The organism is Shewanella metallivivens, assembly GCF_028750675.1.
Taxonomy (GTDB): Bacteria; Pseudomonadota; Gammaproteobacteria; order Enterobacterales; family Shewanellaceae; genus Shewanella; species Shewanella metallivivens.
This window is the reverse complement of record NZ_JAQQPZ010000013.1, coordinates 707104-1168476: the sequence shown is the minus strand read 5'-3', so window position 1 is coordinate 1168476 and position 461373 is coordinate 707104. Positions and strand designations below refer to the sequence as shown.

Here is a 461373-nt window from a genome sequence, read left to right as displayed (position 1 = left end):
GGTCTAGTGACGCAGCCTAAAATAGATCACATTCTAATAAAGATTGGTATTAACTTGGAATGAGCAATTGCTGTAATTCTGCTAAGTTACTCACCTGATAACTCGGTGAAATATCGTCACTCACCTCAGCCCCATGATGGTTTAACCAACAGGTATCAATTCCGGCATTAATACCGCCTAAAATATCAGAGTGGAGGTTATCACCAACCATTAACACCTGATGCTTTTCTGGCTCACCCATCAAGCTAAAAGCATAATTGAAAATAGCCACATCAGGTTTTGCTTTACCGAGTTGTTCTGAAATCACGACCGGACTAAATGCATCTTGAAAACCCGTGCGACTTAAACGGATACTTTGCAGCTCAGTAAATCCATTGGTAATGATCCCTAAATTAACCTTACCGCTTAAAGAGTCAACGAGTTCGCGCGCACCGGGTAGAGGTTGACAAATATCGCCCATTGCCGCTAAAAACTGGCTGTTTAAATGCTGTGGCGTGACAGATAATTTATTGGCCCAATGGGTAAAACGCGTATGTTGTAAGTGAGCAGCATTGATCAAACCATTTTGGTAATCTACCCAAAGTGGTTTATTAACTTGCTGGTAAGCAGCAAAATCATCGAGACTAAACTCCACGTTAAAACGCGAAAACATTAATTTTAAGCCAGCAAAAGCATCAAAATGAAATAATGTTTCGTCTGCATCAAATAAAATCCATTTATATTTATCGACTAAATTAGACATCCCTAACAACCTTAAATATTAAAACTAGACACCGTTTTTATTAATCAAATAATTTGATTAATTGCGGCTCTTGTTTAAGTAAACTTTGATAAATAGTTAACTGATTTTTGGCTCGGTCTAGATTATGTAACGGGTATTTAATTGCAAAATAACCATCGCCTTTTAAATAATCTGTTAAAAAACGCACGCCAAGCATTAACGTCATGGCTTTTATACCTATCCATAAACTTTGCTTTTCAAGTGGGGTTATCACTCCATCAAGGGCACGAACATAGGCCGTTGTCGCCGCTGATATGACTTCAGGGCGGGCATACACTTTAGCTAAATGTGTCGAGTCTTCGGGCTCTGGCGAGCAGAATGCCCGAACCATATCACCAAAGTCATACATCAAATAACCTGCCATACAGGTATCAAGGTCAATAATCGCCATACTGGACATATCACGTTTATCAAACAGCATGTTGTTAATTTTAGTATCATTATGGCAAATTCGTCGTGGTAATAAGCGTTCAAACTCAGCTAATTGAGTAAGTAGTGCGGTTTGTGACAGTGCATACTCAGCCCATTCCTGACATGTGTTTAGTCTCGCAAAAGCATCACAATCAACCGCATTGGTTAATTGTTGGATCCGATCTGGCAGATTTAAAAAATTAGCAATAACATCATCAATGCTTGCTGAAGGCATATCACTTAGCGCTGCTGCAAAATGACCAAAAGCATAGGCGGCAGCTTCAGCTTGTTCAGTTTGTGTGACCAACTCAATCGTATGGCTATGCTCTATATAATCGATAGCACGCCAAAAACCCTGCTCTTCAAGATCAAGATATAAGTCACCCGCCATCGTCGCCACAGGGCGAATAACTTGAAGTGAATACTCTTGCAGCTGATGTTTTGCGCATAAATGCTGGCTGATACGAGCTGCATTACTAACCACCTGATGAGGTTGCGTAAATACTTGAGTATTTATTTGTTGTAATACGATTTTTTTAGTGCCATCAATCACTAAAAATGTCTGGTTAATATGACCATTTCCCAACGTACTGATTGACGCATTAATGCAATCAAGGCCAAACTGAGGCAACACAGTTTGTTTAATAAATTCAATCAATCACATACTCCATCTAAACCAGCATTATTGGCTTAGTAATGTTTCAAACTGCGGATTTTTCATTAATGCAGCCTGGCTACCTTTTAAGCTAAACTTATAGCCACACAATTTAAAATCTCCCCGCAAAGCAATATTGTTCACCATCACGTTCTTATCTAAAGGGGTAAACCTAGCTTCAGTGGCGCCATCAGCAAGTAAATCAACGGTCATAGGTCTGAATTTACTACCATCATTAAATTCAAGTTCTGCACAGGTTTTATCGCCAACCGCACTGGCCAAGCGCCATAGATTTTGCGTGTCTCCGGCGTCACCTAGCCAGCGCAAAATAAGCACATCACCTTCTAAGGCTAACCAAAAACCATCAGGTAATTTAACCATCTGCCTGCTCATGCTAACGGGCTCAATCACACCTTGGCTCATTTCTGCCTCAGTGTCTGAATCATCTATGCTTGAAAACGCATTAATTAAGGCGATCACCAAATAAATCAATAATCCAAGCGCTATCACAGCGGCCAAAATCTTGCCGGCAAACAGCAATTTTTGTTGATGCAACTTGGCCAGATTAATCCAAGATTTGGCGAGCTCAGTTATCGAGCCTGACTGTAAGGCATCCTGATCAACATATAAGGGTTGGTTATTCCGCTCACGCTTAGCTGAAAGATTGCTGCTAACAGCTTCATGTTCGTCTGCAACGTCAAACTCTTGGGAAATAAAAGACTCATCATGCTTTAGATTGTGGATCGGCTCCACGTCATCAGTATAAGCGTCATGCTTTGCCATTTGCGGGTTAACCGGCTGATTAACAGGTGGATTGTCTATTATAGAAACATTCACCGCTTGACCTTGCATCACCGGGTCTTGACGGCGATGCATCGCGCTTTGCGCACTATTCATTACTCGATGAGGACCATAATATCCAAGCGCATATTGAATATGATTTTTTGTAGGTAAAAAACTTAAATAACCACCGCAAGCCAACCCAAATAAAAACACCCCAGCTAACACCCCGAGTGGCGCCTCAAAATAAGCTGCTACGCCAAAGATAAGTACAGGCAACAAGCAAACGAGCATCAATGTAATGGTTTTATTCGCATCATGTAAGCGGCGCATTGCCGATAAACCAACAATAGGTAGCGACACAACCGTGGCGATTAAAATGATGATACTTGCAGGAAACACCAAAGCCGCAATACTCAACAAAGCAAAAGCAGCAAATACAATGGCCATTAACCTTAAACCTGTGTCACGACCTTCGCGGCACAGCAGGGTTTTTACTAACATCAAACATTCCTATAATTGGTTTACTACAATTAGGTCTACTAAGCTGCGGTTAATCAACACCATGCAATACTGATGGTTAAACTTAAATTTGTGACAAATCCCCCTAAGGGATGCCAATCAACCCGCAAAATAAATAACAAAAAAACACCATTGAACACAATAGCGCAAAGCCTACAGAATTTATCTTATAAAGCCAGCGCCTTTGGGTGCTTTAAGCAATTATTTTATCGAAATAATGCCCTGGCACCCATCACAAATTGAGGCTCAACTAACGACCTTATCCACGGATTATCTGTGTACTCATAGCGCTAGCATAACCTTACTGTTAACGAGTATAATATTAAGCTTTCTTAATGAATAACCAATGAGAAACCCAATTTATGAGCACTCGTGGAAATCTTTTTATTGTGTCAGCCCCCAGCGGCGCAGGTAAATCGTCTCTTATCTCGGCACTGTTAAAAGATAAACCCTGCGATAAACAGGTTTCTGTATCGCATACCACTCGCCAACCTCGTCCAGGTGAAGTTGACGGCCAGCATTATCATTTTGTCGACGTTGAACAATTTAAGGCATTAATCGCACAAGATGCATTTATTGAATGGGCTGAAGTGTTTGGTAATTATTACGGCACATCAAAAACCGTAATAGAACAAACGCTGGCAAAAGGTATCGACGTATTTTTAGATATCGACTGGCAAGGTGGTGAGCAAGTAAAAAAACTCATGCCTTATGCTGTTGGAGTGTTTATTTTACCCCCATCAAAAGCAGAGCTTGAACGCCGCCTAACGGGCCGAGGTCAAGACAGCCAACAAGTCATTGATTCTCGTATGGCACAAGCGGTATCTGAAATGTCGCATTATTCACAATATGAATTTGTGATTGTAAATGATGATTTTGATACCGCTCTGACCGACTTAAACGCAATTATTCGTAGCCAAAGGTTAACCTGTGCTAGTCAGCAGTATACCCACAATGGTATGCTTATTGATCTCTTGGCAGATTAATTGTCATAGTGTACAATTTTGCGTCATTTTTTCCCATAGATAACACTGGAGTTTCAACACATGGCTCGCGTAACTGTAGAAGACGCCGTAAACAAAATCGGCAACCGTTTTGATATGATCCTGGTTGCAGCGCGTCGCGCACGCCAAATCGCCGTGCAAGGTAAAGATCCTATGGTTGAGGAGATGAACGATAAGCCAACGGTTATCGCATTGCGCGAAATCGAACTTGGTTTAGTCACCTCAAACACATTAGATGCTGACGAACGCCAAACTGTGCGTGAACGTGAAGCAGCTGAAATCGCAGCTGTTGCAGCTATTGCAGAAGGCCGCGTAGTTTAAGGAGTAGCGCCACTTGTATCTGTTTGAAGGTCTAAAAGAGTCAGCGTCCAGCTATTTAGAGCCGGAGCAAGTCGAATTACTCAAGCAGGCCTATTTGGTTGCGCGTGATGCCCACGAAGGGCAAATGCGCACAAGTGGCGAGCCTTACATTACCCACCCAGTTGCGGTAAGCCGCATTCTGGCGGACATGCGACTCGATCACGAGTCGCTTATGGCTGCCCTGCTCCATGACACCATCGAAGACACTCCCGTCACCAAAGAAGAGCTCACTGAGCTGTTTGGTATTACGGTTGCGGAATTAGTCGAAGGTGTATCTAAGCTAGACAAAATCAAATTTCGCGACAAAAAAGAAGCCCAAGCAGAAAACTTCCGCAAAATGATGATGGCAATGACTCAAGATATTCGAGTGATCCTCATTAAGTTGGCTGACCGCACCCACAATATGCGAACCCTTGGGGCGCTTCGCCCAGACAAGCGTCGTCGCATTGCTCGCGAAACCTTAGAAATTTATGCGCCCATTGCCAACCGATTAGGCATTCACAACATTAAAATCGAACTTGAAGACTTAGGTTTTCAAGCCTATTACCCTATGCGACATAGAGTGATACGAGAAGTTGTTAAAGCAGCACGAGGCAATCGCAAAGAGTTGATAAACAGTATTGAATCAGCAATTGAGTCTCGCCTTGAAGAAGCTGGCATTCCAGCAAAAGTCAAAGGCCGGGAGAAAAACCTCTATTCTATTTACTGTAAAATGCGCAGCAAAGAGCTTCAATTCCAAGAAGTGATGGACATCTACGCATTTAGAATTATTGTTGACTCAATCGATACCAGTTATCGAGTGCTTGGTGCGATGCATGGCTTATATAAACCTCGCCCGGGTCGCTTCAAAGATTATATCGCCATTCCCAAAGCCAATGGTTATCAATCTCTGCACACCTCTTTATTTGGTCCACATGCTGTGCCTGTTGAAGTGCAAATCCGCACTGAAGAAATGGACCAAATGGCTGACAAAGGTGTTGCAGCACATTGGATGTATAAAAATAACACCGATGCAGCTAAACAAAACACCACTCAGGTACGTGCTCGTAAATGGATGCAAAGCCTGCTTGAATTGCAACAGAGCGCCAGCAGTTCATTTGAGTTTGTTGAAAACGTTAAAACAGAACTCTTTCCTGAAGAAATTTATGTCTTTACACCAGAAGGCCGCATTTTAGAGCTACCTGTTAACTCTACCGCTGTCGACTTTGCCTATGAAGTCCACACCGATGTGGGCAACTCATGCGTTGGCGCACGCGTTAATCGTCAAGCATATCCATTAAGCCAACCGCTTATTTCTGGGCAAACGGTTGAAATTATTACCGCTAAAGGTGCAAGACCCAATGCTGCATGGCTCAACTTTGTAGTCACAGGTAAAGCTCGCGGTAAGATCCGTCAGGTATTAAAGAGCCTAAAAGGTGATAACGCCATCGCACTCGGTAAGCGCCTTTTAAACCATGCGTTAGGTGATACTAAACTCGAAACGATTCCACCTGAATTACTCGAAAAAGTCATTAAAGAAACCAAACACGCTTCGCTCGACTCATTACTGGCTGATATTGGTTTAGGTAACGCTATGAGCATTGTGATTGCCCAACGATTAGTTGGCGAGCAGTTTGACTCACAAGATCACACTAATGAAAAGCCGCAAATGCCAATCCGTGGTGCTGAAGGCATGTTAGTGACTTACGCTAACTGTTGTCGTCCTATCCCGGGTGATGCGGTCATCGCCCATGTTAGCCCTGGTAAAGGCTTAGTCGTTCACATGGAAAGCTGTGCCAATATTCGTGGTTATCAAGGCGAGCCAGACAAGTACATTTCAGTGCACTGGGATAACGTTGAGGGTGTTGAATACCAAGCGAATTTGCGGGTTGAAATTGTTAACCATCATGGTGCATTAGCTAAAATCACTTCAATTATCGCCTCCGCGGGTTCTAATATTCACAACCTCAGCACAGAAGAACGTGATGGCCGAGTGTATTTGATTAATTTGCGTATTTCAGTGAAAGATCGCGTCCACCTAGCTAATGTTATGCGTCGGATCCGTGTGTTACCTGAAGTATTGCGCACATCGCGTAACCGTTAATTACTGCTAATTATAAGAGAGCACCCAACATGGCTGAAAAAATCATTATCGCAACAGACAAAGCCCCACAAGCAATTGGCACTTATTCACAAGCCGTTAAAGTGGGCAGCACCGTTTATCTATCTGGTCAAATTCCATTGGTTCCAACAACCATGACCATGGTAAGCGATGATTTTTCAGCGCAAGTTGTGCAAGTGTTTGAAAACTTAACAGCGGTATGCGAAGCCGCTGGCGGCACCATGAGTGATATCGTTAAATTAAATATCTTTTTAACAGATTTGTCTCACTTTGCGACTGTAAACGACATTATGAGTCGTTACTTCCAACAACCTTACCCTGCTCGTGCAGCGATTGGCGTAAAAGAGTTGCCTAAAGGTTCATTGGTTGAAATGGACGGTATAATGGAAATTTAACCGCCACTGTTAAAGATTCGATAAAGGCACCTTGGGTGCCTTTTTTATTATTTTCAACTTCAATTCTATAGAGCATTTGCTCAACTCTTATTGTTTATTCAACAAATTCTGTTAACTTACTCAAGCGTGACCTTGCACGCATAGTGTGCAAATTGTTTGCGCCACTGCACAAAAATGGCCATACTAAGTTGGTGATTTACTCAACTATAAAATCCACAATAACAATAAAGAACATGGAAGCGTCGATGGAAAATTTAATTAAAACTCCCGTTGAGATGTTGTCTCATTGGGTAGAAACTCAAGGTGACAAAGTTTACCTTCGCCAACCAATTGGCGGCAAATATGTGGATTTCACATGGCGCGAAGTCCAACAAAAAATGCAACAAATTGCTGGTTCTCTTCGTCATTTAGGCTTAACACCTGGCGATAAGGTTGCTGTACTGTCTAAAAACTGCGCCGAGTGGTTTATTGTTGATCTAGCCTTAATGTATGGCGGCTACATTAGCGTACCTATCTACCCAACAGCCAATGCAGAGACCATTCGTTATGTCGTTGAGCACAGTGGTGTTAAAGCCATATTTAGCGGAAAACTTGACCATTGGGCAGAACAGGAGGCCGCTGTTGGGGGCGACATTCTTCGTTTAGCCATGCCGTACGACACCATGCCAGCACAATATCACTGGGAGCAGTTGTTAACATTGGGCCAACCCTTAGTTGATGCACCATTTCCAACCCCCGATCAAGTGATGACTCTTATTTATACTTCTGGCTCAACGGGTAAACCTAAAGGCGCCATTCAAACATTTGCCAGCTATGGCTGGGCATGTGAAGCCGTCGTGCGCGATTTGAAAACCAATACGGCGGATCGCTTGCTATCTTATTTACCGCTTGCTCACATTACTGAGCGTGTAGCAATTGAAGGCTCATCATATTACTCAGGCTCTACTGTCGCCTTTGTTGAAAGCCTAGACTCATTTGTTGATGATATTCAACGCTGTCGTCCGACGGTATTTTTCTCTGTACCGCGCTTATGGACCGTATTTCAACTCAATATTATTAATAAAATTGGTGAGAAAAAACTTAATACCTTACTCAAACTGCCAATTATTAGCAGTATCGTTAAACGTAAAATTAAAAAAGGATTGGGGTTAGACCAGTCTCGCTTAAACGGATCGGGGTCGGCACCTATCCCGCCATCATTAATACAATGGTACCACTCTATCGGAATTGATATTTGTGAAGCATGGGGTATGACTGAAAACAGTGCATATTCGATTATCAACTATCCATTTAATCCCAATAAGATTGGTACCGTAGGTCGCCCTGTAGAAGGTAGCCTTGTGCGTAAAAGTGAACAAGGTGAATTATTAGTCAAAAGCCCGGGGTTAATGCAAGGCTATTACCTGCAAGAAGAAGCAACTAAAGCCGCATTTGCAGAAGATGGCTTTTTTTATACCGGTGATTTGTGTGAAATTGACGAAGATGGTTACATTGAAATTACCGGCCGAGTAAAAGACAACTTTAAAACCTCTAAAGGCAAGTATGTCGCACCAGTGCCAATTGAACGTCGATTAGCTCAAGACTCACATGTTGAACTGATTTGCGTTATTGGCTCAGGTTTACCGCATCCAGTGGCACTTGTGCAGTTATCTGAAGGCTCTAAATTGCAACCGCGCGAAGAAGTCAGATCATCATTAAAAGAAACGCTAGACAGTGTTAACCCACATTTAGAGTCACATGAACATGTTGATGCTATTGTTGTTGTGAATGAAGATTGGACCATCGAAAATGATGTGCTCACGCCAACCCTTAAAATTAAACGTCATGTGCTTGAAAAAGCCTTTAGCGCTAAAATTGAAGGTGTTCGCGGTGCCAAAATTCGCTGGGAAGATGAGTTGTAATTTGCAACAGATATTTTCAATCTGAACCGTAAAAAATACACGCTAAATAGCGTGTATTTTTTTGACATATTCTGTCAATATACGCCCACCATTAGGCAGTACTAATGTGGTACAGCTTAACTTTACAAGGCAGAAACAATCATGTTCATTGCGTTATCGATTATTGGCGGTTTTATTATTTTAACCTTTGGTGCAGAAGCATTAGTGCGCGGTGCCAGTGCGGTCGCATTACGCCTAGGTATTGCTCCGCTTATTATTGGATTAACCATTGTTGCATTTGGTACCAGTGCCCCAGAACTCGCGGTAAGCGTAAAATCAGCCCTTGCAGGCAACCCCGGTATTGCATTAGGTAACGTGGTGGGGTCTAACATCGTTAACGTTGGGCTTATTTTAGCCATAACCGCGCTTATCCGCCCTATTACAGTGCAATCACAAATGGTGAAACGCGATATACCTATCATGATTGCGGCATCGGTTTTAATGTGGTTTTTATTACTTGATGGCGATGTCAGCTTTATTGATGGCGCGATTTTATTTGGCCTACTTGTCGCTTACTTAGGCTTTAGCTATGTTAGCTCAAAAAATAATCCCGAAGAGTTAGACATTGACGCCACGCCACTAAATCCACTAATTTCAGTGCTACTCATTGCTGTAGGTATTGCTATGTTAGTCGGTGGCGGAATTTTGTTTGTAGATGGCGCGGTTGATTTAGCTAAACAATTTGGCATAAGCGAAGTGATTATCGGCTTAACGATTGTGGCAATTGGCACCAGTATGCCCGAACTTGTCACCTCGGTGATGGCCGCGTTAAAAGGTCAAAGTGACATCGCTATTGGTAACGTTGTTGGCTCAAACATTTTCAATGTGCTAGGTATTTTAGGTGCAACAGCATTAATCCATCCAGTCTCAGCAGCAGGGTTTAATGAAGTCGATTTTATCGCCATGCTGATTTTTGCCATTATGGTTTTGCCATTTGCTTGGAGTGGCTTACGCATTGGCCGACGTGAAGGCGGCATGTTACTCGCGGGATACCTAGGCTATACCAGCTATTTGGTAATGCAAGTGGTGTAATCCTTACGCTTATACACGAAACCGAATAAGGCTAACATGAATGTTGGCCTTATTTATTGTTAAACAAAATGACATTTGTCACCCTAATTTGATGACCTTTGTGCCTAATAATCAAATGTGTGTTTCTCCATACTAACCTGACTCCCATAACAATGGGCAACCAAGGAGAGCACCATGAAAGCACTAGTATTAATCACCAGCCTTAGTTTAGTTAGCCACTACAGCCTTGCCGATATCAAGGATATTGATGCCGCAGCTAACACCATGAACATTAATCAACTGTCGCAATATAGCCAAAACACCAGTGACTATGAACAAGCCTACGCGTTTTATCGTTTAGCCATTATCGCTAATGTTAGCGGCCAACGTAAACAGGCTGCCAATTCGTTAAACCAAGCCCAAAACACGCTAGAAAACTTACTCAGCGCACAAGCAACAGCAGACTCACAAGCACTGTTAGCAGCGGTATATGGCATGCAAATCGCGTTAGATAATAGCAAAGGTGCTGAATTCGGTATGAAAACGGCCACACTATTACAACAAGCCTCAGAATTAGAACCCACTAACCCAAGAGTGAGCTTAGTTAAAGCGATCAATGCTTTTTACACCCCAAGCGTTTTTGGCGGCGGACTAGAAAAAGCACAAACCTTCGCAAGCCAAGCGATCACGCTTTATGATCTCCCCTGCGACACAATCTGCTGGGGTCAGGCTGAAGCCTATACATGGCGAGGCCTAGCCAAACAGGAACAGGGGGATTTAACTGGCGCAACGGAAGACTGGCAAGCTGCAATCGACATAGAACCACAATACGGTTGGGCTAAATTTCTATTAAACCAACAAGCTGTAAAGCAGTAATGCCTAACGTAATTGGCTTGAGTTAACGCGCAGTTACTCTATGATTAACTGCGCGAGGAGGCATCATGACATCTGGTTTAACACATAATAATCAAAAAAGTTTTGAACAAAAAACAGCTTGGGTTTACTTAATTAACCTTGGTTTTTATTTTATCCCACTGTTTTTTATGGATGGACAATGGTTAAAAATAACCTTAGCCGTGGCGTTGTTAATCCCTTTTGTTGTGGGCTACTTTTGGGCATATAACAACTCAAAAGAACACGCCTACAAACCTATTACACTTATGATGGTCATTGCCATTACGTCTGGATTTTTAACTAGTGGCTCCATGTCATTGTTCAGTTTTTGTTGTTTCTTTATCGGATTTTTCTACTCACTACGTACAGCAATACTGAGTTACATTGGTATCAGCTTATTGTTATTAAGTCTCAATATTATCGTCGGTTACACGGGCTACTTTTTTACTTTTTATGGCATGGGTATTTGCCTGATTGTTGGTTTTTTTGGTGTGATCGAGCAACATCGCCAACGTATCAAGCGCCAGCAGCAACAATCTAAAGACGAAATAACTCAACTTGCCACCTCGCTTGAACGCGAACGCATAGCCCGCGACCTGCATGATGTAATGGGTCATCATTTAGCCTCAATTGCATTAAAAGCTGAGCTTGCAGACAAGCTCATCAGCGCAGGTAAAACAGAACAAGCACAACTCCAAATAAATCAAGTCAGCCAAATAACCCGCGACTGCTTAAGCCAAATTCGCCAAACCGTGACCGACTACAAACACCAGGGGTTGAGTCAAACCACCAGCACGTTAAGCCAAATGTTGCGAGATAAGTCCATTGCGGTCACCATTGAAGGCCAATGGCCCAAATTAAATAACCTCGCTGAATCACAATTGTGCCTGATGCTTACAGAGTTAGTGAATAACACCCTTAAGCACAGCAAAACTGACCATTGTACGATTGCAATCCAAACCATAGATAGTCAATTACTGCTGCAATATATTGAAAATAGCCCAATAACAGCTTTAACTGAGGGTAACGGCCTAAAAGGTATTAAAGAGCGTGCTGCATTATTGCACGCCGATGTGCAATACCAGTTGAGCCCTCAGTTTATTGTCACCATTATCTTGCCACTGACAGAGTCAACATGAATATTTTATTAGCAGAAGATCAAGCCATGGTCCGTGGTGCACTGGCAGCACTTTTGACCCTCACCGCCGATGATATACACATAACCGAAGTAGAAGACGGCGACAGTGCTTTGAAAATGCTCAAATCTCAGCACTATGATTTATTATTAACCGACATAGAAATGCCCGGAAAGTCTGGCTTAGAACTCAGCCAATGGTTACAACAACAAGCCAGTTCTACCAAAGTTATTGTCCTCACCACTTTTGGTCGTGCAGGTTACATAAAACGGGCGTTAGAATACGGTGTCAGTGGCTTTTTATTAAAAGATGCGCCATCAGATGAGCTTATTAGCACCATAAAACAAGTGATGGCAGGCAAACGGGTTATCGATCCAGAGTTAGCATTTAATGCCATTGGTGAAGTAGACCCGCTTAACGACAAAGAACGCCGAGCATTACGTCTAGCCAGTGACGGAATGTCTACCGCAGATATTGCCAGCAAACTGTTTATCGCCGAAGGCACTGTGCGCAACTATTTATCTGAAGCTATTAATAAACTCAGTGCTAGTAATCGTATTGATGCAGCCAGAATAGCCAAGCAGAAAGGGTGGCTGTAATAGCATATTGCCTTGTGAGCAAACTCTGCTAAGATAACCTAAACATCTGTATATAATTACAGTGATTGATTGGGGCTAATTGAAATCACTGTTGTTTTTACTTTTTAATTATCAATTTTAGGTGCACGCAATTTGCTACGACTGGATAGAGTTCCAATCACAGACCTTAAAGGCGTTGCCAAAAAGGTCGCTGAAAAGCTGGCCAAGCTTGGGATCAAAACAGTACAAGATGTGTTGTTTCATTTACCGCTGCGCTACGAAGACCGAACGCAAATTTATCCCATTGCCGCGTTACCTCCAGCAAGTTACGGCACAATTGAAGCAGAAATTCAATCGACCCAAATAATGCAAGGCCGTCGACGCATGCTTGTATGTAATGTCCGCGACCATAGCGGCGTAATGAGCTTGCGTTTTTTTAACTTTTCAATGGCGCAACGAAATGGCATGGAAAACGGTGCCATTATTCGCGCTTATGGCGAGATAAGACGCGGCAACCATCATAAAGAAATCGTCCACCCTGAATATCAAATCATCCACCCAGGTGAAACCGTCAACTTAAGTGATACTCTCACACCGATTTATCCCACAACAGAAGGATTAAAACAAGCCAGTTGGATACGCTTAACAGAGCAAGCATTAGTCATGTTAGACCAAGGTGGATTACCTGAATTACTCCCAAGTAATTTGCAACCCAATAACATTAGCCTGCGCGATGCGCTGCATACCCTGCACCGTCCTTCAAGTTCAGTATTACCTTATGAATTAGAGCAAGGGCAACACCCTGCTCAGCAACGATTAATACAAGAAGAACTGCTGGCCCATAACCTCAGCATGTTGCAATTGCGCCAGCGAAGCAATCAAGATGCGGCCGTTGCCATGGCCGCTACAGGGCAGTTATTACAACCATTTTTGACTCAACTGCCCTTTTCGCCAACTGGGGCACAACAACGCGTGGTCGCAGAAATCAACCAGGATTTACAACAACCAACCCCCATGATGCGTCTTGTACAGGGGGATGTGGGTTCAGGTAAAACCTTAGTGGCGGCACTTGCTGCCCTGCAAGCCATAGAAAATGGCTACCAAGTGGCAATGATGGCTCCCACCGAATTATTAGCCGAACAACACGCGGCTAACTTTGCTAATTGGTTTGAACCTTTAGGTCTTAAAGTCGGCTGGTTAGCTGGCAAACTTAAAGGCAAAGCTAGAGTGCAATCACTTGAGGACATCGCCACCGGTGCAGCGCACATGGTCATTGGCACCCATGCTATTTTTCAACAAGCCGTGGTCTTTAATAAACTGGCCTTAATCATTATTGATGAGCAACATCGTTTTGGGGTTCACCAACGTTTGGGCTTGCGAGAAAAAGGCATTAGCCAAGGCTTTCATCCCCATCAGCTGATTATGACCGCAACGCCAATACCGCGTACACTGGCGATGACAGCCTATGCCGACCTCGATACGTCGATTATTGATGAGTTACCTCCAGGGCGTACACCTGTAACAACGGTTGCGATTGCCGATACTCGCCGGCAACAGATAATTGAACGAGTCAGACATGCCGCCATAAATGATAACCGCCAAGCTTATTGGGTATGCACCTTAATTGAAGAATCTGAAGTATTAGAATGCCAAGCCGCAGAAGACACTGCCGCAGAGCTGAGCGCTGCACTGCCCGAGTTAAAAGTAGGTTTAGTGCATGGTCGGATGAAAAGCACTGAAAAACAGGCCATCATGGCGCAGTTTAAGTCAGGTGAATTGAACTTATTGGTGGCGACTACCGTCATAGAAGTCGGCGTAGATGTGCCTAATGCCAGTTTAATGATTATTGAGAACCCTGAGCGGCTTGGACTTGCTCAATTACATCAACTTCGAGGTCGTGTGGGTCGTGGCGCAGTAGCCAGTCATTGTGTGCTGCTTTATAAAGCGCCGTTATCGCAAACGGCAACCAAGCGCTTGGGAGTATTAAGAGACAGCAACGATGGCTTTGTGATTGCACAAAAAGATCTTGAGATTAGGGGGCCCGGTGAAGTACTGGGCACAAAACAAACGGGTTTAGCCGACCTTAAAATTGCCGACTTAATTCGCGATCAGCACCTCATTGCCCCCACCCAAAAATTAGCGGTGCATATCAACCAACAGGTGCCACAAAATATCGACGCCATCATTGAGCGATGGTTAGGAGACCGCCAACAATACATTCAAGCGTAAAAGCTTGAGCTAAAAATGAATTAATGTGGATTATCACCAGTTACCACTAGACAACGCTGTTGAATATTGCAAAATGGTAACACGCAGTATTTTTCGACTCCATCTAGGGCCAGTTGATCTTTCAAGGTTGTTTTTGCAGCGAATTGTTGGCCATTTGTACAAGGCAGAGACTTAGATGTGTAGTTATTCTACATAAAAAGTCGATAACGCAGTAAAAATGGCCAACAAACGCTGCCCGAAGGGTTCGGCTAAAAACGTGTTACTCTTTGTTGAATGACTCTTTACTAATAAAGAGTTGCTTAGATGACTAGGCATCAATCCATTCGCCTCGATTAAAACGTTTTTAACTCGAACAAAATTTAACCTGCAAAGATCAACAGGCCCTAAATATCTATATCGATAGCAAACACGCCAAGGAATTGAAATGCAAGTTAATGAAGAAGACAGAATCAGCCCTCAATCTGACGAAAAATCAGGTACTAACATTGCTTTTATTGCAATCGCGGTAATCGCTTTATTAGCAGCAAGTAGCTATTTTTATTTTACCAGTGATGACAGCGAAGAATTTGACCCCGTTGTCATGACCCCAGTAGAGCTGCCTGAAGCACTCCCGGCAACACCGATTGAACAAGCCCCGATTGAAGAACCACAACAAATCGAATCAAACACCGATGATGTCGTGCCTACTGGCGAGCCTGAATCAAACAACGAAACCGTTGTTGTTGAACCATTACCTGCGCTAGCAGAATCAGACGACTTTGTTGAAACCAAAACCTTAGCCATCGCTAACGGAATGAAAATTGCGCCAATGATTTTGAAAAAAGACATTGCCCGTCAATTTGTGGTGTTTGTAGACAACCTAGCGCAAGGCGAGTTAGTACGTAAGGCAAGTCCGTTAAAAGGCCCAGAAACTGAGTTTTCAGTTAGCGAAATCACCAATAAAACGTTTTTAAATCCTGACAGCTACCATCGTTACGATTTGTACGCAGACTTTATTGCAGGTTTAAACGAAAAAGATTTGGTCGCAACCTACACAGAGCTTAAACCTCTATTTGCAGAGGCTTTTGCTGAGTTAGGTTACAATGATGTCGATTTTGACAAGCGCATGCAATCTGTCTTTACCATGGTGGCAGAAGCACCGATTGTCGAAGACCCTATTGAGCTGTCTTATTACAGTGTAAATTACCAATTTGCGGATCCTAATTTAGAAGCCTTACCTAACGCGCAAAAATTGCTAATTCGTATGGGCCCCGAAAACACCCGCAAAATAAAAGCGGCGGTTAAAAAACTACAGGCCAGTTTTCCAGCACAGTAATCACTTAATACATATTTCCCTAAATACCTTAAATAGCACGGCTAAAAAACCGTGCTATTTTTTTGACGATACGTTTTGAACAAATATTGTTGAACAAATAATCTAAAAAACGTTTTTTCTTTTACGTGACTTCTTAAATAACCCTTGATAGGTGTACAATTAGCGCCGTTAACGAATCGTCAGCAAAAGAATGATTATTTGTTAACACTTAGATAAGGATAGCTAGGCAGTTATAGAGGCAAAGTAGTGCACTTAGAATTTCAACTTCTCTCATGGGGCGCATGGTCTCCAGACTTTCAAACGACTGAGAGCTGGCAACATTGGCAACAGCCAAACACAAGTGTGTCTGCTAGCCAAGCAACGCCAGCCCTATCGCATGTCCCAGCAATGCAACGCCGCCGATTTAGCCGCCTAACTAAAATGATGTTAACGGCAGCACACGAATGCCAAGTCGCCCCGCAAACTCGCGGCATTTTTTCATCACGACATGGCGAACTGACCCGAACCCTTGGATTACTGAAAGATATCACCGAACAACAACCACTTTCACCTATGGCTTTTAGTCAATCAGTGCACAACACAGCCAGTGGTATTTTCGGAATCCTCACTCATAACACCGCCGCGTCGACATCTATTGCTGCAGGTGAGCAAACCCTACCCCAAGCATTAATAGAAGCTTATGCTCAACTGGCACAAGACCCTAAGCCTGTTTTAATGATTTTTGGTGATGACCCTGTTCCACCGATTTACAGTGAGTTTACCCACGAAGTTGAGCTGCCCATCGCCTTAGGCTTGTATCTAGCACCCGCCAATAGCGTTACAAATACCAATGCGAATACCACCCTAGGCTTATCCGAACGACCAGTCCCAGGCCATAATCAAGATAACATCAGTTTTAGCCAATTAATTCACCATATCGCCACAGGTAAAAACATCCAAGGGTGTTTATGTCATTGGTATTGGTCTGTTGAGCATCATGATTAATTCTCCGCAGTCAGCTCCTTTTACATCTCAACAGAGCATAGCCCCAAAACTGACTGGGCTTAGGTATATTCCGAGGTGGATAGGTGGCGTAATGTGTTACATGGTATTTGGCCTTGGCGGGTTGCTCAGCTCATTAACCATACTGCCAGTATTACGTTATTGGCCAGGGTCTAAGCAGGAACGCATAGCACGAGTGCAACGTACCGTGAGTTTAATGTTTAAAGGTTTTGTCGCCATGTTAACCGCGGTTGGGGTCATTAACGTCAGCACCCAAAATTTGCATTTATTACAGCAAGCTCGAGGTCATATAGTGATTGCCAACCACCCAACTCTGGTTGATGTAGTCGTGTTAATTAGTCTCATGCCCAATGCGGGCTGCGTTGTGAAACAAAGCTTATGGCGCAATCCATTTATAAGAGGTGTGCTATCGAGTGTGGGTTACATCCCTAATCGCAGCGCCAATCTGCTGCTACAAGATTGTAAGCAAGTATTAAAGCAAGACACAAATTTAGTGATTTTTCCTGAAGGTACCCGCACACTGGTTGGCAATGTCATTAACCCATTTGCGCGTGGGGCGGCTAATATTGCCATACGTACCCAAAGTGATATTTTACCCGTGGTACTTCGCACCGATGTAGCAGGCTTAACTAAACAAGAGTCTTGGTACCAAATACCACGACAAACCATCAGCATGTCGGTTGAAATTACCGATAGCGTACTGCACCATGACGATGAGATTACCCAAGGTAACGAAGCAAAAATGGCTCGGCAACTCACCCGAGACCTGCAACAGTTTTATTTAAACAACCTATCAAGTCCACTTGATAGCCATACTGATAAGAAACAAAAAAATGAACTTACACAACCAAATTAAACAGCTGATTATTGACAGCTTAGACCTAGAAGATGTCACCATTGAAGACATCGATACTGATGCCGCACTATTTGGTGAAGGCCTAGGTTTAGACTCTATTGATGCGTTAGAGCTGGGTCTAGCAATCAAAAAAGAATTCGACGTCAAAATTGAAGCCAATTCTGACGCAACCAAAGCACATTTTTTCAGTGTAGCTAGCCTTGCTAGTTTTATTGAATCGCAACGTGTTTAGGAGTCAGCATGCAAAATCGTGATCAAATTCTTGCCATGCTCAGCACCATTTTAGTGGATGAGTTTGAAATAGACCCAGCAGACATTAGCTTAGATGCATCATTGTATGAAGAATTAGATTTAGACAGCATTGATGCCGTAGATTTAGTGATTAAATTGCAACAACTCACCGGCAAAAAAATTCAACCAGAAGAATTCAAAACCGTGCGAACCGTCAATGACGTGGTTAACGCTGTGGAAGGACTCATGCAAAGCTAATGCGCTTACTCTTGCAGATCATTACCACGTTAGTGATTGTTGCGTACCCGTTAGCCGTGTATTTTGGATTACAGTATTTACCGCCCGGTTACATCGCTTTATTGCTGTGTGTGTTACTGCTTACTCGTATGATAGTGACCAAGCAACAAGTGCGGGCAATGGTATTACCGCTTGTGGTAGGGATAGCCTTAACTGGGGCAAGTTTTATTGCTAAACGTAATGACTGGCTACTGTATTACCCGCTCGTCATTAACCTCAGTCTATTGAGCTTATTCAGCTATTCGTTAATGCGTGGTCCAAGCATGATTGAGCGGCTAGCTCGTATACAAGAGCCTGACTTACCAGGCTCTGCAATTGACTATTTGCGCACCGTAACCAAATTATGGTGCGGGCTATTTGTCGTAAATGCTGCCATGGCAGCCTACACTGCAATAGCCACCACAATCGAAATGTGGACGCTTTACAACGGACTGATAGCTTATGTATTAATCGGCATGCTACTCAGTGGTGAATGGATTTATCGCAGGTTTTGGCTGAAAAAACATGACTAAACTTTTGCTTAACTGGTTAACCAACGGGCCAGCAGCCCAACAGCTGATTAGCTTTGACCATCATGACATTATGACGGGCTCGCTATTTTGCGCCCACGTCACTCACCTGCACAAACAGCTTAGCCAAAGCGATGCTAAACGTTGGTTACTGGCCGCGCAAAAGAGTGATTTATTTGCTGCAGGCTTGTGCGCAGCACTGCTCGCAGGTAAACAAGTGATATTACCTGCTAACACTCAGCGCGGCACGTTAAGCGAGCTAAACCACGAGTTCGACGCCATTATCGCCGACAAACCATTATGTGAAGCAGGCGAGTTTGTTGCACTCAAAAAAGAGCTCAGCCTTCCTGCGGCAACTTGGCCACAAGCCACGACCTTAGGTGAGCTGATTTTATTTACCTCTGGCAGTAGTGGTCAGCCTAAAGCCATTAGCAAAACCCTTGCTCAGCTGGATGCCGAAGTCAGTGTTTTAGAGCACACCTTTGCCCAACATTTGCCGCATTGCTCAGTGGTCTCAACGGTATCGCACCAACATATTTATGGATTGTTGTTTAAAATTTTATGGCCGTTAGCAGCAAGTCGGGCTTTTTTAAGCGAGCAAATCGACTTTCCTGAAACCCTAAGCTATTACCTGGCCATCATGCCCAACCTATGTTTAATTAGCAGCCCAGCTCAATTAACTCGATTGCCCGATGCCCTAGACAACCAAGCACAGCAGCGGATCCCAAGTTTAATTTTCAGCTCAGGTGGGCCATTAAGTTTTGAGTCAGCACAGGCGGTAAAACAATGCTTTAAGCAATTGCCCATTGAAGTGTTTGGCAGTACCGAAACTGGCGGTATCGCCTATCGTCGCCAGTATCTGCCTCAACAAACTTGGCAGCCGTTTGAGCGGGTAAACGTCAATGCAGATCCGCACGATGGTGCATTAATGTTACAGTCGGTTTACTTAGACAATCCAGACACCTGGATAAAGTGTGATGATAAAATCGAGTTGCTTGAAAATGGCCAATTTCGTTTACTGCACCGCTTAGATCGTATCGTTAAAATAGAAGAAAAACGCTTATCACTGGCACAGCTAGAGCACTTGTTACAAACTCACCCCTTTGTCAGCGAAGCTGCCGTCGCGGTATTAGAGCAACCACGCACTATGCTAGGCGCGGCCGTATGCTTAAATGAACTTGGCAGACAAACCCTCAAAGACGAAGGTAAGTTAGCGATTAATACTGCCCTCAAAAATCACTTACTGAGCCAGTTCGAACGTATCACCTTGCCTAAACGTTGGCGCTACCCAAAAGCCTTGCCGCTTAACAGCCAGGGCAAACGTACTTCAGCAGATATAGCAGCTTTATTTATTCATGATTAAATCCGTATTACCAAACATTATTCATCAACACGCCGAGGGTGATCAATGCCATTGGCGCTTGTTCATTAGTGGCGAGTTGGCTTTTTTTGATGGCCACTTTCCTGAGCAAGCCGTACTACCAGGTGTCACGCAACTGGATTGGGCGGTAAAGCTAGGCTGCGACGCCTTTGGTTATAATGCCAATGTCGCCACGCTTGAAGTGCTTAAATTTCAGCAGCTCATTTTGCCCAATACCTATGTTGATTTAGTCATTGAACATCAACCACAAAAGTCAAAATTAACATTCAGCTATCGTGATGGTGACAAACGCTTTGCGTCTGGACGCATAGTGCTTAATGGCGCAATGAATACCGAGCGTGCCTCATGACATTGGCGTTAGTGATCCCTAATTACAACCACCATATCGCGATAGAAAAAACCTTAACCGATTTGGCCAAGTACCAATTGCCCTGCTATTTGGTCGACGACGGCAGTGACGAGCAAACACGTTACGTACTGCAAGCATTGGCTGATAAATTTAGCTGGGTGACGTTAATTCAACATCCTTATAATCGCGGCAAAGGGGCGGCAGTAATGAGCGGCTTGCGCCAGGCTTACCGTGACGGTTTTAGCCATGCCTTGCAAGTTGATGCCGACGGCCAACATAATTTAGCCGACATCCCCTTAATGATATCCGCCAGCGAGCAACAGCCTAATGCCTTGATATCAGGCCAACCTCAATACGATGAGTCGGTGCCCAAAGGTCGACTGTATGGCCGTTACATCACCCATTTTTGGGTGTGGGTAGAAACCCTTAGTTTTGACATTCAAGATTCGATGTGTGGCTTTAGGGTGTATCCACTTGCCGCGACTGAACAATTGTTTAGCCAGCAGGCATTAGGCGAGCGCATGGATTTTGATATTGAAGTCATGGTGAAACTGCACTGGCAAGGTACACCAGTCGTGCATGTGCCAACCAACGTGATTTATCCCGAGGATGGCATCAGCCACTTTCAGGGCGTAAAAGATAATGTGCGCATTAGTTGGATGCACACTAAATTATTTTTTGGCATGCTTGGCCGCTTGCCACGCATTATCACTAAGCAAAATCAGAGCGATCAATCATTGCAAACCACCCAGCATTGGTCTGCCATGAGTGAGCGCGGCAGCTTTTGGGGGATTAAATTTTTAGCCCAATGCTATCGCCTTGGTGGGCATTGGTTATGCCGTGCAGTCATGTATCCGGTGATTTGTTATTTCTTTCTCACCGGAAAAACCGCCCGTGATGCCTCATTAGCCTTTTTACACCGAGTACAACAGCAACAACCTAACCATCCACAACTAAACCGCCCAGTAAGTTGGCGCGACAGCCTTAAACACTTCTTTGCTTTTGGCAATGCGGCACTGGACAGAATAGATGCCTGGTGCGACAGAATTAACCTCGCCCAAGTCGACTTTAACGACCGGCATATTTTGGCAAATCAAGTGGCCACTGGGCGCGGTGCAGTATTGATTGTGTCACATTTGGGCAATATGGAACTGTGCCGCGCGATATCTAGCCACCAGCAAAAGGTCAAGGTGAATGTGATGGTGCTGACCCAACACGCTGAGAACTTTAATAAAGTCCTGCAGCAACTTAATCCACAAAGCAGCCTGAATTTAATCCACGTCAATGAGCTAGACCCTAGCACCGCCATGTTGTTGCAACAAAAAGTTGAGCAAGGTGAAATTGTAGTCATTGCAGCAGACCGCACATCATCAAGCAGCCAAGGACGTGTGACCTATTTACCTTTTTTAGGCCAAGATGCGGCATTTCCGCAAGGGCCATTTATTTTGGCCAGTTTATTAGATTGCCCAGTGTATACCCTATTTTGTATTCGCCAACATGGCCGTTATCAAGTCTATGTTGAGCACTTAAGTGACACACTTAAAGGCCCTCGAGCCGGCAGAACAGCACGCTTAACCGATGCAATGACTCAATATAGTCAACGTTTAGCCCATTTTGCGCAACTCGCGCCAATGCAATGGTTTAACTTTTTCGATTTTTGGCGCAAGGACGAGCTGGTTACCCGTAATCACCCGCCCTCACAATCGCGCGCAGCCCCATTACCCAGTCAGGACAGATAATCTCATGAGCCACACATCTTCAGCAGACGCTTTTGATAACATCGTGCATTTTGGTCAACAGCACCTCAGCCTAGAGCAAGTGGTTGCGGTAGCCAAAGGCGCCCAAGTTAAACTGAAAGACACCGCTGACTACGTTGAATATATTCAAAAAGGCGCTCGCTTTATTGACAGTTTATTGCACGAAGAAGGCGTAGTGTATGGCGTGACCACAGGCTATGGTGACTCATGCACCGTCAATGTCAGCCTAGATTTAGTCCACGAGTTACCGCTGCATTTAACCCGTTTTCATGGTTGTGGCCTAGGTGATATTTTTAGTCCAATGGAGTCACGCGCCATTATGGCCTGCCGCCTAAACTCATTGGCAGTGGGTAAATCTGGCGTGAGCTATCAACTCTTGCAACGTATTGAATGGCTATTAAACAACAACATCACACCTATCATTCCCCAAGAAGGCTCGGTTGGTGCCAGTGGCGATTTGACCCCTCTGTCTTACCTTGCCGCGGTGTTAGTGGGCGAGCGCGAAGTGATGTATCAAGGTAAACGCCAAGCCACTAAAGATGTATATTTACAACTTGGCATAGTACCCCTGAGGTTGCGCCCTAAAGAAGGCCTGGCATTAATGAACGGCACAGCCGTGATGACCGCGCTTGCGTGTTTAGCCTATGACAGATCGCAATACCTAAGCCGTTTAGCCAGTCGAATCACCGCAATGGCATCGTTAACCCTTAAAGGTAACTCCAACCATTTTGACGATATTTTGTTTGCCGCCAAACCTCACCCGGGGCAAAACCAAATTGCCAGCTGGATCCGCGAAGACTTAAACCACCACACCCACCCGCGTAACTCAGACCGCCTACAAGACCGTTACTCCATTCGCTGTGCGCCGCATATTATTGGGGTGTTGCAAGATGCACTGCCGTTTATGCGCCAGTTTATTGAAACCGAGCTCAACAGCGCCAACGATAACCCGATTGTTGATGGCGAAGGCGAACACATACTGCACGGTGGCCACTTTTATGGTGGGCATATTGCCTTTGCCATGGATGCAATGAAAAATGCTGTGGCCAATATAGCCGACTTAATCGATCGCCAAATGGCACTGGTAATGGACCCCAAATTTAATAATGGTTTGCCGGCTAATTTATCTGCTGCCACTGGCGAGCGACGCGCCATTAACCACGGCTTTAAAGCGGTACAAATTGGTGTGTCGGCCTGGACCGCAGAAGCCTTAAAAAACACCATGCCTGCCAGTGTGTTTTCACGCTCAACTGAGTGTCATAACCAAGACAAAGTCAGCATGGGCACCATTGCCGCGCGCGATTGCATGCGTGTGCTACAACTGACTGAACAAGTCGCAGCAGCAGCCTTGTTAGCCATGAGCCAGGGGATCCAACTGCGGGTGATACAACAAGAGTTAGACCCACAGTCATTAACCCCATCGCTGGCTAAAACCCTTGAGCAGGTAAGCCAAGATTGTGAGCTGCTCACCGAAGACCGTCCTTTAGAATCTGTACTACGTCAAACCGTTGAAAAAATTCAGCTCGGTCAATGGGAGGTGTGTTAAATGAAAGGGTTACTACTCACCGAAATGGAAATGGTGATCCCGTTTCACGATGTCGATTCAATGGGCATTACTTGGCACGGTAATTACCTGCGCTACTTTGAAGTCGTGCGCTGCCTGCTGCTCGATAAACTCGGCTATAACTATCGCACCATGCTGGAATCAGGCTATGCCTGGCCGATTGTCGATGTGCAAATTAAATATGTTAAAAGCAGCACCTTTGATCAAAAAGTCAAAGTAATAGCAGCCATTGTTGAATGGGAAAACCGTTTGCGAATTAACTACCAAATTGTCGATGCCCAAACCAATGCGCGCATTACCAAAGGCTATACCATTCAAGCCGCGGTAGAGATTGCCACTCAGGAGTTATGCTTTGTGACGCCAGAAGTGTTTCAGCAAAAAATTCGCCCGTTATTAGATAAGAGCCAAAGCTAATGCAAGCAATAAAGGGGCTACAACTCATATTAGTCAGTGTTGTGCTGTACTTGAGTACACACACCGCCTTGGTGAGCGCAAACACGACATCGATGTCAGGCGATGCTCAACCTAATACGGCGCAACTGACAGAGACTCAATGGGCACAAATTAACAGCTTGTACCAACAACCGGCTAGCTCGTCAGCGCTTGAGGCATTAGCGCAGCAATTACATTTACAGGCCGATACTCGCGGACAATTCATACAGCAACGTCATCTGGCGGTACTCAAAAAACCGTTACAAAGCCAGGGGCGGTTTATTTTCAGTCCTTCACAGGGGTTGGTTTGGCAACAACATAAGCCTTTTAACAGCTTAATGGTGCTTAAAGATCAGCAGTTAATTCAGCAAAACAGTCAGGGAAAAGTGCAGCAACTTAGCGCCGCAGCTAGCAACAACCCCATCGCACAGCAACTACCGCGTTTACTGCAAGCCATCATGGCCGGCGATATAAACGCACTCAGCACTGACTTTGCCTTATTTATGCCAACAGAAAAAACTGGCCCGCTGTGGCAACTCGGCTTACAGGCAAAAGACCCACAAGTGCATGCCGCTATGGGTAACATCACCCTCAGTGGTGACACACACATTCGCACATTAGTGATGACCCAGCAGCAAGCCAATATTAGCGACTACACCTACATACAATTTACCGACACAGAACAAGGCCCGTTGAGTGACCGCGAACTGGCATTATTTAGCCTTAACCATGAGCTAGCCCAGTAATGCCCCGCGGCCCGCTTAATGTATTGACCTCAACTACAAGCCGCTTTGCACTGTGGCTTATATTGCTGCTGGCCATGTTAATTGGCGGCGTGTGGCAATGGCAACAAGGCGCGCGGATCCAAACTGACATTCTGGCCATGCTGCCACATTTACAACAAGATAAACTCACCGAAACCGCATTAAATACCGTTGAGCAACGGCTTGCAAACCAGGTGTATATCGCCCTATTGGCAGAGAACGACAATCAGGCCGTCGATGCCGCTCAGCAATTCATGGCATCATTACAACACCAGCCACTACAGCCATTTAGCGCCATTAGAAGTGGCGCCGACAACCAAATAACACAGTTAGCCAAAGTGTATTTTGAACATCGCTTTAGTTTACTGACTCAGAAACAAGCACGCGCGCTAGAAACAGATAACTGGCATAAACTATTGAATGCGGCACAAAACCAGTTATATAGCGCCTTTGGTTTTGCTAACAGCCAACTGCTCGCGAGCGACCCGCTGTTGTTATTTCCTGCAAACTTGTTGGCACTATCGCCTAATAGCAAACTTCGTCGCAAGCAGGGGGTTTTACTCACCGACACAGACCATGGTGTGGCTGCTATCGTCATGGCAAAAGGCCGCGACAGTGCGTTTAGCCCTACTGCACAGCAACAGCAAATGCTTGCACTACAAACCGCGTTTAGCCAGGTAAACCAACAGCACCCACAAATCCAGTTTCTTAAGGCTGGGGCACTGTTTCATGCTATTGCTGCAACCGAGTCGGCTAAACAAGAAATCAGTAAAATCGGTGTAATCTCAATGCTAGGCATTGTATTGCTGGTGTGGTTGGCGTTTCACTCTGTTATGCCCTTGGTGGCAGCAACCCTCACCTTAACCACTGGAGTGGTATTTGCTTTTGTCGCCACCCTAAGTCTATTTGGTGAACTGCATTTACTGACTCTGGTGTTTGGCACCAGTTTAATTGGTGTGGCCATCGATTACAGCTTTCATTTTTATTGCGAAAAACAAGCCCACCCGACAGACAATGCCAGTGACACCATCAAACGTATTTTTCCGGCGTTAACACTTGCACTAGCTACTAGCGCCAGTGCATTTATCGCCATTGGTTTTACGCCTTTCCCGGGGATGCAACAAGTTGCGGTATTTTGCGCGGCGGGGTTAATCGGTGCGTATCTCACTTTGCTGTTGGTGTTCCCGCTTTTGGGTAATCACCCGTTAACACACACTAGAGGGTTGGGGGTTGCCCAGGCTTATTTACGCTGGCTACATCGCTTATTTTCTCCCTCTCACGCAGCCAAAAAAGTCGCACTGATGCTACTGCCGGTTGCTGTGCTCGTGATGCTGCTTTTGGGGTTATCGCAAATCACCTCTAACGATGATATTAGGCAGTTGCAGCAAAGCCCTGAGGCGATAACCAGCGAAGAAAACCAGCTAAGACAATTACTCAGCGGCGGCACAGATAATCAATTTATTTTAGTCAGTAGCGCTAATGAGCAAGACTTACTGCACACGCTTGAGCAGCTAACACCCGTATTAGATGCCGCTATCGCAAACAATGAAATCGCCCAAGCGGTTAGCCTTAGTCGTTTTATCCCCAGCATGACGCGCCAGCAACATCACTACCAACTACAGCAACAGCTTTATCAACAACACTTAGCTGAAATCATTGAGCAAATGGGCCTAGATGACAGCATAAAGCCAAGTTTACTGGCCGAGTTAAGCCAAGCTTCGACAACATGGCTGACACCTCAAACAGTGCTTAAGCACGCCAATGATGACTTAACAGCCTTGTGGTTGGGCGATGTTGCAAGCGATGACAGCACACCACTGTATGGCGCCATTGTGTTACTGGGCGGCATTCATTCTCTGCCGTCGTTAACCCAGCGACTCTCACACCAAGATTGGCCTATGGGGCAAGTAACAGTGATAGATAAAGTAGGCGACATATCCACACTAATGGGCCAATATCGCCAGCTAACCTTTCAACTGTTAATGTGGGTATTTGCCCTTGCCAGCATTGCCTTTAGCGTTAAATATGGCATTAAACTGGCACTTGCCATTGTTGCCGTACCAGCGCTTGCGGTGTTACTCACGCTGGCTTGTTTAGGTTTAGTTGGCTCGAGCATTAGCTTGTTTCATGCTTTGGCCTTCATTTTAGTGCTGGGTATTGGCATTGATTACAGCTTATTTTTTGCCGAGGCCAAACACACCAGTAATGGGGTAATGATGGCCATCTTTATGTCGGCCTGTTCAACCTTATTAGCTTTTGGTTTGCTTGCACTGAGCCAAACCCATGCGATTCACTTTTTCGGCCTGACGCTTTTAATTGGCATTAGCTTTGCTTTTGTATTAGCGCCATTTATCTCATTTTTTACAAGGAAGTCACTGTAAATGTTAAGCAGTCAAACAAGCATAGTTAGCCACATGGACGTTGATGTAGCCATTATTGGTGCCGGCCCGTCTGGCGCGATTGCCGCCAGCCTATTGCGTCAGCAAGGTCATAAGGTTGTGGTCGTTGAAAAACAGCAGTTCCCGCGCTTTTCTATTGGCGAAAGTTTATTGCCATGTTGCATGCAATTTATTGAGCAAGCCGGCATGTTAGATGCGGTTAATCAGGCTGGGTTTCAGTTTAAAAATGGCGCCGCATTCCGTCACCAAGGCCGTTACACCACGTTCGACTTTACCGATAAATTTACCCCAGGTCCGGGCACCACGTTTCAAGTTCAGCGTGGCCAATTTGATAAATTGCTAGCCGATACGGCCATCAGTCAAGGCGTCGACATTCGTTTTGGTCATCAGGTTGATTCTGTCGATATCAGTGCCGAACCGACGTTACAAGTGACTAACGAGCAAGGCCAGCCCTATCAAATCAATGCCAAGTTTATTGTCGATGCCAGTGGCTTTGGTCGGGTATTACCCCGATTATTAAACCTTGAGCGGCCATCAAGCTTACCGTCACGCAGTGCCATTTTTACCCATATTGAAGACAACATCTGTGACAGTGAGTTTGACCGCAATAAAATTTTAATTAGCGTTCACCCAGAACATAAAGACATTTGGTATTGGCTCATCCCGTTTAGCAATAACCGCTGCTCTATTGGGGTGGTCGGCGAGCCGCATTTATTAGCGCATTTAACTGGTAGCCTAGAGCAACAACTGCTGGACATTATTGCCCAGGAGCCAGATTTAAAGCGTTTACTTGCTCATGCCAAAGTCGTTCAACCTTGCCAAACGCTACAGGGGTATTCGGCCAATGTCACCACGCTTGCCACCAACAAGTTTGCTTTGTTGGGTAACGCGGGTGAGTTTCTTGATCCGGTATTTTCATCTGGTGTCACAATTGCTATGCAGTCGGCAGCCATGGCGTGTGCAAGTCTTAATAAACAACTCAAAGGCGAAGTCGTCGATTGGCAAGCCGACTACGCCCAGCCGTTAATGCTGGGGGTTAATACCTTTAGAACCTATGTTCAAGCTTGGTATGACGGCCGTTTTCAAGATGTGATTTTTTATCAGCAAGCGAGCAATAATATTAAGCAAATGATTTGCTCTATTTTGGCAGGCTACGCATGGGACACCCACAATCCTTTTGTGAAAGAGTCTGAGCGTCGCCTCAATACCATTGTTGAACTATGCAGGGAGTTAGACGTTGCTTAAGGGTGCTCATGTTATCAAGGTGATTGGCGTACTGTTTTTGCTGGGCACATTGGCCAGCTGTAGTCACCAATTGACACGGCAAAGTTGTATGGCAATCAGTAGTCAGGCTCAGTATTGCCTTGCCCCAACAATCAATGCGCTGCATACCCATAATGAGATCAGCCTGAGCCAAATGATCACTATGCGCCACGGCCAAGATGACCACGAGTTACTGACTCAATTAGAGCTCACCACACAGCGCATGACCTTAGTGGGGCTCGCGCCATTAGGGCAGGCATTATTTACTCTGGTGTACGATGGCCACACCTTACAAAGTGAGCAAAGCCGCTTGTTAGGCGACACCTTTAATGCCGAGTATTTAATGGCCATTATGCAGCTTATCTACTGGCCAACGGAGCAAATAAATCAGCACCTCACTGGTGCTCAACTACGGGTTACTCCATGCGAAAATGCCTTATGTAAACAGTTAATCGATGCCAATGGCGAACAAATCAGTATTAACTATAGTGAGCTCAACCCGTGGCAAGCAAAGATTAGCGTCACGATAAAGTCAGCCGACATTTTGTTGCACATCACGCCACTCGAGTAACCAATGACACAGACTGAGCACAGAATATGAATAACCGAATCGCAATCACCCATATCGGACTTTGCACGCCATTAGGCAACAAGCCTGAAACCGTACTGCAGCGCTTAGTGAATGGCGACACCAGCGCCATGCAATACCGTGATGATTTGTTGTTTAGCGGCCCAACCATTGTGGGTAGCGTAAACGATGACAGCCTGCTTGATATTCCCGCGCATTTACAGTTGTTTGCTTGTCGAAATAATCAGTTACTCCATACCGCAGCAATGCAAATCGCACAGGCAGTGAACCAAGCTAAAGCCCAGTATGGCGCAGACCGAATAGGCGTCGTGTTAGGCACCAGTACCTCTGGAATTGCAAAAGGTGAAGCCGCATTAGCATACCAACTCGAGCATGGGCATTTTCCACCAAGTTATCATTATTCACAGCAAGAACTGGGCAGCACTAGCGACTACCTCAAGCAGTTATTTGAACTTTGCGGCCCTTGTTATACAGTATCAACCGCGTGCTCATCCAGTGCCAAAGTGTTTGCCAGTGCGCAACGGTTACTGCAAGCAAACCTCTGTGACATGGTCATTGTGGGTGGTGTAGACAGCTTATGCCAACTTACCGTGAATGGGTTTCACTCGCTTGAATCCGTTGCTAAAGCGCGTTGCAATCCATTTAGTCTACATCGCGACGGCATTAATATTGGTGAAGGCGCTGCACTATTTACTTTAACCCTAGGCCAAAGCGACGTCATGCTCGCCGGCGTTGGTGAATCTGCCGACGCCCATCATATTTCAGCGCCGCACCCTGAGGGCTTAGGCGCGATTGCCGCCATGCAAGCAGCTTTAACTGCCGCGAATATTCAGCCGGCGCAAATTGATTATGTTAATTTACACGGTACTGCCACCCCAAAAAACGATGCCATGGAGTCGCGCGCTATCACAGCTGTTTTTGGCCAAACACTGCCAGCGTGTAGCTCGACCAAACCCCTAACAGGCCACACATTGGGCGCTGCTGGCGCCATTGAAGCGGCATTTTGTTACTTGTTGCTTAGCCAACACAATCAGCTTGCACAGTTACCGCCGCATATATGGGATGGACATGCAGACCATAATGATCCAAGCATTCCCTTAGTGGGCGCCAACGTTTCACAGCCAGCCAGCTCACTCAGCTACATTATGAGTAATTCATTTGCCTTTGGTGGCAGCAACGCCAGCGTTATTTTTTGTAAAAAGGATGCCTAAAGCCATGTCGTTCCCAATAGCTGACGCAACTTTACTCGCTCAAGATATCAGCGAATTTGTGCCACATCGTGCGCCCATGATTTTGATTGATAACCTTCTAGAGCACCAACCCGACACCTTGCTTACGGCTATCCACATTAGTGAATCAAGCGCTTACTTTGACAGTATTATCAAGGGCGTGCCTAATTATGTCGGCATCGAATATATGGCACAGAGCATTGCCGCCTTAGCGGGTGTGGAAGCCAAGTTAATGAGTGACAAAATACGCGTTGGTTTTTTATTAGGCAGCCGTAAATTACACATGCACATACACCACTTTGTGCTTGGGCAAACCTATCACACCAAGGTAAGCCGCCTTTATCAAGAACCATCCGGTTTAGCGGTGTTTGATTGCCAAATATTTCACCAAGGCCAAATAGTCGCGTCAGCAAACGTTAATGTGTTTCAACCACAAGACACCCAGGCGTATATCAACGATAACTAAACAGGCCCCAGCAACTAATAAACCTAGCAACCCATAATAATAAAACAGCACATCATGGAGAGACTTGTGACTAACAGAGTATTAATTACCGGCTCAAGCCGGGGAATAGGCAAAGCCATTGCCATTAAATTAGCCGAAAACGGCTTTGATATTGCGCTGCATTTTCACAGCAATCATAGTGCCGCGACCGAAGTGCAGCAAACACTTAGCGCCCTTGAGGTTAATGTGAGTTTATTACAATTTGATATTGGCGACCGCGCTGCAGTAAAGCAGGCCATTGAAGCTGATATTGCCGAGCATGGTGCATATTACGGGGTGATTTTAAATGCCGGCATCAATCGCGACACCGCCTTTCCTGCCATGACCGAAAACGAATGGGACAGTGTTATCCACACCAATTTAGACGGCTTTTACAATGTGATCCACCCAACCATTATGCCAATGGTACAGGCACGTAAGGGCGGGCGGATTATTACCCTCGCATCGGTTTCGGGTATTGCCGGTAATCGCGGCCAGGTCAATTACAGTGCTTCTAAAGCAGGCATTATTGGTGCAACAAAAGCATTGTCACTTGAGTTAGCCAAACGCAAAATTACCGTTAATTGCATTGCCCCAGGCTTAATCGAAACCGACATGGTGAGTGATTTCCCCACCGATTTAGTTAACCAAATGGTCCCCATGAAACGCATGGGCAAACCCAATGAAATTGCCGGCCTTGCGAACTTTTTATTGTCTGATGATGCCGCCTATATCACCCGCCAAGTGATCTCGGTCAATGGAGGCATGATATGAAGCGCGTAGTCATTACAGGAATGGGCGGAGTTTCAGCATTGGGCCACGACTGGCAACAGGTTAAAGCCAGTTTATTAGCCAAGCATAATTGTGTGGTCCGCATGAATGAATGGGACCGTTACCCAGACTTAAATACTCGCCTGGCCGCCCCCGTACAAGATTTTGCAATCCCATCGCATTACTCGCGTAAAAAAATCCGCTCTATGGGGCGCGTGTCACTTATGGCAACTCGCGCAAGCGAGCTGGCACTAGAAGATGCCGGGCTGTTAAATGACCCAGTGCTAAGCTCTGGCCAAGTCGGGGTGGCCTATGGCTCATCAACCGGCAGTACTGATCCGATTATGGGTTTTGGTGACATGCTCAAAACTGGCGAAATGTCGGGACTCACCGCCACCAGCTATATCAGAATGATGGCCCACACCACCGCGGTTAATATAGGGGTATTTTTTGGTTTACAAGGCCGAATTCATACCACAAGCAGTGCTTGCACCTCAGCCAGTCAGGGCATAGGTTATGCCTACGAAGCCATTAAATACGGTATGCAAACCATTATGCTTGCCGGTGGCGGTGAAGAACTGTGCCCCACCGAAGCTGTGGTATTTGACACCTTATTTGCCACCAGCACCACAAATGACACCCCAGAGCAAACCCCACGACCGTTTGACAAACAGCGCGACGGTTTGGTTATTGGCGAGGGTGCCTGTACGTTAATACTCGAAGAGCTAGAGCACGCTCAGGCACGCGGAGCAACAATCTATGCAGAGCTTATTGGCTTTGGCACCAACTCAGACGGCCAACACGTCACCCAGCCCAATGCAGAGACAATGGAAGTCGCTATCCGCTTAGCGTTAAAAGACGCACAACTCGCGCCACAAGACATTGGCTACATCAGCGCACACGGTACTGCTACAGACCGTGGTGACATTGCCGAAACCACAGCCACTCATGCAGTATTTGGTGCCAGTACACCAATTTCATCACTCAAAAGCTATACCGGCCACACACTTGGTGCCTGTGGCTCACTCGAAGCATGGACCAGTATCCAAATGATGAATGAAGGTTGGTTTGCGCCCACATTAAACCTTGATGAAGTCGACCCAGAATGCGGCGAGCTTGATTACATTAAAGGCGATATTCGCCAGCTTGAAACGCAATACGTCATGAGCAATAACTTTGCCTTTGGCGGCATCAATACCTCACTGATTTTTAAACGCTGGAATTAACACGACACTCACATGATAAAAGGACATAGCATGATAAAGAATGTAATAAGCATGGCAATCAGTGGATTACTGATTGCTGTTGGGTTACTAAGCTCGTTATTAACCCCATTAGTCAGTGCTCAAGAATCCGTAGTACAAGAGCCGCAATACCTAACTGTATTTCAAGGCGACAACCACGCCCAACAAATACAAGCCATTGAGACCTTAATTATTTCAGGGCCGCAAGATATTGCCGTATATGATGCAATAGAAGCATCACTTAAACGGAGTTTAGCCAGTGCGACAGACAAACACGCTATCGATTATTCATCCTGGCTTGCGAAAGGTTTAGGCTATTCTGGCAATGAGAAATATCGCGCTACATTAACCCAAATCGTTGAGGGTGATTACCATAAAAAATTACGTAAATATGCTAACGAGGGCATCACCAATATTGGCCAATACGCCATTTGGAACCCCATACTGCACACGCCCACCCATGCCGATTTACCGCCACGGTTAAATGCGTATAGCAATGCCTTAAGCAGTAACGACCTGATATTAATCCGCATCGCCGCTAAGCGGATCATGCATGAGCGTGAATATAGTGAGGTGATGCTAACTCAGCTCAGCGAGCAACTTACTCAGCCTCGTCTGCTTGACGACAGCCGTTTAGCCATTGATACCTATGCCTGGCTAGCCAAAGCCCTGGCCAGCTCAGGTAATGATAAGTTTAAAGCTGTCATTGAAGATATGGCGAACAACGCAGCCAATAAAAAACTGCGCAGCTACGCCAAAAAGTACTTAAAAACCTATTTTTAAAACTGATAACAAAACAGATGTGAGTTAATACTCACATCTGTTTTTTTACTACCAAGCTCACTACACGTTATAAGCTGAAGCCTTGGCTTGATAATCTTCAGTAATACGCTTCATTTCTACAGCGCCAACCGCCAGTTTCTGCACTTGCTCAGATAACAAGACGACTGCTCGGGCATTCTCTAAGATTTCTGCACCAATCTGATTGAGCTTATCGGCTTGCTCTTGTGTGCCATTGGCTACATTATTACTTAGGGTTGACACTTGGCCAATTTGCGCTGCGCGCTGCTCTAAACCCTTGGCTATATTACTGGTGTGTTGCACGTTTTCAGAAGTGCGCTTTTTACCTTGGTCCATCGAGTCGACCGTTTTTAGCATGCTAGTATTTAATCGGCTTAGCACCTTCTCAATCTCATCGGTTGAATGGCTAGTCCGTTGCGCAAGTGCCCTGACCTCATCAGCAACAACCGCAAACCCGCGACCACTTTCACCTGCTCGTGCCGCTTCAATTGCAGCATTGAGTGCTAACAAATTGGTTTGCTCTGAAATACTGCGAATAGCTTGTAGCAATGAGGTGATTGCGCCGACATCTTTGGTCAGTTCGGTTAACGACTCGGTCACCTCTGTGGTATTGGTTTCAAGCAGCTGCATGTCTTTCATGATACTCAGCGCACTTTGACGGTCGCTCACACTAGAGCTCGCCGCGTCCTTAGCTTGCTCTGCAGATAACTGACTGTCGTGAGCCATTTGCTGAAACTGCTCAATGACTGTTTGTGTGGTATCGGCAATCACATGAGCCTGATGCGTTTGCTGCTCAACAGAATGCTGGGCTTTGTCACTTAAGCCCATTAAGTTATCTGAGGTATTAGCCATTTTAGCGGCAATATCACGGTAGTCGTGAAACAGCTGAGACAACTCCTCAAGCATGACATTAAACGACATTTCTGCAGGCGTATCAGCCGACGGTAAACGAACAGACAAGTCTTTATTGGCGGATATAGTTTCAATGGCTCCAGCTATACGCTGATTTGCCACTGCATCAGTACGCATAAATAAACTGATCCGAATAAGTATGAAGGTTTCTGCAGCAGCAAATAGCGCATGGATCAACATGATCATCCAGTTACATTCACCCGCAAAAATCATTACCTGAGTGCCAAACAAGCTGACGCCTTGCAACTGAATATATGTTAAAACAATATGATGCGCAGCAACTGTAAGTAGCGCAGCCATTAATGGTTGCCAACGCAAATAAATCAAAAACACGCCCATTGAAGCAAAAATATGGAAGTGCATTTCAATCATGCCCATCTGGCTTTGAATCAACAATGCAGATACGGTCATCATGATTACCGCACCCACAATGGCAAATAACTCTGTACCTTTCAACAAGCTGTAACTTAACTGCACTAACACTAAAACCGCAATGGCAGCGATAGTGCTAAAGGTCAGCATTTGCGCGCCCCAAAAGCCACTCATAACTAACAGTGGCCCTTGCAGCATTAATATTTGGTAAATATACGAATCATGCTTTTTTAACAGTGTTGTGGTTTGATTCTCATTCATAAACAGGCCTACATTTCAGATGAAATAATGTGCTTAAGCTCATGCAGCATCTTGGGTGTTGAAAGCTGTTGAGCCGAATATATACGCGCAAGTTGTCCATCCGGGGACACTAAAAACAATTTACCAACATGGTTAAAACTGCTGAGTTCTTGATTGATATTTTCAGATAATTGCCGATCGAGGCGCTGTAACTCATCATCAGATAATGATGCACTCACAAAGCGAGGCGATCGATCATCGATTAGGCTTTTACGCACTGCTAGGGTGTCATTATGGGGGTCAATCGTCACAAACATAAATTGCACCTCAGCTCCTGTAATCAAAGCGTCCTGCTGTATGTGTTGCTCCAATTGAATCATTTGTTGGACACGTATCGGGCATATTTCAGAGCACGATAAAAATCCCAAAAATAAGTAAGTATATTGCCCCGCGGACGCAGGAAACTGATGTGTTTGCTGTTCGACATCTTGCCATGTAAAGCGAACACTTTGACTGTCGTTAATATTGATACCATAAGATTGATCGTCTTGATACCATTGGCTTAACACCATAAGTATAGGGATCACTCCTAAACACATACAAATTAAAACCGACGCAATAACCACTTTATTTAACTGCATAGGTTAACGCCTTATTGTGTCTTGTCGCTGCGATACTCAACAATAAAGTATAGTTGAATTGACTCGACTGCATTGGCTCAATACTGGATCGGCATTGTGTTAATACCAAGGTTGATTTGACTAAACTAAAATGTTGGTACGTTGAAGAGAATAGCTTGGATCAGTAAAGCATATAGAACAAATAAAAGAATGCTGGAACGCAAAAAATAAAAACGCCCAAACCAGTTAGGTATGAGCGTTATACGTCAGTCAATATTGTTACACTTACAAGGTAATCGCATCGATTGCCTGTTTAGCTAGTCCGATACCCGCCTCGGCTGCGTCAGGGCCCATATTCAGCGCTTCAGCGTATACAGTTTCAACCTGAGTAATACCAATAAAACCCAAAACGGTGGTTAAATATGGCACAACATGATCTGTAGAGCCACCTTTGTGAGCACCACCACGTGTGGTGACAATAATGGCACGCTTACCTTCAATTAATCCCATAGGCCCAGTATCGGTGTAGGTAAATGTCACCCCCGCACGAGCAATAAAGTCAATCCAGCTTTTTAAGGTCGTCGGAATGCTAAAGTTATACATTGGTGCAGCAATCACAATGGTGTCGTGCGCTTTTATTTCAGCGATTAATTCGTCCGACAATGCCAACGCAGCTTGTTGACGTTCAGATAAATTGTCGCCACCACGCAAACCTGATGCTATTTCACCATCTAGCATTGGCACTGGGTTGCTGCCAATATCCCGCACAGTCACTTCAACGCCTTGTTCGCTCCACTGACGATTAGCATAATCAACCAGTGATGAGGATTGTGAGTATTCGCCTAAAATGCTCGATTTTAACATTAGTACTTTTTTCATTGGTAATTCCACCTGTCTGGTAATGTTTATTCAGTGAGGTCTCTACATGCTCGACCAATAACGCCAGTATATTTAACGATAAAAAAGAAAAATAGCGGAATAATTTAGTGATTAAGTTCGATTTTATAGAAAGGTTTAATTTGATTGTATTTTAGGAATAGAGACATAGTGACCAGTAAACGCCGCACACAGTAAATCGTTGCAATACAGCCCAACGTCTAACATGACCTGCGCGCGTACACCCTCGGCTAAACCAGAGATATCAGTGTTAGGCCAAATCACTTTAGCGATGGGCTCTGCAGTAATGGGCTTGATGTATTTTACGCTCGCGTCAGCAATGACAATGTCACCTTGTAACGTTAATCTTTGTTGCTGTAACCACAGCATCCCCCAGCCAGTCAGGGTCATCAAAGTATAAATACTCCCGGCAAACATAGTGTTATGCAGGTTAATATTAGGCGCCAAAGGCGCGGTGACCTGTAGTTCGGTACCACTAAAACTGAGTGGTTTAACCTGCATAAACTGGCTCAAGGGAATCGTGCTATGCCATGTATTTTGTAATTGAGATAACAGCTCGCTAAAACCACTACCGATTGGCATTACATTGTCTTGTGACATTACGACTCCTTATCGCTATGTATTACACCTGCAAATTAAAAGTCACAGGGCCATCGTTAATTAGCTCAACTTGCATGTCTGCAGCAAACTGCCCCGTTTCAGTGTCAATGCCTTGTTGACGGCAATAAGCCACAAAGTCGAGATACAATTGCTTAGCTTGTTCAGGCGTTGCAGCACACGAAAAGCTCGGTCTTAAGCCTTTTGCGGTATCCGCTGCTAAGGTAAATTGCGACACGACTAATAACTTACCGCCCACTTGCGACAGATTGAGGTTCATTTTGCCATTATCATCGCTAAACACGCGGTAGTTCATTACCTTGGTAGCTAGTTTAGCTAATTTTTCGGCATTGTCTTCACGTTCGACACCCAATAACACGAGTAAGCCTTGATCAATTTTTCCGACGACTTCGCCCTCAACCGTGACAGAAGCACGCTTGACGCGTTGAATTAATGCAATCATAACAACCTATTAATATTATATAACAATCAATTAAGACTTTTCGATTGATGAATCGCTCGCAGGTTTAGCATGTGACTGCGATGGCGTCACGACAGGATCATGCACATTCATCTTTGGGGCTTTATTTGCTGGGCTTGAGGCTTCACCTTCGGTGAAGATCTCGGCTTTCATCTCTTCAGCAATCACCGCCAATTTTTCAAAATATTCTGGCAATGCGGCAGTAATCTCAGCCCCTAACAACACGATCATCCACGACAAATACACCCACACAAATAAAATCGGGATCACCGCTAACGCGCCATAAATGGCTTCATAACTAGGAAATTGCGTCACATAAAAAGCAAAGCCTTTTTTGCCAGCCTCAAACAATACCGCAGCAACAACAGCCCCGAGTAACGCATGTAAAAAATGGACTTTTTTGTTGGGCACCACCATGTATAACAACAATATAGAGGCCACCGAAAACATCAGCGGTATACGCTCAACAACCCAAGGCACAATGCCAGACAACTCACTACCTGTGACCACTTCTAACGACACCACATAAGACGTCGCCACCAAGCTTGCACCAATCAATACCGGGCCAAGGGTGAGCACCATCCAGTACATTGAGAATGACACCACATATGAGCGTTTTTCGGTAATTCGCCAAATATTATTCAATGCTTTATCGATGGCCGATATCAACATAATCGCCACAAATACGAGTGCGATAATACCGACAAACGTGCCCTTAGATGCGTTAGCAACAAACTCATTAATATACACTTGCACCGTATCACCGGCTGCAGGAATAAAGTTGTTATAAATAAACCCTTCAATCTTACCTCTAATGCCTTTAAACACCGGAAACGCCGATAACATCGACATGGTCACCGCCACCATTGGCACAAGCGATAACAAGGTCACATAGGCTAAATGGCCTGCTCGAATATTAATTTGGTCTTCGGCAAGGCGTTGCTTAAGGTGCAATAAAAACTGGCCAATACCAGTAAAAAACTCGACAAATGGTCTGAAATCAAACTTCTTGGGCATAATAATCCTTATTTCATAGTCCGTTAGTGGAGATAACATTTGTATTAAGCCACTAACTTCGTACAATGTTATAACATATTAGCGCTAAAAGAATGGAGCAAATTGATGTCTCAACAAGGTTCGGCGGGTAATGTCCTCGCAGCAGTAGCAAATTTATTTTTTCCTGGCCTAGGTCAACTTTTACAAGGGCGTATTTTAGCGGCATTGCTGTTTTTCTGTATTACTGTCACATGCTATGCCCTCTATTTCTTAATTATCCCGGCCATTATTGGTGGCTTGTTCCATTTATGGAGCATTATCGACGCTGCAAGATTTAAATCAGGCAGTTAAATAATCTGATGGCAAATCTCACTTAGATTGCTATCGCCTCAAACAATAAAAAGAGACACATTGATGAAAAAATGGATATCACTGGCACTATTAAGTAGCAGTTTACTGTTGAGCGGTTGTCAAAGCGCCTATTACGGTGCCATGGAAAAAGTCGGTTATCACAAACGCGACATTATGGTCGATCGAGTTCAAAACGCCAAAGAGTCACAAGAAGAAGCCCAAGAACAATTCAGTTCAGCCCTAGAAGAAATGCAAGCACTGCTTGCATTTGATGGTGGCGATTTAGAAGATGCTTATAACAAAGCTAAAGACGAATATGAGTCAGCCCAAGCTGCAGCAGATGAAGTCACCAGCCGTATTGATAAAGTAGAAGATGTTGCCGACGCATTATTTGAAGAGTGGCAAGATGAAATCACCGAAATTAGCAAAGCCAGCTTACGTCGTAATAGCACAAATAAACTGAACGAAACCAAACGAGCTTACTCATCGTTAGTCAGAAGCATGCGCCGTGCAGAAGCTAAAATGCCACCCATTTTAACCGCCATGAAAGATAATATGCTTTACCTAAAGCATAATCTAAATGCCCAAGCAATTGGTGCCATTAAAGGTGAATTTGCCAGCTTACAAACTGACATCTCGAGCTTAATTAATGAAATGAATAAATCGATTGAAGAGTCGAACAAGTTTATTGCGTCTATGGAACAAGGCTAGTCGCACATACTGGAAATGAGATAACAATTGATTTAAGTATTGGCTATGTAAACTCGTTGAGCATAGCCAATATATTCCACGACTGACTACTCTATGGGTGATGCATCGACCGGCAATACGTTATGGCTAAAGATTTGTTTGAGCACCACTGTGGTTTCAATATTAGACACGTACTTTAAATTACCTAATGACTTTTTGATAAATTGCTCGTAAGCCACCAAATCTTTGGCAACGATTTTGAGTAAATAATCATGCGAACCGGTAACGACAGAACACTCTGTCACCGCAGGCAGTTGCGCCACGGTGCTTTCAAATAATGCTGTAGAATCATCCGAATGCTCACTTAAACGCACCGACGCATACACAACAACACTTAAACCGACTTTTGCTGGATCAACCCTAGCACCGTAACCTAAAATCACTTTATCATGCTCTAGCTTTTTAACACGGCGCAGGCAAGGTGTGTCCGACATATTAACCTTATCGGCTAATTCAGACACTGCCATCCGGCCATTACGCTGTAATATTTCTAATAGCTTTAGATCTTTTTTATCCATTACGCAGGTCGCTTTGCACATAGAGTGATTTTCAGTGAAAATATCATATTTGTGAGTGAAATCCTCTACAATTTTTACTTAATCACAAAAAAATCAAGTTATTCCATTGCGCATGACTAAAAGTCATTGGTCACCACAAACAAAAATGCCATGAAGTGTTCCATGGCATGTTAATCACTCTCAAGGGCGGATTAGCACTCATCAATATCCACTTCAACAAGCGGTTGCTCACCTGCGGCTAAAGGGTGCGAATAACGAATTTCGCACTTGTTTGCAGCATAGTCGGCGTTAGGACGAATTCGTAAGCCGGTACGGGTTGAAGTGTTATAAGTGGTTATTTCAAAGTCCACACCGTTGGTAATATTAATCATTCTTGCAATACCTGCATCAGTGTGACGTGGGTAACCAAAAGCGAGTGTAATCGATTGGCCTTGTACCGTAATACTGTTACCTAGACCATTCCCCGTTCCGGCAGCCGCAGTTTCATCGCAACTAGTACTGATCACACATGCCGAGTACACCATGGTTTTAGCGCTATTAATCGCCGCTGCAACACCTTGCATTGAGCTGGCATAGGCATCGCTTTTTAAGCTAATAAATTTAGGCGCCGCCACCACAGCCAATACACCTAAAATAATAATCACCACTACTAACTCAATGAGGGTAAAACCGTTATTTTTCGATTGTGTATGGTGAGATAGTTGAGCGAATCGAGTCATTACTTAATCTTAATCCCTATACGTTTGATTAACACGCATGCATCACCTGATCTTTACCCGCATGCTTAGCCTGATACATGGCAACATCTGCACGATGAATAATGCTATCAGTATCAGCATCAGTACCATCATATTGTGCAATACCAATACAGGCGCTAACGCCTAACAGATAGGTGCTTATTTGATACGGCTGTTTGATTAATTGCAGCACAGCATTTGCCTTACGGTTAACAGTATTGCATTGATTATCATCACGTAAAAGTAAAACAAACTCATCACCACCATAGCGAGCCAAAATATCGCCCACCTCTAGATGGCTTGAAACTCGCTGACCAATGCTCATCAACAAGCGATCACCAATACCATGACCATAGGTATCGTTAACTTGCTTAAAGCCATCTAGGTCAATAAATAATAGTGAAAACGCTTGCTTGGCATCAATACGTTGCTGAATGGTATTTCTTATCGACATACGGTTGGCTAACCCTGTCACTTGATCATGATTAGCTAAATACACAGCTTCTGCTTGTGCTTTGGCTAAGTCTGCCGTTTTATCTTGAACACGTTTGGTTAAGTCAGCTTGGCTATTTATCACTTGCGTTGACATACAATAAAAACGATCAACTAAGGCGACAAACTCTGTGATCTCAAGACGTTGTTTAGCCCATGGTGTAAGTTTCGTTTGCTGCTCAGCTAAAGCACATGCTTGAGCAGTAAGCGCGGCAATGGGGCGAGTAATCAGCCCTGTAATCCACCAACTCAACAATAAACAGGCAAAAAAAGTCAGTGCTGCGATCCCTATAATGGTATTAATTTCAGATTCCACTCTGGCATACAATTCTGTCAGCGGCTGTGGGACCATCACTCCCCATCCAGTTGTCGGCACGATAGAGTAAGCCGCTATCATATCTTGCTTAACCGCAGGCGAGTAGAACTTCATCACACCGGTATTGCCTGCCATCATTTGCTGCACAATGCTAACTTTTGATAAGTTTTTACTGCTGGCTTGCCACTCTTTGTTTGGGTGGGCGAGCACATTACCTTGGCGATCAACTATGGCAGCATGGCCTTTTTGACCAAATTGAACCGCTGACTGTAATAACGTAATAAATTCGGGGTTCATCACCGCCAGCCAAATTCGTTGTTGTTGGTCTTTACGGATCATGTACAACGCTGGGTTACCGCCGCTCAGTTTATGCACGTCAGTGAACCTAGCAGCTGATAATTGTGAAAAGTCAAAAAAACTTTCGCCTTGGGCTAATGAGACGGGTTGTAACTTCGCCGAGCCAAATAATACATTCACCAAGTTACCCTGGGCGTCATATTCACCTACTGATTCAACATCAATATCGTCAAACAATTTGATAAAATCAGTCGCTATATGCTGCTTGGTAACAGAATCGGTGGCGCGATTAAAAATGGATAAGGCATCAACACTATAACGATCCAATGCCTGAGACAGGTTTTTAGCGAGTAATAGATGTTTGTCGTGCACCGTGCGGTATTCATTGTCTAACGCGTTATGACTGCTCCAAAACGCTAAAACACAAATGGGGATCAAAGACACCAAACTCATGGCAATTAACAATAGATACCGAAACGATAATTTCATTTAATTCTCATATATCGCACTTTGAAACCAACACCTTGATTCAAATACGGTATTGCCGTGCAGAAAAAGACAAAGGCGATACATTAGACATATTTGGTTACACTTGCAACAAGCATACAACTTTTGCCTAACAAAAAACCCCGATAATGGCTTATCGGGGTTAATGCTTTTGACCTACTAAACGGCCTAAATAGGCCTGTTTATTATAAGCTGTAGTACATTTCGAACTCTAATGGGTGAGTGGTGCGTGATACACGCTCAGCTTCAGCCGATTTAAGTGCGATGTAAGATTCGATAAAGTCTTTGCTGAATACATCACCTTTTAATAGGAAGTCATGGTCAGCTTGTAAGTTTTCAAGTGCGTTTTCTAGTGAAGTCGCAACTTGTGGGATCTCAGCCGCTTCTTCAGCAGGTAAGTCATACAAGTCTTTATCCATTGCTTCGCCTGGGTGGATCTTGTTTTGAATACCGTCAAGACCAGCCATTAACAATGCAGCAAAACCTAAATATGGGTTTGCATGTGGATCAGGGAAACGCGTTTCAATACGACGACCTTTAGGGCTTGGTACCACAGGGATACGAATTGACGCACTACGGTTACGTGCTGAGTAAGCTAGCATAACAGGTGCTTCAAAGTGAGGGACTAAACGCTTGTAAGAGTTAGTGCTTGGGTTAGTGAATGCGTTCAATGCACGAGCGTGCTTGATAATACCACCAATGTAGTAAAGCGCTGTTTCACTTAAACCAGCGTACTTGTCACCCGCGAACAAGTTAACACCGTCTTTTGCTAAAGACTGGTGAACGTGCATACCGCTACCGTTGTCGCCAACGATTGGTTTTGGCATAAATGTCGCTGTTTTACCATATGCATGTGCCATGTTGTGCACAACATACTTAAGGATTTGGATTTCGTCCGCTTTCTTAGTCAACGTATTAAAGCGGGTTGCGATTTCGTTCTGACCCGCAGTCGCCACTTCGTGGTGATGCGCTTCAACAACTTGACCCATTTCTTCTAGCACTAAGCACATTGCTGAACGTAAGTCTTGTGATGAGTCAACAGGTGCAACTGGGAAGTAACCACCTTTCACCATTGGACGGTGACCAGTATTGCCATCTTCGTAGCTCTTGCTAGAGTTCCATGCAGCTTCTTTCGCATCAATTTTAACGAAAGTGCCTGACATGTCAGTACCAAAACGGACGTCATCAAAAATGAAGAATTCTGGCTCTGGACCAATTAATACTGTGTCAGCAATGCCTGTAGACTTTAAATATTCTTCTGCTTTTTTAGCGATTGAACGTGGGTCACGGTCATAACCTGTCATTGTGCCAGGTTCTAAAATGTCACAACGAATAAGTGCCGTCGTTTCTTCGGTGAAAGGGTCTAATACAAACGTGGTTGGATCAGGCATAAGCACCATGTCTGATTCATTAATGCCTTTCCAGCCTGTAATTGAAGAACCGTCAAACATTTTGCCATCTTCAAAAAAATCTTCATCTACTTGGTGAGATGGGATAGAAACGTGCTGCTCTTTACCTTTAGTATCGGTAAAGCGTAAGTCAACAAACTTAACTTCTAACTCTTCAAGTTGCTTTAAAACTGATTCAACTGACATTCTCAAGCCTCCGGTAGGGTAAAGGGTTATCCCTTAAAAATAATTTGGTTATTCGCCAGACAATCCATCTGGAAAACAAATTAGCATTTATTCGATTGTCTGCAATATAGCGATAATCATGCCAACTAGTTAACCTTTTGATTTTGCTAATTTTGAAAATAATACAGTCTGCACAGAATGCCATTTTGCACCAGCGCAGTGCACCACTATGTTTCAATGTGGTGCAAAAGTCCATTGTGGTGCGCAAGCAAATGAATAAAGTTTTTGTTAGTGTCACATTTCTGCATGACTAGCTTGTTACACTGAAAAGCAGTTGTGTAATAAAAATGAATGTTACCACCTATATGGAATACATTTATCTGCAGCCAAAAGTGCAAAAAAGCACAGTACATTCTATTTAAATAAACGTTTTCAGGTGTTTTTTGGCCACAAGTACACAAAAAATGCCATGTGTTCAAAAATAATCCTATCTACAAAAGCCGCTCTGAAGTAGAATGGCACGCTTTTTTATGACGTCTATAATTATACAGTCGTTATAAAGCCCCCTTTTTTTATTGATGGTTTAGAGGTTTATCCGTGCTAGAGAATTTACGTAACATCGCCATTATTGCCCACGTTGACCATGGTAAAACAACCTTGGTAGACAAATTGTTGGCGCAGTCAGGAACCCTTGCATCTCGTGGAGAAGCTACTGAGCGGGTTATGGATTCTAACGATCTTGAAAAAGAACGTGGGATCACCATTCTGGCAAAGAACACTGCCATCAAGTGGAATGACTACCGTATTAACATCGTTGACACCCCAGGTCACGCCGATTTCGGTGGTGAAGTAGAGCGTGTTCTATCTATGGTAGATTCAGTTTTACTCTTGGTTGACGCAGTTGATGGACCGATGCCACAAACTCGCTTCGTAACCAAAAAAGCATTTGCTCAAGGCCTAAAGCCTATTGTTGTTATCAACAAAATTGACCGTCCAGGCGCACGTCCTGATTGGGTTATCGACCAAGTATTCGACCTATTCGATAACTTAGGTGCAACTGACGAACAGTTAGATTTCCCTATTGTTTACGCTTCTGCATTAAATGGTTTCGCCACTTTAGACCCAGAAGAAACGAGCGAAGACATGACCCCCCTATTCCAAACCATCGTAGAGAAAGTTTCTTTCCCTGACGCTGATGCGGAAGGCGCATTCCAAATGCAAATTTCACAGTTAGATTATAACTCTTATGTGGGTGTAATCGGTGTAGGTCGTATCAAACGTGGTAGCGTTAAAACTGGCCAACAAGTCACTGTAATCGGTGCTGACGGTAAAAAGCGTAATGGTAAAATGGGCCAAGTATTAGGTTACATGGGCTTAGAACGTACTGAAGTTGAAATCGCTAACGCGGGTGACATCGTTGCGATTACCGGCCTTGGTGAACTTAAGATTTCTGACACTGTTTGTGCCGTTAATGAAGTTGAAGCATTACCACCATTGTCTGTTGATGAACCAACACTGACCATGACTTTCCAAGTAAACACCTCACCATTTGCGGGTAAAGAAGGTAAATACGTCACTTCACGTAACATCCTTGAGCGTTTACAACAGGAATTAGTGCACAACGTTGCATTACGTGTTGAAGAAACTGATAGCCCTGACCGTTTCCGTGTCTCTGGCCGTGGTGAATTACACTTATCAATCTTAATTGAAAACATGCGTCGTGAAGGCTACGAGTTAGCGGTATCACGCCCAGAAGTTATTCTTAAGACTATCGATGGTGAGCTATGTGAGCCATTCGAAACAGTGACGGTTGACGTTGAAGAAGAACACCAAGGTACTGTGATCGAAAGATTAGGTACTCGTAAAGCTGAAATGAAAGACATGCAGCTTGACGGTAAAGGTCGAGTTCGTATCGACTTCATCATCCCAAGCCGTGGTTTAATTGGTTTCCAAACTGAGTTCTTAACTGCAACTTCTGGTACTGGTTTGATTTACCATTCGTTCGATCACTATGCACCACATAAAGGCGGTGATATTGGTCAACGTGCTAACGGCGTATTAATTTCAAACGCGACAGGTAAAGCGTTAACATTCGCACTATTTGGTCTGCAAGACCGTGGTCGTCTGTTTATTGGCCATGCGGCCGAAGTCTACGAAGGCCAAGTCGTTGGTATTCACGCTCGCTCAAACGATTTGACAGTTAACTGTCTTAAAGGCAAGCAGCTAACCAACATGCGTGCATCTGGTACAGATGAAGCGCAAGTACTGACTCCGCCAATCAACATGTCTCTTGAGCAAGCGCTTGAGTTCATCGATGATGACGAATTAGTCGAAGTAACGCCAAAGAACATTCGTGTTCGTAAGAGATTCTTAACTGAAAACGACCGTAAGCGCGCAAGCCGCGGTTAATTTGTTCAGTTAAACTGCACAAGTAGTTGAATCAAATTAAGCCCAGATAATATCTGGGCTTTTTTGTGCCCATTTTTCACCAAAGCTGGACGTAATACCAATCCTTATTAGAATGTGATCTATTTTAGGTAAATAACATGAAAACATTTTACTAGGTGGTTCGATGGAAGGTCTGTAATACTCAAAGCCAGATAATACTATTTAGGAGCAGTTATGAGTATGTTGAAACAGGTTAACGTGGCCAAACAAGCCAACGTCTATTTTAATGGTAAAGTCACCAGCAGAAGCGTCTTCTTTGCTGATGGCACGAGACAAACACTAGGTGTAGTGTTACCTGGAGAGTATGAATTCTCAACCGCTGAAGGTGAGATAATGCAAGTGACCTCAGGCGAGTTTGAAGTACTTTTACCTGATGAAACAGAGTGGAAAACATTCAGTGCTGGTAGCCAATTTGAACTTGCACCAAATGTGAGCTTTAGCTTACGTAACACCATCATCTCAGAATACTGCTGTCACTACATCTAAGGGTGAAATAGCAGCGACCACAAGTTACAGTCGACAGTACCAAGGTCGTTAATGCTAATCAGCTTAATCGCAGCAGATTAAGCTGATTTTTTAGTTAAAACCGTCTACTCTATGAAAATATTGGTTTTTCAAGGAGTGTGTCATGCGTCTTATATTACTCATAAGCTTATTGATTATAAGCAGTAATAGCCTTGCTACAGTGTACCGTTGGGTTGATGAAAACGGCAAAGTACATTACTCAGATGAGCCAAAAGCTAATGCGGAAGCTGTTGATTTAAATGAAAATACTCAAAATGAAATCAGTATAAAAACGCCACCAAAAGCCAATGTGACGATTAAAGAAGACGCGCCAATTAAGTACGCCATCACAATTACCTCCCCCAAAGAAGAAGCCACCATCCGCGATAATAATGGTGAATTAACCGTTAATGTCAGTGTCGCCCCGCAACTCCCTCGCGGCTCCATGCTCACGTTATTAGTTGACGGTGTACTGACCGAAGGTCCGCAAACCTCAGCAATCTTTAAATTATCAGGTATTTTTAGAGGCGAGCACACCATTGTCGTTAACGCTGTTTCACAAAACGGCAAAGTCTTTGCATCTAGCTCCCCAAGAAAGATTTTTCTTCACCAAGCATCAATACTAGGACCGGCAAAAAAGTCTAATTAGAAAATTTCTAAGTCAACATATTCAGTGACTTACAAATAATTTCCTCATTTTACGCCGTTATTGCTGTTTGTGTGAAACGGGTTGCAGCGCGCACCATCTTGGTGCACCATGTTAGTGCAACCTTTACTAGGACGGCTAATGGACACAAATAACCTTCTCAATCACTTAGTCACCGCGGTGCTGGTAATCGATACCGAGCTCAAGCCAAGCTATGCCAATGCTGCTGCAGCACAATTGCTTGGCATAGGTAATAACAAGTTGCTAGAGCTGCCCCTGCCAGACCTTTACCAATTAATGGGAGTGGAGCCTCAGTTACTCAGAGACGCTATTCGTGCTGGCCAAGGATTAACGGTTAACACTGCAGCATTAATTACCCTTGATGGTCAACACCATACAATCGACATAACGTTAATGCCACTTGAGACTGACACTAACTCAAGTATTTTAGAATTACGCCAAGTTGACCAACAGCGTCGTATTCATCAGCAACTTAATATGGATGCTCAGCAACAGGCTGCACAGTTTTTGGTGCGTAATTTAGCCCACGAAATTAAAAACCCCTTGGGCGGGCTTCGCGGCGCAGCGCAATTACTTTCACGAGAGTTAACTTCTCCAGATTTAAAAGAGTTTACCAGCTTGATCATTGAACAAGCTGATAGGCTGCGTAATTTGGTTGATAGACTTTTAGGGCCACAGCGCCCAACTCAACATACAGAGCACAATATCCATCAAGTGGTGCAAAAAGTATTAAAGCTGGTTGAAATGGCATTGCCGAGCAATATCGAGTTAAAGCGAGATTACGATCCATCAATACCTGATACCCAAATGGACCCCGATCAAATGCAGCAAGCTGTACTCAATATTGTACAAAATGCTATCCAAGCATTAGAGCCTGCTGGCGGGGATATTTTGATTAGAACCCGCACTCAACATCAAGTCACCATTGGCACCCAACGCTATAAATTGGTACTAGCGTTGTCAATTATCGATAACGGTCCAGGGATCCCTTCTGAGCTGGTTGATACTTTGTTTTATCCTATGGTGACAGGTCGCGACGAAGGCTCTGGTTTAGGCTTATCGATTGCACATAACATTGCCCGTCTCCATGGTGGCAGAATTGATTGCGTATCAGCGCCTGGCCACACCGAATTTATTATCACCCTGCCATTACAATAATTAGCATGCCTTTGTCGGCAGAAAGAGGTTTTAACATGAACATAAGTGAACAAGTTTGGATCCTCGATGATGACAGCTCGATCCGATGGGTATTAGAAAAAGCACTTCAAGGTGCATCATTATCTACTGCAAGTTTTGCTGCCGCCGAATCATTGTGGCAAGCACTAGAGTTATCACAGCCGCAGGTTATTGTGTCAGATATTCGTATGCCGGGTACTGATGGTTTAACCTTACTCGATCGCTTGCAACTGCATTACCCGCATATCCCTGTGATTATCATGACTGCACATTCAGATTTAGACAGTGCTGTTAGCGCCTATCAGGCTGGGGCATTTGAATACTTACCTAAGCCCTTTGATATCGATGAAGCCATCAATCTTGTTGAGCGAGCTCTCACTCATGCAACCGAACAAACACCGCCACAGGTCAGTGATGCAGAAGTCAAAACACCAGAAATCATCGGTGAAGCTCCTGCAATGCAAGAAGTATTTAGAGCCATCGGCCGCCTGTCTCGTTCATCAATCAGTGTATTGATTAACGGTCAATCAGGAACCGGTAAAGAACTGGTTGCGGGCGCGCTACATAAACACAGCCCACGCAAAGATAAATCATTTATCGCTTTAAACATGGCAGCGATCCCTAAAGACTTAATTGAATCAGAGCTATTTGGTCATGAAAAAGGCGCTTTTACTGGGGCTGCGAATGTGCGCCAAGGTCGTTTTGAGCAAGCCAATGGTGGCACCTTATTTTTAGATGAAATTGGCGACATGCCACTGGACGTACAAACACGATTATTGCGAGTATTAGCGGATGGTCAATTTTACCGCGTCGGTGGTCACCAAGCCGTGCAAGTTGACGTGCGGATTATTGCAGCAACCCACCAAAACTTAGAAGTGTTAGTACAAAAAGGCACCTTCCGTGAAGATTTATTCCATCGCTTAAACGTGATTAGAGTGCACTTACCCCCCTTATCACAACGCCGCGAAGACATTGCTCAATTAGCTAGTCACTTCCTAACTACCGCGGCTAAAGAAATTGGTGTTGAACCAAAAGTCCTAACTAAAGAAACAGCCGTTAAGCTGGCAAACCTGCCTTGGCCAGGTAACGTGCGTCAATTAGAAAACACTTGCCGCTGGCTAACCGTGATGGCATCAGGTCAAGAAATTCTGCCACAAGACTTACCGCCCGAGTTGTTAAAAGATCCTGTGACAAGTCAGCAAAAACAAGCTGGTGCAAGTGATTGGCAAACCGCACTGACCGACTGGATAGATGAAAAACTAGCCGCTGGCGATAGTGATTTATTAACCGAAGTACAACCAGAATTTGAACGAATTTTACTGGAAACCGCATTGCGTCATACTCAAGGCCATAAACAAGAAGCCGCTAAACGTTTAGGTTGGGGCCGCAACACCTTAACCCGTAAACTCAAAGAGTTGGCTATGGATTAAAAACATTACTCTTTTAAATCAATGCATTGTAACATTTATTCAGTATTCTTTGAGCATGTACACATTTGGATAATGCTATAAAACATTTCTAATATGAGTGCATGCAAAATTGACTGTCAATGCTAGAATGAAAAATCGATAAAAATTGCATTAACGCTTAGCGAAGGACTCATTTTGGAATTTGATACTCATTATGGTGTGGTTATTCACCAAGACTTTATTCCTTTATATGCAGATGACAATTACGCTAAAATTTTTGGTTACACTAGTGCACAAGACATTCTCGCCTTAAAAAGTATCTTAGAATTAATTGACCCTGAAGCCCAAGATATTGCCGCACATACTTATTATGCACTAATGAGTGGTATCGAAAAGCCGCAAGTTCGAAGCTATATCAACCGTAATCGTCTTGGGGAATTAATGAATGTGCTTTCTATTGAACACGTTGTTGAGTGGCAAGGACGACCAGCATTAAAAATTACCATTGTTGATTTAACTGAGAGTATTGCCCTAAATAAAAACCTTCAACAAAGTGAGTTTCGCTACCGTCAGCTAGTGAATAGCTCATTGCAAGGTGTGTTGATACATCGCAAATTTAGCCCGCTGTTTTGCAACCAAGCTTTTGCAAGTTTATTAGGTTACCCCAATAAGCAAAGTATTATGGCCCTCCCTTCTATACTCGATGTGATTGATGTTGAATATCGTACCCATCGACAAGAAGCGTATCGCGCTTTATTTGACCAAAAAATCAAACCCCATCCTGTTGAAATAAAATGCATCCACCTGAGCGGTAAAACCGTATGGATAAAATTATTAGAAAGCATTATCGATTGGGAAGGACAACCCGCGGTTCAAATCACGGTCATTGATATCACAGAAACATATCTACTTAAGCAAAAGTTTGAACAACAGGTTCATCTCGATGACTTAACCCAAATCTTACATCGACGAGGGATGTTGTATTATGCTCAAGCAAAATACAACGAGAAAGCAGTGCAGACACAGCAGCTATATTGTGTGTTGATGGGATTAGATGAACTCAAACAAATTAACCATTTATACGGTCATGCGATGGGTGATAAAGCACTGATCAATTTTGCGCAACATTGCCAAAGTAAACTCACCGATGATGATTTGATTGGCCGCTGGAGTGGCGATGAATTTATTGCCCTCATCAAAGCAGGCAGTAACAACATCGCACGCAGCATTGCCGAAAGTATCCGTCACAGCATCGAAGACAGCGAACTGATTGACCCCAAAAGCGGTAAACATATTCGCTTTAGTGCCAGTGTTGGTATATCAAAATGGCAAACTGACGACACCATTGAAAACCTAATTTTACGGGCAGACTCTGCCCTCGAATTAGCCAGAGCACAAACTACCAATCAACTAGTGATGGTTTAACCCTCAGCTCACTGGGCTTCAACATAGTGAGACGACTATACTGGGTCTTGGTGGATAATGACCTCTGCATCATCAAAAGCCGCTTTTATGACTAAGCCAGCCTGGTCAGCAATGTCGTGCGCTTCTTCAAGAGACAGATCACCAGGCAGTTCCATATGCAATTGAATAAACGTCGTTTTGCCCGCCTGACGAGTGCGTAAGTCATGAATGCCTCTTACCCTTGGGTCTTGCTTGGCTAGCCTTTTAATTTGCTCACGAGTATCATCATCTAACTCACGGTCGAGTAAACTTTGTACTGACCGATAAGCTAAATCTACCGCTTGATGGCCAATAAACAGCGCAATTAACACCGCAAACAAACCATCAGCCCACCACCAACCGTACATGGCTAATACGAGGGCTAATAACACGGCCCCATTAAGTAGCAAGTCAGATTTATAATGTAATGAGTCAGCCTCAACCACAGTGCTGTTGGTGTTTTCTAATGCACGTTGTTGCACAAGCACGAGTGCTAACGTCATCACAATGGCAATAATTGACACCACAATACCCACGCCTGTATTCACGATAGGCACAGGATTGATCAGTTTTTCGCCCCCATAAAGCAGCAACAATGATGCTGAACCTAAAATAAATGCAGCTTGCGCCAAAGAGGCTAACGGTTCAGCTTTGCCATGACCATAACGATGATCTTTATCTGCTGGGACAATGGCATAACGAATGGCAATAAAGTTAACAATGGAAGCTAAAGCATCAGCAAATGAGTCGGTTAACGACCCCAACATACTGGCTGAGCCAGAATACAGCCAAGCTAATAATTTGATCACTATAAGGCATAATGCGGTTGCTACCGATGCGCGACTCGCGAGCTTGACCCAAAAGTCATAATCAGAAGATGTGGACATAAGAATGTTATCGACTCTATTGGCTGTATTTATCGACCATTACTATAGCAAGTTAGTGACAAGATGAGGACAAAGTTTACTGACAACATCGATACCTTTAATCAAAGTGTGACCATTAGCAAACTTGAATAAACAAAAAAGCCGCTGCACAAGGCAACGGCTTTGATTTAGCACAAGGTTAAAGATTAACGACGAGATTTATGACCCTTGCCTTTACCTTTAGCAAACTCTTCTTGGAAAACTTGCTGCTGTTCAGGCGTTAAAATTTGGTAAATTTCGTTTTGCATTTTTAGCTGCGACAACATACCTTGCAATCTCTTTTGGTGTTGCGCTTCAGCCATTTCAGTTGCTTTGGCTTCATCAAAAGAGGCGCTAGTCACTAGAGCTAACATTTCTGCACGGTGTGCTGCACGTTGTTCTTTGGTTGGACGCTCAGGGCGATCGGCTTTGTACTTTTCAGCAATCACTTTCACTTGCTCTTTTTGAGCATCGGTGAGATCCAATTGACGCAGCATTTTATGCATGCCATCTCTAGGGCGCTGCTGTCTGTCACCTTTTTTGTCCATTTGTTCAGTTTTAGCTGTGGTGTCGGTGTCGTCAACGGCGTATAACTGACCGGCTAATAATGCTGAGCTCGCCACTAAGGCAACTAAACTTGTTTTAAAGATTGAAGATGTTTTCATTGTTAAGTTCCTCGGTATAAATGAGTGTGGTGTTTGGCTTCTGCCTTTGCAGATTTGATACTCAGTTTAACCAATGCAATGTCAAGTAGGGTGACTTATGAGTAAAACTATGTAAATCCACACGCCATACCATGTCAGGTTAAAAAATGCATGACCAAGTTAGCATATTCACAGATAAAAATGATGGTAATGCGAGCTAGTTAACGTAATAAGGACTTGCTCCTTACACTAACTATAAATAGGCATAAAATCAGATTACTAGCGTTTTAATGGAATTGATTATGAACCGATTGATTGGCCAATTACTGTTACTTCTATGTGTATTGATACTCACGCCAAGCGCAATAGCAAACACGCCCCCAACGACTGACAGCGCATTATGGTACACCCAACAGCAAGATGGGCAACCCGCAGTAAAGCTGCATTTCTTTTGGTCTAAAACCTGTCCACATTGCCGTGAAGCCCACCCCTTTATTGATGCATTAGGTGAACGCTTTGAATGGATTGACTTGCATGATTACGCAATAAGTGAACCCGGCAATGTTGATAAACTCATGCAAATGGGTCAACACACTGGGGTAGAACCCAAATCAGTGCCTTACTTTGCCATTTGCGGTGAAGCTGTAGTGGGTTACAACAGCCATGATGTCACTGGACGCTATATTTTAGAGCGACTCATTGATTGCTACCAACGCCAAGGCGGTCAAGTTGAGATTGGCAATACACTCGATGACTTTCTTGTGGCGGCACCAAGCAATGATGCTCCTTTATTTGAAACCTGTGCAGACACCAGTGACGACCCAAGTGCACAAGGCAGTTGCGGCATGTCATTTGACAGCGCGAGCCAAATCGAGCAAAAACCTCAAGTTCAACCTGTTGATATTCCCTTAATTGGCGCGGTTCATCCTGAACAAATGTCATTACCTGTACTTACCTTAGTTTTGGCCGGTGTTGACGCCTTTAATCCCTGCGCCTTTTTCGTGTTGCTGTTTTTACTGAGCATTATGGTTAATGCAGGTAGCCGTAAACGCATGCTGTTAGTAGGTGGCATTTTCGTGTTCTTCTCTGGTTTTATCTACTTCATCTTTATGAGTGCATGGCTCAACTTATTCCAGCTGTTAGGCGGTGGCGATGGTGGCATCATTATTACCTGCGCGGGCGTGTTGGCACTGGTTGCTGCAGTGGTCAATATTAAAGACTACTTCTATGGTCGTGGCGATGTGAGTTTATCGATGTCGGTTGAAAATCGTGGCTCGTTAATTAAACGCATGGGCAAACTCTCTAAAGCCAGCTCATTGCCGACCATGATTTTAGGCTCAACGATTTTGGCCATTTTAGCCAATGCCTACGAATTACTGTGCACCGCTGGATTTCCAATGATTTACACCTCAGTGTTGTCATTGTCAGACGTTGATACCATGCAACGCTATATGTATTTGATAGCCTACAATATCGTGTATGTCATTCCTTTAGCGGCTATTGTTATTGTGTTCTCGATGACATTAGGTAAACGTAAACTCACCGAAAAAGAAGGCGAAGTACTTAAACTTATGTCTGGCATAATGATGCTTGGCTTAGGGGGAATGTTAGTACTGAACCCTGCTGCATTACAAAATGCCGTGTTCTCGGTAGGATTGATTTTAGGGGCAATCTTATTGACATTTATCGTAGTCAAAGTCACTCGCTACGTAAAAAAAGCAACCTGACGCTAAAATGTAAAACTATGCAATGTTAATATAATTTGCCTCAACTATGAGATAATCTTTAATTGATTAAAAATCGGTATGTTAAGTTAACCTACCGATTTTATTTTGTGCTAGAGGAAAGTTATGAATCGCATTTTATTGATAGACGATGATATTGGTTTATCCGATCTGCTCAGCCAATTGCTTGAGCTCGAAGGTTTTGCATTAACCCAGGCCTACGATGGTGAACAAGGGTTATCACTCGCACAACAACAAGACTTCGATTTAATTCTACTCGACGTAATGCTACCCAAATTAAATGGTTTCGAAGTATTGCGTGCACTGCGTCAACGTAAGCAAACACCGGTATTAATGTTAACCGCTCGCGGTGACGAAATTGATCGTGTTGTCGGGTTAGAAATTGGTGCTGATGACTACTTGCCCAAACCGTTTAACGACCGTGAGTTAGTGGCGCGTATTCGTGCTATTTTGCGTCGGGCACAAACCACGCAGCAAGACACTCAGTCAAACGACATGCTACAATTTGGCGACCTCCGCCTTGACCCGACTCGCCAAGAAACCTATTGCAATGAACAATTGATTATCTTGACCGGCACCGAGTTTTTATTGCTATTTCATTTAATTGAAAAAAGCGGCGAGCTGGTCACCAAAGAATCATTAAGTGAAAATGTATTAGGCAAAAAACTAATGCCGTTTGACCGCAGCCTAGACATGCATTTATCTAATTTGCGTAAAAAACTTCCTGAACGCCAAGATGGTCGTCCTAGAGTGAAAACACTTCGCGGAAAAGGTTATATCTGGATCCCATAATGCTGAAGGTTAATCCGTTCAATCGACTGTTTTTTAAATTACTGCTGGGCTTTTGGCTTTGCAGTTCGTTGATTATTGCCTTGGTTTCTTTGTTGCCTTTACTGCAACTTAATCAAGATCGATCCCCTTTACCTCCCAGTCAAGAACGGATCCTGAAAAAAATGGCTGAGCATATTCAGCAACAACCTGAATTACTTACCGGCAACCTGCTTCAACGCTCAAACCGTGGTCGCGATCCAAACTTAGGTCCATTACGCATATATATTACCAATGACGCCGGCCAAGTCATCAATACCAAGCGCGTATCACGGGTGTTTAGACGCTTTCAATTAATGGCCGAAGAAGCCAATCATCCTATCAGCCATCAATTTAGAAACGAGCTGATATTTGGGCCTTATCAGTTTGACGTTGAGGGCAAAAGCTACAACCTGTTTGGTCGCTTCCCAGATAATCACCCTCGTCCATGGTTCTTCTTTTTTACTGATAACAAATTACTCACCGCAGGGTTTGCCATTTTGTTATCAGGATTATTATGTGGTTTACTCGCATGGTATTTAAGTAAACCGTTACGCTCTCTTAGACTCAGCGCCAATGCGCTTGCTAAAGGTGACTTAGCCAATCGTGTCGACGCCGCAACCGCCAGTCGTCGCGATGAAATGGGCCAACTCGCAATCGCCTTTAATGGCATGGCTGATGCCATTGAGACGATGGTGAATAACCAGCAACGCTTAATGGGCGATATATCCCATGAACTGCGTACCCCATTAACTCGCCTGCAATTGTCACTGGCGTTAGCCCGTAAAAAAGGCCAACACAGTACAGAACTCGACCGTATTGAGTACGAAGCATTGCAGCAAGAAGCATTAATAAGCGAGTTATTAACATTATCACGAGTGAGGCTCAACGCCTCAGAAAAACGACTCACAGCAGAGCTAAACGAAACCTTAAGCCAAGTTCTTGATGACGCCGAATTTGAAGCTGAGCAACAAGGTAAACAACTGCACATCAATATTGATGAATCGATAAGCTTTGAGCATTTACCTAAAACCTTATCACGTGCAATTGAGAACTTACTGCGTAATGCCATTCGTTATGCCGAAAAAACGGTCTCAATAGAAAGTACACAGTCTAAAAATCACATCACCATTATGGTCACCGATGACGGTCCGGGTTTACCTGAAGCCGAACTCGAAGCTATTTTCACCCCATTTTACCGCCCAGACAGCTCAAGAGATCGTGAGTCTGGAGGTTGGGGATTAGGCTTAGCCATTACCCAAGCAGCTATTTATGCTCACAATGGTAAAATTGTGGCCAAAAATCGTTTACCACATGGACTCATGGTGACAATTGATTTGCCAACCAATTAACTCAAATTAGTTTTAATACCGTCGCAAAGTGATGCTATGCTTAACATTATCATCACATTAACGATATCCATATGTATCGAATAATCATTGGTTTATTATGCTGTAGTATCTTTGCTAGCCCAGCACAAGATATCGACGTTATTGCTTTTGAATATCCTCCTTATTTAACGCAACATAGCGCAGACCAAGGTGAGGCCGTAGTCTTACTGCGGCGCGCATTTGCCTATAGCGCGTTAATCCCACAGGTCAGCTTTATTAACAGCCGTGCGGGGCAAAACCATTTAGCCAACAATGAATGGTGCTTAAGCTTTTTGCCACCTCAAAAACCAACCAAACAACATTTACAAATTATTTTAGATGACACAACCATTCCACTTACATTGTTTCGCCTAGCAGAACCTCAAGTGTTTATTGGAAATGAGCTAGCCGATAAAGTCATCGCCCATTTACCCATTGCAGTTGATGACAGAAAAATACGATCATTTACTGGCTCCGGTGCCACCTTAAAACTGGTCGATACCATTGAACAAGGGGTCTCATTGTTGTTAGCTCAACAGGTTGATTACATCTACAGCGACCAAGAGGCCATTAATGCTGCCAGCCAAACACTCAACTTCCCGGCCATCTTATTGCAAGACTCCGCGATGGTGTTTTATCAGTTCCCCATCGCAGTGTGGCTAAATACTCAATGTACTAGCGCTGCGGCGATTGAATCTCACCTTAGGCAACAACAATATTCAATTCACAGCTTTTAACTTTAGCGGATGGGTGGTTGATGACGCTCACGCGTTGCTGAGGTATACTTTGTTCCCGTTTTTATGCCTCGCACTCCAGGTGCTGAATAAGGTTACTATGTTTCATATCGCACTCTACGAACCCGAAATCGCCCCAAACACCGGAAACATTATCCGTTTATGTGCCAACAACGGTGCTCATCTGCATTTAATTGAGCCGTTAGGGTTTGATTTAGAAGAGAAAAAATTACGTCGCGCCGGATTAGACTACGCAGATTTAACTCGAGTGACGCGCCATAAAGACTATGCGAGTTTTTTAGCTGCAATGCCGGGAAAACGCATTATGGCATGCACAACAAAAGGCAGTCGTCCACATACCCAAATCGCCTTTCAAGATGAAGACATTATGCTTTTCGGGCCAGAAACCCGCGGACTCCCAATGGACATCATTAATGCCACCCCATTAGAACAGCGTTTGCGCATTCCAATGACAGCCAATAGCCGAAGCTTAAACTTATCTAATTCAGTCGCGATTATCAGCTATGAAGCTTGGCGCCAATTAGGTTTTGTAGGCGCGGAATAATGAAAAAAACACCGTCGCCAGAAACCCCAAATAATGCCCTTGCAATGGCAAAAGCCACTCAAAAGCCGGGGCAAACCAAAGAGCAAACTAAGCTCATCGCTGCCGGCATTGAAAAAGGTATCGCAGAATATAAAAAACGTGAAAAAGCCAAATCGCGCGACCGTGATAAAGCCCGTAAGCAGCAGTTAAAGGTTAAAAGTAACAATCATCAAATTGATGATACAGACATGTATCAGGGTGAACCAAACTCCCAGATGACCACAGCGGCCTGGAGTTTACTCGGATTATTGCTATTGAGCTGGGCAGGGTTTGCAGTTTACATGTTCATGGCATAGCGTATTACTCAGGCTTATACAAACTTAGCGCCCTAACCACTTGATACTGCTCGCTGTCATCATCTAGATAATGCGCGCTTTGCTGCCATAACCACCCTCCTTGGGGTTGATTAACACTTGCAGTCAAAGGATCAAATTGCAATTGCACTAATGCAGGGCGCTGATTAATCTCTCCTTTACCCAAAAAAGAAAAGCTGCCCGTATGCCGATACAAGGTTAAAGACTGTCTCACATCGTCAGTCACGCCATTACCATACACCAATAATACCTTTTCTTGTTGTTGCCTAAACCACCATGTTTCACTGTGTGAAAAACGGCTACCACGGCTCACACTAATGTATAAATTACGTTGATCGGCCGAGCACATCACCGAGGTCGTCACGGCCATTGGGTTTAATGAAGGATTAGCTGCCGATCCTTGCCATTCACCCACCAATAACGGGCATAACTCAGCCAGTACAACCTTATCAGCAACCGCACTCAAAGACTGGATAACACATAATACTCCCAGTAATAACAACAGGCTTTTTCTCATCATAATCCCTTCGCTAATACCCATCTACATTAGAATGTCAGTGTAACCTAACTTCAAGATAAAAAAATGGCCCACTAAAAACCAGTGAGCCATTTGAAGTTTATTGATTACCTCATATTGAGGTCAATTATTTTACTGACCAAAACCGGTATCGGTAATACTCACCTGAGTCACTTCACCGTATTGTGTGGCAATATCGGCAATTTCAGCAGCATTACCAATTAACACAAACTGCAGGTTTTGCTGCGGGAAGTACTGTGTCACTAAGCGTTGAGTTTCAGCTAATGTGAGGCCATCCACTTTTGCTTGGAACTGGTTAATAAAATCATCGTTCATGCCATATAAGTACATGTCAGACAGTAACCCAGCAAGCTGGCCACTGGTTTCGTACTTAGGCGGAAACTGCCCTTTAACGTAAGCTTTGGCTGAGTCTAACGTGGCCTGGTCAATGCCCTTTTCCCACAAACGAGAATAGGTGAGCAAGGCTAAATCGATGGCTTCTTTGGTTGTCGACGATTTAGTAAAAGTACTAATTTGGAATAACCCAGACTGTGAATAAGGGCTAAAGCCAGAACGAGCACCATAGGTTAACCCAGCATTGACACGTAACTCGTCATTTAACCATGAGGTAAAACGGCCACCTAGAATGGTGTTCACTACCGTTAACCCGACATAATCAGGATTGTCATATCGAATGCCAACACCACCAATTAAAAATGTGGTTTCAATGGCATCAGGCTTGTCGACTAACAACACTCTTGGCTTTGTTAGTGTTGGTAAGTCTTGGCTAAGATCGGGTTGCATCACGGTTTCGGTCACTTGCCAATCGCCAAACGCTTTATTGAGCTTGGCTGTCATGTCTTTTACATCAAAATCACCAACGACGTTAATGGTCATGTTATTGGGTTGATAGTAACCTTTGTGAAAGGCTCGTAGTTCATTAGCATTAATGGTAGCGATAGACTCACTGTTGCCAGAAGCTGGGTTAGCATAGGGGTGTTGACCAAAAACCAACTTGCTAAAGTAACGGCTAATCACTGCACGTGGGCTTTCTTTTTGTTGTGACAAACCCACAATTTCGCGCTGCTTCAGCTTATCAAACTCGGCAGAGTCAAAATCGGGTTGGCGAATAACATTGCTGAAAATGGCTAACACTGTATCGATGTCTTTGCTCATCATGTTTGCGCGTACGTAAGTGCCTTCTGCGTCGGCATTGGTGTTCACGCTAGCGCCAATAAAGTCGAGCTGTTGCTCGATATCTGCTTTAGATTGACCCGCAGCACCTAACATTAAGCTTTGTGAGGTTAAGTAAGCCAAACCAGAGGTTGTGTCATTAACCGCACCGGCTTTAATCACGGCATCAAGGGTGACTAATGGCACTTCTTTTTGCACCATTAAATTAACGGTTAGGCCGTTATCTAAGGTGATTTTTTGATAACTTGGCATCACAAAACTTGGGGCTGCCGCAACGGGCTCTGTTGTGGTGCTTTGTGTTGCAGCGCAACCCGCTAGATTTAAACTACAGGCTAGCGCAATGGCCGATAACGACAAGGTCATTGTTGAATGAGTACTGGTTTTCATTTGTCTGACTCCTCAGTCGCAGCGAGCACACCGACAGTGCGATTTGCTTTAATTAAATAGGTTTGTGCCACGCGCTGAATGTCAGCTGGAGTCACTTTGTTATAGGCTTCTGGCGCATTAAACAGCTTGGTGTAATCACCAAAATACAACTCATAGGTGCCTAGAGTGTTAGCTTTACCGTTAATGGTTTCCATGGTGCGATAAAAATCCATTAACTTGATGTTTTTCACTTTTTCAAGCTCTTGCTGAGTCACGCCTTGGCTAGCAATTAAATTAATTTGCTCAATAAGCGCTTTCTCTAAGGTGTCGGCGCTCACGCCCGCATTGGCCACACCTAAGATATAAAACAGGTTTGGATCAAATGACATGGGCATATAAGTTTCGGCGGCTACGGCTAATTGCTTGTCGACTAACGCTTGGTAAAAACGTGAGCTGTTGCCCTCACTTAACATTGACGCTAATAAATCCAATGCATAGTAATCGGCATGGCTAGTGGCTGGCACATGGTAAGCCAACATAATGTTTGGCGTGCTTACTGATTCTTTTTTAACAAAAACCCGGCGCTCACCTTTTTGTTCAGGCTCAACTGTGCGTACGACTTTTGGCGGCGCTTGGGCAGGAATAGGTGCAAAGTATTGGTCAGCTAAGGCTTTTACCTGGGCAAGTTTTACATCACCGGTGATCACCACTAATGCATTGTTGGGTGCGTAATAGGTTTTGTGGTATTGCTGTAAATCTTCCAGAGTCCATGCAGCAATGTCTGACTCATAACCAATAACAGACCAGCTATAAGGATGCGCTGAAAATGCCACGCTTTTGAGGGCTTCTTGAATGGTGCGCCAGTTAGAGTTTTCAAGCCCTGTGGTTCGCTCTGATTGCACCACCCCACGCTCACTTTCGACCATTTCTGGGTTAATGTCTAAGTTGGCAATACGATCGGCTTCTAAATCAAAAATCGTTTCAATACCGCTGGCAGGGAACCAATCGGTATAGACTGTCATGTCTTCTGTTGTGTACGCATTATTGGCCCCACCTGCAGCTTCCATGGTGCGGTCGAACATTTTAGGGCCGAACTTTTTTGAGCCGTTAAACATCATGTGTTCAAAAAAGTGTGAAATACCCGTTATGCCTGGCACTTCGTTGCGCGAACCGACTTTCCAAAAAATGTACATGTTGGCATTAGGGATAGAGCTATCCTCAAGCACCATGATTTTCATGCCATTATCTAAAGTAAAGCTATTAATATCTTCAGCTTGCGTTGCCGACACTGATGGCGTGCTGAGCACACCTAATGTCATCAACAAGGCGATGAGTTTACGGGTCATATTTTGCTCCTTGAGCTATTGTCCATTGTGAATCAAAACAAGTTTATTGTGCCGCGCCCAGTGCAGTTAAGGCAACTTGAGTCATGGTTTGCACGCCCACTTTTAGCGCACTTTCATCAACATAAAATGCGGGCGAATGATTACTGGCCACCTGGCTTGGGTCTTTGTCTGTTGGCGTCACACCTAAAAAGAAAAACATCCCAGGGGTTTCTAACGCATAGTAAGAAAAGTCTTCTGCGCCGGTAATTAATCCCGGTTCAATCAATTTTGTGTCCCCCACCACAGAGGCAATCACCGGGCGCATTTTACTGACCAACTCTGGGTTATTTACGGTGACCGGATAACCAGGTTGGATTTCCGTCACGGCGGTAGCACCAAGAGTTTTGGCGGCATTAGTGGCAATTTCGGCCAGCTTAACTTTAATGTCAGCACGCATATCCTGATCAAAAGTGCGAATAGTACCAATAAGCTCTACTTCATCAGGAATAATGTTTGAGCGGATGCCGCCATTAATGGCACCAAAGCTGACAACTGCAGGTGCTTTAGTAATATCGACCTGACGGCTAATAATGGTTTGCACACTGTTAATGATCTGTGCAGAAGCTACAATTGGATCAACACCACCCCAGGGGCGCGAGCCATGGGTTTGCCTGCCCGTCACTTTAATACTAAATGAATCTTCACTCGCCATTGCAGGGCCAGAGCGCAAACCAATCACCCCGGTTGGCATGCTTGAGGTAACGTGCATACCAAACACTTGATCCGGTTTGCGCTTAGCAAATAAGCCTTGTTTTAGCATTAACTCAGCGCCGCCTTGCTCGCCTTCTGGCGCACCCTCTTCGGCCGGCTGGAAGATAAACATCACATCTCCGGCTAGGCTGTCTTTTACTTTCACTAAGTTTTCAGCCACACCCATTAACATCGCCACATGCGTATCGTGACCACAGGCATGCATTACACCGACTTTTTGGCCGCGATAAGTGTCAGTTGCTTTAGAGGCAAAAGGTAAATCAACCACTTCGGTCACAGGCAATGCATCCATGTCGGCACGTAAACCAATTAATGGCCCAGGTTTACCGCCTTTCAATATCGCAACCACACCGGTGTGCGCAATACCCGTTTGCACCTCAAGCCCGAGTGATTTGAGGTGTTTCTCAATCACTTTACTGGTGCGAAACTCACGATTGGATAATTCAGGATGTTGGTGAAGATCGCGGCGCCATGCAATGACTTTGCTTTCAACTTGCGCGGTTAATTCTGCGGCATTATGCACACTGGCCACGGTAGATGAGCTATAAACACTGCTAGCAAATACACTAGCAAGCAAGAAAGCGAGGGAGGTCAGGCGCATGTAAGATCCATTTTTGTTGTTATTTGAGCAACAAAACTACCCTGAAACGCCTCTGTTGTTAACTATTTTACCGATTTACTCTGCAGACAATTGTATCTATTTATTAACATATGCGAGTTTATATCGATGGCAGCTGTAAAAATACGACATCATTGTCGATGATTTCAAGTTGCCAACCCCGTTGATGTGCCAGCCATTCAAAGGTCTCAACTGAGTAAAAATTAATATGGGTTGGGTCACTTTTGTAGTGCCAATTGATAAAAGCCTCTAAGCTAAGCACCCGCTTAGTCATAATGGCTAAAATACCGCCGGGTAACAACAGTTGGCTTAAGCGTTCTATTAACTGATGAGCATCGGCAATATGTTCTATTACCTCGGTTAAACACACAAAATCATATTGCTGATTAAGCACATCAGTATCAGGATGATAAAACAAATCATAATTAGCGACACTGCCCCCCTGGGCTGCAGCCATTTGACTGAGCACAGCGCCTTCGCCGCAGCCAAAATCTAAGCCTTTGGCATTAAGCCCGGTGCGAGCAAGTAATGGCGTGAGTGTTCGCGACAAAAACCGTTGGTAACCTGTATCGGCAAAGTCATTATCGTGTAAGTCATATTGGGCTTTTTCAGCTGTCTCATCTAAATAAAACTGCGCGGGTACCGACACTAAATAACAGTGCTGGCAACGTACATACTGACGATTTTTGTCTTGATGAAAAGCAAGGGTTTGCTGGTGACACAATGGACAAGACGACAAAGACAATACTCCAAAACACGACAAATAGGGTAACTACTCAGACTGCGCTGGGTCGCTGGTTTCTTTCGGGATTTTACGCGTTTGCGCCGCAGCTTCTTGCGCTTGCTGTAAGTATTTTTGCTCACGGCTTAAGCGCTGCTCAGATTGGGCGCGCGCTTTTTCGAGTTGCTGTGCTTCCCAGTCATTTGCTTCATGTTTAGCTAACACTTTTTGTTCACGCTCAGCGGTGGCATTGGCGGCATCACGGGCTTTTTGCAACTGAGTTTGCTCAAGCTCGGCTGATTCAATGCGCGCTTGTTCGCCCTTTTCTGCCAAAGTCATTTTTTTATGCGGCTTGTCTGTCGCATAAGCATTGACCGTAAGCAGGCTGGCAGCACACATTAAAATAACTGTTCCAACAAGGCGAGTATTCATAAGATCTATCCTTTGAGTCCTATCCCTTAAGCTTATCGCTATGATAGCGCTGACGAACCGCCGCAGGCATGGCGGATAACTTATGGTGCACCATTGCGTTAAACACTGCAAATATTGGCGCAATATCGGCGCTCGGCTCTAGGCTTGCTAGAGTATAAGCCGCAGCCTCAAGGGTAGATAAACTGTCACTGCGTTTGGCTTTGCGGATAACATATTGTGACTCATCGTCACACTCAAGGTGCAGTGACGGATAATTAAGTAACCAGGGGTTGAGCTGTAACATACGGTACGCTTTACGCCAGGTGCCATCAATTAGCACAATAATCGCTTTATTATCGGCTTCAACCTCACTCGCCGCTTTGCTGTGATCATTTGGGTACACAATAAACACAGGCCGAGTTTGCGCGGCTAAATACCCTTGCAACTCAGCAAAATCCTCTGCGGTTTCACCGACATAAATCTGAGTTTGTGGCAATGCAAGTTTGAGCAACTTAACGGTATTTTTAGCATGCTCCACCTCAGAGGGATGCTGCATAATAATCACCTCAGTAACCGCGGTTGTCGGTTTTACTGCATGACAAATACATGCTGACTGCGGGTATTGGCAATTAATACAATAACTTCTGCTCATATTCAATCTTATTTATGTTGCAATGTTGTAAAGTTCAACTCATTATGTCTCACCTTTATGATACCACCTCAAGGAAGAACCACTATCATGACAAGAGTTATAACTACCACTAAAGCAATAACAATGACAACGGTGTCTATTGCCTTAACGCTCGCACTTTCTACAAGTTCTGTTTATGCCGCTCAAGATAATGCCTATCACCACGAAGCTGAAATAGGCTTTTTAGACTCATCAGGTGAATCGGATGGTCTAGTGAACGCTAATTATCGCTATTATTTTGAAGCAGTTGAACAAGCCGATAAGCCATATGCATTGGCGGCATTTTTCAACCAAGGGTCTACTGTTTCTGCGCGTTATGCCACAACTGACATTGAAGATTTATATAATATCTCCGGAGAATACGTTTTTGACTCAAAATGGTTTTTGGGAGCTGGAGTATCACAATTAGATATAGATGATGCGGCATTTGACATCACAACATACGAGATTAGTGCTGGGTATTTTTTTAGCACAAATTCAAAATTAACCTTGAACTACGCCACCAACTCAGAATCAACATCTAATAATGATTCAAATCAAGTACATGAATTTGAATCATATATTAGCCAAGATTTTGATGTTATCACGTTAACTTACGAACATTTTATCCCATTACAATCAACTGCTGGAGTGTTTATCTCTGGGGCCGTAGGTTATCAAAACCAGCAATATATCAACAACGCAGTTCTCACGAAAATTGATGGTGCAACGCCGACTGTAGTGGAGGATTCTGCATTAAACATTGAAAATGATATTTATACTGTTGCGGTCTTCGCTGATTGGTATATCAATAATGCATGGTCAGTGGGTGCGACTTACTACCGGGCAGATGTCAATACTGATTTCAGAAGCAGTAATATTGATTACTCAGATAAAAGTAGCCACAGCGACAACATTACTGAAACAGGCGTAAACACACGTTACTTCTGGCATTTTTCAGATGTGTTTTCGGCTAAGTTTTCACTGGAACATTATTTCGACAATGGTGAGTATTATAGTGATTCAGAAACAAACATCGGCATTGCCATAAATGCCCGTTTCTAAATAAAAATGTAAAAAATACCCGCAGAATGTGGTTAGCATACTGCGGGTTAAAGGTGATATTACTATTATTTAACCTGAGCACAGGTTATTTAATTAATCGTGTTGTAGTTGTTCTTGGTGTAAATGGCTTAAACGGTTCATTGCCATCATGGCAAGCAACACACTACAAAAACCACCCATCACAATCACAATGGCATAAGGTGCGGGTATGTCTGTTAGTTGAATTAATGCGGTTAACATCGATGCGCCGCTCATTTGAATACAGCCTAACATTGCCGTTGCTGTACCTGCGCGTTCACCAAAGGCCGATAACGCCATACTGGTTGCAGGACCTAGCAAAATTGCAAAGCCTACACACAGCAACATCATAGGGGCCATAAAGGCGACGCCCGCTGCAATACCTTGCTCAGGGCCAACAAGTTGCAGAGCAACCTCAACAACAGCAGCAAGCACCATTAGCGACAACGCCACTACCACACCTGGGCGATTACCAATACGTTTAATTAATACTGGTGCAGCAAAACAGGCCGCAACATTAACTAAGGCATTAACACCAAATAAGCCACTAAACATCAACTCAGAAATACCTAAGTGACCAATTAACCACACTGGTGAATAAGAGACGTAACATAAAATAGAGGCCATTGCGATCATGCAACATGAGGCATAAAACATAAAATGCGGATCGCCAAGTACGGGCTTATAGCGTCCCCAACGGTAAAGTGGGCCTGTACTATCGGTATTCAGTGGACGCGTTTCAGGGAAACGAAAGCCCACTAAAAACAACACTAATACCGCATAAATAGCCATAAAGATAAAGGTTGAACGCCAGCCAAACTGCAAGGCTAACAAACCACCTAAGGTTGGCGCCAATGCAGGTACCACACAAATAGCCCCATTTAAGTAACTGTACATCGACACACTTTGCTTGCGATCATAACAATCACGTACTGCACTAAACACCACAATAGAGGTAGAGCATGCGGCTAAACCTTGAAACACACGGGCAATTTGCAACAGTTCAAACTCAATCGCGTAAGCACCTAATAAACTACTAATGCCGTATAACACAATACCAAACAAGGCGACGGGTCTGCGGCCAAAACGGTCAGCTAACGGACCAATCAATATCTGCCCGACACCCATAGCAAATAAAAATAATACTAAAGTAGACTGAACCTCACTGTTCGATACCCCATAATCCAGTGCCATTGTCGGCATAGAGGGAAGGTATATATCGATTGCCAACGGGCTTAATAGCACCATAAACATTAATAATGGCAATAGGTTACGACGCATAATATTATTTCTCTTTGTGTAAAAAAGCTAAAGTTAACCCTTAATGGAGCGTTATGATAAGTCAAATGGAGGTATGAACAGAAATGATATAAAATCCAAAGTGAATTTCCATTTGAGAATATCTGATGAATCTTGATAACCTTGCACGTGTTGACCTTAATTTACTGGTTATTTTACAAGTGCTGCTTGAGGAGCAAAGTGTCACTCGAGCAGCCCATCGTTTGCACCTTAGTCAATCTGCCGTAAGTAAAAGTTTAAATCGCCTACGCGAAGCATTAGACGATCCATTATTTCAACGCACAGCTCATGGACTTAAGCCGACTGCACATGCATTAGCTTTGCGGCAAAAGCTCTTGCCAGTGCTGCAAAATTTATATCAATTGACTCAGCCACCCACATTTCATCCTGCAAGTAGCCAACGCCATTTTTCGTTTTCGATGGTCGAAAGTGCTTATGAAACATTAATTCCTTATTTTATCGGACCTTTGTTACAACAAGCACCCTCGATAAAATTAGATTCATATGTGTGGACTGAAAAATCGATGCAAGACTTACAACAAGGGCAAATCGACTTTGGTATAGCAGGCAGAGACATTCATCCACAAAGTGACTTTAAGATAGAACATGTTCCCGAAGGTATCGAATATCAAACACTATTTAACGACCATCAAGTTTGTTTGGTCCGTCAAAACCACCCTATTTTAAAGGTTATCGAATCGGGTCACTGGGATCAAACTCAATACTTGAACATGTCTCATGTGCAAGTTAGATGCGAAGGCAACGATTGGTGGGCACTCGATTACCACTTAGCCAATTTAGGCTTACATAGACACTTATCTACCACAGTGCCAGACTTTTATGGCGCTGCCAGTGTATGCGCGCATACCGACCTTATTTTTACTCTTCCCTCAAGCTTTGCCATCCATGCACAAAAACTCTATTCGTTAGAGTCGATCCCGTTGCCATTTGACTTTATGCCGATGGCGTATGTGTTTTTATGGCATGAACGTAATAACCAGGAGCCTGGACATCAATGGTTTCGCAATCTGATTTTTAATAGTGTCGATAACGCTATCGCCAGTAATCGTAACAACCAATTTATCATGCCAAAGTAACAGGTTAACCACGCCCATGAACTTTTGTGGCTTTGCGGGCTCAAAATACTAAATCAAACTTATGGCATATCCGTCAACGATTGCACCAAATTGTGCCGTTAAAAGTCTTGTTGAGTTAAGGCTGATCGTTGTAGAACCTCTGATTTTGCTCCCATTAGCATTATGACTTTTACGAGTAGGTTTTATTGTCATCTCACTGTTAATCGGGTAAACAAGAGTTTGCATCGGTCTCCCTATGGCAGACCGATGCGCCCCACCGCACAACAAAACCAATGACCATTAGTGCATCTTATTACTGGCTTTCTGCAGGATGAAACCACCTTCTCAAGTCAGCTCTACCCAGATTTAATTGATATATCTAAAACATTAACTCAGTTTAACGTGACATATTATGTCTCTTTATTGCACACTGCATGTTCAACAATCATACCTATTTCAGGCGCGGAACCTCTGTAAAGTAGTGCAATTGATGAGCGAATTAACACGCTCGCCGACACAAGGTAAACCGCATTTAGGAGCCAACATGAACGTTAACCAAGCATTTAACAGCGCCAATTTTAAACATCACATGACAAGCATGAATCCAATTCTAGCTTTGCTCATGGTGTTTGCTATGACTTTAGTCGCCATGACTTTACTGCCATTTTTATTATTATTTGGCTTGATCAGTTTTTTCACCTTACGATTTTTTGGTAAAAAAATGCTTCGTCGTCAGCAAGCTGAACAAGCACGTGCGTACCAACACTACGCCAATGTACAACGCGAACCCGCAGCGCCTTATGCAGATATGTTTAAGCACTCAGGAACAAGCCAGGGCTCAAGGACAGGTAGAACATTCGAACACCGGGCAGATTAACCCGGCAAAAAAAGCTCATGGATTGTTTGCTTAAGTGTTGAGGATTTTCGAAGTGCCATTTTTCAAAGTGCCAAGTTATCTAAGTGATACATTATCGAAGTGCTAAAGAAAAAGGTTGTGACATAGTCAGAGGCTTTGCTTTTTGAGCCAATACGGCTGCAGAGCCATGCTAGTTACGGGGGCTAAAAAACCGTGATTGCAGCTATCGATATAACCAACAAAATGTTTTTAAGCATAAATAATAGAACAATGCGATTAAGCTACCTTTAACAACTAACGCCCCGATGTACTCAATACTTAGGCCAACCTCAACATCGACACCTAAGTACCAAAAGAAACTTTGAGCAATAATCATTGCTACAACTAAAGACAGCCAATGAACTAACCCGTTTTCCCGAGGGTCTGCACTTTTCATGGTCATCACGCCTCAGTTAATACTGAGTCAGTAGCATCTTGGCTTGTTGCAACGCAATCATTTCATCGTCACTTGGATTAAGCCCAATCACATTGTCGATTTGCATTGCCAACGATTGCCATAATGGTTCAATCACCTCTAAATGTTCATCATTTCCGTGAGTCTTAGCTAAGGTCAGTAAATACGCCGCTTGCACCACATCAATACGCCCCAAAATACCGTCAGCTAACGCAACGCTCAGCTCAATCATCGCACTGACATTGTGACCATATTTTATCGCTTGATGCAGATAGAGTTCAGCGTTAACGCGTTGTGATTGGCTGGCATTATCGTCATGCAAAATACGGCTGCCACAATGCAACATGGCATCAACTTGCCCTTGCTCTGCCGCCTCGAGCATCCATTGCTCGCTGGCGGCGAAGTCTGATGAACAGCCCAAGCCATCTGCCAACATTAAGGCTAAATGATACTGGGCATTGGGGTAACCCGCTTGAGCCGCCTTATTAATCCACAAAAACGCATTTTCAAACTGCTGAGCCTGATAGTACAACACCCCAAGGTTAGACATTGCCTCAGCGTTTTCGGCATTAGCGGCAAGGGTTAATAAGCGTTCTGCTTGTGCCAAATCAACCTCAAATTGATCGCTGCCCACCAGATAAAAAAAGCCTTGTAATGCTTGCGCTTCAACAATACCACTGTCGGCTGCCTGCGCGATTAACAGCTCTCCTTCACTAAGATTAACCTCACCACAATAGCCGTGCAGTAAACTGACACCATGTTCAAATATGGCCGCTTGATGCTGTTGTGAAGCCAAAGCAAACCAATAACCCGCTTGAGCAAAAGCCTCTGCTGCGGTGCTATATTCCCCCTTGGTCGACAGCTTACTTTGTGCTGAGCTGGCATCTGCATCTTGTGCCAATGCTTGCTCTTGTCCTTGCAGCATGAGGCCTTTGGCTTTTAACGACATCCCCACCAAATATTGTGCTTCTGCATCATTATTCATCACCGCGCGATAACACAAATCTCGTCCTGCGAACGAATCAAAAGGCTCAAAGGTATAACCCGGCGCGACGTGTTGATGTACCACTGGATAGAGCTTTTCGACTACACGTAGAATATTCGTTATCGACTTTTCAGCAATCGTGACCAATTGTGCTTGGGTTAAGTGATATTTTTCAGGGTGAGCACCGCGATTACCATCACTGCGTAAACGATGTAACGCACGCACAATGGGAGGGTCAATGACTCTCGCTGAGTGTAATTGCTCAATGCGGTCATACAAATTAGGGCTAGAAAATGTCAGCCCATGAGGGGTTGCTAATTGACTGGCAAGCTTATGAGTAAAACTGCGAATATACACCAGTGCTTGGGTTGGAATATCGCGTACATAACTTTTAGCTAAGCGATAATCTTCAGTTAATAGCTCGGAGAAACCATCAATAAACGCGGTATCATTCAACAATGGCTTCTCCTTTTTACAGCGACTTATTTATCAGTTTCCGCTGGCTGACGATTAACCATATACAATCTAAATAAGGCAATATTGACAAATAAACCTAAAAACGCGAAGAAGGTTTCAACGACTAATTGTAGTGGAAATCCAACCTGAGTAGCCAATTGAGTAAACACACCAGCAAATAATGATAATGGTACATAAAGCATTAATACTGCAATCGTTTTAAATGCAATTGAACCCGCGCTAAAACTAAAACTCTTTTTAATGGCTTCTAATGGTGTTAAACGCTCAACCACCACCATAAAGTTGACATACGCTAGGCGGGCAAACAAATACAGGCCCACCACAAGTCCAATTAACCAAAGCGGTCCGAAGGCGGCAAATATCATCACCGGCGCTAAAATCGCTAAACCAGAAAAAACGCCCGCTAATAATAACGGTGGCACAAACGGTAAGCTGGCTTTTAAAATCTGCCCAGACGCTAACTCATGGCCTTGTGAACGCAATTCTAAAAACAGCGTTAACGCAGCAATAAGAACTGAAAAAACCAATAAAAGCAACATCATCACTGCCGCATGAGACGCACCAAATTGAGGGTTTTCTGGATCGGCGGTTAGAATCTCATTACCAAGCCACAGCTGAATCGCCACTTGAATTAATAGTAGAGGTAAAGTCAGTGCTGCCAGCTGACGAATATGGTTTCGAAAAAAGTTTAATGCTTCAGTCAAAATAGCAATCAATGACATGTAAATTCCAATAATCGATTAATCAATAAATATGGCGCTTAGGATACCCAAAAAAGCACCCATTTGCACAAACGAAATGTGTAAAAAATCGATCTCCTGTCGCATTTAGCTATTTCAGGGTAATATAACAACCAAGTTTAGCCTTTCATTATATTTTACAGGATACGCATTATGAAATTAGCATCTGCATTACCGATACTGTTTACCGTCTTAGCTATCTCTTCACCTGCATCAGCAAGTTGGTTAGACAAAGTATCTGAAGTGGCTAAAAAAGCAGTGGCAACACCTACCGCGACAGAAACAGAAACGGCAGTACAAGCAAGCACCGCCGGACAATCAACTGAACTTGTTGGCAGCGTAATGTCACAGCTTGGATTAAGCCAAACTCAAGCAGAAGGCGGCCTAGGCTCTCTTTTAAGCTTAGCGCAAACCAATTTAGGCGATAATGATTTCAGCCAATTAACCAGCAGCATCCCTAATGCTGACAGCTTACTGGCTGCGGTACCGTCATTATCATCAGACAGCGGTATGTCGGGCTTATTGTCACAAGCGGGTGACCTAGGTTCTGCGTTACAAGGTTCTGCCATGGTGTACGACGCATTCGAAAAGCTAGGCATCTCTAAAGAATACATCGCGCCAATGATTGATATTGCTAAAAACTACCTAGAACAAAGTGGAAGCGAAGGTACTGTAGGTTTATTAACCCAAGGTTTAGGCTCACTTTTGTAAGCACCTCACCGCTGTTGGTTAACATTAATTAATCCCAAGCCATTCGCTTGGGATTATCATTTTTGCTAGCATCAAAGTGATTCAATTCTCATAGTGGAGCCAGTATGATCGCCAAACTAAAACAGTTTATTCAATCGCATGCTCAAGAAAGTAGCCCAGAAGAAAAAGCCCAGCACCTTAATTTAGCCGCTGCGACTTTGCTGTTAGAAGTGGTTTATGCTGACGAAAAACTGGCAGATGCAGAAGCCGCTATATTGCCAGAGATGCTCATCAATACCTTAGGCATTACGGCGGAACAAGCTAAAAGCTTAGCCGAGGAGGCCAAACAAGCACGTCATGATGCAACGTCGCTGTTTGAGTTTACTGCTGAAGTTAACGCCCAATTTAGCATCGAAGATAAGCAAAACTTATTGTTATCGATGTGGCGTTTAGCTTATGCCGATGGAGAATTATCGCAATATGAAGATCAAATCATTCGCCGCACTGCAGATTTACTTTATCTAAAACACAGCGAACTGATCCAAATGCGTAATATTGCTATTCAACAAACAACTTGAGCAAGCCTCTAATTCAATTGTAATTGCTTACGCTGTAAATGTGCCTTTTGCCACCACATGAAGGGCGCAACAACCGCTATCAATACCATGACATACAGCATGTTTTCGGCCAGTGCGATGCCTATCCCAATGCAAAACACACAACCCGTCGCCACTAATGGTAAATACCGCTTACTGAGTAACTTTGCTGCCGACAACATGGCAAGTAAATAAATAATCACAAAGACCCCGTTACTCCAAGCAATTAACTTTTCTAAATCGTGGCCAGAATAAAAGGTTAATACAATCACCACCGCCATACTGCCTAGAATGCCAAACAGCGCTCTAAAAGGTACACCATAACGATTTAACTTCACAAAGTATTTGGGTAAAATGCCCTCATTACTAAAGCTCCACAATAAGCGCGCAGCGCTCGCAGAGTAGACGTTTACAGTCGCTAAGCCACTGGCAATACCTAAAACACCAATCACTTGTGCACCATAGCCATACAAAAAGCTATCACTGAGTAGGTAATCAAACGCGCTTATCATCGCCACACCAGCTTTGTCTGTAGGTACCATTAAGAGTAAAAACGTACAGGCAAGGTAAATGACGCCAACAAGCACTGTACCCATCAATATGGCGGGTAACATGTCTTTGTCTGGACGGCGAAAATCACTGGCTAAATGCGTCATCGCCTCTATGCCTAAAAAGCTCCAAAATCCAATACCCATTGCCACCATGACGGTGTCTATTTGCGGGTGGCTGGCTTGATTAAATGACTCAAGCTGCTCAGAGTTAAGCCCGCTAGCACCAAATAGCAAAGCCACCACAGTCACAATGGCTAAAGTTAATGCAAATTGCAGCTTAGCTGACACTTGAATACCACGTACATTCAAGCCCATTAGCAATAACACCACAACCAGCTCCGCCACTAACTGCCAGCTGCCATGCAGCGGTATTAAGGCATTCATAAACTGCAGTGTCATTAAAATAGCCGCAGGGGCACCAATGGGGATCACCAATAAAAAGATTAGTCCTACCGTTCTGCCTGCTGTGCTACCGAAAGCTTTTTCAACAAAATAAGCCGGCCCTGCTGCATGAGGAAACCGGCTCGCCAATAAGCCAAACACGAGCGCCACTGGAATAATGGCCAAGGTTAAAATCAACCATGCCAAAAGCGCTCCCGATTCAGCCACTGCAATGGTCATCTGCGGTAAAATAAACACACCAGTACCCAGCAATGTGGTGGCCATTAACCCGGCGCCTTGCCATCGTCCAATTGTTCCTGTTATATGATTCATATTGTTATTCTTACTGTGATATATTGCGATATTATATGTGGCATTGGCGCAACATTCTGCGGTTTTAACAGTGCAAACTGCACTTAAAAACCGACAAAATGACAGATTAAGTATGCTCTACCGTCAATATGACGGTATGGACCATATTAACGATTATTCAGGAATATCGACATTGGATAAATTTGATAAAGCGATTATAAGCGAATTACGCCTCAATGCTCGACAGAGTATTTCGTTCATTTCCGAACAAGTGAATTTGTCACGCAGTGCAGTAACAGAACGAATTAAAAAACTCGAACAAATTGGGGTAATTCGGGGTTATCAAGTGTTACTCAGCGAATCGCAAAAACAAGGCGTGTCTGCTTACTTTGAAATTCAGCATCGTTGTGCGCGCTGCGCAGAAGTGATTCACATATTTACCACTATTCCAGAGGTCATTACCTGTCAGGGAATTACTGGCGATATGGACTTACTGGTTTATGTCCATGCCAATTCAATGCAACGATTACATGAAATTCGTGAATTTATTGATGCTCAAGCGGACATCATTAAAATCAAAACTCATGTTGTAATGAGCGAATGGATTAATAACCAAGCTTAACAACACTCGCGATGTGAGATTTCCAATAAAAGACTGCGTTAATTCTTAGAAATCAAGCACACTTGGCGTTACACTTATAGTCGTAAATTTTTTCTACATGAGTCAATATGCAACAACAAACTAGCGCTGACATGAATTTATTGTGGGGCCAATTAATCCTCGAAGAACTCGCGCGCTTAGGCGTTAAACATGTGTGCATGGCACCGGGGTCTCGTTCAACGCCGTTGACTTTAGCTGCCGCCAGCCAAACCCAGTTAACTCGCCATATTCATTTTGATGAGCGCGGCTTAGGCTTTATGGCGCTCGGGCTTGCTAAAGCCAGTGGTGCTCCGGTAGCAATTATCACCACTTCTGGTACCGCTGTTGCAAACTTATATCCTGCAATAGTAGAAGCTTGGCTAACACACGTGCCTTTAATCATATTATCAGGCGATCGCCCAAGTGAGTTGATTGATTGCGGAGCAAACCAAGCTATTGTGCAGCCCGCCATTTTTGCCGGTTATGCCAAACAATTAAATTTACCGACACCTGATAGCGCTTACCCTGCCAATGCATTATTAACCGCTATAGATCATGCAATCGCTAATCAGCATCAACCGGTGCACATCAATTGTATGTATCGTGAACCGTTATACCCAAGTGCACTCGTCACGCTGGCCCATGTAAAAAAAACCGCCAGTGTCACTACAGCGACTTACCTATCCCCGCTAAATGCTTGGTTTGAAAGTAATAAACCATTAACTCGTTATGCTGCGCTTAATGGGTCAGAACTCCCCAGCACAGACACCTTAATGCGCTTTGTGCATGGCAAAGGTGTCATTGTTGTAGGCACACTCTCACCGACAGATAACCCTCACCTTATTGTGACATTGGCACAAAAACTCGGCTGGCCAGTCGTAGTTGATGCGCAATCGCAATTACGCCAACACCCTGGGGTCATTGGCCATATTGATCAATTATTGCTAAACCCAAAAGCCAGTAAGTTGCTCGAACAAGCAGAGCGAGTATTGGTGTTTGGTGGTCGTTTTATTTCAAAACGCCTGATACAGTATTTAGCCCAACAACATTGGCACAGCTACTGGCAAGTGTTAACCCATAGCGATCGTTTGGATCCAACCCATCAAAATAAACAAGTATGGCAAGCCAGCGTGCAAGCCGTATGTCAATTAGCTTGGCCGCGTTCGTCAGACGCCAATTGGGCACTGCAATTATTACCCTACAATGAATCATTAGAATCACTCCTTAAACAGCAAATTGACAACACCAGCTTTGGCGAAGCACAAGTTGTGCGCGCTGTTGCGGCTAGTCAAACTGAGCAACATATCTTATTTATTGGCAATAGCTTACCCATACGCCTTTACGATATGTATGCTCCTATCGCCACCAATACTCCCGCCATTTACACCAACCGTGGCGCGTCTGGTATCGATGGTCTTATTGCTACTGCATGTGGGGTAGCCGCTGACAAAAAAGCTCCAACCACATTGATTATTGGTGATTTATCTTGCTTGCATGATTTCAACTCAATGGCACTGCTCAAACAGATGACATGCTCATTTGTGCTAGTCATTATCAACAATGATGGCGGCAATATTTTTAACTTATTGCCTGTGCCCAATGAAAACTTGCGCAATGACTTTTATCGCTTAAGCCATGGGTTAGAATTTGGTTATGGTGCAGCAATGTTTGGCTTGGCTTACCGACAAGTGGACGACATAGAGTCGTTCCAGCAAGCGTATCAAGAGGCATTTGAGTTTAACTGTGCATCAGTGATTGAAGTCAATGTCGCGCCGAATCAAGCCAGCGATCAAATTGCACAAATTAACCAATGGGTAAAACAACACTAATGGTGATCATCCGTCGTTTTGGCCCCCCCAATTTACCCGCACTAGTGATGTTGCATGGTTTTTTGGGCAGTAAAGACGACTGGTCTATTTTGATGCCAAGTTTAAGCCAATACTTTCATTGTATTTGTATCGACTTACCCGGTCATGGTGCTAACCACTTAAGATTAGCCTCTCCCGGATTTAGCCAGGTTGCCGCGCATATCGTTGCTAAAATCAGCGGACTTGGTATTAAACAGTTTCATTTGCTTGGATATTCATTGGGCGGCCGTATTGCATTGCATGTTGCTAAAGACTTCCCTAATGCTCTACTGAGCTTAACTCTAGAGTCGGCACATCCTGGATTAACCGATGACACCCAGCGTGATGCCCGCGCCAAAAGTGACGGCTTATGGGCTAAAAAGCTACAACAGTTACCCATAACGGCCTTTTTGTCCTTGTGGTACCAACAAGCGGTATTTAACGACCTTAGCAAACAACAAAAACAACAGTTAATCACATTACGCAGTCATAACGATCCTCTGCGCTTGAGCAACTGCTATCTCGCTACCTCACTTAGCCTGCAGCAAGACTGCAGAGCCGTATTGAGCCAACTCTCATGCCCGTGTTATTACCTGTATGGCATGGATGACACTAAATTTGCTCAGGTGGCTAAAGATTGGCAGGCTGAAAATGGCAAAACTCAATTACAACTGCAACCGTTAGCCGCTGCGGGACACAATATTCATAGCCTCCACCCTAAATTATTTAGCGACACATTACTGACGTTACTTAATCCCCCACACCCAGCTTAGGAGGCGTAATGCAGCCTGTCGACGAGTTAATCATTAGTGCTGTCTCTTTGTATCGATATCATATAGCGCTCAACCCGACCTTGCCTGTGGCTAAACAACGTATAGATCACCGCAAAGGTGCTGTGCTGGTCGTCACCCTGACCAATGAGCAGCAACATAGGCGACAAGCTTGGGTTGAAATAGCGCCGCTGTCAGGCATTGATGTTGAAGGCTTGGCCATTGAAGGATTTAGCCAAGAGTCACTCGAGGATGTGATGAGGTCTTTGTCTCATTACGCTGAGTTACTCATTGGCAAGTCACCTAATGAGTTAGTCGCTTTAGTCGCTACATCATCTTTTGCATCTGTCGCGTTTGGATTGAGCTTATTGCATGCAAAATTGAATCAACAGTTACCCTGCCGCATAGAGACACCGTATACTCAATCGGTCACGGTGCCCCTCGTTTACGTCGGCATGAGCGAACAGCAACTGCAAGCTAAACTGCTGAAAAATGGCACCATAAGTAGCGTTAAAGTCAAAGTGGCACAGACCACAATGGAAGATGAAATTGCCTTTATTTATCGGGTGCTAGCGCTTGCACCCCACGTGAGTTTACGACTCGATGCCAATCGCGGTTTTACCCCAGAACAAGCCATCGACTTTTTGGCGTGTTTACCCCAAGAAAAAATAGAATATATTGAAGAACCCTGCATAAACCCTGCCGACAACCCACTAATTTATCGGCAACTTGGTATATGTTACGCCTTAGATGAGTCACTTAACTCGCCCACGTTTGATGCCATCAGTGCCATTCAACAACAACCAGGAATTGGTGCGCTAATCATTAAGCCAATGCTGCTTGGCTCACTTGCTGGTTTACAGCACATGATCGAAGACGCCCACAGTTATGGTGTACGCTGCATTTTAAGCTCAAGCTTAGAGTCCGATATCGGCATTAATGACTTAAGGCTTGTTAGTCAAGTCTTAACGCCTAACGAAACCCCAGGGTTAGATACGTTAAATGCATTTAGCCAAACATTACTGCATACAACACCGACTTCATCCCAACTCAACCAAAGTGCCCTGTCGTTAATGATTCACACGGGGGAAGCAAATAAGGTGGCAAATTTTTTATGATGATTTCACCATTACATCAAACCGCCTTAACCACACCGAATGCAATTGCCATTGAAGATGGCCAAGACACCTACAGTTACTCAACCCTGAGCACAATGGTGAGTAACTTAGCCATGTCACTGCAAACACAAGGGTTGCAACGTGGTGATATTGTGGGGTGTTTGTCGCACAACAACCTCGAAATGATTTGTTTATACTGGGCCTGTATAGATTCAGGTTGGGTGTTTTTACCGTTATCGCCACGATTGTCTAACCAGCAAATCAATCAGCTTATTGGCACATACCAAGTTACTTGGCTATGGACAGACAACCCAAGCCGATACATTGATATTTCTGGTGCACAAGGATTGAACCTGTCTCTTTGCATACAGGCCAATACATCACCAACTGCCGTTAAAGTATCACCTCATATTGCGTCTAATATTATTTTAACTTCGGGCTCAAGTGGCACGCCAAAAGCTGCGCTGCATTGTTTACTGAATCACCTTGCCAGCGCTCAAGGTGCAGCGAGTTATATCCCTGTAAGGGCCAGCGATGCTTGGTTGTTATCTTTGCCGTTATTTCATATTGGCGGCTTAGCCATATTACATCGATGCACCCTAGCAGGTGCACGCATCGTATTACGTAATGTGGCCCTTTCATTAGCTGAGCAGCTACAACATAGCACTATTAGCCATGTGTCATTAGTCCCCACGCAAGCCTTGCAAATCTTAACTCAGCAGCCTAACGCATTAACCCAAGTGAAGGCGTTACTATTAGGCGGTGGCATGATAGAGCCACAGCTGATTGACAGCCTAAATGCACTCAATATTAACGCTTACACCAGTTATGGTATGACCGAAATGAGCTCGCAAATTACCACGGCAAAAGCAAACCTCGCCGGCCACCATGGCCGCCCTCTGCCTGCACGACAGCTCAAGCTAATCGACGGAGTTATTTGGGTTAAAGGCGAGTGTTTATTTTTAGGGTATTTAACCCCCCAAGGTATTTCACTGCCGGTTGACGATCAAGGTTGGTTTTGCACTCAAGATAAAGGTCAGCTTAATGACAAAGGCCAGTTGATAATTTCTGGGCGCGTAGACAACATGTTCATTTGTGGTGGTGAAAATGTCCATCCAGAACAACTTGAAGCTGTGCTGATGACACACCCTAATGTGGCTCAAGCGATTGTATTTGCGATGCCTGACCCAATTTTTGGTCACTTACCTGCAGCGATTATTGACTATGTTGATGAGCACAATACAGAGCAAGTTAATGCACAACTGAGTGAGTTAATAGCACAAAAGCTAGCCCGCTTTATGCGCCCAAGGCACTATTTTAGCTGGCCCAAACAGGTCGTATCGAGCGGCATTAAAGCGCCGAGAAAATTGATTATTGCTGCTGTGCAACAGCCGCGAGCATAATACCATTAACGTCAAATACCAAAAAACCTGCCGCGGCAGGTTTTTTGTTTAATAAACATGTAGAGGATAATTATTCCATACACGCTTTAAGCTTATTCATGGCATTTTTTTCTAACTGCCTGATACGTTCAGCTGACACTTGGTAAGTTGAGGCTAATTCTTGCAATGTCGTTTTATCATCATCTAACCAACGGGCGCGAAGAATGTGCTGACTGCGCTCATCTAAGGTTTTAATGGCAGATAATAAACGCGCTTGCGAATTGGCTTCCCAGTTGTCGTTTTCAATTTGCTCAGCTAAATCTGAAGAGTGATCTTCTAAATACAATGCTGGGGCAAAGTCATGCTGGTCGTCATCATTGTCGCTAGCGAGGTCAAACGCAGGATCTTGCGCCGCCATACGTGACTCCATTTCAGTCACATCCGCCTTAGACACACCTAGGTTTTCAGCAACCATGGACACTTCAGCGTCACTAAACCAACCTAAACGCTTTTTAGATTTACGAATATTAAAGAATAACTTACGTTGCGCTTTAGTGGTCGCAACTTTGACGATACGCCAGTTTTTAAGCACGTATTCATGAATTTCGGCTTTAATCCAATGCACTGCAAAAGAGACTAAGCGAACACCCACGTCAGGGTCGAAGCGTTTTACCGCTTTCATTAAGCCAATGTTGCCTTCTTGAATAAGGTCAGCTTGAGGTAAGCCGTAACCAGAATAACCTTTAGCAACATGAACCACAAAACGCAGATGCGACATAATTAATTGCTTTGCAGCTTGTAGATCGCCTGTTTCTTGTAAACGCTTGGCAATATCGTACTCGGTATCCGCGTCTAGCATATCAATGCTAGTCACCGACTGGATGTACGCTTCTAAACTACTACTGCCTCTAGGGACAGTCAGTGCCATTGATTGCGTTTGATAAGTCATTCGCTCTCCTACTACATTCAAAAAATTTACTTCAGTTTGCTAAATACGCTTTATGAAACCCAATGGTTCATCTACTTACCGACTCGATTTAGCTGATGAACTATCAACTATATGACATCATATGTCAAATCAGCTTCAGCTCGTTTAACATTTTTACCGCTAGCCAGTCATATTGCAAGTGAACAATCGTTCATTAATAGACTCACTAGTACTATTATATTCCTCAAATTATGAGGGTTCAATATTACGTAAATGTTGTCGCACCGATAAATACGAGCCTAGCCAACCTAAAAATGACGCCAACAACACAAGCTTAATAAGCTCTGCAAAAGTTAATGATTGAATAGTGAGTTGACTGCCATACAATCCCAATAACTCGGCCAGCGCGCCATCGAGATACCACACTAAAATATTGATAATAAGCCAAGCTAAAACACCGCCAATCACCCCATACCAAATACCTGTGTATAAAAAAGGCCGTTGAATAAAGGCTTCGGTAGCGCCCACCAGCTTCATCACTTCAATTTCGGTGCGGCGATTCATAATGGCTAAACGAATGGTGTTACCAATCACCAGCACCACGGCTAGCACGAGTAATGCAGCAATGGCTAACACGGTTTTTTCGAGTAATTTAAGCAGCGCTTGCAAGCGCTCTAGCCACTCGATATCGAGACGGCCAAAGTTCACTTCTGGCTCACGCTCTAATTTAGCGAGCAACTCTCGCGCACCGGTAGGGCTTGAGTACTTAACCGATGGGGTCACAGTAACAACTGCGGGCAGCGGATTATCATCTAAGTAAGATAAGGCTTCGCCAAATCCAGATAAACGTTGAAACTCTTCTAATGCCTGGTCGCGACTGATATAGCTTACGGTTTCAACTTCGCGAAACGCCTTAACCCGCGACAATAAACTTTGAATCGATTGCTCACTGCGGCCGGTATTAATAAATAGCGAAATTTCAGCCGCGTTGTTCCACGATTGCGTAATATTTTCAGCATTTTTAACTAACACCTGCAATGCAGCAGGCAAGCTTAAGCTCACCCCCAGCACAGCCATGGTCATAATGGACGAAACAGGGCTTCGCCACAGCTCACCCATACTCGACATACCTTGCTGCACATGACGAATAAAAAACATCACGATACGGCCACTCAAAGGCAGCTTGCTTTGGGTAATATTGGGCTTTTTACTCATCGCATTACTTCCCTGTCTGCGCTCTCGCCGCCAAGCATTCTACCCTGACGCAAAGTAAAGGTACGGTATTTCATTCGGGCGATTAAACCTAAATCATGAGTGGCGATTAACACACTGGTGCCTGAGTCATTAAAGGTTTCAAACAAACGTAAAATGTCCATTGACAATTTAGGGTCTAAGTTACCTGTTGGTTCATCGGCTAGCAGTAAAGGTGGCTTGTTAACAATCGCCCGAGCGATACCGACACGCTGTTGCTCACCACCCGATAACATTATCGGTAAGTGACGCTCTTTGCCGTATAGGCCAACCATGTCGAGGGCACCCGCAACCCGCTTGCGGATTTCACCATGGGAAAAGCCTTCAATCACTAACGGTAAGGCAATGTTGTCAAACACACTCTTATCCATCAACAAATGATGGTTTTGAAAGATCATCCCAATGTTACGACGTAAGTATGGCACATGCTTAGGACCGACATTGGCAATGTTGTGGCCGTTAATCGACACTTTACCTGCTGTTGCACGCTCAATCACAGTGATCAATTTGAGTAGGGTACTTTTACCCGCACCTGAATGGCCAGTTAAAAAAGCCATTTCACCTTGTCGAAGATGAAAATTGACATCCATCAGCGCTTTTTGCCCGCCTGGATAAATCTTACTGACCTGCTCAAATTGGATCATAGATTATTGGTCCGTTTTTTCCTGACTGAATAACGCTTCAATAAAATCATTGGCATTAAAGGTGCGTAAATCATCGATTTGTTCACCCACGCCAATATGACGAATAGGGATATTAAATTTATCAGCAATCGCAAATATCACCCCGCCTTTAGCTGTGCCATCAAGCTTACTGATGGTTAAGCCTGTCACACCAACGGCTTCTTGGAATAACTGTGCCTGACTAATGGCGTTTTGGCCGGTGCTTGCATCTAAAGTTAGCATCACTTCATGAGGCGTATTCGGGTCGAGTTTTTTCATCACTCGCACCACTTTTTTAAGCTCTTCCATTAAGTGACTTTTATTTTGTAATCGCCCTGCAGTGTCGGCAATTAATACGTCGACTTTACGCGCTTTCGCAGCTTGTAGAGCATCAAATAATACCGATGCACTGTCGGCACCCGTATGTTGTGCCACTACAGGGATATTGTTACGCTGCCCCCAAACTTGAAGCTGCTCAACCGCCGCCGCACGGAAGGTATCACCTGCCGCTAACATGACAGATTTACCTTGATTTTGGTACTGTTTTGCAAGCTTACCAATCGTGGTCGTTTTACCTACGCCATTAACACCAACCATCAAGATAACAAACGGGCCGTCGGCATTGTCTGGTACTAGAGGGATGGCAACTGGCTCAAGCATTTTTTGCATTTCGTCGCGCATTAAATCGTACAGTGCTTCAGCATTTTTTAGCTGTTTTCGAGACGCATGCTCAGTTAAACTTTTAATTAATTTAGTGGTGGTTTCCACACCCACATCGGCTATTAACAACTGCTCTTCTAGCTCTTCAAATAAGTCATCATCGATTTTTTTACCGCTGAATAAGCCAATAAAGCCAGAACCGATGTTTTCGCTAGTGCGCATTAAACCACGCTTTAAACGAGCAAACATGCCTTCTTTTTTAGGCTTCTCTTGTGGCTCGTCTTGGACTTCTAGCTCAATTGATTCGATAGGTGCTTGTTCGAGGGCCAACTTTTCGGCGGCCAAAGCCTCTTCGGCAATAGCTTCAGCTTCAAGACGCTCTTGCGCTAGGCGTGCTTCTTCAGCCGCCTGTTGCTCGACCAATTCTTGTGCGGCCAGTTCTTGTGCAGCCAATTGCTCAGCAGCGAGCTTGTCGGCGGCTAACGCTTCGGCTTCAGTTGCAAGACGTTCTGCCTCAAGACGTGCTTGTTCGGCGCGTTCATTGTCAATGCGTTGCTGCTCTACACGTTCGGCTTCTATACGGGCAGCTTCTTGTTCAGCTTGCTCTGCGGCTAACGCTTCGGCTTCAGTTGCAAGACGTTCTGCCTCAAGACGTGCTTGTTCGGCGCGTTCATTGTCAATGCGTTGCTGCTCTACACGTTCGGCTTCTATACGGGCAGCTTCTTGTTCAGCTTGCTCTGCGGCTAACGCTTCCGATTCGAGTCGCGCTTGCTCTGCGGCCAACGCTTCAGCTTCAAGGCGAGCCGCTTCTAATTGCGCCGCTTCAGTAGCTTGCTTTTGTTGCTCAGCCTGTTGCGATTGTTCTGCGGTATCGGTGGCAGCATCGTGCGCAACGTGTGCATCATTTTGTTGCTGCTCTTCAACTTCAGGGGCGGACTTATCTTTACGAAACCAGGAAAAAAAACCTTTCTTTGCCATGTTTGCTACCAATATTTATATGCTTAAAAATTCAGTTGAAGCCGTTTGTTGCATCTCTGTGCAGTAAAATGATGAATACTCACATTTAATCACGAGTTTGATATAAAATAACGACGGTTCAGATTGTGGCATAGTCTACCACTTTCTTTTTTCTTTGTTCAGGCAAAATCACGAGGGTGAGATGGCTAAAAAAAACACCAGCAGCGGTCAGGTGCGAATTATTTCAGGTCAATGGCGCTCACGTAAGCTGCCTATCCATGATTTAGAAGGTTTACGCCCGACAACCGACCGCGTTCGCGAAACCCTATTTAACTGGATTGCCAGTGATATTCGCGGTGCTAGAGTACTAGACTGTTTTGCGGGCAGTGGTGCATTGTCACTTGAAGCATTATCGCGCTACGCTGAATTTGCCACCATGATTGAACTGCAAAAAGACGCGGCGAACCAATTAAAACAAAACCTAGCCACCCTGCAATGTCAACATGCCGAAGTGATTAATGGCGACAGCCTTACTATACTCGCAAAAGGCACTCAACGTGGTTTTGACATTGTGTTTATTGACCCGCCATTTCGCAAAGAACTTGCAACCAAAGCCATTGATCTATTAATGACTCACCATTGGCTCAACAACAACGCCTTAATTTACGTTGAAACCGAGTCTGAAATCGCGTCGTTACCCGTTCCCGCCTCTTGGGTTCCACTCAAAGAAAAACAAGCTGGCCAGGTAACTTACCGACTTTATCAATATCAAACGACTGACACTTCGGCGCAATAATCATGCTCATTAAGCAGACGTTAAACGATACAACACGAAATGATCTGGTATTAGTCGGTAAAACCGCCACATTGTCGATGTGGGGATTATTCGCCTATGGATCGTTTGTATTTAGTCAAGATGTTACAACCTTACTGACTCTTTTTGCTGCATTTACTGCAGTCATGCACCTATTATTAATTTTAGCGGTTCGTGTTAGCCCTAAAGGTCAATATCAACCCAGCATAAAATACGCAGCCATTTTAGTATGGGGGGTATTTGCTTTAGGCGATCTTAAGCCTCAACCCACTTCCGCTTATTAATTACATTAACAAAAAAGCCTCGTTAATTAACGAGGCTTTTTTAAATCGATGCTCTATTACTTTTTAGGGTAAGGGTGAGCAACACCTTTATGACAATCTACACAAGTTTTTCTGTCTTCTGGTGCTTTCTTGAAGTTATTGCTGTGCATTCTAACAGCCATTTTCTTCATGGTTTCTGGCTGATTTTCGTAAATACGAGTGTGACAGTGCTGACAGTTAGCAGAGTCATTGCTACGGAAGTATTCTAATGCTAAATCAGCTTGCTCTTTACGGTTTTCATCTAACCATTCTTGAGTCATAAAGCCATCGATAGTCATTAAGCCAATTAAGTCTTTAGACACGATGATTTTCTTAATCAAATAGTCAACAGGGCCGTGAGGTAAGTGACAATCTTGACATTGCACAGTCACACCGGCTTTACCGCCACCGTGAGCGGATGCCATCACTTCATCTCTTAACGAGTGATCACGGTGACATGTCATACAAAAAGCATCGCTACTTGTTGCATGTAAAGTTTGCTGTGTTGCAAAGTAGCCTACGACACCCACAATTACACCAACCACAATAAGTGCAATAATTGAGTATTTCGCGCTTGGTTTAAATAGTGCACGCCAGTTCATTGTTCAATCTCCATTAAAACTAGATTTCTAATATTTGTTTGTGTAGTTTAGGATTTTTTAAATTTAGAAAATTGATTCTAGTCGCTATTTTTATGATTCCTTATCAGAAATTATCTAAAATGCGAACTAGATCGTGTCTGCGACATGGTGTCAGACTAAAAACTGACAAAGCCTGAAAATGCCCCTACATTTCAAAAGGTCTAATTAAGACCTTTATCTCACATAAAAGATAATGACCCACGACTAAATAACCTAAGTAAAGCTCAAAATTGCGTGTTTGCGCATTGTTTGCAACGTGCTATACACTTATATTGTTTTGGATTGTTTTTATTGATTCACTTTTTAGGATGTTATGCGTAAATCTATTCGCCATTATCTTATTGCTATTTGCACTTTGTTATCCTTATTAGGGCAAGGTGTGTTAGCTAATGGCAATACAATGATAGCGCCTAATGACATGCCGATGCTCCACCACACCGCTAACAGCTCAACAACAAGCAACATGGAAAACGACACAGATTGCCATAGCATGATGTTAGCCCAAGAGTCTGACATTCAAGAAAGCCATTGTTGTGATAATGCCGGCACATGCGGAAGTGATTGTAGCCATTGTTTTACGATCACATTTACCGGTTCTGTGTTCTCGACTGATATGAGTGTCAGTCCTGCCCCTGTTGACTCGGCCATCACATTACCTATAGAGCAGTTAATCTCTATTGACGGTACCCCAGCGCTCCGCCCCCCAATCGTTTAACCCTTCAAAGTTATGCCGACAATGATGCCGGCTGTATTAAGTTGACTTGTATTTTTAAACGATTTTAGTGGTTTAAATCGCGTGCTCACTGTCACTTTGACAGATTGTGCCGCGCGTTTACCCACGAGTTAGAGGTTGATATGAAACACTCTTTTTATATTGCGCTATTTGCGAGTGTAAGCCTTTTAGGCTGCACGACTCTTTTTTCTGCTTTTGCTGCCACAGAGCCCGCCCCGCACGAGCAACACCAAAGCAGTTACTATTGCCCTATGCACCCAGAGGTCACCAGCCATGAGCCTGGCAGCTGCCCTAAATGCGGCATGTTTTTAATCGCAAAAGACACCGATGCGGCAACATCACATACTGATGAAGCCACTCAAAAACATAAGCAGCATCAACACGACTACTATTGCCCCATGCATCCTGAAGTCACCAGCCATGAGCCAGGAAGCTGCCCTAAATGCGGCATGTTTTTAATTGAAAAAGACACCGATACAGAACCGGCAATGGACAATAAGCAAATGACGCCAGCAGCAAAAAAGGTATTTGAGCAGCCTATTAGCTCGCTCAAACCGTCTAAAAAGGCACTTTCTATTGCAGAAACCAGCAGTAATGATACAACCAAATACATCTGCCCAATGCACCCTCACGTGATATCGGACGCACCAGGTAACTGTCCAATTTGCGGAATGAATTTAGAGAAAGTGACCGTCGCTGATTCAGCACAAGAAGTGGTCGTTGGCGTTTCCGGCGGGATGCAACAAGCACTAGGGATGCGCAGCCACGTAGTGGCCAAAGGCAGCTTATCTCGCCAAGTGAATACCATTGGCACAGTACAATATAACGAAAATACCATTGGCCATGTACACACTCGAGCAACTGGCTGGATAGAAACTCTAATGGTGCATAATGTGGGGCAGCAAATCAAAAAGGGCCAGTTACTCTACGAGTTATATTCGCCTGAACTGATCAATGCTCAAGACGATTACTCGCAAGCACTAGATTACCTAAAACAAGATAAAAAACGTGGCAGCATATTATTGAGTAAAGCGCGTAAACGTTTAGAGTTGTTAGGGGTTGATAACACTGTCATTAAACGTCTAGAAACCACGGGGAAAACAGTATATCGAGTGCCATTTTACGCTCCGCAGAGTGGATTTGTGAGTGAGCTTACCATACGTCATGGTATGTACATTCAACCGGGTGACACCTTATTTGAAATCGTCAATTTAGACAGTGTATGGGTGATAGCGGACGTTTTTGAAAATGAACAGAGTTGGTTAACCGAAGGACGCAAAGTCAGCGTGAGCGCAGCAGCACAAGGCTTGTTTGATATTGAATCTACGATTGATTACATCTACCCAGAGCTCGACATGGTAACTCGTGCAATGCGAGTAAGAGTGCAGCTCAATAATGTACAAGCGTTACTTAGGCCTGGGGCTTTGGTTGACGTGACCCTATATGGTCAAGCAAAAGACAATGTACTGACAGTGCCAACAGAAGCATTGATTTTAACCGGCAGAGAAAACCGTGTAGTGGTGCAACGCAATGACACTAGCTTTGCTTCCGTCCCGGTAAAAATCGGTATGATGGCTCAAGGTAAGGCTGAGATCCTCCAAGGCTTAAACGAACATGACAAAGTCGTGGTCTCAGGTCAATTTTTACTGGACTCAGAAGCCAGCATTCAAGGAAGCTTGCAACGCTTAAGTACAGCTGCAGTGCAACCACCTGCTGACGTTCATCAACATTAGGAAGCCTTGCTATGCTAGCGCAAATTATCAATGCTTCAATTAAAAACCGCATTATGGTGTTGTTGTTTACCGCCATTATTGCGCTGGTTGGTTATCAAGCCATGCGCACCACACCACTGGATGCGTTGCCCGATTTATCGGACGTACAGGTGATAGTGAAAACCAGTTATCCGGGCCAAGCGCCACAATTGGTAGAAGATCAAATCACCTACCCATTGTCGTCGGCCATGTTGGCCGTTCCGGGAGCAAAAACCGTACGCGGATTCTCCATGTTTGGCGACTCGTTTGTGTATGTCATTTTTGAGGACGGCACCGACATTTACTGGGCACGTTCACGGGTGCTTGAGTACCTTTCGCAAACACAAGACCTACTACCCGCTGGAGTAACACCAAGCATAGGGCCAGATGCGTCAGGTGTTGGTTGGGTATTCCAATATGCACTTGTAGACCGCAAAGGCCAATACGATTTGGCGCAATTACGCTCTCTGCAAGACTGGTTTTTAAAACTAGAGCTGCAAAGTGTGTCAGGCGTATCTGAAGTCGCAACCGTTGGCGGAATGGAGCAAACCTATCAAATTGTGGTCGACCCTCACAAGTTGGCGTTATATCAAATTGATTTAATGACCATTAAAAACGCCCTCGATAACGCCAATAGTTCAACGGGCGGCTCGGTGATTGAAATGGCCGAAGCCGAATACATGATAACCTCTAGTGGTTATCGCCAAACCATTGCCGACTTTGCCGAAATCCCATTGGGCATTTTGTCTGAAACTGGCACGCCGATTTTAATGAAAGACGTCGCCCAGCTACGCACTGGCCCTGCTGCAAGACGAGGTATTGCAGAGCTTGATGGCCAAGGTGAAGTCGTGGGTGGCATTGTGGTGATGCGCTATGGCGAAAATGCCCTTGAAACCATTAACAATGTCAAACTCAAGCTCGAACAAATCAGCAATGGCCTGCCTGACGGGGTCGAATTAGTCACCACTTACGATCGTTCTGAGTTAATTGTGCGTTCAGTCGACAACCTCAAACATAAAGTGCTTGAAGAAATGCTCGTTGTTGGGCTGATTTGTTTATTGTTCTTACTGCATGCGCGCTCGACATTAGTGGCCATTATCACCTTGCCCATTTCAATTTTAATTAGCTTTATCGCCATGCACTTTATCGGTGTCAACGCCAACATTATGAGCCTAGGCGGGATTGCCATCGCCATTGGTGCGGTCGTCGATGCGTCTATCGTCATGGTGGAGAACACCCACAAACATTTAGAACATTACCGCCAACAACATGGCTGTGCCCCAGAGGGTGAAGCACATTGGCAGCTAGTAAAAGACGCCTCTGTTGAAGTAGGCCCAGCGCTGTTTTTTAGCTTATTAATTATTACTTTAAGCTTTATCCCTGTGTTTGCATTAGAAGCACAAGAAGGTCGCTTATTTCATCCTTTAGCGTTTACGAAAACGTTTGCCATGGCTGCATCGGCGATATTAGCCATCACCTTAATTCCGGTTTTAATGGGCTATTTTGTTCGTGGAAACATCCCCGACGAGCGTAAAAACCCACTCAGCAGTATATTAATCGCGCTATATCACCCGCTATTAACCTGGGTGTTACGTTTTCCTAAAATCACCATAATGATGGCAATTGTGGCGTTACTCAGCGCCTATTACCCATTAACTAAAATGGGCTCTGAATTTATGCCCACGCTCGAAGAAGGTGACTTACTGTATATGCCCACCACCTTGCCCGGCGTCAGTGCAGGCAAAGCGGCGGAGATTTTACAGCAAACAGATAGGCTGATTAAAACCGTGCCTGAGGTTAAGCGAGTATTTGGTAAAGTTGGCCGAGCACAAACCGCCACCGACCCTGCGCCATTAACCATGCTCGAAACCACCATAATGCTTAAACCTAGCAGCGAGTGGCGTGCAGGCACGACCTTAGAAAGCATCATTGCCCAACTGCAAAAAACCGTGCGTATACCGGGTATGACTAACGCCTGGGTACAACCAATTAAAACCCGTATTGATATGTTATCTACTGGCGTAAGAACTCCTGTCGGCATCAAAATATCAGGCTCAAATGTTGAGGAACTGCAACGAATTGGCAGCGAAATCGAAGCCGTAGTAAGCCAATTACCCGGTACCTTATCGGCATTTGCCCAACGCAGCAGCGGTGGCCGTTATATTGATATAACCCCTAACTTAAAAAATGCTGCCCGCTATGGCATGACACTAAAAGACATTCAAGATGTGGTGCAAATTGCCATTGGCGGTATGACGCTTGGCGAGTCGATCCAAGGCCAGGAACGCTATCCGATTAACATTCGTTACCCACGGGAACTACGCGATAACATTGAAAAGCTCAAAGACCTCCCCGTGCTCACTAAAACCGGTAAATACTTACCTTTAAGCTACCTAGCAGAGCTCACCATTAGTGACGGTGCCCCCATGCTTGCCAGTGAAAATGGCCGCCTTATTTCATGGGTGTTTGTCGACTTAAAAGATATTTCCATTGGTGAGTATATTGCTCAGGCTCAAACTGCGCTCGATGAGCAAATTAGTTTGCCGGCACGTTATAGCTACAGCTTTGCTGGCCAATATGAATATATGCAGCGGGTTGAAGCTAAAATGACCCTGGTGATCCCACTCATGATTGCGGTCATTTTTATCTTATTAATGATGACCTTTAACTCTATGACTCAAGCACTGGTCATTATGCTCAGTTTGCCATTTTCACTGGTCGGCAGCGCTTGGTTACTCTATTCGCTCGAGTTTAATTTTTCGGTTGCCGTGTCAGTTGGCATGATAGCACTGGCAGGGGTTGCCGCTGAGTTTGGGGTAGTCATGCAGGTGTACCTCAACAACAGCATTGCCGCCTATAAACGACAAGACCGATACCAAACAAAAGCCGACTTAACCGCTGCGTTGATTGAAGGCGCTGTCATGCGCATACGCCCTAAAGCCATGACCGTCGCCACCATATTTTTCGGGTTATTACCCATCATGTGGGGCAGCGGCACGGGTAACGATGTCATGCAAAAAATTGCCGCGCCTATGGTAGGCGGTATGGTCACCGCGCCTTTATTATCGCTATTTGTGATACCGGCGATTTACTTGCTGATTTATGGCCGTCGACTGCCCGCATAATCGTTGGCAGTAATACATTCATATTGACGCCATAAACAAAAAATCCCAAACAATACATTGTTTGGGATTTTTATTATCACTTTATAACCTAAGTTAGGCTGGGGTTAGTTGCGCTTAAGTGACTCATTAAGTTGATTAGCTTCATCTTGTTTCTTCTTACGGCATGCCGCGATGTCATCAGGATGACCATATTGACAAGGATCGCTAGCCACAATCGCCCGAGGCAGATTGAGCATCATATAATCTGTATCATTTTTATTATCGTCAGCATTGCCAGCGTTGCCTAAACGATAAGGCGAGGTACCACTACAGGCCGTTAGCAACAGCAAACTAGACAACACCAGACTCGATAAGAAAGTTGATAATACAAGCCGCTTTTGCATTATTGAGTGATCCTTTGTTTTTCACGCGCCAACCCCATCATCCTAAACATTCCCCACGCCATAATCGCGCCACCAATAACCAACATTGCATTGATGATCATTGGGTGAGCGAGCATAGGTAAAAAGCCTTGGTCAAAACCGGCAAAAATGCCATAAAGCCCTAAACCAAACAACAATGTGCCGGGAAGATCGATAATAGCCACCATCAACATACTGCGATTAATTCGCGCTAATGCGGCTTGAGTAGTTTCTTCAGTCATAGATTCATCCTTGGGTGTATTCCTTGCGTATTGCTAATCACTGTGACATCAATGGTTATTTTAAGTTCAACCGTGCCCCTAACTGGGATAATCACTATGCAGTTGGGTCTACTAGCGAAATAATCGAGAAAAATCCGCCTTGAGGATCATTGAGTACCGAAAAACGCCCCACATTAGGAATGTCAGTCGCCGGTACGCACACGGTCGCACCCAAATTTTTGGCTTTCGCGACCGAAGCATCGCAATCTTCAACGGCAAAATAGTTCATCCAATGTGCTGGCGCATCGCCCCACTCTTCAGTCATTGCCATCATGCCGCCCACGGCTTGCTCACCGACATACCATTCGGTGTACTCAAAGTCGGCCATATCCGCCAGTTTGGTGTGATAACCTAAGACTTGGCTATAAAATTGTTTTGCGCCTGCGGTATCACGGCATGCCAACTCAACCCAGCACAAAGTATTTGGCTCTTGAGTACGTTTAATACCAATATGATCTTGCCCTTGCCACAGTGCAAAACGGCTACCTTCAGGGTCAGTACAAAGCGCCATACGGCCAGCATCACCAACAGAATGTGGCCCAGCGACCACCTGCCCGCCAGCCTGCTTAACGATGTCTGCGGTAACATCGACATCATCCACAGCAAAGTAAACCATCCAGTGTGTAGGTAACGCTTGCATCTCTTGGGGCATCGGATACATGGCAGCAATATCGTCTCCCTCAATTTGCAACATAGTGTAATGCCCTTCAGGCATTGGCATATCGTCGGCTCCCCAACCAAATAATGCCTGATAAAACGCCTTACCCGCGGCCCAATCGTGGGTTGCTAACTCAAGCCAGCATGGCTGTCCCTGTTGATATTGTTGTACTTTCATTATTATTGTCCTGTAGTTGCAGTTACTGAAGAGCAATGTGTATAAGTTAAGTTGATATCACCCAAAAAGCAAAAAGCCTTCAAAAACTGAAGGCTTTTTACATCATTTACTGTCAACGAGGTTATTTAAATACTGGCAAAATATCGGCCATCGCCAATAAATGACAAGTCGCAGTGATAACGCCAAACAGCACGACGACAGCAATCAGTGGTGTACCACCAGGAACTTTAAAGCTATTTGTGTTTGGATACAGCTGACGCACTTTATACGCTAACAGGGCTGGCACAATCACCGCCCAAACGGTTGCCGCTAATGCTGCAAAACCAATGGCGATAATAAAACCATTAGGAAACAACAAACCAAAAATTGTTGGCGGAATAAAGGTTACTGCAGCGGTTTTCATTCGGCCGGCACGTGAATCATCAAACCCAAATAAGTCGGCAAGATAATCAAATAACCCTAGGGTTACCCCTAAAAATGATGACGCGACCGCTAAGTTAGCAAATAACGTCAACATACTATTGAGCCACTGACTGGCCATAACGCCAGATAACGCCTCAACCAACACACCAATGTTGCCGCCCTTGGCAATCACATCAGCAAATTGGCTACGTGGAATATTACCCATGGTGGCAATAAGCCAACACACATAAATAACCAGTGCAATGCTAGTCCCTACAACAATGGCTTTAACGATGGTACTAGCATCTTTGCCATAGTATTTCACCAAGCTAGGCACGTTACCATGGTAACCAAAACTGGCTAAACCAAAGGGGATCGCGGCAAATAAATAGGGCAAATAACGGCTTTCGCCGTCTGGCAACATTAACTTAGTGGTATCGATTTCAATCAACAGATTACCGATAGCCAAAAAGAAAGTTATCACCATGCCGCCGAGCATAATGGTGGTAATACGATCAACGGCTTTTGTGCTAATTAATACAATTAAGGCCAACACAATGGCAAACACCAAACCGGCAACACTTTGAGGTAAAGTGACCCCAATGGCCGACAGGCTATGATTAACAATGGAGCTGCCACCACTGATATAGGCGTAGGTTAAAATGTACAATACAAACGCAATGGAAACGCCGTTAATCACTCGCCAAAATTGGCCTAATGTTTCGCGGGTTAAGGTATCAAAACTGGCGCCTGGCTCAAAATGCAAGTTGGCTTCAAGCAGTAGTAAACCCGACATTAGCATGCAAAACCAAACACCTAATAGCATGGCTATCGAATAGCCAAACCACATTCCAGAGCCCACAACAGGCAATGAAAACATACCCGCCCCCACAGTGGTACCGGCAATAATCATGGCGCCGCCCAATAAAGATTTACCTTGAGGGCGGTGCTTTGCTGCATTCATGTGATTGGCCATTATTGTCCATGCTCCGCTTGCACACTATCAACAATGGTTTGTCTTACAGATGAGCTCAATAATTGATTAGCATGGTCGCGAATTCGAATCACTTCAGCTCGATGCTCCACACTGCATAAATAGCCTAATTCTTTAAGCTTAACACTGAGGGTGTTATACAGTTTTTTGTCATAAAACTCTGGCGCCGTAATACCATGTAGCGCACCTAAGCGCTGTGCTAATAAATGGCTATCTGTTTCAAGATCTGACCGTTCTAGATCAGGCTTTATCGCCAACAAGTTAAAAATAATGGCATAACGCTGTAAGGTTTCGCTGATGGTTTCAGCTAATAGTAATAGTTGGGCAGTGTACTTTGGCGTGACATCAAAATGTGCATCGCCACTGAGCAAGCCTTGGGCCACCATAAAGTCTAAAATATTGTCAACGTGCTGTGGTACATCGTCAATACCCATAAATAACTCAGCTTTTAGCAATGGGTAAAAGTCCAACACAATGGCATGAATTTTTTCACGGTCGCAAATATCATACTGCACTAAACAACTGGCTATTAAAGACGGAACCGCCATTAAGTGAATGATATTATTACGATAGTAACTCATGGTAATGGCAATTTTTTCGTCAACAGAAATAATTTCGCCAATGGCATCTTTAGTGCTAACAAATTTGTTCAAAGACAAACAATGGTCAACAATCGATTTACCATCTCCTTCAGCAACTGAGGCATAGTTGGTATAAGGAACGGTTTTTAGCATCGCTAAATACAAATCTAATTGTCGCTCTAATAAACTGCGCTCTAATGCATTACGCTCAGAGGCAAGCAACACTAAGCTGGTTAACGTGACCGAGCTTGCAGCGGCAGCCCCGTTAATATTCGTCATCACACGGTTAGCCAACAAATTAACAGACGGTGTAAACCAGGTTGGTTTTTGCTCAGGATCGTTGGCCACTTCGTCGCGCCAATCAGGCGCTTGCTGGTTTAAAAAGGTTTGCAAATTAATCGGCTCACCAAAGTTCACATAACCTTGGCCAAAATTGCCTAACTTACGAATAGCCCCAAACACTTGCCACACAGACTCTTTTTGCTTTTTCTTACCGCTGAGTTCTTTGTGATAAGTCGCAACCTCCATAACATGGTCATACCCTAAATACACAGGCACTAAAGTAACCGGACGCTCAATCCCGCGCAATACGCTATTGATGGTCATGGCCAACATGCCGGTTTTAGGCGCAAGTAAACGCCCTGTACGCGAACGACCACCTTCGGTGAAGTATTCAACCGAATAACCTTTAGCAAACAATTGGTCCAAATATTCACGAAATACTGCGGTATAAAGCTTGTTACCGTTAAAACTACGGCGAATAAAGAATGCACCGCCACGACGGAACATAGGGCCTGCTGGCCAGAAGTTAAGGTTAATACCCGCGGCAATATGCGGCGGAACCATACCCTGATAATACAAAATGTACGACAGCAACAAGTAGTCCATGTGGCTACGATGACAAGGCACATACACAATTTCATGGCCATCATGGTGAAGCTGACGAATTTGCTCAGCGCCTTTAATGTTGATACCACTGTATAACTTGTTCCATAACCAAGTTAAAAAGCGCTCGGCAATGCGCACTAAACTGTCAGAATAATCCGCGGCGATTTCATCTAAATATTCAATTGCCGTTTCGCGGGCTTTTTCTGGAGATATTTTTTTATTAATTGCCTCTTCTTCAATCGCTTTTTTGATTGAATCAGACTTAAGCAATGAGGCAAAAAATACTTGCCTATTAGGCAATTGCGGGCCAGTCATCACTTTACGTTGCCGACGAAAATGCACCCGTGCAACGCGAATGAGCTTATGAGCAATACTTTTATCAAAGCCGTGTTCGTCGGCCATGTGGCGCAAAGAAACCGCGTTAGAGAATTGCACAAAATTATGACGACCAAGAAACAGGATCATCAACCATTTACGTAACCATGTTGGGTTTTCACGCTCAAACACCGCGGCTTTCATGCTGTCGTCTTCTTTACCCGGCGTGCGGCCCCAATATAGGCTGACAGGCACCAGTTGGATATCTAAATCCGGACGTTGGCGATGAAGCGCCAGTAAGCTGGTAAAGCTATTAATAAACTTTTCACCACTTTCACGCTTCCCCAAAAGAGGTTTACGGCCTTCTAAGCACACGATGCGGGGTACCTTCAAACCATCTATTTCTAAAGGTTGATAAGGACTCGGCATACCAAAGCCTTCGGTGATTTCGCTGAGGGCAGCGGCATCACTGATTGACTCTGTTTTCATGACATAAACCAATGGCTTAGTCGGATCTAAATTGAGGTCATCAAAAGGTTCATGCGGTACAACTATCGTATGTACCATCTTTTTTTGAACCCATTTTAACGCGCGTAAAAACATTGAATCTGGTTTTGACATGGTTATTTTCGCAACATAAGCCACTGTAATTTTGCTGCATAGGATACCAGAAACCACCCTTGTTACACTATCAGGCTGTTTTATCTTTACTTTGTGAATAACCCCAAACAAAGTAATTCAATAAAAATATCGTATAAAAACGATATAAAACAGATTGATAGAGGATGTAGGCAGAACAAATATCAAAAAACAGTTGGTTAATACTTGCGCGAACAAAAACACTGTATATAATGACAGTCACTGTATAAAAAGACAGGAATCATCATGAGACCGTTAACGCCACGCCAAGCAGAGATTTTAGACTTAATTAAAAACAATATTGCCGAAACCGGTATGCCACCGACTCGTGCTGAAATTGCAAAACGTCTTGGCTTTAAAAGTGCAAATGCTGCCGAAGAGCATTTAAAAGCATTAGCCAAAAAAGGCTTTATCGAGATCATGCCTGGTACTTCAAGAGGTATCCGCTTACCTCATGAAGAAGAGCAAGAATCTGGTTTACCGCTTATTGGTCAAGTTGCCGCAGGCGAACCAATTTTAGCGCAAGAACATGTTGAGCAATATTATCAAGTTGACCCAAGCATGTTTAAACCCGCCGCAGATTTTTTATTGCGAGTACGTGGTGACAGTATGAAAGACATTGGCATTTTAGAAGGCGACTTACTGGCCGTTCATAAAATGCAACAAGCACGTAATGGCCAAGTTGTTGTGGCCCGCGTTGAAGACGACGTTACGGTTAAACGTTTCGAGAAAAAAGGCAATGTGGTGTATCTACATGCTGAAAACGAAGCATATAACCCGATTAAAGTAGACTTAAGTTGCCAAAGCCTCACCATTGAAGGGCTTGCCGTTGGCGTTATCCGTAATGGAGATTGGTTATGAACAAACTAATGGGCACCGCCCCGCGCCACCCAGGCTTATGGGTTGATTTAACAGAAGCTGATATATATGGCAACCAAACCATTCAAACATTACAAACCGTTACTCAAGGTGAGTCTGAGCTAGGGCAACTGTGTAGCCAACTAGCAAGCTTAAGCCAACAAGGACGCTGGATTGTATTAATTAGCCCACCACACATTGGTTACAAGCACATGCTTGCCAATGCAGGTGTAAGAATGGATCGCATCTTATTAGTACATACTAAAGATGAAGTTGAAACTTTATGGGCCATGGAAAAAGCATTAACCAGCGGCACCTCTAGTGCGGTCATTACCTGGACTAGCTCACTCGATGCTCGCGACAGCCGCCGATTAGAAATCGTTGCAAAAAGTGCCCGAGCTTTAGGTGTGGTGATTGAAGATGTGAATGCTCACTCACCTGAAAAACACCAAATTGTTAATCCATCTATAACAACCGCAACAAGTAATTTTTCAGCATTTCATTAACGACGAACCCATAAACACCAAGCCCTGCATTCAAATCAGGGCTTTTTTTTTGCATTTTTTCAGACGATTAGCGAACAAAGTGATCTTGATCAATGTTTGATCTACAAGTAATGTTGTTAACAAGGGTGAAACATTGTCTATCCTTAATATGACGTGAATTGGCAGCACAACAGCCATCGATGGGAACACGTCAACATAAATTGATTAGTTCAGTCGTAGGTACAAGTGTGGTGTTCAGCTAACAAAAAATGCGTAGGCTTGCAGCCTACAACCACCAGAGTACTTTGAGGTCATCAAACTTTTTTGGGAATCGAAGAGTTTGCATAGAGCAGAGACTTACTGTGTGACTCTTCTTTGTAATTGCTATTTGCAATTATCAGAGGAGAAGTCTTGTGAAGCAAAGGTGGTATTGTTTGTTGGTGGTGCTGTTAGCACTTCCACTCGGGGCTGCAGAAATGCCCCTCAACATGACTCAAGGGGTAACAGATATCAGTGGTAGGGTTTACGACCTCCACATGACGATTTTATATATCTGTTGTGCAATTGGGTTAGTGGTGTTTGGGATCATGATTTACTCGATGATCTATCACCGTAAATCTAAAGGTGCTGTCGCGGCCAACTTTCACGAAAGTACCAAAGTGGAAATCGCTTGGACCGTCATCCCGTTTATCATTTTAATTGCGATGGCAATTCCTGCCACCAAAACCCTCATTGCAATGGAAGATCCCAGTAACGCGGATCTGACCATTAAAATTACAGGATCGCAATGGAAATGGCATTACAGCTATTTCGATAAAGACATCGAGTTTTACAGCACGCTCTCAACCCCCAGAGAACAAATCGATGGCGACCAAACCAAAGGTGATAATTACCTCCTTGAAGTAGACAAACCACTGGTATTGCCGATTAATCGCAAAGTACGTTTTTTGATGACCTCAGATGATGTTATCCATTCTTGGTGGGTGCCCGCCTTTGCGGTTAAAAAAGACGCAAATCCCGGTTTTATTAACGAAGCCTGGACTCGCATCGACAAACCCGGCATTTACCGCGGTCAATGCGCTGAACTGTGCGGTAAAGATCATGGCTTTATGCCCATTGTGGTTAATGCGCTATCTGAAGCGGATTTTGATAACTGGCTAGTAGAACAAAAACAACTGGCTGAAACCGAAGCCGCTGCAGCGGCTGCATCCATGTCACAAACCTTATCCCTTGAAGATTTAAGCAAACAAGGTGAACAAGTTTATCTAGCCCGCTGTGCAGCATGCCATCAACCTAATGGCGCAGGTCTACCAGGTGTTTTTCCATCGCTGATTGGCAGCCCAATGATTAAAGGCCCTGTGCAAGGTCACCTTGATATTGTGATTAACGGTAAGCCCGGTACAGCTATGCAAGCCTTTGCAAAACAACTCTCTGCTCAAGAAATTGCCGCTGTTATCACCTATGAACGTAATGCATGGGGCAATAACAGTGGCGATGCCGTGCAAGCAGCAGACGTAGGCCATTTTACAAGTAATGGCGCTGCAACGCCTCAGCCAACAGCCGCAGCACAAATTACAGATACAGCAACGGCTGTTGTTAGTCATGCCGCGGATACGGTAGCTGATACGGCGAACCAAGCTGTCGAAGCCGTTACAAAAGTTGTGGCGCCAGAAGATTTACCCACACTCACCATGGATCAGCTCATGGCAGAAGGTGAGCAAGTTTATGCCGCAACATGTGCAGCTTGCCACCAAGCCACTGGCGCAGGAATACCTGGCGCTTTCCCCTCACTCATTGGCAGCCCGGTAATCACAGGGCCGGTTAGCGGGCATATCGAGATGGTTATGCATGGCAAACCGGGCACTGCAATGCAGGCATTCAGTGCTCAGCTTAGCCTACAACAAATTGCTGCTGTAATTACTTATGAGCGTAATGCGTGGGGCAATAATACTGGTGATACAGTACAGGCGGCAGACATAAGCAACTATGCAAATAACGGTGCCGAAACGCCTCAGCCAACTGTAGCAGCGCAAGTCACTGATACAGCAACCGCTGTCACTGATACTGTTGCAAACGCGGTAACCGATGCAGCTAATCAAGTAACCGAGGCCGTTGACAAAGTCGTCACGCCAGAAGCATCACCCACACTCACCATGGAGCAGCTCATGGCAGAAGGTGAACAAGTTTATGCCACAACATGTGCAGCTTGCCACCAAGCCACTGGCGCAGGAATACCTGGCGCTTTCCCCTCACTCATTGGCAGTCCGGTAATCACAGGGCCGGTTAGCGGGCATATCGAGATGGTTATGCATGGCAAACCGGGCACTGCAATGCAGGCTTTCAGTGGGCAACTCAGCCCACAACAAATGGCCGCAGTGATTACCTATGAGCGTAATGCGTGGGGCAATAATTCTGGCGATGCAGTACAAGCGGCCGATGTCGCTAGTCATGGACAGTAGGGGAAAACCAATGAGCACAACAACGCACGATACTATCGACACTGCGCATGATGAGCATCATCACGGTGCCCCAAAAGGGCTAATGCGCTGGGTTCTCACCACCAATCATAAAGACATTGGCTCTTTGTATTTATGGTTTAGTTTCATCATGTTTTTAACCGGTGGCGCAATGGCAATGGTCATCCGCGCCGAACTGTTTCAACCTGGTTTACAGTTAGTTGAACCAAACTTTTTTAACCAAATGACCACAGTACATGGGTTAGTCATGGTGTTTGGTGCAGTAATGCCAGCCTTTACCGGGCTGGCAAACTGGCTCATTCCGATGATGATTGGCGCACCAGATATGGCCTTACCCCGCATGAATAACTGGAGTTTTTGGATTTTACCTTTCGCGTTCACCATGTTGCTGGGTTCGTTATTTATGGAAGGCGGTGGACCCAATTTCGGCTGGACATTCTACGCACCGTTATCAACGACTTACAGTCCTGATTCAACGGCGCTGTTTGTATTTGCCATTCATATTATGGGAATAAGCTCAATTATGGGTGCAATTAACGTAGTAGTAACCATCGTTAATATGCGCGCGCCCGGAATGACCTGGATGAAGTTACCGCTATTTGTGTGGACCTGGTTAATCACAGCGTTTTTATTGATCGCCGTTATGCCCGTACTTGCAGGTGCAGTGACAATGGTGCTTACCGATAAGTTTTTTGGCACCAGCTTTTTTGATGCTGCAGGTGGCGGCGACCCAGTGATGTTCCAACATATTTTCTGGTTCTTTGGTCACCCAGAAGTTTACATCATGATTTTACCGTCTTTTGGTATTATCTCGGCGATTGTACCCACCTTTAGCCGAAAACCATTATTTGGGTACTCATCAATGGTTTACGCAACTGCTAGTATCGCTATTTTGTCGTTTTTGGTTTGGGCACACCATATGTTTACTACGGGTATGCCAGTATTTGCCGAACTGTTTTTCATGTACTGCACCATGCTCATTGCCGTGCCGACGGGCGTAAAAGTGTTTAACTGGGTAGCCACTATGTGGCGAGGGTCAATGACCTTTGAAACCCCAATGCTGTTTGCTGTCGCCTTTATTATTTTATTCACCATTGGTGGATTCTCAGGACTGATGCTCGCCATTACGCCAGCGGATTTCCAATACCACGACACCTATTTTGTGGTGGCTCACTTCCATTATGTGCTGGTGACGGGTGCCATCTTCTCCATTATGGCCGCAGCGTATTACTGGCTGCCTAAATGGACCGGCAATATGTATAGCGAAACCCTTGGCAGGTGGCATTTTTGGTGTTCGGTGATTTCGGTCAACGTGTTGTTTTTCCCTATGCACTTTTTAGGATTAGCGGGTATGCCACGTCGTATACCTGACTATGCGATTCAGTTTGCTGACGTTAACCAAATTGTCTCCATTGGTGGCTTTGCCTTTGGTTTATCACAATTGATTTTTCTGGCAGTGGTACTTAAGTGTATTAAAGGCGGCAAGCCCGCTGGGGATAATCCATGGCAAGCCGCTGATGGCTTAGAGTGGTCAATCCCTAGCCCTGCGCCTTATCACTCGTTTACAACCCCACCGGAGATTAAGTGATATGAGTCAAGCGCCAAAATCAAACCGTAAATTACTCACCATGCTTATTTTAGGTTCTATAGGCATGTTTGGGTTTGGGTTTGCCTTGGTACCGCTTTATGACGTGTTGTGCGATACCTTGGGGATTAACGGCAAAACCCAAAATACCGCCAGCAGTTATGACGCGGTCGTTGTTGACCAAAATCGTACTGTCACCATTGAATTTGTCACCCAGGTGCAATCGGGGATGCCATGGGAGTTTGCCCCTAAAGTGAACCAAATTACTGTTCATCCTGGAGCGCTTACCCACGCCAAATTCCTAGTTAAAAACCTGTCGGCAAAAAACATTATTGGCCAAGCGATCCCATCGGTTTCGCCTGGTCAAGGTGCGGCATATTTTAATAAGACAGAATGCTTCTGTTTTAATCAACAACCTCTCGCTGCTGACACTAGCGCTGAACTACCACTGATTTTTTATGTGGACCCAGATTTGCCTGCGTCCATTAATACATTGACTCTCTCTTATACCCTTTACGATATCACTGACAAACTAGCGGTATCGGCAAAGCAAGGAGCAGCAAGATGACAACAAAGCATCAAACCTATTACGTACCAGCCCAAAGTGGTTGGCCTATTATTGGCGCCATTGGCTTATTTTTAATTGCCTTTGGTGCGGGTAATTATATTCAACAACTGGCCACCGAAAAAACCTCTGGTGGCTACATATTGTTAGCCGGTATCGCGGTGATTATTTTTATGATTTTTGGCTGGTTTAAAGCCGTAATAGACGAATCAATGGCAGGCCTATACTCGCCGCAAATGGACCGGTCGTTTAGACAAGGAATGAGCTGGTTTATTTTTTCTGAAATTATGTTTTTTGGTGCTTTTTTTGGTGCCTTGTTTTATGCGCGCATGATCTCAGTGCCCTGGTTGGGTGGCGCCTCAAATAACGCCATGACCCAAGAAGTATTATGGCCAGCATTTGAAGCTGTATGGCCATTAGTTAAAACTCCAGATGGCACCACCACCGAAGCCATGCCGTGGACAGGCTTACCGCTCATTAACACCATTATCTTACTGACATCTTCAGTCACCTTACACTTTGCGCATGTCAGTTTAGAAAAAGCCAAGCGTAAACCATTAATTATTTGGCTCAGCTTAACGGTGATATTAGGCGCGGTGTTTCTTGCATTACAAGTGGAAGAATACAGCCATGCTTACCAAGAAATGGGCCTCACGCTCACCTCGGGCGTTTACGGGAATACGTTCTTCTTGCTGACCGGTTTTCATGGCATGCACGTCACCATAGGGACACTGTTTTTGATTATTTTGTTACTCAGGATCATCAAAGGCCATTTTTCTCCAGACAAGCATTTTGCCTTTCAGGCGGGGAGTTGGTATTGGCACTTTGTCGATGTGGTGTGGCTATGCTTATTCATTTTTGTGTACGTATTGTAATTGCAGATTAATAAGGCCGTGTGTTGGGCTGAATATAGCCCAACCCTAAGGCCACCAGCAACACCACAATAACCACAACAGAAAATAAAACACGACGCCCTAAAAATTGACTCATTGACTGCTGATGCTGCCCTTTAACCATAATAAACAAAGCTCTGCCTAGGTTAAATATTATGAATACAAGCAACGAGACTAAAACTAACTTAACAATCAATGGTGTTGTCACAGGCAATCCTTTTGGCGGTGTGAGTGTGTCTCGCGTGTTATTGGTATTGATTACTTTGGTCGTGTTTACCCTTTTGGTCAAGTTAGGACTGTGGCAACTGTCGCGAGCTGAGTTTAAGCAACAATGGCAACACACCTTAGCATTACGTGAGCAACAAGCCGCGCTCAACTATCCGCAACTGCTTTCACTTACAAAGGCGGAGCCATCTGCCTTTGAGGAATCCAACTTACTGACTGGGTATCGTTTGTCGCTACACGCTACCCCTGTTAAGCAACCATTATTACTACTCGATAATCAGGTGTATCAAGGTCAGGTAGGTTACCTTGTCTATCAAGTATTTGAAGTCACAGCTGAGCAACCATGGATATTGGTCGAATTAGGCTTTGTGGGCGCAGGTAACGACCGCCGTGAACTCCCCGCTTTAGCGCCCATTCAAGCTGGGCAATATGCATTCACCGGTCGGGTTTATCAAAAACAGGTTAATCCATTAAGTGATGAACTTCATCCTGAAATACACCCAAACAAGCCAATACGGTTTCAAAACTTAACCATGCCTGCGTTAGCCCAATTATTACAACATGACATTGCCGCAGTGGTATTACAGCCAGATAACGTACCTCAGCACTCACTGCCGCAGCCTTGGGTGCCTATTCCGCTATCGGCGCAAAAACATCAAGGTTATGCCTTGCAGTGGTTCACCATGGCCGCGGTATTTTTAGGGCTGATGTTCTGGATAGCCTTAAGGCAATTTAGACATCAATCATAATTACAACAAAACAATTAAAAAGACGAGGAGATACAATGAACTCCCAACCTAAAAAAAATAATAAAGCATTAATCTTATTATTGGTGGTGTTTGTGTTACCCATTGCGGTGGCCAAACTAGTATTGAGCCTAGAGTTGTACCAAGGCGGTGCAACCAATAAAGGGGCATTACTTTCTGCCGACATTAACTATAAAAGTTTAGCCATGGACAACCCAAAACCACATTCATGGCAGATCTTGTATCTATTGCCACAAACCTGTGAGCAATCATGCCAAGATAGATTATACCTTCTTAACCAAAGCTACATCGCCCTAGGTAAAAACCGTGACAGAGTCAGCCCAATTATTTTGGTTGATAGCCATAGCGACACCAGCATACTCACCACATTACAAATACCTTTTGAGCAAGTAACCGCCAATAAAGCCATCGCGGCATTAATGACCCAGCAACAAGTCATTATTGTTGACCCATTAGGCAGCTTGATTATGCAATATGACGATGTGGCGGGTCGTGATGCCAACATCACCCAGGGTAAAGCCATGATTGCCGATTTACGCAAAATGCTTAAGTTATCGAGGGTTGGCTAATGGCAGTAAAAAGGCTTATTAAGTTCACCTTAGTGTTCACCCTTGCGGTGATTTTAATGGGTGCATATACCCGCCTGTCAGATGCGGGGTTAGGTTGTCCTGACTGGCCAGGATGCTATGGCCATTTAGCCGTACCCAGCGCAAGTCATGAGCTTGCAAAAGTCGAGCAGCATTTCCCTGATATGACTATTGAGCCAGAAAAAGCCTGGCTTGAAATGATCCATCGCTACATTGCTGGCACATTAGGATTGATGGTGTTGGCTATTCTTATTTTATGTCTTAAGCAGCCGCAAGCCCCTAAAAAATTACCCAGCTTTATTGCCGTACTCATTATCTTTCAAGCTGCACTTGGCATGTGGACTGTCACTATGAAGCTCATGCCAATCGTGGTGATGGCGCACCTTATCGGCGGCTTTAGTTTATTTGCCTTGTTGTTACTGCTGTATTTACGCGTTAAACCACTGCGTATCCCCGGAGGCGATAGCCATGCACGCAAATTAATGCCCTTGGCATTAGTGTGTTTAGGGGTATTGATTATTCAGATTGTGTTAGGCGGTTGGACATCATCAAACTATGCCGCATTAGCCTGCACCACGTTACCGATTTGCGAAGGCAACTGGGTTGATAACCTCCGTTTTGCAGATGCATTTTCGCCGTTTCAAGGCGAACACCCCAGTTTTGAATTTGGGGTATTAGACTACCCAACGCGTATGACAATTCATGTGACTCACAGAGTTTGGGCGGTCGTCACCGCCGTTATGCTGATTTGGCTCACAATGAAATTACGCCATTCACACTCAAATACCATGCGTAACAGCGGCTACTTATTGCTGCTGTTAGTCATAGTGCAAGTCGGCCTTGGGATCAGTAATGTGGTAATGAATTTACCCTTAGGTATTGCGGTCTCTCACAACGCGGGAGCAGCATTTTTGTTGCTTAACTTGGTTTTTATTAATTACGCCCTGTGGCGTAAAGCATAAGCGAGGATTGACCATGCCAAAACCTCTTACCCTAAGCCAGCCACAACACAAACTGTCTCTGTCTTGGCGTGCCTATTTTGAAATGACCAAACCTAAAGTGGTTGCCCTAATGTTGCTAACCGTTCTGGTTGGCATGTGCTTAGCCGTGCCAGGTATTGTTCCGTTACAGCCACTAGTCGCAGGGATGGCTGGCATTGCAATGATGGCCGGTGCAGCTGCAGCTTTTAACCATTTAATCGACCGGAAAATTGATGGTTTAATGGCGCGGACCTACAATAGACCACTCCCAAAAGGTAAAGTATCAACCACCAAAGCCGCGGTGTTTGCCGTAATGTTAGGACTAATTGGCTTTGTGATATTGTATACCCTGGTTAATCCACTCACCGCTTGGCTCACCTTTGCTAGCCTTATTGGTTACGCCCTCGTTTATACCGCTTATCTTAAGCGTGCGACCTCGCAAAATATTGTGATTGGCGGATTAGCAGGTGCAATGCCACCGCTACTCGGTTGGACAGCCGTCACTAACGAATTACATGGCTACGCATTACTGTTAGTAATTATTATCTTTACCTGGACTCCACCGCACTTTTGGGCCTTAGCGATACATCGCCGTAAAGAGTACGCCAAAGTCGACATTCCTATGCTCCCCGTCACCCATGGAGTAGAATTTACTAAAACTTGTATTTTGCTTTACACCATTTTGTTGACCATTGCCTGCTTATTGCCAGTATTAGTTGGCATGTGTGGCCCCGTATATTTAGTCGGTTCAACAATGCTCAGTTGCGGATTTATTTATAAAGCTTGGCAACTTAAATACCATGACTATCCTGGTTTAGCGATGAAGGTATTTACCTTTTCTATCTACCATTTGATGGTGTTATTTATTGTGCTGTTGGTCGATCATTATTTTTGGGTTGCATAGAAAGGATTTTGCATTGAAAAAACTTATTGCTGTTGGAGTGCTGGTATTGCTAGTTGCTGGTGTTATGACTTATCAAATGATCCAACCACGGCCGCTTGATTTGGCCACAAGCTATGTATTTGATCAACCCAGAGCATTAGCGCCTTTTACCCTTGCCGATCAATACGGTAATCAATTTACTAACCAGTCATTGCAAGGGAAATGGAGTTTGTTTTTTATTGGCTATACTGCTTGTCCTGATGTATGCCCTACGACGTTGAACAAACTCGCAGCGGCATACCCTAAATTACAAAAAATATCCGAGACTTTTCAAGTTGTGTTTGTGTCAGCCGACCCTGAGCGAGACACGCAAATTAAACGGCTCGATTACATCAACTTTTTCAATAAAGAATTTAAAGCCGTCAGTGCAGATCACAAAGCATTATTTCCGTTTAGTCGTGACTTAGGTTTTGTATATGCCATGGTAGGCGAAGACAGTGACTATCAGGTAGACCACAGTGCATCGTATGTGTTGGTATCACCACGAGGCGAGAAAACCGCCGTGTTTAAAACCAAACCGACACCAGGACAACTGCCGCAAATTATTAACAGTGAACTGATAAGCGATGTGAATAAAATTGTTAGCGCCTGGCACTAGAATAGGAAAATTTACCTGACCGCAATGGCGTTTATTCTTGTGGCCACTTACCGTCATCTTTTGGCCTAATCCACATTTGCGAAAACCAATAATAACCCGTACGGGTTTTACTCGGTACAGTGCAATTATAGCGTGAACGACCTGGCGCCATATCAGCAGGAGCCTGAATACTAAAGGTATCCTCACTTAACCAAATCGGCTTTTTAGCCCCTTGCCCTTGGATAAAACACATCAACTGGTGTGGATATAAATCTCTAGTATCTAAGGTAATCACCAACTTGGGTCTAAATTGACCGGACTTCAATACCGGTTCGCTAATATTTTGCTTTACTACCGGCATAGGCAAGCTTGAAAACTTAACGGTTAAGCTCGATAAATCGGCGTAGGCATTCGCCACCGGAAAACGAGGTAACGCGGTAATGGATGAATACTCACCTGCTGCACCAGATTGCTGTCCAAAGCCCACAAAGCCATGTTTAACTAAAATGGCCTCAAGCGCGGCAGTATACTCACCATACGGATAAGCAAGAAACTTCACGCTTTGTCCCGTGTGCTTTAGCAACTCAGCCTCGGTTGATAAAATATTATTTTCAACTCGATCATGCCACTGTGAGGCGGTTTCTTTGGGTAAACGGCGGATTAAATGTTCATGCCCCCAACTGTGGTTAGCAATCGTTGCACCTTGTTCGGCTAGCGCTTTGATGTCTTGCCAACTCATCATCCCATCATAGCCTGCAATAATTGGGGCCGGCGAGACAAATACAGTAAAAGGGAAGTTATGCGATGCTAAAATGGGCGCAGCATTTTGAATAATACTTTGATAACCATCATCGAAGGTGATCACAATACTGTTATTGGCAATTGACGTGTTATTCTTGATGGCATCAACGGCATCCGTTAACGGCATCACCGTAAAGTTGTTTTCTGCTAAATATTGCATCTGTTCAGCAAACTGTTCTGGAGTCACACTGGTACTCGCGGGCGTACTGTTAGAAACATGATGATACTGTAAAATCACCACCGCATGCGCGTGATGGTGCAACAAACTACAACAGACAACCATTAAACCTAAAACGATTTTTTTAACCATGATTACCCATACCTATGTCAGTTAGCGCTTTACTATTAAATCATCATAAGCATCGTCAATTATTGGCATTAGCGACACCTATGATACTGTCAAATATCACTATTCCACTTTTAGGATTAGTTGATACCGCAGTGATAGGTCATTTAGGCCAAGCTTATTACCTTGGTGGTGTAGCGCTTGGTAGCACCATTATTACCCTAATGATTTGGTTACTTGGTTTTTTACGTATGTCGACCACAGGTCTTGTAGCCCAAGCCTATGGTGCAGACGATAAAATAACTCAGCAACAATTACTGTTACAAGGTTGTATCTTAGCATTAACACTAGGTTTTGCCTGCGTTATATTGCAATCTCCTATTGTAAACTTTGCATTAAGTCTCAGTGATGCCAGTGAACAAGTCGTACTTTACTGCCGACAATATGTCGATATTCGTATTTGGTCATTACCTTTTGCCCTAGTTAACCTAGTATTACTTGGTTGGTTATTAGGGCGCCAAGCGCCTAAAGCTGCCATGTGGCAACTGATCATTGCCAATTGCGCCAATATTATTCTCGATGTGGTTTTTGTGATCGGCTTTAAATGGGATGTCCAAGGTGCAGCGTTAGCCTCAGTGATTGCCGATATTTGCGCGTTCTCTGTTGCTTTAATTATGGTTAACCGCCAACTGACTAAAATGGGCGACTTTAATTTAAAGCATTGTTTTAGCCAATTAACCCTGCGCGGTTATGGCCGTTTATTGTCGTTAAATCGTGATATTTTTATTCGCAGTTTATGCCTGCAAGCCGCATTTAGCTTTATGACCTTCCATGGCGCAGGATTAGGCGACAACATCATTGCGGCTAATGCGGTATTACTTAATTTATTAATGTTGATCTCTTATGCCCTCGACGGCATTGCCTATTACGCCGAAGCAGAGGTAGGCCGCGCTTTTGGACAAAAAAACCAATCGTTACTGCACGACAGCGTGCAACTTGCCTTTTATTGGTCGGCCGCCATTGCCGTGTTATTTAGCCTGTTATTTTGGGGCGCTGGTAGTGGGATCATCCAATTGCTCACCAATGTAGAAACCGTGCAACAAGCTGCAAACCAATATCTTGTTTGGCTGATATTCATGCCCATTTTAGCATTTGGCTGTTATCTATTTGACGGTGTTTATATCGGTGCTGCCCAAGGTCAGGTTATGCGTAACAGTATGATTATTGCCACCTTTGGAGTGTATTTTCCATGCTGGTACCTATTGCAAGCATGGGGAAATCACAGCTTGTGGGCGGCAATGTCAGTCTTTATGCTGTGCCGCAGTGTGACATTAGGCTGGCACTATGTTTATAAGCTTAGAGATAAATTGGCTACTGCATAATAATCATTGAAGGCGATGATACATACATATAACATACTGACTATATTACTTTTTTAAAACGGATTTTTAATGAAATGGATTTTATGGTTCATCGCCATTATATTTGCGCAACTCTCAAATATGACTCTAGCCAATCCCCTGCCTGTCGATGCTTTTGCTAACCTGCCTGATGTACGCTTTGTGACCTTATCGCCTGATGGTTCAAAAGTCGCGTCGTTAATTAGAGTTCACAGTGACACACTCGACGGGCAAATATTGAACATTCGTGACATAAAAACCAATAAAGACATTTTTCCCGTTCAAACTGACAATCAAAAGTTTGTCATCTTGTCGCTCACCTGGGCAAACAACGATATAGTCTTAATCAAAGCAAAATACCCCGCCACCCGACGTGGTGTGCCCACAACAGAAACGCGCTTAATGAAATACAGCTTAAGCGACAATAAAACCTCTAGTGTATTTTCTAAGCGGACCTTTTCCCGCTTTCTATTTGTGCCACAAATACAATCGTCTATTGTAGATTATCTTGATAAAGACCCTGAGCATATTCTTATGCAAATAAGTGGCTTAGGTTCACAAGCACAATATGAAAGCGTGATTAAAGTCAGCTTAGAAAGCGGTGGAGTCAAAATAAAACAACACGCACAAAAATACATTGAAGATTGGGTAACCGATAGACAAAATCAGATACGAATTGGTATTTATCGCGACGATACAAGCTACCGTATTTATGAACAACAAAAAGCCGATGGCGACCTGCGCTTATTATGGGAGTTTGAAGCCTTAGATGAAAACGCCATTTGGCCTATGGGCTTTGACCATGACCCAAATATCCTTTACGTCAGTGCTTATCATCAAGGCTTAAAAGCCATTTTTAAAGTGAATTTAACCGACCCAGATCTCACCAAAGAATTGGTATATCAAAACGAGAATTATGATGTCGAAGGTCAGCTCATTTATTCCACTTTAAAACAAAAAGTCATCGGTATTGATACCAATATTGAAGGTGAATTCTTATTTTGGGATCAAGACTACATCAAGCTCAATAATGGATTAAACCAAGTATTGCCAGAGTCACATAATGTCATCAATCAACTCAGCGATGATGAGCGTCGTTACCTCGTTTATAGCACAGGCCCCATTGAATCTGGCACCTACTTTTATGGCGACCGGGACAAAGGAGAGCTTTACCCAATAGCTTACCGCTATAGCCAATTGCCGCCAGAGGTCTTATCTCAACCTAAAAAAGTGAATTACAACGCCCGTGATGGTTTGGCTATCGAAGCGTTTTTAACCACACCCAAAAACACAGAAGCCAAACACCTCCCAACCATTATTTTCCCGCATGGTGGCCCAATCTCTTACGACTCAACCTCATTTGATTATTGGGCGCAGTTTTTCGCAAATCGCGGCTATGCCGTCTTGCAAATGAACTTTCGTGGGTCTGCTGGGTATGGTTATCAGTTTATGAGCTCAGGGCTAAAAAACTGGGGCCTTGAAATGCAAAATGACGTTGAAGATGGCGCTCACTGGCTTATTGAACAAGGTATTACAGACCCTAAACGTATGTGCATTGTAGGCGCCAGTTATGGTGGCTATGCGGCATTAATGGGGGTAGCTAAAACACCTGATTTGTATCGATGTGCCATTAGCGTAGCAGGTGTGACAGACCTTGAATATTTAGTTAAATCATCACGCGGATACGACAACAGTAAAATTGTTAAAAAACAAATTGGTGATGATTATGATGATTTATATCAACGCTCGCCAATCAGTAAGGCTGCCAATATCAAAGTACCAGTATTACTGATACACGGCACTAAAGACAGAGTCGTAGGAGCGCGACACAGCGAAGCAATGTACGACACACTCAACGATTTACATAAATCCGTTAAATACGTTGAATTAGAAAATGGCGATCATCATCTCAGTAACAATGAACACCGCCTAACCACATTTATTGAAATAGAGCGCTTCTTGGCGGCCAATCTTGGGGTAAAATAGCCGCACATTTTTACAGGCCAACAGGCTCAAGAATAGTAGAGGAAACAATGACCCAAGAATTGATTATAACTGACCTTGAAGTCGGCACGGGCAAAACCGCAGTAAAAGGCGCACTGATAACGACTCGCTATAGTGGATGCCTAGCCGATGGAACACAGTTTGATGCATCTGATGCCTTTCAATGCGTTATTGGTACTGGCCGAGTCATTAAAGGCTGGGATCAGGGCATTATCGGTATGAATGTTGGCGGTAAGCGACAGTTATCCGTACCGGCGCACCTTGCTTACGGCGAGCGACAAATTGGCGATCGTATTCCGGCTAATTCAGATTTGTTTTTTGAAATCGAGTTACTTGAAGTGCTCACCCGAGACGATTAATTAAACTAAAAACGCGACTCAAAAGTCGCGTTTTTATTGGCTTACATTCAACGCTATTAAGCGTAAGAATGCTCACCATGTTGGTGATCCGTCACGTCACGTACGCCTGTTAACTCACCAGGGAACATATCAAGTAACTGCTTTTCGATACCATCTTTTAGGGTGATATCAACTTGTGAACAACCGTTACATCCACCGCCAAACTGCAGCACAGCAACACCATCGTCGGTAATTTCGACCAACATAATGTTACCGCCGTGGCTGGCTAATTGTGGGTTAATTTCTGATTGAATAATATATTCAATACGTTCAACCAACGGCGCATCACTGGCCACTTTACGCATTTTAGCGTTTGGTGCTTTTAAGGTTAATTGTGAACCTAATTGGTCTGTCACGAAATCAATGCTGGCATCATCTAAAAATGGTGCGCTTTTTTCATCAACCATGGCACTAAAACCATTAAATGGTAACTCAATATCGTCCGCTTCTACCGCATCTGGTGGGCAGTAAGACACACCACACTCAGCTTGCGCTGTGCCTGGGCTGATAACAAAAACACGAATGTGTGTGCCTTCTGGCTGATCGGCCAATAATTTAACGAAATGGGCCTGAGCTGTATCGGAAATGGTGATCATGAAAACCTGCTCCCTCGGGGTATACCTGAGTAATTTAGTAAGAATTAGATACATGATACTCTGACTTGGATTTGCTTTGTAGTCTCTGGATGATTTGATCTTGAAAAAATGATCCAGTGCAAAGTTTTTTTACATTACTAAGCGCCCCATAACATCGAAAGCACACCGCAACCAAATAACTAATCAATTGTTTTAGTTGTTAAATATTATTGTTATTACTCAAATCGAATTAATCTAATAATCCCGGTGCTTCCGCGCGAGCTAAACACCAAGTTTGCACATAAATATATTGTTGGCTAAATAACCTCGCTATTTCATCGACTGTGGTACCCGTTGTGACCACATCATCGATTAGGGCTACTCTCTGATACGACACATTGTCGCTCAGTTTAAAGGCATTATGACAGTTTTCACGGCGCTGCTTACCCGACAAATCGGCTTGGGGAACAGTATCAACAACCCTAGTTAAACTGGTGTCATCCAATGGAATATCTAATAACTGGCTTAGCCGATGCGCAATCAACCAAGCTTGATTAAACCCGCGCTGACGCAAGCGATTAGGATGCAAAGGAACAGGAACTAACACTTGCGGTGCACGAATGAGTTTGTGTTCAATTAACTGGGATATTCGCGTGGCCAGCTGCTGGGTAATCGCATTTAGCGGAGCGCATTGTTGCTGATATTTAATGGCCGCAATCAACGGCCCCAACCCCTGATGATAACTGCACGGTGCCACCACCAACATCGGCGTGTGCTTTAAGCATTTTCCGCAATAAGCTTGCAACAAAGGAATTTCACAGCCACAGCCTAAACACACTTCATGTTGATACAAACTTGCTGCCAAGCACACCTGACAAATACCACTCAACACCTGGTTAGGGAATAACTGTTGATAATCAAGCTGCTCAATTCGGTGCTGGCACAGCTGGCAACGGTTGGGTAAACTGCTGAGCAATGCCACACTTGCAAACTGATAAACAGATTTACTGTGCTTCACCAAGCCACTCATCTTACGTTTAAATACAGTTACAGACATAGGCTATTCATTCCATTAAAAAGAGAGATTAATGTGAGCTTTCCTGCACTGCATATCGATACGGTTGGTACCCAAGGGCCAGATATTGTCCTACTGCATGGATGGGGGGTCAATAACGCCGTTTTCAGTCCATTAAAAAACGCATTACACCAGTATAGAGTGCATTATGTTGACCTGCCGGGTTTTGGCTTAAGCCCTAATATTGAAGGTGATATAACTCAGTGGGTGCAAGCATTGGCACAACAGCTTCCCAAACATGCCATATGGATAGGCTGGTCTTTAGGGGGATTGCTTGCCACTAAAGTGGCGATAGATTTCCCAGACTCAGTCTCAGCATTAGTCACCCTCGCCTCATCGCCATGCTTTATGGCCAGAGAGGCTAACGATGCTTTACCTGCTTGGCCTGGGATATTACCTGCGGTATTAAGGCAATTTTCAACACAACTCAATCGCGACTTGCCGCGCACAGTTGAACGCTTTTTAGCAATTCAAGCCATGGGCAGTGATAACGCTAAAGCCGATATTAGCCAAATAAAACAACTCGTGCTGAGCAAACCTATGCCTAGCAAACAGGCATTAGCACAGGGATTAACGATGTTGGAAGAGGTTGACCTGCGCGACCAGTTAAGTCAGCTACAACAACCTTGGTTGCGAATTTGGGGTAAACTTGATGGGCTAGTACCTCGGCGCATCATTAAACAAATGCCCCAAGCAAACAATATTACCGATGTGATCGTCAACAAGGCTTCTCATGCACCGTTTATTTCACATCCAGATGAATTTTTGCGCAATTTATTGCCTTGGCTGACAAAATATCAGCAATAATGCTTTAGCTAATGCACTATATTGGCTATAATTTAGCCATGGTTTTATGGTGTAGCGACCCGCAATGATCATTAACACTCATTATCCGCAAGTGCCTCTAGCAACATCGAATGTTGCGACGGATCTTGCGCGAGTGGATAACCAGCAAAAACCACCGATCATTCCACCGCAAGAACCCACTAAAGGCCATGAAGAACGTTCATTTAATCCGCAAAATGAACGTGCTGCCGCTTATGTTGTTGCCGAAAAAAAACAACAACAAGACCAATCACAGCGACAACAACAAGGGTTAGCACAACAGTCTGTTGACCCAAAAGCATTGTTGCAGCAACCTGCACGCCAACAAACACAACAAAAGCAAACGGTTCGAGTGTTCGCCAATCTCACACCAGCCTTGCAACGCAAAGATATTCAAATCAAATCACAATCAACGCCAGTTAAAGAGCAAACTGACCTAAAACAACGTCATACAGACACCAGTATGTCAAACGCCAATGCCCAGCAGTTTGGTCAACGAATTGGTCAATTTTATCAACAACAATCCGCCCCCAACATTGAGTCTCAACTGCAAATCCTAGCGTGACACTTTCTTTACATCTTTGCCTGTTACAGGGGAGCCCTCACCGCCCTTAAACAGCATTTTGTTATATGCTAAACTTCCCCACAACGCCCAACCTAGGGCAGTTTCAGCTTGCTTTTCATCCAGTGTTTTTGGGATTAGATGCTCACTGGCAAAATCATACGTAAAGCTTTCTGCGGGTAATTCCGGTTGTAAAATGGTGACCTGGTTACCCTCTAGCAAACCAAAGTTTTTGTCATATTGCATCATCGCCCGCCCCTTCCAATCGCTTGGAACCTGGGTTAAGTCGCGACCTAGCATTGGGTAGCGGTCAGATATGCCCATAAGCGACAACAAGGTTGGTGCCATATCGATTTGGCTCGTCACCCGTGAATCACGTTTAGCGTCAATGCCTTCACCTAAAATAAGCCCAGGGATCCTAAAGCGAGACACTGGCACTAAATCTGAGCCACTCACACGACTGTCGTGATCGGCCACCAGCAAAAAAATAGTATCTTGCCAGTATTGAGACTGTTTTGCCTTTTTAAAAAACTCTCCCACCGCATAATCGGCATATTTTACTGCGTTATGCATGGTGTATTGCGGTTGTTCATACAGCTCGATTCGATTATCAGGAAACTCAAATGGATCATGATTGCTTGAGCTAAACACCAAGCTAAAGAAAGGCTGACCTTGTTTATGCATCCGCGAAAACTCTTCATCCGCTCTCAACAGCAAGTCTTCATCTGACACGCCCCAGGACGCAATAAATGCAGGGTTTTTATAGTCTCCTTGGTCAACAATATTGGTAAAGCCGTTACCTAAAAAGAAACTGCGCATATTATCGAAATGACTTTCGCCACCATAAATAAATTGAGTTTCATAACCATGCTGCTTGAGCAAATCAGCAATGGTAAAAAAGCCTGTTTGACTCTTACCTAATTTCACAACAGCACGTGCAGGCGTTGGCGTAAAGCCTGTGGTGATGGCTTCAATACCCCGCACAGAGCGCGTGCCTGTAGCGTAGAGGTTTTCAAAAAACCAGCCTTGCTGCGCCAACTCATCAATATTGGGCGTTAGCGGTAACCCGCCTAAGCTGCCGACAAAACGCGCCCCTAAACTCTCTTGTAAAATAATCACTAAATTTTTAGGTTTACCGCTATAGCTGGCTTGATTGAAAGACAACGTCGGTATTTCGGTTGAGGTAAACACCTCCATGGGGCGGCCGCTTTCCCGGCGCACAATATCAATAATCTTATCGGCAGATAGCTTGCCATAGGCTTTTGAAGCATCTTCTTCGTTATTCATTTGTGAAATGGCAAACATTAATGAAAAAGATGAGTTAAGCACCAATGAATTAACAAGTGGGTCATTAGAAAACGCCACTAAAGATGGGTTTAATGGGCGGTGCCCTAAAGATGAACGCGCGCCTAATAACGTCACAACGATGACTAAAATGGCTAACACTGGGCGCCAATGCCATGTTGGGTATGTCATCTTTTGCGTTAAACGACCACTTAACCACCAACCACCTGATAACGTACCGATTGTGATAAGTGAAGACAAAATAAGCTCGGCTTTACGCCCTGCCCACAACATCGACAAGACTTCTTTGGGGTAAATCAGGTATTCAACATATAAACGGTTTGGCCTAAAGCCATACTCGGCAATAAATGACGGCGTCGACGCTTCTAAAAACACCAGGATCCATAACCCTAATGTGAGCCACACACGTAAAATGACTAACCAGACGCGGCCAACAATATGCTCACCGGCAAACACCACTGTACCCAATGCTGCAATGCCATAAATCCAGCAAATGGACGCAATATCTACGCGTAGGCCTTGGCCTAAAATGTAACCCCACCCTTGAGCATCATTAACACGGTCGGCTTGCCAGATAGACAATCCAATTCGGCTTAAGCTCATCACAATAAGTGATACAAGGCTAAATACAAAAAGGGCTTTAACGATATTAGCTGAACTAGCTTGTTTTTTTAGTAATTGATTTTTATTAAAAAAACCACATAAACTTGCTATCATTGACACTCCATTTTTATTATTCTTTTATGTGCTAAGCCAAATTTTTCGCGCAAAAAGTCAGCCCAAATAACAACAAAATTATTGGGATAGACTCACAAGCGATTCTTAAGGTGGGCTTAAACGTTAACAGTACCAACAAGTTTTATTTCGTTCGTTAACACAAAACTTATTGGGTTAATTTCAATCTTATTATGTGTTTTTCATCTCAAATAATGCGTCAACCTCTTTAAATCCAACTTACGCTCAGGCAGTACATTGATCGCTACACCTATGTTCCTGTCGATTTAATCGCTAACATGCGTTTTAGGCATATTGTTTTCTGGCTCAGCATGGGGAATATGTAAACTAAATTGGATCCTGTCTTCTGCTATCAGCCCAAAACTAAATATAAAGCCGTTAACCTTGGCGATGTTTTCCACAATGGCTAACCCTAAACCATGGCGTTCGGTGTTAGTACGCGACTGCTCAGCTTGGTACAAAGGCTGAGTCAGACGCTCTAAATCATCAGCTTTTAAGCTTGTGAGTAACTGATTTTCTACACTCAAGGCGATACCGTTGTCGTCATGATGTAAACGCAAAACAATGTCAGACTGCACCGGGCTGTAATAAAGCGCATTATCGAGTAAGTTGGTTAAAATAAGATTTAGCGAAAATTCATCTGCTAAGGTATGGCAACCTCTTAACTGATTTTCCATCTTGAGGCGTTGTCCAATGGTGGAATATTTAAATGTTAACGCCTCAATGACGCCATTAACTTGCTCAGTGATGTCTAGCGGTTGTCGATTTAAATGAATGTTGTCAGACGATGCCTGCTGCAGCAGTAATAAATTACTCACTATCGTTTTCATCCGCAGACTAATATTGAGCACATCTTGTTTATAACTCGCAGCAATACGCTGATCATTGGGATAACGAATATAAATCTCACTTAAATTAATCAGCTCACTAATTGGCGTTTTCAGTTCATGGGCAATGTCGGCAGTAATTCGCTTTTCTGTCTGCAAATATTGCTGGCTAATTTTGACAAATTTATTCAGTTCATCCCGAATCGGTTCTATTTCCAAATAGCGCTCCGCGCCAGCCGACAAAGGAATGTATTTTTGAGTCACATCGGCATGTTTTAACGCATTATTGAGCTCATTTAACGGCACTAACCCTCGAGATATCACCTTCACTACGGCCCAGCGCATCAACACAATCACCAGCAACAAACCAATGGCTAAACTGGAATCAATAATCACCAAAATTTGGGTTAAGTCTTCAGAACTAATTGCCACCGTTAACCACATGGGTTCCACAGAATGTGGCACTAACTCACGCATCGAACTAGGTACCTGGGGTTCAAAATGGGCCACCATAGCACGGCCTGATCGGCCATCAGGTAAGGTAACGTCAGCAAACACCGCACTATTAAGTGGTATGTCTTTTTTGAGTAAATCGGTGCCCGGGAAATGACTTAACGACTCCGAGCGTTCAAATACCGCATCGCCTTGCCATAGCTGGAAAAAGCTGGCTTTAGTTGAGGTTCCAAACTCAGGCATAAATTCGCCAGCAAAATCAAACTCGGTCCCTTGCGGCGTAACTTTAACTAAGGTTTTTAGATAGTTAGACTTATCCGTAAGCGCATTATCAAACTCAACATCAACCCAATTATCAATGCTAATATCAATTGCCAAAAACACGATAATTAAAATGGCTGTCACCACATAGGTCATGGTGTTCATTAGTTTAGTGGTTAAAGACTTCATGCTTGCGTATCCACAAAATAGCCAAAACCACGTTTATTCTTAATCGGTAACATCGCCCCTACAGCCTTGGCTTTTTTGCGCACCGACGATAAATGCGCTTCGATGGTATTCTTAGAAATATGATTAAACGACCCCACCACAGCCTCGCTGATTTGCTCAGGGTTTAATACCTGTTTGGGATTAGAAAATAAATATTCGACGATTTTAAATTCGTTTTTAGTCAAGTCGATATATTGGCCATTGGCCCGCAAAGATTTATTGCTTGTGTCGAGCACAAAATTGCCAATCGTAATCGTATTGGCTTGTTGGTTTAACTCGCCGCGGCGCCCCATGGTAATCAATCGCGCTTGCAGTTCATCAAATGAAAAAGGCTTGGTTAAATAGTCATCTGCGCCAGACAATAATCCGTTAACGCGATCTTCTGCCTGGGACTTGGCCGATAAAATAATCACCTTAGCTTGATTGCCTAGCTTACGAATACTTTTAAGTAAGCTAATGCCATCAACATTAGGCAGCATTAAATCCAAAATAATAAAGTCATATTGATTGGTGAGCGCCATGCTCAACCCCTCTGAACCATCTCCGGTTTCATCTACGGTATAACCTAAATGATCTAACCCAACTCTTATTCCGCGTCGCAGTGCTTCAGAGTCTTCAATCAACAACACTTTCATTGAGTGCCCTTATCTTATTAATGCTTTATCGATGAACCGACAGATGCTTCTCTGTATTCATTTGTTGCTCAAGTGCTTACGGCCATAACACAGCCCACCAGACAATCGCTGCCATCAACATACTCACGAACACAAATGCTGATGATATATCCTTAGCCAAGCCTGATAACGTATTAAACTCTAGGCCAATACGGTCAACAACAACCTCTATAGCAGTGTTAACCAGTTCGGCAAACAATACAAACAGTAACGCGATCACCAATATGGCTGATTGTACCGCGGTGATATTGGCCACACATGCAAACAGGGTCAATGGTACAAATAACATCAACTCTTGCTGAAAAGCCGCCTCGTTACGACACATCCATTTTAAGCCGTTAAAGGTATGTTTACAGGTAAACAATAAGCGCATAAGCCCTTGACGTTTAACCACTATTTTAGGCGGTTTAGTGTTAACGTTTTTCACTGTGGTTGATAATGTCATGGTGATGTCCTAGGTTAATTTACAGTTGCTGGTGATGTCTAATGCAGCATCACGCACCGAGGTATTAACGCCATAAAGGCCTAACAAGCTGTGAAACAAATTGTCATGTGAGTAGCTTGCTGTTTGGGCATGATCAGCAATACATTCACGGTCGACACCTTTGGCTTGGGTGTATTCTTGCGGCAACCACATAAACCAAGGCACATGTGTTTGCTGGCTAGGCGCAATACTGTAAGGCGTGCCGTGTAAGTACATGCCACTTTCACCTAACGATTCACCATGATCAGACAGGTAAACCAATGCCACATTATAGTTGTCTTGGTATTGCTCAAGCACCTTAATGGTTTTAGCTAACACAAAGTCGGTATAGGCAATGGTATTGTCGTATACGTTGATGATTTCTTGGTCACTGCAATTTTCAATATCACTGCGGCTACACTCAGGGGTAAATGAAGCTTTGTCTGCGGGGTATCGTTGCCAGTAAGTTGGCCCATGGCTGCCAATGGTATGTAACGCAATAAATTGGTTAGTTAACCCTTTACCCGACGCAGCACTTGTCTGAGCATCTTGTTGTAATTTTTGCGTGAGCTTTTCAACTAAAATTTCGTCATAACAACTTAAACCATCACACAATGGGTTGTTTTCATTAGGTGATATGTCAATGGTGTTAATCCGTGCACCCACCGCTTTATCGCCACCGTCATTGTCAAACCAGGTCACTTCAACGCCTGCCGCTTTAATGACATCAAGCACATTATTTTGCGCCTCTGCGGCTTCGCGGTTGTAGCTATTGTGAGTCAAGTTAGAAAACATACACGGCAGAGAGTGCGCCGTTGCCGTGCCGCACGACGACACATTTTGCAATGCAATAATGCTTAAGTCTTGGGTGTATGGGTTGGTATTACGCTGATAACCGTTATAAGCCATGTTTTGCGCTCGCGCCGTTTCGCCAACCACCAATACCATTAAGGTAGGCTTGCCATTGGCAACTGGCACTAACTGCGCATCTTGGCCTATAGGGTTAAACGTCAACTTCTCACTAAAAAAACGCTGATTAATATACTTAGCTGTGTTGTAAATGTGCGCAGGAATAATCATCTTATTCAGGTATTGATTATTGCGTCCTACAGAGGCGTAATCTTTGTAAAAAAACAACACCATCACCCCAATAACAGCTAATCCAAGGACAACAAACCCCAACCGGCGAAATACAGCTTTGGTTAATGATGCCTGCTGAACAATATTCGTGCGGTATACCCAAATAGACGGCAAGATCCCAAATACCAACACATAGCCCACTGAGTTGAAGCTTAAATATGAAATCGCTTCGCCGGAGTTGGTCTCGAAGATATTTTCGATCATGCTGTAATCAAACATGACATTGTACTGAAGCATGGCATACATCGCCGCAGACGAAGACAGTATAAACACTATCATTGCTGGCTTATAAACAAAGCGAAAGGCAAATATACTGAAAATCACCATAAAGCAACCACTCAGCAAAATCGCTGGCGTGAGCGAAAACAACACATGACCTTCAGTCGACAGTTGGTAAATTTTTCGAATAACGGGAAAGTTTAATACTAGGCCAAAATACACAGCAATAATGGCCGTCATCGTTTCATAGCTGATGTTTTGTGGGGTAATGCGTGACCATGTTTCGGTTAATAATTTCACAATAACCACTCGCGTTAAACTCGACTGGCGTTGATATTCACCTAAAAAACTTAAGATCCACTGAATAAAAACTGAATTATGACTGACGGTGTTAATTCAGTTTTGATTCAATTTTCTGTGGCCGTAAAAAAGCCCCGGCATGACAATGCAAGGGCTTATTATTGCGTTGGTATTAACTGAGTTACATCTACTTCTTCAGTTTAGCAAACGCATCAGCAAAGGCATTACCCATTGCTGCATTTTGCGGTGCTTTTACTGGTTTATTAGCCTGTTTTTGCTGGCTGTTTTGTTTAGATTTACTCTGACTCGATTTGCCACTAAATGAGTTTTTTTGTGACCCTGATTTAACTTGGCCAGATTTAGCCGGTGCAGCTTTTTCATCTAGGCGCATGCTTAAGGCAATACGACGACGTTCTACGTCGACTTCCATCACCTTAACTTTAACCACATCACCGGCTTTCACCACAGTATGTGGGTCGCTCACAAACTTGTCGGTTAATGATGAAATATGCACTAAACCGTCTTGATGCACGCCAATATCCACAAAAGCACCAAAGTTGGTCACGTTGGTCACCACACCTTCTAATATCATTTCAAGCTTAAGGTCTTTTAACTCTTCTACGCCGTCTTTAAAGTTAGCGGTTTTAAACTCACCACGCGGATCGCGTCCAGGCTTGTCGAGTTCAGCCAAAATGTCGTTAATGGTTGGCACACCAAAGGTGTCAGTAACAAAGTCAGCAGCATTAATGTCTCGCAGTAAATCAGTGTTACCAATGAGCTGCGCAACTGGCTGCTGCTTAGCTGCGGCAATGGTTTCAACTAGACTATAGGCTTCAGGGTGAACCGATGAGGCATCAAGCGGATTGTCGCCATTGCGAATGCGCAAGAAACCTGCGGCTTGCTCAAACGCTTTTGGGCCAAGGCGCGGTACGCTCAATACTTGCTTACGGTTCGTAAACTGGCCATTGGCATCACGGTAATCAACAATGTTTTTCGCGAGGGTTTTATTTAACCCAGCCACCTGAGTCAGTAACGGTGCAGATGCCATATTTAAATCGACACCCACACCGTTTACACAATCTTCAACAACCGCTTCAAGCGACTGCGACAACATGCTTTGGCTCACATCATGTTGATATTGGCCAACGCCAATGGCTTTAGGCTCAATTTTCACTAGCTCTGCTAATGGGTCTTGCAGACGGCGGGCAATCGATACGGCACCGCGAATAGACACATCTAAATCTGGAAACTCATTAGCGGCAAATTCAGATGCTGAATACACCGATGCACCGGCTTCGCTTACCATCACTTTGGTTAAGTTGGGTTGTGACTCTTTTACTGCCGCAATCAGCTCACCCGCTAATTTATCGGTCTCACGCGACCCAGTACCATTACCAATGGCGATAATCTCGACCTTATGCATCGCCACTAGGTTACTTAAGGTACGGATGGATTTATCCCATAAGTTTTGCGGTGCATGTGGGAAAATAGTGGTATGTGCCACCAACTTGCCAGTGTTATCAACAATGGCCACTTTAACACCAGTACGGATCCCAGGGTCAAGGCCCATGGTCGCTTTCGCGCCCGCTGGTGCCGCCATTAATAAGTCGCCTAGGTTACGGGCAAACACTTTAATGGCTTCTTCTTCGGCACTTTCACGCATTTTGGCAATAAACTCGGTTTCCATTTGCAAGGCTACTTTAATGCGCCAAGTTGAGGTCACTACCGTTTTTAGCCAGTTATCAACGCTAGAGTCAGTCAACACTAAGTTAAAATGATCGCTAATGATCACTTCGCAATAGCTGCCTTGAGTGGCCTCGGTATCTGGGTCGGCATTCATCGACAAGCTCAGCACACCTTCGTTACGTCCACGCAGCATCGCTAAGGCGCGGTGTGATGGGATTTTGCTCATCAATTCATTATATTCAAAATAATCGCGGAACTTAGCACCTTCTTTTTCTTTGCCTTTGACCATTCGGCTTTCAAGCACCGCTTGTTGGCTTAAATGCTGACGCACTTTACGCAACAGTTCAGCATCTTCAGCAAAGCGTTCCATCAAAATGTAACGCGCACCGTCTAATACCGCTTTAGTGTCGGCAAAACCGGCTTCAGGATTTAAAAACGCTTCAGCTTTGCTATCTATGTCTAATCGGCGGTCAGCTAATACGGCATCCACCAACGGCTCAATGCCCGCTTCGATAGCTATTTGCCCTTTAGTGCGGCGCTTAGGTTTATAAGGCAGGTATAAATCTTCAAGACGGGTTTTACTGTCAGCGTCGTTAATGGCTTGAGCCAATGCAGGAGTGAGTTTCCCTTGAGCTTCAATGCTCGACAACACCACCTGGCGACGGTCATGTAATTCTCGTAAATAGCCAAGGCGAGAAAATAAGTTACGCAATTGGGTATCATCTAAGCCACCGGTGGCTTCTTTACGGTAGCGGGCCACAAACGGTACGGTGGCACCATCATCTAACAGTGCTATGGTCGCAGCGACCTGTTGTTCACGGACATTAAGTTCTTGAGCGATAATCTGGGCAATATTATGCATAATCAGTAGAATTCGGCATGGTTTTAAATAAAATTATGCCAAAGATACCATAAAGACTATTAATTGGCTGCTAGTACGACAGGCTTTATGATCCTCGGCCAAAAACAAGCAATGCACCGCCTATGCGCTGGTGATATGCTTCCTAGCTTTAATCAACAATGTAATGCGAAAGAGTAGCAAAAGTGAAAACCAAGTTAATTACCCTAGAAGGCTACAACAAGCTCAGACTTGAGCATGATTACCTCTGGAAAGAAAAACGGCCTGAAGTGACCAAAATTGTGGCTTGGGCAGCCAGCCTTGGCGACCGTTCAGAAAACGCTGACTACACCTTTAACAAGCGTTTATTAAGGCAAATTGACCGTCGTGTTCGTTATTTACGCAAGTTACTGCCCGACTTAAAAATTGTTTACTACGCACCAGAGCAAGAAGGCAAAGTGTTTTTTGGTGCCACGGTTGAAATTGAAAACGACAACGGCGACATTAAAACCTTTAAAATTGTTGGCCCAGAAGAAATCTACGACGAACGCAAAGATTACATCTCTATCGACTCGCCCATGGCACGTGCGTTACTCAAAAAAGAAGTCGACGACGAAGCGGTGGTCAGCACACCTCAAGGCGATAAGACCTGGTACATTAATAAAATTACCTATACCAAAGACTAAAAGCAATTTAACGTTGCCTAATCGATAGCTTCTAATAATCAGCGAGTTAACACACTCAAACGCTGTCATTCACATAAACCTGATGAATAGCGTTTACCGACTCTTTTTATCGCTGAACGCTCCCATAGGTGTACCATTGAACAATACTAAAGGCAGCCTCTACATGGTTGTTGCAATGGCCGCTTTTGCCATTGAAGACATGTTGATTAAGTCCGCAGCCGAAACCACTGCTTTAGGTCAAATCCTGGCATTGTTTGGCCTCGGTGGCATGCTGATTTTTATATTTCTGACATGGCGTAAAGGTCAAAAGATACTGCATCCGGCCATACTCACTGCACCGATTTTAATCCGCGCATTGTGTGAAGTCATTGGCCGCTTTAGCTTTGCCCTGGCCATTACGCTCACTCCGCTGTCGAGTGCATCGGCAATATTACAAGCTACACCCTTGATTGCCATGATAGGCGCTGCATTATTGTTTGGTGAACATGTTGGCGTTAAACGATGGCTTGCGGTACTGGTGGGATTTATTGGGGTATTAATGATAATCCGCCCCGGCCTCGCCGGGTTTGAAGCTAACTCACTACTTGCGGTCATCGCCACATTAGGCTTTGCCGGCCGCGATTTAGCCACCCGCGCAGCGCCGCCTGTGTTATCGAACATGCAACTTGGGGTATATGGATTTTTTGTATTAATCCCCGCAGGGATCGCTATCCAGTTATATCAAAATGAGCCAACACAGCTTAACGCTATTACATCACTGCAAATTATCGGCGCAATTATTTTTGGTGTCGCGGCTTATAATGCCCTTACCATTGCCATGCGCGCAGGCGACGTGTCAGTCATCGCTCCCTTTCGTTACACCCGTTTATTATTTGCCTTAGCGTTGGGCATATTCATATTCGGTGAATCACCCGACATCATGACGCTACTCGGCAGCCTACTCGTTGTGATTAGCGGCGTTTACACGCTCAGCCAAACACGTAAAAAAGTCAGTTCGAGGGTGGTGAATAGCGAAGCATAATGGACAGTGGGATTGAAATATGGCCTGCGGCATTAACGCTTAAAATCGCAAGGTTCCACCCTGCACGGGCCAAAAGCTTTTTAGCTATTTTCTCGTCGTCCCGACGAATTTAAAGAAGTTGCATATAATAAAGTTGAATGAACCAGAGTAACATTTATCCAACTCTGGAGCCTGCGAAGTACCATGACGTTAGTGGCCGTCGGCTATAAAAGGCCTAAGCAACCATAGCAATTCGACTTGCCTCTGCTTTGCTTAACGACCTTTATTGTTTACCGTTAAGCTTAGTCGCCATTGCTCTCGAAAGTCTTTCTGAATACGTGAATAAACCACAAGCGTTATCGCCATCGCTATAAACCCGCCCAAGCTAGCGAGCGCCATATCTTTATGCGCATCCCAAATATCACCTTGTGTGCCTAAATACGCCATGCCAAGCTCGCCGCCAAAGACTTCTGCGGCGCCCCACTCTACTAACTCATATAACATCGATGTCGACATAATCAGGTTTAACGGTGTGAAATAGCTCCAAAAGCCTTTCACGCCTGCAATCTTGCAATACAAATTTCTCACTGGGTATGCCAGTAAAAAGCCGTATGCAAAATGGATAAATCGATCAAAGTTATTACGATGCCAATCCATATATTCGTTAAGGCTAAAATTAAAATACGACTGTAGAAATTCGTCATAGGGAACATTGGAATAAGTATAAAATGAGCCGATTTCATGCAAGCTCATAAAAACAAATATCAAACTATAAGAGAGCCGCGATAATGGGCATTTTTTATAGGTAAACACCACAAAGATGGCAGAAAAAACAACTAAAACATTCTCAAGCGCCCAATCGGCTCGATTATAAGGGTTGATAGAAATAACTATAAATTCAATAACAAAGATGATTGAAAGCAATAAAAAATATCGTTTATGTTCCATAGTATGTTGGCCATTGTGAATTAAAGATATTTTATGGCTTGTAACGGTTGACTAGAGACTTGCCTCTCAACATCACCTGCTAACACGGATGAATACGGATAATCACAGATGAATACCGCTAAAAAATCATAGGCAACAAACACCTACGACTCATAGTTGCATTTATCACTGCGTCATTATTGATGATACGCTTTATTTTTATACAATAAACCCATACTGCAATATTTCAATGCTCATTCGCTTATTTAACACGACGTATCATCTCTGATTGTAAACAAGAATAAGCCTTAACTCTTTACCTCAGTATAGGCAAAATGCCACGACCTTAGTGGCCGCAACAAAAACAAAAGCGAACACCTCAATCCCGGCTCAAAAGCATTGCTGGGACGACAAATTTAATGCTAACGAATTTTGTGAAGACGGGTTTAATGAAGACGAATTGAATGGAATTGAATGGAATTGAATGGAATTGAATGGAGTCAAAGTAACCTTTGTCCATGCTCTGGCGTCTTCGAAGTGCCACGATGTAGCGCTCGTAGGTCTTAAATCACCGCAACCATGCCGTAAACTAAAAGCCATAAACAAAAAGCCACTCCGACATACACTGCCGGAGTGGCTTTTTAGCTATCAGCTCTTAGCTGTCAGCGAGTCATTATGACTAACGCAATAGTAATAACGGGATTTTGCTTTTGCTGATCATTCTGGTGGTATTGCTACCCACAAAAAACTCGCGAATACGCGAATGGCCATACGCGCCCATGACCATTAAGTCGATGCTATGCTCAATTTGGTAGGCTTCTAATGCCGCTTGCACTTCGCCCTGACACACTGCGGTGCTCACGTTAAAGTCTGCACCGTTTAAGGTATCGGCTGCTGCTGCAAGTTCGGCACTGGCTTGAGTTTGATTGTCTGACACCATCACTAAGTGACACGCTAAACCTTTAAGCAAAGGGCTGGCTGCCACTCGAGCTAGGGCTTTTTTCGCCGTAGCACTGCCATCATAAGCAAAGATAAAGCGCTTAGGTGCAGTAAACTCAGGCATAACCACTAAAATGGGTTGCTTAAGCGTGCGGATAACACTCTCAATATGGCTGCCAATAGGGTGGTCCTGGTGCTGTTCACCTTGACGCCCCATGACCACTAAGCGTGCATTGGGCTCTTGCTCTAACAAGGTTTCAATTAAATCGCCATGGCGCTGTAAGGTGTCTACCGCGACATTAGCTTGCTGCTTAGTGACGCAGGTTTTAGCATCTTCGAGCATATATTTGCCTTGCTCGAGCGCCAGTTTGCTTCTGCGCCCTTCCAGTTCAACCATTTCATCGAGTAGGTGTTCACGCGTACCTAAACCAATGCTGCCAGATAAATTCAATTGTGTTGGATACACAGATTTATCTAACACATGTAACAAGGTCACTGGCGCAGCCATTTGGGTGGCCGCCCACACACTGGCATCACACACCGCTAAGGTGGCTTTTGAACCGTCGATACAAGCAATCACATTTGTCATTATTGTTCTCCTTTTATAGTGCTGCTCAGGATTAGTGACCCGACATCATTTTTTCGACTTCTTCAGGTTTATCGTGCACCCCGAATTTATCCACGATGGTCGCACTGGCTTCATTTAAGCCAATTAACTCAACCTCTGTACCATCACGACGGAATTTAATCACGACTTTATCGAGTGCCGATACTGCGGTGATATCCCAAAAATGTGCCAGTGATAAGTCGATGGTGACTTTATCTACCACTTCTTTAAAATCAAATGATTGGCTAAACTTATCTGCCGAGGCAAAAAACACCTGGCCAACGATTTGATAATGGCGGCCTGTTTCAGCAGTAATGTCTGAACTTTTCACCACCATGAATCGACCCACTTTATTGGCAAAGAATAATGAAGCCAATAACACCCCTACAAATACCCCAATCGCCAGGTTATGGGTAGCAACAACCACTACAACCGTGGCCACCATCACAAGGTTTGTCGACATTGGGTGATGTTTTAGGTTACGGATTGAATCCCAAGAGAACGTCCCAATAGACACCATGATCATTACAGCCACTAATGCGGCCATAGGGATAAGCTTTAACCAGTCACCTAAAAAGACGATTAAAATCAGCAAAAACACACCTGCTGCAAACGTTGACAAACGGCCACGACCGCCCGATTTAACGTTGATAATTGACTGACCAATCATGGCACAACCTGCCATGCCGCCCATTAAACCGGCACCAATGTTGGCAATACCTTGGCCTTTACATTCACGGTTTTTATCACTTTGGGTGTCGGTTAAGTCATCAACAATAGTGGCTGTCATCATTGATTCAAGCAAACCAACCACCGCAAGGCCTGCTGAATAAGGCAAGATGATCATCAGGGTTTCAAGCGTCAATGGCACTTCTGGCCACAAGAAGATAGGTAAGGTGTCAGGCAGCTGGCCCATATCGCCTACGGTACGCACATCAATACCCATAAATACGGCAAAAATGGTTAAACCAACAATACACACTAACGGTGACGGCAATGATTTACCAATAACCGGAATAAGCGGGAATAAGTAAATAATCCCAAGGCCTGTGGCGGTCATGGCGTACACATGCCAAGTCACATCAATCAGCTCAGGCACTTGCGCCATAAAGATTAAAATCGCTAAGGCGTTCACAAAGCCGGTCACCACCGAGCGCGATACAAAGCGCATTAAGTTACCCAGCTTTAAATAACCTGCCACAATTTGGAATACACCGGTTAATAAGGTGGCGGCCAGTAAGTATTCAAGGCCGTGCTCTTTAACTAAGGTGACCATTAGCAGTGCCATTGCACCCGTTGCCGCCGAGATCATCCCAGGGCGGCCGCCAGTAAATGCAATCACTACCGCAATACAGAACGAAGCATATAGCCCCACTTTAGGGTCAACACCTGCAATAATCGAAAAGGCAATGGCCTCTGGAATTAACGCCAGCGCAACCACAAGACCGGCTAGAAGATCGCCGCGGATGTTAGAGAACCATTCTTTTTTCATGGTTTGTATCATGTTATTCACTCTGTTTAAAATTCAGTCATTTATTTCAATAGTACATACTGAGCCGAAATAGATTTATCGACTACAGTCTCTAAGATGTTGTTCTGTCATGTAACGAAATGCTATCTAATATGAGGTAAAGCAAAACTGCCACTACAAATGGATTGTCGCAATCCAATCAGGAAGGGGTTAGCTGATGCAGCTTATTTTCATGACATGCAAGACTTTACATGTATAAGATTTCGCTTTGACTACACGGGTGCAGCGCAAAACAGCGACAAAGAATATAGTTCAGCTCGTCGAAAGTCAAAATCTGTCGTAAAAATAATCGATATTTTTCCTGTTCAAACCTCTCGTCTACTGTCGTTAACTTGCTTAAAAAACACATAACACTCGAAACCACTTACTGTTTGTTTTACACATGAGCGCTCACCTCTCTTTAAATAGCTCACGTTTTACCAGCCACTTTGAGTGCCAGACATCACAAACTCAAGCATTTTGAGATCTAGATAGGTAAACACATGGTTAAATATGTAATCAAATGGTTTAAATAATATGTTATTTCAGGTTTATTTAATATTTGCACGGCTTTACAGCCCTTAACGGCTTTCAATTAATAGCCGCTTCTTGTTATTCTCCTGCCGTATAACGACGCGCACGGTTTTGATGCGACAACCACTTCTTTTACGCTAAGACGGAAACGTTTTTTGAATCCAACTCTTTGCCAAAATCTTGTTAAGCCACTCAGGCGCATTGCAAGATTATCCAAACTGAGTAAAGCACATTTAACTTTGTGTTTCGGATTACTGTTGCTGCAACCTTTGGCCGATGCGTTATCGATTTCGGTGGGTCACTTTATTGATATCAGTGAGTTTATCGCCATTGCAGACGGCCTACTGGCTGAGTTTGTCGGGGCGGGCTTGCTCAGCTTAATTGTGTTTAACCCTATGGTAATTGAGCAATTTTGGCGTTTGTTTCACCTCAATGCTAAATTTAGCAATCTGCTTGAACTCAGCGATGCGCTAAGTGCTTTATCACCTGTTATTCCTAAGTCGTTAGACTATACGGCACACGGCTGCCGCGCCCCTCCTCGTTACTTTTCGTTTTAGCTCAACTCTTACAACAGGTTATTCATAGCACGTTGTTGTTATATCAATGCGATAGGCGACAGCTCATTTGAGCCTTGCCTATGCTGCCTACCTGTTGCTTTTAATCTGTCACGGTTACCTCCTGGCAGCGTAGTTAAGTTATTAAGGTGAGAGGAATCTTCCTTTGTTCATTCGAAAATTAAGTAAAGCCATGCTAGCAGTTGGCGCATTTGTGCTGGCCGGCTGCGAAGGCGGTGTGCTCGACCCTAAGGGTCAAGTTGGCATGGATGAGAAACACCTCATCGTCGTGGCGACATTATTGATGCTGATTGTGGTTATTCCGGTTATTTTTATGACACTCTATTTTGCGTGGAAATACCGCGACGGCCGCGATCACGAAATCTATGCCCCTAAATGGGCCCACTCTAAAACCATCGAAATTGTTGTGTGGCTAATCCCCATTGTGATCGTGATTGTATTAGGGATCATCACTTGGAACTCGACTCATGATTTAGACCCCTATAAACCGCTTGAACATGATGCAAAGCCAATCACCGTCCAGGTGGTATCACTCGACTGGAAATGGTTATTTATCTATCCAGAATATGGCATCGCCTCGGTTAACGAATTGGCCTTCCCTACCAATGTACCGGTTAACTTTAAAATCACCTCAGACACGGCAATGAACTCATTTTTCATTCCGCAGCTAGGCAGCCAAATTTACTCTATGGCAGGCATGGCCACTAAGTTGCACCTTATTGCCAACGAGCCGGGCACATTTAAAGGGATTTCAGCTAACTACAGCGGCGCTGGGTTTGCGGGCATGAAATTTAATGCCATCGCCACGCCCACAGCAGACGACTTTGATGCCTGGGTTACCAAGGTTAAGCAGCAAGGTTCGCCTTTAAACGTTCAACAATACAAGCAATTAGCGAAAAAGAGCGAAAACAACCCTGTGCAATATTACGGCTCAGTGCAACAGGGCATGTTCAATTACATTGTGATGCAATACATGCACCCAGACTCGAATATGAAATCGATGGGCAGCATGAGCGGTATGGAAGATATGGAAGGCATGCACGACATGGGCAATATGAAAGGCATGGACCACGCTCAACATATGCAGCACATGCAACATATGAAAGACATGGACGCAGACCAAACACACTCATCTACTGAGCAATCATCCATTGCCTCTGGGGAGGCGGAGTAATTATGTCATTTCTTGGAAAAATAACCCTCGAGTCTATTCCGTATCACGAACCCATTATTATGGTCACCCTTGCGGTTGTTGGCGTGATTGGATTGATTATTGCGGCGCTCATTACTAAACATCAAAAGTGGGGCATTTTGTGGCACGACTGGATTACCTCTGTCGATCATAAAAAGCTCGGCATTATGTATATTTTACTTGCGTTAATTATGCTTATTCGCGGCTTTTCAGACGCGATTATGATGCGAACCCAACAGGCACTTGCCACCAATGGTGCAGCAGGATATTTGCCACCAGAACATTACGACCAAATCTTCACTGCCCACGGCGTGATCATGATTATCTTTATGGCCATGCCATTTATGATCGGTCTAATGAACTTGGTATTACCCTTGCAAATTGGTGCCCGCGATGTGGCGTTTCCGTTTTTAAACAACTTAAGCTTTTGGCTGACGGCATCAGGTGCGGTGTTAATTAACATATCACTTGGGCTCGGTGAATTTGCCAAAACCGGTTGGGTGGCTTATCCGCCATTATCGGAGCTGGCTTACAGCCCAGGGGTGGGGGTCGATTATTATATCTGGGCCTTGCAAATATCGGGCATAGGGACAACCTTAACTGGGGTGAACTTTATTGCCACAGTATTAAAAATGCGCGCGCCAGGCATGAAGCTGATGCAAATGCCCATTTTTACCTGGACCTGTACCTGGGCCAATATCTTAATCGTTGCCTCGTTCCCCATTTTAACCGCGGTGTTAGGCCTATTAACCCTAGATCGTTACCTCGATTTCCACTTCTTTACTAATGATGGTGGCGGCAACGCCATGATGTACATCAACCTGTTTTGGGCTTGGGGACATCCTGAAGTGTATATTCTGATTTTACCGGCATTTGGTATTTTCTCAGAAGTGATCTCAACCTTTACCTCAAAACGCTTATTTGGCTACAGCTCAATGGTGTGGGCAAGTGGCGCGATTTCTATTCTTGGTTTTATTGTATGGTTACACCACTTTTTTACCATGGGCTCAAGCGCCAACGTTAACGCCTTCTTTGGGGTAATGACCATGGTGATTGCGGTGCCGACTGGGGTAAAACTGTTTAACTGGTTATTTACCATTTACCGTGGCCGTTTACGCATTACCGTACCAGTATTGTGGACCCTAGGCTTTATGGTCACCTTTACTATTGGCGGCATGACCGGCGTATTACTGGCGGTACCTGGGGCGGATTACGTATTACACAACAGCCTATTTTTAATTGCTCATTTTCATAACACCATTTTAGGTGGTGCGGTATTTGGGTACATGGCAGGCTTTGCATTTTGGTTCCCTAAAGCCATGGGCTTCCACTTAAATGAGCGCTTAGGTAAAGCGTCATTCTGGTGCTGGCAAATTGGTTTCTATGTGGCGTTTATGCCACTGTATGTACTTGGCTTTATGGGTATGACACGTCGTATTAACCACACAGACAACCCAGCTTGGAACTTCTGGATTTACTTTGCGGCTGTGGGCGCCTTTATTATTTTGGCCGGCATCATTTTACAGTTTGTGCAATTGTATGTGAGCTTCCGCGACCGTCAGCAAAATCTAGACACCACTGGCGACCCGTGGAATGGCCATACTTTAGAGTGGTCTACCTCGTCACCACCGCAGTGTTATAACTTCGCAACATTACCCCATGTGTCTGACATTGATGCCTTTACCGACATGAAAGAAAAAGGCCAGGCGTATCAACGTGCGCAAAAGTATCAGCCAATCCACATGCCTAAAAACACCGCCAGCGGTATTTTTATGGCGGCGTGTATAACGGCGGTTGGCTTTGCGGCAATTTGGCATATTTGGTGGTTAGCTATTGTCGGTTTTATCAGTGCATTTGTGCTGTTTTTGGTGCGCGCTTACGACAGCGATGTTGACTATTACGTGCAGCCCAAAGACGTTGCATTAATTGAAAATGCACACCTAGATAATGTCGCTGCAAACCTCACTAACCTAGCAAGGGGCTGATAATGAGTATTGCTATTCAAGCAGATTTACACATGGCTCATTCTCATGAGCATGAGCACCACGACACTAGCGGCAACACCTTATTCGGTTTTTGGATTTACCTAATGACCGACTGTATTTTGTTTGCCTCGGTCTTTGCCACTTACGCCGTATTGTTTATGAACACCGACGGCGGCGTGTCTGGTAAAGATATTTTTGAGCTCGACTTTGTACTTATTGAAACCGCCGCGCTATTGGTCAGTAGTATTACCTATGGCGTAGCAATGATTTGCGCTAAACACCAAAAGAAAGCGGCAACCTTAGGCTGGCTGTTAATCACCTTTGCGTTAGGTTGTGTGTTTATTGGCATGGAAGTGTACGAATTCCACCACTTAATTGAACACGGTAATGGCCCTGATCGCAGCGCCTTTTTATCGGCCTTTTTTGCCCTAGTCGGCATGCATGGTTTGCATGTCACCGCAGGCTTAATTTGGATGCTGATTATGATGGTTGAGGTATTAACAACCGGCTTAACCAATCGCAGCGTGACTCGTTTGAGCTGCTTAAGTTTGTTTTGGCACTTCTTAGACATCGTTTGGGTGTGTGTGTTTACCGTTGTTTATTTGTTAGGAGCCTTGTAATGAGCCATGCACATTCAAGCCATGATGTTGGCGATTTTGCGGCCAGTATCAAATCGTATGTTGTCGGTTTTGTGTTGTCGGTTGTATTAACCGCAATCCCGTTTTGGTCGGTGATGACACACCAGTTTGACCATGCCACAACGATATGGGTCGTGGTGATAACCGCCATAGTGCAAATCGTGGTGCACCTTAAATACTTCCTCCATTTAGATTTTTCTAAAGAAGGTAAGCTCAATACATTCTCGTTCTTATTCACCGCCTTGATTATTGTCATGGTGGTGGGGTTGTCTGTGTGGATTATCTACGCAGCTAACGAATTGATGATGTAACCCAAAGCGCTAATGAATAATCAAGGTCAATCTATGTCAGCACAATTAACCTCACGCTTACGAGGATATGTTCAGGTCACTAAACCTGGCATCATCATGGGCAATTTAATTTCTGTCGCGGGCGGTTTTTTACTCGCGGCTCAAGGCAATGTTGATGTGACCTTGATGCTAGCCACCATGTTAGGCTTGTGTTTAGTGGTGGCGTCGGGTTGCGCAATCAATAACTGTATTGACCGCGACATCGACGCAAAAATGCAGCGCACCTGTAAACGCGTTACCGTAACAGGTGAACTGTCCATTTCATCGGTATTGATGTTTGGGTTAGGCCTTGGCGCAATTGGATTTGCTATGTTGGCAATATTTACCAACAGCCTAGCAGTCTTGTTTGCTGCCATTGGCTATGGGGTTTATGTCGGCGTGTATAGCCTGTACATGAAACGCAACTCGGTTTACGGCACCTTAGTGGGCAGTTTTTCGGGTGCTGTGCCACCGGTTGTGGGGTATTGCGCGGTGACCGGGCAAATGGACATGGGCGCAGGTATCTTGCTGCTGATGTTTAGCCTATGGCAAATGCCTCACTCGTATGCAATTGCCATTTTTCGCTTTGACGACTACGCCGCGGCTAACATCCCGGTGTTACCCGTTGCAGAAGGCATGGCTAAAGCCAAATTGCATATTGTGTTATACATTGCCGTATTTGCCTTAGTGAGCGTATTACTGCCATTAGCCGGATACACAGGCATCGCCTTTACTGCAGTCACTTGCGCCACCAGTTTTTGGTGGTTAGCGATGGCACTTAAAGGTTACCGCCAGGACATCAATTTGCAGTCTTGGGCTCGGCAGGTATTTGGATTTTCTATTATTACCATTACCGCATTAAGCGTAACCATGGCATTAGACTTCCAGGTTGCCGCTCAAGCGCCACTGCTGACATTAGTACCTTAACCTGCCACCTCTATTTGTTTTGATACCAAGCCCGTAAGCCTATGCTGCGGGCTTTTTATTTGATTTATCGGCAATATTGACTAGGGTTAAAGTTCATTTAAATTACCGCATGCGGTTCGGCATATACCCTGGATCCTGCGGATTGATCTTAAACCCATTCTAAAAACATAAAGGGATATTATGTTTACCGCATTAACAACACAGTTGCTTACTGCCCTTATCAATTGTGCTAGCAAACCATTGCGCTTTTGCATATTGTGCGTAGTCATGCACCTAGCACTAACGGCGCCCGTCAACGCAACAGCGCAAACATTAACCTCAAATGTTCAGCACGCATTTTTCGGCAATTGGATTATCGACACCCCAGAGCACACTACCTTGTTGCAATTAAACCGTGACTCCAGTTATTTATACATCAATCTCAACCACCTAACCCCGCATCAAAGTGTAGCCGAATGGGGCCGGCTCGCTATTGCGCCTAATGGCGTGCGCTTTATTGCCAGTTATACCAATAATCCGCTATTGGGCTTAGTGGCGTATCAAATTACCCACCCCGCACACCAAATGACACTCACAAAAAGCAATACGACTTTACTGCTCGATGTCGATACCAATGCTGATAGCATTACTGATAAACAATATCGTTATAACCGCAACACAACCCACCCCGTCTATGGCGTATGGCACCAATTGTCGACTCCTGCGTTGAGTAGCTTAGCACTGCTAAACAACGGTTATTACGCCACAGTGCACATTAACTTGCATCAGGACCCACATACCGATGCCCACATTACTCATCTACAATGGGGCCGCTTTGAACTACACTCACAACAACTCCATTTACAGCCTATTTTTAATAGTCATCCACAGTATATATCTTCATTGCCTCGCACCATTAACAGCACGATTTCTCAATCTAACAGACAGCTGGCACTATCATTTCAGTTAGAAGGCAACACGAATGACATTGAAATAAATCGTCGATATGGGCATTAATACAAAGAAATGATGAGGCGAAATAAAATGAGGTTAAGCACGGCTTAACCTCATCAAAACTTAATAAGTTGTGTAACTGTTTGCATCGTCTAGCTGAGCTAAAATGGACTTCACTAAACTATCACGCGCCACCAAGTTAGGATCCATTGCAGCAAACTGCGCTAACATTGGCTCGGGTAAGTTGTCGAAAAAGATAATATATGGCTGGGTAAAGTCGAGTGTCGGCACAGCCTGTTTTAAAGACGGATTAGTCGCGCTAAAGTGACTACTATCTTTAACCCATTGTTGCATCACTTCTGCCCACAATGGTTGCTCACTTAGCTGGCTCAGGTAGGTTTCTGCATCTTGTTTACTTAAAAATTGTTCCGCTTTTACATCATAGATATATAACGCAGGAAACTGTGGCTTAGTCGTTTGCGTCGACACTTCAGAATAAAATGCCTCTTTTAAGTGATGACCTAAAGGCAATACATCTGCTGCACTTGCAAAACTACTTGTGACTAGCAATAAACCAGACAATAAAGTGGCATAGTTAATTTGCATCATTATGTCTCCAAGCGTTGCATGACGACATAAAATTAAGAAAGGTATAAGGCGACGAAATTTTTGCAGAGAACGGGAGTAACATAGCAAATCCTTTTGTAAGTACATAATAAATTGAGCTTATCGCCGTTAAAGCTTATCGGCTGTTTTTTTTGTGTCAACAAAGAATTAGCTTATTTTTCAAACAAAAAATAAGTGCTTTACTTACATGGTTTGATTAGATTAAATGGACAAAAACGATATAAATGGAATTATAAAATGTTTGAAATCCCTAAGGATAAAAACCGTTTTACGCATATAAAAACACTCTCAATTATTATCATTACGTGTTTATTACTAGGTTTAATTGCGTTATTTTTCGGTAAAAATGCCCTCTCCAACTCATCATCAAATTCGCCGAGTGCACTCACCGAAGCAAATCAACAGCCGATGCTCGTGACAGTTTCAGGCTATGGCAAGTTGGTTCCCAAAATCCAACGGGGGATCAATACCATCAGTAGTGGCCATATCGTCGAGGTACTGCAACAGCCCGGTAATGTCGTCAATGAGGGTGATGTGATCCTTAAGTTGAACAATCCTAAATTACTTCGGGCTATGGAAACCAGTGAACTGGCGTTACTCGAGGCGCAGTCTAATCTAACGTTAATTACAGCAGAGTCTCGCCAAGCATTAGATGATCAACAGGGAAAAATGCGCTTGGCTAAAGTGCGCTTAGCCTTAGCCCAAGCAGAGCTTAGCGCACATGAAAAGCTTAAACAAAATCAGGTTATTTCTGTTTTAGACCTGCATAAAGCTCAAGTTGCTTGGGAGCAAGAAAATGCCATTTTACAAATGGAAACCAGCCGCCTAGAAACCTTACAACAAACCCGCAAAGCCATTAATGACTCAGCACAGTACCGATTAGAAAAAGCGCAAAAACAACGAGAGCTACTGGTGTCTGAAGTCGATCAGTTAGCCATTAGTGCCAGTATGGATGGCATGCTAACAGAACTGGCTAACGACCTAGACATTGGCAGGTATTTAGACGAAGGGCAGGTAGTCGGCATGATTGCTGACTTATCTCAATACTATGCCCGCATTAACATTACCGCCAATGATGCTGAGTTTGTAACCCCTGGTTTACCCGCTCGCGTTGCGATTAAAGGCATTGATATTGTCGGAAACGTTACCCGTGTGGAACCCACCGTCAATAATGGCAGCGTTGAAATTGATATTAGTTTTAACGGTGATTTACCCTCGTCTGTTAGACCTAATATTGATGTTAATGCCGTTATCGAAATTGCCTCACATCAAAAAACCTTAGTGATAAAACGCCCTATTGGTGTCATTAGGGGTCATCGCCAGTATCCATTATTTGTACTTAATGAAGAACTTGAACAATTTGAAATACGTCAAGTTAGCATTGGTGACATTGCCGGGGAGCGAGCACAAGTTATCGCAGGGCTGCATCAAGGAGAGCGTTTGTTATTGCAAGTACCACCGCACCTGCAAGATAGCGTTCAATTTAGTCAGGGAGCACTACATGAATAATAACGTCATCACCTTATCTGGACTGAACAAATCATTTAAGCATCAATCAGGTGATAACCCAGTCTTAAAGCAAATTAACTTACAGATAAAAACTGGTGAAATGATTGCAATTTTGGGCGCGTCTGGCAGTGGTAAATCGACTTTGTTATCAATCCTTGGTTTACTCGATATAGCAGATACGGGTAATTACAAACTATGTAACCAAGACGTTAGCGCATTGTCAGCTTATCAACTCAGTCAATTACGTAACCAACATATTGGTTGGGTATTTCAAAACTTTAATTTAATTGCAGACATGACTGTCGCTGAAAATCTGGCCGTGCCACTACGTTACAATACTGCCGTCAACTCATCACAATACGCTGAACGCATTAACAATGTGCTGACGCTCGTTGGGTTAGCAGATCGAAGCTCTTTTTATCCAGATGAACTCTCTGGTGGACAACAACAGCGCGTTGCCATTGCGCGAGCACTCATCTGTGAACCTGACATTTTATTATGTGATGAACCCACGGGCAATTTAGACTCAAGCAATGCCGCAAAAATCATGTCCTTGTTAGGTGACTTGCACAAAAAAGGCAAGACCATTCTCATTATCACTCATGACAATACTGTCGCAGAGTGCTGCGAAAAAGCTTATAAAATGCATGATGGCGAGCTCTCACCTCTTGAAGATGAGGAATACAAACGTGCTGTTTGATCTAAAATATGGATGGAGAAAATGGCGAGGACAACGGGGCATTTGGGCCGTATTGATTGTCAGTTTATGCTTATTTTGCAGTTTAATTGGCTTTGTAACGAATCTACTTTGGTTATTAAGTAGTGATAGACCTCTGTGGGTAAGCCAAAAATCACCATTAGTGACCATCGCGAACCAAGATTTTAATGCTAATTTACAGCCTACATCTGAATTCGATATTGCCTTACTAAAGCAGTTATCGGTGGTGAAATCGGTAGCCAGTATCGCAATACAAACAGCCACTGTATCGGTTAACACAAAAGAAGTACCAGGCTTACGTATAGGCTTTTATTCTGACACATTACTGCCCGTGCTAGGCTTACCTAAACCGTTTACACAGCAAGGCTTTGAAGCCAAAAACGTCATCTTGTCGTCTCAATTTTGGCGCCAGCACGCCAATTCAGGCGATATCTCTCTTCTATCGATGCATTATCTCAACCAAGCTTTGCCTATTGCTGGCGTGGCCCCGACATCAATGGATAAAATTGGCAATCTTCAAATAGACCTATGGTTACCTGACAGTTATTTACTGCTCGATGTGCCGCAAATGTTTGCTGATAATCCAACGCTCTATATCAATAGCAAAACCGATCGCTATGGTTTTGCATTATTACAACAAACCGTTCCAATTGCTCAATTGCAGCAAGCTTATTCAACCTTAAAAAAACAAACACCTCGCCCACAAGGTGGTTTTATCGACAGTCAGTTTACTTCATGGCTCATTGACGGGGTAGAACTGAAACCCGTTGAACGTGATATGTTACACAAACAAGCATGGATATTATTGATTCTTATCGCTTGTTTTGGCTTTATTGTGTTCAGCGGTATCGTGTCAGCGTATTTACAACATGGCATAGTGCGCCAATCTGAAATGCAACTAAAACTGGCTTTAGGAGGTGACAAAAAACAGCTAACAATCCAACTATTTAACGAAAACATCCCAGCCTTTTTTGCGCTTATTATTGTCGCCCCTCTGCTCGGCTATGGCATTGGGCAATATGTTAGTCAAATTCCAGTTTATCTCAGTTATTTTGATGATGGTTTGTCATTTAACCTTGGTTTATGGACTGCTGCTGTGGCCATATCTGTAACACTATATTGGCTATGCTCCCAGATTCCGATGCTCGGTATTATGACGACACAATTTAGTCGAGGTCGGCATGGGCAAATAAGCAAGACACAAAAACGTATGGGGCAACTCACTTTAATTGCTCAACTCACAGTCATTATCAGCGTCATCATTTTGTGTTTGGTATTATCAGTTTCAGAGTGGAAAAAATACCAAAAAGTCAGCATCCCAACCGACCTATATAGTTATGAGCCCAAAGTCACCAGCCCATTATCACTCGCACTGACTGCCGAGCAAATCCAAGGTAAATGGCAAGTGGATGGTAAATCGATTGCGCTATCATCAGCGATGTTTACTGCTCTAGGGGAGCAAGATTTACAATATAAAACACTCAATAGCCCAGGGGCAACCAAGCCTGTAAACAGTCTTTATGTATCTAGCAACTTTTTTGAGTTACTTGGAATAACAACACTTACCCACGCCAAACTAACCGCCACAGGCTTAATAGTAAACAAAACAATGGCAATGCAACTCGCTGACGAACTAGGCATTAACAATTGGCGAGATGTAAAAGGCACAACACTCAGCGTATCTGGATTTTATTACCAGAAACAACTCACCGTCCAAGGGATCATTGAAGATCAATTGCATTTTGGTCTTAATCAAAGCCCTACACCGGTTATGTATTTACATTTAAGCATATTTAATCCATTGTTTGCTCACCGTATTGCGCCTGTTTTCTATAGCAGAACGGCCACACCTGAACTTACTGCATCACGAATAAATGAGTGGGCTTCGTTACAGTCGCCTCATTTAACTTATGCTTTTGATGACAGTCTAGCGCAACAAATTGTTAATACTAACTCTGCAGGTAAACTATTATTTATCACTTCGTTTGCAATGGCTGTGATGATAGGTTTACTGGTTATTTTCACCTTGTATTACCGCTTTCACTTCGCTGTTAAAGTGCAACAACTCAAGTTGGCCATTTTGCTCGCTGTCGGAGGTCAAAAAAACACGTTAACGCTACAAATTATCAAGATGAACATAGTGTTAATGTACATAGCCGTTTTATGTTCAGCGCTATTAATGTTCAGCGTTGATGAATACACTATTGGTCTACTTGGGGTGTCGATGTTGCAACCAATATTGTGGTGTTGCGCCGTTATTTTTTGCACTTTATTAATAGTTGTTATTACCTTTTTGACGACTAAACGCATATTACGCCACAGCATCAGTCGCTTATTACAAGGATAAATATACCTTCGATAGCGACCACACCACTGATCATTTGCCGCTTTTTAAGCAATAAAGCGGCCTTTACAGCTATTTAGTTACAATTTCTGCTGCAATCAGCTATTCAAATTCAAGTGATTACACTTCATACTGAGCCATTGCTGGTATCAATTTAGTGTTAAAGGATATTTCATGGGCCAAGAAACCTCTAAAATCCTCGTTGTCGATGACGACATGAGATTACGTTCATTATTAGAACGTTACCTAATTGAGCAAGGCTTCCAAGTGCGAAGTGCAGCCAATGCAGAGCAAATGGACCGATTACTTGAGCGTGAAAATTTTCACCTGTTAGTACTCGACTTAATGCTACCCGGTGAAGATGGCCTATCGATATGTCGCCGTTTACGCCAGCAAGAAAACCCAATTCCTATTGTGATGCTCACCGCCAAAGGCGACGAAGTAGACCGTATTATTGGCCTTGAACTTGGTGCAGATGACTACCTGCCTAAACCGTTTAATCCGCGTGAATTATTAGCGCGCATTAAAGCGGTAATGCGTCGTCAAACAGCTGAAGTACCAGGCGCCCCTGCGCAGCAAGAAGAAATGATTGAGTTTGGTGAGTTTTCACTGAATTTAGCCACGCGAGAGATGTTTCATGGTGACGAAAGTATTGCCCTCACTAGCGGCGAATTTGCCGTACTAAAAGTGCTGGTTAACCACCCTCGCGAGCCATTATCGCGCGACAAGTTAATGAATCTTGCTCGCGGCCGCGACTACTCTGCCCTTGAGCGCTCTATCGATGTACAAGTGTCTCGCCTACGCCGTTTAATTGAAAAAGATGCCGCTAACCCACGTTATATTCAAACGGTTTGGGGCTTAGGCTATGTGTTTGTACCCGACGGCACCACACGTAAGTAATTGATGGAACTTAAGTTAAAATGGTGGCAGCGCTTCTTACCTCGAAGCGCATTTAGCCAAACGGTATTACTGATTGGCAGCTTATTGCTGATTAACCAATTAGTGTCGTATTGGTCGGTTGCCGTTTACTTTATCAAACCCAGCTACGAGCAAATTAACCAACTGATTGCCCGCCAAATCAACATATTATTTGTTGATGGCGTGGATGTGGGCCGCGAACATCTCACCATGGTGGATGCCTTAAATGCCAAAGTGCGTGACGATGGCATGACAGTTTACAACCAAAAACAAGCCCAAGAAGCCGGACTCGGTCAGGCCACTTATTACAGCTTTTTGTCTGAACAAATGTCGGTTTATTTGGGCGGTGAAGCTGAAGTGCGTTTTTCTCAGGGCGAAAATCTCGACGTGTGGATTAAGCCACCTCAAGCCCCCACGCTGTGGATTAAAGTGCCATTAACCGGCATTAACGAGTCTGACTTATCGCCATTAACCTTGTATTTATTGGTCATTGGCGCGCTCAGTGTTGCTGGCGGCTGGTTATTTGCCCGTAGGCAAAACAGGCCATTAAAACGCTTACAAAAAGCTGCGGTTGCGGTATCTCAAGGCGACTTTCCGCCCACGTTACCCTTGAGTGGCTCCACTGAGATTGTTGAAGTAACTCATGCGTTTAATCAAATGGCGCATAGCATGAAACAGCTGGAGCAAGACCGCGCATTATTAATGGCTGGTATCTCTCACGACCTACGCACGCCATTGACTCGCATTCGCTTAGCATCTGAAATGATGGTCGAAGAAGACCAATATTTAAAAGAAGGTATTGTTACCGACATTGAAGACATGGATGCCATTATTAACCAATTTATTGCCTATATTCGCAACGATCGTGAAGGTGTGCGCGAGCCCGATCAAATTAACCGCTTAATCCAAGAGATTAGCCAACAAGAGTCGCACCGCGAAGAAACCATCGAGCTGTCGCTCGGCAACTGTCCAGACATTGCCATGAACAGCGTGGCGATTAAACGTGTATTGAGCAACCTGGTCGAAAATGCGTTTCGTTACGGCAATGGTTGGATAAAAATCAGTTCGTACCGCCAAGGTAAATCAGTCTGCTTTAGCGTTGAAGATAACGGCCCTGGCATTGATGAGTCTAAGGTTGAGCAGTTATTTCAGCCCTTCACTCAAGGTGACACCGCTCGTGGTAGTGTCGGCTCGGGCTTGGGGCTGGCGATTATTAAGCGGATTATTGACCGCCACCATGGCAAAATAAAATTGTCGAACCGCCCCCAAGGAGGCTTGAAAGCCCAGGTTTGGCTGCCATTAATGGATACAAAGGTCACCGATAATTAATGCTAACCGGATGCTGCTGATTGGGTATATGACTAAGAGATGACATCTGATTGATTATCAACCATCAAATTGCACTATTTAACACTTAGCCACCACACTATTGCCTTTTTTGCTTTTGCCATCACCAATAAAAATCACACCAAAATACTGATAAGTAGAATAAATAAATCAAAACTCACGATTAAACAATAAGTCTCACCCCACACGATAAACTGTAATATTAGTGCCATAAAATACTCACAATGGAAATTGCTTGAGTTTTTATTGAATGAAAATATCAACCTTATCGTTGGGCGCATCGGCGTTACTACTGATCCTCGCTGCTTCACTAGCTGCCACCGTGCTGTGGAGTAATCAGCAGCGGCAAGTGAGTGAGCAACTCAACCAAAATTTGCAACGTATTCAGCATACATTTCAATATGATGTACGCCGTAATATCGATAAATATTTGCAAACAGGCCAAAGCAATTATCTCGAGCAAGCCCGCACAGATATCAATAACATTACCGACAGTATCAGTGCACTACAACAAGCCCATCCACAACTCGACAGCGCCTCGCTAACCCAATTAATGGTGCAGCTCACACAAGATTTAGACACAAAATATCGCGCTGCGGGTAAGTTAGCTGGTAATCCGCGTCAATTATTGGCGTTTGCAGAATCACAGATGCTCAGTTACAGCCGCAGTTTAAGCCGTTACGCACAATCGGCGCCGCAAGATAATAGCGTGGCACAACAATATCTTGCCCTCAGCACAGAATTACCCAGCATGGTGTATCAGTTATCGCAGCTCACTCAAGCCCTATTAATTGATAAAGATACGCGAGTTAGCAATAGCGTCACGTTTACCATTGGCGCGTTAAACACCTGGCACGACCAATTACAACAACTGCCTTTACTGGGCATTTATCGCACTGAAGAAGTCGACGAGTTTGCTTTAGGTAACGATGAGCCAGAGCAAATCGAAATTGGCGAAACGCCTCGAGCAGAACTGCTGAGCTTAAGCCAGCGCTACAGCAAAGAAGTCAGCAACACTGAGGTCATGCTTAACGAAAATCAGGCGGTACAAACTGCGCTGATTAATGCCACCAGCCAGGTAGAGCAACAACTGATTGCCCTAGCCGAGATACAAAACCAAACAGACCAGCAATTAAAGCTCAACTTGCAGTGGTTATTGTATGGCATGGTCGGCGTGCTGGCGTTATTTGCCGTTTGTTACCTTATTTTGCAGCAGCGCCGTGTTGTCACGCCGCTAAGGCGCTTAAATCGAGCCTTTTCAATGCTGAGCGAATCCAATCAACGTGAACCTTTAGCTGTCACCAGCCAATGTGAAACCGGCCAAATTGCCGCGCATTTTAATCGATTATTACAGCGGTTTGAGCAAGAAGACGAGCAGCAAAAACACAATATGGCTGTGGTGTCGCAATCATTAAGTGAGTTAGTGTCACGTATTGGTTCGCTGTCTAACAGCACTCAAAAAACTCAAGATGTGGTACAACAAGCTCAGGGACAAACCACTGATTTAATTGGATTAGCCAACCAAGTAAACCAGTCGTCTAGTGAATTAACCGACCGTGCCCAACAAACCATGACAGACATGTTAGCCAGCCAGCATGAAGCTCAGGGCGTATTAACAGCAACCGAACATACGTTGGCAACGGTAAACCAATGTAATCACTCACTTAATCAACTGAGCACTTCGGTGAATGATGCCGCTAAAATTGTGGATGTGATTGGTAATATTGCCGACCAAACCAATTTATTGGCCTTAAATGCGGCCATTGAAGCGGCTTGTCGCTCAAAGATATTATGGCGATATTAACTCAGCTCACCACGTCTAACACAGCACTAAGCACCAGTGTAAATGACATTAGCGCCGCGTCTGAACAACAAAAGGTACGCGCCCAAAGCCTGCTCACGGTGGCCAAGCAGGTACAACAACAAGCCAGTGCAATGGCCAACAGCGCCAACCAAGGCAGCGAACACGCTAAGCAGCAAGTGCATTATCTTGATGAGTTTGTCGCGGCAATGGACAGCTTAATGCAACGCGCAAAAGATGCTTTTAAACAAAGTGAAACCATCGCACTTGAAGTGAGCAACAGCGTTGACAATATTGAACAAAACCTCGGAATTGGCACAACCAAAGCGTAAAGCCACTTTCCGCTTCTGCAGTGCTCACTTCAAATGATTTTGGCGCTTCAACATTCAATAATGTCACTACGCCGTTGTCGATAATCATCGCGTAACGTTGTGAACGAATACCGCCAAAACCTGCTGTGTCCATTTCTAGGCCGAGCGCTTTAGTAAAGCTGGCATCGCCGTCGGCTAGCATCATTAATTCTGAGGCATTTTGCGCTTCGCCCCATGCTTTCATGACAAATGCATCGTTTACCGACACGCACGCGATAAGGTCAACACCTTTGGCTTTAAACTCATCGGCCTGTACCACAAAGCCAGGTAAGTGAGCTTCTGAACAGGTTGGCGTAAAGGCACCTGGTACGGCAAATAATACCACTTTTTTACCCGCGAATAATTCTGTTACATCGTGGTTCACCATACCGTCTTTTGTCAGTTGGCTTAATGTAGCTTTTGGTAGAGATTGTCCTTTAGCGATCATAATCATATTTCCTTAGGGTGAATAAATAGGTTATTTGGGCGCCAATACTTTACGGCAGCCTACATACAAAATAGATAATACTGACTCACATAAAATGGCGATCAACAGCCCAAGTAACATGCCGATGGCAATGGCTTCGGGCTTTAATAAAATCACATGCGAATAGTTTTTCCACACTTCAGCTTGAATGTCTGTTTGCGGTGCAAAAATCAACTGCTGATATGGGCTGTAACTGTGTTGACGAAAGCGCGTTAATGCGTCGGTTAGCGCCACATAACGTTGATAAATCGACTCAATGCTTTCACCACCGGCACTGAAAACCGGATCGTTATTTTGACGATAATGGCGAATAAGCTTGCTGATATCACCCGCAAAAAAGCGGTCGGCATCGTGTTGAAATTCGGCCAAACTTTGCTTGGCTTCTAGCTGATGTGCTTCTAAGCGTTGACCATATTGATCGACAAAACCAGGAACTTGAATACCAATCAATACGCCACAAACAAACAACACTAAGCGCAGATAATCCATTAAATGTTTAATCATGATGTCATCGGCTAAGATAGAGAGAAATTCACAAACGCCACAATATCACCAATCAGTAAACTACGCATCCTCTGTATCGATAAGTAAACTGATGTTAATTTACGGTCCATGATTACACCATTGCGCATTAATAAGTGACCACTCAGAATGCATCCAGCGGTTTTTGATTAAGGCGTCGCTATGTAGTCATGGTTGTTCCCTTTCAAATAGCGAGAACGTAAAGCAAAAGCGGCTGGGGCATTCCTTTTAGGCGAGTTTTAAAAGGGCTTACACTGCGTTGCATGACTTCGAAAGAGAATCACTATTCATTCAGTCATTCGCCTTGTTTAAGCCCTTTTAAATTCTCGCTGAGAAATCACTTACTAACGCGCAATGGTATTACAAGGTTAATCTGGGCTGAATAAACTCAATAAAAGCTGAAATACGGCGCGCCACAGTAGATGATTTGTAATACATTGCATTTACTTGCTCGCGATCGGTGACATTCATTTTGTCATGATTAAGCAAGGTGATTAATCGCCCAGCGGCTAAATCGTCGTTAATCATAAAACCCGACAAACACGCAATACCATTACCGCTTAATGCCAATTGGCGCAGCGTTTCACCATTGCTGCAACGTATGTTTGGCATCACCTCCTCGCAGCCTTTTAACGGCCACCGGTTAAGCGCTTTTGGCTCGGTAAAACCGAGTAACTCATGGCCGCTTAGGTCAGCCACTTTTTGCGGCGCACCTCGGCGAGCAATGTAGGCTGGCGAGGCGACGATGTGTAAGGCACTCTTGCCTAATGGTCTGGCGTACAAGGTAGAGTCGTTTAATTTACCGATACGAATGGCGACATCGGTGCGTTTTTCCAATAAGTCGACATACCCCTCGTTTGAAGTGAGCTCGAGCATAATGTCTGGATACGCTTGCCTAAAATCATGCATGAGCGGTACCAGTTGATGAAACACAAATGGGCTTGCTGCATCGACACGCAATCGCCCTTGCGGTAACTCACCTCGCTTAACTAACTCGTCTTCTGCCCGTTGTAATTGCAGTAAGCCCGTTCTTACCGATTCAACAAATTGCCTGCCTTCGTCGGTCAGTTCAATACGCCGAGTGGTGCGGTTTAATATGGTCACCCCGAGTTGCTGCTCGATTTTACTGACGGCTCGCGATACGCGAGCCACTTGGATATTTAACGTATCAGCCGCCGCAGAAAAGCCGCCACTGTCGACCACAGTTAATAAAATATCAAGATCATCTGAGCGAGTCAGCATACACACCTCGGGTTAATGCACGGTTCAATTACTTTCATTTTACACAAAAGTCATTTGCTAAAGACACTATTTTTTACAACACACTTACCGTGAATAATAGCCAGCATTAAGCAACACCCATCCATATTATTAACACCGAGGAACACATCATGCCGTTAGCCCTACTCGCATTGACGCTAAGCGCCTTTGCCATCGGTACCACCGAATTTGTCATTGTGGGATTACTGCCCACCATGGCACACGACCTTAATGTTTCATTGCCCTCAGCAGGCTTACTCGTCAGCTTGTATGCCCTAGGTGTCGCCATTGGCGCACCAGTATTAACCGCACTGACAGGTAAATGGAATCGTAAACATGTGTTATTAACCGTAATGGCATTATTTGTGGCAGGCAATGTATTAGCCTGGCAAGCTCCAGGCTATGAAACCTTAATTGCCGCGCGCATTATTACCGGGTTGGCTCACGGGGTGTTTTTCTCTATTGGCTCAACCATTGCGACCGGGTTAGTGCCCAAAGAAAAAGCCGCCAGCGCCATTGCGATTATGTTTACCGGCTTAACCGTCGCATTGGTGACAGGTGTGCCATTGGGCACCTATATTGGCCAAACATTTGGCTGGCAAGCCACCTTTTTAACGGTAGCACTGCTAGGCTTAATTGCATTGATAGGCAGCAGTTTATTGGTACCAAACAATTTACAACAACCTGCGGCCACCAAAATATCAGCGCAACTTAAGGTATTAACTCAGCCACGATTATTATTAGTGTATGCCATTACCGCATTAGGCTACGGCGGCACCTTTGTCGCGTTTACATTTTTAGCCCCCATTTTAGAGCAAGTGTCTGGCTTTGAATCTCATGCGATTGGCCTAATCATGTTGGTTTACGGCGTGTCAGTAGCTATCGGTAATATTTGGGGCGGTAAAATGGCCGACAAGTTAGGCCCAATCAAAGCGCTGAGTATTATCTTTATCGGTTTAGCCGCTATTTTAGTGGTATTTAACTTTACTGCGGTTAACCCTATTGCAGCGGTTATTACCATTTTGGTGTGGGGCGCATTTGCATTTGGTAATGTGCCAGGCTTACAAGTGTATGTGGTAAAACTGGCACAAGTGCACACCCCTAACGCAGTGGATGTAGCCTCTGGCCTCAATATTGCCGCATTTAATGTGGGGATTGCACTGGGCGCTTGGGGCGGAGGGATAATTGTTGAACAAGCCGGCTTAATGCATACCCCATGGGTTGGCGCGGTGATTGTATTATTGGCATTAGCGTTAACCCGCTACAGTGGCTCGCTAGACAATAAAACCAATAGCACTGCAGTATCTCAGGCAACGGCATAATAGATGAACTTCGCTCAAGTAGCCTACAACAAAGCGAGTTAGCTAAAGATAAGCCTTACAAAAAAGCAAAATCAGTTTAACGTATAAGCTGCTTAGTATTGAGCTAAGCAGCTTATTTCATGTTTCAGACTGATGCGGGGTTAATTCTTGATTAGCTTGCTTCGTCAAAAACCTCTAATTCGAATTTCCCATCATAATCAGATAATTCACGTAATACATCATTCGGGTCAGCGTAGAAAAACTCTTTACGACCATTAACCATATTCACACGCTGCCCAGCAAACTTATTGTGTAGGTATTTTTCTAATGTAGGGGCGTCATCAGTAAATACAAATGCATGGACATCAAACAATTCAGGGACCGACGCATCTCCGAGTTCTTTGACACGCTCATTTGGATCGGCACGACGAGTCATACCTATTTTAACCACTCCCCCCCCAAATGATGCCTTATTTGAGATGATGTATACGTAACCTGCACGTGTAGTTTGAGCTAAAGATACGGCTCTCTTTTCTTTTTCTATTAACTCATTTAGCTGTTGTTTATGAAGCTCATACAATGCTTTTTGTTCTTCTGCACCAGATTCTAGTTTAGCCAATTCTTCAGCCACTAGTTTTTCCATCAATTTACGTTCTTTTTCAGCGTTCAACGCTGCCAATTGAATTCGTTTATCTTCACGTTCGGCTTCACGTTTTAATTGGGCTTCTGCTCTTTCATATTCTTTGATGTCTTGTTTAGCTTGGTTTAGCTCGTATGATAACCTTAGTTCTTCTATTTTTAGCTCTAGATACTCACTTTTGAGGTAAGTTTCAACAATTGTGCCTGAACAATTAATCTCATTGAATTTATCTCTGGCTCTATCTATAAACCGGTTGATATTATTCCAATCCACCATCGCTGCGGCAGCTTTAAACTCATTGTCTAAACAACGAAGACGTAATTTTATTTCTCGGTTAATCAGCTTTTTGGCTTCAGACCTCCTGCCATTAACAACAACATTATTTCCCATTTTACATACACAAGCTTCCTTGTTACTGACTAAACGTTTTAGCGAGTCTTTAACATCAGCCAGCCGAAGCTCAATATCATCAACATCTTCGCTGCTAACCAAGTGACTGTATGCGACTGAATCAGTAGTACCAACCCCTAAATAGTATTGAGATAAACGAATTTCGCTTTGTCTCAATTCTACTAGTTTAGTCTGATAGCTAGATTGCAGTTCACTATACTCATTTGAAAGTTCTAAGAGTTTTTTTTCTTCAAGTGCAGCTGGTTCATAAATCTTTTGTAATGTTGAATGTTTCAAGATCACTTCATTTAATTTTGACCGCGAATTAAATAAGAAATATGTAGATATGAATAAAAATAAGGATATAGCGATAACAATATACATAATTCTATTCCTTTAGATAAATTCAGGCATTTTGCTAGACACAGTGTTAACTGACGAATGTTCTTGTTTAATAGCCTCTCGTATTAATATGCTTTCTCTGTATTCCTTAGCTTCTACATCAAAGTACCAATCACATTCGATACCAAGATCTTTCATGGCATTTGATACTTCTTGTGGTGTGGCCTTGAAGAATTCTTTTCGATAGTTTTCAACATTTACACGCTTGCCGTTAAATTTTTGATGAAGCAATCTTTCTATTCGAGGCGCGTCATCGACAAACGTTAAAGTGTGAACATCAAACCGAAAAGGTACACTAGCGTCGCCCAATTCGATTACCCTATCCATGGGCTCAAGTCGGCGTGTCATGCCAATCTTAACAACGCCCTCACCAAAACTACCAATGTTAGATATCACATAGATATAACCCACTCTAGTTATTTGAGCTTGTGAAGTAGCTCTTTCAAACTTAGCTTCTATTCTCTCAATTTCCTTTTGCATTTTGCTAATCTTGAGCCCCATATCAACTGCATTAGCACCATGCATTTTGAGAGCAAGCATTTTGGCTTTTTTCAAATCAGATTTACGATAATAAATCTCGTCCTCAAGATCTTCTGTATCTTGGCCTGATTGTTTGGCCTGTTCACGTAAAAGAGCTTGTTGGGCTTTCTTTTGTTGGCTCAATTCTTCTTTGTGCTCTAACTCTTTGTGCCAAGTAAGTAGCTCATGCACTTTAAGATCGACGTATTCATCCGAAATACAAACATTCGTTGTTTCACCAAGCTTTGCTAATTGCTCTTCAAGTCTTTGTAATTTCTTGCGAGCCGTTTCATATGTAGAGTGGCGCATTTGCTTTCTAATTACATCGAACTCAGCATTAAACGCTTTAAGCAACAAGTTTTGGTAGGCTACAACCATTTCTGTACCTTTACTCTTGCTACCATCCCAAGTCCAATTTGAATAAGCCGTTGTTGCATCTCCTCGTAATATCAAAATCAATTGTCGCTCTCTGCATTGATTGATCTGCTCTTTTAATAACTCAGTGTCATCAAATTTAAAGGCTGGTGGTAATAACCCTGCATCAATAAACGCTAGTCTATCTTCGTTATATCGTAATGATTCTGTTAACTGTTGAAAAATGGATTGACCTGCAGATTTTTTCTGTTGAACATCTTGAAACGACTTATTCAGATCGCTAACGATTTCTGCGACAGATTTTTTTTCAAGTAATTTCTCTATACGCCCAATTTCATTAGTAATTTGTGCACGCTTTTTTGAATTGGAATAAATAAAAAAAAGGGTTAGAGTGGTAAAAATAATCAATAATATTGTGATTATTTGATATTGGGTTGGTTCGTAAAGCATCTGGGCAGTACCTTCCATGGTCATTGTGATTTTTTTACTTTACTAAAGTATACAAATAATTGCTTCTAAATATTCCCCATTTTGAAGGGTGGGTTGACTCTAAATAAGATGACTCTACGTGATAAAGTTATCCTTAATTTAAATTTTGAAAACTAACTCTTCCCACTCTGAAATTCATAATTCCACAAATTTAAAACTATCGAAAAATCGGTTAAAAATTATCTAACTTAACTCTGTGCATACATCTGAATATTTTTCAGCACTACCTAACTCAAGCCCCAATCAATCTTAGGCAAATGCTCAATAAACCATTCAAAGCCGCGGCCTTGATGATCTTTATGCCAAGCAAGATACAAGCTCTGGTTAGGCCGTGGAATTGAGCATTGTTTTTCAATTAGCTCACCACTGTCAAAATAGCACTGCACCATGTGCCGCGGTAAAAAACCAATCCCCAAACCTTGGCGCTGGGCCGCTATTTTGGTTTCCATGGTGTTCACTTTAATCACTTGCTTGCTTTTAAACAGACCACTGCTGCGTGTCGGTAATACTTGCGCGGTATCGGCCACCACAACCGAGGCATATTCGGTAAGTTTGTCGGCTTCTAATATGCCATCAACAAATGCCAATGGATGATGTGGCGCCACTGCAAATACAAATTCAATCTCGCCTATTTTATGGGTTTGAAATACACCTCGAGGTAATTCGCCTGAAGCGCCAATCACAATGTCGGCGCGGCGACTGTGCAGTGCATCCCAGCCACCCCCAACGGCTTCCACATCGATACTAATATCTACTGAGTGTTCGAGCTGATTAAATTGCTCGATTAACTGAAACAACGGTGCTTGCGGAATAACCGTATCGCGCGACAATCTAATTTCACTTTCCCAGCCCGACTCTAACTGCTGCACAGAGTCAATCAAGCGATTAGTGGCCAACAAAATATCGCGACCATGCTCTAACACTAATTTACCCGCTGGGGTGAGCTGTGCCCGTTGTTTGCTACGGTCAAACAACGCCGTACCCATGTCGTCTTCAAGTTTTTTGATTGTGTAGGTTAATGCTGACGGCACGCGGTACAGTGATGCCGCCGCTGCAGCAAAACTACCCTTGCGCTCAATGGCGTCCAAGGCCCGTAGTGCATCGATGGTAATCGCATGGTGCATAAAATTATCCCTATTCAAAAAATTTGAACTATTACCTCAGTTTATTCCGATTTTTTATCCAATCAAGTCTCAATATACTCATTATCAATCGCTGAGAAAGACTGAATAAGCCTTTATCAGTCATCACAGAATAGTTTAAAAATATTGAGGATAAATACCATGAAAGCACTCGTTAAACGCATTACCCACTCTACTGCAGGCGTTAACACATTGGCATTGCGTGTGCCGGTAGGGATTATTTTTATGGCCCACGGCGCCCAAAAATTATTTGGTTGGTTTGGCGGTTACGGTTTAGAAGGCACTGGGCAATGGATGGCATCCATTGGTATGGAACCAGGTGTGCTAATGGCCTTTATGGCAGGTAGCGCTGAGTTCTTTGGTGGCTTATTTATTTTACTCGGTTTACTGACTCGCCCAGCCGCTGTTGTATTGGCTTTTACCATGGTGATTGCCATTGCTAGTGTGCACTTAAGTAACGGCTTGTTTATGTCTAACAACGGTTATGAGTTCGCTTTGGCATTATTAGCCGCCAGTGTGTCATTGGCGTTATCAGGCTCAGGTAAAGTCGCGCTAGACAACGCGTTAACCCGTCGATTGGCTAAGTAACCTGAGCTCGGGATAACAAATGCCTTTCAAACAGTCCTTTGCCCTGCTCACTGCGTTGAATCAACTTACAATAGGCTAGCTATTGACGCGTCAATTCGCCTTGTTAGCAGAACAAATGACAAGCTTGAAAGTGAGAATGGGTAACATGTTGATTTTAAATAGTATAAGTTCATCCCTTATCCCGAGCTCAGGTTAAGTAATTTCAGTGCTAATGAGCAAACCTACATTTCGATAATACCAATCAGATCCAAACACACATCTGATTGGTATCAAGCTACATTAAGCGTTAGGAGTACATCATGATCATTTTACGCCCAGCAAACGAGCGCGGCACCGCCAATTTTGGTTGGTTAGACAGCAAACACAGCTTCTCATTTGGGAGTTATTATGACCCTGATCACATGGGCTTTTCAGCCCTGCGAGTCATTAACGATGACAGCGTCGCCCCCGGTGCAGGCTTTGCCACTCACGGTCACCGCGACATGGAAATCATCAGCTATGTGCTGCAAGGCTCAATAGCCCATAAAGACAGTGAAGGTAATGTTGAAGTGTTACCCGCTGGTGAGTTCCAGCTTATGTCTGCCGGCAGCGGCATTACGCACAGTGAATACAATGCATCTAAAACCGATCCATTAACCTTTTTACAGATTTGGATCCAACCCAATACCTTAGGTAATACGCCGGGGTATCAGCAAAAAAACTTTGGCCAGGCAGTTGGATTAACCCCCATTGCCACGCCAACAGGTGAAAATGGCACCCTGCACATAAAGCAAAATGCCACCCTGTCACAACTGATTTTAGCGCCGCATTCACAGCTAACGTACACCATTGCCGCCGGGCGAAAAGTGTATGTGCATCAAGTCGCAGGTGAGCTAATGGTCGAGTCGCAAAGACTCGCGGCCGGTGATGGTGCAAAAATGACTGAGCGACACACTATCACTTTTAAAAATGAACTAGACGACCAGTCTACTTCATTACTGTTTGATTTGCCTTAATATCAACACTCGAGATGCCTGCAATAATGATATTGCAGGCACTTAAGCTGTTAATTCACAAGTGGATTGCTCAGGTTATCAGTAGTCGCCATCGGCTTTGCATCTTTTAGCTTTAGCGCACTATACACACCAATAACCGCCATAAAGACCATTGCCACTTGCACCCCAATCACCGCAGTAAAGCCATTTTGCCACAGAGTGATCATTTGCTCGGCAAACATCAGCCAATCGGCTATCAATGTTGTGAATAACAGCGCACTGGTAAGCAGTAATAAGCGGCTAATATGACGTTTAATATTGCCAATGTTAATACTCACTAACATGGTCGCTAACAAAGCCACGACAAAACAGCTTACAAGCCAGTCACCGCGAGCCGTTAAGGTGGCAGGCAATAGTCGCTCGCATAAAAACCCAACAGCGGTAGCGACAATAATGCCGCCACATCCTCCAATAGTGATGGTGCTTGCAATGGCAATGCTGCGTGGCGAAGAATGGCGCTGTGCACAACGTTGATTAATCCACAGCATATTGCCTGCAACAATCATTGCACTGACCGCCATCGCTAAAATAAAGTATAAAATGCGCACATCCATGCCGGCAAAATCACCAAAATGCAATGTCACTAACACATCACGCCCCTGACGAAATACGTTGTATTGCTCGGCATTAACCTTATCGACCACGGCACCGTTGGCGACACGATAAGTCACTTCGTCACGCTGGGCAAAACTGGCAGTATCAGTGCCACGCACTTGTACTAATGCATTGTCAGCGCCGTAATGATGAAAAATCACATTGCGTAACTCAAAATTGGCTTGTTGTTTGGTTTGCTCAATCAAGGTAAACGCATTGTCCATTGCCATCGGGGTTTTACTGCGCGGCTCAACCACCCGCTTAAAACCCGCATCATTAAACAAGGCTTGTTGATCGCCCTGATAAATAAACGTCGCAAATGCCAATTGAAACACAATGGCTAAATTGAGCACTAATCCACTTAAGGCATACATTAATGTAAACGGTAGCGACATGACGCCCACCACAGTATGTAAATCCAATAAATGATCGCGCCGCTGCTTATCTATTCGATACTGAAAAAAATGCTTAAACAGTTTACGCGCATGAATAAACACCCCAGACACCAGGGCAAACAAAAACACTAATGTGACAATCCCGATGAGGTAACTTCCACCAGGTAAATGAAGGTTGTAATGTAATCGATAGATAAATTGCGACAACAAAAAGTCATCTTTACCGGCTACCGTTTCACCGGTTTTAGGGTCAACCAAGATCGGAAAAGACTGGCGTCCGCTGTCAGTTGTTGGGTCAACTACTTCGAGATAAAAAATATAGTAAGGCACTAATGCAGTGGGCATGTTTATCCTAAAGCGCCCCTCTTCAGCAACAGGATATTCAGCCATTTTTTGTTTAACTAGGCTACCAAGTGGCAAATCTTGCTGACTGCTTTGCACCGGATGATGCGGCGTAATTGCCCATTGCGCCACTTCGTCATGGAACAGCGTAATCGCACCCGCCCAAAATACGATAAACAACAATGGCGAAATGATCAGCCCAAGCCAACTGTGGGCTTCGACCAGGTTTTTAATCACTTTATGCGGTGAGGTAATGCGAGGATTCATTGAAGACTTCATTAATAAACAGGAATATAAAACAACAACACATTGGCAATAGCGCTTACAACAAACCACTTGCCACATACCATACTGGCCGCTTTGGCATTATTTCGGCTGTAACAATAAATCATCACGGCCACCCATAAGCAAAAACCCAGCATCATTCCGACAAATAATTTGGTATCTGCCGCAAAGGGCAACAAACGAAAAAGCAACAACGCTAAGCAGACGGCCAGTAATAACCCCCAAACAAAGGCTGCAAAAGACTTAAACCACATTTGATTAACCTTACCGAGTCTTACTTAACACCAACAAGCATAATACTGACAAATAAGGCAAAACCTAATGAGCTCACCCACATACTACGCCCCTTAAAGTGTGCAGCTAACAACACCATCATTATCCACATGGTCATGACACAAATGATCACTAACAAACAAGACACCAGCACACTGTAGGTATGACTAAAACCCCAAACAGCAAATAACATGGCTGCACACCCTAAGCTCCAGGCGAGTAGTTTAGGAAACGGTAGGCTAAGAAGTTGTTGTTTGTCTGAGGCTAAATAAGCAAACAAACACCCTAACCATAAAGAAGAAACGCTGATGAGTTCCATAATGATCTAACCCGCAAATGCAAATGATAATAGTTTTCATTCATTATTATAAATATCAGCATTAAATACAAGCAGAAAATCATGCCGAACTTTACGTTATAACGCTAGACCAACATCGAATAGCGTTATCGGCCATGAATGTCGATAATGCTTAAATTGATTAGCTGTTCAATTTAGCGGTAACGTGACAGAGCAATACGCTAACCGCAACAGAACTGAAATAAAATACTAATTATTAAACAAACAATTAACGTACAAATTACGATAAAGAATCTCATGCATTCCACTTTTAGCTTACGGTACAATTAATGGCTAATGTGCTGGTAATTGATTTCTTTACAAAGCAATAGACATTGCTTAGGCTTAAATATTAACCAAGTAAAAAAACAGAGATTCGAACAAGGAGCGTACGATGAGGTATTCCTTATAAATTGCATTTTATATGTAAAAAATAAGGCGACCTATTAGGCTATCTCGCATCGTGAACAACGTATGTAGAGCCGTTTTTTTAGGTTTAACAATGATAACGGTTTGGCAACCCATGATATATCTTTTCACTCAGCCAAGCACAGTCATGACTCATCAAAGTTTATCTAACCAAGTAACACCTTGGTCGCGCTAGATTGCATTAATGATCAGTGAGTTAAATACCAAGCAACACTGACATGTCCAATACGGCGCATTGAGATGACCCAACTCCCCTTAATACCGAAATACTCGATAGAGCTAACAACCGCCATGGCGTCCCATCGTATTGCGATGAGCGGTTTCATGATGTATTGAGTGTCAATCAGCTGGGGAAACACCTAGCCAAAACTAAAAAATGGGCGAGATCGTTATCAAGCCCAAGTTAGAGCATTAATTCACTGGAGAAGTGACCAATGGCAAAATTTATTTTAAACGGCAAACCGATGACTGCCGACGTAGAAAGCGACACCCCGCTTTTGTGGGTGATCCGCGATGAACTCAACATGACCGGCACTAAGTTTGGTTGTGGTATTGGTACCTGCGGCGCATGTACCGTTCATATTGGCGGTCAAGCAACACGTTCATGTATTACCCCTATATCGTCAGTTGAAGGGGCTGAGATCACCACGATTGAAGGCCTATCTGAAAACGGCGATCATCCTTTACAAATCTCCTGGCAAAAACTGCAAGTACCACAATGTGGTTACTGCCAATCAGGCCAAATTATGCAAGCGGCCGCATTATTAAAAGACAACCCAGCACCGACCGACAAAGATATTGACGCGGTAATGGGCGGAAACTTATGTCGCTGTATGACCTACGTGCGTATCCGTAGTGCCATTCATGAAGCTGCAAACTCAATCAAGGAGAGTAACGATGAGCAGACTGCCTAAACGTGGATCGGTTGGCATGACTCGCCGCGGTTTTTTAATTGCCATGACAGCGGTTGGCGTTAGCTTTGGCTTTCCGCGCCACTTAATGGCTGCCATGGATCCTGCCAGCCCAGACGGTAAAGTATTGCCAACTGAAGGCGATATTTATGAACCGTCTTTATGGTACTCAATCGACACCGCAGGCAAAATTAAAGTCAACATTATGCGCTCTGAAATGGGCCAACATGTGGGTACGGCTATTGCGCGTATTTTAGCAGATGAGCTTGAGGCATCGTGGGATGATATTGAAATTATCCATGTAGACAGCGACCCTCGTTGGGGTTACATGGTCACGGGTGGTAGTTGGTCTATTTCTCAAAGCTGGCCGGTGTACCGCCAGGCAGGCGCTGCCGGTCGTACAGCATTAATTGAAGCTGCCGCTAAAAAATGGGGCATTGCACCTGCTGATTGTAAAGCCAGTAACGGTAAAATCGTGTCCAGTAAAGGCGAATTATCGTTTGGTGAGTTGGTCAAAATGGGCCTAAGCCGCCAATTTACCGAAGAAGAACTCAAGCAACTGCCGCTTAAACCCAATGCCGATCTTAAATTAGTTGGCCAACAAGTCACCTCACTTGATATCGCCAACAAAACTAAAGGTACAACCGTATTTGGTATCGACGCCAAAGTCGATGGCATGGTGTACGCCAACCCTATTTTACCGCCTACCCGTTATGGCTCAAAAGTGGTCAAGTTTGACGATTCAGCCGCCAAAGCGGTTAAAGGCTATCAACAAACTATCGTGTTAGATGATGCCAGTGGCAGTGTACCGGGTTGGTTAATGGTTATTGCCAGCAGCTTTTTTGCCGCACAAAAAGCCTCCAAGCTGGTCAAAGTAACCTGGGATGCAGGTGAAACCGCTAATGTATCTGAAGCAGACATTATTGCTCACGGTAAAACCTTACTCAACGACGCCAGCAAAGGCGGTATTTTAGACACGGGGAATGTTGAAACAGAGCCTGCTTTTGCCAGTGCAAAAAGCACTATTGCCGAAGAATACATCACCAGCACAGTGCTACATGCACAAATGGAGCCGTTAAATGCCTTGGTATTTAAAAATCCAGATGGTGTATGGGAAATCCATTCTGGCTGTCAGTGGCAATCACTCACTCTGCCTGTGCTAGCGACAGCGCTTGCAGAAGATGAAGCCAACATTGTTATCCGTAGCTACATGTTAGGCGGCGGTTTTGGCCGCAGACTCAACGGCGACTACACCATTCCTGCGGCATTAACCTCTAAAGCATTAGGCGGTAAGCCCGTTAAAATGGTGATGATGCGTCCGCAAGATATGCAATTCGATAGTGCGCGCTCAGCTTCAGTACAGCAATTAAAAATGGCGTTCGATGGCAACAAAGCGGTGACCGCCATGGAACATCACGCTACAGCAGGTTGGCCAACACAGGTATTAGCACCCGGCTTTATGCCTAAAGGAATCAATGGTCAGCCATTTGATCCATTCTCAATTGCAGGAGCCGATCACTGGTACAGCGTAGGCGCACAAAAAGTACGTGCGGTGTCTAACGACTTAGCCATTGCCACCTTTAGACCAGGTTGGTTACGTTCAGTGGGACCAGGTTGGACTGGTTGGGCAGTTGAAAGCTTTATGGACGAAGCCGCGCATCATGCTGGTAAAGATCCACTGCAATTCCGGCTAGACATGCTCATCGCAGAAGGCCGAAATGCAGGTACGACACCTGTTGCTGCTGGTGGCGCTGCACGTCAGGCTGTCGTGCTTAAGAAAGTCGCTGAAATGATTGAATGGGGTAAACCACAAGCCGAAAACACCGGTTTAGGCATTGCCTCTACCTTTGGTCAAGAACGCGATATGCCCACTTGGGTGGCTTGTGCCGTTCAAGTACACGTAGACAAAGACCGTGGCAGCATTGATGTACAAAAACTGTATATCGCGATTGATGCTGGGATTATTGTTGACCCTAATGGCGCAGAAGCACAGTGTCAGGGTGCCGCTTTATGGGGCTTATCTATGGCAATCCATGAAGGTACCGAGCTACTCAATGGTCAATATAAAGACTCAAACTTTAGTACTTATACGCCATTACGCATTTACCAAACCCCTGAGATAAAAATTGAGTTTATTCCAAGCACTCAACCACCTTCAGGATTAGGTGAGCCAGCTGTAACACCCGTAGCACCAGCCATTGCCAACGCAATTTATAATGCGGTTGGCGTGCGTTTACGCAAGTTACCAATGAAGCCAAACGATCTTAAAAGTAAGCTCACGAGTATGTAATTAATATGCCAAGTAAGTTTAATTAATAACTTAACAAGCCCGACTATTGTCATAGTAGTCGGGCTTTTTTATACCCCAAACGACACCCTGCATCATCCTAAAGACTGACATGACAATTAATTTATTCATATCATGTCCTTTAAAAAGTGAATAAAAACAGTCGTAAACAATGCTCTGTGAAAAGTAATACTATACCAACCTACTAGTTGTTAACAAAAAGTGAACAATTTGACTTATAATTGTCAATATACATCTTCATATCCTTGAGTATTCTATGCCCAAAAGTATACCTGCTAATTTGGAAGCTATTTTTCTAGAAGCAATAGAAATTACGCCCAACTGCTTAGGGATAATCAACAGTGACAAGGAAGTAATATATTGCAATCAACATTTTGCCAGCATATTTGGTACTACTGTACAGAATGCAACGGGCAAAAAGTCGGCCGATTTATTACGCAACGCTTGGGAAACCAAACAAGGCGTTATTATCAACACCGACAATTTTGAGCAATGGCTTGCAAATCTGCATCAGCTGCATGCAGACAAAGCGCTTAATCAATATGAAACCGACTTAACAGATGGCCGCTGGTTTAAAATGACCAGAATTAATCTCGACAGTGGTAATACCGTCATTATGGGTGTTGATATTACCCAATTAAAAAATGCCCAAAAAGCCTTAGAAGAAGCCCATCAACATATTGAAAACCTCGTCAATACCGATCAACTCACCGGCGTACACAACCGCCGAGCTTACAATCAAATAGCTAAACAAGAATGCGCCCGTGCCATTCGGTTTAATCAACCACTCTCTCTGCTGGTGATCGACATAGATTATTTTAAAGCAATTAATGACAGCTACGGCCATATAGGCGGAGACCAGATACTCAAAGAATTTGCCCAAACCTGTAATAAATTATTGCGCCAATCAGACTCGTTATCAAGGATTGGGGGAGAAGAATTTACCGCCATTTTACCAATGACAGCTCAAGACGAGGCTAAGCTGATTGCCGAGCGTATTCGAGCTAAAATTGCTCAGCATCCATTTTATGTGTCGCAAACCAGCACGGGAATTAAGATTACTGTGTCGATTGGATGTAGCTCACTCACTGAGGGTGACACCTCAATGAACGAGCTGTTTTGTCGTGCAGATAAAGCGTTATATAGCGCCAAGCATGGCGGCCGCAATAAAGTGCTATAAAGATACAGATTAACGCAAAATGTATTTTTATACGCATTAATGGCCTTCGCCAAACAGGTAATTTAACCAGCCTTGCATTCTTAACAAGACTTTACGCATAACCGCTACATGGCTAAAGTGATCGGTATATACGGCCACCTGCCCAGCAACACCAGCAGGCAACGACTCTCTTAAAGCATCATCTTCTATCTCAATTAACACTAAGACTCGCCCCCGCTGAAACAACATATTAGACGATTGTAAATTGCCACTAAATTGCAACTCACCTTCAGCCATTGCAGGTAAAATTTTAGACACTTTGCCCTTAAACACTCGCCCTGGCATTGCATCTATAATCACTTCAGCCTCATCACCTTCTTTTAGCCTTAATAGTGAGTTTTGCCAAAAAGCACCAGCAAAATAACGGGTTTCTGCTGGGATAAAAGTCAACGCAGGACGTAAGGGTAACGGCACAGCCATGGCACCTTCGCGGAGTGCAAGTTGTGTCACAACCCCATCAGACGGCGCTCTCACTACGGTTTGAGCTAAGTCATACTCAGCTTTTGCTAAATCAGCTTGAAGCCCGGCAACCTTAGTATTTACGCCATCAAGGTTAGACTCATAAGCTAAACGAGTACGTAAGGCTTCTGCGCTTGCCGCATTAAGCTGTGCAGATGCAGAAACAAACAATTGCCGACGGTTATCGAGCTCTAATTCAGTAAAAGGCGAGTTACGCCCACCCTTTTTATGGCCCTCTTCATAACGTTTATATGCTGACTCTGTGCGGTTTTTATCTGCTGTGGCCTGCTCTACTTTTGCTGTCGCAATGTTAAATGCGGCTTCAAGTTGCGGCACTTGTAGCTCAGCCTCTTTTAACGCAGCCTGTTTTTGTTTTACCACCGCAAGATAAGGTGTGGGGTCAATTTTGAACAGCACATCGCCCTTTTTAATCGGCGAATTAGCTTTTACATTCACCTCTGTCACTAATCCTTTAACGGCAGGCACAATAGGGATAGTGACAAAGTATTCTCGGGCATAACGGGTGTAGGGGTGGTTATAATTCATCAACATTAATAAAGTACCGATTAATACGATACCGCCAAGAATGGCTGTCGGCACGGTCCATTTAGTTAATGGGATCTTAAAGAATTTAAAAATCGCGATACAAATGGCGGCATAAGTCAGTATGAGTAATAAGTCCATGATTATGCCTCTTGTGGTTTATCGTCTGATTGGGGCGGTTTGCCCACTGCGACGGGTTGCTCTAACGCTGTTAAGCGTTCGTTTAACGCGCTCACATGCTGAATTAACTCTTTAACCTCTCCTTCTAGTATTAATTCACGTTTGCGAGAATCACTAAACCCCCAACCTCTATCTTCACGATATAAGGTGGCCCATATCCATAAAAATGGCCAAATGGCATGCAAGGTAAACAAACTAACCCAACCAGCAATATGCAAGGCATCTTGTTGGGGGTGATTGCGTTTTTTGGCAATCTCATAGGGAATATCGTGGATGGCAATGATGCCGTAAAAAATAAATATAATGACAAAAAACAACACACCAAGCGCAAAGTAATCTAAAAACATGTAGCCTCCCAATTTCCGTCATAAACTCTTGTTGGTAAATCAATTAATTTGACGGTAAATTGAGTATAAACCTGTTTAAAAAATGTACACACCAATCCCATGAAAAAGAAGATAAAAAATGGCATTTACACAAAAGAGAACTGCACCTGCCAAAATATGATTTTTCGCTGGGTGTTTTTGCAAGGTTAGCTGATATTAACCCAGCCAGTTTGATAACACTTATTCATTGGCCATTTTTTGCAAAAACTCTAAACGCTGCATCTCTTGTTCGTCAGGCTGCCAAGTCTCGTCAGATAATTGATCAACTGCAAATCCCCCTAACTCATAGCTAGCCTCGTTACTGCGACCATAACGCGTTAACTCGCCAGGTATAGCGGGACGGCGCTCCAACACAAAACTCCCTAAAGTAAACTCTCCATCTTGTTTAGGCAGAACACCTTTGTAGGCCTTGAGCTCCATTTCAACCTCACCATCAGACAACTTTTCAGAGGCGGTTAACAGTGCCACAGGCTGCTGATTTGTAGTATATAAATTGGCTCTTACACGATAATAACCGGCTTTTTCGACCGTTAGCTTTAGAGGAATTAACATATCACTCCCCTCAGCCCGCACCTCACCGACACCGGTAATCGTCGCTGTTGGGTAGCTATATTCAATGCCCGTCGTTAAGGTCTGCTTTTTACCTTTAGCGCTAAAGGTAACATTGACCGACATCGGGCCATCCCATTCTTCTGTGGCATCGAGTTGCACTGTCCAGCGCCCGTTTTGCCCTAACATCTCACCTTCAACCAACTCCTGACTGGCATCGGTTTCACTATTAATCGAGGCGCTAACACCACTAACCGTTAGTCCACTAACCTCTAACGTCACCGTGACTGGTTCAGGAAAGCTAAAGCGATATTTAGGCATAACAATACTCGCACTTGCGCCGCCCTCTAGCATCACTGGCTGTGGCACATAACGATTAGGGTTCAACAAATGAACATCCTCTACCCCAAGCGGCACCGAATATGCGGGCAAAGAAAGCTCTTGAGCATAAGCTTTAGCGAGCATTGAAAAGCGCTCGCTCACTGTCTCAGGTACGGTTTCTTTTACAGTAGCTTGCTTAGGCTTCATCGGCTTTACCACACTGGATTGATGAGTCGCGACTTGAGTTTGTTGGTTTGGAACAACTGCCTGAGCCAGCGTGGGAGCCGGCTCAGACAAGAGATACCAATATCCTGCACATCCACCAAGCAGGGCAACAATACTGATAATTTTTTTATGCTTCATAATAGCTAAATCCGCATTGAGTTAGGACTAATTTGCAGTCTGGTAAACCAATGACGACATGCTGGTTCGACTAGAGTTACTCACCACTCTATAACGCGAGCTGAAGATCCACCAGCCACGTTTTTCGTCATAGGTTGTAAACTTTATGTTGTCACCATTTAAGTAAGCCGAGCTATTATTAGCGGTAGTCACTTCATCTTTAGCACTGCTGCCAATGGTGTCATTGTGGCTGTAGCCTTCACTCATCAACATCGGATAATGGTAAGGCATAAATGCACTTGGACCACTAACCGAGGTTAACTTGCCATCAAATGCAACACTGCGCGAACAACTGTTATAACTGCTGGCAGAGGCTGCACCACAGCTTGAGTGACTTGCAACAACACCGTCATCTTCTCCCGGTAAAAAAGCCCCTGTCGTGCCTAAAAAGTCAGAACCTGCGCCAGCAAAGCGTAAGCGTGGTACTCGGCTATCAGGAAACGATGCCAATTGACGCGCGGTATTTACCCGTAAATCATTTAACACCCCAATGTTAGATGATGTTGGTGTAGCGCCAAGCCATAACGACACCGCGAGTTTGACCGTCGAGTTAATTAAACCAGAACCATTAGCTACATTGACCGCTAAGTCAGCTAGCTCAACACCACCGCCAGCACCTGCAAAGTCGAACGTTGCCACAATATTAAGCGGCTGTAAGCCTGCATTTTGTAACCATAATGCTTGGTTATCGATAATATATCGAGTCACCAAGTCACCCGTTGAATGGCTCACAAATACACAGCCATTAGCACAGGTGCCGTCACGCGACATTTGTTGCAGTTTTGGCCAAACATATTGGCTAGTGATCTTATCGGCGACCCGTTCTTGTGATGGCCAGTCGATACGTTCGTCAGCTCTATCGCGCCAGTATTGTGCCCAATAATCAGCACCATTATTGCTCACCTGTGCCCCAGTAGGTTTGCTTTGTAAGTTATCCGGCTGAAAGCCATGCACCAATACGACTGGATAGCCACTCACTGCCGCTTGTGCTGCACAACTGAATAAACCAGCCAACAGCAACAACATCGATTTTTTCATGGGTTGTCCTCTTTTTTTATCTGCAACAGCATCAAGTTTACTGTTAGCGATTATTTATATTTTTGTTAACGCATCCATGCATTTTTTTACAACTCCGCACTCAACATAGAGCAGATAAAAAACATTGCAAGTCTTTATAGGAAGTAAGAAAACCTTGTTTCAGGCCAACAAAACCGCCCGTTGTTTGAATTAACTAAAGGATATAAAACCAGCATAGGCGAGCGCTTTTATCTGTAGGCAGCTATAGGTAATGGTCAACTGGTGAGGGATTTAAAAACCTGTTTTAAGCTTTTACTCCAACTATTTTATTTAAGCTGGTGTTATTTTAAAAAGTCAAAATAGCCATTGGATTAAACCGTTGATCACTCCGTATAAAGAATGCAAACTGAGGTAGATTTATGCCTATACTGAGGTTTGTTGATCTTTGCTGGTTGAATGTTGTTCGAGTTAACACGTTCTTAACCGATCCCTTCTAGCAGCGTTTGTTAGTCATTTTTACTGCGTTGTCGACTTTTTATGTAGAATAACGACACTTCAAAGTCTCTGCCGTGCAGTTGTAAATGTGAGTAATGGATAACAATTCGCTGCAAAACAACTTTGAAAGATCAACAGGCCCTAAGATGTACTGCAAATGAGCTGACTAAGGATTGATGATAAGAATGATGGATGCGTTACCGAAAAAAATACGAACACTGTGCGTGTGCTTTATGGTGGCAATGTGTATACCTGCAGGAATAAACGCCGATACGCTCGAGCTTTCCACCATAGAATGGCCTCCTTTTACTGGCAGCACTCTCCCCCAGCATGGCATCAACAGTCAAGTCATTACTCAAGCATTGAGTTATCAAGGTCACACGCTCGCGATAGGTGTTTTGCCCTGGAACCGAGCCTCCCGAACAGTAAAAACAGGCCAAGTCGTAGGTTATTACCCCACTTACTATAATCCCTCTAGCGAGTTATTGTTTTCAGACCCCATAGGTGCCAGCCCTCTCGTACTGATAGAGCGTAAGAGTAATCCGATTATTTGGGACAAGGTCAGTGATTTAAATCAATATGAATTAGGGGTACTGAAGGGTTATATCAATACCGTTGAAATAGACGAAATGATTGCCAATGGTAGCCAAAAATTTGAGACAGGTATTGATGAAAAACAAAATATTTTAAAGCTGGCCGCAGGCCGAATCGATACGATCATTATGGACGTTAACGTGTTCGAATATCTAAAGTCTGATCCACAAATTGCTAAGGTCGCCCCATTATTACAAGTGAACCCAAAAATCGTGCAAGATAAAACCTTGCACGTCACGTTTAATAATACTCAGGAAGGTAAAAAGTGGTGCGACATTGTCAATCAGGGCTTAGCGCAATTTGATGTACAAGCCATGCAAAATGATTTATTAACTCCTGTGGAGTAGTGATATAGCGAACACTAGCGTTGGTACTTCATCCACAATTTATAAAACACTGCATTACATTCTGAGTTGCTGTCCATTTTACCGTCTCGATCACAATCAGATCCTGTTAGCGTCTTCATCACATCACTGCCATATTGTTTTATATCATCAGCTTCAGGCGCCACAAACTCAGTCACTTTAGGCGAGTGCTCAATAAAATCAGCCACATTGTAATAAGACAAAAACTCTTCTTTCGAAATAATCTCACTGATATCGCGGACAGGTGATTCAAACGCTATTACAGACGATGACATCAGTATGAACACACCACTAAAAAAAATATTCAACACTCTCACGCCTATCTCCATCACCTTAACTAAAGCAAAACCTATGCTAGGCTCCAGTTGACTCAACATTAATCAGCCGATACTGAGTATAAATTAACGGCCCCAATCTTCGTCCAAAATATCTTTTCTTTTAGCCTCATACTCTGCGGTGGTCAGTAAACCATCAAGATATAGTTGCTCCAAATCTCGTAACCTTACAGCGTAATCGTTACCTTTTTTAACGTTTACAGACGGACGATGCTGAACATCTTCGAGCTGTAAATCATGATCCGTCTCTTCATGATGCAGACTTTTATTTGAAAATATAGAGTTTCGGTAAGATTGATAAACTTGAGCACAAACACCACCCACCCAAAAAACCATAAACACTTTACCCGCACCATGCATCTCAGAGAAATCAAATGCCATAAACACAACAAGCAACATACCAATGCTAATAAACAAGCCAACAGTCGAATTGTACTTAGACGCTTTGGTTTTTGACGTTCCGCGCAATCTCATTTAACACTCCAATTAAATGGTCAATTTGTATTTATTGATGTTCAGTTAGGTATTGTATGGCTTTTTTATTGCCCGCTTCTGCGCTTTTTTTAATCCACCTTGTACCTAAAGCTTGTTGTTGGTCGGCAATTAAAGCTTGCCCCAAAAGATATTGAGCATCATTTTGCCCTCGCTCTGCCGCTTTAGTTAACCAACTCATACCAAGATCACGATCAACTGCAACACCTTCAGCGTTTAAATAAATTTCACCTAAATTTGCCATGGATACCACGCCCCCCCACTCAGTAGAGGCCTCATAAAGTGAAATCGCGTGGTGAATATCTTGAGTCACACCGTGGCCTAAACGGTACATTTCGCCCAAGTTATTGGCGGCTTGACTTTGATTATTGGCGACGGCCTTCTCATAGTGAAAAAGGGCTTTTTGATAATCTTGTTCGACAACTTCACCAAAAAAATATAAGTTGCCAAGAAGCTCATCAATATCGAATTTTTTTATTTTGGCGTACTCATGATACAGCGCTAACCCCTTATCGATATTTTGGGGCACGCCTTTACCTTGTAAATATAATCGAGCCAACCTCAAGCAAGAATATGAGTTTGAAAGGCCTTGTTGATACCAATAAACGGCTTTTTTAATATCATGATGCGCTGGGCTTTTTGTTTCATAAATCCAGCCTAAGTACGAGGCTGCATCTTGACGGCCTAACTCATACGCCTTTTCAAAATATGAAATAGCCTTATCAAAATCAGGCGTAACAGAAGGGCTTTTTGAGTAAATGATGCCGATATAAAAAGCCGCACTTTCATCGTATTCAGTAGACTCTAACAAGTAAGGTAAGGCTAATTCATCGTTTTTTTCTGTGCCAACCCCAAGGTGATAACTTTGACCTAATTGAAAATACGCAGGCGTAAAACCTAAATCGGCGGCTTGTTTGTAGTATAAAAACCCTTGTTTTTCGTCTTGTTCAACACCATTGCCAAGGCGCGACATGGTACCTAAATTGGTTAATGCATTGGGGTTACCCATTGCCGCAGCTTGGTAAAACAATGGCAGTGCAATTTTTAAATCTCGCTCGACTTTGTCACCGCGTAAATAAATAGCAGCAATATTATTGAGCGCAATGGGATGACCTTGATCGGCTGCCAAAGTATAAAGTTGCAACGCGGTATTAATATCTTCAGGAACCAGCTCACCTTCTTCATACAGTAAGCCTAAATTGACTTGAGAGTCAGCATCACCCAACTCTGCCGCTTTATGGTAAAGCTCAACAGCCGCTAATTTATTTTCAGCAACACCCCAACCAAAATCATATATTTGAGCCAAATATCCCACAGCCAGTGGATAATCTTGCTCAACTGCAATGGCCAAATATTCGTGGCCAAGCTTAGGGTTTTTATCTACTCCAGTACCATTAAAATACATCAATGCAAGGTCATATTGAGCTGTTGCTGAGTCATTATCGGCAGCTAATTTATACCATTTGAAAGCTTGTGGCATATCCTTGATTTCAAAGTGGTAGAGATAAGCCAAACCCAAATAACAATCTACCAGCTCTGCATCTGCGCCCATTTGAAAATGATGCTTTGCTTTATCAAGATCTTGATACTCAGCTTCGTCTAAATAAAGAAATCCTAACTCACAACTTGCCATTGCAAACTGTTGATTAATTGCTTGTTGGTAATATGACACTGCGGTATCGAGATTTTTATCAACAAACTCACCTTCACGGTAAAAAGACGCTAAATTAACAAAAGATTGTGGGTCATTCTGTTTCGCCGCTTCTTTATACCAAAATAGCGCAAGTGCATTATCTTCTTTAACACCTAACGCGCCCAAATCGTAAATCAATCCCAGTTCGCCCTGAGCTCTTGGGTGACCTTGCTTAGCCAGTTGTTGGTAAAGCGCTAATGCTTTTTCAGGCTGGTTATCATTGTAGTATGACTCAGCTAAACGCAGTTGTTCATTACCACGCTGAAGCTCTAGCGGGCTTATGGCTGGGATTGGTTTAGTCGATGTAGAAGCGCAAGAGATAAGTGTTCCCACACTTAAGAGGATGAGAAGTAAGCGGTACATGTTAGTCCTTTAACCATTATTTAACCTAGGCGTATCATAACGTTTAATACATAAAAATACAGTAGCCTAAGTCATTAATCATATTGCTTTAACGTGTCGATTATCATTGCCTTTAAAAGCCATTCAATCACCTTTCAGGCATTTACAATGCAAGCGAAAGATAATGCAACTGAGCAGAGAGCATCATGAAAATATTCACTATTTGTTTGAGGACACATTGATAATAACAATATTTTGACTGATACCATGAGCGACTTGAGCAATCGTTTATGAGTTTACGCACACATGCCCCACACCAAGCGGATTAACCAGCACAAAAATATATAATCAGCCTGTTACCAACAAAACATATAATATTCATAACCAGTTTACATTAACGACATTTTTTAGAGCCAATGTTTTTAGACAGCAAATTATTGGCCCTTATAACGATATCTTGTACGCTGTGATTAGGTTTCCTGTATTTATATTATGTATGCTGTTATTCAACTCAGTTGAAGGCATATTTACACGCTTCTGATTTGAAATATTAACCTCAAACGTGTAATCAACTTTAGGTCTCCAATGGTAAATTTACTATCTATACGTTCATACAACCGTAATAGAAAAGGCCACCAGCATGGATTTCATCAGCTGGTGCTTCCGCTGCGTGGTGTTATCAATATTGAAGTAGGTTCGTTTATTGGTAAAGTCACTCCGGGTGAGTGTGTGGTCGTTAAAACAGGTAAGATGCATCATTTTGACGCCGATAGCGAGGCGCGGTTTGTGGTGGCAGACTTAACGACCTTACCCGACCCGCTAGCCACATCAGACACCATAGTGTTCAGTATTAGCTTACCGCTAAAGCGTTTTTTAAATTTTGTAGAAGAGCAACTGAAATACCAAATTAATCACTCAATTGAACAACTCATGTTCAATACTTTTAACCAACTACTGGCCGAGCAACGTCTATATAAAAAAATTGAGCCTAGGATTGGGAACATCATTGAGTTTATGGACAATCATCTTGCAGAAATCATCTCGATTGACACCTTATCTAAAATAGCTTGTTTAAGCCCAACACAGTTTAAAAAGGTCTTTAAGCAACAAACAGGTCAAACGGTAACTCAATATTTAATCCAATTACGTATGGAAAAAGCCCACGCCTTGTTACTGCATACCGACTACCCAATTCCAATTGTTGCCCAAAGCGTAGGTTACACTGATATCAGCGCATTTAGCCGACGTTTTTCATTATACTTTGGCCTCGCGCCCTCTAAATTAACCCGTTAACAGTATTTGGCAAACAATTGCGTCTTGTAAACAAACAAATGCGTCCGAGCGGCAAACTTTTCTGACTCGCTACGCGATAACATCAATTTTATTGATAATCATCGTTGAGGCGTTTTATGTTTGTTAAAGACAGTCCCGTCACTGCTGCATTTGCTATCGCCGTCGCGGCTATTTTATGGGGAACAACCGGCACTGCAGCTAGCTTTGCTCCTAATGTTAGTCCATTGGCTACTGGTGCGTTTGCCATGGGCGTTGGCGGAGTGCTTATGGTGTTACGATCTATAAAACACTTGCTCGAGGATAAGGCTTTATTAATGGCTCAGCCCAAAAACCTCATGCTTGGCGGTTTGTCTGTGGCGATTTACCCATTGGCATTTTATAGCTCAATGAAACTTTCGGGCGTTGCCATTGGTACTGTGGTCTCAATTACCAGTGCGCCATTTTTCACTGTGTTGCTTGAACGCCTTATCAGCAAAAAATTAATATCATTAAACTGGATAATCAGTTTCATATTCGGTGGCGTCGGGGTTATTTTGCTGACCATAGGTAAACAAACTGAAACAACCATACACCCAATCGACAAACTTCATCATTGGGGAATATGCTTAGGATTGATTGCTGGATTAGCCTACGCCATATATTCATGGGCAGCGAGGCAGATGATTGAAAACGGTGTGCGATCAAATTCGTCGATGGCGAGTATGTTTGCCTTTGCCGCGATACTGCTTTTACCTTCGTTATGGTTCACCGCAGACAATTTATTTACTGGGGCGATTAATATTAGTGTTGCCGTTTACATGGCCACTGTACCGATGTTTATCGGTTACTTGTTTTTTGGTTACGGACTCAAACACATACATGCAAGCACCGCGACCATGATAACGTTACTTGAACCCGCTGTAGCCACTTTATTTGCCATCATTATTGTGGGCGAACAATTTCATTTTATCGGCTGGATTGGCATGATATTTATTAGCATTTGCTTAGCCCGACAAGTGAAGAAAATCCCCTCGTCTCAACGCCAAACGACCAATGCGGTGTATTAGGCATAAAAAAAGGCACTTGCTTAGTGCCTTTAACCTGAACTCTGGATAATTATGCAGTTGGACAAAGTTGCGCTTTAAGTTCACCCATGGCGGTATAGCCACGATAACCTTTAATAAGCACGCCATTTTCATCTAACAAAAGTAAAATCGGTGTAGCAGGGATCCCGCCCATATCTTGCACTAAATCCGAGGGCGGCCGGTAGGCTTCAAACGGAAAATTAAGCCGAAACAGCGCGCGTTTTAACCTCACATTATCGCCGTTAATACCTAGTGCAACCGGATGCAGCTGTTGCTCGCATTCTTGATGTAGCTTCTTGAGCACTTTTGCCTGCTTGATACACCACGGACATTCAGGCTCAAAAAACATCATCGCGACCGGTTTACCATGTAAATGCGCAAGATTACTGGTAGTTTGCCCGCGCAAGTCTTTAAATTGGTAATCAACCGTTAGCTGCGCCGCCGATAAAGGCGCGGCGCAAATGAGTATGATCAAACAGGCTAGACGTAACATTAGAATGTGTACTTCATGCCAGCGTATACTTCTCTACCGCGAAGTGGTCCATAGATATAGCCCACATCATAAGCGCCGTCTGCATCATAAAATAACGGAGTATCTTCATCACCAGCTTGAGTGTAATCAAGTAGGTTAGTCACACCACTATAAAGTGAAAGGTACTCGTTAAGCTCATAACTGACGCGTAAATCAATAGTGAAATAAGACGGTGCATCAGTGCTCTTTTCAGAGTCAGGGTCAACTTCGCCAGTGCTCAGTAGTCTATTGTAACCTTCATAGCCATAGTCAGATAAATCACGGCTGCCTACCCACACCACATTGGCGAATAAGTCCCAGCCATTGATGTCCCAATCTGCCGATAATGTAATACGCTCTTCTATTGGCGCGACAGCATAAGATGATTGAAATACTGAATCATAATCAAATACTTCACCGGTTAGATTTAAGGTCAGATCGTCAGTTAAACGATAGCCTAAAGCAATGTCGGTGGTGACAACACTGGCTTTTTCGTCAAGTTGAGTCAGCAGTGGAATACCTTGGTCATTGGTGGTTAATTGCGCCAAGTTTTCAACTTCGGTCCACGCAAGTGAGGCCGTAGAAGTCAGTCTGTCACCTTCATAACTCAAGGCGTAGTTAACTGAGTTTGAACGCTCTAATTCGTCAATATCAATATCAAAACCCAGTGAGCCATCTAAAATACCATGGTCTGTTTCAAAGAATGATAACGGCGCACGGTACCCACGTCCGGCTGATAAACGCGACACCCACTCATCGTTGTGACGTAAACGAATATCGACTCGAGGAGAGAGAATTGACTCGTCAAGCTCTGTTCCTGGTTTGTTAGGGTCTATAAAGTCGGCGACAACGTTGTCGTAGCGTAATGCCATTGCAACTTCAAGTTCATCTGTGACTTGCCAAGTATCCTGGACATAAATCCCCGTCACATCATAATCAAATGAATCTGAAACATAATCAGGGTTTGCACTGCCAGAGCGAGAGTTTGAACGCATTTCTTCAGTACGGTGGTCCATACCAAAAGTCAGTAATTGGCTGTCGTTAAGTAAATAGTTAAAACGCGCATCAAAGAACCACATTACGTCATTGGCTGTGTAATCAAAGCCTTCGTAAAAAGAGTCTTGATCATGCTCTGCATAGCTAGTCGCTAAATGCATGTTCCAATCATCGTTTAATTCTCTTAACCAAGTTAATGAGGCTTCGTTACGATCGGTTTTAATCCACTCAGACGTTTCCCAAGCTTTACCTGTATAGTCATTGCGCACGTCACCGTCTTCAAATAACTCTTGAGTCGCTGTGGCATCGTCGTCATAACCTGATAAAACAGTGCCGGTGGAACTTGCTAGACCATCAGCAAAGGTCTCATCTAGCATTGGACCACCAAAAATTTCAGATTGAATATTGGCAATGCGCAATACAATGTTGTCGGTGTCTGTTACATCGTGCGACACTCTAGCGGTAAGACTGCGGTTTTCTTGTTGTGGGGCTTCATTCACGCCATTATCGTCAGCGTCATATTGGTCTCTATCATCGTATTGAGCCACTAATGTTGCACGAGTGCGACCATCTTCGCTGACACCTTTACCTAAGAAACCCATCTTTTTGTAGCCATTTTCACCGACTGCCACATCAAATTCTGCGCCGCTATCAGTGGGCTCATAACTAATAATGTTGACTGTGCCGCCAATGGCCTCTGGAGCAATTAATGACGCACCTGCGCCGCGGGCAACTTCAATACGGTCTATGCCGGTAGTCGGAATCGCATCCACAGCATAGTAACCAGAAATCATAGTGTGTACGGGTAAGCCATCAACCAGAATCGTTGTTTGCTCGCCCTTCATACCATTGAGCATGATACGTTTTACGCCACACATAGAGCATTCGTTAGACACTTTTACACCTGGAGAGTTATCAATAGCTTCTGATAAATTGACTGCGTTTTTATTTTCGATAGTACCAGCGCTAATCACTTCGGTCTTCATGATGGTGTTAGCTAAAGTACCTGCTTGCTCTAGTCTTTGCCTTACCCCCATCACACTAACGCGTTCAATATTTTCAGCTTCGGGAGGCGTGGAGTCTTCAGCCATAACAACTTGCGGACTAAGGATTACGGCTAATAATGCGGCTAGATAAGTTGGCTTCACTCTTTTTATCTCCAAGGAATATTCTATGAGTGCATGGTAATGCTAATGAGAGTGATTATCAATTGAGGTAGATCATGTTTTTGACATTTAGCACAAATTACCTTTACTGACCTTGTGAGCACTAAGCACAAAATCGCTCAATGTTACCAACCTATATCAGCATTCATACCAAATAGAAATAAAACCATTTAAAAGCAATAAATTACAAAACTTTTTTATTATGCTAAAGCCTGTTTTTATTGTCATTCACGCACACATATCGACAAAATTGATACTCTCAATCACTCCTTATATTCACGTAATAACGCATTAAGCGATTTTCTCAACACTGCTCACAAAACAACCTAACATCTTACCTTCTCAAGCCGATTTTCATCTAAAAACGGCAAAAAAGCCGGTTTTAGCTTTAAAAAAGCATCAATTTAATTGATACATAGCTTAATAAACATTCAATATTATTTAGCTTTTTAATGTGTATTCTGAATATAAATCCAACATTTAGAAAACACATTAAGGAGTCATCAATGTATTTAAGCAACAATCGAGTCACGCCACGATTGGGAGCCTGTAGCACTTTACGGGGCGCGTCATGAAACAGTTTGACGCCCACGAGGCGACTCGACCTGTTAGCCACCTTGCAATTGTAGATAGCTCGGCAGCAATGAGCCCATTTGAAAAAGCGGCTGAATACGGACATGCCAAAGTGACTAAGCATATTGCACAATCATTTGGCTTATCTGTATTTGCTGGTGCCTTCATTGCACTGGCCTTTGTGTTCTATATCACCGTGACCACAGGGGCAGCACCAGGCTCGTGGGGACTGGTTCGGTTTAGTGGTGGTATTGCATTTAGCTTAGGGCTCATTCTGGTTGTCGTACTCGGAGGAGAACTGTTTACCAGCACAGTATTAAGCGCGATTGCCTGGGCGCAAAAACGCGTCACCACCAAACAATTATTAGGTTGTTGGACAAGGGTGTATTTAGGCAACCTTTGTGGCGCAATGTTGATACTGCTATTGGTGATGATGTCAAAGATGTATGACCTAAACGGCAGCGCTTGGGGTCTCAACGCTTTGCATGTCGCACAACATAAAATTCACCATGATTGGAGCCAAGCCTTTGCACTAGGCACCTTATGTAATTTATTGGTGTGTCTTGGTGTGTGGATGACCTTTAGCTGCAAAGACGCCTTAGGCAAATCAATATTGCTGATATTACCAGTGGCAATGTTTGTCTCAAGCGGCTTTGAACATAGCATTGCTAACCTATTTATGGTGCCTTTAGGCATTACTATTGAGCACTTTATTGGTAGTGAATACTTCATGGCTCTCGGCGTGGTTCCACAAGCCTTTGCCGACCTCACCATCAGCAATTTTATCGTGCATAACTTAATTCCGGTCACCCTAGGCAACATTGTTGGTGGCGCAGTGTTTGTTGGCCTTGGGTATTTTTGGATCAACGATCGCAACCCAAGCAGCAATCACGTCACACAACTGCATATTAGCCCTATTGAACAAGGCCAAGCTCGCCAACCCGACGACACTCAAGTGCTGCAACAACCGCAACATTTATCGGCATCTGCGCAGTTTCAGCCTTCAACTATTACATCAACTCACTCTCATTCAAGTCATAAGGACTTAACCATGAAAACCAAAATTGACAAACTTATCGTTAGCGAATTAATGGACACTAATCCTGGCACACTTAACGTTGATAACACGATTTACCAAGCGTTAGATTTACTTGCAGCACAAAGCATTCGCAGTGCGCCAGTAATTGACAAAAATAATCAGTTATTGGGCTTTGTTTCAGAGCAAGATCTACTGCGCTCGTTGTGGTCAGAAGAGTTTTCTGCCAACTTACCCACAACAATAAAAGAGGTGATGCAAACTAAAATGCTCACCGTAGCGCCAACGGAAAAAGTCGCCCAATTGCTTGAGTTTATGGTGGTTGATAAGAAGAAACTCTTCCCAGTAACCGACTCAGGCATGTATATCAGCGGTGGTTATCAAAGTTATGAAGAGCGCCTACGTGAAGCTTCAGCAGCGGTTCCGAGTGTTTACCCTGTTGTTGAAAACGGTCGCTTATGTGGAGTTATCCGCCGCGAATCACTCATGAAGATGTTTGCTAAGCTGTATCATCCAAAACATGACGGCAACGCCCATCCTGTTGAGCAGTCTGTGGCGTAAATAGTGGTTACTTGAGAGTTTGCTAACAAGCTATGATTAAATCCATAGCTTGTTACATTTTATCAATAAGTTGAATTAGGTGTGCTTTCAGGATTAATGTCGCCGTAAACCTCTTCTGGGTCGACATCATTGATCAATAACATCTCCCTCACGGTTTCAATGTGATCTAATGTTTTTTGGTAATTATCACCATATTCATACTTGGTGACTTCAATTGCTTTAGGCATGTAAGTAAACGCAATTTTCAATGCCTGTAATGCAGACTCACTCATTTTATCACCCATGCCACACTCCTTAATGTTCAACTTTCATCAACTCTGATTTGCACATCACCATACTGCGAAACTGACGCTTAATCCATATCTTACAAATGCGTAATTTAAATAATGGCTATTTTTTGCGTCTTTAAGTCCACTCGTACGTCTTATACCAATAAAAACAACCACCTTCGCGCTAACTGTCTACTCAATGAATGTGGATCGGGTATCGATAGATTGGTGATTGCCTGTATGCATTAGCCATTTTTTAAATAGTGAGAATACTGTGATAGCACAACAAGTCATTGAAGATGCCTGTGAGTGGGCAATTATGCACGGCGTCGCATTTCGCCAAGTTGATAACAGCGCACGACATTGCCCATTTAGCATTGCTCCCATGACCATGAAACGCGATGTATATCAGCATTTGTGCAACGTGACCCCGATGGTGGCCAAACTCATTAATCGTGTGTCTGAAGACCATGATTTTTTGCAAGTCTCACTCGGTGATGTCGCGAAAGCCGATCCTTTTTTTGGCCATTTAATCCAGCTACATCATCAAGCACATGGTGATATCAATAACCGAAAGCGCGTTGTGCGTCAGCCGCTACTGTTATTGCGCACAGACTATATGGACGATAAGCAAAACGGCGCTAAAGTCGTTGAGTTCAATGGCATTGCCGCTGGCATGGCGCCATTTGGCCAAAAAGCGGCAGAATTACACCAGTATATTCAACAGCAGTGGCCACACACTTATCAAGATTGGGCCGAAAACCCATCGGCAATACCTGAAAAAAATACCGCACTCACCCAATTGGGCTCTGGCATCGCGGTTGCCGCATTTAAGGTGAAAAATGAGGCTGGCGACTCAGGTAAACCGACATTTATGATGGTAATACAACGGATCACACACAAAAATGATAGTGAGACAGCAAGTTTATCTGTGATAGCTTGCAGTGTTTGAGTGATAGTTAATCTTGATGGCTATGCCGCTGTGGCTAAGCAATCATTACAGATACAATTGATTTCGAGCTGCGGGCTCACTAATTTAAAACCTGCTTGTTCCACGCTCTGATTAAGCTCATTAATCGTTGATTTATTAACGGTAATTTCCTTTACCGCATTACACACACTACAAATTAAAAACTGTGGCACGCCATGCTCATGCTTGCAGGTGATGTGCGAGCAAGCAATAAACTTATTAGCCAATTTAAGCTTATGGACTAAGTGTTCTGCTTCTAAAAAATCGAGGATGCGATACACCGACATCGCCGGAATTTTTTCGCCATTTTCTTTGACAAACAAATCAATTAAATCGTACGCAGACAACGCCTTATTTGTCTGAGCAAGCAAAGATAAAACTTGTTTTCGCTTTGTGGTTAAGCGCGAACCATGGCTTTTACAATTTTGTTCAGCATGTTCAATAATAGTGTCGATGTTATTCATTGCGTTATCTCAAACTAATCATGTTATTTTTATCGCTCAGCGTCACCGCACCTTGTTGAGTATCGGTCATCCACATAGAGCGTATCTGTTGAATACGAGGAAAAAGTGCAAATACTGTAACAGTAATGCTCGAAAGCTCAGACATTTTTTCACAATTAAACCGATAATACGCTGTCACATCACTATGTAATTGTTGGGCAGTATGTTCATCTACGTGGCCTTCGATGGCATCATGGTGATTTGAGTGCTCCACGCTCATATGTGTTATATTTTAATTGCTTCAATGAACTTTAAGCCTTCACTTTCATAAACTTCATTCAGGTTTACTTTTACACTACATTGTCCACTTTTAACCATTAGACCTAATATCAGCTTTACCGACGTATCAACTAACTCTGTAGCAGAATCAAAGCTTACATTGTGACGAATAGGGGTTGTGCCAGTAAACAATGTAGTTTTATCATTATGTGCCAGCTTCATATTTCGGTAATCCTTCACCGAAATATGTCTCCAGATTTTTGAAGTCTTATCACGTAAACCTCGAAGTTTATCATCTAGTCAATCTTGATGTTGAAGAACCAAGTTCCTTTGCGATAAATACTCGAGTAGCTCCTTATTATTGTTATACCCCTGAGAATCAAACAACCGTGCAAGAGAAAGTAAAATTTCGTCATGCAAAGCTCGTTTGATAATTACAGATACCTCAAGCGACTTGCTTGATAAAACATTTACTGATTCTTCTGAGTCAAACAATTCACGATACACCTGAATGCTTCTACGTACTCTGATTGCTTCAGCTAAATAACGATTAAACTCATCCATATTGCAAATGTATTCTTAAAATATAACCGCCCCGGTAAGCGGCGTATAAATAGTAGGCTAAAATAAGCGAAGAATGAGCGCAAGCCTACTGTTTTGCGTCCGCCCTTGAGCGGGGTTTGTTAGCACGTTACCTTATCCAAACATGGTCTACTAGAAGTTTTCCAGCTTGTTCGACGATGCATATTTCAGCCAAAAATTCTTCATGGCTATTAGTAAACCACTGTTTCCATACTACAAATATAGAATCGCTTTTGTGAATAATTGATAGAAATTCCCTTTTAGAAAATTCGCCTATCTTATTTTCCTTCCATTGTTTCAGAAGGTTCTCTTCGGTAACGATTGCTTTGAGGCGATCAGTAAAATCACGAGTATGCTTTTGGTGATTCCTCTCGCTAGAGCCTTCCATAAGGTTATCCATTAATGGATTTGCTATATTTAGTATTTCTTCATCGGTAAGCTTATCGAAGTCCATGTTTCTACCTGTAGTGCTAACAGCTTATTGACCGGCCAAATAAATTTAAAGCCGACCCTTTAAGTTATTGATTAATACCATCCTACATTTACTATCTTATTGATGTAAAGCGGTTTTATTTAACTCCACTGACCAATAAAAGCGAGCTTGCGCGTTAAAAGTGGACTCAATATTCGACAAAAATAAAAAACTTTAATTTCAATTTATTCTGAGCAGCGCATACATCTCACTCAACAGAGTTTTTAACACCTGCAGCTTCATCATGGTGGTTTGCGAGCCGACCGTCCGACCCATGGCCGCTCATTGGCATCCATGCCATCACGGCATTTGTGAATCCCTTCACATCAGACAAGTGGCCGAGCTACATGGATGTACTAGTGCGTGTCGGTAAGTGAATGCCATGTTGAAGCCAAACAAAACCTGGCGGTCATATTCTTTGTAATGGTCGAAGCACCACAACCTCGTTGGCCGAAGACCATAGCAAAACAACAGTTAATTAAATTTTTCCACCGCTCTGCATTTAGGAAAACTCGAGCAACCCCAAAATTTAGATCCCGCACTTTGGCCTTTTTTAGCTTCACGTAACACCATATCTGATCCACATTTAGTGCAAGTTTTTTGCTTAATGATTTCTTTGACATGCGCTTTATGGGCTTGGTTTGTTGAAAACCCTCGCGCTAAGCGACCTGAATCAATATTGTTGATGATATCTAAAACTTGCTGTTGATTCAGTAGTTCAGCAGAGTGTGAACGAATGTATGATAAGCAACCACTTGCATGAGTGACATTTTCCGGCACCTCCGTTTTAAATTGACTATCACCGATAAATACAACAACCGAGAAGAGTGCAGCAATATTGATATTAAGCAGCGCTTCTAGTGTCTTTAGATGCTTATAATTTTGATGGATTGGATTTTGAAATTGAGATGAGTATTTAAATATTTTCTGTGTCCACAGTTTTTGGTTAGCAGAGCCAAAAATCCACCCTTTCATGTTTTTTGTTTCAATAATGAACACACCAAATTTAGATACAACAATATGATCAATTTGAGTGGTGCCATTGTCTGTTGGCAGGGTAATATTTTTAAGTCTGCGATACTCGTTATGCGGTAACCTCTTGAGTATCAAATTGACCTGAAACTCACCCCAAAGACCTTTAAACCAAGGTGTTGTGGTGATATAGGTCAATAAAATAATAGGGAAAATATACCAAACGTTGAGAGCAGCATTCATTAAGATTTCAATTAAATCCACAGCAACATCCTTATTGTTGTCGCTGGAAGTAAAGCCTGACATAGGTAGCCTCCAGCTTTCAATAACTTACCGAAAAGATGTAACCATACTCTGACATAAAATGTACCCATAGTCTGACAAATCGGAACTGCACCTAGATACTATAATTATGAATTGTCATTTTATTACAATTGAAAGCGTATCTCTTGCAAACACATTTTTTGACATTTCCGAGTTAGAACATTAATTTTAATTCGTGAGCTTCAGGTTAAAATTTCTATGGGTAAAGCTTCAAGCAGAGGCGCCTGTTCTACTGGCGTCCGACTGCCTTGACTTATTATGCATTTCTTCAGTTGAGAGTTCTGGGGTAGCTACTGGAAAAAGTAACTCAACACCAATTTGATACATATGAAGTGCAACATACCAGAGTAACAATGCTGAAACTCCAATTAGGACATATATGTCGAGTTGATCGAATTTTAGAAAGTAAGTTACATCATAGAACTGCTGAAGGAATGCACCTTCAAGCAACGAACAAGCTGTAGTAGATACCGCCATATATGTTCCTATAGTTAAAGACATATCGACGGGTAAGAAACCACTTTTAACCAACAAACTGCGACTACTGCTTTGCGCTTGCACTTTAATAGTATGTGTAAGAACGATAATCAATATTATCATATTGAGAAATATTTTCAGGTACCCATTTTCAAGTGCCTGACGCATTGTCCCCATCGCTACATCTTGATAAAAATAAGCGACTGCCGCCAAAACGGCTACAAATACGATAGAAATTCCAGAGCCAATATCAAACCTTCTCATGACAGGCTCCGATTGAAAGAATCTATGGCTGCCGATTCTTTCTTATCAGCCTCATTACCTAGAAAAGCCCCTAGGACACCTCCGATAAGTACTCCAGGCATTCCACCAACAAGCCCAAGAGCCCCGCCAATTACCGTTGAAACAGGAGTATTATCATTAGACTTCTCTGCGTTTACTTGAGAAATATGATAAGTCGTGCCATCGACAGAAAAGTAAGCTCCCCCAAGTTTTTGAGCAAGTTCATTCCTTGATTCGGCAGCTACATTTAAGTACCGCTTATTTTCATTAATATCTTTAATATATAGCTTCATAGTTCATTTCTACTGTATGCATAGCGCCGACAGCAAGGACGCGGACTGCTGACTGGTCTTGTTAATACGATGCGGCTTAGTCAGATTCAACATATTGATCCGGAACGTTCTCCCAAGTACTGCACTTTCGACCAACGGATCGACGAAAATTACGAAAAAGCTCTCGCTCATCAAATTCAACGTCTGGAATTGTATTTTCTACCGCTTGCTTGAGCGCCTTACTCATTTCTGTCCTGAGATGATCCACTATCTCTTCGATTTTAACTCTCACCATTAACTATTTCCTTGGACTGGATTCAGCCGAAAATGCGCTTGTAAGCAATTTTGGCTACCATCGCTCACCTAACACCCCATCTCTCAAGTAATATTTTTTCCCATCAATAATACTCTTAAGTACCGCTTGAATATGGACAGGTTGGTTTGCAATATCTATTTTTTGGGCTTGCTCTCTAAGATTTTCTAAATCAACAACATCACCAAAAGATTTTTCATCGATTTCAACGAAGGGGCCATTAGTAGAATCACTACCAGTGTTACCAATTATTTCGACCACTCTAATTGTGCCATTATCACCACTCAAGACTGTATCCATAAATTCAGATGTTTTATCTTTTGATGACCTTTTTAACTCATAGAATATGTGTGATTCAAGATGATTATCAATATGTGTCTTATCGGAAAGAGATTTAATAGCAACCTTTTGATAGTCAATCTCAAGCTCATCAAGCTGTTCTTCAGAGACCCATGGCTCGTCATAGCTCTTTTTTCCATGAATCTGGCTACGAATTTTGTATAAAACATCGGCAGCCAAAGGCGCACTTTTCTGTCTCCCGACAAGTTTTTTTATCAATGTATATTTATCGTCACTCTCAGAGATGACCTTATTTGTAAGCCAGTTCATTTGGCGATAAAGATCCCTAGACATGAAACCATAATTACTTTCTAGAGAAGATATTAGCTTTTCAGATTTAAGGAACGCGTCATAAATACAAGTCAAAACATCAAAGCTATTGCCTTTGCACTCTTTTGCATAATTCGTCATCATTTCAAAGAATCGATCATCGGCGTCTTCAGAAACAACCCTACTAAGAAAATCATCCCTATTGATGTCTCCAGAGATAAAGTCAAGGATCTCTTGATCAGAAAGATACCCGGTAGGCGTTTTGTAATGAAACGCAACATGTAACCTTTGCGGGGCTGATACTCTGCCGGCAGAATCAGCATCAGAAACGCCATAATGTGAATAACCGCCAGAATCCAGAAGAGGAAAAGTATCTCCAAGAAGCCCCTCTAATAACTTACGGTCCCTTTCGCTGAATTCTTTTAAAATTTGACTCCGCTCTTCACTAAATGATTTGACCACTTCTTCTGGCTTATCCATCATAAGACCGTCATTCGAAAACCTTTTGCCTATATATGCTTCTGGCGCTTTCTTGACATGCTCGTATATCGAGTTAGCTTTTGTAGCGATTATTGATAACGAAAAAAGATCGGAGAAACAGACTTGCCCTTCAACCTGTTCCAACACAAACCTCAGGTGATTGAAAAATCTTTTTAATTCTCTTGGGTTCCTAATAAGGTGCTTGAAATAATTATGAAAAATCCAGCTTAACTTCTCTTGGTCTGCTTCAAATCTATCTGTTAAGTTTTTATCACTCAGATTATCCAGCTCTATATTAGCAAGCTGATTCATCCCTCTTTCAGAAATTACAGGAAGGGGTACCCTGAGTTGCACTACCTTATTGATATATTCCGAAGCATTCACAATGTCATTCTTATCTAAAACAGAGACTAGGTAGCTTGAGTCAAAAGCTAATAGAAATGAAGTCCCTGGAAAATCTGCCACAGCCTTAACGAGTCGCAAAACTTGAAATGTTTCAGATGGGGTTAACCTATCAATATCATCAATAATGACGACTATCGGCGCTTTAACTTTTTCAATTGCAGCAACAACCTTTTTCTTTTTACCTAAAAGATCGAGTTTTTTTAATTCAGCAATTTTCTTAGTTGAACTTCCAAATTTAGATAATACCTTTTCAACTATTGATGCCCATGGTTCCGCACCAGGTACAAGCTTTGCGACACTAAAGAGGCTAGAGTATGCAATCAACTCCTTTGCAGCTTTTAATGCCACTTCAGAGTTATCTTTAATATTGAGTTGGGATGAAAATTGGAGTAAGAAATCTTGAATTAATGACTCAGGCTTACCGGCCAACCAAGGATTATATTCAATAATAATTGGGGCGGTTTCTTTTTCATTCAAAGCTCCTTTGACAAGATTTATTACTGATGTTTTTCCATATCCCCATTCGCCTTCCAAAGAAACAGTTAGACAATCATCATCATGATTTAATAACAGTACATTTGCCAAATGGTTGGAAAAATCCAGTCTATTTAATAAGTCAGGATCATCAGGCCCCCCCTGTATCGGTTGGTCGTTATGGTATTTTCCCATTATATAGTTCCATTGTTTGTTGAGATTGCTAAACGACTTGCTAAGCGGCTCGAAATAGTTGGCTAAAGAGCGCAAGCCAACTGTTATGGCGAAACGTAACCTGCTCCAAGGATTTGCATAACCGTGCCTATAAATAGGCAAGTAAGCCCCAAATACATGTGATTATGCTCAACCTTATCTAACTCCAATATATTTTTCATTTCTTGTAAGTGATCTTCTTGAGTTAAAAATTTAATTTCCTCATATTTAGATTTTTGTTCTTCCGTAAAAGTTTGATGCTTAAGGAATTCAAAATGTTTTTCTAATTCCGTATCAAGTTTTTCTATTTGTAATTGTCTTCGACTATAACGACCCTTCCATAAGAAACGTATTGCCAAAAACATTGCTGCCAATAGATTAATCAACGCACCAATTTGGCTAAACTTCCTCGCTGCATCTTGAGTCATTTCAGGAAATGTAAAATCGAAAAAGTGCCACCAAATAAGCGGGACAAATATGACCGTTAAAATATTTATTGTGAGAGATACTTTCGAGCTATATATTTTGTCGGATTGGCTCATTGCGACTCCTTTCGCCATAACGTTTTAGTATTTGTGCGTAGCACTGTTTGCATGGCACAAACCGCTTGTTGGACTTGGCCGATGCCGAGTCCAGGTTAATTGGTACGCTTTATACTATAGGAATTTGCTTTTTTTGATTCTGGCTCTGAGCTGCAGAGCAGTTCTGAACTGAATATATGGTCTGATTTGCACGTATTTCATTGAAATTCCCTTATCATTGTGGTGTTCCATCACATTTTTAGTTTAGCTGATTCAATACGAGTAATACAGTCAATTGAAGCTTGACTTGGCTCCGCGCAGCGGCTTAATTCAATGCCCGCTTAATGGGCTGGTTTGGAGTGCCAGCGGAAAACCAGTCCCAATTGACGCTTTTGTTACAGGCGGCTACTCCTCAATGTAAATTTGAGAAATCTCTTCTTCAGTAAGCTCTATTGGTACTATTCTCAGAAGACCATTGACAATCGATGGCTCAAAAAACTCTTTGAACCGATCTGTATTCCTTTGACTGCGACGTTGGTCTTGATCTTCACCATCAATATCAACCAACAATAAATTTAAGTGAGCATTAGCTTTTTTTACTTTATTGTATAAAAATATTTTATTGAGCATTAAATAGACTCTTTCTCTCATCATAATTGATGAAACTCTAGAGGCTTTTATTTCAATGAAAATTTCACTCTCACCAGTATTAATGTAGCCATCGTAAATCGGTTGAATATTGCTCACCGCATCTATGCCGCTAAACTGTGTAACGAGTTTAGCTTCCTGCATTAGATCGTATTCAGTAAGACTTCTTTTTGAGAGAAACTTAGAAAAAGCAATTTCTTCAAGTTTTTGATGATTTATTCGTCTTCTTACAGGCCGAACACGCTCAGTTGACGCTTCGCTTTCTTCATCTCGCTTCTTGCTAATTTCATCATCAGTCGCTTTTTCTACGCCCATTCTTTTTGCTAAATCATCAGGGAACCCAATTATATTTGTACTGGACTGGTTTTGTGAGATAGAAGTCACCACATTAACTAACTCTCTTCTTAACTCAGTATTTTCGGAATTAAGCTTAATGATTGAATTTTCTTTTGCTTTTATCTCACGAGACATTGTGAGTAATTTGCCAACACTAAAATTATCAAAACTCTCACTTAGTACAATAACAACGAGTAGAACTATAAGTGTAATAATCCCCGTTGAAATAGTTCCTTTTGGTTCAAGAGATAGAAAACTATATGCAACAAGCCATACAATGAAACCGACTAAGCCGACAATTAAGGCTCTTACAAAATTATTACTTTTACTTTCCGTCATAAATTTGTCCATTTTAGCCTTATAACGTTTTAGTATTTATGCGTTGCGCTGTTTGCAAGGCACAACTCGGTTTTTGGACTTGGCCGATGCCATATTCATATTAATCGGTATGTTTTATGTTATAGGAATTTACTTTTTTTCGGTAGTGGTATTTGTACAACCTTTAGGCTAATTATCTGTTCTGATTACATCTTTTAAAGTAGGATTGATGATGTTCAATCTTTTTCATTGATCGATTATTGCCTTGCCCCTGATATACCTTACTGACACGGAATGGGGCATAAATGATTTACACTGTAGTGACACATTTCTGAACTTGAGTTCAAGATGTGTATGACTAAAGCACATAAAGGACTACTAAAATACACACCGACATTTAGTTGAGTTTCTCCACTGTCCTACATTTGGGAAAGTTTGAACAGCCCCAAAATTTAGATCCTGCATTTTGGCCTTTTTTAGCTTCACGTAACACCATATCTGATCCACATTTTGTGCAAAGCTTATCGGTATTTTTTTGCTTAATGATTTCTTTAACATGCACTTTATGGGCTTGGTTTGTTGAAAACCCTCGCGCTAAACGACCTGATTCAATATTGTTGATGATATCTAAAACTTGCTGTTGATTCAGTAGTTCAGCAGAGTGTGAACGAATATATGATAAGCAACCACTTGCATGAGTGACATTTTCCGGCACCTCCGTTTTAAATTGACTATCACCGATAAATACAACAACCGAGAAGAGTGCATCAATATTGATATTAAGCAGCGCTTCTAGTGTCTTTAGATGCTTATAATTTTGATGGATTGGATTTTGAAATTGAGATGAGTATTTAAATATTTTCTGTGTCCACAGTTTTTGGTTAGCAGAGCCAAAAATCCACCCTTTCATGTTTTTTGTTTCAATAATGAACACACCAAATTTAGATACAACAATATGATCAATTTGAGTGGTGCCATTGTCTGTTGGCAGGGTAATATTTTTAAGTCTGCGATACTCGTTATGCGGTAACCTCTTGAGTATCAAATTGACCTGAAACTCACCCCAAAGACCTTTAAACCAAGGTGTTGTGGTGATATAGGTCAATAAAATAATAGGGAAAATATACCAAACGTTGAGAGCAGCATTCATTAAGATTTCAATTAAATCCACAGCAACATCCTTATTGTTAACGCCTAATCACTGCTATTTCAACACCACTATTTCATCGCGGCTTTCACATACACATCAAAGCGATTTTTTTTCTGCGCTAATACCATACTCGGTTTTACACCATCAAGATCTTCAGCATAATCGGGGCGTTTTACTACTACACGCTTGGTGGCCAATGCCATTGCCGGCGCTAATAAGCCGTCGGCGTCGAGGTCGGCACCCACTAAGGTTTGAAATACGCGCATTTCTTTTTTGACTAAGGCTGACTTTTCGCGATGTGGGTACATTGGGTCTAAATACACTACGTCTACTTCAGTACCAGAGGACTGCGCAGCATCAGCTAATGCATCCAAGCTTGAACCATGAAACAGACTCATCAAATCCTGCATCCATCCGCCAATTTCGGCGTCTTCATAGGCGCGGCGTAGGCCGTCTTCTAATAGTGCGGCAACCACAGGGTGGCGCTCAACCATAATCACTTTGCAGCCCAGGCTTGCCAATACAAATGCATCGCGGCCTAAACCTGCTGTGCCATCGACAACCGTTGGCGTTACACCTTGCTTTAACCCAACCGCTTTGGCGATAGACTGCCCGCGCCCACCACCAAATTTGCGCCGGTGTGCCACAGCACCTGAGACAAAATCAACGTTAATACCATCTAATTTGGGTTCATCTCGTTTGTACAAACTCAAACAGTTTTGCTCAAAGCGCAATTCAAATGCGGCGTCTTTGTCCCACACGAGTTGCCAGCGAGTAGCGATATCCACCAATGTTGGGTACTGCTGATTAAAAAAGATAGGTGTCTGCAACAAGATAAATACCATGCCAAAATAAAAACTACCTCATTATGCCAAAAGCCATCACCAGTGAATACCTATACCTCACGCCTGAGAAAACTTATAATGATGGTATTACACAGTTTTTACTGTTCATTCGTTAATGGAAACGCCCATGCTTAGTTATCGCCACGGTTACCATGCAGGCAATTATGCCGATGTGCTTAAACATTCAATGCTAATCCAAGCATTAAAAGCCATGCAGAAAAAAGAAAAACCTTATGTGTATATCGACACTCATGCAGGCGCTGGCGCGTATTCGTTAACGGATGAGTTTTCGCAAAAAACCGGCGAGTATTTAGAGGGCGTAGCCAAACTGTGGGAGCATGAAAACCTGCCTGTTGCCTTAGCCGATTATGTTGAAGCGGTACGCCACTTTAATGCTGAATATGACGGTGAGCTTAGAGTGTATCCAGGCTCGCCTGCATTTGTAGATGTAGAATTACGTCCGCAAGATCGCATGGTATTGCACGAGCTACACACAACCGACCATGAGTTACTTGAAAGTTACTTTATTCAAGACAAACAAGTAAAAGTGATTAACAACGATGGTTTAGCCGGATTAATTGCTGCCGTGCCGCCTTTAGAGCGCCGTGGGGTGATTTTAATTGACCCAAGTTATGAAATTAAAACCGATTATATTGATGTTGCACACACACTGATTAAAGCGCACAAACGCTTTGCTACGGGTATTTTTATGTTGTGGTATCCGGTGGTAAAACGCGAGCAAACAGAAGCCATGCTGACACTGCTTAAAAATAGCGGCATTAAAAAACAACTGCGTATTGAGCAAGCCATTCATGCCGATAGCGATGAATTTGGCATGACAGCTGCGGGTTTATGGATTATCAATCCGCCTTGGCAAATGGATGTTATGGCCAAAGAAGCACTCGAGTATTTAGCGCCATTATTGGGCCATGCCGACGGTTACACAACAGTAAAATGGGAAGTTGGCGAGTAGCCGCATGACCCCTTACAAGATAATAAAAAGCCCGGCGCATATTGATGCGCCGGGCTTTTTTATAGCGAACTTAAATCATTACTTAAAAAACGCGCCTGCCGCCCCAGGGAATACCACCGGGCTAACATTGCCATTAGCAGCAACACTTGCCACGCCAAATAAATAATTATCAATCACTAGGTTATCTAAAGTAAACCTATCAACCTTGCCCACATAGCGGCTGTGAGTCCACTCTGGCGCGGTCGTTGAGCGCCAATACACCCGATAACCTACTACCGTGTCATCAGTGCTTTTTTGCCAACTTAGCGTAGTACTGGGTGACACCTGACCTTCAATGCTCACCTTAGTTGGCGGCGCTGGTGCCCACGCCTGTGCGGCTAAACTAATTGCATTTAATGCGGTGAGTTTGGCGGTAAAGTCAAAATCGACCCCTTCAATCACATCACCGTAAGCAATGCCGTTTTCAACCCGAATATCTTGATGTTGGCGGTCGTAATGCTCGTTGGTTTCCATAATGCGCACCGCTGGTAAACCGGCTTGATTAAACGGTAAATGGTGCCCACCACGGCCAAATCGGTCGAGGCGATACACTAACATGACGTCAAGGTTCGTCATGTACTGGTCGGCTAATGATTTAATTTTACGGGCTAAATTACGTGAGGCAGAATCGTTCTCCCCACCACTAAAATAACGCTCTTTTGCTTCGTCGGCGGTTTCGGCAAAGCGCACACCTTCCGAAAACACTCGCACACTGCTGTTATTGACCACGCCATTAATGCCGGCAATGTTGCCGATCATGTCGTTATTGAGCACAGCCTGCACTTGCCAGCCTTGTGCTTTGGCATAGTCGGCTAAAATATTGCCGCCGTATAAGCCTTGTTCTTCACCCGACAAGGCCGCGTACACTATGGTGCCGTTAAACTGATATTGAGATAACACCCGTGCAGCTTCTAATGCGCCTGCCACACCGGAGGCATTGTCGTTTGCGCCTGGTGAAATAGAAGTGGCATCCAGCACGTCGGTAACACGCGAATCAATATCACCGCTCATCATCACCACACGCTTAGGATCTGTTTTACCGCGCTGAATCGCGATAACGTTGACCACTTCTGTTGGCTTGGCGATACGCTTGCCTTCAACCGTTTTGGCTACGGTAACAACCTCTAAACAGCCACCACACTGTGTTGAAATTCGCTTAAACTCGGCTTCTATCCAGCGTCTTGCTGCGCCAATACCCTGGGTGTCTGACTGCGTGTCAGATAAGGTATGACGAGTACCAAAATCAACCAGGGTACGAATATCTTGCTCAATGCGCTGTGCTTGTGGCGCATTAGCAATGTCGTATAAGCGCATGTCTTCTTGCGATGGTGCAACTGATGTTGCTGGGGTTGCCGCCATAGCAGGAACCGTGGCCGCACCTAGAATTAATAACCCTGCTAGGCCCGCTAAACAGTAACCGCTCTTAGGGCTGAGTTTGACGCGCTTTGGCGCTGCTTTGTGGATAAGATATTTCATATGACCTCGATTAACTGGCTAATGCTTTTTGGTAGCGTTTGAATAATATTTTTACGCGCTTCACATAAGCTTGAGTTTCTGGGTATGGCGGAATGCCACGGTATTGGGTGACGGTGCTTGGGCCAGCATTGTACGCGGCGCACGCTAGGTCTAAATCACCATTAAATTGGGCTAATAGCTGTGCTAAATAACGGCTACCACCACGAATATTTTGCTGGGCATTTAATGGATTGTCTACGCCCATATCACTGGCGGTGCCGGGCATTAATTGCATTAAACCTTTGGCACCCGCTTTTGAAACGGCGCCAGGCTTAAACGCCGACTCTGCATGAATCACGGCTCTAATTAATGCCGGGTCTAACTGATATCTGTGTGCGGCTAACGCCACATCGGTAGCAAAGTGCGACGTAAATAAAGGGATTTTATACCAGTCGATGGTGGAGTCTGGTCGGCAGGCAAAGCACTCGTACAACAACACTTGATAGTCGGCATCTAACGGTTGCTGATCACTAAATACCATAATCCCGTTAGCTTGCTTATATTGGTACACTTTACGTTTTTCAACGCCAAGATCGCTCACAATACCGTTTTCAGAATATTGCGCTTTAACTCTGAGTTTATTTGGTGTTGTTGAGGATTTTTTTAGCGGATAGTCGTTGGTTAAGGTGCGAGGTCTAGAAGTATCATTAACATAGCTATTATCGAGTACAAGCTGATCATTGAGCGACGTAACAGGGGGCTGTTCAATCGCATTAACATGCTCAAGCGCGGGTTCGCTTACGGCTGATGGCTGTAATGAGCGTTGCGTTTTTTGCTCAGGCCGTTCTTCAATGTATTTGGCTTTAATTTTCGGTTTAACGACATCTTCAACCTCAGGATAAACCACTTGTTTGGCTTCTGCGGTTATTCCCAGCAACACAGTGCCGGTAAGTAAAAGCGCCAAACTATTACGCCATAACATGGGCTTATTCCTGCACTTGGTCAAAAATGGGCATCGGGGCAATCCGCGCAAATTTTGCCACTGCCGACCCAGGAAAAATTTTTACCCCACTGTTTAACTCATCCACGGCTTTGCGATAAAAATCTTCGGCATGTACAAAATCAAGTTCAAGCTGTAAATACTCGGCCAATTGTTCAGTGCATAGCTTGTCTTTATTTACCGTCGACAGCAGTGACTCTAACCCTTGATCGATTTGTTGCCAGGCGGCAATAGACACTGACAATGAGCCACCAGCCACATTTGACTCTTCAATGGGTTGGTTCCAATCATGCTGGGGTTGTATGTGTTTTAAGTGGGCAAGTTGCGCTTGCTGTTCAGCGGTTAAGGGATGTTGATATGACTGTCTTTCACGACATAATTCGGTAAACAGCGTTAATCGTCTATCGATTTTTGAGTCGATCACTTTTAGCGCTTCAATGGCTGAAGTGCGTTTTTTAAGTAAACTGGCATACCATAGATAAGCCAGAATAGCAGCTAAAGTGAGGCTAAGTAACAGCGCCTGCATGGTGACATCCTTTATTATTGTTATTCACTATCATAATCATTATTTAATCAAAAGTTCATCTTTATCAACAATCTCTTCGTTAAAAAATAACCACAAAGGTGTTTAGTTAGGACAAATAGATGTTAAAAATCTGTTTTAATTAAGATCTTAATCATAACACAAACACAGAAGAGTACCTGGATGATATTTACACAAGTAGTTTTTTAATCAGTAAATTTTTCAATAACCTAAAGCAAAACCGCTTAGGGTGTTTTTTAAACACAATTTAAGTTTAGTCTTTTAAAAATAGTCAATTAGCAAGATTTAAGTATCATTTAATTGCCGTTAAACTGGGTTTTACGTGCTACATCCTTTTTTGACCAAATCACTGCAGAAAAGTCTATGGCTACAGACACAAAAAAGCCCAGATTAACTGGGCTTTTAAACACGGTTCAGTGATTATATCGACTTTCTATCATTATCGATTTGCTCATGCTCTGCTTCGGTTATTTTTTCACGCTTACTAAAGATGCGTTCAACCACCACAAAGAATAACGGCACAAAGAAAATACCCAGGAATGTCGATGACATCATCCCGCCCAGTACAGCAGTACCGATGGCATTTTGACTGCCAGAGCCAACACCAGAACTAATGGCTAATGGCACTACACCTAAACCAAAGGCCAATGACGTCATTAAAATTGGGCGTAAACGTACTCTCACTGCATGCAGTGTTGCCTCAATTAAGCCCGAGCCTTTCTCAAAGTATTCTTTAGCAAACTCAACAATCAAGATGGCGTTTTTAGTTGCCAACCCAACTGTGGTTAATAAGCCGACCTGGAAGAATACGTCGTTAGGTAAACCACGGCCATTCATGGCGAGCAATGCACCAATAATACCCAGTGGCACCACCAGAATAACCGATAACGGCACCGACCAACTCTCGTACAATGCCGCAAGTACCAAGAATACAATCAAGATAGACAGTGCGTATAGGCTCGGAGCTTGGTTGCCAGACAACCGTTCTTCGTACGACAACCCATTCCACTCTAAACCAAAGCCTGGCGGCAATTGTTTGGCCATTTCTTCTAGCGCGTCCATCGCGGCACCAGTACTGAAGCCTTGTGCGGTGGCGCCTTGAATATTAACCGCTGGCACACCATTAAAACGCTGTAGTTGCGGCGATCCTATTTGCCACTCACCCGAAGAAAACGCCGAAAACGGTACCATCTCACCAAGGCTGTTACGCACATACCAGGTGTCTAGGTCGCTTGGCTGCATACGGTATTTTGCTTCACCTTGCACGTACACCTTTTTAACCCGGCCACGGTCAATAAAATCATTCACATAAGAGCCACCCAACGCCGTCGCCATCACGCTATTAACGTTATTAATATCAATGTCTAATGCACGCAGTTTGGCATGATCGATATTAATATGGTACATCGGCGCATCTTCTTGGCCGTTAGGTCTTACCCCCACTAAGTTAGGGTTTTGTGAGGCCATACCTAGCAACTGATTACGTGCCTCAATCAGTTTGTCATGACCTTGGCCATTTAAGTCTTTTAAGTACACATCAAAGCCAGTAGCGTTACCGAGCTCAATCACCGAGGGGGGCACAAATGCAAATACAAATGCTTCTTTAATTTGCATAAAGCGCCCCATTGCACGCCCAGCTAACGATTGCACATCTTCGCCTGGTGCTTCACGAGTAGACCAATCTTTTAAGCCCACAAACGCAAGCCCCATATTTTGGCCTGAACCGGCAAAACTAAAACCTGCTACGGTAAATACAGAATTAACGATGTCTTTTTCCTCAGTGAGGTAATAGTCATTAATCTCTTTAAGTACGTTAACAGTGCTTTCCTGAGTTGCGTTTGTGGGCAAAATAGCCTGCGTAAATAAGATACCTTGGTCTTCATCGGGTAAAAATGCCGTTGGCATACGTAAGAAGATCCAACCCACCGCAATCACTAAACCAATGTAAATTAACATCACACGGAATGAGCGTTTTAAAATACTGCCAACGCTCGACTCATAACGCGAGGTCATTGCATCAAACTTACGGTTAAACCAACCAAAGAACCCGGTGTCTGCGTGGGTATGACCTTTTTTAATCGGTTTTAACATGGTGGCACATAATGCCGGTGTTAACACAATTGCCACAAACACTGACAAGGCCATTGCCGATACAATGGTAATGGAGAACTGGCGGTAAATAACCCCTGTCGACCCCGACATAAATGCCATAGGCACAAACACCGCAGACAGGGTTAAGCCAATACCCACCAGGGCACTGGTGATTTGGTCCATCGACTTGCGGGTAGCTTCTAGCGGACTTAAGCCCTCTTCAGACATGACCCGCTCAACGTTTTCCACCACCACAATGGCGTCGTCCACCAGCAAACCAATGGCCAAAACCATGGCAAACATGGTTAAGGTATTAATGGTAAAGCCAGATGCCGATAACACAGCAAAGGTGCCAAGCAATACCACAGGAACCGCAATAGTGGGAATTAACGTAGCCCTAAAGTTTTGCAAAAACAGATACATAATTAAAAACACCAACACAATGGCTTCTAATAATGTATGCACAACACCTTCGATAGACTGTTCAACAAATGGCGTAGTGTCGTAGGGATAAACCACTTTAAGCCCTTGCGGGAAAAACGCCTTCATCTCATTAATTTTGGCTTTAATCCCTTCAGCGGTATCAAGCGCATTGGCACCGGTGGCTAAACTAAATGCTAAACCAGAAGCAGGCATTCCGTTGTAGTAAGAATCAACCGCGTAGCTTTCTGCGCCCAATTCGACTTTTGCCACATCTTCAAGATACACATTCGCACCAGAAGAATCCGATTTTAGGATAATACGTCTAAATTGTTCAGGGGTTTGCAAACGACTTTGCGCAGTGATTGTCGCGTTAAGCTCCTGCCCTGCAACTGATGGCGCACCACCTAATTGACCCGTCGAAATTTGCGCATTTTGCTCACTAATCGCCGCAGTGACATCAATACTGGTTAAGTTGTACTGGGTTAACTTTAGTGGGTCTAGCCATATACGCATCGCATACTGGGCACCAAAAAGTGTGATTTCCCCCATACCTGCAACACGGCTCATTGGGTCTTGAATATTGGCCGCTACATAGTCTGCAATATCGCTTTTACCCATTGAGCCATCTTCAGACACAAAACCAAGCACCATCAAAAAACCTGACGTCGACTTGTTAACCGTCACCCCCTGTTGCTGTACTTCAGCAGGCAATAACGGCGTTGCAGCTTGCAGTTTGTTTTGCACCTGTACTTGAGCAATATCGGGATCTGCTTCAGCATTAAAGGTTAAGGTAATTGAAGCATTACCAAAGCTGTCACTGGTGGACGAAATATAACGTAAATGATCAAGCCCAGTCATACGCTGCTCAATCACCTGGGTTACCGTGTCTTCCATAGTTTTGGCAGATGCACCCGGATAATATGCACTGATCACAACCGTTGGCGGCGCAATACTCGGATACTGGGCAATGGGTAGGCCTTTAATGGCTAACACACCTGCAAGCATAATTAATATTGCGATCACCCAGGCAAAAATTGGGCGATCAATAAAAAAGCGAGCCATAATGTATCCCTATTTTTGTGGTTGGTCGGCCGTTAACACTTGCGGAGACACTGGTGCACCAGGGCGGATTTTTTGTAGTCCTTCGACAATCAATTTATCGCCAGGTGCTAGTCCTTCAACAATACGCCATTGGTTATCGATAACTTCGGCAGTTTTGACAACGCGCATTTCTACCTTGTTGTCTTTATCAACCAACATCGCCACCGCTTGGCCTTTATTGTTGCGTGTAATAGCACGTTGTGGCACTAAAATCGCTTGAGGGTCTTGGCCTGCATTTAGCTGTGCACGCACATACATGCCTGGTAATAAAGTGCCATCTGGATTTGGAAACTCTGCTCGTAATGTCACTGAGCCCGTGGTCTCGTCTACATTCACTTCTGCAAACTGTAATGTGCCTTCATAGTCATAAGTGCTGCCATCTTCAAGCGTCAACAACACTTTGGCATTATCACTTTTAAGCAATTGACCAGAACGTAAATTAGCCTTTAAGCGCAGCAGTTGCGCACTTGATTGAACAATGTCGACATTGATGGGATCAAGTTGCTGAATCGTCGCAAGCGTTGTTGCTTGATTCGCTGTCACTAACGCACCTGCAGTAACCGATGATTTACCAATTCGGCCAGAAATAGGCGCTTTAACCTCGGTGTATTCAAGATTAATATTGGCTGTATTAATGGCAGCTTTAGCCACTGTAACCGCAGCTTGAGCTTCTTTGTAGGCAGCTTCGGTTTCGTCAAAATCTTGCTTACTCACCGCATTGGTTTTAACCAGCTGAGCATAACGAGCCGCTTTAGCTTTGGCTGATGCTAACGCCGCATTCGCGCTGGCAAGGTCAGCTTCTGCACTGACTAATGCAGCCTTATATGTGGCCGAATCAATTTGATACAGTGATTGGCCTTGGCTCACTTCACTGCCTTCAGTAAAGGCGCGCTTGGTAATTATGCCAGACACTTGTGGGCGCACCTCTGCTTCTAAAAAGGCACGGCTACGACCAGGTAATTCGACTGTAATGGCCTGTGATACTGCTTCAACAGTCATCACGCCAACAGGAGAAGGAGGTTGTTGTTGCTGTTGCGCTTGAGCCGCATCCTCTGCTTTGCCACAAGCGGTAATCCATATTGCCGCAGATATCACCGCGGCGACTTTCAATGCTTTGTGCATGTGTGCTCCTACTCCAATTTGCGTTCAATATGGTTCCTCCGTTTTGAGGCATTCCATTTGAAAATAGCTAAAATTACACTGTAAAATTTTCTGTGCTCTTTATCGCACAGGGACAAAATTCAAACAACTCAACCTAATGCAATAAATTGTAAACAAATAATAAGCTTAGGTTATACATGGTAAATTTGTTAATACCTTGTTAACTGAGATCTGCTCAATCAAACAAATTCGATCCATTTATTTGGCGCACTTTACGCCAACATGTTGACAATATCAACTTTTCTGTACTCAGGTTAGGTAAAGCTATTACCAACATAGGCTAATTATGATCGGTGACAACCTCATTTAATTCATCCATCTTGCGTACATTATCCTGTTGTTCTACATCATCCGTTGCTGGATTTATCATAATATCGCGCCACCATAGCTCGTTAGCTTGTGGATTTGCCAACATCACTGCTTGACCAAACTTAGGTGTTGCCAAAGTGACATGATGTTGTTTAGCTAATTTGTTAATACGTTCAAAAGGTTCAAACCAGTCATGTAATGCTAAATCAAATGTACCATTATGCACGGGTATCATTACCTTGGCGTTAACATCGATATGCGCCTGCAAGCTCTGCTCTGGCAACATATGGATATCGCTCCATAATTCATTATAGGCGCCCGTTTCAATCATACTCACATCGAATGGCCCATATCGCTCGCCAATGTCTTTAAACCCACCAAAATAGCCACTGTCACCGCTATAAAAAATCTTGTGTTGCAAACCTTGAATAACCCAACTGGCCCACAATGTCTGATCTCGGTCCAGTAAACCTCGCCCCGAGAAATGCTGCGCAGGGGTGGCGATAATGGTTAGTCCATTTAACTCAACCGATTGCCACCACTCAAGTTCAGTGACCTGAATAGGGTCAACACCCCACGCCGTTAAATATTCGCCCACTTTAAGTGGTGTAATAAAGTGCTGCACTTTGTCCGCTAGTTGTTCAATGGCGGCTTTATCGAGGTGATCATAATGATCATGGCTAATGATGACGGCTTTTATTGCCGGTAAATCTGCAATACTGATAGGAGACTCATGAAAGCGCTTTGGCCCAGCCCATTGCACAGGCGATGCACGTTCGCTAAATACCGGATCGATTAATACGTACTCGCCATCTAAGCGCATTAATATTGTTGAATGCCCTAAACGATATATCGCATCGTCATGCGTTTGCGAGAGGATGTCTTGAGTCAAGGTCATTAACGGCACAGCATTGACTGGAGCAGGTGCTTGGCGCTGTGTGTTCCAATAGGCTTTAGCAATAGGCCATAAACTGCTTAATCCCGTCTGATAGGCTTTTTCACTATTTGTGAACGGCTTGCTTTTATTGGCTGCTGACCATGTTTTTGTGAGCCACACAATGGCAACTAACATCACAAATCCAACGATAACACCGGCTAATATTTTCATCTCGACACCAACAAAGTAAACTACACGGTGTAGTTTAATAATCTCCCATTGAAAAGTAAACTACTCAGTGTAAAATCTCTTTCATAAACTCGATACAGTGCAGACCATGACTCAAGAAAAACAAACCCGTAGCCAAATTAAACGTGCGGCCATTATTGAAGCCGCCAGAACAACCTTTAAAGCATTAGGGGTTACTGCGACGAGCATGGACAAATTAGCCGAAGAGGCTGGCGTGTCTAAACGCACGGTGTACAACCACTTCGCGACCAAAGAAGCATTAGTGATGACATTGATGACCGACCTATGGAAAAAAGCGTTGTCGCACCCTTCTGAGCCTTATCACCCAAACAAGCCATTGGCACCGCAGTTACAACAATTAGTCCGCGATGATATTGAACATATTCAGTCAGAAGAACACATTGAAGTGTCAAGAATGGTGATTGGTCATTTGTTTTATGCATCTGAAATGCAAAAAGAAATAAAAAAGATCATCAAAGAAGAAAACGCAATTTCACGCTGGATTAAAGCAGCCAACAAAGATGGTCGAATCAATGTTGACGATATTGAACAGGCTCAGGACCAAGTGCACAGTTTAATTAAAGGCCAATGTTTTTGGCCATTAATCTTTCAAATGAACGAGCCTTTTACTGACAAAGAAAAAGATCAGCATGCCGCTGAAATCGTGAAGGTCTTTTTGTGTCGCTATCAAACATGATAGCCACTACACCCGATTGTCACCCACGCCCAATGAAATCGTACGGCTAATTTGCGCCAAACTCATGCCAGACTCTTGCTGCCACTGATTAAAAGCCGCTTGCGTTTGGCGCAGTGCTGTTTGCGAGGTAAAGCCAGCATCCACCACTTTATGCGCAGTTAAATATGACTGCACATCTTGGCTAAGTAAAAAGGTGTCTTTGCCAATCGCGCGCAAAAAGTATGGCCCAGTGTTGCCGCCCAAACGTGCACCACGTTTTTTAAGCACTTGCCATAATCCGGTAATGTCATCTGTTGGCCAATTGGCAATAAACTCAGCAAAACTGCCGTGTTCTGCACTGATTTGCTGGATCATGTAGGCATTATCGACAATGGCCTGGGTTTTCTTTTGGTGGCGAATAAGGGCCGGATCGCTAGCGCGCTGCTGAATTTGATCGGGTGACAGCATTAATACTTTCATCGGCACAAAGTCAAAGAAGGCTTGTTCGTAAGCTGACCATTTATTATCGACCACTCGCCACACAAAGCCACTTTGAAACACACGTTTACTCATCACAGAAAGCAATTGTGCATCAGAATACTCACAGATTTCAGCTGCGCTGAGTGTGTCAGGTAGCAGCGACTTCACGATTGCTGGCCCGCCTTTACGATCGCAAGCGCGCGCCCAAATATCACTGAATGTTTCTAATGCCACCATGTCACTCCTTATGCCTAATCAACCTAAACTGGCTAATACGGCAAATTCAGGTTGATTGATCTGTATAGATTGATACCAACAATCAATCGTAATTATGTATTACACTCTTTTTTGAGCTGTAAAAACTGTTTCCACTTAACCACTTCGGCCGGTAGTTCTGGCGTATCACCCGTGTAACCCGCTGCCGTAATTAAGGTTTCGATAGGCACTTGCTTACCACGGCACACAAATACCCCACGCACATGGGCAATACAATGCAAGCCACGTGCGGTCACGATACGGTGCTCAATGTAAAAGTATTTTTCATCCCAACCAACAATTTTGGTTTCAATAGTAAATTTTTCAAACGGTTTAATATCGCGGATGTACGTAAACTCGGCGGCGTTCACGATAGGCAGCCATTTATTCTTTAAAAACTGCTTCATTAAACCGATTTCGGCAATCATGTACGTACGGGCTAAATCCATAAAAGCCGGGTAACGCGAATTGGTTAAATGTAAGTTGATGTCGCAATCTAACGGTAAAACGCGATAATTAATTTTACTGGTGCCTAAAAAATCAATACGTTTGCAATGGCCTATTCGCCATAAAAACAACAACGCAAAACGAAAATACAGATTCATCTACCACTACTCCTATTGTTAGCGCGACAGGCTAACAAAGGTCATACCAGTGAGCAAGAAGCTTTATTATCTTTATACCGATTGGCGAATGCGCAAGCCTATAAAGTCTATGCAACACCGTATTTTGTTACTCTTTTTGCGACTCACCCCCCTTTTAATCTCACTCTTAACTGATTACCATAGCAACGCAATTTCAGCTTATTGGTAAATAAGCCAATAAGCTGAAATAAACGCAAACAACATTATTTATAATTCTCAGGGCGGGGCGCAATTCCCCACCGGCGGTAAACTTGAAAAAGTAAGCCCGCGAGCGCTCGATTCATCGAGGTCAGCAGATCTGGTGACTTGGTATTACCTTACGTAATCACTAACAGTCCAGAGCCGACGGTTATAGTCCGGATGAGAGAGAATGGAGATACATCAATCAGCCCACGGCTTTTTGGTGCAATTTGTTTTGGATTTATATCCCTCTTTACAAGCCCTGATTCTGGTCATTTTAGGAGTACAACCATGAATCAGCTATCACTACTTGCCGAATTTGGCGAACCCATCACCCGTGTCGAAAATGCCCTTGCAGCGCTTAGAGAAGGCCGCGGCGTTTTGTTACTCGACGATGAAGATCGCGAAAACGAAGGCGACATTATTTATTCAGTTGAGCACTTAACCACAGCGCAAATGGCATTAATGATCCGCGAATGCAGCGGCATTGTGTGTTTATGTTTAACCGACGAGCACGCCAATAAGCTTGAGTTACCACCTATGGTTGCCGACAACAACAGTGCCAACCAAACCGCGTTTACTGTGTCGATTGAAGCTAAAGAAGGCGTAACAACGGGCGTGTCAGCACAAGACCGTGTTACCACCATAAAAACCGCCGCTAACCGCAGTGCTAAAGCATCTGATTTAGCCCGTCCAGGGCACGTATTTCCGCTACGCGCTCGCGCTGGCGGGGTCATGTCTCGTCGCGGTCATACTGAAGGTACGGTTGATTTAATGCAAATGGCTGGCTTAATGCCTGCAGGCGTGTTGTGTGAACTGACCAACGAAGATGGCAGCATGGCAAAAGCGCCAGAAATCGTCGCCTTTGGTTTAAAGCACAATATGCCCGTACTCACCATCGAAGACATGGTGATGTACCGCAACCAGTATGATTTGAAACTGGCATAAATTATTACTTGCTCATTTATACTCAGAGGCGCATTTGCGCCTCTTTTTTATGTTTAGAATAATGACGTGATATTAGTATGAATGGGCTATTGAACGCTTTATATTAAAGAATTATAACATAGCTTAAATACAATCAATGAGTTAACTAAACATGCGTCAATCTCTTTGGATGATCAGCAACGTAGGGAAACTTGATGCAACCTATGAACGATCAGTCCTTATAAATGGTGAACTTATTGAACTATATTTCACTAACTTTGAAAACTCACATCAGATACCAGAACCAATTGCTGATTGGATAGAAAATAAAATAGTACGGACTAGTATGTGGATACCTTTAAACTTACCATCACCAATGGACTGTTGTTTCATCTTCACTAAAAATAAATGCTCTGAAGAAAATCAGGAACAAATAAGCCAGATAATTTCTTTATGTTTAAGCTTAATATTACCCCCACCAGTATTGATCTCACGTCCAGGCCAATATATTGAAAATGCAGCAATAGTTAATCCATCTTGGAACTACATTCCAAACCCCAATAGGGTTATAAATAAGATTATTGGTAAGACAGAGATCAACTCAATTGTGGAATTAATCTCGCGATTTGGTGAAAAGAAAAAAGCTAGATATCCTTATTTTCATGAGATATTAAAACTCTCATCAATTAATGATGTATTGATCGAAACACTCAGTTTATGGGCTTTCATTGAAGGATTTTGGAATGTGCCCAATAGAAAAAGTGATCTTTCCGGTTCATTTATGAATATGTTAACTACAGACAGATTTCCTGGAACAAGAAATAAATCACCTCAAGTCAAAGCTTTGAAACAACAGATAATGGTTCAGAATGAAATGTTAGGAGCCCAAGATTTTAGTAACCTCAGAAATATCATCGCACATGGCACTTATCTAAAACTTGAAGATACATGGACAACTGAGCAATGGAACGCCATTTATTCTCAACGAGATTTACTGTTACATACTGTTTTAATAGCACTTAGTGAATACAATCTTAGAAATGCATAATCGACTTCGATAAAAACTAACTCGACACTGTAAAACAGCAGGCTTATCTAAACATTATTTACATAGAAATACACTAAAATTACTTCATTCTAAACTGTTCACAATCCTTTCAAAAAGTCTTGATACTGCTGCATGGTGGTTACATCGTCTAACATGCCCTGATGACCGACATTAGGTACCATAATGAACTGCTTATTAGCAGACTTGCTCGCAGCAAACAGTTTTTCAGACAGTGCTGGCGGCACTTCTTCATCATCCTCTCCGGCAATCACCAATAATGGGCCTTGGTAATATTGCGCGACCACTTGCTTATTATCTGTTTTACGAAAATCTTCTGGCATTTCCAACGTCATAAACGGTGCCATATACCAAGGTGTTTTTTCATCGACCCAATCGTCGGCATTGGTGGCCGAACCCTGCAACACCAGTGCATCGACTTTGTTATTTCGGGCTAAATCGGCGGCAATGAAACTGCCTAATGAGTAACCGTGCAAGATGATTTTTTCTGGTTGGAAGCGCTGCTGTAAGTAGTCCAGTTGTTGCTGTGCATCCGAGAGAATATTTTTAATCTTCGGCTTGCCTTCACTGGCGCCAATGCCACGGCGATCCATCACCAAAATGTCAGTATTCAGCGTCGATAAAGTGGTTAAGGCTGATAAACAATGGGGCTGAATGTTCATGCCATTGCCCTGGTAAAACACTAAGGTTGTGTTGCTGTTTGGGTTGTCGATAAAAAAACCATTCTGCTTAACGTGATCGCTCGCCTCTAGGCTCAGTGGGATAATGGCATTATTCGGCATGGCTAACTGCAATGCTTGCGTAAACTCAGTGCTAAAGGCCACCGGCGCTTTATCATGGGCAATAAAACTCGCTTCAGTTAAACGCACCGTACAGCCAGAAATAATCAACATCGCCATGCTAATCATAACTACTGTAATAAATTGTTTTACTGTATTTTGCATATTATTGTCCTTAATTATTGATCTTCCTTGTGGATTAAAATATCCCCTGGCGAGCATTGTAAGTGCTGGCAAATGGCGTCGAGCGTTGAAAACCGAATCGCTTTCGCACGGCCACTGCGTAATACCGATAAATTTTGCGGTGTAATACCCACTAACTCGGCCAGTTCTGTCGACTTCATTTTGCGCTTGGCAAGCATCACATCCAGTTCGATAATAATGGCCATTAAATGGTTAACTCCACTTCTTCTTGCAGCTCTGTGGCATGTTTCATCACCCATGCGACGCAGTAAAACACCATCCCAAACAATGCGTATTTAAGCTCCTGACTACCCAGACTAAAGTACATAGGGACCGCACTTGAAATGCCGCTAAAATGCAAGGTAGAAGCAACAAGCATTGGGTAAAAAAGGCTGAGTAAAATCCACGCTAAAAACACTAAAGCAATATGGCTTAAACAGCGAAAATTAGCCGTTGTGAACACCTGCCCCTGCTGATACAAACCAAACAGTTGATACAGAAAATAATAAATAAACAGGTAAGGCAGTATTTCAACGCTCCCCAAAATGAACCCTGGATGAAAACCCGCATCATAAAGGCGTTGTGCAAGCGCTTGCCATGGAGAGCCAAAATCGACCGCAAGGTAACTGCTAAACCAGCCCCACCAGTCAATGGTGAGGACATATTCGCCCGCTTGAAACTCACCAAACATCATGGTGCCGCAATAACTACTGACTTGTAATAAGGCTAAAAAAACGATGAGTAATTTAATCCATTTACTGAGCGAGACAATTCTATCCATAGTGGTTCTATCGTGGCCAAAGGTTAAATTAACGCTAACACAATTAACTTTATTCAATAATAAATTATCGATAAACGGTAATTAAATGATTATATCAACAAAAAACACTTCAGTGTTTCAAATCACGGGCATAAAAAAACCGACACTCAATGTCGGTTTTTTTAAGAATTTATGTTAATGACTTACGCAGCAATACCACTGTGGCGTAGTAATGCATCTGTGTTTGGCTCACGCCCCATAAAGCGTTTAAACAGCTCCATTGGCTCTTCGCTACCGCCCATTTCAAGAATGTTATTTAAGAAGCTCTTACCGGTTTCTGGGTTAAAGATACCTTCGTCTTCAAAGCGAGAAAACGCATCGGCCGATAACACTTCAGCCCATTTATAGCTGTAATAACCTGCGGCATAGCCACCAGCAAAAATGTGGGCAAAACCATGCTGGAAGCGGTTAAAGCTTGGCGGTGTTAATACGGCTATTTGGCTGCGTACTTCGTCTAAAATACCTTGAATATCGACACCTTTTGCAGGGTCAAACTCGTGGTGCATTCTAAAATCGAACAATGAGAACTCAAGTTGGCGCACCATCATCATGCCTGACTGGAAGTTCTTTGCCGCTAACATTTTGTCGAGTAACGCTTTGGGCAATGGCTCGCCGGTTTCGTAATGGCCAGAGATCTCAGCTAAGGCCTCTTCTTGCCAGCACCAGTTTTCCATAAATTGACTGGGTAACTCTACCGCGTCCCAAGGCACACCGTTAATGCCCGACACACCGCCAACATCCACTTTGGTTAGCATGTGGTGAATGCCATGACCAAACTCGTGGAATAATGTGGTGACCTCATCGTGAGTAAACAATGCCGGTTTGCCGTCAACCGGGCCATTAAAGTTACAGGTTAAATAGGCCACTGGTTTTTGCAAACCAGAACTCGTCACACGGCGGCCACGACAATCGTCCATCCATGCGCCACCACGCTTACCGCTACGGGCGTACAAGTCTAGGTAGAAGCTACCACGATGCACGTTATCTGCATCAAAAATATCAAAGAAGCGCACGTCTTTGTGCCAAGTATCAACGCCTTTTTTCTCGTTGATCGTGAGTCCAAATAAGCGATTAACGGTATAAAACAGGCCCGATAACACTTTATCTTCAGGGAAGTACGGACGCAGGATTTCTTGCGACACCTGGTATTTATGTTGCTGCAGTTTTTCAGCGTAAAAACTTAAGTCCCATGACGCCATTTCGCTAACATCATAGTGCGCTTTCGCAAAGGCGCGTAGTTCAGCCAATTCTGTTGCCGCCTGGCCTTTTGAGCGCTGGCCTAATTCATTTAAAAAGCCTAACACCTGCTCTGGAGACTCTGCCATTTTGGTCGCCAGTGATTTATCAGCATAGCTGGCAAAACCCAGTAGATTGGCTAACTCATGGCGCAAGGCAACAATTTCGTTCATGTTGTTGGTGTTATCAAACTCACCCGCATTTGGGCCTTGATCAGACGCGCGAGTGACAAATGCACGGTAGCACTCTTCACGTAGCTCACGGTTTTCGCTGTAGGTCATCACAGGTAAATAGGAAGGAAAATCAAGGGTAAACAACCAGCCTTTTAGCTCTTTGGCCTCGGCCATGGCTTTTGCTGCCGCCACTGCCGACTCTGGTAAACCCGCCAAGTCGGCTTCGTTGGTAATCAATTTAGTCCAGGCTTCTGTAGCATCTAATAATTGATTAGAGAAGTTGCTGGTTAACTCAGATAAACGCTTAACAATCTCGCCGTAACGTGCTTTTTGGCCATCATCTAAGCCAATGCCCGACAATTCAAAGTCGAGTAAACTTTGTTCAATAACTTTTTTTTGCGCTTGAGTTAACAAGGCAAAGTCAGCTGATTGATGAATTGATTTATAGGCTTCATACAAGCCCTGATGCTGGCCAACAAAAGTGCCGTAATCAGACAGTAATGGCAAACACGCATCGTGAGCATCACGCAGTTCATCGCTGCTGACCACCGAGTTCATGTGTGACACTGGCGACCAAGCTTTACTTAATTCGTCGTCTACGTCTTCAAGGGGGGCGATAAGGTTATCCCAGGTATATTCGCTGTTGTTAGCTAATAACGTTTCAATGGTATCGCGACACTTAGCAATGGCTTGCTCAACCGCAGGCTGGACGTGTTCAGGTTTAATTTTAGAAAATTCGGGTAACGCTGCGCTGTTTAGCAGTGGATTGCTCATAAAGATCCCTCAAAATATTTCGTGTCGATTGCATTGATATGGGGCCAATTTACTTGGCTTTCAAGCTTTACACTAACGTGAATCAATAATACCCCAGCATTATACCCATTCCATCCATTATCTGGTCATTCAGCGGGAGCCACTCAGACTGGTCTCATAATAAATGGAAATGGTATTAGTACTGGTTCACTCGCCGCACATAGCGTATTTACACAGCAAAAGAAGTGACCACGATCGCATTTGTTATTTACAGTTAGTTTACAAAGCTAATATTGACAGGCAGATCTCAACTGAAAGTGATTATCATTTAATTTTGTACTTAATAAGCTAAAATCTCCGTATTCACCGCCTCTCAGTCCACATTTAACCATGAGCCAAAAACATGACTTTTGATTTTTGTACTGTATATCGTAAACATTTTGTCACTGGTGTGTTTTTTCCGGCGATAGCGATGATAAGTTTTGCTGCCGCCATGCCTGCGTTAGCTGAAACGGACACTCAGCCAACGGCTGCATTAGATTTGGTTTGGGAGAACCATTACATTACTGAAGGTCGCAACAACTTAGATAAAGGTGGTATCGCCTGGGCAGTGGCGAGTGTTGAACACAATGACATGGTGGCTTATGCCGTTGTAGGAAGAGCTGACCAAGTCAACTACACTGAGTGGAATGCCGGTTTAGAATACACATTGCATTTGGACTACGATATAGAAGCCACTTTGGGTTACCAACGCTTAGAGTTTTATGGTGATGAACGCGCATCAGATAATGAATTTTTTAGTTCAATCACTTATAGCGGCTTAAATTGGTTCGTTCCCGCAGTCAGCTACACTTATGCCACTGAAGTCTCTGGGTACTTTGTCACCCTGAGTGTTTACAGCCCGTGGGAGCTCAATTCACAAATCACGCTAACACCTTACGTATCGCAAGGCTTTGATTTTGGCTACAGTAGCGAAGCGCACGACGGTGCTAACCATGTGCAATTTGGCCTAGAGGCTGATTATCAATTCAGTGACAACCTGACTTTTGCTGCCCATATGAGTCACAGCATTGCACTAGAAGATATCAAACAGCAAGCCAGTGCCGACGGAGTGCAAGGCAATCTTGACGAAACCTATGCAGGATTCGCTATTAGTTGGGGGTTTTAATCCTTTAGCCTTTGGCTCGCATTTTAACACTGTGCGACTACACTAAGTGGTCAATATATCATCACCCAAGGATCGCACATGCTGACCCGCCCAGCACAACACGCCGCATTTTGCGGCGTGTTGTTAACAACCCTGTTACCCAGCTCAATTATTTTTGCTGCCGAACTCAGTCAGTTAACCCGCAGTAAATTAGCCACAAAATCGACCAATAATAGTACGCAGCTTAATAACGACAACGCCAAAGATTTACCGCAACAATCGGCCATTGACAGCCAAGGTAATGTGATTGAACTACCTGACGACACTCGTTCTGCCTTAGAGTACCGAGCTGACGATATCTACCTCAAACCAAGCTTACAGCAGCATATCGATGCCCCCCAAAAAGCCACTTCTTCATCACGCCAAGTCAGCATCACAATGGCAGATGACCCCAATTGCCGCTGGCTTAACAACCGCATAAAACACCTCAAAAATAAACAACGGCAAACTCAGCACAGTCAATTTAGTCATTACCAAGATGAAATCGATATTAGAGAAGCTGAATGGGATTGTCTTAAGTGTGCAGGCAGCGGTCCAAATAGCGTTGACCGAGGAGCCTGTCAATATAAGCGCTAATCAGAACCACTGTGTGCATATTTAACGACTAGATTGCAAACTCAATCCCCCCTACAATGGGCGCATAAATCGTATTGGAGAACATCATGGCTCAACATTTTGACTATATCGCGCTTGGCGCAGGTAGTGGCGGTATCGCCTCAGCAAACCGTGCAGCAATGCGTGGCGCAAAAGTACTTGTTATTGAAGCAAAGCACGTTGGCGGCACTTGCGTTAACGTAGGCTGTGTCCCTAAAAAAGTGATGTGGTATGGCGCTCACGTCGCAGAAGCCATGAATTTATACGCCAAAGATTATGGTTTTGATGTCACCGTTAATAAATTTGACTGGAACACCTTAGTTGAAAACCGCGAAGCTTATATTAGCCGTATTCATGCCGCTTATGGTCGTGGCTTTGAGAACAATAAGGTCACCTTATTAAATGGTTATGGCCGCTTTGTGAACAACAACACCATTGAAGTCAATGGCGAACATTACACGGCTGATCATATTGTTGTCGCAACGGGCGGGGCGCCAACGTTCCCTGATATTCCGGGAGCCGAATACGGTATCGACTCAGACGGCTTCTTTGAACTACGTGAACAACCTAAACGTGTGGCAGTGGTCGGTGCAGGTTATATTGCCGTAGAAGTCGCCGGCGTCTTACATGCGCTTGGCAGCGAAACGCACTTATTGGTGCGTAAACATGCTCCTTTGCGCAACTTTGACCCTATTTTAATTGACGGGTTGGTGGAAGCAATGGCTACCGACGGCCCTACATTACACACTCATAGCGTGCCAAAGTCAGTCAGCAAAAATGCTGATGGCAGCTTAACCTTAGCGCTTGAAAACGGTGAAAGCTTAACAATTGATTGCCTGATTTGGGCCATTGGTCGCTCACCTGCTACGGGTAATATTGGTTTAGAAAATACAGATGTACAGCTTGATGCCAAAGGCTATGTGATTACAGACGAGCAGCAAAACACCACCGCAAAAGGGATTTACTGTGTTGGCGACATTATGGCGGGCGGTGTTGAATTAACCCCTGTTGCCGTAAAAGCTGGTCGTTTATTGTCAGAACGTTTATTTGGCAATATGCCAAATGCCAAAATGGATTACAGCTTAATTCCAACCGTAGTCTTTAGTCACCCAGCGATTGGCACTATGGGATTAACTGAGCCAGAAGCCGTCGAGAAATATGGCCAGGACAACATCAAGGTTTACACCTCTACCTTTACCTCGATGTACACCGCTGTTACTAGCCACCGCCAAGCGTGCAAGATGAAACTAGTGTGCGCAGGTGACACCGAAGTGGTTGTGGGTATTCACGGTATCGGTTTTGGTATGGATGAAATACTCCAAGGTTTTGGCGTTGCGATGAAAATGGGCGCAACCAAAGCAGACTTTGACTCAGTTGTGGCAATTCACCCTACGGGCGCTGAAGAATTCGTCACCATGAGATAAAATAAGCAATTAAAAAATAAGACTAAAAAGCCGTGTTAGGGTTAACACGGCTTTTTTATTGCAGCATATCGCGTTTATGCGGTCAGTGCTTTGCTGTCTTCTTTATCTTGTAACCACTGCAAAAACACTTTAATGTTCGGTGGACGTTTTTGTGAGTGCCCCATCAATTGTGTCATTGCAAAACTATGTTGATAGTACATTTCGGCATCGTTGTAGTGTTTTTGCGCATCATCACTATTGATCATCGCTCCGCGTAAATAGTCGCACAGTAACTCACCACGGTTAAAACCACTGATTTCACCTATTTCCATTAATGTTTGTGCATTCCACTGCTTATATTGCTCAAGCAAACGATCAAAGCGTTCACGATAATAATCACTCGCTTGTGCTAATACCGTCTCGTTAGGCACCACCCTAGCGATGACAAATGCTTGCTCAGACAAAATGCGATACAAACGTTGGCAGTGATGAAAAATAAATCGTAAATAAGGGTCGCGATATTGCACTGTGTCTTGTTCGGCTTGCATTAACCACGTGCGGTAATCGGCACAGGCAACGGCAATAATTAAGTCTGCTTCAGAGGTAAAGTGATTATAGATTGTACCTTTAGATATTTGGCTAGCCTCAACGAGATGTGAACGACACAGATCAAAGGTTTTGTGCCCTTTTAGGCAGCGTTGAGATACCTCAATTAGATAGTTACCACGTTTTTCCCAGCTAGTCATAATAGACCCCAATAAAAATCTCTGTAACTTCACATTTACATCATAGCAAGCTTTGTTGATACCTCATATTGAGTAATACTGATACCACTATGAACTTATTCAATAGCCTATGTTAAAGATAGAATTGTTAGAAAGTTTTATCGCTGTTGCTGAGTCAGGTAACTTATCAAAAGCAGCCGATAAAATTTGCCGAACCCAATCAACACTTAGCCTCCAGGTTAAAAAACTTGAAGAAAGTGTCGGCCAATCTTTGCTCATTAGAGACAACAAAGGTGTCACCTTAACTGAGTCAGGTGAAACCTTACTAAGCTATGCCTATAAAATGGTCCAACTCAACTCACAGGCACTTGATGAACTAAAAGAGTGCCACAACCGTGAAGTGATTCGCCTTGGTGTACCGACAGACTTTATTAAGTGCTATTTAAACAGCTGCTTATTAGAGTTTATCCGTGAGTTTACCTGTATTGAATTAGTCATAGATACTGATGTGAGTGGCAACTTATACAAGCGGCTGCATCAAGGTGAGTTTGATGTGATAGTGGCGACGCATTGGCAATTACCGGTTAATGGTGAATTGTTATTTACTCGACGTTTTAAATGGGTCGCCGCCGCAGAGGGTAATGCCCATCTACGTAAAACCATTCCGATGGGCTTATACCCAGAAAACTGCCCAATACGGGCACAGGTGTTTGCGAACCATCGGTTATCGATGCGCCCTATTAACGTATTACTGTCAACGCCATCGCCTCAAGCACTGTGTATGGCGGTCGAAAATGATTTGGTTGTTGCCCCTGTCGCAGAATTTAGAATTAACAACAAAATGCAGGTATTAGACCCACTTGAGCATGGTTTACCACCATTACCCGTTTTTAATGAGTCGTTATACCTTAATCCTGACACCCAAACCGATGCCACAAAACAGCTAATAGACCTAATTAAAACCAATGTTGAACACAAAGGCTATCAACTGGACAAGCCCATATTGAACATGGTTAAGGCCAGTTAAACGCTTAGAATTGTTTTGCTGCACATTGTTGGTTATTACTCAAATATCACTTCTCTAGCAAAAGTGTTACTGTGTCATTATGCTGCTGACACAGTAACAATAACCAACAATTGCAAATCAGCTTCTAATTAAAAGCTCATCAACCGCTTACACAATTACGCTGCCAAACAAAAACGCCAACACAACGCTCATGGTAATGGTCACCACACCCGGAATAAGAAACGGATGATTAAACACTGCCTTGCCAATGCGTGTTGAACCCGTGTCATCCATCTCGACAGCGGCCAATAAAGTGGGATAAGTGGGCAGTACAAACAATGCGCTCACGGCTGCAAAGGATGCAATGGCAGTTAACGGGCTCACACCAATCGCCAGTGCGGCAGGCATGAGTGCTTTAGTCGTTGCCCCTTGCGAATACAACAACATCGATGCAAAAAATAACGCCACCGCCAGCAACCAAGGCTGGTTTTCAAGTAGGCTACCCGCAACGGTTTTAATGTCATCAATATGGTTAGACACAAAAGTGTCACCCAGCCATGCCACCCCTAGCACACAAATACAGGCTGACATGCCCGACTTAAACGTCGATGCATTTGAAATTTTGCTGGCATCTAAACGACAAAACCAGGTGATTGCCGCCGCTGCAGATAGCATAAACAGCATAATGGCCACATCGCGCGATAATACTGGACTGCTAATTAAACCGACTTTGTCAGATATTGCAGTGGCATATGACATCACCGCCATAATCGCCACTAAAAAAATCGCGACCGAACGTTTAGCGCCGGGCAATAAAGTCACTTGAGTTTCGCCGCGCACTTTCACTAACCCACTGGCTAGCCGCTGTTGATAAATAGCATCTTCAGATAACGGTTTACCCAATAACGAAGCCACTGCTGCGCCAAGTAAACAGGCAATAAAGGTTGATGGAATACACACGGCTAACAGCACCAAATAATCCACACCCAAAGGCTCTAAAATACCTGAGAAAAACACCACGGCGGCAGAAATAGGTGACGCGGTAATCGCAACTTGCGAAGCAACTACCGCAATCGATAACGGCCGTGAAGGACGGATACCCTGCTCTTTAGCAACCTCAGCGATAACCGGTAAGGTCGAAAAAGCGGTATGGCCAGTCCCAGCAAACAATGTCATCAAATAAGTGACAATCGGGGCTAAAAAAGTAATGTGCTTTGGGTGTTTTCGCAGTAACCGTTCAGCAATTGACACTAAATATTCCATGCCACCCGCCTCTTGCATAGCAGCAATAGCGGTAATTACTGACATAATAATCAGCATGACATCAATGGGGATCGTCCCTGGCTTTAACCCTAAACCGACAGTGAGAATTAACACGCCAACGCCACCAGCAAACCCTATCCCAATACTGCCCATTCTTGCGCCGAGGTAAATGGCCCCAAGCACAATCATTATTTCAATTATCATCATAGTGTGAACTTTTTAAATCCTAAGTAGTGTGAAGCAATAACAGGGAAAACTGCTTCAGAGGACGGGATATTACTCTGTTGTAATTTTACGAATGTAGACGTGGATCAATTTACTGGATTGAAATAAAACAAGTGGGGGAGTCAGTGGATTTATTAAGCAGTTTATCGCTAAGCAATCGTCAATGAACTTCAATAAAAATGCCAATCAAACGATTGGCATTTACTTACCTAGGGTTCACTTGAGTCTCTGTACTTAAGCTTAAAAATAGTAACCAAAGTTAACATTAATACGGTAATCCCAGCTGTCACCAATCTCTGGAAGTCCAATATGACCATTGTCTAGCGTCGAAGCGTACATGTTTTTACCCGTGATAAAATCAATCATGGTATAGGTAGGCCCAGACGATAACGCCACACCGGTGACATTTTGATAGCTATTGTCGTAATCGTCGTTGTCGACGTCTGGTGTGACAAGTCCAAAGTCGTTATACACTTTTACACTGCCCCAACTCGTGGTAAAGGTTTTAGCTACATTAACACTGTAGGCTTGTGCCTTTGAGGCAATTTCATATTGCCAAGCGTAAGCCGATACTGCAATTTTGTTATCATCAAGAGAGTCTGCAGCGTCGTATTCATACTGCATCGCCTGAAGCTGTAAGTTCCAACCGTTATAGCTACTGTCTAAATGCAACGCAATTGCATAACGATCACCATTGTTACCTGTGTTGCTATTGTAAATCTGGCCAACCTCAAATGAGCCGCCGACGACGGTTTTGCCGCCTTCGTATTCCATCTCATAGGTTTGGCGAATATTTAACTGATTGGTTTCTTCGTTATAATATTCAGTACCGTTAACCGTCCCGGTATACAAATCGGTTGAATAACGCTCATTGCGACTGGCACCGTACTCTGCATTTTTATAAAACGCCAATTCAGTACCCCAACCATTACTTGAGTAAATGGTTTTCACACCCGCATCATAGTCATCTTCAAAACCTAGATAATACGGTACGCCAAACCAAAAACTATTTGAAATAAATCCAGGGTTACCAAAAGGAACCTGATTTATACCAAACTGAATTTGCCATTCAGGTGAGTAGTCATAAAAGACATAACCATAACGTAATGTTTCCCAGCCATCATAAAAACGATACTCAGATGCTAAGCCCCAATCATCTAATTTACCGTTAAACTTAATTGATGCCATTTCGAATGTTAAGTCACCCGATTTATCTTTAGCGCTTTCACTGTATTCTTTATATGAATAATTAGCTCTTAACGTTCCAGAAACATTAATTCCGTCTTCAGCGTCTTGTGCAACAGAATAAGTTGAAACCAAGCAAAGTGACACCAAAGTTGATAATAAAGAAAGTTTTAATAATTTCATTATATATTCCAATTCAATTTTTAAGTATTAATTTATATAAACGATTTTTACCATTTCATTTTGGTTAAATCACATTGAATAACTTCATCTTTATGTGCTGGAGTACCAGGGTTTTTAGCTGACTCACACAATAATGTTGTACCGTAATCATTACGTTTATCGTCGGCGTTACTTCTGGCCCAAACAGACACAATGGCACGCTCTTCAGGTTTAGCTTCACAGCTACCATCTACCTCAAACGCATGGATAGTGTTTTGATGAAAATACATCAATGGATCAACATCAGCGCTACCAGACAACCACATGGTGTGGCCATTGTGTTGGCCCGCATCAAACTGCACTTGTCTCATTTTATCGTCTTGCTTAACGGTGGTGAGTAATGGCGAATCTTCTCGCACTGCAAAGCTCTTAAACTCATTAGCGCATGCAGGTACGCGCATGTTGTAATAAATTTCAGATATGGCATGGTTATGATATGGGTAAAGCGTATCAACCGACTGCACTGTCATGCCAATTTCGGCACCCACTTTTTGGTTGTTAATTTCGTCAATGCGCAGTAATCCCCAGTGCCCAAAGATTTCGGCATAAGCATAACCACCACGTATGTTGTTGTAATTTTTATCATTACGTTTACTTTCTTCAGCATACATTGGGAACCAACCCGCTGCAGCCCATAAGTTAGGCAGGGTGTTAGCACTGATGTCGGTAGGAAATGCAGAAGGCATTTTAATTTCGTCACCTGTGACCATTTTGGTAAAGTTTTTGGTGAATACTTTACCTAATTTACGCACATCTTTATTAGTGACTTTAGTGTCAAAAAAGGTATCGAATGTGGTGCGGTTAAGCCATTTAGCAACGGGGGATTTCTGCGCTAGCTCTCCACCTGGACTATAAATCCAATTCACATCTTCGCGAGCACCAAAGCACTTTTTCGCTTTATTTGGGTTATTAATCACTTGGTAAATATTTTTAACTAATAGCTTCATGTCGCGGCGATCCATGATGCACATATTCTTACCGCCTTCAGTAGAATCATACATCGCTTCATCTGAATTTAAGCATGGGCCATTTTCGCTATTGGTTAATGCTACGGCATAAGATTGTAGATATTGCAGGGTCTCATCCCAAAGAATATCGACATACTTTTGATCTTTTTCAGAATACTGAGGTGTGTCCCCTAAACACGTAAACTCAGCATTATTAATATCATTTACATCTAAAAAACTAGGTAGCTCAGCAGACATTGCTGAACCCGATAACATCATCATAATGAAAAGCGCATTATATTTCATAACATCTCTCTTTATTTATAATTTTAAACAAGATTGATGATATATATGGAATTGATTCCAAAAATTTAAATAAAACATGTTTGAGAAACAATCAAATAAAAATAAAACAAAACTGTGAACTATATTGTTTACACTAAAAATACATGAAAAACATATTCAATAAAAACAATAAAGCCATATATTAAATAATATACGGCTTTATTAGTAACTAAATAATTAAATAATTAAATAATTAAATAATGTTATTTAGCCTTTATGCTTGTCATATTTAAAAGTATGACAGTTACTGCACAATGGTTCTTTTGTTTTATGTTCTGAATGACATTCTTGGCAAGGTAAGTCTTTACCATAGTGAAGGTTGTTATGTGGGTTTTGCCACTTGTCTTCATCACTTCTCGCCGTTTGTTTTGCTAGGTCATCAACATCATGACACTGTAAGCAAGACTGATCTGATGGAAACTGCTTGATACCATTGTCATGACAGGCTTTACAGTCTTTACCAATAACATCTTTGTGGTAGTCGCGGATCTCGACTGCTTGTACTGATAAGCTGGTTAATCCAAGTAGTACCAGCCCAAGTATAATATTAAAGTTTTTCATTAATGATTCCTCTTGTTTACTGGTCTATTTACGCTTTCATGATGCTGCGTGCGGCAGTCATACCCATCACCATACACTCAGGAATTGAACAACTACCTAAGCGGCTAACACCGTGGATACCACCACATACTTCGCCTGCTGCATAAAGGCCTGGGATTGACTTACCAGTGAAGCTGTCTTTCACTTCCGCTTTAACATTGACCTGAACACCACCTTGGCAATAATGCACTTTTGGCCATAAACGAACCACGGTAAATGGTGCTTCGATATACTTATCTTTAGCCTTGGTCATGTTTTTACCAAACTGCTTATCTACACCAGATTTCACATAGCTGTTGTACTCTTCGATCTGTGCTTTTAATGGTTTTAGCGGCACGTCGAAATGTTTAGCAAGCTCTTCAATGGTGTCGAATTTCCAGCCAACATTGTACTTAATCACTTTTTTAGTGTTTGGATGGTTTTTAGAATCTTTGTAGCTTGTGATTAAGATTGGAGGTAACGCTTCGCCTTTTTCATTGCGGCACGAAAGCTCTGCATCGGCACGAGTCTTACGGTCAGCAATTTCGTCCATAAAGCGCTTACCCGTTAAACGGTGAATCGCCATTGAATGAGGGAAGTTATAAATTGAGTAGTTAGACACATAACCAAAACCACCTTCATCAGGTGATGCCCAAGGGCCAGACTGGATGTGTGCTAAATGCACAGGAATCGCACCTAAACGGAACATTTCAAACATGCCCTCGCCTGTTGCACCTGGTGCGTTAGTACAGCCTACTTCTGCATTAAGTGTTGGGTCTTGCGCCATACGTAAATCAACGTTTTGCGCGAAACCACCTGTTGCCATAATCACACCTTTTTTGGCGCGAATATTTAATACTTTACCAGGCTGGTCTTCACCAAAGTGGTAGTTGGTACGCATTTTAACACCAACAACTTCACCTTTACTGCCGACTAGGAAACCTTCAAATTTTGAACGGTTGTGAGTATTAACGCCGACACGCTTACATTCTTTGTAAAGTGGTTGAGTGATACCAGCACCACAGCTAACTGTAGTTTGATAAGTACGTGCTACAGAGTGACCACCTAATTGTTGTAAGTAAGGGTGGTATTCTGAACCTGCGTCTAGCGTCATTTGTAATGCTTCTACCGCATGCGATGCAACATGGCGTAATAACGCTTCATCTGCAATACCACGGCCTGAAGCCAATTGGTCGTTAACCATTCTTTCTACAGAATCTTCAACACCTTCTTTCTTTTGCATTGGTGTACCAGGTGCTGCAAATAAGCCACCATTAATCGCCGAGTTACCACCAAAATATGACATTTTTTCAAAAATATGGACATCTTTTGCACCAAGCTTAGTTGCTTCAATTGCAGCAGCTAAACCGGCAAAGCCAGAACCAATAATTACGATTTCGACTTCTTTGTCCCATTTAACACCGTCAGCCTTTTCAGACACTGCCATTGCTGGTGCTACCATCGCTGCACCCGCAGCAATACCAAGCCCTGCAATAAACTTACGGCGCCCCAACAGATCTACATTGCTCATAGGTCATCACCCCTTGTTGTATAATTGACGATTCATCATATCGATGGAATCAATTCCAAAATGGGAACTAATAATGATGTTTGATGAAAATGTCGGCGGATATCGACTAATCAATTGTAGGTAGAGTTTTTAGCGGGATTTGTTACGAAACATAGATTTTGGAACACAGTCCAACTCGTGAAGTATTTAGTGATGATATTGTATGCCGCTCAGTCGCTATCTCAATAAACTTTAAAAGACCAAATGCAAATCTGATGAGTCGCTACAACGCTTATTATAATGGGTTGTTAACACGTAATAAGCCGCCTTTACGCTTCGCCCAAGACGGCTTATGTCTATGGCTAACCGCTAGTTATCTTCACATAAGTTACGCCCTGCGGCATAACAGCTTGGTTGGCGTGGACATACGGCACCGCGAGAACAAATTAACCGAGCTTCGTTTTTAATTCCGCGTTCAATCCAATTAATATTAAGGATTTTCGCCACACTGGTGAGATCTTTTTTAATGTGTTTAGGGATGTCAATTGAGCCACCATTACCAGCACATGCTTGTTTTAAATCATTGGCAATCGACTGCGCGTCTTTGCCTTGAGCTTCAATTGCCGGATTAAGATCGATACCAGCACACAACACATGTGGATTACCTGCAGAGTCATCAACCTTAATCGACTCACAACAATAAATCCGCGGCTCATTGCCGACATTTAAAATTGATATCTGTGCCGACGTGCCTTCAGTGGGCTCACTGATCATTCTAAATACCGCCCAATGCTGACACGGATCTTCCACCAAGCGCATATTGCCCCATGGCAGTGGAATACCATTGCCGCGATACACTGCTTTAAGTTTACCTGGCGCATAAGCATCAAAGTAATGCCAATGAGTATAAGGAGACACAACCGTCATGCGGCGCATGGCCACCGAAGCCGACACTTGTAATTGTTTATGCACGCTAATTTCATAACCGTGACGGTCAAGCAACTGCCGGTAAGGCACTTTAGGACACAAGAGGGCACCAGCAAAAAAGCTGGATTCAAAATCACGCCAGGCATGCAAGATATCTTGGGCATTGATGTTATTTGATTGTGGTGCGTAGGCGTCTTCAGAGTCTTCTCTGCGTCCTGACATCATCACGCTCTTTAATCCGTCTTTGTTGTGTAATACACAATGACCAATATGCACTGCTAAGTCATATTTAAGACGGTTAGGTCTCGTTTTTAAAATATTGCTAACATAAATAGTGCCCGGCGGTTCAAAAAAGGAGGTCACTAATTGTTTGGAACTCACACCTCTTTCGTCCATCACTTCTTTTGGCGCACGATCAATCCACTTAATTTTGAGCCCCATGCCTTTGGCAATATCCATAATGTCTTCAATGGCTAGCGGCATACGCTTTAAGCCCACCTCTTCAGCGGCGCGCTCCAGATCTGGAAAGTGGTTTTGGTGATGTTCTTGGTGCGCACGAATAAGCAAGTGAGCAAACTGACGACCACTGGTACCGGTTTGCGACAACATTTCAGGAATGGCGATTTGCAAAATATCATTAGAAAACAAAAAGCTTGGTTCAAGCGGCATACCGCTAACCCCACCTTTGTTGCCTTTTTCTGGTGTAATCGCTTCATCCTCTGGCACATCATCAAGGAACCATTCAACTTCTTTTTGAAAAACGGCGGCGATAACAGCCAACATATGAGCACTCGGAACCCGTTTTCCGCGCTCGATCATCGATAAATATGACACCGAAGGCGCGTTGCTCGAGTCCACACGTACACAACGCGCCGACAAATCTTCCATTGTTAAGTTATTGCGTTTACGCAAATTTCTTATCTTTGTGCCCAAAAAATGGGTCTTTCGCATCAAGCTTTTTTCATTTCTCATTTTGTATAATTCACAGTGTAAAATTTTTATTGTGAAATTCTTTGTAAAAATAGCATAGACTAAAAATCAAGCTGCTAACAAGGCTTAATAGTAAACAAATAACAAAATTAATTTCTGACCTACAACACAAGAAGAGGATAAGGCGATGAATATGTCTACTCAAGCAAGCAATACAGCCACCCAAAACCTTAACCGCTTCATCGGTGAGCAATTTGTGGCTACAACGAATCAACAAGATCGCAGCACAAATGCAAAAGACTTTTTGGATGCACAATTCCCACTAGCCAATGGTTCACACCAAGATGTGTGCAGTTACGTGGTTTACTACAATCACTTACTGGCTTTCTTAAAAGATGGCACCCAGTGTGGCTTACAAAATCCATGTCAGTTTGTGGCGTTAACGGGCCACAAAAATGAACCGACCTCTGTGGTATTAAAAAATAACGATACCCATGTAGAAATTTGTTTTGACCGCCTTGGTAAACTAGGCGCAAAAGATTGTGCACATATTGAGGATATTCAAGTGTCTATGCCAATTAAAAACTTACCTACACCTTACAAGCAGTGGATCAGTTTATTACACACCAGCTGTCAACCGACTGAAGGTAACTGCAAGGTATTTACGGCTAAAGATGGCACTGACTACGCACTACACCAGCGTTAATGAATAGTCGGTACAATAAGTCACGACAGTAAATCGCGACCATCAAACAAAAAAGGCTTCTCCCATTTAATCAATGTGAGAAGCCTTTTTGTTATTGTGTTAGTTGTAAATTGATGGCTTGATGATTACGGCCAAAAAAAGCGTGATTGCTGCGTCACCTGATTTTCTGGCTCCACAGGGGTTAAGTTAGCCACACTGTTAATTTGGGTCACACTAAATTGCAGTGTTTGCTGGCTTGTGTCATCAACGCGATCACTACGATGACCGCTAACCGTAATGGGATAATCTAATTGTTCGCCTGGTTTTACCTGCACCACAGTGTCGGCCACTATGGTCAACGAGGGCATTTTATTACTGCGCACTGCAATTTGATACACTGCAGCTTGTTGAGTTTTATTACGAATTTTAAGCTGATAGCTGTTTTCAACCCTATCGACACCCACTTCACGGTACAAGGTTTGACGATCACGGATGACATTAAGCTGAATATGACTTAATTGGCTTAAATCGATAATAATTAAGCCAATCATTATTAGCAGTGCGCTGGCATATCCCGGGGCTTTGAGTGAAAACACACTGGCATGAGGCTGACCTTTTAAGGCGTTTTCGCTGGTAAAACTGATTAAATGGGGTGCATAGCCAAACTTTTCCATGGTTTGATTACAGGCATCAACGCAGGCACCACAGTTAATGCACTCGTATTGCAAGCCGTTACGAATATCAATGCCTGTGGGGCAAACATCCACACATAAATTGCAATCAACACAGTCACCTAACTCGGTTTTTTGGGCACGTTTACGTGGCCCACGGGATTCACCCCGTTCAGCATCGTAACTAACCGTTTTAGTGTTTGCGTCAAACATCACAGCTTGAAAGCGAGAGTAGGGGCAACAATGCAGGCACATCATTTCACGCATCCAGCCGGCATTTAAATAAGTACAAATGGCAAAGAACCACACCCAGGCACCGGTCCAAAAACCACTGCTTGCAGTCAAAATATCAATATACAGTTCACGCGCAGGCATAAAATAACTGATAAACCCGCACCCTGTGAGTAAGGCAAACACAATCCATAATGCATGCTTGGTCAGTCTTTTACTAAATTTACTGATTGACCATGGCGCTTTATCTAATGCGGCGCGGTGATGATGATTCCCCTCTATTTTGGCTTCTACCCACATGTAAATGAAGGTCCAGGCGGTTTGTGGACACAAAAATCCACACCACACACGGCCCCAATATACGGTAACAAAAAACAACGCAAACGCAGCCGCCATAAAAAACCACGCTAATACCGTAAAGTCCTGTGGCCATAAGGTGAGATGAAAGAAAAAGAATTGCTGCTCGGTTACGTCAAACCAAATCGCCTGGCGGCCCTGATAGTTAATAAAAGGCAGTAAAAAGAATAACGCTATCAGTAAGGTATTGCTGTGCTGACGCAAACGTTGAAAAACACCCTTTTGTTCACGCACATGGATTTTTGCTGATGGCGTGGCGATTTGAACCACCGGAATGCGCTGCGAAGCATTGATTTTAGCGCTAGATTGGGACGCTGGCGCTGTTTGAACTGATGAGTTGGGCATAACTGGTTTCCTATAACACGGTATTGCCCTGCTATAGCAAAGACTAAGCCAACTAAAAACAGACGCTAACAAGCTGATTTTAATGAGATTAGATTTTTAGGTGTGCACAATAGATCACGATATATCATTTAAATGGCGATATATCGCGACTACTACCTGGATTGTCGGTTTATTTATCGGGTTATGGCGAGTTTTTTCATGCGCGAGCGCAACGTACTGGCCGGCATATTTAGCATGGCAGCAGCCCCTTGCGGGCCTGAAATTCGCCAATGTGTTGCGTTAAGCACAGCCACTATGTGCGCGGCTTCGGCTTCTGCCATGGTTAATATTGCCGTGGTTGACGGCGCTGATACTGATGCCGGCAAGGTATTAAATGACAACTGGCCGTTTGGCGACAAAATGATTTCTCGCTCGATTAAGTTTTGAAGCTCTCGCACATTACCAGGCCAGGTATATTGTTGTAGGTTTTTTAATCCTTTCGTGCTGACCTTGGTGATTTTTTTACCCAGTTTTTTACCCAACGACGTCGCTAAGTCGCTCACCAACTGTGGGATATCTTCGCGGCGTTCGCGTAATGGTGGCACGGTAATCGGAAATACATTTAAGCGATAATATAAATCCATTCGAAATAAGCCTTGTTCTACTCGCGCAGCTAAATCATGGTGCGTTGCCGCAATTAAGCGAATATTCACGCTGATCGTTTCGCTACTGCCGACCCGTTCAAAGCTTTGCTCTTGAATAACCCGTAACAGCTTTGATTGGGCAGATAAACTCAGCTCGGCAATTTCATCTAAAAATAAAGTGCCATTGTGGGCCAGCTCAAATCGACCTTTACGCCGGGCAGTTGCACCAGTAAATGCGCCTTTTTCATGGCCAAATAGTTCACTTTCTAATAACGCACTGGAAAAAGCCGCGCAGTTAACACTGACCATGGGCTGATCTTTACGATGACTCAAGCGATGTAAACTACGAGCCACTAACTCTTTGCCTGTGCCATTTTCACCGCAAATAAGTACCGTGCTGTCGGTATTTGCCACCAAATTAATTTGTTGAATTAACTGCTTAATCGGTTGGCTATTACCTGAAAGGCCTAACGCGCCTTGCTGACCTTGTAACTCTGTGAGTAAATATTGGTTTTCTGATGCGAGGCGCTCAGACAAGGCTTGCACCTGCGCCAAGGCTTGCCTAAGTGATTGCTCGGTATGTTTTTGCATGCTGACATCACGAAATATCGCGATTACACCAACCAGCTTTTGTTGATGGTAAACCGGCGTCGAGCTGTAATATACCGGAAAACTGCTACCGTCTTTGCGCCAAAAAACATCATCAGATACCTGGCGCGGAATGGCGTCATGCAAGGTGCGATAAATTGGGCAATCGTGTTGCGGGTAATGGCTGCCGTCGGCATGGCTATGATGATGACAATCGTGAATGTTTTTACCAATCAACTCTTCACTCTTCCAGCCGGTCATTTGCTCTGCAGCGGGGTTGATAAACACCGCATTGCCATCTAAATTAAAACCATAAACACCCTCGCTCATGGCGTTAAGTAGCAAGGTGTTTTCAGGTAGAAAGTGCCTTGAGGTTGGCATTGGGTTGAGGGGTATATCAGTCATATAAATCACAGCATTAAACATGTATGGGTTTAGTATAACTAAGTCACGAAATATCGCGACCTATATTCAATGATATTTTAATCACCCTTATTCCCACGAGAAGGTAAGCTAAAATGAGATAAACACAAAAGGTGTATTGGGTGCGCGCCACTACATTCATAGATATTGATGCGAATTTGTTCTTTAGAGGGGTGAATTTTCATTTGAGTGGGTTAGTACAACATACTGAGAATCCCCGTTATCGACCACTTAATTAACGCGTTAAACAGCTAGGTATAACATGACATGACCTATCATTAACGCAATATCAATATCGCAGCAAGCCATCTTGCTGCGATAAATGCATTAATAAAAAGGAGTTGGATCAACCTCAAGTGTCCCCGGAGAAACACCGCGCTCAATGTTAATATCCACTTTATGTATATCAACCAGCGCAACCTCGGTATAGCGTTTATGTTTTAGTGAGTAAAAACATTTTACGATAGGATGTAGCGCATCGCGGCCTTTAGAATCCCACACTATGCCGACACGTTCGTCAGATAACAGCACCAACGAGCCAACAGGGTAAATCCCCACACAACGAATAAACTCATACACCAGTTTTTGGTCTAAATGAAATGGCGTTAAACTCAATAAAATTTTAAAAGCCGCCGCAGGACTCATAGCTTCTTTGTAACAACGAGTCGCGGTTAACGCGTCGAAGATATCCACAATGCAACTCATACGACCATGTTGTGGAATTTGGGATTCAGTTAAACCATTAGGGTAACCTTTACCATCCAGCTTTTCATGATGCATTAAACACACATCTTTACTCACTTGCGACAAACCTTTGGTTTCGTTAATTATTTCAATTGCATACACTTGATGCAACTTCATGAGTTCAAACTCTTCTGGAGTCAACTTTCCTGGTTTATGCAACACTTCGTTGTCGACTTTAATTTTGCCAATATCATGCAAAATACCGCCTACGGCCATTTGTTTGAGTAATTTACGGTCAAGGCCTAAGTATTTACCGAAGGTCACTAATAAAAATGCGACATTAATTGAATGCTCAAGAAGATAGGCATCTTTAGTACGCAATGCAGAAATACACTTAAATGCATCGGCATCGGCCATCACCGACTCAATCATTTTGTCAGCAACGTCTTCAATCTGGCCAACTTCAATGGCTTTGCCTTCAAAGGTTTCAGACATTACTTTTTTGATTAAGCCTTTGGCCTCTGCAAGCAGTTTTTTCGCTTGAGATTGTTGACCCTCACGGCTAACAGACGCTTTACGTGCTAATGGGTTGGCGGGACTATTCGATTTATCGGCTTTTTTTAAGCCGCAATTATCTGACGAGCGCTCAACATCAACCCATACTGTGGTAATGTTGTTTTTTTTCAGTTTAACAATGGCATCGCGGTGCTTAATTTGACCCGGATTGCGAATATCAATTTTACTTTGTTGGCGATCAATCGCGGTAACAAACATGCCCAAGGCAAGTTTATCGACAGGGATTTTTATGACATTGTTTGATTCAACAGAATCACTCATGTAAACGTACTCCGGGAAGAGAAACTTAATTAGCGTGATCTACGCCACACAAGCTTTCAAGCCATTTTGACTTAATTTGTTATATTAGACTACTGATTTAATAAACTTATCAGTGCATGTCCTGTAAAAATGTGAGCAAGCCTTTATAACTTATAATTTTACAAAATAGACTTTTATTATCTAATCTAGGCTAATTCGCCCTCTATTTCACTCGAACACACTAAACCACAGACCATTAAAACATCGTCAACATTTATGTGGCTCCATAGCAACCAAATCACACGTTTATTTTTTCTACAGGTCATCATGAGTCTAGCCATACGGTTATATTAGTAATTCAGATCACACGATTTAACCTTGCTAATTGACAGTATTTCATCACTTTATTACCGTAACGCAGACAACTCTACTCGTGAGGACATTCTACTTGGGTCACTTCTTCGAAACACATTTCAGTGAACTGATAACTAAGCTTAACCAGCTCAGTAAAGTGCCTGCACGAGAAGCGATTATTCAACTATCTGTAGAAGCGCCTGCGCTACCGCTATTATCATGGTTAGCAGCACAACAACAGTTTCCTAAAATATATTGGCACGGTAGAGATAGAGACGAAGACGTCGCTGCCATTGGCGCCTGTAAAAGCTTCTTTTTTGAAGACCAAGTCGACGACAATGCATTAGCGAAAATTTATCAACAACAACGCAATAAAACCAACCAGCAAGATATCCGCTATTACGGTGGTTTGGCTTTTGATCGCACGGTAGAATGCTGGCCTGAATTTGGTCGGGCCCACTTTGTATTGCCAAGAATAGAGCTACGCCGGCACGGTAGTAAGCTTAGGATTTTGGTCAACCTTAATTTTGAAGACACCGATCCTCAACAAGAAATTCAAGCTGCGCTAAGCGCAATAGCACAAGTGCAAAAACCAAAACCTTTATCACCGCCCAATAAGATGACATTAATGGGCCGCAGTGATTTACCCCGTTATGAGCGCTGGGAAGAATTAGTTAACCAAGTCACTCAAGAAAAATTTAACCGTACAACACCAAAAGTGGTGTTGTCGCGCCACACTCAAATTGATGTCAGTGACGATATTGACCCCTGGACCGTATTAGCATGCTGGCAAGGTAGAAACCCCAACAGTTTTCAGTTTGGCTTTCAATTTAGTCCAGAACGGGCATTTATTTCATGCTCTCCCGAGCGGTTATATCTTCGTCGCCAACAAGAGTTATTTACCGAAGCGCTTGCTGGCACAACAGTGCGCGGACTCAACCCAGAAGAAGATACCTTACTCGCACAAGCGTTACTGGACGACATTAAAAACAGCCATGAAAACCAATTAGTAAGAAAGCACATTGTCGATGTGTTGACGCCACTAAGCCAATATATTGGAGCTGATGAGCAACCCAAAATCTTTAAACTTAACCATATTCAGCATTTGCATCGATCCATTAGGGCCCAATTACAGCCTGGGGTCAGTGATTTTGAGTTATTACGCGCACTGCATCCCACTCCTGCCGTTGGCGGACTCCCTCGTGAAGCAGCATTAAACTTTATTCGTCAGCGTGAGGGTTACGCTCGTGGCTGGTATGCGGGTGCTTGTGGTTACTTTAATCGTAATGAATCTGAATTTTCGGTCGCTATTCGCAGCGCTTTAATTGAACCCAGAAGAATTAATTTATTTGCAGGCGCTGGGATTGTTGCGGGCTCAGATCCACTCGCTGAATGGCAGGAATTAGAAAATAAATTGGCCACTGTGTTGGCCATTTTAATCGACTTTTAGCCACTGTTTAATCTTTCTCTTGGGTATTACCCATGCTATTATCCCGCCCCCATGTTTGCAGCAACCTTTGCCGTGGCATAAAGCTATGCACAAATCGCTAAAATCAGCAAACATAACCATAATGATAATATTCTCTGTATCGGTCATTTATTGGCACTGTTATTGGTAATCCAATTACCAATTAGCTTATAAAGGCTGTGAATCAAATTAATAGCGGGTTCCCTCACCCCGCGCTAACCCAATTAAAAAGGCCACAATATGTTGCAGTTACCCCAGGCGAAGTATCGCCGAGCACTGATGCTATTAGTCAGTTTTCATATCTTAATTATTTGCGCAAGTAACTACCTTGTTCAATTACCTTTCCAGTTGTTTAGCTACCACACCACTTGGGGTGCATTTAGCTTCCCGTTTGTGTATTTAGCCACCGATTTAACGGTGAGAATTTTTGGCCAACAAGCGGCTAGAAGCATTATTCTCAAAGCGATGATCCCTGCGTTATTAGTGTCGTATTTAGTGGGAGTATTGTTCCATCAAGGCCAACTACAAGATTTTGCGGCTTTAGCACAGTGGAATAGCTTTGTATTTCGCATTGCCTTTGCCAGCTTTGTGGCTTATTTGATTGGTCAGCTTATGGATATTACGGTGTTTGCTAAGTTACGCCGTGCAAAAGCATGGTGGGTTGCTCCTGCCGCCTCAACTTTAGTGGGTAATTTGGTCGATACTCTGGTGTTTTTCAGTGTGGCTTTTTATGCCTCAAGCGACACCTTTATGGCAACCCATTGGCCAGAGATCGCAACTGTCGATTACGGCTTTAAGTTGATTGTGAGTTTAGGGTTATTTTTACCCGCTTATGGGGTTTTACTAAAAGTACTCCAAGACAACATTGTTGTTGAGGTTGTTAAGTAATTAACCAAGCAATTAATTTAATTAATCGTTTCGGGTTAGGCCAATTCGGCTAGTTATGTTTGTACTCATCAAATCGGCACCATATCAAGCGACACGATTAGGCCAATAGCATCATGTATTGGCTTAATCGCATTTTCTATTTAAATGCCAACGCTTATTGAAGCGCTTAACCCTATTTAATCTACGAAATTAACAATCATCAACGTAAACACAGGCGATATACCTATCGCATACAAAATAGATAATCTATTATTTTTCATATAGTTGAAGTGTCGCCATTGAAAAAGAAAATCATCACAATGTAAAGATGATTAATTTATGAGTGAACACCTTGCAAACAATAATGAGAATGATTATTATTAACTTGCGTTCCAAAGCTCGGTTTACTCAATAGAGACTTCATCACCTTTATTGGTCTACAGAGTTCGCAAGCACGACATTGCTCACACACTCTTTGTGGCCGGGTTACTAACCCGGCTTTTTTTTGTCTGTTTTTTACCTCAATTTTTATAACATACCATTGCGCGTCAATAAATGATGGCTCAACGAGAGTTTAAATGGAATTTTTTGCTCTGCATTCTCGCTATTTGGGAACCACTATGACGACATAGCGACGCCTTAATTAAAAACCGCAGAACGCATACCGAGTGGTCACTTATCAATGCGGATTGGCATAAAATTGTCACCAAACTGCAAACCATCATACGGTCCAGCTTGCTGATCTTCTTTTGCTTTATGGTATAAGCCAATAGTAAATACCGTACCAACATCGACCGTTGACTTGACTTCAATGGTGCCACCAAGGCGCTTAATAATACCGTAGCTTAGAGACAAACCTAACCCAGTACCATCTTTACGAGTGGTGTAAAATGGATCGAAAATACGGCCTAAATCTTCCTTACTGATCCCTATGCCTTCATCTTCAATCTCAATTTTCACTCCGACACTATGGCCATCTTCAACCCAATCGTAGGTTCTTACCCAAATACGGCCACTGTCTACAATCGCATGGGCTGCGTTAACCATTAAGTTGATTAGCACTTGTAATAATTGCGGTCTGTTAACTTCAACAATACCTGTAGCATTCAGCTCTTTGACTAACTCAACTTTTTGCTGTTCAATTGAGTGACGCGCCAATAGCAGTACCTCTTCGACAATCGGAGTAATCGCTTGGGACTCAATAGGTGCGTTAAATTCACCCGGGCGGCTGTACTGCAATAAACTGCGAATAATTGTGGTGATCCGACCGACTTGCTGAATCACTAAGTCGATTTCTTCTTCAACAGCTTTAGCGTCATCACCGAGTTCGTATTTAAGTAACTCCATATTGCCCAAAATGACTGCTGTGGGATTATTAATTTCATGTGCGATACCGGCGATCAACTCGCCTAATGCGGTCAGTTTTTCGTTGGTTACCAGTTGTTGGCGAGTGGCATGCAATAATGCAACGTTACGTTCAAGTTCTTCGGTTTTATCTTGCAAGCTACGAGTGCGTTGCTCTACTTTGATTTCTAACTGTTCTGCCGCAGCTTGAATTTGCGCATTACGCCGTTGTAGTTGGTCGAGCATTCGGTCAAATTGTTCTGCTAAATTGGCCAGTTCATTATCTTTATTCAGTCCTAGGTTACCAATTCTGACATTTCGCCCAGCTTGCACTGCCGTGACAACTTGGTGAATATATTCTATCGGTTGTAATAAACTGTTAGCCCCGCGATACACTAAAAAACCTGATAAGAATAATACAATCACCAAGATGGTACCGAGCTCAATAATGTTTAATAAGTAATTATGTAAAAATGGCGCCTCAGAAAATCCGGCGTACACCATGCCGACACGCTTACCACGAATATCGTACAGTGGCGAATAACCCGATATATACCAATCATTAAAGACAAACGCTCGGTTAATCCAAGTTTCACCTTCAATTAACACTTGTTGGCCCACTTCATCAGAAACTAATGTACCTATTGCACGATTATTTTTTTCTTGCTTGCTTGGAAATTGTTCTAAAGGTACATTGGTGCTGATGCGAATGTTGTCTAAAAATATGGTGACGGTACCGATAGAGCGTTCAGGTAAGGTCCCTTTGTCATAAACAAGATCACGAATATGGTCGACAATGGTCGTATTACCATTAAAAATAATTCCGCCATCTAAATACCAAAAGACATTACCTGACAAATCAGCAACGGGCATTAATGTGCGACTCAATAAACCGCGCGTCTCTGATGTTTGCTCTGGCGTTGTAGCGTGCCGAGTGGGTACGAGTTTAATAAAAGCCTTGTCGGCAAGCGATGAACTTATCCTGGCTAATTGGGTTTTAGGTAACACCATTAACCCTGAAATAGCTTGTTGTTGGGTTTGATGCAACATAAGGCGTAAGTCAGGATCGGCAGCGGCATCTGCCACACTGATTAACCGTAAAAAATCTAATCCCAATGCTTGTTGCTTTTGCGCCAGTAAGATATTTAACGCATTAATCGCCGCGCTATCTGGCTTAGGATCCTTATGATTCAATAATTGAAAAGCATGTTGAAACCCCCACGACCCACTAATGGTGCTCAATTGGTCTTGCTGATGCTGTTGAACTTGTGACAAGGTATTGTCAGCGACAACCAAATCGGCCTTTACCTTCATAAACAACTGCTTGCCTGTATATATCACGTTCCAATATATCGTGATAAAAACGAGGCTAACCAAGGTTAATATAATTGGCAGTAAGGTAAGAAATAAAATGCGATAGCGGATCTTTGACTGCATCTGCTGCCAACTAATACCAAAGACTCGGGTGATGACTCCTGAAGGCTGCGCCACTATTGCGCTTCTCCATCGGTGTCGTCATCAAGATTAGCCCACTCTTTGTATTTACGATCCAGTGTTTTACGTGACACACCTAAGTCACGGGCGGCTGCAGACTTATTACCATTATGAGCATCAACAACTTGGGTAACATGTTGTTTTTCTACTTCTTTTAATGGCCAATCTAATGGGTATCCCATTGATTCTGGGATCACAGTGACGGTAGGCTTTCTCCAATACTCTGCAGGCGGTTTACCTAACAAGATACAACGCTCAATCATATTGCGCAGTTCACGAATATTGCCCGGCCAGTCGTATTGCTGAAGAACTTGTAGATCCTCATGGCTCCAAATAATGTCTTTGATCCCCAGCTCTTGTGACAACTGTAATGTAAAGTAATGAGTCAATTCGACCACATCTTCAGGGCGAGAACGCAACGAGGGAATGACAATATTAAGCACGTTTAACCGATAAAATAAATCTCGACGAAAACGCCCAGCCTCAACTTCATCAATCAATAACCGATTAGTTGCAGCAACCACACGCACATCAATTTCAATTTCTTTTTCACTGCCCACAGGCCTAATGGTACGTTCTTCAAGTACTCGTAGCAGTGCGGTTTGCATATTCATTGGCATTTCGCCAATTTCATCTAAAAAGATCGTACCACCAGAGGCATAACTAAAAAGGCCCTCACGTACCCCTTTGGCACCTGTAAATGCGCCAGCTGTATGACCAAATAACTCGCTGGCCAATAATTCTGGTGCTATAGCTCCACAGTTTACGGGTACAAAAGCCCCACTACGACCACTGAGTTGATGTAATTGTCTGGCCACTAGCTCTTTACCCGTGCCAGACTCTCCTTCAATGAGAACGACAGCATTGGTTGGCGCAATCCGTTCGATAACCTGTTTCACATCGCGAATGGCTTCACTATTACCGATAATGGTGGACGACTGCCCATGCTCAAGCTCACGGCGTAACATAAAGTTTTCACGTTTTAATGAGCGCTTTTCGATACAACGTTCAACTGCGGTCATCATTTGCTCAAGATGGAATGGCTTCATAATAAAATCAGAAGCGCCAGCCCTCAGAGCTTTAATCGCGACATCCATGTCGGCATAACCCGTCATAAAAATAATATCAGACTGTCTGTCTGGATCATTTAACGCTTCATGCCATTCAATCCCTGATCGATCAGGTAATCGAATATCAACAACTAATAAATCAAAATGACCCTGACTACGGATCGCTTCAGCTTCTGCGATGGTGGATGCGGTTTCAACTAAAGCAAACTTTTTGGTTAATGCTTTTTTTAAAAAGCTGCGCATGCCAGGTTCATCGTCAACAATTAATACCGACATTGAAGTGTGTGCTACAGGATTAGTATGTACATCAGAACTCATAAGTAGACTCTATATTTGGACATTTTGACTCGCTTAAGCTCACTTTAGCATTGAATTCAACCAACAGGGTCACTATGAACCACAGAAAAGTGATCATGGGACAATTTGTCTAACATAATTTGCTTAAGCTTGAGATCGAGCTCACAATTTCGATTTTAGCCGTGAAGTGTATTTGCATAAATCCCATTTGGCATTTAACTTGCTTATGACTTTGGTAATTAAGCAAAAACTTGCTTAAAGACATTTAATTAAGTAGATGAATTCTGGTCATTAATACAACAAGGAATGGAAATGTTAAAATTCAAAGCAAGTGTTAGTATGTTGTTAGCCGCTACAGTGTTAAGCGGCGCGATGTTCAGCCCTGTGGTTTTAGCTGGCGAAGTGATTAAACTCGCAACAACTACCAGCACTGAAAACTCTGGTTTATTAAGTGCCATTTTACCTAAATTTGAAGCTGAGTCAGGCTACACTGTGCAAGTGATTGCCACTGGTACAGGTAAAGCTTTAAAGCTGGCAAGTCAGGGAGATGTTGATGTAGTAATGACTCATGCCCCTGCCGCCGAAGCAAAATTTGTTGCTGACGGTTTTGGTATTGAACCTCGTGGCATTATGGAAAACGATTTTATTGTATTAGGGCCTAAAAATGACCCTGCTGCTGCAAAATCAAGCAAAGATGTCGCTGAAGCTTTCGGCAAAATAGCTCATAAGCCGAGTAAATTTGTTTCTCGTGGTGATAACTCGGGCACCAACATGAAAGAACTTGCGATTTGGAAAAGTGCGGGCGTAACACCTGACTTTAACGGCTACACTTCAGTTGGCCAAGGCATGGGTAAAACCTTATTGATGGCTGATGAGTTACAAGCATACACATTAACAGACCGTGGAACATATATTGCCTATAAAGCTAAACTAAATCTTAACATTAGCTTTGAAGGTGGCGCAGCGTTAGCCAATCCTTACCAGATTATGTTGATTAACCCTGCAAAATACCCTGATTTAAATCATAAAGGCGCAAAAGCATTAAGCGATTGGTTTATCAGCCCTGCAACCCAAACGATGATTAACGAGTTCACCGTGCAAGGAGAGCAATTGTTTAAGGCAACTTATAAGAAATGAGTGAAGGCTGGTTAGCCCTATTGCAGCAAGCATTTAGCTTGCTGCTATCTTTCGACCCTGATGTATGGGCCATTATTAACATTTCATTTTCGGTGTCTTTTGCGGCGCTGCTGCTCACTATTATCCCATCGATTATCTTAGGTTTCATCCTTGCCTTTAGCCATTTTAGTGGCCGATGGATCGTTATAAATTTAGTACAAACGCTACAATCTATTCCAACAGTTGTGATTGGTTTATTGGTGTATTTGTTGTTGACTCGTAATGGTGCTTTGGGTGATTTAAAATGGCTATTTACCCAAAAAGGCATGATTTTAGGACAAATGCTTATTTGTGCTCCCGTATTAATAGCCTTATCTCAAGCGGCTTTTTCCAGTGTAGATCGCCGCGCTTGGGAAACCTCCCGAACGTTAGGCGCCTCTTGGTTACGTGCAGTTTGGACATTATGTCGTGAATTACGAGTACCACTGTTATTAGCCATTGTTGCTGGTTTTAGCCGAATTTTAACTGAAGTGGGCTGCTCTATGATGGTTGGGGGAAACATTATGAATGTAACACGCAATATTCCTACCGCCATTGCACTTGAAACCAGTAAAGGCGATTTTGCTCAAGCTATTGCGTTAGGCTTGGTATTATTAATTCTCGCCTTAGTGCTAAACTTCTTGTTAGGTTCATTGCGAGGTAAAGCCCTCCCAAGGAGTCATTAGGATGATGATTTCAGATGCATTACAAAAGCAGCAAACCGTGCAAATAAACGCTCACAATTTACTGATGAAATTTAAGCAAATTACCTTATTTAACGTAGAAAAACTGACGTTTAAACAAGGTGATGTTATTTATCTCCAAGGTGACAATGGCTCGGGTAAGTCAACCTTAATGAAAATTTTAGCCGGGCTGATTACCCCCAGTGAGGGACAGATAATTAGCCAGGGTTTTGCCCCAAAATCATGGTGGCAGCCTGACAGCCTGCTGGGCAAGGCTGTGTATTTGCATCAACACCCTTATTTATTTGAAGGTTCAGTAAAATACAATTTAACGTATGCGTTGAACCAACTGAAAACGCCCGCAAGTGAGCGCAATGAGCGGATGCACCAAGCGATTAACATGGCGCAACTTGAAGACTTACTCAATCATAACGCTAGTGACTTATCGGGTGGTGAGCGACAACGATTAGCCATTGCTAGGGCATGGATCATTCAGCCCAAACTACTCATGCTAGATGAACCCATTTCAAATATGGATAAACAGTCGCAACGTCTAGTGCTTGCTATGATTAATCAGTTAAAACTCGACGGTACGGGTCTACTGATCAGCAGCCACCAAATCTGTGGCCTCACCGCGTTATGTCAACAACATTGGCATATTAAACAACGTACAATTCATACCAGTATGCATGTTCCTACTGCAGAAACTGTGCATCAGACTAATACAACGGAATTACATTATGGCACCACAGATTGACGCAGTAATTTTAGCGGGCGGCATGGCACGACGCATGGGCGGCAATGACAAAGGCTTAGTTGATCTTAATGGCCAGGCCATGATTTGCCACACTCTCGACAAACTCAGCAATCAAGTCGATAACATAATGATTAATGCTAATCGAAACCAGGCTCAATATGAACAATGGGGATATCGTGTATTTAGCGACGAAGACAGCGGCTATTTAGGTCCTCTCGCTGGCATGGTCACTGCACTAAAGCAAACCCAAGCCGAGTATTTGTTGGTTGTGCCCTGCGATTGCCCAATGCTTCCTGACGACTTAGCGCAGCGCTTGCTAACGGTATTGACCGAACAAAATGCTGATATCGCCGTCGCCAGTGATGGTGAACGTGAGCAACCTGTCGTGTTATTACTTAAACCACAGTTAGCCGCATCAATGCAGGCGTTTTTAGATGCCGGAGAGCGTAAGATTGATTTTTGGTATCGCCAGCATCAAGTGGCTATTGAGAGTTTTGCTGACCAACCAAATGCTTTTGTCAACGTCAATACACCAGAACAAAAACAGCAACTCGCCCAGCAAATTGCCAAGTAATTTATTAAGAGGTTCATGATGACTGTAGTTTTTAGTAATCCATTACCTATTCCCGTTCTAGGGTTTTGTGCATACAGTGGCACCGGTAAAACCACACTATTAAAACAACTTATTCCAGCACTTAACCAGCGCGGCATTCGCTTAGCGGTGATTAAACATGCACACCATAATTTTGATGTTGATATCCCAGGTAAAGACAGTTACGAAATGCGCAAAGCAGGCGCGAAACAAGTGCTTGTGGCATCTCATGTGCGCTGGGCATTAATGACGGAAGATCCCGTTGAAGATGACCCAAAACTGCAGCACCTACTTCGTCAAATTGAAGCAGATAAAGTCGATATTGTGTTAGTTGAAGGCTTTAAAAAACTCGCATTACCCAAAATTGAACTGCACCGCGCCGCACACAATAAGCCATTGATCCATGTTCACGATGAAAATATTGTGGCAATTGCCTGCTGCGAAGACACGAAAGTGCCTGACTCATTAACACGATTAGATTTAAATAACGTGGCACAAATCGCTGACTTTGTAGAGCAATACAAAAAAAATTGGCAAGCTCCAAAAGCTCAATTACCGATTAGTTTTAACGATGCCAACATCCCACAAGCAACAGGCTCTGAGCAAGGTATTAGCGTTTCTCAAGGCATTAGCACAGTACTTAGCCAGGTGGCACCAACACGAGAAACCGAACTCGTCGACTTAATTGATATTGATAACCGCGTATTGGCACACGATATCATTTCAGAAATTAACGTACCCCAACAAACAAACTCAGCAATGGACGGGTATGCTTTTGCATTTGATGACCTATCAAAAGCACCACTCAACGTTGTTGCCGAAGTATTGGCGGGTCATCATTACCCTCATGTTTTACAGTCTGGTGAAGCGGTACGCATTATGACTGGCGCTACCGTGCCACAAGGCGCAGACACCATTCAACCGCGTGAATTGACTCAAGAGCAAGATAACCAATTAACCTTACTTGAATCTGACCATATCACCAAAGGTCAGCATGTACGCCTTGCAGGGGAAGACATCGCCCAAGGCGAAGTGGCTTTAGCGGCGGGTAGCCGGCTAGGTGCTGCTGAGCTTGGTTTAATGGCATCACTTGGTTTTAACCGACTACCAATCTTTAAGCGCCCTGTTGTCGCAGTATTTTCAACAGGTGATGAAGTTAGCCAGCCTGGAGATGAGCTAAAACCTAACTGTATTTACGACGCTAACCGTTACACAATTTTGTCGATGGCGAAAAAGCTAGGGTGTCAGGTGATCGATCTCGGTATTATCGACGATAATGAACAAACACTGACAAGTACATTACGCGATGCCGCGACAAAAGCCGATATCGTTATCAGCTCAGGTGGTGTGTCAGTAGGCAATGCCGATTACATCAAAATGGCATTAGCTAACGTGGGGAGCACTCATTTCTGGCGCATCAACATGCGTCCAGGCCGCCCTTTAGCTGTGGGCAAAATTGACCAAAGTCTATTTTTTGGTTTACCGGGCAACCCTGTCGCGGTGATGGTGTCATTTATGCAATTTGTTCAACCAGCAATTCGTAAATTAGCAGGAGAAACACACTGGCAACCCCAGTTTATACCAGCGATTGCGGAGCAAGATCTGCGAAGTAAAACAGGAAGAACTGAGTTTTTACGTGGCGTGTACAGCATTGCTGATAACGGAAACATTCAGGTGAAAACCACCGGTGCACAAGGTTCGGGGATGTTGAACTCAATGGTCAATGCCAATTGTTTAATTGTTATCGCTGACGATACGGCCACGATTCCAGCAGGCGAAAGCGTATTTATTCAACCCTTTGCTGATTTACTTTAAGCCTTCAAGCCTCGACAATCATTGCAATGCGCAGTGATTGTCGAGCAACGTTATACTTTACCCCTATCAACCACTCTCTTTATCGCTAATCTAAATCCCCACAGCAATCGTATAACGGTACTCACACCCTGGTAACCCGCTAGAACCTTACTGTGCTAGATTCGTTTTTTATTGCCTGAGTGATACACTAAAAGCATACAGCTACATCAAATAAAAAGGACTCTGTTATGGCGCTTTCTCGAAAAAATTGGAACTACATTATTATCGGTGCCAGTGTCTTTATGATTAGTGTGTTGTCATTTATTGATGACAAAACCGCAAATGTCCCCGATGATGTGGTCGCTTTATTTGACCCTCAACTTCCATTAGTACAATTACATCTCGATGACATCTGGCTGAGTAAAAAAGAAGATAAGTGGTGGTGTCACGAGCAAGTCCTTAACTGCCAACAATGGGCCCAAGCTTGGCAAAATATTAGTGTCTCGCCATTAACCGTTCAACCTGAACATGGCACTTACGAACAAACACTGACAATCGCGATTAGCAATATTCACACAGCACAGCAATGGCGATATTTCCCCGAAGATGGCCTATTGCAATCATCAAGCAAAAATTGGTACCAAATACCGCCAAGCCTACGCGCCGATTTACAACCCGTGCTCGCGATACCTTCTCAATCAAAATAATGAGTTTTTATGCCTGAATTACCAGAAGTTGAAGTTACCCGACAAGGGATAAGCCCTTACCTTATAGAGCAAACGGTCAGTGAGCTGATAGTACGTAACAGTTCACTGCGTTGGCCGGTACCAGATGTGGCACAAAATATTGTCGGGCAACGCATTAACAATGTGCGTCGCCGCGCTAAATATTTACTAATCGACACCCATGCAGGCATGACGATCGTCCACTTAGGCATGTCAGGAAGCTTACGTATTTTGCCGCGTAACACGCCTGCAGAAAAACATGACCACATTGACTTAGTGTTAGAAAATGGCCGTATGCTTCGCTTTAATGATCCCAGACGATTTGGCGCCTGGCTATGGTATGAGCTGCCCGAAGACGCCCATCCATTGCTGTCAAAATTAGGGCCAGAACCATTAAGTGCAGCGTTTAGCCCGCAACAGCTACAAGCTGCATTAAAAGGCAAAAAGAAAGCCATTAAACTGTGCCTAATGGATAATCACATTGTGGTCGGTGTCGGTAACATTTATGCCAATGAAGCCTTATTTGCAGCGGGCATTCACCCACAGGCCGAAGCGGGTAGCATTGGTATTGAGCAATTAACTGTATTAGTCACCGAAGTAAAACAAATTTTAGCCCATGCCATAAAGCAAGGCGGCACTACCCTAAAAGACTTTACGAATGCAGACGGGAAACCAGGCTATTTTGCCCAAAAGCTACATGTATACGGTCGAGGCAACGAAACCTGCACCCAGTGTGGCAATATATTAAGTGAAATAAAACTAGGCCAACGCACCACAGTATTTTGCGGCATCTGCCAGCAGCGATAGGAATAAAACCATATTGCACTTTTCCTCAGAGCAATATGGTTTATTGAATGTCAATTTTTATGGATAATTTTACTCTCTTCAACTTTCAATTTCAGAGCTGCTGCAATTTTGGGATGAACAAATTGACTGACATCGCCGCCATGAAGCGCCACTTCTTTAACCAAGGTTGAGGATATAAATGAATTTTCTTCTGATGGAGTTAAAAACACACTTTCGAGATCTGGGCTTAAACGGCGATTCATATTGGCTAGTTGAAATTCGTATTCGAAATCCGATACAGCACGTAATCCACGCACTAACACACTAGCATGTTGTTCTTTAGCAAAATCGACCAGTAAACCAGTAAACCCCACCACTTCAACATTATCTAAATGCGCAGTAACCAGATTGACTTGAGCAACCCGCTCTTCAAGGCTAAACCTTGGTTGTTTTGACGGATTGGAAGCGATACCAATAATGACATGTTTGAATAACCGCGCTGCGCGTTCGATTAAATCAGTATGGCCATTCGTCACAGGGTCAAACGTACCGGGGTAAATTGCTCTTCTATGCATAATACAAAGCCATGAACGTGATGATAGATTTAAACGATTTTAACAGCTCATTACCATTCAACCCAATTGTAATTGATCTTTAATTAAACTGTTTTTGTAAAAAAAATTAAAATCGTGTAAATTAGCAATTCGATCTCGCTGGATATTTATTAAGCATTAGTATCGAATTATATATGGAAGTGAGTCGATTATATGCTAATCTTCCATTAGGTGTGTTTGGACAAATTATGGGAAGACTTTGAATATGAAAAAATCAGTTATCGCGTTAACAGCAGCTTTATTAATGATCGGTTCAGCTCAAGCAGAAGACGGTGTTACAACTGAATCAACAACTTCAACTGTAGGTAGCGGTGTTACGGTTGGTACAGCTGTTGTCGCAGGTGCTATTACTGTAGGTGTTATTGCTGCTGCAGTAAATGACAGCAATGAAGAAAGTGGTAACGGTACGGGTACCGGCACCACTACAACAAGTACAGGTACAGGTACTACTACGACTTCAGTATCTAACTAAATTCGTAACTTTATAAAAAAAAGCACATTTTTTAATGTGCTTTTTTATTTTCCACCATTGTTGCACCATAGCTTAAGGAATTGAGCTCGTATGTCTTCAATTTTTCATCAAAAATATTTACTCCTCGTTCTCTTCCTTTTTACTTTAACCGGTTGTAGCAATACTTTTGTTCAAATTGGTGACATGCTTAAGGAAAGCGTTGTCGGTTTACCAGACGATACTATTTCAGCAGCTGAAATCGAACAAACTCCCTACTCTAGCATTTATGTGAGAGTAAACGATTCACACCGTGCCTATGTATTACTAGCTCTTGCAGAAACACCTCTGACACTTCCCGAAACACCTCCCGATGCCAAGAATATTGAATTAAAATGGATATCGTCGGATGCTGGAATGTTGGTTACACGTAACGGACGCCTTCTTAAAACAGTTAACCTATTTTATGGTAACCGTATTCAACTCATTAGTGAGCAGCAAGATCCGCTTGTATTAGGCCTACACTTAAACAGCACGCCACTGCATTGGCAAAGCACTATCGATTGGCAACCTGGCTACCATATTAACTATGAACAACAGTCTACATTTAGCTTCGTAGCTGATGAAACGGTAATCATTAATGATAACCCGTTAAACCTTAAGAAATTTAATGAACATGTTGTTATCCCGAGTCTCGACCTTGAATACGACAATCAATTTTGGGTTGATGCTGCAAATGGCGCTGTTATGAAAAGTTATCAGAAGATAGCCCCTAACTTACCTTATATCGACATTACTCTTTTGAAGCCTTATGGATTTAAGGACGTTAAATGAAGCCGTTAATTCAAATATGCTTATTTTTATTGGTGTTTTGCACGCCATACACTCACGCCTCAACGTTAATTACGGTAACCCAAACCGTTCACAATAAATCCCCCATTACATTGCAATATGAACAAGCACCACGCTTAGTACAGATCATACAAGACAGCCTTGTAAACAGTCACAGTATTGCAATGACAACTCAGCCAGAAGCAATATATTGGCTAGGGGCGGCGTTGTACGATTACAGCAGCGAAAGCGCATTTGAACAAAAGAAACGTAATGTGTTAAATGCACTGAAAACCCAATATACCGACATGGGAAAACCTGAGCATATTCAATCGTTAAAATCGTTGTCGGCCTGGATTGAAAATCAGCAATTTCTAAAGCGTGAATTCATCCCATTAGATTATGATTCTATTCGGTTAAAAGCTGCCTTAAATCCGCTTATAAACGGCTCATATTTACTCACGCTCCCAACTAAACCTAAAGATGTCACAATATTAGGGGCGGTCACTCAAAATGGCTCACAACCATTTGAGCTGAGACAACACGCCAACGAATACCTAGATAACGCAATGCCATTAAGTGATTCAAATAACAGTTTCGCTTGGTTAATTCAGCCCGATGGTACATTGCATCAATACCCTATTGCTTACTGGAATAAGCAACATATTGATATTGCCCCTGGTGCAATTGTTTACTTAGAATTTCAAGGCGTGAGAGAAAACGAACAAGCATTAAACCAGCAAATACTCGAATTATTAAAACATTGGATACGTTAACCATGAATCAAGCAAAGCAAACTGTCTCTTCTGTTTTTGCCATTTCATTCATGGTAAGCGGGATTGCTATCAGTGCCACAGCGCACAGCGATGAACTATCAACGCCAAAGCTGACACCTTCGCAATATGATTTTGGTGGCGTGGGCCTCATTCAAATGCCAACGGGCAGAATGGCAGCCGAAGGTGAATATAATGTCAGTGCAACCTTCAATGAAGACTATTACCATGCTGCAATGTCGTTGCAATTATTCCCATGGCTAGAAACCACCATACGCTACACTCAAGTACCTGACGTACTCTACAGTAATGACCCAAGCTTTAGTGGTGATACCTATTACACAGACAAAGGCATCGACGTTAAATTACGTTTATTGGAAGAAAGCTACTGGATACCCGAAACCTCTATCGGCATAAGAGATATTGGCGGAACAGGTTTATTTGATAGTGAATATATTGCCATGACCAAAAGTTTCGGCCCATTCGATGCTACGGTTGGTTTTGCTTGGGGTTACATCGGTAATCGCGGTAATTTCAGTGATTCAGACAAAGCAACGTCAGTAGATTGTAATCGAAACACGGGCTATAAAGGCACGGGGGGCGATATTGACTTTGAACGTTGGTTCAAAGGCTGTAGCGCTGTTTTTGCTGGTATTGAATACCAAACACCCTGGGCACCATTACGCTTAAAAGTAGAATATGATGGTAACGACTATCAATCTGACTTTGCCGCACTGCGCACAGGTAATGAGTTAACACAAAGCAGCCCTTTTAATTTCGGCTTATTGTATCGAGTCAGTAATTGGGGAGATTTTAGATTAAGTTACGAGCGTGGTAATACCGTAACACTAGGATTTAGCTTATCGACAAACTTTAATGACTTAAAATCAAATTGGCGCGAATCACCAAAGCAAATCATTAACGACAAGCCAGACCTTGCTGATCGCAAAGTTGATCTACCCGAGCTTAATAAGCAATTAGCCTTTGATGCGGGCTACAAAGGGGCCAAGATTTACATCAAAAATGATGAAGTCACTATTGTTGCGACCCAAACTAAGTACCGTGACAGAAAACATGCGCATGATCGTGCCGGACGAATTTTAGCCAATCAATTTCCACAAGCCAATACCTTCAAGATCATTGAAGAACTGGGCCACTTACCGACGACCGAAACTCATATTGATGCAAAGCAATTCAAAAGCGTAGTACAACATGAATATATTGATGCCAATATTGAAGACAGCACCACCATTGTAGAACCTGTAGTGCCAACCGACATGCCTGATTGGGAAACACCTAAGCAATGGAATTATGGTTTTGCGCCGAAACTGGCTCAGTCTTTTGGTGGATCTGAAAACTTCTATCTCTTTAATTTCGGTATTAATGGTTCTGCAGGTCGCTGGTTAACAGACAATATTGAAGTCAGTAGCTCTATTTATATTAATTTATTCGATAACTATGATGAATTTAAATACGAAACACCGCCCGATGGCACGGATCTTAAACGTGTTAGAACCTTAGTGAGGCAATATGTATCAGACACACCCGTACGAGTGGATAACTTGCAACTAACTTGGTTAGACAAGCTAAGTGAGAATATTTATGCTCAGGCATATATTGGTTATCTCGAAATGATGTTTGGCGGTGTGGGTGGTGAAGTTTTATATCGTCCATTAGACAGCGAGTGGGCATTTGGTATTGACGCAAACTATGTCAAACAACGCGATCCAGACAACATATTTGGTTTCTTCGAAAATGAAATCAACTATGATGCTGATTCAAGTCGCTATTACAGAGCACAAACAGGTACCTTTACAGGACACGCCAGTGTCTATTACCAGCCAAAATGGTTTGATGATGTACTACTTAAAGTCAGTTACGGCCAGTATTTAGCCGAGGACCGTGGTTTTACTGTAGACTTTTCTAAGCAGTTTGACAGCGGCGTTATTGTGGGCGCCTTTGCATCTAAAACCAACCTCTCTGCTGAAGAGTTTGGTGAAGGTAGTTTCACCAAAGGGTTTTATATATCCATTCCTTTCGATGCAATCTTGCCTACGCCAGTATCAAACCGTGGCAATTTAGCTTGGCAACCATTAACACGAGACGGCGGCCAAAAACTCGGGCGCAAGTTTGAGCTCTATGGTGGTACTGATGCTAGAGCACCTTGGCTAAACAAACCAAGTACCGTGAAATAACCTACGTTTATACCTCGTATTAAAAAGGCAGAACATTTACGTTCTGCCTTTTTTATATCTTTTGTTAATCACCCGATGACTCGCAACACTTAAGCCTTATCGTATGCCTCAATATAATCTACGATTCTCACCGATGCCAAACCATCAGTAGGCCCTACGTGCTCCTTGGTATATCGCTGCCTATTGGCTTGGTAAGCCTGTGGATTAGCTAACTGCTCTGGAATGGCTTTGATTAATGACTTGTATTTGTCCACATGAAGGCCAATATCGCTATACAGCACATTATCTTTACCAAAACGCTGCTCAAAACGATACTTAAAAATTCCCCGATAAGACCATTTCAATTTAAAAAAGTTACACACAATCACAGGTCTATCGACCGCAGCAAATTCAAACAATGTACTCGAGGCTTCACTCAATAAAATATCAGCATGTTGAATAAAGGGTAACAAAGAGATGTCGTTTTCATTGGCAACATAAACATTTGGATATGCCGACCACTTAGCTAATTTAGTCCGTTGATTAGCATATTGTTTTCTTACTTGAGTTAAAGAGTGAGGCTTAATTAAGATGTTATATTCTTTAAAGTCATCAGGCCAATTATCAGGAAAGCACTCTAGAGAACTTGGATTAAACGTCGGTGCATACAGGATGGTTTTTTTACTGACGTCCAACCCTAGTGCTGTTAAATCTAACCCCAAATCTTGATGCTTAAATAACGGATCGAGCTTACAGAACCCCACTTCAATAAAGTTATCATTTGGGTAATACTGTTTAATTTTCGCTAACCGAAGTGAACCTTCAATAAACCTCACCGTCATTGGCGTAATAGATTTGTGATAATACGAAGGCTTAGGGCCGACACCATGGCCTAATTGAGCCGTTTTAGAGTATTGATGTATTGAGTCCAAGTGCGGAAATTGATTACCAAAAAATATCCAATCCGGCTTTATCGTTAAATAGACTTGTTCAGCTTCTTGAGCATCTGCAACCCAAAGACACTCTACCCCGACTTCATCAAATGTTTTCGCCAGAGCTTCTTGGTCATTTTTACTGCTATAACACACTAATTTTACGGTGTGCCCCCGAAGCGTTAACTCTTGAATGACTGGCATATACTGTGGGATGTAGTACACATTTAATGTATCGAAAACGATAAACATAATACTCTCTTAGTTTTTGGACGATCGGAAAATAGCTGCAGCGCTACAGCCAAAAATTGATTATAACAACAAATTGTTATCTCTGTTAAAGTCACTGATCACGGCTGTCTAAAATAGTCATTAACGATATAAATTTTAAGATAGCATTGAGATCCCCTTACTTAGATAGACTCATAGATGCTGATAAATTAAGATATAAACAAACTTTTGAACAATAAAGCCCTATCATGCCCCAATCCACTTTACGAAAATTTGATTACCCACAAAGCTTAATTAAGTCATATCAGCACTGGTATCTGTTACTCAGACCAGCCCAACCCACCCTTGGTTCAATGGTGTTAGTGTGCAAAGAGAATGTCCACCAATACTCAGGTATTTCAACCGAAGCCGCTAATGAACAAAAACAGATAATTTCCGATATAGAGAGTGTGTTAACACACAGATTTGACTGCCACAAAGTCAACTACCTAATGTTGATGATGGTTGATCCTGCTGTGCATTTTCATATTATTCCACGTTATGAGTTTACGACCGAATTTTGCGGAAAAGAATTTAAAGATAATCAATGGCCTAAAGCACCAAGTTTAACTGATGAGTTACAACTCGACGCCATCTTTACAGCGGAACTATTAACAACCCTAAAAAGTGATTTTGCGTCAATAGAGCCTTCAAATAAACCTACCTCAAACAAAATGTACCGTCGAATGTATACCTCAGGTTGTTTTGATATCTTTCATCAAGGGCATTTAAATATCTTAAAAAGCACCAAGGCTTTATGCGATTACTTGATTGTGGGGGTGTCTACAGATGAACTGATTGAAAAATCAAAAGGTCGCCCTCCGATTATTCCATTCGAAGAGCGTATTTCAATTTTAGAAGCTAATCGATACGTTGATGAAGTGATTCCTCAAATTGACAAAGACAAGCAAAAAGTCGTAGATGAATATCAAATCGATGCGATCTCAGTGGGTTCTGACTGGAAAGGAAAATACCCTAAAGTGAGCTGTGAGATGGTCTATTTTGACTACACACCTAATGTAAGTTCGACCGTGCTCAAACAAAAGCTTAATATTACACCTAAAGAAACAGAAAAATAGCTCAAATACATTTTGCAAATGCAAAAAACGCCACTTAATGTGGCGTTTGTACTTTGCTCAATCAGGCGCGTTCTTCAATTAGTTTTTTCATGCTTTGAATCACCTCATCAGCCTCAATCATCGCCATTAAATGCTCGCCTTTGGCTCGTTTACCCCATTTAATTAAACCATCTACCTGTTGAGCTATCACCTCATGATAAATCGATACGGTGTAGTCACGATAATAATATGGCCCAGTCCGCCCAGGATTTGAATGTGCATATAGACCGATGACAGGTGTACCTTGAGTGACCGCCATGTGCAATGGGCCTGTATCTGGAGCAAGCACCAAGCTTGCTTGTTTTAATACTGCTAATAATTGGGTTAAGCTTGTTTTACCCACTTGATTGTCAAAAGTGTGTTGACTATGAGACTGAATAACATCAGCTAAATTTTTCTCAAGTGCCGTGGGACCACCACATAACATCACCTTATAACCTTGTGATATCGCATAATCGGCTACGACAGCATAACGTTCAGGTAACCAGTTACGCTCCGGTTTACTGGCAGCAGCGCAAATCACTAACACCTTATCATTACCAATAAGCTGAGTAGCAAAATCGGCATCAGCTTGTGGCACAGGAATATGCCAATTGGGGGTTAAATCTGTCACACCAATGGCTTTAGCAAACCCCATAAACCCATCTAAAACATGTGGTTCAGCAATCGGTTCAACAGCATAGTTGGTCACCAGCCATTGACCTTCTTTGGCGCGCGCTTTATCAAATCCTACTCTAATACGCGCCTTAATCATTAATGATGCTATTGTTGCTCTCAATGCTACTTGCATATGCAGCAACACATCAAAATGTTGACCTTTTAAATCACTACGTAGCTGAGCATAACTACGCCAGCCTTTTGATTTATCAAAAATAACAAACTGAATCCCCGGTAAATGCTTAAGTAATTGATACTCAACCTTACCGATGACCCATGTAATGGCCAAGTCTGGATAGCGTTTTTGGATCGCTTGAACCATCGCAACGGCGTGACACACATCGCCAATGGCTGACAAACGCAGTAAACATAATGAACGTATCGCACTAAAGTCAGCTTTCATTGAATATCCAATATGCTTATATGAAAAGATGGAAGGAATGCAAGTAAGTGATCTTAAGGTATAATGTTATTTCGATCCACAATCTAGCCCATGCTATTTGATAATTAGATGCAAATAAAAACTACCCCGGTTGGCCATATCGCTTGGTGCGAGCCCAGCGCTAAAGACTTAACACCACAAGACTTTGCCGTCAGCGTTTGGCAAACAAAAAACGCTGTAGTAGGCCAATCAAAAGGGCGCTACACCACCTGGTTTGTTAAAACTGACTCTGCGCAAACTTGGGTGCTACGCCATTATTGGCGCGGTGGGCTCATCGGAAAATTCAACCGCGACAGTTATTTATACACAGGCCTTATGCAAACCCGTGCAATGGCAGAGCTAGCTATTCTTGAAACGCTCCACCAAGAAGGCTTTGCCGTACCAAGGCCCATCGCCGCCAATGTCGTGCGCTTTGATGTTAGATATCGCGCTGATATTATGATTGAACATGTGGCTGGCGCAAAAGATTTGGTCGCTTATTTGAGCCTACAACCTATAGCCGAACAACAGTGGTATGCCCTTGGCCAATTGATTGCTCAGTTCCATCTGCGTGGCGTATATCATGCAGATCTAAATGCCAAAAATATTTTATTAGCCCATGAGCGTTTTTATTTAATCGACTTTGACCGCGGAGAACTACGCCAACCAAACAAAGGCTGGCAACAGGCCAATTTAGACAGGTTATTGCGTTCGTTTAATAAAGAACAAACAAAACTGCCAAGCCTTGCGTTTTCACAACAATGTTGGCAGCAGTTGATAGATGGATATCGAAACGTCAATGCAATATAAGCAAATTACACCATCAGTGAGTCAATAAACGAAAATTGCTTAGTTAACGCACCACGATTTTGGCTTACCACCGCTAATGCGGCGGCGGAAGCTTGCTGATACTCTTTAGGGTTATGCCACTTAGCCACTAATAACGAAGCAAGTTCCTCGGCCCCTGAAACACATTGAAGTCCACCTTCACTTGCCAACAAGTCAGTAATTTCGGCAAAGTTCCAATGATTAGGACCAACAAAAACCGGTAATCCCATGGCAGCTGGCTCTAAAGGGTTGTGGCCACCGCCCTCAATCAACGTTCCACCAACAAAAGCAAGATCTGCAGCACCATACAGCATCAATAATTCACCCATGGTGTCACCTAACAACACCTGAGTATTAAAGTTTACCTCATCATTCATACTGCGTCGGGCTAATTTGAGCCCAGCCTGAGTCACGGTGATGGCAGCTAAATTAAATTGCTCTGGATGACGAGGTGCCATAATCAATAATGCTTGTGGAAACACCGTTAACAATTGTTTATGCGCAGCCAAAATAATGTCAAACTCGCCAGGGTGAACACTGCCAGCAACCCAAATAGGCGTGTCGCTTCGCTGCCATTGACTGCGAATTTGTATCGCCTGCTGTTTTTTATTGGGGTCGATAGTCAGATCAAATTTAAGGCTGCCACAGACTTTAAGCTTTTGTGGGTCAACACCTAAAGCAATAAAACGTTCAGCCTCGGCTTGAGTTTGCACTAATATCAACGCGAGTCGTTTTAACATCGGCGTCGATAAACGGCGTTTTTTAGCATACTTGTCAGCTGACTTTTGCGACAAACGAGCATTAGCTAACACCATTGTTGCGCCCTGTTGTTTGGCAAAATGCAACAAGTTCGGCCACAACTCCGTTTCCATAATAATGAAATATTTGGGCTGTGTTTGGCGTAAAAAACGTTTAACTGCATAGGCAAAGTCAAAAGGTAGATAGCAATGCTGCACTTTATCACCCAATGCTTTTATCACCTCAGCGGAGCCGGTTGGGCTGGTAGTGGTTACGGTAAATGTAAAGTGCGGGTGCTGCGCCATCAGTTTTTTTATCAACGGCACGGCCGCCAGTGTTTCACCCATCGACACACTGTGGATCAATACATCGGTAGGCTTTAATTTTGCAAAACCAAAACGCTCAGACCAACGACGACGGTAATCAGGGCTCTTTATCGCTCTAAAAACCAAATACATTACGACCAGAGGAAATAAAAGATACAAAAACAAAGAATATAGGGTACGGTTCATGGAAGAAGAGTCATCGATTTTTGCTTGTCAGATAAACACAATGTTAACATAATCATATTGAGTCGGCTTAATGAAATGTTATCGCTGTATAAGCCAATATCCTAAGCTAAAAATGAATATGGAAATCATATGAAAACGCGCGACAAGATCGTTTTTGCCAGTTTAGAGCTGTTTAATGAACATGGTGAACGGAGTATTACCACCAACCATATCGCCGCTCACTTAGGCATTAGTCCGGGAAACTTGTACTATCATTTTCGTAATAAAGAAGACATTATCAATTCGATTTTTGCCCAATACGAAAACCACTTAGAGTCAGGCTTTAAGCCTTATGATGATGTACCCATTACCATTGAATTATTAATGGGTTACTTCGATGCCATGTTTTATACCTTATGGCAATTCCGTTTTATGTATGCCAACTTAGCCGATATTTTAAGCCGTGACGAAACACTTAAAAAGCGCTATTTACACGCCCAACAACAAGTGCTCACTCGCTCAAGCGATATTTTAAGAAAATTAAAAAAAGACGGTTTTCTCGACGTTGATGACAGTAAAATTACCGCTCTTGCAGACACCATAAAAATGATGGTCAGCTTTTGGATTAGCTATCAGCTAACACAATCAAGCACGTCTAGTATTACTAAAGCCACTTTATATGATGGCCTATTGCGGGTGCTGATGATATTCCAAGCTTATGAAACCCCTGCATCGTCGGCAACGTTTAGCCGATTAGAGCAACATTATCTCGACATCGCCAGCCAAGAGCGACATCAAGCCGCGTAATAAAAAGCTGACGCACAGGTAATACGTTAAGTGCATGGCAATGCCTTTTAATCCGCCAATATCCGACTACAATTGTGCTCTGGTATCTGCGGATTTTCTTTGTGTTATTTTAAGCAATAAAATCCAATTATCACACTTGTTAATGATTAGTTTTTTTAATGTGAATAATCACTAGCCCTAATCTAATTCATGTTGGTCTGACGACTAAAAAAAACGCTGTGGAGCGGCAAAAATAAAGGTTAGAATGCCAACAACTCCAAAACACCCTATCAATTACAGCGGTGTTTTACTGCGTGATTTGGATAAGCATAATAACCATATTTAGGAGAACACAGGTGGCATCTACCTCTTTTTACGACCGTATTAATCAACAAATAGCTGACGTTAAAGCAGATGGCTTATATAAAAGTGAACGCGTTATTGCTTCAGCCCAACAGACCGCCATTGAAGTTAACCACGAAAAAGTCATTAACTTCTGCGCCAACAACTATTTAGGTCTAGCCAATCACCCAGAACTTATTCAAGCGGCCAAAGCCGGCTTAGACAGCCACGGTTTTGGTATGGCATCTGTACGCTTTATTTGCGGTACTCAAGACACTCACAAACAATTAGAAGCAAGTTTAAGTGAGTTTTTAGGCATGGAAGACACGATTCTTTATTCTTCTTGTTTTGATGCTAATGCCGGCCTGTTTGAAACCTTATTAGATGCCGAAGACGCGATCGTGTCAGACGCGTTAAACCATGCGTCAATCATTGACGGTGTACGTTTATGTAAAGCTAAACGTTTCCGTTATGCCAACAACGACATGGCCGATTTAGAAACTCAGTTAATTGCAGCACAAGCCGCTGGAGCACGTAATATTTTGATTGCGACCGACGGTGTATTCTCAATGGACGGTGTTATCGCTAACCTCAAAGGTGTGTGCGATCTTGCCGATAAGTACGGCGCATTGGTGATGGTAGATGACTCGCATGCCGTTGGCTTTATTGGTCAAAACGGCCGAGGCACCCATGAATACTGTGACGTAATGGACCGTGTAGACATTATTACCGGTACATTAGGCAAAGCATTAGGTGGCGCATCAGGTGGATTTACCGCAGCCAAAAAAGAAGTCGTTGAATGGCTACGCCAGCGCTCACGCCCTTACCTGTTTTCAAACTCATTAGCGCCGTCAATCGTTAGCGCCTCTATTCGCGTGCTTGAGATGCTTAAAACTGGCCACGCGTTGCGCGAAGCCGTATGGGAAAACAGCCGCTATTTTCGAGAGCAAATGTCAGCAGCAGGTTTTACTTTAGGCGGTGCCGACCACGCCATTATTCCTGTTATGATCGGCGATGCAAAGTTAGCGAGTGACTTTGCCAACAAATTATTAGCAGAACACATTTATGTCATTGGCTTCTCGTTCCCGGTTGTGCCCAAAGGCCAAGCACGTATTCGTACCCAAATGTCTGCCGCACACACTCGCGAGCAACTCGATCATGCTATCAGCGCCTTTACCCGCATTGGTAAAGAAATGGGCATTATCTAACTCGCTCATAACATTAAGCTTGGGAATACTAGGTTACTAAGATGAAAGCATTAAGCAAATTAAAGCCTGAAGAAGGCATCTGGATGGTTGATGCACCAAAACCAGAAATGGGTCATAACGATCTATTAATTAAAATTCGTAAAACCGCGATTTGCGGTACCGACGTGCATATCTACAACTGGGACGAATGGTCACAAAAAACCATTCCCGTTCCTATGATTGCCGGCCATGAATACGTGGGCGAAGTGGTCGACATGGGCCAAGAAGTGCGCGGCTTTGCCATTGGTGACCGCGTCTCTGGTGAAGGCCATATTACTTGTGGTTATTGTCGTAACTGTCGTGGTGGTCGTACCCATTTATGTCGTAATACGTCTGGCGTAGGCGTCAATCGTGATGGCGCCTTTGCAGAATACCTTGTATTGCCAGCGTTTAATGCCTTCAAAATTCCGGCAGATATTTCTGACGACCTAGCCGCTATTTTTGATCCATTTGGTAATGCAGTGCATACCGCGTTGTCATTCGATTTAGTTGGCGAAGATGTATTAATCACTGGTGCTGGCCCTATTGGTATTATGGCTGCAGCCGTGTGTAAACATGTGGGCGCACGTCATGTTGTGATTACCGACGTTAACGAATATCGCTTAGAGCTAGCCCGAAAAATGGGCGCAACTCGCGCGGTGAACGTGGCCAAAGAAAGCTTAAAAAATGTAATGAAAGATCTTGGCATGACCGAAGGTTTTGATGTGGGCTTGGAAATGTCTGGCGTACCATCAGCATTTCACGCCATGTTAGACACAATGAACCACGGTGGTAAAATTGCTATGCTGGGTATTCCTGGTGGTGATATGGCCATTGATTGGAGTAAAATCATTTTTAAAGGCCTAATCATCAAAGGTATCTACGGTCGTGAGATGTTTGAAACCTGGTATAAAATGGCCAGCTTAATCCAATCAGGCCTAGACTTAACCCCAATCATTACGCATCATTTCAATGTGGATGATTTCCAACAAGGCTTTGATGCAATGCGCTCAGGTCAATCTGGCAAAGTGATTTTAAGCTGGGATTAATTCTCGCGCTTATACTGTCTGTATTATCAAGGGGTTGTATAACCCCTTGTTGCAAACTGGCCTCCATACAAACGCTTTCCGTGAACTTTTTATAGGTAATACCATGTCTGGTTTTAAACACTTGTCTGTTAATGAGCTAATCCATATGTCTGAGGCATCGAACGAGGTGCAGGTTGTTGATATTCGCGATGCGGCTAGCTTTGCTGCAGGCCATATTCAACATTCAGTCAATTTAAACAATGAAAATTTAGCCCACTATATTGCATCTGCAGATATGGATAAGCCTCTTGTTGTTGTGTGTTATCACGGAATGAGCAGCCAAAGTGCTGCCAGCTATTTAAATGAGCAAGGCTTTGATGATGTCTACAGTCTTGACGGTGGATTTAGTGCATGGAGCCTCGCGCACTCATGATAGAAATAGGCCAACTTCCTAACGCCCGTGCAGCACAAGCATTTATTGATTACCTTAAAGGATTGAATATTCAATGCCATGCAGTGCAACATGCCCAAGGTGTTGGCCTCGTTATTAGCAATCCTGCAGATGAGTCACAAGCGCGTGCTGAGCTCGAGCAATTTGCTAACAACCCCTACGACAGCAAATATTTACAAGCCTCATGGGACAATGGTGACACCTCAGCGAAATTCAACTACGGCCCTGGAACAAAAGGGCTCGTACAGCAATTTCTGACCGGGGCTGGCCCGCTTACCCTAATCACATTTTTTAGCTGTGTCGCAATATTTGCAGGGATGAACTTAGGATTTGCTGATGCGATATATAATCAGTTATCGTTTTTTGGTGCCGTCCCACACAGTGATATCAGCCAAATATGGCGAGTTTTCACGCCAAGTTTAATGCATTTTTCGACCATGCATATCGTATTTAATTTGTTGTGGTGGTGGTATTTAGGTGGAAAAATTGAAACCCGCCTTGGTATTAGACCGCTGTTATTTTTATTAGTTATTGCAGGTACAATTCCCAGTGTAGTGCAATTTTACATGACAGGTCCCCACTTTGGTGGCTTATCTGGCGTTGTGTATGCCGTGGTTGGGTACACTTGGTTAATGGGGATAAGGCAACCCCGGTGTGGCATCAGTTTACCGCAAGCCTATATGGGCTTTATGATGGTATGGCTGGTACTTGGCTTTACTGATTTACTCGGTATGCCAATCGCTAACGGTGCCCACATAGGAGGCTTACTCGTTGGGCTTGCCCAAGCTTTATTTGACAGCCGTAAGCAATCAACAAGCTAATCTCCAAAGAGAAGCTTTTACAGCGTCAAGGCAATAAAAAACCACCTCAAGAGGTGGTTTCCTTAATGTGCCGCAAGCTAATCAATCATCTCTAACACTTTATTCACCAGTTTTTCGATGCCTATATGGGCCTCTAAAACCGATGTGGCGAGCATGTACGCTGGTGTACTCACCACCTTATTTGCCTCATCAACAACGATATCTTCAACAGCTGCCGCTTGATGCTTACCACCCATTTCATTAAATGCATGGGCAATATCGCTATCATTCCCTATGGTGCCAAGCGAACCTTGACCATAAATGTGCGGGATCATCAGAGGTGAAATACATACAAACCCCACAGGCTTACGGGCAAGAGCAAATTCACGAATAAAAGTTTCTACAATAGGGTTAATGTGGCAGCTGCTGCCTGTCGTCGCAAAGTTAGATAAATTCTTGGCCGCACCAAAACCACCAGGTATCACTAACGCATCATAGTCATTTATATCTAAGCTGCTGGCATTGAGCACTTCACCACGGGCAATGCGAGCCGACTCAACCAACACGTTGCGAGTTTCTTCAGTATTTACCTCACCCGTTAAATGATTGACCACATGCATTTGGTCTATATCCGGGGCAAAACATTGATATTGTGCACCCGCCCGCGTAATCGCAAGCAAGCTTAAAACGGCTTCATGGACTTCAGTACCATCAAATACACCACAGCCACTGAGCAACACGGCTATCTTTTTCATACTATCCACCTTCAACTTTTTATTGAGTTTTTATTAACAATGTAAAAATTACAACATAATTCCAACAAAACGGTTGATCTGATTAAAAATCGTGCTAACTTAGAACGTCGAATTTTGCTGTTGGGCTTTTTTTAGCCATAAAACATCATTGAAATTCATTGTGACTTAACTGACATCAATAAAAAAGTCCACAAATTAGTTATATTTATTGAAATTAATAAATAGCTCACAAAAATAAAAATAGTATATAAATTTCAACTAGATACATATTTCGATTCAAGCCGTAAGAAATTCTATCCAGCAACGTTGATTATTCCACTCACAGACTTATCCACAGGCTGCGAGGATTTTTTTGTGGCTAAAATTCAATACAACGCGCCCTAACCAGATAAACCAAACTCACCAACGGTGCGGCTTGTCGGACCTTTGAGCGTATCCACACTCAAGTAGATAAAATTGTAACAATCTTACAAGTACCTTGAGGTGCTGTGGGTATAATGTCATCCTATCTGTCTCGCAAAATACATAAATGAAAAACACATTATGCCAACAATTCCTAATAACCCGCTCATCCTCGTCGATGGCTCTTCTTATCTTTATCGCGCCTATTATGCGCCGCCTCATTTAACAAATTCAAAAGGTGAAGCGACGGGTGCGGTTTATGGCGTTGTAAACATGCTGCGTAGTTTGTTAAGCCGCTATAGTCCAAGCCATATTGCTGTTGTTTTTGATGCTAAAGGCAAAACTTTTCGTAATGACATGTACGATGAATACAAAGCACAGCGTCCACCAATGCCAGATGACCTGCGTAATCAAATCGCACCGCTACATCGTATTATTCATGCAATGGGTTTACCGCTAATCAGTATTCCAGGCGTCGAGGCCGACGATGTGATTGGCACCATAGCCTTGCAAGCGAGCAAAGAAGGCCGGGCCACATTAATCAGCACTGGTGATAAAGACATGGCACAGCTGGTCAATGACCATGTCACCTTAATTAACACCATGACGGACACCATCATGGGCCCAGAAGAAGTCAAAGCTAAGTTTGGCGTTGGCCCTGATCGCATTATTGATTTTTTAGCATTAATGGGCGACAAAGCCGATAACATTCCCGGCTTACCTGGTGTTGGTGAAAAAACCGCATTAGCCATGTTGACTGGCGTGGGCAGTGTGGCACAACTATTAGCCGACCCACAAAGTGTGGCTGAAGTCGGCTTTAGAGGCAGTAAAACCATGCCGGCTAAAATTATCGATAACGCCGACATGCTTAAGTTGTCTTATGAACTTGCAACCATCAAAACCGATGTCGAATTAGACCAAGACTGGCATGAGCTAAACGTTAAACCACAAGACCGCGATGAATTAATTAAATGTTTTGGTGAAATGGAGTTTAAACGTTGGTTAGCAGAAGTGTTAGACAACAAGCAGCCTACGGGCACGGTTAGTCAAGATAGCGACAAAGACGTCAGCGTGTCTGCCGCTATCGAAGCCGAATATGAAACCATTCTTAGCGAAGCAGCATTAGACAAATGGATTAATGAGCTGAGTAAAGCCGATCTGATTGCCGTCGACACCGAAACTACAAGCCTTAATTACATGGAAGCACAGCTTGTCGGCTTATCCTTTGCCACTCAAGCAGGCAAAGCAGCGTATCTGCCATTAGCCCATGACTATCTTGATGCGCCACAGCAACTCGATAAAGCCGCCACACTTGAAAAACTGCGTCCCATATTAGAAGGGACAACACCACAAAAAGTCGGCCAAAACCTAAAGTATGATATGAGTATTTTAGCCAATGCTGGCATTAAGCTCGGCGGCGTACGCTTTGACACCATGCTTGAGTCTTACGTGTTTAACTCGGTAGCATCACGCCACGACATGGACGGTTTAGCGTTAAAGTATTTAGGCCATAAAAATATCAGCTTTGAAGACGTTGCAGGTAAAGGCGCTAAACAGCTGACCTTTAATCAAATTGACTTAGCCACAGCTGGACCCTACGCCGCAGAAGATGCCGATATTACTTTGCGTTTACATGAGCACTTATGGCCACGACTAGAAAAAGAGTCAGAATTAGCCTCAGTATTTAACGAACTAGAACTGCCATTAATTCAAGTGCTGTCAGACGTTGAGCGCCAAGGCGTACTGATCGACTCTATGCTACTTAGCCAGCAAAGTGGTGAACTGGCCCAAAAACTCGACGACCTTGAAAATAAAGCCTACGAAATTGCTGGGGAGAAGTTTAATCTCGCATCGCCTAAGCAACTGCAAACGCTCTTTTTTGAAAAGCTTAACTACCCCGTTAAAAAGAAAACCCCCAAGGGTGCTCCTTCAACTTCAGAAGAAGTATTAGTAGAATTAGCACTAGACTATCCGCTGCCTAAAATTATTCTTGAGCATCGCAGCCTAGCCAAATTAAAGAGCACGTATACAGATAAACTCCCATTAATGGTTAACGCCACTACTGGACGTGTTCACACTAGTTATCATCAAGCCAATGCCGCAACTGGGCGTTTGTCGTCAAGCGAGCCTAACTTACAAAACATCCCAATTCGAACCGAAGAAGGTCGCCGTATTCGCCAAGCCTTTATCGCCCCAGCTGGGCGTAAGATTTTAGCGGCCGACTATTCGCAAATCGAATTACGCATCATGGCTCACCTCTCTCAAGACAAAGGCTTGTTAACAGCGTTTGCTGAAGGTAAAGACATTCATAGGGCCACAGCGGCAGAAGTATTTGGCATTCACTTTGAAGAAGTCACCACCGAACAGCGCCGCCGCGCTAAAGCCGTTAACTTTGGTTTGATATATGGTATGTCTGCGTTTGGTTTAGCTAAGCAACTGGACATCCCGCGTAACGAAGCACAAACCTACATTGACACCTATTTTGCTCGCTACCCTGGCGTGTTGAAATACATGGAAGAAACACGTGCTGATGCCGCCGCACAAGGTTATGTATCAACTCTATTTGGCCGTCGTTTATACCTACCAGAAATTAACGATCGCAATGCAATGCGCCGTCAAGGCGCTGAGCGCGCCGCGATTAACGCACCAATGCAAGGCACCGCAGCAGATATCATCAAAAAAGCCATGATTGCCATTCACCAGTGGATTAATCAAGACACACAAGGTGAAATCACCCTCATTATGCAAGTACACGATGAGCTGGTATTTGAAGTTGATGAAGCACAAGCCGACGCACTAAAAACCAAAGTGTGCGATTTAATGGCACAGGCAGCAACACTTGATGTGCCCTTGCTGGCAGAAGCAGGAATAGGCGACAACTGGGATCAAGCCCACTAAAGCTAATATTTACACACCTCCTTAGGGGGCAGCCTGAACAATAATGCCGCATTGCCTCAATGCGGCATTGCTATTTAAGGTGTCAAAACACCTCTCAATATCACTAACCTTGTATTCATATCAGTATAAAACTCACAACAGCCTATCGATCTGATTAACAAATAAGCAACGATTTGAGGTCGAACTCACAGTTATTGTGCCTTTTTATGAAAAACAGTTTTTCATTTTAAGGCGAATGCGCTATTATCTCAGTCGTAGGGTACAGAGGTTAAGATGTTCAATCTTTCAAACCTTTATTTCACTAGCGATAGTGACTAGCCAAATTCGGCGCCCCAGCAACTTAGGTTGCTGGGGCTTTTTTTTGTTTTTTTTTCGAACCAAAATATTTTTAGAGTAAATACTTTAACTTTGCAAAAAAAGCAGTTATTCTATGGCTATTGAGGGTCGTCAAATTGAGTTGATGACACTTGAGTCTTGTTGAATTTAGCTTCTCCCCAAAAGAGCTAATTTTTGTACCGATAGCCATTTGGTTGTCGGTTTTTTTTTACCTAAAATTTCCCATTTAAATTTACACATAAAAAAACCGACATGAAGTCGGTTTATTCAAAACATGCCAGCCGTAAAACAAAGCTACTCTTGCTCAGTTTGCTCACGTAACGCTTGCTGCTCAGGCAACCATGCTGGATGACACCAGTCATTCAATATATTCAACACCTTTGGCTTACCGGTCCCTTTCAAAGACGAGAACGGTTCAACTTGAACTTTGTCACCGTAGTCAGCCAACGCTTTACGCACTTCATTAACCGTTTTCATCTTAATGCTTTGGGTCAATTTATCAGCCTTGGTTAATAGCGCCAATACAGGAATATTACTTAATACTGCCCACTCAATCATTTGCATATCGAGATCTTTTAGTGGATGACGAATATCCATCAATACCACCACACCACTTAAACAAGCACGCTTTTGTAAATACTCGCCTAACGCTTGTTGCCATTTGTTTTTAAGTGCTAGCGGCACTTGGGCAAAACCATAACCTGGTAAGTCAACTAAACGGCGATCAGCATCTAACTCAAAAACGTTAATTAACTGGGTACGGCCAGGGGTTTTACTGGTACGAGCTAAACTTTTTTGTTCCGTAAGCGCATTTAATGCGCTCGATTTTCCTGCATTTGAGCGTCCAGCAAACGCAATCTCAACCCCGATATCCCCAGGAAGATACTGATCTAAATGCGCAATATCAGGCGCACTGATTAAAAATTTTGCCTTACGGAAATCGATACGAGATTCGGTCACTAGTCACTCCAATTAAATTGCTTTCAGTAAATGCATTACCATAAATGTTTAACAATTGCTTACTTTTGCACGTTTTCGTGTAAAATATTACCTTGATCACATTATATACCCAAGCAATGCTGATGTGTGTGAAGTAGTCACAATTGATCTCGTTGTACTCGAGCGTCGTAAACTACATCAAAGCACTTGGGGAAAAAATCATTTTACCACGCTTGCGGGTCTTCCTAGTAAGCTCAGGACAATAAATTAACAAGAAGTTGGAACGCCATGAAAAAGTTAGCTCTTGCGCTGTCTGTAGTAGCCACTATGTCATCACCTGCTATGGCTGAAGGTAATGCTGAAGCCGGCAAAACTAAAGTAATCGTATGTTCTGCCTGTCACGGTGTTGACGGCAACAGCATGATCGATATGTATCCAAAGCTAGCAGGCCAACACCCTGCATACCTTGAAAAACAATTAACTGAATTCCGCTCTGCCATGCAAACTGGCGGTAAAGAAGGTCGTATGGACCCCATCATGGGTGGTATGTCTATCGCATTAAGCGATACTGACATCGCGGATATTTCGGCATTCTTCGCTAGCCAAACTCAATCAGCTAATCCAGCGGTTGAAGGCACAGAAGCAGGTGAAAAGCTATACCAAGGCGGCGATGCAGCTCGTGGTATCACTTCTTGTATCGCATGTCATGGTCCTGACGGTAGTGGTGCAGCTGCGGCTGGCTTCCCAATGATTGGTGGCCAACATGCTAACTACATCAAAATCCAGTTAACTAAGTTCCGTGACGGTACTCGTAACAACGATTTAAATGGCATGATGCAAGATGTTGCTAAAAAATTGTCGGATGCAGATATCGAAGCACTATCTAAATATATTTCAAGCATTAAGAAATAATAGGCACACTTTGAGCCAATAAAAATGAGCATATTTTGCTCATTTTTATTGGCTCAAAGTTTACGTTTACGTTAACTGATCGCATTAATACTTGACATAGTTCACGGTTTTAGAGTTAAATACATCCCGTACCGAGGTAAACCCAACTGTTTGGATCATAAATCTAATAACATCAAACAGATTTCGGACTGATACATTTAAGATATAAGAATAAAGAAACGTCATAACAATAATAATTTAAGGCCACTCGCTAAAACTAATAACATGAGTCGCGATTTCAGTTTGAAATCCAGGTCGTAAAACTTGTAAGGAACAGACCAACTGGTCAACTCGCTATTTAGCACTGCCTTACACAACAGAGTAACCCTTTTGGTATTATTTGAATCATTCAAATAACCGCAAATCAACATTTTGTTGAGGATGCATCCATAAGAAGCTTGCTCGAAGGTACATAAAACAAGGATGGTTGACTGTTAGTCACAGAAGACAAAGAGGATAATGATGTGTCATTGAAGACCATCTACGGAAGCTGTAGTCAGGACGGCGACAGAATATAAAAAAGCGTCAGCGATGACCAATAACAACTAAAAAAGCACGGACAGCACAACAAAAGTTACGATCTGACCGGGAGAGTCACATAGCAAGTACGGATACTTGGAATCAGAATAAGGTGCATATAAGCACTGTTTTATAAGGTGGCAGTTTACTGCCACCTTTTTTTATGCGTTATACCAACATGAGAATTTGGACATTGGCATAATTTACTGTTATCACTATATATATTGTTTACTAAGGTGCTGCTGTCGTTAATGAGCCCATGTCCACTGTGTCATCATTCAGCCAATTTTTTTGTTCAAGACAAAAAAAGAGCTTTTTACGCTTGCCCACAATGCGACTTAGTCTTCGCTAACCCAAAATCACACCTTATGCCTAGCCTAGAACGCCAGCGTTATGGGCGAGCACAAAAAACCGCTAAGCAAAAACAATTATCACAATTTGTTTTACCGCTGTTAACGCAAATATCCCAGCAACAATCTGGCAGCTTAAAAGGCCTAAACTTCGGAAGAGTCTTAGATGATAAAAGTCAGCAGAGCATTGTCGAAGCCGGTCATCATGTTAATCAATACGACCCATTCTTCGCTGCCGATCAGTCTGTGCTGAGTCAAAGCTACGATTTTGTCTGTTGTTACCGAGTGTTTGAGCACTTTAGACACCCTATTCGTGAATGGAAATTATTAACCCAATTAATCAAGCCTAATGGATGGTTGGCAATTAGCACTCCATTACTCACTGACAAAGCCCTATTTGCTAAGTGGCATTATAAAAATAATCCCACTCATGTGAGCTTTTATCAGCAAACAACATTCGAATATTTAGCTTCTCACAGTGATTTTGAGCTATTATTTGCAGCAAAAGATCTGGTTTTGATGCAAAAATCGGCAAAACCTGATATAAAGCGCATCCTTATTTAGTGCTTTGGAGAAATGATTCTTCAAGGACGTGTTTAGAAAACCTAACGAGAACATCATGGCTCGCAGTAAAAAAACTCGCAAAGGCGGCGAAAACGGCCCTAAGTTTGCCCCAAGAGTAAAAAAAACCGATCGCAAAGTGGTCGATGGTAAAAAATCAGAAACTGGCCGTAAATCTGGCAGCCGTCATAATGAAGCCTTACTTAAACAAGCTTCAGGAAATGGCACTGCAATAGCAAAAGATGCACGTCATGGCAGTAAAAAACCCGTTGCGCTATCATTGCCAGCGTCAATTACTGAACCGTTGGTGGTTAAGCCTAAACAGCCTAAAATAACCGACGAGCAAAAATTATTGAAGCTAGAAGAAGATCCAAGACTTAATCAGTTGCTTGACCAACTTGAAGAAGGTCGTGATCTGTCTGATGCCGATCAAAAATGGCTAGATATTCAATTAGACAAAATTGAGCAGTTAATGCAACGTTTAGGACTAACTGAAGATGATGAAGTGCCAGCGCCTAGCCCTAAAAAGCAACTGACAGACGATGAACTATTAAATCGTTTTGAGTCAGGTGCAGATCTGCTTAAAGATTATCAAAAACAAGACTAAACCACTCAATGAATTTCAGTTGAATGGAATAAACTGGCGCACACCTAGTCGATTGGGTATAGGCGCCAGTTTTGTATTCAAAAAAGGATAAATTTTGCCAACAATCGCCATAGTTATTGCATTACTCATTATCATTGCCCTTGCTGCGTACGCCACTCACCTATTATTAACCCTTAAGCGCCGCACTCAAGCTAACCAACAAGCGCAAGCAGCACGTCAAGCCAAAGCTGACGAACGTAGACAGCAAATCCTCACTGATATCCGCTATATTGCCGCTGCTATGTTAGAAGACCGCTGCGAGCTTTCTGAAGGTGTTGTGCGTATTGGCAAACTGTTTGATGCATTATCAATGTCAGAACAAGTCAACAGCGACTTTCCAAACTTATTTGCTCACTATGACATCATTCGCGATCATCCCATCATGGAAGCGCGTAAAGCTTTACCAAAACAACAACGGATGAAGTTTGATTTAGCACGAATGAAATCAGAGGCCGAACTAGAACAGGCTATATTAGATGAGGCCAAACGTATCGCTGAATTTAACCAGCCAAAGACTCATTAACCTGAACTCGGGTTAATTGACACCCACTTTACGATAAACAACGAGTTTGCTGTAGCCACTAAATTGGCCATGTGTGTACCCAAACTGTACCCATTAAACTCGTCACTCCCCCAACAAAACGCCATTGGCGAAAAATGGCTTATATGCTTTAATCACTAAACGCCTCGATTTGGTGCGACATATCTAAAAAACTAATAACAAGAAGCGAAAACGCTCTGATTAGGACTCCATTATGTTAAACACTTTGTGTGCAAAATTACTGCGTCTGCTGGGGTGGACGTTTGAAGGACAGTTCGATAAAACTCAACCATGCGTAATGATAGTTGGTCCTCATACCAGTAACTGGGACTTTATTATTGGGATTATTGCCCGCAGCGCGTTAGGAACAAGAATCCATTTCTTAGGCAAGCACCAATTATTTATTGCGCCTTGGGGATGGTTATTTCGTGCAATGGGTGGCAGCCCAGTAGATAGGCGCAAACACAATAACTTAGTGGATGCTGCTGCACAGTTGTTTCAACAAGATCCCAACTATAAATTAGCACTAGCCCCTGAAGGCACACGCAGTCCAGTAACCCGTTGGAAAAGCGGTTTTTATCATATTGCAGTTAAAGCACAGGTAGATATTGTCCCAGTAGGATTAGATTTTGGCCGCAAAACTGTTGTGCTCTCGCCGCCGCTAACTCCAACAGGCAATATTGAAACTGAAATGAACCAATTAATGGATTTTTATCGCACAATCACTGGCTATCGCCCCAAAGAAATCCCTAATTACCAGTTATCATCCTCAACTGAGCGCCATTAAATTACAACGCGCTTTCAAGGCTTTGCTCAGCTAATACGTAGCTTCCACCCAAGCGTGTCGACTGGGTGGGAGTAATAATTCTGGTGAGTGATAATACAAGTCGAGTTGACGCTTGCGAGACAAACACTGGTGACTCACCGTAAAAACTCACGCCGGCAAAATCAAAACGACTGCGCTCACTTTGCATTTGGCCAAGTATTTCTGTGTCTGTAGCATTAATGGCACTGCGAGTAATTTGCATGGTTTGATTGGCTGTACCAATACGGCTAGCAGATATGGTGAGAATAGAGTCTGCCATGGCCAAGTGCTTCACATCAACATTATCAAAGCGAACCAACTTACAATCGTTCAATATTATCTGCTGATATTGGCCGCTAAAATGGCTATGGTTATCTTGAAAACAGCGGCCAATTCGCTCACTGTTATTTTTTGGCCGAGCTTGTCGAGGTAAAATTGTTGCGTTAAGGCTAGCTAATAACAACTGATTAAACTCATGGGGATGAGACTTCATCGGCACATGACCAGCTTGATTGATCACTTGCAACTGAGACAAGGGTAAAACATGTTGCAATGCATACGCGGTGCGCAGTGGTGCTACGTTATCTTGCCCTCCCCAAATAATGTGAGTTGGCGGAACCGTTTGATAATTTAGCACAGAGAAATTTTGCTCCATCAACGCCAGTGCCGCATTAACATTAGTTTGCTCGCCAATGGTCATATTACGTAACGACGAGTCACCACTAAAAATCCTTGTTGGGTCAAAACCTGTGCCGGTTTTTTCAAGCATTTTATCGGCAAAGTTATCCACTCGAGCCAAAACTCGTCTAACACTCTGAGGTAGATCAGCCTGGTCATTATCGCGGGTCGAAATCCGCTTGATGTAGGCTGTGCGATCTAAAATACCGGCCGCATCGACCAGCACCAATTGCTGAATACGTCCAGGATATTGGCTGGCATAATACACACTGATTGCCGCGCCCATAGAGTGACCCACAAGTTTAACTTGGCCATCATGACGATATTTAGCTATCAGCCAATCGATAACTTTGGCGTATTGTTGCGGCGAATAAGTAAATACCGCCCCTTGAGATAAACCGAATCCAGGTAAATCGATAGCCACCACATGATATTGCTGAGCAAGTCTAGGGATAACCGTAAGCCAACCTTTCGATGCGAGGTCGCCTAAGCCATGAACAAGCACCACAGTGTCGCGATGCTTAAGACCAGCTTGCACAACAAATACTGGCACTTGATGACTGGGCGCGATAACGCGCTCATAAGTATAATCTGCAGGATAACCTGTTAACTCAGCAGGGCTAAGAGGCTCCAAGCTAGGCGCTTTTTCAGCGCCACTGACATTATGGCGGATTTCATTGAGCCAATTGGCCTTTGCAGGCAACATGACACAGGTAATGGCCAACACGCTACAGGCTATAAAGCGTGGCAGTTCAAACAACTGAAGCAGTAAAAAAACGCCTCGTCTATGACGACAATTAGTCACAACTCGCATCCTTTACAAAGTGACTATTGCTGCTCGCAGTATTGTTTAATGCTGCGAATATCATTACCCGTTGGGTTTTGAAATGCCCGTAAACCGAACTCAGGCAACACCGCAAAAATATGATCAAAAATGTCAGCTTGTATCGCTTCGTAATAGGTCCAACGGATATCATTGGTAAAAATATACAGCTCTATCGGCAAGCCCTCGGTGGTTGGTGCAAGTTGCCTCACCATTAAGGTCATGTCTTTATGAATTTTGTCGTGACGACGTAAATACTCTTGTAAATACGCCCTAAAAGTACCGATATTAGTTAAATGACGCCCGTTTACTTTCATATCAATATCGCTAATATTGGCATTGGCCGCACTAATTTCACTGAATATTTGCGGTAAATACTCTTTTAAGTAATTAACTTTACCTAAACGAATACGCTCGTCATCCGTTAAAAACTGAATGCTGTTAACGTCGATATTTACGGAGCGTTTAATACGACGTCCACCTGACTCAGACATACCCCGCCAGTTTTTAAAAGCATCAGACACCAAAGCGTATGCAGGGATCATGGTGATGGTATTGTCCCAGTTGCGCACTTTTACGGTAGTTAATGTTACATCTTCTACCGCGCCGTCTGCGGCGTACTTATCCATTTGGATCCAGTCGCCTTTACTGACCATACGGTTCGCCGCAAGTTGAATGCCAGCAACAAAACCCAAAATCGTGTCGCGAAACACCAGCATCATAAAACCAGTCGCGACACCTAAACCACTAAAAAAGTAAATAGGCGACTGGTCGGCTAATATCGAGAACACGATAACTAACCCAATAAAAAATAAGAATAACTTAGTTAGCTGAACAAAGCTCTTAACCGGTAATCTACGGTTAACATGATTGACATCGGCAATTTCATCGACAGCATTCAATGCACCATAAATCGCCCGTATAATAAAGACCACCAGCAAAGAACTGAGTAACCGATCAATAATGACACTGACAAACTCATGTGATGTTAGCACTATTGGGATAAACACATCTAACAGCACAATAGGCACTAATAACGCTAAGCGTTCTAGGACATTAAAGCGCATAAATATATCGTCCCAGGTGACCGATGAGCGGCGAATAACCGCATTAAGCCCATGCACCACAAACCGATGGGTAATGTAATAACCTATGCCTGCAATAATTAAACAGGCAAAAATCAATACCGAGGTTGCCACACCATCCGTGGGTTGACTGTCAATGCCTAACTGAGTTAACCAAGAAGCAACCTCAACCCTAAATTCTGTATTCACACACAAATCCTTAGCAATATTGTCCTTTAAACAAAAGGACGTTTAATACCCAAAACACAAACCAGAATGTAAAGGTTTCCCTGCCAACATTATGCACTTAATTGAGCATTCAATTCAGCACATTCATTCAATAACGTGAATTCAACAAATCCTTGAGAATTTTACCGAAAAAAAGGACCGTGCGGTCCTTTTATTATATAAGTTTAACGATAAAAGCTTGAGCTAAAAGCTTGGCATCAATCCTTGCGGTAACAGTCGATTAAAACTCGCACTAACCAGTAAATCAACAGTGTTTTCGATATCCGGTGCAAAGTAGCGGTCTTGATCATAAAACGACACAATTGCCCTTAATTCGGCTTTTGCCAAAGCAATGGCGGCGCTGGGTTGCAATGGGGTTCTAAAATCTAGCCCTTGCGCCGCAGCCAGTAACTCAATCGCTAATACGCCGCGAGTGTTTTCGCTCATTTCGCGTAAACGGCGCGCGGCAAACGTCGCCATTGAAACATGGTCTTCTTGGTTGGCCGATGTGGGTAAACTGTCTACCGAGGCCGGATGAGCATAGGTTTTATTTTCAGACGCTAGGGCCGCCGCCGTGACCTGAGCAATCATAAAGCCTGAGTTAACCCCACCATTGTTGACTAAAAATGGGGGTAATTTTGACAAACTCGAGTCAATAAGCAATGCCATACGACGCTCAGCAATGGCGCCCATTTCGGCAATGGCAATGGCTAAATTATCTGCGGCCATTGCCACAGGTTCAGCGTGGAAATTACCGCCAGAAATAATGTCGCCAGTATCTTGGAACACCAATGGATTGTCGGTTACACCATTTGCCTCAGCCCCTAGCACTTCTGCCGCCTGACGAATTTGAGTTAAACACGCACCCAATACTTGTGGCTGACATCGCAGCGAGTATGGATCTTGTACTTTTTCACAATGAGTGTGGCTAAGGCTAATTTCAGATTCGTGAGTCAACAAGTGACGAAAAATCGCCGCCGAGTCGATTTGACCTTTTTGCCCACGCGCGGCATGAATACGCGCATCAAAAGGACTACGACTACCCATGGCCGCTTCAACACTCATGGCACCAATCACTGAGCTTGCAGCAAATAAATCTTCAGCATTAAACAGGCCTTCAAGCGCTAAAGCGGTTGATGCTTGGGTACCATTTAATAACGCCAAGCCTTCTTTCGCGGCCAGCTCAATCGGCTTTAACCCCGCAATCTTAAGCCCTTCGCTTGCCGAGATAATCTGCCCTTGATAGCTCATTTCGCCTTCGCCTAATAAGGGCAAACACATATGTGCTAGTGGCGCTAAATCTCCCGACGCCCCCACAGAGCCTTTTTCTGGTACGCACGGATACACCCCCGTATTCACTAACTGCATTAAAAACTCAATCACTTCTAACCGAATGCCAGAAAAACCACGGCTTAATGAGTTGATTTTTAACACCATCATTAAGCGCACGGTGGCATCTTGCATGTACTGGCCAATACCTGCAGCATGAGACAACACGATTGAGCGCTGCAATAATTGTAAATCTTGTGGTGCAATTTTAGTGTTGGCTAATAGACCAAACCCGGTGTTAATCCCATAAACCGTGCGACCTTCACGCAGCACTTGCTGAACAATTTCGGCACTGTGATTAATGTCTTTAATCGCCTCTTTGGCAAGCGTTAGCTTGACGTTGTTACGACTAATGGCCCGAGCTTGTGCCAATGTTAAGGTACCTGGTACCAGTTCAAATGAGTAAGTCGACATGGATTATGCTCCTAACATTGGCAAGTCTAAGCCTTGCTCTTTGGCACAATTTTTTGCAAGCTCATAGCCCGCGTCGGCATGGCGCATCACGCCCGTTGCGGGGTCATTCCATAACACTCGGCCTAACCTCACTGCGGCCTCTTGAGTACCATCAGCGACAATCACTACCCCCGAATGTTGACTAAAGCCCATGCCAACACCGCCACCATGATGCAACGACACCCAGGTAGCGCCACTGGCGGTATTTAACAGCGCATTCATTAATGGCCAATCTGATACGGCATCAGAGCCATCAAGCATGGCTTCGGTTTCACGATTTGGGCTGGCAACTGAGCCAGAATCTAAATGATCTCGGCCAATCACAATGGGCGCCGACAACTCACCGCTTTTCACCATTTCGTTAAATGCTAACGCTAAACGGGCGCGATCTTTTAAGCCAACCCAACAAATGCGTGCCGGCAGACCTTGAAACGCAATGCGCTCCCGGGCCATATCGAGCCAGTGATGTAAATGGGGGTTGTCAGGGATCAACTCTTTGACTTTAGCGTCGGTTTTATAAATATCTTCAGGGTCACCAGATAGCGCAACCCAGCGAAATGGTCCAATGCCTTCACAAAATAGCGGGCGCACATACGCAGGCACAAACCCAGGGAAGTCAAACGCGTTAGTCACGCCTTCTTCAAAGGCCATTTGGCGGATATTATTGCCATAGTCTGTGGTTGCCGCCCCTGCCGCTTGCAATGCCAACATGGCGCGAACTTGCACGGCCATCGACTGCTTAGCCGCTTTAACAACCGCAGCTTCATCGGTTTTACGCATTTTTGCTGCGTGATCTAAAGTCCAACCTTGAGGTAAATAACCGTTTAAGGGATCGTGTGCCGAGGTTTGGTCGGTGACGACATCTGGGGTGATACCACGGGTAACTAACTCGGAAAACACATCGGCTGCATTAGCCAATAAACCCACAGAAACAGGCTTGCCGCTTTGATTGGCTTGGTAAATCATGGCTAAGGCTTGATCTAATGACGTGGCTTTTTTATCGACATACCCAGTGCGCATACGAAAATCAATGCGGGTTTCATCCACTTCACAGGTTAATACCGAATAGCCCGCCATTGTGCCCGCTAACGGCTGTGCACCGCCCATGCCGCCTAAACCACCGGTTAAAATCCACTTCCCCGCAGACGAGCCATTAAAGTGCTGCTTGGCCATGGCGACAAAGGTTTCATAGGTGCCTTGCACAATGCCTTGAGAGCCAATATAAATCCACGACCCAGCGGTCATTTGGCCATACATCGCCAAGCCTTTTTTATCTAGCTCGTTAAAATGCTCCCAATTCGCCCAGTGTGGCACCAGGTTTGAGTTAGCAATAATCACCCGTGGCGCATTAGCATGCGTGGTAAACACCCCAACCGGTTTACCAGACTGCACCAACAAGGTTTCATCGTCTTCAAGACGCTGCAAAACCTCAATAATTTTGTCGTAACTTTGCCAGTCTCGCGCGGCACGGCCAATCCCACCGTATACCACTAAATCTTCAGGGCGTTCAGCTACATCGGGATGAAGGTTGTTCATTAACATCCGCATTGCGGCTTCCGTTAACCAACTTTTACACTGTAATTGAGTGCCATGCGGCGCAATAATACGCCTGCTTGAGTCGTGTCGTTTATCCATAATGTCCTCTTCAACCGAATCTATCCGGTTTGGTCTTGTTGTGTTTTGTATTGTTGTTATAGCGGCTTGATTAGCATCATTGTTTTACCAACGCAGAGGTGAGTTTAAATTTACTGCCCGGATGCACTAAACGGGCAAAACTCACCACACCTTGGCGTGACCAGGTACGGCGTAAAATTTGTAAACAAGGCTCTGTTGCGCTTATTGCAAGCCTTTGTTGCAACAACGCTGTTGCCATAATGGCTTCAACGGTATGACGGGCTTCTGTTAAGGGCGCCACAGCCGATAAATATTCGTGCGGTGTCTGTAACCTAAAGTCTTGCTCTAGGTACTGGGGGACTAATTTAGGGTTCACAAAGCGTTCTTCAACTTGCAGTGGCATTCCTTGCTCGCAATGCACTAGCACTGAATAAAATACCGGGCTACCGACCTCAAGCCCTAAGGCATTTGCCTCTGCGGCACTGGCAGCAATCTGCTTTAACTCAAGCTGTTTTACACTGTATCCATGGCCCCGATCTTTAATTTCATCGGCAATATTGCGGATCGCTAAGAGTGACGATTGCGACTTGAGTCCCGCAACAAAAGTGCCCACACCTTGAGTGCGCTCTAACACACCCGAGTCCACCAGCTCAGTTAACGCACGCCTTGCTGTCATGCGGCTGCAACTAAAGAGTTCAGTTAATTGGTTTTCTGACGGCACGCGGTCGTTTTCTTGCCATTGGCCGGTTTCAATACGCGACAAAATAAATTGTTTAATTTGAGCAAATTTTGCTTGGGCCATATCAAGAATTCCACGCTCGCCAAAATAGAATGAATGTTTATTACTGCATTAACTCTACCTTGTATATACAAGTCAAAACAAGTATTGTTTACCGAATATTGAGTTATCGATTTTTTGTGTTTCTAGAGGTTGTCATGGTGTGGGATCAAGTCTGGATAGATGTCAACGTAGCAACGATGGATCCGAGTATTGATGGTGCTTACGGGGCAATACATCAAGCAGCCATTGCAGTAAAAGACGGTAAAATCGCTTGGGTTGGCCCGCGCAATGCTTTGCCCGAATTTGATGTTTTGGCAACGCCAGTTTACAGAGGCAAAGGTGGCTGGATAACTCCAGGGCTCATCGACGCGCACACTCACTTAGTGTTTGCAGGTAATCGCGCCAACGAGTTTGAACAACGGCTACAAGGTGCCAGCTATCAAGACATTGCCCGCGCCGGTGGTGGCATTATTTCAACCGTTAATGCCTGCCGCGACGCCGATGAAGCTGAATTATTTGAGCTGGGTCGCCAACGTTTAAATGCCTTAGCCAGAGAAGGTGTCACCACGGTTGAGATTAAATCTGGATATGGCTTAAACACCGAAACCGAGCTTAAACTGTTACGGGTTGCACGCGAACTTGGCGAGCATCATCATATTGATGTGAGCACCACATTTTTAGGGGCCCATGCTATTGCGCCTGAATACAAGGACGATGTAGACGGCTATGTCGATCTCGTTATTAATGACATGCTGCCAGCGGTTATCGCTGAAAATTTAGCCGATGCCGTTGACGTTTTTTGCGAAAATATCGCGTTTAATCTTACTCAAACCGAACGGGTATTAAGTGCAGCCAAACAAGCCGGTTTGCAGATAAAACTGCATGCTGAGCAATTATCCAATCTGGGCGGAAGCATGCTAGCGGCAAAATTAGGTGCAAAATCTGTCGACCATATTGAGTTTTTAGACGAAGCAGGTGTCAAAGCCATTAGTGCAAGTGGCACCTGTGCAACCTTATTACCTGGTGCTTTTTATTTTTTACGCGAAACTCAATTACCGCCAATTGATCTGCTGCGTAAGTACAACGTACCTATGGTGGTTGCCAGCGACTTCAATCCCGGTTCGTCACCGCTTTGTTCAACACTATTAATGCTCAACATGGCTTGCACTCTGTTTAGGTTAACCCCAGAAGAAGCCTTACAAGGGGTCACCCTTAATGCCGCCAAAGCATTGGGGCTCGAGCTGCGCATTGGCAGCATTACCGTAGGCAAACAAGCTGACTTTTGTTTATGGGATATCCACACACCTGCACAATTAGCTTATGCCTTTGGGGTTAATCCTTGTCAAAACGTGGTCAAAAACGGCCAAGTTGTTGCCCTGCCTCGTTAATCGCAATTGAAGCTATATGTTGTTGGCTTTTAAACATAACATATGGCTCTTTTCCCCCTCTATCCCCATAAGACCAACAAGATAAAATCAATAATAGCGTGATTTTAAGCTCTATTTCATTTAGGCTAGGCATATTATGAACGATCGATCAAAATGTTCTCATCGCTAACCTAATCCATATCGACAGAGGTATTATGAAAATCCGCACACTATTATCGATTGCAAGCGCGTTTTTGTTATTTAACAGCAGCCATGTTTTCGCCAATGAATCAACAGACTCAGCCACTGAACTCACAAAGCCTAAAGTCATAATTTTTGATGTGAATGAAACCCTGTTAGATCTTGAAAATATGCGTAAATCAGTCGGTACAGCACTAAATGGCCGTGACGATTTATTGCCATTATGGTTCTCAACCATGTTGCACCACTCTTTAGTGGTTTCAGCTACTGGCGAGTATCAGTCGTTTGGTAATATTGGGGTCGCATCATTGGAAATGGTGGCCGAGATTTACGGTATTGAAATCACGCACGAGCAGGCCAAAACCGCCATTGTGACACCGTTACGTTCATTACCCGCTCACCCAGATGTAGCTGAGGGCTTAGCGGCATTAAAAGCGCAAGGTTATAAGTTAGTAACGTTAACTAACTCATCATTAGAAGGCGTTCAACTACAGCTTAAAAATGCCAACTTAAGCCAGTATTTTGATGCAAACTTGAGCATCGAGTCTGTGGGTGTATTTAAGCCACATTTAAGCACTTATCAATGGGCAATTAAAGATTTAGGCGTTAACGCTAACGACGCCCTAATGGTTGCAGCCCACGGCTGGGATATCGCAGGTGCAGAAAAAGCAGGTTTACAAACTGCGTTTATTCGTCGCCAGGGTAAAGTATTGTTTCCACTGGCTGCAGAGCCAGACTATAACGTATTAGATGTGAATGACCTTGCTAAAACTTTGGCTAAGTTTAATTAAATAAATGCTAAAGTCATATCGCCCAGCATTAGCTGGGCGATTTATTAACAGCAAAATATCGTTTTCTATTTTTGGGCTACGGCTTGCTTTGGTAAGTAAATATCCAAATCCGTCTCTTTAGCTAATTTACACTCTTTAATGTTTTTCATACCAGTGTCGATATCTACTTTTTTCAAGGCTGCACCGCCAACAAACACACCCATTTTAATATACTGCTCAACAAAATAGAGCTGCCCAGCTTCTACTGGTAGTTCAATGCTATTTTCACTGAACTCAGATTCAGTCGCAAGTGCGTAACTGCCTGGCACCAACTCTTTATAAAAATAAACTTTATTTGCAGTTTCACCGATTAATTTTCCGTCAATATACACATTCTTCTTAAGCGCTTGGCCCACAAAGCTATTTCGATAGATATATAAACCAGCATTACCATTTTGTGGTTTTTGGAATTGCTTTAAAGCATTGTCTTGCTCTGAGGAAGCCATAGGTACAGAGGCGCAACCAGAGAAAAATGTCACCGCAATTAGTGATAACGCTAAATAGATTTTTTTCATCGTAATTTACTCATTTAAATAGTGATAACATGATACTAGCCCGGTTAATCGGACCGTTTACTCAAGTAATTAGACAGTAAAAGGTAGGAAGATAGACAAAGTAAGTCATCCTGACTTTTTGTTGCTCTGTCCTTGAGATAAATAGAGCAGTCTGTTCGAATAATCTAAATCAAACCTCTATGTCATACAATAGTTGCAGATATGTGTATCACCAACTTTGTGATACACATAAAATTGTTAAGCGTTTCAAATACAATTGATTTTAAATCTGACGCTCCCCCTCTTGCCATTAACCATTAATTAACATTTAATACCTGTTGATGATTTAAGTCGCATAAAGGGATGGAATGATGAAAAAGGGTTATTTAGCACTGGCGGTTGCATTATGTTTTACCGGTTTTAGCACCTGTGCCTTGGCGCAAACCACCCTGGTGCATGATGTTAACGGCTACACCTTGGTTAACGGTAAATTACACACCTTTAATGCCATTCAGTTCACCAACGATAAAATCGACCGACTTTTCACTAAAGACCAGGCTTTACCCACAACCAACGAAATCATTAGCATTGATGGTAAAGGTAAAACCTTACTTCCTGGGTTAATTGACGCCCACGGGCATGTTCTCAGCTATGGTTTAAGCTTGTTAACCGCCGACTTAACCAATACCAAAAGCGAACAAGATGCAGTGGCACGCGCACAAGCATTTATTAAAAAAAATCCAACAGACAGTTGGTTAATGGGTCGCGGGTGGAACCAAGAGTTATGGGACAGCAAACAATTCCCGACAAAAGAAACGCTAGATAAGGTGTTTACTGCTAATCCGGTATCATTTGGCCGAGTTGATGGCCATGCCATTTGGGTTAACAGCAAAGCATTAGCACTGGCCGGTATTTCAGCCAGCACAGTGGCGCCAAAAGGCGGCGAGATAGTCAAAGATGAACAAGGGAATCCTACTGGTGTATTAATCGACAATGCCATGAACCTCGTTTTTAACGTGATTCCCGATCTTAATCAGCAGCAATTACAATCAACCCTAACCCTCGCGATGGACAGTTTAGCCTCATACGGGCTAACCAGTGTGCACGATGCGGGCATCAGCATAGACAACATTAAAGCCTACCAACAATTAGCGGCTAACAATGCTATGAGTGTACGCGTTAATGGCATGCTGTCGGTTGAAGACCCTCGTTTTACCAACATCCTAAAACAAGGCCACATCAACACAGCAGACAACATGTTTAAAGTCGACAGTGTTAAAATATCTGCTGATGGTGCCCTAGGCAGCCGCGGCGCAGCGTTACTAAAAGAGTACTCCGACCAACCCGGCCATAAAGGCTTAATGCTGTATTCAGACGAGCAATTAGGTAAGCTAATTTTACAGGCAATGAAAGCCGGATTTCAGGTCAATACCCACGCCATCGGCGACAACGCAAATCAGGTAGTGCTCAATAAATACCAAACAGCCATTGCCGCAACCGACTCAAAAGCACTGCGTCATCGTATTGAGCATGCACAAATTCTCGATCTTGCTGACGTACCTCGCTTTGCCCAGCTCGATGTAATCGCTTCGGTACAAGCCACCCACGCCACCAGCGACAAAAACATGGCCGAAAACCGTTTAGGTAAAGCCCGCCTCGCTGGCGCATATGCATGGCGAAAACTGTTAAATGCCAATGCCATCATCGCCAATGGATCAGACTTCCCTATTGAATCACCTAACCCATTCTTTGGCCTGCACGCCTCTGTCACGCGCCAAGATCATGCCAACCAACCTCTCGACGGCTGGCTCGCCACTGAAAAACTCTCACGCATCGAAGCACTCAAAAGCTTCACCATCGACGCCGCTTATGCTGGCCATCAAGAGCTGCTATTGGGCTCATTAGAGCCAGGTAAAAAAGCAGACTTTATCTTAGTAGACGATGACTATTTTAAAGTCGACCCACAACAAATATGGCAAAACAAGGTCATTGCCACCTGGGTCAACGGCCGCCAGGTGTTTGTGAAAGAGTAAATGATATAAAGCATGAATGAATTGTGTATTAGATCGAGTTTGAGTTAGTTTGAGTTAGTTTGAAAATTGAAAGCCATGAATGTATCACTGCACGCTCATTTCACGGTTTGACATGGCATTCACTGTTTGACAAGCACAAGTACATCCCTGTAGCTCAACCACTTGACTGATGTGAAGGGATTCACAAATGCCGTGATGGCATGGATGCCAATGAGCGGCCATGGGGTGGACAGTCGGCTCGTAAATCACCATGGCCAACCTTTTAAGCATTTTCACTTTTGATGACAAGATGAGCCGAAGCAGGTTACAAACGCGTCAAAGCTGGATTCATCCACGTGGCGAAATTATCGGCTCTATTATACCATTGCGCATTAATAAGTGACCACTCAGAATGCGTCCAGCGGTTTTTGATTAAGGCGTCGCTATGTAGTAATGGTTGTTCCCTTTCAAATAGCGAGAACGTAAGGCAAAAGCGGCTGGGGCAATGCTTTTATAAAAAAAAAGAGGGAACAGCCATTGGTTTCCTCTTGGTCTGGTGTAAGCGAAGCGCCACGACGTTAGTGGCCACAAAAGCATAAAAAAAGAGCTGGATTCCAGCTCAAAACAAACCGCTACGCTTTAGTAAACTGAAGATAAAGCTTATCTTTAAGCACAGAGCGTTCATGTTTAGCTTGATGCATAAACTCATCACTCGTAGGAGAATTTCTCAATTCTAACTTGCGGATTTCGGTGTCTAACTCATGATATCGACGAGCTGAGTCTGCAAACTCTCCGTCTTTTGTGGTTAAGGCTAAAATGGTGTCTGTATACTCAGGAAAATCAACTAATAACGCATGGCTCTCACCTAACATAACTTACTCCTGTATATTATCCAATCATGTAAACCATTCCTAAGGTTAGACTATATTCCCTTGGCCTGTTAATTCGTGATCTAGGCCAAAAAATAAAGGTTATCGATTACCCCAACTGAATTCTGGTAACATTAACCAAAATGCCTAATAAACAGAATGATGATAATCATCACGCTAGCTATAACAGCTTGAAACTGTGTCCCTAAAGCGACGCTTCCCTCATTGTGCTCGAGCAATTTAGCATTATCTAAATCTAGCTCACATCTTGTACTAAAAGTCGCCAAACCTCGGTGCGATCTCATCAATAGCACTAGCCTTAGACGCCAATAAAGCATAGGATCATCATTAAGTTAATTTATTGTTTGGGAGTCACAAATCTTATGAGTATTAGAGCTATCATCGTTGATACCGCCGGTACCACTACCGATCTTAACTTTATTCAGGATGTGTTATTTCCATATTCACGCACCGCAATGCCTGATTTTCTTGAAAAGAATCAACACAATGTATTGGTCGATTATTGCATTAGTGACATTAAAGACATCGCGCTAGAACCCGATGCATCTTTAGCACGCGTGACCGAAATTTTACAACAATGGATCGACGAAGACCGTAAAATCACCCCGCTGAAAACCTTACAAGGTTTGATTTGGAAACAAGGCTACAACAATGCTGAGTTTACTGGTCATATCTACCCAGATTTTATCGAGTCAATTGAACGTATTACCCAAAAAGGTATCCGTATTTACAGCTTTTCGTCTGGGTCAGTTGATGCGCAAAAGTTGCTGTTTAGCCACTCAGACTCAGGGGATTTAACCCCTTCATTTAGCGGCCATTTTGATACCCGTACCGGTAACAAATTAGACAAGCAAGCCTACTGCAACATTTGCAACACCATTAGCTTAAAGCCGAAACAAATTTTGTTTGTGTCAGATATGCCAGAAGAACTTAAAGCGGCTGAAGCGGCTGGCATGACAACGTGCCAAATGCTGCGCTTACCAGAGCAAGTTAAAGCAAAATGCAAAACGGTGACGAGCTTTAACGAATTGCAATTCGACTAACCTGTTTCGGTAAATGCGTTCCAATAAAAACGACCTTGATGGTCGTTTTTTGTTTTAGCAAATAGTTAGCTTAACCAAGAAAAAGCAGGAGATACACTTTTTAACCTCACAATGGTCACCATGCTCGCCATCGGTATCTCGAGTGATCTCTAACATTTCGTAATCATTAAGCTCAACGACGAGCGACTTCGCAATCATTCTACAACGTGATTTAGCATTAGCCTCAAGCTTAAGTGCAAATAGCGCAATCGCTTTACGTACGCCGGTAAATAATAGAGTTTTTGGGGCCAACTCAGTTGAGTTTGTTACCTTGTTAACCGCGCAGAAAGTACCGCCCAGCCGGAAGCACCCTATGCGCTAGTTGGTAAGTAAAGCCGGCTGTAGCAAAATCAAACCCTTATTAGTTTGCAAACTAAACACTATACCCCTTGTTGTTCCGCCTTGTGACTGGTAAATTAACAGTCGATTTCAAACAAGCGTTTAACTTTATTATACAAGGTATCTCATGGAAGACTTTTTAGCTAAACACTCTATCTCCACCAAAATTCAAGTTGCATGGGGCGAGATGGATGCGCTGCAACACGTCAACAACTCCGTTTATTTTAAGTATTTTGAAACAGCTCGCCTCGATTTTTTTAACCAAATAAACCTACTTGCCGACTTAAAAACAACAGGTGTTGGGCCAGTGCTCAGTGAAACCAACGCCCGCTTTAAGCGCCCGCTAATGTTTCCAGACACCATTATTGTCGGTACCAAAATTAGCGATATTACTGAAGACCGCTTTGTCATGCATTACACTGTGTTTAGCCAAGCGCAACAAGCTGTCACCACTATTGGTTGGGCAAAGGTGGTGATGTTTAATGTGAAAACCGGACAAAAAGCCAAACTCACGCCAGAATTACTGGACGCCTTGTCGAAGCATCAATAAATTTAAGTCATATTAATATGCTACAAGGATAACAGCATGAGCAATCAGGATACGCTAGACGTAAAACACCAAGCTGAGCAGCAACGGTTTGTGGTTAAGACTCAAGGGGCCGAAGCCATGCTCGAATATCATTTGTCAGGCAACGACATTGATTTTCATCGCACCTTTGTACCGCCGCAATTGCGCGGACAAGGCATAGCCGAAAAGCTCGTGCGTACTGGGCTGGCATGGGCAAAATCTAACGATTTTAATATTAATGCCAGTTGCAGTTATGTGGTTAAATTTTTACGTTAATTAGCCGTTTGCCTACGAGCATACAGGCCCTGTTAACACAGCTAATTGCTGACGCACGTTATCGGTCAATGGTTCGCTTTTTTCGGTTTGGTAGTTGTAATGCACCATAGTGGTGGTCGCTTCGGCGGTTTTTTTACCATTTTGCCAACAGCTTTGTACAATATCAAAACTGCTGTTACCCAAGCGGCTAATATGGGTTTTTACTGTCACTTCAGTGCCGTAGTATGTGGGCGCGGTAAAGGCGATAGTAAAACCGGCAATAATCATGTTCCACTTGGTTAAATCTTGCCCCGGATTGACAATATCAAAAATCGGCTCACGTGCTGCTTCAAACCAAACGGGTATCACTGTGTTGTTGATGTGCCCTAGTGCGTCGGTTTCACAAAAACGCGGTTTAAGGGTCATGCTAAATTGAGCGTCTGCCACAATAAATCCTTTATCATGTATCGATGTGAATCCATTCTAACGACACATCTCACTACAGGTCATCAAAAAAATCTTTATCACGAATATATTTGTGCATGTAATGAGAGGCAAAAGGCGACAACAACCAACTGGCAAAACTCAATACAAAACGCTTAAAAGGCGAAATATTGTCATAAATACGCTCGTTATGCAGCCACAGCATACGCCCAACATGATGAAACATCCCCGGCAGGGGCGGTAAAAATGTTACCACATCAACGCCACAACAAATTCGATATGTGCGCCTGTGCAGTAAATATTGGCGCTTAAAACTACCAAAACCCGGTGCAGGCTGACCAAAGGTCACCACACGCTTTATTGATTTATTGTATTGGCGCTCTAGCCTGTCGGCTGCCAATATCGCCATCGCACCGCCAGATGAATGCCCTGTGAGCGTGACTCTTTTACCCAACAAAATCAGCGGGCTCACAATGGCATTTAACTGCTGATAAATACTAACGCCACTTTGATAATCAGGCGCACATGGGTTACTAGGCTGCTCGAGTAAATAATCGTAACCCGCATGCACATGATAACGACAACCAACAAAGCGTTTCACTTTGGGTAAACAATGTATGTTAATAAGCCATTCGTGTACGGTTTGCGAGCCCCTAAACACTACCAGCACTTCAGGGTGATCATCGCGCCACAAAACCCGCGCGCAAATATGCCCCCAACGATTGGCAATTTCGGCATAATTATCAGATGAGAATCCCAAACTTTGCGGATCAAAGTCGGTTTGATACGTTACCTTACAGAGCACTGCGTAACGTTCATATTGATAACGCTTAAGCTTTTTCACATCCTATGGCCTGTCAGGTAAGACAGACTTGAGCATAAGACAAAAAGATGACAATTCAGTGAATAAAAAAGGGCGCATCAGGCGCCCTATGGCTTAAACACTCAAACCGTTAGCTAGCATACATGGCATTAATTTCATGATGGTATTTACTGTAAATCATTTTACGACGCAACTTTAAAGTTGGCGTAATCAGTCCAGATTCCATTGAAAAGGCTTCGTGCAATAAGGTGAATTTTTTAATTTTTTCAAAGCCCGCTAACTCATGTTGTAGTTCGATTAAACGCTGCTCAAAATGCGCTACCACTTGTGAGTGGCGTAATAATTCAATGGGGTTTTCAACATGAATACCTTGCGCAGTTGCCCAGGTATTTAACGCTTCAAATGCTGGCACAATAAGCGCAGATACGTAATTGCGAGCATCGGCAACAATGGCCACTTGCTCGATAAACGGGCAGCACGCAACCTTACCTTCAACGCGCTGCGGGGCAATGTATTTACCGTTAGAGGTTTTCATTAACTCTTTGATGCGGTCAGTAATGTATAAGTTACCTTGCTCGTCGATACGCCCTGCATCACCGGTTTTTAGCCAACCATCTTCAAAGGCTTCGGCGGTGTCATCTGGGCGATTGTAATAACCGCGCATTACAGTGTCACCACGCACTAAAATCTCATCGTCTTTACCCAGCTTTATTTGCATGGCTTCTAACGGCTTACCATTTGAACCTGGTACACGATTGTCCAAAGTATTACAGGTCACTGTCGCGCAAGTTTCGGTCATGCCATACCCACACAATACAGGCACACCAATACTGTGAAAAAAACTGCCCACATTGACATCTAATGCTGCGCCGCCCACTGGCATAAACTTAAGCCGGCCGCCGAGCACTTGCTGTAATTTGCTGTAAACCAGCTTGTTAGCCAGCTTCCACTGGGCACTTAGCCATAAACACGGCTTAGCGCGGCCTTGATTGACTTCAAATTGACGCTTACCGACGTTCATCGCCCAGGCAAATAATGCTTGGCGTGCTTTAGGCGCTTTGCCAACTTTGTCGTGCACGGCGCTGTAAATTTTTTCTAAAAATCGTGGCACTACACATAAGGTATGTGGCTTAACGGTAACGAGAGCTTGTTTAATTTTATTAGTGTCGTTTAAGTAAACATTATGTCCGCCACGGCACAATACATACATGCTCCAACCACGCTCAAATACATGGCTTAGCGGCAAAAAGGCTAATGACACATCGCCGGCGATAAAAGGCAGTTTTTGGTCATGCTGGCTGATCATCGACGCAAAATTGCGGTAATCGATCATCACCCCTTTTGGGTTGCCAGTGGTACCTGAGGTGTAAATCAGCGTCAGTAAGTCATCGAGATCAGTATTGGCTAATCGGCTGGTTAACTCTTGAGTTACGCTTGGGTTAAATTGGGCGGTTAATAGCGAGTCAAAGTACAGGTGATTGTCGGCTTTTAAGGTTACATTGGCATCAAATACCACAATATGTTGCACGCAGCTGGCTTGCTCGGCAATGTCACACGCCATGTCATATTGCTGCTGATTACCAGCAAAAATTAATTTAGCTTGGGCATCGTTAACAATAAACACCGCTTGTTCAAGTGTACTGGTTGGGTAAACAGGTACCACCACATTACGCGCTTTAAGTGCGCCAATATCGGCACAAGTCCATTGTGGACAGTTTTGCGACAATATCACCACTTTGTCTTGCACTTGTAAGCCAAACTCAATCAGTAATTGGGCAGCTGAGTCTGTTAACGTATTGAATTTATTCCAAGTCACGGTGTGCCAAGGTGCAGGCATCTCAAAGCCTTCCAGGGCAATGTTGTTACCTAAAGACTGACTTTGCTGTTGCAGAAGTCGTACGACGTGGTATTGATTTAATGACATTTAACAGTGACCTTTTTAGCTTACAAGTGTTCCGCTTTTTGCATTCTACCTGAAGCTAAAAAAAATCATAAGAGCTTTTGCTCTATTTGTGCGATTAACATCACGTTCACAAGCAAAACTGATAAACCACAAACAAGGGGGTTAAGGCGCGGTAATACCATGCTTCCAAAGTTGTCGCTTACCCCACCTTAATGCCAACACACCGATTACAGTTAGCGGAATATCCAGCAATAACCACGGGGTAATACTGTCGCCATCTCTTAGCGCAGCAAAACTCATAGAGACGATTATCGAGTGTACAAACACCACCAACATTGCCGCTGTAGCGTGGTGACTATTGCGGCTTGCTGCCCCAGTGCCGAGCATAATCGCGCAGCCCCAAAAGGTGCTTAAACTGAGGTGAACTAAAAACATCAGGCTGAGTTGTGGTTCAAACAAGGATTTCAGTACCCCTATTGCAGTCACCATCAACACCATTACCCCAATAAAACGATATTGGCTGCGGTAAAAAGCTTCTTTCATCCCGCTTAATCCACTGTAACAAGGTAATAAAAATAAGCTTTCGGTGGCACGCCAGCGCTGAATACGACTCCAATGAATAATCGCACAGCTGATCACTGAAAATTGAGCAATTAAAAACACAGTTGGTAAGTTAAAATCGAACAACCACGAAATCAGCATTAAGCCAATGGCGATAACAGGCAAAGTTAACATCATCATGGTTAACACTGGGCCAATAAAGAAATTCATTGGATGAAACAGGCGCTCGAATTTACCCACCCACGCGACACCTTTAATGCTCGGTAACCACATCCAGCCCATTTGCACGGCATTGAGGTACACCACTCGGGCATCACTGTTCCAGCGCAACTGTCGACACAAGCCAACCACACGATAAAACAGCATGGCAACAATGATTACACTGGCCCACAGCGACAAACGGGAGGACAATTCATCTAAAAATGGCACCGCAATAAACAGCGCAAACGATAAATGAAAATAATGACTGCGCCACAAACATAGCCATACAAAGCCAAGCCCTACTGCAACGGCTAGCCACAATTGTGCTATCACTTCATATGCCGAAAAAATCACACAGGCCAACACCTGAAACCCAATAACCGCTAGCGCGATGGTCAGTGCCTGTTGCAATACATTGGCTTGATAACCTGGGATTAATTGACTTGTCTCGGTCGCCACTAAACGATTTAACTGCCAGGCAATACCGGCAGCAGCCGAAACAGTTGACATTGCAAAAACCAAACTCACCACGTCGGTTTTTCCGCTAATTAACAACGCAAGCCCAAGCACTAACCCAAGCAGGCTAGTGCCTAAAAAGCTAATGCTACCTAAATCATACAACCAGAGGCGCAACATACCTTGATAGGGTTTACGCCATGCGGCTTGTAAACCTTGAGTTGGCAGCGCACTCATCGGTGCAGCTCCATAAATAACTGCTCTAAATTTAATGACTTTTCATTCTGTACACCTGCAATCACCTCCGAGTTACCTTGGGTGTCCACCAGCATGGTTTGCCCGGTTTGACTCAATATTCTGTAGCTTGCAGGTAGTTTAGTATCGTCGTTAAGAGTGAGTAATTTAACCTCTTCACGCAGGGCATCAATTTCTTTAAACAGCACTAAGTCGCCTTTTTTGATTAGCGCTACATGGCTAGCGACACGTTCTAAGTCTGAGGTAATGTGCGATGAAAATAATACCGCCGAGCCTGAGTCGAGGGCGAGATCGAACAGATCACCCATAAATTGGCGACGAGCGATAGGATCAAGGCTAGCGACGGGTTCGTCGAGTAACAACAAGGTCGGCCGATACGCCATTGCCATGATCAACGCTAACGATTGACGCTGACCTACAGACAGTTTTTGTACCGCTTGAGTGACATCTAAATCAAAGCGTTTTAACCAATCTTGTTCTAAGGCAATGTCCCACTGTGGGTAAAAACTGCGATGCAATTCTAACGCCTTATCGATGGTAAAGCCTTCGTAACCAAAAGGCTGTTGTGGCACGTAGCCAAGGCGCTGTTTTGCTTCAATAGAAAGGTTTTCTGGCGATTCGCCTAGGGTATTGATGTTGCCGCTATCGATATCAACAATCCCTAGCGCGCACCGCATTAGTGTTGATTTACCCGCGCCATTTTGGCCTAATAATCCCACGACCATCCCAGGGTAAAGTGTTATCGATAAATCGGCTAACACCTTATGACTCGTTGCAGACTTGTCAGCCTCAGCAAAGGTTTTATTGACTAAAGTAAACTGTAAAACGGGCTTATCTTCGGCTTCCATGTTCGACTTTCCTACCAAAATTTAGCTTAAATGACGGCTATTCTTTATGCCAAAATTGCTTCAATAACTGTTGCAACTCGTCGTAATCAACACCTAACTGTTGTGCTTGCTCAACTAATGCGCTTAACTGCGGCGCTAATAAACTGCTACCTGAGGCGTTATTGGCTGATGTTCTGGCGGCAACGCGTGACGGCTGGCCACGACGACGCTCAACCCAACCCTGGTCAACAAGTTGTTGCATCGCACGCGACACTGTCATTGGGTTTACCGCCAAATGTTCGGCTAACTGGCGCACTGAAGGAAGTACATCTTCAGGGTGCAATTGGCCGCCAACAATTAAGCGCACGATTTGATCGTGCAATTGTCGATAAATGGGTTCGCCACTGCTGGGGTTGACATTTAGTAATTCTAACATTAGCCTTTAACAACTGTATTAATACATTGATACACTCATACACTAGGTGTTAAGGTATCACAATCGTCATGAAATGCAAAAAGGAAACGTTCCGATGATCAACAGGAAGTTTGTCAACACAACCTCAATATCGCAATTACGCGCTTTAGGTTTATGCCAATCGGCAACTCGCGCGAGTCGCTGGGTAGCTGTTGCAGTCGCGATATTAGTGGCTAATTACAGCAGTGCAGATACCACCGACACACTCGTAGCTGCGCCAGCTAAAACGACCACATGTTATTTAGATGGCTTAGATGAACTGTTTCAGTGCGGTAAAATCAGCGTACCTGAAAATCCAAAGCAACCTGACGGTAAGCAAATCGACATTCACTTTGCGATTTTACCTGCCATTAAAGACACCCATCCAGACGAAGCATTACTCGCCATTGCCGGAGGCCCTGGACAATCGGCTATCGAAAATGCCGCAGGATTTGACCGCATGCTGACCAAAGTGCGTCAACAACGCGATATTTTACTTATCGACCAGCGTGGCACAGGCCAATCTAATATTTTGAGCTGCGATGACGGTGACTTAAATGCGCTCAGCATCAATGAAGACAACCTCGACATGCTTGCCATTACTGAAAAATGTTTAGCTGGGCTCGATGCCGACGTCACTCAATACGGCAGTAATACCGCACTAAAAGACTTTGAGGCGGTACGCGAGTTTTTAGGTTATAAAAAACTGCATCTCTACGGTATATCTTATGGGACAAGGATGGCTCAGCTCTATATGCGCCATTATCCTGAAGCACTGGCAACAGTCACCTTAGACGGTGTGGTACCAATGCAACAAAGCGTGGTCGCCATTGGTAGTTCAATTGAGCGTGGTTTAAACGTGCTATGGCGCGACTGTAAAAGCAATCCAGAATGTCAGCAGCAGTTTCCTGATTTAGTCGACGAGTACAATCAAGTTGACCAACAACTTGCTGATGCACCTATTAGCCAAAAAGTACGCGACCCACAGACTGACGAGCCTAGTGACTTTTTACTGACTCGTACCAAGTACACAGGTGCTATCCGCATGGCAATGTATATGCCTAATATCCGTGCGTTGATTCCCCATGCAATACACCAGGCAGCTCAAGGCAACTACCAACCCATTTTAGGTATTTACGCCTTAACGGCCAGCAGCACAGGGATCGCGATGGGCATGCACACGTCGGTTGTGTGTGGTGAAGATATTCACCGTATTACCGAACAAATGCGTAAAGATGCTAAAGAGTCTTACATCAGTGGCAGCATGCTAGACGGCTTAGAAAAAGCCTGTCAGGCATGGCCAATGACACCCGAAGATGACAGCTTTAGTAAGCCAATCGACAGCGATATTCCTACTCTATTATTGTCTGGCGAACTTGACCCTGCCACACCACCAAACTGGGGCGCATTGGCACAAGAGAAACTCACCAAGTCGAAGCATTTTATTGCGCCTTACGCCACGCATGGGGTGGCCTATCAAAGTTGTGGCAATGACTTAGTCGCTCAGCTCGTTGAACAAGGCTCAATAAAAGAGATTGATGGCAAATGCTTACAAAAGGACGTACGTCGCAGCTTTTACCTTAATGCCAACACAGTAGAAGCATTACCGATTGCCAGCACCGACACAGACATTAAAACCGATACAACAGCGCCAGCAAATACAGCTGCAGATAAGGAATAGTCATGATTACTGTTGCAAACTTAACCAAAAAAATTGGCGATGTACAGGCGTTAGACGATTTAAGTTTTAGCGCTGAAAATGGCCACATTACCGGTTTACTTGGGCCGAATGGCGCCGGTAAAACCACCTGTTTACGCACCTTGTTTGGCTTACTCAAACCAGACTCAGGCACTGCAACGGTTGATGACATTGACGTCGCGATTGACCCAATAGGCGCCAAAAAACAATTAGGGTTATTCCCCGACCCATTTGGTTTGTACGAACGCCTTACACCGCGCGAGTACATTAGTTTCTTTGCAGAGCTCAGCGGTATGTCACGCAAACAAGCCAAAGAGGCCACCGCCAATGTCATTGCCCAACTAAAGCTAGAAGACATTAGCGACCGTCGTTGCAAAGGCTTCTCACAAGGCCAGAGGATGAAAACAGCTTTGGCGCAAGCCATAGTGCATCAACCAAGTAACATCATTTTAGATGAACCCACCCGCGGACTTGATGTGATGAGCACCCGCTTACTGCGCGACATTTTATTGCAACTTAAAGCACAAGGACATTGTGTGTTGTTTTCAAGCCACGTAATGCAAGAAGTTGCCGCCTTATGTGACCGCGTAATTGTAATGGCAAACGGCAAAGTGGTCGCCATTGGTAGCCCTGACGAACTGTGTCAGCAAACGGGCAAAGACTCACTAGAAGATGCATTTATCGAACTTATCGGTACTGACGAAGGGATTGCAGCATAATGAAAATGATACTCGCAATGGTGCGCAAAGAGCTTATCGATGCAGCACGAGACAAACGCTCCGTGATGGCGGGCTTATATTACGCCATCGGTACGCCACTGATCATGTGTGGCCTATTTATGGTGTTAATTGGTCAATTATCTAGCCCAGAAGATCTTAACATCAATATTAAAAACGCCAATAACGCACCAGATTTAGTACGCTACCTCAGCAATAACGGCATTAACCACGCTGACGATGAGCAAGCAAACAAAATCACCTTAACCATTAGTGACGATTACGCCGCCAATATGGCGATAGCCAAACAGGCAGAAGTGTTATTAGTGGCCGATAATTCAGATGAAAAGATCCAAAAATCTATCCGTCGTCTTGAGATACAGTTACAGGCTTATAGTGCTGAAATGGGGAGTTTACGCTTAATTGCCCGCGGAATTAACCCTCGCATTACTCAGCCAATCAAAATCAATGTTGAAGACAAGGCCACGGCAGATTCAAAAGGCGGGATGATTTTAGGTCTCGCTATTTTCACCATGATGTATTCGGTGTTTATTTCAGGCATGAACCTAGCAATCGACACCAGTGCAGGAGAGCGTGAACGCAATTCACTCGCGTTACTACTCAGCCACCCGATGAGCACCCGCCAATTAGTGTTGGGCAAAATTATCGCCGTGACCTGCTTTGCACTGCTGGGATTAATCTTAATCTTGCTGGTATCAAAGGTGGCGTATCCATTTGTACCTTGGCAACAAATCGGTTTTACCGTCAACATCAGCCATGACTTTATGGGGTTAATGTTATTAATCGGTATTCCTGTGGCGTTAATGGCTGCAACCTTGCAATTGTATGTATCATTTATGGCCAAAACCTTTAAAGAGGCGCAGTCATACTTAACCATGGTGTTATTTGTGCCGCTGGCACTGTCAATGGCAGCCAGTTACAACATTGCCCCCGACGTATTGCAATGGTTACCGGTATCGGGTCAGCAGCAAGCATTAATGGACTTTATTAAAGGCCGCGAAATACCCATGATGCAGTTAATCGTGTCATCTGTGGCCACCTTAATCATTGCCGTTGCCCTCGCGGCTGGGTTAGAGAAGTCATTGAAAAGTGAAAAGGTGGTCTTTGGTTTATAAGCTTTTTTACTATAAATGACGAAAAAATGTAAATGTCATCCAGCCTTCGCGACAATACGTTAAGGCTGGACAATATACAGGTTGAATAAATAAGGAGTGATTATGAACGAAGATATGGCGATTATCGCACTGGTATTTATCATCATTGTCGGCACCACAGCATCAGAAATGTTTAAGCAATATTTAAAGCATAAGCAAAAAGCCGAGGTCGATGGTCTAGCCGACTTAAAAGCACAAAACCAGTCATTGATTGAACGCATACAAGTGCTTGAAAAACTAGTGACTGATAGTGATTTTGATTTGAAACAGCAATTTAAAAAACTATGACCGTCGTAACGATGATCTGCATTATTACGATCGTCTATCATTAGCCGGGTATAAGACTGTATTCGGCTAGTGGTTATTCATATTATTGGGCAAAACATTGCAATTTAACGGTATTTCGCCCAGTCTGTTTAGCTAAATAAAGTTGTTCATCAGCTTGCTGTAACACATCACTAAAACTGTACTGGGTTGCGTGAGTCGCCTCGCCATTTACCACTAAAACACCAATACTTACTGTTACCCATTGACGATTCCCTATTTTATTTGGCATGTGTAATTGCTCTATGGCTCGACAAATTTTTTCAGCAATCGGCCGTATAATGTTGGGGTCACATTCGGAAAAAATAATACAGAATTCTTCACCACCATAGCGCGAAACTATCGCCTCGTATGTTGAAACCTGCTCAGCAAGACTTTTGGCCACAGCCACCAACGCATTGTCACCCTCTAAATGTCCGTACTGGTCATTAAAAGCCTTAAAGTGGTCTACATCTATCATCATAGTACTAAAGCCTTTTTGCTCTGTATGCCAACGTAACACAATGTCTTTAGCAAACGCCTCAAGCCCTCGGCGATTCGTTATACCCGTAAGCGCATCTTGCACGGTTAACGTTTCTAAATAATTTTGCTGTGCATTAAATTTTTGCAATAACTGATTGAATGAATTGGAGATGCTATCCATTTCATCAATAAAATGATTAGAGCGCATTTTGCTCATTAATCCATCATTAGATGAGTCGTTAATATTCTGATTAAATTGAATTAAAGGCGAAATTAACCACTTTGAAAGCATCATAAGTGACAATGAAATAATCAACACCGCGGCAATCATGAGTAACATAACTGACAACCAGTCTAATCTAGGTAATGATACTTTTTTATGATTAAGAGTAACGAGAACAACTTCGTCATCAAACTTATTACCGATTAACCAGGTGTGCGAAGGGCTAATAGTTTCAATTTGCTGAAAACTAAAAAAATCATCACTGGTATTGGTGGTTTTTGTTGTTGGCTGAATACTAAAATCTATCAAGGATAATTGGCTAATATCCTTAATAAGAGCGCTATCTAATAACCGAAACATGGTTAAACTGCCAACTATCTCCCCTACTGCCGCTGAAGGCAAAATAGTTGTGTTACTAAAATAGATAAGCTGTCCATTAAGTACTAAATAGCCGCTACGGCTGGACACTTTTTGCAACGCTATCTCTGCCGATGTGGGCAATATCTTAACAAGGGCAGCATCCCCCTGAGTGATCAAATTGACCAACGATTGCCTCGAGTTAAGTAATGACTCGTGTTGGAAATCCCAAACGAGTTGGTTATTGATGTCTGTTAATAAAACCGCATCGATATTTGCCGCTTCAAATGCATTGTCTGGCATGTTGCGTTGCACAAACTCATCCGTCGGGTTTTTTACAAATTCTACCAACTCATCCCAAACGGCATAATCGTAACATAATGTCGTTAAGCTATTTTTTGATAAGGATAACGCTGAATGTAATAAATTGAACTCTTGCTGTTGTTGATCGAGAATTTCGGCCTTAATACCGGGAAGATAAAAAAAATAATAAATGCTTGCCAACAAGCAGCATATCGCGACAAATAAAGAGGACAGCAAAAAAAGCGAAAAACGTTTTAATGTCATAAATAGCTAAGCCCCCATTCACACCGATAATCACAGTGTAGTACCTAAATAGCCTTGATATAGTGAATACTGTAAATCATCACAGCACAATGACAAATAGGACAAGTTTTACCCAGCCTAGGCAATCAAGTCTTTAAAATCTGAAAGCTTAACCGAAGGCTAGGTTAAATAACTTTAAATGAGCACTTACTTCGCTTTCGGTCTAAACGGCTTAATGACCGCTTCATCACACTCTAAAAATGGGCCATCCATTAAGTCGATGCAATACGGAATGGCAGGAAACACCGCGTCTAAACATTCGCGGATAGACTTAGGTTTGCCAGGTAAGTTTACAATCAATGAGTCAGCTCGTAGCCCCGCAGTTTGACGCGACAAAATAGCCGTTGGTACAAACTTTAATGACTCGGCGCGCATCAACTCACCAAAGCCAGGCATCATTCTATCGCACACGGCTTCAGTTGCTTCTGGGGTCACATCGCGTTTAGCCGGGCCAGTACCACCCGTGGTGACAATTAAACAGCAATCTTGATTGTCAGCTAAATCAATCAGGGTCGCTTCAATCACGTCTTGCTCGTCTGGGATCACCTTATACACAGGCTCCCACTCAGAGGTTAAATACTCCGTTAATACATCAATAATGGCTTTGCCAGACAAGTCTTCATATACGCCAGCGCTGGCACGATCGCTTACTGTCACGATGCCGATTTTAGCTTTGCTCATGGTAATCTTTCCCTAATTGTGGGGGTGATTAACCTCGGTTCGCGTTGAGGTTAAATCAGTAATGCTGTTATAGCTTGCTAATCTACCAAAAAACATCGACATCACAAAGTTACTCACCGATAAATGCAAACTGACTCAAACAATGACATCAACCAAGTGGTTCTTTATACTGACTGCAGTAAGCAAATATTGGATTTTATTATGCAAAAACAACAACGTGGTTTTACCCTCATTGAATTAGTGGTAGTGATCATTATTTTAGGGATTTTGGCGGTAGTCGCCGCGCCGAAGTTTATAAACTTAAAAAGTGATGCGGTCATTGCCAATTTAAATGGCTTACAAGGTGCATTAAAGTCGGCTAACACTTTGGTGTATTCAAAAGCCGTATTGGCTGGTCAGGAAAAACTCGACCCAGGTTCGGTGACATTGAATGGTAGTGCAGTGAGTACAACATTGGGATATATCACTTCATCACCAGCCAATCTGCCATTAGCGTTAGAAGGATCATTTGAGACAATGGCTGGTGCAACGAGTGAGTTTAGCGCTGACTGGGGTTTGTACGATATTCCAAATACAGGAACATTCATTTTTCCACAGGGATATAACATAAACAGTAGCTGCAACTTACAATACAATGTGGACTCGGATCAAACCGAACCAGCCTTTTACAACCTAACCACTAGCGGCTGTTAATTTTCCTAGCCCTATTGAACCCAAAAACGAAGCTCTCAACATCGATACTGCCAGCCATGACCCGTGCAGTATCAAGGTTTCGTTTACAGCCATGCATACATTGAAAGCATTAACGCTTAACGTTGACGGTTAAAATACCTTCTGCGGCCATAGTCGCGACTTTTTGCAACTCATCAAGGCTTGCCCCTTCAGACGCTTGCATCGATAAACCTTGAAACAAGGCGGTCATCAAGCTAGCCAATACCACAGGTTCGCAACCCTCTTGCAATTCGCCTTGATTTTGAGCCAATTCAAAGCGATCAACGAGCCGTTGTTTATGTTTTGATTTACGCTCTAACACCGTTTGTTTAATTGACTCGCTCGCCTCATTACATGAAAACGTGCTGTTAATTAACGCGCAACCTTGTGGGTGGCTACAGTCTGTAAACTGGGCGGCGGCACCAAGCAATAATCCACGGATAACATCGGCAACGCGCTCATGCTGAAAAGCAATATTAAATAGCGAGTCTGGTCGATTTTCATATAAGTCGATCGCTTTAAAAAATAACTGTTCTTTATTGCCAAAGGCAGCATAAAGACTGGGTTTTTTAATGCCCATCGCTTCTGTGAGCTCGCTTAAAGAAGTCCCTTCATAACCATTACGCCAAAACACATTAAGCGCTTGCTCTAATGCCAAATCGATATCGAACCCACGTGGGCGACCGACACAAGCTGCTTTTGTTGTTGTCATAAATCGTACCTCTTATGTTAGCGAGCCCCTAACGACTATCGCGTTAACTTACATAGCATTAACGTATATTTTATGTTAAATCGCCCGCGTATTTTAGCACAAAATTCAACCATTTAAAGGCTTAATAAATGTGCCGATTAATCGCCTTAATATAATGTTGCCAACCACTGACAACATGACTTCAACGCCACTAACCCTCTAAATGTCTACTTACAGTTGTTCATCATCAGATGAATTGAACACGCTGTCAAAATAATTTCATACCAATCGGTACAAAATACATTGACAGGGGTATTTTAATCTATATATTACCGTTCGGTACAGAACAATTTTTACCAATCGGTATAAAACTGTAGCCACAGACAAAAAGTAACGCAACCAATAGCCCGTTAAATAACGTAAACGCTATTGATTAGAGGACAGCAACATGACTATGTTTAAATCAATTCAATCTACTTTGTTAGTCAGCCTAGCGGCAGTACTGCTAGTGGCTTGTGGGCAACAACCTGCAGCACAACAAGCTGGTGCTGCGCCTGCCGCCCCAGAAGTGAATGTTGCTAACGTATTGCACGAGCGCATTACCGAGTGGGACCAGTTTACTGGACGCTTACAAGCACCAGAAGAAGTCACCCTGGTACCGCGCGTTTCAGGTTACATTGAGTCAGTAAACTTTACAGAAGGCGCACTTGTAAACAAAGGCGATGTGCTGTTTACCATTGACGCAAAAGTCTTTACCGCTGAAGTCGAGCGTCTTCAAGCTGAGCTAACCAGTGCAAAATCGGCCCATGAACTGGCGAAAAACGATTTTGAGCGTGCCAACAAATTATTTAGCCAACAAGCCGTGTCTGAAGAGCTTATTGACACTCGCCGTAGCACTATGCACCAAACCGCTGCTGCTGTGGCATCGGTAAAGGCGGCATTAACCAGCGCAAAATTAAACCTTGAATACGCCCAGGTTACCGCGCCCATTACTGGCCGCGTATCTTATGCTATTGAAACTGCAGGCAACTATGTAACAGCGGGACAAACCCAGCTAACCAGCTTGGTATCAACGGCAAATATGCATGCTTACTTTGATATCGACGAGCAAACCTATCTTAAATATGCCTCGCTATCGGGTGAAAACAAGCGCCAGGACCCACGCTCAGGCAACAACACTGTATTAATGGCGCTCGCCAATGAAACTGAGTTTACTCACCAGGGGGTGATCGACTTTGTTGATAATGCCGTTAACCAACAAACCGGTACTATTCGCGTACGAGCCACCTTTGCAAACTCAAACAACATCTTAATGCCTGGCTTATTTGCGCGTATTAGCATTGCGGGTAGCGCGTCTTACCAAGGTATTTTGGTTGACGACAAAGCCATTTTTACCGACCTAAGCAACAAGTACGTTTTAGTGGTAAACGAGCAAAACACCCTTGAATACCGCGGTGTGACCTTAGGCGAAAAAATTCACGGTTTACGCATTATTACTGCCGGCTTACAACCAGACGATAAAATTGTGGTTAACAGTCTGCAAAAAGTGCGTCCTAACGTCACCATTACCCCTAAATTGACCGATATGGCCGATAGCAGTCAAATAGAAGCACTGCACCAAGCACAGTTACTAATTGATAATCAGCCGCTTACAGCACAAATTGCTGATGAAGCAACCCAAGGCTAAGGAACACCCCCATCATGTTGTCGCAATTTTTTATTAAAAGACCGATTTTTGCCGCAGTGCTGTCGCTATTGTTTTTTATCGCGGGCGCACTGGCTGTTTGGCAATTACCGATCACCGAATACCCAGAAGTGGTGCCACCAACGGTCGTGGTTACCGCCAATTACCCTGGCGCCAACCCAAAAGTTATCGCTGAAACAGTCGCATCACCATTGGAACAAGAGATCAACGGCATTGAGAACATGCTTTACATGTCATCTCAAGCCACTTCTGATGGCCGCATGACATTAACCGTCACCTTTGCCATTGGTACCGATGTTGATTTAGCACAAACCCAAGTACAAAGCCGAGTTGAACGTGCAAAACCACGCTTACCAGAAGAAGTACAGCGCTTAGGTGTTGTTACCGAAAAATCATCACCAGACTTAACCATGGTGGTGCATTTAACCTCGCCCGACAATCGTTATGACATGCTTTACCTGTCTAACTATGCGGTGTTAAAGGTTAAAGACGAACTTGCCCGTATTGAAGGCGTGGGCGCGGTGCGAGTATTTGGCGCCGGCGACTACAGCATGCGTGTGTGGTTAGACCCAAATAAAGTAGCTGCAATTGGTTTATCACCTAGTGATGTGGTTGCTGCCATTCGTGAGCAAAACCAACAAGCCGCCGCAGGTAGCCTAGGCGCGCAGCCTAGTGGCGAAAGTGAGTTCCAATTACTTATCAATGTAAAAGGCCGTTTGGCCAACGTTGAAGAGTTTGAAAACATCATCGTTAAAGTGGGCTCTCAAGGCCAAATCACCCGCTTAAAAGATGTAGCACGTGTTGAACTAGGCGCATCCACTTATGCACTACGCTCAATGCTAGACAATAAAGATGCTGCAGCATTGCCGGTGTTTCAGGCATCTGGCTCTAACGCGATTCAGATTTCTGACGACGTTCGCGCCAAAATGAAAGAAATATCAGCCACCTTCCCAGAAGGCTTAACTTACGACATCGTTTATGACCCAACGGTATTCGTACGCGGCTCGATTGAAGCGGTAGTAAAAACCTTGCTAGAAGCCGTTTTACTGGTGGTATTGGTCGTGGTGCTGTTTTTACAAACCTGGCGCGCCTCAATCATTCCATTAGTGGCGGTACCTGTGTCGTTAGTGGGGACCTTTGCCTTTATGCACTTGATGGGCTTCTCGCTTAATGCCTTGTCATTATTTGGTCTGGTACTGGCGATTGGTATTGTGGTCGACGACGCCATTGTCGTGGTGGAAAACGTTGAGCGTAATATCGAAGAAGGTTTATCACCTCTTGAGGCAACGCAAAAAGCCATGAAAGAAGTGACCGGCCCCATTATTGCCACCACGTTAGTACTGGCTGCGGTATTTATTCCAACGGCATTTATGTCTGGTTTAACCGGCCAGTTTTATAAGCAGTTTGCCTTAACCATTACCATTTCGACCTTTATTTCGGCAATAAACTCGTTGACTTTAAGCCCTGCGTTATCGGCATTGTTACTTAAAAGTCATCACGACAAGCAAGACTTCCTTACCCGTGGTATGGACAAAATGCTTGGCGGTTGGTTATTTGCCCCGTTTAACCGTTTCTTTGCAAAACTGTCTGACGGTTACGGCTGGGTCGTTAAAAAAGTGATTCGTTTTGGTGCTGTTGTGGGTGTGTTGTATGTCGGCTTAGTCGGGGTAACAGGTTTACAATTTGCCAGTACACCAACAGGTTACGTGCCAGGGCAAGACAAACAGTACTTAATTGCCTTTGCACAATTACCCGATGCAGCATCGCTTGATCGCACCGAAGCCATCGTGAAGCAAATGTCATCCATTGCGTTAGACCAACCCGGTGTAGCACATGCTGTGGCGTTTCCTGGCTTAAGCATTAACGGCTTTACTAACAGCACTAACAGCGCCATTTTGTTTACCCCGCTAGATGACTTTGCCGACCGTAAAGACCCATCGCTTTCTGCAGGGGCCATTGCCGCCGCGTTAAACCAAAAGTTTGCCGCTATTGATGGTGCATTTATTGCCATTTTCCCACCACCACCGGTACAAGGTTTAGGGACCATTGGCGGCTTTAGATTACAAATTCAAGACCGAGCAAACCACGGTTACGATGAGTTATATAAAGTCACCATGCAGGTCATGCAAAAAGCCTGGGGAACACCAGAGTTAGCCGGTGTGTTCTCAAGCTATCAGGTTAACGTGCCACAACTTGAAGTAGAAGTTGACCGCACCAAAGCCAAGCAACAAGCCGTGTCGTTAGACGAATTGTTTGCCACGCTACAAGGTTACATGGGGTCGGTTTACGCCAACGACTTTAACCAGTTTGGCCGCACATACCAGGTTAACGTGCAAGCAGACGAGCAGTTTAGACAAACACCAGAGCAAATAGCTCAGCTCAAGGTGCGCAACAACCAAGGTGAAATGGTGCCTATTGGCTCATTTATTAACGTGGCCAATGTGGCAGGTCCAGACCGAGTGATGCACTACAACGGCTTTACCACCGCCGAGCTTAATGGCGGTGCAGCACCTGGGTTTAGTAGTGGCGAGGCACAAGTTGCGATTGAAAAAATCCTGGCCGAAACCTTACCAAACGGTATGACTTACGAGTGGACCGAAATTACTTACCAGCAAATATTGGCCGGTAACGCAGGCGTGTATATTTTCCCATTAATCATTTTATTAGTGTTTATGGTACTCGCCGCGCAGTATGAAAGCTTAAGTTTACCGTTGGCAATTATCTTGATTATTCCGATGACGATTCTGTCGGCAATCAGTGGTGTACTGATTTACGGTGGCGACAACAACATCTTTACCCAAATCGGACTCATTGTTCTGGTGGGGCTGGCGACCAAAAACGCCATTTTGATTGTTGAGTTTGCTAAAGAACTGCAAGATAAAGGCATGGAGCCGTTAGAGGCCATTCTTGAAGCGGGCCGCTTACGTTTACGCCCCATTTTAATGACGTCTATTGCCTTCATTATGGGCGTGGTGCCAATGGTGTTCTCAAGTGGCCCGGGGGCAGAAATGCGTCAAGCCATTGGTGTGGCAGTGTTTGCAGGTATGATTGGAGTGACCCTATTTGGTCTGCTGCTCACACCACTGTTTTACTACGCCTTAGCAAAACGCGCTAAAACAGTAGCAGCATAATCGTTAGCTAAGCCATTAAGCTTAAAAACAAAAAGAGGTAAACCACCAGGTTTGCCTCTTTTTTATTTGCATGTTACTCATTAACTGCAAGCACTTGTGCCAAACTCGGTAACGCAGGAAACGCGCCCTTAACACTGCACGTCATTGCACCGCATTTTATCGCAAACTTAACCGCTTGCTGCACCGACAGCTGATCAGATAACACGTCAATTAAGGTGTGATACTCTTGAGCATTTTCATGCTCAAAACATTGGCCAAGCTGCCATAAAAAACCAGCAACAAAGCTGTCACCGGCAGCGGTTGTATCAACAGGCTTAATTTGCGGAACCGCCACTTCAAAAGAAAATGTCTTGCCAAAACAATGTACCGGCTCAGCACCATTAGTGATCAACACCAATGCGACACCTTGCGCTAAACAAAACTGCAAATACTCTTCAACAGCAACACCACGATCACTGGCCAAAAACTCAGCTTCATCACGGCTCATTTTAAGTACGTGTGTATAAGGCAAACATTGCTCAACACGGCGTGATAACAGGCTTACATCATCCCATAAAGATAAGCGTAAATTAACATCAAAACTAATCAGTTTTTGCTGAGCATAAGCTTGTTGTAGGCCATATAAACTGCTGTTAAAAATATCCGTTTCAGTGAAGGTATTTGAGCATAAATGGAATATATCCACGGCAGACCAATTTATTGCATCAAAGTTAGCCGCGCTAAAAAGCATATCTGCCGTATCTTTACGATTAAAACTAAATGAACGTTCGCCACAAGCATCTAAACTTACCAGTACAGTGGCAGTGGGTGCATTGGGAATTAACCCCAAATGGCTAACATCGACACCTTGTTCTGCCAGTTCTCGCGTTAACATGACGCCATATTCATCAGCACTGATGCCACCAGCAAAATAGCTGCGGCAGCCTAATTTGGCATAGCCCACTGCCACATTTGCCGGCGCGCCACCGGCAATCGGTTGATGGGTTAAACCAAGGTTATCAACAGGAAGTAAATCAACCAATACTTCACCAAAACTCAATAATGTCGTCATATTTTTTTCCAAAAAAAAGCCCACTTTCATGGGCTTGTTAACGGGGAGCGTCTTAACTATTGTGCAGACTAAGTCAGCACTTAAAACTCATATTTAATTGTCGCTGTGGTAGTGCGGCCATTAATGGTTCGTGCTCTGATAATGTTGTTATCAGGCACAGACCCCTCTTCAGCTTCAGTAATACCAACGGTATCAAACAAGTTGTTTACGTTTAATGCTAACGATAACGCGTCAGTTAGCTGGTATGACGCAAATGCATTAACCTGAGTGTAACCGTCAAATTCTAAGTCGTTATTATCCTGTGCGTAGGTGTCGGTAGTACCAATTAAATTGACACCAACAGAGCCTTTATCAAAGTTATAACGACCCATTAGCGAGTAAATAAAATCAGCCTGACGACGAGGTGTGTTACCCACTACATCTGGGTTAAGTGCATCTTTAACAATCTCGGCGTCTGTCCAGGTCACGTTACCGCGAAAATCAAAGTCACCCACATAGTAAGCTCCTTCTAGCTCAATCCCTTTTGCCTCATATTTACGGTCAAAAAAGTTTTGGCTAGTGGCTTCAAAGTTTTGCTCTTCAGTTTCTGAGTAAAACCCTGTTGCAAATAATGACAAGCTGTCATAGCGATATTTAACACCCATCTCATACTGATCCACTTCGTCGACAGAATCTTCATCTGCCACCGAGCCATCGGCACGCACTTTACCAAATAGTAAGCGGTCAGCATTGGCACGACCACCATGACTGATGCGAGCAAATGCTGCTAAATCGTCAGAAATTTGGTAGTTTGCACCTAATGAATATGAAGCATAACCCCAGTCGTAATTCACTAGTTGTGGGTTAGCATTATCTATCGACGACACGCTCAATTCTGGCTGAGAAATGGTACCGTCACGGTTCATATCAACTTGAGATTGCACGTTACCGGCATAGTAACCACTGGCATCACCTGAGTCATAACGCACGCTACCGTCTAATGATAAATCGCCAATCTTAGTCGACGCCGCGATGTACGGTGCTTTAATGGTGTAGTCAGAATCGTAATTACGTTGGCAGCAGTTACCCCAATATGGCACGCCATAAGCGTATAAACCGTTATCAGAATACGACGTACCGTCTGCAGCAACCACATCAAGAAGCGCAGCATTATCGCCCTTCACTTCCATTAAGTATGAGTTCCACATCCACGTCATATTGATGTTTTGAGTGGCGGTATAAAAACCAAATGTCACGTTTGAGTCGTCAAACGTTTTGGTTAACTTTATGTCATTTACAATCGAACCAAAGTCGTTCATGGTCACGTCAAAGCTATGAATTCGCATCGCTAAGTCGCTTTGAAAAACCTCACCAGCATTAGCACCGTTGGCATAAAGTAATTGTGAACCAGCGCCACCAATACTGTCTGCTATGCTTGAGCTACTGCCCACCTCAGCAGGGATCAACGACATAAAGTTGCCGCTAACATCAGACACACGGAAACGGTTTTCAACAACCCAATCGTCACCTAAATCAAATGACGCCTCTAACCCCACAGAGTTAACAATTGGATTCATACCATCGCGCATATCACCACGGCTAATATTGCCATCTGCATCTAAACGTAAAGTCGATAACATGTTAGCAGAATGGACAGTGTCAGATTTTGAATCAAAACCCGCAATTGAGCTGCCGTCTGAATACATAGGCATAGGTAAATAACCAATGCTCTTATCGTTTAAATGCTTTAAGTACAAACGCACATAACCATTGTCAAACTCTTTTGTAATATTGGCTTTAACTTGGCCACCTTTGTTGGCTGTGTAGCCTGCTTCGCGAGGGCCATCGCCGGTTCTTACAAAACCACCGATATGGAAACGCATTGAATCATTGATATAAGAACCAAATTCAAAGTCAGTGCGTAAAGTATCGTAATCTAGCCCAACTGTGGTAGAGACACTACCTGCTTCATTAGTACCGGTTTTGCTGATGACGTTGATAATACCGCCAGGCGCATTACTGGCCGCAGTTGATGCTGAACCGCCACGGATTGATTCGATAGTTTGTGTTGTCGAATCAATACGTAAAAATATATCGGCGTTACCAAAGGCAATATCGCCAAACTGTAAAATAGGTAAGCCATCTTCTTGAATTTGTAAAAACTTAGCCCCACCAGAGGCAACGGGTAGACCACGAACCGCAATGTTTGCATTGCCTTCACCACCGGTAGACTCAACTTTCATTCCCGGAATAATCCGAAACGCTTCAGCTGACGAGCGTGGCGAGCTAATCGCCAAATCGTCTGGTGATACGCTACTCACTGACACACTAGAGTCCATTACGCGAGTACCGCGCGCAACCCCAGTAACGGTAATACGTTCAAGGCCAATGGCATCTTTTTGCGAGTCGGTTGTTTCTGCGTCAGCTGCCCATAGGCTTGAGCTAACCATCATTGCAAGCGTACTAAGTACAAACTTTTTCGATGTGCTGTTTATCATTTTTATGTCCCCACATAAAGTGTATTGATGCTGTTGAATATCCCCATAACAGCATCGTTATTATTTTTCATCTCAATCGAGTTAAGCTTATCGAGGCCAACTTAGTGAAATATGTTCTGAGTTAATCTATTCACTTAATTCAGCTAAATCAGTTGTGTAGCGTGTAGGCTTAAATCCCATGTTTAAGACCAACGACAACCCGTTTTCAACTCAAGTCAAAGCTTAAATAAAAAACCAACTTAATCGATTAAGTTACAAGTTAGCAACTAATGAAATAATTGCAAGTACAATTTATACTCAAAACACACTAAAATTTAACAAAAATTACTTAAGCAAATGTTTACTAAGTAAATATAATTTTATCAAAGTGATCAATTATTCAACATTGGCTGTGAGTAAGTGCCCTGATGGATCGCGTAGCAGGTTATAAGCCGCCATAAAACATAATAAAAAGGCAAAACCTGTCGCTAGGTAAAAACCATATTTAACATGGCCAAACATATCACCTACAAATCCCATCAATAGCGGCCCTAACGCCGCCGATAACGCAGTAAAAAACAAAATAACGCCAGCAACAGAGCCGTGCTGTTCAACAGGGAAGCAACTTATGCCCTTAGAGTTTAGCGTTGGGTATATCATCGACATAAATAAGCCCGACAATGGCAATAATATGACTGCGGCAGATATGCCATACAACATAGCACCTAAGTAACATAGGCTAATCGCTAAGCTGAACCAAAACATCACTTGCTGCCAACTAAACCGATTCAGTATCCAGCCGCCCAAAAAGCGCCCAATTGCACGTAAGGTAAAAAAAATGGTGAGTGCATAAGTGGCAACCAAGACTAAATTCCCCTCGTAATTTAGCAGGAGTGTCGGCATCCATACGTAAATGGCCACTTCAGTTGCAACATACAGTCCTATGGCTAACGAATACCCTAATGCATAGGGGTTTTTCATCATCCTAAAGGTGCTGGCTAGGTTAATTTCTTGGGTCGATGTTCGCTTAATCTGTGGGTATGGCGCTCGGTATGCTAACCAGCACAATACTAAGCAAAAGACCCCAGCACCAAAGTAAAGGTACTTCCACGACACACCTGTAACAAGTAAGTAACTCACAATGGCAGGACCAACCATTGCCCCCACACCAAAGAAGCCTTCAACGGTATTCATGGTACTTGAGTGCTGTTTTGAACTCGCCGAAATATCGCCAATCAGCCCCAGCGCCCCTGTTTTAAATACACCAATAGCAATCCCCACTAAGGCGAGTAAAAACAGGAAGTAGTAAAACGACTCACCCAATGCAAACATAAAGCTCGCAGCGGCAAACAATAACAATCCGATTAAGATTGTGGTTTTACGACCTAGCTTATCGGCTAAAAAACCTAAAAATAGTCCACTCAATGCAATAAATAACATTGGCATGTAATGAAAAGCGCTTGCTTGTGACATTGATAAATCAAACGTTGTAATTAATTCTGGGATAATCACCCCAACTGCATCAGAGGTCATTGCAAACATAAAAAACATCAAATATGTCAGCATTCTAATCCGTGCATTACCGCTATTTTCATTTGTATTCAAATGACTAACCATACCATCCACCTTCTTTTTATATGCTTTTCTTTGTGGTTTATGAGTCGATTTTTACGCTCACATTCGTCTTCTCCCACAGAAAACGAACTCAATTTTTAAACAAAGCCCTTGAATAATGTTTCATCTTGGTTAAATATACAACTTAATCGATTAAGTTTTTTTTAGAAATCTATTTTAAGAGTCGCCAAAATGAAAAATAATGTTCAGCTGATCACATACGTAGATCGTATAGCTCACTCAGATTTAAAAGGACTCAAACAGGTTCTAGACACAGAACTGCATGATCTTTTTGGTGGCGTACATCTATTGCCTTTTTACTACCCTATAGATGGTAGCGATGCCGGATTTGACCCAATCGATCACGGCAAAGTGGATGAACGCTTAGGTGATTGGAACGACGTAAAACAAATTGGCCAGCACTATGACATTATGGCTGACTTAATCGTTAACCATATGTCTGCCGAATCGACAGAGTTTCAAGATGTGCTTGCCAAGGGTAAACAATCTCCATATTGGGATCTGTTTTTAACCAAAGAAAGCGTATTCCCAAATGGGCTAAGTGCAGAAGATCAGGCCAAAATCTATCGCCCTCGCCCAGGTAGCTGCTTTACCACTTACACATTAGCCGACGGAACTGAAGTCGAGTTTTGGACGACTTTCACGTCAAATCAAATCGACATTAATGTTCACACCGCAGCCGGACAAGCTCATCTAAATAACGTACTGAATCGCTTTCACGACAGTAAAGTCGACCTCATCAGACTTGACGCTGCGGGCTATGCAATAAAAAAACCGGGCACTAGCTGCTTTATGATTGATGAATCTTTTGCCTTTGTAGATGAATTAGCAAAAAAAGCCAACAGCCTCGGCATGACCACATTGGCAGAAATTCACTCGCACTACATGACACAAATCGACATCGCTAAGCGGGTTGATATGGTGTACGACTTTGCACTGCCGCCATTAATTTTACACAGTTTGTTTAGCAAGGATGCGAGCGCCTTAACTCACTGGTTATCAATCGCTCCTCGCAACTGCGTTACCGTGCTAGATACTCACGATGGCATTGGTATTATCGATGCAGGGCCTGTTGGCAATAAAGCTGGTTTATTAACGCCAGCCGAAATTGACAACCTTGTTAATCAAATTCACCGCAACAGTAAAGGTGAAAGCTTACAGGCAACTGGCGCTGCAGCAAGCAACGTAGACCTTTACCAAGTAAATTGTACTTATTACGATGCCCTTGCTCAAAATGATGTAGATTACTTAATTGCACGCAGTATTCAGTTTTTTGCTCCAGGCATACCGCAGGTGTATTACACAGGTTTACTGGCCGAAACCAACGCAATGGAATTACTCAACAAGACTCAAGTAGGTCGCGATATTAACCGCCCTTATTTGCATGTGAGTGATATTCAAACATCTATGCAAAAACCTGTGGTCAAAGCATTATGCGAACTGATTAAGCTTCGCAATACTCAACAGGCATTTAATGGTGAGTTTAGTATGAGCTATGACAACCAGCAGTTACATCTAACCTGGAAAAATGGCGATGACACTGCAAATTTAATCGTTGATTTTGCAATTAAAGATGCTCAAATAAGTGTCACCAATAAACAGCAATCTCAACGTATCGTACTTACTGAGTTACTTGCCAAACACAAGCTGTAACCATACGGGTTAATAACAATAAGGCGCCGATAATAGGCGCCTTATTGTTGCTTGAAATTCAGCTGAAATACCGCATTAACACTTTCTAACAACTGCCACCTCGCGACAACTCATAACCTAGCACTTCAGCATGATGGGCATCTGCAATAAACATCTCTGCCGCTTTACGGCCTTTTTGTTCAGAATGTTGATATACCGTCGTCAATGCCGGCAGCATTCGTGCAGCCTCATCAATACCATCAAAGCCGACAACTCGAATATCCTCAGGGATTCTTAATCCTTGTTGAAGGGCTTCGCGCATCAAACTCAGTGCAATGAGGTCACTCATGCACAAAAATACATTAGGACGAGGCACGCTATTTAACGCCTCTTTAGCTGCAATACTCGCAAGGTCTGAGTTACTTTCAGGGATGTTCCAAATACGATCATCACCTAACGTGACCCCCGTATCACTGATGGCATCTAAGTACCCTTGCAGGCGTTGATGCGCAACAGATGTGTCGATTTCCATCGAGTGAATATCATACACACGACAGGTTAAATGGGTGTCTAGCAAGCGTAACCCAAGAATGGCAACATGGTCATTTGGCGACTTAATTGCCAGTTTTGCAACCTCATAGGCACCGGCTTTGTTATCAATACTCACAGATGCGCTTCGGTGAATATTAAAGTCGACAGTAACCACTTTTTTACGAATTTTTTTTAACTGTTCGGCCAGTAAACGATTTCGTGGGCGACCATAGCATATAAAACCATCAACAAAATCATTGATGCTATTCACACTCTCAGCACTGCCTGAAAACAACAATAAATTGAGTTTATGCTGCTCGAAAACGGCCGCGACGCCTTTCATAAATCGACTTGCAACAGGATCTGACACCATGTATTCAATACTGTCTGACAGCACCAATGCTACCGTATCAAATTTACCGCGTCTTAAAGACTGTGCAGCTTTATTTGGGCCAAAATAACCGAGTACGTTACACGCTTCTAAAATTTCTTTACGGCGCTTTTCCGACAGCTGGTCTGGGCGATTAAACGCATTAGACACAGTCGCATTCGATACGCCTAATTCTTTAGCGATACTTTTTAAGGTCCAATGTTTAGGGTCTGACATGTGGGTCCGTTTAATGCGTTACCGCGCTCTGTGAGCAGTAGATAACATGAATATACCGATGCCCGACATTGAAAACAATCTAGGCAAAGTCACAAAGGGGATAAAACGTGCCCAAATAAAACGCAGGGCACGAAAATAGGCAAATATTAACGATTAATCTTGTAGATTATGTTGCTTCGCGTAATCAACTAAACTGGCCAGCGACATATTTTGCTGTTCTGTTGGTTTGGTTAAACGTTTCGCAAACCAATAACGGGGTTTCCAGTACACATTATTTAAACTAGAAATTTTCACGCCTTTTTTGGTAGATGCATGTAAAAACTTATCCTGGCCCATGTAAATTCCTACATGACGGGTTGTTCTACCGGTTTTAAAAAACACCAAATCACCGATATCAAGCTGATGCCTTGGAACATCTTTACCTAAAGTGCGCTGTGCATTAACCGAGCGTGGTAATTTTTCACCCACAATATCAAGGTAAGCTAAATAGACAAAACCCGAGCAATCAATGCCATTACGGCTCAAACCACCTAAGCGATACGGTGTGCCTTTCCATTGATCATGAAAACTGAGTAAGTTTGACTCACTCCACTTAGGCGGCTCTGGCTTAAGCATTGGTGGCACCACCACAGGTTTAGGTGCAACCACCACAGGCGGATTAGACGCACATGCAGACAGCAACACCATTAATACGACACTATATAATCCTTTAGCCAATTCGACCCACTCCAAGACCCGAAAAAAATCACCGAAATATAAAGACCTTTAGATAAATACACAATCAAAATACGTCATAAGCCACTGAGTAATGCTATAAAGCTTAATTTAGCGGGTGATCAGTTGCATGCATTGCACAATGGCGCGTTTTGCTGCGGTTTTATCTGCTTTAATTTGACAGCGTAGCATAGTCCCTTGCCAATTTGACCAAAAAATCTTCGACAACACGCTCGCGCTCAATTTTGTTTTAATAAACCCTTGCTGCTGCCCTTGCTCAATAAGCGCATTAAACTGACTCAACCACTGGTCAAAAAGGCGATTCAGTGTCTGGTGCAAAATCACCATTTGCGGATTCACTTCAACCATCAAGTTGCCCATTAAGCAGCCACGGGGCTGATTGTCGCTAAATAAAAAGTCAATCAGTTGATGGTAGCCACTCAATACCGCTGTAACGTTAGTTTTAAAGTTTGCCTGTGGCTCCATGGCAATCGGCGCGATACGTTGGTCAAAATAGTATTGTGCGACTTCGGCGGCAAAGGCTTCTTTACTGGCAAAATAATGATAAAACGAGCCTTTAGGAATACCCACTTCATCCAATATCAGTTTAATCCCCACGGCGCTGTATCCGTGTAAAGCAAATAGCTTTTCACCGACGGCGCAAATCGACTGTTTACTGCTGGTATTTTTGTTCATAAGCTCTCCCTGTTGGCCGTTACGATAACCAAAAATAGACCAGTCGTCTATTTGTTTCCAGTTTATTGATACCATTGGAGCTCGCTGCAAGTATAAGTGCGATAAAGGCTGCAAAACTGGTGAGGCCAGCGCAAAAGGAAACTAACTTAACCTGAGCTCGGGATAATAAATGCCTTTCAAACAGTCCTTTGCCCTGCTCACTGCGTTGAATCGACTTACAATAGGCTAGCTATTGACGCGTCAATTCGCCTTGTTAGCAGAACAAATGACAAGCTTGAAAGTGAGAATGGGTAACATGTTGATTTTAAATAGTATAAGTTCATCCCTTATCCCGAGCTCAGGTTAACTTAATAACAAGCTAAGTAAACAGCAGTTGGGTAAACAGCAGTTAGATAAAAAAGTCAGCCCATTAGTAACAACTAGACATCCACAACAGGCAATTCACAGCAAGTGACAAACTGAGCCGCGGGAAGAATATTAGCGGGTGTTTTGCTTAATAGACTCATCGAGCCGTTGTTGGGTGTCTGCACGCTGTTGACGACGTTCATCATCGATATGCTGATTAACCAATTGCTCACATTGTTTTTGTTGGTCATATTGGCGTAAAGGATCGGTGGCTTTATCTGTTTGAGCCTGGCATAACACGCTACTGCATCCGCTTAACAACACACTCACTGACACAACTAAAACGGGAAAATACCTCGATGATACCGCCAAATCATCGCGGCTTATGTCGTTATCATGCATACCAGAATCATGCATACCAGACTCCCCAATAAAAAGTGACCCATAAAAAAACCAGCCCGAAGGCTGGTTAATAATAAGCTAATCAATCACGATTACCCAGTAATGTGTAACTCATCGACAACCTTTTTAACGTCGTCGGTATTTTTAGCAATGGTTAGGGCTAAATCGCGCTCAGCGTCACTTGATACCGTACCTTCTAGGGTCACGACGCCATTTTCAACATCAACATCAATTTCGGTACCCGAGATATCAGTTGAAAATAATAAGCGGGTTTTCACCACTGTCGCCACTTTTGAGTCGGTTAACGTATCGGCGAATGTTTCGCTGTCATGATCTTTCTCATGATGCTTCGTCATCACCGTTAATTCGTTATTAACCTCGTTAACGCCGTCAACACTTTTGACTAATTCTGCAGCCAGCGCTTTATCAACACTGCTATTTACTTTACCGGTTAAGGTTACGTTACCGTCTGTTACGTCGGTATTAATATCAAAAGAGTTAAGGTTAGTGTTTAACAATAACGTGGTTTCAGCTTTACCATCAATCCATGCATCTTTTGCATCATCCTGCCAATCTTGTGCTGCGTTTGCACTGAATGCCATTGAACCAAGAACGATGCTTGTTAATACTGATAATGTGGTCTTTTTCATAAAAATACTCTCCATTGTTAGTGTTAATGCTGTTTTACATATTAGGTAATGCGCCAATCATGCCAACTTTATAACCACCTGTTTTAAAATGACTTATTAAAATACCCACTTAAAACCCATTGGTGATTACAGCTTAACGTCGGACTTTTTTACCGGCCTAATGTAAATGTTTCACTGTGATTAGCCCTGCTTATTAAGCGATAAGTTTTTCATGCTGTCGCAACTGATTTGCAACGATGCAATACCCTCGGCTAGTTGGCGGGTCACAAGCTGGCTAGATGCACGCTTAGCGGCAAGTTTGAGCCTGCTTAGCACGTATTGCTCAGCGGTAATCAGCACCTTAATGGCTTTAGCAACTCGCTTTTGCCCTATGGCTTTTTCTGCTTCGGCATAATAGGGGCTCAGCGACGGTCTTAATGTCTCAATACGCTCAATTGTTTGCGGATATCGCGGTTCAACCTGTTTAAACAGTGCTGCTAGACGGCTTAAAATCGTTTTTCTAACCTCTGCCATATGACTAAAAATACGTTTGATATTATAGTCGTCAGCCCCTTTTGTAGCCTGGCTATAAAATTGTTGTCCTGCCTGGCATAAATCAATCGCTTCATTTAATAACCATAAGTCGCTGCCATCGTAAGTGACTTCATGTGATCGCTTTATATTCAAGGCTCTATCTCCTTATCATCAACTAACAGAATTTGTTAGCCTGCTTGATGACTTGCTAATGAATGTAATATTGAGTCATTATGATGGCTTGCATAATTCATACACATTGACAAAATTTAATTAAACTGTTGATTTTAAATTGTTATGCTAATCGTTCATTCTCGGGACAAACGCCGAACAGGAAAAAATTACCGCCTTTGATTGTCAAACTTACACCGTTGACTGACATTGAGTATTAATAGACAGGGAGTAATATCGGCATGGGTCGTCCAGTACTGTTTTACCATTTGCGCCAACCGCAAACACAATCTCAGCTCTTACAGGTGCCTGGGTGCCAACATTTCAATAAAATCGCCAGTAGCGTCGATCAACCTTGGCTGGCTCAACTTGAAGACAACGCCGTCGATGTGGCCATTATCGAACTCGCCAATCTAAGCCAACAAGATTATGTTGATATTGCCAACAGTGAGTTGATGGCAGATATCGAATTTATCTTTTTAAGCGAAGGCAAACCCAACCCTAATCTCGATAAGCTGATGGCCACAGGCGCGGGTTATCATTTTCGCCAGCCTTACGATATGACGCTGATTGACGACACCCTACAAGATTTTGCCCAAGACTTAGTGGTCAACTCAGGCAAAAGAAATCAGCCATTTTCAAGCGAGCTAGATCAATATGGTTTATTAGTGGGATCATCGCGCGCCATGCACAAGCTATACAGAACCGTCCGTAAAGTGGCCGTGACAGACAGCAACGTATTAATTATTGGTGAGAGCGGCGCCGGTAAAGAGTTGGTCGCAAATACAATTCACTTAGCCAGCGACAGAGTAAACGAGCCTTTTATTGCCATCAACTGCGGCGCATTAAGCCCAGAATTAGTCGACAGCGAGTTGTTTGGGCATGTTAAAGGGGCATTTACAGGGGCACACCGAGAGCACGCTGGCGTGTTTGAACAAGCTGAAGGTGGAACTCTGTTTTTAGACGAAGTAACCGAAATGCCACTTGAGCATCAAGTTAAATTATTAAGGGTGCTCGAAAATAACGAGTATCGACAAGTCGGTAGCCCACAGGTAAAAAAAGCCAATGTGCGTATTGTGGCGGCCACCAACCGCGATCCTTCAATGGCGATTGAAAATGGTCATTTTCGTGAAGATTTATACTTTCGTTTAGCCCACTTCCCAATCCGCGTACCGCCATTACGTGACAGAGGCAATGACATTAGCGGCTTAGCTCAGCACTTTTTGGCATATCGTAACTCGGCAGAAAAGCTCAGCAAAACCTTTAGCGACGATGCCTTGGCGCTTATTCAACAACAAAAGTGGCCAGGCAATGTGCGAGAGTTAAAGCATGCTATCGAACGCGCTTATATTCTCGCCGACAATGTGATTGATGTAAGCCATATCAATATTAGCTCGCTAGAACCATCGAGCGACCAAACAGAAGACGATGTACAAATCCCCACCGGCATGCGCTTAGATGAACTTGAAAAAGTCGCCATTTATCAGGCTCTGGAACAATCCGACGGCAATAAAAATGACACAGCCAAGCAGCTCGGCATTAGTGTCAAAACCTTGTACAACAAATTGAGTAAATACGAAGATCAAACCAGTTCAGAAGATTAAGAAACTCATCATCCCAGCAGTGATTTTGAGCCGGGATCCAGCTTGTCTTATCTTCGATTTTTATGGCCTGCGGCCACCAACGTCGTGGCGCTTCGCCCACACCAGACCAAGAGGAAACCAACGGCTGTTCCCTCTTGGAACTCCCAGCCGCCACATCAAAATTATCTGAAAAGCGATAATTTCGCGACGTGGTCAAATCCATCTTTTAACTTCTTTTGAGTGTTCTTCGGCCTTATTCGAAAATGCGGCCCAAAGCTGGATAATTTTCCGTCGCAATTTTTTCGCTGCTGTTGTTTGGTTAAAAAGCGAAAATGTTGCCGGAACGGCACAGGTGATCCAAGAGGGGATTGCTGTTGATCCCCTTTTGGCCCGTGCAGGGTGGAACCTTGCGATCTTGATTCAAACGGAGTTTGAAAATTGGTGTGGCCGTAGGCCATAAAATGAAGATTACCTCTGTGGAATCATCACAGACAACGACTTGGGTTTCACCTCAATACGCATATCATCAGCCTCAAACAACTCGCCATCAATCACATACTGGCACTGCTTATCCGTTGTTAAATAGACTTTTTTGGCCTGCTGATGATGAATCGCACTGTTTGCAGCGTTTTGATCTCGGCCGCCTGTTAAGCCTGCAATCAATAACTCGGTCATGCTCAGTAATGGCGGTGAAGATGAGTCACTTGCGTCAATCCAGGTGATATCAAGTAAGCCATCATTAATAATCGGCTCACCATTACCCTGGGCTAACACACTGGTAAATGGCGCGGCATTGGCAACCACTAAACTGGTGGTATCAACCGTGTGGGTTTCACCATCATCTAATTGCATGCAAATCGACAACGATTGATTTTCATCGATGGCTTCCCATAACCCAGTTAAATACGCTAACTGACCCATGTCATTTTTGGTGTCACGATCGGCTTTTTGGATCATTTTATGCTCAAACCCCAACCCCACCAGTAGCAACATAATGGTGTCGTTACACATTGCGGTATCAATACGTTGATGGTGGCCTTCAATTAAAATATCTAACGCCTGCGACACAGGGATTAACTTACTCGTCACACCAAATAAGGTATGACTTAACGCATTAGTTGTGCCCATGGGGATAATGCCTAAATAAATATCGCTGCCAACCAACACCGAGGCAACCTCGTTAACCGTGCCGTCGCCGCCGCAGGCAATAATGATGTCGGCACCTTGCGCTTTAGCTTGCTCGGCCAACTGCACCGCAGACTTATCTTTGGCGGTATATAACACTTTAAGCTGAAAATACCGCGATAAGGTTTGTTTAATATGATCGGCTTCATCACTCCATTTACCGCCACCCGATACCGGATTCACAATTAACCAGGCTTGCTTATGGATAGTAATTTGCTGTTGTTGATACATGGTTTCAACGCCCGTTAACTGCCATTTATTTAACCTAGCAGTTTGACGAATATCATTAATGCTTTTAAGCACATCGCTAAACTGGCGCTGTTTATCGCGGCACACTAAATAAGCGGCCAACATAAGCACCGAGCGACCTCGACCTAAGGCACAATGCACTACCACATTATTACCTTTGCGCACCTGATTATGTAGCCAGTTTACCGCCTGATTAACTTGCGCCACAGTGGGTACGCTATGATCTAATACTGGAATATTTAAATACTCGATATTCTCATCGACTAAGGTCCATTCAAGTGCATCAAACTCAGCGGTAACATCTAAAATAGCCCCGATTTTTTCACGCTTAAGTTGTTCAACGTCATTTGGAAACAAGCGACACGCTAAATACAATTGTTTATCGATTTGTTGAATAGCAGGCACTTTATCGTGCTTTCTTGCCCACGCGTTATACGCTTGACAGCCCATTAAAAACGGCACAAAACTCCAGCTAATATACCAAGGGATACTGCCATCCTGACTTTTACGAAAAACCCCTGCGCTATTAAACCAGTAAGCTGAGCTTACTAAACCTAATGACAATGCCACCCAGCCAAACGCCACTTGTAGCACGACATTGGGTATGGCTATGCACAAACACAACGCGATAAAAGCCCCAAGGGTGTAATAATATTTAATGTGGATTTGGGTCGGCATAATTGGTCCTCCTGAAGTTAAATAACCAAAGCGGCACTCATGCCAAGTGCATGAGTGCCGTAATATCATTAACAGTCAGGGTCTTCTGCTTTCATGCCTTCTTTAACATCTTCACAGGCATCCTCAACGGCATTACCCGCATCTTGAATCATCTCATCGACGTTCTCACCTACATTTTCGGCTTTGTTATCTGAACATGCAGACAAGCCTGCTGTAAGTAGAACCATTAAACTTGCCATTGTGATTAATTTTAATAATTTCATAATTCATCTCCTGATGATGGTAAAAAGCTCATTACGGTTAACGTGCCAATTAGCGTGACATACGCTTAATGAATCAATGTGCCGTGATTATTTTTTAGATTAATTTATCGAGGTGACTTACCACGCAATGCATTCGACACCAGTGAAATCAGCAACAACACAATAAAGATAAAGAAAATAATTTTAGCGATCCCCGCTGCTGCCCCTGCAATACCGGTAAATCCAAATAAACCTGCAATAACGGCTATCACTAAAAACATTAATGTCCAGCCCAACATAATAACCTCCTTGGTTTACGGTTTGTCTTCAATGTACTGAATATAAATAGACGGTATCCGTACATGCTTTGTTTGGGTGTGTCTGTGTTTTGTGTACTTGTCATCAAATGTAATTAACCTGAGTTCGGGATAATAAACGCCTTTCAAACAGTCCTTTGCCCTGTTAACTGCGTTGAATCGACTTGCAATAGGCTAGCTATTGACGCGTCAATTCGCCTTGTTAGCAGAACAAATGACAAGCTTGAAAGTGATAAAAGGTAACATGTTGATTTTAAATAGCATAAGTTCATCCCTTATCCCAAACTCAGGTTATATTAACTAAAGCCAGCATCGTGCCAACTTTAAAAAATTACTTTAATCTATTGATATTGTTAAAATAAAAACTTTTTCAGTTAAAACCAAAACCATAAAGCCAATGCGACATAAGAAATTTTTACCGACTATTCGGTAAGAGTTTCAGGCGCAAAGCCTAAGGTAAAAAAAAGGGCTGCCAACAATGACAACCCTTTTAATGATTAAGCTTTACGATTTTCTGCAGCTTTATTTTGGCAATTTAATGGATATCACCGCCGCTATTGTCACAAATGCGCTTGAAATCCATAAACATGCCTCAAGGCCATATTGCTGATATACCCACCCCGATAGCACAGTACCAATTAAGCGCCCCATGGCATTGGCCATGTAGTAAAAGCCAACATCGAGTGACACACCATCATTGCCAGCATAACTCACAATAAGGTAACTGTGCAGCGATGAGTTAATCGCAAATACCGCACCAAATAACAATAAACCGGCAATTAATGATTGCTGGATATAAAAGTCAAAATGCAGTGCTAATGCAATCACAGCAGGAATGAGTAACAAGTACCCAGCCCACATAAACGCGGCCTGTCCGCTAGGAACTTTGCCTTGTTTTTTACCGGTAAAATACGGCGCAAATGATTGCACAATACCATAGCCAATTACCCAGCTGGCCATAAAGCCGCCTACCCACCAATGGTCCCACTGAAACGTGACCGCTAAAAACACTGGCAATGCCACCACAAACCACACGTCGCGAGCACCAAACAAAAACATTCGCGCCGCCGACAACATGTTAATCGCCGGGCTTTTAGAGAACATGTCAGTAAATTTAGGCTTGTTTTTAGCTTTACCTAAATCGGCCTTTAAGCTGAGCAAACTCATGAGCCACACAATAGTCAACATGACCGCCATTGCGATCACGGCGCCGCGAAACTCAAGTAGCGTGAGCAATAAGCCACCTAAAAAGAAACCAACCCCTTTTAAGGCATTTTTAGACCCAGTAAGAATCGACACCCACTGATACAACTTACCCTGAGCATCACTTGGCACCAGCATTTTAATGGCGCTTTTGGCGCTCATTTTATTAAGATCTTTGGCAATACCAGACAAGGCTTGCGCCGCCATCACATACACTACCGTCAGCATCTCTGCTGGCACGGTTAACATGGCAAGGGCGACAATTTGCAGCCCAAGGCCAATATTCATGGTGTTATTTAGCCCCAGCCTGGCACCTAACCAGCCGCCAACGAGGTTGGTCACCACACCAAAGATTTCGTAAAACAAAAACAGCATGGCAATGTTAAGCGGGCTGTAACCAAGCTGATGAAAGTACAACACCACCAGCATACGCAGTGCGCCGTCGGTTAAGGTAAACGCCCAATAATTACCGGTAATAATCAGGTATTGTTTAATTTGTGGCGGCAATGCGCTCAGTGATAACAGCCCCATGCTGGGTTATTCCTTATCTGCTAAGCCAACTTTGCGGGCAAGCTCTGCGGTACGGTTCGCGTATCCCCATTCATTGTCGTACCACACGTATAGCTTCACCTGGGTGTCGTTAACCACCATGGTCGACAAAGCATCAATAATACTTGAACGCGGATCGGTTTTATAATCTACCGACACCAGCGGACGCTCTTCGTAGCCCATAATGCCTTTTAGTTCCGTGTCTGCGGCTTGCTTAAGCAGTTGATTCACTTCTTCTACTGTGGTGCCGCGAGCCACTTCAAATACGCAATCGGTAATTGAAGCATTGGCTAACGGTACACGAATAGCATGACCATTTAGCTTACCTTTAAGCTCAGGAAAAATATGAGTAATCGCGGTAGCAGAACCCGTTGTGGTGGGAATTAAACTAATGCCGCAAGCACGTGCGCGGCGTAAATCTTTGTGCGGTGCATCTAAAATGGTTTGAGTGTTAGTGATGTCGTGGATTGTGGTCATCGAACCATGTTTAATGCCGATTTTTTCGTGGATCACTTTGACCACTGGCGCTAAACAGTTGGTGGTACAAGACGCTGCAGTCACAATCGGGTGAATCGCTTTATCATAGAGATAGTCGTTCACGCCCATCACAATATTGAGCACGCCCTCTTCTTTTACGGGTGCGGTGACCACAACACGCTTAACACCTTGATCTAAATATGCTTGCAACAAAGCCTTGGTTTTAATTTTGCCCGACGCTTCAATCACCACATCGCAGTGTGACCAATCGGTATCTTGAGTGGCTTTGTTTTGAGTACATGGAATAGCTTTGCCATTAATCACAATCGCATCGCCTTGGTGTGTCGCCTCGTGATGCCAACGGCCATGGACTGAGTCGAAAGTCATTAAGTGGGCTAACGTAGGTGCGTCGCCAGCAGGATCGTTAATGTGAACAATTTCTACGTCGTCCCAATCGAACGCTGCGCGCATTGATAAACGCCCCATGCGGCCAAAGCCGTTAATACCTATTTTAATCGTCATAATATTGTCCTAAATAATGTTGTGTTGTTTATGCAAGCTAATTGGCCTGCTTTAATCAACAAGATCACACAGTAAAGCCATCAAAATATTCACGCTGTACAGGGTGCGCTAATGCTTTAGGTCGCAATGCTTGCACCGCACTGACAACCTTGTCCTTTGGCCAGCCTAAGCTGGCTAAAATGAGTCCAATTACCAGCCCTGTGCGCCCAGATCCGCCCTTGCAATGCACTGCAATTGTGCCCTGACGATTAAGTACAGCTAAAATTTGTGCCTTATTGGCTAACCAGCTGGCTTCAAATTCAGCCCCTGGTGCGGCGTCATCTAAAATAGGCAATTGCACCCAAGTGATGTGTTGACTCGCGCACTGCGCGGCCATATCACTCACATCATTACGTGCCATTTCGTCGTCAAACATCAGGGTCAGTAACATTTGCGTACCAGCCGCTTTTAATGTGCTTAACGACTCGGCTAATCCTTGCTCTTTGGTGCCTGGGCACGGGGTAAAAATTAATTTAGCGCCATGTTCATTGAGCGGGTCTAATGGCAAACTATCAAACGGGTGTGGCGACATGATTAACTCCCAAATCTTATATTGAAATACGGCACTATCTAACGGCAAAAACTCACTTTGTCGGGTCGGTTTTTCATGCTGTTGAGACGGTCAAGGTGCGGTAAAATGAATGTAATGTTGTTTTCTGTTGTTTGTGCAATAACCGACTTAATCCACAACGGCAAGGCGGAATTAATGCGGTAAAACACCCATTGGCCATGCTTTCTATCACTGAGAATATTGGCTTTTCTCAGTAAGGCTAAATTACGCGACACCTTAGGTTGGCTTTCTTCATCAAGCGCTTGCATTAACTCACACACACATAGCTCACCATGGTAATGAGTAAGCATTAAGGTTTTTAGGCGGATATCGTCGGTTAAGCATTTATAAAATGCGATGGGATCGACATCTGTTAATGCTTCTTCGGCGAGCCGCTCCTCTTCAGCGGTTACTTCTAAGGCTGCAGGGGCTGACACCTTATTTTCCACCAGCAAAAACATCGATAAGCGATTGTTTAACTCGGTTAAGGTGCTAGAGAAAGGATGATGACCTTTACGGGTTTTAGGATCAGGGAAATCCCAGGCCAGCTGCTTGCCGGCACCAGGAAAACTTCGGCATTCTGTATTGGCTTTATCGCAAAGCGTAATCACGTAGTCAAACTGTTGCCCATCAAACGTTTGTACATGTTTAGAGACTAAGTGACTCGTGTCTACACCAAAATTTTGGATTGCTTCAAGAGCCCTGGCGTCAACGGGCTCCGGTTCAGTGCCTGCACTAAAAACATCAAATTGCTCGGCGGCTTTACTTCTTAATAATGCTTCAGCCATTTGTGAGCGAGCAGAATTCCCTGTGCATAAAAACAAGACGCTTTTCTTTTTCATAGATATCGGACTCGACTGAATGTGTAAAAACATTGTATATACGTTTTTTTACATATACAAGGTAAGGGCAATAAAAAAGCCTATTAAAGATGACAAATAGGTTTTATACCAACGCTAGTGTTTGTCTCGCTAACTCAAGGGTAATCAACATAATAAAGACTTGCCGTTTTTCCAATTAACCTTACAAGGCAAGCCTAGCTAAAAATTAGCGCACAAATTCTGCCTTCAACATTTAATGGACGCATCTCGGTAGTCATTAAGCAAAAACCAACTATTTACTTTGAAAGCCAAATAATATAAAGTCCAAATAACTTGACAATCAAACAAAATAATTATGACCAACTTTGCCGATCAATATGCCCATCAGCATAACTTCACCTCTGTGAATGCACAAAACGAACGCCGCACATGGTATGTACTCGTTATTACCATTATTACTATGGTTATCGAAGTCACTGCCGGTACGATTTATGGTTCTATGGCATTACTTGCCGATGGTTGGCATATGGGTACTCATGCTGCCGCATTTTGTATCACGTTATTTACTTATCACTATGCGAGAAAACACGCCAATAGTGATAGGTTTTCATTTGGTGTAGGTAAGGTTGGCGTACTCGGCGGATACACTAGTGCGATTGGATTGGGCATTGTCGCGCTCATTATGTTGGTTGAGTCAATACATCGGCTACTGTCGCCAGTTGATATCCAATTTAACCAGTCCATTATGGTCGCGGTTATCGGTTTAGTGGTTAACGTGGCGAGCATGTTTATTCTTGGTCATGAACATCACCACCATGGTCACGAGCATCACGACCACCATCATCATGATCACGACCACCACGAGGATGACGACCATACTCATGCTCATAGTCATGATCATCATGGACATAGCGACCATAATCTCAAAGCAGCCTATTTTCACGTACTCGCTGACGCGCTCACCTCAGTGTTAGCCATTGGTGCGCTTTTAGTGGGTAAGTATCTTGGTTGGTATTGGTTAGATCCAGTAATGGGGATAGTGGGTGCTGTGGTTATCACGAAATGGGCTTTAGGTTTAATGAAGCAAACGAGCCCAATTTTATTAGATGAAAGCATCGACAAACATTATCAAGCAGACATTATTAACACACTTGAAAACGAGCAAACTAAAGTGACCGATATTCACATTTGGAGAATAAGTGCAGATCACTATTCGGCCGCCATCGCTATTTGCACCACAAGCGACACTAATGCTGAAACATTTAAACAATCACTGAGTAAGTTTGGTAAGCTAAACCACTTAACAATCGAAGTGAATTACGCCTGAGGCTCTTATGCATTCTTTGAATAACCTAATCATCGAATTTTACGACAAACTATCTTCTTGGGAGCAGTCTGTCGTAAAAGATACCGGTTACTCATTAGCACAGGTCCATACCATTGAAGTATTGGGCTCGCACGGCCCAATGCGAATGAAAGAGTTAGCAGATAGATTGGGCATTACTACCGGCACATTAACGGTGCAGGTAGAAAAGTTAGTGCAATTTGGTCTTATCGCCCGCACTCCGCATGAAGTCGACCGCCGTTCAATATTGGTCGAATTAACCAGTGAAGGTACTGCGCTGCACAAGCACCATAACCGCATGCATTTACAACTAACTGAAGACATCACCCGTCATTTAGACCCAGAGTCGATTAAAGTGCTCACCCAAAGCTTTGAAAAAATGAACCGCGAGTTTTAAAATAGGGCTCGCTGAGTTAAATGGTCAGCGAGTATCATTTCATTAAACTGCCAACCCGGCGGCAACACCAGATGCCCAGGCCCACTGAAAATTAAACCCACCTAACCAACCACTTACGTCCATTACCTCACCAACAAAATATAATCCAGGGACGTTGTTGGCTTCCATGGTTTTCGATGACAACTCATTAGTGTCAACACCGCCTAAGGTCACTTCTGCGGTACGATAACCTTCGGTGCCATTCATAATAATTGACCAGTCATTTAAGCTTTGGGCGAGTTGTTCACGCTCTCCGTGGCCAAGTTGATTTAAGGCTTTATCTAATTGCGCTTCATCAAATAAGGCTTCGACTAGACGTTTTGGTAACCAATGGCTAAGGGTGTTGCGTAAGCTTTGTTTAGGGTGGTTTTTAAGCGCGAGTTCGATTTTTTCTAACGCGTCTTCGCCTGGCAATAAATTAATTGAAATCGCTTCGCCTGCTTGCCAATAGTTTGAAATTTGCAGTACTGCTGGGCCAGATAAACCACGATGGGTAAACAATAGTGCTTCGCTAAACTGGGTGCCATCTTTTGCGGTGATCGTTGCTGGCACAGCGATACCCGATAATGCTTCAAAACGCGCTTTTTGCTCAGCATGCCAAGTAAAAGGCACTAGCCCTGCACTGGTCGGTAATACTGTTAAGCCAAATTGTTCGGCAAGCTTATACCCATATGGCGTAGCGCCGAGTTTAGGCATAGATAATCCGCCTGTGGCAACCACTAAAGACTGGCAGCTTAGTTCGCCATTACTGGTCGTTAACAAAAAGCCGTTGTCGACTTTATTGACCGATAAAATTTCTGTACGCAGCTTAATCTTAACGCCAGCCCATTCGCACTCGGTCATTAACATGGTGACGATATCTTTGGCGGAGTCATTACAAAATAGCTGACCATGATCGCGCTCGTGGTATTCAATACCATGGCGTTCAACCAACTCAATAAAATCACTTGAGCGGTAACGCGCTAATGCCGATTTTACAAAGTGTGGATTGCCACAAATAAACTGATGCGGCTCAACCTTTTGATTGGTGAAGTTACAGCGCCCACCGCCACTGATCAAAATTTTGCGACCAGCCTGTTTGGCATTGTCGAGCACCAACACATCACGACCGCGATAACCCGCAGTGGCAGCACACATTAATCCTGCCGCGCCTGCGCCGATGATGATTACGTCATGATGTTTCACGCTTTACTCCACACAATTTGAATTGATGATTTACGTTGCGCATAAATGCAAAAAAGGATGCTATTTTAGCATCCTTTTTATTATGTATTCACAGTTTACTTAGCCGTTGTGACACACTATTTTTTGAGTGTCTCTGACTTTTTATCTCGACTCAGTAACTCTTTTGCCGCTTCAACAGGTGCTTTGCCCTGGTACAACACTTGATAGATTTGCTCTGTGATGGGCATTTCTACCCCGAGGCGTTTAGCTAAAGTAAACACTTCTTTGGTGTTACGGTAACCTTCAACCACTTGGCCAATTTCATCTTGTGCGGTCATCACATCTTTACCTTGGCCTAGGGCCAAACCAAAGCGGCGATTACGCGATTGGTTGTCGGTACATGTTAGTACCAAATCACCTAAACCAGCCATACCAATAAAGGTTGACGCATCAGCACCTAGCGCTTCACCTAAACGGCTTAACTCAACGAGTCCACGGGTAATTAATGCTGTACGCGCATTGGCACCAAAACCGATACCGTCTGACATGCCCGCACCAATGGCGATAACGTTTTTAACCGCGCCGCCTAACTGTAAACCAGTAAAGTCGTCGTTGGCATAAACGCGTAATCGTTTGGGGCTGTGGAGTAACTCGACTAGGTCGTGAGTAAACTGAGGGCATGTGCCTGCTACCGAAATGGCAGTAGGTAAACCTGCGGCTAATTCTTTAGCAAAAGTCGGTCCAGACAATACCGCTAATGGGTATTGCTCACCCAACTGCTCACGAGCAACATCTTGTAAAAGGCGGCCAGTTTCAGGCTCTAGCCCTTTGGTTGCCCATACAATGCGTGCATCTTTGCGCAATAACGGTTTAGCTTGTTTGAGTACATCACCAAACACATGACTTGGCACTACCACTAAAATATTTTTACTGGCGGCGAGTGCTTTACCTAAATCTGGTTCAATTGCTAAACAATCCGGAAACGGAATACCCGGTAAAAACCGTTCGTTGCAACGATGATCAGCTAACACTTGCATGCTTTTAGGATCATGTCCCCAAAGCAACGTCTTATGACCGTTGCTCGCCAAAGAAATAGCAAGGGCGGTGCCATAAGACCCCGCCCCTAATACCGTAATTTCGGCAGTGTTACTCATAAACTATGCTGTTGCTTCTTCAGTTGCAGCAGCTTGACGCTGTTGAACGTACTGAGCAAATAGTGCGTCAAAATTGACTGGTGCTAGGTTTAGTTGTGGGAACGTACCACGACCCACTAAGTTGCCCACTAATTCACGTGCGTATGGGAACAATACGTTAGGGCAGTATGCACCTAAAGAATGAGCTAGTTGTGGTTCAGTTAAACCAGAGATAGAAAAGATACCCGCTTGTTGAACTTCACATAAGAATGCTGTTTCTTCGCCATTTTTAGCGGTAACAGTAAGAGATAAAATCACTTCGAACGTGTCGTCAGTCAGTTTGTTGCTACGAGTGTCTAAGTCTAGCTTTACTTCTGGGTTCCATTCTTTTTGGAAAACAGCTGGGCTATTTGGCGTTTCAAAAGACAAATCCTTTGTATAAATACGCTGAATATTGAACTGTGGTGCTTGTGCTTCGTTGTTTGCGACTTCAGCCATAATTTCCTACCTATATGTGTTATTTAGCTTTTCTTTGCAGCTAATTGTGTTGGGCTTTCGCAACTAATAATCAATCGATTGACCTATCGTTAGTGCTATCCCGTAAAGTTGATTTTGCTAAAATATTCAACAAAATCTTGTTGATAAACAGTGTTAGCGCATTCCCAATTCGTTAACACTGTGTATATTTAGTCGCGTGATTAACGCTTACTTTTAACTACGGGTAAATTTGCACCCTGCCATTCGCCCATGCCACCTTTAAGGTTAGACACGTTTTCAAAACCTTGTTTAATAAGGAGTTGAGCTGCTTGTGACGATGTCATACCTGAGTTACATACAAGTATAATGGGGCTAGATTTAAATTTTTCAAGGCTTGATACTTGATTATTTTTAATTTCAGACAAGGTCACATTTAATGCATCTACAATGTGCCCTTTCTTAAATTCTTCTTTTCCGCGTACATCAACCACTTTGGCATCTTGCTTGTTAACCATTAAGGTTAATTCTTGATGGCTGACATTTTTTACTTTAGATGTACCCGACTTAATAACGCTAACAACAAGCGCTACAAACAAACCGACCCACGCTAAACTTAACATTGGGTTAGCTTTAAAAAATTCCATGTACTCTTGCATAATTACTGATTTCTCTGACAATGGCTAAGATGAGATGCCACCGAGTATATCGTTTTGCTAGGCAGTTTTCATTAGTGAAACGCCTAAATAACGCGTTTATTCGTGACTCGCACCGCTTTAATGAATGCTTTAGTTATATCTTCAAAGCTATATGCCTTTTGCACGCTATCGATAAGTAGTAATATTCATACAATTGAAATTTTATAACACTTCTATTTTTAACTTAAAAGGTACTTGCAAATGACTCAGAAACGTCCTTTAGCATTACTTATCCTCGATGGCTGGGGTTACCGTGAAGATCCGCAAGACAATGCGGTTTTTCATGCAAACACTCCAGTGTTAGATAAGCTAAATGCACAATATCCTCACAGCTTAATTTCTGGCTCTGGTATTGATGTGGGTTTACCAGACGGCCAAATGGGTAACTCTGAAGTTGGCCATATTAATATCGGTTCTGGCCGAATTGTGTATCAAGAACTGACTCGCATTAGCAAAGCCATTGCCGATCATGAATTTGAAAAAAACCAAGCGCTTTGTGATGCTGTAGACAATGCTATTGCGGCTAATGGTGCGGTTCACATCATGGGGCTATTGTCTCCTGGTGGCGTACACAGTCACGAAGAGCACATTGAGGCAATGTGCCGTATGGCCGTTGAACGTGGTGCAACTAAAGTGTACTTACACGCATTTTTAGATGGCCGTGACACGCCTCCGCGCAGCGCTAAAAATAGCTTAGTGCATTTTGACGAACTGTTTGCATCATTAGGCCATGGTCGTACAGCATCAATTATTGGTCGTTACTTTGCAATGGACCGTGATAACCGCTGGGATCGTGTATCACAAGCCTATGAATTAATCACAGAAGGTAAAGGCAAGTTTAGCTACAGCGGTGCACCTGAAGCCTTAGAAGCTGCTTATGCTCGTGATGAAAACGATGAGTTTGTTGCTGCATCGACTATTACTGATGATCAAGGTCAAGTCGCAGAATTAAACGACAACGATGCACTCATTTTTATGAATTTCCGTGCCGACCGTGCTCGCCAAATTACCCGTTGTTTCGTGAACCCCGATTTTGACGGTTTTGTTCGTAATAAAACCCCAAAAGTCGATTTTGTGATGCTAACTGAATACGCAGGTGACATAAACGCAGCAGTAGCTTACCCGTCTGAAGACTTAGTGAACACCCTTGGTGAAACGTTGCAAAACCAGGGTAAAACTCAGTTACGTATTTCAGAAACTGAAAAATATGCTCATGTGACATTTTTCTTTAATGGCGGCAAAGAAGAGCCATTTGAAGGCGAAGATCGTATTTTAATCCAGTCGCCTAAAGTGGCTACATACGACTTACAACCAGAAATGAGCTCAACAGAACTTACAGATAAACTCGTTGCCGCAATTGAGTCAAGCAAATACGATGTGATTATTTGTAACTACCCTAATGGCGATATGGTTGGCCACACGGGTAATTTTGATGCCGCGGTTAAAGCCTGTGAGGCCGTCGATGCCTGTATTGGCCGAGTGGTTGAGGCATTAGCGAAAGTAGACGGTGAGTGCTTAATTACCGCCGACCATGGTAATGCTGAACAAATGACGGACTCATCAACAGGTCAAGCTCATACGGCACATACGAGCGAGTTAGTACCGTTTATTTATGTAGGCCGTGACGCCACAATAAAAGATGGTGGACGCTTGAGCGATATCGCGCCAACTATGTTAACCTTGATGGGCCAAAGCATCCCGGAAGAAATGAGCGGACGCTGTATTATTGACCTTAAAGAGTAAACATTAACTCGTGATGACTCGTTTATTTGTTAAAGCCAGCATAATTGCTGGCTTTCTAATCCTTTCATTTATGGTAAACAGTGCTGATTTGGCTTCTCGTCAATCGGCATTAAAATCTATTCAAGCGCAAATAAACCAACAGCAAAACTCACTTAAAGATACCGCTAAACAGCGTGAAAAACTGATTAACTTATTAAAAAGTGACGAACAAGCCATTGCCAAAGCAGCTCAAAAAGTCAATCAGTCTCAAGCCTCACTCGCTGCGATCAATACTAAATTACGCGAATTGGACAAACAACAAGCCGAACTCGCTAGCCTCAAAAGTAGTCAGCAGGAAACCTTATCAGAACAGCTATCCAGTGCTTACCTTGCCGGCAATCATGACTACACCAAAATGATGCTTAATCAGCAAAACCCGGCAACCGTTGAGCGCATGCTGGCGTATTACCAATTTTTAAATGACGCCCGTATTAAAGCGATTAAACAGCTAAAACAAACCAGCATTGACTTAGATAAAGTGAAGCAACAACAAGTCACCTCACAACAAAAGCTCAATGCATTAGTGCTCGAACAAAAAAAGCAGGCGCAGCTGTTATCTAAAGAACAAGATCAACGTAAACAAACCCTCACACAATTACAGCGCACCTTGTCAAGCAAAGGCGCTGAGCTCGAACAGCTACAAATTGAAGAAGCTAGTTTAAAGCGTATTATTCAGCAAGCCATGGTAACTGCTCAAGCCAATCCAACAATGGACGGTTTAGCCAATTTGCGCGGTAAGTTAAAGTGGCCAACAAAAGGCCGTATGAGTAAACGATTTGGCAGCAGCCGTTCAGGACAAATCGTCTGGAAAGGCAGCGTATTAGCCGCGCCAGAAGGGCAAAACATTCATGCTGTGGCATCAGGTAAAGTCATTTATGCTGACTGGCTTCGTGGCTTTGGTATGGTATTGGTGATCGATCATGGTAAAGGTTATATGAGCCTATATGGCCACGCACAAACCTTATTAAAACAGCCTGGGGATATGGTCAAAAGTGGTGACTCGATTGCTTTGGTAGGTAGCTCTGGTGGGCAAAGCGAACCCGGACTGTACTTTGAAATCCGTAACAAAGGCAAAGCGGTCGACCCTGCCTATTATTGTCGTTAGTGGTATTATTCGTGACTTCTGAGCCCAAATAGCACTGTATCAAGTCCATTAAGTATGCCTATAATCGGTTTGTTAGCATGATATAAACAACACACAATAACTCATAAAAAGATAAGCTAAACTGTGCGAATTCTATTAATTTTTTTCATTTACTTATGCGGTTTGTTACCCGCAAACGCCGCCAAGCTAGCCATTATCATCGACGATATTGGTTATAGACTCACTGACGAAGCAGCATTAACATTGCCTGCAAATATCACCTTGTCAGTACTCCCTCATACTCCGCTCGGCCAAAAACTGGCGAATGATGGCCACCAAAAAGGCCACGAAATCATGTTGCATCTGCCCATGCAAGCATTGAACGGTAAAGCCTTAGGTCCTGGCGGATTAACCAATGAAATGAGCGAAACGCAAATAAAGCAACAATTACAAGCAGCCTTCAATAGTATCCCTTTCGCCAAAGGAGCTAATAACCATATGGGAAGCCTATTAACCCAAATGGACGACCCGATGCTTTGGGTCATGCAAAGTTTAAAGCAACAACAATTATTTTTTGTCGACAGTGTGACAACCAAATATACCAAGGCAAGCGATACCGCCAATCAATTGGGTGTTCCATTGTTAAGAAGAAATGTATTTTTAGATAATGACGTTAGCCAGCGTGGGTTAGAAAAACAATTTAACCTGATAATAGAGCGAACTAAACAGCAAGGTAAGTTAGTTGCTATTGCTCATCCTTATCCTGAAACGATTCGATTCTTACGTACAAATTTGGCTCGTTTAGAAGCCAATGGCATTGTGCTAGTTCAAACATCACAATTGTTTGATGACATCAATATTGCCACCACAAGTCAGGCTAATCCAACTGCAACACTGAAATAGATAAATCTGGTAAAGATGCTAATAGGTCGTCTTTGTTGGCCACGATATCAGCTAAAGTATATTGATCTAATACAGCCAAATACGCCGAAACAGCCTGCGCTAAAACCCCTCTCAGTTTACAAATAGGGGTAAAACGGCAATATGGCGATTCACAATCAATGGGGGCGAGTGAATGCTCTAAGTCACGCACCAGCTGGCCTAAGTTGAGCTCACTGGCAGTTTTTGCCAGTTTAAATCCACCACTTTTACCCCGAATAGTGTGTAAATAACCTAATCGACCCAATTGATGAACAATTTTAGCCACATGGTTAGATGACAAGTCGAATACACTCGTTACCTCAGCAATGCGAAACAAGTTTTCGCGCTCAGGTTGCACAGCAAGGTACATTAAAATACGTATACCAAAGTCTGTATATCGAGTCAGTTGCATAATCTAAAGTATCCAAAGTAAATAATTGCTACAGATTAACATGTTGAAGACTCTAAATCAGTGATCAACCATAAAGCTTGCTCATTTGTCGTACCGCAGACATCAATATTGGCAGCAAATTCAGCGCACACATCTGGTCGTTCAGGCTGACCGAAAATCTTACATAAATTGTCGTCATTTAATTGAATACAACGTACCCCAGCAGGTTTGCCACTTGGCATCCCTGGAATGGGACTCGTAATTGAGGGGGCAATGCAGCACGCACCACAACCTAAACGGCAATTCATAATTATTCCTACTGATTATAACTACAGATTATTTTAAAAAACAACGTCATATAAACATGATTAATGACATTATTCGTACAGTATTAATTGAAACAACAAACCACCTAAGGCAAGTTAGCGGTAATGTTTTTTCACAACGACTATAGCGGCGTATATTAGATCACATTTTCAGTTTTCAAGCATTAAACCGACAACTATCAAAGTGGTACAGTAGACCCACTACAAAATAAGGAAATTACCAATGAAACGTCCAGTTATCCTCGATTGCGATCCGGGCCATGATGATGCAATCTCACTCATTTTAGCATTAAGCTCAGACAAACTTGATGTCCTTGCTGTAACAACCAGTGCGGGTAACCAAACTCCTGATAAAACCTTAAATAATGCGTTACGCGTACTCACCTTACTAGGCCGACATGATATACCCGTGGCTGCCGGAGCACCTAAACCTTTGGCTCGCGATTTAATTATTGCAGATAACGTCCACGGTGAGTCTGGCCTTGATGGCCCTAAGTTACCCGACCCAGCATTTGCACCAGTCGATCAAACAGCCATTGAATTAATGGCACAAAAAGTAAAAAGCAGCCCACAACCTGTGACACTTGTCCCCACAGGTCCTTTAACCAATATTGCGCTGTTTTTAGCAACACATCCTGAGTTACATCATAATATTGATAGCATCGTACTAATGGGGGGAGCCGCTGGAGTCGGCAATTGGACCCCTGCGGCTGAATTTAATATTTTTGTCGATCCAGAAGCGGCTGACATGGTGTTTAAATCAGGCATTCCAATCGTAATGTGTGGGCTTGACGTTACCCATGAAGCCCAAATCATGGATAAAGATATCGAGCGTATAAGAGCCATTAGTAACCCTGTTGCTCAATGTGTTGCCGAGTTGCTCGATTTCTTTATGATTTATCATCGAGATCCTAAATGGGGATTTACCGGAGCGCCACTGCATGACCCATGCACTATTGCCTGGCTGTTAAACCCATCGTTATTTACCACCGTCGATTGTTGGGTTGGCATTGAAACCAAAGGCGAACATACTCAAGGCATGACGGTTGTAGACCGTTATCAATTAACTGGAAAGCCGCATAATACCAAAGTCCTGTTTACTATAAACCGTGAAGGGTTTGTCGACTTTATAGTAGAGCGCCTAAACGATTACTAACCCAAGAATGGTATGTCAATTTACATATCTACATGATAAAAAAGGATAAGCATGAGCTCTTTATTGGTAGTCGGTAGCGCTAATGCCGATCATGTTCTGACTTTTGATAAACTTCCGCAAGCCGGTGAAACCCTAATGTGCCAACAGTATCACCTTGAACTTGGCGGTAAGGGAGCAAATCAAGCTGTCGCAGCTTCACGCTTACGTAACACACAACAAACCATTAGTTTTATAACAGCACTCGGTGATGACGGTAACGCATCAATGATGCGTAACGCTTGGACTGCAGATGGAATCGATCTTGAGGGATGCTACCAAATAGCAAATCAAAGCACTGGTACAGCGATGATTTTTGTTAATCAGCAAGGTGAAAATAGCATTGGAGTTGTTCCCGGCGCCAATGCCTACCTATCTGCAGAACACTTTCAACAACAGCAAGCTAAATTTGAACAAGCAAGTTATATGTTAATTCAGCTAGAAACATCATTAGAAAGTGTTCAAGCGGCATTACAACTCGCAAGACAACATCAATGCATCAACATACTAAACCCTGCACCCGCAGCGGTATTGAGTAAAGAAATACTCAGTTTAGTCGACATTATCACACCCAATGAAACAGAAGCATTGGCATTAACAGGAGTTGAGGTCAGCGATCAATTAAGTGCCTCAAAAGCAGCCGCTTATTTTCATCAACAAGGCATCAACAAGGTTGTTATAACCCTAGGAAGTAAAGGCGCCTATCTCAGTGATCAAGGTAAAGGGCAAATAATACCTGCACCGAGAGTCAACACTATAGATACTGTCGCGGCGGGAGATACATTTAACGGTGCATTAATGGTGGCATTAGATGAAGGTAAAAGTATTCAAGAGGCGGTCATTTTTGCAAATAAAGCCTCATCGATTGCGGTTACCCGTCATGGAGCACAAAGCAGTATTCCATACCGAGAGCAGCTAAATAATTAATATCTAGTTCTGTGCAACAAAGCACCTCGACTAGATGAAAAAGCATTTTGTCATAATGATAAGCCAGCCCGCGACAGCTCAACGGCATCATCTATATAGAGCAGAAAACTACACATCCACAATATTCAATTTTTCAATTTTTCAATTCGGTAAATTTCACATACAAAAAAGCCTCGTCATTAGACGAGGCTTCGATGTAATTGGCGGAGCGGACGGGACTCGAACCCGCGACCCCCGGCGTGACAGGCCGGTATTCTAACCAACTGAACTACCGCTCCTTTAGCAAGTTGCTTACGCAGGATGCTAAATGCTTTTTAAGTCGCTAGTGTGTCAGCACTAGGAGACTTGCTCTTTCGAGCATCTCTTGACGAGATAATTAGGCGTCTGGAAATGACCTACTCTCACATGGGGAGACCCCACACTACCATCGGCGATACTGTGTTTCACTTCTGAGTTCGGAATGGGATCAGGTGGTACCACAGCTCTATGGTTTCCAGACAAAAAATTGTTTATTTAACGCACCAATTCTTCATTAGGCATTAAATAATAATTCGGAAAGCTGATTGTTTGAGTTTCTCTACACTRYTTAAGCGCTYYATTCTAATACTAAGTATCAGTAAAACCCATCTGGGTTGTATGGTTAAGCCTCACGAGTCATTAGTACATGTTAGCTCAACGCCTCACAACGCTTACACACCATGCCTATCAACGTCCTAGTCTCGAACGGCTCTTTAGAGGTCTTAAAGACCTAGGGATGACTCATCTTAGGGCTCGCTTCCCGCTTAGATGCTTTCAGCGGTTATCGATTCCGAACGTAGCTACCGGGCAATGCTATTGGCATAACAACCCGAACACCAGCGGTTCGTCCACTCCGGTCCTCTCGTACTAGGAGCAGCTCCCTTCAATCATCCAACGCCCACGGCAGATAGGGACCGAACTGTCTCACGACGTTCTGAACCCAGCTCGCGTACCACTTTAAATGGCGAACAGCCATACCCTTGGGACCGACTTCAGCCCCAGGATGTGATGAGCCGACATCGAGGTGCCAAACACCGCCGTCGATATGAACTCTTGGGCGGTATCAGCCTGTTATCCCCGGAGTACCTTTTATCCGTTGAGCGATGGCCCTTCCATTCAGAACCACCGGATCACTATGACCTACTTTCGTACCTGCTCGACGTGTATGTCTCGCAGTTAAGCTGGCTTATGCCATTGCACTAACCGTACGATGTCCGACCGTACTTAGCCAACCTTCGTGCTCCTCCGTTACTCTTTGGGAGGAGACCGCCCCAGTCAAACTACCCACCAGGCACTGTCCTCAACCCCGATTAGGGGTCAGAGTTAGAACATCAAAACTACAAGGGTGGTATTTCAAGGACGACTCCACACAAACTAGCGTTCATGCTTCAAAGTCTCCCACCTATCCTACACATGTAGGTTCAATGTTCAGTGCCAAGCTATAGTAAAGGTTCACGGGGTCTTTCCGTCTAGCCGCGGGTATACGGCATCTTCACCGCAATTTCAACTTCACTGAGTCTCGGCTGGAGACAGCGTGGCCATCATTACGCCATTCGTGCAGGTCGGAACTTACCCGACAAGGAATTTCGCTACCTTAGGACCGTTATAGTTACGGCCGCCGTTTACCGGGGCTTCGATCATGAGCTTCTCTTGCGATAACCCAATCAATTAACCTTCCGGCACCGGGCAGGCGTCACACCGTATACGTCATCTTGCGATTTTGCACAGTGCTGTGTTTTTGATAAACAGTTGCAGCCACCTGGTATCTGCGACTCCCAGCAGCTTAGAGAGCAAGTCTCATCACCGCCAAGAGCGTACCTTCTCCCGAAGTTACGGTACCATTTTGCCTAGTTCCTTCAGCCGAGTTCTCTCAAGCGCCTTGGTATTCTCTACCCGACCACCTGTGTCGGTTTGGGGTACGATTCCTACTAACCTGAAGCTTAGAAGATTTTCCTGGAAGCATGGCATCAACTACTTCATCACCTTAGTGACTCGTCATCAGCTCTCGGCCTTAAGATTTCCCGGATTTGCCTAAGAAATCAGCCTACCACCTTAAACGCGGACTACCAACGCCGCGCTAGCCTAGCCTTCTCCGTCTCTCCATCGCAGTTAGCAGAAGTACAGAAATATTAATCTGTTTCCCATCGATTACGCCTTTCGGCCTCACCTTAGGGGTCGACTCACCCTGCCCCGATTAACGTTGGACAGGAACCCTTGGTCTTTCGGCGAGGGAGTTTTTCACTCCCTTTATCGTTACTCATGTCAGCATTCGCACTTCTGATACGTCCAGTGTGGGTTACCCCTTCACCTTCAACCGCTTACAGAACGCTCCTCTACCGCGCACACCTAATGGCATGCACCCGTAGCTTCGGTGGTATGTTTAGCCCCGTTACATCTTCCGCGCAGGCCGACTCGACTAGTGAGCTATTACGCTTTCTTTAAATGATGGCTGCTTCTAAGCCAACATCCTAGCTGTCTAAGCCTTCCCACATCGTTTCCCACTTAACATACACTTTGGGACCTTAGCTGACGGTCTGGGTTGTTTCCCTTTTGACGACGGACGTTAGCACCCGCCGTCTGTCTCCCGTATAGCACTCATTGGTATTCGGAGTTTGCAAAGGGTTGGTAAGTCGGGATGACCCCCTAGCCTTAACAGTGCTCTACCCCCAATGGTGTTCGTACGAGGCGCTACCTAAATAGCTTTCGAGGAGAACCAGATATCTCCCGGTTTGATTGGCCTTTCACCCCCAGCCACAAGTCATCCGCTCATTTTTCAACATAAGTCGGTTCGGTCCTCCAGTTGATGTTACTCAACCTTCAACCTGCCCATGGCTAGATCACCGGGTTTCGGGTCTACACCTTGCAACTAAACGCGCAGTTAACACTCGGTTTCCCTACGGCTCCGCTATTCGCTTAACCTCGCTACAAAATGTAAGTCGCTGACCCATTATACAAAAGGTACGCAGTCACGGTCTCAAGAACCGCTCCCACTGCTTGTACGTATACGGTTTCAGGTTCTATTTCACTCCCCTCACAGGGGTTCTTTTCGCCTTTCCCTCACGGTACTGGTTCACTATCGGTCAGTCAGGAGTATTTAGCCTTGGAGGATGGTCCCCCCATATTCAAACAGGATGTCACGTGTCCCGCCTTACTCGTTTTCATCAATGGTTAGTTTTCGTGTACGGGGCTATCACCCTGTGCCGCTGTGCTTTCCAACACATTCCACTAACACCCCACTGACTTAAGGGCTAATCCCCGTTCGCTCGCCGCTACTAGGGGAATCTCGGTTGATTTCTTTTCCTCCGGGTACTTAGATGTTTCAGTTCCCCGGGTTTGCCTCTACACACTATGTATTCATGTGCAGATACTCACTTATGTGAGTGGGTTTCCCCATTCGGACATCGTTAGCTCAAATGCTTGTTACTAGCTCGCCAACGCTTTTCGCAAGTTACTACGTCCTTCATCGCCTCTGACTGCCAAGGCATCCACCGTATACGCTTAGTCACTTAACCATACAACCCAAATGGGTCTTTCTTACGCTTGTTACTCATCTTATTATGCGGCGTGTTCAGTTTCACTCTTCAATCATGTAGCGCTGCTACACTCATTCGTCGTTCAACTTCAAGCCTTGCCTAATAAGCGATTAACTGCGCTCACCCTTTGCCTAAACAAAAGATAAGAAAAACTTGAGTTGCATTGCAACTAGCTGGTTTTTACTTTGATAATTCATGCACTTTCGCACACGAAATCGCCTTAGTTTTTAGAATATTCAAGACACTTAAACAGTGTTTTGAGAACTCAATGTTTGATACGTCACCTAAAATAAAGTGCCGCATCAAACGATTTGTAATTAATCACATGACAGACTCATGCAATTAAATACTATCAGCTTTCCAAATTGTTAAAGAACWACACTTAACCGGCTCGCGGTGTGTTTTCGCTCTACTTCCGAAGAAGTTAACAAGCAATCTGTGTGAACACTCAAGCACATGGATGTGCTGTGTGCAATAAACGCACGGATGCAGTTTATTGCCTACCAAGTATTGAGTTAGTCGTATAGGTAAGGAGGTGATCCAGCCCCAGGTTCCCCTAGGGCTACCTTGTTACGACTTCACCCCAGTCATGAACCACAAAGTGGTGAGCGTTCTCCCGAAGGTTAAACTACCCACTTCTTTTGCAGCCCACTCCCATGGTGTGACGGGCGGTGTGTACAAGGCCCGGGAACGTATTCACCGTAGCATTCTGATCTACGATTACTAGCGATTCCGACTTCATGGAGTCGAGTTGCAGACTCCAATCCGGACTACGACGAGCTTTGTGAGATTAGCTCCACCTCGCGGCTTTGCAACCCTCTGTACTCGCCATTGTAGCACGTGTGTAGCCCTACTCGTAAGGGCCATGATGACTTGACGTCGTCCCCACCTTCCTCCGGTTTATCACCGGCAGTCTCCCTAGAGTTCCCACCATTACGTGCTGGCAAATAAGGATAGGGGTTGCGCTCGTTGCGGGACTTAACCCAACATTTCACAACACGAGCTGACGACAGCCATGCAGCACCTGTCTCACAGTTCCCGAAGGCACAATCGCATCTCTGCAATCTTCTGTGGATGTCAAGAGTAGGTAAGGTTCTTCGCGTTGCATCGAATTAAACCACATGCTCCACCGCTTGTGCGGGCCCCCGTCAATTCATTTGAGTTTTAACCTTGCGGCCGTACTCCCCAGGCGGTCTACTTAATGCGTTAGCTTGAGAGCCCAGTGCTCAAGGCACCAAACTCCGAGTAGACATCGTTTACGGCGTGGACTACCAGGGTATCTAATCCTGTTTGCTCCCCACGCTTTCGTGCATGAGCGTCAGTCTTTGTCCAGGGGGCCGCCTTCGCCACCGGTATTCCTCCAGATCTCTACGCATTTCACCGCTACACCTGGAATTCTACCCCCCTCTACAAGACTCTAGTTCGCCAGTTCCAAATGCAATTCCCAGGTTGAGCCCGGGGATTTCACATCTGGCTTAACAAACCGCCTGCGCACGCTTTACGCCCAGTAATTCCGATTAACGCTCGGACCCTCCGTATTACCGCGGCTGCTGGCACGGAGTTAGCCGGTCCTTCTTCTGTAGGTAACGTCACAGATATTACGTATTAAGTAATACCCTTTCCTCCCTACTGAAAGTGCTTTACAACCCGAAGGCCTTCTTCACACACGCGGCATGGCTGCATCAGGCTTTCGCCCATTGTGCAATATTCCCCACTGCTGCCTCCCGTAGGAGTCTGGGCCGTGTCTCAGTCCCAGTGTGGCTGATCATCCTCTCAGAACAGCTAGGGATCGTCGCCTTGGTGAGCCATTACCTCACCAACTAGCTAATCCCACCTAGGTTCATCCAATCGCGAAAGGCCCGAAGGTCCCCTCCTTTCCCCCGTAGGGCGTATGCGGTATTAGCAGTCGTTTCCAACTGTTATCCCCCTCGACTGGGCAGATCCCTAGGCATTACTCACCCGTCCGCCGCTCGTCACCTCAGGAGCAAGCTCCCTTGTGTTACCGCTCGACTTGCATGTGTTAGGCCTGCCGCCAGCGTTCAATCTGAGCCATGATCAAACTCTTCAATTAAAGTTTTTTTGTTCGACTACGTCGAACGGCTCAATGAATTCTGATTGCTTATTTCACCAAGGTGAAACAAGTCTTTTGTACATATTGCTATGAACACTCATCGTTGCATTGAGTTTAAATTTTTTGATTGCCTACATTCCGAAGAACAAGAAGACAATTTCGAATAACTCAATACCTGTGAATGTCCACACAGATTTCTTGTTTAGATTGTTAAAGAGCGTTGATGCCGTGTTTCGTGCATCGCCTTGGACGCTAGGTCGTCGGCTTGGGCTGCGTATTCTACGCTTTCCCATCTTCGCGTCAAGTGTTTTTTCAAACTTTCTTTTCGCGCTGAATTCTTCATAAAGAAGTCTTCATACTGACGCTTCATTGGCGTGAGCCGCTTGCCGTGTCAGTGGTTGCGCATTATAGGGAGCTAAAAATATTGTGCAAGCGTAAAAATAAGAAATATTGCAAAAAGATGACTGAGAGGTGTTTTTTCAATCGAAAAGAACAAAAAAGGGACTATTCGTCCCTTTTTTGGCTATTTATCTTGATTCTAGCCACCAAAAAATCGAGTTTCTTGTTTTATCTCTACTGGATTGCCATCAATCTCTGCAGTGATTTTAATGTCTATCTTGGTAATAGTTCTTTTAAGTTCAATTGGGTCTACTGCAATACTCACTGGTAACGTTAAAACCTCACCAGCTTCAATGGAGACATGTTGTGGTCCTATCCATTGTGCATTGGTCAACCCTTCGACACTTAATTCATATTCCTGGGGTTGCTCTGTTTTATTTAGGATTTTTAATGTAAATGTATTCTCTGTATTACCTTGGTTGTTTTCTCTAAATAATGAATTACGATCGCGGATAACATCCATTCTGACAGGTGCAATGGTGGCACTAGCATAAATGAATAACATCACCATTATTGTTAAAACCACTCCATAACCAATCAGCTTTGGACGTAAGACTTTTTGCTGTACACCTTCGAGCTTATTTTCGGTGGTATAACTAATTAAGCCTTTGTCATATCCCATACGCTCCATGGTGTTATCGCATGCATCAATACATGCACCACAGTTAATACATTCATATTGTAAACCGTTACGAATATCGATCCCTGTTGGGCATACCTGCACACATAAGTCACAATCTATGCAGTCACCTAATCCCATTTCTTTTGGATCTTGCTTTCGAGTACGAGGACCACGAGTTTCACCTCGCGCTGAGTCGTAGCCAACTATATAGGTATTCTTGTCGAACATTGCAGCCTGGAAACGCGCATAAGGACACATGTGAATACACATGATTTCTCGCATCCACCCAGCATTGCCGTATGTAGCTATTGTAAAGAAGATAATCCAAAAATAAATTCCACCACTTGCATTGAGTGTAATGAAATCGATGTAGAGTTCTCTACTTGGTACAAAATAAGAAACGAATGTAGTGGCTGTTAATAACGATACGACTATCCACGAAGTATGCTTTGCAGTTTTGCGCCACAACTTGTCGAAACTCCATGGCATTTGATCTAACTTTATGCGTTTATTACGCGCACCTTCAAATTTTTCTTCAAACCATATAAAGATAAAAGTCCATACTGTTTGAGGGCAGGTATAGCCACACCAAACTCTGCCGAGGTAAGTTGTGACAAAAAACAAGCCAAATGCCGCAATCATGAATAATGCTGCAAGTAAGGTAAGATCTTGTGGCCAAATAGTTAAACCGAAAACATGGAATTTTTGTTGGGACAGATCAAACCAAACAGCTTGACGATCTCCCCAAGGTAACCAAGGGAGTAATAAGAAGAAAGACATTGCCACCCAGCCCATTTGGCGACGTAATTTACTCCATAAACCATCAATAGCACGAACGTAAATACGGTTGCGCGGATTGAAACGGTCTGCTTTACTGGCATCAGGTTGATGGATTTTGATACGTTGATGTTTTGAGAAATCCTTGGGGTTAGATTCTTTCGTCATTTTACAGCCTTACTGCTTTAATATTGAACGATAACTAGCTTATTATATAGGTAATAACACATTATTGGATAAAAAGATGAGAGGTTGGATAGGTTTAGCCATAGTCGCTGGTGTTGTTTATTATTTCGCGACCGAAACTGACAAGCTTGATAAGCCAATTAATGACATAAAAAGTATGTTTACTAAGGCTGACAAAAAGCTTGATTCTATGACAGGTACCAAAATCATTAAAATAGACAAGCATATACCACAAGTTAAATCAGAGATCCGAGAACGGCTATCAACACTTGAGCTCCGTGAGTTAGATGGGGTGTTTGCCAGTAATGAGTCTATTACTGAGTTTAAAGATCAATATTGCCATAGCAGTGCACGTCACCCGGTGTTTACCAAAGAAAACTTGCAATTTATTTGCGATAAAATTTGATATCTGAGTTAGTTAACGGTTTTATGCTAACAGATTGACCTAAGTAACAAATAAGCCTAGCCTTTATGTAAAATTTACAATAGGGGTTAGGTTTTTTTATGACGCAATCACACACAGAATCGGTATCAGACATCTTTGACCCAGCCTTATGGGATGTTGTCGATGGGTTCAATTTCACTGACATCACTTATCATCGAGCCAAATCGCAAGGTACAGTCCGTATTGCGATAAATCGACCTGATTGTTTAAATTCATTTCGCCCAAAAACGGTAGACGAACTGTTTATTGCCTTAGACCATGCCAGACAATGGTCTGATGTAGGTTGCGTGCTATTAACCGGAAACGGCCCTTCAGCAAAAGGTCAGCATTCATTTTGTGCCGGTGGTGATCAACGTATCCGTGGTAAAGATGGCTACAAATACGAAGGTGCTGAAGCAGGCCACCCCGATGTCGCCCGTATGGGACGCCTGCATATTTTAGAAGTACAAAGGATGATCCGCTTTATGCCTAAAGTGGTGATTGCGGTTGTGCCCGGCTGGGCTGTGGGTGGTGGCCACAGTTTACATGTGGTGTGTGATTTAACCTTAGCGTCTAAAGAACATGCGGTATTTAAGCAAACTGACCCTGATGTTGGCAGTTTTGACTCTGGATACGGCAGTGCTTACCTAGCAAAAATGATAGGCCAAAAGCGCGCCCGCGAAATCTTCTTCCTTGGCTTTAATTACACCGCCGAAGAAGCCTTTAATATGGGTATGGTTAACCGCGCAATTCCACATGCTGAACTCGAAACAGAGGCATTAGCTTGGGCCAAAGAGATTAATTCAAAATCGCCTACCGCAATGCGGATGCTTAAATATGGCTTTAATATGACTGACGATGGTTTAGTCGGTCAGCAGCTGTTTGCGGGAGAAGCCACTCGTTTAGCTTATGCAAGCGAAGAAGCTCGGGAAGGGCGAGATGCGTTTTTAGAAAAACGTGATCAGGACTTCTCACGTTTTCCTTGGCACTACTAAGACTTAACTTATCAACAAAGCAGGCGTCTAGAGTACTGCTACCCCATCTATAAATAAGGGCCCTTTTTAAGGGTCTTTATTATTTTGAGATTAGAAATCAAAACCTAATCGAAATTACCATTTAAAACAATCGAACCGACCCTCTTTACATGATAATGATAACTGTTATCATTTAATTAAATCAACAGGGGGAACCATCATGAAAAAGACTATTAGCTTTGCTATTTTACACTTCAGTGTCGCATTTACGATTACCTATTTATTAACGGGTAGCATTGTTATCGGTGGTGCAATTGCCTTATTAGAACCTGCTGTGAATACCGTAGTGTTTTATTTCCATGACAAAGTATGGAAAAACATTGAGTCTAAACAAGCTCATTCAATAGAGATATCAGCCAAATCGGCTCAACTTGCTAGCTAGTCACATCATGGTTAACTGATAACCATGATGTGGCTGACCACGACAGATCTAAGTGCTTAACGTTTTTAAACTCTTGGTAGTTTAATCTATATCAATGACAGCTTATCGACTTGAGTAACTGCACAAACGTTATCCAAGATATCAATACTGCAATCTATGCTCGAACATAGATTAATTGCGTATGGGGCATTATTATATTTTAGAGTGAACATTTCATACTGAAGTGAAGTTATCGAAACAGCCCTTTTAGCGATACTCCCCATTGTTCCACAACATAACCCAACTTTTATAACGTTAATAGCAAGTATTGATTAAGTGTTCTCTTATATTTTAAAGAAGCCATGAAGACTGCCGATACATATTGCTATAAAAACATCTACACTTGACCATCAACTGAACATAAAATCTCACTCGTCAGGTCTTATCCCTTATCTTCCTAAAAACCTAAGGTACTCCCTATGCTTGAAGCGTTTAACACCATAAAATCTCGTATTTTGTTAGGTTATGCTGCCACGGTAATGATGACGTTAATAGCAGCAGGCTTACTCAGTAGCAGCAATCAAACCGTAAAACATGAAGTGGCCGGTTTTGTGGATGGCACATTACCCGCGCTAAAAAACATTACTAAGGTTCAAAGCCATGCCAAAGAGCTAGTGTTAATTGGGTATTCACTTTACGGCACAACGATTAACGTAAGTGAGTTTAGTGAACAAAAAAGCCTGCTTAGCGAGAACCTCAACCAACAATATCAGCAACTCAACAACATCATATCCACGCCGCAAATATCACAAATTGACGCCTTGTATGCGGCTTTATCTGCCCTTGAATCAACGATGAACCAACAATCTGTTGACTGGGATAAAGCTCGTGAACAACTGAGCTTATTAAATAACAGTGCTAATGAGTTAAAAGATAAACTCGATGGTCTAGCGCAAGATATTTCAATGCAAGCCAGCCAAAACGCCATCAACATCCAAACTGAACTCGGTGATAATACGTTACTAATTTACGTACTGGTTGGGATTATGGTGTTAGTCGCCATTGGTGCTTATTTAGCGGCACAAAAACAAATAGCTAACCCGATCCAACAACTCTCAAACGACCTAACTAGAATTGCTCAAAACCGCAATCTAAAAGCGCAGCTATCTGATGAGTGCATTATTGAAATTAGTAATGTGGCCACCAGCGTTAATGGCTTAATCAAGGTGTTCCGCTTAGGCATGAACGACGTACATGACGCTATCGCCAGTATCAGCCAAACAGTGGCACAGTTGAGCCATACAACAGGAACATCTTCTGCATCTGTAGATGAACTACAACATTCTATTGTGAGCTTAGTCGAAGTGATGTCGCAACTAGAACAGCACATGGAGCAAAGTGTCGAGCACTCTCAAAGTGCATCGAATTCTGCTCAACAAGGTGCACAAAGCATGGCTGCTGGGCAGCAAGAAGTACAACACACCGCCAATAGTATTGACGAATTAGCGGATGATATTGAAACCACCGCCAGCATGTTACTGACTTTGCAAAACTCAGGTAAACAAGTGTCAAATGTAGTAAAAACCATTGCTGAAATTGCATCACAAACTAATCTGTTGGCATTAAATGCAGCCATTGAAGCGGCTCGCGCAGGAGAGTCAGGTAGAGGGTTTGCGGTAGTCGCCGATGAAATTAGAACATTAGCGATACGCACGCACCAATCAACAGTAGAAATTAACACCATGCTGGCCAATATTGTCGACTCAATTCAATCAGCCGTTGGCAATATGTCATCAAATCAACAAAAGGCTCAAGAGTCAGTAGAGCTTGCTAAACAGTTGGTATTAACGTTAGAGCAAAGCAGACAAACCATTTTATCACTGGCAACCATCAGCCAAGAGGCCGCCACGCTAGCACAGGCCTCGCAGCAACAAGCTAATACGGTTAAACGTAAAGTGCTAGACTTCAGGTTATTGGGTGAAACAGTATCAGAGGGGAATGAACAAATTAGTGAGGCCGGCAGTAAGCTGAGCAATCTGGCCAACAAGCTCAGTGATACTGTTGATCAGTTTGAACGCTAAGCACTCCATTCATAGCTTATCTCGACGGTTTTTGTTTTAACCTAATCCAAAAACCGCTTAACGAGACCATTAACAATACTTGCAGAGCCATATTGTCTAATGACCAAACAAGCGCTCGCTAAACACGAATTAAGTTTAGGTTAAACATAGTGACCAGAGTTGGTATTATTGATTTTAAACAAATTAGAGTAAACTGACTCAAACGAACTGATTGCCAAATAATTCGTTTTTAAAAGCAACCGATTACCGATACGCCTTACTTCAACGTGGATAGTTATATGACCTCAGAACTGAATGAAAAACGCAAAATTGTGTCATCTAAGCATTTAGCCAATAGCGAGGCTTGGCCATTATCTGAAGTCGAGTTGGGATTAACGGTTTTTTATAACGCATTTACCAAATGGATCGTTCGCTGTGCCGCCGCTGCGGGTTGTCATGACCTTAGCCCTGTGGATGTACTGACCTTGCATAACATTCACAATAGAGACAACATTCAGCGCCGTATCGATATTTGCTTTATGTTAAACATTGAAGACACACATACCGTTAATTACTCGTTAAAAAAATTGGTTAAATTATCGCTAATCACAGGCACCAAACGCGGTAAAGAAATGTATTACGCCACAACAGAGCAAGGTAATGCATTGTGTGAAGAATACAGACTAATTAGAGAAGAATGCTTGATTTCGTCTATGTCTGGATTAAAGCAAAATGCCGAGGAGTTGTCGCAAATGGCTTCTGTTTTACGTTCGTTATCCGGTATTTACGACCAAGCCGCACGAGCCGCAGCAACCCTTTAGCATTAAGAAAAATGAGGTAAACCTTACCTCATTTTCCTTTTTATTAAGACGTGAAAAGTGAAAACCCCATTGAATGGGCCACCATCCTAACCCCTAAAAAGGTAGTAAAAATCACCACACATACCCCAAGAGTATTAGACAACCACCCATTAGTATGTTGCCCTAATAGTTTTTTATGATTAATCGCAAACAATAAAAAGCTGGCCACAATAGGTAATAACAACCCATTGGCAAATTGAGCCAATACAATAATCTCGATAGGGTTTATGCCCGTCAAAGCTAAACATGCGCCAATCAACAGAATGCTTAAACTGATCCCTCTAAATACTTTAGACTCAGTGCCTTTCTCAATTCGCAAAATTTCAGAAATAGCATAACTGGTTGCCAACGGCGCCGTTATCACACTGCTTAAGCCCGCAGCAAACATGCCCATTCCCAACAAATATTTAGAATACACCCCAAATAGCGGCTCAAACTGTTTGGCCATATCAGCGGCCCCATTTGCCGCTAATCCATGCGCAAACATACTGGCCGCAGCAGTAGATACAATAAGCAATGCGATAACACCACCCAAGCCAATAGAGATAACGCTATCAACTCTTGCCTCACCAAGTTGTGCTGCATTTTTCCAATGACTTTTGGCTGCCGATGCATGTAAAAATAAGTTATAAGGCACCACTGTGGTACCGATTAACGCGATAACCGTTAGCAGATTAGCCGTTGTGATACTTGGACTTAATAAGCCATTGACTATGCTTAGTAAATCGGGCTTAACCACAAAGAATGTGACCACAAATGAAACGCCCATCAACAGCACAAGAAATATCAATATTCGTTCGATTTGCTTATAGCTGCCACGCCACAAAATAAGCGCGCCGATGACGCTGAGTATCAGGATAGACAATTGATAGATACTGCCACTTTCGCCAACAATGGCTTGAATGCCAAGTGCCGCGCCCGCTAAATTACCTCCTTCATACGCTGCATTACCAATGTAAAGCGCCACCATAATCAGTAAAAACAGCGGCCATTTAAAAATAGAGTGTTGCAACGCGTCCCACAGCACTTCACCCAGTCCTTTTTGAGTAATCACACCGAGTCGCGCAGACATCTCTTGTAAAATAATGGTCGCTACTGTCGCAAAACCTAACGCCCAAAGCAGTGAATAACCAAACTTTGCCCCTGCTAATGTGCAGGCGGTAATCGTACCCGGGCCAATAAACGCGGCAGTAACCACTACCCCAGGACCGATTTTTTTTAACTTCGCAAACATGGCACATCCCTTTTATTAAGCGTTAATTGCAAATACCAATAAGCTTTACCGCTTACCAAAACCGCCACCTGTAGGAGAAATCACATTCACAGCATCACCGCAATGTACTTCAGCCTGTCCGCAACCACCAAGCTCAACAATCGAGCCATCTTTGCGGGTTACCCAATTTCGGCCTAGTTGACCGTCTTCACCACCTAATACACCAACAGGCGGAGTGACTCGGTGATCAGATAAAATCGAACACACCATGGTGTCGTTAAATCGAATTTTGCGATAAATACCATCGCCAGCATCCCATTTCCCTTTTCCACCTGAGCCGCGACGAATTGAAAACTCATCTAACACCACTGGGTAGCGTTGCTCCATAATTTCTGGGTCGGTCATGCGCGTATTGGTCATGTGTGTGTGCACAGCAGCGGTACCATTAAACCCGTTACCTGCAGGGCTACCCGAACAAATTGTCTCGTAATATTGATATTTGGCGTTACCAAATGTGAGGTTGTTCATGGTGCCCTGACTCGTACCAAGTGCACCTAAGGCGGCAAACAACGCATTGGTCACCGCTTGGCTGGTTTCAACATTGCCCGCGACCACAGCGGCAGGAAACTCTGGGTTTAACATAGAGCCACTAGGCACAATCACATTTAGCGGCTTCATGCAGCCTGCATTTAACGGAATATCATCGTTAACTAAACAACGGAACACATACAATACCGCCGCATGAGTAATCGCTTGTGGAGCATTAAAATTTGACGGTTGTTGACTGCTTGTACCGCTAAAATCAATGGTGGCACTACGGTTATTTTTATCAACGGTGATTGCAACTTGGATCACTGCACCCGAATCAATCTTATAGGTAAATTGACCGCCTTTAAGTGACGTAATGGCCTGCCTTACGGCTTCTTCGGCGCTGTCTTGAATATAGCCCATGTAGGCATGTACAGACTCGATGCCATTGGTATCCACCAGCTTCAATAACTCATTAACCCCAGTGTTGTTAGCCGCAATTTGCGCCATTAAGTCGGCAATATTTTGTTCGATATTACGCGCAGGGTATGGGCCTTCACTGAGTTTTTGCTGAATGACATCATGTAAAAACACGCCTTGGTCTACCAGTTTTATTGAATCGAGCACGATGCCTTCTTCATAAATGGTTTTAGCCAGTGACGACATCGACCCTGGCGCTATACCACCAATGTCTTCATGGTGGGCACGACTGGCCACATAAAACAGCACTTGTTTATTGTCTGCATCAAATACTGGCGTAATCACGGTAATATCGGGTAAATGCGAGCCGCCATTGTAAGGATTGTTTTGTACAAACACGTCACCAGGGTTAATGGTTTGCCCGCTGTTAATAATCACCTTAACGCTGGAGTCCATTGAACCTAAATGCACTGGCACATGAGGGGCATTTGCCACCAGGCTGCCGGTTTTATCAAAAATAGCGCACGAAAAATCAAGCCGTTCTTTTATGTTGACCGATTGAGCCGTATTTTGCAGCACAAAACCCATTTGTTGGGCAATCGACATAAACAGATTATTGTAAATCTCTAATGTGACAGGATCTGACTTAACCGCTAATGCAGCCCCTGTTTGGGCCTGATTAATGTGGCTTAAAATAATATGCCCATACTGGGTCACTTCAGCCTGCCAATCTTGCTCCACAATAATGGTGCCTGTTGGCTCAATAATAATGGCAGGTCCAGTAATCAGATGGCCGTAACTGAGTTGAGCGCTGTTATACACCGGAGTTTGATGCCACGCCCCTTTTGAATACATGGGTTTTAACGCAATATGCTCAGGGCTAGCGGTGGTTTTATGACTCGCTTTTGCCTCAGCGATGCCCTCGCCGCCGCCAGAAGATAATACCCCCGCCATTTCAACAATAATGGCTTTATCCAACATAATAAAACCGTATTGGCGTTTGTGGTTATGCTCAAACTCTTCACGCATTAATTCATGGTCGGCGCACAACACTTTAAGGCTAGTGTCAGTGCCTTTGTACCTTAGCTGTGCCCAAGCGGTATGGGTCGTTTCATCAGCAGCTAAGCCTTGCTCAATTAATTCGCTAACATTCGCCGCGGTAAGCTCGTCAATACTGTCTTGTAATTCAGCCATCATCGTCGCACTTAATACTTGCTCTAAGACGATTTGACGCTCAACACTGATATCGGCTAACCCCATGCCATAAGCCGACAGCACCCCAGAAAAGGGATGCAAAAACACCTTATCCATGCCGAGCCGCTCGGCTACCAAGCAGGCATGTTGCCCACCTGCACCACCAAAACAATTTAAAACGTACTGCGCAAGATTATAACCACGGGCAACCGAAATTTTCTTAATCGCCTGTGCCATGTGTTCAATGGTTATGTCTAAAAAGCCTTGGGCGACTTGTTCGGCGCTGCGTCCGTCGGCGACCTCATTGGCAATGTCGACAAAGGCATCAAATGCGGCTTGTTGATCTAAGGCTTGATCTTGATTAGGGCCAAAAATATGCGGGAAAAAATCAGGTTGAACCTTACCTAAACAGACATTAATGTCAGTAACGGCAAGCAAACCGCCACGGCGATAACACTTAGGCCCGGGATTAGCGCCCGCCGAATCTGGGCCAACGCGAAAACGACTGCCATCAAAAGACAACACCGAACCACCACCCGCGGCAACCGTATGGATAAACATCATAGGCACGCGCATGCGCACACCTGCAACCTCGGTTTCGTATACCTTTTCGTATTCGCCAGCGTAGTGCGACACATCGGTTGACGTGCCGCCCATGTCAAAGCCAATCATTTTAGTAAACCCAGCAAGCTTTGCCGTGTGTACTGCGCCCACTATGCCACCAGCAGGGCCTGACAATATCGCATCTCGGCCTCTAAATTTACTTGCATCAGTAAGTCCACCAGACGATTGCATAAACAACAATTTACCCTGTTCGTTGTCATTGCTAATTGCCGACTCTATTCGGTCAACGTACTTTCTTAAAATAGGCGTTAAATAAGCATCAACGACGGTGGTTTCACCACGGGGGACAATTTTTGTCAGTGGGCTGACATCGTGGCTAGTCGATATTTGGGTAAACCCAATCTCTTTTGCTATAAGCGCAAGAGTTTGTTCATGTTCAGGAAAACGATAAGCATGCATCAACACAATCGCAATTGAGCGATAGCCTTTATCATAAGCCTGCTTAAATGCCTGGCGGGCTTGGGTGTCATCAAGGGGAGTTTCAACATCACCATTGGCAAGAACACGTTCAGTTATTTCAATAACATCACAGTATAACAGCGGTGACTTGGTAATATTTAACGCAAAAATGTTGGGGCGAGCTTGATGGCCAATCTCAAGTATGTCACCAAGCCCTGCAGTAATGGCTAACACAGTAGACTCGCCTTTTTTCTCAAGCAACGCATTAGTGGCAACTGTGGTGCCCATTTTGACCACTTTCACTTGCTCCGCAGGGATAGGGTCATGCTTATCTATGCCTAAAAACTCGCGGATACCTTGCAGTGCAGCATCTGCGTATGCTTCAGGGTTTTCAGATAACAGCTTTTTAGTATGCAGCGTGCCTGCAGGATCTTTAGCAACAATATCGGTAAAAGTACCACCTCGGTCTATCCAAAACTGCCACCGTCCTTGTGATGGTGATATCAAATTATTGTTACTCATAACACTCCCAAATGGCATGACATCCATAACGACTTATAAACAGAACTGACTAAAAAATAACACCACAATGACAAATCATCAACGTTATGTTGTTATCATATTGACATGTAATACCAGTTGTGTGAAATTCAAGCACCTACCTCAAACTTGAAAGAACTAAAAATGTTAAAAAAATTATTCTTTTTAAGCCTAATCAGTTTAAGCACTAGCACTCTAGCAGCCGATCTTACTGTTGAAGAATTACGCATTGAAAAAATGCAAGCCGCGCACCCAGCCGTCACTAATGTGTTTAGCAACGAGACCAAAGCATTTCAGTTGGCCTTACAAAAAGCCGCCTCTTTTGATGCCGCATCAGCGCTAGTGACAGAGTATTCACATCAACTTTGGCAACGGGCCAAAAAGCAACTGCGCAATGCCCCAAAAATGGATGACAGACCGCTTTATTGGACTCGGCTTGCATCAAGCAAAGTGATTAGAAGCGTACAACCTGTATTTGAAATAACCTCCGGCCAACGCCAGGCACTGCTGGAGATATTAGAACAAGGTTCAAGAGGCCAACACGATCTGCTGTACACGCAAGAGACCCATAAAAAAATTCTCCTTACGGGTTTTGACCCCTTTTTACTTGATAAAAATATCAACCAAAGCAACCCATCAGGCATTGCTGCTATCGCACTTGACGGACAAATTATTGAACTCAATGGCATCACAGCAGAAATTAATACCGTGATAGTGCCCGTTAGATATGCCGACTTTGATCAAGGATTAATCGAATCAATCCTAGCGCCATACTATGCTCTTAATAATGTCGACATGATTGTGACTGTGAGTATGGGTCGAGAGCACTTTGATTTAGAACGTTTTCCAGGAAAAAGACGTAGCGTTACCGCACCAGACAATCTCAACGTGATTGCTGGTGGCACTGAAACAAAGCCTATTATTTCAAAACTTAACGATAGGCCGTTGCCCGGTGATGAATTTGTTGAATTTAGCCTGCCAGTTAAGCAAATGCAGCAAGCAAAAGGCCCTTATAACGTCATCGACAATCATCAAGTGACCAGCCTTAACAAGCAAACACATAAACCAAACTCACTCGCTGAACTAGACAAAGAAATAGCCGTTAATGGCTCTGGTGGGGGATACTTGTCCAATGAAATATCTTACCGCAGTATTCGTTTACGAAATCAACTTAACTCAACCATTCCTACAGGGCATATTCATACCCCACGTATACAGCAGTACGAGCCCGAAATCGAAAAACAAATTGTTGAGCAAATACAGTCTATGTTGGCACACTCATTAAGCGCGCTATAAAGAAAGGATGTGTATTGCTGTAAGCGTTATCGCCTAAACAAATAACGCTTACAAACTCACTTTTTAACACCCGGTGAGAGCAGGTATTGGCTTACCGGTTAATCGTGTTAATTTATCTTGGCGGTTTTTGTTTTAACCAAATCCAAAAGCCGCTTAATGAAACCATTAACAATGCTAGGGCAAACAAGTCCCAGAGCCATATTGTTAAATGACCAAACAGGCGCCCGCTATGTAAATCAAGCATCACCCGTTGCCAGCTCAAATTGGCACTGCGGGCCAAATTAATTATCGCCCCATCAGTCTCACGACTTGCACTCACCCAAGAATGAAACCCAACAGGTAATGTGGCATGTTGCCAGTCAATCAACTGCTCATCGGCTTGGTACACACCGCTTTTTGTATTAAGCCAAACTCGATCATCCACAACCGCAAGCCCAAGCAAATCAGACGGCAGCCCTGTACTGCGATTTTGTGTTTCTTGTAACTGGCCTTGCTTATCAAACAAATATAATTGCTGCGGGTCTATCGCGATGATCATATTACTGGTGCGAGCCGCGCTTATCAGAGTGTCGGCAGCTTCTAACATCATTTGTTGGTTTTGCCACAATAGGTTGTCGGTAATGTATAAAGCTGAAGGGGAAACACCAAACTGAGCGACATGCTTAGGTGCTGCAATGCCGTAATAATCCAACAACCATGCCTGGGTTACACCGGTTTTATCTAACCCAAAATCGTCGCTGTGATTAATGGCCACACCCGTTAAGGTTAACACTAAAATAAATAACGCACTCGCCAAGCCCAAGCGACGATGCCAAGGCCGGAGTATGCGTAAAAATTGAATTCGTAGACTGTTTCTAGAGGGTTTTGTCACACTAACCTGCTTAACATGGTTTATTGATTGATATGGGCATCAAGCAACAGTGCAATACGCGAAAGTTTGGTTAGCGCTCGGACCGACAACGTCGCACCAGTAATACCGTCAATGTGTTTATCAAGCTGATGTTGTTCAGTTAACTTAGCGGCTTTAAATTGATCGGTGAAAAAATCATGACGAACTTCATCACCACGGCTTTCTCGATATACCAACACTTTAGTTTGCGCAATTTGCTGATTTTTTACATGGATACCTACGGTGATCGGCGACTCTTTACCTATCTCATCCATAATCCACACCGTTTCATGGTTATGTTGCCAGTATCGCACACGCATTTTATTAAAGCGATGCGCCAAAATAGCCTCTACCGCGTGTTTTAAATTATCATCTAGCCATAATACCTTAGCTTCACCGCTATTGCCGTTAAATGCCTGACTGATAAACGCATCATTTGACTGATACTGAGTCGCTGCCAGCGCGCGATGCGTTGACAAACACCCTAGACATAACAATATAAAAAACACTAACGCTGAACGAAACATTGGTACATACCATCCGTAAACAATCATAAAAATAAGGGTGCCGACAATATACTATTACTGTTGACACCCATTTTAACGATAATCGACATTTAACGAATCAATGTCGTTAACCTTTATCGGTATTAGAACTGGTAACCAACACCTAGGTTAAAGCCGTCTGAATCTGCTGCGCCTGTGATTCTTTCAAAGTCAGCTTTAAACACTACGTTTTCGTGTAGCCAGTAGTTCACACCTAGGTTAGTTTGCTTTTTCTTTGTTTCTGCATTGTCACCAGCATTGTTATCCCACTCGTTGTAACGAGCAAATACCCCAAACTGCTCGTTAATACGGTAAGATGGTTCAATGTAGAAACCATTTTGCTTGTCGCGACCTAATGCTTCAGCTTCTTTACCATCAATATCCCACTGTGCATATAACGCTTTAACGGTAAAGTCTTCAATGCTGTAAATAGCATGTGCCGTTAACAAGGTTGCAGAGGCTGTATCAACCGCAGCTTCACCTTGAGTTAAGTCAGATTGATATTGAACAGTAGCAGCAAGCTCTAAACCAGGTACGGCAGTGTACTTAACACGGCCGGTGTAGGCTAAATCTTCACCTTTGGCTTCAGATACTTTTTGACGACCATTACGGATTTTGTAACCCGAACTTTGGTCTAAATACAAACCTGAGGTCACTGCTGTGTCAAAGGCTAAACCAGGAGCCGCTTTAACATTTAGCGTTAAACCGCCTTCCCACCATGTTGCTGGAATAATATCTTTCTCAACGGGGTTACGCTCTACACCATAAAAAGTATCTGGTTCGTGAGTTTCGTTAATGATACCCACTGGCATTAAAAATAGACCCGCTTTACCGGTAAGCATCTCATTAAAATCATGTTCGATATAAGCTTGCTCTAACTCAACTTCACCCTTTTTACCTTCACCAGCAAGTGAGTGTTCAACTTCTAGTTCAGAGAAAAAACGGGTTGTGCTATTAAATTCATGGCCAACAAATAATACAAAACGGTGGAAATCGAATTCTTTTTTATCTTTACCCGTTTTGTTATCGGTAATGTTGTTGTAATGCAATTCACCGTAACCACCAATGGTAGTGGCAGATTTACTAGATGCTGTTGATTCAACAACATCAGCAGTTGTCTCTACGCGTTTTTCAGTTTGCTCAAGACGCTTCTCAAGATCTTTTAATACTTTTTGTTGTTGCTCAATGATTTGGCGTAATTCGGTTGTGTCGTCAGATGCCGTAGCGTATTGGCTAGAAAACAGGCTTAATAAAGTCGCCGCAATTAACGTTTTTTTCATTTTTTATCCTGATAGGTCAATGTGAATAATATCGTAAAGTTATGTAAACGAGTGTAAAGGTGTGCGGATTATACACACTGATCATGTTAATACAAATTATTATCATTAAGCTTCGTAGTGACGCAGATCACGTAATCAAAACAATTAACACCTTGCTGCAACAACTCAACCGCAATTCAAATGCTCAACTCGCAGCCAAAAATAAATTGCCTTAACCGCCCTAACAACAAACCGAATAATTGAGGTTAATTTAATTATTTGTCAGGTTTTTACAGGCAAAACACGCTATGATCAGCACACATTGCATACGCTAATTTCATCAATATAAAATGCCCGTTCACAATGGCAAAGATGAGTAGCATTGCGAAAACGTTATTCACTTTTTATCGACATTAGGCAACACCATGGCTATCAGAATTAAACTTAAACCCGGTCGTGAACGCTCACTCGATCGTCGTCACCCTTGGGTCTTTTCCAACGGCATTCACAACGTCAATGGCGGCAAACCTCAAGCCGGAGATACCGTTGATGTTGTGGCTCACGATGGACGCTGGTTAGGTCGTGGTGCTTGGTCACCCGAGTCGCAAATTCAAGTCAGAATATGGACCTTCGATAAACAAGAAGAAATTGACAGCGACTTTTTTGCAAGACGCATTAAACGTGCCCAAGCCGGGCGCGATGAACTGATTATTGAACAAGGGCTTACCGGATACCGTTTAGTTGCCGCCGAGTCAGACGGGTTACCCGGTATCACCATTGACCGCTATGCAAATGTACTAGTATGCCAACTACTCAGCACTGGCGCCGAAAAGTGGCGTGACACCATTGTGGAACAACTTGTACTGCAATACCCTGATTGCGCCGTATACGAACGCTCCGACGTCGACTCTCGTAAAAAAGAAGGTTTAACGCCAGTTGTCGGTTTACTGTACGGTCAATTGCCTCCTATGCCTGTCATCATCGAAGAAAACGGCATAAAAATCGCGGTCGATGTGGTTAAAGGCCATAAAACCGGGTTTTATTTAGACCAACGTGACAACCGCGCAATGGCGGCTCGTTTCGTTAAAGGTAAATCGGTCCTCAACTGTTTTTGTTACACAGGCACGTTTGGTTTATACGCCGCTAAAGCGGGCGCAGCCAGTATTGAAAACGTCGATGTGTCAGGTTTAGCACTGCAAACGGCGCGTGACAATATGGCCATAAATCATCTTAATGATGACCATGTACATTACAACGAAGCCGACGTATTTAAGCTACTGCGCCAATACCGAGATGAAGGAAAAACCTTTGATGTCATCGTGCTTGACCCGCCTAAGTTTGCTGATAATAAATCACAGTTAGATGGCGCATGTCGTGGTTATAAAGACATTAATATGATTGCCATGCAGCTACTTAACCCTGGTGGAATATTACTCACCTTCTCATGTTCAGGCTTAATGCAGTCAGATCTATTCCAAAAAGTAGTCGCTGACGCCGCATTAGATGCCAAGCGTGAGGTGCAATTTGTGGAGCGTATGCATCAAGCAAGTGACCACCCTATTAGCAGTGCATTCCCTGAAGGTTATTATCTTAAAGGTCTGGTTGCCAGGGTTTGGTAAGAAAACCTAATTACTTTAAAGTCAATGACATTAACAATTAAAACATTTACCCCCTCTAGCTTAATAGGCTTATGGTGTGCTTTAGTGTTAATGTCGAAAAAGCGTAAATATAGGTGTTTTTAACGTGCTTGAACAATCAAATAATAATTTAAAGGCAGTAAATGAGATGCGCTATTTATTTTATGTAACATTGTCATACTCCTTTAGCGTACTTCGGCCGCTTGAAATTGCGATTAAAAAGCGTGGTAGCAAAGTGGCTTGGTTTATACCAAAAGGAAGTGAGGCTGAAAAGTTTCTCTTATCTAGTGATGATCGTTTAGTTGACGTTAACCAAGTCAAAAAATTTGATCCACATGCAACGTTAGCACCTGGAAACTTTATTCCAGATTTTTTCCCGGGGATAAAAGTGCAAGTTTTTCATGGCTTCGATTCTGGCAAAAAAGGTAAATTCAATATACGAGGCTTTTTTGACTTGTATTGCACACAAGGTCCCAATATTACCCAAGGTTTTAGCTCAATCAATGATGGGACTTGTGAGATAGTGGAAACCGGCTGGTCAAAACTAGATCCATTATTTTCATTACACCGAGATACTGAAAAATATCAGTCTGAAAAACCGGTGATCTTGTATGCCCCCACATTCTCGCCCAGCTTAACCAGTACGTTCGCCTTACATCCATTTATTAAGCATCTCGCTGAAACTAAAGATTGGCAATGGATTGTAAAATTACACCCCAAAGCCACCGCTGAAGAAGTGACAATGTTTAAAGCTTTATCAAGCAATAACTTACGCTTTGTTGAAACCGGGGATATTATACCGCTGCTACAAGCTGCCGATATTATTCTATCAGACACTTCTTCGATATTGACTGAGTTTGCTTTACAAGAGAAAGTTGTTGTCGCACTAAATAATCGACGTCCTGAAGAGTGGATGGTTAATTTTCAACAACCATCACAACTAGAACAGGTGTTAGACACCGCTTTACAACCAAACGCTAGTTTGTTGCATAAGATAAAGGCGCATTGTGATTCAATTCATCCTTACAAAGATGGCCTGTCGAGTGAGCGGGTATTAGATGCTATTGATAAATTGGTTGCTTCAGGAACATCTCACCTTAAAGCAAAACCTTTAAACTTAATTCGTCGGATAAAAATACGAAAGAAATTAAAGTATTATCGTTGGAGTTAGCACTCATAAGATTGAAAACTCCTATGAGGTTTAATGAGATTATCGCCCTTACAGATAACACGACAAGGGCGTTAAATCACAAAAATTTCTATCGATTATTTGATTTTACTTAGTACGTCTCGCAGTATAGAGCTTGAGGTATGAGTCGTATAAGAAAAATACATAATCTCTACGCCTAACTTTGCAAAATCTTTTTCAATTTCAATCCATTTGTCAGTACCTTTCCAATCATCACCAACAAACATTTTGTCAAATTTTAGGTTATTCCAAGCTTCTAGTTTGTCATAGCTCATTTGTGGTACAACTTCATCGACAAACTTTATTGCTTCTACAATTTCCAAGCGTTCTTGGAATGGAATAACCGGCTTTTTATTTTTTGCCGACATAGATAATTCGTCACTTGTCACCCCAACAATGAGGTAATCGCATTCAAGCTTGGCGCGCTTTAACACATTGAGATGACCAATATGGAACAAATCAAACACACCTGTGGTATAGCCAATTTTTTTCATATAAAACCCAATTAACAAATGGATATCAAACCCGTTGTCCACATTATGCCATGATGTTTGCTATGACAGGAATCACTTATCAACTCATCCCCTATTCAAATAAAATAAATGTTAAGTAGCATCAACGACAAGCTTGATACATTAGACTTATGTGACGGCTCTGGTTAACAACAGTATCAATCATGTTCCCAAACAGTTTCGATTATGTTTTTTATAAATAGGTTATTAAGGGTGATTTAATAAGAATGGATTTGGTAAGCGCAGCCAAGCTGCCATTTTCCAGTAACGATATTGATATACCCCAACCACAATAATCGCTAGCATTGCTGCAATAAAAGGGGTTGTATTCGCTACCATAAAAGCCATACCAAGCGCAGCACCAAAGCATAACCTCACAGCAGCCAGTTTTTCGGTCGAGATTATTTTTTTAGCTTCAAGTAAGCCCTCATCCGTTGAGTCGATTGATTTAAGCAAACTAAATCTGTTTTAAATCTGCAGTCAACACTCACACAAGACAGCCATTTAATGGGTTAGTGAGATGTAAAAAAGCGACTACTCAAGGAGTCAGTCGCTTGTTATCGAGCTTTAGCAGTTAAAGACTCACAATTTTTTGGTGCTTAACTAAAAGAATAAATTATTCATAGTATGTTGTTGTTTGTAATAATATCTCACTAAAATCAAAGATTTGATCGATAGTCTCTATCGGATGCCGAGTTTCATTTTTATCGACATCGAACAACCCAAGATATTTTTGTTTGGCATTAAAGTGCAAACGACATAATGGTTTACGGTTATTATCATCTAATAAAACCCCAAAATAACTCTGAGTATCTCTTGCAATAATTCTCGTTGCATCTACTTTTTGTCTTAAGATAGCTTTAACGATATTAAAACCTTCAACTTCATCATTAGTGGTAATAATTTTAGGTTTATCATCATCTTGCGTATTGATAGTTTCTTCATCTACTTTTGAAACCTGCTCACTTCCTATTGCTGATTTCAACCTGTCATTAATACTATCACTTAGAAATTGTCTTAATGCTTTTTTAGTTATTTCAGTAAACTGTTGCTTAACTTTAGGTGTAAGTACACCATCATATGCTCTTGCAGCGAAAAATTTAATAAACTCTTCTTCTGGTTCTTTAAATTGCTCATTTAACAATTTTTTTATTTGATTTAAATATTTAAGTTCACCAGCGGCACTCACGATAGACTCAACATCAAATGAAGATTTAGTGAGTTTCTTAAGCTCAGGAACCAAATGCTCATCAATATTTAATAAATCTAAGATTAAAAATGGTTTTTCATCCATCTTATTAGGGGCATCAAGATCGGTAAAAAATTGGTATTCTGTGCCGTTTGTTAAAATGGCCAAACGAGAGTTTGTAACCGAAAAATACCTAAAAAGTTGTCCTGCATGTTTAATGGATAGCTTTTCACCATATTTTTTGCATTCGATAAGAATTTGTACCTCGCCATCCTTAACTAATGCATAGTCTACTTTCTCGCCTTTTTTTGTGGCTATATCGGCAGTAAACTCAGGGATTACCTCGTTGGGATTAAAAACATCATAACCTAATACTGTATGCAAAAATGGCATGATCAACGCATTTTTAGTGGCTTCTTCAGTTTGCAAACTGGCTGCTATTTCAGGAATCCTTTTTGATAAAACATCTATTCGTTCAATAAAATCCATCTCATCGACCTCGTGTTAATGATTAATGTCACTCCAATTTCAAGTTAGCAGATAAAAACCAAATACCATAATATTTTTTGAGCATTTTTTAGACAACAAAAAAGGCTCCCATAAGAAGCCTTTTTTAATCAAATCATAACCTTACTCAACCGTGACGCTTTTTGCGAGGTTACGCGGTTGGTCTACATCAGTACCTTTAATCAATGCCACGTGGTATGACAATAACTGTAATGGAATGGTGTAAATCAGTGGCGCCATAAACTCATCACAATGTGGTACCTGGATGACTTTCATAGTATCGTCTGATTCAAACTCAGCATCGACATCAGCAAATACATACATTAAACCGCCACGAGCGCGCACTTCTTCAACGTTTGATTTTAGCTTTTCAAGCAGTTCGTTGTTTGGTGCAACCACAATCACAGGCATATCAGCATCAATCAGTGCTAATGGGCCGTGTTTTAATTCACCTGATGCATAAGCTTCGGCATGAATATACGAAATTTCTTTAAGCTTTAATGCACCTTCCATTGCAATAGGGTACTGGTCGCCACGGCCTAAGAATAACGCATGTTGTTTATCAGCAAAGTCTTCTGCTAATTCAATAATAGCCTCATTTAGCCCCAGAGCTTGCTCAACTTTAGCAGGTATTGATAGTAAGCTTTGGGTAATCGCCGCCTCCATTTCGCTAGACATGCCATTGTAACGACCAATTGCCGTTGTTAGCATTAATAAACCGACAAGCTGCACGGTAAAAGCTTTGGTTGAAGCGACGCCAATTTCAGCACCAGCTTTCATCATATAAGCCATGTCAGATTCACGCACTAATGACGAACCCGCCGAGTTACAAATAGTAAGTGTAGCTTTGTAACCCATCTCTTTTGCTAAGCGCATTGCCGCTAATGTGTCGGCAGTTTCACCTGATTGTGAAATAGTCACTAATAAGCTATTTGGGAATAGGTGTGACTTGCGATAGCGGAACTCCGATGCAATTTCAACATTACACGATACACCAGCCCAGTCTTCTAACCAGTAACGCGCAGCCATGCCGGCATGATAACTGGTACCACAGGCAATAATTTGTACGTGTTTGATGTTTTTTAAAAACTCAGCGGCATTTTCACCAAAAGCTGAATCTAAGACTTTACCGCCGGCAATACGCCCCTCTAAAGTATGAGTGATGGCTGTTGGCTGCTCATAAATCTCTTTGAGCATGTAATGACGGTATTCACCTTTATCACCCGCGTCATGGGTCACTTCAGACTCTTTAATTTCGCGCTTAACTGGGCTTCCTGTTACGTCAAAAATATTGACTTCACGACGTGTTACTTCGGCTACATCACCTTCTTCTAAAAAGGCAAAAGAACGGGTAACGGGTAGTAAGGCTAATTGGTCAGAAGCAACAAAGTTTTCACCAAGACCAAAGCCAATCACTAATGGGCTACCACTGCGAGCCACAACCATACGTTCACTGTCACGGCGGTCGATAACAACAGTACCGTAAGCACCTTCAAGCTGTTTAACTGTTGCTTGAACTGCAGCCAATAAATTACCTGCGGCTTTAAGCTCGTGATGCACAAGGTGACAAATGACTTCGGTGTCGGTGTCAGATGAAAACACATAACCTAAACCTTTGAGCATTTCTCGGAGTTTGTTGTGGTTTTCAATGATACCGTTGTGTACAACTGCAATATCGCCCTCTGATAAATGTGGATGAGCATTACGTTCGCTTGGTTCTCCGTGTGTCGCCCAGCGTGTGTGAGCAATACCGGTACCACCAGCAAGTGGCGCTGCATCTAGGGCTGAAGATAATTCTTGTACTTTACCTAAACGGCGAGTGCGGCTTAATTCACCTTGATTAATCACTGCAACGCCTGCTGAATCATAGCCACGATATTCAAGACGACGAAGGCCTTCTACTAAAATTTCTGCAACATCTCTTTGCGCAACAGCGCCTACGATTCCGCACATACTATTTTCCTTTGAGATATAAATTTAGTTAGCATACGGCGCAAGTATCACCTTAACACCGTGTGCTGAAATGGTTTCTACGGCTTGTGAGCTAATGTTGTCGTCGGTAACCAATACATTTACGACATCCCAAGACAGTTCAAGGTTTGGGATCCTTCGACCTATTTTTGTCGACTCTAATAACACCACAACCTCGCGCGACATTTCGGCCATCACTTTACTCAGGCCAGTTAGCTCATTAAATGTGGTGGTTCCACGGTCCAAATCTAGGCCGTCAGCACCAATAAATAATTGGTCGAAGTTATATGAACGCAATACTTGTTCTGCCACTTGGCCTTGAAAAGACTCTGAATGTGGATCCCATGTACCACCGGTCATCAATAATGTGGGTTCATTTTCAAGTTCGTGTATGGCATTGGCTAATTGCAACGAATTAGTCATCACCACGAGGCCACGCTTATTGTTAAGCTGTTGCACAATGCCTGATGTGGTGCTGCCACTGTCAATAATGATTCGGTTATGATCACGAATAAGCTCCGCCGCTTTTGCAGCAATAGCCTGCTTATTTAGTGACAATGTTTCGTTGGCTAGTTGTGTCATTTCCTGCGGTAGTTGTATTGCACCACCATAGCGTCGTAATAGTAAGCCATGGGTTTCAAGCATGGCTAAATCTTTGCGGATCGTGACTTCTGATGTAGCGAACAAACTAGCCAATTCATCAACACTGACTTCACCTTGTTCATTAACCAATTTAATGATCGAATGGCGGCGTTGTTGGGTATTACGCTTGGTCATTTTATTAAAAAGCCTTTCGAAATGTTTCGTTTCGAAAGTTATTTTAGCAACAAATGAAACTTTATCTAGTTTTTAATCGCAAAAGTTGAWATATATGTACAAAAAAACCTCTGTGATAAACAGAGGTTTTAAAGGTTAATGCTCATCTAAGTAGACAAACTTACTTTTTAATTGGACGTTGCCAGTCTGAAATATGGCGCTGTTTGACTCGAGTGATAACGAGTTCATTAGCTGCGACATCTTTAGTGATAGTAGATCCAGCACCTAAGGTTGCATTTTTGCCAATAGTTACTGGCGCAACTAATTGCGTGTCACTGCCAACAAACACACCGTCTTCAATGGTGGTAATAAACTTGTTAGCACCGTCGTAGTTACAGGTAATGGTTCCAGCGCCAATATTGACCCCTGACCCAATAACAGCATCGCCGAGATAAGCTAAATGGCCGGCTTTAGAGCCCACACCTAATACTGATTTTTTGATTTCAACAAAATTACCAATATGAGCGTCTTGTTTTAATTCAGCCCCTGGACGTAAACGGGCAAAAGGTCCTGCACTTGCTGCTTGGCCAAGCTTTGCGCCTTCTACAATAGTGTATGGCTTAATTTCTGCGTTATCGGCTACTTCGCAGTTAATCAGAATAGCACCTGCGCCAATCGTAACATTATTTCCTAATACCACTTTACCTTGGAATATAACATTAACGTCAATCATCACATCCATACCCACGCTCACTTCACCGCGAATATCAATACGAGCAGGATCACGTAAATTAGCACCTTCTAACATGAGTTTTTCAGCGGCGCGCGCTTGGTATGCTCGCTCTAACTGGGCTAATTGTACACGGTTATTGGCGCCTTCAACTTCAACGGTTGACTGGGGTTGTGATGTCGTTATCGCGACACCATCAGCATGTGCCATGGCAATAATGTCGGTTAAATAGTATTCGCCTTGAGCATTGTTGTTTGATAACCGATTTAACCATGCTTTTAATTGCTTACCGGGAACCGCCATAATACCGGTGTTAACCTCGGTAATTTTTAACTGCTCCGCATTAGCATCTTTTTGCTCTACAATCCCCACTACTTTACCAAACTCTCTTACGATACGGCCGTAACCGGTTGGGTTAGCAAGATTAACCGTTAAAATGGCAAGGCCATCTTTTTCACGTGCGGCGAGCAAGTTTTCGAGTGTAGATTGTTGAATAAGCGGTACATCACCGTAAAGGATCAATACGATATCGTCGTCGTTAATGTTAGGATTGGCCTGTGCTACAGCATGGCCAGTGCCTAGCTGATCAGCTTGCAATACCCAATTTAATGTTTGTTCACCTAATGCCGCCTGTAGTTTTTCAGCGCCATAACCATACACTAATTGAATAGCGTCTGAACCTAATGAGCTTGCAGTATCAATAACATGTTGAACCATGCTTTTATGGGCGATGGGATGCAATACTTTAGGCAAATCTGAGCGCATGCGAGTTCCTTTACCTGCGGCTAAGATCACTACATTTAACGACATGGTTGATTCCTTTAAAGTACACTTTATTCAAATTGGCGCTATTTTAGCTTAATCACGTTACAAATGAAAAAAATCGCGATTGTTATACCAATCCGCATTAGAATTTGCTCTTTTAGCGAAAGTTATCAGTGAGGTAGTCGAGGCAGTCTTTTGAGGGCATAGTGCACTACGTTAAGAAAGGCTAACAAAGAATACCACGCTGATAAATTCGCCCTTCGGGGCTGTGTCACAAACCCCATTACGGCTTCAAATGACTTTGATGTAAATGACTATACCTGCAGTCATTTTCATTGTACTGGGGCCTAGTGACGCAGCCTAAAATAGATCACATTCTAATAAGGATTGGTATTAGTTAATGATAAATAAAAAAGGCGACTCATAATGAGTCGCCTTTTATTGCGTCAAATAATCAGATTATCTGGTGATATTTTTCTTGATGGTTTCAACTACTTTCAATTGAGCCAAAGACTTGGCCAATTCAATAGCAGCAGCTTCGTAATTGAAGTCAGCGCCAGCATTAGCAATAGCATGCTCTGCACGTTCCTTCGCTTCTAAAGCGGCTTTTTCATCAATATCATCGGCACGTAATGCTACATCAGCAAGTACTGAGATTGCAGTAGGTTGTACTTCCAGTAAACCACCAGAAAGGTACAACACTTCTTCGCTACCATCTTGCTTGATAAAGCGCGCCATACCAGGCTTGATTTTTGTTAGTAGAGCAACATGGTTAGGCATAATACCTAACTCACCTTCAGCGCCGTTCACTTCAAAAAAGCTCACTTCACCGTGGTAGATGCTGTCTTCTGCACTAACAATATCAAGTTGGACTGTTTTGGCTGCCATCAAGTTCTCCTTAAAGAACTAAGCTTTACGGCCTAGTTATTTCTTTTTGTTCGCTTTTTCGATAGCTTCATCGATTGAGCCAACCATGTAGAACGCTTGCTCTGGAATGTGATCGAATTCACCGTCCAAGATACCCTTAAAGCCACGGATAGTGTCTTTTAGAGAAACGTACTTACCTGGAGAACCAGTAAACACTTCTGCTACGAAGAAAGGCTGAGATAAGAAACGCTCAATCTTACGTGCTCTGAATACCATGGTTTTGTCATCATCTGACAATTCATCCATACCCAAAATAGCAATAATGTCTTTCAGCTCTTTATAACGCTGTAATACAGTTTGTACACCGTTTGCAACATCATAATGCTCTTGACCAACAACCTGTGGATCTAACTGACGTGAAGTCGAATCCAACGGGTCAACGGCTGGGTAAATACCCAATGAAGCAATTTGACGAGACAATACAACAGTCGCATCTAAGTGAGCGAAGGTTGTTGCTGGTGACGGATCGGTTAAATCGTCCGCAGGTACATATACTGCTTGTACAGAGGTAATCGAACCAGTCTTAGTTGAAGTGATACGTTCTTGAAGAACACCCATCTCTTCAGCTAGTGTTGGCTGATAACCTACCGCAGAAGGCATACGACCTAATAGTGCAGATACTTCAGTACCAGCAAGGGTATAACGGTAAATGTTGTCAACGAACAACAATACGTCACGACCTTCGTCACGGAATTTTTCAGCGATACTCAGGCCAGTTAACGCTACGCGTAAACGGTTTCCTGGAGGCTCGTTCATCTGACCATAAACCATGGCTACTTTGTCTAATACGCCTGAATCTTCCATCTCGTAGTAGAAGTCGTTACCCTCACGAGTACGCTCACCAACACCAGCGAAAACAGAAAGACCTGAGTGAGCTTTAGCGATGTTGTTAATCAGTTCCATCATGTTAACTGTTTTACCAACACCAGCACCACCAAACAGACCTACTTTACCACCTTTAGCGAATGGACAAACAAGGTCGATAACCTTGATACCCGTCTCTAAAAGCTCAGTCGCATTTGATTGATCTTCATATGAAGGAGCTGCACGGTGAATTTCATAACGCTCTTCTTCACCAATTGGACCCGCTTCATCAATCGGCTCACCTAATACGTTCATGATACGGCCAAGGGTCTTAACCCCTACCGGAACAGAAATCGGTGAACCTGAGTTTGCTACCTCTAGACCACGACGCAGACCATCAGAAGAACCCATAGCGATGGTACGTACTACACCACCACCTAGCTGCTGCTGAACTTCCAGCACCAAACCATTACAGGCGCCTTCACCTGTGATCTTCAGAGCGTCATATACCCGAGGTACAGAATCTTGTGGAAACTCGACGTCCACAACCGCGCCAATTACTTGGACAACAGTACCTGTGCTCATGATTAATCCTCTAAACTTGAATTCGTTACCTAACCTAAACCGCTGCAGCGCCCGAAACAATTTCCGACAGTTCTTGCGTAATCGCAGCCTGACGGGCTTTGTTATAGACTAATTGCAGATCATCGATCATTTCGCCAGCGTTGTCTGTTGCCGCCTTCATCGCTACCATACGGGCAGCCTGTTCAGAGGCAAGGTTTTCAACAACACCTTGATACACTTGTGACTCTACATAACGAGTTAACAGTATATCCAAAATTTCTTTTGGATCTGGCTCGTAAATATAATCCCAAGGGTAACTCGCTACTTCTTCATCTGACTTAGGTAAAGGTAGCAGCTGTTCGATCACAGGAGTCTGGGCCATTGTATTAACAAATTTATTAAACACAATGTACAGACGATCCAGTTTACCTTCGTTGTAAGCTTTTAACATGACACGAACGGTGCCAATCAAGTCAGCAAGTTTTGGCGAATCGCCTAAACCTGATGCATGGGCAGTTACATTACCACCAAAGCTTTTGAAAAATTGAACTGAACGAGCACCTACTGGACAAAAGTCCACTTCAGCACCTTGTTCTTTCCATTTCTTCACGTCTGACACAACCTTTTTGAACAGGTTGACGTTCAAACCACCACAAAGGCCACGGTCGGTTGCTACAACAATGTAACCAACCCGCTTGGCATCTCTCACCTCTAAATAGGGGTGTTTATACTCGAGAGTACCTTGCGCTACGTGACCGATCACCTTACGCATATTTTCTGCATATGGACGGCTTGCTGCCATGCGTTCTTGCGCTTTGCGCATTTTGCTGGCTGCAACCATTTCCATAGCTGAAGTGATCTTCTGAGTGTTTTTAACACTCGCGATCTTGGTTTTAATCTCTTTAGCGCCGGCCATCTCTACTCTCCAATCTGGGACCTGAGGTGCCTAATGACACCTCTTGTTCATTATTACCAGGTTTGGGTTTCAATGAACTTGTCCATGCCTGCCTTCAACTCACCTTCGATATCAGCGTTATAATCGCCAGTAGCGTTGATGGTTTTGATTAGGTCAGCATGTTGACTGTTCATGTATGAAAGCAGAGCGGCTTCGAAGCGACCGATTTCATTTAAAGCAACACCTTTAAGGTAGCCTTTTTCAGCTGCGAAAATAGACACAGCTTGGGCCGCAACGCTCATAGGAGCATATTGCTTTTGCTTCATTAATTCGGTTACACGCTCACCATGCTCAAGTTGAGCACGTGTTGCATCATCTAAATCAGATGCAAACTGTGAGAACGCTGCAAGCTCTCGATACTGTGCAAGTGCAGTACGAATACCGCCAGACAGTTTCTTGATGATCTTAGTCTGCGCTGCACCACCAACACGAGAAACAGAAATACCTGGGTTAACCGCTGGACGTAAGCCCGAGTTAAACAAGTCAGTCTCAAGGAAGATCTGACCATCTGTAATAGAAATTACGTTGGTCGGTACGAACGCTGATACGTCACCAGCTTGGGTTTCAATAATAGGTAACGCGGTTAACGAACCGGTTTGACCTGTTACTGCACCGTTTGTGAACTTTTCTACATAGTTCACGTTTACGCGTGATGCACGCTCTAATAAACGCGAGTGTAGATAGAATACGTCACCTGGGTATGCTTCACGTCCTGGTGGACGCTTCAATAGCAATGAAATTTGACGGTAAGCAACTGCTTGCTTAGACAAATCATCATATACGATTAAAGAATCTTCACCGCGGTCACGGAAGTATTCACCCATTGAACAACCAGAATATGGTGCTAAGAATTGCAGTGCTGCAGCTTCAGAAGCTGATGCAACAACAACGATAGTGTTAGCTAGTGCGCCATGTTCTTCAAGTTTACGTACTACGTTAGCGATGGTAGAAGCTTTCTGACCAACAGCAACGTAGACACACTTAATACCTGAATCTTTCTGGTTGATAATTGCATCGATAGCCATCGCTGTTTTACCAGTCTGACGGTCACCAATGATCAATTCACGTTGACCACGACCGATTGGGATCATGGCATCAACGGCTTTATAACCAGTTTGGATTGGTTGATCTACTGATTTACGCTCAATAACACCAGGGGCAATCACTTCAACAGGTGAGAAACCATCGTTATCGATAGGTCCTTTACCGTCGATTGGCTCACCAAGGGTGTTAACAACACGACCAAGTAGTCCACGACCCACAGGTACTTCAAGAATACGACCAGTGGTTCTTACTTTTGCACCTTCTGCTAAATTAGCATAAGGGCCCATTACTACGGCGCCTACAGAATCACGTTCTAAGTTCAACGCGATTGCAAAACGGCCACCAGGCAGTTCGATCATTTCACCTTGCATTACATCGGCAAGGCCGTTAATGCGAATGATGCCGTCACTTACTGCAACGATAGTACCTTCGTTGCGAGCTTCACTAACGACGTCGAACTGCTCGATCCGCTGCTTAATCAGATCGCTGATTTCAGTGGAATTCAGTTGCATGCTCAAACTCCCAATTACGACTGCAGCTTATCAGACAAGCGCGATAACTTACCGCTTACCGAGCCATCAATGACTAGGTCGCCTGATTTAATAATCACACCGCCAATAAGCGATGCGTCGATGCTGCAATTCAGCTTAACTTTGCGTGCGAGACGTTTCTCTAGAGAAACACTAATTTGCTGCTGTTGCTCAGAGCTTAGCTCAGTAGCAGAAACCACACTGGCTTCAACTTCTTTTGCCCACTCATTACGGTATTCAGCAAAAAGTAGCGATACTGTTGGCAGTATCCCTAAACGACCGTTTTCAGCCATTACCTTTATCAGGTTCTGACCTTGCTCGTTGACTTGTTCACCGCAAACGTTAATAAACAGTGAGGCAAGCTGAGTACTCGCTAGAGTACCGTTAAGCAGTGGTTTCATTGATTCATTTTCACTTACCAATGAGGCGAAAGCTAACATTTCTGTCCAGCTATCTACTGCTTTGTGTTCAACAGCAAAATCAAAAGCTGCCTTTGCGTAAGGGCGAGCGATGGTGGTTAATTCAGCCATAACTCAACTCCTTATCAAATTTCAGCAACAAGTTTATTAACAATGTCACTGTGGGCGGCTGGGTCAATCGAACGTTCAAGAATCTTCTCTGCGCCGATAACGGCTAGAGTAGCAACTTGCTTACGCAAGTCATCTTTCACGCGATTACGTTCGTTTTCAATTTCTGCATTACCTTGAGCGATAATTTTAGCTCGCTCAACTTGTGCTTCAGCTTTAGCTTCTTCAACGATTTGAGCTTTACGCTTGTTAGCTTGCTCAATGATCTCGTTGGCAGTTACTTTTGCTTCTTTTAGTTGCTCAGTAGCTTTAATTTGCGCTAACTCTAGATCTTTTGCTGCACGGCCGGCATCTGCCAGACCATCAGCAATTTTCTTCTGGCGTTCTTCGATGGCATTCATCAACGGAGGCCATACAAACTTCATGCAAAACCACACGAAGAGAATAAAGGCAACCGTCTGACCGAATAGGGTAGCGTTGAAATTCACAACAGCCTCCTAGTTAGATTAAAGACAGAAGCGTTAATTAAAGCATTGCACCCAATGGGTTAGTAAATAGCATAAATAGCGCAATACCTACACCAATCATAGTTACGGCATCAAGTAGACCCGCTACGATGAACATTTTAACTTGTAACATAGGCGCCATTTCTGGCTGACGAGCTGCACCTTCCAAAAACTTTCCACCTAAAAGGCCGAAACCGATAGCTGTTCCTAATGCACCCATACCAATAAGTAGAGCAACAGCAATAGCCGTCATTCCTAATACAGTTTCCATATCTATCTCCAATATTCTAAATCGTTGTTATTAATGATTTAGGTCAAAAAAATTTTCGGTTACCCTTAGTGATCTTCATGCGCCATGCTTAAATAAACAATGGTCAACATCATGAAAATAAATGCTTGTAAAGTAATAACTAAAATATGGAAAATTAACCAACCTAGTTGTAATCCTACACCTAGAGCAGATAACGCCACGTTAGAACCATACATCAATGCAATAAGGATAAAAATCAACTCACCAGCATACAAGTTACCAAATAGTCGTAGAGCCAATGAAATAGGCTTTGCCACTAAGGTTACTGTTTCTAATAATAAGTTGACGGGTATCATTGCCCAATGGTTAAAAGGCTGAAATGTTAGTTCTTTAACAAAACCTGAAACACCTTTGACTTTAATGCTGTAGTAAATAATCAGCACAAACACACCAATAGCTAAGCTAAAAGTGATGTTTACGTCAGTAGTCGGAACTACTTTGAGGTATGGCACGCCTGCTAAACTTGCTGCCCATGGCAACCAATCTACAGGGATCATATCCATGAAGTTCATCATGAAAATCCACACAAAAATAGTCAGAGCTAAAGGCGCAATAACAGGATTGCGGCCGTGAAAGGTTTCTTTCACACTGCTATCAACAAACTCAACAATCATCTCGACAAAACATTGAAATTTGCCAGGAACGCCTGTTGTCGCTTTTTTGCCAGCACTGTAAAACAGCCATAAGAACAACACACCAAGCCCAACCGAAAAGAGCAACGAATCAATGTGCCATGTCCAAAACCCTTCACCAACACTTAAGTTGGTAAGGTGATGTTGGATATAGCCCTGCGGTGTTAACGCTTCACCAGTTGCAGCCATGATTCATCCCACTTAACTTTGCTTGAAATATAAAGGTGCTATCCAGTGCACAACTAACGCTAACGAATAACAAGTAAAAAGCGGCATAAATCCGACTTCCATGTTGATAAACACCAACGTAAACAATGCAATGGTCAACAGCATCTTTACCGCTTCCCCCCAGTAAAAGCTTTTAATCACTTTTGCTGCTGAGCTTGCCCCACTATGTGAGAAAGCTAGGGTTGCGAATACAAAATTAGGAAGTACAGCGATAATCGCGCCTGCTAATGCAGACTGACCATACTGCGCTCCCCACATTACGAAAAATAGTATTGAAATAATACTCGCAACAATCGCTTGTACCAGCACTAATTTATAGGCTGCTAACCTACCACGACGCGCTAAAACATTACCCAACTTCATATCTCCGCATTAATGCCTTTCGCGGTCCTAATGTTAAATTTAATAGATTAAACTAGCCTTAAGATACAAAAAGCCTGCAAAGTATACCTTTTCGCGCTTTGTTTGCAACTTTGATGATAGGAAAACAACGATTTAATGAGTGAATTAGCGCTAAATATACAAAAGTAAAAATTAGCGCTATGTCACAAAATTACTACATAAAATGGTTTAGTCGGCTTTTTAGCGGATTTTACTTAAAATACCGTCTAATTCAGCGAGATTTTGGTAGTTTATTACAATTTTTCCTTTGCCTTTAGTACCATGGTTGATGGCAACTTTGGCACCGAGCCTTTCAATTAACTCTTGTTCTAAACGGCTAACATCATGATCTTTAGCTGGTGTTTCGGCAACTTTAGCCGGATTTAGGGCTTTATTAACTAATCGTTCAGTTTCTCGAACAGTCATTTCCTTTGAGGCAACTAATCGAGCCAAATTAGTTTGTTCATCGCCTTCAATAGCCAATAAAGCACGGGCGTGCCCCATGTCAATGTCACCATATTCTAACAAACGTTTAACAGGCTCATTGAGGCTATTTAAACGTAATAGGTTTGACACACTAACACGAGATTTACCTACCGCATCGGCGACTTGTTGATGTGTTAACTCAAACTCTTCTAACAAACGTTGTAATGCTATTGCCTCTTCCATTGCATTGAGATCTTCGCGCTGAATATTTTCAATTAATGCAATAGCGACAGCGGCTTCATCTGCCACCTGCTTAACAATACAAGGAACTTTATCAAGTTTAGCAAGTTGCGCAGCTCGCCAACGACGCTCACCGGCGATGATTTCATAATTATCATCAACAACCCTACGTACAACAATAGGTTGAATAACTCCTTGCGAGCGAATTGATTCAGCCAGTTCTTCTAGTGCTTCAGGCGACATATCTTTACGCGGTTGGTATTTACCCGGCTGGAGTTTGTCGAGATCAAGATGAATAAGATCGCCTGCAGTGGCTAATGGTAGAGTTTCTTCAGATTGCTCAGTTTTACGAGTCGCCGCATTACTATGGCTTAATAAGGCATCCAGGCCTTTACCTAAACCGCGTTTTTTTAACGTCATTTTTATATATCCTACGCTTGTTTGGGTTGTGTCTGCTGCTCTGCACGACGAATAATTTCACCTGCTAGGGCTAAATAAGCTTTAGCACCTGCACTTGATTTATCGTAATACATGGCAGGCGCACCAAAACTAGGTGCTTCCGCTAAACGAATATTTCTTGGAATGACAGTGCGATAAACCTTATCTCCAAAATGTTGCTTTAGTTGATCAGATACATCATTTGATAGGCGATTGCGTGGGTCGTACATAGTACGCAATATACCTTCAATGGTTAATGTTGGATTGACCATTGCACCTAACTTAGTAATGGTATCGATTAACGCTGTTAGCCCTTCTAATGCATAGTATTCACACTGCATTGGTACTAAAACAGAATCTGCAGCAGACATGGCATTAACAGTTAACATATTTAATGAGGGTGGGCAGTCGATAAAGATATAGTCGTAGTCATCTCTTATAGGCGCAAGTGCGTTACGTAAGCGGATCTCGCGAGCAAAAAACTCCATCAGCTTAATTTCTGCAGCAGTCACATCGCCATTACCGGCGATCAGATCAAATTTACCCACGGTATTTTTAATCACAATATCTGCAAAAGGCTTTTCTTCTACGAGTAATTCGTAGGCGGTACTGTCAACATCATATTTGTCGACCCCACTGCCCATGGTGGCATTGCCTTGAGGATCTAAGTCGATCAACAACACTTTACGCTTTGTGGCGGCAAGTGATGCGGCTAAGTTTACGCAAGTAGTTGTTTTTCCTACGCCACCTTTTTGGTTGGCTACGGCAATAATTTTACCCACTATGTCATCCTGTCTTTAAATTATTGATGTCCGGTTCGATTAATTAGCGAAAGAAATGCACTTTATTGCTTAGTAATTTTTAATAAATGTCGCTGTTCATCTAGCTTTGGTACATGCAATACAATGGTATCAACCAGCGAAAATCCTGGCGGCATTTGCTGTAATTCTTGTTCACTTAATTGGCCTTTTAAGGCGTAATAAATACCGTTTTCTTTTGGTAAATGATGGCACCAGCTCAGCATGTCTTGTATCGAAGCAAACGCTCGGCTTAATACGCCATCAAATTTATCTTCAGGTTGATAAGCCTCAACCCGGCTTTCTACAGAGGTTATATTATTAATTTTTAGCTCAAACTGAACCTGTTTCTGAAAACGGATCCGTTTGCCTAAGCTGTCTAATAATACAAATTCTTTGTCTGGGTTCATAATGGCTAACGGGATCCCCGGTAAACCAGGTCCTGTACCCACATCGATAAAGCGTTGTCCATCAAGATAAGGAGAAACTGCCAAACTGTCCATAATATGACGAATTAACATTTGCTCAGGATCGCGAACCGAGGTGAGGTTATAGGCTTTATTCCATTTAGCGAGCATTTCAACAAAACCGATTAGTTGCTTTTGTTGTAATTCAGTGGCCGATATTTTCATTTCAGCTAAATAGGTTTGAAGTTGCGCAGATAACACAGAAAGCCTCGTAAATTGCATGAACAGACGGCAGTTATTATGAAGCCGTAAAAGCACTAAGGGAAGCCTTATGGCTTCCCTTGTGTTATTGAGTCGAAAAAATATCTGTAATTATGCGCTTTTTCTCAATAAACCACGTTTTTTTAAGTGGACTAGCAAGATTGAGATCGCTGCAGGGGTAATTCCTGATATGCGTGATGCTTGTCCTACCGTTTCAGGTTTATGGTTATTTAGCTTAGCAATCACTTCATTTGATAAGCCGGGAACTTCTTTGTAATCTAGATCAAGTGGTAATAATGAGCTCTCATGACGAATAGCTTTATCAATTTCATCTTGTTGACGTTGGATATATCCTGAGTATTTAACTTGAATTTGTACTTGCTCTGCAGCTTGTGGATCGTCAAGTCCAGGACCAAATCCCTCTAACCGCATTAATTTACTGTAATCCATTTCAGGGCGACGCAGCAAATCTTCAAATGACGCTTCACGCGAGATGGGTGTATTTAATTGAGGGTTTAATACGTCTAATAACGGTGAATTAGGGTGTACCCATTGGCTACGTAAACGCTGTAATTCCAGTTCGATCGATTCTTTTTTCTTACTGAATAACTCCCAACGATTATCGTCAACCAAACCAAGCTCACGGCCTTTTTCGGTTAAGCGTAGATCAGCGTTGTCTTCACGTAGTAATAAACGATACTCGGCACGGCTAGTGAACATGCGGTAGGGTTCTTTAGTACCAAGGGTTGATAGATCATCAACTAATACCCCAAGGTAAGCTTCATCGCGGCGTGGACACCAAGTCTCTTTACCTTGTACCTGTAAAGATGCATTCATACCCGCTAATAACCCTTGAGCACCGGCTTCTTCGTAACCTGTAGTGCCGTTAATTTGGCCAGCAAAGAATAAACCTTCAATGGTTTTGGTTTCTAATGAATTTTTAAGATCGCGTGGATCAAAATAATCGTATTCGATAGCGTAACCAGGACGAACGATTTCAGCGTTTTCCATGCCTTTGATCGAACGGACTAAATTAAGTTGTACATCAAAAGGTAAGCTTGTAGAAATACCATTAGGATAGATCTCATTCGTGCTTAACCCTTCAGGTTCAATAAAGATCTGATGCGATGACTTATCAGCAAAGCGGTGGATCTTATCTTCAATCGATGGGCAGTAACGAGGGCCAATACCTTCGATAACACCTGAATACATTGGACTTCTGTCTAAGCCACCACGAATAATGTCGTGAGTTTTTTCATTGGTGTGAGTAATAAAACATGAAATTTGTTTTGGATGCTGGCTGACATCGCCAATAAATGACATTACCGGTAATGGCGAATCACCTTTTTGCTCAGTCATTTGTGAAAAATCAATGGTATTGGCATCAATACGTGGTGGTGTACCTGTTTTTAAACGGCCTACACGGATAGGTAATTCACGTAAACGATTTGCTAATGCAATTGCTGGTGGATCGCCTGCACGGCCACCGCTGTAGTTTTGTAAACCAATATGAATTTTACCGCTTAGAAATGTGCCTGTGGTTAAGACCACTGCAGGTGCTTCAAATGCGAGCCCCATTTGAGTGACAACACCAATAACTTTATTATTTTCAACAACTAAGTCATCAACCGCTTGTTGAAAAATACGTAAGTTAACTTGATTTTGTAAAATATGCTGAATTTTTTGACGATATAACGCACGGTCTGCTTGGGCACGAGTTGCACGAACAGCTGGGCCTTTACTTGAATTTAATGTTCTAAATTGAATCCCGGCAAAATCTGTTGCCGTTGCCATGGCTCCGCCTAATGCGTCGATCTCTTTAACCAAATGCCCTTTACCAATACCACCAATGGCGGGATTACAAGACATTTGACCTAGTGTGTCGATGTTATGGGTTAACAATAATGTTTTTGATCCCATTCTTGCTGCTGCGAGGGCTGCCTCAGTTCCGGCATGACCACCACCAACGACAATTACATCAAACCGTTCATGAAAATGCATTATGCGACCTTTGATTGCTTAGAAAGTTAAATTCAATTTGAAACGTGATTCAAGCTGCGCATTTTAGCACTTGCTTGTCAGAACGTGAATGATCATTTTTCATAGAATGATCAAGATGGGTTTGCTTAATAGATCTTAAGATCTTTATATAGATCTTTTTATTATGTTTACTATTAGGATCGGTATTTTCTGTTAATAACTCTATTTTACCTTTAAAATCAAGATTTAACAGCTTATTAAACCTGTGATCTGATCGCGATCAAACTCAATATAAGGTGGGGATAGATCGGGTACTTATCCACAAGGGGGATCTTTAAGCAGATCTGGTTGTGAGTAGTACAGAGTTATGATCGCTAAAAATAATAGCTTATCCACAAAGTTGTTATTTAAAATAGTAATTTGTGGATAAGTCAAATCTAAATTGTGAGTTGATCTTAGTTTATACAAAATAAGATCGCATATTATGGCTACTTAATTTTATCCTGCCATTGCGATAGCCACGCCAGAGCGGGTTCTTCAGGCACGGGATCTTGTTGGACATCAATTTGGATCTTATCCACAATTGGAGTTGATCCACATTGTAAAAGTAGATCGATTATTTTTTTGGGCCCTTGGCAAAATGTGTCGTAGCTCGAATCACCAATGGCGCATAATGCATGTTGAACCGATGTTAGATCCGGCATATTGAGTATTAATTGTTTATAAAAAGGCACTATGTTGTCGGGTAGATCGCCCGCGCCATGGGTTGAGCTAACGATGATCCACACTGAAAAGTCGCTTAATTGATTCCATTGTGGGTCAATAAATACCTCTGTTTGGTGGTTTAATTGGGTCAATTGCTCTGCCATTTCATCGGCGACATATTCTGAGCTGCCCAATGTGGTACCCACTAATAATGCTATTTTTGCCATTTTTACTCCGAATTGTTGCTTAAACTGCTTGTTTAACAGCCAGTTTTAATGTGCTTTACGGTTATTTTACTCGCTCAATTGTGCTACATGTTGGCTTATTTACACTTTTTACGCCTAAATAACCTGTTTATTTGGCCGTTTTATACTTTGTAGCGATAAAAAAACGAGCCCTAAAGGCTCGTTTTGAGTGAGTGTTAACATCTGATTAGTGTTAGTTGATCTTTAAATATTTTGCATGAAATCGCAGGTGTTCTTCAATAAAGGTCGCAATAAAGTAGTAGCTATGGTCATATCCAGACTGCATTCGTAACTCGAGAGGATAACCCTTTTGTTGGGCGACTTTTTCTAATGCGTGAGGTTTTAATTGCTCATCTAAAAAGTTGTCATTGCTACCTTGATCCACCAGCGCAGGCACAAATTGTTGGCTATTTTGCATTAATTCACAGCTATCATATTGTTGCCATTGCTGTTGATCATCGCCCAAATAACCACGGAATGCTTTAATTCCCCAAGGGCAATCCATTGGATTACAAATTGGGCTAAAGGCTGACACACTAGCAAATAGGTTTGGATTTTTTAATGCAATTGTTAAGGCGCCATGGCCGCCCATTGAGTGGCCACTAATGCTACGTTGGTTAGTTACCGGAAAATGCGCTTCAATGATTGCTGGTAACTCTGACACCACATAATCATACATTTTATAATGCTGATCAAAAGGTGGTTTAGTCGCATTGAGGTAAAACCCTGCGCCTAAACCAAAATCATAAGCACCGTCTTTGTCGTCGGCAACGCCATCACCACGTGGGCTGGTGTCTGGTGCAACAATCGCTATACCTAGTTCAGCGGCAATGCGCTGTGCACCGGCTTTTTGCATAAAGTTTTCGTCAGTGCAGGTAAGCCCTGATAACCAATACAATACGGGCACATTTTGTTGTTCAGCTTGTGGCGGTAAGTAAATAGCAAATCGCATCGTGCAATTTAATGCTGTTGAAAAATGAGTATATTGTTTATGCCAGCCACCAAATGCTTTGGTGTTGCTGATATTTTCAATGGTCATGGTGGGTCCTCATAAAATAAATGCAGCTAATTAAAAATTAACTGCATTGTTTTTCTATTTAAGATCAGCTTATTTATTAAAGTGAATAACGCTACGAATACTTTCGCCTTTATGCATTAAATCAAATGCATCGTTAATCCCTTCAAGGCCCATTGTGTGAGTAATAAAGTGGTCTAATTTAAACTCACCAGCTAAGTATTGCTCAACAATACCGGGTAATTCACTGCGCCCTTTTACGCCACCAAATGCGCTACCACGCCATACTCGTCCGGTCACTAATTGGAATGGACGGGTTGAAATTTCTTGGCCGGCACCAGCAACACCAATAATCACTGATTCGCCCCAACCTTTGTGGCAGCATTCTAACGCACTGCGCATCACATTAACGTTACCAATACATTCAAATGAGAAATCGACGCCGCCATCGGTCATTTCAACAATCACATCTTGGATTGGTTTATCAAACTCTTTAGGGTTTATGCAGTCTGTAGCACCTAACTTTTTGGCCAGTTCAAACTTAGATTCGTTTATATCAACACCAATAATTCGGCTAGCACCCGCCATGGTTGCGCCAATAATGGCTGATAAACCAATGCCGCCTAGGCCAAATATTGCTACGGTATCACCTTTTTGTACTTTTGCTGTTTTTAGTACTGCGCCCATACCTGTTGTTACGCCGCAACCGAGTAAACACACTTCTTCAAGTGGTGCTGTTGGATTGACTTTAGCTAATGAAATTTCTGGTAATACTGTGTATTCAGAAAAAGTTGAGCAGCCCATATAGTGAAAAATAGGCTCGCCATCTTTAAAGAAGCGTGTCGTGCCATCTGGCATTAAGCCTTTACCTTGTGTGGCACGCACCGCGCTGCAAAGGTTGGTTTTGCCAGATGTACAGAATTTACATTCACCACATTCAGCGGTGTACAGTGGAATAACATGGTCGCCTACTTTTACGCTGGTGACACCTTCGCCAACCATATGAACAATCCCGCCGCCTTCATGGCCTAGAATTGCTGGGAATACGCCTTCAGGATCATCGCCCGACAAGGTAAATGCATCTGTATGGCATACACCTGACGCCACGATACGCACCATGACTTCACCGGCTTTTGGGTACATAACATCGACTTCTTCAACCGATAATGGCTGACCGGGTCCCCAAGCAATGGCGGCTTTTGATTTAATAAATTGTGCTGACATAAATAGCTTCCTTAAACGTAAACACCATGAAATATGGATGATCAACATCACTACAGTGTAGTGTATTTATCCATTGTATTTGTTTATCATCAAATGATAATCAGCTAGTTTTGTAAATTACTTTTACGAGAATGTAATAATGATGCAGTGGGAAGGGATTTTTGAGTTTGTTGCAGTGGCCGAAACTGACAGTTTTACTGCCGCAGGTAAGCGTTTAAGTATTTCTACGGCACAAGTGAGTCGCCAAGTAAGCCAACTTGAAAACCGTCTAAACACTAAATTGTTTTATCGTACGACACGCAAAGTATCGTTAACAGAAGAGGGCTCGGTTTATTATCAGCATTGCCGCCAGGTATTAGACAGTCTTGATGAAGCAGAACGGGCAATTTCGAGCTTAAAAGATAAACCTCAAGGTTTAATACGCATGACCGCACCGGTAACCTACGGTGAAAAGTTTGTTATGCCGATTGTTATCGATTTTATGCAGCAGTACCGTGATATTGAAGTGGTGTGCGAATTAACCAACCGTCAGCTTGATCTTGTTGAAGGTGGTTTTGATTTAGCCATTAGGCTAGGGCGGTTAACTAATTCGTCAATGATGGCTAAGCACTTAACTAATCGCAGCCAATATGTGTGTGCTGCACCAAGTTATATTGCTCAATTTGGTACGCCTTATACTTTGTCTGAACTCAGTCAGCATAATTGTTTAATCGGTAGCCAATCGCATTGGAACTTTATTGATCAAGGTAAAGCTAAAGCCGTTAAAGTCAGTGGTTCGTTGAGTTGTAGCAGTGGGTTAAGCTTATTATCTGCCGCAATAAGTGGTTTAGGTATTGTGCAATTACCCGGTTACTACGTTAACGATGCAATTGAAGCTGGGCAATTAGTGGTGTTACTCGCGCCATATCAACAACCCAAAGAAGGGATTTGGGCGTTATATCCGCATAACCGTCATTTGTCACCTAAAGTGCGTTTGTTAGTGGATAAGTTATCACAAGAGCTTTAGCTTATTGGTGCGCCATTGTTTGGTAGTAGCGGTTTATTTGTGCTTTGGGCAAGCTCGATATCTTATTGATGATATCAAGCGTGATAAGGTGGTTTGGCAGTTGTTGTTGCAGTACGTCAAGTTGATGCAACCAAAGGTGGCTGGTCATGGTGGCGTCGGCTAAGGCGCGGTGAAACACACCATCGTTTGGTAGCTGATGATAATTCACTAAGGTTCCAAGTTGATGATTAGGTGCATCTTGGCTTATGCGGCGAGATAGCAGTAATGAACAGGAAAATTGGCCAGTGTAGTGCAGCTTATTATGCTTAAATTCGGCATCTAAGAATTTTTTATCAAAGCTGGCGTTGTGTGCTACTAAATTAAAGCCATCAATAAACTTGGCAAATTGCGCCATTACTTCTTTAGATGATGGCGCATGTTTAAGCATATTGTTACTAATACCTGTGTATTGTTCAATAAAGCTATTAACTCGCTTACCTGGGTTTATGAGTTCTTGAAAGGTGTCCACTATTTGGCCATCAACCAGTTTTACCGCACCTATTTCAATGGCTCTGTCACCATTGTCGGGTGATAAACCTGTGGTTTCAAAGTCGAGTACCACAACTTGATTGGCCAATGTCATGTGTTTTTTCCTTTGTTTACCAATACACTATTTACCAATACAGAAGGAGCTAAAGATTTTACCGAGCAAGTCATCTGACGTGAATTTACCGGTAATTTCTGATAGCGCCATTTGGCACATGCGTAACTCTTCAGCCAGTAGTTCTCCGGCAAGATACACTTCAAGTTGTTCTTTACCCAGTTGTAGGTGGCTTGCGGCTAACTCTAATGCTTCTAAGTGACGACGGCGGGCAATAAAGCCGCCTTCTAAATTACTTTGATAGCCCATAAGTGTTTTAAGGTGCTGTTTTAACTCTTCAACCCCAAGGCCGGTTTTGGCAGATATACGGTAAACATCGTATCCTTGCTCTTGTGATATTTCGAGTGTTTCACCGGTTAAATCTGCTTTGTTACGCACAACGGTAACACCTAATCTTGAAGGTAAACGGTCAATAAAATCAGGCCATATGTCATGTGGGTCAACCGCATCAGTGGTGGTGCCATCAACCATAAACAACACTCTATCTGCGCTGGCTATTTCTGCCCACGCGCGCTCAATACCAATTTGCTCAACGGTATCTGTGGTGTCGCGTAATCCTGCGGTGTCGATAATATGCAGTGGCATGCCATCAAGGTGAATATGCTCTCGTAGTACGTCACGGGTGGTGCCGGCTATTTCAGTCACAATGGCTGACTCTTTACCTGCAAGGGCATTAAGTAAACTTGATTTGCCGGCATTTGGTCGCCCCGCAATGACGACTTTCATGCCTTCACGTATAATTGAACCTTGCTTGGCACTGGCTTGAACAGTAGTGAGTTTGTCGATAATTCGATATAAGGCACTGGCAATTTTACCGTCTGATAAAAAGTCGACTTCTTCATCTGGAAAATCAATCGCAGCTTCTACATATAAACGCAGGTTAGTGACTTGCTCAACCAGTTCATGTACCTCTTTTGAAAACTCACCTTGTAGTGATTGCAATGCACTTTTAGCGGCTTGTTCACTGGTGGCATCAATTAAATCGGCAATGGCTTCTGCTTGAGTTAAATCGAGTTTGTCATTCATAAACGCTTGTTCACTAAACTCGCCAGGTTTAGCTATACGGATACCATCAATCTCTAACACGCGTTTAATTAGCATGTCGAGTACGATCTGGCCACCGTGACCTTGCAGCTCTAATACATCTTCGCCAGTAAACGAATTTGGACCTTTAAAAAATAGCGCTATACCCTGGTCAATAACGTGACCATCGTGGCTATTAAAATCACAATATTCGGCGTAACGGGTTTTAGGTACATGACCAATAATGGCGTTGGCTACATTGGCAGCGAGATCGCCAGATACACGAATAATACCCACTCCACCACGCCCTGGTGCTGTGGCTTGCGCTACGATAGTGTCTGTTGTCACGGTTAATACCTGCTAAATCATTAAAGGAAAAGGCGGCCTATTAAGCCGCCTTTTTTATTCATTTAACTTTTGAATAAGTTAACTGTCGAGCTTGGGCTTATTTTAAGCCTTTTTTCTCAAGACCGGCATAAATAATCTTTTGCTGAGTAATTGCGACTAAGTTACCGACTAACCAGTAAAGTACTAGACCTGCTGGGAACCATAAGAAGAATACGGTAAAGATTACGGGCATCCATTGCATCATCTTAACTTGCATTGGGTCCATGGTTGGTGCCATTGGCTGCATTTTCTGCATCAAGAACATCGATACACCCATTAGCAATGGTAATACATAGTACGGATCTTGTACTGACAAGTCATCAATCCATAACATGAATGGTGCATGACGCAGTTCATAGCTTTCGAGTAATACCCAGTATAATGCGATGAAGATTGGCATCTGTAACAAAATAGGTAAGCAGCCACCCATTGGGTTTACTTTCTCTTTTTTGTACAGTTCCATCATGGCCTGACCCATCTTTTGACGGTCATCACCAAAGCGTTCTTTCATCTCAGCTAATTTTGGCTGTAAATTACGCATTTTAGCCATTGAGCTGTATTGTGCTTTGGTTAATGGATATAACAAACCACGTACGGTTAAGGTGATTAAAATAATCGCCATACCCCAGTTACCCACAAATGATTGATAGAACATCAATAACCAGTGAATAGGTATTGCTAACCACCATAAGAAACCGTAATCAACCACTAGGTTTAAGGTTTCAGAAATAGCAGAAAGCGCTTTTTGGTTTTTAGGGCCGACATAAAATTGTGAGCTAATTTTTTGTGTTGTGCCAGGAGCAATATCATATACCGCACCACGGAAACCGATGTTAGCTAAACCACCAGCACTCACACTTGAGAAAATAGTGTTTGAATCAGTAGCCGGTGGAATCCAAGCTGATACGAAGTAGTGTTGTAACATTGCAGCCCAACCACCTAGTGTTGCTTTACCTAGGTTTTTGTCAGCCATGTCTTCAAAGTCATACTTTTCGTAGCGAGTATCTTGCGTTGAGAATGCCGCACCACGGTAGGTTGGCATCATCATGCTGCTTTCAGACTCTTTGATGGTTTGTTTTATTTGACCATACATTTGTACTTGTAATGCAGTATCTGAAGTGTTGCTAATGCTGTAATCAACACCAACATCATATTGACCACGGGTAAACGTAAAGGTTTTTACGTAAGTGACACCGTTGTCTGCAGTAAAGGTTAAAGGCACAGATAATGTGTCTTGACCGTCTGCTAATGTGTAAGAGCTTTTTTGCGCGGTAAAGGCGGCTCGACCTTTAGCACTGCTATCAATGCCGTCGCGACCGATTAAACCGCTTTGTGCAATATAAGTGTGGTCATTGGTTTGTTCAAGAATGACAAAAGGATCGTCTTTATCAATCTCAACTTTGTGCGCAACTAATGCTGCATAAACGATGTCACCACCTACTGGGCTGATTTTAATATCAAGCTGATCAGTGCTAATGGTAATTAAGTTTTTGGTTGCAGGCATATCCACTGGCATACCAGTCGAATCTGCTTCAGGAACGTCTGCGCCGTTGATAGTCGCAGCGTTTGTTTGGGTAACGGTTTGTTGTGCTACCGGTTGTGGTGCCTTATCTGTTTGCCATTGTTGCCACATTAAAAAGCTGACAAACAACAAACCGATTAGCAATATATTGCGTTGAGATTCCATAGCCTATTTATTACACCTGTCATTTTTAGGGGGGACGGGATCACTACCGCCGGGATGTAAAGGGTGACATTTTAATATGCGTTTGATTGCAAACCAACTACCTTTCACTGTTCCGTGCGTTTTTATTGCTTCAATCGCATAATAAGAACAAGTTGGATCGAACCGACACTTCGGTCCCAGTAAAGGGCTTATAAAAATTTGATAACCACGGATAACCGTGGTTGCTAGCCATTGTAACGGCGACTGAGTTTTCGCCATAGCTTTTCTATCAATTTGTGTAGTTCTGCATTTTCCATTTCCATCACGCCATTTCTGACTAATACCACGATATCAATGTTAGGGATGTCGTGTTGATGTAAACGAAAACTATCTCTTATCACGCGTTTAATGCGATTACGTTGGTTAGCACGTTTTACAAAACGTTTAGCCACAGTTAACCCTAAACGAGGATGTTGCTCAGAATTAGGAATAGCGAGCAGAGTTATTTCAGCAGAGGATGCTTTGATTGGATTGGAGAATACAGATTTAAATTGCGCGGGAGTTAACAAGCGTAACTCCCGCGTAAAGGTATAGCTAGTCACCTGGTTATCTACTTATTAAGCAGATAAACGAGCGCGACCTTTCGCACGACGACGTGCAAGCACCTTACGGCCGCCTACAGTGGCCATACGAGCGCGGAAGCCGTGAGAACGCTTGCGCTTCAGGTTGCTAGGTTGAAAAGTACGTTTACTCATGATGGCAATCCGTCTTTGTTAGTGAATTTACCTTATCTCCAACATTAGAGGTAAGGGCAAAAAAGAGGCCGAATTGTAATCACTTTAATTACTATCGTCAATAACGAAAGTGGTTATATGATGAATTTCTGCCAATCTTTCTTTGATGATGAAAGCTTATAAGTACCAGAAGATGTGGATAAGTCTGTGTACAGACACTATATCTTGTGGATCTTTGTTTGTTTTCATAGATCAAAGGTTGCGTATTATAGATCAATGTGGATCGGTTAATAAAGCTGGATTTGCATCAAATTTACAATAAATGGATCGATTTTGATCTTTCATGATCTCAGATATCCACATAGAATGATCTCGCTGGGGATAAATCTGTTTTTAAGGATAGCGATCATTGTGATCTCCCTATAGAATACACCTCCTTTGACTAAAGATATTTGGGGATAAATAAGTGGCGGTTTCACTTTGGCAACAATGTATCGGCAGACTGCAAGATGAGTTATCAGCCCAGCAGTTCAGTATGTGGATCCGTCCGTTACAAGCTGAAATGGATGGTGATACTCTGGTTTTGTATGCGCCAAATCGTTTTGTACTCGATTGGGTACGCGATAAATACATTAATATCATTAATCAATTTTTCACTGAACAAATGGGCAGTGATGCACCTAAGTTGCGTTTTGATATTGGTAGCCGTCCGTCAGCACGTCCTGTCGCTCCAGCCCCGGTCGCCGCTAAGCCTGTGAGTAGTCAAATGCGTGCTCAAGTTGGCACAACGTCATTTAATACCCAGGCTGAACCGATTGTTAATGCGAATCACCGCAGTAACATCAATCCCACTTATCAGTTTGATAACTTCGTTGAAGGTAAATCAAACCAATTAGGTAAAGCGGCAGCATTACAAGTATCTGAAAACCCAGGTGGTGCGTATAACCCATTATTTTTATATGGCGGCACTGGTTTAGGTAAAACTCACTTATTGCATGCTGTTGGTAATGGGATTATTAAAAATAATCCCAATGCTAAAGTGGTGTATATGCATTCTGAGCGTTTTGTACAGGACATGGTCAAAGCCTTACAAAATAACGCCATTGAAGAATTTAAACGTTATTACCGCAGTGTCGATGCCCTGTTTATTGACGATATTCAATTTTTTGCCAACAAAGATCGTTCTCAAGAAGAGTTTTTTCATACCTTCAATGCGCTACTAGAAGGTAATCACCAAATTATTTTAACTTCAGACCGTTATCCTAAAGAGATCGACGGGGTAGAAGATCGCTTAAAATCTCGCTTTGGTTGGGGGTTAACAGTTGCCATTGAGCCACCTGAATTAGAAACCCGCGTAGCGATTTTAATGCGTAAAGCACAAGAGAGTGGCATTAACCTGCCTGATGAAGTGGCTTTCTTTATTGCTAAGCGTTTACGTTCAAACGTACGCGAGCTTGAAGGCGCATTAAACCGCGTTATAGCTAACGCTAACTTTACTGGCCGACCAATTACCATTGATTTTGTTCGTGAAGCGTTACGTGATCTCTTGGCACTACAAGAAAAATTAGTCACTATAGACAATATTCAGAAGACCGTTGCTGAATATTACAAAATAAAAATGGCAGATATGCTGTCTAAACGTCGTTCACGCAGTGTGGCAAGACCGCGACAAGTGGCGATGGCGCTATCTAAAGAACTCACTAACCAAAGTTTGCCTGAAATTGGCGATGCTTTCGGTGGTCGTGACCATACGACGGTATTACATGCTTGTCGTAAAATTGCGCAATTGCGTGAAGAAAGTCATGACATTAAAGAAGATTACGCTAACTTGATTAGAACTTTGTCTTCTTAATTCAGGGAATGTAGAACGATGAAATTTTCAATTGATAGGGACGCCCTATTAAAGCCGCTGCAACTCGTGTGTGGCGCGGTAGAACGTAGACATAACTTGCCCATTCTTGCTAATTTATTAGTCGAGGTTAGTGAAGACTCACTTAAGCTGACAGGTACGGATTTAGAGGTTGAGTTTGTTGGTCAAGCCGCTATACACGGTGATATCAATATTGGTCGTACTACCGTGCCTGCTAAAAAACTGCTCGACATAGTTAAGTCTCTTCCTGAACAAAGCGAATTAAAAGTAGAACAACAAGATGGCAAATGGTTGTTACGCTCGGGCCGTAGCCGTTTTTCATTAGCCACATTGCCTGCTGAAGATTATCCCAATGTTGAAGCATTCCAGGCTGATATTGAATTTAGCTTAAAGCAGGGCGTATTAAAGTCGATTATTGACTCTACTCAGTTTTCAATGGCTAATCAGGATGTGCGCTATTATCTCAATGGTTTATTATTTGAAACTGAAGGTAATGTATTACGTGCTATTGCTACCGACGGCCACCGTTTGGCTTTAAGCCATCGTACTGTTGATATATCTTTGCCTGAAAAACAAGTGATTGTGCCACGTAAAGGGGTCGTTGAAATGGCACGTTTGCTTGAAAGCGACGACCAAGACATTACCATTGCGATTGGCGACAACGCGATTCGCGCGATTACCAGTTCTGCTGTATTTACCAGTAAGTTGGTTGATGGCCGTTTTCCTGATTATCGTCGGGTGTTACCAAAAGGTGGCAACAAGGTGGTTATTGCTAGCCGTAATCAATTAAAACAAGCGTTAACCCGTGCTTCGATTTTATCTAACGAAAAATTCCGCGGTGTACGCATTCAACTTGAACCGGGTTTATTAAAGATTACCGCGAATAACCCTGAGCAAGAAGAAGCCGAAGAAATCATCGATGTTGATTATGATTCAGATAAGCTCGAAATTGGTTTTAACGTGAGTTATCTATTAGATGTACTGAATAACCTCGCCAGTGATGATGTGCGTATCACCCTGATTGATGGCAACTCAAGTGCATTAATAGAGAACCACAAAGAAGAAGATTCTATGTATGTGGTGATGCCAATGCGTTTGTAATACGTTATAGGGTATAAACTATATGAAAGGTGCTGTTAAGCACCTTCTTTGTCTCTACTGCTTTATTTGGCTATCACAATAGGTGTTCATGAGTTTATCGCGTATTACCATAGGGTCATTTCGAAATATCAGTTCAGCATCGCTTAACCCAAGCGATGGATTAAACTTGATTTACGGCCAAAATGGCAGCGGTAAAACCAGTATTTTAGAAGCGATTTATTTTTTAGGGATGGGACGTTCGTTTCGCAGCCACTTATCACAACGAGTGATTAATAATGATGACGACAAACTCACTCTGTTCGCCAACCTTATTCAAGATGAAAACGACTGCAAAATTGGTCTAAGACGGCATCGAAACGGCGAAATTGAAGTCAAAATTAATGGCGAAAAAGTCAAGCGCTTGTCTACATTAGCTGAAACTTTACCGATTCAAGTTATTACCCCCGAAAGTTTTTCTTTATTGTTTGAAGGCCCAAAAGCCCGCAGACAGTTTATTGATTGGGGGGCATTTCATTCTGACCCCCATTTTTATCAAGCTTGGGTGAACGTACGTAAGGTCTTAAAGCAGCGTAATCAATTGCTTAGGAACCATTCGCCGTACAGTCAAATACAATTTTGGGATAAAGAGCTGGTACGGTATGCTGAACAGGTTACCGACATACGAAATCGATATGTAGACTCGTTAAATGAGCTACTTAAGGGTATAATAGAGCGGTTTTTACCTCAGGTTGATATTAAGGTTTCTTTTACCCGAGGATGGGACAGCAAAACGGATTTTTCGCAGTTACTTGAAAACCAATACTCGCGCGATGTCGCCGCGGGTAACACGGGCAGTGGTCCTCATAAAGCAGACTTACGTTTGCGAGTAGGGAACTTACCTGTACAAGATGCATTGTCCCGTGGACAATTAAAATTATTAGTCTGTGCACTGCGTATTGCACAGGGAAAGTTGCTCAAACAACAACTGAATAAAAACAGTATTTATTTAGTAGACGATTTACCGTCAGAGTTGGATGCACAGCATAGGCAGCTATTGCTTCAGCAGTTAACCGAAACCGGTGCACAAATTTTTGTCACTGCAATTGATCCGCTAGCAATAGTCGATTCGTTATCTCGCCCCCCCGACAGGATGTTTCATGTGGAACAGGGGCTGGTAACGGTTATTGAATAACAACGAGAGAGAAATATGTCAGAGAATAGTTACGATTCTTCGAGTATCAAGGTATTAAAAGGCCTTGATGCAGTCCGTAAGAGACCTGGTATGTACATTGGTGATACTGATGACGGCACAGGCCTTCATCACATGGTATTCGAAGTGGTCGATAACTCTATCGATGAAGCTTTAGCCGGCCATTGTAGCGATATCACCATTACTATTCACTCAGACGGTTCTGTTTCTGTAAAAGATGACGGTCGTGGTATTCCTGTCTCTATTCATGAAGAAGAAGGTGTATCTGCAGCTGAAGTTATTATGACGGTATTGCATGCTGGCGGTAAGTTTGATGATAACTCGTATAAAGTCTCGGGTGGTCTTCACGGTGTGGGTGTGTCGGTTGTTAACGCCTTATCTGAAAAACTGCAATTAACCATTCGTCGTGCGGGTAAAATTTATGAGCAATTTTACACTCACGGTGTACCAAATGAACCGATTAAAGAAATTGGCGATGCTGTTAAAACCGGTACAGAAATTCGTTTTTGGCCTAGTAGTCAAACCTTTACTGATGTTGAGTTTCACTTCGATATATTAGCCAAGCGTGTACGTGAGTTATCTTTCTTAAACTCTGGTGTTGGTATTCGTTTAGTTGATGAACGTGAAAACAAAGACGAGTTCTTTAAATACGAAGGTGGTATTAGCGCATTTGTAGACTACTTAAACCGTAATAAAACTCCAGTAAACAAAGATGTATTCCACTTCTCGCAAGAGCGCGAAGACGGTATTACTGTTGAAGTTGCAATGCAGTGGAACGATGGTTACCAAGAAAGCATTTTCTGTTTTACCAACAACATCCCACAGCGCGATGGTGGTACTCACTTAGCGGGTTTCCGTGGTGCGTTAACGCGTAACTTAAACACTTACATGGAACGTGAAGGATTTAATAAAAAAGGTAAAACCAGCGCAACAGGTGATGACGCTCGTGAAGGCTTAACTGCGGTTATTTCTGTTAAAGTACCCGATCCTAAGTTTAGCTCACAGACAAAAGATAAATTAGTCTCTAGCGAAGTGAAAAGTGCTGTAGAACAAACCATGGGTGAGAAGTTAAACGATTACCTATTAGAAAACCCTGCCGATGCAAAATTAATCGTCGGTAAAATTGTTGATGCTGCTCGAGCTCGTGAAGCTGCCCGTAAAGCGCGTGAAATGACTCGTCGTAAAGGCGCATTAGATTTAGGTGGTTTGCCAGGCAAGCTGGCTGACTGCCAAGAGAAAGACCCTGGTCTTTCTGAAATATACATAGTGGAAGGGGACTCTGCTGGCGGATCTGCCAAGCAGGGGCGTAACCGTAAAAACCAAGCGATTCTTCCACTTAAAGGTAAAATCTTAAACGTTGAAAAAGCGCGTTTTGACAAGATGTTATCGTCACAAGAAGTGGCCACCTTAATTACCGCATTAGGTTGTGGTATTGGTCGCGACGAATATAATCCGGATAAAACCCGTTACCACAACATCGTTATCATGACCGATGCTGACGTCGACGGCTCGCACATTCGTACTCTGCTGTTGACCTTCTTCTTCCGTCAAATGCCTGAATTGATTGAGCGTGGTTATGTGTATATTGCGCAACCACCTTTGTATAAAGTTAAAAAAGGTAAGCAAGAACAATACCTTAAAGATGAACTGGCGTTAACTGAATACCTAACCACACAAGCGTTAGATGGCACGCATGTTTATCCAAGCCAAGGTGCATTAGGTATGAGCGGAGAGCCGCTTGAACGTTTGGTAAATCAATACCGTGAAGTTGAGAAAATCATTACTCGTTTAGAAAAACGTTTCCCGATGAACTTAACCGATCGCATGTTGTACCATCCAGAAGTAACGCTTGAGATGCTAAGCGACGAAGCTAAAATGACTGCCTGGTGTAAAGCCTTTATTGATGATTTAGTTGAGCGCGAAAGCAGCGGTATTATTTTCTCTGCTAACGTGATTTTAGATCCTGAACGTAAAGTGTACACTCCAAGTGTGACAATTCGTAAGCATGGTATTGATACCAACTTCTTATTTGGTTACGACTTCTTTACTTCAGCCGATTATCAACGTATCGCTAAGTTAGGCGCTGCACTTGACGGCATGATTGAAGAAGGTGGTTATGTTCAACGTGGCGAGCGCGTTAAAGAAGTTGAAAGCTTCTTAGAAGCATTAGAATGGACCATGAGCGAAGCAAAACGTGGTTTATACATTCAGCGTTATAAAGGATTGGGTGAAATGAACCCTGAACAATTGTGGGAAACGACAATGGATCCTGAATCTCGCCGTATGTTACGCGTTACCATTGAAGATGCGGTTGCTGCAGATCAATTATTTACCTGCTTAATGGGCGATCAAGTTGAGCCTCGTCGTGAGTTTATTGAAACTAATGCGTTAAATGTGGCTAACTTAGACGTGTAGGTCGCATTATTAAAATAAATGGGTGCCTTATGGCGCCCATTTTTGTTTTTATTGCTATGATTAAGCCATTGGTCCTAATCTAATTTTTATAGGGTTATCTATTGTGGTGACAAGTTTTTTTAAGAAGCTGTTTAATATTCGTGACCGCAATGAACAAGTCAAATTTACTGGCCGCACAGCGGTAGAGAAGCGCCAGCAAGCCTCATCTACAACCGTTAAACCTATTATCGAAGTCAGCCCTAAACAGGCTGTCGAGTCGCAATTAGATTTATCATCCTTGTTTTACAGTTTTTTGTTTGCCAGTACCCAAACCGATACGACAGGAATTGCTAATAGTCTAGAACGGCGTGTCATGCAAGATATAGAATTGGCGTTAAGCTCGCCTCAAGCTATTGCTGAAAATGTATTAAAGCTCCCTAGTAAAATACTCGAATTAGACAAAAAGCTGGCCGATGATAATATTGAGACCAGAGAACTTATTCAACTCATTGAACAAGATCCATTATTGTGTGTTGAAGTGCTTAAGCTGTGTAACTCAGTGGCTTTTAAGCGCTCAGAAAACGATGTGACGAGTATTCAGCAAGCATTAGTACAAGTTGGTCGGCAACAATTAAGGTATTTTATCACCAGCTGTTTAGCGCGCGAAATGATAGACATTAAACCAATATATTTTCGGCGTTTTGGTGCTGAGATATGGCGGCATTCAATGCAAGTGGCTTTTTTAGCCAGCGAGCTTGCCAATACAGATCAACGAGATAGCGCTTTTTTACTGGGGTTACTTCATGACGTCGGCAAAATTGCGATTTTTAAGATGCTGGTGGATGCATTCTATCAAGCTGAGCCAGGTGAACAACCTAGCTCTACCTTGTTTAAACAGGTCATGACCACAAAATCATTAACCCTAAGTGCATTATTAGCACGTTACTGGCGTTTACCTGAGCACTTTGAAGCACCGTTAACGTTATTGGCGAACACTAACATTAAGCCTGATGACGAAATGACATTAATCATCTGGAAGGCCAATATTATTAGTGAGTGTTCTATGCTACAGCAAGTGGATAGATTGCCACAGCCAGAACTTGTTGTGCTGTTGGCTCAGGTGGGTATAACTGAACAAGATTTTGCTGAGTTACATAAAAAATTGCTCGAGTTTTAAGTTGTTCATCGAGTATCTGCAATAAAAAAGCGCCTTTCGGCGCTTTTTTGTTGCAGAAATTTCACCTTATTGGAGTAGTGAAATATCCGCGACATGTAAAAACTGCTCACGAAGATTCGTTAATAACGCAAGGCGGTTATTTTTTAATGCTTCATCGTCAGCCATTACCATTACATCTTCAAAGAACAAATCCACGCTTTCACGTAAATCGGCCAATAATGTTAATGCTTGCTGGTAATCCGCATTGGCAAATAACGGTGCCAACTGGGGTTGTAACTGCGCGAGTTTATCAGCTAACGCTTTTTCAGCGGTTTCAGTCAATAGTGCTTGGTTGATGTTTGCAGGCAGTTCGCTTTCAACTTTGGCCAAGATATTAGAAACACGCTTATTGGCCGCTGCTAGTGCTGTAGAGGCCTCTAATCCGCGGAAATGTGAAACTGCTTTAACGCGACTGTCAAAATCAGCAGGACGAGTTGGGCGACGAGCCAATACTGCTAAAATCACATCAACTTGAATGCCTTTGTCTTGATACCAGCTACGGAAACGCGCCATTAAAAACTCAAGAACGTCTTCGGCAGTACTTGCATTGCTAACATTCTCACCGTGTAACGCTTGTGCTTTAGCAATTAAGTCGACTAAATCCAGTGGTAAGTTGTTTTCAACAATAATACGTAAAACACCAATAGCAGCACGGCGAAGTGCGAAAGGATCTGCAGCACCTTTAGGGGCTTGGCCAATACCAAAGATTCCCACTAAGGTATCTAGCTTTTCAGCCAATGCAACCGCGCATGACACGCTTGCCGTTGGTACTGTGTCGCCAGAAAACTTGGGTTTGTATTGCTCTTCTAAAGCAATAGCAACTGCATCTGTCTCACCGTCTAGGCGAGCATAATGCATTCCCATGGTGCCTTGGGTGTCAGTAAATTCCATCACCATGTTGGTCATTAAGTCTGTTTTAGACAATAGGCCGGCGCGGCTTGCATCTGCACTGTTGGTGTTAACACCTTGGCTATTAAGCTCGGTAGCAATAAACCCTGCTAATTCAGAAATACGTTCAACTCGTGCTTTTAAGGTACCAAGTTGTTTTTGAAACACCACGGTTTCTAGGCTAGTTAAACGCGACTCTAGGGTGTGTTTTTTATCTGTATTAAAGAAGAACTCAGCATCGGCTAGGCGAGGACGAACGACCTTTTCGTTACCTGCAATAATCTGTTGTGGATCTTTAGATTCTATATTGGTGACAAAGATAAAGTTAGGTAATAACTTGCCAGTGTTATCAAATACTGGGAAGTATTTCTGATCGCCTTTCATGGTGTAAACCAGTGCTTCAGACGGTACGGCTAAAAACTTTTCTTCAAAGTGAGCGGTTAACACAATTGGCCATTCAACCAATGAGGCCACTTCTTCAAGCAAGTCTTCTTGTATATCGGCTACGCCACCAATCTTAGCCGCTGCTGTTTCAGAGTCCGCTTTGATTATTGATTTACGCAAATGGTAGTCAGCCAGTACTTTACCTTGCTCTTTTAGTGCTGTTAAGTAGTTGTCGGCATGGTCTAGCTCAAACGAGGCTTGGCCCATAAAGCGATGACCACGAATAACCCTATCTGATTTAATGCCGAGTAATTCACCTTCAACTAACTCGCTGCCTAGTAACATGGTTACCGTATGTACAGGCCGAATAAATTGGGTTTTATTACTGCCCCAGCGCATTGGCTTGGGGATAGGCAGTTTATCAAGTGCACGTTGTGCCATGTCTGTAATCAGGCTTTTTGTGTCTACACCAACAATTTTTGCCTGATGAACTAGCCATTCACCTTTGTCGGTGACTAAGCGTTCAGCTTGGTCTACTGTAATACCGTTACCACGCGCCCAACCTTGTGCCGCTTTTGTTGGATTGCCGTCAGCATCAAATGCAGAGCTCACTGCTGGACCACGTTTTTCAACGACTTTGTCTGCTTGCGCTTGAGCTAAGCCAATAATGTTAATGGCTAATCGGCGAGGGGCCGCATACCAAAGAGCAGAGTCAAAAGGTAAGTCTGCTTTGGTTAATTCATCGGTAAAGTTTGCTAAAAAAGATTCGGCCAAGTTGCGTAGTGACTTTGGCGGTAACTCTTCGGTACCCACCTCAATGAGTAAGTTTTCAAATTTCATTGGTGACCTCTACTTACACAATGGGAAGCCAAGTGCTTCACGTGCTTGATAATAAGATTCTGCTACACCTTTGGCCATGGTACGTACGCGCAAAATATAACGCTGACGTTCAGTGACTGAAATAGCATGGCGAGCATCAAGTAAGTTGAAAGCGTGCGACGCTTTCATGACTTGCTCGTAAGCGGGTAATGGTAGAGGTTTTTCTAGCGATAATAAGTGCTGGCACATTTTTTCGCATTCGTCGAACAGGGTAAACATAAAGTCTACATCGGCATGTTCGAAGTTATATGTCGATTGCTCGACTTCATTTTGATGGAATATGTCACCATAGGTCACTCGTCCAAGTGGGCCATCGGTCCAAACAAGGTCGTAAACACTGTCGACTTCTTGAATGTACATAGCTAAACGCTCAAGGCCATAAGTAATTTCACCGGTGACAGGGCTACACTCAATACCACCCACTTGTTGGAAGTAGGTAAACTGGGTTACTTCCATACCGTTAAGCCATACTTCCCAGCCTAAACCCCAAGCACCTAATGTTGGAGATTCCCAGTTATCTTCCACAAAGCGAATATCGTGTACTTTAGTATCGATACCTAGTGCTTCAAGTGAGCCCAGATAAAGCTCTTGAATGTTATCTGGTGATGGTTTTAGTACTACTTGGAATTGGTAGTAATGTTGTAAGCGGTTTGGGTTTTCACCGTAGCGGCCATCGGTAGGACGGCGAGACGGTTGCACGTATGCGCTACTCATTGGCTCTGGGCCTAATGAGCGTAAGAACGTCTGTGGGTGGAAAGTCCCTGCGCCAACTTCCATATCCAGAGGTTGGACAATTGCGCAACCTTGCTGCGCCCAATATTCCTGAAGGGTTAGGATGAAACCCTGAAATGTCTTTACGTCGTGTTTCGTCGTCATGTCTACTGCTATCAGGCTATTAATAGAAAATGGTAATGATTATACCTTGTAGAGCAAGGCAGATGTAGGTTATTTTTTAACGTATGAATAAAAACGTTAATGGAACCATACCATGCAAGTTAACCGATGTGGCTGGGTAAGTGAAGATCCTTTATATCAAGATTATCACGATAAGGTTTGGGGCAGGCCTGAATACGATGCCAAGCAGTTGTTTGCCAAGCTATGTTTAGATGGTCAGCAAGCCGGTTTGTCGTGGATTACCATTTTAAAAAAGCAGCAAAACTATGAGCAACTGTTTGCTGGTTTTGAGCCTAGTTTGATTGCTGAGTTTGATCAAGACAGTGTTGAAGCATTAATGCTAGAGCCTGGGATTGTGCGTAACCGGTTAAAAATAAACTCGATCATCAAAAATGCAAAAGCGTATCTGGCATTTGTTGAACAGGGGAATGATTTTTCGGCTTTTTTATGGAGCTTTGTCGGTGGTGCTCCGAAGGTGAATCAGTTTACATCATTAAGCCAGGTGCCGGCACAAACCCCGGAATCTGAGGCGATGTCTAAGGCGTTAAAAAAACTTGGTTTTAACTTTGTTGGTCCCACAATTTGTTATGCCTTTATGCAAGCGGTCGGAATGGTAAACGATCATACAACAGACTGTCATTGTCACGGCCAGTATTAGTTTATTATGCCAATTAAAAAGGGTGTTCCACGTGGAACACCCTTTTTTGTGCAGAGATTAACCGTTATGTTTTTTCAAAGAAAAATGGCTTACGTTTATGTTTATCACCATTAAGTTGATTCATTGTTTCTGAATCAAATAACTTACCGTTAATCATGGTGTATGTCACTTTGTCGGTACTGCGGATATCGGCTAATGGATTACCATCTATCACGATTAAATCGGCAAGCTTACCTACTTTAATCGATCCTAATTGATGGTCCATGCCAAAGGTGGTTGCTGGATTTATGGTTGCCGTTTTCAGTACGTCCATATTACTCATGCCGCCTTGTGCAAACATCCACATTTCCCAATGGGCCGCTAAACCTTCACGCTGACCATGAGCACCAATATTTACCTTCACACCTAAATCATTAAGCTCGTTTGCAACTCTGGCAACATTAAAATGGTTATAGTGTTCATCTGGTGCGGTGGTTCTGCGCATTGAGCGTGCGTCTAAAATGTCATGTGGTACGTACATGCTTAAACGTGGATGAGCCCAGACATCGGTTTTGTCGTACCAGTAATGTTCACCCGATATGCCCCCATAAGACACAACCAGTGTTGGCGTGTAGTTAACTTTGGTTTGGCTCCAAAATTGCTTAATGTCACTGTAAATAGATGCCACAGGTAATGAGTGTTCTAAGGTGGTGTGTCCATCAGCCGCCATTGACAAGTTGTGCTGTAATAAACTGCCACCCTCAGGTACTACCATCATTTCAAGTTCACGTGCAGCGGCAATAATTTGCTGACGTTGATCTCGACGAGGTTGGTTGTAACTTTTAACACTGAATGCGCCGACTTTTTTAAGACGCTCTAGGTGAAACTTTGCATCGTCTAACGAATCAACATGTGAGGTATAACCGGGTAGGTTTGCGCCATACAATATGGTTCCGGTGGAGAAAATACGTGGGCCAACAATTTTGCCCGCTTTTTGTTGCTCAGACGCGGCAAAAATTTCGGTAGTATCATTTGATGGATCATGAATAGAAGTAACCCCAAGTGATAAGCCTGAATATAAAGCCCAGTTTTGCTGCGGGATAATTTCATCGTCTGCTTGACCGCCATGGGCATGTGCATCAAATAAACCTGGCATAATGGTTTTGCCACTAATATCGATTACCTGGGCATTTTCAGGAATTGCGGTATTTGAGTCTCCAACACTGACAATCTTGTTGTCTTTTACGATAACGATACCATTATCAATCACCTGGTCGTTTTCCATGGTAATAACTTTACCGCCGGTAAACGCCACTGTTCCACGTGGAACATCAGCTTTATCTTTAAACCCTATTGGCGTTATTTGAGGATCAACTTTTGTGTCAGATTTCGTATATTGAGTGTCTACATCGGCTTGATATAGCTCAGGGCCTAATGTCCAGTACAGTTGATTATTTTTACCGTTCCAGCTAATACTTTCTCCCGCACGAGCACTTAACTGAGTGATAGGTAAGTTTGTCGCTTTAGGTCCAATGGCGATGGTTTCGCCGTGCTTAGCAAACGGAGTGACATATACTCTAAAGCGTTCTGCGAATGCGAGATGCTCCCCATTAGGTGATAAACGAAACTCTGTTGCGTGGTCGCTAGTGTAGTGGGTACGCTTTTCAAAACCATTCATGCCGATTGAAGCAAACTCAGGCGTTTTACCAAAATCCATAAAGTACACACGGTCCGAATCTGCACCAAATTGTGGTTGGTGACCGCTGGCGGTTAGCTTGGTACTTTTTTTACCTTTGATATCGACTTTGTATAAACCCGGCTCTTGTGACCAGGTGCGTGGTGTCATATAACCGCCACGTGCTTTACGATAAACAATATAGTCGCCATTAGGAGTGAAGGTTGGCTCAACGTATTTACCAGGCTCACTAGTTAATACTCTGGCTTTACCGCCTCGCGCACTGATCACACTCACGGTACCTTGTTGTTGGTCATTCCAGGTTGTAAATACAATGTCTTTACCGTCGCGTGACCACTGCGGAAATAGTTCATTAATATCATCATCTAAGCGAGTAAGGCGTTTATGTTTACCGTTTTTGATATCGCGGATCCAAATTTTACCTAAGGCTTCAAATACTACTTTTTCACCGTCAGGTGACACTTGTGCCATACGCAACATTTTTACATCAAAGTCATCCTGGTCAAGGTTTTGTGTAAAGCGAACAGCAGGTTGAATGTCGCGTTGCGTTTTGATGCTAAAGGGAATGTCTGTAATTTGCTTACTGTTAACATCAAGTTGATTAATTTTGCCTTTGGCCCAAAATATAATGTGCTTGTTGTCTTTGGTCCACGACATGGTTGGGTACACACCATGAATTGCCCATGTTTCTTGCATATCCCGATCAAGTTTGTCATAGAGTTTTGTTTCTTCACCAGACTTTAAATCAAGTGAATACAGTGTTGACTGAAAACCGTCGCGTTTAATGTAAGCTAGGGTTTTACCATCTGGACTTGGCGTTGGGCGGATTGCACCACCGGTACCTTCGATCAATACTTCGATATCGCCAGTTTGGGTGTCATAACGCTTAATTTTATAAATGCCTTTTACAGAGTCTTTTGAGTAGTGAAAGGTTTTACCTGGCGTTGCGTCCTGGCTAAAGTAAATGTAGCGGCCGTCTGGTGAGTAGGCCGGCTCACCTAAATCCTTTTGTTCGTTTGGACGCTCGGTTAATTTAACACCTTCACCACCAGCCACGTGATACATCCAAACTTCGCCAGCACCTAAGCTGCGTGTGCCAGTAAAATGTTTACGTGCCACTAGGTACTGCGAATCTGGGCTCCAAGCTGGGCTATTCAGTAATCTAAAGGTTTCTTTAGTGACAGGGTGTGGATTTGAGCCATCTGCGTTCATAACCCAAATATTATCGCCACCATCTTCATCACTTGTGAAGGCAATGTATTTTCCATCAGGGCTGTAAACAGGCTGCATTTGCCAGGCTATACCCTGTGCTAATGGTTTGGCTTCGCCGCCCGAGATTGGCATTTGATAAATATCACCTAGTAGGTCAAATACGATATGTTTACCGTCTGGCGATACGTTAACATTCATCCATGTGCCTTCAGTCACATTGATGTCAATTTTAGTTAATGGTGCTTTTTCTGGCGCATTGACTTGCCATTTGGCTTTTTCGTCTTCGGCAAAAGCAATATTAGAAAGCCCGAGCGAAAGGGCAATGGCTGTATAAAGTGGGGTTAATTTTTGCGTTAACATAACGTAGATTATCCGTTGTTGTTTTACTTCTGTGGATTTAATCAAGCTCAATACCCGTCTATTTCTATGATGGACAATAGAATTAGACCATTCGTATATGGCTTTATTGCGAGTGTTGTTTTTAGAATGATCCTTTATCGCATAATTCGTCGATGAGGTGTACAACAAATCTGTTTCAATTGATGACAGATATTAACAAAGATGCCTATTTGTGATTAATAGGCATTAAGTTATGGCAGGTAAATTTGTGCGAAAAGTGTCAATAACTTTGATGAACGCGTATTACTAGTCGATGGTGATTATGTCATTGGGTTGAATTAATCCAGCTTGAATCACTTTACATGTCACACCACCACGCCAGTCTGGTGTTAATGCTTGTTCTAGTCTTGTGTGAGCCATTTCCATTTTTTTACATGGATCGGTCTCTCCTGTGATTTCAAGTTTTAACTCTGTACCAATTGAAATCGTTTTACCCACATCATCAGCACTAAATTCATAACCATCAATTAATAGATTTGCTCTTCGAGTTAACCAATCTAAATCAGCATTAACGTGTTGACAGGTTTTTTGCCATTGTTGTTTTGACATGACGGTCACTTGGCGTTTTCCTGGACGACCAAAAATATCGTTTTCCACTCCGCGCTCTACTGTCACATTGGCACAAAATGTCGGTTTCATTACGCCGCGTTTTGCTGTTTTGTAGGCGATGGCTTCCAATGTGATGGCCATGATCTAAAGTCCTTTTTTGAGTAGGTATTGATAGGGCGTTTTGCTGGTATCACTGGCAACTAGAGTATGATCCATGAATTCACAAAAACTTGGAATATCTCGAGTGGTGGCCGGATCATCTGCAATGATTAATAAGGTTTCACCTTCAGCCATTTTGCGAACGGTTTTACGGATCATCATTACAGGTTCTGGGCAGCGTAAACCAAGTGCATCGAGTTGGTGCTGTGCTTGAGTGTAAATATCGGTCATTGAATACAATCTTTATAAGCGGATCTCATTAGCGCTAATGTTACTCTTGTCATGTAAACTTTCCAAGTTTGGTGCGCCAGTAATGCGATTTTGTTATTTTTATTCATTTTTTAATTTTTATAAAACATGTTTCACGTGGAACATTAGCCAAAGCAGAAAAATTTAAAAATAAAAAAAACGAGCCCAATTGGCTCGTTTTCGTGTTTATTTGTCAACTGAGTTTGGCTCAGTTGACAATAAAGTGGTTTTTATACACGTTCAAATACTGTCGCGATACCTTGGCCTAAACCAATACACATAGTAGCAAGACCAAGCGTTGCATCTTTTTCTTCCATTAAGTTGATTAGCGTCGTTGAGATACGTGCGCCAGAACAACCAAGTGGATGACCTAGTGCAATTGCGCCACCGTTAAGGTTAATCTTTTCATCGACAACATCTTGCAAGCCAAGATCTTTAACACAAGGTAATGACTGTGCGGCAAATGCTTCGTTTAATTCGATAAGGTCTAAATCAGCAACCGACAATCCCGCGCGTGCTAATGCTTTCTTGGTTGCTGGTACAGGACCATAACCCATAATTGCCGCATCACAACCGGCAACCGCCATTGAACGAATACGTGCACGAATGGTTAAGCCTAAAGCTCGAGCTTTAGATTCTTCCATCACTAACATTGCAGAAGCACCGTCTGATAACGCAGATGATGTACCTGCGGTAACAGTACCGTTTGCTGGGTCAAATGCAGGACGTAAGCCAGCTAAAGATTCTAATGATGTTTCAGGACGAATAACTTCATCTGTCATCACCTTAATTAATGCGCCATTTGCATCGTGGCCTTCGATACCCCAAATCTCTTTAGCAAAGCGACCTTCGATGGTTGCTGCATGGGCTCGTTGATGAGAACGAACAGCAAATGCATCTTGTTGCTCACGAGTAATACCGTGCATTTTACCTAACATTTCAGCGGTTAACCCCATCATGCCAGATGCTTTAGCTACGCGATTTGCAAGGCCTGGATGAAAGTCTACGCCGTGGTTCATTGGTACATGACCCATGTGCTCAACACCACCAATAATGAAGGTGTCGCCTTGACCAGTCATAATGGCGCGAGCCGCTTGATGTAATGCGTCCATAGACGAACCACATAAACGGTTTACCGTTACAGCGCCAGCCGTTTTAGGGATGCCTGCTAATAATGATGCGTTACGGGCAATGTTAAAACCTTGCTCTAGTGTTTGTTGTACACACCCCCAAATAACATCTTCAATGTCGTTTGGGTCTAGTTGCGGATTACGCACTAGCAGTGCTTTCATTAGTTCTGCAGACAATGTTTCTGCACGTACATTTCTAAATACCCCAGCCTTAGAACGGCCCATTGGGGTACGAATGCAGTCTACGATAACAGCTTGTTTCATGATTTAATTCCTTTCCCACTGATTAGGCTTGGTAGTAACTACCGTTGTTGGCTGCAAGTTCACGCATTGCATCGGTGACTTGATATAAGCCGCCAAGGTGTGCGTATTTGTCTGCTAGGGCAACAAAGTTTGCTACGCCCATGGTGTCTAGATAACGGAATACACCGCCACGGAATGGAGGGAAACCAATACCGTAAACTAGACCCATATCGCCTTCAGCAGGTGATGCAATAATGCCTTCTTCTAAACAACGAACCGTTTCGATGATCATCGGGATCATACAACGAGCGATGATTTCATCTGACTCAAATGTTTTTAATTCACCGAACTCAGCACGTAACAATTCATAGCTTGTTGGATCAATGTCTTTTTTCGGTTTACCACGACGGTCAACTGAGTAAGCATAGAAGCCTTTCGTGTTCTTTTGCCCTAGACGCTTGTTTTCAAACATAATATCGATAGCATCTTTGCCGTTTTTACCCATGCGATCTGGGAAACCTTCAGCCATGACAGCCTGAGCGTGATGGCCGGTGTCTAAGCCCACAACGTCAAGTAAGTAAGCAGGGCCCATTGGCCAACCGAATTGTTTTTCCATGACTTTATCAACGGCAGCAAAGTCTGCGCCTTCAGCTAGTAAACCGCTGAAACCGGCAAAGTATGGGAACAACACGCGGTTAACAAAAAAGCCTGGGCAGTCGTTTACCACGATTGGAGTTTTACCCATTTTGCTTGCGTAAGCTACAACCGAAGCAATGGTTTCGTCTGAGCTGTGCTCTCCACGGATAACTTCAACTAATGGCATTTTATGCACTGGGTTAAAGAAATGCATACCGCAGAAACGTTCTGGTTTTTTGAGGCTTTTAGCTAATAAGTTAATTGAGATCGTTGAGGTGTTTGAGGCAATAATCGCATCATCTGCAACTTGACCTTCAACTTCTGCCAATACCGTCGCTTTCACTTTTGGATGTTCAACAACTGCTTCAACAACAATGTCGCTACCTTTAATCGCTGCATAATCCAACGAAGGAGTGATGTTGTTTAATACTTTCGCCATTTTTTCTGGCGTAGAACGACCGCGAGCAACTTGTGTAGATAAAATTTTTGCTGCTTCGTTCAAGCCTAAATCTAATGCAGGCTGGGCGATGTCTTTCATGACAATTGGCGTGCCTTTACTGGCGCTTTGGTAAGCGATACCTCCACCCATAATGCCAGCACCCAATACCGCCGCTTGATTTACATCTTTGGCAAGCTTGCTGGCTTTTTTGGCTTTCCCTTTGACAAATTGGTCGTTTAAGAAAATACCAATTAATGCTTGAGCGACATCTGTTTTCGCAAGTTTGATAAACGCTTGTGCTTCTACTTTAAGTGCGCCATCACGGTCTAATCCCGCAGCTTGTTCAACAACATTCACAGCCGCCATTGGCGCTGGATAATGTTTGCCTGCCACAGAGAACACCATGCCTTTAGCTGTAGCAAAAGACATCATGGCCTCTAGTTTTGGTAACTGTAACGCTGATTGTTTTTTAGTGCGACGAGCTTGCCAATCTATGTTGCCATTGAGTGCATCGTGCAACATTTGCAGTGCGGCAGTTTCTAAATATTCTGGTGCAACCACGGCGTCAATTGCGCCGACTTTTAACGCATCTTCTGGACGTTGATCTTTTGCGGTGGTAATCCACTCCAGGGCATTATCTGCGCCAATAACACGTGGTAAACGCACTGTGCCACCAAAGCCAGGGATAATACCTAACTTGGTTTCTGGCAAACCAATACGTGCATTGGTGTCTGCAACACGTAAATCGGTGGCTAAAATGGTTTCGCAACCACCGCCTAATGCAAAACCATTGACCGCAGAAGCGGTTGGGAATGGCAAGTCTTCAAGCTTATTGAATACAGCGTTAGCCTGCTCAACCCATGCAAGTAACGTAGCATCATCTTGCTGGAATAGACTCAAAAATTCAGTAATATCAGCGCCAACAATAAAAGTGCTTTTTGCTGATGTCAGCAATAACGCTTTAATATTGGTGTTTTGCTTTATGCTGTCTAATGCAGCATCTAATGAGGCTAGAGTTTCTCTGTCGAACTTGTTTACCGAACCAGGTGCGTTAAAGCACAGTTTGGCAATATTATCTTCAAGTATCTCAACCTGAATGGTAGGGCTTTGGTAGATCATTGCTTGCTTCCTTATTGCTTAAAAGCGACTTCCACATCTTATTTACTGTGCAGTTATCAAGCTCAATTCACAGCAGTTTAGGCCATCTATTGACCAATTGATTGTCAGTGTGCGACTAAATGAGAAAAATTACAACACCCAATTTAAACGGCCGTTTAATTTTTTATCATCTAGCGATGAGTTTTTGAGTTTGTGATAGACTTATTGAGTTAAAACTCATCAAAGGGATATTCTATGGATCAGTTAGCCCATCTATATCATGCGCATATTACCGAGCTTAATCGTCGTGTTGCTGAAATTTGCCAGCGTGAAAACCTTACCGGTATTGTGATTCACTCAGGGCAACCTCATAGACAATTTTTAGATGACTTAAATTATCCCTTTAAAGTAAATCCACAATTTAAAGCTTGGTTACCTATTTTAGATACTCCCAATTGCTGGGTGATAGCGAATGGCCAAGATAAACCCACTTTAGTGTTTTATCGTCCAGTTGATTTTTGGCATAAAGTGAATGATGTACCGCAAGCGTTTTGGACTGAGCATTTTAATATTCAGTTATTAACCAAGCCTGAGCGCATTGCTGATTACTTACCTAAAAATGTGACCACATGGGCATATATCGGTGAGCACTTAGATGTGGCTGATGTGTTAGGTTTTACTGCCCGTAACCCTGATGCCGTGATGAATTATTTACACTATCATCGCGCAGATAAAACGGAGTATGAACTTGAATGTTTGCGCCGTGCCAACCAAATCGCGATTAAAGGTCATTTAGCCGCTAAAAATGCGTTTTATAACGGGGCAAGTGAGTTCGACATTCAGCAGTGTTATTTATTGGAAATTGGCCAGGGTGAAAATGACGTCCCCTATGGCAATATCGTGGCTTTAAATCAAAATTCGGCGATTTTACATTACACTGCACTTGAGCATACTAAGCCTGAACAAAGGTTATCTTTTTTGATTGATGCTGGTGCTCATTTTCATGGCTACGCCGCTGATATTACCCGTACTTATGCTTTTGAGAAAAATCTTTTTTATCAGCTAATTGTCGCGCTTAACAAAGTACAACTCAGCATTGTTGAACAAATGAAACCCGGCGTTAAATATGTTGATTTACATATAGCTACTCATGAGAAAATTGGGCAAATACTTGTTGATTTTGAACTTGCAAGCGGCACTGTTGAGCAATTAGTTGCACAAGGTATTACCAGTGCATTTTTCCCTCATGGGCTAGGACATATGTTAGGCTTGCAAGTGCATGATATGGGTGGTTATGCTCATGATGAACGAGGCACACACATTGCCGCACCAGATGCGCACCCTTTTTTACGCTGTACTCGTGTATTAGCCACTAATCAGGTGCTGACTGTTGAACCAGGTATTTATATTATTGATACCTTACTCGAACAACTATCACCCTCAGCAAAGCAAATGATTAATTGGAAAACGGTTGATGAGCTGCGTCCGTTTGGTGGGATCAGGATAGAAGATAACGTAATCGTGCATCAAAACCGAGTCGAAAACATGACAAGAGAGTTTGGTTTAGTTGATTGAGTCATATTTAATACCTCAAGCTAACGTGTTGATAGAGGAAGAGATAAAGCATAGCCGCTTTATCTCTTTGTTGTTTCATTGCCCAAATCAACAACAAATGAAGTTAGCACTTACTGACATAAAGCTGCAATATCCAGGTGCAAGCCATTATTGTTATGCTTTTGTGGCTGGTAGCCCTGAAAATACCATTAATATGGGGGCCAGCGATGATGGCGAGCCGTCGGGCAGTGCCGGTAAACCAATGTTAGCGTGTTTGCAGGGGGCTAATATTGGTGAGCTTGGTGCAATTGTTGTGCGTTATTTTGGTGGTACTAAGTTGGGCGTTGGTGGCTTAGTTCGCGCTTATACCTCAGGGATTAAGCAAGGATTGCCTCAAGTGCAAACACAAATAAAGCATATTCGTTACCCAGCGAGTTTGGTGTGTCATTATGCACAATTAACCGATGTAGAGTATATGGTTAATCAACATGATGGTGTGGTTATTAATAAAGTGTTTACTGATAAGGTTGAAATTCATTTTGAATTGGCCAAATCATACCATCAAGATTTTAATCAAGCTTTAGCGACCCTGACTCAGGGCCAGTTACAAGTAAAGTTTACTGTTTGAGCAATGGCGAACTTATGCCAGAATGTCATTCAATTGTTAACATGGTCGCAGTACAACCTAAACAGAATCCTTAATGCAATATAAAACAATTATTAGAATCACCGGTTTGCTGATGGGATTATTTTCAATCACCATGTTACCGTCGGCATTAGTGGCTATCTTGTATAAAGATGGTGGTGGCACCGCGTTTATCCAGGCCTTTTTTGTCAGTATCTTTCTAGGCTTTCTATTGTGGTATCCCAATCGCCATCAAAAAGGTGACCTCCGTACTCGCGAGGGATTCTTAATTGTGGTGTTATTTTGGACGGTACTTGGGTCGATTGGTGCACTGCCATTTATTTTCTCCAACGAGCCTAATCTCAGTTGGACAGATAGTTTTTTTGAGTCCTTTTCAGCGTTAACCACCACCGGGGCAACCGTTATTGTTGGCCTAGATGATCTCCCTAAATCGGTATTGTTTTATCGTCATTTACTACAGTGGATGGGCGGTATGGGGATCATTGTGCTTGCTGTGGCTATTTTACCGCTGTTAGGTATTGGTGGTATGCAACTCTATAAAGCTGAAGTGCCTGGGCCAGTAAAAGACACCAAAGTCACCCCCCGTATTGCCGAAACCGCTAAAGCCCTGTGGTACATCTATTTTATGCTGACTACCTTGTGTGCGTTAGCGTTTTACTTTGCTGGTATGGACCTTTTTGATGCTATTTGTCATTCATTTTCAACGATTGCTATTGGTGGGTTTTCGACCCATGATGCCAGTTTAGGCTATTTTGATAGCCCATTAATCAATGTGATTTGTGCCGTTTTTTTACTGATTGCGGCAGTGAATTTTAGTCTGCATTTTGCCGCATTTAGTTGGCGTGGCATTAACTTTAAAATCTATTTTAAAGATGCCGAATTTAAAGTGCTTATCGCTGTACAACTTGTGTTGACTGCGATTTGTTTTATTACTTTGTATCAGTCTGGTATTTACGACTCAGCGGAACAAACCCTCGATTATGCGTTCTTCCAAGTGGTGTCTATTTCGACCACCGCCGGCTTTGGTACTGAGAGCTTTCACTCTTGGCCGTTGTTTTTACCTATTTTGTTAATATTCTCAAGTTTTATTGGCGGCTGTGCGGGGTCTACTGGCGGCGGCATGAAAGTGATCCGCTTAATTTTATTAGTATTGCAAGGCTCACGTGAGTTGAAACGTTTAGTTCATCCTAAGGCGATGTATTCTATCCGAATTGGCGGTAATGCATTACCTGATCGGATTATTGATGCGGTTTGGGGATTCTTTTCTGCCTATGCGCTGGTGTTTGTAGTGTGTATGGTGATTTTAATGGCAATGGAAATGGATGCAATTACGGCATTTAGTGCGACTGCGGCGAGTATTAACAACTTAGGCCCAGGTTTAGGAGATGTTGCATCAAGCTATGCTAACGTGACAGACGGCGCTAAGTGGGTATTGATTGTTGCGATGCTATTTGGTCGTCTAGAAGTGTTTACACTATTAGTATTGTTTACGCCTACATTTTGGAAGAATTAATGTTAAAAACGGCAATCTTATATTCAACTGTTGATGGGCAAACGTTGGCAATTTGTCAGCGAATTGAACAAGTGCTTCGCGAAAGTGGTGAGCAAGTGACTGTCATTAACTTAGCTGATGTGAAGGCTGAGCAGCTAGCTGCAGTCGATAAAGTAGTGATTGGTGCCAGTATCCGTTATGGCAAACATCGGCCAGAATTATTTAAGTTTGCAGTGCAGCATCAAGCATTGCTCGACACTAAGTTGAACAGCTTTTTTACGGTGAACGTTGTTGCGAGAAAACCGCTAAAAAACACGCCTGAAACAAATCCTTACATGCAGAAATTTTTGACCTTATCGGTTTGGAAACCTCAATTGCTTGAAGTTTTTGCTGGTAAAATTGATTATCCACGTTACCGTTTTTTCGACAAGTTCATGATTCGTTTTATTATGTGGATGACCAAAGGACCAACAGATACCAGTGGTACTTTTGAGTTTACCGATTGGGATAACGTTGTAGGCTTTGCCAAGAAAATTGCGGCGCAAAAGCGTTAACAAAATGCCTTTTTGAGATTAGGCGCAATAACGGCGATGTAAAATGGAGATGACTTCAGTCACTTGTTCATTTTTAAGCGTGTAATACACCACTTGTGAGCTTTTACGCGTATTCACTAAGTCTTGCGTGCGCAGTACTGCTAAATGTTGTGACAATGCCGACTGACTTAACGGAACGGTTTCATTTAGCTCTGTTACACTGTGTTCTTTTTCTAGCAGTAAGCATAAAATCATCAGTCGATACGGATTCGCTATTGCCTTTAGCCATTGTGCGGCTGTTTCAGCATTATTAAGCATGGTGACGACATCGATATCTTGCTTCATGAGTGTTCCTACCTAGTGAACTTGAGTTAGCTTAACACTAACTTGCTATTTGGTATTATCATACTTCTGCACTTCGAAGATCTCAATTTTAACTATTAAATATATGAGCTATTTCTAATTTGTGATCATTGCTCAGGTTTAAAAAGGACTTTTTATGCCAAACTGAGGCAAATAACGCAGTAATGAGACATAACATGGCGCACATATTAGTACTTTATTATTCTCGTGGAGGACACACGGCTCAAATTAGTCGTGCTATTGCTGAGCAAATTATCGCTAATGGTGATCAATGTGACGTAATAAATATCCATGATACTAAACAAAAACCGATTGAATGGGATAAATATCAAGCCGTTGCTTTGGGTGCCTGTGTTTTGTATGGTTCATACCATAAGTCGGTTTTTGAGTTTGTCAGCCAACATCAGCAAGCGTTATCGAATATTCCAAATAGCTTTTTTTGTGTCAATGTGGTGGCGCGTAATCCAGAAAAACGTATCCCAGAAAACAATAAATATTTACAGAAGTTTTTAACCTTGTCGGCTTGGAAACCTCAAGATGTTAAGATTATTGCAGGTAAAGTGGATTATCCATCTTGGCCTTGGTACGACAGCTTAATGATTAGATTGATCATGAAGATGACTGATGGACCTACGGATCCTACCGCCATTATTGACTACACCGATTGGCAAGATGTAAAAGCTTATGGTAATCATATTGCCAGTTTAGCTAACGTTGAATTGAGCTAAAAATGCCAAAATTTAGGATGTAATAATACTGCTATAGTCAGGATTTCTAAACGACCTAATAACATTCCAATTGCTAGGGCCCATTTGGCAATATCGGGTAAGGGGGCAAAGTTACCCGCAGGGCCAATAATAGGCCCAAGCCCTGGGCCTACGTTTGTTACTGCAGTGATTGCACCGGTAATGCTGGTCATTGGGTCTAAGCCAGTTAACACTAAAATAATCGATAAGCCTAAAATCACCACAAACATCAGCATAAAAAAAGCCACAATTGAACGGACAATGTCATCAGTTACACGATGGCCATTGTATTTTTCTTTAAACACGCCATTAGGGTGAAATTGTTGTTTTATTTGCTGACGCATAATTGAAAAGGCAATTTGGAAACGAAAGATTTTTATTCCACCAGAAGTTGAACCAGAACAACTACCGACAAACATTAAAAACAAAAATGCCACGCTGGCGACCGTCCCCCAAGCTTGATAATCAGTTAACCCGTAACCTGTTGTGGTGATAACGGATATCACGTTAAAACTTGATAATCTTAGTGCATCAATGAAATCCATATGCTGATGTCGCCACAACCAAAACGCTAATGAACAAGACACTAACACCACAAACAGTAAAAAGCCTTTTACTTGTTGGTCATTCCATAATCGTACACTGCGTTGTTGAATTGACTGAACAAACATGATTAACGGTAATCCGCCGGCTAACATAAACACAATACTTACCCAATGAGCTTCATGTGAAAAGGCGGCCATTGAGTTATCTGACGTTGAGTAGCCACCGGTTGATAACGTGGTCATGGCGTGGCTAATGGCTTCAAACCAGTGCATTCCAGCGAGGTGATAGGCTAGGGAACATAGCAACGTAAGCACTAAGTAGACCTGAAATAAGTGTTTGGCCATGTGCTGGGTACGCGGCATGGTTTTGTCGCTCCAGTCGGATGATTCTGTTCTAAATAGCCGCATACCACCGACGTTAAGAAATGGTAATACTGCTACTGCCATCACAATAAAGCCTATGCCGCCTAACCACTGCAACAGGGATCTCCATACTAAAATACTGTGATCCATGGCGTCTAAGCCGCTGAGTACGGTAGAGCCTGTAGTGGTGATACCTGACATGGTTTCAAAAAATGCATCTGTATAGTTGATGCCGTGATACAAGGTGAAAGGCAATGCTGCAAAAAGACTGACAATAAACCACGTCACGCTGGTGAGCATGAACATGTCTCTAATGTTGAGGTTAAATTGGCGATGACGACCATTTTGCAGACAAATAATGGCGATAAAACCAGTAAATAAGCCTGATATCATAAAATCGCCAATGGTCTCTTCGCCATAAAATAGCGCGAATGCCATTGGCACCAACATAAATCCTGTGAGTATCGAGAGAAAAATACCCAGAATAAAGATAAGCTGTTTTATGTTAAACATAAAAACCTAAAAGAAAAATGCACTCGGTTGGAATAGTTTTTCTACATCACCAATAAACTTTTTATTCACTAAGAATAGAATCACATGGTCGCCTTGCTCGATAACGGTTTTATCATGGCCCATCAAGACCTCGTCGTTACGAACTATTGCACCAATGGTGGTTCCTGGTGGTAGCTTTATTTCACCAATTTGCTTACCGACCACTTTTGAGGTGCTCGAGTCACCATGAGCGATAGCTTCTATGGCTTCAGCTGCACCGCGACGCAATGAATAAACATTACAAATATCGCCTTGGCGAATGTGAGTCAGTAGCGCTGAGATTGTGGCTTGCTGTGGTGAAATAGCGATATCGATATTGGCTTCTTGTACAATGTCGACGTAAGCTTCACGCTGAATGAGCACCATCACTTTTTTGGCCCCCATACGTTTTGCGAGTAATGCCGACATAATGTTTGCTTCGTCATCGTTGGTGACGGCAATAAACACATCAGTTTGATCTATGTGTTCTTCAATCAGCAATTCTTGGTCTGATGCGTCACCACAAAAAACTGTTGTTTTCTCTAGCTTTTCAGATAGTTGCTCGGCACGTTCTTGTCGGTGTTCAATTAATTTCACCGAGTGATTACGTTGCAGCTTTTGTGCTAAACCAAAACCGATATTACCGCCCCCTGCAATCATAATATTGCGGTACGAGTTATCGAGCTTTTGCATTTCACTCATTACCGCGCGAATATGGCGACTGTCGGCAACAAAAAACACTTCATCATCGGCTTCAATAATGGTGGTACCGCGCGGCATAATCGGCCGACCTTGTCTAAAAATCGCCGCGACACGGGTATCAATATTGGGCATGTGCTCACGTAATGTGGCTAAAGCGTTACCAACTAAAGGCCCACCATAATAGGCTTTTACTGCGACTAGGCTTAACTTACCTTTTGCGAATTCAAGCACCTGCAATGCACCCGGGTATTCAACTAGCCTTTGTATGTAAGTGGTTACTAACTGTTCTGGGGCAATAAGCTCATCGATAATAAAACCACCTCGCGGTTTCGCGTCACTGGCTTTAATCTCACTGTTGATAAACAGCTTATCTTGTAAATCTAGGTAGGCTTCGGAGCGGATACGAGCAATTTTTGTCGGTGTACCAAACAAGCTATAAGCTATTTGGCAAGCCGACATATTACATTCATCACTGTTTGTCACGGCAATGAGCATGTCGGCATCTTCGGCACCCGCTTCTTTTAATACACTTGGATGCGCGCCATGGCCTACAACAACACGTAAATCAAACTTATCTTGCAGTAGTCTTAGCCTTGCTCTGTCGCTATCGACTAAGGTGATGTCATTATTCTCACCGACTAAGTTCTCAGCTAATGTGCCGCCAACTTGGCCCGCCCCTAAAATAATAATCTTCATGGCTTTGGGTACATCCTTAAATTGCTTTAACTAGACGCGCGTAATAAAAACCATCCATATTGTCCTGGCCGGGTAAAATCTGCCAACCAATGTCTTCGGGATTTGACTGTTGTGCGATTGGCACTAACTTAGCGTCTGCTGTGCGGGCTAAAAATTGCTCAACTTGTTGGCTATTTTCTTGCGGCAAAATAGAGCAGGTTGCATACAATAATGTGCCACCTGGTTTTAGCCATTGCCAGCAGTGATCAAAAATTTGTCGTTGTAAATTGGCTAACTCTTCAATGTCGTTGTTTTTACGTAGCCATTTGATATCTGGGTGACGACGAATCACTCCGGTTGCTGAGCATGGCGCATCCAGTAAAATGCGGTCAAATTGTTGCCCTTGCCACCATGAGTCAATATTGGCAGCGTCGCCGTGAATAACTTGCGCTTTTAAATGCAGTCTGTCTAGATTTTGTTGTACTCGTGCAAGTCGTTTTTCATCAAAATCGACCGCAACAAGATTAATACTTGGGGCGAGTTCGATTAAATGACAACTTTTACCACCCGGTGCGGCGCAAGCATCTAACACTAGCTCATTTGCTGCTGGAGCCAGTAAAGTGGCAGCCCATTGTGCAGCGCCATCTTGTACCGACGCCGCACCTTGCATAAACTCCGGCAAGTTGGCGACATCTTTAGGGCTGTCGAGCAATATAGAATCTGGACTAGGACCCGCTTCGGCACCAATGTCTTGCGCTGTTAATGCGCTTAAATATTCTTCACGCGATTGCGATAAACGATTGTTGCGTAGCCACATTGGTGGGCGCTGGTGGCTTTGTTCAATGATGGCTTGCCAGTTGTCTGGATAGGCTTGTTGTAAGCGTTTAATAAACCAGGCAGGAGTGTTAAAACGTAAGGTGTCTGAATCCGTGTTAAGCGCGGATTCTTGGCGTTGAATATTGCGTAACACGCCATTTATTACCTTTACGAGCCCGTCAAATCGCAGTTGCCGACAGGCTTCTGCTGTTTCTGAAATGGCGGCATGTGCAGGAATGCGGGTGAAGTAAAGCTGATAACAACCCACTATCAATAACTGATGTAAAATGCGTTGTTTGCCTTTAAATGGTTTTGCAAGGCAATCACTTACACATTTGTCTAATTGTGGTAATTGTCGCATGACTCCATAGCAGAGTTCTGCTAACAAGGCTTTGTCTTTACCGTTTTGTAAGTGTTGCTGTTGATCGGGTAGCGCAACCGATAACGAGATGCCTTTTTCAAGTACTTCATAAATCGCTTTAGCTGCAAGTGCACGCACATTCATGCTAGTTAGCCTCTTGGTTTAAACACACACCAGCAGTAAACCAATCACTACGAGCATTTAAGATATCAGCCACATTTAATGGCTTTTTGTTAGGTAGTTGCATGGTTTCAATGATTAATGAACCGTCAGCCGTTGCAACTTCAATACCTTGTTTAGTGGCTGAAATCACTGTGCCCGGGGCTTGCGAGCATGTTTGGGCATTGTAGGTAGCTTGCCATATTTTAATGACGCTTTGTTGATGTTCAAAGTAGCTAACAGGCCAAGGGTTAAAGGCGCGGATCTCTTGCCACAATTGTTTAGCACTTTTGTGCCAATCAATACGGGCTTCTTCTTTGGAGAGCTTTTCTGCGTAGTTTGCTAAGGCTTCATCTTGTTTCTGTGCTTTAAGGCTACCATCACTTAAGCCTGTAAGAGCTTCAACTAAGGCTTGAGGACCTTGCTCTGCAAGTTTTTCATATAGGCTTGCTGACGTGTCGCTTGCTTCTATAGGTAAGTGTGTTTTTAGCAGCATATCGCCTGTATCAAGGCCGACATCCATTTGCATTATGGTGACGCCTGTTTCTGTGTCTCCCGCCCATAAGGCGCGCTGGATAGGTGCAGCGCCACGCCAGCGAGGTAATATAGAACCGTGAACGTTAATACAGCCTAATCTTGGTGTATCAAGTACTATCTTTGGTAAAATCAGCCCGTAAGCGACCACTACCATAATGTCGGCATTGAGGTTGGCTAATTCTGCTTGGGCGTCTTCGTTGCGTAATGATGCCGGCTGAAAGACGTTGATGTTATGCTGTTGCGCTAATGCTTTAACTGGGCTGGCGGTCAGTTTTTTCCCTCGGCCAGCCGGTCTATCCGGTTGGGTGTAAACGGCAATCACATCATGTTCAGAGTTTATTAGCGCCTGCAAGTGTCTGGCGGCAAAATCCGGAGTACCGGCAAAGATAATTTTTAACGGTTTCAAATTTGTTCCTACTGGTTACTTGGCGGCTAGACGTGCTTCTTTTTCAAGCTTTGTTTTTATACGCTGACGTTTAAGTGGTGACAAGTAATCCACAAATAGCTTACCTTTTAAGTGATCCATTTCATGTTGGATACAAATTGCAAACAATTCGTCGGCTTCAACGGTAAATTCTTCACCGTGACGATCAAGTGCTTTTAATGTAACAAATTCAGCACGGTCTACTTTGGCATAAATACCGGGGACAGATAAACAGCCTTCTTCGTTAGCAAAGTCACCGCTGCTTTTTACAATTTGTGGATTAATAAAGATCGTTGGACGTTCAACGTCATCTTGTAGGTCCATGACGATAAGCTGTTTATGGAAATCGACTTGGGTTGCAGCAAGACCAATGCCTTTTTCTTCGTACATTGTTTCTAGCATGTTATCTATTTGGGTTTGTAATTCTGGCCCAAAATCAGTTACAGGTTCAGCAATGGTGCGTAAACGCTCATCTGGAAATCGTAAAACATTTAATAATGGCATATATAAACTCTTAACAAGTCTGTCAAATTTCAGCCAGTTAGCTATACTGGCTGTTGCGAATAGGGTAATTTTAATCCTTACCGCCTATCAATAACAGTAAAAAGCTCTAATAAAGAGCTAAACAACATGGACCACACCATGAAACGCTTACTTTTACTTGCTTTTTTATCATTAAATATTTTTGGAGTTAGTGCTGATACATTAACTTTGAAAGCTGGGCATCCTGATACGTATGTCGTTAAAAAAGGCGATACGTTGTGGGATATCTCTGGATATTTTTTAAATGATCCATGGCGTTGGCCTAAGTTGTGGGGTGTTAACCCACAAATAGCTAACCCTCATCTTATTTATCCTGGCGATAGGCTGACCTTGGTGTTTATCGATGGGCAACCGCGCTTAGTGGTAAAACAGCATATAAAGAAAAGCCCTGAAGGAAGAGTGGCCTCAAAAAATGGTCCTATTCCAGCAGTGGATTTAGCACTTATTCAACCTTATTTAACTCAAAACCGAGTCGTCGACCCGGCCTGGTTTGCCAGTTTGCCAATGGTGATGAGTGGCGAAAGTCCATCGCTGCACCATGTGGTGAGTGACATTATTTATGTTAACGCTCCGCTTGAGGTTGGCTTAAAAGTGGCCATGTATGAAACCGGGCGTGAGTTTTTTGCTTCAGACAGAGAAGGCATGTTAGGCCAGGAGATGATTTTAGCCTCTAGCGGCCGGGTGATTGAGTCTGGGCCAATATCAAAAGTAGAGTTACTAAGTAGCTTACGTGAAACCAAAGGAGGCTTTAAAGTTGCTCCGGTTGAGGATGAAGCCTTAATGTCTGCTTATTTTATCCCAAAAGCGGCGGAACTTACGGTTCCTACATCAATTTTAGCCATTAACGGAAAAATCCGTGAGGCAGGTAAACTTGATGTTGTATACATTGATCGCGGTAGTGAAGATGGTGTTGAAACGGGTCATGTATTTTCGATGTTTCGTGATGGCGAAATCATTACCTATGATAATGAAGGTTTGCCTGTACGCGCGTTGGATCGCTCATCATATGACAAAGTATTAGCGCACTTTGCTGAAGAGACCTCACATAAGATGCCTGATATTTTTCATGGTAACTTATTAGTGTTTAAAGTCTTTGATAAAACAAGTTTAGGTTTGATTATGTTTAACGAAATCCCTGTTCGCACTGGCGACAAACTCGCTAAGCCTGAGCCGTTGACCTTAAAGGGTGATTAATTTCAGATAAACTGGTCGACTGGCTAGTTGTTTGTGCAGTATCTGGGTTAGGGCCTGCTCGGATTCAACAATTATTAACTCAAATGGACATTGAAGAACTTCGTCAACGTCTAGAATTTGAACCTCAAGGCTTGCCGTTATCGGCAAGCCTGTTAGCAAAATGCCAAATCGATTTTGATAAAGTTGATTTGGCATTGGCATGGCAAGAGTCGCAACCTCACCATTATATTTTAACCCCTTCCGATCCACTCTATCCTCCTTTACTACAACAAATTAGTGATGCTCCTTTAGTGTTATTTGTTAAAGGTCTCATTACGCCTTTGGTGATGCCTAGCATTGCCATTGTGGGGAGCCGAAATGCATCACGTGGTGGGTTAGATATGGCTGCTGAGCTTGCTTATAATTTGGCAAGTCAAGGATTTGCAGTTACCAGTGGCATGGCAACTGGGATTGATGGGGCTGCCCATAAAGCGACATTGGCAGCTAAAGGTTCAACTATGGCTGTATTAGGCACCGGTGTTGAACGTATATACCCTAAACGGCATCAACAGTTGTATCACGACATTATTCATTCTGGCTGTGTAATCAGTGAGTATTGGCCTGAAATAGGCCCGTTTGCGGGTAACTTTCCTAAACGTAATCGTATTGTAAGTGGTTTGAGTTTAGGTACTGTTGTGGTTGAGGCGAGTCGTAAAAGCGGCTCGCTAATTAGTGCCCGGCTAGCAATGGAGCAAAACCGTGAAGTGTTTGCTGTTCCGGGCTCGGTACTCGGTGGTTACAGTCAGGGATGCCATGATTTAATTAAAAATGGCGCAAAACTTATAGAGTCTGCTGCCGATATCATTGAAGAGTTGGGCAGTTTATCGGATTATCACCTTGAACAATTGCATCAGCGGCACCATATACAGGATAATGACATTTGTGATTTGCCATTTCCTTCGCTGTTAGCTAGTGTAGGATATGAAACCACTGCAATTGATGCCGTGGTTGAGGATAGTGGGAAGCCAATAGATCTGGTGTTAGTACAAATGCTTGAACTTGAATTACAAGGGTGGGTTGCAGCTGTGCCCGGTGGTTACGTCAGACTAAAGAGGAGTTAGCCATGTTTGATATCCTCATGTATTTATTTGAAAATTATGTTCATAGTGAAATTGAACTATTAGTGGATGAAGATGAGCTCACCAAAGAGTTAACTCGAGCGGGTTTTCATCAAGTCGATATTATAAAAGCGCTTTCTTGGTTAGAGCACTTAGCTGATTTGCAGGAAAGCGATAAACCGTATTTGTGCAATCATGCGCAACATTCATTCCGTATTTACACCAAAGCGGAGATGGCAAAGTTAGATGTTGAGTGTCGTGGATTTTTATTGTTCTTAGAGCAAATTCAAGTGCTCAGTGTTGAAACCCGTGAAATGGTGATTGACCGGGTAATGGAGTTAGATGAGCCAACGTTGGTGTTAGAAGATCTCAAGTGGGTAGTATTAATGGTACTATTCAATGTGCCAGGAAATGAGTCAGCCTACGAGCAAATGGAAGATTTAATCTTCGAGCAACCAGAAGGGCGCTTGCACTCATAACAGAAAGGGGGCTTAGCCTCCTTTTTTAGGTCTATAGAAAATTACTCATAGAGAGCACCATGTCGAAAATTGATCAACAGCTGTTTACTGTCCACGAGCATGCATTGGAGAAAGAGTTTGAACTTTGTCCTGTTTGTGGTTCTGAGCTGTCGGTTAAGCACAGTAAACATGGCAGTTTTGTCGGCTGTAATAATTATCCAACTTGCGACTATACACGGCCTTTAGTGCAGCATGAATCAATTGAAACACAAGTGATTAGTGGTTCTCACTGCCCACAATGTGGTCATGAATTAGCGGTAAAGTCTGGACGGTTTGGTATCTTTATTGGCTGTACCAATTATCCTGAGTGTACTCATATTGAAAAGCATGATCACAGCAGTGACGTTGAGCCTATTACTTGTCCTCTATGCAGTAAAGGTCATTTAGAATCTCGAACGAGTCGTTATGGAAAAACTTTTTTTGCTTGTAGTGCCTACCCTAAATGCAAGTTTATCGTAAACTATCCTCCTTATAATGAGTCGTGTCCTGAATGTGGCTTTGGGATTTTAGTTGAACGAAAAGGCGCAGCAGGTAGCCGTCTTGAGTGTCCGCAAAAATCCTGTAAATATAAGCGAGCTTTATAGTTCGTTGTCATTATCCAATAATCTAATGAAAGGAAATCCAATGTTGCAACTGCAGCCATCGGCTGTCGCTACCCTTATTGAGCAAGGTGGCGTAATCGCTTATCCAACAGAAGCTGTATTTGGCTTAGGTTGTGATCCTGACAATGACAGCGCAATTGAGAAGTTGTTGGCAGTAAAGCAACGCCCTTGGCAAAAAGGGTTAATCTTGGTTGCCAGTTCATTTGAACAACTATTACCTTACATTGATATTAGTCATCTTACAGAGTCGCAGTTGCAGTTTGCGCAATCTAAATGGCCTGGGCCGTTTACGTTTGTGATGCCAATTAAACCGCATGTATCTCAATTACTCTGTGGTCAGTTCGATTCTATCGCGGTAAGAGTGTCTGCCCATCCGGTAGTACGCGAATTATGCGATACCCTTAATAAACCATTAGTATCGACTAGTGCCAATTTAGCGGGTGAGCCCCCTGTGGTCGATGCACAATATATCATCACCGATTTTAGCGATAAAATTGATGCATTAATTTTAGGTCAACTTGGTGAGCAGCGTCAGCCATCAACGATTATTGATGCACGCAGCGGTCAAATTCTTCGAAATGGAAGTTAATAATATGTCCAATATTCAATCTCAGGTGCCGGATGCACAACAAGTTAAGTCGTTTTTGTTGGGCTTGCAGCAAAATATTTGTCAACGTTTAGAACAACTCGATGGTAAAGCGAGCTTCAAAGCTGACTCATGGGAGCGTGAAGAAGGGGGTGGTGGTACGAGCCGTGTGATGACTCAAGGTAAAGTCTTTGAACAAGCCGGGGTTAACTTTTCTCATGTGATGGGGGCTGCAATGCCTGCATCGGCTACCGCACACCGTCCAGAGTTGGCTGGCCGTAGTTTTGAGGCCATGGGGGTGTCGTTAGTAATCCATCCTAATAACCCTTTTATTCCAACAACTCATGCCAATGTGCGCTTTTTTATTGCCCGTAAAGAAGGTGCAGACCCTGTGTGGTGGTTCGGTGGTGGGTTTGACTTAACACCTTATTATCCATTTAAAGAAGATGTGGTTAGCTGGCATCAAACGGCAAAAGATATCTGTGATCCATTTGGTGAGGATGTTTATCCTAAATACAAAAAATGGTGTGATGAATACTTCTTTTTGCCGCACCGTAATGAAACACGTGGTGTTGGTGGGTTATTTTTTGATGATTTAAATCAGCCAGGTTTTGAGCGTAGCTTTGCGTTTATGCAAGCTGTGGGTAATGGCTTTATTGAAGCTTATGCACCAATTGTTGAGCGTAATAAAGAATTAGAATATAACGACGATGAGCGCCAATTCCAATTGTACCGCCGTGGTCGTTATGTGGAGTTTAACTTGGTTTATGATCGTGGCACTTTATTTGGCTTACAAACCGGTGGCCGCACAGAATCAATTCTCATGTCGATGCCGCCATTAGTGCGTTGGGAGTATGCCTTTACGCCAGAAGAAGGCTCAGCAGAAGCAGAACTATACGACGTTTACTTAAAGCCTCAAGACTGGTTGGCGCAAGCTTAAGCATTGCTCGACTATATTGCGCTGGTCGTTAGCGGTTGCGCATATTGTCAGCTAAGGTCGAAATAGCCTGAATAATCACTTGTTGATGTTCAGGTTTTTTTATATTGTTTTCAATGGCCGCTCGCATGCAAATTAACCATTGATCACGCATTGATTCGTTAATCGCAAAAGGCATATGCCTAGCTCTAAGCGCAGGATGACCATGTTTCTGTTGGTATAACTGCGGTCCACCAAGCCAACCACTTAAAAACTCATATAACTTTTGTTCAGATTCTGTAATCGGAGAGTGATGAATCGCTAACAGGTTTTGCGTTTCAGGCCGAGTTTGCATTTGCTGATAAAAATCATGGGCTATTGCGCGGATGACTGTATCGCCACCAATAATATCGTAGGCGTTAGATTGCGTGGTATCTCTGTCATCGTTAACTTGTGGTTTAGCGAATATTTTACGTAACCAGTTCATCGTTTTGTATGGTTAAGAATGTTACAGCCATTATACCCAACCAACCTGAATATGCTTGATTTCAGCAAGAATTTACACGTGTTTAGTTAAGGCATTGATTACGGGTAATGGTTATTCCCTTTCCAAAATCAGCTAAATCCACAAAAGCCGCAGTATAAACGCGTGTAAAACTTGCCCTTTGGGCTTTTACCGTGTTTCTCTGATATTAAAATCAAGAACGTTGTTGCGTTAATTTATAAGGTAACTACATTACCGCATTCACGTGCCTAGTATTGAAAGCACGGTGAAGTTTTGAAACATGCATCTTTAAGTTGATAGGTATGTATCTAAATCATCGCCGTATAGAATGATTTTTGTATTAACGTTTTGATACTAATTATTTAACGATTACGCTGTATTTCAACAGGTAACTTGGTTAGATTGGTCGCAAAATAAGAAAGGAGATCCCAATGGCCAAACAAATGTCAGCTCTGGTTGCGGTGGTGTTATCTGCTGCAATTGTAGGTTGTAATCCTGCAGAACAACAAGAGCCACACGTGACCATCAATGCTAATCCATACCCTAGCACCTATCAGGTATTACCTAATTCAACGACATTACTTAGAAATGCCATTGTATTAACTGGTACCGGTGAGCGTCTTGACGATACTGATGTATTAATTAAAGACGGCAAGATAAGTGCTATAGGCCAGCAACTCGTTGCTGACGGTGCGGTGGTTGTTGATGCTACAGGAAAGTGGATTACTCCAGGTATTATCGATGTGCATTCACATTTAGGTGTATACCCAAGTCCTAATGCGGAATCTCATAATGACGGTAATGAAATGACTAATCCCGTGACCGCTGAGGTTTGGGCTGAACACAGCGTATGGCCGCAAGATCCTGGCTTTAATCGTGCACGTGAAGGTGGTATTACGACGTTACAAATTTTGCCAGGCTCAGCCAATTTAATTGGTGGCCGTGGGGTAACATTAAAAAATGTCCCAGCGGCAACAATGCAAGCGATGAAATTCCCCGAAGCGCCTTACGGATTAAAGATGGCCTGCGGTGAAAACCCTAAAAATCTTTATGGCAGCCGTAAAGAATTACCCATGACTCGTATGGGTAACATGGCTGGCTACCGTACCGCATTTATCCAGGCCACTGAATACAAGCGTGCGTGGGATAAATACGAAGCAGACTACGCCGCAGGTAAAAATCCTGTTGCGCCGGAGCGCGACTTAATGAAAGACACCCTTAAAGGTGTGCTCGAAGGTGATATTCTGATTCATAACCACTGCTATAAAGCCGAAGAAATGGCAATGATGATAGACTTAGGCAAAGAGTTTGGTTATCACGCAGGGACATTTCACCACGCTGTAGAAGCTTACAAAATTGCAGATTTATTGGCTGAAAATGGCAACTGTGCAGCTATGTGGCCGGATTGGTGGGGCTTTAAGCTAGAAGCTTACGACATGGTGCTAGAAAATGTGGCCATGGTTGACGCGGTTAAAAAGTCATGTGCCATTGTGCATTCTGACTCAGGTGTCACCATTCAACGTTTAAATCAAGAAACCGCCAAAATTATGCATGCTGCAAATGACAATGGTTTTGAGTTAACAGAGCAACATGTCATTGGTTGGATTACCTCAAATGCCGCTAAATCATTAGGAATAAGTGATAAAACGGGGTCGCTTGAAACCGGTAAAAATGCAGACGTGGTGATATGGAATACCAATCCGTTTAGCGTTTATGCACAAGCAGAAAAAGTGTTTATTGATGGCGCCAAAGTGTATGACCGCCAAGACCCAGCCTACCAGGCGCAAAGTGACTTTATGTTAGGTCAACAATAAGGAGCAAGACAATGACATTATTTACTCAATCAGCGCTTGCTTTGAGCTTATTTATTAGCTTGGCACTTGGTGCGAATGTGGCTCAAGCGGAAAGCCTAGCGATTATCAATGCCACAGTGCATACCGCAACCGAACAGGGCGTGTTAAACAATGCTACCGTGGTGATCGAAAACGGTATTATTGCTGCCATTAATCCCGACAACCCTAAGAGCGACAGTGTTATTGATGCCAAAGGGGCAACGTTAACGCCAGGCTTTATTGCCGCAATGAATGACATGGGCTTGGTTGAAGTTGGCGCGGTAGCAACCTCTCGCGATGCAAGAGATAAAGAAGCCGATATCAGCTTTGACCCTAGCCTTGCGTTTAATCCTCTAGCGAGCACTATCCCGTTTGCACGCAAAGGCGGGATCACTCGTAATATTGTGACTTCAGGTGGAGGAGAAAGCATTTTTGCGGGTCAAACATTTGTCGTCGATTTAAGCGGGGGATTTGATAGTGTTATTGCTAATAAAACCGGCTTATATGTTGAGTTAGGTGCAACCGATGAAGGTTCGCGCGCCATGGGGATGCAACAACTTATACATCAACTTGAAGATACCCAAAAAGCGCTTTCTAAAGCCAAAAAGTCCGACAAGTCTGATAAAGAAGATAGTGACGAGCCTAGTCGAGAAAATAGCATCATTTCGGCAGTATTAGCCGGTGATATCCCGTTGATTGTAGAGGTAGACCGTGCAAGTGACATTATCCATTTAATTAGGCTAAAACAAGATTTTGAGTTGGACTTAGTTATTGTTAATGGTGCAGATGCCGTATTAGTTTCAGAGCCATTAGCACAAGCCAATATTCCGGTTGTTATTGACGCAATGCGTAACCTTCCAGAGAGTTTTGATTCGTTACATAATTCGCTTGAAAATGCCGGCAAGCTGGCAAAAGCAGGGGTTAAAGTAGCTATTGCCTTGCCAGGTGACAGCCATAGCGTTTATGCATTGCGTTATAGTGCGGGTAATGCAGTTGCCAATGGCATGGATTACAACGATGCGTTAGCAGCATTGACGGCTAACATCGCAGATATTTTTCATCTAGACAGTGGCCGTATTGCTGTGGGCAAAGCTGCTGATCTAGTATTATGGAGTGGCGACCCATTTGAGTTTAGTACCCACATTGAAAGAATGTGGATAGCGGGTAAAGAACAATCTTTGCAAAGTCGCCAGGATGAATTACGAGACCGCTATTTGAAAAAAACCGATATGCCAGCCGCGTATCGTTAGATTGACTTAATACCAATGAAGAGAGTTTTTGATGACCGACAAGTATGCTGTATTTGGTAATCCCATTGCCCAAAGTAAGTCACCATTGATTCATAGCGAATTTGCTAAACAAACTCAGCAAGATATTAGCTATGAAGCAATTTTGGCACCGGTAGATCAATTCTCTACTTCATTAACTGAGTTTTTTGCCAATGGTGGTAAAGGCGCCAATGTCACCGCACCTTTTAAAGAGCAAGCCTTTGCCATGTGCGATGAATTAAGCGAAATGGCTAAATTGGCTGGAGCCGTCAATACATTGTTTAACTTACCCAATGGTAGAATTGGCGGCGACAATACCGACGGTGTGGGGTTGGTTAACGATTTAGAAATGCTGTTTGGTCCTTTAAAAGGTAAACGAGTGTTGCTGGTGGGGGCCGGAGGTGCTGCGAGAGGTTGTATTTTACCTATACTGCAACACAATGTAGCACAATTGGTTATTTGTAATCGCACCCACGAAAAAGCAATAGAACTACAAAAGCTATTCAATGAATATGGTAATTTTTTTGCCAAACCGATCGATGAGCTGATTTCTCCGTTTGATTTAGTTATCAACTCTACATCTGCTGGTTTATCTGGCCAGCTTATTTCATTGCCCAATATCATTGTTGATGAAACGACCGACTGTTATGACATGACTTACAGCCCGCAAACCACAGTGTTTAATCAGTGGGCTCAGTCTTTACATGCGCGCAGAACAGCAGATGGTTTAGGCATGTTAGTGGGCCAAGCTGCGGCAAGCTTCAGTTTATGGCGTGGTGTTACTCCAGATAAAGGTCCTGTGATGCGAAAATTGCGTGAACAATTGACAAAAAAGGTTGCAAAGCAATGAATCAAAACGTGATTTTTGGTGACCAGCTATTTGTCGAGGCTGATAATGTTAGGTTTATTGCTCAACGACAAGGCGTCAATATTAACTGTTTCGTTAGCTTTTCGACGATTTCAGCGTTATGTCAGTCACAAGCGGTGAGCGAGCACAATGCTGCTTGCATGTTTGAGCAATGTCGTTTCGACCTAGAAGATCAAGCTGAAGCATTGATAAACCAAGAAGCATTTACCGATATTGGTGATATTAAGCTTTAAGTCCATATATAGTCGTTATGCCAATTCCATTAATTATCTGGTCATTCAGCGGGAGTTCTGTGTTTTCTTGGCAACTGCTCCTGCGTTGCTCTACCTCCTGCATCCGTGCAGTCGTACCTCAAAATGCTATTAAGCAGCATAGCCGGCACAGAAACCCGCCTTGCAGGAGACTCTCAGGCCGTTCATTTCTTTGTTGAGTTGCCTTATTAAAAGGGAATAACCATTATTTCAGCAATGCGCCTCAAACTGACCAATCTGAGTGACTCTGATTGGTCACATAATTAATGGATTTGGTATTATATTAAATTGCAGTTAACTTAAAGCGCCTTGACTTTTTAAGCGTTTTTGCTGGTACATATTGTTATCTGCTTGCTTAAAAGACTTGCTCCAATCTTGCTGGTATTGCGCAATACCGTAACTGAAGTAAATGGCCGGAGTTAATTGGCTTAACTCTTTTTGGATTTGGGTAATTTGTGTTTCTAAGATTTCAAGCGGGCCATGGCATAAAGCAATAAACTCATCTCCTCCATATCGAGCAACTAAAAAGGCAGGGTGCCAAATGGATTTGAGTGATTGGGCGAATGCTTTTAAAGCATCATCTCCTGCTTGGTGCCCATACAGATCATTTAACGGTTTTAAATTGTCCATATCTAAGATGACAATATAACTTGCCTGCGATATATCGTGCTGCCATTGTAAAACTGACTCATCAAACTTCTTACGGTTATACAATCCTGTTAAGCCATCATAGTTAGCCATTAGCTCAATTTTTTTCGACTTTTGATAAAGTGAAATCGCATTAGCCGCCTCATAGGTGAGGATGTCAACTAAGCTAATATCGTATTCACCAAAAGCTTCCATCATGCTGCTATCTAGGTTCATCATTCCATAAAGTTCTCCATCAATACGAATGGGGCTAGATAAAGTTGAACAAATAGGTTTAGACGAGGCATTGAGTAAAATAAATTGGTCATCATCCGTGAGTGTACTTTGTGAATTGATGTTGCGCATGTTATTGATGATAACGGTTCTATCTAAGCGTCCTTTAGTTAATCTATAAAGAAAGGTTTCTTCTAAGGTAAAATTAATCTGGCTAAGCTTATCTATATCAAGCCCGACGACCGAGCCAAATTGTAATCTATCTGTGTTGTTATCAATTAAGATAATGCTGCCCATTTCTGCATCATCAACAGCTGTAACCGCTTTAAGCAATAACGCGTCGATAAAATCTTGTTCAGAATCATATTGACTGGATACCTTAACTAACTCATAAGTGGTTTCATTGATACGTAAAATTTGCTCTATGTGTCGCCACAGACGCTGTATATTTTGTTTATGTATAAAATGGCTAATGACATAACTAATCGCGTAACCACCGCCAAATAACCCCAAATATTGGTAGGCTTGCCGATTATCGAAACTAATAAATAAAATGATGCTGATCAGTACTAAAGGGGTTATCAGTTGCAAAATATGCTGCTTTACACCAGTTTGAGTAAGCTGTTGGGTATTTAGCTGGTTTTTTATCTGCACAACATCATCCTTGTTAACCGAAGCTGACATGACATTAAGACTTAAGCATCATAAATATCAACTTCTGCAAATTTAGCACTCACTTTAAACTCGATAAAAAATTGCGGAAGGGTTAAACGCCCAACTTGTCATCTATTATTATTGATCTAAACAGAGAAACTAATGATAGACGACAACAATGTTTATAACAGAAACAAAATGGACTCACTAGTGTTGTAGCCCATTTTGTAAAGCGAATTAACTCGATTGCTGTAAATCAACCAAGTACTCATTTTTTAAGCGGACATAATTATCAGCCGATTGAGGTAAAAAAGCGCGTTCAGCGTCCGTTAGTGGCCTAGCTTGTTTACAAGGGCTGCCCACATATAAAAAGCCACTCTGCAACACTTTGTTTGGTGGTACCAAAGAACCCGCGCCAACAATGACATCATCTTCTACTATTGCACCATCAAGTAAGATAGCGCCCATGCCAATCAAGACCCGGTTCCCAATATGGCAACCATGAAGCATAGCTTTATGGCCAATCGTCACATCGTCGCCAATAATCAAAGGATGGCCATCTGGGTTGGCAGATGATTTACGGGTGACATGTAATATACTGCCATCTTGAACATTACTACGCTTACCAATACGGATCTTATTAACATCTCCACGGGCCGCAACCAAAGGCCACACGCTCGCGTCATGATCCAATTTTATGTCACCGACAAGTACAGCTGATTCATCAACATAGACGTTATCAGCTAAACTCGGGTGTATCCCTTGGTAAGTTCTTACATTAGTAGACATAACAATCCTTATATATTCATGGTTTGTGACAGTATAATGCTTAAAAACTAGCTGGTCAGGCTAAATTATCCGCAAACAAGTCGAAAACAACAAATAACCTTAAAAAAGGGGTTGCACTAAATCTTATGGTGCCTATAATGCGCATCCACTGACACGGCAGACAGCGAAAGCAGTCACCAGGTTAAGTTGAATTAAGTGCTTCAAAACACTCGATTCAACAGCGAAAAGAAAGTTTGAAAAAACACTTGACGCGAAGATGGGAAAGCGTAAAATACGCAGCCCAAGCCGACGACCTAGCGTCCAAGGCGATGCACGAAACACGGCATCAACGCTCTTTAACAATCTAAACAAGAAATCTGTGTGGACATTCACAGGTATTGAGTTATTCGAAATTGTCTTCTTGTTCTTCGGAATGTAGGCAATCAAAAAATTTAACTCAATGATGAGAATGTTCATAGTTATATGACACTGCAGCAATGTAGTGAATAATTCGTGAGCTCTTTGAGCGAAGCGAATTATGACAGTAGAATTCATTGAGCCGTTCGACGTAGTCGAACAACAAAACTTTAATTGAAGAGTTTGATCATGGCTCAGATTGAACGCTGGCGGCAGGCCTAACACATGCAAGTCGAGCGGCAGCACAAGGGAGYTTRCTCCTGAGGTGGCGAGCGGCGGACGGGTGAGTAATGCCTAGGGATCTGCCCAGTCGAGGGGGATAACAGTTGGAAACGACTGCTAATACCGCATACGCCCTACGGGGGRAAGGAGGGGACCTTCGGGCCTTCCGCGATTGGATGAACCTAGGTGGGATTAGCTAGTTGGTGAGGTAATGGCTCACCAAGGCGACGATCCCTAGCTGTTCTGAGAGGATGATCAGCCACACTGGGACTGAGACACGGCCCAGACTCCTACGGGAGGCAGCAGTGGGGAATATTGCACAATGGGCGAAAGCCTGATGCAGCCATGCCGCGTGTGTGAAGAAGGCCTTCGGGTTGTAAAGCACTTTCAGTAGGGAGGAAAGGGTATTACTTAATACGTAATACCTGTGACGTTACCTACAGAAGAAGGACCGGCTAACTCCGTGCCAGCAGCCGCGGTAATACGGAGGGTCCGAGCGTTAATCGGAATTACTGGGCGTAAAGCGTGCGCAGGCGGTTTGTTAAGCCAGATGTGAAATCCCCGGGCTCAACCTGGGAATTGCATTTGGAACTGGCGAACTAGAGTCTTGTAGAGGGGGGTAGAATTCCAGGTGTAGCGGTGAAATGCGTAGAGATCTGGAGGAATACCGGTGGCGAAGGCGGCCCCCTGGACAAAGACTGACGCTCATGCACGAAAGCGTGGGGAGCAAACAGGATTAGATACCCTGGTAGTCCACGCCGTAAACGATGTCTACTCGGAGTTTGGTGCCTTGAGCACTGGGCTCTCAAGCTAACGCATTAAGTAGACCGCCTGGGGAGTACGGCCGCAAGGTTAAAACTCAAATGAATTGACGGGGGCCCGCACAAGCGGTGGAGCATGTGGTTTAATTCGATGCAACGCGAAGAACCTTACCTACTCTTGACATCCACAGAAGATTGCAGAGATGCGATTGTGCCTTCGGGAACTGTGAGACAGGTGCTGCATGGCTGTCGTCAGCTCGTGTTGTGAAATGTTGGGTTAAGTCCCGCAACGAGCGCAACCCCTATCCTTATTTGCCAGCACGTAATGGTGGGAACTCTAGGGAGACTGCCGGTGATAAACCGGAGGAAGGTGGGGACGACGTCAAGTCATCATGGCCCTTACGAGTAGGGCTACACACGTGCTACAATGGCGAGTACAGAGGGTTGCAAAGCCGCGAGGTGGAGCTAATCTCACAAAGCTCGTCGTAGTCCGGATTGGAGTCTGCAACTCGACTCCATGAAGTCGGAATCGCTAGTAATCGTGAATCAGAATGTCACGGTGAATACGTTCCCGGGCCTTGTACACACCGCCCGTCACACCATGGGAGTGGGCTGCAAAAGAAGTGGGTAGTTTAACCTTCGGGAGAACGCTCACCACTTTGTGGTTCATGACTGGGGTGAAGTCGTAACAAGGTAGCCCTAGGGGAACCTGGGGCTGGATCACCTCCTTACCTATACGACTAACTCAATACTTGGTAGGCAATAAACTGCATCCGTGCGTTTATTGCACACAGCACATCCATGTGCTTGAGTGTTCACACAGATTGCTTGTTAACTTCTTCGGAAGTAGAGCGAAAACACACCGCAAGCCGGTTAAGTGTTGTTCTTTAACAATTTGGAAAGCTGATAGTATTTAATTGCATGAGTCTGTCATGTGATTAATTACAAATCGTTCGATACGAAAGTATTGAACATTGAGTTCTCAAAACACTGTTTAAGTGTCTTGAATATTCTAAAAACTAAGGCGATTTCGTGTGCGAAAGTGCATGAATTATCAAAGTAAAAACCAGCTAGTTGCAATGCAACTCAAGTTTTTCTTATCTTTTGTTTAGGCAAAGGGTGAGCGCAGTTAATCGCTTATTAGGCAAGGCTTGAAGTTGAACGACGAATGAGTGTAGCAGCGCTACATGATTGAAGAGTGAAACTGAACACGCCGCATAATAAGATGAGTAACAAGCGTAAGAAAGACCCATTTGGGTTGTATGGTTAAGTGACTAAGCGTATACGGTGGATGCCTTGGCAGTCAGAGGCGATGAAGGACGTAGTAACTTGCGAAAAGCGTTGGCGAGCTAGTAACAAGCATTTGAGCTAACGATGTCCGAATGGGGAAACCCACTCACATAAGTGAGTATCTGCACATGAATACATAGTGTGCAGAGGCAAACCCGGGGAACTGAAACATCTAAGTACCCGGAGGAAAAGAAATCAACCGAGATTCCCCTAGTAGCGGCGAGCGAACGGGGATTAGCCCTTAAGTCAGTGGGGTGTTAGTGGAATGTGTTGGAAAGCACAGCGGCACAGGGTGATAGCCCCGTACACGAAAACTAACCATTGATGAAAACGAGTAAGGCGGGACACGTGACATCCTGTTTGAATATGGGGGGACCATCCTCCAAGGCTAAATACTCCTGACTGACCGATAGTGAACCAGTACCGTGAGGGAAAGGCGAAAAGAACCCCTGTGAGGGGAGTGAAATAGAACCTGAAACCGTATACGTACAAGCAGTGGGAGCGGTTCTTGAGACCGTGACTGCGTACCTTTTGTATAATGGGTCAGCGACTTACATTTTGTAGCGAGGTTAAGCGAATAGCGGAGCCGTAGGGAAACCGAGTGTTAACTGCGCGTTTAGTTGCAAGGTGTAGACCCGAAACCCGGTGATCTAGCCATGGGCAGGTTGAAGGTTGAGTAACATCAACTGGAGGACCGAACCGACTTATGTTGAAAAATGAGCGGATGACTTGTGGCTGGGGGTGAAAGGCCAATCAAACCGGGAGATATCTGGTTCTCCTCGAAAGCTATTTAGGTAGCGCCTCGTACGAACACCATTGGGGGTAGAGCACTGTTAAGGCTAGGGGGTCATCCCGACTTACCAACCCTTTGCAAACTCCGAATACCAATGAGTGCTATACGGGAGACAGACGGCGGGTGCTAACGTCCGTCGTCAAAAGGGAAACAACCCAGACCGTCAGCTAAGGTCCCAAAGTGTATGTTAAGTGGGAAACGATGTGGGAAGGCTTAGACAGCTAGGATGTTGGCTTAGAAGCAGCCATCATTTAAAGAAAGCGTAATAGCTCACTAGTCGAGTCGGCCTGCGCGGAAGATGTAACGGGGCTAAACATACCACCGAAGCTACGGGTGCATGCCATTAGGTGTGCGCGGTAGAGGAGCGTTCTGTAAGCGGTTGAAGGTGAAGGGGTAACCCACACTGGACGTATCAGAAGTGCGAATGCTGACATGAGTAACGATAAAGGGAGTGAAAAACTCCCTCGCCGAAAGACCAAGGGTTCCTGTCCAACGTTAATCGGGGCAGGGTGAGTCGACCCCTAAGGTGAGGCCGAAAGGCGTAATCGATGGGAAACAGATTAATATTTCTGTACTTCTGCTAACTGCGATGGAGAGACGGAGAAGGCTAGGCTAGCGCGGCGTTGGTAGTCCGCGTTTAAGGTGGTAGGCTGATTTCTTAGGCAAATCCGGGAAATCTTAAGGCCGAGAGCTGATGACGAGTCACTAAGGTGATGAAGTAGTTGATGCCATGCTTCCAGGAAAATCTTCTAAGCTTCAGGTTAGTAGGAATCGTACCCCAAACCGACACAGGTGGTCGGGTAGAGAATACCAAGGCGCTTGAGAGAACTCGGCTGAAGGAACTAGGCAAAATGGTACCGTAACTTCGGGAGAAGGTACGCTCTTGGCGGTGATGAGACTTGCTCTCTAAGCTGCTGGGAGTCGCAGATACCAGGTGGCTGCAACTGTTTATCAAAAACACAGCACTGTGCAAAATCGCAAGATGACGTATACGGTGTGACGCCTGCCCGGTGCCGGAAGGTTAATTGATTGGGTTATCGCAAGAGAAGCTCATGATCGAAGCCCCGGTAAACGGCGGCCGTAACTATAACGGTCCTAAGGTAGCGAAATTCCTTGTCGGGTAAGTTCCGACCTGCACGAATGGCGTAATGATGGCCACGCTGTCTCCAGCCGAGACTCAGTGAAGTTGAAATTGCGGTGAAGATGCCGTATACCCGCGGCTAGACGGAAAGACCCCGTGAACCTTTACTATAGCTTGGCACTGAACATTGAACCTACATGTGTAGGATAGGTGGGAGACTTTGAAGCATGAACGCTAGTTTGTGTGGAGTCGTCCTTGAAATACCACCCTTGTAGTTTTGATGTTCTAACTCTGACCCCTAATCGGGGTTGAGGACAGTGCCTGGTGGGTAGTTTGACTGGGGCGGTCTCCTCCCAAAGAGTAACGGAGGAGCACGAAGGTTGGCTAAGTACGGTCGGACATCGTACGGTTAGTGCAATGGCATAAGCCAGCTTAACTGCGAGACATACACGTCGAGCAGGTACGAAAGTAGGTCATAGTGATCCGGTGGTTCTGAATGGAAGGGCCATCGCTCAACGGATAAAAGGTACTCCGGGGATAACAGGCTGATACCGCCCAAGAGTTCATATCGACGGCGGTGTTTGGCACCTCGATGTCGGCTCATCACATCCTGGGGCTGAAGTCGGTCCCAAGGGTATGGCTGTTCGCCATTTAAAGTGGTACGCGAGCTGGGTTCAGAACGTCGTGAGACAGTTCGGTCCCTATCTGCCGTGGGCGTTGGATGATTGAAGGGAGCTGCTCCTAGTACGAGAGGACCGGAGTGGACGAACCGCTGGTGTTCGGGTTGTTATGCCAATAGCATTGCCCGGTAGCTACGTTCGGAATCGATAACCGCTGAAAGCATCTAAGCGGGAAGCGAGCCCTAAGATGAGTCATCCCTAGGTCTTTTAGACCTCTAAAGAGCCGTTCGAGACTAGGACGTTGATAGGCATGGTGTGTAAGCGTTGTGAGGCGTTGAGCTAACATGTACTAATGACTCGTGAGGCTTAACCATACAACCCAGATGGGTTTTACTGATACTTAGTATTAGAATGAAGCACTTAAGCAGTGCAGAGAAACTCAAACAATCAGCTTTTCGAATTATTATTTAATGCCTAATGAAGAATTAGTGCGTTAAATAAAGGAGCATTTTATCAAATACATCCGTGTATTTGACCCTAACGGGCCGCACTAAAGTGCGTTAAAAATTTGTTCCGTACAATTTTTTGTCTGGAAACCATAGAGCTGTGGTACCACCTGATCCCATTCCGAACTCAGAAGTGAAACACAGTATCGCCGATGGTAGTGTGGGGTCTCCCCATGTGAGAGTAGGTCATTTCCAGACGCCTAATATACGAAAAAATCCCCAGCACAGCGTGTTGGGGATTTTTTCGTTTATCTGCCTGTAAATGACCACTCGAACATGGGATATAGAGAGTACATGCGTAGCATGCTGCCATACCATGTGATAGGCCAAAATTGTCCCAACAATTTAAGGCACTTCCCACATCCTTGTGGGTCGTAGGGTGAGTTTTTTGTGTTTATAAAGCGGCGCTTTATGCAAATTAACGAACGTGAAGAGCTTGCTCGTAGCTGGCCATGACAGACGCCTAATATACGACAACCTAAATTGTTCCAGACAATTTATGGCACTTCCTATATCCATATAAGCCGCGTGAAAGAACTAAACTCGATGTCGGTCGATAAAAGCTCCATCCAATATCGACACTTCCGCCATCCATGGCGGTCGCCCGCCGCTAAGCGGATTTCCCCGCTACAAAGGCCGATATTTATCCAGCAATAACGGCATTTCCGCCATCCCGGCGGTCACCACTTTTCCGCGAAAAGTGTTTGCTTAATACTTTGTATTCAAAACGCATTCACTTTTCCCCATGTGAGAGTCGTTTTGTTAAAGACGCTATAAAACTGCTGCAAACGTTTGCATTCAATATCAACTTTTCAATTCTAATTGGCTTTAACTGTTGTTTTATTATTATGGCTATATTTTAACTATATTTATCTGCTAGATTTAACCTTCTAATGACCTGGTCTATACACTTCAGTTTGAGCGATTAATTGATGCTGAATTGTGTTGGTATCTGCACAACAATATTTGGTGTAAAAGCCTTTATTATTAAACAGTTTTATCCTGTTTATGTGGTTGTGTTCTACAACTATTCCTTTACATATTGCTAAGATTACCGCTAGCATATATTTATCTTATTTATTGGGTGGGTTTATTTTGCCTCGGTTGCCGAAACTGTCCTTGTCTGTGCTTGTTCCTGCATGTTTTTTTATCCTTTACCTCGGTTTGGTATGCGGGGAGTATTTCTATGAGCACGCAGAATTAAAAGATCAGCTAGCGTTAAGACAATCAGAGCAAATTCAAAAAGATCTTTTCCGTATGAGTCATGTGATTGAGTCTTCTGTTATGACTCAAGATTTTGAACGTATAGAGCAAGAGGTAGCATTAGTATCGACTGATCAGAATATGATGGCTTATGTTATTTTAGATTCAGCTAGCGATATCAAATTTGCGAACCATATTATTTGGCGTGGTAGTAATGCCGTCAATGTGCTTGAAGGTTATTCAGCCGATAAGCATCGTGCTTCCATCGGTAGTAATAAACCTTATGTTACTGTCAATTTTGAACGTTTATCGATTCAAGCTTATTATCCACTCAATTCAAATTCACGTTTTAGTTATTCTAATACGGTTGAACTTATTTACCTTGAGTATGATATCGCCAATCTATTATCAGAAGCTTCAGAGAGTTTGTTTAAGCGCTTTATAGAAATATGGGGTTTAGGTGCAATCGTATTAACCTTGTTTGGTATTCTCTTACATTATGCGTTTATTCGACCATTAACCCAATTAAGTCGAGCGGCTAAAAACATTGATAAGCCCGATTTCAATACGAATATTATTTGCGTTACGCGTGAGATGACAACCCTACGGGATTATTTAAATTTAGTGAAAGGTCGTCTTTATCGCAGTCAAAAGCGACTTAATGATGCAGAGCAACGCTGGTTGTTTGCTGTAGAGGGCGCGCGTAACGGTATTTGGGATTGGGCTATTGCCACTGGTGATGTGTTTGTTTCTGATCGTTGGAAAGAAATTTTAGGCTATCAACATTATGAGCTTGATAATGACTATTCTGTTTGGGAATCTCGTTTACATCGTGACGATAAGTCTCAGGTATTAAATACATTACAGAATTACATTAATAATCAACATGATGAATATGAAAGTGTGCATCGTTTACGCCATAAAGATGGCCGTTATATATGGGTACTCGACCGAGGTAAAATTGTTGAGTGGGATGAGTTAGGCAGACCGTTACGGATTATCGGCACGATTACCGATGTTTCTGGTGACGTGAAAAGTCAGCGTATTTCGGTGGATAAACCTAACCATAATGGCTTAACAGATTTAATCAATCGGGAGGTGCTTGCTGATCAACTTTATGACTTACAAGTGCTCAGTCGAAAATCCGGCCAGTTCTCAGCACTACTAATGATTAATTTAGATAACTTTAAGCTCATTAATGACGCCCTGGGTCGACAGTTAGGTGACCGTTTGTTGATGCAAATTGCAGCCCGATTATCAGGCAGCTTTTCAAATGCGGGAACCGTGGCACGTCTTGGGGCCGATGAGTTTGTTATTTTGGCTAAAAATTTTGGTCATGATATTGATCAAGCAAATAAACGTGCATTAGCACTCGCAAGTGAGGTTAGACAGCTCATTGGTCGTGGGTTTACGATTTCCGAACAAAATTTATCCATAACAGCAAGAATTGGTTTAGTGGTTTTTGATGGTATTGAGTCGCTAGAACCACAAGTATTATTGTCACGAGCTGATAGTGCTTTAGAGCAAGCGAAGGACAGCCGCTCAAATGGTTGTGCTATATATCAACCAGATCTAGACCAACAACATGTACAGCCGATAAAGCTGCAAAGTGAGCTTAAACTTGCAATTCATAATAAACAAATGTCATTGGTTTATCAGCCTGTTGTTGATCATGCAGGACAATTAAATAGTGTCGAAGTATTGATGCGCTGGTATCATCCTCAATTTGGTTATATTAGTCCGCGTAAATTCATTGCTGCTGCAGAAGTGACTGACTATATTTTTGAAATTGAGCTTTGGGCGCTCGATCAAGTACTGTTATTAATTAACTCTTTGTTGCAAACCAATGCAAATGTGCCTGTGATGTCACTCAATATTTCTTCAAGGCATTTTCATCAGGATCATTTTGCTCATGTGGTGATGAGCAGAATATCAGCGGCTCATATCTCACCTAAATTGCTGCAGTTTGAATTAGCAGAAGACATTTTCAAAGTTAATGCTGATGTTGCAAAAAATAAGATTATAGAACTACAAGATTATGGTATTAACATTGCTATGGACGATTTTGGCGGTGGTTCTTGTGGTGTGCATCAATTGCAAGGGATTTCATTTTCGCAGGTTAAGTTGGCAGCAGTGTATCTTGAAGAAATAGAATATAACCCTGAAACATTTAATATTGTTAACGCTGTAGTTGAGTTCGCCAATAAGTTGAATTTACCCGTTGTCGCTAAGCAAATTGAAAATAAAAAACAACTTAACTTATTAACCCACGCCAAATGTACAGGGTTCCAAGGTTATATTATTAGCCGTCCTCTTGATCAAGATGACATTACACAGTTGATCAAAACACAGCTATCTTTGAGTGTTGCGCCATAAAGTCCATTGAATAAGATAATGCGATATTGCGCATTTTATCCGTCTCTATAAACACTTCATGGAATGCTCCTTCAATAACGACTTTATGGCATTTGTTACTGAGCGAGCGATTTTGTGCTTCATTGCAAACAATGCTGTCTTTTTCTGCCTGTAAAATCAAAATCGGAGTTTGACTGTCTTTTGCATAATCTATGCTTTGTATGGCAGCGTCTAAGGCTTCAAGTAACCAATGATTGGTCGGCGACCCTAATTGAGCCTTTGGTGTGGAATTAAATAAATTTCGATAGTGCTGGTAGCGCTGTGGGCTGTGAGTGAGTTGATTTCGGTTAAAATTAACGGCTTGATAAGCACCTCCGCCCAATACAAAACGGCTGTTTACCTTACCATTAACTATGTGGCTGTTATCAAATTTAGTGGCTAACCAACGTACTAACGACTCAGAAAAAGGCAGATTAATGCCGAACATCGGTGCTGAAAACACGGCCGCTGTAAATGTTGAGGGGTGCAAGCGTATATAGTGGCTTGCTATGGTGCTTCCCATTGAATGAGCTAACATAAATAGCTCTATATGCTTAAAAGGCCTGACAATTTCATCAATAAACTGGCTGAGGTCTTGAGTATAATCGCTAAAATTATCGACATACCCCATATGAGGGTTATGTGTCAGCCTGTCAGATAACCCTTGCCCTCGATGATCTAATGCATAAATGCTAAAACCCTGCTGATATAAATCAAACATTAACTCTTTATATTTAATATATGATTCTACACGACCATTGCTAATGACTATTGCTTTTTGGTTTTCAGGGTGTTGTATATGAGCATAGGCGATATTAATTCCGTCTGGTGTCTTAAAGTGACTTTGTTTAACCCCTAGCCAAAAATCGCGCTGTGCGCTGGTATCTAACTTGAGTTCAGACGAAAATTTCATGTAATGCATCATGTATAAGCCAGCTGGTTAATATGTTTAGGTGTTTATCGGAGCGCACTATGGCAGTTAACTTTTGGCATTGGTTGTTAATATAGCCTGTTGCTGCAAGATAAACTGATCAATCATTTGTTCTAATACTGACATTGGAATTGACCCATTTTCAAGTACCGCATCATGAAAAGCACTGAGATTAAAATCCGCACCTAATTCTGCCTCTGCTTTTGCACGCAAACGTTTAATGGTGAGCTCGCCTATTTTGTAAGACAGCGCTTGTCCTGGCCATGAAATATAACGGTCAATCTCTGTGGTGACATTATGCATTGATAGCGCAGTATTACTGGCCATAAAATCAATTGCTTGTTGGCGGGTCCAACCTTTCGCATGCATCCCTGTATCGACAACTAGGCGCGCGGCTCGCCACATTTCGTAAGTTAAACGACCAAAGTTACTGTATGGATCTTGGTAAAATCCAGCTTCAAGTCCGAGGTATTCTGAATATAGACCCCAACCTTCGCCAAATGCTGAAATATAGCTATAGCGTCTAAAGTTAGGTAAATCAGCTAGCTCCTTATTTAATGAGATTTGTAGGTGATGTCCTGGTACCGCTTCGTGCAATGTGAGTGCTTCAAGCTCATATAAAGGCCTTTTATCTAACGCATATGTATTGACCCAATAATAACCTGGCTCGTCATCGCGGTTTGAGCCAGAGTAACGCCCTGTTGTGTATTTTGGTGCTATTTCAGCAGGTACGGGGGCAATACCATAAGGTGTCCGTGGTAATTTACCAAAATATTTAGGCAGCATAGCATCGGCTTTTTTGGCAATAAAGGCGGCTTCCTTGAGTAACTCATCAGCCGACTTAGGATAAAACTGAGGATCGGTACGTAAAAAATGTAAAAAGTCCGCAAAGTTGCCGTCAAACTTTACCTGCTGAATAATTGCTTCCATTTCTGCGCGTATTCTTGCCACTTCCTCAAGCCCTAGTTGATGGACTTGCTCGGCACTCATGTCAATAGTCGTGTAGTAACTCACTCTATTTTGATAAAATGCTGGGCCATCAGGTAGTGCTGAAGCGGCAATTTCAGGGCGTGCATTTGGTATGTACTGCTCAGTCATAAAATCATAAAACTGTTGATATAGTGGCAGCACTGTATTTGAAACCAACTCAAGACCTTGTTGGGTAAGTGCGGTTTTCTGTGCAGCGTTGAAATGGTCTGGGTATTCAGTGAATGGCTTAAAGAAGCCACTCTTTTGCGGTTCAACAATAAAAGCACTAATACTGTCTTCAAAGCCTTTTAAGGTGACTTTTGCAGGCGTTATTCCGCTGGCAAGGCCTTGCTTAAGCCAGAATGTTTGTTGCTCAAAATAACGTGGCATGCCTTCTAACTTGGCAATATATTGCTGGTAATCTTCAATATTGTTAAAAGGTGATTTTGCGATGGAGGCAATATAGGCATGAAAGCCACTTTCCGCAGTGATCGGCAGATAATGGTCATGAAAATGGTACAGGTCGACATCATTTTGCAGTTGAGCTTGGAGCATATCGGCGTTGATAACACTAGCACGAGATAACTCACTACGGTTTAGCGCTGCGAGTTGTTTGAGCAAAGCTTTTGTTTGCTGATTTTTTTGTGTTAATGATTCAGGGGATAAGTCAGAGAGTTTACTGGCGGCAACTTTGTCGCCTAAACTGGCTGCAAGCTCTGGAGAATAGGCTAAAGTGAGCGCCCAGCTGTTATCAATTAAGGTCTGTAATTTTTGTTCGGCATTGGCTTGTGTCGCAGGAGCGTCCGCGGAAGCTTGTTGTGTCGCGTTAAATTGACAACCAGATAAACTGAATATAAAAAGTGCAGGTAAAAGCAGCTGGCGCATCGAAAGTCCTTTCATGTAGCAAAGTGTTGGCTTCTTTTATTCAGAGTATGCCCGATTTCACCCTAAAAACACATCGCAAATACAGTTTAAGGAGTGTTGTGACAGAATTCAGAAATAAACAATCGTCATCAGAAAATATGTAAATACATGTTAAACTGAACACTATTCTCTGACCGACAAAATCAAACCAATGGCAGGGTAAGTTTATAGGGGTTAATTATGATAGATACAACCATTCCGCTGGTTGATTTGCATCGTCACTTAGACGGTAATGTTAGCGTAAAAACCATTTGGGAATTAGGCCATCAACATGGCATTCAGCTACCTGCTAATTCATTAGAAGAGCTTGCACCTTTTGTGCAAATTCAGGGTAAAGAAAACAATCTGGTCGATTTTTTAAAGAAGCTAGATTGGATGGTTGCTGTATTGGCTGATTTAGATGCTGTTAAGCGTGTTGCCTATGAAAACGTAGCCGATGCGGCAGCTCAAGGGTTAGATTATGCAGAACTGCGCTTTAGTCCTTACTATATGGCGATGAATCATAATTTACCCATTGAAGGTGTGGTTGAAGCGGTTATTGATGGTGTGCGTGCTGGCGTTAAAGAGCATGACGTTCAAATTAACCTTATTGGTATTATGTCGCGTTCTTTTGGCCAAGAAAAATGCCGTTTAGAGTTAGAAGGCATTTTAGCGCACCGTGACAGCATTGTTGCCATGGATCTCGCCGGTGATGAGCTAGGTTTCCCTGGCGATTTATTTACCGAACATTTTAAACGTGTCCGTGATGCCGGATTACAAATCACTGCGCACGCGGGTGAGGCTGCGGGTGCAGAAAGTATGTGGCAAGCCATTAACGTTTTAGGTGCTAGCCGTATTGGCCATGGTGTTAATGCCATTCACGACCCTAAGTTAATGGAATACTTAGCCAAGCACCGTATTGGTATTGAGTCGTGCCCAACCAGTAATTTACATACCTCAACTGTCGCAAACTATGAAGTACATCCGCTGCGTAAATTTTTAGACGCTGGGGTGTTAATTGGTTTGAATACAGATGATCCTGGCGTGAGTGCAATTGATATTGCTCACGAGTATCGTGTGGTTAAATCAGAAATGGGCTTTAGTGATAGCCAATTAGCAACATTACAACGCAATGGCGTTGAGATGGCCTTTTTGTCCGACAGTGATCGTAAAGCATTGTACGCCAAAAAAGCTAAATAGTTTTTTGAATGTTGTCAGCTTTTGAGTTTAACCTTATAAAGTACATAACAAAATAGCCAGCAAATGCTGGCTATTTTTATGTTCAGGTATTCATTCGGTCTGAATTAAATCACCCGTGAGAACTGCTGTTGACGAGCTTTTTGACGATAATAGACATCAAAGCACATACAGATGTTACGGATAAGTAGACGACCGGTCGCGCTGACGGTAAGTTTACGGTCAGTGATATCGACAAGCTTATCGTTAATAAAGGTCTGTAATAACTTTAAGTCTTCAGCAAAATAGCTTTCAAATTGAATATCAAATGCAGCCTCAATTTTGGCCATGTCTAAGTCAAAATGACAAATGATTTGCTTAATGACTGCACGACGGATCTCATCATCACGGTTTAAGCTACAGCCTTTCCAAAGCGCATGTCCATTAGCATCAATTGATTCGTAATATGGGCGAATGTCTTTTTGGTTTTGTGCATAACAATCACCAATTTGACTGATTGATGACACCCCTAAGCCTAACAAGTCACATTCTTCTTGGGTGGTGTAACCTTGGAAGTTACGGTGTAGTTTGCCGGCATTTTGTAATTTGGCTAATTCATCGTTTGGTTTAGCAAAGTGGTCCATACCAATAAACTGATAACCAGCACCTGTTAACGACTCAATAGTTTGATGTAACATATCGAGTTTTTGTTGTGGTGATGGCATATCAACATCTTTAATTTTACGTTGTGCCGCAAAACGAGATGGCAAATGTGCATAGTTAAATACCGATAGACGATCTGGCGATAATTCAATAATGCGTGCGATTGTTTGAGCAAAGGTTTCAGGTGTTTGCAGCGGTAGGCCGTAAATAAGGTCTACGTTTGTCGATACAAATCCCAATGCTTTTGCTTTAGCAATTAAGTCGAAAATAAATTGTTCGTCTTGTTCGCGATTTACCGCTACTTGAACATCTTTATTAAAGTCTTGCACACCAATCGAAACCCGATTAAAACCGGCTTCTTTTAATGTGTCTAACATACTCAGTTCAATCTCACGTGGATCGACTTCAATTGAGTATTCACCCACTTCAGCAAAGTTAAAGTGTGCTTTAATTAATGCGGTTAATTTAAGAATTTGCTCAGGGCTTAAAAAGGTTGGTGTGCCGCCGCCCCAATGCATTTGGGTTACGGTGTAATTTTTAAATAGCGGCGCTCGCTTAATAATTTCAGCGGCTAAATACTCAATATATTGGTCTGCTTTGTGGGCATGGCGGGTAATAATTTTATTACAGCCACAGTAGTAACAAAGCTTGGCGCAAAAAGGAATATGCACGTACAACGACAGTTTGTCGGTTTTGCTATTTTTAATCGATGTCAGTAAATCTTGCTCAGTAAAGGCATCATCGAATTCTAACGCGGTCGGATAAGAAGTATAACGGGGACCGCTGTAATTGTACTTTTCGATCATCGACTGATCCCAACTAATCTGAGTGGGCTGCTTCAAGGCGTGTCCTCCGGGAGTAAATTAGCAACACGCGAAGTATGCAATGTTCGTAAACAAATTAACTTGATCTAGGTTGTAAAAATGAATGTTGCTTGTTTAAACTCATGCAGTTTAGTGCTCGCTGATATGAGATTTTGTTGATTATGAGGTGTGTATCACAGTCTGGTGTCGTGAAATGTTGAAGTTAATCCAGTGTAAACAGCTGTGAACCGAGGTTTTGTGCTTTACCGTCATAACGTGTTTCGCAAAAGGTCATATTGCCACTTCGGTGTTTGAGCACAATACTGGTTGAGCGGGTGCCATATTCTTCGTGTTGAATAAAAATGGATGATAATCTACGTTCCCACTCTACGCTCAGTCCTGTTTGTGGTAAATCCACATCTGCTGGTTGAGAGGTGTCGAGCATTAGCGTACGCAAGGCTTCGACCTCGGGTTGATCTGTTTGGGTGATGTAGCTTTGTAGTGCTTGTTGTCCTTTAGCCATTTTGGGCCATATATCGTCTAACGCACCATTACTGACCGCATGAAATCCTGGTGACAACAATGTTGTTTGCAAGGTTTTACTGTTAAAGCAATACAGTTTTTGCTGTTGCTGAAAAACTAAATTGAAAGGGTTGTAGTTGATGGCATGTTCGCTTAGCCATTGTGGAGTGATCTCTGTTGTGCATAAGGCATTAACGACCAATTCGCCACGACTTCGCACACCGTCTTGTTGTGCAATTTCTCTTATATTGGTTAACCCAGCAAATTGGCCAAGTTCATTTACTCCAAGCCAAGTACCGCCGGCGAGCTTGTCTTGTCCTGCATAGATGGTTGGTATGGTTGGCCAGCGATATGCCGGTTCTGTTGCTCTATGATGAAATTCATCACGATTGGCACAAACAATCAGTGGGTAATCTGGGTGCGCATCAATAGCAACAAACAAAATACACATGGGGCTACTCGTTAAAGGACGGTAACCCCATCATAACCATAAATGTTATTTACGGGTTATTTATGTTGATGATTGTGCTCTGAGTTATGAGCTTTAGCATGTGAATGATGGTGGCCATGGTCATGAGCTTTTGTATGGTCATGTGGTGCCGATTTTATATTAATCATCAAGCGACTTAAAAACTGTCGAGGCCCAAGGCGTAATAAACTTGCACCAAACAATAGTGTGATTGCCACTAGGCCAATCATGTTAACCGTATCGGGAAGGATTAAGGTGGTTGTGGAGCTTAATGCCACTTGGTCTGCGACCATTAACCCTGCTAACAAAATAACGCCTAACATCAAGCCTTGCTTCCAATTCATTAATTTTAGCTGACCAATACTGAGTACTGGTGCGGCTAATAAAGTAAAGGCAACGGCTATCTGGCTCCAACCGCTGTACGCTAAAGCGAGTGCTAAAATAACTGTGCCAAGGTTACAAAAGCGCATGGGTAAAAAAACCAGCAGTAAAATGAATACTTGTAGCGCTGGGTTTTCTAATGGTACGGATGGGTGACCAATTAAATTAGCTAGTACTAAACTTAATATTATCCAAGGCGCGCTGCGGTCAACCAATTGGCCAAAACCAAAACGCAACGCTGAGTTAGGCTGCGAAGGGTGTGGGTCGGTAATCTCTACTTGAGTGACCGTCATCAGCACGCCTATCGCCAACAAGCCAAACAGTTGATACACCGCAAACCAAGGACCTAATAGGAGTAAGGTCACCAAAAGAGCCTCAGGCCCAGCCAAACGTTGTAACCAGCGCAGTGCTAGTGATTGATGAGATGGCCGTAAACCCAGAGCGAATCGAGTTGTCGCAATAACGTAGCTGGCTAATAAAACGGGCGAGATGGTTAATAACCAACTAAGAAACTGTTCAGGGCCATGATTATGGTGTGCATGCTCGTGGCCACCCGTATCCATTAATAACAATAGTGCGAGTAACCCTAAACCCAATAAACTGCCAATCCCCGCCTGATACTGATATTTTCCTAGCTTGTCTTCTTGTTGGTGACCATGGGGTTGGTGTAATACCACATGTAAAATAGAACCAGTTACAAACGCTTGTAAGTAAACAGTGTTTTCTAGACTTAACTGAGTAAGCAGTTGCTCGCCAGCAAAGTAACCGACAGCGGTGAGCAGCATCATTGCGGCTAATACAATACTGGCCCAGCGAGTACCGACTTGGGGTTTTAGTAGCCACCAAATGGCTACGCCGACAGGCAAGCGGTGCATTATCACGCCCAAGGCAAGCAGGGTTGAGTTACCTTCTTGTTGCGCAAGTACCATTGCGCCACCGTCAGTCATGGTATGCAATAGTAGTCCACCAATACCAAGGGTTAAGGTAATATTGTGGGTAATGTTGGAATAGCGATGAAACAGTTTTTCGCTGGCTGTTGGGCCCCAAACACCGAGTAACACAAAAAACAGAGTGATAAACCCGCCGTGTTGAAGTAGCTCAGGCAAAATATGGATGAGCACTAGCCCGCCTAGCGAGACGAATATAAACCCGTCTAAGCCTTTTTGTAATCCACTTCCCGATGAAAAATAACGGTAAAAAAGTGGCCCAAATAATAATGCGATACAGCTAGCGATGAGATAGAGCATGTTATCCAGAGTTCAATCGAAAAAAAACGATGTAGTATAACATTTTTCGGCTGTGTTGTAGCGTGTGAATTGCTCAAGCTGAAAAATTTACTTAGTCGCTATGACCTCAAGCCCAAGGTAAATTTAAATATTTAACATACTTTGTTCAAGGGGGGATGCGAATAAAAATATGATTTACAGCATTGATCAGGTTTAATCGTTAAACGTTAGCATCGATTAGCACAATGATTTTAGTATACAATATCGCCATTGTTTTACTAATTAAAAGATTGTTGTCCATGGATATTTTTTCTGCTGCTGTGATGTTGTTTTTAATTATGGATCCACTCGGTAACTTGCCTGTTTTTGCATCCATATTGCGTCATATTGATCCTAAAAAGCGTCGCAGAGTGTTAATCCGTGAATTGTTGTTTGCGTTAATTATCATGCTGTCATTTTTATATGCTGGCGAAGCGATTTTAAACTTCCTTAATTTACGTTCTGAATCAGTCAGTATTGCTGGCGGTATTATTTTGTTTTTAATCGCGATTAAGATGATTTTCCCATCACCCGGTGGTGTGGCGGGACTTGCTGCAGGTGAGGAACCATTTATTGTGCCAATGGCCATTCCGTTGATGGCTGGCCCGTCCATTTTGGCCGCGTTGATTTTATTAGCGCATACCGATAGTAGCCGAATGATGGATTGGACCATTGCTTTGGTCTCTGCGTGGGCATTAAGTGCTTTTATTTTAATGTTTTACAAATTATTTACCCGTTTGTTAGGCGAAAAAGGCCTAACCGCCGTTGAGCGGTTAATGGGGATGGTGTTGGTGATGATATCGGTACAAATGCTACTTGATGGTATTGCTAACTATTTAAATACGACAGCGAGTTAAGATAAGTCTGATTTATATTAAACAGCTGACTCTGATGAGTTAGCTGTTTTTTTATCGTTTTTTGATAATTTTTAATCGAACAGCCATAAATACATTAAACAATGTCTAAGTTTAATTGTAAGTCTATCGTTGCAGCTGTTAATGTCATGTAATTCTAGGTTGGGGTGATATATGAAACATATTTTGATTATGTTGGGGCTGCTGAGTTTGAGTTTACAGGGGTGCCATCATCAAGTTACTGATGCGCAAACCGACAAACACACCGAAATTGTGGTCACCAAACCCATCCTTAAGGATTGCGGGCCTAGCGCCATGCCGCCAATACGAGATCGCAGCAAGCTAATAGAAAACTTGCGCGCCAAAGGAATAATTACTGACGATATGGATCAAGCGCAAATAGACAAAACGGTTGCCGACTATATCGCTAAGCGTCAAAAAGCATTTGAAAAATGCCACAAACCTACACCAAATACAGGTAAGTCGTAATGAGTAAGTTCACTAAATATCAAGGGTTAGCTGTTTCCAGTTTGTTGCTTGCATGCAGCAGTATGGCCGCGATAGCTGCGCCACAAACGGGCACGCCAACCGATGGTGCCATCATCAATGAACAGCAAGTACTGTATTGGTTAATTAAACGCGGTGAATTAGCGGTAGATGCCAGCGATGCAGAAAAACAAGCCGCCGTAGAAGCATTTGTGAATCGTGGCAGAGATGCCACATTTAAACCTGCAGCCATTGAGCTCAAAGCGGAACAAGCACGTCTTAATCAGGCATCACAGTCGAGTAGTCGTAGTAAAACGGCTCAATATGTGGCCTCAAATAACAACGTACTGGCTGACCAAGATATTACCAAAATAGTTAAAGTGTTGGCCGTGCTGGTGGATTTTCCTGATTTACCTTATAACGCCAATCAACTAGAGCCTGGTGATACTGCAATGTATTACAACAGTTACCCAGCATCGCATTATCAACAATTGTTGTTTTCAGAGACAGGCTTTACTGGACCCAACAATGAAACATTACAGTCGGCCTATCAGTATTTTCAAGCCGTATCGGGTGAGAGCTTCTTTTTTACCGGTGATGTAAAAGGTTGGGTTACAGCAGACAACAACGCGGCATATTATGGTGCCAATAATGCTGATGAAGATGATCAGGCAGTGCCTGAGCTGGTCAAAGAAGCGGTTGTTAAAGCGGTTGCCGACATGACCGATGACGAATTAGCAACTTATGATGTTGAAGACCCATATGATTTAGATGGCGACGGTGATTACGATGAACCAGATGGCATTATTGACCATGTGATGTTATTCCACTCAAGTATTGGTGAAGAAGCGGGTGGTGGCGTATTGGCCGATGATGCTATTTGGTCGCATCGCTATTATGTTGATTCCAGCACTACAGGTTATGCCATACCTGGCCGTGGCGGCCTTAAAGTGTTTGGTTATACCGTGCAGCCTATAGACGCAGCGGCTGGCGTGTGTACCCATGAGTTTGGCCATGATTTAGGTTTACCCGATGAGTATGACCTGACTTACAGTGGTGATGGTTCACCCGTAGGCGCCTGGTCGTTAATGTCTGGCGGCAGTTGGACGGGGAGCATTGCAGGGTCCCAACCAAGTGGCTTTAGCCCATATGCGAGATCATACCTTCAGCAAAAATATAAAGGCAAATGGGTTAACGAGCAAAATATTGCACTAGCGGATTTAACCAGCAGTGGGACGGCCGTACAGCTAAACCATGCGGTCAATGCCGATGCCGTAAACCAGCTATCGATTGCTTTGCCCGCTGAGGATATCGAGTTTACAGCCCCTTTCAGTGGTGAATATCAGTATTATTCTGGTCAAGGCAACATGGTAAATAATGCGATGTCATTTGATGTTACCTTGCCTCTAGATACGCCATTAGCACTAACATTTAAAGCACATTGGAATATCGAAGTTGATTATGACTATGTGCAAGTGATGGTCGACAGCGTGGCCATTGCGGGTAACTACACCACAACAAATAATACTATTTACCCTAGTGTTAAAAACTTTATATCTGGCCAGTCGAGTGATATCAGCACTGCAACAGGTACAGAGTCTTGGGTTGACCTTAATTTTGACCTTAGTGCTTACGCTGGACGCACCGTTCAAATCAGCATGGTGTATAAAACCGATGAAGCTGTAGGCGACTATGGTATGGCGATTGATGATATTCAATTAACCAATCAAGGTAACGCATTTTATGTTGATGGCGCTGAGGCTAGCGGCGTTGCAACGTTATCCGGCTTTAGTCGCATTGATGATAATCGTCCTGGTAAAGCAAGACGTTATATTGTTCAGCTTCGTAGTCATCAAGGTGTTGATAGTGGGTTGTTTTATGAAAAATATGAGCCGGGCGTATTGTTATGGTTAGAGAACTTTAATCAGGATGACAATAACGTTTCAGAGCACCCAGGAGAAAGTTTAATCGGCGTGATTGACGCCGATCAGAATCTTATTGGTACTCGAACTACCGACGTACAAATTCGTGACGCGACCTTTAGCTTGTATGCTCAAAGCAGCTACTCTGGTGATACATCTTTAGGTGCAGAGTCATTATTTGATGACAGCCGAGATTACAGTGCACCACTTAAACCACAAGCTGGCATGATATTACCTGAGTTAGGGTTAACCATGCAGGTCACTGAGCAAGCTACTGACAGCAGTACTGCCACAGTTGAATTTGCTTTAGCTGACAGCAGTGTATTACCCGCGGAGACACTTACTGCAGATATTATCGCTCAAGTAAATGGTGCCGACGTGAGTTTTACTGTTGAGGTGACAGGTGGCAGCGACTACACCTATGCTTGGTCTTTTGGTGATAATGCCACTAGCACCGATGCTGCTCCCACTTATACTTATGCTCAATCAGGTGATTATGCCGTGAGCGTGGTAGTAAAAGACAGTGCGGGTAACACGGTCACCGCCACAGAAAGTGTTCGAGTGGTCATTGTGCCTATCGCCGCATTTACGTTAACTCAAACTGATGCCAGTGTCAGTATGACAAACCGTTCAACCGAAGGCTTTGGCGGGCTCACTTACCTTTGGGATTTTGGTGATGGAAGTGCCTCAAGCACAGTACAAAACCCGAGCTACACTTACACCCAGAGTGGCACTTATGTGGTGACATTAGTCGCAACAGACTCACTAGGCAATGAGTCAACGGTTAGCCAAAATGTGACCATAACGCTTGCTAGTTCGCCTACCACCACAACACCAACAGAGACCACATCAACAGACAGTGGTGGCGGTAGTTTAGGTTGGTTAAGTATGATGCTACTTGCACTTGCTGGTGTGTATCGTAAGCGGACTCAAACTGTGTAATACCAATCCGCATTAGAATTTACTCTTTTAGCGAAAGTTATCGGTGAGGTATTCGAGGCAGCCTTTTGAGGGCATAGTGCACTATGTTAAGAAAGGCTAACAATGAATACCACGCTGATAAATTCGCCCTTCGGGGGGGGGCGTCACAAACCCCATTACGGCTTCAAATGACTTTGATGTAGAATGACTACACCTGCAGTCATTTTCATTGTACTGGGTCTAGTGACGCAACCTAAAATAGATCACATTCTAATAAGGGCTGGTATAAATATTAGATTATCGACAGGACCAATAAAAAGCCCATTACGTTACCGAATGGGCTTTTTTATTGCTGTGTGATTTAATGTTGATTGATGTACTCAACTGCTGCGGGTAAAAAAATCTCACTAACGATCAGTTGTGAATCGAGTAAATTAAAATAGCGTCTTCGCCCCCATAATCTTGATGTAACGTGTTGTTCAAGACTCGTTGCTAACGCAGCTAATCGGCCACAGGTTTCAAACTGAGCCACTTCGATATCGCCAGGAGTAATATCCGGGCTGGTAAATAATACCTCGCCCAGCGGGCGGGTACCTAAACCCTGAAAATGATGGCTTTGAGTGTGTAAAATATTTTGTGGGATCAATGTACGAGCAAACACCCAAGGCGTGCCATCTAGGCATAATAGTACTTCACGGATCCAAACGGGTTCATTATGGCTTGGAAACTCATGTTCAAGAGGTGAAAGCAAGTGCTCCCCAAGTACTTTGACTTCAAATTGGTGACAATGGCTTTTAAGGCGTTGGGTTAAACTGCCGGGCGCTAATAACCAGTCTTTGAGTTGGTTATCGGGCAAGGAATCGATTTTTTGTGGCGAAAACCAATGAATTGATTCACCATATGGAAAGCTAACACTGGTCACGTTCATCTAAAACTCGTTACAATATACCTCAACGGCAATAGTCTATCATGTCGTGAATCACCAAACACGCCTCAAGGTGTGTACAACATGGCCGATTTAATTAACGTTACATCTTTAGGAGTGTCTCTTATTATGAAAAAATGGTTTTTTACGTTAGTTATTTGGTGCTGTGTTTCATTAAACGTCAACGCAGCAGATGAAGGCGTTGAAGATTACGCATATTATGGCTTTGAACCTGATATCGTGACTAATTATATTTCTAACCGTAAAAAATTAGGTTTTGTTAAAATTAGCGTCGAGCTAATGGTAAAAGACCCTAATGATCTCGTTAGTTTAGAACACCACGATCCGCTTTTACGTTCGGCAATCGTTGAAATTCTGGGTAACCAGTCTGAAGATAAGGTGAAATCGCTATCAGGACGTGAAGAAATTCGCCGTGAATGCTATGAAACCGTTAACCGGTTAATGGAGCAAGAAGTGGGCCGTGCAATCGTGGTTAATTTATTGTTCACCAAATACTTATACGATTAATGACCTACCCCAAATCTCGTGTTGGTCGAGCTAAGCAACCTACAGGTAAACGCTCGCCAACGGCACAGAAAAAAGCGCCACAGAAAAAAGCCATAATCAAAACGTTACACCCTCGTAATGTTCACCAGCATGGTTATGATTTTGACAAGTTAGTTAGTGTAATGCCGTCATTAGCGACTTTTGTGCGGCTCAATCCTTATGGTAACCCATCAATCGACTTTGCCGATCCTCAAGCTGTGAAGGCGTTAAATGCGGCGTTGTTGCTCAGTGAGTACAAGATTAATGCCTGGGATATTCCGTCAGGATATTTATGCCCACCGGTACCTGGGCGTGTCGATTATTTACACTATATTGCCGACTTATTAGCATTGAAAGGTCAGATTAAACGAGGGGCAGGGATACGGGCATTAGATATTGGTACTGGTGCCAATGGTATATATCCATTGTTGGGAATTACCGCCTATGGTTGGCAATTTGTTGCTTCAGATATTGATCCCGTATCGATTGATAACGTGGCTTATATTGCCAAACAAAACCCTGATATTGCGGCAAACTTACAACTTAGGTTGCAACCCAACCCTCAGGCTATTTTTAGTGGCATTATTGCTAAAAATGAACGTTTTGATGTGACTATGTGTAACCCGCCTTTTCATCGCTCTTTAGCCGAAGCCTCAGCAGGCACTTTGCGTAAGGTGACGAATCTCGCTAAAAGCCAACAACAGAAACATGGTAAAACGTCTGCCAATTTAACGGCAGCACAAACTCATCCTAAGTTGAATTTTGGTGGGCAAAAAGCTGAACTGTGGTGCGATGGTGGCGAGAAACAATTTTTAGCAAATATGATCAACCAAAGTAAAGCATTTGGCAGCCAAGTACTGTGGTTTACTTCGTTAGTATCGAAATCAGACAATCTCAAGCCGTGTTATCAGTTGCTTAAGCAAATACATGCTGTTGAGGTGAAAACCATTGAAATGGCCCAAGGCAATAAAGTGACTCGTATTTTGGCTTGGAGTTTTATCCCCACGCAATTACATCTGCAGTGGGGACAATTACGAGGTTAACTTGAGGTGTTATGTGTTATTTTTTAGCACATCAAACTCAATGGTTTCACTGCCATGGTAAATTAAAAAGTGACGCCCTTTGGCGCGTGCTATCAAGGTAATGCCTAGCTGCATTGCTAAGTCTAAGCCCATTTGGGTGACACCACTGCGAGACAATAATACCGGTATTCCCATCTTGGCGACTTTAATCACCATTTCTGAGGTCAGTCGGCCTGTTGTATAAAATATTTTATCATTGCCTGTTTGCTGTTCTAACCACATATCACCGGCTAAGGTATCTACTGCATTATGGCGGCCAACATCCTCAACAAAAGCTAAAATTTTATCGTCTTGGCAGATACCACAGCCATGTACCGCACCTGCATTTTTGTATGTTTCGTTATACGCGTTAATATTATTGAGTAGCGCATAAATTGTTGACTGTTTCAATGCCGGTGTCGGCAACACAATATCGTCTAAACCTTGTAAAAAACCACCATAAACCGTACCTTGGCCGCAACCCGATGTAACTGTTTTTTCAGACAATTTTTGCTCAATATCATCAGAGGCTTCTTGGGTAATTACCGCAGCAGAATTCACCTCCCAGTCAACTATAACAGACTCTAATAAGCTTAAATCGCTAATAAATCCTTGGTTTTTAAGATAACCAATAGTCAATGACTCGGGCTTGGCTCCTAGGGTCATTAAGGTCACGATGGGGCGCCAATTTAAATACACGGTTAATGGGCGTTCACAGGCGACAAACTTATCGACAATTTCACCTTGATCATCAACGGCTTTTACTGCAAGTGTTAATGGAACTTGAGTCGCTGTTTTGACAAATTTAACAGGCTTGCGAGTTGCAGATTTTGCCGAAGCAGATTGGGTCATAGGTAAGCCTCTTGAGGTATTGAGGGTATTGGCACAAATAAATGGTTTCATCGTTTGTTTAGCATAGCAATAATTATTCCCTAAACTGAAAACATCTTACTTAAGCGTGATCTGGCGCAAATCTTCAACAAATCAATACTTTTAACGTGTATTAATGTCCCAGTTAACATTGCAGGGTGGACATAATGTCCTATTGTTAATGGGTAAATTGGGATCCAGTTCAAAGTTAATTTTGATTTTTAGTTGGCACTATTTTTGCTGCAATTAAGAATAGCAGTTCAATTATCCGTGGCTACTTCAGCACGTCATTAAGTCAGAGGTCAGCATCAATATGCAACATACCGATAAGATATGGCCGATGTATGTGTCACTCAAAAAAGTGCAAGTACAAACTGGGCGCTGGTCATCAGTGCGCTGGGAGCTTGAACACATGGTGCCAACAACGCAACCCAAACCAGAAAATGCGGTATTAATTCCGCTTGAGTTATACAAAGATCAACGTGGTAGCTACCGCATTAATCTTGATATGGAAAACCCAACGTTATTCATCGTGTGCGATGAGCTAAGCGATGGCACTTGGGTTCCTGCGATGATTTCGGCCGACCAGCACGTGAGTGCCGGTTGTCTAGAGTCAGACACGCCAGTGCTAAACGTAGCCATGCCAGGCGCAGTCGCCTGTTGGATTGAAGCCTTTATTACCCGCCATGGCGAAGTGGAAATCAGCGCCCATCGTCGCAAGCATGTTAATCGTCGTAAAAATGAAGGCCCGAGTGCAGATCATTTAGGAAACATGCGATGAGCAACCCAGACGGATTATTAAGTCGTTGGGAGTTACGTCGCCAACGAGTCGCAGAAGAAGCTGAGCAGCTTGAGCAAGAAGCTGCTCATGTTGATGAGACTGATGACGTTATTGCTCTTGATAATGCGAGTCAAACAAACGATGTTGAAGAAGCATTAACTGATGCTAACGAAGAAAACGAGCCGTTGCCTGATCCAAATACCATTGAAGTGGGTGGCAGCTTTGCCCGTTTCATGGCTAAAAATGTTGATCCAACCGCGAAGGCGGCAGCATTACGCGCTTTATGGAAACAACCACAATATGGGCATATTGATGGATTACTAGAATACGCTTTAGATTATTCTAATCAGCCGGTGTTATCTGCTGATGTATCAGCCGAGTTAGCCAACAAAGTATTTCGTTATGTTATTGACAAAACTGATGATGCTGAAGATGAACAGCTAGCAGAAGTCGAAGGCAACATTGAAGCCCCGCTTGAGGCTGAAATGGCCGAAACGGTAAATAACACAGATGTTATCGATGGTGATGAATCGTTAAGTTTATCTCAACAATCGACAGAGCCACTTATGGCTAGTCATGCACAAGTTCAGGATGATGACCTTATTGTGTCAGCTTTTGCCAGTGATGAGGCTAAAGGCTAACAGACCTCCGCATACCTATATGATATTGATAAGGTAATGGGCGGTCAGTCGTTTGAATGAGTTTAGTGAAACAAGCGTTAATAACAGTAATGAGCCACTGTCATTAACCAAGTATGAAAACCGATATTAGGAACGCAATGAGCATAATTAAAAACCAGCCTATGCTGAAACAAGCTCGGCAGCAGGTGATGGCGAATACGCAGATCCTACAAAATCTGATCCCGCCAACAGTCAGTTATACGACTCAAGGCAACGTATTAGTCATTGGCCCAGAAGATCTTGCCCGTTTAGCCGCGGACAAATTGTCCACTATGAACAACTGTGTCATTTTGGCAAATGAAGCCATTACCAGCCAAGATGAAGCACACCTTGAAGCGGTAATGAATGCCGCAACTGACATTGAAAGCTACTATAATAAATTAATCAGTATTAAAGGCTTTTTAGGCCAGTTTCAGGTTAAAGTTGAAGGTGACAACGGCGTAAGCGATCTCAGTGTGGTGGCTATTCGTCAAGCCCACTTTGATATCGTACTCGACTTAAGCCATAGCCCAAGCATTAACTTAGAGATGTTACCACCTGGCTACTTTTATGTTGGTCAAGACCAAGCGCTTCTTGCTGACGCGCTTGAGCAAATCCCTGATTTAGTCGGGGAGTTTGATAAGCCAAGATACGTCAAAGTTAATCATGATATTTGTGCTCATAACAAGCATGGTTTAAATGGTTGTAATCGTTGTTTAAATTTTTGTCCTGCGGATGCGATTAGCAGCGTGGCACAAAAAATTGAAATCGACCCATACCTTTGCCATGGCGCAGGCAGTTGCAGCAATGCATGCCCAACTGGGGCATTAAGTTACGACTTACCGTCACCAAAATCATTACATTCTTACCTTGAAAAGCTCGTCAGTCGTTACCGTTTACAAGCGCAAACAGCCCCCGTGGTGTTATTTCATGACAATGAAGCTGGTGCGCAGTTTATTACAGACGAGTTAAGCGGTGATGTGTTACCCATCGCAATGGAAGAGATTACCGTTGCCAGTATTGACCATTGGATGACCGCGTTAGCCTATGGTGCGCGTGAGATCCTTATCTTAAATACTGACTTAACCGCACCGACGTTAACCCAAATGTTAAACGGTGAGTTAGCGTTAGCAAATCGCATTTTAGATGAAATGGGCCAACCACAGCGTATACGCCTCATTAGCCCAGACGACCTTGCTGATTTATACCCATCATTGGCAATCAGTTTAGCGTGGCCCGTCATTATGCCTATGACAGTAAACCAGGCAGATGTTCAGTCTGCTAGCAATGCCAAGCGCAGTTTATTGTTTCAAGCTATTGATCATCTAAACAGTCAAGCTGCAGCCGTTGATAACGTGCTCTCTATTGCCAATATTCCATACGGCGTTGTGAGCATTAACAGCGACAAATGTACGTTATGTATGTCATGTGTTGCAACTTGCCCAACCCAAGCACTAAAAGATGGCGGTGATACGCCAGCACTTAAGTTTACTGAACAAGACTGTGTGCAATGTGGTTTATGTGAAGCCGCTTGCCCTGAAAAAGTCATTAGTTTAGTGGCACAAATTAACTTTAATCCACAACAGCGCCAACAAGTTCAAATACTAAAACAAGAACCACCGTTTGAATGTATACGATGCGGTAGCGAGTTTGCCACCCAATCAATGGTGCACAAAATGATAGAAATGGTCGGCGCGCACAGTGCATTTAGCGCCAATATAGAGCGTTTGAAAATGTGTGGCGACTGCCGTGTAAAAGACATGTTTGAAGACATCCTTGACGATCCAGAAAAGCAATTGCGATAAGAGATCTGCTATGACAGAAACAGTGAGAGAAATAAGCGAGAACGACCAATTAAGAGCTGATATTTATCAGTTGTTGGCGGCGTTAATGCGTCGCCAACCGAGTGCCGAATTATTGCAGTTTTTAGCTGATTTAGACATAGACGTCGAAGAAGGCAACGCCATGAGCGATGCTTGGGTAGCATTGAAGCAAGCAGCACAAAAAAGTGATACCGATACACTAGAAGATGAATATTTTGCCATCTTCTTAGGGGTCGGCAGCGGTGAAATTATGCCTTACGGCAGTTGGTTTATGACAGGTTCATTAATGGACAAACCCCTAGCCGCATTACGCAGTGACTTAATGCAACTCGGATTTGAACGCGAAGAAAACGTTAAAGAACCAGAAGATCATGTCGCCGCACTATGCGAAGTGATGGGCTGCCTCATTTTAGAGGCGCCAGGTTATCGCCAATTAGCGTTTTATCAACGCCATATTGGTAGCTGGATTATTCGCTTTTGCGACCATTTAGCTAAAACACCTAGTGCTAAGTTTTACGTTGCGGTTGCGCAACTGGCTAACGCCTTTTTTACGGCCGAAGCTAACGAATTTGAACAGCTAAGTTTAAATATTCCGGTGAATTGTCCAGGTAGTGCTGACTTAGATCCCGTAGAAGAACAAGCTGTGCAAATTAACTAAACCGGATGATGGCCTACCCGGCCACATCTTTTTATCAATAAAGGAGACATTATGAAGAAGCAAGCTTCCGACATGGGTCGTCGCCAAATGCTAAAAGCATTAGCGCTCGGCAGTGCGGCAGGTGCTGTTGCAAGTGTGAGTGCGCCTGCACTTGCTCAGGTGACTAAACCTTCTACCGAAGAGCCTAAGGGCAATAACTATCGCGAAACAGAGCATATTCGTAACTACTATGCTTCGTTAAGCAAATAACAAAGGAGAGTGTGTGATGCGATTAACCCGCAAATCAGACACAGTCGCGACTAAAACAACGTCCGGCTTAGGTCTTAACCGACGTCAATTCCTCAAGTCTGCCAGTTTGGCGACAGGTGGTATTGCCGCAGCGTCAATGCTTGGTGCAGGTATGATGCGTAAAGCAGAGGCTAAAGATGTGCCTCATAACGCACCTACAGAAGTGAAAAGAACCATTTGTTCTCACTGTTCTGTTGGTTGTGGTATTTATGCTGAAGTACAAAATGGGGTGTGGACAGGTCAAGAGCCAGCGTTCGACCACCCATTTAACCAAGGTGGACACTGTGCTAAAGGTGCTGCATTACGTGAGCATGGCCACGGTGAAAAACGCTTAAAATACCCAATGAAGTTAGAAGGTGGGAAATGGAAGCGTCTATCATGGGATCAAGCCATCAATGAAGTAGGCGACAAAATGGAGTCGATTCGTCAAGAGTCTGGTCCTGATTCAGTGTACTTTATGGGTAGTGCTAAATTTTCAAACGAACAAGCTTATATGTATCGCAAATTAGCGGCAATGTGGGGCACTAACAATGTCGATCACTCTGCACGTATTTGTCACTCTACCACGGTAGCCGGTGTTGCAAACACTTGGGGCTACGGTGCGCAAACTAACTCGTTTAACGACATCCGCAACTCAAAATGCATGATGTTTATTGGTTCTAACCCATGTGAAGCTCATCCAGTAGCGATGCAGCACATTTTAATTGGTAAAGAACGCGGCGCTAAAATTATCGTGGTTGACCCACGCTTTACCCGTACAGCGGCTAAGTCTGATGAATATGTTCATATTCGTCCAGGTACTGACATTCCCTTTATTTACGGCCTGTTATGGCATATTTTCGAAAACGGCTGGCAAGATGATTCGTTCATTTCTCAACGTGTATACGGCATGGAACGTATCCAAGAAGAAGTGAAAAAATACACGCCAGAAGAAGTCGAAAATATTGCTGGTGTACCTAAAGCGCAAATGTATCGCGTTGCCAAAATGATGGCTGAAACTAAGCCTGGCACTATCGTATGGTGCATGGGTGGTACTCAGCATCACATCGGTAACGCTAACACTCGTGCTTACTGTATTTTACAGTTAGCCCTTGGCAACATGGGTATTGAAGGCGGCGGAACAAACATTTTCCGTGGTCACGATAACGTGCAGGGTGCAACAGACTTTGGTTTGTTATTTGATAACTTACCAGGTTACTACGGTTTAACGTCTGGCGCATGGGACCATTGGTCAAATGTATGGGATCTAGAACCAAGCTGGGTTAAAGATCGTTTTGACCAAGGTGAATACCTAGGTCAATCACCACAAACCTCTGCAGGTATTCCTTGTTCGCGCTGGCACGATGGTGTGTTAGAAGACAAAGCCAAGATTGCCCAAAAAGACAACATTCGTTTAGGGTTCTTCTGGGGTCAGTCTGTTAACACCGAAACCCGTGGCCGGGAAGTACGTGAAGCACTTAACAAGATGGACACTATTGTGGTTGTTGATCCATTCCCAACCATGGCAGGTGTGATGCACGAACGCCAAGATGGAGTGTATTTACTTCCTGCGGCAACTCAGTTTGAAACTTATGGCTCAGTGTCTGCGTCTAACCGTTCACTTCAGTGGCGCTCACAAGTGATTGAGCCATTATTTGAGTCGCTACCAGACCACGTTATTATGTATAAATTGGCTAAAAAATGGGGTGTTGCAGAGCAATTCTGTAAGCACATTAAAGTCAATGGTGACGAGCCATTAGTGGAAGATATCACCCGAGAATTTAACACAGGTATGTGGACTATTGGTTACACTGGCCAAAGCCCAGAGCGTTTGAAAATGCACCAAGAAAACTGGGGCACCTTCGACGTTGACTCACTAGAAGCACCCGGCGGCCCAGCTAAAGGCGAAACCTATGGTTTACCTTGGCCTTGTTGGGGCACACCAGAGCAGAAACACCCTGGTACACAAATTTTGTATCGTACCGGCCGTGAAGTGAAAGACGGTGGTGGTAACTTCCGTGCGCGTTATGGTGTTGAACACGAAGGAAATAACATTCTTGCAGAAGGCTCGTTCTCGAAAGGGTCTGAAATTCAAGACGGTTATCCAGAGTTTACTGCCGACATGCTTAAACAGCTTGGCTGGTGGGACGACCTAACGGCTGAAGAGAAAGTCAAAGCAGAAGGTAAAAACTGGAAAACTGATATCTCTGGTGGTATTCAGCGTGTGGCAATTAAGCATGGTTGTATTCCTTACGGTAACGCTAAAGCGCGTTGTATTGTATGGAACTTCCCTGATGACATTCCATTACACCGCGAGCCGCTATACACGCCTCGTCGTGACTTAGTGGCCAAGTACCCAACTTATGAAGACCGTATGGTAGCGCGTCTACCCACACTTTATAAGTCAATTCAAGACAAGGATTTTGCTACCGACTTCCCACTTGCAGTCACAACCGGTCGTTTGGTTGAGTACGAAGGTGGTGGTGAAGAAACCCGTTCTAACCCATGGCTTGCAGAACTTCAGCAAGAAATGTTTATCGAGATCAACCCAGCTGATGCTGCAGATCGCGGTTTACGTGATGGCGATGACGTGTTTGTTCACAGTCCAGAAGGGGCAAAAATTACCGTTAAGGCAATGGTGACACCACGTGTTATTGCTGGCGAATGTTTTATGCCGTACCACTTTGCGGGTGTATTTGAAGGCAAGAGCCTAGAGAAAAACTACCCAGAAGGCACAGTACCTTACATTATTGGTGAATCAGCCAACACTGTAATGACCTATGGTTATGACGTTGTGACTCAGATGCAAGAGACTAAGTCTAGCTTGTGTCAGATCAGCAAAGCCTAACAACACTTGATGAGGAGATAAGCCATTATGGCAGTCATGAAATTTCTGTGTGACACCAAACGCTGCATCGAGTGTAACGGTTGCGTCACAGCTTGTAAAAACGAAAACGACTCTGCTTTAGAGTGGGGTATTCAACGTCGCCGCGTGGTGACAATTAACGATGGTGAACCAGGAGAAGCATCAATATCCGTTGCTTGTATGCACTGTACCGACGCGCCTTGTATGGCCGTATGTCCTGCAGACTGTTTCTACCGTACCGAAGACGGCATTGTGTTACACAACAAAGATACCTGTATCGGTTGTGGATACTGCTTCTATGCGTGTCCGTTTGGTGCACCGCAGTTCCCTAAAAAGACTGCATTTGGTAGCCGCGGCAAAATGGATAAATGTACATTCTGTGCGGGCGGCCCTGAAGAAGATCATTCAGATGCAGAGCGCCAAAAATACGGTGCAAACCGTATTGCAGAAGGAAAATTACCAATGTGTGCCGAGTTGTGTTCAACCAAGGCGTTACTTGCGGGCGATGCAGGCATAGTGTCTGACATTTACCGTCAACGTATGGCTACACGCGGTAATCCAAATGTGATTTGGGGCTACAATCCTAAAACAGGTGAAATGATCTAACCAGAGCATAGGCTGCGATTAAGTTCGCAGCCATTTAAGGAGTGACAATGTTAACTTTAACGTTAAACAAATCACTGCGCAGGATGTTTGCTCTGTTGGTTCTGTGTATGGGATTGGGCTTGGTCACATCACCGGTATATGCCGCTGATGAGCAATCTAGCCAGCAACAAGCAACGTCCAAAACCAGCGATGCAGATCTCTGGCGCGCAGTTAAAGCCGGCGAACCGGGATACAGTACAGATAAAGGCTTAGAAGCCGATGTGCTTATCAATGTCGCAGGTAATGAAGGAAAGGCCTTACGAAATACCTACCTAAAACCTGCAATCGGCTTAGCTGTGATAGGGGTTTTTGGTGCCTTTTTAGTGTTTTACTTAGTGAATGGTCCATCTAAACTAAGTAAAGGCTTTTCAGGAAAAATGGTACTTCGTTGGAGCAAAAGCGACCTGTGGTTACATTGGATTATGGCGATATCTTGCCTAACGCTAATGGTAACGGGTATCGTCATTATGCTCGGACGGCATTTTCTTGCACCTTATGTGGGTGAGGGAATATGGGCCGGTATCATTGCATTTAGTAAGTTTACTCACGACTGGTCGGGGCCTATTTTTATGGTCTCTTGGTTGTTGTGTATTATTAAATGGATGCCATTACAAACCTTTAAAATGTATGACTTAAAATGGTTTTTAGTGGTGGGTGGCTACATTAACTTTGGCCCGTTTAAAGGTAAACATCCTGACAGTGGATTTGCCAATGCGGGTGAAAAAATGTGGTTTTGGACCTTAGCTATTTTTGGTCTAAGCATCAGTGCTACAGGTGTCATGTTAGTGTTCCCTACACTTGATTTACCAAGAGAGTTGTCGTTGCTTGCCTTGTTAGTGCATGGTGTCAGCGCAGCAATCTTAATCGCGTTTACGATTGTGCACATTTGGATGGCAACCGTACTCAGCGAAGGTGGTATGGAGTGTATGGTATCTGGTTATTGTGACGAAAATTGGGCTTCGCAGCATCACAATGTGTGGTACGACGAAATCAAAGCCGATGGCACGTTAAAATACAAAGAGTAACCCTATAACATAAGTGTTAACACGCTTGTTTATGGTAGAGATAAAACACCTTGATACTCATTGAGCCCCCTCCCTAGCAAGCCGCATCAGCGGTATGCTTAAGGTGACCAAACCAACAGGAGAAAGCTCAATGAGATTTTATAATAACTCACATCCATACTACTGTGGTATCGATTTACATGCACGTTTACTTTACGTCTGTATCATTGATTCTAAAGGGGAAGTTGTAGCCCATAAAAAGATAGGTGCCAGTAAAGATGACTTACTGCTCATTTTGGAACCTTATATCGGCAATGTGATTGTCGGGGTTGAGTGCATGCATTGTTGGTATTGGGTGTCAGACTGGTGTGCTGAACTGGGGATTGATTTTATCTTAGGTCATGCGCTTTATATGAAGGCCATTCACGGTGGTAAAACCAAAAATGATAAAGTCGATTCCTTTAAAATTGCCACACTACTGCGTGGTGGTAACTTCCCCATAGCTTATGATTACCCCAGTGAAATGCGCGCAGCTCGTGATCTACTGCGCCGAAGAATGAAGATTGTCCGTCACGGGGCTATGCTCAAAGGCCATGTGGTTAACACCAACAGCCAATACAATTTACCTGCCACTGAACTTAATCTTAAAANCATCTCTGCAAGACAAAAGCTTCGCGAGCAATATCAAGACCCTATCGTCCAACGCAACATTGATTTAGACATGGCACTACTTGATTGTTATGCAAAGGAACTCGCACAGGTTGAATGGTTCATTGAAAAACAGGCCAAAAACCATAATCCCGTCTATTTAGAATTACTGAAAACAGTACCAGGTATTGGCAAGATTTTGTCACTAACAATCCTCTATGAAATCGGTGATATCAGTCGATTTGAGTCAGTACAAAAGTTTGCTTCATACTCTCGATTGGTCAAATGCAAAGCAGAATCAGCTGGTAAAACCTATGGCACAAATGGCAATAAAATCGGTAATGCTCATTTGAAATGGGCATTCTCAGAAGCAGCGGTGCTTTACCTACGTGGTAATGACAAAGCACGTAACTACCTTAATCGATTACAAAAACGAATGAGTAAAGCAAAGGCGTTATCTGCACTGGCACATAAGCTTGGTCGCTGCGTCTATTTCATGCTGAAGAACAAAACGGTGTTTGATGAACAACGATTCTTAAAAGGATAAGTCGCGCAATAAGGTGAGCTGAACGTCTAACTAGATACTCTTAAAAAGAGAAGCGAGCATGACCGTGAATGTTGTGGCTAATGAAGCAATGACTTCTCACCATCATCACTATGCCAAATGCTATTTAAGCTACATCGCCTTGATTAGACACCTTATTGGCGCGCATTAATGAATACAATCAACAAAGTCGTTTACACCCTAAATGAGCCTGAAACTAACTGTGCAAAAAGCACCTCTGACTTGAATAGTGCCATCTTAGGGTTAACCGATAAATGTCTAGTGCCCCTGACATTTCAACGGATTGAAAAGCGTCAGGCAGCGATAAGATCGCACTAAGAGAGCCTCTATATGTGTTTGCTGTAAACGATGATTTGACAGCTAAATGACAGACGAAGTAGATGAATTTGTTGATTGATTCTTATTTGACTGCAAAAGCAGTCAAATAAGTTAGGCTCGCCTATTGACTGGAGGAAGGCTCATATGTGTTAGGTAACTGACAAGGTGTTTTTTATTGGTATTTTTTGTTTTGGCTGACTGCGGTATGGTGAGTTCAATTGTTTGATAAATATGATCCGAATATTGCTATAACCTATTGTGAAAATGCTTGATTAGCCGGCATAAGCAATAGTTTTGCTGAATCATTAATGATTAAAAGGAGGCAGTAATGATAACCCCCAAAAATGATACAACACCCGTTGATGACAATATTGATGATAGTGTTGCTTATGACTTGTCACAACGAGGTCGTCAGATTGATGATCCTTTAGAGGCTGTTAAGGCTATGCGTTTAGGCCAATTATCTGTTTGCCGCCTCAAAACTGAGCAAGAAATGCATGCTATGGTTAGTAAAGCAACAAGTAACAAAGCTTCCAGTCATCACCTGAAAACGGATGACTCAGTTTGCTCACTCACTTGATTTTATAAACACCTAAAAGTAATTGTCTTTTTCCACGTTATTGCCACACCAATAAGGGGGGTAGTTGAACATTTCAGCATCGCATCACAAAGAACTTGCGATTGCCAAATCGCTATTAGAAAACCCTGGGTTAGCTGTAAAAATAAGCCACTTTATTGGTACACCAATTGAAAAGGGGTTGGC

At 43.3% G+C, this 461373-nt stretch carries 412 protein-coding genes, 1 tRNA gene, 6 rRNA genes, 2 pseudogenes and 1 riboswitch; of the genes and pseudogenes, 208 read left to right on the top strand and 213 right to left on the bottom strand.

The window, feature by feature from the left end:
* Window positions 1–49: 49 nt before the first annotated feature.
* From yjjG to PQR79_RS17945, 3 genes are read right to left on the bottom strand one after another with little or no spacing between them, the layout of a single operon-like run.
* A complete protein-coding gene (gene yjjG / locus PQR79_RS17955; RefSeq protein ID WP_238104551.1) occupies window positions 50–742 on the bottom strand; it encodes a pyrimidine 5'-nucleotidase in 693 nt (230 codons plus the stop codon).
* A gap of 40 nt (window positions 743–782) precedes the next feature.
* The gene (locus tag PQR79_RS17950) at window positions 783–1850 is read right to left on the bottom strand and encodes a phosphotransferase enzyme family protein (protein ID WP_238104553.1); all 1068 of its coding nucleotides are present in this window, start codon (window positions 1848–1850) and stop codon (window positions 783–785) included.
* A 24-nt stretch (window positions 1851–1874) separates the two neighbouring features.
* Window positions 1875–3131: a DUF805 domain-containing protein gene (locus PQR79_RS17945; protein WP_238104555.1), complete on the bottom strand. Its 1257-nt coding sequence runs from the start codon at window positions 3129–3131 to the stop codon at window positions 1875–1877.
* Window positions 3132–3511: 380 nt separating this feature from the next.
* On the opposite strand from PQR79_RS17945, the gene gmk reads away from it, so the two are divergent.
* The 30 genes from gmk to PQR79_RS17790 all read left to right on the top strand — a co-directional run bounded on the left by gmk (window position 3512) and on the right by PQR79_RS17790 (window position 34016).
* On the top strand, window positions 3512–4135 hold the full coding sequence (gmk, locus tag PQR79_RS17940) for a guanylate kinase (protein WP_238104557.1): 624 nt from the start codon (window positions 3512–3514) through the stop codon (window positions 4133–4135).
* Between the two features lie 60 nt (window positions 4136–4195).
* Entirely contained in the window at window positions 4196–4474 is a 279-nt protein-coding gene (gene rpoZ, locus PQR79_RS17935) for a DNA-directed RNA polymerase subunit omega (protein ID WP_160051914.1), read from the top strand.
* Between the two features lie 13 nt (window positions 4475–4487).
* Window positions 4488–6596 carry a bifunctional GTP diphosphokinase/guanosine-3',5'-bis pyrophosphate 3'-pyrophosphohydrolase gene (gene spoT, locus PQR79_RS17930; RefSeq protein ID WP_238104559.1) on the top strand — a complete coding sequence of 703 codons (2109 nt, stop codon included), beginning with the start codon at window positions 4488–4490 and terminating at the stop codon, window positions 6594–6596.
* A gap of 29 nt (window positions 6597–6625) precedes the next feature.
* Complete coding sequence (locus tag PQR79_RS17925) at window positions 6626–7009, top strand: RidA family protein (RefSeq protein WP_238104561.1); 384 nt, start codon at window positions 6626–6628, stop codon at window positions 7007–7009.
* A 245-nt stretch (window positions 7010–7254) separates the two neighbouring features.
* On the top strand, window positions 7255–8910 hold the full coding sequence (locus tag PQR79_RS17920) for an AMP-binding protein (protein WP_238104860.1): 1656 nt from the start codon (window positions 7255–7257) through the stop codon (window positions 8908–8910).
* Between the two features lie 141 nt (window positions 8911–9051).
* Entirely contained in the window at window positions 9052–9981 is a 930-nt protein-coding gene (locus PQR79_RS17915) for a calcium/sodium antiporter (RefSeq protein WP_238104563.1), read from the top strand.
* Between the two features lie 174 nt (window positions 9982–10155).
* A complete protein-coding gene (locus PQR79_RS17910; protein ID WP_238104564.1) occupies window positions 10156–10836 on the top strand; it encodes an OspD family protein in 681 nt (226 codons plus the stop codon).
* Window positions 10837–10901: 65 nt separating this feature from the next.
* Window positions 10902–11993 (top strand): sensor histidine kinase, encoded by a 1092-nt coding sequence (locus tag PQR79_RS17905; RefSeq protein WP_238104565.1) that lies wholly within the window; start codon window positions 10902–10904, stop codon window positions 11991–11993.
* On the top strand, window positions 11990–12589 hold the full coding sequence (locus PQR79_RS17900; RefSeq protein ID WP_238104567.1) for a response regulator transcription factor: 600 nt from the start codon (window positions 11990–11992) through the stop codon (window positions 12587–12589). Before PQR79_RS17905 ends, PQR79_RS17900 begins: the two co-directional genes overlap by 4 nt.
* Window positions 12590–12721: 132 nt before the next feature.
* The gene (gene recG / locus PQR79_RS17895) at window positions 12722–14797 is read left to right on the top strand and encodes an ATP-dependent DNA helicase RecG (protein WP_238104569.1); all 2076 of its coding nucleotides are present in this window, start codon (window positions 12722–12724) and stop codon (window positions 14795–14797) included.
* Between the two features lie 424 nt (window positions 14798–15221).
* A complete protein-coding gene (locus PQR79_RS17885) occupies window positions 15222–16112 on the top strand; it encodes a DUF3014 domain-containing protein (RefSeq protein WP_238104571.1) in 891 nt (296 codons plus the stop codon).
* Window positions 16113–16358: 246 nt separating this feature from the next.
* Window positions 16359–17096 carry a beta-ketoacyl synthase chain length factor gene (locus PQR79_RS17880; RefSeq protein WP_238104573.1) on the top strand — a complete coding sequence of 246 codons (738 nt, stop codon included), beginning with the start codon at window positions 16359–16361 and terminating at the stop codon, window positions 17094–17096.
* Window positions 17089–17970, top strand: coding sequence for a lysophospholipid acyltransferase family protein (locus PQR79_RS17875; RefSeq protein WP_238104861.1), 882 nt, complete (start codon window positions 17089–17091; stop codon window positions 17968–17970). The genes PQR79_RS17880 and PQR79_RS17875 overlap by 8 nt, the downstream gene beginning before the upstream one ends.
* Window positions 17948–18202, top strand: a complete 255-nt coding sequence (locus tag PQR79_RS17870) for a phosphopantetheine-binding protein (RefSeq protein WP_238104575.1) — start codon at window positions 17948–17950, stop codon at window positions 18200–18202. The genes PQR79_RS17875 and PQR79_RS17870 overlap by 23 nt, the downstream gene beginning before the upstream one ends.
* A gap of 8 nt (window positions 18203–18210) precedes the next feature.
* Window positions 18211–18459 (top strand): acyl carrier protein, encoded by a 249-nt coding sequence (locus tag PQR79_RS17865; protein ID WP_188925514.1) that lies wholly within the window; start codon window positions 18211–18213, stop codon window positions 18457–18459.
* The gene (locus tag PQR79_RS17860; protein WP_238104577.1) at window positions 18459–19010 is read left to right on the top strand and encodes a COG4648 family protein; all 552 of its coding nucleotides are present in this window, start codon (window positions 18459–18461) and stop codon (window positions 19008–19010) included. The genes PQR79_RS17865 and PQR79_RS17860 overlap by 1 nt, the downstream gene beginning before the upstream one ends.
* On the top strand, window positions 19003–20370 hold the full coding sequence (locus tag PQR79_RS17855) for an AMP-binding protein (protein ID WP_238104578.1): 1368 nt from the start codon (window positions 19003–19005) through the stop codon (window positions 20368–20370). The genes PQR79_RS17860 and PQR79_RS17855 overlap by 8 nt, the downstream gene beginning before the upstream one ends.
* A complete protein-coding gene (locus PQR79_RS17850) occupies window positions 20363–20737 on the top strand; it encodes an ApeI family dehydratase (RefSeq protein ID WP_238104580.1) in 375 nt (124 codons plus the stop codon). Before PQR79_RS17855 ends, PQR79_RS17850 begins: the two co-directional genes overlap by 8 nt.
* A complete protein-coding gene (locus tag PQR79_RS17845) occupies window positions 20734–22476 on the top strand; it encodes a glycosyltransferase family 2 protein (protein WP_238104583.1) in 1743 nt (580 codons plus the stop codon). The genes PQR79_RS17850 and PQR79_RS17845 overlap by 4 nt, the downstream gene beginning before the upstream one ends.
* A 4-nt stretch (window positions 22477–22480) precedes the next feature.
* Window positions 22481–24040, top strand: a complete 1560-nt coding sequence (locus PQR79_RS17840; RefSeq protein WP_238104585.1) for an HAL/PAL/TAL family ammonia-lyase — start codon at window positions 22481–22483, stop codon at window positions 24038–24040.
* A complete protein-coding gene (locus PQR79_RS17835; protein ID WP_238104588.1) occupies window positions 24041–24472 on the top strand; it encodes an acyl-CoA thioesterase in 432 nt (143 codons plus the stop codon).
* Window positions 24472–25236, top strand: a complete 765-nt coding sequence (locus PQR79_RS17830; RefSeq protein WP_238104589.1) for an outer membrane lipoprotein carrier protein LolA — start codon at window positions 24472–24474, stop codon at window positions 25234–25236. The genes PQR79_RS17835 and PQR79_RS17830 overlap by 1 nt, the downstream gene beginning before the upstream one ends.
* Window positions 25236–27635 (top strand): MMPL family transporter, encoded by a 2400-nt coding sequence (locus PQR79_RS17825; RefSeq protein ID WP_238104591.1) that lies wholly within the window; start codon window positions 25236–25238, stop codon window positions 27633–27635. Before PQR79_RS17830 ends, PQR79_RS17825 begins: the two co-directional genes overlap by 1 nt.
* Complete coding sequence (locus tag PQR79_RS17820) at window positions 27636–28898, top strand: NAD(P)/FAD-dependent oxidoreductase (RefSeq protein WP_238104593.1); 1263 nt, start codon at window positions 27636–27638, stop codon at window positions 28896–28898.
* Between the two features lie 88 nt (window positions 28899–28986).
* A complete protein-coding gene (locus PQR79_RS17815) occupies window positions 28987–29487 on the top strand; it encodes a DUF3261 domain-containing protein (RefSeq protein ID WP_238104595.1) in 501 nt (166 codons plus the stop codon).
* 26 nt (window positions 29488–29513) lie between these two features.
* The gene (locus PQR79_RS17810; RefSeq protein WP_238104597.1) at window positions 29514–30716 is read left to right on the top strand and encodes a beta-ketoacyl-[acyl-carrier-protein] synthase family protein; all 1203 of its coding nucleotides are present in this window, start codon (window positions 29514–29516) and stop codon (window positions 30714–30716) included.
* A gap of 4 nt (window positions 30717–30720) precedes the next feature.
* The gene (locus tag PQR79_RS17805; RefSeq protein WP_238104599.1) at window positions 30721–31200 is read left to right on the top strand and encodes a hotdog family protein; all 480 of its coding nucleotides are present in this window, start codon (window positions 30721–30723) and stop codon (window positions 31198–31200) included.
* A gap of 66 nt (window positions 31201–31266) precedes the next feature.
* Window positions 31267–31992, top strand: coding sequence for a 3-ketoacyl-ACP reductase FabG2 (locus PQR79_RS17800; protein WP_238104601.1), 726 nt, complete (start codon window positions 31267–31269; stop codon window positions 31990–31992).
* Window positions 31989–33215, top strand: a complete 1227-nt coding sequence (locus PQR79_RS17795) for a beta-ketoacyl-ACP synthase (protein WP_238104603.1) — start codon at window positions 31989–31991, stop codon at window positions 33213–33215. The genes PQR79_RS17800 and PQR79_RS17795 overlap by 4 nt, the downstream gene beginning before the upstream one ends.
* Before the next feature lie 30 nt (window positions 33216–33245).
* Entirely contained in the window at window positions 33246–34016 is a 771-nt protein-coding gene (locus tag PQR79_RS17790) for a hypothetical protein (RefSeq protein WP_238104605.1), read from the top strand.
* Between the two features lie 60 nt (window positions 34017–34076).
* Here the strand turns inward: PQR79_RS17790 and PQR79_RS17785 are convergent, their stop codons facing one another.
* From PQR79_RS17785 to PQR79_RS17760, 6 genes are all read right to left on the bottom strand, one after another.
* Window positions 34077–35579 (bottom strand): methyl-accepting chemotaxis protein, encoded by a 1503-nt coding sequence (locus tag PQR79_RS17785; RefSeq protein ID WP_238104606.1) that lies wholly within the window; start codon window positions 35577–35579, stop codon window positions 34077–34079.
* Between the two features lie 8 nt (window positions 35580–35587).
* Window positions 35588–36199 carry an SCO family protein gene (locus tag PQR79_RS17780; protein ID WP_238104608.1) on the bottom strand — a complete coding sequence of 204 codons (612 nt, stop codon included), beginning with the start codon at window positions 36197–36199 and terminating at the stop codon, window positions 35588–35590.
* A gap of 264 nt (window positions 36200–36463) precedes the next feature.
* A complete protein-coding gene (locus tag PQR79_RS17775) occupies window positions 36464–37057 on the bottom strand; it encodes an FMN-dependent NADH-azoreductase (RefSeq protein WP_238104611.1) in 594 nt (197 codons plus the stop codon).
* A 135-nt stretch (window positions 37058–37192) separates the two neighbouring features.
* Complete coding sequence (locus tag PQR79_RS17770; protein WP_238104613.1) at window positions 37193–37675, bottom strand: thioesterase domain-containing protein; 483 nt, start codon at window positions 37673–37675, stop codon at window positions 37193–37195.
* A 22-nt stretch (window positions 37676–37697) separates the two neighbouring features.
* Entirely contained in the window at window positions 37698–38135 is a 438-nt protein-coding gene (gene dtd / locus PQR79_RS17765) for a D-aminoacyl-tRNA deacylase (RefSeq protein WP_238104615.1), read from the bottom strand.
* A 30-nt stretch (window positions 38136–38165) separates the two neighbouring features.
* Window positions 38166–39170: a virulence factor BrkB family protein gene (locus PQR79_RS17760; RefSeq protein WP_238104617.1), complete on the bottom strand. Its 1005-nt coding sequence runs from the start codon at window positions 39168–39170 to the stop codon at window positions 38166–38168.
* A gap of 105 nt (window positions 39171–39275) precedes the next feature.
* Between PQR79_RS17760 and PQR79_RS17755 the strand changes: the two genes are divergently transcribed.
* On the top strand, window positions 39276–39500 hold the full coding sequence (locus PQR79_RS17755; protein ID WP_188735793.1) for a hypothetical protein: 225 nt from the start codon (window positions 39276–39278) through the stop codon (window positions 39498–39500).
* A gap of 63 nt (window positions 39501–39563) precedes the next feature.
* The gene (locus tag PQR79_RS17750) at window positions 39564–40211 is read left to right on the top strand and encodes a DUF2959 domain-containing protein (RefSeq protein WP_238104619.1); all 648 of its coding nucleotides are present in this window, start codon (window positions 39564–39566) and stop codon (window positions 40209–40211) included.
* Between the two features lie 86 nt (window positions 40212–40297).
* Here the strand turns inward: PQR79_RS17750 and PQR79_RS17745 are convergent, their stop codons facing one another.
* The 4 genes from PQR79_RS17745 to glnA all read right to left on the bottom strand — a co-directional run bounded on the left by PQR79_RS17745 (window position 40298) and on the right by glnA (window position 44712).
* Window positions 40298–40768, bottom strand: a complete 471-nt coding sequence (locus PQR79_RS17745) for an Lrp/AsnC family transcriptional regulator (RefSeq protein ID WP_238104621.1) — start codon at window positions 40766–40768, stop codon at window positions 40298–40300.
* 191 nt (window positions 40769–40959) lie between these two features.
* Window positions 40960–41487, bottom strand: a complete 528-nt coding sequence (locus PQR79_RS17740) for a prepilin-type N-terminal cleavage/methylation domain-containing protein (protein ID WP_274408587.1) — start codon at window positions 41485–41487, stop codon at window positions 40960–40962.
* Window positions 41488–41515: 28 nt separating this feature from the next.
* Window positions 41516–43099, bottom strand: coding sequence for a sensor domain-containing diguanylate cyclase (locus PQR79_RS17735; RefSeq protein WP_238104623.1), 1584 nt, complete (start codon window positions 43097–43099; stop codon window positions 41516–41518).
* Window positions 43100–43302: 203 nt separating this feature from the next.
* Window positions 43303–44712: a glutamate--ammonia ligase gene (glnA, locus tag PQR79_RS17730; protein ID WP_238104625.1), complete on the bottom strand. Its 1410-nt coding sequence runs from the start codon at window positions 44710–44712 to the stop codon at window positions 43303–43305.
* A gap of 576 nt (window positions 44713–45288) precedes the next feature.
* On the opposite strand from glnA, the gene typA reads away from it, so the two are divergent.
* The 6 genes from typA to PQR79_RS17700 all read left to right on the top strand — a co-directional run bounded on the left by typA (window position 45289) and on the right by PQR79_RS17700 (window position 52320).
* Complete coding sequence (gene typA / locus PQR79_RS17725; RefSeq protein ID WP_238104627.1) at window positions 45289–47100, top strand: translational GTPase TypA; 1812 nt, start codon at window positions 45289–45291, stop codon at window positions 47098–47100.
* Window positions 47101–47313: 213 nt separating this feature from the next.
* On the top strand, window positions 47314–47625 hold the full coding sequence (gene ppnP, locus PQR79_RS17720; protein ID WP_238104629.1) for a pyrimidine/purine nucleoside phosphorylase: 312 nt from the start codon (window positions 47314–47316) through the stop codon (window positions 47623–47625).
* 142 nt (window positions 47626–47767) lie between these two features.
* Entirely contained in the window at window positions 47768–48292 is a 525-nt protein-coding gene (locus PQR79_RS17715) for a DUF4124 domain-containing protein (RefSeq protein WP_238104631.1), read from the top strand.
* A gap of 138 nt (window positions 48293–48430) precedes the next feature.
* A complete protein-coding gene (gene glnL / locus PQR79_RS17710) occupies window positions 48431–49468 on the top strand; it encodes a nitrogen regulation protein NR(II) (RefSeq protein WP_238104633.1) in 1038 nt (345 codons plus the stop codon).
* A 35-nt stretch (window positions 49469–49503) separates the two neighbouring features.
* A complete protein-coding gene (gene glnG / locus PQR79_RS17705; protein ID WP_238104635.1) occupies window positions 49504–50916 on the top strand; it encodes a nitrogen regulation protein NR(I) in 1413 nt (470 codons plus the stop codon).
* A gap of 174 nt (window positions 50917–51090) precedes the next feature.
* Window positions 51091–52320 (top strand): sensor domain-containing diguanylate cyclase, encoded by a 1230-nt coding sequence (locus PQR79_RS17700; protein WP_238104637.1) that lies wholly within the window; start codon window positions 51091–51093, stop codon window positions 52318–52320.
* Window positions 52321–52355: 35 nt separating this feature from the next.
* On the opposite strand, the gene fieF is transcribed toward PQR79_RS17700, so the two are convergent.
* Window positions 52356–53225 (bottom strand): cation efflux pump FieF, encoded by an 870-nt coding sequence (fieF, locus tag PQR79_RS17695; protein WP_238104639.1) that lies wholly within the window; start codon window positions 53223–53225, stop codon window positions 52356–52358.
* Window positions 53226–53410: 185 nt separating this feature from the next.
* Window positions 53411–53908, bottom strand: a complete 498-nt coding sequence (locus tag PQR79_RS17690) for a Spy/CpxP family protein refolding chaperone (RefSeq protein WP_238104641.1) — start codon at window positions 53906–53908, stop codon at window positions 53411–53413.
* 281 nt (window positions 53909–54189) lie between these two features.
* On the opposite strand from PQR79_RS17690, the gene PQR79_RS17685 reads away from it, so the two are divergent.
* The 6 genes from PQR79_RS17685 to PQR79_RS17660 all read left to right on the top strand — a co-directional run bounded on the left by PQR79_RS17685 (window position 54190) and on the right by PQR79_RS17660 (window position 59443).
* On the top strand, window positions 54190–55614 hold the full coding sequence (locus PQR79_RS17685; RefSeq protein ID WP_238104642.1) for a thioredoxin family protein: 1425 nt from the start codon (window positions 54190–54192) through the stop codon (window positions 55612–55614).
* A 123-nt stretch (window positions 55615–55737) separates the two neighbouring features.
* Window positions 55738–56424 carry a response regulator gene (locus tag PQR79_RS17680; RefSeq protein WP_188917580.1) on the top strand — a complete coding sequence of 229 codons (687 nt, stop codon included), beginning with the start codon at window positions 55738–55740 and terminating at the stop codon, window positions 56422–56424.
* Complete coding sequence (locus PQR79_RS17675; RefSeq protein ID WP_238104644.1) at window positions 56424–57791, top strand: ATP-binding protein; 1368 nt, start codon at window positions 56424–56426, stop codon at window positions 57789–57791. The genes PQR79_RS17680 and PQR79_RS17675 overlap by 1 nt, the downstream gene beginning before the upstream one ends.
* Before the next feature lie 71 nt (window positions 57792–57862).
* On the top strand, window positions 57863–58546 hold the full coding sequence (locus PQR79_RS17670) for a hypothetical protein (protein ID WP_238104646.1): 684 nt from the start codon (window positions 57863–57865) through the stop codon (window positions 58544–58546).
* 97 nt (window positions 58547–58643) lie between these two features.
* The gene (gene trmL / locus PQR79_RS17665; RefSeq protein WP_238104863.1) at window positions 58644–59108 is read left to right on the top strand and encodes a tRNA (uridine(34)/cytosine(34)/5-carboxymethylaminomethyluridine(34)-2'-O)-methyltransferase TrmL; all 465 of its coding nucleotides are present in this window, start codon (window positions 58644–58646) and stop codon (window positions 59106–59108) included.
* Entirely contained in the window at window positions 59108–59443 is a 336-nt protein-coding gene (locus tag PQR79_RS17660; RefSeq protein WP_238104648.1) for a DUF2956 domain-containing protein, read from the top strand. Before trmL ends, PQR79_RS17660 begins: the two co-directional genes overlap by 1 nt.
* 4 nt (window positions 59444–59447) lie before the next feature.
* Here the strand turns inward: PQR79_RS17660 and PQR79_RS17655 are convergent, their stop codons facing one another.
* The 7 genes from PQR79_RS17655 to PQR79_RS17625 form a co-directional block, all read right to left on the bottom strand.
* Window positions 59448–59981, bottom strand: a complete 534-nt coding sequence (locus tag PQR79_RS17655) for a hypothetical protein (protein ID WP_238104650.1) — start codon at window positions 59979–59981, stop codon at window positions 59448–59450.
* A gap of 129 nt (window positions 59982–60110) precedes the next feature.
* A complete protein-coding gene (locus PQR79_RS17650; RefSeq protein ID WP_238104652.1) occupies window positions 60111–61559 on the bottom strand; it encodes a M16 family metallopeptidase in 1449 nt (482 codons plus the stop codon).
* Entirely contained in the window at window positions 61556–62884 is a 1329-nt protein-coding gene (locus PQR79_RS17645; RefSeq protein ID WP_238104654.1) for a M16 family metallopeptidase, read from the bottom strand. The genes PQR79_RS17650 and PQR79_RS17645 overlap by 4 nt, the downstream gene beginning before the upstream one ends.
* Window positions 62885–62927: 43 nt before the next feature.
* Window positions 62928–64235, bottom strand: a complete 1308-nt coding sequence (locus tag PQR79_RS17640; RefSeq protein WP_238104656.1) for an amidohydrolase — start codon at window positions 64233–64235, stop codon at window positions 62928–62930.
* Window positions 64236–64353: 118 nt separating this feature from the next.
* Window positions 64354–64992 (bottom strand): class I SAM-dependent methyltransferase, encoded by a 639-nt coding sequence (locus tag PQR79_RS17635; RefSeq protein WP_238104658.1) that lies wholly within the window; start codon window positions 64990–64992, stop codon window positions 64354–64356.
* A 33-nt stretch (window positions 64993–65025) separates the two neighbouring features.
* Window positions 65026–65406, bottom strand: a complete 381-nt coding sequence (locus PQR79_RS17630; protein ID WP_238104660.1) for a hypothetical protein — start codon at window positions 65404–65406, stop codon at window positions 65026–65028.
* A 19-nt stretch (window positions 65407–65425) separates the two neighbouring features.
* Window positions 65426–66037: a tRNA-uridine aminocarboxypropyltransferase gene (locus tag PQR79_RS17625; RefSeq protein WP_238104661.1), complete on the bottom strand. Its 612-nt coding sequence runs from the start codon at window positions 66035–66037 to the stop codon at window positions 65426–65428.
* 87 nt (window positions 66038–66124) lie between these two features.
* Here PQR79_RS17625 and PQR79_RS17620 point away from each other — a divergent pair, with 87 nt between their 5' ends.
* Window positions 66125–67120 carry a putative porin gene (locus PQR79_RS17620; RefSeq protein ID WP_274408586.1) on the top strand — a complete coding sequence of 332 codons (996 nt, stop codon included), beginning with the start codon at window positions 66125–66127 and terminating at the stop codon, window positions 67118–67120.
* A 93-nt stretch (window positions 67121–67213) separates the two neighbouring features.
* Here the strand turns inward: PQR79_RS17620 and PQR79_RS17615 are convergent, their stop codons facing one another.
* Complete coding sequence (locus tag PQR79_RS17615) at window positions 67214–68419, bottom strand: multidrug effflux MFS transporter (protein ID WP_238104665.1); 1206 nt, start codon at window positions 68417–68419, stop codon at window positions 67214–67216.
* Window positions 68420–68544: 125 nt separating this feature from the next.
* Here PQR79_RS17615 and PQR79_RS17610 point away from each other — a divergent pair, with 125 nt between their 5' ends.
* Together PQR79_RS17610 and PQR79_RS17605 are read left to right on the top strand one after the other, a co-directional pair.
* Window positions 68545–69534, top strand: coding sequence for a LysR family transcriptional regulator (locus PQR79_RS17610; RefSeq protein WP_238104667.1), 990 nt, complete (start codon window positions 68545–68547; stop codon window positions 69532–69534).
* A 469-nt stretch (window positions 69535–70003) separates the two neighbouring features.
* Window positions 70004–70390 carry a hypothetical protein gene (locus PQR79_RS17605; protein WP_238104669.1) on the top strand — a complete coding sequence of 129 codons (387 nt, stop codon included), beginning with the start codon at window positions 70004–70006 and terminating at the stop codon, window positions 70388–70390.
* Between the two features lie 202 nt (window positions 70391–70592).
* Here PQR79_RS17605 and PQR79_RS17600 read toward each other — a convergent pair whose 3' ends face one another.
* From PQR79_RS17600 to PQR79_RS17590, 3 genes are read right to left on the bottom strand one after another with little or no spacing between them, the layout of a single operon-like run.
* Window positions 70593–70805 carry a hypothetical protein gene (locus PQR79_RS17600; RefSeq protein WP_238104671.1) on the bottom strand — a complete coding sequence of 71 codons (213 nt, stop codon included), beginning with the start codon at window positions 70803–70805 and terminating at the stop codon, window positions 70593–70595.
* A gap of 16 nt (window positions 70806–70821) precedes the next feature.
* Complete coding sequence (locus PQR79_RS17595) at window positions 70822–72267, bottom strand: tetratricopeptide repeat protein (protein ID WP_238104673.1); 1446 nt, start codon at window positions 72265–72267, stop codon at window positions 70822–70824.
* A 23-nt stretch (window positions 72268–72290) separates the two neighbouring features.
* Window positions 72291–73007: a hypothetical protein gene (locus PQR79_RS17590; RefSeq protein ID WP_238104675.1), complete on the bottom strand. Its 717-nt coding sequence runs from the start codon at window positions 73005–73007 to the stop codon at window positions 72291–72293.
* Window positions 73008–73178: 171 nt separating this feature from the next.
* On the opposite strand from PQR79_RS17590, the gene PQR79_RS17585 reads away from it, so the two are divergent.
* Window positions 73179–73736: a DUF2780 domain-containing protein gene (locus tag PQR79_RS17585; protein ID WP_238104677.1), complete on the top strand. Its 558-nt coding sequence runs from the start codon at window positions 73179–73181 to the stop codon at window positions 73734–73736.
* 104 nt (window positions 73737–73840) lie between these two features.
* Window positions 73841–74293 (top strand): tellurite resistance TerB family protein, encoded by a 453-nt coding sequence (locus PQR79_RS17580; protein ID WP_238104679.1) that lies wholly within the window; start codon window positions 73841–73843, stop codon window positions 74291–74293.
* Between the two features lie 8 nt (window positions 74294–74301).
* Here the strand turns inward: PQR79_RS17580 and yjeH are convergent, their stop codons facing one another.
* The gene (gene yjeH, locus PQR79_RS17575) at window positions 74302–75576 is read right to left on the bottom strand and encodes an L-methionine/branched-chain amino acid transporter (RefSeq protein WP_238104681.1); all 1275 of its coding nucleotides are present in this window, start codon (window positions 75574–75576) and stop codon (window positions 74302–74304) included.
* 172 nt (window positions 75577–75748) lie between these two features.
* On the opposite strand from yjeH, the gene PQR79_RS17570 reads away from it, so the two are divergent.
* From PQR79_RS17570 to menE, 5 genes are all read left to right on the top strand, one after another.
* Complete coding sequence (locus PQR79_RS17570; RefSeq protein WP_238104865.1) at window positions 75749–76177, top strand: Lrp/AsnC family transcriptional regulator; 429 nt, start codon at window positions 75749–75751, stop codon at window positions 76175–76177.
* 107 nt (window positions 76178–76284) lie between these two features.
* Window positions 76285–78024: a 2-succinyl-5-enolpyruvyl-6-hydroxy-3-cyclohexene-1-carboxylic-acid synthase gene (menD, locus tag PQR79_RS17565; RefSeq protein WP_238104683.1), complete on the top strand. Its 1740-nt coding sequence runs from the start codon at window positions 76285–76287 to the stop codon at window positions 78022–78024.
* Window positions 78006–78815, top strand: a complete 810-nt coding sequence (menH, locus tag PQR79_RS17560) for a 2-succinyl-6-hydroxy-2,4-cyclohexadiene-1-carboxylate synthase (RefSeq protein ID WP_238104685.1) — start codon at window positions 78006–78008, stop codon at window positions 78813–78815. Before menD ends, menH begins: the two co-directional genes overlap by 19 nt.
* An 8-nt stretch (window positions 78816–78823) precedes the next feature.
* Window positions 78824–79930 carry an o-succinylbenzoate synthase gene (gene menC / locus PQR79_RS17555; protein ID WP_238104687.1) on the top strand — a complete coding sequence of 369 codons (1107 nt, stop codon included), beginning with the start codon at window positions 78824–78826 and terminating at the stop codon, window positions 79928–79930.
* Window positions 79927–81333 (top strand): o-succinylbenzoate--CoA ligase, encoded by a 1407-nt coding sequence (menE, locus tag PQR79_RS17550; protein ID WP_238104689.1) that lies wholly within the window; start codon window positions 79927–79929, stop codon window positions 81331–81333. Before menC ends, menE begins: the two co-directional genes overlap by 4 nt.
* 70 nt (window positions 81334–81403) lie before the next feature.
* Here menE and rpoH read toward each other — a convergent pair whose 3' ends face one another.
* The 4 genes from rpoH to ftsY form a co-directional block, all read right to left on the bottom strand.
* Entirely contained in the window at window positions 81404–82261 is an 858-nt protein-coding gene (gene rpoH / locus PQR79_RS17545; protein ID WP_238104691.1) for an RNA polymerase sigma factor RpoH, read from the bottom strand.
* Between the two features lie 228 nt (window positions 82262–82489).
* Window positions 82490–83455 (bottom strand): permease-like cell division protein FtsX, encoded by a 966-nt coding sequence (gene ftsX / locus PQR79_RS17540; protein WP_238104692.1) that lies wholly within the window; start codon window positions 83453–83455, stop codon window positions 82490–82492.
* Window positions 83452–84135: a cell division ATP-binding protein FtsE gene (gene ftsE / locus PQR79_RS17535; protein ID WP_238104694.1), complete on the bottom strand. Its 684-nt coding sequence runs from the start codon at window positions 84133–84135 to the stop codon at window positions 83452–83454. Before ftsE ends, ftsX begins: the two co-directional genes overlap by 4 nt.
* Window positions 84136–84138: 3 nt before the next feature.
* Window positions 84139–85791 (bottom strand): signal recognition particle-docking protein FtsY, encoded by a 1653-nt coding sequence (gene ftsY, locus PQR79_RS17530; RefSeq protein WP_238104696.1) that lies wholly within the window; start codon window positions 85789–85791, stop codon window positions 84139–84141.
* 181 nt (window positions 85792–85972) lie between these two features.
* On the opposite strand from ftsY, the gene rsmD reads away from it, so the two are divergent.
* Entirely contained in the window at window positions 85973–86566 is a 594-nt protein-coding gene (gene rsmD / locus PQR79_RS17525) for a 16S rRNA (guanine(966)-N(2))-methyltransferase RsmD (RefSeq protein ID WP_238104698.1), read from the top strand.
* A gap of 2 nt (window positions 86567–86568) precedes the next feature.
* Entirely contained in the window at window positions 86569–86868 is a 300-nt protein-coding gene (locus tag PQR79_RS17520) for a DUF1145 domain-containing protein (RefSeq protein WP_238104700.1), read from the top strand.
* 56 nt (window positions 86869–86924) lie between these two features.
* Here PQR79_RS17520 and PQR79_RS17515 read toward each other — a convergent pair whose 3' ends face one another.
* Window positions 86925–87488 carry a NapC/NirT family cytochrome c gene (locus PQR79_RS17515; protein WP_238104702.1) on the bottom strand — a complete coding sequence of 188 codons (564 nt, stop codon included), beginning with the start codon at window positions 87486–87488 and terminating at the stop codon, window positions 86925–86927.
* 352 nt (window positions 87489–87840) lie between these two features.
* Between PQR79_RS17515 and PQR79_RS17510 the strand changes: the two genes are divergently transcribed.
* The 3 genes from PQR79_RS17510 to PQR79_RS17500 all read left to right on the top strand — a co-directional run bounded on the left by PQR79_RS17510 (window position 87841) and on the right by PQR79_RS17500 (window position 93136).
* The gene (locus PQR79_RS17510) at window positions 87841–88242 is read left to right on the top strand and encodes a hypothetical protein (RefSeq protein WP_238104704.1); all 402 of its coding nucleotides are present in this window, start codon (window positions 87841–87843) and stop codon (window positions 88240–88242) included.
* Between the two features lie 140 nt (window positions 88243–88382).
* Window positions 88383–89993, top strand: coding sequence for an efflux RND transporter periplasmic adaptor subunit (locus PQR79_RS17505; RefSeq protein WP_238104706.1), 1611 nt, complete (start codon window positions 88383–88385; stop codon window positions 89991–89993).
* An 11-nt stretch (window positions 89994–90004) separates the two neighbouring features.
* Window positions 90005–93136 carry an efflux RND transporter permease subunit gene (locus tag PQR79_RS17500; RefSeq protein ID WP_238104708.1) on the top strand — a complete coding sequence of 1044 codons (3132 nt, stop codon included), beginning with the start codon at window positions 90005–90007 and terminating at the stop codon, window positions 93134–93136.
* A 104-nt stretch (window positions 93137–93240) separates the two neighbouring features.
* Here PQR79_RS17500 and PQR79_RS17495 read toward each other — a convergent pair whose 3' ends face one another.
* The 5 genes from PQR79_RS17495 to plsB all read right to left on the bottom strand — a co-directional run bounded on the left by PQR79_RS17495 (window position 93241) and on the right by plsB (window position 98454).
* Complete coding sequence (locus PQR79_RS17495; protein ID WP_238104710.1) at window positions 93241–93519, bottom strand: hypothetical protein; 279 nt, start codon at window positions 93517–93519, stop codon at window positions 93241–93243.
* Window positions 93519–93779, bottom strand: a complete 261-nt coding sequence (locus tag PQR79_RS17490; RefSeq protein WP_238104712.1) for a tetraspanin family protein — start codon at window positions 93777–93779, stop codon at window positions 93519–93521. The genes PQR79_RS17495 and PQR79_RS17490 overlap by 1 nt, the downstream gene beginning before the upstream one ends.
* A gap of 94 nt (window positions 93780–93873) precedes the next feature.
* Window positions 93874–94653, bottom strand: a complete 780-nt coding sequence (locus PQR79_RS17485) for a VOC family protein (protein WP_238104714.1) — start codon at window positions 94651–94653, stop codon at window positions 93874–93876.
* Between the two features lie 121 nt (window positions 94654–94774).
* Window positions 94775–96031: a tryptophan permease gene (gene mtr / locus PQR79_RS17480; protein WP_238104716.1), complete on the bottom strand. Its 1257-nt coding sequence runs from the start codon at window positions 96029–96031 to the stop codon at window positions 94775–94777.
* Window positions 96031–98454 (bottom strand): glycerol-3-phosphate 1-O-acyltransferase PlsB, encoded by a 2424-nt coding sequence (gene plsB / locus PQR79_RS17475; protein ID WP_238104718.1) that lies wholly within the window; start codon window positions 98452–98454, stop codon window positions 96031–96033. The genes mtr and plsB overlap by 1 nt, the downstream gene beginning before the upstream one ends.
* A 264-nt stretch (window positions 98455–98718) precedes the next feature.
* Between plsB and lexA the strand changes: the two genes are divergently transcribed.
* The 6 genes from lexA (at window position 98719) to PQR79_RS17445 (ending at window position 105317) form a co-directional block, all read left to right on the top strand.
* Window positions 98719–99333, top strand: a complete 615-nt coding sequence (gene lexA, locus PQR79_RS17470; RefSeq protein ID WP_188917653.1) for a transcriptional repressor LexA — start codon at window positions 98719–98721, stop codon at window positions 99331–99333.
* The gene (locus tag PQR79_RS17465) at window positions 99330–99836 is read left to right on the top strand and encodes a cell division inhibitor SulA (protein ID WP_238104721.1); all 507 of its coding nucleotides are present in this window, start codon (window positions 99330–99332) and stop codon (window positions 99834–99836) included. The genes lexA and PQR79_RS17465 overlap by 4 nt, the downstream gene beginning before the upstream one ends.
* A gap of 392 nt (window positions 99837–100228) precedes the next feature.
* Complete coding sequence (gene coxB / locus PQR79_RS17460) at window positions 100229–102274, top strand: cytochrome c oxidase subunit II (RefSeq protein WP_238104723.1); 2046 nt, start codon at window positions 100229–100231, stop codon at window positions 102272–102274.
* Between the two features lie 10 nt (window positions 102275–102284).
* On the top strand, window positions 102285–103880 hold the full coding sequence (gene ctaD, locus PQR79_RS17455) for a cytochrome c oxidase subunit I (protein ID WP_160052003.1): 1596 nt from the start codon (window positions 102285–102287) through the stop codon (window positions 103878–103880).
* Window position 103881: 1 nt separating this feature from the next.
* Entirely contained in the window at window positions 103882–104445 is a 564-nt protein-coding gene (locus tag PQR79_RS17450; protein WP_238104725.1) for a cytochrome c oxidase assembly protein, read from the top strand.
* Window positions 104442–105317: a cytochrome c oxidase subunit 3 gene (locus PQR79_RS17445; RefSeq protein ID WP_238104726.1), complete on the top strand. Its 876-nt coding sequence runs from the start codon at window positions 104442–104444 to the stop codon at window positions 105315–105317. Before PQR79_RS17450 ends, PQR79_RS17445 begins: the two co-directional genes overlap by 4 nt.
* Window positions 105318–105324: 7 nt before the next feature.
* Here PQR79_RS17445 and PQR79_RS17440 read toward each other — a convergent pair whose 3' ends face one another.
* Entirely contained in the window at window positions 105325–105543 is a 219-nt protein-coding gene (locus PQR79_RS17440) for a DUF2909 domain-containing protein (RefSeq protein WP_238104728.1), read from the bottom strand.
* On the opposite strand from PQR79_RS17440, the gene PQR79_RS17435 reads away from it, so the two are divergent.
* The 5 genes from PQR79_RS17435 to PQR79_RS17415 all read left to right on the top strand — a co-directional run bounded on the left by PQR79_RS17435 (window position 105491) and on the right by PQR79_RS17415 (window position 109435).
* On the top strand, window positions 105491–106309 hold the full coding sequence (locus PQR79_RS17435) for an SURF1 family protein (RefSeq protein ID WP_238104730.1): 819 nt from the start codon (window positions 105491–105493) through the stop codon (window positions 106307–106309). The two genes, PQR79_RS17440 and PQR79_RS17435, sit on opposite strands and share 53 nt — an antisense overlap.
* A gap of 35 nt (window positions 106310–106344) precedes the next feature.
* Window positions 106345–106896 (top strand): redox-active disulfide-containing membrane protein, encoded by a 552-nt coding sequence (locus PQR79_RS17430; protein WP_238104732.1) that lies wholly within the window; start codon window positions 106345–106347, stop codon window positions 106894–106896.
* Window positions 106896–107876, top strand: coding sequence for a COX15/CtaA family protein (locus PQR79_RS17425; RefSeq protein ID WP_238104734.1), 981 nt, complete (start codon window positions 106896–106898; stop codon window positions 107874–107876). The genes PQR79_RS17430 and PQR79_RS17425 overlap by 1 nt, the downstream gene beginning before the upstream one ends.
* Window positions 107877–107889: 13 nt before the next feature.
* A complete protein-coding gene (gene cyoE, locus PQR79_RS17420; protein WP_238104866.1) occupies window positions 107890–108798 on the top strand; it encodes a heme o synthase in 909 nt (302 codons plus the stop codon).
* A 76-nt stretch (window positions 108799–108874) separates the two neighbouring features.
* Window positions 108875–109435, top strand: a complete 561-nt coding sequence (locus PQR79_RS17415; RefSeq protein WP_372943106.1) for an SCO family protein — start codon at window positions 108875–108877, stop codon at window positions 109433–109435.
* Window positions 109436–109466: 31 nt separating this feature from the next.
* On the opposite strand, the gene PQR79_RS17410 is transcribed toward PQR79_RS17415, so the two are convergent.
* Complete coding sequence (locus PQR79_RS17410) at window positions 109467–110525, bottom strand: polysaccharide deacetylase family protein (protein WP_238104736.1); 1059 nt, start codon at window positions 110523–110525, stop codon at window positions 109467–109469.
* 14 nt (window positions 110526–110539) lie between these two features.
* Between PQR79_RS17410 and PQR79_RS17405 the strand changes: the two genes are divergently transcribed.
* The 3 genes from PQR79_RS17405 (at window position 110540) to PQR79_RS17395 (ending at window position 114264) form a co-directional block, all read left to right on the top strand.
* Window positions 110540–111883, top strand: a complete 1344-nt coding sequence (locus PQR79_RS17405; RefSeq protein WP_238104738.1) for an MATE family efflux transporter — start codon at window positions 110540–110542, stop codon at window positions 111881–111883.
* A 69-nt stretch (window positions 111884–111952) separates the two neighbouring features.
* Window positions 111953–113887, top strand: a complete 1935-nt coding sequence (locus PQR79_RS17400) for an alpha/beta hydrolase family protein (RefSeq protein WP_274408585.1) — start codon at window positions 111953–111955, stop codon at window positions 113885–113887.
* Between the two features lie 47 nt (window positions 113888–113934).
* A complete protein-coding gene (locus PQR79_RS17395; RefSeq protein ID WP_238104742.1) occupies window positions 113935–114264 on the top strand; it encodes an FKBP-type peptidyl-prolyl cis-trans isomerase in 330 nt (109 codons plus the stop codon).
* A gap of 56 nt (window positions 114265–114320) precedes the next feature.
* Here PQR79_RS17395 and nfuA read toward each other — a convergent pair whose 3' ends face one another.
* The gene (gene nfuA, locus PQR79_RS17390; RefSeq protein WP_238104744.1) at window positions 114321–114899 is read right to left on the bottom strand and encodes a Fe-S biogenesis protein NfuA; all 579 of its coding nucleotides are present in this window, start codon (window positions 114897–114899) and stop codon (window positions 114321–114323) included.
* Window positions 114900–115128: 229 nt separating this feature from the next.
* Window positions 115129–115935 (bottom strand): ComF family protein, encoded by an 807-nt coding sequence (locus PQR79_RS17385; RefSeq protein ID WP_238104746.1) that lies wholly within the window; start codon window positions 115933–115935, stop codon window positions 115129–115131.
* Window positions 115936–115968: 33 nt separating this feature from the next.
* Here PQR79_RS17385 and bioH point away from each other — a divergent pair, with 33 nt between their 5' ends.
* A complete protein-coding gene (gene bioH / locus PQR79_RS17380; RefSeq protein ID WP_238104748.1) occupies window positions 115969–116760 on the top strand; it encodes a pimeloyl-ACP methyl ester esterase BioH in 792 nt (263 codons plus the stop codon).
* Between the two features lie 64 nt (window positions 116761–116824).
* Entirely contained in the window at window positions 116825–117343 is a 519-nt protein-coding gene (locus tag PQR79_RS17375; protein ID WP_238104750.1) for a hypothetical protein, read from the top strand.
* On the opposite strand, the gene PQR79_RS17370 is transcribed toward PQR79_RS17375, so the two are convergent.
* The 6 genes from PQR79_RS17370 to PQR79_RS17345 all read right to left on the bottom strand — a co-directional run bounded on the left by PQR79_RS17370 (window position 117335) and on the right by PQR79_RS17345 (window position 126493).
* Window positions 117335–119362, bottom strand: a complete 2028-nt coding sequence (locus PQR79_RS17370) for an LTA synthase family protein (RefSeq protein ID WP_238104752.1) — start codon at window positions 119360–119362, stop codon at window positions 117335–117337. The genes PQR79_RS17375 and PQR79_RS17370 overlap by 9 nt on opposite strands.
* A gap of 284 nt (window positions 119363–119646) precedes the next feature.
* Window positions 119647–121110, bottom strand: coding sequence for a sensor histidine kinase (locus PQR79_RS17365; RefSeq protein ID WP_238104754.1), 1464 nt, complete (start codon window positions 121108–121110; stop codon window positions 119647–119649).
* Window positions 121107–121784, bottom strand: a complete 678-nt coding sequence (locus PQR79_RS17360) for a response regulator transcription factor (RefSeq protein ID WP_238104756.1) — start codon at window positions 121782–121784, stop codon at window positions 121107–121109. The genes PQR79_RS17365 and PQR79_RS17360 overlap by 4 nt, the downstream gene beginning before the upstream one ends.
* A 76-nt stretch (window positions 121785–121860) precedes the next feature.
* Window positions 121861–122268, bottom strand: coding sequence for a diacylglycerol kinase (locus tag PQR79_RS17355; RefSeq protein WP_238104758.1), 408 nt, complete (start codon window positions 122266–122268; stop codon window positions 121861–121863).
* Between the two features lie 9 nt (window positions 122269–122277).
* On the bottom strand, window positions 122278–123945 hold the full coding sequence (locus PQR79_RS17350; RefSeq protein ID WP_238104760.1) for a phosphoethanolamine transferase: 1668 nt from the start codon (window positions 123943–123945) through the stop codon (window positions 122278–122280).
* A 187-nt stretch (window positions 123946–124132) separates the two neighbouring features.
* Window positions 124133–126493, bottom strand: coding sequence for a Tex family protein (locus PQR79_RS17345; RefSeq protein WP_238104762.1), 2361 nt, complete (start codon window positions 126491–126493; stop codon window positions 124133–124135).
* 182 nt (window positions 126494–126675) lie between these two features.
* Here PQR79_RS17345 and greB point away from each other — a divergent pair, with 182 nt between their 5' ends.
* Window positions 126676–127155 (top strand): transcription elongation factor GreB, encoded by a 480-nt coding sequence (greB, locus tag PQR79_RS17340; protein ID WP_238104764.1) that lies wholly within the window; start codon window positions 126676–126678, stop codon window positions 127153–127155.
* Between the two features lie 136 nt (window positions 127156–127291).
* On the top strand, window positions 127292–128176 hold the full coding sequence (locus PQR79_RS17335; RefSeq protein WP_238104766.1) for a DMT family transporter: 885 nt from the start codon (window positions 127292–127294) through the stop codon (window positions 128174–128176).
* 252 nt (window positions 128177–128428) lie between these two features.
* On the opposite strand, the gene PQR79_RS17330 is transcribed toward PQR79_RS17335, so the two are convergent.
* The 3 genes from PQR79_RS17330 to PQR79_RS17320 form a co-directional block, all read right to left on the bottom strand.
* Entirely contained in the window at window positions 128429–129103 is a 675-nt protein-coding gene (locus PQR79_RS17330; RefSeq protein WP_238104768.1) for a DUF2238 domain-containing protein, read from the bottom strand.
* A 658-nt stretch (window positions 129104–129761) separates the two neighbouring features.
* Window positions 129762–130610 (bottom strand): universal stress protein, encoded by an 849-nt coding sequence (locus tag PQR79_RS17325; RefSeq protein WP_238104770.1) that lies wholly within the window; start codon window positions 130608–130610, stop codon window positions 129762–129764.
* 31 nt (window positions 130611–130641) lie between these two features.
* Window positions 130642–132132 (bottom strand): SulP family inorganic anion transporter, encoded by a 1491-nt coding sequence (locus PQR79_RS17320; RefSeq protein ID WP_238104772.1) that lies wholly within the window; start codon window positions 132130–132132, stop codon window positions 130642–130644.
* Window positions 132133–132827: 695 nt separating this feature from the next.
* Here PQR79_RS17320 and PQR79_RS17315 point away from each other — a divergent pair.
* The 7 genes from PQR79_RS17315 to PQR79_RS17285 all read left to right on the top strand — a co-directional run bounded on the left by PQR79_RS17315 (window position 132828) and on the right by PQR79_RS17285 (window position 139314).
* Window positions 132828–133229, top strand: a complete 402-nt coding sequence (locus PQR79_RS17315) for a hypothetical protein (RefSeq protein WP_274408584.1) — start codon at window positions 132828–132830, stop codon at window positions 133227–133229.
* Window positions 133230–133392: 163 nt separating this feature from the next.
* A complete protein-coding gene (gene cyoA / locus PQR79_RS17310; protein ID WP_238104775.1) occupies window positions 133393–134421 on the top strand; it encodes a ubiquinol oxidase subunit II in 1029 nt (342 codons plus the stop codon).
* A 2-nt stretch (window positions 134422–134423) separates the two neighbouring features.
* Window positions 134424–136424, top strand: coding sequence for a cytochrome o ubiquinol oxidase subunit I (gene cyoB, locus PQR79_RS17305; protein ID WP_238104777.1), 2001 nt, complete (start codon window positions 134424–134426; stop codon window positions 136422–136424).
* Between the two features lie 2 nt (window positions 136425–136426).
* A complete protein-coding gene (cyoC, locus tag PQR79_RS17300) occupies window positions 136427–137044 on the top strand; it encodes a cytochrome o ubiquinol oxidase subunit III (protein ID WP_238104779.1) in 618 nt (205 codons plus the stop codon).
* Entirely contained in the window at window positions 137044–137373 is a 330-nt protein-coding gene (gene cyoD / locus PQR79_RS17295) for a cytochrome o ubiquinol oxidase subunit IV (protein WP_188957676.1), read from the top strand. The genes cyoC and cyoD overlap by 1 nt, the downstream gene beginning before the upstream one ends.
* Before the next feature lie 12 nt (window positions 137374–137385).
* Window positions 137386–138318 carry a heme o synthase gene (cyoE, locus tag PQR79_RS17290; protein WP_238104781.1) on the top strand — a complete coding sequence of 311 codons (933 nt, stop codon included), beginning with the start codon at window positions 137386–137388 and terminating at the stop codon, window positions 138316–138318.
* 180 nt (window positions 138319–138498) lie between these two features.
* A complete protein-coding gene (locus PQR79_RS17285) occupies window positions 138499–139314 on the top strand; it encodes a hypothetical protein (protein WP_274408583.1) in 816 nt (271 codons plus the stop codon).
* Window positions 139315–139374: 60 nt separating this feature from the next.
* On the opposite strand, the gene PQR79_RS17280 is transcribed toward PQR79_RS17285, so the two are convergent.
* Entirely contained in the window at window positions 139375–139860 is a 486-nt protein-coding gene (locus PQR79_RS17280) for a hypothetical protein (protein ID WP_238104785.1), read from the bottom strand.
* 255 nt (window positions 139861–140115) lie between these two features.
* Here PQR79_RS17280 and PQR79_RS17275 point away from each other — a divergent pair, with 255 nt between their 5' ends.
* The 6 genes and pseudogenes from PQR79_RS17275 (at window position 140116) to PQR79_RS17250 (ending at window position 148847) form a co-directional block, all read left to right on the top strand.
* Entirely contained in the window at window positions 140116–141387 is a 1272-nt protein-coding gene (locus PQR79_RS17275; protein WP_274408582.1) for an efflux RND transporter periplasmic adaptor subunit, read from the top strand.
* Complete coding sequence (locus tag PQR79_RS17270) at window positions 141380–142087, top strand: ABC transporter ATP-binding protein (protein ID WP_238104790.1); 708 nt, start codon at window positions 141380–141382, stop codon at window positions 142085–142087. The genes PQR79_RS17275 and PQR79_RS17270 overlap by 8 nt, the downstream gene beginning before the upstream one ends.
* Entirely contained in the window at window positions 142077–144452 is a 2376-nt protein-coding gene (locus tag PQR79_RS17265) for an ADOP family protein (protein WP_238104792.1), read from the top strand. Before PQR79_RS17270 ends, PQR79_RS17265 begins: the two co-directional genes overlap by 11 nt.
* Before the next feature lie 171 nt (window positions 144453–144623).
* The gene (gene ompR, locus PQR79_RS17260; RefSeq protein ID WP_238104793.1) at window positions 144624–145349 is read left to right on the top strand and encodes an osmolarity response regulator transcription factor OmpR; all 726 of its coding nucleotides are present in this window, start codon (window positions 144624–144626) and stop codon (window positions 145347–145349) included.
* Window positions 145350–145352: 3 nt separating this feature from the next.
* Window positions 145353–146696, top strand: a complete 1344-nt coding sequence (gene envZ / locus PQR79_RS17255) for a two-component system sensor histidine kinase EnvZ (RefSeq protein ID WP_238104795.1) — start codon at window positions 145353–145355, stop codon at window positions 146694–146696.
* Between the two features lie 268 nt (window positions 146697–146964).
* Window positions 146965–148847, top strand: a pseudogene (locus PQR79_RS17250) (methyl-accepting chemotaxis protein).
* A 13-nt stretch (window positions 148848–148860) separates the two neighbouring features.
* On the opposite strand, the pseudogene PQR79_RS17245 reads toward PQR79_RS17250, so the two are convergent.
* The 3 genes and pseudogenes from PQR79_RS17245 to PQR79_RS17235 form a co-directional block, all read right to left on the bottom strand.
* Window positions 148861–149313: pseudogene (locus tag PQR79_RS17245) on the bottom strand (peroxiredoxin); the annotation flags it as partial.
* Window positions 149314–149343: 30 nt separating this feature from the next.
* Complete coding sequence (locus tag PQR79_RS17240; RefSeq protein ID WP_238104800.1) at window positions 149344–149856, bottom strand: DUF2937 family protein; 513 nt, start codon at window positions 149854–149856, stop codon at window positions 149344–149346.
* A gap of 378 nt (window positions 149857–150234) precedes the next feature.
* On the bottom strand, window positions 150235–151116 hold the full coding sequence (locus PQR79_RS17235; RefSeq protein WP_238104802.1) for a LysR family transcriptional regulator: 882 nt from the start codon (window positions 151114–151116) through the stop codon (window positions 150235–150237).
* Window positions 151117–151265: 149 nt separating this feature from the next.
* On the opposite strand from PQR79_RS17235, the gene PQR79_RS17230 reads away from it, so the two are divergent.
* The gene (locus tag PQR79_RS17230) at window positions 151266–152456 is read left to right on the top strand and encodes an MFS transporter (RefSeq protein WP_238104804.1); all 1191 of its coding nucleotides are present in this window, start codon (window positions 151266–151268) and stop codon (window positions 152454–152456) included.
* 151 nt (window positions 152457–152607) lie between these two features.
* Here PQR79_RS17230 and PQR79_RS17225 read toward each other — a convergent pair whose 3' ends face one another.
* From PQR79_RS17225 to PQR79_RS17215, 3 genes are all read right to left on the bottom strand, one after another.
* On the bottom strand, window positions 152608–153849 hold the full coding sequence (locus PQR79_RS17225) for a GIY-YIG nuclease family protein (protein ID WP_238104806.1): 1242 nt from the start codon (window positions 153847–153849) through the stop codon (window positions 152608–152610).
* 12 nt (window positions 153850–153861) lie between these two features.
* Window positions 153862–155235 (bottom strand): SNIPE associated domain-containing protein, encoded by a 1374-nt coding sequence (locus PQR79_RS17220; RefSeq protein ID WP_238104808.1) that lies wholly within the window; start codon window positions 155233–155235, stop codon window positions 153862–153864.
* Window positions 155236–155477: 242 nt separating this feature from the next.
* Window positions 155478–156374: a LysR family transcriptional regulator gene (locus tag PQR79_RS17215; RefSeq protein ID WP_238104810.1), complete on the bottom strand. Its 897-nt coding sequence runs from the start codon at window positions 156372–156374 to the stop codon at window positions 155478–155480.
* Window positions 156375–156533: 159 nt separating this feature from the next.
* Between PQR79_RS17215 and PQR79_RS17210 the strand changes: the two genes are divergently transcribed.
* Window positions 156534–156980 (top strand): DoxX family protein, encoded by a 447-nt coding sequence (locus PQR79_RS17210; RefSeq protein ID WP_238104812.1) that lies wholly within the window; start codon window positions 156534–156536, stop codon window positions 156978–156980.
* Between the two features lie 299 nt (window positions 156981–157279).
* Window positions 157280–157975, top strand: coding sequence for a pirin family protein (locus PQR79_RS17205; protein ID WP_238104814.1), 696 nt, complete (start codon window positions 157280–157282; stop codon window positions 157973–157975).
* A gap of 50 nt (window positions 157976–158025) precedes the next feature.
* Here PQR79_RS17205 and PQR79_RS17200 read toward each other — a convergent pair whose 3' ends face one another.
* From PQR79_RS17200 to PQR79_RS17190, 3 genes are read right to left on the bottom strand one after another with little or no spacing between them, the layout of a single operon-like run.
* Complete coding sequence (locus PQR79_RS17200) at window positions 158026–159612, bottom strand: PepSY-associated TM helix domain-containing protein (RefSeq protein ID WP_238104816.1); 1587 nt, start codon at window positions 159610–159612, stop codon at window positions 158026–158028.
* A gap of 11 nt (window positions 159613–159623) precedes the next feature.
* Window positions 159624–159884: a hypothetical protein gene (locus tag PQR79_RS17195; RefSeq protein ID WP_238104818.1), complete on the bottom strand. Its 261-nt coding sequence runs from the start codon at window positions 159882–159884 to the stop codon at window positions 159624–159626.
* 20 nt (window positions 159885–159904) lie between these two features.
* Window positions 159905–160222 carry a hypothetical protein gene (locus tag PQR79_RS17190; protein WP_238104820.1) on the bottom strand — a complete coding sequence of 106 codons (318 nt, stop codon included), beginning with the start codon at window positions 160220–160222 and terminating at the stop codon, window positions 159905–159907.
* An 881-nt stretch (window positions 160223–161103) separates the two neighbouring features.
* On the opposite strand from PQR79_RS17190, the gene PQR79_RS17185 reads away from it, so the two are divergent.
* The 3 genes from PQR79_RS17185 (at window position 161104) to PQR79_RS17175 (ending at window position 165068) form a co-directional block, all read left to right on the top strand.
* A complete protein-coding gene (locus PQR79_RS17185; protein ID WP_238104822.1) occupies window positions 161104–161583 on the top strand; it encodes a (2Fe-2S)-binding protein in 480 nt (159 codons plus the stop codon).
* Window positions 161567–163870, top strand: coding sequence for a xanthine dehydrogenase family protein molybdopterin-binding subunit (locus tag PQR79_RS17180; RefSeq protein ID WP_238104824.1), 2304 nt, complete (start codon window positions 161567–161569; stop codon window positions 163868–163870). Before PQR79_RS17185 ends, PQR79_RS17180 begins: the two co-directional genes overlap by 17 nt.
* A gap of 274 nt (window positions 163871–164144) precedes the next feature.
* Window positions 164145–165068 (top strand): sensor domain-containing diguanylate cyclase, encoded by a 924-nt coding sequence (locus PQR79_RS17175; RefSeq protein WP_238104826.1) that lies wholly within the window; start codon window positions 164145–164147, stop codon window positions 165066–165068.
* Window positions 165069–165104: 36 nt separating this feature from the next.
* On the opposite strand, the gene PQR79_RS17170 is transcribed toward PQR79_RS17175, so the two are convergent.
* The 4 genes from PQR79_RS17170 to PQR79_RS17155 all read right to left on the bottom strand — a co-directional run bounded on the left by PQR79_RS17170 (window position 165105) and on the right by PQR79_RS17155 (window position 168985).
* On the bottom strand, window positions 165105–166250 hold the full coding sequence (locus tag PQR79_RS17170; RefSeq protein ID WP_238104829.1) for an HlyD family secretion protein: 1146 nt from the start codon (window positions 166248–166250) through the stop codon (window positions 165105–165107).
* Window positions 166251–166252: 2 nt separating this feature from the next.
* On the bottom strand, window positions 166253–166636 hold the full coding sequence (locus tag PQR79_RS17165; protein ID WP_188922846.1) for a DUF3302 domain-containing protein: 384 nt from the start codon (window positions 166634–166636) through the stop codon (window positions 166253–166255).
* Window positions 166637–166855: 219 nt separating this feature from the next.
* On the bottom strand, window positions 166856–167908 hold the full coding sequence (locus tag PQR79_RS17160) for a hypothetical protein (RefSeq protein ID WP_238104831.1): 1053 nt from the start codon (window positions 167906–167908) through the stop codon (window positions 166856–166858).
* A 27-nt stretch (window positions 167909–167935) separates the two neighbouring features.
* Window positions 167936–168985, bottom strand: coding sequence for a hypothetical protein (locus PQR79_RS17155; protein ID WP_238104833.1), 1050 nt, complete (start codon window positions 168983–168985; stop codon window positions 167936–167938).
* Window positions 168986–169644: 659 nt separating this feature from the next.
* On the opposite strand from PQR79_RS17155, the gene PQR79_RS17150 reads away from it, so the two are divergent.
* Entirely contained in the window at window positions 169645–170400 is a 756-nt protein-coding gene (locus PQR79_RS17150; protein WP_238104835.1) for a substrate-binding periplasmic protein, read from the top strand.
* Window positions 170401–170414: 14 nt separating this feature from the next.
* Here the strand turns inward: PQR79_RS17150 and PQR79_RS17145 are convergent, their stop codons facing one another.
* Genes PQR79_RS17145 through PQR79_RS17135 form a run of 3 tightly spaced genes read right to left on the bottom strand, consistent with a single transcriptional unit; the run spans window position 170415 to window position 173301 of the window.
* A complete protein-coding gene (locus PQR79_RS17145; RefSeq protein ID WP_238104836.1) occupies window positions 170415–170795 on the bottom strand; it encodes a hypothetical protein in 381 nt (126 codons plus the stop codon).
* Between the two features lie 24 nt (window positions 170796–170819).
* Window positions 170820–171227: an SHOCT domain-containing protein gene (locus PQR79_RS17140; protein ID WP_238104838.1), complete on the bottom strand. Its 408-nt coding sequence runs from the start codon at window positions 171225–171227 to the stop codon at window positions 170820–170822.
* Between the two features lie 31 nt (window positions 171228–171258).
* Window positions 171259–173301 (bottom strand): SEL1-like repeat protein, encoded by a 2043-nt coding sequence (locus PQR79_RS17135; RefSeq protein WP_238104841.1) that lies wholly within the window; start codon window positions 173299–173301, stop codon window positions 171259–171261.
* Between the two features lie 564 nt (window positions 173302–173865).
* On the opposite strand from PQR79_RS17135, the gene PQR79_RS17130 reads away from it, so the two are divergent.
* Both PQR79_RS17130 and PQR79_RS17125 read left to right on the top strand, forming a co-directional pair.
* Window positions 173866–174573 (top strand): helix-turn-helix domain-containing protein, encoded by a 708-nt coding sequence (locus tag PQR79_RS17130; protein WP_238104843.1) that lies wholly within the window; start codon window positions 173866–173868, stop codon window positions 174571–174573.
* Window positions 174574–174689: 116 nt separating this feature from the next.
* Window positions 174690–175619, top strand: a complete 930-nt coding sequence (locus tag PQR79_RS17125; RefSeq protein WP_238104844.1) for a DMT family transporter — start codon at window positions 174690–174692, stop codon at window positions 175617–175619.
* A gap of 49 nt (window positions 175620–175668) precedes the next feature.
* On the opposite strand, the gene PQR79_RS17120 is transcribed toward PQR79_RS17125, so the two are convergent.
* On the bottom strand, window positions 175669–176130 hold the full coding sequence (locus tag PQR79_RS17120; protein WP_274408581.1) for a TlpA family protein disulfide reductase: 462 nt from the start codon (window positions 176128–176130) through the stop codon (window positions 175669–175671).
* Window positions 176130–178292 (bottom strand): TonB-dependent receptor plug domain-containing protein, encoded by a 2163-nt coding sequence (locus PQR79_RS17115; protein ID WP_238104848.1) that lies wholly within the window; start codon window positions 178290–178292, stop codon window positions 176130–176132. The genes PQR79_RS17120 and PQR79_RS17115 overlap by 1 nt, the downstream gene beginning before the upstream one ends.
* 589 nt (window positions 178293–178881) lie before the next feature.
* Here PQR79_RS17115 and focA point away from each other — a divergent pair.
* Window positions 178882–180480, top strand: coding sequence for a formate transporter FocA (focA, locus tag PQR79_RS17110; protein WP_238104850.1), 1599 nt, complete (start codon window positions 178882–178884; stop codon window positions 180478–180480).
* Between the two features lie 62 nt (window positions 180481–180542).
* On the opposite strand, the gene PQR79_RS17105 is transcribed toward focA, so the two are convergent.
* Window positions 180543–180764 (bottom strand): penicillin-binding protein, encoded by a 222-nt coding sequence (locus PQR79_RS17105; protein WP_274408580.1) that lies wholly within the window; start codon window positions 180762–180764, stop codon window positions 180543–180545.
* Between the two features lie 259 nt (window positions 180765–181023).
* Between PQR79_RS17105 and PQR79_RS17100 the strand changes: the two genes are divergently transcribed.
* Entirely contained in the window at window positions 181024–181701 is a 678-nt protein-coding gene (locus PQR79_RS17100) for a glutathione synthetase (RefSeq protein ID WP_238107837.1), read from the top strand.
* Window positions 181702–181721: 20 nt separating this feature from the next.
* On the opposite strand, the gene PQR79_RS17095 is transcribed toward PQR79_RS17100, so the two are convergent.
* The 13 genes from PQR79_RS17095 to PQR79_RS17035 all read right to left on the bottom strand — a co-directional run bounded on the left by PQR79_RS17095 (window position 181722) and on the right by PQR79_RS17035 (window position 192134).
* A complete protein-coding gene (locus PQR79_RS17095) occupies window positions 181722–182183 on the bottom strand; it encodes a Fur family transcriptional regulator (protein WP_238107836.1) in 462 nt (153 codons plus the stop codon).
* Window positions 182184–182187: 4 nt separating this feature from the next.
* Window positions 182188–182442 carry a ZrgA family zinc uptake protein gene (locus tag PQR79_RS17090; RefSeq protein WP_238107835.1) on the bottom strand — a complete coding sequence of 85 codons (255 nt, stop codon included), beginning with the start codon at window positions 182440–182442 and terminating at the stop codon, window positions 182188–182190.
* Window positions 182443–182447: 5 nt separating this feature from the next.
* Window positions 182448–182663, bottom strand: a complete 216-nt coding sequence (locus tag PQR79_RS17085) for a hypothetical protein (protein WP_238107834.1) — start codon at window positions 182661–182663, stop codon at window positions 182448–182450.
* A 78-nt stretch (window positions 182664–182741) separates the two neighbouring features.
* On the bottom strand, window positions 182742–183005 hold the full coding sequence (locus PQR79_RS17080) for an AbiU2 domain-containing protein (RefSeq protein WP_238107833.1): 264 nt from the start codon (window positions 183003–183005) through the stop codon (window positions 182742–182744).
* Window positions 183006–183132: 127 nt separating this feature from the next.
* Complete coding sequence (locus PQR79_RS17075; protein ID WP_238107832.1) at window positions 183133–183477, bottom strand: DUF3887 domain-containing protein; 345 nt, start codon at window positions 183475–183477, stop codon at window positions 183133–183135.
* Window positions 183478–183969: 492 nt separating this feature from the next.
* Window positions 183970–184773 carry an NERD domain-containing protein gene (locus PQR79_RS17070; protein ID WP_274408579.1) on the bottom strand — a complete coding sequence of 268 codons (804 nt, stop codon included), beginning with the start codon at window positions 184771–184773 and terminating at the stop codon, window positions 183970–183972.
* A gap of 228 nt (window positions 184774–185001) precedes the next feature.
* A complete protein-coding gene (locus PQR79_RS17065; RefSeq protein ID WP_238107856.1) occupies window positions 185002–185532 on the bottom strand; it encodes a hypothetical protein in 531 nt (176 codons plus the stop codon).
* The gene (locus PQR79_RS17060) at window positions 185529–185843 is read right to left on the bottom strand and encodes a hypothetical protein (protein ID WP_238107857.1); all 315 of its coding nucleotides are present in this window, start codon (window positions 185841–185843) and stop codon (window positions 185529–185531) included. The genes PQR79_RS17065 and PQR79_RS17060 overlap by 4 nt, the downstream gene beginning before the upstream one ends.
* Before the next feature lie 328 nt (window positions 185844–186171).
* On the bottom strand, window positions 186172–188298 hold the full coding sequence (locus tag PQR79_RS17055) for a KAP family P-loop NTPase fold protein (RefSeq protein WP_238107859.1): 2127 nt from the start codon (window positions 188296–188298) through the stop codon (window positions 186172–186174).
* 83 nt (window positions 188299–188381) lie between these two features.
* A complete protein-coding gene (locus tag PQR79_RS17050; RefSeq protein WP_238107860.1) occupies window positions 188382–188858 on the bottom strand; it encodes a hypothetical protein in 477 nt (158 codons plus the stop codon).
* Window positions 188859–189242: 384 nt separating this feature from the next.
* Window positions 189243–190160 carry a hypothetical protein gene (locus tag PQR79_RS17045; protein ID WP_238107861.1) on the bottom strand — a complete coding sequence of 306 codons (918 nt, stop codon included), beginning with the start codon at window positions 190158–190160 and terminating at the stop codon, window positions 189243–189245.
* A gap of 376 nt (window positions 190161–190536) precedes the next feature.
* A complete protein-coding gene (locus PQR79_RS17040; RefSeq protein WP_274408578.1) occupies window positions 190537–191310 on the bottom strand; it encodes a nuclease-related domain-containing protein in 774 nt (257 codons plus the stop codon).
* 47 nt (window positions 191311–191357) lie between these two features.
* Window positions 191358–192134, bottom strand: coding sequence for a class I SAM-dependent methyltransferase (locus PQR79_RS17035; RefSeq protein ID WP_238107830.1), 777 nt, complete (start codon window positions 192132–192134; stop codon window positions 191358–191360).
* A gap of 127 nt (window positions 192135–192261) precedes the next feature.
* Between PQR79_RS17035 and PQR79_RS17030 the strand changes: the two genes are divergently transcribed.
* Window positions 192262–193107, top strand: a complete 846-nt coding sequence (locus tag PQR79_RS17030; RefSeq protein WP_238107829.1) for a 23S rRNA (adenine(2030)-N(6))-methyltransferase RlmJ — start codon at window positions 192262–192264, stop codon at window positions 193105–193107.
* Between the two features lie 78 nt (window positions 193108–193185).
* Here the strand turns inward: PQR79_RS17030 and PQR79_RS17025 are convergent, their stop codons facing one another.
* The 6 genes from PQR79_RS17025 to PQR79_RS17000 form a co-directional block, all read right to left on the bottom strand.
* Window positions 193186–194505, bottom strand: coding sequence for a M28 family peptidase (locus tag PQR79_RS17025; RefSeq protein ID WP_238107839.1), 1320 nt, complete (start codon window positions 194503–194505; stop codon window positions 193186–193188).
* Window positions 194506–194632: 127 nt separating this feature from the next.
* Complete coding sequence (locus tag PQR79_RS17020; RefSeq protein WP_372943628.1) at window positions 194633–195370, bottom strand: lytic transglycosylase domain-containing protein; 738 nt, start codon at window positions 195368–195370, stop codon at window positions 194633–194635.
* A gap of 217 nt (window positions 195371–195587) precedes the next feature.
* Window positions 195588–196127, bottom strand: coding sequence for a hypothetical protein (locus tag PQR79_RS17015; protein WP_188736021.1), 540 nt, complete (start codon window positions 196125–196127; stop codon window positions 195588–195590).
* 438 nt (window positions 196128–196565) lie between these two features.
* Window positions 196566–199721 carry an efflux RND transporter permease subunit gene (locus tag PQR79_RS17010; RefSeq protein ID WP_238107828.1) on the bottom strand — a complete coding sequence of 1052 codons (3156 nt, stop codon included), beginning with the start codon at window positions 199719–199721 and terminating at the stop codon, window positions 196566–196568.
* A 9-nt stretch (window positions 199722–199730) separates the two neighbouring features.
* Window positions 199731–200882 (bottom strand): efflux RND transporter periplasmic adaptor subunit, encoded by a 1152-nt coding sequence (locus PQR79_RS17005; RefSeq protein ID WP_238107827.1) that lies wholly within the window; start codon window positions 200880–200882, stop codon window positions 199731–199733.
* A 319-nt stretch (window positions 200883–201201) separates the two neighbouring features.
* Window positions 201202–202338 carry an MBL fold metallo-hydrolase gene (locus PQR79_RS17000; RefSeq protein WP_238107826.1) on the bottom strand — a complete coding sequence of 379 codons (1137 nt, stop codon included), beginning with the start codon at window positions 202336–202338 and terminating at the stop codon, window positions 201202–201204.
* Window positions 202339–202444: 106 nt separating this feature from the next.
* On the opposite strand from PQR79_RS17000, the gene PQR79_RS16995 reads away from it, so the two are divergent.
* On the top strand, window positions 202445–203053 hold the full coding sequence (locus PQR79_RS16995) for a TetR/AcrR family transcriptional regulator (RefSeq protein ID WP_223418979.1): 609 nt from the start codon (window positions 202445–202447) through the stop codon (window positions 203051–203053).
* Window positions 203054–203059: 6 nt separating this feature from the next.
* On the opposite strand, the gene PQR79_RS16990 is transcribed toward PQR79_RS16995, so the two are convergent.
* On the bottom strand, window positions 203060–203749 hold the full coding sequence (locus PQR79_RS16990; protein ID WP_238107825.1) for a DNA-3-methyladenine glycosylase I: 690 nt from the start codon (window positions 203747–203749) through the stop codon (window positions 203060–203062).
* Between the two features lie 92 nt (window positions 203750–203841).
* Window positions 203842–204372, bottom strand: a complete 531-nt coding sequence (locus PQR79_RS16985) for a thioesterase family protein (protein WP_188736054.1) — start codon at window positions 204370–204372, stop codon at window positions 203842–203844.
* Between the two features lie 247 nt (window positions 204373–204619).
* A riboswitch (FMN riboswitch) is annotated at window positions 204620–204787 on the top strand.
* Between the two features lie 95 nt (window positions 204788–204882).
* On the opposite strand from PQR79_RS16985, the gene ribB reads away from it, so the two are divergent.
* On the top strand, window positions 204883–205539 hold the full coding sequence (gene ribB / locus PQR79_RS16980) for a 3,4-dihydroxy-2-butanone-4-phosphate synthase (protein WP_238107824.1): 657 nt from the start codon (window positions 204883–204885) through the stop codon (window positions 205537–205539).
* Between the two features lie 151 nt (window positions 205540–205690).
* Window positions 205691–206566, top strand: coding sequence for a hypothetical protein (locus tag PQR79_RS16975; RefSeq protein WP_238107823.1), 876 nt, complete (start codon window positions 205691–205693; stop codon window positions 206564–206566).
* A 98-nt stretch (window positions 206567–206664) separates the two neighbouring features.
* Here PQR79_RS16975 and PQR79_RS16970 read toward each other — a convergent pair whose 3' ends face one another.
* The 4 genes from PQR79_RS16970 to prlC all read right to left on the bottom strand — a co-directional run bounded on the left by PQR79_RS16970 (window position 206665) and on the right by prlC (window position 210549).
* A complete protein-coding gene (locus tag PQR79_RS16970) occupies window positions 206665–207528 on the bottom strand; it encodes an alpha/beta hydrolase (protein ID WP_238107822.1) in 864 nt (287 codons plus the stop codon).
* Between the two features lie 14 nt (window positions 207529–207542).
* Window positions 207543–207752 carry a helix-turn-helix domain-containing protein gene (locus tag PQR79_RS16965; RefSeq protein ID WP_160052104.1) on the bottom strand — a complete coding sequence of 70 codons (210 nt, stop codon included), beginning with the start codon at window positions 207750–207752 and terminating at the stop codon, window positions 207543–207545.
* A complete protein-coding gene (locus PQR79_RS16960) occupies window positions 207752–208327 on the bottom strand; it encodes a DUF2975 domain-containing protein (protein WP_238107821.1) in 576 nt (191 codons plus the stop codon). The genes PQR79_RS16965 and PQR79_RS16960 overlap by 1 nt, the downstream gene beginning before the upstream one ends.
* A gap of 182 nt (window positions 208328–208509) precedes the next feature.
* Window positions 208510–210549, bottom strand: coding sequence for an oligopeptidase A (gene prlC, locus PQR79_RS16955; protein ID WP_238107820.1), 2040 nt, complete (start codon window positions 210547–210549; stop codon window positions 208510–208512).
* Between the two features lie 382 nt (window positions 210550–210931).
* Between prlC and PQR79_RS16950 the strand changes: the two genes are divergently transcribed.
* The 3 genes from PQR79_RS16950 to gorA all read left to right on the top strand — a co-directional run bounded on the left by PQR79_RS16950 (window position 210932) and on the right by gorA (window position 213753).
* Window positions 210932–211696 carry a hypothetical protein gene (locus tag PQR79_RS16950; protein ID WP_238107819.1) on the top strand — a complete coding sequence of 255 codons (765 nt, stop codon included), beginning with the start codon at window positions 210932–210934 and terminating at the stop codon, window positions 211694–211696.
* A 78-nt stretch (window positions 211697–211774) separates the two neighbouring features.
* Window positions 211775–212311, top strand: a complete 537-nt coding sequence (locus PQR79_RS16945; protein WP_238107818.1) for a hypothetical protein — start codon at window positions 211775–211777, stop codon at window positions 212309–212311.
* 86 nt (window positions 212312–212397) lie between these two features.
* On the top strand, window positions 212398–213753 hold the full coding sequence (gene gorA, locus PQR79_RS16940; RefSeq protein WP_238107817.1) for a glutathione-disulfide reductase: 1356 nt from the start codon (window positions 212398–212400) through the stop codon (window positions 213751–213753).
* A 74-nt stretch (window positions 213754–213827) separates the two neighbouring features.
* On the opposite strand, the gene PQR79_RS16935 is transcribed toward gorA, so the two are convergent.
* Window positions 213828–214478 carry a TetR/AcrR family transcriptional regulator gene (locus tag PQR79_RS16935; protein WP_238107816.1) on the bottom strand — a complete coding sequence of 217 codons (651 nt, stop codon included), beginning with the start codon at window positions 214476–214478 and terminating at the stop codon, window positions 213828–213830.
* 109 nt (window positions 214479–214587) lie between these two features.
* On the opposite strand from PQR79_RS16935, the gene PQR79_RS16930 reads away from it, so the two are divergent.
* Window positions 214588–215484, top strand: a complete 897-nt coding sequence (locus PQR79_RS16930) for a LysR family transcriptional regulator (RefSeq protein WP_238107815.1) — start codon at window positions 214588–214590, stop codon at window positions 215482–215484.
* A gap of 147 nt (window positions 215485–215631) precedes the next feature.
* Here PQR79_RS16930 and PQR79_RS16925 read toward each other — a convergent pair whose 3' ends face one another.
* The 6 genes from PQR79_RS16925 to PQR79_RS16900 all read right to left on the bottom strand — a co-directional run bounded on the left by PQR79_RS16925 (window position 215632) and on the right by PQR79_RS16900 (window position 223638).
* Window positions 215632–216933 (bottom strand): anaerobic C4-dicarboxylate transporter, encoded by a 1302-nt coding sequence (locus PQR79_RS16925; protein WP_238107534.1) that lies wholly within the window; start codon window positions 216931–216933, stop codon window positions 215632–215634.
* A gap of 258 nt (window positions 216934–217191) precedes the next feature.
* Window positions 217192–218319 (bottom strand): hypothetical protein, encoded by a 1128-nt coding sequence (locus tag PQR79_RS16920; RefSeq protein ID WP_238107533.1) that lies wholly within the window; start codon window positions 218317–218319, stop codon window positions 217192–217194.
* Between the two features lie 47 nt (window positions 218320–218366).
* Entirely contained in the window at window positions 218367–219611 is a 1245-nt protein-coding gene (dddY, locus tag PQR79_RS16915) for a dimethylsulfoniopropionate lyase DddY (RefSeq protein ID WP_238107532.1), read from the bottom strand.
* A gap of 246 nt (window positions 219612–219857) precedes the next feature.
* Window positions 219858–220211, bottom strand: coding sequence for an acrylate reductase cytochrome subunit ArdB (gene ardB, locus PQR79_RS16910; RefSeq protein ID WP_238107531.1), 354 nt, complete (start codon window positions 220209–220211; stop codon window positions 219858–219860).
* A gap of 28 nt (window positions 220212–220239) precedes the next feature.
* Window positions 220240–221760 carry an acrylate reductase flavoprotein subunit ArdA gene (gene ardA, locus PQR79_RS16905; RefSeq protein WP_238107530.1) on the bottom strand — a complete coding sequence of 507 codons (1521 nt, stop codon included), beginning with the start codon at window positions 221758–221760 and terminating at the stop codon, window positions 220240–220242.
* A 348-nt stretch (window positions 221761–222108) separates the two neighbouring features.
* On the bottom strand, window positions 222109–223638 hold the full coding sequence (locus PQR79_RS16900) for a DUF3612 domain-containing protein (RefSeq protein ID WP_238107529.1): 1530 nt from the start codon (window positions 223636–223638) through the stop codon (window positions 222109–222111).
* A gap of 151 nt (window positions 223639–223789) precedes the next feature.
* Between PQR79_RS16900 and PQR79_RS16895 the strand changes: the two genes are divergently transcribed.
* Window positions 223790–224302: an aldolase/citrate lyase/malate synthase family protein gene (locus PQR79_RS16895; RefSeq protein WP_238107528.1), complete on the top strand. Its 513-nt coding sequence runs from the start codon at window positions 223790–223792 to the stop codon at window positions 224300–224302.
* 125 nt (window positions 224303–224427) lie between these two features.
* On the opposite strand, the gene ccoG (PQR79_RS16890) is transcribed toward PQR79_RS16895, so the two are convergent.
* The 3 genes from ccoG (PQR79_RS16890) to PQR79_RS16880 form a co-directional block, all read right to left on the bottom strand.
* Window positions 224428–225885 carry a cytochrome c oxidase accessory protein CcoG gene (ccoG, locus tag PQR79_RS16890; protein ID WP_238107527.1) on the bottom strand — a complete coding sequence of 486 codons (1458 nt, stop codon included), beginning with the start codon at window positions 225883–225885 and terminating at the stop codon, window positions 224428–224430.
* Window positions 225886–226058: 173 nt separating this feature from the next.
* Window positions 226059–227501: a sigma-54 interaction domain-containing protein gene (locus tag PQR79_RS16885; protein WP_238107526.1), complete on the bottom strand. Its 1443-nt coding sequence runs from the start codon at window positions 227499–227501 to the stop codon at window positions 226059–226061.
* A 345-nt stretch (window positions 227502–227846) separates the two neighbouring features.
* Window positions 227847–229040: a cyclic di-GMP phosphodiesterase gene (locus PQR79_RS16880; RefSeq protein ID WP_238107525.1), complete on the bottom strand. Its 1194-nt coding sequence runs from the start codon at window positions 229038–229040 to the stop codon at window positions 227847–227849.
* Between the two features lie 427 nt (window positions 229041–229467).
* Between PQR79_RS16880 and PQR79_RS16875 the strand changes: the two genes are divergently transcribed.
* Window positions 229468–230823: an isochorismate synthase gene (locus PQR79_RS16875; protein ID WP_424531342.1), complete on the top strand. Its 1356-nt coding sequence runs from the start codon at window positions 229468–229470 to the stop codon at window positions 230821–230823.
* Window positions 230824–231081: 258 nt separating this feature from the next.
* A complete protein-coding gene (locus PQR79_RS16870; protein ID WP_238107524.1) occupies window positions 231082–231729 on the top strand; it encodes a 7-cyano-7-deazaguanine/7-aminomethyl-7-deazaguanine transporter in 648 nt (215 codons plus the stop codon).
* Between the two features lie 651 nt (window positions 231730–232380).
* On the opposite strand, the gene PQR79_RS16865 is transcribed toward PQR79_RS16870, so the two are convergent.
* Both PQR79_RS16865 and PQR79_RS16860 read right to left on the bottom strand, forming a co-directional pair.
* Entirely contained in the window at window positions 232381–234489 is a 2109-nt protein-coding gene (locus PQR79_RS16865) for a sensor histidine kinase (RefSeq protein ID WP_238107541.1), read from the bottom strand.
* A gap of 53 nt (window positions 234490–234542) precedes the next feature.
* On the bottom strand, window positions 234543–235934 hold the full coding sequence (locus PQR79_RS16860; protein ID WP_238107523.1) for a sigma-54-dependent transcriptional regulator: 1392 nt from the start codon (window positions 235932–235934) through the stop codon (window positions 234543–234545).
* Window positions 235935–236252: 318 nt separating this feature from the next.
* Here PQR79_RS16860 and PQR79_RS16855 point away from each other — a divergent pair, with 318 nt between their 5' ends.
* The 7 genes from PQR79_RS16855 (at window position 236253) to mutM (ending at window position 242426) form a co-directional block, all read left to right on the top strand.
* Window positions 236253–237050, top strand: a complete 798-nt coding sequence (locus tag PQR79_RS16855; RefSeq protein WP_372941249.1) for an ABC transporter substrate-binding protein — start codon at window positions 236253–236255, stop codon at window positions 237048–237050.
* Window positions 237047–237754, top strand: a complete 708-nt coding sequence (locus tag PQR79_RS16850; protein WP_238107521.1) for an ABC transporter permease — start codon at window positions 237047–237049, stop codon at window positions 237752–237754. The genes PQR79_RS16855 and PQR79_RS16850 overlap by 4 nt, the downstream gene beginning before the upstream one ends.
* 4 nt (window positions 237755–237758) lie before the next feature.
* Complete coding sequence (locus tag PQR79_RS16845) at window positions 237759–238508, top strand: energy-coupling factor ABC transporter ATP-binding protein (protein WP_438270832.1); 750 nt, start codon at window positions 237759–237761, stop codon at window positions 238506–238508.
* The gene (gene mobA / locus PQR79_RS16840) at window positions 238492–239082 is read left to right on the top strand and encodes a molybdenum cofactor guanylyltransferase MobA (protein ID WP_238107520.1); all 591 of its coding nucleotides are present in this window, start codon (window positions 238492–238494) and stop codon (window positions 239080–239082) included. Before PQR79_RS16845 ends, mobA begins: the two co-directional genes overlap by 17 nt.
* Before the next feature lie 18 nt (window positions 239083–239100).
* A complete protein-coding gene (locus tag PQR79_RS16835) occupies window positions 239101–240915 on the top strand; it encodes a bifunctional molybdopterin-guanine dinucleotide biosynthesis adaptor protein MobB/molybdopterin molybdotransferase MoeA (protein ID WP_238107539.1) in 1815 nt (604 codons plus the stop codon).
* Window positions 240916–241142: 227 nt separating this feature from the next.
* Window positions 241143–241601, top strand: coding sequence for a hypothetical protein (locus PQR79_RS16830; RefSeq protein ID WP_238107519.1), 459 nt, complete (start codon window positions 241143–241145; stop codon window positions 241599–241601).
* A gap of 9 nt (window positions 241602–241610) precedes the next feature.
* Entirely contained in the window at window positions 241611–242426 is an 816-nt protein-coding gene (gene mutM / locus PQR79_RS16825) for a bifunctional DNA-formamidopyrimidine glycosylase/DNA-(apurinic or apyrimidinic site) lyase (protein WP_238107518.1), read from the top strand.
* Window positions 242427–242476: 50 nt separating this feature from the next.
* Here mutM and coaD read toward each other — a convergent pair whose 3' ends face one another.
* Window positions 242477–242980 carry a pantetheine-phosphate adenylyltransferase gene (gene coaD / locus PQR79_RS16820; RefSeq protein ID WP_238107517.1) on the bottom strand — a complete coding sequence of 168 codons (504 nt, stop codon included), beginning with the start codon at window positions 242978–242980 and terminating at the stop codon, window positions 242477–242479.
* Between the two features lie 244 nt (window positions 242981–243224).
* Here coaD and PQR79_RS16815 point away from each other — a divergent pair, with 244 nt between their 5' ends.
* The 4 genes from PQR79_RS16815 (at window position 243225) to PQR79_RS16800 (ending at window position 247266) form a co-directional block, all read left to right on the top strand.
* On the top strand, window positions 243225–243491 hold the full coding sequence (locus tag PQR79_RS16815) for a hypothetical protein (protein ID WP_238107516.1): 267 nt from the start codon (window positions 243225–243227) through the stop codon (window positions 243489–243491).
* 90 nt (window positions 243492–243581) lie between these two features.
* A complete protein-coding gene (locus tag PQR79_RS16810; RefSeq protein ID WP_238107515.1) occupies window positions 243582–244301 on the top strand; it encodes a YjbF family lipoprotein in 720 nt (239 codons plus the stop codon).
* On the top strand, window positions 244298–245074 hold the full coding sequence (locus PQR79_RS16805) for a capsule biosynthesis GfcC family protein (RefSeq protein ID WP_238107514.1): 777 nt from the start codon (window positions 244298–244300) through the stop codon (window positions 245072–245074). The genes PQR79_RS16810 and PQR79_RS16805 overlap by 4 nt, the downstream gene beginning before the upstream one ends.
* A gap of 2 nt (window positions 245075–245076) precedes the next feature.
* Window positions 245077–247266, top strand: coding sequence for a YjbH domain-containing protein (locus PQR79_RS16800; protein ID WP_438270825.1), 2190 nt, complete (start codon window positions 245077–245079; stop codon window positions 247264–247266).
* An 89-nt stretch (window positions 247267–247355) separates the two neighbouring features.
* On the opposite strand, the gene PQR79_RS16795 is transcribed toward PQR79_RS16800, so the two are convergent.
* Window positions 247356–248429 (bottom strand): CDP-glycerol glycerophosphotransferase family protein, encoded by a 1074-nt coding sequence (locus tag PQR79_RS16795; protein ID WP_238107513.1) that lies wholly within the window; start codon window positions 248427–248429, stop codon window positions 247356–247358.
* 227 nt (window positions 248430–248656) lie between these two features.
* Between PQR79_RS16795 and PQR79_RS16790 the strand changes: the two genes are divergently transcribed.
* Window positions 248657–249526 (top strand): adenylyltransferase/cytidyltransferase family protein, encoded by an 870-nt coding sequence (locus tag PQR79_RS16790; protein WP_238107512.1) that lies wholly within the window; start codon window positions 248657–248659, stop codon window positions 249524–249526.
* Between the two features lie 61 nt (window positions 249527–249587).
* On the opposite strand, the gene PQR79_RS16785 is transcribed toward PQR79_RS16790, so the two are convergent.
* The gene (locus tag PQR79_RS16785) at window positions 249588–250625 is read right to left on the bottom strand and encodes a glycosyltransferase family 9 protein (RefSeq protein WP_238107511.1); all 1038 of its coding nucleotides are present in this window, start codon (window positions 250623–250625) and stop codon (window positions 249588–249590) included.
* Window positions 250626–250733: 108 nt separating this feature from the next.
* Here PQR79_RS16785 and PQR79_RS16780 point away from each other — a divergent pair, with 108 nt between their 5' ends.
* Complete coding sequence (locus PQR79_RS16780; protein ID WP_238107510.1) at window positions 250734–251453, top strand: 3-deoxy-D-manno-octulosonic acid kinase; 720 nt, start codon at window positions 250734–250736, stop codon at window positions 251451–251453.
* A gap of 5 nt (window positions 251454–251458) precedes the next feature.
* On the opposite strand, the gene waaA is transcribed toward PQR79_RS16780, so the two are convergent.
* The gene (waaA, locus tag PQR79_RS16775) at window positions 251459–252721 is read right to left on the bottom strand and encodes a lipid IV(A) 3-deoxy-D-manno-octulosonic acid transferase (RefSeq protein ID WP_238107509.1); all 1263 of its coding nucleotides are present in this window, start codon (window positions 252719–252721) and stop codon (window positions 251459–251461) included.
* A gap of 129 nt (window positions 252722–252850) precedes the next feature.
* On the opposite strand from waaA, the gene PQR79_RS16770 reads away from it, so the two are divergent.
* The 5 genes from PQR79_RS16770 (at window position 252851) to glpG (ending at window position 257354) form a co-directional block, all read left to right on the top strand.
* Window positions 252851–253507, top strand: coding sequence for a TetR/AcrR family transcriptional regulator (locus tag PQR79_RS16770; RefSeq protein ID WP_238107508.1), 657 nt, complete (start codon window positions 252851–252853; stop codon window positions 253505–253507).
* 335 nt (window positions 253508–253842) lie between these two features.
* Entirely contained in the window at window positions 253843–255036 is a 1194-nt protein-coding gene (locus PQR79_RS16765; RefSeq protein ID WP_238107507.1) for a glycine C-acetyltransferase, read from the top strand.
* Window positions 255037–255077: 41 nt separating this feature from the next.
* Entirely contained in the window at window positions 255078–256103 is a 1026-nt protein-coding gene (tdh, locus tag PQR79_RS16760) for an L-threonine 3-dehydrogenase (protein ID WP_238107506.1), read from the top strand.
* Window positions 256104–256206: 103 nt separating this feature from the next.
* Window positions 256207–256515, top strand: coding sequence for a thiosulfate sulfurtransferase GlpE (gene glpE, locus PQR79_RS16755; protein WP_238107505.1), 309 nt, complete (start codon window positions 256207–256209; stop codon window positions 256513–256515).
* Window positions 256512–257354 (top strand): rhomboid family intramembrane serine protease GlpG, encoded by an 843-nt coding sequence (gene glpG / locus PQR79_RS16750; protein WP_238107504.1) that lies wholly within the window; start codon window positions 256512–256514, stop codon window positions 257352–257354. The genes glpE and glpG overlap by 4 nt, the downstream gene beginning before the upstream one ends.
* A 77-nt stretch (window positions 257355–257431) precedes the next feature.
* Here glpG and elbB read toward each other — a convergent pair whose 3' ends face one another.
* A complete protein-coding gene (gene elbB / locus PQR79_RS16745; protein ID WP_238107503.1) occupies window positions 257432–258088 on the bottom strand; it encodes an isoprenoid biosynthesis glyoxalase ElbB in 657 nt (218 codons plus the stop codon).
* 543 nt (window positions 258089–258631) lie between these two features.
* On the opposite strand from elbB, the gene polA reads away from it, so the two are divergent.
* The gene (gene polA / locus PQR79_RS16740; RefSeq protein WP_238107502.1) at window positions 258632–261388 is read left to right on the top strand and encodes a DNA polymerase I; all 2757 of its coding nucleotides are present in this window, start codon (window positions 258632–258634) and stop codon (window positions 261386–261388) included.
* 630 nt (window positions 261389–262018) lie between these two features.
* Here the strand turns inward: polA and yihA are convergent.
* Entirely contained in the window at window positions 262019–262684 is a 666-nt protein-coding gene (gene yihA / locus PQR79_RS16735; protein WP_238107501.1) for a ribosome biogenesis GTP-binding protein YihA/YsxC, read from the bottom strand.
* 267 nt (window positions 262685–262951) lie between these two features.
* Between yihA and PQR79_RS16730 the strand changes: the two genes are divergently transcribed.
* The 5 genes from PQR79_RS16730 to PQR79_RS16710 all read left to right on the top strand — a co-directional run bounded on the left by PQR79_RS16730 (window position 262952) and on the right by PQR79_RS16710 (window position 267018).
* Window positions 262952–263575: a c-type cytochrome gene (locus PQR79_RS16730; protein WP_238107500.1), complete on the top strand. Its 624-nt coding sequence runs from the start codon at window positions 262952–262954 to the stop codon at window positions 263573–263575.
* Window positions 263576–264384: 809 nt separating this feature from the next.
* Window positions 264385–265047: a class I SAM-dependent methyltransferase gene (locus PQR79_RS16725; RefSeq protein ID WP_238107537.1), complete on the top strand. Its 663-nt coding sequence runs from the start codon at window positions 264385–264387 to the stop codon at window positions 265045–265047.
* Window positions 265048–265102: 55 nt separating this feature from the next.
* Window positions 265103–265651 (top strand): Der GTPase-activating protein YihI, encoded by a 549-nt coding sequence (yihI, locus tag PQR79_RS16720; RefSeq protein ID WP_238107499.1) that lies wholly within the window; start codon window positions 265103–265105, stop codon window positions 265649–265651.
* Window positions 265652–265745: 94 nt separating this feature from the next.
* Entirely contained in the window at window positions 265746–266213 is a 468-nt protein-coding gene (locus PQR79_RS16715) for a DUF2489 domain-containing protein (RefSeq protein WP_238107498.1), read from the top strand.
* Between the two features lie 232 nt (window positions 266214–266445).
* Entirely contained in the window at window positions 266446–267018 is a 573-nt protein-coding gene (locus PQR79_RS16710) for a lysophospholipid acyltransferase family protein (protein ID WP_238107497.1), read from the top strand.
* 1 nt (window position 267019) lies between these two features.
* Here PQR79_RS16710 and PQR79_RS16705 read toward each other — a convergent pair whose 3' ends face one another.
* From PQR79_RS16705 to hutC, 5 genes are all read right to left on the bottom strand, one after another.
* A complete protein-coding gene (locus PQR79_RS16705) occupies window positions 267020–268519 on the bottom strand; it encodes an alpha/beta fold hydrolase (protein WP_274408577.1) in 1500 nt (499 codons plus the stop codon).
* Between the two features lie 23 nt (window positions 268520–268542).
* Window positions 268543–269811 carry a mechanosensitive ion channel family protein gene (locus PQR79_RS16700; protein WP_238107495.1) on the bottom strand — a complete coding sequence of 423 codons (1269 nt, stop codon included), beginning with the start codon at window positions 269809–269811 and terminating at the stop codon, window positions 268543–268545.
* Between the two features lie 222 nt (window positions 269812–270033).
* Complete coding sequence (gene hutH / locus PQR79_RS16695; RefSeq protein ID WP_238107494.1) at window positions 270034–271572, bottom strand: histidine ammonia-lyase; 1539 nt, start codon at window positions 271570–271572, stop codon at window positions 270034–270036.
* Window positions 271573–271575: 3 nt separating this feature from the next.
* Window positions 271576–273246, bottom strand: coding sequence for a urocanate hydratase (hutU, locus tag PQR79_RS16690; RefSeq protein WP_238107493.1), 1671 nt, complete (start codon window positions 273244–273246; stop codon window positions 271576–271578).
* A 76-nt stretch (window positions 273247–273322) separates the two neighbouring features.
* Complete coding sequence (gene hutC, locus PQR79_RS16685) at window positions 273323–274027, bottom strand: histidine utilization transcriptional repressor HutC (protein WP_238107492.1); 705 nt, start codon at window positions 274025–274027, stop codon at window positions 273323–273325.
* Window positions 274028–274161: 134 nt separating this feature from the next.
* Here hutC and hutI point away from each other — a divergent pair, with 134 nt between their 5' ends.
* Both hutI and PQR79_RS16675 read left to right on the top strand, forming a co-directional pair.
* Complete coding sequence (gene hutI / locus PQR79_RS16680; RefSeq protein ID WP_238107491.1) at window positions 274162–275394, top strand: imidazolonepropionase; 1233 nt, start codon at window positions 274162–274164, stop codon at window positions 275392–275394.
* 194 nt (window positions 275395–275588) lie between these two features.
* Window positions 275589–276365 carry a haloacid dehalogenase type II gene (locus PQR79_RS16675; RefSeq protein ID WP_238107490.1) on the top strand — a complete coding sequence of 259 codons (777 nt, stop codon included), beginning with the start codon at window positions 275589–275591 and terminating at the stop codon, window positions 276363–276365.
* A gap of 65 nt (window positions 276366–276430) precedes the next feature.
* Here PQR79_RS16675 and PQR79_RS16670 read toward each other — a convergent pair whose 3' ends face one another.
* Window positions 276431–276919, bottom strand: coding sequence for a DUF2846 domain-containing protein (locus PQR79_RS16670; RefSeq protein WP_238107489.1), 489 nt, complete (start codon window positions 276917–276919; stop codon window positions 276431–276433).
* 347 nt (window positions 276920–277266) lie between these two features.
* Between PQR79_RS16670 and PQR79_RS16665 the strand changes: the two genes are divergently transcribed.
* Window positions 277267–278931, top strand: coding sequence for an amidohydrolase (locus PQR79_RS16665; RefSeq protein WP_368389133.1), 1665 nt, complete (start codon window positions 277267–277269; stop codon window positions 278929–278931).
* Between the two features lie 611 nt (window positions 278932–279542).
* Here PQR79_RS16665 and PQR79_RS16660 read toward each other — a convergent pair.
* Window positions 279543–279782: an HP1242/YdcH family protein gene (locus tag PQR79_RS16660; protein ID WP_238107487.1), complete on the bottom strand. Its 240-nt coding sequence runs from the start codon at window positions 279780–279782 to the stop codon at window positions 279543–279545.
* Between the two features lie 380 nt (window positions 279783–280162).
* Between PQR79_RS16660 and mtnC the strand changes: the two genes are divergently transcribed.
* On the top strand, window positions 280163–280843 hold the full coding sequence (mtnC, locus tag PQR79_RS16655; protein ID WP_238107486.1) for an acireductone synthase: 681 nt from the start codon (window positions 280163–280165) through the stop codon (window positions 280841–280843).
* A gap of 54 nt (window positions 280844–280897) precedes the next feature.
* Here mtnC and PQR79_RS16650 read toward each other — a convergent pair whose 3' ends face one another.
* A complete protein-coding gene (locus PQR79_RS16650) occupies window positions 280898–281134 on the bottom strand; it encodes a hypothetical protein (RefSeq protein WP_274408576.1) in 237 nt (78 codons plus the stop codon).
* 214 nt (window positions 281135–281348) lie between these two features.
* Here PQR79_RS16650 and PQR79_RS16645 point away from each other — a divergent pair, with 214 nt between their 5' ends.
* Together PQR79_RS16645 and PQR79_RS16640 are read left to right on the top strand one after the other, a co-directional pair.
* A complete protein-coding gene (locus PQR79_RS16645) occupies window positions 281349–281771 on the top strand; it encodes an acyl-CoA thioesterase (protein ID WP_238107485.1) in 423 nt (140 codons plus the stop codon).
* 36 nt (window positions 281772–281807) lie between these two features.
* Complete coding sequence (locus PQR79_RS16640) at window positions 281808–282065, top strand: GNAT family N-acetyltransferase (protein ID WP_238107484.1); 258 nt, start codon at window positions 281808–281810, stop codon at window positions 282063–282065.
* Window positions 282066–282077: 12 nt separating this feature from the next.
* Here the strand turns inward: PQR79_RS16640 and PQR79_RS16635 are convergent, their stop codons facing one another.
* The 6 genes from PQR79_RS16635 to PQR79_RS16610 form a co-directional block, all read right to left on the bottom strand.
* Entirely contained in the window at window positions 282078–282470 is a 393-nt protein-coding gene (locus PQR79_RS16635; protein WP_303648601.1) for an acyl-CoA thioesterase, read from the bottom strand.
* 73 nt (window positions 282471–282543) lie between these two features.
* On the bottom strand, window positions 282544–283332 hold the full coding sequence (locus tag PQR79_RS16630) for a lipase family protein (RefSeq protein ID WP_238107482.1): 789 nt from the start codon (window positions 283330–283332) through the stop codon (window positions 282544–282546).
* Window positions 283333–283441: 109 nt separating this feature from the next.
* Window positions 283442–285235, bottom strand: a complete 1794-nt coding sequence (locus tag PQR79_RS16625) for an AMP-dependent synthetase/ligase (RefSeq protein ID WP_238107481.1) — start codon at window positions 285233–285235, stop codon at window positions 283442–283444.
* Window positions 285236–285376: 141 nt separating this feature from the next.
* Complete coding sequence (locus PQR79_RS16620) at window positions 285377–286669, bottom strand: ABC transporter permease (RefSeq protein ID WP_238107480.1); 1293 nt, start codon at window positions 286667–286669, stop codon at window positions 285377–285379.
* Complete coding sequence (locus tag PQR79_RS16615) at window positions 286666–287535, bottom strand: ABC transporter ATP-binding protein (RefSeq protein ID WP_238107479.1); 870 nt, start codon at window positions 287533–287535, stop codon at window positions 286666–286668. The genes PQR79_RS16620 and PQR79_RS16615 overlap by 4 nt, the downstream gene beginning before the upstream one ends.
* A 37-nt stretch (window positions 287536–287572) precedes the next feature.
* Window positions 287573–287950, bottom strand: coding sequence for a GntR family transcriptional regulator (locus PQR79_RS16610; RefSeq protein WP_238107478.1), 378 nt, complete (start codon window positions 287948–287950; stop codon window positions 287573–287575).
* A gap of 94 nt (window positions 287951–288044) precedes the next feature.
* Between PQR79_RS16610 and PQR79_RS16605 the strand changes: the two genes are divergently transcribed.
* The 4 genes from PQR79_RS16605 (at window position 288045) to PQR79_RS16590 (ending at window position 291846) form a co-directional block, all read left to right on the top strand.
* Window positions 288045–289649, top strand: a complete 1605-nt coding sequence (locus PQR79_RS16605; RefSeq protein WP_238107477.1) for an alpha/beta hydrolase — start codon at window positions 288045–288047, stop codon at window positions 289647–289649.
* Window positions 289650–289651: 2 nt separating this feature from the next.
* Window positions 289652–290386, top strand: coding sequence for an ABC transporter ATP-binding protein (locus tag PQR79_RS16600; protein WP_238107476.1), 735 nt, complete (start codon window positions 289652–289654; stop codon window positions 290384–290386).
* The gene (locus tag PQR79_RS16595; RefSeq protein ID WP_238107475.1) at window positions 290386–291519 is read left to right on the top strand and encodes an ABC transporter permease; all 1134 of its coding nucleotides are present in this window, start codon (window positions 290386–290388) and stop codon (window positions 291517–291519) included. The genes PQR79_RS16600 and PQR79_RS16595 overlap by 1 nt, the downstream gene beginning before the upstream one ends.
* 102 nt (window positions 291520–291621) lie before the next feature.
* Window positions 291622–291846 carry a hypothetical protein gene (locus PQR79_RS16590; RefSeq protein WP_238107474.1) on the top strand — a complete coding sequence of 75 codons (225 nt, stop codon included), beginning with the start codon at window positions 291622–291624 and terminating at the stop codon, window positions 291844–291846.
* Window positions 291847–291928: 82 nt separating this feature from the next.
* Here PQR79_RS16590 and PQR79_RS16585 read toward each other — a convergent pair whose 3' ends face one another.
* Together PQR79_RS16585 and mog are read right to left on the bottom strand one after the other, a co-directional pair.
* Window positions 291929–293491, bottom strand: a complete 1563-nt coding sequence (locus PQR79_RS16585; protein ID WP_238107473.1) for a diguanylate cyclase — start codon at window positions 293489–293491, stop codon at window positions 291929–291931.
* Between the two features lie 186 nt (window positions 293492–293677).
* Window positions 293678–294211 (bottom strand): molybdopterin adenylyltransferase, encoded by a 534-nt coding sequence (gene mog / locus PQR79_RS16580; RefSeq protein WP_238107472.1) that lies wholly within the window; start codon window positions 294209–294211, stop codon window positions 293678–293680.
* Window positions 294212–294412: 201 nt separating this feature from the next.
* Here mog and PQR79_RS16575 point away from each other — a divergent pair, with 201 nt between their 5' ends.
* Entirely contained in the window at window positions 294413–294904 is a 492-nt protein-coding gene (locus PQR79_RS16575) for a type II secretion system protein (RefSeq protein WP_274408575.1), read from the top strand.
* A 109-nt stretch (window positions 294905–295013) separates the two neighbouring features.
* Here the strand turns inward: PQR79_RS16575 and PQR79_RS16570 are convergent, their stop codons facing one another.
* Window positions 295014–295634, bottom strand: coding sequence for a TetR/AcrR family transcriptional regulator (locus PQR79_RS16570; protein ID WP_238107471.1), 621 nt, complete (start codon window positions 295632–295634; stop codon window positions 295014–295016).
* A gap of 427 nt (window positions 295635–296061) precedes the next feature.
* Between PQR79_RS16570 and PQR79_RS16565 the strand changes: the two genes are divergently transcribed.
* Complete coding sequence (locus PQR79_RS16565) at window positions 296062–297300, top strand: efflux RND transporter periplasmic adaptor subunit (RefSeq protein ID WP_238107470.1); 1239 nt, start codon at window positions 296062–296064, stop codon at window positions 297298–297300.
* An 11-nt stretch (window positions 297301–297311) separates the two neighbouring features.
* Window positions 297312–300449, top strand: coding sequence for an efflux RND transporter permease subunit (locus PQR79_RS16560; RefSeq protein WP_238107536.1), 3138 nt, complete (start codon window positions 297312–297314; stop codon window positions 300447–300449).
* Between the two features lie 73 nt (window positions 300450–300522).
* Here the strand turns inward: PQR79_RS16560 and PQR79_RS16555 are convergent, their stop codons facing one another.
* From PQR79_RS16555 to PQR79_RS16545, 3 genes are all read right to left on the bottom strand, one after another.
* The gene (locus tag PQR79_RS16555; protein ID WP_238107469.1) at window positions 300523–301500 is read right to left on the bottom strand and encodes a carbohydrate kinase family protein; all 978 of its coding nucleotides are present in this window, start codon (window positions 301498–301500) and stop codon (window positions 300523–300525) included.
* An 80-nt stretch (window positions 301501–301580) separates the two neighbouring features.
* Window positions 301581–303977, bottom strand: a complete 2397-nt coding sequence (locus PQR79_RS16550; RefSeq protein WP_238107468.1) for a TonB-dependent receptor domain-containing protein — start codon at window positions 303975–303977, stop codon at window positions 301581–301583.
* A gap of 375 nt (window positions 303978–304352) precedes the next feature.
* Entirely contained in the window at window positions 304353–305573 is a 1221-nt protein-coding gene (locus tag PQR79_RS16545) for an MFS transporter (RefSeq protein WP_238107467.1), read from the bottom strand.
* Between the two features lie 189 nt (window positions 305574–305762).
* Between PQR79_RS16545 and gtfA the strand changes: the two genes are divergently transcribed.
* Window positions 305763–307244 carry a sucrose phosphorylase gene (gene gtfA, locus PQR79_RS16540; RefSeq protein WP_238107466.1) on the top strand — a complete coding sequence of 494 codons (1482 nt, stop codon included), beginning with the start codon at window positions 305763–305765 and terminating at the stop codon, window positions 307242–307244.
* Between the two features lie 85 nt (window positions 307245–307329).
* On the opposite strand, the gene PQR79_RS16535 is transcribed toward gtfA, so the two are convergent.
* The 6 genes from PQR79_RS16535 to PQR79_RS16510 all read right to left on the bottom strand — a co-directional run bounded on the left by PQR79_RS16535 (window position 307330) and on the right by PQR79_RS16510 (window position 311834).
* Entirely contained in the window at window positions 307330–308361 is a 1032-nt protein-coding gene (locus PQR79_RS16535) for a LacI family DNA-binding transcriptional regulator (RefSeq protein WP_238107465.1), read from the bottom strand.
* 153 nt (window positions 308362–308514) lie between these two features.
* Complete coding sequence (locus PQR79_RS16530) at window positions 308515–309048, bottom strand: NlpC/P60 family protein (protein ID WP_238107535.1); 534 nt, start codon at window positions 309046–309048, stop codon at window positions 308515–308517.
* A 138-nt stretch (window positions 309049–309186) separates the two neighbouring features.
* Entirely contained in the window at window positions 309187–309846 is a 660-nt protein-coding gene (locus tag PQR79_RS16525) for a TetR/AcrR family transcriptional regulator (protein WP_274408573.1), read from the bottom strand.
* A gap of 402 nt (window positions 309847–310248) precedes the next feature.
* Entirely contained in the window at window positions 310249–310533 is a 285-nt protein-coding gene (locus PQR79_RS16520) for a hypothetical protein (RefSeq protein ID WP_238107463.1), read from the bottom strand.
* A 77-nt stretch (window positions 310534–310610) separates the two neighbouring features.
* Entirely contained in the window at window positions 310611–311168 is a 558-nt protein-coding gene (locus PQR79_RS16515; RefSeq protein ID WP_238107462.1) for a BON domain-containing protein, read from the bottom strand.
* A 180-nt stretch (window positions 311169–311348) separates the two neighbouring features.
* Window positions 311349–311834, bottom strand: a complete 486-nt coding sequence (locus PQR79_RS16510) for a hypothetical protein (protein ID WP_238107461.1) — start codon at window positions 311832–311834, stop codon at window positions 311349–311351.
* Between the two features lie 260 nt (window positions 311835–312094).
* Between PQR79_RS16510 and PQR79_RS16505 the strand changes: the two genes are divergently transcribed.
* Complete coding sequence (locus PQR79_RS16505) at window positions 312095–313456, top strand: sigma-54 interaction domain-containing protein (protein WP_238107460.1); 1362 nt, start codon at window positions 312095–312097, stop codon at window positions 313454–313456.
* Between the two features lie 447 nt (window positions 313457–313903).
* Here the strand turns inward: PQR79_RS16505 and PQR79_RS16500 are convergent, their stop codons facing one another.
* From PQR79_RS16500 to PQR79_RS16470, 7 genes are all read right to left on the bottom strand, one after another.
* Window positions 313904–315547 carry a diacylglycerol kinase family protein gene (locus PQR79_RS16500; RefSeq protein WP_238107458.1) on the bottom strand — a complete coding sequence of 548 codons (1644 nt, stop codon included), beginning with the start codon at window positions 315545–315547 and terminating at the stop codon, window positions 313904–313906.
* 68 nt (window positions 315548–315615) lie between these two features.
* A complete protein-coding gene (locus PQR79_RS16495; protein WP_238107457.1) occupies window positions 315616–315810 on the bottom strand; it encodes a hypothetical protein in 195 nt (64 codons plus the stop codon).
* A gap of 104 nt (window positions 315811–315914) precedes the next feature.
* Window positions 315915–316088, bottom strand: coding sequence for a DUF1328 family protein (locus PQR79_RS16490; protein ID WP_238107456.1), 174 nt, complete (start codon window positions 316086–316088; stop codon window positions 315915–315917).
* Between the two features lie 540 nt (window positions 316089–316628).
* Entirely contained in the window at window positions 316629–317840 is a 1212-nt protein-coding gene (arsJ, locus tag PQR79_RS16485; protein ID WP_238107455.1) for an organoarsenical effux MFS transporter ArsJ, read from the bottom strand.
* A 6-nt stretch (window positions 317841–317846) separates the two neighbouring features.
* A complete protein-coding gene (locus PQR79_RS16480) occupies window positions 317847–318857 on the bottom strand; it encodes an ArsJ-associated glyceraldehyde-3-phosphate dehydrogenase (protein WP_238107454.1) in 1011 nt (336 codons plus the stop codon).
* A gap of 64 nt (window positions 318858–318921) precedes the next feature.
* On the bottom strand, window positions 318922–319428 hold the full coding sequence (locus PQR79_RS16475) for a phosphatase domain-containing protein (protein WP_238107453.1): 507 nt from the start codon (window positions 319426–319428) through the stop codon (window positions 318922–318924).
* 38 nt (window positions 319429–319466) lie between these two features.
* The gene (locus PQR79_RS16470; protein ID WP_238107452.1) at window positions 319467–320288 is read right to left on the bottom strand and encodes a metalloregulator ArsR/SmtB family transcription factor; all 822 of its coding nucleotides are present in this window, start codon (window positions 320286–320288) and stop codon (window positions 319467–319469) included.
* A 334-nt stretch (window positions 320289–320622) separates the two neighbouring features.
* Here PQR79_RS16470 and dmeF point away from each other — a divergent pair, with 334 nt between their 5' ends.
* On the top strand, window positions 320623–321594 hold the full coding sequence (dmeF, locus tag PQR79_RS16465) for a CDF family Co(II)/Ni(II) efflux transporter DmeF (protein WP_238107451.1): 972 nt from the start codon (window positions 320623–320625) through the stop codon (window positions 321592–321594).
* A 7-nt stretch (window positions 321595–321601) separates the two neighbouring features.
* On the top strand, window positions 321602–322009 hold the full coding sequence (locus tag PQR79_RS16460; protein ID WP_238107450.1) for a MarR family winged helix-turn-helix transcriptional regulator: 408 nt from the start codon (window positions 321602–321604) through the stop codon (window positions 322007–322009).
* Between the two features lie 42 nt (window positions 322010–322051).
* Here PQR79_RS16460 and PQR79_RS16455 read toward each other — a convergent pair whose 3' ends face one another.
* From PQR79_RS16455 to PQR79_RS16440, 4 genes are all read right to left on the bottom strand, one after another.
* Window positions 322052–323233 (bottom strand): BaiN/RdsA family NAD(P)/FAD-dependent oxidoreductase, encoded by a 1182-nt coding sequence (locus PQR79_RS16455; protein ID WP_238107449.1) that lies wholly within the window; start codon window positions 323231–323233, stop codon window positions 322052–322054.
* Between the two features lie 116 nt (window positions 323234–323349).
* Window positions 323350–324366 (bottom strand): NAD(P)H-dependent glycerol-3-phosphate dehydrogenase, encoded by a 1017-nt coding sequence (gene gpsA, locus PQR79_RS16450; RefSeq protein ID WP_238107448.1) that lies wholly within the window; start codon window positions 324364–324366, stop codon window positions 323350–323352.
* A 3-nt stretch (window positions 324367–324369) separates the two neighbouring features.
* Complete coding sequence (gene secB / locus PQR79_RS16445) at window positions 324370–324843, bottom strand: protein-export chaperone SecB (RefSeq protein ID WP_188922756.1); 474 nt, start codon at window positions 324841–324843, stop codon at window positions 324370–324372.
* A gap of 200 nt (window positions 324844–325043) precedes the next feature.
* Window positions 325044–325478, bottom strand: a complete 435-nt coding sequence (locus PQR79_RS16440; RefSeq protein WP_238107447.1) for a rhodanese-like domain-containing protein — start codon at window positions 325476–325478, stop codon at window positions 325044–325046.
* Between the two features lie 240 nt (window positions 325479–325718).
* Here PQR79_RS16440 and gpmM point away from each other — a divergent pair, with 240 nt between their 5' ends.
* The 3 genes from gpmM (at window position 325719) to PQR79_RS16425 (ending at window position 329286) form a co-directional block, all read left to right on the top strand.
* Window positions 325719–327260 carry a 2,3-bisphosphoglycerate-independent phosphoglycerate mutase gene (gene gpmM, locus PQR79_RS16435; RefSeq protein ID WP_238107446.1) on the top strand — a complete coding sequence of 514 codons (1542 nt, stop codon included), beginning with the start codon at window positions 325719–325721 and terminating at the stop codon, window positions 327258–327260.
* A 10-nt stretch (window positions 327261–327270) separates the two neighbouring features.
* Complete coding sequence (locus PQR79_RS16430) at window positions 327271–328404, top strand: murein hydrolase activator EnvC family protein (protein ID WP_238107445.1); 1134 nt, start codon at window positions 327271–327273, stop codon at window positions 328402–328404.
* A gap of 123 nt (window positions 328405–328527) precedes the next feature.
* Window positions 328528–329286, top strand: coding sequence for a divergent polysaccharide deacetylase family protein (locus PQR79_RS16425; RefSeq protein WP_238107444.1), 759 nt, complete (start codon window positions 328528–328530; stop codon window positions 329284–329286).
* On the opposite strand, the gene PQR79_RS16420 is transcribed toward PQR79_RS16425, so the two are convergent.
* Both PQR79_RS16420 and PQR79_RS16415 read right to left on the bottom strand, forming a co-directional pair.
* Window positions 329261–329716, bottom strand: a complete 456-nt coding sequence (locus PQR79_RS16420) for an Rrf2 family transcriptional regulator (RefSeq protein WP_238107443.1) — start codon at window positions 329714–329716, stop codon at window positions 329261–329263. The genes PQR79_RS16425 and PQR79_RS16420 overlap by 26 nt on opposite strands.
* 35 nt (window positions 329717–329751) lie before the next feature.
* Window positions 329752–330003, bottom strand: a complete 252-nt coding sequence (locus PQR79_RS16415) for a YkgJ family cysteine cluster protein (RefSeq protein WP_238107442.1) — start codon at window positions 330001–330003, stop codon at window positions 329752–329754.
* 241 nt (window positions 330004–330244) lie between these two features.
* On the opposite strand from PQR79_RS16415, the gene rihA reads away from it, so the two are divergent.
* Both rihA and rbsK read left to right on the top strand, forming a co-directional pair.
* Window positions 330245–331177, top strand: coding sequence for a pyrimidine-specific ribonucleoside hydrolase RihA (gene rihA / locus PQR79_RS16410; protein ID WP_238107441.1), 933 nt, complete (start codon window positions 330245–330247; stop codon window positions 331175–331177).
* Between the two features lie 51 nt (window positions 331178–331228).
* Window positions 331229–332140 carry a ribokinase gene (gene rbsK, locus PQR79_RS16405; RefSeq protein WP_238107440.1) on the top strand — a complete coding sequence of 304 codons (912 nt, stop codon included), beginning with the start codon at window positions 331229–331231 and terminating at the stop codon, window positions 332138–332140.
* A gap of 201 nt (window positions 332141–332341) precedes the next feature.
* Here rbsK and PQR79_RS16400 read toward each other — a convergent pair.
* From PQR79_RS16400 to ccoG (PQR79_RS16380), 5 genes are all read right to left on the bottom strand, one after another.
* Window positions 332342–332418 (bottom strand) — tRNA-Asp (locus tag PQR79_RS16400).
* Between the two features lie 104 nt (window positions 332419–332522).
* A 5S ribosomal RNA gene (rrf, locus tag PQR79_RS16395) occupies window positions 332523–332638 on the bottom strand.
* A gap of 138 nt (window positions 332639–332776) precedes the next feature.
* Window positions 332777–335670: ribosomal RNA gene (locus tag PQR79_RS16390) — 23S ribosomal RNA — on the bottom strand.
* Between the two features lie 549 nt (window positions 335671–336219).
* Window positions 336220–337762, bottom strand: a 16S ribosomal RNA gene (locus tag PQR79_RS16385).
* A 538-nt stretch (window positions 337763–338300) separates the two neighbouring features.
* A complete protein-coding gene (gene ccoG, locus PQR79_RS16380) occupies window positions 338301–339728 on the bottom strand; it encodes a cytochrome c oxidase accessory protein CcoG (protein WP_238107365.1) in 1428 nt (475 codons plus the stop codon).
* Between the two features lie 76 nt (window positions 339729–339804).
* On the opposite strand from ccoG (PQR79_RS16380), the gene PQR79_RS16375 reads away from it, so the two are divergent.
* The 5 genes from PQR79_RS16375 to PQR79_RS16355 all read left to right on the top strand — a co-directional run bounded on the left by PQR79_RS16375 (window position 339805) and on the right by PQR79_RS16355 (window position 344446).
* Window positions 339805–340152 carry a hypothetical protein gene (locus PQR79_RS16375; protein ID WP_238107435.1) on the top strand — a complete coding sequence of 116 codons (348 nt, stop codon included), beginning with the start codon at window positions 339805–339807 and terminating at the stop codon, window positions 340150–340152.
* Window positions 340153–340250: 98 nt separating this feature from the next.
* Window positions 340251–341165 carry a 1,4-dihydroxy-2-naphthoyl-CoA synthase gene (locus PQR79_RS16370; protein ID WP_238107366.1) on the top strand — a complete coding sequence of 305 codons (915 nt, stop codon included), beginning with the start codon at window positions 340251–340253 and terminating at the stop codon, window positions 341163–341165.
* A 199-nt stretch (window positions 341166–341364) separates the two neighbouring features.
* A complete protein-coding gene (locus PQR79_RS16365) occupies window positions 341365–341586 on the top strand; it encodes a DUF2061 domain-containing protein (RefSeq protein WP_238107367.1) in 222 nt (73 codons plus the stop codon).
* 458 nt (window positions 341587–342044) lie between these two features.
* Window positions 342045–343646, top strand: a complete 1602-nt coding sequence (locus tag PQR79_RS16360; RefSeq protein ID WP_238107368.1) for a methyl-accepting chemotaxis protein — start codon at window positions 342045–342047, stop codon at window positions 343644–343646.
* A 278-nt stretch (window positions 343647–343924) separates the two neighbouring features.
* Window positions 343925–344446 carry a winged helix DNA-binding protein gene (locus tag PQR79_RS16355; RefSeq protein WP_238107369.1) on the top strand — a complete coding sequence of 174 codons (522 nt, stop codon included), beginning with the start codon at window positions 343925–343927 and terminating at the stop codon, window positions 344444–344446.
* Between the two features lie 43 nt (window positions 344447–344489).
* Here the strand turns inward: PQR79_RS16355 and PQR79_RS16350 are convergent, their stop codons facing one another.
* Window positions 344490–345719, bottom strand: a complete 1230-nt coding sequence (locus tag PQR79_RS16350; RefSeq protein WP_238107370.1) for an Nramp family divalent metal transporter — start codon at window positions 345717–345719, stop codon at window positions 344490–344492.
* A gap of 45 nt (window positions 345720–345764) precedes the next feature.
* Window positions 345765–349385: a hydantoinase B/oxoprolinase family protein gene (locus PQR79_RS16345; RefSeq protein WP_238107371.1), complete on the bottom strand. Its 3621-nt coding sequence runs from the start codon at window positions 349383–349385 to the stop codon at window positions 345765–345767.
* A 162-nt stretch (window positions 349386–349547) separates the two neighbouring features.
* Here PQR79_RS16345 and PQR79_RS16340 point away from each other — a divergent pair, with 162 nt between their 5' ends.
* Window positions 349548–350699 (top strand): PA0049 C-terminal domain-containing protein, encoded by a 1152-nt coding sequence (locus tag PQR79_RS16340; RefSeq protein WP_238107372.1) that lies wholly within the window; start codon window positions 349548–349550, stop codon window positions 350697–350699.
* Between the two features lie 112 nt (window positions 350700–350811).
* On the opposite strand, the gene PQR79_RS16335 is transcribed toward PQR79_RS16340, so the two are convergent.
* The 3 genes from PQR79_RS16335 to PQR79_RS16325 form a co-directional block, all read right to left on the bottom strand.
* On the bottom strand, window positions 350812–351570 hold the full coding sequence (locus PQR79_RS16335; RefSeq protein WP_274408572.1) for a PepSY-associated TM helix domain-containing protein: 759 nt from the start codon (window positions 351568–351570) through the stop codon (window positions 350812–350814).
* Between the two features lie 20 nt (window positions 351571–351590).
* Window positions 351591–352115 (bottom strand): FMN-binding protein, encoded by a 525-nt coding sequence (locus tag PQR79_RS16330; protein WP_274408571.1) that lies wholly within the window; start codon window positions 352113–352115, stop codon window positions 351591–351593.
* 122 nt (window positions 352116–352237) lie between these two features.
* Window positions 352238–353413 (bottom strand): porin, encoded by a 1176-nt coding sequence (locus PQR79_RS16325; protein ID WP_238107375.1) that lies wholly within the window; start codon window positions 353411–353413, stop codon window positions 352238–352240.
* A gap of 404 nt (window positions 353414–353817) precedes the next feature.
* Between PQR79_RS16325 and PQR79_RS16320 the strand changes: the two genes are divergently transcribed.
* Together PQR79_RS16320 and PQR79_RS16315 are read left to right on the top strand one after the other, a co-directional pair.
* On the top strand, window positions 353818–355011 hold the full coding sequence (locus tag PQR79_RS16320) for a class I SAM-dependent rRNA methyltransferase (RefSeq protein ID WP_238107376.1): 1194 nt from the start codon (window positions 353818–353820) through the stop codon (window positions 355009–355011).
* Window positions 355012–355177: 166 nt separating this feature from the next.
* The gene (locus tag PQR79_RS16315; RefSeq protein ID WP_274408570.1) at window positions 355178–356200 is read left to right on the top strand and encodes a CDP-glycerol glycerophosphotransferase family protein; all 1023 of its coding nucleotides are present in this window, start codon (window positions 355178–355180) and stop codon (window positions 356198–356200) included.
* 95 nt (window positions 356201–356295) lie between these two features.
* On the opposite strand, the gene PQR79_RS16310 is transcribed toward PQR79_RS16315, so the two are convergent.
* The 22 genes from PQR79_RS16310 to PQR79_RS16205 all read right to left on the bottom strand — a co-directional run bounded on the left by PQR79_RS16310 (window position 356296) and on the right by PQR79_RS16205 (window position 377794).
* Window positions 356296–356712 (bottom strand): FAD synthase family protein, encoded by a 417-nt coding sequence (locus PQR79_RS16310; protein ID WP_188923269.1) that lies wholly within the window; start codon window positions 356710–356712, stop codon window positions 356296–356298.
* 225 nt (window positions 356713–356937) lie between these two features.
* Window positions 356938–357186: a hypothetical protein gene (locus PQR79_RS16305; protein ID WP_238107378.1), complete on the bottom strand. Its 249-nt coding sequence runs from the start codon at window positions 357184–357186 to the stop codon at window positions 356938–356940.
* Window positions 357187–357346: 160 nt separating this feature from the next.
* Complete coding sequence (locus PQR79_RS16300) at window positions 357347–358408, bottom strand: type I restriction endonuclease (RefSeq protein ID WP_238107379.1); 1062 nt, start codon at window positions 358406–358408, stop codon at window positions 357347–357349.
* 141 nt (window positions 358409–358549) lie between these two features.
* Entirely contained in the window at window positions 358550–360379 is a 1830-nt protein-coding gene (glmS, locus tag PQR79_RS16295; RefSeq protein ID WP_238107380.1) for a glutamine--fructose-6-phosphate transaminase (isomerizing), read from the bottom strand.
* A gap of 24 nt (window positions 360380–360403) precedes the next feature.
* Complete coding sequence (locus tag PQR79_RS16290; protein WP_238107381.1) at window positions 360404–361174, bottom strand: DeoR/GlpR family DNA-binding transcription regulator; 771 nt, start codon at window positions 361172–361174, stop codon at window positions 360404–360406.
* Between the two features lie 160 nt (window positions 361175–361334).
* Window positions 361335–362693: a bifunctional UDP-N-acetylglucosamine diphosphorylase/glucosamine-1-phosphate N-acetyltransferase GlmU gene (gene glmU, locus PQR79_RS16285; RefSeq protein WP_238107382.1), complete on the bottom strand. Its 1359-nt coding sequence runs from the start codon at window positions 362691–362693 to the stop codon at window positions 361335–361337.
* Between the two features lie 414 nt (window positions 362694–363107).
* A complete protein-coding gene (locus PQR79_RS16280; protein ID WP_238107383.1) occupies window positions 363108–363536 on the bottom strand; it encodes a F0F1 ATP synthase subunit epsilon in 429 nt (142 codons plus the stop codon).
* Window positions 363537–363572: 36 nt separating this feature from the next.
* Complete coding sequence (gene atpD / locus PQR79_RS16275; protein ID WP_238107384.1) at window positions 363573–364964, bottom strand: F0F1 ATP synthase subunit beta; 1392 nt, start codon at window positions 364962–364964, stop codon at window positions 363573–363575.
* 34 nt (window positions 364965–364998) lie between these two features.
* Window positions 364999–365859: a F0F1 ATP synthase subunit gamma gene (atpG, locus tag PQR79_RS16270; protein ID WP_238107385.1), complete on the bottom strand. Its 861-nt coding sequence runs from the start codon at window positions 365857–365859 to the stop codon at window positions 364999–365001.
* Between the two features lie 53 nt (window positions 365860–365912).
* Window positions 365913–367454 carry a F0F1 ATP synthase subunit alpha gene (atpA, locus tag PQR79_RS16265; RefSeq protein ID WP_188920667.1) on the bottom strand — a complete coding sequence of 514 codons (1542 nt, stop codon included), beginning with the start codon at window positions 367452–367454 and terminating at the stop codon, window positions 365913–365915.
* A 14-nt stretch (window positions 367455–367468) separates the two neighbouring features.
* Window positions 367469–368002, bottom strand: coding sequence for a F0F1 ATP synthase subunit delta (gene atpH / locus PQR79_RS16260; RefSeq protein WP_238107386.1), 534 nt, complete (start codon window positions 368000–368002; stop codon window positions 367469–367471).
* Between the two features lie 14 nt (window positions 368003–368016).
* Entirely contained in the window at window positions 368017–368487 is a 471-nt protein-coding gene (gene atpF / locus PQR79_RS16255; protein ID WP_238107387.1) for a F0F1 ATP synthase subunit B, read from the bottom strand.
* A gap of 37 nt (window positions 368488–368524) precedes the next feature.
* Window positions 368525–368776, bottom strand: a complete 252-nt coding sequence (gene atpE, locus PQR79_RS16250) for a F0F1 ATP synthase subunit C (protein ID WP_011639455.1) — start codon at window positions 368774–368776, stop codon at window positions 368525–368527.
* Window positions 368777–368841: 65 nt separating this feature from the next.
* Window positions 368842–369636: a F0F1 ATP synthase subunit A gene (gene atpB, locus PQR79_RS16245; protein ID WP_188739954.1), complete on the bottom strand. Its 795-nt coding sequence runs from the start codon at window positions 369634–369636 to the stop codon at window positions 368842–368844.
* A 12-nt stretch (window positions 369637–369648) separates the two neighbouring features.
* Window positions 369649–370032, bottom strand: coding sequence for an ATP synthase subunit I (locus tag PQR79_RS16240; RefSeq protein WP_315903094.1), 384 nt, complete (start codon window positions 370030–370032; stop codon window positions 369649–369651).
* Window positions 370033–370257: 225 nt separating this feature from the next.
* Window positions 370258–371142: a ParB/RepB/Spo0J family partition protein gene (locus tag PQR79_RS16235; protein ID WP_238107389.1), complete on the bottom strand. Its 885-nt coding sequence runs from the start codon at window positions 371140–371142 to the stop codon at window positions 370258–370260.
* A gap of 11 nt (window positions 371143–371153) precedes the next feature.
* Window positions 371154–371942: a ParA family protein gene (locus tag PQR79_RS16230; protein ID WP_238107390.1), complete on the bottom strand. Its 789-nt coding sequence runs from the start codon at window positions 371940–371942 to the stop codon at window positions 371154–371156.
* Between the two features lie 62 nt (window positions 371943–372004).
* On the bottom strand, window positions 372005–372625 hold the full coding sequence (gene rsmG / locus PQR79_RS16225) for a 16S rRNA (guanine(527)-N(7))-methyltransferase RsmG (RefSeq protein ID WP_238107391.1): 621 nt from the start codon (window positions 372623–372625) through the stop codon (window positions 372005–372007).
* A 111-nt stretch (window positions 372626–372736) separates the two neighbouring features.
* Entirely contained in the window at window positions 372737–374626 is a 1890-nt protein-coding gene (gene mnmG, locus PQR79_RS16220) for a tRNA uridine-5-carboxymethylaminomethyl(34) synthesis enzyme MnmG (protein WP_238107392.1), read from the bottom strand.
* 467 nt (window positions 374627–375093) lie between these two features.
* Window positions 375094–375537 (bottom strand): FMN-binding protein MioC, encoded by a 444-nt coding sequence (gene mioC / locus PQR79_RS16215; protein ID WP_238107393.1) that lies wholly within the window; start codon window positions 375535–375537, stop codon window positions 375094–375096.
* A 211-nt stretch (window positions 375538–375748) separates the two neighbouring features.
* Window positions 375749–376594 (bottom strand): S-formylglutathione hydrolase, encoded by an 846-nt coding sequence (gene fghA, locus PQR79_RS16210; RefSeq protein ID WP_238107394.1) that lies wholly within the window; start codon window positions 376592–376594, stop codon window positions 375749–375751.
* A gap of 69 nt (window positions 376595–376663) precedes the next feature.
* Entirely contained in the window at window positions 376664–377794 is a 1131-nt protein-coding gene (locus PQR79_RS16205; protein WP_238107395.1) for an S-(hydroxymethyl)glutathione dehydrogenase/class III alcohol dehydrogenase, read from the bottom strand.
* Between the two features lie 139 nt (window positions 377795–377933).
* On the opposite strand from PQR79_RS16205, the gene PQR79_RS16200 reads away from it, so the two are divergent.
* Window positions 377934–378800: a LysR substrate-binding domain-containing protein gene (locus tag PQR79_RS16200; RefSeq protein ID WP_238107396.1), complete on the top strand. Its 867-nt coding sequence runs from the start codon at window positions 377934–377936 to the stop codon at window positions 378798–378800.
* Window position 378801: 1 nt separating this feature from the next.
* Here PQR79_RS16200 and PQR79_RS16195 read toward each other — a convergent pair whose 3' ends face one another.
* The 6 genes from PQR79_RS16195 to rpmH all read right to left on the bottom strand — a co-directional run bounded on the left by PQR79_RS16195 (window position 378802) and on the right by rpmH (window position 383271).
* Window positions 378802–379422 carry a 3'-5' exonuclease gene (locus PQR79_RS16195; protein WP_238107397.1) on the bottom strand — a complete coding sequence of 207 codons (621 nt, stop codon included), beginning with the start codon at window positions 379420–379422 and terminating at the stop codon, window positions 378802–378804.
* Between the two features lie 27 nt (window positions 379423–379449).
* Window positions 379450–380811, bottom strand: a complete 1362-nt coding sequence (gene mnmE / locus PQR79_RS16190) for a tRNA uridine-5-carboxymethylaminomethyl(34) synthesis GTPase MnmE (RefSeq protein WP_238107398.1) — start codon at window positions 380809–380811, stop codon at window positions 379450–379452.
* 97 nt (window positions 380812–380908) lie between these two features.
* Window positions 380909–382537: a membrane protein insertase YidC gene (gene yidC, locus PQR79_RS16185; protein ID WP_238107399.1), complete on the bottom strand. Its 1629-nt coding sequence runs from the start codon at window positions 382535–382537 to the stop codon at window positions 380909–380911.
* A gap of 3 nt (window positions 382538–382540) precedes the next feature.
* The gene (yidD, locus tag PQR79_RS16180; protein WP_188739966.1) at window positions 382541–382795 is read right to left on the bottom strand and encodes a membrane protein insertion efficiency factor YidD; all 255 of its coding nucleotides are present in this window, start codon (window positions 382793–382795) and stop codon (window positions 382541–382543) included.
* Entirely contained in the window at window positions 382762–383118 is a 357-nt protein-coding gene (gene rnpA / locus PQR79_RS16175) for a ribonuclease P protein component (RefSeq protein WP_160055730.1), read from the bottom strand. Before rnpA ends, yidD begins: the two co-directional genes overlap by 34 nt.
* 15 nt (window positions 383119–383133) lie before the next feature.
* On the bottom strand, window positions 383134–383271 hold the full coding sequence (gene rpmH, locus PQR79_RS16170; RefSeq protein ID WP_006083827.1) for a 50S ribosomal protein L34: 138 nt from the start codon (window positions 383269–383271) through the stop codon (window positions 383134–383136).
* 445 nt (window positions 383272–383716) lie between these two features.
* On the opposite strand from rpmH, the gene dnaA reads away from it, so the two are divergent.
* From dnaA to PQR79_RS16145, 5 genes are all read left to right on the top strand, one after another.
* Entirely contained in the window at window positions 383717–385102 is a 1386-nt protein-coding gene (dnaA, locus tag PQR79_RS16165) for a chromosomal replication initiator protein DnaA (protein ID WP_238107400.1), read from the top strand.
* Window positions 385103–385120: 18 nt separating this feature from the next.
* Window positions 385121–386221 (top strand): DNA polymerase III subunit beta, encoded by a 1101-nt coding sequence (gene dnaN, locus PQR79_RS16160; protein WP_238107401.1) that lies wholly within the window; start codon window positions 385121–385123, stop codon window positions 386219–386221.
* Window positions 386222–386309: 88 nt separating this feature from the next.
* Window positions 386310–387392 carry a DNA replication/repair protein RecF gene (recF, locus tag PQR79_RS16155; protein ID WP_238107402.1) on the top strand — a complete coding sequence of 361 codons (1083 nt, stop codon included), beginning with the start codon at window positions 386310–386312 and terminating at the stop codon, window positions 387390–387392.
* A 15-nt stretch (window positions 387393–387407) separates the two neighbouring features.
* Entirely contained in the window at window positions 387408–389825 is a 2418-nt protein-coding gene (gene gyrB / locus PQR79_RS16150) for a DNA topoisomerase (ATP-hydrolyzing) subunit B (protein ID WP_238107403.1), read from the top strand.
* Between the two features lie 103 nt (window positions 389826–389928).
* Window positions 389929–390981 carry an HDOD domain-containing protein gene (locus PQR79_RS16145; RefSeq protein ID WP_238107404.1) on the top strand — a complete coding sequence of 351 codons (1053 nt, stop codon included), beginning with the start codon at window positions 389929–389931 and terminating at the stop codon, window positions 390979–390981.
* Between the two features lie 66 nt (window positions 390982–391047).
* Here PQR79_RS16145 and glyS read toward each other — a convergent pair whose 3' ends face one another.
* The gene (gene glyS, locus PQR79_RS16140) at window positions 391048–393132 is read right to left on the bottom strand and encodes a glycine--tRNA ligase subunit beta (protein WP_238107405.1); all 2085 of its coding nucleotides are present in this window, start codon (window positions 393130–393132) and stop codon (window positions 391048–391050) included.
* Window positions 393133–393141: 9 nt separating this feature from the next.
* A complete protein-coding gene (gene glyQ / locus PQR79_RS16135; RefSeq protein WP_238107406.1) occupies window positions 393142–394047 on the bottom strand; it encodes a glycine--tRNA ligase subunit alpha in 906 nt (301 codons plus the stop codon).
* 112 nt (window positions 394048–394159) lie between these two features.
* Between glyQ and PQR79_RS16130 the strand changes: the two genes are divergently transcribed.
* Window positions 394160–394723 carry a DNA-3-methyladenine glycosylase I gene (locus tag PQR79_RS16130; protein ID WP_238107407.1) on the top strand — a complete coding sequence of 188 codons (564 nt, stop codon included), beginning with the start codon at window positions 394160–394162 and terminating at the stop codon, window positions 394721–394723.
* 64 nt (window positions 394724–394787) lie between these two features.
* On the opposite strand, the gene PQR79_RS16125 is transcribed toward PQR79_RS16130, so the two are convergent.
* From PQR79_RS16125 to fadB, 5 genes are all read right to left on the bottom strand, one after another.
* A complete protein-coding gene (locus tag PQR79_RS16125; protein WP_238107408.1) occupies window positions 394788–397970 on the bottom strand; it encodes an amidohydrolase family protein in 3183 nt (1060 codons plus the stop codon).
* Window positions 397971–398255: 285 nt separating this feature from the next.
* Window positions 398256–398699: an MOSC domain-containing protein gene (locus tag PQR79_RS16120; protein WP_238107409.1), complete on the bottom strand. Its 444-nt coding sequence runs from the start codon at window positions 398697–398699 to the stop codon at window positions 398256–398258.
* Between the two features lie 3 nt (window positions 398700–398702).
* Window positions 398703–398948: a sulfurtransferase TusA gene (tusA, locus tag PQR79_RS16115; RefSeq protein WP_238107410.1), complete on the bottom strand. Its 246-nt coding sequence runs from the start codon at window positions 398946–398948 to the stop codon at window positions 398703–398705.
* Between the two features lie 248 nt (window positions 398949–399196).
* Window positions 399197–400360, bottom strand: a complete 1164-nt coding sequence (fadA, locus tag PQR79_RS16110; RefSeq protein WP_238107411.1) for an acetyl-CoA C-acyltransferase FadA — start codon at window positions 400358–400360, stop codon at window positions 399197–399199.
* A gap of 22 nt (window positions 400361–400382) precedes the next feature.
* Window positions 400383–402533 (bottom strand): fatty acid oxidation complex subunit alpha FadB, encoded by a 2151-nt coding sequence (gene fadB / locus PQR79_RS16105; RefSeq protein ID WP_238107412.1) that lies wholly within the window; start codon window positions 402531–402533, stop codon window positions 400383–400385.
* A 234-nt stretch (window positions 402534–402767) separates the two neighbouring features.
* On the opposite strand from fadB, the gene pepQ reads away from it, so the two are divergent.
* The 4 genes from pepQ to hemG (PQR79_RS16085) all read left to right on the top strand — a co-directional run bounded on the left by pepQ (window position 402768) and on the right by hemG (PQR79_RS16085) (window position 406758).
* Window positions 402768–404087: a Xaa-Pro dipeptidase gene (pepQ, locus tag PQR79_RS16100; protein ID WP_238107413.1), complete on the top strand. Its 1320-nt coding sequence runs from the start codon at window positions 402768–402770 to the stop codon at window positions 404085–404087.
* Entirely contained in the window at window positions 404080–404694 is a 615-nt protein-coding gene (locus tag PQR79_RS16095) for a YigZ family protein (RefSeq protein ID WP_238107414.1), read from the top strand. The genes pepQ and PQR79_RS16095 overlap by 8 nt, the downstream gene beginning before the upstream one ends.
* Window positions 404695–404767: 73 nt before the next feature.
* Window positions 404768–406225: a TrkH family potassium uptake protein gene (locus PQR79_RS16090; RefSeq protein ID WP_238107415.1), complete on the top strand. Its 1458-nt coding sequence runs from the start codon at window positions 404768–404770 to the stop codon at window positions 406223–406225.
* Window positions 406225–406758 (top strand): menaquinone-dependent protoporphyrinogen IX dehydrogenase, encoded by a 534-nt coding sequence (gene hemG, locus PQR79_RS16085; protein ID WP_238107416.1) that lies wholly within the window; start codon window positions 406225–406227, stop codon window positions 406756–406758. Before PQR79_RS16090 ends, hemG (PQR79_RS16085) begins: the two co-directional genes overlap by 1 nt.
* A gap of 18 nt (window positions 406759–406776) precedes the next feature.
* On the opposite strand, the gene PQR79_RS16080 is transcribed toward hemG (PQR79_RS16085), so the two are convergent.
* A complete protein-coding gene (locus PQR79_RS16080; protein WP_238107417.1) occupies window positions 406777–407082 on the bottom strand; it encodes an ArsR/SmtB family transcription factor in 306 nt (101 codons plus the stop codon).
* Between the two features lie 194 nt (window positions 407083–407276).
* On the opposite strand from PQR79_RS16080, the gene hemG (PQR79_RS16075) reads away from it, so the two are divergent.
* The gene (gene hemG / locus PQR79_RS16075; RefSeq protein WP_238107418.1) at window positions 407277–407828 is read left to right on the top strand and encodes a menaquinone-dependent protoporphyrinogen IX dehydrogenase; all 552 of its coding nucleotides are present in this window, start codon (window positions 407277–407279) and stop codon (window positions 407826–407828) included.
* Here the strand turns inward: hemG (PQR79_RS16075) and PQR79_RS16070 are convergent.
* From PQR79_RS16070 to def, 5 genes are read right to left on the bottom strand one after another with little or no spacing between them, the layout of a single operon-like run.
* Window positions 407825–409267, bottom strand: a complete 1443-nt coding sequence (locus tag PQR79_RS16070) for a TrkH family potassium uptake protein (RefSeq protein WP_238107419.1) — start codon at window positions 409265–409267, stop codon at window positions 407825–407827. The two genes, hemG (PQR79_RS16075) and PQR79_RS16070, sit on opposite strands and share 4 nt — an antisense overlap.
* Window positions 409268–409273: 6 nt before the next feature.
* The gene (gene trkA, locus PQR79_RS16065) at window positions 409274–410683 is read right to left on the bottom strand and encodes a Trk system potassium transporter TrkA (protein ID WP_238107420.1); all 1410 of its coding nucleotides are present in this window, start codon (window positions 410681–410683) and stop codon (window positions 409274–409276) included.
* A gap of 16 nt (window positions 410684–410699) precedes the next feature.
* The gene (gene rsmB, locus PQR79_RS16060) at window positions 410700–411983 is read right to left on the bottom strand and encodes a 16S rRNA (cytosine(967)-C(5))-methyltransferase RsmB (RefSeq protein ID WP_238107421.1); all 1284 of its coding nucleotides are present in this window, start codon (window positions 411981–411983) and stop codon (window positions 410700–410702) included.
* Between the two features lies 1 nt (window position 411984).
* Window positions 411985–412941, bottom strand: coding sequence for a methionyl-tRNA formyltransferase (fmt, locus tag PQR79_RS16055; protein WP_238107422.1), 957 nt, complete (start codon window positions 412939–412941; stop codon window positions 411985–411987).
* A 15-nt stretch (window positions 412942–412956) separates the two neighbouring features.
* Window positions 412957–413463: a peptide deformylase gene (def, locus tag PQR79_RS16050; RefSeq protein WP_238107423.1), complete on the bottom strand. Its 507-nt coding sequence runs from the start codon at window positions 413461–413463 to the stop codon at window positions 412957–412959.
* A gap of 126 nt (window positions 413464–413589) precedes the next feature.
* On the opposite strand from def, the gene PQR79_RS16045 reads away from it, so the two are divergent.
* From PQR79_RS16045 to hemF, 6 genes are all read left to right on the top strand, one after another.
* Window positions 413590–414696: a LysM peptidoglycan-binding domain-containing protein gene (locus PQR79_RS16045; RefSeq protein WP_238107424.1), complete on the top strand. Its 1107-nt coding sequence runs from the start codon at window positions 413590–413592 to the stop codon at window positions 414694–414696.
* A gap of 83 nt (window positions 414697–414779) precedes the next feature.
* A complete protein-coding gene (gene dprA / locus PQR79_RS16040) occupies window positions 414780–415796 on the top strand; it encodes a DNA-processing protein DprA (RefSeq protein WP_238107425.1) in 1017 nt (338 codons plus the stop codon).
* A 2-nt stretch (window positions 415797–415798) separates the two neighbouring features.
* Window positions 415799–416272, top strand: a complete 474-nt coding sequence (locus PQR79_RS16035) for a DUF494 family protein (RefSeq protein ID WP_101033474.1) — start codon at window positions 415799–415801, stop codon at window positions 416270–416272.
* 59 nt (window positions 416273–416331) lie between these two features.
* Window positions 416332–416895 carry a DNA topoisomerase family protein gene (locus PQR79_RS16030; RefSeq protein ID WP_238107426.1) on the top strand — a complete coding sequence of 188 codons (564 nt, stop codon included), beginning with the start codon at window positions 416332–416334 and terminating at the stop codon, window positions 416893–416895.
* 40 nt (window positions 416896–416935) lie between these two features.
* Complete coding sequence (gene tsaC, locus PQR79_RS16025; protein ID WP_238107427.1) at window positions 416936–417502, top strand: L-threonylcarbamoyladenylate synthase type 1 TsaC; 567 nt, start codon at window positions 416936–416938, stop codon at window positions 417500–417502.
* A gap of 4 nt (window positions 417503–417506) precedes the next feature.
* The gene (gene hemF, locus PQR79_RS16020; protein WP_238107436.1) at window positions 417507–418439 is read left to right on the top strand and encodes an oxygen-dependent coproporphyrinogen oxidase; all 933 of its coding nucleotides are present in this window, start codon (window positions 417507–417509) and stop codon (window positions 418437–418439) included.
* A 28-nt stretch (window positions 418440–418467) separates the two neighbouring features.
* Here the strand turns inward: hemF and PQR79_RS16015 are convergent, their stop codons facing one another.
* Complete coding sequence (locus PQR79_RS16015; RefSeq protein WP_238107428.1) at window positions 418468–418902, bottom strand: group II truncated hemoglobin; 435 nt, start codon at window positions 418900–418902, stop codon at window positions 418468–418470.
* A gap of 449 nt (window positions 418903–419351) precedes the next feature.
* On the opposite strand from PQR79_RS16015, the gene PQR79_RS16010 reads away from it, so the two are divergent.
* From PQR79_RS16010 to PQR79_RS15995, 4 genes are read left to right on the top strand one after another with little or no spacing between them, the layout of a single operon-like run.
* Complete coding sequence (locus PQR79_RS16010) at window positions 419352–420734, top strand: amidohydrolase (protein WP_238107429.1); 1383 nt, start codon at window positions 419352–419354, stop codon at window positions 420732–420734.
* An 11-nt stretch (window positions 420735–420745) separates the two neighbouring features.
* Window positions 420746–422002 carry an amidohydrolase family protein gene (locus PQR79_RS16005; RefSeq protein ID WP_238107430.1) on the top strand — a complete coding sequence of 419 codons (1257 nt, stop codon included), beginning with the start codon at window positions 420746–420748 and terminating at the stop codon, window positions 422000–422002.
* A gap of 31 nt (window positions 422003–422033) precedes the next feature.
* The gene (aroE, locus tag PQR79_RS16000; RefSeq protein WP_238107431.1) at window positions 422034–422870 is read left to right on the top strand and encodes a shikimate dehydrogenase; all 837 of its coding nucleotides are present in this window, start codon (window positions 422034–422036) and stop codon (window positions 422868–422870) included.
* Window positions 422867–423121 carry a DUF1488 family protein gene (locus tag PQR79_RS15995; RefSeq protein ID WP_238107432.1) on the top strand — a complete coding sequence of 85 codons (255 nt, stop codon included), beginning with the start codon at window positions 422867–422869 and terminating at the stop codon, window positions 423119–423121. Before aroE ends, PQR79_RS15995 begins: the two co-directional genes overlap by 4 nt.
* Before the next feature lie 312 nt (window positions 423122–423433).
* Here the strand turns inward: PQR79_RS15995 and PQR79_RS15990 are convergent, their stop codons facing one another.
* Window positions 423434–424654: a sensor domain-containing diguanylate cyclase gene (locus tag PQR79_RS15990; RefSeq protein ID WP_238107433.1), complete on the bottom strand. Its 1221-nt coding sequence runs from the start codon at window positions 424652–424654 to the stop codon at window positions 423434–423436.
* A gap of 237 nt (window positions 424655–424891) precedes the next feature.
* The gene (locus PQR79_RS15985) at window positions 424892–425443 is read right to left on the bottom strand and encodes a gamma carbonic anhydrase family protein (RefSeq protein WP_238107434.1); all 552 of its coding nucleotides are present in this window, start codon (window positions 425441–425443) and stop codon (window positions 424892–424894) included.
* Between the two features lie 567 nt (window positions 425444–426010).
* On the opposite strand from PQR79_RS15985, the gene PQR79_RS15980 reads away from it, so the two are divergent.
* The 4 genes from PQR79_RS15980 to PQR79_RS15965 all read left to right on the top strand — a co-directional run bounded on the left by PQR79_RS15980 (window position 426011) and on the right by PQR79_RS15965 (window position 434691).
* Window positions 426011–427553: ribosomal RNA gene (locus tag PQR79_RS15980) — 16S ribosomal RNA — on the top strand.
* A 533-nt stretch (window positions 427554–428086) separates the two neighbouring features.
* A 23S ribosomal RNA gene (locus PQR79_RS15975) occupies window positions 428087–430980 on the top strand.
* A gap of 214 nt (window positions 430981–431194) precedes the next feature.
* A 5S ribosomal RNA gene (gene rrf, locus PQR79_RS15970) occupies window positions 431195–431310 on the top strand.
* A gap of 1059 nt (window positions 431311–432369) precedes the next feature.
* Window positions 432370–434691: a putative bifunctional diguanylate cyclase/phosphodiesterase gene (locus PQR79_RS15965; RefSeq protein WP_274408569.1), complete on the top strand. Its 2322-nt coding sequence runs from the start codon at window positions 432370–432372 to the stop codon at window positions 434689–434691.
* Here PQR79_RS15965 and PQR79_RS15960 read toward each other — a convergent pair.
* Both PQR79_RS15960 and PQR79_RS15955 read right to left on the bottom strand, forming a co-directional pair.
* Window positions 434657–435631, bottom strand: a complete 975-nt coding sequence (locus PQR79_RS15960) for an alpha/beta fold hydrolase (protein ID WP_238107363.1) — start codon at window positions 435629–435631, stop codon at window positions 434657–434659. The genes PQR79_RS15965 and PQR79_RS15960 overlap by 35 nt on opposite strands.
* Window positions 435632–435688: 57 nt before the next feature.
* The gene (locus PQR79_RS15955; protein WP_238107354.1) at window positions 435689–437494 is read right to left on the bottom strand and encodes a DUF885 domain-containing protein; all 1806 of its coding nucleotides are present in this window, start codon (window positions 437492–437494) and stop codon (window positions 435689–435691) included.
* 219 nt (window positions 437495–437713) lie between these two features.
* On the opposite strand from PQR79_RS15955, the gene add reads away from it, so the two are divergent.
* Window positions 437714–438712 carry an adenosine deaminase gene (gene add, locus PQR79_RS15950; protein WP_238107353.1) on the top strand — a complete coding sequence of 333 codons (999 nt, stop codon included), beginning with the start codon at window positions 437714–437716 and terminating at the stop codon, window positions 438710–438712.
* A 104-nt stretch (window positions 438713–438816) separates the two neighbouring features.
* On the opposite strand, the gene hemN is transcribed toward add, so the two are convergent.
* From hemN to PQR79_RS15935, 3 genes are all read right to left on the bottom strand, one after another.
* The gene (gene hemN, locus PQR79_RS15945; RefSeq protein WP_274408568.1) at window positions 438817–440193 is read right to left on the bottom strand and encodes an oxygen-independent coproporphyrinogen III oxidase; all 1377 of its coding nucleotides are present in this window, start codon (window positions 440191–440193) and stop codon (window positions 438817–438819) included.
* Window positions 440194–440377: 184 nt separating this feature from the next.
* Window positions 440378–441127, bottom strand: coding sequence for an NRDE family protein (locus tag PQR79_RS15940; RefSeq protein WP_238107352.1), 750 nt, complete (start codon window positions 441125–441127; stop codon window positions 440378–440380).
* Window positions 441128–441183: 56 nt separating this feature from the next.
* Window positions 441184–442773, bottom strand: coding sequence for a metal transporter (locus PQR79_RS15935; RefSeq protein WP_238107351.1), 1590 nt, complete (start codon window positions 442771–442773; stop codon window positions 441184–441186).
* Between the two features lie 278 nt (window positions 442774–443051).
* Here PQR79_RS15935 and PQR79_RS15930 point away from each other — a divergent pair, with 278 nt between their 5' ends.
* The 3 genes from PQR79_RS15930 to PQR79_RS15920 all read left to right on the top strand — a co-directional run bounded on the left by PQR79_RS15930 (window position 443052) and on the right by PQR79_RS15920 (window position 446995).
* Window positions 443052–443648 (top strand): YhgN family NAAT transporter, encoded by a 597-nt coding sequence (locus tag PQR79_RS15930; RefSeq protein ID WP_238107350.1) that lies wholly within the window; start codon window positions 443052–443054, stop codon window positions 443646–443648.
* Window positions 443649–443819: 171 nt separating this feature from the next.
* Complete coding sequence (locus PQR79_RS15925; RefSeq protein WP_238107349.1) at window positions 443820–444134, top strand: hypothetical protein; 315 nt, start codon at window positions 443820–443822, stop codon at window positions 444132–444134.
* Window positions 444134–446995: an immune inhibitor A domain-containing protein gene (locus tag PQR79_RS15920; protein WP_238107348.1), complete on the top strand. Its 2862-nt coding sequence runs from the start codon at window positions 444134–444136 to the stop codon at window positions 446993–446995. Before PQR79_RS15925 ends, PQR79_RS15920 begins: the two co-directional genes overlap by 1 nt.
* Before the next feature lie 340 nt (window positions 446996–447335).
* Here the strand turns inward: PQR79_RS15920 and PQR79_RS15915 are convergent, their stop codons facing one another.
* Complete coding sequence (locus PQR79_RS15915) at window positions 447336–447902, bottom strand: chorismate--pyruvate lyase family protein (RefSeq protein ID WP_238107347.1); 567 nt, start codon at window positions 447900–447902, stop codon at window positions 447336–447338.
* A 126-nt stretch (window positions 447903–448028) separates the two neighbouring features.
* On the opposite strand from PQR79_RS15915, the gene PQR79_RS15910 reads away from it, so the two are divergent.
* Entirely contained in the window at window positions 448029–448427 is a 399-nt protein-coding gene (locus tag PQR79_RS15910) for a flagellar basal body-associated protein FliL (protein ID WP_188924733.1), read from the top strand.
* On the top strand, window positions 448427–449488 hold the full coding sequence (rlmF, locus tag PQR79_RS15905) for a 23S rRNA (adenine(1618)-N(6))-methyltransferase RlmF (protein WP_238107346.1): 1062 nt from the start codon (window positions 448427–448429) through the stop codon (window positions 449486–449488). The genes PQR79_RS15910 and rlmF overlap by 1 nt, the downstream gene beginning before the upstream one ends.
* Before the next feature lie 9 nt (window positions 449489–449497).
* Here rlmF and PQR79_RS15900 read toward each other — a convergent pair whose 3' ends face one another.
* Window positions 449498–450358, bottom strand: a complete 861-nt coding sequence (locus PQR79_RS15900; protein ID WP_238107345.1) for a formate dehydrogenase accessory sulfurtransferase FdhD — start codon at window positions 450356–450358, stop codon at window positions 449498–449500.
* 331 nt (window positions 450359–450689) lie between these two features.
* Between PQR79_RS15900 and PQR79_RS15895 the strand changes: the two genes are divergently transcribed.
* From PQR79_RS15895 to PQR79_RS15850, 10 genes are all read left to right on the top strand, one after another.
* Entirely contained in the window at window positions 450690–451157 is a 468-nt protein-coding gene (locus PQR79_RS15895; RefSeq protein ID WP_238107344.1) for a DUF3305 domain-containing protein, read from the top strand.
* Window positions 451154–451798 (top strand): DUF3306 domain-containing protein, encoded by a 645-nt coding sequence (locus PQR79_RS15890; protein ID WP_238107343.1) that lies wholly within the window; start codon window positions 451154–451156, stop codon window positions 451796–451798. The genes PQR79_RS15895 and PQR79_RS15890 overlap by 4 nt, the downstream gene beginning before the upstream one ends.
* A gap of 137 nt (window positions 451799–451935) precedes the next feature.
* Window positions 451936–453621 carry a 4Fe-4S binding protein gene (locus PQR79_RS15885; RefSeq protein WP_238107342.1) on the top strand — a complete coding sequence of 562 codons (1686 nt, stop codon included), beginning with the start codon at window positions 451936–451938 and terminating at the stop codon, window positions 453619–453621.
* Between the two features lie 10 nt (window positions 453622–453631).
* Window positions 453632–454297 carry a TorD/DmsD family molecular chaperone gene (locus PQR79_RS15880; RefSeq protein WP_238107341.1) on the top strand — a complete coding sequence of 222 codons (666 nt, stop codon included), beginning with the start codon at window positions 453632–453634 and terminating at the stop codon, window positions 454295–454297.
* A 51-nt stretch (window positions 454298–454348) separates the two neighbouring features.
* Window positions 454349–454546, top strand: coding sequence for a formate dehydrogenase (locus PQR79_RS15875; protein ID WP_188919404.1), 198 nt, complete (start codon window positions 454349–454351; stop codon window positions 454544–454546).
* 16 nt (window positions 454547–454562) lie between these two features.
* The gene (locus tag PQR79_RS15870; protein ID WP_238107361.1) at window positions 454563–457412 is read left to right on the top strand and encodes a formate dehydrogenase subunit alpha; all 2850 of its coding nucleotides are present in this window, start codon (window positions 454563–454565) and stop codon (window positions 457410–457412) included.
* Between the two features lie 27 nt (window positions 457413–457439).
* Window positions 457440–458036: a formate dehydrogenase FDH3 subunit beta gene (gene fdh3B / locus PQR79_RS15865; RefSeq protein WP_188919402.1), complete on the top strand. Its 597-nt coding sequence runs from the start codon at window positions 457440–457442 to the stop codon at window positions 458034–458036.
* A gap of 47 nt (window positions 458037–458083) precedes the next feature.
* Entirely contained in the window at window positions 458084–459100 is a 1017-nt protein-coding gene (locus PQR79_RS15860; RefSeq protein ID WP_238107340.1) for a formate dehydrogenase subunit gamma, read from the top strand.
* 130 nt (window positions 459101–459230) lie between these two features.
* Window positions 459231–460274, top strand: coding sequence for an IS110-like element ISShfr7 family transposase (locus PQR79_RS15855; RefSeq protein ID WP_274408567.1), 1044 nt, complete (start codon window positions 459231–459233; stop codon window positions 460272–460274).
* A gap of 664 nt (window positions 460275–460938) precedes the next feature.
* Window positions 460939–461190 (top strand): hypothetical protein, encoded by a 252-nt coding sequence (locus PQR79_RS15850; RefSeq protein ID WP_238107339.1) that lies wholly within the window; start codon window positions 460939–460941, stop codon window positions 461188–461190.
* The last annotated feature ends 183 nt before the right edge of the window (window positions 461191–461373 follow it).

Bases quoted from the DNA above. Each gene is read 5' to 3' on its own strand.
- PQR79_RS16885 (WP_238107526.1), bottom strand. From the start codon at position 227,501: ATGACTGATATACCCCTCAACCCAATGCCAACCTCAAGGCACTTTCTA.
- PQR79_RS16200 (WP_238107396.1), top strand. From the start codon at position 377,934: ATGATGCAGTGGGAAGGGATTTTTGAGTTTGTTGCAGTGGCCGAAACT.
- mnmG (WP_238107392.1), bottom strand. From the start codon at position 374,626: ATGCATTTTCATGAACGGTTTGATGTAATTGTCGTTGGTGGTGGTCAT.
- PQR79_RS17200 (WP_238104816.1), bottom strand. From the start codon at position 159,612: ATGAATCCTCGCATTACCTCACCGCATAAAGTGATTAAAAACCTGGTC.
- yihI (WP_238107499.1), top strand. From the start codon at position 265,103: ATGGCTCGCAGTAAAAAAACTCGCAAAGGCGGCGAAAACGGCCCTAAG.
- PQR79_RS16660 (WP_238107487.1), bottom strand. From the start codon at position 279,782: ATGTTAGGTGAGAGCCATGCGTTATTAGTTGATTTTCCTGAGTATACA.
- PQR79_RS17785 (WP_238104606.1), bottom strand. From the start codon at position 35,579: ATGAATGAGAATCAAACCACAACACTGTTAAAAAAGCATGATTCGTAT.
- PQR79_RS17490 (WP_238104712.1), bottom strand. From the start codon at position 93,779: ATGACTGAAGAAACTACTCAAGCCGCATTAGCGCGAATTAATCGCAGT.
- PQR79_RS15930 (WP_238107350.1), top strand. From the start codon at position 443,052: ATGGATATTTTTTCTGCTGCTGTGATGTTGTTTTTAATTATGGATCCA.
- PQR79_RS17415 (WP_372943106.1), top strand. From the start codon at position 108,875: ATGATCCAACCACGGCCGCTTGATTTGGCCACAAGCTATGTATTTGAT.
- PQR79_RS17450 (WP_238104725.1), top strand. From the start codon at position 103,882: ATGAGTCAAGCGCCAAAATCAAACCGTAAATTACTCACCATGCTTATT.
- PQR79_RS16545 (WP_238107467.1), bottom strand. From the start codon at position 305,573: ATGGTTAGTCATTTGAATACAAATGAAAATAGCGGTAATGCACGGATT.
- tusA (WP_238107410.1), bottom strand. From the start codon at position 398,948: ATGACCGATATTTACACTCAAGCACAGCACCAACTCGATGCACTTGGT.
- PQR79_RS16785 (WP_238107511.1), bottom strand. From the start codon at position 250,625: ATGAAAGCTGACTTTAGTGCGATACGTTCATTATGTTTACTGCGTTTG.
- PQR79_RS16935 (WP_238107816.1), bottom strand. From the start codon at position 214,478: ATGACTAGCTGGGAAAAACGTGGTAACTATCTAATTGAGGTATCTCAA.
- PQR79_RS17580 (WP_238104679.1), top strand. From the start codon at position 73,841: ATGATCGCCAAACTAAAACAGTTTATTCAATCGCATGCTCAAGAAAGT.
- waaA (WP_238107509.1), bottom strand. From the start codon at position 252,721: ATGAACCGTACCCTATATTCTTTGTTTTTGTATCTTTTATTTCCTCTG.
- PQR79_RS16360 (WP_238107368.1), top strand. From the start codon at position 342,045: ATGCTTGAAGCGTTTAACACCATAAAATCTCGTATTTTGTTAGGTTAT.
- PQR79_RS16520 (WP_238107463.1), bottom strand. From the start codon at position 310,533: ATGCATGATTCTGGTATGCATGATAACGACATAAGCCGCGATGATTTG.
- glyQ (WP_238107406.1), bottom strand. From the start codon at position 394,047: ATGACGACGAAACACGACGTAAAGACATTTCAGGGTTTCATCCTAACC.
- PQR79_RS16600 (WP_238107476.1), top strand. From the start codon at position 289,652: ATGATTACTGTTGCAAACTTAACCAAAAAAATTGGCGATGTACAGGCG.
- PQR79_RS16375 (WP_238107435.1), top strand. From the start codon at position 339,805: ATGAGAGGTTGGATAGGTTTAGCCATAGTCGCTGGTGTTGTTTATTAT.
- PQR79_RS16880 (WP_238107525.1), bottom strand. From the start codon at position 229,040: ATGAGTGATTCTGTTGAATCAAACAATGTCATAAAAATCCCTGTCGAT.
- PQR79_RS16530 (WP_238107535.1), bottom strand. From the start codon at position 309,048: ATGGTGTTGCTGTCTGCATGTGCGTCTAATCCGCCTGTGGTGGTTGCA.
- PQR79_RS16330 (WP_274408571.1), bottom strand. From the start codon at position 352,115: ATGTTTCGTTCAGCGTTAGTGTTTTTTATATTGTTATGTCTAGGGTGT.
- PQR79_RS17830 (WP_238104589.1), top strand. From the start codon at position 24,472: ATGCAAGCAATAAAGGGGCTACAACTCATATTAGTCAGTGTTGTGCTG.
- PQR79_RS17060 (WP_238107857.1), bottom strand. From the start codon at position 185,843: ATGAAGCTATATATTAAAGATATTAATGAAAATAAGCGGTACTTAAAT.
- PQR79_RS17190 (WP_238104820.1), bottom strand. From the start codon at position 160,222: ATGGAACTCATCAGCGTTTCTTCTTTATGGTTAGGGTGTTTGTTTGCT.
- PQR79_RS17405 (WP_238104738.1), top strand. From the start codon at position 110,540: ATGTCAGTTAGCGCTTTACTATTAAATCATCATAAGCATCGTCAATTA.
- PQR79_RS16780 (WP_238107510.1), top strand. From the start codon at position 250,734: ATGCAAATAAAAACTACCCCGGTTGGCCATATCGCTTGGTGCGAGCCC.
- dtd (WP_238104615.1), bottom strand. From the start codon at position 38,135: ATGATTGCATTAATTCAACGCGTCAAGCGTGCTTCTGTCACGGTTGAG.
- gmk (WP_238104557.1), top strand. From the start codon at position 3,512: ATGAGCACTCGTGGAAATCTTTTTATTGTGTCAGCCCCCAGCGGCGCA.
- hutH (WP_238107494.1), bottom strand. From the start codon at position 271,572: ATGTCGACTTACTCATTTGAACTGGTACCAGGTACCTTAACATTGGCA.
- PQR79_RS17505 (WP_238104706.1), top strand. From the start codon at position 88,383: ATGAAACACTCTTTTTATATTGCGCTATTTGCGAGTGTAAGCCTTTTA.
- PQR79_RS17885 (WP_238104571.1), top strand. From the start codon at position 15,222: ATGCAAGTTAATGAAGAAGACAGAATCAGCCCTCAATCTGACGAAAAA.
- hutC (WP_238107492.1), bottom strand. From the start codon at position 274,027: ATGGCCCAAGCAAAATTTGCTCAAATTAAACAATTTATTTTGTCGCGT.
- PQR79_RS17775 (WP_238104611.1), bottom strand. From the start codon at position 37,057: ATGAAAAAAGTACTAATGTTAAAATCGAGCATTTTAGGCGAATACTCA.
- glyS (WP_238107405.1), bottom strand. From the start codon at position 393,132: ATGAAATTTGAAAACTTACTCATTGAGGTGGGTACCGAAGAGTTACCG.
- PQR79_RS17585 (WP_238104677.1), top strand. From the start codon at position 73,179: ATGAAATTAGCATCTGCATTACCGATACTGTTTACCGTCTTAGCTATC.
- pepQ (WP_238107413.1), top strand. From the start codon at position 402,768: ATGGATCAGTTAGCCCATCTATATCATGCGCATATTACCGAGCTTAAT.
- gorA (WP_238107817.1), top strand. From the start codon at position 212,398: ATGGCTCAACATTTTGACTATATCGCGCTTGGCGCAGGTAGTGGCGGT.
- dnaN (WP_238107401.1), top strand. From the start codon at position 385,121: ATGAAATTTTCAATTGATAGGGACGCCCTATTAAAGCCGCTGCAACTC.
- PQR79_RS16130 (WP_238107407.1), top strand. From the start codon at position 394,160: ATGCAAGTTAACCGATGTGGCTGGGTAAGTGAAGATCCTTTATATCAA.
- hemF (WP_238107436.1), top strand. From the start codon at position 417,507: ATGTCCAATATTCAATCTCAGGTGCCGGATGCACAACAAGTTAAGTCG.
- PQR79_RS17270 (WP_238104790.1), top strand. From the start codon at position 141,380: ATGAATAATAACGTCATCACCTTATCTGGACTGAACAAATCATTTAAG.
- PQR79_RS17485 (WP_238104714.1), bottom strand. From the start codon at position 94,653: ATGAAAGTACAACAATATCAACAGGGACAGCCATGCTGGCTTGAGTTA.
- PQR79_RS17680 (WP_188917580.1), top strand. From the start codon at position 55,738: ATGAATCGCATTTTATTGATAGACGATGATATTGGTTTATCCGATCTG.
- gpmM (WP_238107446.1), top strand. From the start codon at position 325,719: ATGACTCAGAAACGTCCTTTAGCATTACTTATCCTCGATGGCTGGGGT.
- PQR79_RS16965 (WP_160052104.1), bottom strand. From the start codon at position 207,752: ATGGCCATTATTATCGAACTGGATGTGATGCTTGCCAAGCGCAAAATG.
- PQR79_RS17185 (WP_238104822.1), top strand. From the start codon at position 161,104: ATGGCAAAATTTATTTTAAACGGCAAACCGATGACTGCCGACGTAGAA.
- PQR79_RS17280 (WP_238104785.1), bottom strand. From the start codon at position 139,860: ATGATGCAAATTAACTATGCCACTTTATTGTCTGGTTTATTGCTAGTC.
- PQR79_RS16930 (WP_238107815.1), top strand. From the start codon at position 214,588: ATGTTAAAGATAGAATTGTTAGAAAGTTTTATCGCTGTTGCTGAGTCA.
- PQR79_RS15910 (WP_188924733.1), top strand. From the start codon at position 448,029: ATGAAAAAATGGTTTTTTACGTTAGTTATTTGGTGCTGTGTTTCATTA.
- envZ (WP_238104795.1), top strand. From the start codon at position 145,353: ATGGAACTTAAGTTAAAATGGTGGCAGCGCTTCTTACCTCGAAGCGCA.
- PQR79_RS17515 (WP_238104702.1), bottom strand. From the start codon at position 87,488: ATGAACTGGCGTGCACTATTTAAACCAAGCGCGAAATACTCAATTATT.
- PQR79_RS17150 (WP_238104835.1), top strand. From the start codon at position 169,645: ATGATGGATGCGTTACCGAAAAAAATACGAACACTGTGCGTGTGCTTT.
- ftsX (WP_238104692.1), bottom strand. From the start codon at position 83,455: ATGAGTAAAAAGCCCAATATTACCCAAAGCAAGCTGCCTTTGAGTGGC.
- mioC (WP_238107393.1), bottom strand. From the start codon at position 375,537: ATGGCAAAAATAGCATTATTAGTGGGTACCACATTGGGCAGCTCAGAA.
- plsB (WP_238104718.1), bottom strand. From the start codon at position 98,454: ATGTCAAAACCAGATTCAATGTTTTTACGCGCGTTAAAATGGGTTCAA.
- PQR79_RS17520 (WP_238104700.1), top strand. From the start codon at position 86,569: ATGCTCATTAAGCAGACGTTAAACGATACAACACGAAATGATCTGGTA.
- PQR79_RS17610 (WP_238104667.1), top strand. From the start codon at position 68,545: ATGAATCTTGATAACCTTGCACGTGTTGACCTTAATTTACTGGTTATT.
- PQR79_RS17810 (WP_238104597.1), top strand. From the start codon at position 29,514: ATGAATAACCGAATCGCAATCACCCATATCGGACTTTGCACGCCATTA.
- PQR79_RS16480 (WP_238107454.1), bottom strand. From the start codon at position 318,857: ATGACGATTAAAATAGGTATTAACGGCTTTGGCCGCATGGGGCGTTTA.
- PQR79_RS17915 (WP_238104563.1), top strand. From the start codon at position 9,052: ATGTTCATTGCGTTATCGATTATTGGCGGTTTTATTATTTTAACCTTT.
- PQR79_RS16900 (WP_238107529.1), bottom strand. From the start codon at position 223,638: ATGAGAAATGAAAAAAGCTTGATGCGAAAGACCCATTTTTTGGGCACA.
- PQR79_RS17865 (WP_188925514.1), top strand. From the start codon at position 18,211: ATGCAAAATCGTGATCAAATTCTTGCCATGCTCAGCACCATTTTAGTG.
- glmU (WP_238107382.1), bottom strand. From the start codon at position 362,693: ATGTCGTTAAATGTAGTGATCTTAGCCGCAGGTAAAGGAACTCGCATG.
- PQR79_RS16710 (WP_238107497.1), top strand. From the start codon at position 266,446: ATGTTAAACACTTTGTGTGCAAAATTACTGCGTCTGCTGGGGTGGACG.
- PQR79_RS16500 (WP_238107458.1), bottom strand. From the start codon at position 315,547: ATGCCGACCCAAATCCACATTAAATATTATTACACCCTTGGGGCTTTT.
- hemG (WP_238107418.1), top strand. From the start codon at position 407,277: ATGGCGCACATATTAGTACTTTATTATTCTCGTGGAGGACACACGGCT.
- PQR79_RS16870 (WP_238107524.1), top strand. From the start codon at position 231,082: ATGTTGCAGTTACCCCAGGCGAAGTATCGCCGAGCACTGATGCTATTA.
- PQR79_RS17905 (WP_238104565.1), top strand. From the start codon at position 10,902: ATGACATCTGGTTTAACACATAATAATCAAAAAAGTTTTGAACAAAAA.
- elbB (WP_238107503.1), bottom strand. From the start codon at position 258,088: ATGAAAAAGATAGCCGTGTTGCTCAGTGGCTGTGGTGTATTTGATGGT.
- cyoC (WP_238104779.1), top strand. From the start codon at position 136,427: ATGAGTATTGCTATTCAAGCAGATTTACACATGGCTCATTCTCATGAG.
- PQR79_RS17425 (WP_238104734.1), top strand. From the start codon at position 106,896: ATGGCAGTAAAAAGGCTTATTAAGTTCACCTTAGTGTTCACCCTTGCG.
- PQR79_RS16030 (WP_238107426.1), top strand. From the start codon at position 416,332: ATGTCGAAAATTGATCAACAGCTGTTTACTGTCCACGAGCATGCATTG.
- PQR79_RS16585 (WP_238107473.1), bottom strand. From the start codon at position 293,491: ATGACATTAAAACGTTTTTCGCTTTTTTTGCTGTCCTCTTTATTTGTC.
- PQR79_RS16610 (WP_238107478.1), bottom strand. From the start codon at position 287,950: ATGTTAGAATTACTAAATGTCAACCCCAGCAGTGGCGAACCCATTTAT.
- PQR79_RS17430 (WP_238104732.1), top strand. From the start codon at position 106,345: ATGAACTCCCAACCTAAAAAAAATAATAAAGCATTAATCTTATTATTG.
- ppnP (WP_238104629.1), top strand. From the start codon at position 47,314: ATGAGTATGTTGAAACAGGTTAACGTGGCCAAACAAGCCAACGTCTAT.
- PQR79_RS17410 (WP_238104736.1), bottom strand. From the start codon at position 110,525: ATGGTTAAAAAAATCGTTTTAGGTTTAATGGTTGTCTGTTGTAGTTTG.
- PQR79_RS16125 (WP_238107408.1), bottom strand. From the start codon at position 397,970: ATGTTAACGCAAAAATTAACCCCACTTTATACAGCCATTGCCCTTTCG.
- PQR79_RS16860 (WP_238107523.1), bottom strand. From the start codon at position 235,934: ATGAGTTCTGATGTACATACTAATCCTGTAGCACACACTTCAATGTCG.
- PQR79_RS17145 (WP_238104836.1), bottom strand. From the start codon at position 170,795: ATGTTGAGTCAACTGGAGCCTAGCATAGGTTTTGCTTTAGTTAAGGTG.
- PQR79_RS15850 (WP_238107339.1), top strand. From the start codon at position 460,939: ATGATAACCCCCAAAAATGATACAACACCCGTTGATGACAATATTGAT.
- tsaC (WP_238107427.1), top strand. From the start codon at position 416,936: ATGTTGCAACTGCAGCCATCGGCTGTCGCTACCCTTATTGAGCAAGGT.
- secB (WP_188922756.1), bottom strand. From the start codon at position 324,843: ATGGCTGAAGTCGCAAACAACGAAGCACAAGCACCACAGTTCAATATT.
- glnA (WP_238104625.1), bottom strand. From the start codon at position 44,712: ATGTCAGTTGAATCAGTTTTAAAGCAACTTGAAGAGTTAGAAGTTAAG.
- PQR79_RS17715 (WP_238104631.1), top strand. From the start codon at position 47,768: ATGCGTCTTATATTACTCATAAGCTTATTGATTATAAGCAGTAATAGC.
- PQR79_RS17345 (WP_238104762.1), bottom strand. From the start codon at position 126,493: ATGCATAATATTGCCCAGATTATCGCTCAAGAACTTAATGTCCGTGAA.
- PQR79_RS17790 (WP_238104605.1), top strand. From the start codon at position 33,246: ATGATAAAGAATGTAATAAGCATGGCAATCAGTGGATTACTGATTGCT.
- PQR79_RS15860 (WP_238107340.1), top strand. From the start codon at position 458,084: ATGTTAACTTTAACGTTAAACAAATCACTGCGCAGGATGTTTGCTCTG.
- PQR79_RS16590 (WP_238107474.1), top strand. From the start codon at position 291,622: ATGAACGAAGATATGGCGATTATCGCACTGGTATTTATCATCATTGTC.
- cyoE (WP_238104781.1), top strand. From the start codon at position 137,386: ATGAATAATCAAGGTCAATCTATGTCAGCACAATTAACCTCACGCTTA.
- PQR79_RS17320 (WP_238104772.1), bottom strand. From the start codon at position 132,132: ATGATACAAACCATGAAAAAAGAATGGTTCTCTAACATCCGCGGCGAT.
- PQR79_RS17910 (WP_238104564.1), top strand. From the start codon at position 10,156: ATGAAAGCACTAGTATTAATCACCAGCCTTAGTTTAGTTAGCCACTAC.
- PQR79_RS16595 (WP_238107475.1), top strand. From the start codon at position 290,386: ATGAAAATGATACTCGCAATGGTGCGCAAAGAGCTTATCGATGCAGCA.
- PQR79_RS17900 (WP_238104567.1), top strand. From the start codon at position 11,990: ATGAATATTTTATTAGCAGAAGATCAAGCCATGGTCCGTGGTGCACTG.
- glpG (WP_238107504.1), top strand. From the start codon at position 256,512: ATGATAGAAATAGGCCAACTTCCTAACGCCCGTGCAGCACAAGCATTT.
- PQR79_RS16920 (WP_238107533.1), bottom strand. From the start codon at position 218,319: ATGAAATTATTAAAACTTTCTTTATTATCAACTTTGGTGTCACTTTGC.
- PQR79_RS16070 (WP_238107419.1), bottom strand. From the start codon at position 409,267: ATGTTTAACATAAAACAGCTTATCTTTATTCTGGGTATTTTTCTCTCG.
- PQR79_RS17770 (WP_238104613.1), bottom strand. From the start codon at position 37,675: ATGTCACAAGACAATGTAATGCCAATCGGTAGTGGTTTTAGCGAGCTG.
- PQR79_RS15870 (WP_238107361.1), top strand. From the start codon at position 454,563: ATGCGATTAACCCGCAAATCAGACACAGTCGCGACTAAAACAACGTCC.
- fghA (WP_238107394.1), bottom strand. From the start codon at position 376,594: ATGACCATTGAAAATATCAGCAACACCAAAGCATTTGGTGGCTGGCAT.
- PQR79_RS17275 (WP_274408582.1), top strand. From the start codon at position 140,116: ATGTTTGAAATCCCTAAGGATAAAAACCGTTTTACGCATATAAAAACA.
- yidC (WP_238107399.1), bottom strand. From the start codon at position 382,537: ATGGAATCTCAACGCAATATATTGCTAATCGGTTTGTTGTTTGTCAGC.
- PQR79_RS17330 (WP_238104768.1), bottom strand. From the start codon at position 129,103: ATGGAACATAAACGATATTTTTTATTGCTTTCAATCATCTTTGTTATT.
- PQR79_RS17225 (WP_238104806.1), bottom strand. From the start codon at position 153,849: ATGTATATTGTTATCGCTATATCCTTATTTTTATTCATATCTACATAT.
- add (WP_238107353.1), top strand. From the start codon at position 437,714: ATGATAGATACAACCATTCCGCTGGTTGATTTGCATCGTCACTTAGAC.
- PQR79_RS17945 (WP_238104555.1), bottom strand. From the start codon at position 3,131: ATGTTAGTAAAAACCCTGCTGTGCCGCGAAGGTCGTGACACAGGTTTA.
- PQR79_RS16945 (WP_238107818.1), top strand. From the start codon at position 211,775: ATGCTGACCCGCCCAGCACAACACGCCGCATTTTGCGGCGTGTTGTTA.
- PQR79_RS17005 (WP_238107827.1), bottom strand. From the start codon at position 200,882: ATGCACAAAGCATTGAAAGTCGCCGCGGTGATATCTGCGGCAATATGG.
- PQR79_RS16950 (WP_238107819.1), top strand. From the start codon at position 210,932: ATGACTTTTGATTTTTGTACTGTATATCGTAAACATTTTGTCACTGGT.
- PQR79_RS17080 (WP_238107833.1), bottom strand. From the start codon at position 183,005: ATGGATGAGTTTAATCGTTATTTAGCTGAAGCAATCAGAGTACGTAGA.
- PQR79_RS17920 (WP_238104860.1), top strand. From the start codon at position 7,255: ATGGAAAATTTAATTAAAACTCCCGTTGAGATGTTGTCTCATTGGGTA.
- PQR79_RS17160 (WP_238104831.1), bottom strand. From the start codon at position 167,908: ATGAAGCATAAAAAAATTATCAGTATTGTTGCCCTGCTTGGTGGATGT.
- PQR79_RS16090 (WP_238107415.1), top strand. From the start codon at position 404,768: ATGCAATATAAAACAATTATTAGAATCACCGGTTTGCTGATGGGATTA.
- mutM (WP_238107518.1), top strand. From the start codon at position 241,611: ATGCCTGAATTACCAGAAGTTGAAGTTACCCGACAAGGGATAAGCCCT.
- PQR79_RS17355 (WP_238104758.1), bottom strand. From the start codon at position 122,268: ATGACATTATCAACCACAGTGAAAAACGTTAACACTAAACCGCCTAAA.
- PQR79_RS16310 (WP_188923269.1), bottom strand. From the start codon at position 356,712: ATGAAAAAAATTGGCTATACCACAGGTGTGTTTGATTTGTTCCATATT.
- PQR79_RS15915 (WP_238107347.1), bottom strand. From the start codon at position 447,902: ATGAACGTGACCAGTGTTAGCTTTCCATATGGTGAATCAATTCATTGG.
- PQR79_RS17325 (WP_238104770.1), bottom strand. From the start codon at position 130,610: ATGACAAATGTGATTGCTTGTATCGACGGTTCAAAAGCCACCTTAGCG.
- PQR79_RS17120 (WP_274408581.1), bottom strand. From the start codon at position 176,130: ATGTTACGTCTAGCCTGTTTGATCATACTCATTTGCGCCGCGCCTTTA.
- PQR79_RS16205 (WP_238107395.1), bottom strand. From the start codon at position 377,794: ATGTCAGCACAATTTATTAAATCAAAAGCCGCCATTGCTTGGGGACCC.
- nfuA (WP_238104744.1), bottom strand. From the start codon at position 114,899: ATGATCACCATTTCCGATACAGCTCAGGCCCATTTCGTTAAATTATTG.
- PQR79_RS16325 (WP_238107375.1), bottom strand. From the start codon at position 353,413: ATGAAAAAAACGTTAATTGCGGCGACTTTATTAAGCCTGTTTTCTAGC.
- fieF (WP_238104639.1), bottom strand. From the start codon at position 53,225: ATGTCCACATCTTCTGATTATGACTTTTGGGTCAAGCTCGCGAGTCGC.
- PQR79_RS16420 (WP_238107443.1), bottom strand. From the start codon at position 329,716: ATGCAACTGACTCGATATACAGACTTTGGTATACGTATTTTAATGTAC.
- PQR79_RS16845 (WP_438270832.1), top strand. From the start codon at position 237,759: ATGATTTCAGATGCATTACAAAAGCAGCAAACCGTGCAAATAAACGCT.
- PQR79_RS16045 (WP_238107424.1), top strand. From the start codon at position 413,590: ATGGACCACACCATGAAACGCTTACTTTTACTTGCTTTTTTATCATTA.
- PQR79_RS16525 (WP_274408573.1), bottom strand. From the start codon at position 309,846: ATGGTATCAATAAACTGGAAACAAATAGACGACTGGTCTATTTTTGGT.
- PQR79_RS17135 (WP_238104841.1), bottom strand. From the start codon at position 173,301: ATGTACCGCTTACTTCTCATCCTCTTAAGTGTGGGAACACTTATCTCT.
- gtfA (WP_238107466.1), top strand. From the start codon at position 305,763: ATGAAAAATAATGTTCAGCTGATCACATACGTAGATCGTATAGCTCAC.
- PQR79_RS16235 (WP_238107389.1), bottom strand. From the start codon at position 371,142: ATGACGTTAAAAAAACGCGGTTTAGGTAAAGGCCTGGATGCCTTATTA.
- PQR79_RS16635 (WP_303648601.1), bottom strand. From the start codon at position 282,470: ATGACCCTTAAACCGCGTTTTTGTGAAACCGACGCACTAGGGCACATC.
- PQR79_RS17645 (WP_238104654.1), bottom strand. From the start codon at position 62,884: ATGACCCGTAAACTCATCGCCTTGTTGATGACATTAGGTGTGCTCAGC.
- recF (WP_238107402.1), top strand. From the start codon at position 386,310: ATGAGTTTATCGCGTATTACCATAGGGTCATTTCGAAATATCAGTTCA.
- PQR79_RS15965 (WP_274408569.1), top strand. From the start codon at position 432,370: ATGAGTCATGTGATTGAGTCTTCTGTTATGACTCAAGATTTTGAACGT.
- ccoG (WP_238107527.1), bottom strand. From the start codon at position 225,885: ATGCCCAACTCATCAGTTCAAACAGCGCCAGCGTCCCAATCTAGCGCT.
- PQR79_RS15985 (WP_238107434.1), bottom strand. From the start codon at position 425,443: ATGTCTACTAATGTAAGAACTTACCAAGGGATACACCCGAGTTTAGCT.
- dmeF (WP_238107451.1), top strand. From the start codon at position 320,623: ATGACCAACTTTGCCGATCAATATGCCCATCAGCATAACTTCACCTCT.
- PQR79_RS16080 (WP_238107417.1), bottom strand. From the start codon at position 407,082: ATGAAGCAAGATATCGATGTCGTCACCATGCTTAATAATGCTGAAACA.
- PQR79_RS17840 (WP_238104585.1), top strand. From the start codon at position 22,481: ATGAGCCACACATCTTCAGCAGACGCTTTTGATAACATCGTGCATTTT.
- PQR79_RS17230 (WP_238104804.1), top strand. From the start codon at position 151,266: ATGCCGTTAGCCCTACTCGCATTGACGCTAAGCGCCTTTGCCATCGGT.
- PQR79_RS17500 (WP_238104708.1), top strand. From the start codon at position 90,005: ATGCTAGCGCAAATTATCAATGCTTCAATTAAAAACCGCATTATGGTG.
- PQR79_RS15940 (WP_238107352.1), bottom strand. From the start codon at position 441,127: ATGTGTATTTTGTTTGTTGCTATTGATGCGCACCCAGATTACCCACTG.
- PQR79_RS15890 (WP_238107343.1), top strand. From the start codon at position 451,154: ATGAGCAACCCAGACGGATTATTAAGTCGTTGGGAGTTACGTCGCCAA.
- PQR79_RS16015 (WP_238107428.1), bottom strand. From the start codon at position 418,902: ATGAACTGGTTACGTAAAATATTCGCTAAACCACAAGTTAACGATGAC.
- rpoZ (WP_160051914.1), top strand. From the start codon at position 4,196: ATGGCTCGCGTAACTGTAGAAGACGCCGTAAACAAAATCGGCAACCGT.
- PQR79_RS17750 (WP_238104619.1), top strand. From the start codon at position 39,564: ATGAAAAAATGGATATCACTGGCACTATTAAGTAGCAGTTTACTGTTG.
- PQR79_RS16615 (WP_238107479.1), bottom strand. From the start codon at position 287,535: ATGGAAGCCGAAGATAAGCCCGTTTTACAGTTTACTTTAGTCAATAAA.
- PQR79_RS17655 (WP_238104650.1), bottom strand. From the start codon at position 59,981: ATGATGAGAAAAAGCCTGTTGTTATTACTGGGAGTATTATGTGTTATC.
- PQR79_RS16555 (WP_238107469.1), bottom strand. From the start codon at position 301,500: ATGACGACATTATTGAGTTTTGGTGAAGTATTGGTTGATTTACTTCCT.
- PQR79_RS15935 (WP_238107351.1), bottom strand. From the start codon at position 442,773: ATGCTCTATCTCATCGCTAGCTGTATCGCATTATTATTTGGGCCACTT.
- PQR79_RS17240 (WP_238104800.1), bottom strand. From the start codon at position 149,856: ATGATTAAACATTTAATGGATTATCTGCGCTTAGTGTTGTTTGTTTGT.
- fdh3B (WP_188919402.1), top strand. From the start codon at position 457,440: ATGGCAGTCATGAAATTTCTGTGTGACACCAAACGCTGCATCGAGTGT.
- PQR79_RS17045 (WP_238107861.1), bottom strand. From the start codon at position 190,160: ATGACGGAAAGTAAAAGTAATAATTTTGTAAGAGCCTTAATTGTCGGC.
- PQR79_RS17640 (WP_238104656.1), bottom strand. From the start codon at position 64,235: ATGCGCCTGACCTCCCTCGCTTTCTTGCTTGCTAGTGTATTTGCTAGC.
- PQR79_RS17035 (WP_238107830.1), bottom strand. From the start codon at position 192,134: ATGGTATTTATCTTGTTGCAGACACCTATCTTTTTTAATCAGCAGTAC.
- PQR79_RS16620 (WP_238107480.1), bottom strand. From the start codon at position 286,669: ATGAGTGCGCTGCCAACTCAAGGTTTACAAGCCGCATGGCGTAAACCC.
- fadB (WP_238107412.1), bottom strand. From the start codon at position 402,533: ATGATCTACCAAAGCCCTACCATTCAGGTTGAGATACTTGAAGATAAT.
- PQR79_RS17175 (WP_238104826.1), top strand. From the start codon at position 164,145: ATGCCCAAAAGTATACCTGCTAATTTGGAAGCTATTTTTCTAGAAGCA.
- PQR79_RS16290 (WP_238107381.1), bottom strand. From the start codon at position 361,174: ATGACCAAGCGTAATACCCAACAACGCCGCCATTCGATCATTAAATTG.
- PQR79_RS17690 (WP_238104641.1), bottom strand. From the start codon at position 53,908: ATGAAAACATCTTCAATCTTTAAAACAAGTTTAGTTGCCTTAGTGGCG.
- PQR79_RS16505 (WP_238107460.1), top strand. From the start codon at position 312,095: ATGGGTCGTCCAGTACTGTTTTACCATTTGCGCCAACCGCAAACACAA.
- gpsA (WP_238107448.1), bottom strand. From the start codon at position 324,366: ATGAGTAACACTGCCGAAATTACGGTATTAGGGGCGGGGTCTTATGGC.
- PQR79_RS17385 (WP_238104746.1), bottom strand. From the start codon at position 115,935: ATGTCTGTAACTGTATTTAAACGTAAGATGAGTGGCTTGGTGAAGCAC.
- PQR79_RS15885 (WP_238107342.1), top strand. From the start codon at position 451,936: ATGAGCATAATTAAAAACCAGCCTATGCTGAAACAAGCTCGGCAGCAG.
- PQR79_RS17130 (WP_238104843.1), top strand. From the start codon at position 173,866: ATGGTAAATTTACTATCTATACGTTCATACAACCGTAATAGAAAAGGC.
- PQR79_RS16120 (WP_238107409.1), bottom strand. From the start codon at position 398,699: ATGGCCATCACATTGGAAGCCATCGCCTACAAAACAGCAAAACGCGGC.
- PQR79_RS15925 (WP_238107349.1), top strand. From the start codon at position 443,820: ATGAAACATATTTTGATTATGTTGGGGCTGCTGAGTTTGAGTTTACAG.
- PQR79_RS16995 (WP_223418979.1), top strand. From the start codon at position 202,445: ATGACTCAAGAAAAACAAACCCGTAGCCAAATTAAACGTGCGGCCATT.
- PQR79_RS17660 (WP_238104648.1), top strand. From the start codon at position 59,108: ATGAAAAAAACACCGTCGCCAGAAACCCCAAATAATGCCCTTGCAATG.
- glmS (WP_238107380.1), bottom strand. From the start codon at position 360,379: ATGTGCGGAATCGTAGGCGCTGTTGCGCAAAGAGATGTTGCAGAAATT.
- PQR79_RS17205 (WP_238104814.1), top strand. From the start codon at position 157,280: ATGATCATTTTACGCCCAGCAAACGAGCGCGGCACCGCCAATTTTGGT.
- PQR79_RS17925 (WP_238104561.1), top strand. From the start codon at position 6,626: ATGGCTGAAAAAATCATTATCGCAACAGACAAAGCCCCACAAGCAATT.
- PQR79_RS16565 (WP_238107470.1), top strand. From the start codon at position 296,062: ATGACTATGTTTAAATCAATTCAATCTACTTTGTTAGTCAGCCTAGCG.
- PQR79_RS16570 (WP_238107471.1), bottom strand. From the start codon at position 295,634: ATGACAACAACAAAAGCAGCTTGTGTCGGTCGCCCACGTGGGTTCGAT.
- menE (WP_238104689.1), top strand. From the start codon at position 79,927: ATGATGATTTCACCATTACATCAAACCGCCTTAACCACACCGAATGCA.
- PQR79_RS15875 (WP_188919404.1), top strand. From the start codon at position 454,349: ATGAAGAAGCAAGCTTCCGACATGGGTCGTCGCCAAATGCTAAAAGCA.
- PQR79_RS16960 (WP_238107821.1), bottom strand. From the start codon at position 208,327: ATGGATAGAATTGTCTCGCTCAGTAAATGGATTAAATTACTCATCGTT.
- atpA (WP_188920667.1), bottom strand. From the start codon at position 367,454: ATGCAACTGAATTCCACTGAAATCAGCGATCTGATTAAGCAGCGGATC.
- PQR79_RS17795 (WP_238104603.1), top strand. From the start codon at position 31,989: ATGAAGCGCGTAGTCATTACAGGAATGGGCGGAGTTTCAGCATTGGGC.
- ompR (WP_238104793.1), top strand. From the start codon at position 144,624: ATGGGCCAAGAAACCTCTAAAATCCTCGTTGTCGATGACGACATGAGA.
- PQR79_RS16815 (WP_238107516.1), top strand. From the start codon at position 243,225: ATGAAAAAATCAGTTATCGCGTTAACAGCAGCTTTATTAATGATCGGT.
- PQR79_RS16515 (WP_238107462.1), bottom strand. From the start codon at position 311,168: ATGAAAAAGACCACATTATCAGTATTAACAAGCATCGTTCTTGGTTCA.
- PQR79_RS15960 (WP_238107363.1), bottom strand. From the start codon at position 435,631: ATGCATTACATGAAATTTTCGTCTGAACTCAAGTTAGATACCAGCGCA.
- yjjG (WP_238104551.1), bottom strand. From the start codon at position 742: ATGTCTAATTTAGTCGATAAATATAAATGGATTTTATTTGATGCAGAC.
- cyoE (WP_238104866.1), top strand. From the start codon at position 107,890: ATGCCAAAACCTCTTACCCTAAGCCAGCCACAACACAAACTGTCTCTG.
- PQR79_RS16475 (WP_238107453.1), bottom strand. From the start codon at position 319,428: ATGTCGCCACACCCGTTTGATAGTTTGCCATTAGACCCGCTCAATGAA.
- PQR79_RS17400 (WP_274408585.1), top strand. From the start codon at position 111,953: ATGAAATGGATTTTATGGTTCATCGCCATTATATTTGCGCAACTCTCA.
- aroE (WP_238107431.1), top strand. From the start codon at position 422,034: ATGACCGACAAGTATGCTGTATTTGGTAATCCCATTGCCCAAAGTAAG.
- PQR79_RS16365 (WP_238107367.1), top strand. From the start codon at position 341,365: ATGAAAAAGACTATTAGCTTTGCTATTTTACACTTCAGTGTCGCATTT.
- yjeH (WP_238104681.1), bottom strand. From the start codon at position 75,576: ATGAATCATATAACAGGAACAATTGGACGATGGCAAGGCGCCGGGTTA.
- PQR79_RS17210 (WP_238104812.1), top strand. From the start codon at position 156,534: ATGAAAGCACTCGTTAAACGCATTACCCACTCTACTGCAGGCGTTAAC.
- lexA (WP_188917653.1), top strand. From the start codon at position 98,719: ATGAGACCGTTAACGCCACGCCAAGCAGAGATTTTAGACTTAATTAAA.
- PQR79_RS17105 (WP_274408580.1), bottom strand. From the start codon at position 180,764: ATGGGTGATAAAATGAGTGAGTCTGCATTACAGGCATTGAAAATTGCG.
- PQR79_RS16440 (WP_238107447.1), bottom strand. From the start codon at position 325,478: ATGCAAGAGTACATGGAATTTTTTAAAGCTAACCCAATGTTAAGTTTA.
- PQR79_RS17010 (WP_238107828.1), bottom strand. From the start codon at position 199,721: ATGGCTCGCTTTTTTATTGATCGCCCAATTTTTGCCTGGGTGATCGCA.
- PQR79_RS16990 (WP_238107825.1), bottom strand. From the start codon at position 203,749: ATGGTGGCATTAGAAACATTCAGTGATATTTGGGCGCGCGCTTGCGAT.
- PQR79_RS17360 (WP_238104756.1), bottom strand. From the start codon at position 121,784: ATGAAAGTGTTGTTGATTGAAGACTCTGAAGCACTGCGACGCGGAATA.
- PQR79_RS17395 (WP_238104742.1), top strand. From the start codon at position 113,935: ATGACCCAAGAATTGATTATAACTGACCTTGAAGTCGGCACGGGCAAA.
- PQR79_RS16625 (WP_238107481.1), bottom strand. From the start codon at position 285,235: ATGTCATTAAATCAATACCACGTCGTACGACTTCTGCAACAGCAAAGT.
- PQR79_RS17805 (WP_238104599.1), top strand. From the start codon at position 30,721: ATGTCGTTCCCAATAGCTGACGCAACTTTACTCGCTCAAGATATCAGC.
- mobA (WP_238107520.1), top strand. From the start codon at position 238,492: ATGGCACCACAGATTGACGCAGTAATTTTAGCGGGCGGCATGGCACGA.
- PQR79_RS17820 (WP_238104593.1), top strand. From the start codon at position 27,636: ATGTTAAGCAGTCAAACAAGCATAGTTAGCCACATGGACGTTGATGTA.
- PQR79_RS15955 (WP_238107354.1), bottom strand. From the start codon at position 437,494: ATGCGCCAGCTGCTTTTACCTGCACTTTTTATATTCAGTTTATCTGGT.
- PQR79_RS17070 (WP_274408579.1), bottom strand. From the start codon at position 184,773: ATGTCAGGCTTTACTTCCAGCGACAACAATAAGGATGTTGCTGTGGAT.
- PQR79_RS16895 (WP_238107528.1), top strand. From the start codon at position 223,790: ATGTCTACTCAAGCAAGCAATACAGCCACCCAAAACCTTAACCGCTTC.
- PQR79_RS17815 (WP_238104595.1), top strand. From the start codon at position 28,987: ATGGCAATCAGTAGTCAGGCTCAGTATTGCCTTGCCCCAACAATCAAT.
- PQR79_RS16005 (WP_238107430.1), top strand. From the start codon at position 420,746: ATGACATTATTTACTCAATCAGCGCTTGCTTTGAGCTTATTTATTAGC.
- PQR79_RS16415 (WP_238107442.1), bottom strand. From the start codon at position 330,003: ATGAATTGCCGTTTAGGTTGTGGTGCGTGCTGCATTGCCCCCTCAATT.
- dddY (WP_238107532.1), bottom strand. From the start codon at position 219,611: ATGAAATATAATGCGCTTTTCATTATGATGATGTTATCGGGTTCAGCA.
- PQR79_RS16495 (WP_238107457.1), bottom strand. From the start codon at position 315,810: ATGAAATTATTAAAATTAATCACAATGGCAAGTTTAATGGTTCTACTT.
- PQR79_RS16970 (WP_238107822.1), bottom strand. From the start codon at position 207,528: ATGCAAAATACAGTAAAACAATTTATTACAGTAGTTATGATTAGCATG.
- PQR79_RS16195 (WP_238107397.1), bottom strand. From the start codon at position 379,422: ATGACATTGGCCAATCAAGTTGTGGTACTCGACTTTGAAACCACAGGT.
- ccoG (WP_238107365.1), bottom strand. From the start codon at position 339,728: ATGACGAAAGAATCTAACCCCAAGGATTTCTCAAAACATCAACGTATC.
- PQR79_RS17845 (WP_238104583.1), top strand. From the start codon at position 20,734: ATGACATTGGCGTTAGTGATCCCTAATTACAACCACCATATCGCGATA.
- PQR79_RS17600 (WP_238104671.1), bottom strand. From the start codon at position 70,805: ATGAAAAGTGCAGACCCTCGGGAAAACGGGTTAGTTCATTGGCTGTCT.
- PQR79_RS17625 (WP_238104661.1), bottom strand. From the start codon at position 66,037: ATGAGCAGAAGTTATTGTATTAATTGCCAATACCCGCAGTCAGCATGT.
- PQR79_RS17850 (WP_238104580.1), top strand. From the start codon at position 20,363: ATGATTAAATCCGTATTACCAAACATTATTCATCAACACGCCGAGGGT.
- PQR79_RS17030 (WP_238107829.1), top strand. From the start codon at position 192,262: ATGCTTAGTTATCGCCACGGTTACCATGCAGGCAATTATGCCGATGTG.
- rpoH (WP_238104691.1), bottom strand. From the start codon at position 82,261: ATGACTTATCAAACGCAATCAATGGCACTGACTGTCCCTAGAGGCAGT.
- tdh (WP_238107506.1), top strand. From the start codon at position 255,078: ATGAAAGCATTAAGCAAATTAAAGCCTGAAGAAGGCATCTGGATGGTT.
- PQR79_RS16865 (WP_238107541.1), bottom strand. From the start codon at position 234,489: ATGCAGTCAAAGATCCGCTATCGCATTTTATTTCTTACCTTACTGCCA.
- hemG (WP_238107416.1), top strand. From the start codon at position 406,225: ATGTTAAAAACGGCAATCTTATATTCAACTGTTGATGGGCAAACGTTG.
- rbsK (WP_238107440.1), top strand. From the start codon at position 331,229: ATGAGCTCTTTATTGGTAGTCGGTAGCGCTAATGCCGATCATGTTCTG.
- menH (WP_238104685.1), top strand. From the start codon at position 78,006: ATGGGTAAAACAACACTAATGGTGATCATCCGTCGTTTTGGCCCCCCC.
- PQR79_RS16605 (WP_238107477.1), top strand. From the start codon at position 288,045: ATGATCAACAGGAAGTTTGTCAACACAACCTCAATATCGCAATTACGC.
- dprA (WP_238107425.1), top strand. From the start codon at position 414,780: ATGGACATTGAAGAACTTCGTCAACGTCTAGAATTTGAACCTCAAGGC.
- gyrB (WP_238107403.1), top strand. From the start codon at position 387,408: ATGTCAGAGAATAGTTACGATTCTTCGAGTATCAAGGTATTAAAAGGC.
- PQR79_RS17170 (WP_238104829.1), bottom strand. From the start codon at position 166,250: ATGGACTTATTACTCATACTGACTTATGCCGCCATTTGTATCGCGATT.
- PQR79_RS16835 (WP_238107539.1), top strand. From the start codon at position 239,101: ATGACTGTAGTTTTTAGTAATCCATTACCTATTCCCGTTCTAGGGTTT.
- PQR79_RS17015 (WP_188736021.1), bottom strand. From the start codon at position 196,127: ATGCAGGCGCTGTTACTTAGCCTCACTTTAGCTGCTATTCTGGCTTAT.
- PQR79_RS17615 (WP_238104665.1), bottom strand. From the start codon at position 68,419: ATGCGTCGTAACCTATTGCCATTATTAATGTTTATGGTGCTATTAAGC.
- PQR79_RS17095 (WP_238107836.1), bottom strand. From the start codon at position 182,183: ATGAATAACATCGACACTATTATTGAACATGCTGAACAAAATTGTAAA.
- PQR79_RS17780 (WP_238104608.1), bottom strand. From the start codon at position 36,199: ATGCAGTTAAATAAAGTGGTTATTGCGTCGGTTTTAATTTGTATGTGT.
- PQR79_RS16640 (WP_238107484.1), top strand. From the start codon at position 281,808: ATGAGCAATCAGGATACGCTAGACGTAAAACACCAAGCTGAGCAGCAA.
- rpmH (WP_006083827.1), bottom strand. From the start codon at position 383,271: ATGAGTAAACGTACTTTTCAACCTAGCAACCTGAAGCGCAAGCGTTCT.
- PQR79_RS16550 (WP_238107468.1), bottom strand. From the start codon at position 303,977: ATGATAAACAGCACATCGAAAAAGTTTGTACTTAGTACGCTTGCAATG.
- polA (WP_238107502.1), top strand. From the start codon at position 258,632: ATGCCAACAATTCCTAATAACCCGCTCATCCTCGTCGATGGCTCTTCT.
- PQR79_RS17870 (WP_238104575.1), top strand. From the start codon at position 17,948: ATGAACTTACACAACCAAATTAAACAGCTGATTATTGACAGCTTAGAC.
- PQR79_RS16280 (WP_238107383.1), bottom strand. From the start codon at position 363,536: ATGGCAGCCAAAACAGTCCAACTTGATATTGTTAGTGCAGAAGACAGC.
- PQR79_RS16830 (WP_238107519.1), top strand. From the start codon at position 241,143: ATGGCGCTTTCTCGAAAAAATTGGAACTACATTATTATCGGTGCCAGT.
- PQR79_RS17050 (WP_238107860.1), bottom strand. From the start codon at position 188,858: ATGAGCCAATCCGACAAAATATATAGCTCGAAAGTATCTCTCACAATA.
- PQR79_RS15900 (WP_238107345.1), bottom strand. From the start codon at position 450,358: ATGACCCAATCTGCTTCGGCAAAATCTGCAACTCGCAAGCCTGTTAAA.
- ardB (WP_238107531.1), bottom strand. From the start codon at position 220,211: ATGAAAAACTTTAATATTATACTTGGGCTGGTACTACTTGGATTAACC.
- PQR79_RS17370 (WP_238104752.1), bottom strand. From the start codon at position 119,362: ATGATAGCAAGTTTATGTGGTTTTTTTAATAAAAATCAATTACTAAAA.
- coaD (WP_238107517.1), bottom strand. From the start codon at position 242,980: ATGCATAGAAGAGCAATTTACCCCGGTACGTTTGACCCTGTGACGAAT.
- ftsE (WP_238104694.1), bottom strand. From the start codon at position 84,135: ATGATCCAATTTGAGCAGGTCAGTAAGATTTATCCAGGCGGGCAAAAA.
- PQR79_RS16300 (WP_238107379.1), bottom strand. From the start codon at position 358,408: ATGGATTTTATTGAACGAATAGATGTTTTATCAAAAAGGATTCCTGAA.
- PQR79_RS16535 (WP_238107465.1), bottom strand. From the start codon at position 308,361: ATGTCAGACCCTAAACATTGGACCTTAAAAAGTATCGCTAAAGAATTA.
- PQR79_RS17180 (WP_238104824.1), top strand. From the start codon at position 161,567: ATGAGCAGACTGCCTAAACGTGGATCGGTTGGCATGACTCGCCGCGGT.
- PQR79_RS17085 (WP_238107834.1), bottom strand. From the start codon at position 182,663: ATGAAGCTGGCACATAATGATAAAACTACATTGTTTACTGGCACAACC.
- rihA (WP_238107441.1), top strand. From the start codon at position 330,245: ATGAAACGTCCAGTTATCCTCGATTGCGATCCGGGCCATGATGATGCA.
- PQR79_RS17735 (WP_238104623.1), bottom strand. From the start codon at position 43,099: ATGAAATTATCGTTTCGGTATCTATTGTTAATTGCCATGAGTTTGGTG.
- PQR79_RS17670 (WP_238104646.1), top strand. From the start codon at position 57,863: ATGTATCGAATAATCATTGGTTTATTATGCTGTAGTATCTTTGCTAGC.
- PQR79_RS16470 (WP_238107452.1), bottom strand. From the start codon at position 320,288: ATGAAAAAGAAAAGCGTCTTGTTTTTATGCACAGGGAATTCTGCTCGC.
- atpE (WP_011639455.1), bottom strand. From the start codon at position 368,776: ATGGAAACTGTATTAGGAATGACGGCTATTGCTGTTGCTCTACTTATT.
- PQR79_RS16805 (WP_238107514.1), top strand. From the start codon at position 244,298: ATGAAGCCGTTAATTCAAATATGCTTATTTTTATTGGTGTTTTGCACG.
- menD (WP_238104683.1), top strand. From the start codon at position 76,285: ATGCAACAACAAACTAGCGCTGACATGAATTTATTGTGGGGCCAATTA.
- PQR79_RS17590 (WP_238104675.1), bottom strand. From the start codon at position 73,007: ATGTCATTGATTGCTATTTTGACTGAAGCATTAAACTTTTTTCGAAAC.
- glpE (WP_238107505.1), top strand. From the start codon at position 256,207: ATGTCTGGTTTTAAACACTTGTCTGTTAATGAGCTAATCCATATGTCT.
- PQR79_RS17140 (WP_238104838.1), bottom strand. From the start codon at position 171,227: ATGAGATTGCGCGGAACGTCAAAAACCAAAGCGTCTAAGTACAATTCG.
- PQR79_RS17235 (WP_238104802.1), bottom strand. From the start codon at position 151,116: ATGCTGACTCGCTCAGATGATCTTGATATTTTATTAACTGTGGTCGAC.
- PQR79_RS17215 (WP_238104810.1), bottom strand. From the start codon at position 156,374: ATGCACCATGCGATTACCATCGATGCACTACGGGCCTTGGACGCCATT.
- PQR79_RS16460 (WP_238107450.1), top strand. From the start codon at position 321,602: ATGCATTCTTTGAATAACCTAATCATCGAATTTTACGACAAACTATCT.
- prlC (WP_238107820.1), bottom strand. From the start codon at position 210,549: ATGAGCAATCCACTGCTAAACAGCGCAGCGTTACCCGAATTTTCTAAA.
- ctaD (WP_160052003.1), top strand. From the start codon at position 102,285: ATGAGCACAACAACGCACGATACTATCGACACTGCGCATGATGAGCAT.
- cyoD (WP_188957676.1), top strand. From the start codon at position 137,044: ATGAGCCATGCACATTCAAGCCATGATGTTGGCGATTTTGCGGCCAGT.
- hutU (WP_238107493.1), bottom strand. From the start codon at position 273,246: ATGGATAAACGACACGACTCAAGCAGGCGTATTATTGCGCCGCATGGC.
- mtnC (WP_238107486.1), top strand. From the start codon at position 280,163: ATGAGTATTAGAGCTATCATCGTTGATACCGCCGGTACCACTACCGAT.
- PQR79_RS17155 (WP_238104833.1), bottom strand. From the start codon at position 168,985: ATGAAAAAATCGATGTTGTTGCTGTTGGCTGGTTTATTCAGTTGTGCA.
- PQR79_RS17740 (WP_274408587.1), bottom strand. From the start codon at position 41,487: ATGACTCGATTCGCTCAACTATCTCACCATACACAATCGAAAAATAAC.
- PQR79_RS17465 (WP_238104721.1), top strand. From the start codon at position 99,330: ATGAACAAACTAATGGGCACCGCCCCGCGCCACCCAGGCTTATGGGTT.
- PQR79_RS17220 (WP_238104808.1), bottom strand. From the start codon at position 155,235: ATGACCATGGAAGGTACTGCCCAGATGCTTTACGAACCAACCCAATAT.
- fadA (WP_238107411.1), bottom strand. From the start codon at position 400,360: ATGAAACAAGCTGTTATCGTAGACTGCATTCGTACCCCAATGGGCCGT.
- PQR79_RS16800 (WP_438270825.1), top strand. From the start codon at position 245,077: ATGAATCAAGCAAAGCAAACTGTCTCTTCTGTTTTTGCCATTTCATTC.
- PQR79_RS17495 (WP_238104710.1), bottom strand. From the start codon at position 93,519: ATGCAAAAGCGGCTTGTATTATCAACTTTCTTATCGAGTCTGGTGTTG.
- PQR79_RS16795 (WP_238107513.1), bottom strand. From the start codon at position 248,429: ATGTTTATCGTTTTCGATACATTAAATGTGTACTACATCCCACAGTAT.
- PQR79_RS16315 (WP_274408570.1), top strand. From the start codon at position 355,178: ATGCGCTATTTATTTTATGTAACATTGTCATACTCCTTTAGCGTACTT.
- PQR79_RS15920 (WP_238107348.1), top strand. From the start codon at position 444,134: ATGAGTAAGTTCACTAAATATCAAGGGTTAGCTGTTTCCAGTTTGTTG.
- PQR79_RS17650 (WP_238104652.1), bottom strand. From the start codon at position 61,559: ATGAAAACCAGTACTCATTCAACAATGACCTTGTCGTTATCGGCCATT.
- hutI (WP_238107491.1), top strand. From the start codon at position 274,162: ATGGTGTGGGATCAAGTCTGGATAGATGTCAACGTAGCAACGATGGAT.
- PQR79_RS17445 (WP_238104726.1), top strand. From the start codon at position 104,442: ATGACAACAAAGCATCAAACCTATTACGTACCAGCCCAAAGTGGTTGG.
- trkA (WP_238107420.1), bottom strand. From the start codon at position 410,683: ATGAAGATTATTATTTTAGGGGCGGGCCAAGTTGGCGGCACATTAGCT.
- PQR79_RS17755 (WP_188735793.1), top strand. From the start codon at position 39,276: ATGTCTCAACAAGGTTCGGCGGGTAATGTCCTCGCAGCAGTAGCAAAT.
- yidD (WP_188739966.1), bottom strand. From the start codon at position 382,795: ATGGCGAAAACTCAGTCGCCGTTACAATGGCTAGCAACCACGGTTATC.
- PQR79_RS16855 (WP_372941249.1), top strand. From the start codon at position 236,253: ATGTTGTTAGCCGCTACAGTGTTAAGCGGCGCGATGTTCAGCCCTGTG.
- PQR79_RS17760 (WP_238104617.1), bottom strand. From the start codon at position 39,170: ATGCCCAAGAAGTTTGATTTCAGACCATTTGTCGAGTTTTTTACTGGT.
- PQR79_RS16730 (WP_238107500.1), top strand. From the start codon at position 262,952: ATGAAAAAGTTAGCTCTTGCGCTGTCTGTAGTAGCCACTATGTCATCA.
- PQR79_RS15880 (WP_238107341.1), top strand. From the start codon at position 453,632: ATGACAGAAACAGTGAGAGAAATAAGCGAGAACGACCAATTAAGAGCT.
- PQR79_RS17605 (WP_238104669.1), top strand. From the start codon at position 70,004: ATGAGCGAATTAACACGCTCGCCGACACAAGGTAAACCGCATTTAGGA.
- rlmF (WP_238107346.1), top strand. From the start codon at position 448,427: ATGACCTACCCCAAATCTCGTGTTGGTCGAGCTAAGCAACCTACAGGT.
- PQR79_RS17375 (WP_238104750.1), top strand. From the start codon at position 116,825: ATGATCATTAACACTCATTATCCGCAAGTGCCTCTAGCAACATCGAAT.
- PQR79_RS17025 (WP_238107839.1), bottom strand. From the start codon at position 194,505: ATGGCGGCAACCCCAGCAACATCAGTTGCACCATCGCAAGAAGACATG.
- PQR79_RS16725 (WP_238107537.1), top strand. From the start codon at position 264,385: ATGAGCCCATGTCCACTGTGTCATCATTCAGCCAATTTTTTTGTTCAA.
- PQR79_RS17195 (WP_238104818.1), bottom strand. From the start codon at position 159,884: ATGTGGTTTAAGTCTTTTGCAGCCTTTGTTTGGGGGTTATTACTGGCC.
- PQR79_RS16670 (WP_238107489.1), bottom strand. From the start codon at position 276,919: ATGAAAAAAATCTATTTAGCGTTATCACTAATTGCGGTGACATTTTTC.
- PQR79_RS17285 (WP_274408583.1), top strand. From the start codon at position 138,499: ATGTTTACCGCATTAACAACACAGTTGCTTACTGCCCTTATCAATTGT.
- rsmD (WP_238104698.1), top strand. From the start codon at position 85,973: ATGGCTAAAAAAAACACCAGCAGCGGTCAGGTGCGAATTATTTCAGGT.
- trmL (WP_238104863.1), top strand. From the start codon at position 58,644: ATGTTTCATATCGCACTCTACGAACCCGAAATCGCCCCAAACACCGGA.
- ardA (WP_238107530.1), bottom strand. From the start codon at position 221,760: ATGAGCAATGTAGATCTGTTGGGGCGCCGTAAGTTTATTGCAGGGCTT.
- PQR79_RS16350 (WP_238107370.1), bottom strand. From the start codon at position 345,719: ATGTTTGCGAAGTTAAAAAAAATCGGTCCTGGGGTAGTGGTTACTGCC.
- atpH (WP_238107386.1), bottom strand. From the start codon at position 368,002: ATGGCTGAATTAACCACCATCGCTCGCCCTTACGCAAAGGCAGCTTTT.
- PQR79_RS17620 (WP_274408586.1), top strand. From the start codon at position 66,125: ATGACAAGAGTTATAACTACCACTAAAGCAATAACAATGACAACGGTG.
- mog (WP_238107472.1), bottom strand. From the start codon at position 294,211: ATGAGCAAAGCTAAAATCGGCATCGTGACAGTAAGCGATCGTGCCAGC.
- PQR79_RS17000 (WP_238107826.1), bottom strand. From the start codon at position 202,338: ATGAAAATATTAGCCGGTGTTATCGTTGGATTTGTGATGTTAGTTGCC.
- PQR79_RS16850 (WP_238107521.1), top strand. From the start codon at position 237,047: ATGAGTGAAGGCTGGTTAGCCCTATTGCAGCAAGCATTTAGCTTGCTG.
- PQR79_RS16340 (WP_238107372.1), top strand. From the start codon at position 349,548: ATGTTAAAAAAATTATTCTTTTTAAGCCTAATCAGTTTAAGCACTAGC.
- PQR79_RS17065 (WP_238107856.1), bottom strand. From the start codon at position 185,532: ATGAGAAGGTTTGATATTGGCTCTGGAATTTCTATCGTATTTGTAGCC.
- PQR79_RS15895 (WP_238107344.1), top strand. From the start codon at position 450,690: ATGCAACATACCGATAAGATATGGCCGATGTATGTGTCACTCAAAAAA.
- PQR79_RS17365 (WP_238104754.1), bottom strand. From the start codon at position 121,110: ATGAAGTCTTTAACCACTAAACTAATGAACACCATGACCTATGTGGTG.
- PQR79_RS17875 (WP_238104861.1), top strand. From the start codon at position 17,089: ATGATTAATTCTCCGCAGTCAGCTCCTTTTACATCTCAACAGAGCATA.
- PQR79_RS16370 (WP_238107366.1), top strand. From the start codon at position 340,251: ATGACGCAATCACACACAGAATCGGTATCAGACATCTTTGACCCAGCC.
- PQR79_RS17835 (WP_238104588.1), top strand. From the start codon at position 24,041: ATGAAAGGGTTACTACTCACCGAAATGGAAATGGTGATCCCGTTTCAC.
- rsmB (WP_238107421.1), bottom strand. From the start codon at position 411,983: ATGAATGTGCGTGCACTTGCAGCTAAAGCGATTTATGAAGTACTTGAA.
- PQR79_RS16810 (WP_238107515.1), top strand. From the start codon at position 243,582: ATGTCTTCAATTTTTCATCAAAAATATTTACTCCTCGTTCTCTTCCTT.
- PQR79_RS16320 (WP_238107376.1), top strand. From the start codon at position 353,818: ATGGCTATCAGAATTAAACTTAAACCCGGTCGTGAACGCTCACTCGAT.
- def (WP_238107423.1), bottom strand. From the start codon at position 413,463: ATGCCATTATTAAATGTTTTACGATTTCCAGATGAGCGTTTACGCACC.
- PQR79_RS16355 (WP_238107369.1), top strand. From the start codon at position 343,925: ATGACCTCAGAACTGAATGAAAAACGCAAAATTGTGTCATCTAAGCAT.
- PQR79_RS17745 (WP_238104621.1), bottom strand. From the start codon at position 40,768: ATGGATAAAAAAGATCTAAAGCTATTAGAAATATTACAGCGTAATGGC.
- PQR79_RS17435 (WP_238104730.1), top strand. From the start codon at position 105,491: ATGAATACAAGCAACGAGACTAAAACTAACTTAACAATCAATGGTGTT.
- PQR79_RS17165 (WP_188922846.1), bottom strand. From the start codon at position 166,636: ATGTTTTTAGATTACTTTGCGCTTGGTGTGTTGTTTTTTGTCATTATA.
- PQR79_RS16645 (WP_238107485.1), top strand. From the start codon at position 281,349: ATGGAAGACTTTTTAGCTAAACACTCTATCTCCACCAAAATTCAAGTT.
- PQR79_RS16010 (WP_238107429.1), top strand. From the start codon at position 419,352: ATGGCCAAACAAATGTCAGCTCTGGTTGCGGTGGTGTTATCTGCTGCA.
- PQR79_RS17630 (WP_238104660.1), bottom strand. From the start codon at position 65,406: ATGAATACTCGCCTTGTTGGAACAGTTATTTTAATGTGTGCTGCCAGC.
- PQR79_RS16675 (WP_238107490.1), top strand. From the start codon at position 275,589: ATGAAAATCCGCACACTATTATCGATTGCAAGCGCGTTTTTGTTATTT.
- PQR79_RS17675 (WP_238104644.1), top strand. From the start codon at position 56,424: ATGCTGAAGGTTAATCCGTTCAATCGACTGTTTTTTAAATTACTGCTG.
- PQR79_RS17860 (WP_238104577.1), top strand. From the start codon at position 18,459: ATGCGCTTACTCTTGCAGATCATTACCACGTTAGTGATTGTTGCGTAC.
- PQR79_RS17685 (WP_238104642.1), top strand. From the start codon at position 54,190: ATGAACCGATTGATTGGCCAATTACTGTTACTTCTATGTGTATTGATA.
- PQR79_RS16925 (WP_238107534.1), bottom strand. From the start codon at position 216,933: ATGATGATAATTGAAATAATGATTGTGCTTGGGGCCATTTACCTCGGC.
- menC (WP_238104687.1), top strand. From the start codon at position 78,824: ATGCAGCCTGTCGACGAGTTAATCATTAGTGCTGTCTCTTTGTATCGA.
- atpD (WP_238107384.1), bottom strand. From the start codon at position 364,964: ATGAGCACAGGTACTGTTGTCCAAGTAATTGGCGCGGTTGTGGACGTC.
- arsJ (WP_238107455.1), bottom strand. From the start codon at position 317,840: ATGGGGCTGTTATCACTGAGCGCATTGCCGCCACAAATTAAACAATAC.
- PQR79_RS16975 (WP_238107823.1), top strand. From the start codon at position 205,691: ATGCGTCAATCTCTTTGGATGATCAGCAACGTAGGGAAACTTGATGCA.
- PQR79_RS17125 (WP_238104844.1), top strand. From the start codon at position 174,690: ATGTTTGTTAAAGACAGTCCCGTCACTGCTGCATTTGCTATCGCCGTC.
- mtr (WP_238104716.1), bottom strand. From the start codon at position 96,031: ATGGCCAATCACATGAATGCAGCAAAGCACCGCCCTCAAGGTAAATCT.
- PQR79_RS17055 (WP_238107859.1), bottom strand. From the start codon at position 188,298: ATGGGAAAATACCATAACGACCAACCGATACAGGGGGGGCCTGATGAT.
- ftsY (WP_238104696.1), bottom strand. From the start codon at position 85,791: ATGGCAAAGAAAGGTTTTTTTTCCTGGTTTCGTAAAGATAAGTCCGCC.
- PQR79_RS17855 (WP_238104578.1), top strand. From the start codon at position 19,003: ATGACTAAACTTTTGCTTAACTGGTTAACCAACGGGCCAGCAGCCCAA.
- ribB (WP_238107824.1), top strand. From the start codon at position 204,883: ATGAATCAGCTATCACTACTTGCCGAATTTGGCGAACCCATCACCCGT.
- PQR79_RS16770 (WP_238107508.1), top strand. From the start codon at position 252,851: ATGAAAACGCGCGACAAGATCGTTTTTGCCAGTTTAGAGCTGTTTAAT.
- PQR79_RS16665 (WP_368389133.1), top strand. From the start codon at position 277,267: ATGATGAAAAAGGGTTATTTAGCACTGGCGGTTGCATTATGTTTTACC.
- cyoB (WP_238104777.1), top strand. From the start codon at position 134,424: ATGTCATTTCTTGGAAAAATAACCCTCGAGTCTATTCCGTATCACGAA.
- atpB (WP_188739954.1), bottom strand. From the start codon at position 369,636: ATGGCTGCAACTGGTGAAGCGTTAACACCGCAGGGCTATATCCAACAT.
- glnL (WP_238104633.1), top strand. From the start codon at position 48,431: ATGGACACAAATAACCTTCTCAATCACTTAGTCACCGCGGTGCTGGTA.
- PQR79_RS16345 (WP_238107371.1), bottom strand. From the start codon at position 349,385: ATGAGTAACAATAATTTGATATCACCATCACAAGGACGGTGGCAGTTT.
- glnG (WP_238104635.1), top strand. From the start codon at position 49,504: ATGAACATAAGTGAACAAGTTTGGATCCTCGATGATGACAGCTCGATC.
- PQR79_RS17510 (WP_238104704.1), top strand. From the start codon at position 87,841: ATGCGTAAATCTATTCGCCATTATCTTATTGCTATTTGCACTTTGTTA.
- PQR79_RS15995 (WP_238107432.1), top strand. From the start codon at position 422,867: ATGAATCAAAACGTGATTTTTGGTGACCAGCTATTTGTCGAGGCTGAT.
- PQR79_RS17090 (WP_238107835.1), bottom strand. From the start codon at position 182,442: ATGAGCGTGGAGCACTCAAATCACCATGATGCCATCGAAGGCCACGTA.
- PQR79_RS17075 (WP_238107832.1), bottom strand. From the start codon at position 183,477: ATGGACTTCGATAAGCTTACCGATGAAGAAATACTAAATATAGCAAAT.
- PQR79_RS16035 (WP_101033474.1), top strand. From the start codon at position 415,799: ATGTTTGATATCCTCATGTATTTATTTGAAAATTATGTTCATAGTGAA.
- atpG (WP_238107385.1), bottom strand. From the start codon at position 365,859: ATGGCCGGCGCTAAAGAGATTAAAACCAAGATCGCGAGTGTTAAAAAC.
- focA (WP_238104850.1), top strand. From the start codon at position 178,882: ATGAAACAGTTTGACGCCCACGAGGCGACTCGACCTGTTAGCCACCTT.
- PQR79_RS17825 (WP_238104591.1), top strand. From the start codon at position 25,236: ATGCCCCGCGGCCCGCTTAATGTATTGACCTCAACTACAAGCCGCTTT.
- PQR79_RS16790 (WP_238107512.1), top strand. From the start codon at position 248,657: ATGCCCCAATCCACTTTACGAAAATTTGATTACCCACAAAGCTTAATT.
- PQR79_RS16575 (WP_274408575.1), top strand. From the start codon at position 294,413: ATGCAAAAACAACAACGTGGTTTTACCCTCATTGAATTAGTGGTAGTG.
- PQR79_RS16985 (WP_188736054.1), bottom strand. From the start codon at position 204,372: ATGAATCTGTATTTTCGTTTTGCGTTGTTGTTTTTATGGCGAATAGGC.
- PQR79_RS16490 (WP_238107456.1), bottom strand. From the start codon at position 316,088: ATGTTGGGCTGGACATTAATGTTTTTAGTGATAGCCGTTATTGCAGGT.